Origin of the sequence: Rhizobium indicum (assembly GCF_005862305.2) — a bacterium.
Classification (GTDB): Bacteria; Pseudomonadota; Alphaproteobacteria; order Rhizobiales; family Rhizobiaceae; genus Rhizobium; species Rhizobium indicum.
Genome location: NZ_CP054021.1, coordinates 338431 through 787903 on the forward strand (window position 1 = coordinate 338431; position 449473 = coordinate 787903).

Consider the following 449473-nt stretch of genomic DNA (forward strand, 5'->3'; position numbering starts at 1 on the left):
GCTCGGACGATATTCCGACCTGCTACCCGGAAAAGGACCTGAGGGCCTGGGCAAACCGGCTGGAGACATGGGCCGAGGGCAAGGTTCCTGATGACCTGCCGCTGATCGATGGAGATCGCAAGGTAAAGACCGAGCCGCGCGACGTCTTCGCCTTCATGATCCATGAGGGCAAGGTCAATGCGCCGCACGGGGCGATCGCCCTGCAGCAGGCGCTGGCGAAATAGGCCGGGCTGGATAGTCACAAAAGGATCGTAACATTGTGGGTATCACATCGTCAGTCACGCATTCCATGAGGGCATCATGATCGTGGCAACCTGGGAGCCCGCATGAGCGTTGCCGCATCCTATCTCTATCGCAACGGACGGCGGGTCGAAGCCGTACCTTTCGAGGCGGCCTCCATTCCGGCGACGGACAACGAATTCATCTGGATCGGGCTGCACAAGCCTAGCCGGGACGAGCTCCTGCTGCTGCAAGGCCGTTTTGGCCTTCACGAACTCTCGATCGCCGATGCGCTCAGCTCTCTGCAGATGCCGAAGCTCAGCGTTTATGACGACCAGCTGTTCGTGATCGCAAAGACGGCACAGCTCGAGGGGGACCATATCACCTACGGGGAAACCGCAATTTTCGTCGGCAAGCGCTATATCATCACCGTCCGCAATGGGTCTGAGCGCGGGCACGGAGAGCTGCGCGGCCGGCTAGAGACATCGCCGCAGACGCTCTGCCATGGCACCGACTACATTCTGCATGCCATTCTCGATTTCATTATCGACGGCTATCTTCCCATCGTGCGCACAATCGAGGATTCCGTTCTCGAGATGGAACGAAAAATGCTCGATGCGTTTCTCGACCGCAACCAGATCGCCCGCATTTTCAAGTTGCGCCGGGAAGTCATTCTGTTTCAGCGGGTGCTGGATGCGATGCTGGACCTTTGCGGCAAGCTCTACCATCTCGACCTGCCGTCGCTTGACAAGGAAGCGAAGCCCTATTTCCGCGATGCGCTTCAGCACATGCACCGTGTCGAGACGATGGTTGCAAGCTTGCGCGACGTGATCACATCGGTTTTCGAAGCGAGCAATCTGATTGAACAGCAAAGACAGGGCACAATCACAAGGCAGCTGGCGGCCTGGGCTGCCATTCTCGCCGTTCCGACGGCGATCGCCGGCATTTACGGCATGAATTTCGACAATATGCCCGAGCTGAAAACCAGCTACGGCTATTTTGTCGTTTTGGCAGTCATCGCTGTCATGTGCATCGCACTTTTCATCCGTTTCAAGCGCGCCCGCTGGATATGACGCCTTGCTCGTCGATGGGCCTCATTTCTTCCCGTCCGCCAACGCCTCTTTCCGGCGGCGCGGCAGGAACGATTTGAGGTACCGCCATATCGGCGAGACAGCGTAGCCTGCGACCGGGATTGCGATCAAGCCGGCGACGATACCGACGATGCCCGCTCCTGCGGCCTCGACGATCCAGCGCAGCACGGATGCCAGAACGGGAATAGCATGCGCCGTCGCCTCGCCGGCATCATGGATCAGATGCGCAGGGCCGCCGATACCATAGGCTTCGAGGCCATGAACGATGATGCCGCCGCCGACCCAGATCATGGCGGCCGTTCCGACAATGCCGAGCACTTTCAGAAAATAAGGCATGCCTGTGACAAGCCCCTTTCCGATCGCACGCGAGAAGGCGCCCATCGCAGATGCCGTCCGCACACGTGCCAGCATCAGACCGAGATCATCAGCCTTCACGATAAGCGCCACGCCGCCATAGACCAAGACCGTGATGCCCAATCCAACAACGGCTAGGATGAGGGCCTGCGTGAACATGCTGCCAGACGGCACTGCGGCGAGCGTAATCGCCATGATTTCGGCCGACAGGATGAAATCCGTCTTGATGGCACCGGCGACCTTTTGGTCTTCTACCGATTTGGCATCGAGGCTTGTCGTCTCAAGTGCCGTTTCATGGGCGTGAGCTGCATGCGGCAGCACCAGTGCGTAGACTTTTTCCACACCCTCGTAGCAGAGATAAAGTCCGCCGATCATCAGCAGCGGTGTGATCGCCTGCGGTGCGACAAGGCTCAGGATCAGCGCCGCGGGAAGCAGGATCAGAAGCTTGTTCTTCAGCGAGCCGAGCGCGATCTTGCCGATGATCGGCAATTCGCGCGCTGCCGAAAATCCGGTGACGTAGCGGGGTGTGACTGCCGCATCATCAATGACGACGCCGGCCGCTTTCGCGCCTGCCTTGGCAGCCTGGCCGGCAATATCGTCGAGCGACGCCGCAGCCACCTTGGCCAAAGCCGCGATATCATCAAGAAGGGCGATCAGGCCAACACTCATTCGAGCCTCCGTCGGGAAGACAGACTTACGCAGTGAAAAACGGAAAACCAGTCAACGAAACGTGGCATCCTCCGGCGGGAAGATGCCACGCAAGGATCGCGACGACAATGGCCGTTATTCAGCCGGCATCGGGCTCAAGCCGCCCTCGTCCAGCGGAGGACGTGCCTGCCGTTCCCGTTTCTGCGAAGCCCGCGACAGAACGCTCTGCCGGTTCACGGATTTGCGCTCCTCGTCGATGCGGCGGATCAGGATCTCCGCGCGCTCGACCGAGCCGAGAAGCGCCAGGATAGTGCCGCGTTCGGCTGCGCCGGCATTCGGGCCAAGTGCCAGTGTCTGTTCCCGCAGTTCGGTGACATTGGGAAGGCTGACATGGCCGGCCGGCATGGAGGGACGAACCACGCCATAGTCGGGCATGATATCCTGCAAAGAGGCATCGAGCTTGCTCAGTGCCAGATTGACGATCGCCAAAGCGGGTTCGCTGAATTTTTCACGCTTCACGCGCCGCGCGACCTGGTGCATCGATTCCGTCAACGCAGCAGTGAAATCCGCCTCCTCGATCAGGCTGGCGACCAGATCGAGTTGCTCGTAAGGCAGATCCTCCTTCATCAGCGATGCGGTATAATCGCGAATGTCACGGCTGAGGATATCGGTGGCAAGATAGTGTTCGCCCGGATCTGATGGCGCCGACTTGGCGGATCGGGCAATATCCAGGAACATTGCGCCGGCCTGCAGATGACGCGCGGTCTCCTGCTGGACGGCCGGAACGGCCCGCGCGAAGTCGCTTGTGAGCCTGCGATCGAGGAATTTCGGGGTCGAATAATCTTCCACATCCTCGGCGTCGATACGGCCGATGCGCGACAAGACACGTTCGAAGACGCTGACGAAGGGAAACAGCAGCGCCGTGTTGAAGACGTTGAAGAAGGTCGAATAGAGACCGACAGCGACCGGAACCAGCGGAAATGTCTCCTTGCCCTCGACCACGACCGGAACGCCGGGATCGCCGCCGAACCACTGCATCGCCCATGCCAGAACGTCGATCGAGACGAAGAACAAGGGCACAGTGATGCAGACGCCGATAATATTGAAGGACATATGGGCATAGGCAGCGCGTTTGGCGTTCTTCGACAGATTGAGCGAGGCAATCCAGGAGGTGATCGTGGTTCCGAGATCCGCACCCAGCGAGAAGGCAACCGCCGTCGTCCAGTCAAGGACACCGGCCGCTCCGAGCCCCATGACGATACCGATCGTCGCCGACGAGGAGTGGATCATCGCAGTGACGCCGGCGGCGATCAGCACGCATTTGATCAGGTTATAATAGGAGTCGGCGGTCAGCGTCGACAGAACGTCCATGACCTCCGGAATGTTGCGCAGCGGCCGAAGGCCGCCGGTCATCAAATTGAGACCGTAGAAAATCAGCGCGAAGCCCATGCAGGCAAGTGCGACGTTGCGGATTCGCTCGCTCTTGGCAAAGCAGTAGACCAGCGAAAAAACGCCCGCAAAGATCAGGCCAAGAGGACCGAGCGGCAAGGCGATCAGGCCGTTTCCGAGCGTCGTCCCGATGTTGGCACCCATGATGACGCTGATCGCCGGACGCAATCCGACAACGCCGGCATTGACGAGGCCGACGACCATGACCGTCATTGCCGTCGATGACTGGATGACACCGGTGATGAGCGTTCCCGCGATGACGCCCTTGATCGGCGTGCCTGCGGCTCTCGCGAGAAATGCGCGCATCTTGTTGACGGAGAGTGCCTGGATGCCGTTCGACATGAACTCCAGACCGAGCATGAATATCCCCAGCCCGCCGATAACAGGCACAAGAATATCCTTGAAAATGTCGATGTTCATTACGCCTTACCCCCTTGGCGCCAAAATGGCGCGCTTTCAACGACGCCCCCGCGTCTCACATGTCCGATTTCATACGGTCGGGGATGTCCCGACCGCGTATGCGCGCAAAGGAATTACTGGCTCGCGGATGCATCCTGCTTCAGCCAGTATTTGACGATCTGACTGACGAGCTGCGGCGGCAAAGGCACATAGCCCAGCACCTCGGCATCCTTGCTGCCTGTCTCGAACGCCAGACGGAAAAAATCATGCACGCGGCGATAGCGATTGGGCGCCTGTCCCGTCATTGGAACGACAGCAAATGTCGCCCCGCTGATCGGATAGGCCGCCTCTCCCGGTTGATCCGTGAGCGACACCGAAAAATCTTTCGCTTCATCCCATGAGGCGGTGCTGGCGGCAGCCCGCACGCCATCCGGTCCCGGTTTTACGAACTGGCCCGATTTGTTCTGAACAGCGGCATAGGGCAGGTTTGCACGCTCGACCTGGCCAAAATCGGCATAGGCGATCGCCCCCTTGGTTGCCTGCACCGCGCGAATGAGATCCCCGGTTCCCTCGACACTCGTCCCCACAGGCCACGCGATCAGCGTATCCGCTCCATGTGCCGCCTTCCATTCCGGGCTTGCCGAGGACAGGAATTCGGTGAACATGAAGGTGGTGCCTGATCCGTCCTTGCGGGTAACCGGCCTGATTTTCTGATCGGGAAGGCTGATCTCCGGGTTGATCGCCTTGATGGCAGGGTCAGCCCACGACTGGATCTTGCCGAGATAGATATTCGCAAGCAGCGGGCCAGTCAGGTTGATACGGCCCTTGTCGATACCGTCAAGGTTAACGGCAATCGCCACGCTGCCGAGCACGATCGGAAACTGCTGGCGGCCATGCTTTAAAAGCTCGTCATGGGAAACAGGCACATCGGTCGCAGCGAAACCCAGCTCCGGCTGATCAAGGCGCATCAGACCTGCCAGCGAACCGACGAGCTCGTAGTCTACCGTCCAGTCGGGTGAGCTGAAGTCGCCGTCATCCATCCGCGCCTTCTCGTAGATTTCCGCCCACTTCGCGATGATGGGTGCCGCGAAAGTGGAGCCGGCGCCGCGAATGGGCTCGGCCCTGGCTGCAGGAGCGATGAAGAGTGATGCCACAACTGCCGCAAGTCCGGCAAAGCCGGCGGCGGCGGTCGTCACTCTGTGGACTTGCCGAAAAAAACGTTCCATCGGCGCTTCCCCTCGCAACCGTTGACTGCGCACTTCGATCAGAATTCAAACCAGATCGGCTCAGGACCCGCTGTACGAACCCGTGGTCCAGCCGACAGGAATTCCTGCCACCACTAAGTATTTCCATTCATTAACATTTTAATGACAGTTTAGTTTTGCGGGTTTCTGATTCTCGCCGCAGGACATTCTTTGGTTGATCGATGTCGCTCTAAAAATTCCAAATAAAACCGTCACTCAACTGACACATCGGCAGCATTTACAATGGTAAAACAACGCAGCGCGCGCCACGGCCAGACCGACGGTGCGGATTGCTTCTGCGTTCGAGGTGAAAGATGATGCGGCGGCGCTAAAGCGGCAATACCTCGGCTGCGAGTTCCTCCGCCGTCAGCCCTTTGCCGGCGCGTTGGCCGGCCTCGCCGTGCAGCCAGACGCCGGCAGCCGCGGCCTCGAAGGCCGGTAGGCCCTGGGCGAGCAAGCCGCCGATGATGCCGGCAAGCACGTCGCCTGAACCGGCGGTGGCAAGCCAGACGGGAGCGTTGGTATTGATGAGCGCACGTCCATCAGATGCTGCGATGACGGTATCGGCGCCCTTGTAGATAATCGCGGCATTGGCGCGGCGGGCGGCGGCCACAGCCTTGTCCACCTTGCCGAGCCCATCGTCGCCGCCGATATCGGGAAAGAGCCGCGCGAATTCACCCTCGTGCGGCGTCAGCACCAGACGCGGCTCACCCCGGAAAAGATCAAACAGCTGCTGCGGATCGTCCTTGAACGAGGAGATGCCGTCGGCATCGAGCACCAGATGACGATCGGCAAGGGCCGAGACGAAGCCGCGCGCCCTGGCGCCGATGCCGAAACCGGGGCCGAGGACGAAGGTCTGCAGCCGCTTGTCGGAGAGCCAGTCGCCGAGGTCGGCCTCGTCGTCGATGGCATGCAGCATGACGGCGGTCAGATGCGCGGCATTGGCGGCCATCGCCGCGCGGGGGGCGGCGATCGTCACTAGGCCGGCGCCGGCCTTAAGGCCCGAGATCGCCGACATGCGCGCCGCACCCGTCTTGTCGGCCTCACCTGAGAAGACGACCAGATGACCGCGCTTGTATTTGTGGGTTTCCAGTTGCTCGGCCGGCAGCGCACCCTTCCAGGCATCCGGCGTGTTCTCGGCGATGACGCCGCTTGCCTCAGCCCTGACGATGCGGGCGGGGATACCGATGTCGAAGACCTCCAATTCACCGCAAAGCTCCCTGCCCGGCATCAGCAGATGGCCGGGCTTGCGGGTCATGAAGGTGATGGTGTTGCAGGCCCGGAAGGCGGCACCCAGCACCTTGCCGGTGCGACCATCAAGACCGGAGGGCAGATCGATGGCAAGCACGGGAATAGCGGCCTCGGTGACGCGGCCGATCAGCGCGCGCACATCGGCCGACACTTCGCGGCCAAGCCCCGCCCCGAACAGGCCATCGATGACGACGTCGCCGTTTTCCGGCCGGTAGAGGTCGAGGTTTTGCCCCTGGAGCACGCAACCGGCCCGGGCGCGGGCGGCATCGCCCTTCAGCCTGGAGGGATCGCCGACGTGGAAGAGCGCCACCCTCGCCCTGCTCCCCTGCAGATGACGTGCGGCGACATAGGCGTCGCCGCCATTGTTGCCGGGTCCGCAGAAGACGACGAAGCGCAACGCTCCGGGATGAAGGCGCAGAGCAGCAGCCGCGACCGCGGCACCTGCCCTCTCCATCAGGCCGAAGGAGTCAATGCCGGATGCGGCCGCAGCCGCGTCGACAGCGGCCATTTCGGCAGGCGTGAGAAGAAGATCGGACAGATGTTTGTTCATCATCCTATTCAATCAAAAAACGCCTAAAAAACAACCGCCTGAAACACCAAAGAGAAGGACTCTATTTAGGCATTTGCCTATATTTTAATCTCATCGTGACGTGTATTCGCAGTTGCGAAAATACATGAGTTTTTCGGTTTCGGATGTGATTTTGATCGGAGACAATGTTTTTCCAACTGTTCCGCCACCAAAACCACATAGAATTCCCCGCAAACGCGCCGGTTTTGGCAGAATCGACGCCTTTTTTCGATAAGATGGATTTCAAACTGGCACGATATCTGCATCATATCCGGCGAGCGGGAAAATTCCTGCCATAACAAGAGAAGCGGAGAGACATTTTCTCATGAAAAAGATCGAAGCGATCATTAAGCCTTTCAAGCTGGACGAAGTGAAGGAAGCCCTTCAGGAAGTTGGCCTGCAGGGTATCACGGTCACGGAAGCCAAGGGTTTCGGCCGTCAGAAGGGCCACACGGAACTCTACCGCGGAGCTGAATACGTCGTCGATTTCCTGCCGAAGGTCAAAGTCGAGGTCGTACTGGCCGACGAGAACGCGGAGGCCGTTATCGATGCGATCCGCAAGGCGGCGCAGACCGGCCGCATCGGCGACGGAAAGATCTTCGTCTCCAACGTCGAAGAGGTTATCCGCATCCGCACCGGCGAGACCGGCATCGATGCCATCTGACCACTTTGCCAATCGCGCAAAGTCCGTTACCGTCACCGCCGACCTACACCGTCATCGCAAATCGGAGGAAACTCATTAATGGCGACCGCAAGCGAAATTCTGAAGCAGATCAAGGAGAACGACGTAAAGTTCGTCGATCTGCGTTTCACCGACCCGAAGGGCAAGCTGCAGCATGTGACGATGGACGTTGTCTGCGTCGACGAAGACATGTTTGCTGACGGCGTGATGTTCGACGGCTCCTCGATCGGCGGCTGGAAGGCCATCAACGAGTCCGACATGGTGCTGATGCCCGATACCGAAACGGTGCATATGGACCCGTTTTTCGCCCAGTCGACCATGGTCATCGTCTGCGACATCCTCGATCCAGTCTCCGGCGAGGCCTATAACCGCGATCCGCGCGGCACCGCCAAGAAGGCCGAAGCCTACCTCAAGGCATCCGGCATCGGCGATACAGTCTTCGTCGGCCCTGAAGCCGAATTCTTCGTCTTCGACGACGTCAAGTACAAGGCCGATCCCTACAATACCGGCTTCAAGCTCGATTCGACCGAATTGCCGTCGAATGACGATACCGATTACGAGACCGGCAACCTCGGCCATCGCCCGCGCGTCAAGGGCGGCTATTTCCCGGTTCCCCCCGTCGACAGCGCCCAGGACATGCGTTCGGAAATGCTGACGGTGCTCTCCGAAATGGGCGTCGTCGTGGAAAAGCATCACCATGAAGTCGCTGCCGCCCAGCACGAACTCGGCATCAAGTTCGATACGCTGGTGCGCAACGCCGACAAGATGCAGATCTACAAATATGTCGTGCACCAGGTGGCCAACGCCTACGGCAAGACGGCGACCTTCATGCCGAAGCCGATCTTCGGCGACAACGGCTCGGGCATGCATGTGCACCAGTCGATCTGGAAGGGCGGCAAGCCGACCTTTGCCGGCGACGAATATGCCGGCCTTTCCGAGAGCTGCCTGTTCTACATCGGCGGCATCATCAAGCATGCCAAGGCGATCAACGCCTTCACCAATCCGTCGACGAACTCCTACAAGCGCCTCGTCCCGGGTTACGAAGCCCCTGTGCTGCTTGCCTATTCGGCCCGCAACCGTTCGGCTTCCTGCCGCATTCCGTTCGGCTCCAACCCGAAGGCCAAGCGCGTCGAAGTCCGCTTCCCGGATCCGACCGCCAATCCCTATCTCGCCTTTGCTGCCATGCTGATGGCCGGTCTCGACGGCATCAAGAACAAGATCCATCCCGGCAAGGCCATGGACAAGGACCTCTACGACCTGCCGCCGAAGGAACTGAAGAAGATCCCGACCGTCTGCGGCAGCTTGCGCGAAGCGCTCGAAAGCCTCGACAAGGACCGCAAGTTCCTGACAGCCGGCGGCGTCTTCGACGACGATCAGATCGATGCCTTCATCGAGCTGAAGATGGCTGAGGTGATGCGTTTCGAAATGACGCCACATCCGGTCGAATACGACATGTACTATTCGGCCTGATCGGGCCTGAACACAGAAAGTCCCGGCCCGCCGGGGCTTTCGCCTCCCAGGTCATGAACGGCAAATGGCGAGGATATGACGTTCATGTGACGAACGGCGTGCAAAATCTTGATTTGCGCGGCACCAATCACCAAATTTGGTGATGAAAGGAAGTCGTACCATGAAAGAAAGAGTAGCAAAGTTCAGTATCGGCGAAGTGGTTCGGCACAAGGTATTTCCGTTTCGCGGCGTCATCTTCGACGTTGATCCGGAGTTCGCGAATACGGAGGAGTGGTGGAATTCCATTCCGGCCGAGGTGCGCCCGAGCAGGGACCAACCCTTCTATCACCTGCTCGCCGAGAATGACGAAAGCGAATATGTCGCTTATGTCTCCGAGCAGAACCTGATGAACGACGAAAGCGGCACGCCGCTTCGCAACCCGCAGATCTACCAGATTTTCGATCAGGCCCCGTCAGGGCAGTTCAAACCCAAGATGAGCTTCGCCCACTAGATCGAATGCCCGACCGCAGAAACCAGGCCTCGCACTCCCGGCGAGGCCATTTCTTTGGGCAACAAAAAACCCGGCGCAAAGCCGGGTTTCTGTCTAGAAATGATGGCAGGATTACTGCGCCTTGGCTGCCTTCTGGGCGTCTTCCAGCTTCTTGCGAGCTTCCTCGGCCTTCTTCTGCATGCTGTCCTGCAGGCTGCGCTGGCTTTCAGCGAGCTTGGATTCGGAAACCGGTTCGCCGTCATAAGCGCCGGTGAAGCCTTCAAGCGAAATCTTGATCGGGTTCGGGGCGCGACGGAAATTGATCGAGGTGAAGATCACGTCGCTGCCCTTCTTGAGGCTGGCGATCATCGCGTCGGTCAGCGGAATTTCGGCAGTGCATTTGTCCGGCAGGCAGACGGCGTAGTCGAGCTTCTGGCCCTTGCCGCCATCGATCTGCATGATGACGCCGGGAGGAACGAGGCGTGCCGTGGGAACCGAGACCTGCAGGAGCTTGCGGTTGATCTTGCCGGAAACCGAGATCAGGCCGACGGCCGTGACGAGCTGGCCGCCATTGGCGAGGATCAGGTTCTGGACAACACAGATGTCGTTGTCTTCCTGCTTGCTGCAGGTCTTGTACCAGCCGAGCTTCGGCGCTCCTGCGGCCTGTGCCGGGGCATCGGCCGGAGCCTGTGCCGCCGCATCCTGTGCGAAGGCGGAGACCGGAGCCGAAGCGCCGAACACCACTGCCAGAACGGACAGCGCTGCCCGCATTTTCTTTTCAGACTTGAACATCATAACGAATTCCGTCTCCTGATATCCGTTCGGGGCAGCGTCTTGCCGCCCCAACCATCGGGTCGTTCGGCACTCCACCTCTTAAAAAAATAAGGCAAATGCATGACCCCGAAACTTCGGGTTCACCTGTTACATCGCAGCGTTCAAGATATCCAGCATTTCTTTGGCAATTTGAGGTGCATTTCGTCGCGATGCCAAAGAAATCGCCGTTCCGTGTGGGAATCGGTCGACCCCATGATAATCTTCGCGTGAATCATGCACCGTTTTCACGGATCAAGGATTGCCGAATGCTCCGGATTGTCGTTCCCCTCGTCCTCTCGCTGCTGTGCGGCACTGTCGCTGCCGAGCCGCTGCACGGCATCGCGATGCATGGCGAGCCGGCATTGCCGCCGGACTACAAACACTTCCCTTACGTCAATCCCGACGTGAAAAAGGGCGGCAAGATCACCTACGGCGTCGTTGGCACCTTCGACAACCTCAACCCGTTCATCCTGAAGAGCATGCGCACGACGGCGCGCGGCATGTGGGATCCGGATTATGGCAATCTCGTCTACGAATCGCTGATGCAGCGCTCCAGGGACGAGCCCTTCACACTCTACGGCCTGCTCGCCGAAACGGTGGAATGGGACGATGCCCGGAGCTTCGTCCAGTTCAACCTCAATCCGAAGGCGAAATGGGCCGATGGCCAGCCGGTGACGCCCGAGGATGTGATGTTCACCTTCGAGCTGATGCGCGACAAGGGCCGCGTGCCCTTCGCCAACCGCCTCAACGTCGTCGCCAAGATGGAAAAGGTCAGCGAGCGCAGCGTGCGTTTCACCTTCAACGACAAGGCCGACCGGGAGACGCCGCTGATCTTCGGTCTGTTCCCGGTGCTGCCGAAACATGCGATCGATCCCGAAGCCTTCGACCGTTCGTCGCTGACGCCGCCGGTCGGCTCCGGTCCCTACAAGGTGAAGACGGTGAAGCCCGGCGAGAGCATCACCTATGAGCGCGATCTGAATTACTGGGGCAAGGATATTCCCGCCAAGGTCGGCACCGACAATTACGACCAGATCACTGTCCAGTATTTCCTGCAGGACACGACGCTGTTCGAGGCCTTCAAGAAGGGCGATGTCGATATCTATCCCGACGGCAATCCCGGTCATTGGGCCAACGCCTATAATTTCCCCGCCGTCACCTCGGGGGCTGTGCTCAAGGACGTGTTCACACCGAAACTGCCAAGCGGCATGCTCGGATTCGTGTTCAACACACGCCGGCCGATCTTTGCCGATCCCAAGGTGCGCGAAGGCCTGTCGCTGGTGTTCGATTTCGAATGGGCGAACAAGAACCTCTATTCCGGCGCCTATAAACGCACGCAGAGCTTCTGGCAAAATTCCGAGCTGTCGAGTTTCGGGGTTCCCGCCAACGCGGCCGAGCTTGCCCTGCTCGGGCCGATCAAGGACAAGATCGCGCCGGAGATACTCGACGGCACCTACAAGCTGCCGGTCACCGACGGCTCCGGCCGCGACCGAAATGTACTAAAACAGGCCGTCGAGCAGCTGAAACAGGGCGGCTATACGATCCAGGGCGGCAAGATGCTCAATGCCTCCGGCCGCCAGCTCGCCTTCGAGATCATGACGCAGAATGCCGACCAGGAGAAGCTCGCCGTCGCCTATCAGCGTTCGCTGCAGACGATCGGCATTGCCGTTTCGATTCGCACGGTCGACGATTCGCAATATCAGAGCCGGACGAACAGCTTCGACTACGACATGATCATGAAGTCCTACACGTCCTCGCTATCGCCTGGAAACGAACAGCTCGGCCGCTGGTCTTCGGCCGCGAAGACCCGCGAGGGCAGCGACAGTTTCGCAGGCGCTGCCGACCCCGATCTCGATGCGTTGATCGATCACCTGCTCAGGGCGCGCTCGGCCGAGGATTTCACCGCGGCGGTGCGCTCCTATGACCGGCTGCTGCTGTCCAGCCATTACGTGCTGCCGCTCTACCATATGGGTCAGCAGTGGGTGGCGCGCAGCAAGCGCATCGGCCATCCCGACACGGTGCCGCTCTACGGCTACCAGCTGCCGCTCTGGTGGGATACGAGCGCCCAATAAGAAGCAGCCGAACCACCCGGCTCAAATGTCTCCCTTGGAGACGCACAGAATAAGGAAAATCATCATGGAGCGTATCACCATCGACGTCGTCTCGGATGTCGTCTGCCCCTGGTGCTATCTCGGCAAGGCGCGGCTGGAGCTCGCCATCGCCGAGGTACAGGACGTAATCGGTGTCGACATCAACTGGCGGCCGTACCGGCTCAATCCCGACTATCCCAAGGAAGGCGTCGACCAGAAGAAGGCGCTGGCGGAGAAGCTCGGCGGCGAGGAGCGCGTGGCGCAGGCGCATAAGATGCTCTCCGATTACGGCCGCGAGGTCGGCATCGCCTTCGATTTCGAGGCAATCAAGATCGGCCCGAACACGCTCGATGCGCATCGATTGATCCACTGGGCGATGATCGAAGGCCGCGAGAAGCAGGACAAGGTCGTTGCCGCGTTGTTCAAGGCGAATTTCGAGGAAGGCCGCAATGTCGGCGACCATGCGGTGTTGCTCGATATCGCCGAAAAGTCCGGCCTCGACCGCTCGGTCATCGCCTCGCTGCTTGCCTCCGATGCCGACCGCGATCTGATCGTCGCCGAGATCAAAGCAGCCCAGGAGATGGGCGTCAACGGCGTGCCGTTCTTCATCTTCGACCAGCAATACGCCGTCAGCGGCGCTCAGACACCCGACGTGCTGGCAAACGCGTTGCGCGACATCGCCAAGGCGAAGGCCGAGGCGCGATCGGGGCTGAACTGAGGCTACCTATACGAATCGAGATCGTACAGCCGCGGTAAAGCTGTCCGAGAGAGCCAGCGATACCGTTTATATTTTCAAGCACGACTTGGAAAGAAGCATGAGTGGCGCCAGAGCGAAACCTCACGGAATTTATATACTTGATTCAAATGGAAATTATGGCTGGGAGTTCGCAAACCGGGACAGGCTGCTGCCAGATAGCGGCTACCTCGGCCTGAATTACAGCCGAACTCCATGGCCGGATAGCATGCTCGATTTGCCGCGCGGCCCGTGGCAAATACCCGACTATGCTGAAACGCCAAAACTGATCTTTGATCCAAAGCGGAAGGTCCAAGATATTTATGCTTTGGAGTATTTCCTTTTCATCTCCGACAAAATGAAGAGCTTACTCGATGAGTTCGCTCCAAAGTCATGCGAATACCTGCTTTGCGAGACCGAGTTTTCGAACGGGAAAACCGGTCCGAGAATCTGGCAGTGCAGCGTTGTCGATTCACACCGCAAGGCGGTGGATGTCGAGAACTCCCCTTTAATTCGTGTCACGAGATCGGGCGGCTATATGATATCGGGCGGGGCCGACTGGTGTTTTCTGGCAGCTGTCCTCAACGGCGCGCACGTGTTTCGCTTGGTTGAATATGCTGGCCCATTTTTTTGCGATCAAACATTCAAGAACATATGCAAAGACAGAGGTATTAGAGGTACTGCTTTCCAACAAGTTGGCTTTTACCAAAATAGCGGAGACGCTTCGGTGAAGAGCACAATCTGAGCCGCTGTAAAACGAAGTTGGACGATTTCCTACCTGACAACGGCGCCGCTCAGCCCAGAACCGGAACGCAGCGCACATCGGTCTTCACCGAATTGGCAATGAAGCATTCGTCGTGGGCGCGATGATGCAGGGCTTCGAGTTCGCTGAGTGAGGGCTGTTTTTCGCCGCTGAAGACGACATGCGGACGCAGCGTCACGATGGTCATGGCAAAGCGGCCCTCGGCATTCTTCTCCATGGTGCCTTCGGCGGCATCGGTGTAGCTGTCGACGCAAAGGCGCTGTTTGGCGGCGAGCGACAGGAACCAGAGCATGTGGCAGCTGGACAGCGAGGCGACGAAAGCCTCTTCCGGATCAACGGCATTCTCGGCTGAATAGGGCAGCGGGACGACATGCGCGGAAGAGGACGCCCTCACCTTGATGCCGCCGTCGAAGGTCCAGCGGTGGGCGCGGCTATAGCGGTTGTCGGTGAAGGTCTCGCCGTTGCGCTGCCAGGCGATCGTTGCGCCGTATGTCGCCATCTCCATCTCCCTTTTCCACGCAATTCCGGACGCAAAACCGCGGTACAGTTTTGCTGGAATTGCTCTATTTCGCGAGTTCTGCCAGTTGCGTCATGATGACCGCGGCACCCTGCAGGCGTTTTTCCGGCGTCGGCAGGTCGCGGGTCAGGAACAGGCTGTGGTCGGGGCGGATCTTCGCCATCGTGCCCTGCTTGCCGATATAACCGACGAGGTTTGCCGGATTGGGGAATTCCTTGTTGCGGAACTGCACGACGACACCCTTCGGGCCGGCATCGAGCTTTTCGACATTGGCGGTGCGGCAGAGCGACTTGATGTAGACGATCTTCAGCAGATGCTGGACTTCGATCGGCATCGGGCCGAAGCGGTCGATCATCTCGGCACCGAAGCCGTCGATCTCCTTGAGCTCGGTGATTTCGCCAAGGCGGCGGTAGAGCGCCATGCGCAGGTGCAGATCGGGCACGTAGCCTTCCGGGATCATCACCGTCGTGCCGACCGAGATCTGCGGCGACCAGCCGGTATCGTGGATCTCGTCGACACCCTTGACCTCGGCAACCGCCTCTTCCAGCATCTGCTGGTATAGCTCGAAGCCGACCTCCTTGATATGGCCGGACTGCTCCTCGCCGAGCAGGTTGCCGGCGCCGCGGATATCGAGATCGTGGCTCGCCAGCTGGAAACCGGCGCCAAGCGTATCCAGCGACTGCAGCACCTTGAGGCGACGTTCTGCGGTTGCCGTCAGCACCTTGTTGACCGGCAGGGTGAAGAGCGCGAAGGCGCGCACCTTCGAGCGGCCGACGCGGCCACGCAGCTGATAGAGCTGGGCAAGGCCGAACATGTCGGCGCGGTGGACGATCAGCGTGTTGGCTGTGGGAACGTCGAGGCCGGATTCGACGATGGTTGTGGACAACAGGACGTCGTAACGGCCTTCATAAAAGGCGTTCATAATGTCTTCGAGTTCGCCGGCCGGCATCTGGCCATGGGCGATGGCGACCTTCAGCTCCGGCACATCCGACTGCAGGAAGGCATGCACGTCCTCGAGGTCGGCAAGCCTGGGGCATACATAGAAGCTCTGGCCGCCGCGATAATGCTCGCGCATCAGCGTCTCGCGGATGACCAGGCTGTCGAAGGGCGAAATGAAGGTGCGCACCGCCATGCGGTCGACCGGCGGCGTGGTGATCAGCGACAGTTCGCGCACACCGGTCATGGCAAGCTGCAGCGTGCGCGGGATCGGCGTTGCCGACAGCGTCAGCACGTGCACGTCGCTCTTCAGCTCCTTCAGCCGCTCCTTGTGCTTGACGCCGAAATGCTGTTCCTCGTCGATGACGAGCAGGCCGAGATTGGCGAATTTGATGCCAGCGCCGAGCAGTGCATGGGTGCCGACGACGATATCGGTCTTGCCTTCCGCCACTTCCTTCTTGGTCAGCGCCAGCTCCTTGGCGCCGACAAGGCGAGAGGCCTGCTGGATGCGCACCGGCAGACCGCGGAAACGGTCGGAAAAGGTCTTGAAATGCTGGCGGGAAAGCAGCGTCGTCGGCACGACGACGGCGACCTGCGCACCGTTCATCGCGGCGACGAAGGCGGCGCGCAGCGCCACTTCGGTCTTGCCGAAGCCGACGTCGCCGCAGACGAGGCGATCCATCGGCCGGCCGGCGCCGAGATCGGAACGCACCGCCTCGATGGCGTTTTCCTGGTCCTCGGTCTCGTCATAGGGGAAGCGGGCGGCGAATTCGTCGTAGAGACCTTCCGGCGTCGTCAGCATCGGCGCATGGCGCGTCAGGCGCTCGGCGGCGATGCGGATCAGCGCATCGGCCATGTCGAGCAGGCGCTTCTTGAGCTTGGCCTTGCGCATCTGCCAGGCGCCGCCGCCGAGCTTGTCGAGCTGCGCTTCGGTCCCCTCGCCGCCATAGCGCGAAAGCAGATCGATGTTTTCGACCGGCAGGAACAGCTTGGCCTCGTCGGCATATTGCAGTTCGAGGCAGGCATGCGGGGCGCCTGCCGCCTCGATGGTCCTCAGCCCGATGAAGCGCCCGATGCCGTGTTCAGCGTGGACGACGATCGAGCCCTCGTCGAGGCCCGCGACTTCCGAGATGAAATCGGCTGCGCGCTTGCGACGCTTGGAGCGGCGCACCATGCGGTCCCCGAGGATGTCCTGCTCGCCGATGACGACGAGGTCACCGGCCTCGAAGCCGGCTTCGAGACTGAGCACGGCAGCCGCCGCCTCGCCTCTCGCCAGCGAACCGACATCCTTCAGCGCCTCGATCGACTTGACCTTTTCCAGGCCATGCTCGTTCAGCACCTGCAGCAGGCGTTCCAGCGAACCTTCGGTCCAGGCTGTGACGAGCACTTTCGCGCCGGCGGCGCGGCGGTCGGCAATATGCTTGACGACGACGTCGAAGATGTTGATGCGTTCGGCATCGCCGCCACCTTCGGCGTTCGAACGGGCCCAGCGCTGGCCCTGGCGGGCGTCGACATTGACGACCCGGCGCGCCTCGCCCTCATGCTCGTTGAAGGGGCTGATACGGATCGCGCCGAGTGCGTCGAGGGTTTTGACGAAAAGCTTGCTGTCGAGATAGAGCTGGCCCGGTGTCACCGGCTTGTAGGGCGTGCCCTGCGTCATCCCCTTGGCCGGCTGGCCGGAATTCAGGCGGGCGTCGTAATAGTCGAAAACGAGCTTGGAGCGCTCTTCGGCGGCCTCACGCACCGTATGGTCGATGACAATCCGGAAGCCGCTCAAATAATCGAAGACGGTATCGAGCTTCTCGTAGAAAAGCGGCAGCCAGTGCTCCATGCCGGGGTAACGGCGGCCTTCGGAGACGGCGAGATAGAGCGCGTCGTCGCGTGTGGTCGCGCCGAAAGCGGAGAGGTAATTCTTGCGGAAGCGGCTGATCGTATCCGGGGTCAGCGTCACCTCGCTCATCGGGTTGAGATCGAGGGAGCGCACCTGCCCTGTCGTGCGCTGGCTGGCCGGATCGAAGCTGCGGATGCTCTCCAGCGTGTCGCCGAAGAAATCGAGGCGGACCGGCTCTTCGGAACCCGGCACGAAGACGTCGAGAATGCCGCCGCGCACGGCATATTCGCCGACCTCGCGAACGGTGGCGACCCGCTCGAAGCCATTGCGCTCCAGGCGACCGGCGAGATCGTCCATGCGCAACTGGTTGCCAGGGCGGGCCGAAAAGCTCAGGCTTTCGATGACATCCTGCGGCGCTACCTTCTGCAGCATGGCATTGGCGGTCACGAGCACGATTGCCGCATGCGGCTTCTTGCGATGGGCGATGAGGCCGCCGAGCGCAGCCAGCCGGCGGGCCGAGGTGTCGGCGCTCGGCGAGACGCGGTCATAGGGCAGACAGTCCCAGGCCGGCAAGGTGAGAACCGGAATGTCGGGGGCGACGAAGCCCAGCATCTGCTCCAGATCGGCCATGCGGTGGCCGTCGGACATGACATAGGCGACCGGCTCTCCCGTTCGGGCGAGCTCGGCGAGCAGCAGCGTTTCAAGACCTGCTGGCACATTGCCGATCGTCAGCGGCTCGCCAATGGCCGCAAGCTTCTTCGCATCGAAACCAGGGATCATTCCGGCGTCCTGAGGGGCTTGTCAAAATCGGGCTTGTAGGCGGCGATGCGGGCAAACATCGGTGTCTGGAAACGCTCAGGCACCGGCCATGTTCCCATGACCCAGCGAACGAGATCATTGTCCTCTTCCGCCATGATCGTCTCGAACTCGTCGAGCTCGGCTTCCGACAGCCTGGCGATCTCAGATTCGGCGAACTGGCCGAAGACCAGATCCATTTCGCGGATGCCGCGATGCCAGCAGCGGAAAAGGATCCGGCGGCGGCGCAGGTCGAGACCGGCACTGGTGAGCGTGACACCTGTCATGGCATACCTTCCTGTTGATGCGCCTCTATAGACCCTGGAAAGCGGCTTGTCAGCCTTGCCAAGGCCGCATTGTTCATCGCATTTTGGCCGCATGCGCCCCGCCATTCTCGATCCTCTGTTTTCCCCTATTTCGGGCCTTCCGGGCGTCGGCCCGAAGATCGCCGACCTGCTGGTCAAGCTGCTCGGGCGCGAGACGCTGGAAGATTGCCGGGTCATCGACCTGCTCTTCCACGCGCCCTTCTCGCTGATCGACCGGCGCAACCAGCCAGGCATCGCCCGCGCGCCGCAAGGCGCGATCGTGACGATCACGGCGCGCGTCGACCGCCATCAGGTGCCGCCGGGCGGCAAAAGCAATATCCCCTACCGCGTCTTCCTGCATGACGAGACCGGCGAACTGACGCTGGTCTTCTTCCGCGGACAGGCGGCGTGGCTGGAAAAGCAGCTGCCTGTTGATGCGGAGGTGACGGTCAGCGGCAAGATCGACTGGTTCAACGGCCGTGCCTCGATGGTGCATCCCGACTATATCGTCAGGGCCGACGAGGCGGAGAGCCTGCCGCTCGTCGAGCCAATCTATCCGCTGACGGCGGGGCTTTCGCCGAAGACGCTCCGCAAGATCATCGACGCCGGCCTGCCGCGTTTTCCCGAGCTGCCGGAATGGATCGACCTGGCGCTGACTGAGAAGCAAGGCCTGCCGTCGATCCGCGACAGTTTCCACATGCTGCACGAGCCGCGCGATCCCAGCGATATCGACCCGCAGGCCCCTGCCCGGCGGCGGCTTGCCTATGACGAGTTCCTCGCCGGCCAGCTGTCGCTGAGCCTGGTGCGGCAGCGGCTACGCAAGGTGGCGGGCCAGCCGGTGCATGCCACCGGCGCCATCAGCGGCAAGATCCTGAAGACCTTGCCCTTCTTGCTGACCGGCAGCCAGAACGAGGCGATCGCCGAGGTTTTGCAGGATATGGCCGGCAACGAGCGCATGCTGCGGCTGCTGCAGGGCGATGTCGGTTCTGGCAAGACGCTGGTGGCACTGATGGCGATGGCGGCGGTGATCGAGAGCGGCGGCCAGGCCGTGCTGATGGCGCCGACCGAAATCCTAGCGCGGCAGCACCACGCGACGATCTCGAAATTCGCCGCCGCTGCCGGGCTCAGCATCGAGGTGCTGACCGGGCGCACCAAGGGGCGCGAACGGGAGGAAATCCTGGAGCGCATCGCCTCGGGTGCTGCCCAGATCATCATCGGCACGCATGCGCTGTTCCAGGACAGCGTCGCCTACGCCAATCTGATGCTTGCTGTCGTCGACGAGCAGCACCGTTTCGGCGTGCATCAGCGCCTGCGGCTGACCGCCAAGGGCCTCTCGCCGCATATGCTGGTCATGACGGCGACGCCGATTCCGCGCACCCTGGTGCTTGCCGCCTTCGGCGATATGGACGTCTCCAAGCTCACCGAAAAACCGGCCGGCCGCAAGCCGATCCAGACGATCACCGTGCCGATGGAACGGACCGGCGAGATCGTCGGCCGACTTCAAAGCGCGATCGCCGAGGGCAAGAAGGCCTACTGGATCTGCCCGCTGGTAGAGGAGTCCGAGGAGCTCGACCTGATGTCGGCCGAGGAGCGGCATGCCACGCTGGTCTCAGCACTTGGCCCCGGCATCGGCCTCATTCACGGCCGCATGAGCGGGCCGGAGAAGGACGCGGCGATGATGGCGTTCAAGAACGGCGAGACCCGACTTCTCGTCGCCACGACCGTCGTCGAGGTCGGTGTCGACGTGCCGGATGCGACGATCATGGTGATCGAACATGCCGAACGCTTCGGCCTGGCGCAATTGCATCAGCTGCGCGGCCGCGTCGGACGCGGCGACGAGGCCTCGACCTGCATCCTGCTCTATAAGGGGCCGCTCGGCGAGACCGGCCATGCCAGGCTCTCGATCATGCGAGAGACGGAGGACGGCTTCCGCATCGCCGAGGAGGACCTGAAGCTGCGCGGTGAAGGCGAATTGCTCGGCACACGGCAATCCGGCACGCCGGGCTTCCGCATCGCCAGCCTCGAGGCGCATGCCGACCTGCTGGAGATCGCCCGCAAGGATGCCGCTTACCTCATCGAGCGCGATCCGGAATTGACCACGGAGAGGGGAACGGCGATCCGCACCCTGCTCTATCTTTTCCGCCGCGACGAGGCGATCCGGTTTCTTAGAGCGGGTTAATCAGCCTTGGAAACCGCCACCGGCTTCGGCCGTGGCAAATGCTTCTGCTTGGGATCGGCCGGCTTGTGTTCGGGCGCCACGAGCCCGCCTGAAATCAGGAACTTGGCGGCGTCTTCCGGCGACATATCGAGCATGACGATCTTCTCGCGCGGCACGAAGATGAGGAAGCCGGCTGTCGGCACCGGCGTCGGCGGCAGGAAGACGGCGACCATGTCCTGGCCCATGGCATTGAACTTCGAAGCGATTTCGCCCTTGGCGTCGGTGGCGATGAAGATCAGTGCCCAGAGGCCGGGACCCGGATATTCGATGAGGCCGACCTTCTTGAAGGAGTTCGCCTGTTCCTTCAGCACGGTTTCGAAAATCTGCTTCACGCTTCTGTAGATCGTGCGCACCAGCGGCATGCGCTGGACGATCGATTCGCCGAAACGGACGATGCTCTGGCCGATGAGGTTCTTGCCGAGAAAGCCGACGACGGTGATCAGAACGACGGCGATCAGCAGGCCGAAACCGGGAATGGCGAAATTGAGATAGCTTTCCGGATTCCAGCGCGCCGGAATATAGGGCCGGACCCAGCTGTCCGACCAATGGATGAAGGTCCAGGTCAGCCAGATGGTAATCGCGATCGGCGCGCAGATGATCAGCCCTGCGAGAAAATTATTTCTCAGCCGGGTCGCGACCGGCATTCTGGGGATGTTGTCGGTCATCGTTTCCTGATGATCTCCATCTCAGTCGTGGACAGGCCGGAACGCCGGCCCTTCCCCCTTGTCCGCAGACCAAAATTGCCAGAATTCGGGGTCCCGCACAATATGTTTCGAAGCGAAGGTCGCAGCGTTACAGGCTTACTCCACGGTCACGGATTTCGCCAGGTTGCGCGGCTGGTCGACATCGGTGCCCATGAAGACGGCGGTGTGATAGGCGAGCAGTTGGATCGGCAGCGAGAAGATCATCGGCGCGATGATTTCGTCGACCACAGGCAGGGTGATCGTCGCCATGGTCGGCAGTTTCGAGGCCGCCGCGCCGGCCTCGTCGGTGATGAAGATGATGCGGCCGCCGCGGGCTGCGACCTCCTGCATGTTCGAGATGGTCTTTTCGAAGAACCGGTCGTAAGGGGCGATGACGATGACAGGCATGTTCTCGTCGATCAGCGCGATCGGTCCGTGCTTCAATTCGCCAGCGGCGTAACCTTCGGCGTGGATATAGGAAATTTCCTTGAGCTTCAGCGCGCCTTCCATGGCGAGCGGGAAGCTGGTGCCGCGGCCGAGATAGAGCACGTCCTTGCACTTCGACAGCTCGCGCGACAGGCTTTCCATCTGCGGCTGGATGAGGTTCAACACCCGGCTCATGATGCGCGGCATTTCGGCGAGATGGCGCACCAGCGCCCTCTCCTCGTCTGCACTCACCGTGCCGCGCGCCTTGCCGGCGCCGATCGCCAGCGCTGCCAGCACGGCAAGCTGGCAGGTGAAGGCCTTGGTCGAGGCGACGCCGATTTCGGGGCCGGCCATGATCGGGAAGACGGCGTCGGATTCGCGGGCAATCGTCGATTCGCGGACATTGACGACGGCGCCGATCTTCAGGCCGTTATCGCGGCAATAGCGCAGCGATGCCAGCGTATCGGCAGTCTCGCCTGACTGCGAGATGAAGAGGGCGGCCTGCGACGGCGACAGCGGCATTTCGCGGTAGCGGAATTCGGAGGCGACGTCGATCTCGACCGGCAGGCGGGCATAACGCTCGAACCAGTATTTGCCGACGAGGCCGGCGAGATAGGCGGTGCCGCAGGCCGAGATCGCCAGGCCGGTCGCCGCCTTGAAGTCGATCGCGGCGGCATTGGCGCCGATCGTATTCTCGGCGAAATCGACATAGTGGCTGAGCGCGTGAGAGATCACCTCCGGCTGCTCGTAGATTTCCTTTTCCATGAAGTGGCGGTGGTTGCCCTTGTCGACGACATAGGCGGTCGCCTGCGAGATCTGCCGGGCGCGTTTGACCGGCTTGCCGGCGAAATCGAGCACCGCGACGCTGTCGCGGGTGAGGATGGCGCAATCGCCGTCGACGAGATAGGTGATCTCGTTGGTGAAGGGCGAAAGAGCGATCGCGTCCGAGCCGAGGAACATCTCGCCGCGGCCGTAGCCGACGGCGAGCGGCGGGCCGGAACGGGCGGCCATGATCGTGCCGGGATCGGCCTTGAGCATGATGGCCAGCGCATAAGCGCCGGTTACCCGGTTCAGCATCTTCAGCATCGCAGCGCGCGGCTCCAGGCCTTCGCGCAGGTATTTCGCCATCAGATGGGCGACCACCTCGGTGTCGGTCTGGGTTTGGAAGACCGAACCCTCTTCGGTTAGTTCGTCGCGAAGCTCGGAGAAATTCTCGATGATGCCGTTGTGGACGACGGCGACGCCTTCGACGAAATGCGGATGGGCATTGGTCTCGTTCGGAATGCCGTGGGTCGCCCAGCGCGTGTGGGCGATGCCGACGGTGCCAGGCAGCGGTTCGCTGTCGAGGCGCTTTTCCAGATTGAACAGCTTGCCCTCGGCGCGGCGGCGATCCATCACGCCGTCATGAATAGTGGCGACACCGGCGGAATCGTAACCGCGATATTCGAGACGCTTCAGCGCATCGACCAGGCGCCCGGCAACAGGCGCAGTCCCGACGATCCCCACAATTCCACACATGCAACATTCCCCACTAGGCCTCAACAATGAGGCCAGTCCTAACGATTCCTGCTTATTTCTCAATCACCTCGGCGGTCACTTTCAATTTCCGCCGGTTACGCACGGCCTGTCAGGCTTTCGCCTTCTTCGCCGTCTTGATGGCGAGCGCACGCTCGCGAAGCAGCGTCGCGCGGCCGGGCTTGATCTCCTGCCGGGCACGGCCGAGCGCCAGCGCGTCGGCCGGCACGTTGACGGTGATGACGCTGCCGGAGGCGATATAGGCGCCGTCGCCGATCGTCACCGGCGCGACCAGCGAGGAATTGGAACCGATGAAGGCGTTTTCGCCGATCACCGTCTCGCTCTTGTTGACGCCATCATAGTTGCAGGTGATCGTGCCGGCGCCAATATTGCTGCCGGCGCCGATGACGGCATCGCCGATATAGGTGAGGTGATTGACCTTGGCGCCTTCGCCCAGCCGGCCGTTCTTGACCTCGCAGAAATTGCCGACCTTCGAACCGGTACCGAGATCCGCACCCGGCCGCAGCCGCGCAAAGGGGCCGACCGTCGCGCCCTGACTGACATGGGCGCCTTCGATATGCGAGAAGGCATGAATGACGGCGCCGCTGTCGATCACCGCGCCGGGACCGAAGACGACGTTCGGCTCGATCAGCGCATCCTGGCCGATGGTGGTATCGTAGGACAGAAAGACCGTTTCCGGCGCGATCATGGTGACGCCTGAAAGCATCATCTGGTGACGGCGACGCTCCTGCCAGAAACGCTCGATGACGGCGAGTTCGGCACGGGTGTTGCAGCCGGTCATCTCGATCTCAGGAGCATCGACCGCGGTCACGCGTCCGCCGAGCGAACGGGCGATCTCGACGAGATCGGTCAGATAGAATTCACCCTTGGCATTGGCATTGCCGATGCGCGTGAGAAGATCGAGCGCCTTGCGGCCATTGACCGCCATCAGCCCGCTGTTGCACCAGGTGACTGTGCGCTCGGCATCGGTCGCATCTTTCTCCTCGCGGATGGCGATGAGTTCGCCGTCCTTGACGAGCAGGCGGCCATAGCCGGTCGGGCGGTCGGTGTGGAAGCCGATGACGACGACATCGCTGCCATCGGCAAGGCCCTGGCGGGCGGCTTTGAGCGGCCCGTCGGTCTGGAGCGGCACGTCGCCATAGGTGACGAGGATATCGTCATAACCCTTGGCGATCGCGTCGCGGGCCGCCAACACTGCGTGGCCGGTGCCGAGGCGTTCCTTCTGCAGATAGGATTCGATGCTGACGCCGCCGATGCTCGCCGCCTTTGCCACATCCTCAGCATCGCGGCCGACGACAAGGGCGACGGACGAGATGCCGGCGGAGGCAACCGCCTCGACCACATGGGCGATCATCGGCCGTCCGGCGACAGGATGCAGCACCTTCGATTTCGAGGATTTCATCCGCGTGCTGTCACCGGCGGCAAGGATGACGGCAAGACAAGTGCGTTCCATGATTTGCTCCGCGAATCCGCGCCACGAGGCGGCTTTATCGCCTCATACTGCAAAATTCCCCAAATCGGAATCGATTTGAGGATAAATTATACAGCCATTCAAAGTGCTGCAGCGTCCTTTGCGGCTCCGAAAAGACGCGTGGCGCTGTCGATAAGCAAAGCCTTCACAAAGGTGAAATTGCGGCCGAAATCGACCCTATTACCGCCTCGGAACCGCGGGCCACGAAGGCTTCGTGCACATGATGGCGGCCGTCCAGGATGACGTCCTCCATCGCGCGGCGCGCAGCACTGCTATCGCCGGAAACGATCGCGTCGACGATGCGCATATGGGTGTCGGCGATATTGGCGAAGCCGTTTTCGGATGGCGGCGTGCTGATGCGGAACATGCCGACGAGAGCCGCTTCGATGAGGCTGCCCAGCGTCCGCATGAAGGGATTGTGCGAGGCTTCGGCGATCGCCAGGTGAAAACGAAGGTCGGCGAGTGCGAGGCTGTCGGCCGTATGACCAGCCGCTGCCATTTCGAGCGCCAGCCCACGCAGCATCTCGATATCCTCGGCATTCGCCCGCTCGGTGACGAGACCGGCGGCGAAGGGTTCGAAGGCGAGGCGAATATCGTAGAGCTGCAGCAGAAACTCTTCCGTCACACCGTTGTCGAAGTGCCAGGCGATGATCTCGCTGTCGAACATGTTCCAGAGGTTCTTTTCGGTCACACGCGTGCCGACCCGCGCCTTGGCGACGACCATGCCCTTGGCGGCGAGCGTCTTCATCGTCTCGCGCAAAACGGTTCGGGACACTTTGAAACGCTGCGCCAGTTCCGTATCGCCTGGCAGGATCGAGCCAACGGGATAGGTGCCGGCGACGATCGCCTTGCCGAGTTCGTCGACGACCTGGGCATGGCTCGTACGGGTTCTGCGCCCCGTCTTGCGTGTCTCGTCCAATTTGTAGCGCAAGCGATCCGTCTCCCCCTCAGGCGTACCTCTTGTTCAGACTGGAAACGAACAGGATGGCTTTCTGCATCAGGATGAATGCAAATAGCAGAAGGCCAATCAGGATCTTGGTCCACCAGCTCGACAGCGTGCCGTCGAAGGTGATGTAGGTCTGAATGAGCCCCTGGATCAGGATACCGATCAAGGTTCCCGCCACGAATCCCGCTCCTCCGGTCAGCAGCGTCCCCCCAATGACCACCGCCGCGATGGCATCGAGTTCGACGCCGACTGCTGCAAGAGAATATCCGGCAGAGGTGTACAGCGAAAAAACGATCCCGGATAGGCCCGCCAGAAAGCCCGACAGCGCATAGATCTGGATTGTCGTGCGGCCGACCGGCACGCCCATCAGCCGCGCCGTCTGCGTGCCGCCCCCGAGTGCATAGACGTTGGTGCCGAAGCGGGTGCGCTGGGCGATGAAGATGCCGACGGCAAAGACCAGAAGCATGATGCCGCCGATCAACGTCAGCCGCCCGCCGCCCGGCAGACGATAATAGAGGCTTGTCAGCGTCGAATAATATTCATGGTTGATCGGGATGCTGTCGATCGAGAGCACGAAAGCCATGCCGCGCGCCAGGAACATGCCTGCAAGGGTGACGATGAAGGCCGGCATTTCGAGATAGTGGATGATCGCGCCCATGATACCGCCAAAGGCAGTGGTGATGACGAGCACGATCGCGAAGGCGAGCAGCGGATGGATCGAGGTGTTCTGCAGGATCACCGCAAGGAAGACGCCGGTAAAGGCGATGACCGAGCCGATCGACAGATCGATGCCGCCCGAAATGATGACGAAGGTCATGCCGACGGCAGCGATGCCGAGAAAGGCATTGTCGGTCAAAAGATTGCCGATGACGCGCGTCGACAGAATGTTCGGATATTGCAACGCGCAGCCGGCATAGGCGAGCACGAAGATGACGATGGTCGCAAGCAGCGGCAGGTATTTGGAGTTCATTTCGGCTGCTCCCTACCGCCCTGCCGGCGGCTGGCGAAGATGGCGAGCGATTGTACCGCCGGCGACTGGATGACGAGGATGATGATAATGATGACGGCCTTGATGATCAGGTTGAATTCAGGCGGGAAGCCGGCCGACAGGATGCCGGTATTCACCGCCTGGATGATCATCGCGCCGATCAGCGACCCGAGAATGCTGAACCGGCCGCCAAGCAGCGAATTGCCGCCGACGACGACGGCCAGGATCGCGTCCAATTCCAGCCATAGGCCGGCATTGTTGGCATCGGCGCCCTTGATGTCGGCTGCGACGATGATGCCCGCGATCGAGGCGCAGATCCCGCTCAGCATATAGACCGCCATCAACAGCACCGGCGTTTGAATGCCGGAGAGCGTGCTGGCACGGCGATTGATGCCGACGGCCTCGATCAGCATGCCGAGCGCCGTGCGGCGGACGAGCAGGATGACGAGCAGGCCGACGAGGAACCAGATGACGACAGGCATCGGCAGGAGAGCCAGCGAACCGCTGCCAAAGAAGGTCAGCCCGTCATCGTTGAAGGTCAGGATGGCGCCTTCGGTGATCAACTGGGCGATGCCGCGGCCGGCGACCATCAGCACCAGCGTGGCGATGATCGGCTGGATATTGAGGACCGCCACCAGGAAACCGTTCCAGACGCCGCAGGCAAGCCCGATCGCTAGCGTCAAGATAATAGTATAAGCAACTGAATTTCCTGACACAATCGACGAAGCGGCGACGGCGCCGCAGATGGCGATGACCGCACCGACGGACAAGTCGATGCCCTTGGTGGCGATGACGAGCGTCATGCCGATCGCCAGCAGCGCCACCGGCGCGCCGCGGTTCAGCACGTCGATCAGGCTGCCATAGAGGCGGTCATTCTGAACCACGACATTAAAAAACTGCGGCGACGTGATGAAATTCAACAGAAGAATGACAACGAGCGCAATCAATTGCGGCGCCAGGCGATATGCCAGCGCTTTCAGCGAGGACCTCATGCATCCTCCATCTTGTGTTCGGCGGCGGCGATGGCTTCGACGATGCCGGCAGCGGTGATACGCTCGCCTGTCAGTTCGGCGATATGCTGTCTGTCGCGCAGTACGATGACACGTGAACTATAGGCGACAAGCTCTTCAAGTTCCGAGGAAATCACGATCAGCGACATGCCGCCGGCGCAGAGCTCTTCGATGAGCCGGATGATCTCTGCATGGGCGCCGACATCGATGCCGCGGGTCGGCTCGTCGAGGATCAGAAACTTCGGATTGGTCGCCAGCCAGCGGGCAAGAATCGCCTTCTGCTGGTTGCCGCCTGACAGTAGCCGGATCGGTTTTTCGCGATCGGTGGTGCGGATATCGAGCGCCTTGATGTAGCGGTCGGCAAGCGTATTCTGCTCGGCGCGCGACAGCGGCCGCGTCCAGCCGCGGCGGGCCTGAAGCGCCAGTGCGATGTTCTCCCTGATCGACAGGTCGCCGATGATGCCATCGGTCTTGCGGTCCTCGGGGCAGAAGCCGAAGCCCTTTGCGATCGCCGCGCGCGGGCTCGAAAGCGTCACCGGCTGGCCGTCGATCGTGGCGCTGCCGCTATCGGCATGCTCGATACCGAAGAGCAGTTCGGCGGTTTCGGTGCGGCCGGAACCGAGCAGCCCGGCGACGCCGACCACTTCTCCGGCGCGCACCTCAAGATCGAAAGGCTTGACCTTGCCGCGTTTGCCGTAGCCTGAAAAACGGTATCGGACATCGCCGGCCGCAAGGCTGCGTTCCCGCACCGTCTCCTCGACATGCGCCAGTTCGCGGCCGAGCATCATGGCGATCAGGCCCTGGCGCGGCAGATCGGCGGCGTCGCGGGTGCCGACGAGCTTGCCGTTGCGCAGCACGGTAATACGGTCACTGATCGTATAGACCTGCTCGAGAAAATGGGTGATGAAGACGATGCCAAGGCCTCGCTTCTTCAGGTCGTCGATGATGCGGAAGAGCAGCGCCACCTCCTGATTGTCGAGACTTGCAGTGGGCTCGTCGAGGATCAGCACCTTGCCGGAGAGATCGACGGCACGGGCGATGGCAACCACCTGCTGGACGGCGACGGAGAAACGGCCGAGCTCGGCGGTGACGTCGATATCGACGCCGTAGCCGGTGAGCAGGTTGCGCGCCTTGCGGTTCATCGCACGCACGTCGGTCATGCCGAAGCGCCTTGGCTGGCGGCCGAGAAAGAGATTTTCGGCAACGCTCAGATTGGCCAGCAGGTTGACCTCCTGATAGACCGTGCCGATACCCAGCTTCTGGGCGGCGAGCGTATTGGCCGGATTGATTTCCTGGTCGTCCAGCATCAGGCTGCCCTCGTCACGATGATAGGCGCCAGTGATGCACTTGATCAGCGTCGACTTGCCGGCGCCGTTTTCGCCCAGCAGTGCGTGCACCTCGCCTCTGCGGAGCGTGAAATCGACCTTATCCAGCGCCACTGCGCCGGGAAAGAATTTCGATATTCCGGAGGCCGCGAGAACGTTCTCGAAATCGTGAATCATAAGGGTCTGTTTTCCTGATATTGACGGCAAAAGCCGCGCCGCGGCCGGACATGAGGTCCCAAGGCGGCAAAGGCAGTTCCGCACCGGTCCATGACGGGCCGGTGCGGTTCTACAGCGCCCCGCATCTTTTCGAGACGCATAAGGACGCTGTAGCGCTTTGAATTGCTGCATGATTTTATCCAGAAATCGAATGCCGATTTCAGGAATTGTGCAGCGGCGTCACATCAGATCAGTAGCCCTGACCCTTCTTCTCTTCGTAGACCTTCATCGGTTCGTCGGCCGGCGTGTAGAGTTTCGACTCGGTCTGGATCCACTTGGCCGGAGCCTTCTTGTCCTTCAGATAGGCTTCGAGCGCATCGAAGGCCGGACCTGCCATATTCGGCGTCAGCTCGACCGTGGCATTGGCCTCGCCTTCGGACATCGCCTTGAAGATATCCGGCACGGCGTCGATGGAGACGACGAGGATATCCTTGCCAGGCTTCAGGCCGGCTTCCTTGATCGCCTGGATGGCGCCGACAGCCATGTCGTCGTTATGGGCGTAGAGAGCGCAGATATCCTTGCCGCCATTCTCGGCCTTCAGGAAGCTTTCCATGACTTCCTTGCCCTTGGTGCGGGTGAAGTCACCGGTCTGGCTGCGAACGATCTTGAGGTTGTCGTGGCCGGCAAGAGCTTCTTCGAAGCCCTTCTTGCGGGCGATGGCCGGCGACGAACCGGTGGTGCCCTGAAGCTCGACGACATTGCACTTCTTGTCGCCGACGGTCTTGACCAGGAAGTCGCCTGCGACCTTGCCTTCATGGACCAGGTCCGACGTCACCGCCGTCAGGTAGAGATCGTCGGGAGCCTTGATGGTACGGTCGAGAAGGATGACCGGGATTTCGGCTTCCTTGGCTTCCTTGAGAACGTCGTCCCAGCCGGTTTCGACGACCGGAGCGATGAGGATGGCATCGACGCCCTGAGCAATGAAGGAGCGCAGAGCCTTGATCTGGTTTTCCTGCTTCTGCTGCGCATCGGCAAACTTCAGATCGATGCCGCGCTTCTTGGCCTGTTCCTTGGTCACGGTCGTTTCAGCCGCACGCCAGCCCGATTCCGAGCCGATCTGCGAGAAGCCGACAGTGAGGCCGGCGGCCGAAGCCGAACCGAACATGCAGGCAGCCAGAACCGTGGCACTCAAAAGTGCAGTCTTCAATTTCATGATTTCCTCCCAATGCCGCATCTCGCGGCGCAGGGTCAAAAAATCATATAGTATTACTTTTGTAAATCGGAATCTTGGGATGCATTGCAGCAAAAAAAGAGCGCCCAAAAGGGCGCTCTTCGCATCCGCGAGATGGCTTGCGGGATTATTTACCCGGCAGCTTGTCGTCCACACCTTCGACATAGAAGTTCATGCCAAGCAGCGTGCCGTCATCGGCCTTTTCGCCGGCCTTCAACCAGGGCGTGCCGTCCTGCTTGTTGATCGGGCCGGTGAAGGGGTGCAGTTCGCCTGATTTGATCTTGGCTTCGGTTTCCTCGGCCATCTTCTTCACGTCGTCGGGCATGTTGGTATAGGGCGCCATCGTCAGGATGCCGTCCTTGAGGCCATCCCAGCTCTGCTCTGACTTCCAGGTGCCGTCGAGAAGCGCCTTGACGCGCTTGACGTAATAATTGCCCCAGGTGTCGATGATCGCGGTCAGCTGGACGTTCGGACCAGCCTTGATCATGTCGGAAGCCTGGCCGAAGGCCTTGACGCCGCGCTGCTCGGCGACCTGCATTGGAGCCGTCGTGTCGGTGTGCTGGGTGAGGATATCGACGCCCTGGTCGATCAGCGCCTTGGCGGCATCAGCTTCCTTGCCCGGGTCGAACCAGGTGTTGACCCAGATAACCTTCATCTTGAAGTTCGGATTGACCGACTTGGCGCCAGTTTCGAAGGCATTGATGCCCATCACCACTTCGGGAATCGGGAAGGAGGCGATATAGCCGGCCGTGCCGGTTTTCGAGAGCTTGCCGGCGATAATGCCACTGATGTAGCGGCCTTCATAGAAGCGGGAATTGTAGGTCGCTACATTGTCGGCGGCCTTGAAGCCTGTCGCATGCTCGAACTTCACTTTCGGGAACTTCTTGGCGACGGCAATAGTCGGGTCCATGAAACCGAAGGACGTGGTGAAAATCAGCGAGCAACCGGAGCGGGCCATGCGCTCGATGGCGCGTTCGGCATCCGGGCCTTCCGGGACGCTTTCGAGGTAGGGCGTCTCGATCTTGTCGCCGAATTCCTTCTCGACCTGGAGGCGGCCGTTCTCATGGGCCTGCGTCCAGCCGCCGTCGGTGCGGGTGCCGACATAAACGAAGCAGACCTTGGTCTTGTCAGCCGCCTCGGCGGCCGAACCGATGCTCAGGACGAGAGCAGCTGTCGCTGCGAGAGCAAGTGCAAGTTTTCTCATATTGATCCCTGTTGGTTGGAAGTTTCGAAACCCGTCTGTTTGTTGTTGTTCACCGGTCCGGCACGAAAGCTTTGCCGAGCGAGGCCGGCGTATTGATCAACGTCGTGCGCCGATTATGCGAGATGATGATGAGGACCACAACTGTCGCCGCATAGGGCAGCATCGAGAGGAACTGCGAGGGAACGCCGATGCCGAAGGCCTGCGCGTGCAGTTGCAGGATCGTTACCGCCCCAAAGAGATAACCGCCGGCCAGCAGGCGCCAAGGCCGCCAGGAGGAGAAGACGACGAGCGCCAGCGCGATCCAGCCGCGCCCGCCGGACATGTTCTCTGTCCATTGCGGCGTATAGATCAGCGACAGCTGCGCGCCGGCAAGGCCGGCGCAGGCGCCGCCGAACATTACGGCGAGGTAGCGCATGCGGATGACGTCGATACCGAGCGCATGCGCCGAGGCGTGATTATCGCCAATGGCGCGGATCTTCAGGCCGGTGCGACTCTTGAAGAGGAACCAGTTGACGGCGATAACAAGCAGGATCGACAGGTAGAAGATCAGATCCTGCTTGAAGAGGACCGTTCCAACATAGGGAATGGCCGAAAGCACCGGGATTTCGATTGGCAGCAAACGGACGCCGGGCGCGCCGACGAAAGCCTCGCCGAGCATGCCGGAGGCGCCGAGGCCAAGGATCGTCAGCGCAAGGCCTGTCGCCACCTGATTGGCGACGAGCGTCAACGTCAGGAAGGCGAAGAGCAGCGAAAACAGCGCGCCGCTGACGACGCCGCCGACAATGCCGATATAGGCCGAGCCGGTGAGCTGTGCCGTGGCAAAGGCACCGACCGCGCCCATGATCATCATGCCCTCGACACCGAGATTGAGAACGCCGGAGCGCTCGGTCACGAGTTCGCCAAGTGCGGCGATGACGAGCGGTGTGGAGGCGGTGATGACGGTCAGCAGAATCGCTTCGAAGATGCTCATGCCGCCCCGCCCCTTACCCGCGACCAGACCAGGCGGATTTTGTAATAGATCAGCGTATCGCAGGAGAGCACGAAGAAGAGCAGCAGCCCCTGGAAGACGCGGGTGACCTTGTCGGAAACGCCGAGCGAAAGCTGAGCTGCCTCGCCGCCGAGATAAGTCAGCGCCAGCACCAGGCCCGATGCGATGATGCCGAGCGGATTGAGGCGGCCGAGGAAGGCGACGATGATGGCGGTGAAGCCGTAGCCCGGCGAGATCGCCGGCTGCAGGTGGCCGATCGAGCCGGAAACCTCGCTGATGCCAGCAAGGCCGGCAAGAGCGCCCGAGAAGAGAAAGCTGAACCAGATCATCTTCTTCGACGAGAAGCCGGCAAAGCGCCCTGCCCGCTCCGATTGGCCGAGTACGACGATCTCGAAGCCTTTCAACGTATAGCGCAGCATGAACCAGGCGCCGACCGCCGCAATGATGGCGAAGATGAAGGCCCAATGGGCGCGGCCCGACTCTTCCCAGATCGCCGGCAGCACCGCTTCCGGCGCGAAATCACGCGAGACTGGAAAGTTGAAGCCCTGCGGATCGCGCCAGGCGCCACGAATCAGCCAGTCGAGGAAGAGCTGGGCGATATAGACCAGCATCAGCGATGTCAGGATCTCATTGGTGTTGAAATGCGCTTTCAACAGTGCCGGAATGGCGGCGAAGAGCGCACCGCCGAGCGCGCCCAATATCAGCATCAGCGGCAGCACCAGCGGCGAATGCCAGTCGTAGAAGATGATCGGCAGATAGGAGCCGGTGATGGCGCCGATGGTGAACTGGCCTTCGGCGCCGATATTCCAGTTGTTCGACCGGTAACAGACGGCCAAGCCGACGGCGATCAGGATCAGCGGCGCGGCCTTGATTGCCAGTTCGTGCAGCGACCAGACCTCGAGCAGCGGCTCGATGAAGAAGGCGTCGAGTGCTTCGACCGGATCCTTGCCGAGCATGGCGAACATGATGGCGCCGAATACCAGCGTCAGGACAAGGGCAAGCAGCGGCGAGACGAAGGCGAAAAGCTTCGAGACGTCGGGCCGTTTTTCAAGTTCAATGCGCATGGGGCGCCTCCGGGGCGGAGCTGCTCTCGTGCAGTCCGCCCATCAGCAAGCCGATCCTTTCCCGCGTCAGTTCGCCCGCCGGAAACGGGCGGGAAAGACGGCCTTCGCAGATGACGGCAATATCGGTAGCCACTTCGAAGATCTCGTCGAGATCCTGGCTGATGACGACGACGGCCGAACCGCTTCTTGCGAGATCAACGAGCGCCTGGCGGATGCGGCTCGCCGCCCCGGCATCGACGCCCCAGGTCGGCTGGTTGACGACGAGCACCGCCGGCTGGCGGTCGAGCTCGCGGCCGACGATAAATTTCTGCAAGTTGCCGCCCGACAGCGAGCCAGCGGCCGGGTCATCGCCGCTCTTGCGGACATCCATGGCCTCGGAAATGCGCCTTGCGGCGGATTTCACTGCCGCGTGGCGGATGATGCCGAGCAGGCCCAGAAACGCCTTGCGATCCGATTGATTGCGGGCAAGGACGAGATTGTCCGACAGTTTCATGGCGGAGACGGCGGCATGGCCATGGCGCTCCTCCGGCACGAAGCCGGCGCCGAGAAGACGGCGGGCGGTAATACCCTGGTTGCCGACCGGCTTTTTGCGGATGACGATCGCCTCGGCCGCGGCGACCGGATATTCGCCGGAGAGAGCATCGAAGAGCTCGCTCTGGCCGTTGCCCGCGACACCGGCAATGGCGAGGATCTCGCCGGAGCGCACCGCCATCGACACATCGCGCAGCGGCATGGCAAAAGGGGTGCGCGCGGCGACGGAAAGACTGGCGACGGCAAGCTGCACCTCGCCTCTGTCACTACGCTCCGGATGCGTGACAACAGCCACTTCACTGCCGACCATCATGCGGGCGAGCGAGGCCGGCGTTTCCTGTTTCGGATCGCAGGCGCCGGTCACGCGACCATGGCGCAAGACGGTGGCGCGATCGCAGATACGCTGCACCTCTTCCAGGCGGTGGCTGATATAGAGAACCGAGCGCCCTTCGGCGCGGAGCTTGAACAGCGTCTCGAACAGCCTGTCCGCCTCCTGCGGGGTCAGCACAGAGGTCGGCTCGTCGAGGATGATCAGCTTCGGGTTCTGCAGCAGCGCGCGGACGATCTCGATGCGCTGGCGCTCGCCGACTGAGAGATCGGCAACATGGGCATGCGGATCGAGCGGCAGGCCGTAGGCGACCGACAGCGCCCTCGCCTCCTCGGCGATTTTGTCGATCGGGATGGCGTGATCGAGCGACAGGGCAATGTTTTCGGCAACCGTCAGCGCCTCGAACAGCGAAAAATGCTGGAAGACCATGCCGATGCCGAGCTTGCGGGCTTCGCCCGGCGAGGTGATCGCAACCGGCTGGCCTTGCCAGAGGATATGCCCGCCCGTCGGCTCGAGAACGCCGAACAGCATCTTCACCAGGGTGGATTTGCCTGCGCCATTTTCGCCGAGAAGCGCATGAATTTCGCCCGGCGCGATATCGAGATCGATTTCATTGCAGGCTGCAAAGCCACCGAAGAACTTCGTCAGCTTCTGGACCGATAATAACGCGCCGGAATCCGGCACATTCAATGGCGACACGTTCCCCTCATTTCTTCTGCCAACCGGTCCGTTCGGATCTCATGGAATCAGCAGCGTCGTTCCTGTTGTTTTTCTTGTTTCCAGATCTGCGTGAGCCTGCCCAACCTCACGCAACGGATAGGTTTGATTGATATTGATACGCACTTTGTTGCTTTGCACAATATCAAATAGCGCTTTCGCACTGTCGATCAGTTCCTGGCGCGCGGCGATATAGGTGAAGAGCGTCGGCCGCGTCGCAAAGAGCGAGCCCCTCTGCGCCAGCATTGCAAGGGTGAAATTCTCGATCGGACCGGAGGATTGGCCGAAGGAGGCAAAAAGGCCACGCGGTTTCAGACAATCGAGCGACTGTGGAAAAGTATCCCGGCCGATCGAATCGTAGACAACATCCACGCCCTTGCCGCCGGTGATGTCGCGGACACGGTCGACGAAGCTGTCACTCTTGTAGTTGATCACATGGTCGTAGCCATGGGTGAGCGCCAGCTCGATCTTGTCTTGCGACCCCGCCGTCCCGATAACGGTGGCGCCGAGCGCCTTTGCCCATTGGCCAGCGATCAAGCCGACGCCGCCGGCAGCGGCGTGGAACAGCAGGACCGTCTGCGGGCCGACCTTGAAGGTGCGGTTCAAGAGATATTCGGCAGTCATGCCCTTCAGCATCATCGCCGCTGCCGTTTCGAGCTCGATTCCCTCGGGCACATGCACCAGATGCCGCGTCTCGACATTGCGCTCGGCGCTATAGGCGCCGTCGGCACTGGCGTAGGCGACACGGTCGCCGACCTTGAAACCCTCGACGCCGGGGCCGACCGATGTCACGGTGCCGGCGCCCTCCTTGCCGGTGACGAAGGGCAGATGCGGCGTCTTGTAGGTGCCGTTGCGGAAATAGACATCGATGAAATTAAGCCCGACCGCCGCCTGCCTGATCTGCACTTCGCCCGCCGAGGGTGAGGGAAGATCGATCTCGACATAGTCGAAAACCTCCGGCCCGCCCGTCCTCGAGAATGAAACCGCCTGCGTTTTGGTCATCTGCCTATCCTAAGCTTCGCGTCCAAGGGCGGGGAAGAATTGCAGCACCGCGCCGATGACGTAAAGATAGGCGCCGGTCACGATGAAGAGAATGAGCGCCCATTCGGGCGTGTCGAAATGCATCAGCAGCGAAAAAATGCCGAGCGCCGACCATAGGAAAAAGACGCCGAGGTTGAACGGGCGCAGCCTTTTGACCCGAACCGGGTGGAGGAAATTGATCGGCAGAAAGGTCAGCACCACCGAAACGATAACAACGGTGAGCGCCGTCGTGGCGCTGGCATCGATGACGAACAGCGTGAAGACGATCATGTTCCAGACGACGGGGAAGCCGGAGAAGAAATACTCATCCGTCTTCATGCCCATATCGGCATAGTAGATGGCGCTGGAGACGACGATCATGCCGGCGGCGACGAAGGACCAGGGCTCGCCGATCATGCCGCTCTGATAAAGCGCGAAGGCCGGCAGAAGCACATAGGTGACGTAATCGATGATATTGTCGAGCGTATCGCCCGACCAGTTCGGCAGCACTTCCTTGACGCGCACCTTGCGGGCAATCGGCCCGTCTATGCCGTCGACGAGAAGCGCAAGTCCCAGCCACCAGAACATGTCGATGAAGCGGTGCTCGGCGGCGGCAACGACACCGAGAAAGGCAAGGAAGGAGCCGGATGCCGTCAGGATATGGACGGAAAAGGCGCGCATCTCCGCGTAAGGAACACGCTTGTAGTTGAAAATCTTCATATTCCCCCGACCGCCCTATCGCGCTCGCCCCGGCAAGCATCTTTTTTTTCGCCACCATCGCCGAACCCTGTTGCTGAATCGGGTTCGACGCCGTAGGTCTTTGTTGTCGCACCGTTTTTGCCGAAAATCGGCATCCGTTTCCGGCGTGCTGCTCTAATATGCATCCTTTGCCGGGCTTCGCCAGCGGGAAATACGACATTCCCCGCCAGCCATTGAATCCTGACAATGACATGCATATTTCCCTTTAGAAGCGTCGCGTGGAATGGAATGCCTTTAATTCCGGCCCGATATGTAATATCTCGCTCGCATCCGACAGTTCATCCGACGAAAACGGGATCCGCTACCGAAATGAACGCGCCTGCAAAGACCGAAGACTTCGCCTTGTCCATCCCCGCCGGCGTCTATGCCGAGACGGTGCTCGATGTCACGCACTATACCGACCGGCTCTTCCGCTTCACGATGACCCGGCCGCAGGGCTTCCGTTTCCGTTCCGGCGAATTCGCGATGATCGGCCTGATGGTCGAGGGCAAGCCGGTGTTCCGCGCCTATTCGATCGCCAGCCCCGCCTGGGCCGAAGAGCTTGAATTCTTCTCGATCAAGGTGCCAGACGGCCCACTCACCTCCCATTTGCAGGCGATCAAGCCGGGCGACCAGGTGCTGATGCGCAAGAAGCCGACGGGCACGCTGGTGCTCGATGCGCTGACGCCCGGCCGTCGTCTCTACATGTTCTCGACGGGAACGGGCATTGCGCCTTTCGCCAGCCTGATCCGTGATCCCGAGACCTATGAGAAGTTCGAGGAAGTCATCCTCACCCATACGACACGCGATGTCGCCGAGCTGAAATACGGCTTCGACCTCGTGCACGAAATCCAGAACGACGAGTTGCTGAAGGAAGTCGTCGGCGACAAGCTGCGCCACTATCCGACAGTCACCCGCGAGGACTTCGAATATCGCGGCCGTATCACCGACCTGATCTCTTCCGGCAAGCTGTTTACCGATCTCGGTGTGCCGCCGCTCGACCCCGTGATCGACCGCGGCATGATCTGCGGTTCCTCGGCCATGCTGAAGGATACCAAGGAACTGCTCGAGAAGGCCGGCCTCGATGAAGGCGCCAACAGCAAGCCCGCCGAATTCGTCATCGAGCGCGCTTTCGTCGGCTGAGGTTTTTCTCGACAATCAGATCTGACAGCGGCTCCGGAAACGGGGCCGTTTCTATTCCTGGCTGAGATAGTTGATCAGCGTCGCCATGGTGGCGCGCGCTTCATCCGGCCTGCCCTCATGGATGGCGCGGATGACGGCGACGTGCAGCGAGATAGCGCGATCCATGCGCTCCGGGCTTGCCTTGGAGTACCAGAGGCGACGTGAATGTGTCTGCACCGGGCCGAGTGCTGCCGTGATGAAGCCGTTCGGGCAGGCATCTTCAAGGATTTCATCGAAGGCCTTGTCGGCGGCGAAGAAGCCGGCGAGATCGCCGGTGACGGCACATTCCTCCATCGCGCGGGCGCAATCGATGAGGCGCGCGCGCTGTTCGTCGCTCGCATGTTCGGCAACGAGGCCTGCTGCGATCGGCTCCAACTCGCGGCGCACCTGCATGACATTGCCATGATCCGCAGGCGCGATCTCGGTGACCTGCAGCCCGACGCGCGGCTTCACCAGGATCAGCCCCTGCCAGGCGAGCTTCTGGATCGCCTCCCGCACCGGCGTACGCCCGTGGCCCGCCATATCGATCAGCTGCTTTTCAGTGACAAGCGCGCCTGGCTTCAACGCCAGCGTCACGATCAGATGCTCCAGCGCCAGATAGGCAAGATGGCTCTGAGAAGTCTGCAATAAGGAGCTCCGTCGCCAAGTCTGATATATCACATAGTGACATGGTCAAAAACCGAAGGCAAGTCGGCATTGAAATATCAGAATAGAGACAGATAGATAACATTCGCGAGCCTGCTGACAATCGGCGAATGGCATTGCAGGCGCGGGCATCTACTCCGTGAATGGCTCCTGCCGACCACCCCACTCTCCGTCGTGCTCGGGCTTGAGCCGAGCATCCACTACGCATCCATCAGCAGCGGCGGCATGGATCCTCGGCTCAAGGCCGAGGAGGACGGAGAGCGGTTGGCTTTCTCGCCAACCTCGCCCTCGCCTATAGAGGGCAAACCGCGTCGGCTGTTTCCTCAGGCCGGCACCTTCCCTCGATCACCCCTTGCGAAACGCCCGGCTGGAAACCGAGATCGAATTTTGACATGGGTCTTTTGCATTGGCGAACTGATAGCCATCGGCCTTATGGATGGCACCGAACTCCAGGCCATTCTCCGCGCATCGACTGCAAAAGGCCTCGACATCCTCCACGTCGAAGACCAGCTTGACCGTGGATTGGCCGCTCCGCTGCCCCTTGGCGGCCTGGTGCAGCATGATATTCGCACCGCCGTCCTGAGCGATGAGTTCAATGATCCTGTCGCCCGGCAGGCTGGTCGCCTTGAAACCGAAGTGCCTCTCATAAAAGCGCGCCGTTTCCTCGACATTCCCAGCATAGATCACCAGCCTATTGAGCGGCATGATGTGCTTGGCCTCCGATAGCGGTTGCGTTCGATTGACAACAGTAGAGAGACATCATGCGTTTTGCCACGGCGCATTATTCGTGCCGCAGCGCCTCGATGGGATTGAGTTGCGCTGCCCTTCTCGCTGGGAAATAGCCGAAGATCATGCCGATCGCGGCAGAGAAGAGGAAGGCGACGGCGACCATGAGCGGACTGAAGACGAAGGGCACCTTCAGGAGCGTCACGGCGCCGAAGCCGAGGCTCAGGCCGAGCACGATGCCGGTGATGCCGCCGAACAGCGACAGCGCCACCGCCTCGACCAGGAACTGGGTAAGAACCTGGCTTTCGAGCGCGCCGATCGCCAGCCGGATGCCGATCTCGCGGGTTCGCTCGGTAACGGAGACCAGCATGATGTTCATGATGCCGATGCCGCCGACGAGCAGGCTGATCGCGGCAACGGCGCCGAGCAGGCCGGTCAGCAGCGTCGTCGTGCCGGTCATCGCCTCGGCGATCTGGGTCATATCGTTGACATTGAAATCGTCCTGGCGGCCGGGCACGATCTTGCGGCGCTCGCGCAGGAGATTTTCGACATCGGACTGCACCTTGGCCGTGGAGACGCCGTCGCGCGCCGAGATGATGATCTGCGGCACGTTGCTGCTGCCGCTGATGCGCCGCTGGAACACCTTGACCGGCATGATGACGACATCGTCCTGGTCATTGCCCATGCCGGACTGGCCGCGCTTGGCAAGCACGCCGATGACGGGGCATGAGACCTTGCCGACGCGGATCTGCTGGCCGGTGGGGTCGGCGCTGCCGAAGAGCTCCGAGCGCACCGTTTCGCCGATGATGCAGCGCGCCTGGCCGCGTTCCTCGGCGGGGAGGAAATTGCGGCCCAGCGCCAGGTTCCAGTCCTGTGCGATGAAATAGTCGTTGGTGGTGCCGGAGACGCTGGTCGAATGGTTCTGGCCGCCGAAAATCACGGTCGCCGTCGACTGGTTGAGCGGCGCCACGGCCCTGAGGCCGCCGATCTGGTCGCGGATGGCCGCGACGTCCTTGACGCTGAAGCGCTTGGCCTCGGAGCTCGCCCGGCCGGGGCCGAACTGGCCGGGACGGACGAACAGCATGTTGGTGCCGAGCCGCGACAACTCGGTCGAGACCTGCGCGGTGGTGCCGTTGCCGATCGTCACCAGCGCGATGACGGCGGCAACACCAATGACGACGCCGAGCACGGTCAGGAACGAGCGCAGCATGTTGCGGCTGATGGCCCGCAGCGCCAGCTTCAGCGTCTCAAAGAACATGATCCGCCCTCCTCCGGTGCTCGACCTCGGTCTCCAGCTTGCCGTCGACGAAACGCAGCAGCCGCTGGGCATAGGCGGCGATATCGGGCTCGTGGGTGACCATGACGATGGTGATGCCTTGCTCGCGGTTCAGCCGCGTCATCAGATCCATGATCTCGACGCTGGTCTTCGTGTCGAGATTGCCGGTGGGTTCGTCGGCCAGCAGCAGCGCCGGCTCGGTGACGATGGCGCGGGCGATGGCGACACGCTGCTGCTGACCGCCTGACAGTTCCTGTGTTTTGTGATGTTCGCGCCCGGTGAGACCGACCAGCGCCAGCGCTTCGCGGGCCCGCTCGCGCCGCTCGCGCACCGCCATGCCGCGATAGATCAGCGGCAGTTCGACATTTTCGACGGCCGAGGTGCGCGACAGGAGGTTGAAGCCCTGGAAGACGAAGCCGAGCATGTGGCGGCGCAGCAGCGTCAGTTGGCTGCGGTCGAAGCCGCTGGTCGGAATGCCTTCGAAGATGTAGTCGCCGGCACTCGGCACATCGAGGCAGCCGAGAATGTTCATCGCCGTCGATTTGCCGGAGCCAGACGGCCCCATGATCGCGACGAATTCATGGGCGTTGATCGCAAGGTCGACGTGGTCGAGCGCGCGGATCGCCGCCTCGCCCTCGCCGTAGATTTTCGAGACCTGTCTGAATTCGATGAGCGGCGGGCTTGCCATCCGTCTCTCCGCCTAGTTCGCACGCGTCGTGGCGTCGGTCACCAGTGCGTCGTTTTCCTTGATGTCGCCGGAGACGACCTGGGTAAACTGGCCGTCGGATGAACCGACCTGGATGACAACAGGCGCCGGGCGGCCGTTGCGCAGCACCCAGACGCGGCGCTCAGCGCCCTTCAGCGCCGGACCGGCATTGTTGCGCTGGCGCGGCGGGCCGAAGATGCCGAAAATGCCGCGGCCGCGCCTTTCCGCCTGCGCCGGGGCGTAGCGCAGCGCAGCGTTCGGCACCATCAGCGTATCCTTGACGGCCTCGACGGTGACGTCGGCGGTCGCCGTCATGCCGGGGCGCAGCAGCAGATCGGCATTGTCGACGGATAGAACCGCCTTATAGGTCACGACATTGTTGACCACTTCGGAGGCGAAGCGGATCTGCTCGATCTCGGCGGGAAAGGTCTGGTCGGGATAGGCGTCGACGGTAAACTTCGCCTTCTGGCCGACGGCGATCTGGCCGACATCGGCCTCGTCGACATCGACCTGCAGCTCCATCTTCTTCAGGTCGCCGGCGATGGTGAAAAGGATCGGCGCCGAAAGCGAGGCTGCGACCGTGGCGCCCGGATTGACGGAGCGGGTGAGGATGACGCCGTCGATCGGCGATATGATCTTCGCCTTGGCGAGATTGACTTCGGCAAGCTGCAGGTCGGCCTCCGAGGCCAGGACCTCGGCCTCATTGATCTGTTTGGCGGCGACGGCGGAATCATATTTGTAGCTGGCGTCATCGAGGCTCTGCTGGGTGGAGACGTTGCTCCTGACCAGGCTTTTCAGCCGCTCGAGAGAGGTGCCTGCCGATTGCATATCGGCATTGGCTTTGACGACGTTCGCCTTGGCCGAATTGAGCTTGGCGCGCGAGCTCTTCACATCGGCCTCGAGCTTGTTGGTGTCGAGCAGGGCAAGCACTTCGCCTGATTTGACCGTGCTGTTGTAATCGACATTGACGTCGCGGACCGTGCCGGAAAGCTCGCTCGATATATCCACCTGCTCGGTCGGCTGTACCGAGCCGGTGGTGGTGACGAGCACCGTCAAATCACCGCGTTTTACCGGCTGGGTGGCATAGCTCAATTCGCTTTGCCCACGGCCCATGTAGAAATAAGCGGCGACTGCTGCGGCAACGATGAGAATCAGCAGGATGAGCAGGCGTCCGCGCCAGCGGCCACGCTTGCCCTGCCGTCCCGATGCGGCCAGGATCGCTGCGAGATCGGACGCTGCGCCTGTCTTTGCTCCGGTCTCGCTGCCGCTTACGATTTTGTTCATGTCGTCCTCAATCCGTCAGTGGCCGCCTGCGGCCTCTGTGGTGAAATAATCACAGTGCAGATGAACCGGCGATTAGCGTGCCGCCGAACTGGCACGGAATTGCGGATGGGTGAAATGAAATCTTGGTAAGGAAAGGTTGGTTCAGGCGCCGAAAGCGTCCGTCAATCCGCATCCTCGGCATATTGGTCCGCGCCGGGCAACGAATGCAACCAAGGCTCGCGCCGCTTGATCCAGACTTCATAACCAGGCGCAAGGTCGGTCGGCGGAGTGTCCAGGGACCCCAGGCGGATTTCCGCCTCGTCATCCCTAAGGCAGAAAAGCCTGCTGCCGCAGGCGGGGCAGAAGCTGCGGCCGGCGAAGGTGGCGATCTCGCCGCTGTGGGAAAAAGCCCGGCGCGGCCAGACCGCGAAGAAGGTGAAGGCGGAGCCGCTAGATTTGCGGCAATCGGCGCAGTGGCAGAGGCCGGTGCGCAACGGCTCGCCCTCCAGCCTGTAGGCCACCGCCCCGCAAAGGCAGCTTCCGGTTCGGATCCTCATAGAACGCCTTCAGGCGTCGAGATTGGTCGGCAGGCCCGGCGGACGCCGCTTTGCCGCCATCAACAGGTCGAGTTCGGTGGCCGACGGGCCGAACTTGTCGTAGAGGCGCTTTGCCTCCTTGTCATCCAACCGGTATTTCCTGGCAAATTCGCCGATGCTATAGGGGCGGCCACGCAACACTCTCCGCGCCGGGGTCGCCGTATTCGGTGCGTCGGTCATGGTTTTCTCCTTTTCGTCACGTCCCCTTTAAGCTAGTGCGACCTGTCGATTTGGAAAGAGCCGGCGCGCCGCATCAAGGCTTCCGGCATGCGGGAATGCGGTTGTTTTCCTGGAACCTTTTCGCCGATATGCGCATCTTCGGACCGAGGTTGCGGGCCGCGCCAAGCGGACGCGGCGGTGCTGGAGAACATCGGGATTTTTCCGCTTTCTCCCGGTGGCCAATGGCAGTCGAGCTCCCTACCCGCCCGGTACGCTTCCTCCTCCGCTCTGTTCGAACGGAAAACCGCTGCCCACTTTTGCGCGACATTCGTTAAGACAGGCGCCGACCATCCTCGCCGAAGAGGTGCAGCACATCGGGGTCGAGATGCAGCGGCAGGCTGTCGCCCGATTTCATCCGCTGCTGGCCGGCAAAAACCGCAATCAATTTCTTCCCGGCTGCGTCGGCGTGGACGACGGTCTCCGAGCCCAGTTCCTCGACAAGGGTGACGCGGGTGTCCAGCCTGCCCGCTGAGTCCGCATCGGCAAGCGTGATGTGTTGCGGCCGGATGCCGATGCTGACCCTTTCGCCCGTCGCGCGTGCCTCCTTGGCAATCACGGAAAGACGATGGCCGCCGACGGTTTCGACCTCAGCGAAACCGCCCTCGTAACCGACAATCGCACCTTCGAGAAAATTCATGTGCGGCGCGCCGATGAAGCCGGCGACAAAGCGGTTGGCCGGCTTGTTGTAGAGTTCCAGCGGTGTTCCCACCTGCTCGATCCTGCCGCCTCTCAACACGACGATGCGGTCGGCCAGCGTCATTGCCTCGACCTGATCGTGGGTGACATAGATCATCGTCGCCTTCAGGCGAGCGTGAAGGGCCGCCAGTTCGGCGCGCATGCTGACCCTGAGTTCGGCGTCGAGATTGGATAGCGGCTCGTCTAGCAGGAAGGCATCCGGCCGTCGCACGATGGCGCGGCCGATCGCAACGCGCTGGCGCTGGCCGCCGGAGAGCTGGCCCGGACGGCGCTGCAGGAAAGGCTCGATCTCCAGCATGCGCGCGGCGTCGGTGATGCGCGCTTCGATTTCGGCTTTCGCCACCTTGGTGTTCTCGAGACCGAAGGCGAGGTTTTCCCTGACGCTCATATGCGGATAGAGCGCATAGGACTGGAAGACCATGGCCAGGCCGCGATCGGCGGCGCTGATAGCGGTAACATCCTTGCCGTCGATGGCGATGCTGCCGCCTGTGGGCTTATCGAGGCCGGCGATCAGGCGCAGCAGCGTCGATTTTCCGCAACCGGAAGGGCCGACGAAAGCGACGAACTCGCCGTCGTTGACATGAAGCGAGACATCGCGAATGACCTCGACGGCGCCGAAATTCTTGACGATTTTCCTGAGCTCGAGCCCGCTCATGCACTCTCCTGTTTCTTATACTAAGATTGGCCTATTTGAGCCCCGAGCCGGCAATGCCCGTCGTAATGAAGCGCTGCAGGAAGACGAAGATCAGCACGACCGGGATCATCGAGACGACCGTCATGGCGAGGATATAATGCCATTGCACATTGAGCTCGCCGGCATAGACGTTAAGGCCGACCTGCAGCGTATAGAGTTCCTTGCGCGACAGCACGATCAGCGGCCACAGGAAGTCGTTCCAGCGCCAGACGACCGAGAAGATCGCCAGCACCGCCAGCGCCGGCGCCGACAGCGGCAGGATGATGCGCCAGTAGATCTGCCATTCGCTGGCCTTGTCCATACGCGCGGCGTCGAGCAATTCGTCGGGGATCGTCAGCATGTATTGCCTGAGCAGGAAGACGCCCGTCGGGGTGGCGACCGTCGGCAGGATGACGCCCCAGAGGCTGTCGAAGAGGTTCAGCGTGCCGATGACGGAATAGAGCGGCACGACGATGACCGAAAGCGGCACCATCAGCGTCGCCAGGATCATCAGCATGACGGCGGTGCGGCCGGGAAACTGGTATTTCGACAGCGCGAAGGCGGCCATGGAATTGACGAGCAGCGTAATGGCCGTCGCCACGACGGTGACGAAGACAGAGTTGCGCAGGAACAGGAAGAAATCGAAGCGCTGGAACGGTTCGGTGTAGTTGCCGCCGGCGAATTCGACCTGGCGCACCGGTGTGCGGTCCTTGATATTCGCTTTGACGATTTCGCCGGGCTGTTTCGGATCGACCATCTGGCCGATGATGCCGATGCGGCGCACTTCGGCGAGCACACGTGTGCTGCCATCCGGCATTGCGACATTATAGAGCGGCAACGGCTTGTCGTAGCCCGGCACCACTGCCTGTTCGGTGACATAGGGCAGGAAGGAGGGCGGGAACTCGGCAAGGGCCGCCGGCGTCTTGAAGGAAGAGAAGACCAGCCAGACGGCCGGGCCGAACATCAGGAAGACGCCGGAGATCAGCCAGATCCAGGTGACCACATCCGTCCAGTGCCAGCCTCGTCCTCGGCGGCGGAGCAGAAAGGCAGAGACAGCGCTCATTGGCGTGCTCCCTTCTTCTCATTGCGGCTACTGACGCCGAGCTGGACCAGCGTCAGGATGACGAGGACGATACCCATCAGGATCGAGGCGGCCGACGCCAGTCCCGGATTGCGCAGCGAACTCGCAAAGCCGGTCTCATAGATATATTGGGTGATGTACATGGTGCTGGTGCCCGGGCCGCCGCCGGTCAAAACGAAGACCTCGTCGAAGATCTGCACGGCGCGGATCAGCGCCAAGACCAGCACGACGATGAGGTTCGGCATCAGCAGCGGCAGGGTGATGCGTCGGAAGATGCGGATCGGACGGGCGCTGTCCATCGCCGCCGCCTCGTAGAGATCGCGCGGGATTGCCTGCAGGCCGGCGAGCAGGATCAGCGCATAAAAGCCCATATGCGCCCAGACCGAGACGAAGACGGCAAAGAAGAAGGCCCAGAAACGATCGCTGAGCCAGGAGAAGGGCTCGAAGCCGAAGGGGCTCAGCGCATAGTTCAACAGGCCTTCGCGCTGCAGGATCCATTTCCAGATCAGGCCGACGACGACGGGCGACAGCAGCACCGGGAAGAAGAAGACGGCGCGCCAGAAGCCGCGATTGGAAAGCTCGCGGTTGAGGATCAGCGCCGTTGCGAGCGCTGCGATCAGCATCACTGTGACCTGGAAGACGACGAAGACGGCGGTGTTGCGCACCGCCGCCCAGAAGGTGTCGGCAGCACAGGTCGAGGGATCGAGATAGCTGCGGCAATCGAAGAGGATGCGGTACTGGTCGGCGCCGACATAGGTCCTGTTCTGCAGGAAGATGGCGCTGCCGCTGGTCGTCGAATAGATGAAATTGATGACCAGCGGCAGCAGCACGAAGACGGTGAAGATCAGCATGTTGGGCGCCAGGAAGACGCCCGCCATGCCGTTCAGCCCGGTCAGTTTCTGCCAGCCACGCATGGGAATGTCGACGATCCCCATGGCAAGCCGGACAGGCGCCAAGAGCGCCTGCCGCAGACCGGTTCTCGCCGGTGGTTCAGAAGAAACCGTCTTCGCCGTCATCTGTTCTTCCGTCAGTTGCCGGCGACCTTGGCCTTGATATCCTCGTCGATGCGGGCATAGGCGTCGTCGAGCTTCATTTCGCCGGCGATCACCTGGCTGATGCGGGCAACGATGGCGCTGTAATAGGCATCCGACCACTTCCAGCCGGGCAGCTTCATGGCGGGTGCCGCCGTCTGGCCGGCCGCTTCGACAAAGGCCTTCAGCGCCGCCTGCACATGCGGATTGTCGGTCTTGAAGTCCATCTGGCCGGCGGCAACACCCTTATGCGCGGGAATGAACAGGCTGCGTTCGGCAAATTCCTTCTGCACGTCGGCACCTGCCAGGTAATCCATCACCTTGGCGACGTCCTTCGGGTTCTTGGTGTATTTGACGGCAACCAGACCGGCGCCGCCCTGCATGCCGGAGCATGCGGCCGAACCGCAGGGACTGCCCGCCATCACCCAGTCGAAATTGTCGCCAATCTTCTGGGCGAAGCCCGAAACCTGCCAGCTGCCCGAATAAAGATAGGCAAGGCCGCCATTGATGAAGTCCTCGGCGGCGGAGCGGTAGGTGGTGCCGGCAGCACTGACCCAGACATCCTTGTTGATGGTGCCGTCCTCGTTCCACTTGACGAAGCGGCTGAGGAAGTCCTTGGCGCCCTGATCGATCGGCGCCGGCTTGCCGTCGGCGGCAATGTAGTTGGCGCCGTAGGAGATGTTCGGGCCGGAGACACGGTGGCCGGAGCGGTCGATCGCCATGGCGAAGACCTTCTGGCTGTCGGCAACCTTCTTGGCGGCCGCCGCCCAGTCGTCCCAGGTGGCTTTCGGGCCGGGGATCTCGACGCCGGCCTGCTCGAACAGCGTCTTGTTGACGAAGCCGCCGGTTAGCGTCAGCTGCGTCATGAAGCCGGTGATGGCGTTCGAGCCGTCCGGACGCATCCAGTCGGCCTGGGCGCCGAAATTATCCTCCCAATATTTCGCATCGGTGAGGTAGGGCCGAAGATCGAGCCAGTGCTGCGCCGGCGCCTTCAGATTGGTGAGGCGGGCGATATCCGGCCCCTGCCCGGCTTCAAGCTGCACCGGCAGCTGTTCCTTGACGACGTCGTAGGAGACCTCGTCGAGGATGACGTTGACGTCTGGATTGGCCTTCGAGAAGCGCGAGAGCAGGTCCTTGATCACCTCGCCTTCGCCGCCGTCGGAATACCACATGATGCGCACGTCACCGGCATGGGCGGCAACGGAACTCAAGAGAACTGCAGCAAAAGCCGCGCCGATCGATTTCATTCTGGTCATTTTCTCCTCCACTTGACCGATCAATTCCTGCGTCCGGCCGGTCCTCCACCTGCCGGACACGTCGTCTACGAGGCCGCGCGCCGAGGCTGCCTGGCCGGTATCTTCAGATGTACCGCGTCTCCCCGCACCGACCAGTCCGTCGGGCGAAGAATACGGCCTTCGGCACGCACGGTGCCGTCCTCTTCGAAGACGACCCGGCCATAATCCGGATCGATAACGATCAACGCGCCCTCGTCGTCGCGGCGGGCCGAAAGCGTGGCGAAACGCGCCTGCATTTCGTCAACGCTACCCTCGCGCCCGAGATCGGAGAGACGGACGATCCAGCGGCCGTTGCGGCCGGCCAGACGCAGCTCGATATCCGTCGTCGGGCCTTGCTTTACCGGCTCCAATGCTCCGTTGCCGATCACCATCGCAATACCGTTGCCGGAGCGGGCGAGCGCCAGATTGCCGTCGAACACCGTGTCGTCGAAGGCCTCGAGCGGGAACCAGGCATGAGTGAAATCCGGCTGGCCCTCATGGATCTCGAAATCGAGGATCGCCAGATCGCGATACTGATGCACGCGCGGCAGCGTTCCGCAGCCGCCCCAGAAGCTCGGCCGGCCATAACCGAACTGGATGGTTTCGCCGGGATGGTTGATCCAGATCTGCGCTTCCGGCCGGCTGCCCAGACGCAGGTGCAGCACTGTCTCCTGGTAGCCCCAGGCGCCGGGACGATAATGGGCGATGGTGCCGAGTGCAGTGTCACGGGTCTTATAGTGATAGAGGGCGGCGAAACGGTTCTCGCCCTGGGAAAAGGTCCATTCCTGCGCGTCGTCGGACTGGTGCGCGGCAATTTCGGCAAGCGCTTCTGGAAAACGCAGGCCATGATCGCGAATGCAGACGGCAAGCTGCGGCAAAGCGTGAACGCGCCGGCCGTACCAGCCGCGGCCCCAGAGCAGCCGGGCGATGGCGGAGAGTTCGACCGAGCGGCCTGGGCGCAGCGTATGTTCGTAGGAGCGGCCCTGGCTACCGGTCAGCATGCCGTGATGGGCCGAGCGGGCGACGATCTCCATCAGGCGGACGATGCTGGCGGCCGCCCGGTTGCGGATCGTCTCATCCGGCGCGCAGGCGGCGAGCGCCGTCAGCCCCTTGAGATCGATCGGGAAATAGGGGACGGAATTCCACTCGGCCATTTCCCAGCGCTCGAAATGATCGAGCCAGGCGCGGACACGCTGCTCGCCGACCTGCATCTGCTCAGCGCCGGTGCGGCCGGAACGGACGAAGACGGCATCCGGGAACAGCCTGCCGCCGAGATAGGCGGCGGTATGGAAGAGAAGCGCGTGGTTTTCCGAAAAATACCACTGAACGTCGTTGCCGGGCTCATCCATCCAGAAGCGGTAATTGAGGACAGCGTGCTCGATCCTCTCGCGCAGCGCAGGCGACAGCAGATCGCTCCAGCGCGTATAGGCAAAGAGCAGCGGCACCAGCACGAAATCGGCGCAGTCGTGACAATCCTCGATGACCGGCAGCATGGCCGAGATCATCGCTTCGGTTTCCTCGCCACCCTGCCCCAGCGCAAGACGCGCGAAAGCGCAGACCGTGTCGGGCTCCGAATGGGCAGCGACCTCGGCCAGCGCCTCGGCGACGCGGTCCTCAGGGGTGGCGGGTGCCTCCCCCTGTCGCTCAGGATGACAGATCTCGACGCCGAGCGTGCGACCGAGCGAAAGCGAGCCTGTTTTGAAGGTGATGCGGAAATGGCGGAAATCGGCGGGCATATCCGCCGAGGTGCCGAGTTCCAGCTTGGTTGCTCCGGCTTCCAGATCGAAATCATAATCGAAGCGCTCGATCGACATGAAGTCGCCTTCGATCTCGACATGGCAGCTCAGCGCCACCGGCAGCGGCGCGGGAAAAAGGATCGTCACATCTTCGCCGAGATAGGCGGTGCGGTCGAAGCGCATGCCTTCGAGGATCGTCTCCAGCGCATCCGCATCGCCGGCGGCGATGGGAACGGGAACTGATGTTTCGACCTCAGGCCCTTCGACATAATCCAGCTGGAAATAGAAACGGGCGTCGCGCTCGGCGAGATCGTCGAAATAGACGCGGATCTCGTTGAGGCCGGCCGCCAGCTCGACCTCGAACAGCTGCTCGGCTTCGAGATTGCGCTGGTAAGGCGCCATGAAGCCCTGCTCGCAGCCATTGACGAAGAGGATCGCGCCGCCGCAGGTCGACAGGCGAAGCGTCGCACGCCCCACTGAGCGGGCATCGAGGAAGGTGCGCGCCCAGCAGCCGATGCGCGTCGGGCGAAACCAGAAGCCGGAGAGATCGACACGCGGGGAAGCAAAGGGAAGCCACCAGCGAACGGCCTCGAATTCGGCAGCCGGCTGCGGCCGCCTGTCCGAAAAGGCCTTCTTGAATTCGGTGCGGCAGGGATATTCATGCGGGATGAAATTCTTCGTCTTGGTGACGAAGAAAAACGGATCCATGCTGCCTTCCATCGGACGGTCGGCGACGTCATAGCGCTCCTGCCACAGATTGGCGAGCTGCCAGTAGACGATCGGGCTATCCTTCGCCGTTGCACGGAGGAGATGGGATTGCTGCTCAGCGGTCATGCTTCAGCCCGCCCCAGAACAGCTAGAGCATGATGTCGTCCGAAAACCGCTCACACTTTTCGGCATCATGCTCGATCCTTGAGACCCCGGGTAAAACGCCGACGCATGGACTGGCCGTCTAGCCGCATCTTCAAAGCCTCCCTGCTCTGCCGCTTGTCGCGGACTCCTCAGGCAACAATTGTGCATAGGCATTCCATTTGCGCAATCTGAAAGATTTTTGCATAGTAGCTGGAAGCGAGGAGACGACATGGCGGCGGAAGAGAAAAAAGGCAGGCGCACGCGCCTCGACGACATTGCCGCCCGATGCGGCGTCTCGATCAGCACGGTGTCGCGTGCGCTGGCCGGTGAAAAGGGCGTCAGGCCGGAGATTCGCAAGCTGGTGCTGGAAACGGCAAGTGCGGTCAGCTACGCCCTGCCGGCCAGCGTTGCCGGCAAGAAGGTCATGCTCGTCGCCTCCGGCGCAGCGATGATCGACTATGTCCGCAACCAGTTTACACTCTATGTGCTCGAAGGATTGAATGCGCGTGCCGCCGCCCTCGGCATCGAACTGGCGATGCGCCCGGTCGCCGACAAGGGAGATGAAGCCCGCGTCGTCGCCGAGATGCGTGATGATCCGAGCTTCGGCGGCATGCTGATCCTGACCGTCGACGAAGAGGAGATGCTGGCGGCGGCGGCCGATCTCGGAAAGCCCGTCGTGCTGGTCAACAGCGACGATCCCTATATGCGGCTTTCGAGTGTGACGCCCTGCAACCGCTCGGCCGCCTTCATCGCCGCCGAGCGGCTGATCAAGGCCGGACATGAACGCATCCTGTTCATGCTGAGGCCGGGTCGGCGGACGATCGAGCGGCGCCTTGAGGGTTGGCGCGATGCCCTGCAGCATCATGGGCTGACCGCGGATGCCGATCTGGTGCTCGAGGTCGACGACTGGCTGCCGGAACTCGGCGCCGAGGCGGTTACCCGTCTTGTCCGCGAGAAAGGCCTCTCCTTCACCGCCATCCTGACGGCGGGCGACAGTCTTGCCAATGGCGCGGTGCGCGGCTTGCAGGCGATGGGGTATGCCGTACCGCAGGACATCTCGGTCATGGGCATAGACGACCTGCCACAGTCGGCTTTTCTCAATCCGCCGCTGTCGACGGTGCATATTCCGATGCGCGAACTCGGTGCCACCGCGCTCGATCTGCTGCGCGACATGATGCTCGGCCTTGCGGCGCCGCGGCGACGGGTCGAGCTCGCCTGCCATCTCGTCGAAAGGGGTAGCGTTGCAGCCGTCAGGCATGTGCCTGCAGTTACGGAAGATCGCTGACGAGCCACGCCACTAAGTGCATGGCGTTGGTTCTAGTCGATTCAATGTCATCTTCGACGCCTCAGCCCTGGAGATTGCGGAGATCGCCCCTCATCCGGCTGCCGCCACCTTCTCCCCGTAAACGGGGCGAAGGGGATATGCCGCACCCTCTCCGTTCCGAGGGGCAGCTATCCGCGCAAACCGGACAGCAGTGGCACAAGACCGAGGGATATCAAGCCTCGATAAAACTCGCTTCGAACAGTTCTCGCGCATAGGCATCATGCGTGGTGCCGGCTTGCAGATCCGCTTTGGTGAGTTCGTCGACGAAGCAACCATTCTTCATGATCAACACCCGGTCGCACATATGGCCGATGACCGCGAGGTCGTGGCTGACAAGCAGATAGGTCAGGCCCTTTTCCTCGCGCTGATCGGCCAGCAGGTTGAGGATTTCGGCCTGGACCGAGACGTCGAGCGCCGATGTCGGCTCGTCGAGCAACAGGATGGGCGGTGACAGGATCAGTGCCCGGGCGATTGCCACCCTCTGCCGCTGGCCACCGGAAAGCTCGTGCGGAAAACGGTTTGCGAAGCTCGCCGGCAAACCCACCTGGATTAACGCCCTCTCGACCTTCGACCAGATGTCCGAATGGCCCATGGCGCGTAGCGGCTCGGCCAAGGCGGTGCCGATGCGATGGCGCGGATGCAGGGATCCGTAAGGGTCCTGAAACACCATCTGAGCGAATTTCAGCTCCTCGCGGGAGCGCTTCTTGCCGATCGGTTTGCCGCCAAGCTCGATGTGACCGGTCCAACCAGACTCCATGCCGGCGAGGCAACGCAGCACCGTCGATTTACCGCATCCGGATTCACCGACAATACCCAGCGTCTCCCCCTGGCCAACCTGAAAACTGATGCCTCTGACGACATGGTTGCTTGATTTGCCGGAGGCAAAGACGACATCGAGGTCACGCACATTGATCATTGCGCCGTCTCCAGATCGAGTTTCGTCCTGTCGAGAACAGCAAGCCGGCGAACCGGGTTCCTGGGGTCGGGCAGCGCAGCGATCAGCCCGCGGGTATAGGGATGGCGAGCATCCTCGAGACGGGTCAGGGTCTCGACGATCCGGCCGGCATACATGACGATGATGCGCTCACAAAAGGCTGCCACCATGCGAATGTCGTGGCTGATCAACAGCAGTCCGGAATTATTCTCGCGCACCAACTCATCGAGCAGCAGCAGCACGTCCTTTCGGACGCTGACATCAAGCGCCGAGGTCGGCTCGTCGGCGATGACAAGCTTCGGCCGCGCCAACAGCATCATGGCGATCATCACGCGCTGGCCCATGCCGCCCGATATCTGGTGCGGATAAAGCGCCATGACCCGCTCCGCATCGCTGATGCGCACGCGCTCCAGCATGGCGCGGGCAGCCTCATGCGCCTGTTTCTTGTGAAGACCGAGGTGAAGGCGCGCGGCTTCGGCGATCTGCTTGCCGATCGAGAGCACCGGATTCAGCGAATAGCGCGGATCCTGCATGATCAGCGCGATGTCCTTGCCGCGTAGCGCTCCCATCTGACGCTCGCTCTTTGAAAGCAACGGATCGCCGCCGAGATCCATGCGTTCGGCCGAGACCACCGCGGCCGGCGGCAAAAGGCGCATGATGGCGCGACCCGTCGTCGATTTGCCGGAACCGGATTCTCCGACGATCCCGACGCGTTCGCGCCCGACGTCGAAACTGACGTTGGAAACGGCGGGCACGGCGCCTCGGCCGAAACGGACGGTCAATCCTTCGACGGAAAGAACGGGCTGCAGATCACGATCTTGCATTTCACGATCTGGCATGGCGAGGATCCAATAGGTCGCGCAGAGCATCTCCGGCGATGTTGAAGGCAAGGCTGGTGAGGAGGATGGCGATACCCGGCATGACGGCAACCCACCAATAATCCAGCATGAACTTGCGGCCGCTGGAGATCATCGCGCCCCATTCCGGCGCCGGCGGCTGGGCGCCAAGGCCGAGGAAGCCAAGCGAAGCCGCCGTTAGAATGATGCCCGCCATGTTGAGCGTCAGGCGAACAATGACGGAGGGAACGCACATCGGCGCGATATAGAGAAGAAGGATGCGCATCGGCGAGGCGCCATAAAGACGGGCGGCGACCACATAGTCGGCGTTTCTGACGACAAGGGCCTCGGCGCGCGCGAGCCTCGCAATCGGCGGCCATGCGGTCAGCGAGATCGCGATGATGGCCGTGGTCAAGCCGGCGCCGAGTGCCGCAGCAAAAGCCAGGGCCAGGATCAGCGACGGGAAAGAGAGAACGATATCGGTGGCGCGCATCAGCAGCGCATCGGTGCGCCCTCCGAAGAAGCCGGCAACGACGCCGATCAGCAGGCCGATCGGCCCGACGATCAAGGAGATCGACAGCACGGTCTGGATGGTGATGCGCGTGCCGAAGATGAGGCGGCTCAAGATATCCCGACCGAATTCGTCCGTGCCCGCCAGATGCGCGAGGCTCGGCGGCTGCAAGGCCTCGCCAAGCGACTGTATGGCCGGATCGTAGGGCGCCAGGAGCGGCGCGAAGATCGCGACAATGCAAAGTAGACCGAGGATGACGAAACCGGCAAGACCGAGCGGCTCGTGGGCCAATTTGCGGCCGGCGCGCGCAAACGACGCCGCGATACGGGTCAACACACTTGGCGGGCGGATATGAATCTCGCTGCGGATGACGTCGCTCATCGGGCCGCCTCCCGCATACGCGGATCAAAGACGGCGTAAGCGACGTCGGCCAGGAAGTTCAACAACATGAAAATGAATCCCACAATGATGGTGCCGGCGACGATGGCGTTCATGTCGCCGATCATCAGGGCGTTTGTCATGTACTGGCCAATGCCCGGCCAGGAGAAAACGATCTCGGTCACGACAGCGCCTTCGAGCAGACCGCCATAGGAAATGGCCAGGATGGTGATCAGCTGCACCGCAATGTTCGGCAGGACGTGGTGCCAGATCGTGCCGAGCGGGCTCACACCCTTGGCTCGGGCCGCAATGACATAATCCTGGCTCAACTGCTCCAGGGTGAAGCTGCGTGTCATGCGGGTGATGTAGGCCATCGCCGCATAGGCGAGGATGACGGCCGGCAGAATGATATGGCCGAGCGCATTCCAGAAGATTTCCGTCTCGCCCTGCAGCAGGCTGTCGACCAACAACAGCCCGGTTTGCGGCGTGACGAGGCCTTCGTAAAAGACATCGATCCTGCCCGGCCCGCCGACCCAGTTGAGGCCGGCGTAGAAGATGACAAGGCCGACGATGCCGAACCAGAAAACCGGGATCGAATGACCGACGAGTGCGACCACCCGGGCCGTCTTGTCAATGAAGCTGTCGCGAAACAGCGCCGCGACCAGCCCGAGCGGAACTCCGACGAAGGTCGAAATGATCACCGCCAGCGTCGCGAGTTCGAACGTCGCCGGAAAGGCTTGAGCGAGATCCGAAGAGACGGGATTGCCGGTGAGGACGGCCGTGCCGAAATCACCATGCGCCAACCCGTTCAGATAGAGGAAAAACTGCTGGTAGATCGGCAGATCGAGCCCCAGGCGCGCCCGCATGGCCGCATAGGCTGAGGGATCGGCGAGCTCGCCGACAATCGCGCCGACCGGATCGGTGGGCAAGACGCGGCCGATCACGAAGGTCACACATAAGAGGATGAACAGGCTGACCAGCAAATGCGCCAGGCGTCGGCCAAATTCGGCTACGGAGAGTTCCTTCATGATCGGCTGTCCTGAGAGTATTACTGGGTTTCGACCTTGGTCACGTTCTCGAGACGCGTCAGCTGAGACGGATGTCCCACATATCCCTCGACCTTGCTTGACAGGACGATCGGCTCAAAGCGCTCGAAGAGCGGAAGCACCGCCGGCTTCTGTTCGACGAACATCTTCTGCATCTGAACGTAGATTTCGCCACGCTTCTTGGCGTCCGGCTCCATCGATGCCTTGGCCGTCAGGGCCGTGAGTTCCGGGATGTCCCAGGCCGAGCGCCAGACGAAATTGCCGGCATTGTTGGCTTCCTTCGAGTTGTCGGGATTGGAGGAGAACTGCTCCATCGAGCCGAGGACGTTCGGCATATAGGCGCTGGTCTGCGGGATCAGCAGATCGAAATCCCTGGCGCGATGGGCGGCGATGATTTCCGAGCCGTTGCCCTGCTGGATGTCGACCTTGATGCCGATCTGGGCAAGCGATGCCTGGATGGCGGTGGCCAGATCGATGCGCGGCGTTTGCGCGATGGTCTTCAGCGACAGCGAGAAGCCGTCCTTGAAACCTGCCTCGCTCAGCAGCTGCTTGGACTTTTCGACGTCGAGATGCCAATCGGGGTTCGGGATGGCATATTCGAAATTCTCCGGAACGGGAACGTTTCTGGCCCGGCCATAAGGGCCCATGATCGTCTTTTCGATGCCCTTGTAGTCGATGCCGTAGGCAATGGCTTCGCGAACCTTCGGGTTGGCGAGGTATTTGTTGCCGGCATTCATCGACAGCACGTAGAAACCGCCCGTCGGAATACGCTGGATGGCAAAGCCCTTCTTGTCCTGGAAGGTCGCGAGATCCGATGCGGTCAGCGCGCTGGCAATATCGATATCGCCGCGTTCGAGCATCAGCCGCTCGACCTGGCTTTCAGGCACATGCCGGACGATGACGCGGCGCATTTTCGGCGCGCCGGCCATATAATCCTTGTTGGCATCGAGGATCACCAGTTCGTTCGGAGACCAGCGATTGAGGGTGAACGGACCTGAGCCGGCCGAATGGGTTCGCATCCAGGCGTTTCCGTAGTCGTTATCGACGGCGTGGCTCTCGACCTCGACGCTGTCGACCACGCTGGTCGTCGTCGTCGTCAGCCGGTAGAGCAGAAGCTCTGCCGTCACCTGGTCGGAGAGATCGATCCGCACCGTCTGATCGTCGACGGCCTTGACGAGCTTTTCGACATTGTCCTTGTCGTAACCGACGCGCTTGAGGTTAGCGGCGGCGGCCTGGTCCATCTTCAGGAGCCGCGCCAGCGAGTAGACGACATCCTTTGAGGTGACCGGATTGCCGGAGGCGAAATTGGCCTTGCGCAACGTAAACGTGATGCCCTTGTCGTCAACTTTCCAGCTTTCCGCCAGCTGCGGAAGGATCTTGCCATCCGCTGTGCTGGCGACCAGCCGATCGTAAAGATTCGACATGATCTCGACCGCCTTGCCTTCGGTCGCCTGCTGCGGATCCAGCGACAGAACCTGCGCCAGCGATGTGCCGACCACCAGTTGGTCCTGCGGTGTGGCGGCCTGCGAGAGCGGTGCAGCGATCGTCAGGGCGCCGATCACGGCGCCGACGAACAAGCCCTTAGAAAAATGCTTCATTGTCAGTCCTCCCTAGACTACTATAAAAGACATATTATGTCGCCCGTATGTCGTATTATGATTTATCGAAGTCTGATATGATTTGCAAGACCCGAGCGGGAGACATGATGCAAAGGGATTGGGGGAACGGACAATGACGACACTCGGCGGTGGCCGGCAAAGACTGGCACAGCAGGTCATCGATCAGTTGCGGGCGCAGATCGAGACGGGGAAGCTACGGGTCGGCGACCAGCTGCCGACCGAGCCGCAGCTTGAAGCGACATTCGGCGTCAGCCGCACCGTGGTGCGCGAGGCGATAGCCGATCTGAGGTCTGCAGGCTTCGTCAAGCCGATCCAGGGCAAAGGCGTCTTCGTCGCGGATCCGAAGGCGCATTCGGTCCTTTCTTTAACGCCAGTGGAAATCAAGAGCATTCCGGAAACCCTGGAATTGCTGGAGTTTCGCATGGCCGCCGAGGGTGAAGCGGCGGCGATCGCCGCCTATCGCCGCACCGCCGAGCAGGAAGCGGCGATCCGCGAAGCCAACCGCAGAATGGCAAACCTAATCGAAACCGGACAGCAAACGGTGGAAGCGGATTATGCCTTCCACATGGCGATTGCCGCCGCCACGAACAACCGATTCTATGTCGATGTCCTGCGCCATTTCGGCCCCAGAGCCATCCCCCGCGGCCAGTTTCCGACGCTGCCTGAGGCCAATGACCGCAGCTATCTTCAGAAGGTTTATGCCGAACATGTCGAAATCCTCTCGGCAATTGCCGACCAGGATCCAGAACGCGCCCGCCAGGCAATGCGCGCCCATATGCTGGCCAGCCAGCGCCGCTACCGCATGCTTGCCGAGCAGCAATAGGGCTCGACACCCTTCGAAATTCATATTATGTCATATGACATTGTGTAATTTCGAAAGAGACTCAAATGTATCTGGGAACGCAGGTCGCAGCGCGGGATGACGACGATTATCGTATCTTCGCGCAACTGGGTGTGAAGCATATCAACGCCGACCCTCCGGGAAAGCCGAGCAGCTGGACGCTCTCCGATCTCGAGCGGCATCGCGACAAGGTCGAAAGCTTCGGCCTGATCCTCGATATGATCCAGTTGCCCCTGCCCTCGCAGCCGATCGAGAAGGCTTCCTATCCCGATATCCTGCTTGCCGGCCCCGAGCGCGACAGACAGATCGACGCCGTCTGCAAGCTGATCGAGAATGCCGCAGCCGCAGGCATTCCTGCGGTGAAGTACAATCTCAACCTGATCGGCATTCCCCGCACGCCGGATGAACCGGGACGCGGCGGATCGCTGAATGCCAGCTTCCGCTGGGACAAGACGGACCAGCAGGCCGAGCCCGGTCTTGCCGGCGTGCTTTCCGAGGACGAAAACTGGGAGCGGATCGACTATTTCCTGGAACGCGTCGTTCCCGTTGCTGCAAGCAACCGCGTCCGGCTCGCCTGCCATCCGCACGATCCCTATACGCCGCCAGGTTATCGCGGCGTCACGCGGGTGCTGGGCACGGTGGAAGGCCTGAAGAAATTCGTGCTGATGCACGAAAACCCGTATCACGGCCTCAATTTCTGCCAGGGTTCGATCGGCGAGATGCTGGAAAATCCCGGCAAGGAAATCGACGATGTCATCCGCTGGTTCGGCCAGCGCGGCAAGATCTTCAATGTTCACTTCCGCAACATTCGCGGCGGCAAGCTGTCCTTCATGGAGACCTTCCCTGAAGAAGGCGACATGGACATGGTCCGCTCGGCCAGGATCTATAAGGAGGTGGGCTTCAAATACATGTTGATGCCCGACCATGTGCCGACCGTCAGCGGCAAGGATCCGACCGCCACCGCATTTGCCTTCTGCTACGGCTATATCGCCGCACTTCTGCAAGTGCTCGAAAGCGAGTGAGCCGGTTTTCAACACGTCAAGAATAGGACTTCATGATGAACCCGATTGAATTGAAGAAGGCCGTCGGTAGTGGTCTCCTGTCGTTTCCGGTTACCCATTTCGACGATCAACTCAAATTCGACGAAGCCAAATACCGCCGTCATGTCGAGTGGCTTTCCGGTTATGACGCTGCAGCGCTGTTTGCCGCCGGCGGCACCGGGGAGTTCTTCTCTCTCAACCCGGCCGAAATTCCGCAGGTTGTCCGGGCGGCCAAGGCGTCGGCGGGCAAGACGCCGATCATTTCGGGAACCGGCTACGGCACATCGCTCGCCATCGAAATCGCAGTCGCGGCCGAGAAGGCCGGCGCGGACGGACTGCTGCTGTTGCCGCCTTATCTGATGTTTGCCGAACAGGCGGGTCTCATCGCCCATGTCAAGGCAGTCTGCCAATCGGTCGGCATCGGCGTCATTGTCTATAATCGCGACAACGCCGTCCTGACCGCCGACAGCATCGCGCGCCTGGCGGAGGAATGCCCGAACCTGATCGGCTTCAAGGACGGCGTCGGCGATGTCGACAAGGTGATCGAGATCACCACGCTGCTTGGCGACCGCCTCGTCTATGTCGGCGGCATGCCGACCCACGAGGTTTACGCCCAGGCCTATTTTGCCGCAGGCGTGACGACCTATTCATCGGCCGTTTTCAACTTCGTGCCCGCGCTCGCCCAGCGCTTTTACGGCGCCTTGCGCACCGGCGATCAGGCGACTGTCGATGAGATCCTCAAGGGCTTCTTTTTCCCCTTCGTCGCCTTGCGCAATCGCAAGAAGGGATATGCCGTCTCGATCATCAAGGCCGGCCTTCGTGTCCTCGGGCAGAACCCCGGCCCCGTACGCCCGCCTCTGACGGACCTTACCCAGGACGAACTCGCGCTGCTGGAAAAGATCGTCCAGGCCAACGGCGTCACACGGATCGCGGCGGAATAAAATATCGCGGCAGTAGGCCGCCGGGGTGGCCCGGCGGCTGTCCGGTTCGCACGGACATCGGCACGGCTTGGGTAGACGACCGCTATGGGGCCGGAAGCGGCGCATCTGTTATCGGGGCGAGTTCAGCAGAAGCTGCCATTCGGCATTCGACCCCACGTCGGACATTCGCCGCGTTATAATCTGGTATGCATTGCGCCGGATCTACACACTCATCGATCCTGCTAAGTTGTCGATTTGGCATTCATGGGCGCAAAACCAAACTGTGCCTTGAAGGCTCGGCTGAAGGCTGCTTCGGAATCATAGCCCACTTGCCGGGCGACCGACCCAACCTTGGCATCAGGCTGGCGCATCAAGCCCAAGGCGAGCGTCAGCCGCCAGCGGCTGTGGTAGGCAAGTGGCGCTTCTTTCACCAATGCTGTAAATCGCGCCGCGAAGCCGGACCGGGACAGGCCCGCCACGCGAGCCAGATCGAGCACGGTCCAGCGCCGATAAGGCTTGTCGTGGATGGCCTTGAGCGCGCGGCTGATGCGCGCATCCCCGAGCGCTCCAAGCCAGCCGACATTGCCGCCCCGCTCGATCCGCACCCAGCTCCGCAGGATACTGATCACCAGTACGTCGATCAGCCGTGAAATCATGATGGACGCGCCGGGATACACGTCCTGGGCTTCCTTCATCATGAAGTAGCCAAGCCCCTCGGCCCATCCGGCGGTCTCGCCGCTGGCTTTTGGAATGTGAATGACCGACGGCAGTGCCGATACGAGCCAGGGCACGGAAGCGCTTTCGAACCGAAAGGCTCCAGCGATAAGCTTGGTCTGTTGGCCGCCTCCGCCGTGGGAGACATTGAGTTTTTCGGCGGTAACCTGCGCCGCCATCAGGGCTGCCAAGTCAGCTTCAGTTGCACACTCGCCATCGCTCAAGCCGTGCCCAAGGCCTCTCGGCAGCATGATCAGATCGCCGGTTGCCACCTGCAAGGCATGGCCCTGATCGTTCACAACCGTCAGGCCCCCTTCGAGCACGATGAAGAAATAAGCCGCTCCTGGATGAAAGCGTAGCGCCCATGGTTGCCTGAGCTCGACTGTAAAGACGATTTCGCCATGCAGGCTGACCATGGCCAAAATCTGGGAAAGCAGATCCACCCGAGAGGCGAGCATGATCGCATTTTTGGACGACGGAGCATGCATTGCGGGGCTCTGGTCATGGTGATCCATCTCGGCAAGCCCTAGTTTGGTTTTGTCTTCAATGAGGAATTATCTGGCAGTTCAGGTGTTTGCGCGAAGGCAAGGCCATCCCGGTCTTCCTGCCGTCGTGTAGCCGACAGCATTGCAGATTATCCGAATTAAGCAATCGCGCTGATGCGCTCTATAGGAGCTCCAAATGAAATCTCTTCTCATGTCCGCCCTAATGCTGACGACCGCCATGCTTGGTGCTGCACCCGCAAGGGCCCAGCCGGCTCTCCCGGATCAGACAATTAAGAATATCGTTCTTGTCCACGGCGCCTTCGTCGACGAAACCAGTTGGGACGGCGTCGCTGCAATCCTGACCGCCAAGGGCTACAAGGTGACTGCGGTGAAGAACCCGTTGACCTCGCTTGCTGACGACGTCGCTGCCACCAATGCGGTGCTGTATGCGCAAAATGGCCCGGTTGTCCTGGTGGGCCATTCCTGGGGTGGCGTGGTGATCGGCGAGGCGGGCGACAACGCCAAGGTGGCATCACTCGTCTATGTCTCGGCCTTTGCGCCCGAGAAAGGTGAAACCATCACAGCATTGGCAGCCAGCGGTCCGGCAACCCCCGGAGCGGCGGCCATTCGGCCCGACGCAAAGGGTTACTTGAGCATCGATCCTGCAGTATTCCCCAGTGCAGTGGCGGGCGACCTGCCCAAGAAGATCGGTGAACATCTGGCAGCGCACCAGATGCCGATCAACCATACTGCCTTCGATGCGCCTGCTGAGGTCGCGGCATGGCACGACAAGCCAAGCTGGTACGTCCTGAGCTCCAAGGACCTCGTCCTTGACCCCCACGCACAGGCTTTCTTTGCCGAACGGATGAAGGCCAAGGTGACGACAGTCGAGGGTAGCCACGCCTCGCTGGCCTCGCACGCCAAGGAAGTGGCTGCGGTCATAGAAGCGGCCGCAGGAGCAAAGTAGCCCTCGTCAACCGATGCTATCGCCCGCCTAGCGGTGGTCGGTAGCATCGATGTGCAACGATCCCAGTTCGCAGGGTCGCACTCGCAGCGCTGACCCCTTGTCACTGGCAACACTGTGATAATGGCGACTTTCAAACTGGCCGTCTTAACGCGTCTCCGACCGCGGCGAATAGCTCGAGCAAAGCCCCCCTGCCCACGCGCCATGGCCTCGGACAGCGCCGCACGGGAAACCGCCGGAATAGGACTCAGCCATCACGCCTCCTCACCCGCCCATCATAGCGGTTGCGTGGTAGCGCACGGCACCGCACTGGCAGCCGCCGCTCACCTCTGGAAAGGAACGGCTATCCCTATCGCTGCCTCGACACCGACGTCGACCACGGTGCACGGGCGGCAATGGGGTCATTCCATGCCGATGTCGATAGCCTGCGATCGTTGTTCTCAATGGCGTCAGCGTGCTCACTCAACCGACCAACCATGATCTTGTCGAGGCTCTCGGGATCACGGAGCGGCTGAACTCTTCGCATACATATGACGTGGTTATCGTGGGTGCCGGGCCATCCGGTCTCGCCGCGGCGGTCTACGCCGCATCCGAAGGACTGAACACGCTGGTCATAGAGGCAGTTGGGCCTGGCGGACAGGCGGGCACGAGTTCGCGCATCGAGAACTATCTCGGATTTCCAATGGGTATTTCGGGACAGGATCTTGCCCGGCGAGCGCAAATACAGGCTCAGAAGTGCGGCGCACGTTTCGCCGTCGCCGAGGCGGCGCGGCGTCTCGATTGCACCTTGCTATCCGTTTGGGCGAAGGATCAGTCGTGGTCCACTCGATCCACGGCTGGCTGACGCACAATCCGGTGAACCGCGAAACAGCGGATCAATCGGTGGCCGTCTGAGAAAGAACCGGGCAAGCCGCTAAGAACTCCAGATGCGACCGAAATTCTGCAGCTCCGTCAGGAGGTTGCGGGCTCTTTGCAAGTCAGGCGTATCGAACCCATCCATGAACTGACCATACACTGGCTCAAGAACGCTCCTGGCCGCGTCGATCCGCGTTTGGTCCCGCAGCAGGGCCGCAAGATCTGTGGCACCACGGATCCGCCAAGCCCACGCACCGTTTTCTTCTGCGGCTTGCAAGGATTGCCGCAAGGTGACTTCCGCTTCTTCGTCGCGCCCGACCGATCGCTCCTTGACAGCCCGAAGGCGGAGCAATTCGGGCACCATCGAACGTTGCGGTCCGATGTCGAACAAATAGTCGAGAATACGTACTGCTTCGTTCATATGTCCGATCGCATAAAGGGCGCGGATCAGAAGTGCATAGTAGGCATGACGACCCAACTGCCGAAGGCCGGTGCGGAGTTCGTCGAACGCTGACATGGGGCCATCCGGATCAAGCCGAGCGCCCGAAAGCACGTAAAGTGCTTCTGCGTAGCAGTTGGCCACCGGGATCCACGTCGGCATGCCGTTACGATAAATCGTATCCTTCAGTCGCTCGGCGTAGTGGATCGCCAGCGTCCATTCCTGACATTCGCTTAGAATGAAAAGCGCTCCGTGGGTGTAGCATGAGACGAGGGTCCATCCATGATGAGCTTCCAGAGCTTCTTGTGCGCAAATCTTAACTGTATTCAGACCCGTCCCGGGTCTGACAGAGCCCAGCCACTGCAAAGCGCCCAGTGTCGTTTCGCTCCTGATCTTCGGATCAAGATCAAATCGAGAAGCCGTACCGTCGGAAAAGCCCCGCACCTCCCGACTCAACCTCTCCATCCTGGCTATCGCGGGCGGGTACTGGCAGTGTATGATCTCCAATTCCGTAAGAAGGATCTCGTGCTCCCACTGCGCGGAGCGATTGTTAGAGCGCGTTGCGACACGCTTCAACTCCTTGAGAATCTTCCGAACCTCGGTCTGGTTGCCAGGCAGGAGCCGATATCGCGCCAAGGCACCCAAGGCCTGGCATTCGGCATATGTATCGCGGATCTTGCGTGATAACTGGATTGCGGTTTCAAAGGTCTCAATGGCCTTCTCCGCATCGGCTGATATATAGCTGCTCACTGCCGCAAGCCCGACGAGCAGCTTGAGCTTCAGGGCTCGATCATCGCAGCCGAGGCGATCGAACTCGGCGAGCGCCTGTTCGCAGTTCCTGCGGGCCTCTTCGCTCAACGACAATTCATGCCACAGTGGCAATCCCGATGCCACCAACTGCATGCCAAGCAGCGGATCGGCGCGAAGAAAGAGTGCCCAACCGATGGCCCTGCGCAAATCGTCCGCACGACTGGCGTAGGCGATATGCCACTGCCGCGTCGAAAGTCTTGCCTGGTCGGCATTCACACGAGCGAAGATGTCCAGCACAAGTCGGGCGTGGGCCTGAGATACAGCGGTCAGTTCCCCCGCGGCTTCCAGCAGATTGCCTGCGAATGCTCGAGTACTGTCGAGAAGCCGGTATCGCATCCCACCTGACATTTGTTCGACGCTCAGCATCGACTTGGCGCGCAGGCCGGCAATGGCATCAAAGACGACGGTTGGATCCAAACCCGAGTGGACAACGATGCTGACAACCTCATCCATATCGAACGTGCCCATGAAGATCGAGGTGGCGCGCAACACGGATGCCTCGCTCTTCGTTAGGAGTGCGTAGCTCCACTGCATCGTCGCAAGCAGAGTCTGTTGACGAAGTGGTCCCTCCTGGTCAGGTCCGACTAGCGTGGCGAAACGATCGTCAAGTTCTTTGAGAACATCAGCAGCACTTCGGCTTCCGAGCCGGGATGAGATAAGTTCTATGGCGAGAGGCGATCCATCGAGCAGCCTGCAGATCTTGGCAACCGCAGATGCATCTCCATCCTCCATGTTGTATTTCCCTTTCTCGGACGCTCGCTCGACGAGAAGTTGTGGCGCGGAATAACGGAGGACTTGTTCGGGCGTGTAGATATGGTCAGGCGGCGGCACCTCCAGAGGAGCAAGCCAGAAGACCTCTTCTCGCTTCGCGCGGAGAGCCTGGCGGCTCGTCGCAACGATCCTGACGTCACTAGTGTTCACAAGAATGACATCGCAAAGATGCGCAACGGCATTGAGCACATGCTCGCACGTGTCCAGCAATAGCAAGGTCTTCCTTCGAGCGAGGATGGATGAGATCGCGTCGAGGCGATCCTGGCTACCTGAACTGATGCCGAGCGCAGCCGCAACTGAAGGGATAACGAATTCCTCGCCGGCCACTCGGGAGAAATCTATGAAGGTGATGAGATCTCCCTCTTCGTCTTCGAGCAGTTGCACTGTGGCGACTGCAACCGTTGTCTTGCCGATGCCCCCGGGGCCAACGATCGTCGTCAGCCGGTTGGCGGCAATCCTAGCTCGCAATTCAGCGATTTCGGCATCCCGTCCGATAACCGTGGCCAATTCGGGAAATCGGGTGTTTGCCACAACGGGCAGATCCGCAATTTTTGGGATTTCTCCGGTAATGACCTGATCGGTCAGCCGGTAGCCGCGGCCTACGAACGTCCTGATATAGTCTTCTGTTGGAGTGTATTCCCTCAGTGCCCGCCTAAGCGAAGCGATTGTCACTTTCAGATTGGCTTCATGGACAAAGATGCCGGGCCACGCGGCATTATACAGCTCCTCCTTATATACCAACTCACCCTTCTTCCGGGCCAAGGTCACGAGCATCTCCATTGCCCGACCGCCAAGCTGAACCTCTTCGGCACCGCAAAACAAACGGCGATGCTCCCCGTGAAGGCGAAAGGGACCAAATGCCACCACATCATCCGGTTCCGTCGGTACCATGTGTTCCTCTTAGCGTGCTGATGATCGACCTGGCGCAAGAATGATATCAATGTCACTATCGCGCGGGTGGACGCGGCATCTCAACATCACTCTAAGCTAACGAACACGGGAGGGTCTGCCTCCCACCTGTGGGCCTGTCGGACGAACTTACCCCAGTTGCCTCATTTTTACGGGCCGCGCCACCGCTCGCCGTTAAGTCTTTCCTCAACGGAACACCCGATGCTTGGATCTTCAAATCAATAAACAACGTCGCCGCACAGGTCTGCTCGTCAGTGCCTCCGTCGCGCGCAACTGGTTGCAGCCTGTAAAATCTCGGACCGCCGGCGCGAAGTTTTCTGCCGCGGCAAACCATCCCACGCCAATATTTACCGGATTTTACCTCCCAACGGGAGCGAACTCTTATAATATTGAAGCTGAATATGGATTGACTGCCCTACGAGTGCAAAACCATTGAGGGGAACCAATATGGGCTCTCACGCTAGGAACGGCTATTTCGGGTTCGGACCATATCGCTTGAATCCTGCTGCAAGAGTTCTCCGGCGAGGCGACGATCTGCTTGCGATAGGCAGCCGCGCCTTCGATATCCTTGCCGCTCTCGTTCAAAATCATGGACGGGTCCTCTCTCACGCGGAGCTCATGGCATTCGCATGGCCCGGTCTCCACGTCGAAGCCTCCAACATAAGAGTGCAAATGACGCATCTGAGGCGCGAAATCGGCTGTGGCGAAAACGGCAATCGCTATATCGTCAGCGTGGCGGGCCGCGGCTACAGCTTCGTCGCCCCCGTCATATGGGAAGAGGCGTCCGAGCCGGAGGACAGGTATGCGCCCTTGAGCTGCTCAGGTTTGCTGCAATGGATCTGACGGCGCAACGAATACCTCTTTTCCGCCTCGTTTGAGCCACCCTATCGGCCGAGACGAGAATATTTCCAAACTTTCGCAGATGGTGGCTGAGCGCCGCTTCGTGACCGTTGTGGTTGCAGGAGGGGTCGGCAAGACGACTCTGGCCATCTTGGTGGCGCACGCCCTCCACATGTTTGACCATGCGTGTTTTGTCGATCTCGGCATCATCGATGATGAAACGGCCGTCTTGGAAGCGGTAGCCTCGGCTCTGGAGGCCCTTTTCAGCAAGCGATGCCATCGGCGACATCATCTTGTCAAACGGGATTGCGGCGAAGGCTCCGAGAGGAAAGCCCGAATAGAAGGTTGTCCAACACGCGGCCAAGCACGGCAAAATCGCAGGATTTAACCACAATTAATATGCGTTCGAGGCTGGGTTGGTCGATTATTTCCCGTATCGCCATCGAGATCAATGATCGGAGAACGTCGCATGTCCCGAAACCTTGGACTTATCTTCAGCGCCCTGGTGGCGTTCGCAAGCACATCTCCCGCCGCGGTCGCTGCGGATCTCAAAGCCAAGACCGTTGTCCTTGTTCACGGCGCTTTCGCCGACGGATCGTCCTGGCAGAAAGTCATCCCTCTTCTGGAAAGGGCCGGATTGAAAGTTGTCGCCGTCCAAAATCCGTTGGAGTCCCTGGAGAGCGACGTGGCTTTCACCAAGCGCGCGATCCGCGATGCCGAAGAACCCATCGTACTCGTCGGTCATTCGTGGGGCGGCGTAGTCATCACGGAGGCGGGTGATGACCAGAAGGTGAGATCCCTGGTCTACGTAGCTGCCTACGCGCCTGATGCCGGTCAATCGCTGGTCGATGTCGCCTCCAGGTACCCTGACCAGGAAAGCCGGAAGACATTCGTCAAGGACGAGGATGGGTATCTGAAGATAAGCGATGACGGCATTTCCAGGTATTTCGCGGCCGGCCTCTCCCCGGACGAGCAGAGGCTCGTTGCCGTCGTGCAGGGACGTTTCCATGTGCGTGCCACCACCACGCCCGTCAGCCATGCCGCCTGGCGTGACAAACCGTCTTTCATGGTCGTGGCAACGCAGGACCAGATCATCGCTCCCCAGATGCAAAGGGATCAGGTGAAATCTGCAAAGGCGGAGATGATCGAGGTACCTTCCGGCCACGTGGCGATGCTCTCCCACCCCGAAGAGGTAGCGGATCTCATTGTGAAGGCGGCCCAATAGGTGGCAAGGGCGAGCACGCCTCTTTCCCTTGGGGCGAAACAACTGAAATCCGGATCGAGAACGGCGAATAAGACGATGCCACCCCTCGTTATAGCCTTACGCTTCGAAGCGAAGTGGGTGCTTACGGAAGGCGAGGCCAAGGTGACATCCCTGAAGGGTTCTACCATCGTGACCATCCGCCGTACCGCACCCATTAACCACATCAAATAAGGAGGACTCTATGAGCAAAGGTAAAGTTCTTGTGGTGGGGTCGAATGCCACCCGGATTGAAATTCAGGGCGGTGGAACTGGCCCAACCGGCCAATATCTCAACGAAACCGTGGTGCCAGCCATGGCTCTTGTTGCCGCCGGATACGAGATCGTGTTGGCAACGCCCGACGGAACCAAGCCGCACATCGATCCCGTGTCGGACGCGGCACAGCATTTTGACGGCAACGAAGCTGCTCACAAGCGCGGGCGCGACTTCTTCGACGACCATCGGGCGATGAACGATGCCAGGACATTGAGATCAGTCATCGAAAACGGGATCGATGGTTATGCCGGCGTCTTCGTACCCGGCGGTCAGGCACCGGTCGTCGATCTTATGCAGGATGCCGATCTCGGCGAGATCCTCCGCCGATTTCATGCTCGCCGGAAGCCCACGGCCTTTCTTTGCCACGGGCCGATCGGCTCGCTGGCCGCACTGCCGCACGCAAAGGAATATCGGGCCGCCCTGATTGCTGGTGATGTTTCGAAAGCGTCTGAACTCGCCAGGGGCTGGCAGTATGCCGGTTATAAGATGACGGTGTTCTCCGCCAGTGAGGAGAAACCGATCGAAGAACAGGTCCTTCACGGCAAGCTCTATTTCAACATGCCAGACGCATTGCGCATGGCGGGTGGCGACGTCACGACTAACCCGGTCGACTTCTCCCCCCATGTGATAGAGGACCGCGAGCTGATCACAGGCCAAAATCCGCGATCGGATCATCCTCTTGCGGCGAAACTGGTCGAGGCCCTCAACCGGGTGACGGTTTCGGCGTGATCTGATGGAACGCGGCATGGAAGGTGATGGCGTGCCTTCTATGCCGTTGTCCCGACCCGCAACGTCTCGTCCGCCCAAGCGAGTTACCTAATGCATTCCATCAGGAACCTTCTGTATGACACAGTCGCCGACCAAGATCACAGCCATCCTGACAGCTCATCTCGGCAAGGCCGTCGAGTTACGAGCATTGCTTGTTGGCATGGCACCGCTTTGCCGCGCCGAACCCGGCAATCTGCGCTGGGATGTCTGGTGCGACCGGGCGCATGGCGAGCGATACGTGCTCGACGAACTCTATCTGGACGCCGCCGCCGTCGAGGTGCATCGCATGACACCTCATTATCAAGCCTATCTGGCCGAGATTCCCAAAATGGCAGAGAGAACGGTCTGGGTGCTGGAGGCGGTAGAGGTCAAATAGTTCTCAGCAACACGACAGCACCGCCGCGGCCTATCGGTGCGATTCGAACGCCTACATTTAAGCTGTCATTTGGCGGTCAAACGAACCCCAACGATGTCCGCTTGTAGGGTGGGCCCAACGCGCCGTAGACGACCGATATGAGGGCGCAAAGCAGCCGCAGCCCATGGCTACTGTCGGACCACGGCCGTCATTCGTCCCCATTTAGGATTTCGTCCAAAGTATCTTCATCAGAGACGTCTTCGTTGCCAAAAACGCGATATCTCAACATGATCATCGTCGAAAACAGAAATCTCGACACGCTCTCCAACCACTGTGGCCGTCATGTCTATCGTGTCAGGACGATATCCGATGAAATAGTGGACTTTCGCATCATCGAGCCGTTTTAAACCCCGAATACTTTCGACATCGGCGGCCTCCTTCGGACTTGCCTTGCTAGATCACCATTTCGCGCAAATCGCGGATAATTCCGCCGGGGCCGTCCTCGGCTGCAGCGTCTACGCCAATCTTCGTTAGCCAGCACCACATGCTGACCCGGTGGAAAAGAGTGTAGAGCCGAAGCGCCCTTTCGGTGTCCGGGTGATCGATCGAGCCGTAACCTTCCAAAATTGGCTGGTAGCTGCGCGGGTCTTCATGTGCAGAGCAGAAAAGCGCCTTGGCCAAGTCGAAGAGCTTGTCCGCAGCGCGTGCGTTTCCGAAATCGACAAGCCCACTCAACTCAAGTCCGCCAGCCTTGCCACGCAACGCTAACACATTGCCCTGATGAAGATCGTCGTGGGCGAGGACTGCACCGTCGCTTGCGTCAAAAAGATCGAAGCTGCCTTGGGCAAATCGTTGCAGAGGACGTGCCAGCTCGGGGTCGCCGCCAAGGTTGCGAAACCGCCGAAACACGTCGTCAAACGCCGGTTCGTGGGTGTCGGTTTGTCGATGCCCTGGCCATGCACGTAGCCATAAGCAGGCATCGGCACCGCATGAATGCGTCTCAGAAGCTCCCCATCTGGCGATAGACCCTTTTGATATCAGGCTCGGCCATCCAGTGACGAAGCGAGCGGCCGGGCAGATGAGTCAACAAGGAATAGCGTAATGGGAGAACGGACCGTGATTCATCGACGCGCAGCCAGGTAGGAACCGGCAGCGTCAAATCCTTGAGCCAGCCCGCTACGAGCGCCTCCTTGGAGGGTCCCCACTCGGGCTCGTGCGGATAAATCTTGAGAACCAGCGACCCGTAATCGGAACCCGCGAGATCGATCTTGTAGACCTCGGTGCTGCCGCCCTCCAGTCGAGAGAAGCCGCTGATGGCGAGCCCAGGCTCATGCTGCTGGATGACCTGCAAGACAACTTCAGCGGTCAGTTCGAAAGTCATCCTTCGTCTCGGTGCCATTGCATGCGACCTCTTGTCGCGCCTTCACGTAACGAGATAAGCTCTGTGCATCTCACTATAATCAAGGCAATTGCGCAACGCTGACGAGGAACTCCACGGTGCCGGAAACTGGCTGGACCCGCGGCGTCAGTCCGTAGCCGGTGGGTGCCAATCGTTCGGCACGTTAGGACGGTCCACATTGCGGCTGATTCCGCCCAGGCGGCCATATCGACATCAGCTGTATGCCCGAACCGACCCAGTGACGGGTCTTCGGCGAGGAACGGAGTGGTCGCGGCATTTCCCTTCTCCCCGCAGGCGGAGGCCCGAAGGACCGGGTCGAGACCAGTGGCTCGACCCTCGGCAAAGGTGGCGGCAACCGGATGAGGAGCGGGCTTCGGCGATCTCCGGGGCCGAGGATTCGTATGCCCCACCGGTTCTTGCGCCTAGAGCGCCACGCCGGTGCCTCGGTCAAACACATGCACCTGATCGCTGGTGATGCTTGCCTCGAAGACGGCGCCGTAGCGGGCGGGATATTCGCCGTCGACGATGGCGGTCACCTGCTGGCCGGCAAGATCGAAGACGACATGGGTCTGGGCGCCTGTCGGTTCCACCAGCATCGTCCGGCCGGCGAGCGGCGTGCCGGCGGCAACACCGGGAATGAGATGTTCAGGGCGCAGGCCGATGGTGACGGCCTGGCCGGCCTTGACCTTTCGGTCGGGCGCAATGCGGATTGCCGTTCCGTCGCTGAGACGAGCAGCAGGCCCACCATTTTCGCCGTCGACCGTGCCTTCGAGCATGTTCATCGCCGGCGATCCGATGAAGGCGGCGACGAAGAGATTGGCGGGCTTCCTGTAGAGCTCGAGCGGTGTTCCCTGCTGTTCCACCCTGCCCTGATTGAGCACGACGATACGATCGGCCAGCGTCATCGCTTCGATCTGGTCATGAGTGACATAGATCGAGGTCGTCCTGACCTTCTGGTGAAGCGTCTTGATTTCCGAGCGCATCTGCACGCGCAGCTTGGCATCGAGGTTGGACAGCGGCTCGTCGAACAGGAAGACGGCGGGATTGCGCACCACGGCGCGACCCATGGCGACACGCTGACGCTGGCCACCGGAAAGCTGGGCCGGCTTGCGGTCGAGGAGCTCGGCGAGATCCAGCATGCGGGCGGCCTCGGCCACCCGGGCCTCGATCTGCGGTTTGGCAATGCCGGCGAGCTTCAGATTGAAGCCCATGTTTTCGGCAACCGTCATGTGCGGATAAAGCGCATAGGATTGGAAGACCATGGCGATGTTGCGTTCGCGCGGCGTCATGCTGTTGACGACCTTGCCGCCGATGGCGATCTCGCCATCGGTGATCTCCTCGAGGCCGGCGATCATTCTGAGCAGCGTCGATTTTCCGCAACCGGACGGGCCGACGAGCGCGACGAATTCGCCATCCTCAATATGAAGTGAGATGCCGTGGATGACGTCGACGGCGCCGTAGGTCTTGCTGATATCGGTGAGTTCAACGGATGCCATGATTGCACTCCAACGGTTCGGCTCAGGACTTCACGGCGCCGGCGGTCAGACCGGCGATGATGTGTCTCTGCGCAACGAAAAAGACGATGATGGTGGGAAGGATGGTCAGCGTGATGAAGGCCAGCACCAGCTGCCATTCCGTGCCGTACTCGCCGCGATAAACCATGATGCCGAGCGGCCAGGGATATTTGGATTCCGAGTTCAGCATGATCAGCGGCAGGATGTAGCTGTTCCAGCTGCCGACGAAGGAAATGATGCTGACGGTGGCGACGATCGGCCGCGAAAGCGGCAGCGAGATGTGCCAGAAGAAGCGGAGATAACCGCAGCCGTCGACGAAGGCCGCCTGAAACAATTCTTCCGGAAGATTGCGGAAATAGTTTCGAAACAGCAGGATGCTCATGCCAAGGCCGAAAGCCACCTGCGGCAGCACCACGCCCCAATAGGTATCGAGCAGGCCGAGATCGCGGATGCGGATGAAGAGCGGCAGGATCGCGGTCGCCGCCGGAAACATCAGGCCGAGTAGGAAATAATTGAGCAGGAACGACGATCCGAAAAAGCGGACATGGGCAAAGGCGAAAGCCGCCATGGACGAGACGATCAGCGTCAGGAGGACGGTGAGCGACGCGATCACAAGCGAATTGCCGATCTGCAGCCAGTAGCGTTCACCGAAAAGAATGTCGGTATAGTTCGCCCATTGCCACTCAGTCGGCAGGCCGAAGGGATTGGTGCGCAGGTCGCCCAGCGTCTTGAAGCCGCCGAGCGCCGTCGTCAGCAGCGGCACGAGCACGATTGCGGCAATCAGGCTCAGCGACACGTAGAGATAGACGCGTGTTGATGTGCTCATGCGGATGGAAGAGCTCATATCAGTCATGGCGCATGAATATCCTTTTGTAACCGAAGGCGAGCGTCACGCAGATGATGAAGAGCACGACGCCGACGGCGCTGCCGAGGCCGACCTGCATGCGCATGACGCCATAGGTGTAGAGGAAGGTGACCATCGTCTGGGTGGAGTTGGATGGCCCGCCGCCGGTCAGCGGCATGATCATGTCGAAGAGCTGCAGCGAGCCGACGACGGCAAAGAAGATGGAAAGACGCAAGGTCGAGCCGAGCAGCGGCAGCGTGACGTAACGGAACTTCTGCCAGCCGGTGGCTCCGTCGATTTCGGCGGCCTCCAGCACGCTCTTGTCGACGGATTGCAGGCCGGCGATGAACAGCATCATGTGGAAGCCGAAATATTTCCAGACGATCACCCCAAGCACGGCATAGATCGCCACGTCCTTGTCGGCGAGCACATAAGGGTTGGCAAAGCCGAAGAAGTTGGAAACGGCGGCAAACAGGCCATAGTCGCCATCATAGACGAAGCGCCAGATAAGGCCCGCGGCAACGTCCGCCAGCACATAGGGCAGGAAGAAGATCAGGCGGTAGCCGACGACACCCGGAATGCGGTGCGCCAGCATGGTCGCCAGCCAGATGGCCAGCGGCACCTGGATGCAGATCGAGATCACGATGATCAGGCCGTTATTGACCAGCGCCTGCGTGAAGGCCGCATTTCGAAACAATACCTGGAAATTGCGGAGCGCGATGAACTCGGTCGGCGTGCCGTAGCCGTTCCACTTATAGAGGCTGTACCAGGCCGCCTCGCCCATCGGCATGATGACGAAGAGCGTGAAAAGCAGCAGCGCCGGCGGCAGGAAGATCAACAGCACCGCCAGCCGGTCATGGGCGACCGAGCTCTTGCTGTTTGCAGCTCTTTTTGCCGGCCTTGCGGCCGTGGTTATCGATGGGACTGAAATATTGGCCATTGTTCCTGCTTTCGGCATGTCGGCAGCAATGCTGGCGCTCCAGCTCTTCACTGGAGCGCCAGGAAGGGTCTGCAGGCGCTGGTTATTGTTCCAGTTCGAAAGCGTCCTGGATCATCTGGGCGCCGTCCTTGGAATTCATCTGACCGGAGACGATTTCCACCGACACGTCGTTGACGACACGGCCGACCGCCGCACCGAGATCCTGGTCGAAATAATTCTGATGCCACGTCGAGCCGGCCAGCTGTTTGGCCGATTCGGCAAGCAGCGGGTTGGTGACGCCGTCGCCGGCGCCGACGGCAACGGGCAGAAGCATGCCGGCCTTGGCCATCGCCCGCTCATTGTCCGCATTCGTCAGGAAGGCGAGGAAGTCGAGCGCTTCCTTGGAGGCCTTCTTGGTGACGGCCCAGCCGTTCAGACCGCCAAGCGTATCCGTCGGCTTGCCGGCGCCGCCATCGACCGCCGGGAAGGCGAAACGGCCGATATTGTCTGGAGCAAGGCCCTTGCCGTCACCGGCATTCTTGCGCTGGTTGGCCTCGGTATTTTCAAAGCCGAGGATGATCGCAGCCTTACCGTCACCGAAAACGCCGAGCGCCTGCGGCCAGGTCGAGCCGAGATAGCCGGGCTGGAACGGTTCGAGCTTTCCGAGTTCGGCGAGATCGTCGCCGGCCTTGATGATCGCAGGATCAAGGAAACCTTCGCCCTGGCCGGTCTTTGCCGCTTCGAAGACTTTCTGGCCGCCTTCGCGCATAACGAGATAGCTCCAGTAGAAGTGGATCGGCCATTTTTCACCGCCGCCGCCGGCGATCGGCACGATGCCGGCGGCCTTGATCTTCTTCACCGTGCCGAGAAAATCAGCCCAGTTCTTGATGTCCTCGGCCTTCACGCCGGCCTTGGCAAAGAGTTCCTTGTTGTAGAAAAAGCTGACCAGACCGACCTTATAGGGAACAGCCCAGGTCTTGCCCTCGAATGTCAGGCCGCTGACCGAAGCCGGGCTATAGGCGCCGCGCAGTTTGCCGCCATCGGCATCCAGCGCCGGCGTCACATCCTGGAGGGCGCCGGTCTCGGATTGCTGCTTCAAGACGCCGCCGCCCCAGCTGAAAAAGAAATCCGGCACGTCGTCGGATTGCAGCAATGTCGGAAGCTTGGCCTTGAAGGCCTCGTTTTCGAGAAACTGCATCTGGATATCGACGTCGGGATGCTGGGCTTCGTATTTCTTGACGATGTCTTCCCAGGCCGCGACATATTTCGGGTCGAGCTCGAGATGCAGCCACTTGACGACTGTCGCCGCCGAGGCAGCACCTGCTCCGGCCAGCAACATGCCGGCAGCCGCGGCCATGGATGCGATACGCCTGCCGCCAAAAGCGGCGCTCTTGAACCTAAAAGTCATGATTTTTCCTCCCAGGGGTCCTGTCCTCACAATTTTTCCCCTATGCGGATTAATTCAACGGAGCTTTCGCATATTGTCAACCCAATGCCTCTATTTTTATCAAATGCGCTTGACAGGACCGCTGAATTCCCTGCTATTTATTTCGTAACCCGTTAAAAATATTTGGGTTCCGCCCCAACGAAACGCTCGCCTGGCTAGTTCCAATGAAGACCGCAGATCCCGAATTAATGCGCGCGATCAATCGCTTGAACGTGCTCGATACCATCAGGCGCCATGGTCCGATCTCGCGGATAGAGATCAGCGAGCGTACCGAACTCTCCACTACCACCGTTTCGGCCATCACCGCCTCATTGCTCGACGACGGGCTGATCCTGCCGCGTCACGAAGGCGATATCCGCAATGAGGCGGTGCGCGGTCGGCCGCGGGTGATGCTGGAGCTCAATCCCGATGCCGCCCGCGTGGTCGGCGCCAAGATCGCCGCCAACAGGATGGTCTTCGTCGTCACCAATTTCCGCGGCGATGTGCTGTCGAAGCTCGCCTTGCCGATCCGCATCGACCGGCAGCCGATCGGCGTCATCGCCGATCTGGTCGAGGATGGCGTCAGGCGCTGCGTCGTCGATGCCGGGCTTTCGCTGGAGGATGTCGACAGCGTCTGCCTCGGCTTTCCCGGCGTCATCGAGCACCGCACCGGATATATCCGCAGCAGCCCGATCTTTCGCGACACCAATGTCGATTTCGCCGCCGAAATGTCGACGCGGCTGGCAACGCCGACCATTGTCGAAAGCGACGCCCACGCCATCACGCTTGGCCATCACTGGTTCGGAAAGGCCCGCGATCTCGAGGATATGGTGCTGATTTCGCTGGAACAGACGCTGGGGCTCGGGGTCCTGCACGGCAACAGCCTGTTTCGCGGCGCCGGCGGACTCAGCCACAATCTCGGCGACCTCGTGCTCGGCATGGGACCGAACGGCGTCGTCCGGCTTTTCAGCCAGGCCGGCGAAAGCGCGATCCTCGGCGAACAGCAGGCCGACGGGCGTTTTGCCGAAGCGATCCGTCTCGGCCGCGGCATGAACCATGCCCAGGCGCTGATCAAGGCCGATGACGACCGGCTGATCAGTGCCGCGATCCGCGCCGGCGAAGCGGTAGGTTTGACCATTGCCAACATCGTCACGCTGTTTGCGCCGCCGCGGGTCATCCTGGTCGGATCGAGCCTAGCGCTCGGCGAACCCTTTCTCAATAGCCTGCGCGATGCCTATGCGCTCGCCATTCCGCCATCGCTGCGCGGGGTGAGCGAACTCGTCTTCGACGATTCGACCGACGATTTCTGGGCGCAAGGTGCGGCGGCGGTGGCGCTCTACGAACTCTACGAATCGCCCTGGAGCACGACAGGGCCGGCGCTCTGACGGGCGTCACAATCAAGACTCAATGGAGGAATTCATGGACAAGGTCGGTATCGGCATCATCGGATGCGGCAATATTTCGGGCGCCTATCTCACGGCGATGGCATCCTTTCCCATTCTCGAGATCCGCGGCGTCGCCGATCTCAACCGGGAGTTGGCAGAAGCAAAGGCTGCGGAATTCAATGTTCCCGTCAAGACCGTCGAGGAGCTTTTCGCCGATCCCAAGGTCGAGATCATCGTCAATCTGACGATCCCGAAGGCCCATGTTGCCGTGGCATTGCAGGCGCTTGAGGCCGGCAAACATACCTATTCGGAAAAGCCGCTCGGGATTAATTTCGCGGAAGGGAAAAAATTGGCGGAAGCCGCAAAGGCGAGGAATCTCCGCATCGGCGCTGCCCCCGACACCTTCCTCGGCGGCGGCCACCAGACGGCCCGTGCGTTGATCGACCAAGGCGTCATCGGCCAGCCGGTCGGCGGCTCGGCAACCTTCATGTGCCCGGGCCATGAGCGCTGGCATCCGAACCCGGCCTTCTATTACGAGGTTGGCGGCGGGCCGATGCTCGATATGGGTCCTTACTACATCACCGATCTCGTCAATCTTCTCGGGCCGGTTTCTCAAGTTGCGGGTTTTGCGACGACGCCGCGATCGGAACGGCTGATATCAAGCGAGCCGCGCAACGGCGAGCGCATTCCCGTGCATGTGCCGACCCATGTCACCGGCATGATGGCCTTTGCCAATGGCGCCGTCGTCCAGATCGCCATGAGCTTCGATGTCGCCGGCCACAAGCATGTGCCGCTGGAAGTCTACGGAACCGAGGGCACGCTGATCGTTCCCGATCCGAACAAGTTCGCCGGCCCGGTGGAATATCTGAAGAAGGGCGGTGCGTTCGAGGACCAGCCGGTCACATCACCCTATGCCGACGGCAACTACCGCTCGCTCGGCGTCGCCGACATGGCGCATGCGATCCGCTCCAACCGGCCGCATCGCGCCAATGGCGATCTGGCGCTGCATGTGCTCGAAGTTATGGAAGCGTTCCACACCGCTGCCGCAACCGGCCGGACGGTCACGATCACCACGGCAACGGAGCGCCCTGCCCCCTTGTCCGATTCCATCGTCGACGGACGGCTGGCGAAATAAGTTTCAGGAGGAAAGACTATGCGTGAAGCACTGATCGTTTGGGGCGGCTGGAGCGGGCATGAGCCGCAGGAGTGCGCCGAAATCATCAAGACCATGCTCGAGGAGGACGGCTTCAAGGTCTACCTCGAACACGGCACCGAGGCGCTTGCCGACCCTTCCGTCCATGATCTCAGCCTCGTCGTGCCGATCATGACGATGTCGAAGATCGAGAAGGAAGAGGTCAAGAACCTCGCGACCGCGATCGAAAGCGGCGTCGGTATCGCCGGCTATCATGGCGGCGCGGGCGATGCCTTCCGCGACTCCGTCGATTACCAGTTCATCATCGGCGGCCAGTGGGTGGCTCACCCCGGCAACATCATCGACTATACCGTCAACATCACCCGCCCTGACGATCCGCTCATGGAGGGTATTGCCGATTTCCCCTATACGTCAGAGCAATATTACATGCATGTCGACCCGTCGAACGAGGTTCTGGCGACGACCAAGTTCACCGGCGAACACGCCTACTGGATCGACGGCGTCGTCATGCCCGTCGTCTGGAAGCGGAAATACGGCAAGGGCCGCGTCTTCTATTCCTCGCTCGGCCACCAAGCCAAGGAATTCGACGTTCCCCAGATGAAAACCATCTTCCGCCGCGGCGCCAACTGGGCTGCGCGGTAGGCTAGGCCGTCCGGTTCGTGCGGATGGCTGCCTCTCATCTAACCTTATCGGGGTCGAGCCACTCGTCTCGACCCTCCAGACCCTGTAAACGCGGCGAAGGACGTGCCTTGCGAGATGTGGCGAGGGACGGAGAGGTCGCGGCATAATCTCTTCTCCCCTCGGGGAGAAGGTGCCGGCAGGCGGATGAGGGGGGCCACACGGAACACCTCGCACATAATCCACCTATCCCGCCACACCGACGGCAACGCCAAGATCCAGCGCCCTGACCTCGGTCGAGACGACACGACCGGCTTCGCCGGCCCCCTCATCCGCCCTACGGGCTCTCCCCGCTGGGGAGAAGAGGGAATCGAGACGTTGCGGCATGTCCCTTCGCCCTGGGGCGGACGAAACCGACCCCGGGCTCAGCGGATGATCAATGCCGTCCCGTAGAGCCCCAGCGCAAAAACCGTATGAGCCAGCAGATTGAAGCAGCGGACCTTGTTCGGGGTCGGATGTTTGGAGGCGGCCCAGCCGATGCCGAGGCCGGGCTGCAGCAGGAACCACCCTGCCCCGACGGTGACGATGCCGAAGATCCAGGCGGGAAAAAATGTCGGGGCCGCCAGCCAGGCCGAGCCCATGATGATGGCGAAGATCAGCCCATAGAGGATACCGACGGCGTAATGGCTGATCCAGCCGAGCGCCAGTTCATGGGCATAGGGCTCGGCGTCGGCAATGCTGTCGTGAAAGACCTTGCCGCGGCGAAGGTGCCAGAACCAGCGTCCCACAGGTGCCCAGTTGGGCGCCGACTGGCCGAACTGGGTGAGCAGGATCGCCCAGAGGTCCATGAGGATGGTTGCGCCGGCGCCGATCACCAGGCCGCGCCACAGAATATCGAACATTGGGAATCACCGGAAAACGTTGCGATTGCAGGACGCTACAAGATCATTGCAGAGACGCCGGCGCAATGGCTCCGGTGAATTCAAAAGGCACATTCCGGAGTGATTCAGAGCCTAATCTGCCTGCGGTCCGTCCTCGCCCTGCGTCTTACCCGCGCCATTGCCGATATCGCCGCTGATATCCTCCGCAAACTTCCGCATGAGGCGCACGAGTTCATTGAAATCGTGTTCGTCCCAGCTCTCGAAAATGGCCCGGCCCATCCGCTCGCGGGCGACGTCGATGCGATCGGTCATTGCCTTGCCCTTCGGGCTGATGACCGCCTCGCGCACGCGGCGGTCGGCGGCATTGCCGCGGCGCTCCACCAGATCGAGACTTTCGAGCTTGGCGACCTGGCGGCTGACGGTGGTGTAGTCGCGCCCGGCGCGGTCGGCGAGTTCGACCACGCCGATGGGACCGAGCCGTTCGATCGTGACCAGCAGCGGAAACAGCGCGCGATCGAGCGAAATCCCCGCCTCGCGGACCATCTGCTCGTCGCGCTGCGGGCGGTTCATGACGCTGACGATCTCGATCAAAGCCCCATGCAGTTCGCGCAGTTTTCCGCTTATATGTGTATTTTGCACATTCTTTGTTGACGTCATGCTGCTTCTCCTATTGTGTGCATAATACACACATGGAGAGATCAATGACAGAGAATTCCACAGTCGACGTGCTGATATCGGGCGGCGGGGCTGCCGGCCTGACGCTGGCAATCGAGCTGGCGCGGCGGGGCGTATCCTTCCGCCTGATCGAAAAATTGAACGACCCGTTCCGCGGTTCCCGCGGCAAGGGCATTCAGCCGCGGAGCCAGGAAGTGTTTGAGGATCTCGGCATTCTCGACCGGATCGTCGCCCAAGGCGGCACCTATCCCCGGCAGCGGGAATATCGTGACGACGGCAGCGTCAGCGAATCTGACGCCGTGGTGGGTGGGGAGCCGACACCGGCAGAGCCCTATCATCTTCCGCTGATGGTGCCGCAGTTCCTGACCGAAGGCGTGATGCGCGAGCGCCTGCTCGAACTTGGGCATCGCCCCGAATTTGGATGCGAACTGATCGGCTTCGAACAGGATGAGGCGGGCGTGACTGCTCGGCTTAAGGGCACATCCGGTGAAGAGGCCATCCGCGTGCGCTGGCTCGTCGGCGCCGATGGCGGCCGCAGCTTCGTGCGCCATGCGCTGGATATCGGCTTTCCCGGCAAGACGCTCGGCGTGCGCGCCATGGTCGCCGATGTCATTCTGATAGGGTTGGACCGAGAGGTATGGCATCGCTTCGGCGATGGCGACATGCAGCAGCAGATCGCCATTTGCCCACTCGCGGGGACGGATCTATTCCAGATCCAGGCACCCATCCCGCTCGAAGGCGAGGTCGACCTCTCCGCGGCAGGCTTGACTGTCCTGGTGAAGGAACGCACCGGCCGCGACGACATCGAGGTCCAATCAGTCTCCTGGGCGTCAGCCTTCCATATGAACGCCCGGCTTGCCGATCGCTACCGGCTCGGCCGCGTGTTCCTGGTCGGCGATGCCGCCCATACGCATCCGCCGACCGGCGGACAGGGTCTGAATACCAGCGTTCAGGACGCCTATAATCTCGGATGGAAACTGGCTGCGGCAACTGCCGGTGCTCCTGACGCACTGCTCAACAGCTATGAGGAAGAGCGCCGCCCGGTCGCCGCCGCCGTGCTCGGTCTGGCGACCAATCTTCTCGACGCCATGAAGCGAGGCGATATGCGGCGCGGCCGCGATGTGCATCAACTCGATATCGGCTATCCCTCCTCCTCCTTCGCGCTGGAAAAGCCGGAGCGGAACGCCGGCCTGCTTGCGGGCGACCGTGCGCCCGATGCGCCGCTCAAAGGTGTCACCGGCCAGCCGACGCGTCTGTTCGAACTGTTCAGGGGGCCGCACTGGACGCTGCTGGGCTACGAGGCCGAGCAAGCCGCCGTGCCGCCGCGCCCGGGCCTGCATATCCACAGGATCGGCGAGCGCGGAGATGTCATCGACGAAGGCCGGCATTTCCATGATGCCTACGGTCTGGAATCGGGCGACTGGGTGCTCGTGCGTCCGGACGGTTACGTGGGCGCTATCATTGCGTCTGCTCACGCCTGGGCTCTGGAAGCCTATCTCGCAAATGTCGGCCTTGCTGCGTAAGCGGCAACTCAAAGCGCCACGGTCTCGGCGCGTCTGAAAACAGGTGTGCCGTAGCCAATCGCCACGCCGAGTAGCGCGCTTTCGTTTGCTAGCCGCCGCACAAGGCCCAAGAGAGCCTCATCCTGAGGAGCGTTGGAGGATGCCGCACCATAGACCAAGCGGCATCGAATCTTTCAGAGAGCATCCCGCTCGTATCGCGGCGCCCATCCGCGGGCCATCCCGCGGCTCATCACGCTTTCCGCCAGCGCCAATTGCTGGCGGAGATGTTTGCAGTCATCGAGCAGCGAGCGTATCGCCGCCTTGGCATTGTCGTCATGCCAGGCAAGCACGGCTTCGACTTCCCAGGCTTGATCGGGCCAGGTTTGGTCCGGCCAGGCTTGACCAGGTCCAGTTTGTTCGGGGCGTGCCCGATGGGGTTCCAAGGTTTTTGCCGGCTGCATCAGTTCAGCGCCAATGGCAATTGAACCGGCCGCGGCAAGGGCGGCAGCGGCCGGCTGAGTTCGACCTTTCTCTGCCAGGCGGCACGTCGCTGTTGATCTCGCTCGCGGGCTGCGCGGGACGCTTCGACAAGCGCGAGGGCGTTGGCGATCACCTGTTCCGTATGCGTCATGATCATCTCCAATGTTCCTGTTTTGTTCTAAGTTAGAACTTCGGCAGGAAAAGTCAAGCGTCGGGACGATCTGGCTTTGAGGATAGGTGGGGAAGCGCGGAGCGTATTCAGTCCGCCGCTTCTATGACGGCAATGCCGGCCTCCTGTGCCGCCCTGATGAAGGCGGCCCGCACGTGTTCCGGTGGGAGATCGCCGATAATCGCATCCAGGCACGACTTGACGGCCTCGAAATACTCTTCGCCGTCGTCTACCGGCCAGTCGCGCAGGAGCGTGCGCGCGGCGTCCCACACAGAGTTAATAACGGCATAATGGCCGAGCCCCATTGAGGCCAAGCCAACCGGTCGAAAATGTGCCGTCTGTCTCACTTTGCTACAGCTTTTCCCAATTTCGGTGGAGCTCATGGAATACGATGCAATTTGCGTGCCGTTGGCAAGCCGCCTACCGGCCGAAGCGTGGCTTTTGATCATAGAACAGGATGATTTTAGACTAGGTCGGCCTAAAATCTGAATCCTGTTCTACATTATATAGTTAGAGCATGACGTCGCCCGAAAACCGCTCACACTTTCGGCATCATGCTCTCGTCAATCATGGCCGTCACAGACGTGTTTCTCCATCCCTCCCGGATCCGGCAACAGCCGCGCTTGAGAACATGGAACGCCTGAAGACCCCGACAGCTCCCCCGACCAGTCATTAAGCGACTGATTATGGTAAATATCGGGCTTACATCCCACGTCCGCTGATTAAAACTCAGTCTTTCCTTTTATACTCTATAATGATTACAGCAACTCATATGCATTGCTGGAAGCAAGAACCTCTCTAATCACTCATGGATTGTGCCAGAGGTGGACGGAGTTTCATCCGGGTCGTACAATGCGATTTATCCTGCACGCGCCGGATCTGGGAGGAGCGCGCGATGCCTATTTTCATGGATCGACACTTTCTTGAAGGAACGTCAGCGGCTGACGTTGCTCAGGCACATCGCATGGATCTCGATATCCAGGACAAGTACGGCGTCAAGTTCCTGACCTACTGGTTCGATCAGCGGCGCGGGACCGCCTTTTGCCTCGTGGATGCGCCGGATGCCGAAACTGCGCAATGTGTGCATCGCGAGGCGCACGGCTTCGTCGCCGGCGAGATCGTCGAGGTCGCCTTGTCAGCGGTCGAGGCTTTTCTTGGCCGAATCCATGACCCTGAGCCGGCGCCCGGCCAATCCTCCGCTCAGGTGGATCCCGGCCACCGGGCAATCCTCTTTACCGATATCGTCGGATCGACAGCGATGACATCGCGCCTCGGCGACCGGATTGCGACCGAAATGGTCCGAGCCCATGACTCTATCGTGCGCCGATGCCTCAGCCAGAATTCAGGTCGGGAGGTGAAACACACCGGCGACGGCATCATGGCCGCCTTCGCCGCGACAACGGCAGCCGTCGAATGCGCCATGGCGATCCAGCGGGAATTCGAGCGTTACAACGGCGGAAACACCGAGCCTATCCATATCCGCATCGGACTGGACTGCGGCGAGCCGGTCGAGGACAGCAACGACCTCTTCGGCTCGACCGTGCAACTTGCCGCGCGACTATGCTCGGCAGCCTCCAGCGACCAGATCCTCGTCTCGGAGAATATTTTTCGGGAGTACGGCGCCGCCGATCTCTTCGCTCACGCAACGCGCCGACGGTTCAAGGGGTTCTCGAAGCCCATGCTGGTCTTCCGATGCGACTGGGCCAATGCCGGCGTAAACTAGGATCTGTTGGATCCGACACCCACCAAACTGCCGGCTGCCTCCTGGCAGGGCTTGCCGCGGCGCTTTGTGGCCAAGAAATAGGCGATCATACGATCTGTTGATATGGAAACCAGAACGCGCCGCAACTGATGTGACGGCGCGCCCTCCCTGCCATGCAGACAGCCCCCAACAGGCCTATATCTGACTAAGCATTACCAATTTGATGGTTCATCGGTCCGTCGAATTTGGGGCCACCCTCGACCTTCGCAAGGACGCCAGCCATGTTCAGGAACCGCCGGAAATTCTCGCGCGCAGCGCTCAGCGGGAAACGCCCGTTGGCCGCATCTCTGCACGCCTTCAACAGCGTGTCATATGCCAAACCCCGTTTGTCCTCCGGCCACCCGTCCAGAACATCGAAGATTTCATCGAGGCACGTGACCTCATCGATGATATGTTGACGATGAAGCAGAATCGGATCGAACCGAGTTGACGACATAGTATCCTCCCATTTATATTACTTTTTTATGGTGTAATTTTACTCAAAAACCACAATCTATTCAAGTCGAAATCGCGTCCGCTTGACTATTAACGTCGTGAAACTACTTCCATAACGACAGAATAGCCCGACCAGGCTAGACTTACGTGACTTTAATCATCGACTGAGGCGCGACGCATCACGATTATAGATTGATTGATCAATCGTGCGAATGTTTCGGCTCAGGTGAGCGTGATCTAGCGGGCCAGAAGTTTTCGTATAGGCTCGCGTTGGCATGGTAGATTGCGACCATGACAAGCTTATGAGGAGACGTTCAGATGAACCGATTTTTTCCATTGGTAGCGGGAGTGCTGATCGGTGTGTCCGCGTTCACGTCTTCCTGCACGTCGCCTGCAAGGCAGGATCACCAGGACTTTCAATATCAGCGGAATACATCGGTAAACCCGGCATGTGCGGATGGGTTCAGACCCAGCAATGCTCGCTCGTGCAGCTATTGAAAGGCATAGAGCCGGAAATTGGGCGGCACGCTACAGCAATTGGACCGGTTGGGAACTCCAAGCCCTGCCTCACCGTTAAGTGATCGGGTCACAACGGCCCGACACTCAACAGGAGAACGGTTTCCCATGAACAATTTGATCTGGCTTGTCGGCGCTGTCGTTATCGTGCTCGCGATTTTGAGTTTCTTCGGCTTCCGCTGATTACAGACGTTGCTTAAGTAAAGTGCGGCGGCTCAACCGCGCCTTCTCCTGCCGGCGATCAGAGGGACGATGAAATCCTCTGCGCCGATGGATCCATAGGGATTGAGAGCGCTCGTCCTACTTGGCGGGGCTGGGCTGACATTTGCACGTCGAGCGGCGTTTTGCCGAGTGCTGCCGCAATGTCTTTCGCCAGATTACTCAAAGCGTCGGGCTCGAATCGAGACTACCGCCGCTTCTTCGACTATCCGCAGAATGGCGTGTGATCAGCGCAAAAAGTGGATGATCACCCCCTCGGTCTTCCTTTACAGTCAGCCGTTTCGACCTCTCAAGGCAGATGGTAAAGGACAATCGATGGCTGGTCTTGTGGGTCCGGATGAAGCGGCTCAATCGGAAAAGCAGACTGCAAAAGGCGATCGGCCGGAGGGCTTGGCGCGGGATGTTACAGCCATCAAGATCGTCGACTGTCTGCTCGGTTACAAAGCCGTCCAGCGCCGCATGCGGGCCAGCCGTTGGAACCATTTCCGCGGCCGGATGCGCGAGATCGAAAAATTGATCAGGCATCGCCATGGAGACATCGTGCCCGAGGCCGATGACGCATTGATTTACGTCGAGGTGATCGCCGGCCTCGCCCTTGTCGAATTCAAGGAAGAGTTTGTTGAGGTGGTCCTCGGCTGGGCGGCGCGATGGCTTCCCTGGGCTGGGAAAGCCGACATAGAGGACGTCATCTACGAGCGGACAAAGGTGCGCTTTTCCGACTTGTCCGCCGACGCCCTCGGCCATGCTCTGCACTTAAGCTACGCAGAACGGAGCGCCCTCGATATCCGCACAATCGGTGCATTCGATGTGCCGAAACGGAAGAGAGCAAAACTTCAAAAGGAAAAGCGGCGGCAGCGGGACCGAAGCCGAAAAGAGGAGCAGCGCCGTGCCGACGGCGCGCTTTCCAGAGCCGATTATCTCGCCAATTCTTTCAGCCAAGTGCGCCCCTGGGAGGCTTTCGGCATCAGCCGCCGGACATGGGAACGCCGCGGCAAACCGATGCCGGATGCCGCGACGATATCGGATTGCGCTCTGATCTCGCTCGCCGCTTAGTCAGCGCTTTTTCGGTGTTTAGCCGAGTGGACCGAACCAGCTATTCATCGCCTCTTGCAAACCATCCTGCATCCTGTCACCCACCCAGGCCACATATCCGTCGGGCCGGATCAACACTGCCGTTGGCGCGGAGACCAAGCCCAGCGCCGGCAGTTCCCAGGCGCCGTCATATCCGGCGTCGACCAACTTGATGCGGTCCGACCACGGCCCGATGTCGAAGCTGCCGGGCGGGCCGAGGTTCAAGAACACGGGCCGCGCATCCTGGAGCAGCGTAAAGAGAGGCAGAGGACCATCAGGCGTGGTGAGATCGAGGTCAGGCATGCGGCGGCCGAGCAGCGGATGCCCCTCGCCGAACTCGTAATGGATCGCCAATCCGGACATTTCGGCAGCGATCCGTTTGCGCGGCTCCTCCATGCCAAGCAGCTCCGTTACCACGTCACGCAAGGCTTCGGTGCGATCGTCGGTCCGCTGCAACGCCACCTGCGCCATTGTCATGCGCAACACGCGGGCAGCAACCGGATGCCGCTCGGCATGATAGGTGTCGAGCAAGGCGTCAGGCGACGTGCCTTTCACCACCTGGGCCAATTTCCAACCGACATTGACGGCATCCTGCACACCGGTATTCAGGCCTTGCCCGCCGACCGGAGAATGCACATGGGCGGCATCGCCGGCGAGGAGTACCCGGCCCTTGCGGTAGGCCGTCGCCTGCCTGGACATGTCGGTGAACCTGGAAATCCAGTTGACACGATGGAGTCCGTAATCCGTTCCGAAGGCGGCAATGAGCGCTTCCTTGAGATCTCCGAGCGTCGGCTCGCTCGTCGCGCCGGCATTCTTCTCGGGCACCATCAGGCCGATCGGACCTTCTTTGGCAAAGACGATCTTGCCGTCTTGGATTTCGTACTCCTCTCTGCCGAAGGCATAGATACCAAGGGCGGTGCGATGGATGCCCAACGGCGGCTCCTCTTCCATCTCTACTTCGGCCAGAATGTTGCCGGTCGTCGGATCCCATCCTTCAAACTCGATGCCGGCAGCCTTGCGAACCAGACTGCGGCCTCCATCGCAGCCGACGAGATAGCCTGCCCTGAGCAACGCGGCATCGGAGAGTTCAATGGTGACGCCGGTATCGTCCTGCGTGAAACCCGTTACCTCGAGGCCGCGATAGATCGGCACCGCCAGCTCGCTGACCCAGCCGGCCAGAATGCGCTCGATATGCTTCTGCCGCAGCGCCAGCCCGTAATTGTGCCGGGTCGGAAAATCGCTGATATCCAGACGCGTGACCGCAAACCCCGTGACCTGGGCTACCTGCCCTTCCGCGAGGAACCGGTCGACGATGCCGCGCTGATCGAGAACCTCGAGCGTGCGCGCACTCAGACCGCCGGCACGCGTACCGGCAAGCCCCTGGTCAGGGCGGCGCTCGACAATGACGACGTCGACGCCCGCCAAGGCCAGCTCGCCTGCCAGCATCAGGCCTGTCGGCCCTGCCCCTGATATCACGACTTCATGTTCCCTCATCCGCAAACTCCCCTGTTCCGACGCACTCTTTCAGGATTCCAGACAGAGCTGGCCCCCACTGCTTCTCCCCAATGTCATCGCTTCTGCGCAGATGCCGATTTTCTCTGTCGCAGGTTGTTCCTCCTATAATAAGAGTTCCATACTGGTTGGAAGGACTTGCGACAGGATGTCGGGCTTGCTCTCCAAAGCCCTATTGGCTGCCACTTGCGGGTCTCTTGCTGAGGAGCCCAAGCGTTTCAATACGACCTAACCGGGTGGGCGCTGGATGCGGCAGGCGCCGTCCGTGGTCGTTGCTCTCGAAGCGGATCAATCAATCCTCGGAAAGAGGTATCTTACTGCGGAGCCGGAGCTTTTTGCGGAATCGTCTCGGCCGCCGGTCGCTCGGACGGATCGGCGGGATGGCCATAGATCGTGTAGGCGGCGCCTGCCAGCACCCCCAGGACGAGAAGAGCGAGCACGTACAACATCATTCCGCGGATGGCTGTCTTCGGTGTCTTATCCATGAGGGATCTCCAGGATTGCTCAGCGGTCAAATTCAATGCGAGCGCTTTTGGTTCCGACGCGGCGGTTGTTCACGTGAGTAGCATTCACGGAACGATCAGGTCCGGATTTTGTTTAATCCGCATCGTCATCGCTAGCGGAGGCCATCATGTGGGCAATCCTCACCGGAGCCGCTCTCATCATCGGCGGACTTGTTTTTCTCTTTACCTCGGTGCTTGGTCGAAGACCGAGTGATCCGCATAAAACGCCGCAAGGCGGCACCACGCTGGAACCACGGCGCCAAGGCCTCAGGTTCCTTGGGATATCGCAAAACTGGCCGGCGCTCGCCGTTATCGCACTCGGCGCCCTTCTCCTGGCTTTTGGCGGATATTCATGACATCCGACAGTCATCAGCCGGCTTAACTCCTTCGGCAGCAAAAACCCGGCTTTCACCGGGTTTTTGTTCAGTCATACCAAGTCTGGCATTACCAAGTCTGGCGACCAGACCAGTCATCGATGTCACGTTTAATACGGTCCTTTTCGATGCCATACCGCTCCTGGATCTTGCCTTCCAGTTGGTCGCGCTTGCCGGCGATCTGGTCGAGATCATCGTCGGTGAGTTTGCCCCACTGCTCCTTGACCTTGCCCTTCGCCTGCTTCCAGTTTCCTTCGATACGATTCCAATCCATGGTGGATTTCTCCTGTTGTTGATGAGGAGAAAACGGATCGCAGTGGAAATTGGTTCCTGAGTCTCAGCGGATTTCCGCGAAGCTCAATTCCAGCGGTAAAGACGCAAGGCGCTGCCCATGTCAAACATCCACACCCTAATGAAGAAAACCATAAATAATTCGTGAAGAGCGAATAGATTTATGAAATATTTATCTATGCATAAAGAAAATATTCCTCTCCTCTTGTGTTATACTGCTCCACAGGGAGAACAACAATGGCACTCGATGTATTCGTGAACCTCTACAATTTAGGTGGCTTGGACGCACTTAACGTTTCTCTGCGAAGCCTGTCAGATGACGACAGGCTTGGCGCTTTACTGTCGCTTGAGAAGATGGGGTACGAAGTGATCTGGAATGCCCAGAGAAAGCCGGCGTCTGCCTATGTGTGGAGCGGGCCGAACGAGAACTAGTTGTCAGATTGGGACAAAGACCTATCCCGAAAATAGGCGCGAGACCTCACGACCTTGTGTCTCCCTTCATTCGCTTAAAAAGCAGATGTTCCACCCTCCTATCGATCCGAAGGAAGTGAGAGCGATCATGATCCTGTCCCAGATAGCCGAAGCACAAACAGTGTTGGGCGACGAAGAGGTTGCCCTCTGCCAGAGAGTATTCGACCACATCAGTTCAGTGCGACGAATCACAACAGACACCGAGCGTGAAGATCTGGCTCGGCGGGTTATCCATTCGTACCAGCATGGCGTGAAGGATGAGGGCGCGTTATTGCGACTGTTGATCTAGGATCGCTTCTTTCCGTGAAATTTATACTGGCGCTTGCCAACCCGTTCATGATTACGAAAAGCGATGCTTCGTGAGGCTCTCGCTTGCGGCAGGTGCGAATAGAACCCCGTGCACACGATGTCCAAAGAGATGATGACTTCGTCGTGAACGCCAATCATCACGTTAAATCAGATGGTGTGGCGTTTAATGTGCTAAAAATACTCTGTAGGCGGAGATGACACAAATCAGGGAGAAACAACGATGGCCGACTTAGGAGACCGCAAAAAGGCGATGGAGGATCAATACTTCCAAGACGCCGAGAGGTCCATCAAGCTCAAATCTCGCATGGACAAGCTTTTGGCGCAATGGATTGCAGGCCTCATTGGTCGGGATGATGTTGCGGGCTACGGCGCTGAAATCACTGATGCCCGCTTTAAAGGGGGTGGAGACGCTGGAGTTCTCTCGAAAGCTATGGCGGATCTTCAAGCGGCTGGTCAGAACGTCAGCGAGCAGGACGTGGCAGCAAAGATGAGTGAATTTCTGGTCGAGGCCGCTGGACAGCCTTAAGCACCAAGCGACCTGCACTCCGGGCGCGTTTCGTACGGTATGTAGCCGTCGGCCTCACCAGCCGGCGTTTTTTTACATGCCCATGTGTCATGTGCCGTAAAACTGCGTCATGCGCCGTAAAGTGCGTAAAAGGGCCCCAATCACTGACGCCCTTTACACATACTACAGTATTGATATTGCTTGAAATTTTGGTGAGAGCGTCGGGGTTCGAACCCGAGACCTACTGATTAAAAGTCAGTTGCTCTACCAGCTGAGCTACGCTCTCCCTCTCCGCGGGTGTGACCACCCCGGCTGGAAGTGGGCGGAACATAGGCAGGCGACCCATTGCGGTCAACCGAAAAATTTGCCTTTTTCTGCGCCCGGCACATTTCTTGCGGGCGCAAAGACAAATGGCTTGCGTGCAAAGACCGATGTCCTGCACGAGCGAAGACAGATTTCTTGCGCGCGCAAAAAGGTGATTGGCAATCGCTTGGCTGCAAAGCTAGGAACATCACGCAGATTGCAGCCGGAGAGAGTGCGTGTCGATTGCCGATATTTCCCTGTGGAGCGCGCTCATTGCCGGGGCGCTTTCCTTCCTGTCGCCCTGCGTGCTGCCCCTCGTTCCGCCCTATCTCTGCTATATGGCCGGCATTTCCGTCGAGCAGTTCCGCGGCGGCGGTGCGGTGGCGGTGGCGCCCGACGTCAGGCGCGGCGTGTTTTTCTCGGCTCTGCTGTTCACGCTCGGCTTTGCCACCGTCTTCGTGGCACTCGGCGCCGGTGCTTCGAGCATCGGCATGGCGCTTCGCCAGCATCTCGACCTGCTGTCGAAGATCGGCGGGCTGATCATCATCGTCATGGGGCTGAACTTCCTTGGCCTCTTTCGAATCGGGGTGCTGGCGCGTGAGGCGCGCTTCCAGGGCAGCGGCAAGCCGGCGACGCTGACAGGCGCCTATATCATGGGCCTTGCCTTCGCCTTCGGCTGGACGCCCTGCATCGGCCCGGTGCTCGGGGCCATCCTGGGCGTTGCCGCCTCGCGCGAGACGGTCGGCTCCGGCGCCGGGCTGCTCGCCATCTATTCGCTCGGCCTTGCCATCCCCTTCTGGATCGCCGCCGGCTTTTCCGGCGCCTTCATGCGCTTCCTGTCGCGCTTCCGCCGCCATCTCGGCACGGTGGAAAAGGTGATGGGTCTGTTCCTCGTGCTTACCGGTCTCGCCTTCCTGTTCGGATGGGTCAGCAATGTGGCGATCTGGTTCCAGCAGACGTTTCCGATCCTGATGCAGATCGGCTAGGCCACCGGCTGCCGATTTTCCAGGCCATGGTGCAGGTGCGTGGGCTCCTCCGCTTCCTCCCGCGCTGTCGCGTCGTGTGTTGAAACCGACGGGCAATGCGGCTTTTTGCGGGGCCCATCGAGAAAAGCGTCCCACGTTGCGGGATCGCCCATTGGTCAAAGGGACAGCGCTCGCAGAACATCTGGCATCCGCACGCCGACGCTGCCATAAATGGAGCTTCATCGAGGGAGGCATCGTGATGCAGAAGAATGCGCCGGACTTCAGCCTTGAGGGCAAGGTGACCTTAGTGACGGGAGCGAGCCGTGGCATCGGTCGAGCTTGCGCACTTGCCTGTGCCGCAGCAGGTTCCGATATTGTTTTGGGGGTCCGCGATGTCGCAGCGTCGGCGAGCCTGGTTGCCGAACTGGAGGGCGCGGGACGAAAGGTTCTGCCCGTTGAACTGGCCATTCCCAATAAGGCCCATATCGCGCAAGCCGTCGACGCGGCGCTTGCGACGTTCGGTCGGATCGACATCCTCGTCAATAATGTCGGCGTGGCTCCGGGCAATCTCGCGGAACTCGTTGAGGAGAAGGATCTTGACGAGATACTCGATGTCAACATCAAGGGTACCTTTCTGATGACGCAGGCTGTGGGCCGGCACATGATCAAACGCAATGGCGGCCGGATCATCAACATCAGCTCACAGGCCGGTACCGTGGCACTGCGCGGCGAGGCAATCTATTGCATGAGCAAGGCGGCGATCAATCACCTTACGCGCTGCCTCGCAGCCGAATGGGCACGCTATGATGTCACCGTAAATACCGTATCGCCGACGTTCATTCACACCGATGGCACAGCACCTTTTCTATCCGATGCCGACAATCGCGAAGCGACGCTTGGTCACATTCCGCTCGGCCGGATCGGTGAAACCGACGATGTGGTGGGTGCCGTAGTCTTCCTTGCATCACCGGCCGCGAGCCTGATCACCGGCGCGAACCTGCTGGTGGACGGTGGATGGTCCGTCGCCTGAGATCGAAGCGCCTCTGCAGCGCAACCTGTCCAGACGAGAACAACGATTTGCCGGACAAGGATCGTCCTACGTCATCGGCAAAGGCGCTGGCGATGCTGATCTAAGATTTCGACCAGCATCAATAGCTCTCACGCAAACTGGCCACGAATTCGGCCCGGAGCGAAAGAGTGGTCGAGCAGAAAGACTGTCACCGAGGAGTTCGATCTCTTGGCGACTTGCGGACGCCAATGAGGGATCTACATTCCCTGGATGAAAACCTTCGAATCCGACAACGGCTCTCGGCAGAATTCGCTTCGTCAGGTGCTGCGAAGGCTCGATAGGGCCGACGGCAGGCAGGCGGTCACCTTTCGGCTGGTATTTGCTGCCATTGACGTCGCCATTCTCGCCTTCTTCCTGCTCGGCCCGTACCTGCGATCCGGTCCGTCCTATCTGATCATCGACTATGCGATAGCAGTGTGGATCGCCGCCGAGATGGTCGGCCGGGCGGTCGCCGCATACTCTGTGCGCGAGTGGATTCGGCGGCCGATGACCTGGATCGACTTCGTGGTGCTGGCCACGCTGTTGCTGCCGGACCTGCTCTTCAATTTCGCTTTCCTGCGGATCATGCGGCTCTGGGCGATCGGCACGAGTCCGCTGCTCAAGGACTTGCTGCGCAAGGCCGGCTATTTATACCTTCTCGACGTCGTCCGGGCGGTGATCAATCTGCTTGTGTTCCTCTTCATGGCAACCGGGTTCGTCTATACGTCCTTCTTCTACAACAGGGAGGGAAGCGAAGGATTCGTCGATGCGCTATACTTCACGGTCGCGACGGTGACGACGACGGGATTCGGAGACATCACGCTTCCGGGAACGCTGGGCAAGCTCACTTCCGTTGTGACGATGATCGTCGGCATCTCCCTATTCGTCAGGCTTGCTCAGGCAGTCGTCCGCCCTCACAAGGTGACCTATTCCTGCCACCGATGCGGCCTTCAGCGCCATGACGCCGACGCCGTTCATTGCAAGGCGTGCGGAGAGGTCTTGAACATACCGGACGAGGGATCGTGACCGTCGACCCTGGCTGGACGATACGCCAGGAAATCGCACGCAGTCGTCGTCTGAGAGGGCGCCCAAGATCGTATTGGGACAACCAGTGAACGCGGAATCTTGCAAGCGAGCCACGTCTTCAGGTTGGAGCGCAGCCCCGCGGATGTTGTTGTGCCAGCTCATTGGCTTGCGCCGCCCCGGCGCACCATTTCAAATCGGGTCCGTCGGATTGCAGCCCGCCCATGCCGGGGAGCACGCCGCCGCCGACATCATCCTCTCGCGAGAGGATTATCCGCATCGTGGGCTGTTGCGAGACCGGTCGTCAGTTCATACGTTCTGTCATCCAACCTCACAGGAGCAGAAGATGCAGATCGACCTCACAGGCAAGACCGCTCTAGTTACCGGATCCACCGAAGGCATTGGATACGCAATCGTCCGCCAGCTCGCGAGGGCGGGTGCGGACGTGGTGGTCAACGGCCGCTCCGAAGAAAAGACCGCGAAGGCCGCCGACCGGCTGAAAGGCGAAGGCGCCAAGGGAAGCGTGACCGCGGCGGCAGCGGATCTCGCAACCGCTGGCGGATGTGACGCTCTTGTCGCCCAAGTTCCTCACGTGGACATCCTCATCAACAACGCCGGCATCTTCCAGCCGCTAGACTTCTTCGATGCGGACGACGAGGTATGGGACCGCCACTGGCAGGTGAACGTCATGTCCGCCGTCAGGCTCTCGCGCGCATATCTTCCGGGCATGCAGAAGCTCGATTGGGGCCGCGTCATCTTCATCGCGTCGGAATCCGGCTTTAACATACCGGTCGAGATGATCCACTACGGTGTCAGCAAGACCGCGGACATCGCGGTTGCCCGCGGCCTTGCCAAGCGGATGACCGGCACGGGCGTCACCGTGAACTCCGTCCTTCCCGGCCCCACGCTGTCCGAAGGCGTCGAGGCGATGCTCGCCGAGGAACGTGCGAAGACAGGGAAACCGATCGAGGAGGTGGCGGCGGATTTCGTCAAGAAGCACCGCGCCGGTTCGATCATCCAACGCGCTGCGAGCGTCGAGGAAATTGCCAATCTCGTCACCTATCTGGCCTCCCCTTTGGCGTCCGCAACGACTGGAGCTTCGATGCGCGTGGACGGAGGCCTGATCGACACGCTCTGACGGACTCCACCGATCGGCCACTGCACCGTCTTCGTCGGAAGTTGTCTCCGCGATGCGCTGCGGTGGCGGGCTGTTTGGCCGCCTTTCCAAACCCCTCCAATTCTCACCCTTTCGCAGACCAGTAGCCTATCGAAAAGGCGGTGCCCGAAGTAGCCTCGATCTTTCGCGCGCCCGCCATGTTCCGTTGGCCCGGCAAGGTGCCTCCCTGCAGTCTGCAAAGCGGATCATGACCGGCCTCGAATGGTTCCCCACATTCGTGGCCGCCGCCGGCGATCCCAACATCATTCATGAGCTTAACCTCAATGCGTCGTCTCCGAAACCACGGCACGTCAAGGAACCGCTGGCGACCGCCAAGGTTTAGCCTCGAGACCATCAGCGCAGATGAGTTCAATGGAAAACGCAACGAAAGACTTGGGCGAACAACGTCGACGGCTCGATGGCCGTCGCGTCGCGGCAATCGACGACTACCTTGGGAATTCAGCATGAACATCGAGACGATAATTTTCGGGCCGAGCGACTGGGTCCCGAACAACCCGCATCTTCCTGTATTGCTTTACAGAGGGCTGTTTGCCGACGGCGGACCGACCGATTTCGAACGTCGCTTCGCAGCAAACGGTTGGACAGGCATCTGGACAAACGGTGTCTTCGATTATCAGCACTACCATTCCGGTGCCCATGAAGTGCTGGGAATTGCACTTGGTAGCGCCAAGCTGCTGATTGGTGGTCCCGGCGGTCAAGCAATAGCGGTGGCGGCCGGAGACTGTCTGGTGCTTCCAGCCGGGACAGGGCATCAGAATCTCGGCTGCACGTCGAACTTCCAGGTCATCGGCGCTTATCCTAAGGGACAGCATGCCGACATTCAGACTTCGGCTGCTTCTAGCGAAACGCTGACGAAAATCTCGTCAGTACCCTTACCCCACACCGATCCCGTTCAAGGACCATCGGGATTTCTCATCGAGAAATGGCGGTAGCAGGGCTTGCCGTGTTCGCCAATCTGATCGACGCCGCCGCCATCAGCACCACGCCGGCAGCAAAAAGCGAGGCCTGCACCTATGCCGAGGTATGGCTCGGCCTGTCCCTCGACCCACTCGCCCTTATCCCTCGACCCAATCGATCGCAAACACGCCTCCATGTAGCGTCGTCGATGCCGCGCATAGGCGGCGGTCAGAAGGAGACAGACATGAGCCTCGAGACAAGCATGAGCCAGGAAAACACATTTCACCCCGGTAGACCCCCGCTCGACGAGTTGGTTCCGTCGCGCTATGCGCTGAATATCGGCGAGATTGAGGTGCTGGTGGTCAGCGATGGAGTGCTACCGCTCCCAACCGCGATGCTGGGACACAACATCGATCCCGCCGTCCGAGCGGCCTGGCTGAAAGACATGTTCCTGCCGCCGGACGCTTTGGATTGGGCGCTGAACGTGGTCGTGGTGCGCAGCGGCGACCAGACCATGCTCCTCGACGCCGGGCTGGGGCTCGACCCGGACTTGCACCTGCCGAAGGCCGGGCAGCTGATCAAGCGACTGGAGGCCGCCGGCATCGATCTTGCGTCGGTGACCGACGTGGTGCTGACCCACATGCATATGGACCACATTGGCGGGCTGCTCGTCGACGGGGTGAAGGACCAGCTGCGTCCGGACCTGCGGATCCACGTGGCGGCCGCCGAGGTCAAGTTCTGGGAGGCGCCCGATTTCTCCCGGGTCTCCATGCCGCCGGGCTTCCCGGACGCGCTTCGGGCGACCGCTAAGCGGTTCGCCAAAGAGTATCGCAGCCATTTCAGGTTGTTCGATGACGAGTACGAGGTGGCGCCGGGCGTGGTCGTCCATCGCACCGGCGGCCACACCCCCGGGCACAGCGTGATCCGCCTGGCGTCCGGCGGCGACCGGCTGATGTTTGCCGGCGACGCCGTGTTCGCGGTGGGGTTTGAGCACCCCGACTGGTTCAACGGCTTCGAACATGACCCCGAGGAGGCGGCGCGCGTTCGGATCCGTCTTTTGCGGGAGCTGGCGGAGACCGGCGAGCAGCTGGTGGCCACTCACCTGCCGTTCCCGTCCGTCGGCCGGGTGGCGGTCGACGGCGATGCCTTTCGTTGGGTGGCGGCCTTCTGGGACTATTAATCGCTTGTTGGGGGTCGTAGAGCGTGTGCTCATCGCGTGAATGAGTCCACGCTCTACTGGTTTGTTTTTTGAGCAATTCCGAACGCTAAACCACTACACATTTTCACTCGGAATTGCTCTTGTTTCTGTGCAATTCCGGACGAAAACCGCTACACACTTTTGCTGGAATTGCTTAAGTCAGATCCTGACCCGCCCATCATCCCCGCGCCCTGGAAGACCTCTTGGCCGATATTGTCAGCCTGCTATTGCCGTTCTTCGGCCTGATCCTGATCGGTTACATCGCCGCCAAGGCGACGAAGCAGCCGGCCGAAGCGCTCGGCTGGCTGAATACCTTCATCATCTATGCCGCCCTGCCCGCTCTGTTCTTCAAGCTCGTCTCGCGTACGCCGATCGAGGAGCTGACGCGGGTCGATTTCATCGTCACCGATATCGCGGCGACCTATGCGGTCTTCATCCTGCTTTTCGTCATCGGCCGCGTCGTGCGCGGCAATTCGCTGGCCGATTGCACCATCCAGTCCTTTGCCGGCGCCTATGGCAATATCGGATATATGGGGCCGGGCTTGGCACTCTTGGCGCTCGGCGAAGGCGCGGCCGTGCCGGTGGCGCTGATCATCTGCTTCGAGAACGCGCTGCATTTCATCGTGGCGCCGGCGCTGATGGCCGCGGCCGGCGACGACAAGCGTTCAACAGGCCAACTCGCCGCCGATATCGTGCGGAAGGTCGCGCTGCATCCCTTCATCCTGTCGACGGCGCTGGGCTTTGCTGTGGCCGCCTTGCACATCGACCAGCCGACGGCGTTTCAGCGCTTGGTCGACTATCTCGCCCAGGCGGCAGCTCCCTGCGCGCTCTTTGCCATGGGCGTGACGCTGGCGCTCCGGCCGCTGAAACGGATCCCGGCTGAGATCTCCTATATCGTGCCGGCGAAGCTGATCCTGCATCCGATCGCGGTTTTCATTGCGCTGACAGCGGTTGGTGGTTTCGAGCCGGTCTGGATCCAGGCGGCCGTGCTGCTTGCCTCACTGCCGACGGCGACCAATGTCTTCGTCATCGGCCAGCAATATGGCGTCTGGCAGGAGCGTGCCTCGGCGACGATCCTGATCACCACCGTGTTTTCGGTGGTGACTGTCTCGCTCTGGCTGATCGTGATCCGATCAGGCCTTCTTCCGCTTCAGCTTTTCCCGTAGCGCATCCGGAATATCGCGAAAGCCGCGGCCGGGCTCGATGCCCTCGCGCATGACGATGTTGCGCAGCGGGTGTATGGACGAGAGGATATGCAGGCCGGCGGCCCGCAGCATCTGGACGGGCAGGAAATCCGAAAGCAGCGAGCGGTTGAGGATATCGACGCTTGCCGTGCGCGTCATGATGTCGGCGCGGCGCCTGCGGTCGAAGCTTTCGCCGGCATCGGCCGGCACCGGCAATTCCGCCCTGTCGCACAGGATATCGGCAAGCGCCATGATATCGCGCAGGCTGAGGTTCAGCCCCTGCGCCCCGATCGGCGGGAAGACATGGGCGGCCTCGCCGATCAGCGCGATCCGTCCCTTGCCGAAACGATGCGCCATCATGCCGGAGAGCGGCCAGACCTGGACGCCCTCTTCGACATCAACCTTGCCGAGCATGGATTGCATGCGCGCCTCGACAAGGGCGCTGAGATCGGCAAGCGGCAATTCCATCCGGCTCGCCGCCTCGGCCGGATCCTGCACCCAGACCAGGCTGGAGCGGCTTCCCGGCAGCGGAACCTGGGTGAAGGGGCCATGTTTGGTGTGGAATTCGGTCGAGATATTCTGGTGCGGCAGCGAATGGGCGAAATTCAGCACCATGGCCGATTGCGGATAGGACCAGTTGCGCACGGTGATGCCTGAGGTCTCGCGCAGCTTCGAGCCGCGGCCATCGGCGCCGACGGCAAAATCAGCCGACAGCGTCTCGCCGCCGGCAAGCGTGATCGAGACGGCCTCGACCGATACTTCGATCGATTCGGCCATATCGGTGAAGCGGGTAATATTGCCCTCGCCGGCCGCGGCCTCTTCGAGAATGCCGGTCAACGCCTTGTTGGGGAAATTGTAGCCAAAGGCATCGAGGCCGACCTCGGCCGCACGGAAAGTCGTGGTCGGGGCGCGCAGCAGCCGATCGGTACCGTCGACGATGCGCATGCTGGTGAGAGGGGCTGCTGCGGGGCGGAGCTTTTCCCAGAGCGCCAGGCGGTCGAGGAAGCGGATCGATTGATCCATCAGCGCCGTGGTGCGCCGATCCTCCTTCGGAGCGAGGGGTGCCACCAGCGCGACATTGCGACCGCCGCGCGCCAGCGCGATTGCGGCGATCATGCCGGCGAGACCGCCACCGATCACCGCCACTTCGAATCTCTTCATGCTACCGTTCCGTCAAGGTAAAACGGCTGACCAGCCGCTTATGCGGCCGGCTTCGCCTGACGGCGCCAACTATAGCCCTTGCCGGCGTCGGCGTCACGCACCGCCGGCTGATAATGATGGGGAATGGCGGGAAGACGGTTTTCGGAAAGCCGCTTCAGCGCCGTGGCGTTGGTGACGGAAAAGCTGTCGATGCCGACGCGCAGCATCAGCGGCACCTGATCGATCAGCACGTCGCCGACGGCACGCAGCTCATTGATGTAGCCGAGGCGCTGGCGGAGCAGCGAGGCATGGCTGAAGGCGCGGCCGTCGTTGAAAGCCGGAAAGGCGACAGCGACAATTTCGAGGCGATCGAGATAGGGCTCCAGCCGGCGCACGTCGTCGGCCGGCTTGATCAGCACGCCGAGGCCGCCATCGTTGCTTTCGTCGGCCCTGGCGATCAATTCGTCGAGACCGAGCAGCGGCTTCTGCTCCTCGGTCGCCTTCACCTCGTCGGTTTCGATCACCCAGGGATCGTTTTCGACAAAACCGGTTTCTCTCCAGATCTTCGTCATCATCCCCTCCTTATGCCGCTTCGGCGGCCGAGCCGTAGAGCGCGGTCTTGAAAGGCTGCGGTCCGACGCGGCGATAGGCGGCGAGGAAGTTCTCGGAATGATCGAGGCGCAGGCCGAGATAGGTGTCGACGATCGTCTCGATCGCGTCCGTCACCCGGTCCGGCTCGAAGCCGCGGCCGATGATTTCGCCGATCGAGGTATGTTCGTCGCCGGAGCCGCCGAGGGTGATCTGGTAGAGTTCGGCGCCCTTCTTCTCGACACCAAGCAGGCCGATATGGCCGACATGGTGATGGCCGCAGGCATTGATGCAGCCGGAGATCTTGATCTTCAGCTCACCGATCTCGGCCTGGCGTTCGGCATCGCCGAAGCGGCGGGAGATTTCCTGCGCCAGCGGAATGGAGCGCGCATTGGCGAGCGCACAGTAGTCCAGCCCAGGACAGGCAATGATATCGGTGATCAGGCCGGCATTGGCTTCGGCAAGATTGATGGCGACGAGGCCGCGATAGACGGCTTCGAGATCGGCAAGCGCCACATGCGGCAGGATGAGGTTCTGCTCATGGCTGACGCGGATTTCGTCGAAGGCATATTCCTCGGCAAGATCGGCGATCGCATCCATCTGCGCATCCGAGGCATCGCCCGGAATGCCGCCGATCGGCTTCAGCGAGATCGTCACCATGCCGTAATCGGGGTTCTTGTGCGGCTGCACGTTCTGCTGGACCCAGCGGGCGAAACCGGAATCGGCCTTCTTCCAGCGGGCGAGGTTTTCCCAGCCTTCGGCGCGTTCGGGCAGCTCAGGCGGCGCGAAATAGGCAGCGATCGACTGGACGTCCTTTTCCGGCAGCTTGAGCTCGGTATCCTTCAGCGCGGCGAATTCAGCCTCCACCTGGCGCGTCAGCTCCTCGGTGCCGGTTTCGTGCACGAGGATCTTGATGCGGGCCTTGTATTTGTTGTCGCGGCGGCCGTGCAGATTGTACACGCGCACGATAGCCGTGGTGTAGGAGAGCAGGTCTTCCTCGGGCAGGAAGTCGCGGATCAGCTTGGCGATCATCGGCGTACGGCCCTGGCCGCCCCCGACATAGACGGCAAAGCCGATCTCGCCCTTGTCGTTCGTCTTCACATGCAGGCCGATATCATGGACCTGGATTGCGGCGCGGTCACGCTCGGCGCCGGTGACGGCGATCTTGAACTTGCGCGGCAGGAAGGAGAATTCCGGGTGGACCGACGACCACTGGCGCAGGATTTCGGCGTAAGGACGCGGATCGGCGATCTCATCGGCGGCAGCACCGGCGAAATGATCGGCGGTGACGTTTCTGATGCAGTTGCCCGAGGTCTGCAGGGCATGCATTTCGACGCTCGCGAGGTCTGCCAGCGCATCTGGAATATCCGACAGCTTCGGCCAGTTGAACTGCAGGTTCTGGCGCGTGGTGAAGTGGCCATAGCCGCGGTCATAGGTCCGGGCGATATGGGCGAGCATGCGCAGCTGGCGCGAGCTCAGCGTGCCATAGGGAATGGCGATGCGCAGCATGTAGGCGTGGAGCTGCAGGTAGACGCCGTTCATCAGGCGCAGCGGCTTGAACGCGTCCTCGGCGAGCTCGCCGGAAAGGCGGCGCTCGACCTGATCGCGAAACTGCTCGACGCGCTCGGTAACAAAGGCATGGTCAAATTCGTCGTAACGGTACATCGTCTTCCTCAGACTGCAATGAATTCGGGATCGGCAGGAGCGTAGCCCGGGGCATATTCCATGGTCGGGCCTTGTGCGCGGATGCGCTCACGAAGGCGAAGCGGCCAGAGAATGCCGTTGGTTTCCTGAACGTCGACGACGGCGACGTCAACGACCTCGTTGTCGGCATAGGATTTCTTGCCGATCGCCTCCAGCGCCGCAACGGCCTCGGCATGACGGGCAACGAGCGCCTCCTGCAACGACGTGGACCACTTGCCGTTCGCATCCAGCCAGACGGCAATGCCGTCCGTCAGCCGGTTGGCGGTCAGAACCTTGTCACCCATATTCAGCTCCTTGCAAGTTCCTCGAGCCGGGCGTTTGCGCGCACCAAGGGCTCGGACAGTTCGAAATTGGCGCCGGCGACCGCATCGCCGATGATGACCATGACGGGCCCGGTCAACTCGTCGCGGTGCTGCAGATCGGGCAGATCGGCAAGCGTGCCATGCAGCAGGCGGCGATCGGCGCGGCTGGCATTTTCGATGACGGCGACAGTGGTCTCAGAAGGGATGCCCGCCTGCATCAGCCGCTCGGCGACGGAGGCGGCAACCGTGCGGCCCATATAGACGGCGATCGTCGCGCCGGAAACGGCAAGGCTTGCCCAATCGGGCAGCACGTCGCCTGTGAGATCATGGCCGGTGGTGAAGACCAGCGAGGAGGCGACGCCGCGCAGCGTCAGCGGCAGCTCGAAATCGGCAGCGGCGGCGAAAGCCGAGGTGATGCCAGGCACGACCTCATAGGTGATACCGGCAGCACGCAGTGCGGCCATCTCTTCCCCTGCCCGGCCGTAGACCAGCGGATCGCCGGATTTCAGACGGACGACACGCTTGCCCTGGCGGCCGAGCTCGACCAGCAGGTCGTTGATTTCTTCCTGGGACTTCGAGTGGCAGCCCTTGCGCTTGCCGACAGAAAGCCGCTCGGCATCGCGGCGGCCCATATCGACGATCGCCTGCGGCACCAGCGCGTCATAGACGATGACGTCGGCTTCCATCATCACGCGCTGAGCGCGCAGCGTCAGCAGATCCTCGGCACCCGGACCGGCGCCGACCAGCCAGACGTGGCCGGCGACCTTGTCCATCGCGTGCAGCAGCCGGTCGGCGGCATGGCGGGCCTGCGGCAGGTTGCCGTTGGCGACCGCATCGGCAACGGCACCGGAAAAGAAGCGGCGCCAGAAGACCCGGCGGGAGACGCCTCTGGGAATCAGTTGTTCGACAGCCTTGCGGTAGCTCGTCGCCAGCCCGGCAAGGCGGCCGAGCGAGGGCGAAAGAAGCTGGTCGATCTGCGCGCGGATCATCTGCGCCAGAACCGGCCCTGCCCCTTCGGTGCCGATCGCAACGGCGACGGGCGCGCGGTTGACCAGCGCCGGCGTGAAGAAATCGCAGTAATCGGGCTGATCGACGGCATTGGCCGGAATTCTGGCAGCGCGGGCGGCATCGACGATGCTGCGGTCATCAGCTTCATTGCCGGTTGCGGCGAAAACGAGCGCTGAACCCTCGGCCTGTTCGGCTGAGAAGGCAGCGCGCACGGTCTCGATCCGGTTGGCGATCAGGAAAGCGTGGTAATCAGCTTCCGGCCGGTCGGCATAGGCGACAATCCGCGCCTTTGTGTTCAGCAGCAGCCGCACCTTGGCGAACGCTTCGTCACCATTGCCGAAGACAGCCGTCTTCTGGCCTTCCACGCGGAAGAAGGCGGGAAATACCGAAAGCTGTTCAGTCTTGGAAGGCATCATCAATCCACTTCGAGGTTGCCGGAATATGCCCTTGATCGACAAGGGATTGAAGGAACAGAAATTCGAAAGCCCAAGCAAGCAGGTATTCTTTTGCTCGTGCTGTCAGTGATTTGAGAAAAGTCACCCGTGCGGCCAAAAAGCCGCATATTCCCCAGCCCGCTTGCTGCGGTGCAGTATAAAGCCTGTGACAAAAGACGTCCACCGGTGCTTGACGCATTTCACTCGCGCCGCCAAGGCGATAGACTGAGGAAAACTGGAGTGTCCTCATGCCTGATAAGACCATTGCCTCCCGCCTGCTTCAGGTCATGGAAGACGATATCCTGCCGCTGACGGAGCGTGGCGTTTCGCTTGGCAACAAGGTGTTCGGTGCGGCGATCTTAAGGAAATCCGATCTTTCGCTCGTCGTCGCCGAGACCAATAACGAGCTGGAAAATCCGCTCTGGCACGGCGAAGTGCATACGCTGAAGCGTTTCTACGAGCTTGGCGACAAGCCGCCGACCAAGGATCTGATCTTCCTGTCGACGCACGAACCCTGCACCATGTGCATGTCGGCGATCACCTGGGCCGGCTTCGACAATTTCTACTATTTTTTCAGCCATGAGGATTCGCGCGACGCCTTCGCCATTCCGCACGACCTGAAGATCCTGAAGGAGGTCTTCGGGCTTGAACCCGGCGGCTACCGCAGGCAAAACGCCTTCTGGAACAGCTTTGCCATCGCCGATCTTGTCGAGACCGAAGAGGCTCAGCTGAAGACCGCGCTGAAGACGCAGACCGCCGGCATCAAGGCGCGCTACGACGCGCTGTCGTCCAGCTACCAATCGTCGAAGAGCGCCAACGATATTCCCCTGAATTGAGGGCCGCTGAACTGGCCCACCGAACTGAAGCCCGCTGAACCGAGGCAACATGGAACCTTCCAAAGACATTTCGCGGCTGATCGAGATCATGGCGGCGCTGCGCCATCCCGAAACCGGCTGCCCCTGGGACATCGTGCAGAACTTCGAGACGATCAAGCCCTATACGATCGAGGAGGCCTATGAGGTCTCCGATGCGATCGAGCGCGGCGATATGGACGATCTCTGCGACGAGCTGGGCGACCTGCTGCTGCAGGTGGTCTTTCACGCCCGCATGGCCGAGGAGGCCGGCGAATTTTCCTTCGGCGACGTGGTCAACGCCATCACCGCCAAGATGATCCGCCGCCACCCGCACGTCTTTGCCCGCTCGGCGGCGGATACACCGGACGCGGTGAAGATACAATGGGACGAGATCAAGCAGGCGGAGAAACGCGAGCGCGCCGAGCGGCGGTCACGGCGCGGCATCACCGAGGACTTCAACAGCGGCTTCCTCGGCTCCGTGCAGCGCAGCTTCCCGGCCTTGACGGAAGCCCTGAAGCTGCAGGAACGCGCAGCCAAGGTCGGCTTCGATTGGTCAGCGCCGGAGCCGATCCTCGACAAGATCGAGGAGGAGATCGGCGAATTGCGGGCAGCCCTTCGCGAAGGCGATCAGGCAAAGGTCAGCGACGAACTCGGCGACCTGATCTTCGCGGTCGTTAATATCGGCCGGCATGTCAAGGCGGATCCGGAACAGGCAGTGCGCGGTACGAATATGAAATTCCGTCGTCGGTTCAGCCATATAGAACAGGTTCTTGAAGCAGAAGGCGAGACGCTGAAAGACGCGACGCTGGAGCGGATGGAGGAAATCTGGCAGGCGGCGAAGGCGATCGAGCGGGCTGTGACGTCGGGGGCTGAGTGAGTTATCGCCTGTCCGGTTCGTGCAGATGGCTGCCCCTCACCCTAACCCTCTCCCCGTAAACGGGTAGAGGGGACGTGCCCATACCAGAAATGCGCGGGAGCCGAGACATTGCGGCTTGTCCCTTCGCCCCGTTTACGGGGAGAAGGTGGCGGCAGCCGGATGAGGGGCTGGTCTCGCCGACCTTACCGCTCCCAATCTTCCTTTGAAGACTTCTGGCCATTGCCGATGCGGCGCTCGAGTTCGGTCGCCTCGGTTTCGGACAGGCGCAGATCGAGGGTGATCGTGCCGTCTTCATTGTCCTCACGGCCGTCGACGATCGCGTGATCGTAAAGCCAGGGCAGCAGCGCCAGCTTGTCGACCGGAAGGCGGATCGTCGCCACGGTCATTACGCCGGACAGCCTGCGGCTGATCTCTTCCATCAGCGTATCGACGCCCTCGCCGCTGACGGCGGAAACCGCCACCACGTTGCTGGCGCCGGCCGATTTCTGCACCATGGTGTCGTGCACCTCGGGCTCCAGCCGGTCGATCTTGTTCCAGACCTCGATCAGACGCTTTTCGGCTTCGGCCTCGTCGATGCCGAGATCGTTCAGGATGCGCATCACGTCGGAGCTCTGCGCCTGGTTGTCGGCATCGGACATATCGCGGACATGCAGGATGAGATCGGCTTCCAGCACCTCTTCCAGCGTCGCCCGGAAGGCGGCGACCAGATGGGTCGGCAGGTCGGAGATGAAGCCGACGGTGTCGGACAGGATGACGGTGCGGCCGTGCGGCAGTTTCATGCGCCGAAGCGTCGGGTCGAGCGTGGCAAAGAGCATGTCTTCAGCCAGCACGCCGGCGCCGGTGATACGGTTGAACAGCGTCGACTTGCCGGCATTGGTGTAGCCGACCAGCGCCACGATCGGATGCGGCACCTTGCGGCGCTTGGCGCGGTGGAGCTGGCGGGTGCGCACGACCTGCTCCAGCTCGCGTTCAAGCTTGATGATGCGGTCCTGCAGCATCCGCCGGTCGGCTTCGATCTGGGTTTCGCCGGGGCCGCCCATGAAGCCGCCGCCGCCGCGCTGGCGTTCAAGGTGGGTCCAGCTTCGCACCAGACGGCCCTTCTGATAATTCAGATGGGCGAGATCGACCTGCAGCGTGCCTTCCTTGGTGGAGGCGCGGCGGCCGAAGATTTCGAGGATGAGGCCCGTCCGGTCGATGACCTTGGCGTTCCATACCTTTTCGAGGTTGCGCTGCTGCACCGGCGTCAACGGATGATCGACGATGACGAGCCCGGAATCGCGCTCGTCGAGCAGCGCCTTGATCTCCTCGATCTTGCCGGTGCCGAGCAGTGTGGCCGGTCTCGGATCGTTGACCGGGACGATAGAGCCGTTGACGACATCGAGGTCGATCGCCTGGGCAAGGCCCGTCGCCTCTTCGAGCCGGCTTTCCGGTGTGCGGGTCGAGGCCGATTCGCCCTGGCCGCCGCGACTGCGCGATTTCAGAACCGGCACGACGACAGTCGCGCGCATGTCGTCCCTGTGCTTGGCGGCCTCAGGGATGATCGAATCGTTCTTGGTATCGCGTGTCGAAATGACGGCTGATCCTGTTAGGACGCTGCTTCTTCGCTCTCGAACATCTGCATGGGCTGGCCCGGCATGATCGTCGAGATCGCATGCTTATACACGAGCTGCGAATGGCCGTCACGGCGAAGAAGAACACAGAAATTGTCAAAAGACGTAACAACGCCCGTGAGTTTCACGCCGTTGATCAGAAAGATTGTCAGGGAAATCTTTTGCTTGCGAACAGTATTGAGAAATAAGTCCTGAAGATTCTGAGAACGTTCCGCCATCGCGCCGCTTCTTTCTTTATTGCCGACCTGATCTGGCCGGTAGAATATCAATCAACCTCACCATGCAAAGACCGGTGGCATCCTCATTCCACCTGTCCAGCAAATCTTGGTATCAAATCGCAATCTTTTCCGCAACGTCGAAAAAGGCCTCGCGGACTTTCTGCGAAACGCTGCCCGGATGGCCGTTGGCAATGGCCTGGCCATCGACGGAAACGACCGGAAAACAAATGCTTGTGGCTGCAGTGAGGAAGACCTCGCGGGCTGCGAGCATCTCCGAAACGGAGAAGTTCCGCTCGGCGATCGTCAACCCCAGCTTGGCTCCGACATCGATCAGAGTGGTGCGGGTAATGCCGCGCAGAATGCCGTGTTCGGCCGGGCGTGTGACCAGCGTTCCGTCCGGATCGACGATCCAGACATTGGTCGCCGCCCCTTCCTTCACCATGCCGTCGCCGTCGACATAGATCGCTTCCTGGGCGCCGGCCTCCTTGGCCTGCTGGCGGGCCATGGCATTCGGCAGCAGGCCGATGGACTTGATATCGACGCGGTCCCAGCGATTGTCGACAAGGGTGATAGCCTTGATGCCGTTGGCGTTCTTGGCGGCGATGATCTTGGCATCGGTGCTCTTGGCGGTGATGACAAGCGAGGGCGGCGTTCCCTCGGCCGGGAAGACATGATCGCGGCGGGCCACACCGCGCGTCACCTGCATGTAGAAAAGCCCGTTGCGGACGTGGTTGCGGCGCAGCGTCTCGCGAATGACCTGCGTCAGCGCCGCCCGGCCCATCGGCCAGGCGATGCGCAACTCACCAAGCGATCGGTCGAGACGGTTCAGATGGCGCGTGAGGTCGACGATATAGCCGTGGCGCACTTCGCAGACCTCGTAGACGCCATCGGCGAACTGGTAGCCGCGATCCTCGATATGCACGCTGGCATCGGAATGCTTGACGTAGCGGCCATTCACATAGGCAATTCTCGGCATGGGAAACCTGGTCTTCCGGGAAGCAATAGGGGACGCGGCGCGGCGTCGGGCCGCGCCGGATGCACTTAGACGCCGAGCGACTTCAGCTTGCGGTGCAGCGCCGAACGCTCCATGCCGACGAATTCCGCGGTGCGCGAGATATTGCCGCCGAAGCGGTTGATCTGGGCGATCAGATAGTCCTTCTCGAACATCTCGCGGGCTTCGCGCAGCGGCAACGTCATGATGTGATAGTCGTTCTTGGCGGACACCTTCGGCAGCATGTCGCCGAGATCGGTCGGCAGCATGTCGGCGGTGATCGGCGCATCCGGGCCGTCGGTGCGGGCAAGGATCATCAGCCGCTCGATATTGTTGCGCAGCTGACGGATGTTGCCGGGCCAATCATGCGCCTGCAGCACGGCCATGGCGTCGTCGCCGATGCGGCGCGGACGGATGCCGGCCTGCTCGGAAATCTGGCGCATCAGCTGGTCGACAAGGAAGGGAATGTCCTCGCGCCGTTCGGCAAGTGCGGGCACACGCACCGGCACGACGGCAAGGCGATGGTAGAGATCCTCGCGGAACCAGCCCTCGGCGATGCGGCTCTCGAGATTATAGGCCGTCGAGGAGATGATGCGAACATCGACCTTGACACGCTTGGAACCGCCGACGCGCTCGAACTGCTGGTCGACCAGGACGCGGAGGATCTTGTTCTGCGTCTCGCGCGGCATTTCGCCGACTTCGTCGAGATAGAGGATGCCGCGATGGGCTTCCTCGAGCGCGCCGATCTTGCGCGCCTGGCCGGGCGTGCCCTCGGTGCCGAACAGCGCCACTTCCATGCGTTCGGGCGTGATGTTGGCGGCGTTGATCGCAACGAAGGGGCCGTTGGCGCGAGCCGACTTCTTGTGGATCATCCGCGCCACCAGCTCCTTGCCGGAGCCCGACGCGCCGAGGATCATGATGCGGCTGTTGGTCGGTGCAACCTTCTCGATCGTCTGGCGCAGCTGCGAAACGGCAACCGATGTGCCGATCAGCTCCAGCGCGTCCCCGGTGCGGCGCTTCAGATCTGAGACCTCGCGCTTCAGCTTGGAATTCTCCAGCGCGCGTTCGGCGATCAGGATCAGCCGGTCGGCCTTGAAGGGCTTTTCGATGAAATCGAAGGCGCCGCGCTTGATCGCCGAGACGGCGGTCTCGATGTTGCCATGGCCTGATATCATCACGACGGGCAATTCCGGATGGCGGGTCCTGATCTCGTCGAGCAGTGACAGACCATCGAGCTTGCTGCCCTGCATCCAGATATCGAGGAAGATCAGCCGCGGCACGCGATCGGAAATCGCCGCCAGTGCGCTGTCGCTGTCGTGGGCCGTGCGCGTCTCGTGCCCTTCATCCGAGAGAATGCCGGAAACGATCTCGCGAATATCGTGCTCATCGTCGACGACGAGAATATCAGAGGCCATAAACGCTTTCCTTGTCATTGGCTGCGGGGGCAGAAGACGTCGGATCCAGGCGTGGCAGATGCACGCGGATCATGGCTCCTCTTCCCCGGTCAAAATCGGCGGGCGCATCATGCAGCTCGAGCTGCCCGCCATGTTCCTCGATGATCTTCTTGACGATGGCGAGGCCGAGGCCGGTGCCCTTCTCGCGCATCGTCATATAGGGTTCCAGAATGCTGTGGCGGTTCTCCACCGGCAGGCCGCGGCCATTGTCGATCACGTCGACGGTGAAGCGGTCGCGGCCGGTATCGAGTGCGGCGCGGACGAGAATCTTGCGTTCGTCCCGCTCGTCGCTCGGAACGGCCTCGATCGATTCGACGGCATTCTTGATGAGATTTCCGAAGGCCTGGCCGAGCATGCGGCTGTCGAACAGGCCCTCCAGCGGCTGGTCGCCGAAATCCTGCTCGAAGGTGACGTGATGGTTGCCCATCTCACGCAGGAAGATCGCGTCGCGCAGGATATTGCGCAGGTCGCTCGGCTCCTTGGTCGGCTTCGGCATGCGGGCAAAGGCGGAGAATTCGTCGACCATGCGGCCGATATCGCCGACTTGGCGGATGATGGTATCCGTGCACTGGTCGAAGACGGTCCGGTCACCCGGGTCGATCTGCTTGCCGTAGCGGCGCTGGATGCGCTCGGCGGAAAGCTGGATCGGCGTCAGCGGGTTCTTGATCTCATGGGCGATGCGCCTTGCCACGTCGCCCCAGGCGGTCGAGCGCTGGGCGATGACGAGATCGGTGATGTCGTCGAGCGTGATCACGTAGGATTCGCTCATGTCGCGCACTTCCTCGCGGGTAACCTGCACGCTCAGCGTCCTCACCGTACCGCCGCGCACGAGGGCGATCTGCTTGCGGAAATCGCCGCGATAACGCACCGCCGCCTCGGTCAGCACGTGATCGACCTCTGGCGCGATGTCGACCAGCTGCTTTCCGAGCATCTCGTCGGCCGACAGCGACATCAGCGTTTCGGCCGAACTATTGACGATGGCGATGCGGCGGTCCTGCTCGACGCCGATGACGGCGGCGGTGACGCCCGACAGCACCGCCTCGATGAAGCGACGGCGGTCATCGACCTCGTCCTTGGCCTCGAGGATCTCGTCGCGCTGGGTGCGGATTTCCGAGATCATCTTGTTGAAGGTGCGCGAGAGATTGGCGACGTCGCCATCGACGGCATGCACCGGCACGACGATATCCATATTGCCCGATGCAACGCTGTCGGCGGCGGTGATCAGCAGGCGGATCGGCCGGACGATGCGGTCGGCGACGGCGATTGCGGTCCAGATCGCCGCCAGGAGCACGATCAGCGCGAAGCCGATATAGAGCACGGCAAAGGCGACCTGCAGCGAGAAGCGGTTGGCCTCCATCGAGCGGTATTCGGTGGCGTTCTCCTCCATCATCCGCATGGCGCCCATGACCTTGGGATCAACGGCGCGCACCGTATAGAGGAAGGTGCCCTGGATGGCGTCGAGCTTGATGATGGCGCCGACGAGATTGGTAACGCCGGGCGGGATCAGCGTCGGCTGGCCGGCGGCGGCCTTTTCCAATGCGTCCTGCGGAATGGCCGGCAGCGGCTTTTCGGTGGCGATATCGGCCTGGACGATCACCGAGCCGTCGCGCTCCACGAGGAAGGCGCCGAGCAGGCCGCGCCCCCTCGCCTGGCGGGTCATCAGGTCGGCAAAACCCGTCCTGTCGAGGCTGTAGAGCGCGCGGTTGCGCTCCAGGTCGTTGGCCATGGAGACCGTCTGCCCCTGCAGGTAGCTGGCATTCTCCATCATATAAGCCTGGCCGATATTGCGCGACGAGCTGACGATCGACTGGGTGCGCAGGGCAAACCAGCGGTCAAGACCGGCATTCAGCGTGATGCTGGCAAAGATGGCGACGAGGATCGCCGGCGTGATCGCCACGATCGAAAAGAGCACGACGATGCGGATATGCAGGCGGGCTGCCGCACGGCCGCGGGTGCGCGCCTTGAGCAGCCTTGCCACCTCGCGGCCGATCAAGGCGAGCAGCGTCAGGACAAAGAAGGAATTGACGATCACCGAGGTGATGACGACATGCGAGGTCGGGGCGATCGGCGTCAGACCGAGCAGCACGAACAACGTCGCCGTGGCGCAGAGAAGCGCGCCGCCGGCGAGCACGAGGCCGGGCACGGCAAAAAGGGCGCGGCGGTCGGTCACCGTCGTCACCGTCTCGCCCGCCGCCGCCGGCGATACCCCATCCTGCGTCATTCGGCCTCTCTTCAGGCGGCACCCGCCGCCCTCGCCATCCGATCGAAAACCAAGCAACGCCGGCTTAAAAAAGCCAGCGCCGTAACGACTCGATCGGGAGCGAATGTCCAAAACCCTTGCGTGACCTTTAAGCAACGCATTGTGGCGAAAATGCAACGCGTGTCGTCACATTGTCAAGCCGTGCTTCCCTCGGCGAGCCTTAATCTGACCCGTCGAGGGAAGTTGTTTCACCTGAAGCGCGTCGCAATCTTTCAGATCGCTCCTCGCGCTTAGGTCTTTGTTTTTACGCATGTCGTTATCGCGCGACATGCTTTAGAAGCGACGTGGTCCTTCCGGTTTATTTCCGACGATCGTGTCGATCCGGTCCAGCACGTCAGACGTCATCTTCTCTCGGTGTGAGAGGGCTGCGAGATTGTCCTGCAGTTGGCTGGCGCGCGAGGCTCCAAGAATGACGGTCGAGACGTTGCGGTTGGCGAGGCACCACAAAAGGGCGAGATGCGTGATCGATATCCCGATCTCGTCCGCCAGCTTTGCAAGCTCGCCGACTTGTTTGAGCTGGGCGCGGCCGGCATCGCTGGACCATTTTTCCTTCAGCCATTCATAGCCCGGCAGGTTCATACGGCTGTCGGCCGGCACGCCGTCATTGTATTTGCCGGTCAGGACGCCCGAGGCGAGCGGTGACCAGATCGTGGTGCCAAGGCCGATCAGGTCATACAGCGGCAGATAGTCAGACTCGACCTTCTGGCGTTCGAAGATGTTGTACTGCGGCTGCTCCATGGTCGGCGGCGTGATGCGCAGGTCGCGGGCAACGGCGTAGGCTTCCGTCAACTGCTGCGCCGACCATTCCGACGTGCCCCAATAGAGCACCTTGCCCTGGGCGACGAGATCGTGCATCGCCCGGACCGTTTCCTCGATCGGCGTGTCGATATCCGGGCGGTGGCAGAAGTAAAGGTCGAGGTAGTCGACCTGAAGCCGCTTGAGTGCTGCGTGGCAGGCGTCGGTCACATGCTTGCGCGACAGGCCGCGCTGCGTCGGCTTCTGGCCTCCCCAGAAGACCTTGCTGGAGACGACGAAGCTGTCACGACTCCAGCCGAGCCTGCTGAGCGCCTCGCCCATCACGATCTCGGATTTGCCGCTTTCATATCCTTCGGCATTGTCGAAGAAGTTCACCCCGTTGTCATAGGCAAGCTTCATGAGGTCGACGGCGTCGCCTCCATTGACCTGCTTGCCGAACGTCACCCATGAGCCGAAGGAGAACTCGCTCACTTTCAGGCCCGACTTTCCCAAACGTCGATATTCCATCATGCAACTCCCGCAAATTATGAATATGTACCGGCCTGTCACCGGGGTCGGCGTCGCCCGATTGATCGACGACCGATTCGCGTAATCTATGGCATGCGCAACGATATGCGAGGCTCAGCCCGCCAAGTTCACCGGCATAGAACAAGATGTCGCAGTTCCCGTCAGCCCCCGACCGTAAAGAAAATGGGCGCTCCACGACATCAGTCGGAGCGCCCGTGGCATGCGATCGACGACGTTTGCGGCGGAGGTCGACGGCAGCAACGGCAGAATGATGAGATTCGGAACGGATAGGCAACATGCGATTGGAATCTGCGACATTATCGACCGCTGATTGATCCTGTCGTCCACCGGATATCCACAGCTTATCCACAGGCACGGCGACGACGACCGCAGCAACTTCAATGACATTCGCCTAGCGTCAAATCACTCCTCACAAATGCTTATGTGACTGTTGAATGACACCGCATTTTTGTTTGTCTGCTTGGATATAAACCGCGACTTCGCTCAGATAGGCTCACCTCTCCTCCCGACCGTGGCGGCGGACGCCGGGAGGGGTGGGCGGTGGGCAACATGAGGGCCCGCCGCCTTCTTTTTTATCGCGCCCCCCGAACACGCTCAGGCGGTGCGGGAACTCCTGTAGACCGAGACGCCAAGTTCCCTGATCTTCTTGCGCAAGGTGTTGCGGTAGAGACCGAGAAGATCGGCCGCCTTGATCTGGTTCCTAACGGCCGTACGTCATCCGCTCGCGCCTCGACAAAAGCTGGTTCAATGCGGCCGGAGGCAGAAAAGCCCTCCATCCGCATTGACGTGCCGCGCCACGCGACGTGCAACTTGGCTTACTGTGCGTGTTGCTTGCGCATGGCGTCGGCGATTTGTGCCTTGACTGCGTCTATTCCGAAGCTTGCGCCCTTCTGCATCGGCGGAAATTCAATGGCAGTCTTCGCCAGCTCTTCAACTTTTTGCTGAACGAGGACGAAACGCCAGAATTCGAACTTGTACCATTCAAAGTATTCTTGTGAACCAACGTTACCCTTGAAAAAGGCCGTACGCTCGAACGGATCAAGGCGCAGGTTTACAACGGTCGGCACGTCCAATTTCACCGTGCTGCCTATCCAACCGTCCGGCTGCTCCATGAACGTGTATTTATAGTCATCAATCCGGGCCGCCCCGAGCACGCTTTCGGCGAAATACCAGATTTCATGACGGTTCGACGGGCCAGTTCCGGTGATCATGCTGGTCTGATCATAGCCGTCCAGGTGAACCTTGTAGGTCTGGCCATTGAGTTCCTTCCCCGCTTTCAACTCGACGGCGATATTGGTGCTTCCAGCGGCGGCCGCAAGGGTGGGGAACCAGTCGAGGCCGGACATCAGCCCATTGCAAATCGAACCGGTAGGAACGTGCCCCGGCCAGCGGACCATTGCGGGGGCGCGGAAGCCGCCTTCGTATGTCGTGCCTTTTCCGCCGAAAAATGGTGTCTGACCACCATCCGGCCAGGTGAAGTTTTCGGTGCCATTGTCAGTCGTGAACACGACGATCGTATTCTCATCGTCGCCCATTTCTTTCAGTTTCTGCATGGTATCGCCAACAATGTCGTCAAGCTGCGCCATCCCTGCTTCATGGATGGTCCAACCATTCGCGGAATTACGCATCTTCTCGTACTTTTCCGATAGATGAGTAACAATGTGCATCCGTGTCGGGTTGAGCCAAAGGAAGAACGGCTTGCCATCGGCCTTGGCCCTGTCGATAAACTTGAAGGAAAGATCGCGAATCTCGTCGTCGACCGTCTTCATCCTTTCCGGATAGAGCGTGCCAGCATCTTCAATCTTTTGTTTGCCGACCTTGCCCCATCGCGGCATTTCCGTGGGGTCATCGGTTTCCGTGGCCCAGGAATGGACCATGTTGCGCGGGCCGACTACGTTCAGCAGTTCCTGCGGGTAGCCCGGATGCGCGGGGTCTTCCATCGCATCAAGATGATAAAGATAGCCGAAAAACTCATCGAAGCCATGAACCGTTGGCAGAAACTCGTTGAGATCGCCAAGATGGTTCTTGCCGAACTGTCCCGTGGCGTAGCCCAGAGACCTCAGCACGGTGGCAATGGTTGGCGCCGCAGCAGGAAGGCCGATGGGCGAGCCTGCCTGGCCAACCGTGGTCATGCCAGTTCGAACCGGAAGCTCGCCGGTGATGAAGTTCGCTCGCCCTGCGGTGCAGCTCGCCTCGGCGTAGTAGTCGGTAAAGAGCATCCCCTCTGCCGCAAGCCTGTCGAGATGTGGGGTACGACCGGCCATCATGCCGCGATTGTAAGCGCCGATATTCCAGATGCCGACATCATCGGCCATGATGACTACTATGTTGGGTTTTTTGCCCGTGGCTTGAGCCATTGCATTCCGGCTCATGGTGGTGCTCGCAGCCGTGCCAATCGCCGACATGGCGAGCAAAGATCCGCCGGTTAGCAAGATATCCCGCCTCGTTGGAGTCGCGTTCTCTGTCATGCCCATTTCTCCCTTTTTTGGTCAGGCGAAGCAAAGCTCAACACTGCAACGGATGCTGAATACGGTCCGACCGAGGTTCTCGAATGCTCTTGAGATAGCCGAGCGAAAGTGCATGCCGCGTTGAGAATAACAGGGCCTGTCGGCTTGCCTGGACGCGTACATAAGGCATAACAAATATAAGGAGAGCAAGTATCTTACGGTAACCTACAGGCGAAACCGCCGATAGGCAGGAACCAATGTCCGGGCGACAGTCGTCCAGAAACACCGATAGCGTGAAGGCGACATCGCCCATATCGGAAATCGGTAGCTTGGCTTGTCGGGGTCGCCCCCGACGCGGCGAACTCAGTCATGGCGCAGGCCCTGCGAGGCCCGCGCCTGACGCTGACTAGATTTGCGGCGGCCCAACCTTGACCGTCAGTTTGTCCAGCGTACCCGTAAACCGGAACGGCACCTGGTAGTCGCTGTCGTCGACAGGACTGCGGGTATCCACCCCCACGTCGAAGGACTCGTCGACCGTCACCAGAAACGGGATGGTATGCGGGATCGACTGCTCGGCCACCATCGTGCCATCGACGCTAAGCACACCCTTGCCGCCCTTCCCGTAACCGGGTCCCTCGTAGGTAAAGTCGAAGACGACGCTGTGTTTGCCTGCTGTCAGCGCGGTCTCGCCGGCCCACCGGAAGCGCTCCAGTCCAAGCAGGTTATAGGTGAAGACCGGCTTGCCCTTGAGGAGATAAAGGCCGTAGCCGCCGAAGCGGCCTCCAAGCGTCGCAAGCATTCCGTCTCCGCCGCCCTGCGGGACGTCGACTTCGGCGGTGATCGTGTAGGAGCGGGCCAGCGGATCGGGCGCCGAGGCCGGTGGCAGGCCCGAGAGTTCGCCTGAGTAGACGAACTCGGTTCGGCCAGCGGTGGCGCTTGGCCGCGGCGCGGTGGCACGCGAGATGACGGAGTTATCAAGCGGCAACACCTGGTATTTCGCGGCCTCCACGAGGAAGAGCTGCTGCATATCGCGCAGTTTGTCCGGCTCCTTGGCGGCGAGATCGTTGAACTGCGAGTAGTCCTCGGTCAGGTTGTAGAGTTCCCACTGATAGCCATCGACCACATCGGGCAGTTTGCCGAGTCCCATCAGCCAGGGCGCGGCGGGTGGGGTCGTGGAGGCGATCCAGCCCTCGTGGTAGATCGCGCGATTGCCGAACATCTCGAAATACTGTGTCGTGCGTGCAGAGGGGACGTCCTTGGCGCCCTTGGACCAGGTATAGGCCATGCTGACGCCTTCGATCGGCTTTTGGGCGATGCCGTTCACCGTGAGCGGCGCCTGGATGCCGGTGGCTTCGAGGATCGTCGGCACGATGTCGATCACATGGTGGAACTGGCTGCGGATGCCGCCCTTGTCGGTGATGTGACCCGGCCAAGACATCGCCATGCCCTGTCGGGTGCCGCCGAAGTGGGAGGCGACCTGCTTGGTCCATTTGAACGGCGTGTCGAAAGCCCAGGACCAGGCGACTGACATATGTGGCTCCGTCGTCGGGTCGCCCCAGGCGTCGTAGAATTTCAGCTGGTCGGCGACCGGCATGCTGATGGCCTGGATCGCGGCCAGGTCGAAGGCCGTGCCGATGGCCGTACCTTCGGCGCTGGTGCCGTTATCGCCCTCGATATAGATGATCAGGGTATCGTCGAGCTTGCCCTGCTTGCGAACCTCATCGACCACCCGGCCGATCTCGAAGTCGGCATAGGCGACAAAGGCGGCGTAGACCTCCGCCTGACGGGCGAACATCTTCTTGTCGTCTGCCGATAGCGTATCCCATTTCGGAAGGTCATCCGGCCACGGCGTCAGCTGGGTATTCTCCGGAACCACGCCGAGCCGTTTCTGGTTGGCGAGAATCTCGTCCCGCATGGCGTTCCAGCCGCCATCGAACTTGCCTTTGAACTTCTCGATCCACTCCTTCGTCGGATGGTGCGGGGCATGGGTTGCGCCGGGAACATAGTACATGAAGAACGGCTTGTCCGGCGTCGCGGCATTCACCTTGCGCAGATAGTCGATGGCGTCATCGGCCATGCCGGTGACCAGATTGTAGTCGGGCTTGTCGAGCCACGGGTAGATCTGGTCGTGGTTGCGGAACAGCCAGGGCGTCCACTGGTTGGATTCGCCGCCCTGGAAGCCATAGAAATAGTCGAAGCCCATGCCGGAGGGCCACTGGTCGAACGGTCCCGAGGCGGATAGCGCGTAGGTCGGGGTATTGTGGTTCTTGCCGAGCCATGAGGTGGCATAACCGTGATCCCTGAGTATCGAACCGATCGTGCCGTTGTTCGGGCCAATAATCGCATCATAGCCGGGATAGCCGGTGGATTGCTCGGCGATCACCCCGAAGCCCGCCGAATGGTGGTTTCGCCCGGTGATGAGAGCGGCGCGCGTGGGCGAGCACAGCGCGGTGGAGTGGAACTGCGTGAAGCGCAGTCCATTGGCTGCGATCTGATCGAGCGTCGGTGTCGGGATAACGCCGCCGAAGGTGCTGGAGACGCCATAGCCGGCGTCGTCGGTCATGATCAGCAGTATATTCGGCGCGCCCTTCGGCGGCACCACCTTGGGTGGCCACCACGGAGTCGAGTCCTTGGCGTCCAGGTTGATGGTTCCGCCGAACGCCGGAGGTGCTGCCGGCAGCGACTGGCCGTTGATCGTCGACGTAGCGCTGGGTGAACCGGTTGCTCCGGTGAGATCCTGGGCGGCGGCGGGAAATGCTGAAAAACAACTGGCGGCGAGAACGGCTAGATAAACGCGCGTATTCATTGTTGATTGCTCCCTTTTGGACCCAAGGTAGAAAGGCAGAGCGAGCAATACTTTCCCGCTCTCAATGATGCTCGCATGCGCCGGCGAGAGTCAGATCGGCTGACATAGCCATCAGCTTAGCGATGACATTGCAGAGAGTGGCAGATTGCTACCAACGCGTCGCGTATATTACTGTAACCTACTATAAGAACTGCGGCTCCGAGGGGTAGTTATATAGGTGAATGGGCGGGGCACGCACCCGTACGTGAACGGCAATAACCTGCGGGAATGACAAAATGACATCCGACGTGCGCGCGACCGACGACGCGGGATTTTCAGGCCTGGTCTGGGTGGCCGGACGAACCTTCACCATGGGATCGAACGAGCATTATCCGGAGGAAGCGCCTGCTCATCCGGTAGCCGTCGACGGCTTCTGGATCGACGCCACCCCCGTCACCAACCGCCAGTTCGCTTCGTTCGTCAAAGCCACCGGACATGTGACCGTCGCCGAAAGGGCACCCCGTGCCGCCGACTATCCTGGAGCGCTTCCTAAAATGCTGCGAGCCGGATCTCTGGTGTTCACGCCGCCGAAAGCCATAGTCGGCCCCGACATTACCCAGTGGTGGTCGTTCAAGTTCGGCGCGGACTGGCGACACCCTTACGGCGGCCGCACCGACATCCGCGGCAAGCTCGATCATCCCGTCGTCCATGTCGCCTATAGCGACGCCATGGCCTATGCGCTCTGGGCGGAAAAAGATCTGCCGACCGAGGCAGAGTGGGAACTGGCGGCGTGCGGCGGCCTTGATGATGCGGAATTTGCCTGGGGCGACGAGTTGAACCCGGAAGGAAAGCTCATGGCCAACACTTGGCAGGGCACCTTCCCTACGCTGAGCACAAAGCCAGCCGGTGCGGACAGAACGTCCCCGGTCGGATCCTTTCCATCAAACGGCTACGGAATCTACGACATGATCGGCAATGTCTGGGAATGGACCTCTGACTTCTGGTCGACACGCCATCCCGAGCCTGCCAGCCATTCATGCTGCATCCCCAGCAATCCCCGCGGAGGCGACGCCGACGCCAGCTATGATCCGCGGCTGCCTGACATCAGGATCCCGCGGCGCGTGCTCAAGGGCGGATCCCACCTCTGCGCGCCGAACTACTGCAAGCGCTATCGTCCCGCCGCCAGACATGCAGAGCCTGAGGACACGTCCACAAGTCATGTCGGCTTCAGATGTGTCAAGCGCGTGTGAGGCGGTGTCATGGTCACATGTCGCGTCGGCGGAACAAAAGCCACCGATTGTGACAAGACCTTTCATGACATATCCTTCGTGGTCCGCAGGTTATGGGCGTACTCCCGTCGATTGCGGTTAGCAGCGGCAGCGCGAAACTGGAGTTCAAGCGTGTCGGACATGCTCTGAACGGCGAATTCCGCTTTCGTTCCCGTTCCTTACTGTAAACTACGTTGCTTCCGCCCTATTCCGGATCATCATGCACCACTTATAACGCGATGCGGCCGCCGGACTTGCAGAGGCCGCCTTGGAGGTAGGATGGATGGATTACGACACACGGTTCGCCAAGCGCATCTTTCCAGCCAGCGCCAAAACCATCGATACATTGGCCGCCCGTGACGATAACTTCCGTGAACTCTGTGCCGACTTCTCCGTTGCAGATGAATTGCGGAGAAAATGGGAAACATCCTCCGCCGCAGAGCGAAATGAGCGCCACGCGGAATGCGTCGAACTCGTGGAAACGCTGCGCAGCGAGATCGAAGCCGCTCTGGAAAGCGCCAGTGTGATCGTGATCAAGCTTCTCCCTCGCCGTTGAGGACCAGACTCCGGCATCAAAGACGGTTACTTCTGATCGGTCAGATAGATGGTCTTCCAGTCGTCCTTCATGTTGACAACTGTCCACCCCTGAGCCTGTGCTTCGTCCAGGCCCTTGTCGAGCTGGCCGATGCTGGACTTCCTGTCATAGGCAAATTCGCGCTTGGCGTCGGTGTGATGCACATAGAGGCAGAAGCGTGCACCAGGACCGCTACACGTCCATTGAAGCATCTGCAGGTCGCCGTCGGAATTGCCAAATGCAGCGATGGGTCGGCGACCGATGAAAGTCTGGATGGCGATCGGTTTGGCCTCCTTGTCGTCATAGAAAAACAGTTCGGGCTGCTTCACAAGCGCGGGCTTTCCGTCGCGCAGCTCGAACTGCAGCTTGCCGCTGCTGCCGATCACCTGTTCGGGTGGAATGCCATAGGTCTTGTCGGCGAAGGTGCGCATGAATTCGTTGCCGCCACCGGAAACGATGAAGGTCTTGAAGCCGTTGGCACGCAAATAGTCGAGAAGCTCCACCATCGGCTGATACGCCATCTCGGTGAACAGCTTGTCCGTCTTGGGGTTCTTGGCTGTCGCAAGCCATTCCTTGACGACCGTTGCGTATTCGTCGGTCGTCAGACCCGCCTGCGTCTCTCCGACGATTGCAAGCAGCGCCGGAGCGCCGCCCGCAAGCGCACTCTTCAGATCGCCTTTCAATACGGACGCGAAAGGTTCCTTCGTCTTCCATTCCGGATGCTCGGGTGCGAGAACCTTGACCTGCTCCAGCGCAAAGAAAAGCTGGAAATAGAGCGGCTGCTCGGCCCAGAGCGTCCCATCATTGTCAAAGGTGGCGATGCGCTCTGCGGGCGGGACGAATTCCGGCGAGCTTTCCTTGGTCACCTTGGCGACGAAGTCGAGGATCGATTGTCTGGTCTTGCCATCGTTCCAGGATGGCAGCGGCTCCGCCGCCTGGACGATCGTGGCCGCGAAAAATGTGGTGCTGACCAACACCGCCGTGAGATAGGCCAGCTTTGGATTGGTGTTCATGATGAACCCTCTGTCGGAAACATGGACCGGCAGGCGAAGCGACGTTCGGCCCAGACCAACGCCCGTCCGCAACAATATTCGCTCCAAGAGGGCTTTGCGCGTATCATACTGTAGTATCTGTCAGTCCGAGGCAGCGGCAGCGGGCGACCACTCGTTCGGCCGTTGACCGGAAATCCGGCCCGCAACGCGGTCTCCAATGTGACTGTTGGAACGAACGCGGATCAACAGTGCATACTGTATGTTACTGGCGCGCTCGCGATACGCGCCATACCCTCCCCAAATAAAGCGGTCCACATCACACGGAACCGGTGTCGACGATAACGACCACCAGGCACCGTTCGCCTTCGACGGCAAGCTGAACAGCTTGAAAATAGAAACTTCAGCCGCAACCCTGAGGCAAGAGGGCCAGCGCAGAGCGGTCCGTCACCAGGGCGGCCCGTGCCGAAAGTGACGTTGACCTGGGCACGGGGATTCTGCGCCATGAACACAGCTCACCGACGCACACTTCTGACCCTGTTTGCGATCGCCGAGGGTGCGACGGGACTGGGGCTTATCGTGGCGCCGTCGATGCTCTTTGTTCTGCTGTTTGAGACAAGGCAGGTCGTTTCGGAGGCACCACTGATCGGGCGGATCTGCGGTGCGGCGCTGCTCGCTCTTGCCGCAGCAAGCTGGGGTGCGCGTGACGCCGAAGACAGGCAAGGCACCCTGGGGCTCCTCGTCGGAGTGACGCTCTACAATTGCCTGACCACGGCCGTCTTGACCTATTCCGCCCTCGTTCTGGAGATGATCGGCATCCTGTTGTGGCCCGCGATCCTCTATCACGCGGCGACTTCCCTGTGGTGCTTGCTCGCTATCTGGCGGGCGCGTTGGGCCGAGTCGTCGTGGCTCCTTGGGTGGTCATTTACGGCTTTGGCCGCTTTGGCCGCGGACTGCTACGAGGCGGCGAAGACGCGATCTCCGCTTCTGCGGTTCACTCGCCTGGCGTCCCCTTCCCTCGATCTGCGAAGCAGTCGAACGGGGCCACATACGGTGCCTTGATGGACGAGGATCAGTTTCTGCGCTAGGTTACAAAAGAGATAGTTAATAAAATCTCTGGTAGTCACGTACCTCAAGAGCGGGTGAGGAGCGAACCGTGCAACATTTATTGCCATCGAGGCGCGACACTGCGCCGGATTCGACGCGACCACCTCCGACCCACGATGATGTTCGGGCTCAGCTCAAGCGAATCGTTACCAGCTCGCAATTTCCGCATATCGGTCGGAGTGCTGCATTTCTTATCTATGCCGTGGAGGAGACGCTTGCAGGCCGCGCAGATCGGATCAAGGGCTACTCTATCGCAGTCGAGGTTTTCAAGCGCTCCAACGGCTTCACGCAGGATGATCCGGTTGTGCGGATCGAGGCCGGAAGGCTCAGGCGGGTGCTCGAGCGCTATTATTTTACAGCGGGTCAACGCGATCCGATCCGAATAGACATTCCGAAAGGCGGTTACGTGCCGACCTTTGCCTGGAATAATCCGAGTGCTGACAATTTAGATGCTGAAGACCAAAGTCTGCCGTCGGAGCGCGCCTATTCCCTTTTTCCCGGCTTAAGACGGCATATGTGGGCAGTGGCCCTTGGGTTGATCGTGATCGTGGGCGGCGCTGCAGCCCTGGCTGGCTTGACCTCCATTCGATTTGGCTCGATCTGGCCCTTGCCGACTGCCGACATTACAGGATCTGATGGACCGACATTGGTGATCGCTCCATTTGCTAATCTCGGTGATGGTCCTCAGGCGGAACTCTATACGACAGGCCTCACCGAGGAACTCCTCACCGCCCTTCCCCGCTTCAAGGAGATCAAAGTCTTCGGTCGCGAGACATCCAGATCGTTGCCGCCAGAGGTGGAGGCATCGCGGATTCGCGGAGAACTTGGCGCACGCTTCCTGCTGGCAGGCGGTGTTCGCGTCTCCGGAAGCCGAGTGCGTGTGACGGCACGTCTGCTCGACACGCAGACCGATGAGATCCTCTGGTCGCAGACCTACGACGACAACATCGGCGTCCGCGACCTGTTCACCATCCAGTCCGACGTCGCAAACAAGGTTGCGACCGCCGTGGCGCAGCCCTATGGCATCATGGCCCAGGCCGATGTCTCCAACCCGCCGCCTGATGATCTTGGCATCTACGGCTGCACGCTGAGCTTTTACACTTACCGTGCCGAGTTGAGCATCGAGCGGCACGAAGAGGTTCGAAACTGCCTCGAAAGCGCTGTCGCCCGCTATCCGTCCTTTGCGACCACCTGGGCGATGTTGTCCATCCTCTATCTCGACGAGGATCGTTTCAGGTTCAATCGGAAGCCCATTTCGTCCGCGCCGATAGATCGCAGCTTTCAGGCCGCCCGCCGTGCCATTCAACTGGATCCCGGCAACACCCGCGCCCTTCAGGCGTTGATGACGGCGTTGTTTTTCAGCCAGCGGGTTCCGGAGGCACTTCAGATCGGCGAACGGGCACTGGCGACCAATCCGAACGACACCGAATTGCTAGGAGAGTTTGGTACCCGGGTGGCGATGAGCGGGGAATGGCAGCGCGGGGCAGCGCTGCTGGATCGTGCCATTGCTCTCAACCCTGCCGGCGGCGGCTACTATCGCGGAACGCGCGCACTTGCAGCCTACATGCTGCACGACGACAAGACCGCGGTCATCGAGATCAGGCAGGCGGACCTGCAGAAGTTCCCGCTATTCCATGCGGTGGCTGCCGTCATCTACGTCGACGCCGGAATGATCGAGGACGCCCGCAACGAGGCCTCGCGGTTCAACGAAATGAGACCCGACTTCATTCCGAGCATCGTGGCCGAACTCAAGGCGCGCAATTTCCAGCCACAGGATCGGGCACGGATGATTGCCGATCTGCGAACGGCCGGGCTTCCTGCGATGGACGAGGTGCAGGCGACGATGTCGCTGCCGATCGACGGTTCCAAGGCCCTTCAGCCGCGGTAGCGCTGCTGTCAGGACAACTAGCACAGAACATACCCGATGGTTACACGCGCACGCCGTCGTCTCCGTGTAGGCTGTGGTCGCTGATAATCGTTCTTTCATGGCCGAGACCCAGGGAGCGACCTCAGTCGTCCGACCAAACCATTTAGAAGGGATTCGTCGATGACCAAAGCACCGCAGCGAGCCTTGCACCCTGCCGTGGCGGCGGTGTCGTCCGCGGCACGCGGCTTGATGATCATCTTGGGATGTGGATCGGCCGCAAGCGCTGCCGACGCAGACGCCAAGAAGCTGGTGAAAACCATGTCCGACTACCTGGCCGCAGAAAAGGCGATCTCCTTTTCGTATGACACCAACCTGGAGGTGGTCACCGTCGACCATCAGAAGCTTCTGCTGGCAAGTTCCGGCAAGATCGAAATGGGCCGACCGGATAAACTCCGGGTTACCCGGTTTGGTGGGTTCGCCAACGTTGAGGTCACATTCGACGGCAAGACGCTCTCGCTGCTCGGCCAGAACGCCAACCTCTATGCCCTTGCAGAAGTCCCAGGCACCATAAATCACCTGATCGACGAATTGCGGGACAAGCTCCATAGACCCATACCGGGTGCCGATCTTCTGCTCCCGGATGCCTATGACGAGCTGATGCGCGACGTGGTCGACGTCAAGGACCTCGGCAGCGGTGTCATCGGCGGCGTCGAATGCGACCACCTTGCATTCCGCACCAAGGAAGTCGACTGGCAGATATGGATCGCTCAAGGCGAGCATCCGTATCCCTGTCGATATGTCATTACCGCAAGCCAGGTGGATCAAGGCCCACAATACAGCATCCAGATCAGTGACTGGAAGACAGGCACCGATGTCGTTGCCAACGATTTCGGTTTCAAAAACACCACGAACGCCAAGTCGACCTGACGAAGCTTGCCGATATTGACGAGCTTCCTGATCACTTTGCCATGGGAGGCACCAAATGACCGTCGTCAGAAAACTGAAACTCCTGCTGCTTGCTGCGGCGATCGGCGTGTCCGGCCTCGAACTTGGAAACGGACTTTCGATTCCGGGACTGAATGGCGTCTTCACGCCGGCAGAGGCCAGGATCGGCCGCCCGCTGACGCCGGTGAGTGTCGCTGGAGTTGCGCGCCGCACGGTCCGGCGTTGCGCCGTCGGCGTCTATTATTGCTAGAAAAACAGGCCCGGCGAACGCATTCGACAAGCGCCCAGCATGAGGGAAATCGGTGGGAAGCAAAAACAACACGGGAATAGGGTCGATAGTTGCCGGGTATGTTCGGTGGCTTCTGCTGTGCGCATTGATCGTCATTCTGCCTGGGTGCGGCGGTCATCCGAAGGATGTGATGACGCCTGTTGCAGACACGTCTCCGAAGTCGACCAAGGTCAACTTGCTGATCGCCACGACACGCAGCAGGTCTCCGGTGCCAGGAGAGATGTTCAACGGAGAACGGGCGCGGACCCCGGCATTCGCCGATATCACCGTGTCCATCCCACCGAACACGATCCGCAAGGAGGGAGAGGTCGCCTGGCCAAAGAGGCTTCCCTCCAATCCGGCGACAGATTTCGCGACTTTAAAGGCCGACGATCTCAATATCGATGAGGCCAAACGCTGGCTGAGCGCCAGCGTCCGCAAGAGCCCCGACCACAGTGTCCTGGTGTTCATCCATGGTTTCAACAACCGGTTCGAAGACTCCGTCTACCGCTTCGCCCAGATCGTTCAGGACTCAGGTCTGCACAGCGCTCCCGTGCTGGTGACCTGGCCGTCGCGTGGCAGCCTTCTCGCCTACGGCTATGATCGGGAGAGCACGAACTATACGCGAAATGCTCTGGAGACACTCTTCCAGTATCTCGCAAAGGATCCGGAAGTGAAGGAGGTGTCCATCCTCGCTCATTCCATGGGGAACTGGCTGGCGTTGGAATCGCTGCGCCAGATGGCCATTCGTAACGGCCGACTGCCCGCCAAGTTCAAGAATGTCATGCTCGCGGCTCCGGACGTCGATGTCGACGTGTTCCGCCAGCAGATCGGCGACATGGGCAAACAGCATCCGCAGTTCACCTTGTTCGTATCCCGTGACGACCGTGCACTGGCGTTCTCGCGTCGGGTCTGGGGTGACGTATCCCGACTTGGAGCCATCGATCCCGAACAGGCGCCCTACAAGGCGGAGTTCGAGGCCAACAAGATCGTGGTGATCGATCTCACCAAGATCAAATCTGGCGATCGGATGAACCACGGCAAATTCGCGGAATCGCCGCAGATCGTTCAGCTCATCGGATCACGCATCTCGGAGGGGCAGACGCTCACCGACAGCAGGATTGGACTTGGCGACCAGATTCTGGTGGCGACAACCGGAACGGCGGCGGCAGCCGGGAACGTTGCTGGACTGATCCTTGCCGCTCCCGTCGCTGCTGTCGATCAGGACACGCGGGACAATTACGCCGGCCAGGTCAGTGGCCTGATGGGCACTGCCAAACCGCAGCCAGCAATGTTGAAAAACTGCGACGAGGTACGGCCAACGCCGAGCTGCAAGCCCTAACTCCGACATCGGCAGGACGAGCGCGGCAATGCCGCAGACAGACAGATATTACTGTAACATACTTATCCGCAGGCGGGTGTTGCGCCAGAGTTGAGCGGAGATCGATGATATGTTCGATTCGTCGGCGACCACGATGGAGACCGACAACGCAGGGGGAGTTTCATGACGGCTTTTCTTCTACGCGCGGCAGTCCTTTGCGCGGGTCTCGTAGCCTCCTCGCCCGCCTGGGCAGCCGATCCGACGCCGCTGACACCCGATGCCAAAGTGGTCGAGAGCCCGAGCGGTTGGACGTTCACCGTCGCGCCGTATTTCTGGATGGCGGGGATATCCGGAGACATTGCACAGTTCGGATTGCCGGAGGTTCATATCGACTCCGATTTCGACGACATCCTGCAGAACCTCGATTTCGCCTTCATGGCCGCGGGTGAAGCGCGGTACGACCGGTTCAGCATCTTCGGCGACATCATCTACACCAAGCTTGGCGCAGACGCGAATACGCCGCTTGGCATCCTCGCCGACAGCGTCGACGTCACCTCAAAGACCTTCGCCGGACTTCTCGGGGTCGGCTACTCGGTGCTGGAGGACCAGTCGGGACACCTCGATGTCGTCGGCGGCATCCGGGTGTGGTCGGTCGACACCAACATCTCCTTCAATGGCGGGATCCTCGGTGGCGTCGAGCAAGATGACAGCGCGACCTGGGTCGACGGTCTGGTGGGCGTCCGAGGCAACTACTTCTTCACGCCGGAGATCTATCTGACAGGATGGGGTCTCGTCGGCGCCGGCGGCGCGGATCTCGACTGGGATGTGGCGCTCGCACTCGGCTACAAGTTCACCGACACGATCTCAGCCGTTGCGGGATACCGCGCACTCGGCGTCGACTACGACAACGACGGCTTCGTCTTCGACGTCGTCGAGCAGGGTCCGATCCTCGGCGTCGTCATCCACTTCTGAGAACGACGTCTGGGACAGCAGATCGAGTTTTGTACGGTGGAGACGTCAATGAAGCTCATGATTTTTCGGCTGATGCAGCTTGCCGCGGCGCTGGTTCTGTCATCAGGTGCAGCCAACGCCCAGTCGAGCGAAGAACTCGCGAAGAAGCTGTCGAATCCGATCGCTTCGCTGATCAGCGTCCCGTTCCAGTTCAACTATGACCACGGCTACGGTCCCGAAGATGGTGACAAGGCAACGCTGAACATCCAGCCTGTCATTCCATTCTCTCTGAACGAGGACTGGAACCTCATATCGAGGACCATCCTCCCGGTCACATGGCAGAACGACATCGCCGGGCCATCAGGAACGCAGTTCGGTCTCGGCGACACGTTGCAGAGTTTCTTTCTCTCCCCTGCTAAACCGACGGAGACCGGTATCGTCTGGGGTGCCGGACCGGTGTTCCTCCTTCCCACCGCGACCGACGAGCTCCTCGGTGGCGGCAAATGGGGCGCTGGACCGACAGCAGTCGTTCTCAAACAGGACGGCCCCTGGACTTACGGCATTCTTGGGAACCACATCTGGTCGTTCGCTGGTCAAAGCGACCGCGAAGATGTGAGTTCGACGTTCCTCCAGCCGTTCATCTCCTACACGACCAAGGACGCCTGGACGTTCTCGCTGAATACGGAGTCCACCTATAACTGGGAAACGAACAATTGGTCGGTTCCAATCAACTTCGCAGTCGCCAAGCTGATCACCATCGATAAGCAGCCGATCAGCCTGACGGCAGGTATCCGCTATTGGGCAGACGCTCCGGAGAACGGCCCGGAAGGAGTTGGCTTCCGGCTCGCGCTCACGTTCCTCTTTCCAAAGTGAATTCGCAGATCGACGATGCGCTCGGCCGAACGGTATTGCGTGGAACGCTGATGGATGAGGATCAAAGAGCGATCTTCTCAGACCTCACTGCAGCACCGTGCAAGCCCGAACAGGCTCAGGCGGTGCGGGAACTCCTGTAGACCGAGACGCCAAGTTCCCTGATCTTCTTGCGCAAGGTGTTGCGGTTGAGACCGAGAAGATCGGCCGCCTTGATCTGGTTGCCGCGCGTCGCCGTCAGGGCGGCGAGGATCAGCGGATATTCCATTTCGGTCAGCACACGATCATAGAGGCCGGGCGGCGGCAGATTGTCCCCGAAGCCTGCGAAATAGCTGCGCATGTTCTCCTCGACGGCTTGCGCGATCGTCATCGAGCCGCTGCGCATCGGCCCCTTGTCGATCGGGCTGTCGGGCACGTCGGAACGCAGCTCCGCGTCGATGATCTCACGGGTGATCACATCCTGTGGGTAAAGCGCCATCAGACGGCGGATGAGGTTTTCCAGCTCGCGGACGTTGCCCGGCCAGGCATAGGCCTTCATCAGTTCGAGCGCTTCCTGATCGAAACGCTTGGAGCCGAGACCTTCCTTTTCCGCCTGCTGGATGAAATGGCGCACCAGATCGGGGATGTCCTCGGCGCGGTCGCGCAGCGGCGGCAGGCGCAGCGGCACGACATTGAGGCGGTAATAGAGATCCTCGCGGAAGAGGCCCTGGTTGATCGCCTGCTTCAGGTCCTTATTGGTAGCGGCAACGATGCGCACATCGGTGCGGATCGGCGTGCGGCCACCAACGGTGGTGTATTCGCCCTGCTGCAGGACGCGTAAGAGCCGTGTCTGGGCGTCCATCGGCATGTCGCCGATCTCGTCGAGGAAGAGCGTGCCGCCTTCGGCCTGCTCGAAGCGGCCGGTCGAGCGCGTCTGCGCGCCGGTGAAGGCGCCCTTCTCATGGCCGAAGAGTTCGGATTCGATCAGGTCGCGCGGGATCGCCGCCATGTTGATTGCGACGAACGGGCCGTTGCGGCGCTTGCCGTAATCATGCAGCGCGCGGGCGACGAGTTCCTTGCCGGTGCCGGATTCGCCGGTGATCATCAGCGTCAGGTCCGTCTGCATCAGGCGGGCGAGCACGCGGTAGATTTCCTGCATCGCCGCCGACCGGCCAACGAGCGGCATGCCGTCCTGCATGTCGTCTTCAAGCTTGGCGGGCTTGCGCTTCGGCTCGGCCAGCGCACGGCCGATGATGCCGATCAGCTCGGTGAGATCGAAGGGCTTCGGCAGATAGTCGTAGGCGCCCTTTTCCGAGGCCTTGATGGCAGTCATGAAGGTGTTCTGGGCGCTCATGACGAGGACCGGCAGGTCGGGCCGCGCCTTCTTGATGCGCGGCAGCAGATCGAAGGCGTTCTCGTCGGGCATCACCACATCGGTGACGACCAGATCGCCCTCGCCTGCCGAAATCCAGCGCCAGAGGGTAGCGGCGTTGGAGGTGATGCGAACGTCATAACCGGCGCGGCTCAAAGCCTGGTTGAGCACGGTCCGGATGGCCGCATCATCATCTGCAACGAGGATCGTGGCTGTCATCGAGAAGGTCCTGTCGAGCTTGCTATAGAGGCGTCTTCGAGCGAGGCGTCCTTCGACGCCGGCATGAGAACGCGGAATGTCGTGCGGCTGTTCTGGCTATCGCATTCGATGATGCCGCCGTGATCGCCGATGATCTTGGCGACCAGCGCCAGGCCGAGGCCGCTGCCGTTCGGCTTGGTGGTGATGAAGGGATCGAAGAGGTGCGGCAACAGATCGAGGGGAACGCCGGGGCCGTTGTCGTGGACGCAGAATTCCAGCGGCAGCGAGATCTTTTCGCGCGTGCCGGCGACCGAAAGACGGATGCCGGGGCGATAGGCCGTCGTCAGCATGATCTCGCCGTCCGACCGATCGCCGACCGCTTCGGCGGCGTTCTTCACCAGATTGAGAAAGACCTGAACGAGCTGGTCGCGATTGGCATAGACGGCTGGCAGCGACGGGTCGTAACTCTCGGTGACCCGGATGTTGCGAGCAAAACCCGCCTTGGCGACGGCCTTCACATGATCGAGCACGGAATGGATGTTGACCGGCATGCGGTCGACAGGGCGTTCGTCGGAAAAGACTTCCATCCGGTCGACCAGCGAGACAATGCGATCGGTCTCGTCGCAGATCAGCCGGGTCAGCGCCCGATCGTCGTCGTCCGCAGATTGTTCGAGCAGCTGGGCGGCGCCGCGGATGCCGGAGAGCGGGTTCTTGATCTCGTGCGCCAGCATCGAGGCAAGGCCGGTCACCGAGCGGGCGGCGGCGCGATGCGTCAGCTGCCGGTCGATCTTGTCGGCCATCGACCGTTCCTGAAAGACGATGACGACGGCGCCGGGCTCGCTGAGCACAGGGGCGACGTAGAGATCGACGAGCTTATCCTGGCCCAGGCGAGGCGAACTCAGGTCGACGCGATATTCGTTGACCGGCGCCTTGCGCTCGCGCACCTGGTCGATCAGGGCAAGCAGCGGGCTGCCGAAGGGAATGAAGGTCGAGATGCGGTAACGTGCCAGATGCGAGGCGCTGGCGCCGAAAAAGGCCTCCGCCTCCCAATTGGCGAAAACGACGAAGCCGGATTCGTCGACCATGACGACGGGGTTCTGGATGGCGTTCAACACGGCCATGGCGACGGTCCCGCCGGTGTGATCGGACGGAGATGTCATATCCTTCTTCATGCCGCCTCCCGGCTGTCGACAACACTGGTTGCCAATGCATCGTAAAGACGCGCGGCCACCTCGCGCGGATCGCGCGAGGTCATAATCTCCGCCTTTTCAGCGCCCAACAGAGCCGGCGCGAAACGCTGGAGATACCAGCCAAGATGCTTGCGGGCGTGGCGGATTGCCACCGCTTCGCCGTAGAAATCCAGCATCATCCGGTAATGCTCGACGGCGATATCGGCGATCTCCTGCGGTAGCGGCTCGGGCGCCCCTGATATGACGCCGGCATGCCATGGCCTGCCCTGGCAGCCCCTGCCGATCATCACGGCATCGGCGCCGGAGCGGCGCAATATTTCCTGCGCATCGCCTGCGGTTTCGACATCGCCATTGGCGATCAGCGGAATGGAGATCACCTCGCGGACGGCGCGGATCGCATCCCAATCGGCCCGGCCTTCATAGAATTGCATGCGGGTGCGCCCATGAATGGTGACAAGCTGGATGCCGGCCGCCTCGGCGCGGTGCGCAATGTCAGGCGCGTTGATCGAATTCTCGTCCCAGCCGAGGCGCATCTTCAGCGTCACAGGAATGTCGACGGCCTTGACCGTCGCCTCGATGAGACCGAGCGCGTGATCGGGATCGCGCATCAGCGCCGAGCCGGAATAACCGCCGATCACCTTCTTTGCCGGGCAACCCATGTTGATGTCGATGATATCGGCGCCGTGATCGGCGGCGATCTTGGCTGCCTCCGCCATCCAATGCGCCTCGCGCCCGGCAAGCTGCACCATATGCGGCCGGAAGCCCGCAGCCCTCAGCCGCGACCAGGATTCGGCCGTGTCATTGACCAGCTCGCGGCTCGCCACCATTTCGGTGACGACGAGGCCGGCGCCGAAGCGCCAGGCAAGCTCGCGGAAGGGCATATCCGTGACGCCGGACATCGGCGCCAGTACAACGCGGTTCCGCACGGACACGGGTCCGATTTGGAAAGGCGCTGCGAGGTCCTTGGAAATCAAATGATTATCTTTCGGGCACACAATAGAACTGCATTATTTTTAGCCACTATTCCCTGGCTTGCCAAGGGGGCTGGAACCGGAATTGATATTTTTCGGGCAGATGCTGGAAAAGGCCAAAGCAAGACGTTAGAGCACTCCGGTCAATTCCGCATAATTTAGGGGATTTATGCTGCAAATGCCTTCTAAGCAACCGATATCGGCTGGAATTGTCATTGTTGCCGCCGGCCGCGGCGAGCGCGCGGGATCATCCAAGGAAGGCCCGAAGCAATATCGCATGATCGGCGGCAAGCCGGTTATCGTGCATACGCTTGAAAACTTCATGACATGGGAAGCGGCAACTGAGATCGTCGTCGTCATCCATCCCGATGACGAGGCGCTGTTTGCGAGAGCCTTTCGCCACATCATCTCGGCAACGCCGATCGAAACGGTGCATGGGGGTGCGACCAGGCAGCAATCCGTGCTTGCAGGCCTCAGATACCTCAAGGACAAGCAAATCAGCCATGTGCTGATCCATGATGCCGTGCGGCCGTTCTTCGATCATGCGCTTCTCGATCGCATCGCCGAGAGCCTTGATGCCGGCGCGCAGGCGGTCCTGCCAGCGATCCCGGTCACAGATACGCTGAAACGCGCCGACAGCGCCGGCACCGTGCTGACGACGGTTTCACGCGAGCATCTCTACGCGGCGCAGACGCCGCAATCCTTCGCCTTCGAAACGATCCTCGATGCGCATGAGAAGGCGGCGGCAAGCGGACGAAGCGATTTCACCGACGATGCCTCGATCGCCGAATGGCTGGGCATTCCGGTGACGATCGTCGAGGGCACGGCCGACAACGTCAAGCTGACGGTCAAAGACGATATCGCCATGGCCGACGACAAGCTCTCGTCTTCGCTGCTTCCAGACGTGCGCACGGGCAACGGCTACGACGTGCACCAGCTCGTGGCGGGCGATGGCGTAACGCTCTGCGGCGTGTTCATTCCGCATGACCAGAAGCTGAAAGGTCACTCCGATGCCGACGTTGCGCTGCATGCGCTGACGGACGCGCTGCTCGCCACCTGCGGCGCCGGCGATATCGGCGATCATTTCCCGCCGTCCGACCCGCAATGGAAGGGCGCGCCTTCGCGGATCTTCATCGAGCATGCCGCCCGGATCGTGCGCGAGCGCGGCGGCACGATCATGAATGCCGACGTCTCGTTGATCGCCGAGGCACCGAAGGTCGGCCCGCATCGCGACGCCATGCGGACGAAACTGTCGGATTATCTCGGCATCGATATCGAGCGTTGCTCGGTCAAGGCGACGACCAACGAGACGATCGGCTTCGTCGGCCGGCGCGAAGGCATCGCGGCGATCGCCACGGCGACCGTCGTCTATCGCGGGAGGAAATGATGAGCCTTTTTCCCGACGATATCCTTTCGACGGCGGAGACGATCATCCGTGACTTTACGGCTGCAGGGCTGATGATCTCGACCGCCGAATCCTGCACCGGCGGGCTGATCGCCGGGGCGCTGACGGAGATTTCGGGTTCGTCAGCCGTCGTCGACCGCGGCTTCGTCACCTATACGAATAGCGCAAAGATCGAGATGCTCGGTGTGCAGGCGGAAACGCTGCTGCGCTTCGGGGCGGTCTCCGAGGAAACGGCGCGGCAGATGGTGCATGGCGCCCTCTTCCGCTCACGCGCCGGGATCGCCGTTGCCGTCACGGGCATTGCCGGCCCCGGCGGCGGATCGGCGGAAAAGCCGGTCGGCCTCGTGCATCTCGCCGCCAAATCGCGTTCCGGCGCGCTCATCCATCGGAAAATGCTTTATGGCGATATCGGCCGCAGCGAGGTCCGGGTGGCGACGATCAGGACGGCGCTGGAGATGGTGCGCTCGCTCCTTGCTGCCTGACGCGGGTTCGCGCATCAAACCGGCGTGTAGATCCTGTTTGCCCTGGTCTCGAAGGCTTCGGTGAACATGCGGAAGGCGCGGTCGAACATCGAGCCCATCAGCGCGCCCAAGATACGGCTCTTGAACTCGTAGTCGATGAAGAAATCGACGGTGCAGCCGCCGGACGGGATCTCGGCGAAGTGCCAGCGATTGTCGAGATATTTGAACGGGCCATCGATATATTTGACCTCGATGACGTGTTCGGCCCGGTTGAGCAGCACCTGTGTCGTGAAGGTCTCGCGGATCGCCTTATAGCCGACCGTCATGTCGGCGACGAGCAGGATCTTGCCGTCGCGCTCCTTGCGGCTCCTGATGGCGAGCGCTTCGCAGAGCGGCAGGAATTCCGGATAACGCTCGACATCGGCGACGAGATCGAACATCTGCTCGGGCGTGTGCGGGACGGGACGGTGCGTTTCGAATTGCGGCATAAGCGGCAATTAATCGGGCCGGCCGAGAAGATCAAGAAGCTCGCGCATCTGGCGGCGGGATTTTAGCTGAAGAACCGGCACGTCGGGGCCATGTGCGGCGATGCCGGCAACGAGGCGCGGCGCGAATTTCTCCTCGAAGGTCCAGATGAAGCGGAGGAATTCAAAATCGACCTTCTCGATACAGCTAGGCGCCATTTCCGGTCGGGTGCGGCCGATCCATTTCGCCCATCGGCTGATTGCGCCCCAGATGCAGAGAAGTCGCGGCATGCGGACCCAGACGACGAAATCGGTGCGCGGCAGCCGGATGTCCAAGGAAGACGGGTTCGTGCCGTCCATGATCCAACGTTCTTCGAGGATCCGGCTGGCGATGATATTTCTCTGCTCGACCCTGTCGCGCACCACCCAGCCGGGAAGCCAGAAAACATCGCGGTCGAGCGAAATATAGGAAAGCCCGAAGCGCTTGGCGATCTTCAGCGACAGCGTCGATTTACCGCCGCCCGAGCAACCCATCACGAGGATGCGGCGGGCTGTACGGATATGCTCCGCAGCCTGTTCGAGATCGGCGATCTGCTGACGCGGCGGCAGCTCAGCTCTCTGATCCATCATGCAACCCCCTCGAGCCAGACATGCGTTTCGCCAGCACGAACTTAAGCGCCAAGAGCGGCGAACCGGTTAGCTGCTTTGCGCGATCTTATGACGATGGTGGAATTTGCAAGGCCGAATTCATGTAATGCAGCCTCGATCTTCGGGGCGGCACGCCTTTCGAAATTCCAGATATAGCCGACCATGTCGGAAACGTCAGCCGCTCCGGGCAGCCTTCGGGCATTTCAGGGCGGCTACGACCGAAATACCGAATCGCGCGCGCGATCGCTCCCAACAGGCAGGCCGTTCTTGGAAGCCTGAGCCAGATCACCAGATCCGCCCTCGGAAGACGCAGACGAAACGAGCCGAGGCCAGTTCCATCCATGATCCACCTCTCCTGCGCCACGACCTCCAATATCAGCCGATCGATGTCGCTGCGATCTCGCTTCCTCCAGCCAGGAAGCCAATAGAAATCGCGATCCATCGAGATATAGGGAAGATCGAGCGAGGTCGACAGCGCCCGTGCAAGCACGCTCTTTCCACCACCGGGGCAGCCAATCACCAGAATGCGTTTGGCATGCCGGAGCATTGCTCTGTCGACGGGCATGGCCGCAACTCCCATGAAAAACCGCTGCGAACATCCCCGCGGCTCAGACTGCTGATAAAATCGGCCATTCCTCTTTCGTCATGCTCGGGCTTGTCCCGAGCATCTGCAACCGGCGCAGCAGATCCTCGGCACAAGGCCGAGGATGACGTCGAGTAAAGATCGAGGTTTGTCAACAAACTGAACTGCGACGAAAATCGCCGCGGTTCGATCAAAAAGCAAGTACCGGCTCTTACTCGGCTGCGATCAGCAACTTCTTTTCGCGCGCCGCTCTCAGCCGGGCAAAGTCATCGCCGGCATGGTGAGAGGAGCGGGTCAGCGGGCTGGAGGCGACCATCAGGAAGCCCTTGCTGTAGGCGACGGTCTCATAAGACTTGAACTCGTCTGGTGTGACGAAGCTTTCGACCTTGTGGTGCTTGCGGGTCGGCTGCAGATACTGGCCAATCGTCAGGAAGTCGACATCGGCGGTGCGCAGATCGTCCATCAGTTGCAGGACTTCGTTTCGCTCTTCGCCAAGGCCCACCATGATGCCCGATTTGGTGAACATCGTCGGATCGAGTTCCTTCACCCGCTGCAGCAGGCGAACGGAATGGAAGTAGCGGGCGCCGGGGCGAACCGTCAGATAGTTGCCGGGCACCGTTTCCATATTGTGGTTGAAGACGTCGGGCTTGGCGGCGACGACGCGTTCCAGCGCACCGGGTTTCTTCAGGAAGTCGGGTGTCAGGATCTCGATCGTCGTCAGCGGCGAGGCCGCACGGATTGCCCAGATCACCTTTTCGAAGTGTTCGGCGCCGCCGTCCTCCAGGTCGTCACGGTCGACCGAGGTGATGACGACGTGGGATAGGCCCATCTCCTTGACCGCCTTGGCGACATTCTCCGGCTCGGCCATGTCGAGCGCATTCGGCTTGCCGGTGGCGACGTTGCAGAAGGCGCAGGCGCGGGTACAGATCTCGCCCATGATCATGAAGGTCGCGTGCTTCTTGTCCCAGCACTCGCCGATATTCGGGCAGCCGGCCTCCTCGCAGACGGTGACGAGCTTGTGCTCCTTCACGATCGCGCGGGTCTCGGCATAACCCTTGGAGGTCGGCGCCTTGACGCGAATCCAGTCCGGCTTGCGCATGACTTCCGTATCCGGCCGATGCGCCTTCTCCGGATGCCGCACGCGCTTGGCGTCGGGATTGATCGTATCGAGGATGGTCACCATTGCAGTTTCAGCCTTCTACCGCCCCTATGCGGCAAATCTCATTCGGATCTAGCGCCGCACCAGCCGCGCAAGGAATATCAACAAGCAGGCGCCGAGGAAACCCGTCACGAAATAACCGAGCCGCCCGCCGACCACCTCGAGATGAAACTGCGCGAGGATGGCGCTTGCGACGACCGAGCCGACAATGCCGAGCACGATATTCAGGAAAATCCCGTATCGCGCTTCCATCAGCTTGCCGGCGAGCCAGCCCGCAAGCCCGCCGATAATGATTGCCGAAATCCAGCCGACGCTTTCCATGCCTTCCCCTACCCTCAAGTTGGCCCTCAGTTACGCCTCAAGCGACCGCTCTTGCGATCAGAACCACAATGATGGCGCCGACGGTGGCGTGGATGATCTGCACGACCAGCGCGTTTTCAATGCCCAGCGAAATGCCGAGCGCGCTAAACAGATAGCCGCCGACGAAGGCGCCGATGATGCCGCTCAGCAGGCATCTTATCAGCCCGCCGCCACCGACGACCAGGCTTGCGAGGAAGCCTGCAACCAGGCCGATCAGCAAAAACACCAGCAACGCCTGCGTCTCCATAGACATGATGATTTCCTTTCTTGTTTTCCACCCCAGCGGAGTGGCTTTCCACTCCGGGGGGATGGCTTTGCCACCCCGTGATACAGGGCGGATTTGGAAATTATCAAGCGTTCAGCACGCGGCCGTAAGCATCGAGCACCGCTTCCTTCATCGATTCCGACACGGTCGGATGCGGGAAGATCGTGTGCATCAGCTCTTCCTCGGTCGTTTCGAGGTTCATCGCGACGACGAAGCCCTGAATGAGCTCGGTGACTTCGGCGCCGACCATATGGGCGCCGAGCAGTTCGCCGGTCTTCTTGTCGAAGATCACCTTCACCATGCCCTGGTCTTCGCCGAGCGCGATCGCCTTGCCGTTCGCTGCGAAGGAGAAGCGGCCGACGCGGATGTCGCGGCCGAGTTCCTTGGCCCTCGCTTCGGTGATGCCGACGGAGGCGACCTGCGGATTGCAATAGGTGCAGCCCGGGACCTTGCCCTTGTCGGTCGGATGGACATTGGGAAGGCCGGCGATCTTTTCGACGCAGACGACGCCCTCATGCTCTGCCTTGTGCGCCAGCATCGGCGGGCCGGCGACATCGCCGATCGCATAGATGCCGGCGATATTGGTCTTGCCGTAGCCATCGATGACGACGCAGCCGCGGTCGGTCTTGACGCCGAGCGCTTCGAGGCCGAGGTTTTCGATATTGCCCTGAACGCCGACGGCCGAAATCAACCGGTCGGCAGTGATCTGCTGCACCTTGCCATCGGCCGTCTCGACATGAGCGGTGACGCTGCCGGCACCCTTCTCAACCTTCGAAACCTTGGCGCTGGTGAAGATCTTGAGGCCACGCTTTTCAAGCTGCTTGCGGGCGATCGCCGTGATCTCGGCATCCTCGACCGGCATGATGGTCGGCATGACTTCGACGACCGTGACGTCGACGCCCATCGAGCGATAGAAGCTGGCGAATTCGATGCCGATCGCGCCCGAGCCCATGACGATCAGCGACTTCGGCAGAACATCCGGCTTCAGCGCCTCGAAATAGGTCCAGATCAGCTTGCCATCCGGCTCGATGCCGGGCAGCGCGCGCGGACGGGCGCCTGTGGCGATGATGATATGCTTGGCGGTATAGGTACCCTCGCCGCTCTTGACGTTCTTCGGCAGCGGGTGCTGCGGCTCGACGACGGGCTTCGACGACTTGCCGACGACGACCTCTCCGGGCTTGGTGATCTTTGCCTCGCCCCAGATGATGTCGATCTTGTTCTTCTTCATCAGGAAGCCGACGCCGGCATTCAGACGGGCGGAGACGGCGCGCGAGCGGCCGACGACGGCCTTGGCATCCGGCTTGACCGTGCCTTCGAGAACGAGGCCGAAATCCTTGAAGTGATTTGCGTGGTCGAGCACCTCGGCCGAGCGCAGCAGCGCCTTGGTCGGGATGCAGCCCCAGTTCAGGCAGATGCCGCCCATATGCTCGCGCTCGACGATCGCGGTCTTGAGGCCGAGCTGGCTGGCACGGATGGCAGCGACATAGCCGCCAGGACCCGAACCGATGATGATGACGTCGTAGGATTCAGCCATGTGTTTCCTGCCTTTGTTACGCTGCGCTGCGGGTCATGAGCACCCACGCATGTCTCTTGCTGTTTTCGAAGAGCGGCACGGCATCGGCGCGCGCAGCCTCCAGGAATCCGTTTCTTCCATAAAGCGACAAAGCCGCTTCGTTGTCGCTGGCGGTGATCAGGCTGACGGGCCGCCGATCGGCCCTTTCGATCTGATCGTCCAGCAGCCTGCGTCCGATGCCGATGCCGCGCAGATGGCGATAGACGCCGAGACTGCCGATGAACCAGCTTCCGACCACCGTCTTCTGCAAGACAAGCATCGGTGCGGTTGCCGGAATAGTCGCCTCGATATCGCCTATCCCCTCACCCAGCGCATGGCCGATCGCCACACCCGCGACCTCGCCATAGGCCTCGGCAATGACGGCATCCCGCCAGCCGCCGACAGCCTCCTCCTCGCCCATCTTCAGCCGGCCCTGCTCCAGCGGCGTGTCGCTCACGCCGTTTTCCACACCGGCAAACCAGAGCCAGGAGGCAAAACCGCGCGATGCGATATCCGCCAGAATCGCCAGCTCCGAGGCATCCCGCCGTGAGGCCTGCCGGAGGGCGATGAAGGAGGTCATGCTCAGATCCCCAGCATCATCCGCACGATCGATTCCAGCCCGCGTCCAAGCGCACGCGTATTCTCCGCATCGAGGTGAATGCCGTCGATCGGTGTGGTCTTGGCGACCGAATTGCCGTCGAAGAAGCCACAACCGAGTTCGTCGGCAAGATCACGATAAAGCGTTGCAAGCTTTGCCGATTCCTCGATGCCGCCGGGAAACGATGCGGCGAAGGGCACATTGCCCGTCGCGCGGATCGCCGGCGGCGCCACGATCAAAATCTCCGGCCCATCGAATTCGAAGGGCCAGGCATGATTGCGGATCAGCCGCACGAGCCGGCTGATGCCCTGGCATGCGGCAAAGGCCGAGCCTGCCACGACCGGCTTCATGTCATTGGTGCCGAGCAGAAGGATGACGAGGTCGAGCGGTGCATGCGTTTGCAGGATCGTCGGCAGGATGCGCGCACCGTTGCGGTCGCAATCGGCGAGATGGTCGTCGAAAGCGGTGGTGCGACCGTTCAAGCCTTCGGCGATGATACGCGCGTCACCGCCGAGCGCTGCCTGAAGCACGCTCGGCCAGCGATTCTTGTAATCATGACGGCCGATCGTCTCGGCGTCATAACCCCAGGTCAGCGAGTCACCATAGCAAAGAACGGTCTTGGTCATTTCCGCCTCCGCGACGCTATCAGACAAGCATGCCCATCGGGTTCTCGATGTAGCCCTTGAAGGCCTGGAGCAGCTCGGCGCCGAGCGCGCCATCGACGCAGCGATGGTCGGTCGAGAGCGTGACTGACATCACGGTGGCAATCGCCATTTCGCCCTTCTTGACGACGACCCGCTGTTCGCCGGCGCCGACCGCGAGGATCGTCGCATGCGGCGGATTGACGACGGCTGTGAAGTTCTTCACGCCCATCATGCCCATGTTCGAGACCGAACTGGTGCCGCCCTGATATTCCTCAGGCTTCAGCTTGCGGTCCTTGGCCCGCTTGCCGAGATCGCGCATCTCGTTGGAGATCGTCGACAGGGTCTTTTCCTCGGCCTTGCGGATGATCGGGGTGATCAGGCCGCCGGGGATCGAGACAGCAACGCCGACATCGGCGTGCTTGTGCTTGACCATGTTGCTGTCGGTCCAGGAGACATTGGCATCCGGAACGTCGCGCAGCGACAGCGCCATGGCCTTGATGACCATGTCGTTGACCGAGAGCTTGTAGGCCGGAGCGTTGTCCTTGCGCGGAGCCGCATCGTTCAGCTGGGCGCGCAGCGCCAGCAACGCATCGAGCTCGCAATCGACGCTGACGTAGAAATGCGGGATCGTCTGCTTGGATTCGACCAGGCGCCTGGCGATCGTCTTGCGCATACCGTCATGCGGCACGAGCTCGTAAGAGCCCGGCTCGAAAAGCTTGAGCACGGCTTCCTCGGACGCGCCCTTCGGTGCGGCAGCGGCCGGAGCCTGCGCGGCGGCAGCGGGTGCGGGCGCCGCAGCAGCCTTGGCGCCGCCACCGGCAACGGCGGCCTCGATGTCGCTCTTGACGACGCGGCCGTGCGGGCCGGAGCCTGCGACTGCCGAAAGATCGATACCGGCTTCCTTGGCCAGCCTGCGGGCAAGCGGCGAAGAGAAGGCGCGGCTGCCATCAGATGAAGCTGAGGCGGTTGCGGCTACAGGTGCCGCAGCCGGAGTAGACTGGGCCGGAGCCGGTGCAGCTTCGGCCTTCGGCGCCGCTGCGCCGTCAGCTTTCGGTGCCGGAGCGGCCGAACCCGCACTGCTTGCGGCAGCGGAGACATCCTCGCCATCGGCGGCAAGAACCGCAATCAGCGCATTAACCTTGACGCCTTCGGTGCCGGCGGCAACGACGAGCTTGGCGACCGTGCCTTCATCGACGGCTTCGACTTCCATCGTCGCCTTGTCGGTCTCGATCTCGGCGATCACATCGCCGGACTTGACCTTGTCGCCTTCCTTGACCAGCCATTTGGAAAGATTGCCTTCCTCCATGGTCGGAGAGAGGGCGGGCATCGTGATATTGATCGGCATCGAAACACCCTCCCCTTATTTGTAGCAAACAGCCTTCACCGCATCGACCACTTCGCCGACGTTCGGAAGGGCGAGCTTTTCGAGATTGGCGGCGTAAGGCATCGGAACGTCCTTGCCTGCGATCGTCAAGATCGGCGCATCGAGATAGTCGAAAGCCTGCTGCATGACGCGGGTGGCGATTTCAGTGCCGACGGAGGATTGCGGATACCCTTCCTCGACGGTCACCAGGCGACCGGTCTTCTTCACCGATTCGATGACAGTCGGCAGGTCCATCGGGCGGATGGTGCGAAGGTCGATCAGTTCGACGTCGATGCCGATCTTCTCGAGTTCGGCGACCGCCTTGGTCGCATAGCTCATGCCGATGCCGAAGGAGACCACGGTGACGTCCTTGCCCGGACGATGGATGCGGGCCTTGCCGATCGGGAGAACGAAATTATCGAGCTTCGGCACATCGAAGTGCTGGCCGTAGAGAATTTCGTTTTCGAGGAAGATGACCGGGTTCGGATCGCGGATAGCAGCCTTCAGCAGGCCCTTGGCGTCGGATGCCGTATAGGGCATGACGACCTTCAGGCCGGGAATGGCGCTGTACCAGGCTGCATAATCCTGGCTGTGCTGGGCGCCGACGCGGGCCGCTGCACCATTCGGGCCGCGGAAGACGATCGGAGCCCCCATCTGGCCGCCGGACATATAAAGCGTCTTGGCAGCGGAGTTGATGATCTGGTCGATCGCCTGCATGGCGAAGTTGAAGGTCATGAATTCGACGATCGGGCGAAGGCCGGCCATGGCGGCACCGACGCCGACGCCGGCAAAGCCATGCTCGGTAATCGGCGTATCGACGACGCGGCGGGGGCCGAATTCCTGCAGCAGCCCCTGCGTGACCTTGTAGGCGCCCTGATATTCGGCGACTTCCTCACCCATGACGAAGACGTTTTCGTCGGCGCGCATTTCCTCGGCCATGGCGTCGCGGAGCGCTTCGCGCACGGTCGTCGACACCATTTCGGTGCCGGCCGGGATTTCGGGGTCGTTCGGAACGACGGCCTTCGGCTCGGCCGGAAGCGGTGCGGAGGCAGAACCGGTGTTGGTCGGCTTATCTTCCTGGGCAACTTCCGGAGCTGGTGCGGCGGCCGGCTTGGCGACGGAAAGATCCGAGGCCGATTCGCCGTCCTGCAGCAGCACGGCGATCTTGGTGTTGACCTTGACGCCTTCGGTGCCGGCATCGACGAGCAGCTTGCCGATGACGCCTTCGTCGACGGCTTCGACTTCCATCGTCGCCTTGTCGGTTTCGATTTCGGCGATCACATCGCCTGAGGTGACCTTGTCACCTTCCTGTTTCAGCCATTTGGACAGTGTGCCTTCTTCCATGGTCGGAGAGAGGGCGGGCATGAGGATATCGATAGGCATGGGTTCCCTCCCCGATTAGAGCAGAATGTCGGTATAGAGCTCGGATGCATCCGGCTCCGGATCGGCCTGGGCGAAGTCGGCGCTGTCGGCGACGATGTCGCGAACATCCTTGTCGATCGCCTTCAGATCGTCTTCGGAAGCCCAGCCCTTTTCGACGAGGCGTGCCTTCACCTGTTCGATCGGATCCTGCTCGGAGCGCATCTTCTGCACTTCCTCCTTGGAGCGATACTTCGCCGGATCGGACATCGAGTGACCGCGATAACGATAGGTCAGCATTTCGAGGATGATCGGGCCTTTGCCGGAGCGGCAATGTTCGAGCGCCTCGTCGGCCGCCGCCTTGACGGCGCGAACGTCCATGCCGTCGACCTGAATGCCCGGGATGCCGAAGCCGGATCCGCGAAGCGAGTAGTTCGACTGCGCGGTGGCGCGGGCGGTCGAGGTACCCATGGCGTAACGGTTGTTCTCGACGATATAGACGATCGGCAGCTTCCAGAGAGCAGCCATGTTGAAGCTCTCGTAGACCTGGCCCTGGTTGGCAGCGCCGTCGCCGAAATAGGCGATGGAGACATTGTCATTGCCGCGGTAGCGGTTTGCAAAGGCAAGACCCGTTCCGAGCGAGACCTGGGCGCCGACAATACCGTGACCGCCGTAGAAATGCTTCTCCTTCGAGAACATGTGCATCGAGCCGCCCTTGCCGTGGGAATAGCCGCTGCGACGTCCGGTCAGTTCCGCCATGACGCCACGCGCTTCCATGCCGGTTGCCAGCATATGGCCGTGGTCGCGATAGGCGGTGATGACCTGGTCGCCTTCCTTCTGCGCCATCTGCATGCCGACGACGACAGCTTCCTGACCGATGTAGAGGTGACAAAAGCCGCCGATGAACCCCATGCCGTAAAGCTGACCGGCCTTCTCCTCGAAGCGGCGGATCAGCAGCATCTCGCGATAGGCCTTCAGCTCTTCATTGCGATCGAAGTCGGCTACCGGGCCTCCATTCGATGCTTTGGCTGCCGGTTTTGCTGCAGTTTTGCGGCTGGAAACGGTCGCGGTCTTTCGCGGCGCCATTCAACCCTCCCTATGGGTTTGTCGTTTCTTGGTGGCGCGTACCATAGGGAAGAAAATTGACCACAGCAATGCCATAATTGCATGGCTCGTATTCGGTCCTAAATTATTGGAAAAACTACTAAAATTCCAATTAACCTGTTTCCGGTTAATTGGAATAGTGGTTGAATACGACGATCTCGTCCGCGCGCGACATATTGAGCTGATAACGCGCTTTTTCGTCCAACATGTCCTTGTCGAGCGACCCGTCACTCAAGAGCGCGACCTGATTTTCCAGATGTTCGCGCTTCGCCTTCAAGATCGCAAGCTCTTTTTCACGCGCGACACGCTGATGCTCGAACGTCTCCGTCGCGCGCAGGCCGTAATCGCCATGAATGCAATGATAACCGAAATAGGAGAGGAAGGCGACCGTCATGGCCGGAATGACGAAGCGACCGATCTTTCTCTTCTTATGATGCTTTGTCCACATACACGCATGCTCTTGAACGCATTACCAATTCGTTCAATCTAACGCGCAGAGATTAACCGTTCGTTGACTCTAAAAAACGGGCAACAAAAAACCCGCGCCGGGAGGCGCGGGTCAAGCCATTGGAAATCAGATCCGATCAGCCGCGAATGATCGAGCGGCCGGCATACTGGGCCTGCGGGCCGAGGCCCTCTTCGATGCGGATCAGCTGATTGTACTTGGCAAGACGGTCGGAACGCGACAGCGAGCCGGTCTTGATCTGACCGCAGTTGGTGGCGACCGCGAGATCGGCGATGGTCGAATCTTCGGTCTCGCCGGAGCGATGGGACATGACGGCGGTATAGGCCGCCTTGTGCGCCGTGTTGACGGCATCGAGCGTCTCCGTCAGCGTGCCGATCTGGTTGACCTTGACGAGGATCGAGTTGGCGACACCCATGCGGATGCCGTCGCGAAGACGGGCAGAGTTGGTGACGAAGAGATCGTCGCCGACGAGCTGAGTCTTCTTGCCGGCCAGGTCGGTCAGCGTCTTCCAGCCATCCCAGTCGTCTTCGGCCATGCCGTCCTCGATCGAGATGATCGGATACTTGGCGGCGAGCTCGGCCAGATATTCGGCCATGGCGCCCGATTCCAGCGTGCGGCCTTCACCTTCGAGAACGTATTTGCCGTCCTTGAAGAATTCGGTCGAGGCGCAGTCGAGGCCGAGGCACATGTCGTCGCCCGGCTTGTAGCCGGCTTTCTCGATCGACTTCATGATGAAGTCGAGGGCCTCGGGCGCGCTCTTCAGGCCCGGTGCGAAACCGCCTTCGTCGCCGACATTGGTGTTATGGCCCTGCGCGGCAAGTTCCTTGCGCAGCGTATGGAAGACTTCCGAACCCATGCGCACGGCTTCGGCGATCGAATCGGCGCCGACCGGCAGAATCATGAATTCCTGGAAATCGATCGGGTTGTCGGCATGAGCACCACCATTGATGATGTTCATCATCGGCACCGGCAGAAGGCTGGCGGAAGCGCCACCGACATAACGGTAGAGCGGCAGGCCGGACGCCTGGGCCGCAGCCTTGGCAACGGCGAGCGATACGCCGAGGATGGCGTTGGCACCGAGGCGCGACTTGTTCGGCGTGCCGTCCAGCTCGATCATGATGTTGTCGATCTGGATCTGGTTTTCGGCGTCGATGCCGCCGATCGCGTCGAAGATCTCGGTGTTGGCGGCTTCGACCGCCTTTTCGACACCCTTGCCGAGGTAGCGCTTGCCGCCGTCACGCAGTTCGACCGCTTCATGCGCGCCCGTCGAGGCGCCCGAGGGAACGGCCGCGCGGCCCATGCTGCCATCTTCGAGATAGACATCGACTTCGACGGTGGGGTTGCCACGGCTATCGAGAATCTCGCGGGCGATGATATCGGTGATTGCAGTCATGGGTTCTTCCTGCTCGGTGGGTGATAAATGGTTCGAAACCTGTCTTAGTCGAAGGCGTGCAAATTACAATGCTGCAATAGCCTTCGGACCAGCGTTCGGATGTGGCCTATAGCACGATCATGTCAGACTGTTGAACGTCAAGCTGAACCTTAGGCCTTGGCGACCGCATCGAAGGCAAGCAGCTTTTCGAGAAGCCGCGGCATGTCCTTGAGATAGACCATGTTCGGGCCGTCGGAAGGGGCATTGTCGGGGTCCTGATGGGTTTCGACGAAGACACCAGCAATACCGGCAGCCACAGCGGCGCGCGCCAGGGTTTCCACGAATTCCCGCTGACCGCCGGAGGATTCGCCCTGGCCGCCCGGCTGCGCCACGGAATGGGTCGCATCGAAGATAACGGGCGCGCCCATCGCCGCCATGATCGGCAACGAACGCATGTCGGAAATCAGCGTATTGTAGCCGAATGAGGCGCCGCGCTCGCACAGCAGCACGTTCGGATTGCCGCTGGCATTGAGCTTCTTCAGGACGTTCTTCATATCCCAGGGAGCGAGGAACTGGCCCTTCTTGACATTGACGACGCGGCCGGTCTTGGCGGCGGCGATAAGAAGGTCGGTCTGGCGGCAAAGGAAGGCCGGGATCTGCAGGACATCGACGACCTTTGCCACCTCCCCGCATTGCTCGGCGGTATGAACGTCGGTCAGGACGGGAAAGCCGAATTCCTTCTTGAGGTCGGCAAAGACCTCCATGCCCTTTTCGATCCCGATACCGCGTTCGGCCGAAAGCGAGGTCCGGTTCGCCTTGTCGAAGGAGCTCTTGTAGACGAGGCCGATGCCGAGCTTTCCGCAAAGCTCTTTCAGCGTGCCGGCAACCATGAAGGCGTGGTCGCGGCTCTCCATCTGGCAGGGACCGGCAATCAGCGACAGGCGGCCGGTATTGGAAAAAGTGACCTGGCCTTGGCCTTCGCCGATCCTGACTTCGGAATTCGTATCAGTGCTCATCGTGTTTCCTCGAAGGCGAAGAGCGTGCCCTGCCCGGGCGCGCGCTTCACCAGAATGCGATTGTTCTTGCGCGTGTATGTCACCCCGTTAGCAGCCAAATGCGCTTCTGTCACGGCAAGATCGGCGACAGTGAAGAGGATTGCCCGGCCGCGCAGGCCGCGATCTGCGGATGAGCCGGCGATGTCGAAATAGGCCTCCAGCCCTTCCGGCGTCATCAGGCTGATTTTCGCATTCGATGCTGCGATATTGACGCCGAACCCGGTCTTCTCGACTGCCGATTGCGCCACGGCAAGGCTGACGAAGGCAGCGAAGGCGGCCGGCTCCGGCGTGCAAAGCGCGATCTCGATTAGGCCGGTGACGCCATTGGCATGCGTCTCCAGCGCGGCGCGGTCAGCCGGCAGCGTGACGCGCTCGACGGTGAAGAGCAGGAGATCAGGCGCGCGCAGGTCGCCGGCGAAAGCCAGCTTGAAGCCGGCAATCGTCTCGGAACCGTCCGGCATCGTCATCGGCCGGGTGAACTGCAGCATCTCGCCGGCGCTCGATCCGTTGCCGACGAAATTCTGATGATCGATGCCGGCATCCTTGCTGCCGAAAGCCAGCCCCGAAAGCCCCTCCTCGCCACAGCGGAAGCGAAAGGCCTGGTTGCGGGCGGTGAAGACATTGCCTTGCCGCGCTGATGCCTCGCTCTCCTCGACGCTCGCAATTCCGAGCGGCTCCAGATAGGTCTTGTCGGCAAAGAAGACGCAGGCATTCTCCGTTCCGAAGGGATGGCGCGCATCGGCGGCAACGGTGAAGCCGAGCTTGCCGAGCCTCTCGCGCGCCAGATCGATATTGACGACCGGCAGCACGACATGATCCAGCGGGTGCGGTTTGGCGGAGTGCTCGTTCATGATATCCCCCTCTCCTAACACGGCAGAGATGTGTGAGAGTGCCGCCCAAGGCAAGACTTGTGTGCCAATCCGGCGAATGAAAATAAAAATCTCAACGAGTTGGCGCCAAGTTTTACGGAAATTTAGCTACTTGCGGAACACATATGGAACATATAGTGTCTGTTCTGGATTTGTTTCAATCACGAGGTCACAACGTCGATGCTCACGCGCAAACAACAGGAGCTTCTCCTTTTCATTCATGAGCGCATGAAGGAATCCGGCGTTCCGCCATCTTTCGACGAAATGAAGGATGCCCTGGACCTCGCCTCCAAGTCCGGGATTCATCGCTTGATTACGGCGCTGGAGGAGCGAGGCTTCATTCGCCGCCTACCGAACCGCGCCCGCGCGCTTGAGGTCATCAAGCTTCCGGAGGCCTACAGCCCCAGCATTCAGCCCCGGCGCGGCTTTTCGCCGAGCGTCATCGAGGGCAGCCTCGGCAAACCTCAGCCGGTCACCGCCCCTGCTCCCGCAAAGCCCGTCGCCGACAACGGCAACTCGGTCTCCGTGCCGGTCATGGGCCGAATCGCTGCCGGTGTGCCGATCTCGGCGATCCAGAACAATACCCACGACATCGTCGTTCCGGCCGACATGCTCGGCTCCGGTGAACATTATGCGCTGGAGGTCAAGGGCGATTCGATGATCGACGCAGGCATCTTCGACGGCGACACCGTGATCATTCGCAACGGCAGCACCGCAAGTCCTGGCGACATCGTCGTTGCTCTCGTCGACGACGAAGAAGCGACACTCAAGCGCTTCCGCCGCAAGGGCGCCTCGATCGCGCTGGAGGCCGCCAACCCGGCTTACGAGACCCGGATTTTCGGGCCGGACCGTGTCAAGGTTCAGGGTAAACTCGTCGGTCTCATTCGCCGCTATCACTGACATTGGCTAGGCCCGATTCGGTAAAGCTGTTGCTGCGCCAGTCATAGGCGCGATGGCGCATCCATGGCCGCGACAATGCATCGAATGCGGTTGCGACCTCCAGGCCGGCGTCCGTGAAGCGCAACTCGATGGATCCGGTCCTGCGCAGCGTCTCACCGGTGAAGAGCGTCGCACCCGAGCGGCAGCTGTTGAAGCGAAGGCGGACCGAGGTCACGACGATATCGGCCGCGTCGCATGCCGGACCGAGATAGGCGGCATTGTCGATGACGGTTACCACCTGACCATTGGCGAGCCTTGATGTGCACCAGGCCTTCTTGACGCAGGAAAAGCGGTTTGCGTCTCCGCCCGCTGTGGCCGCCCGCATCGCGGTCCTTGCTTCGTTCTGCTGATCGCGGGAAAGCCTGACGCGGCGGTCTTCTCCCTCAGGCGGGATAGCAGGACCATCCAGCATCTTCGGCGGATCATGCCTCGGCAGGACCAGCGCTCTCTGCCACTGGTCGAAGATGAAATCCGGCGGTCTTTCACGGTTGGACGCCATGGCCGCCGCCTCGACGATTGCGACGAGACTGCCATCCTCCGAAATCACCAAATCCGGCGGACGGGGACCCGGCAGAAGCAGCAGGATGAGCGTTGCGACCGCGATGATCGATGTGCCGACATGGCGCAATCGGGTGCGGAGCAGCGTCAGCAGCAGAAAGCCTGCCACGGCGACGGCGAAATACCAGGCGGGCAAGCGGCCGACGTCTATATTGCCATCCCAGCCGGACACCGTCTTTGCGACCGCGATCACCAGATCGAGGCCGAATCCCACCACCTTCCAAGGCAAAACGTCCAGGCCGAAAGGCATGAGCAGCATCGCCAGCAGGCCGGCCGGCATGATGATGAAGGAGATGATCGGCATTGTCGCGAGGTTTGCCGGCAGGCCGTAGGCGGTCAGGCGATGAAAATGCTCGATCGAAAACAGCGCGGTGGAAAAACCGCCGATCAGCGAGGTCAGGAAGATGCCGCCGAAGAAGCCCGCAACCGTAACGAATGGCCTGATGATCGGCAGCTTCAGGAAGGCGTTTTCGCGGACGCGCCGGTCCTTCCACAGCTGATAGCCCGAGACCAGCGCCAATGTCGCTGCAAAAGACATCTGGAAGCTCGGACCCAAAACCTCGGACGGCGAAATGACGACGATGACGAGCGCGGAGAGAGCGACATTGCGCAGGCTGATCGACGGCCGGTCGAAGAAGACGGCAACCAACATGATGGCCATCATGATGAAAGCGCGTTCGGCAGAGACCGCAAAGCCCGAAATCAGGAAATAGGCGGTGACAGCGATGAGCGCGCCGGCGGCAGCGATCTTCTTCGTCGGGTAGGCCTCAGCAATGCCGGGAAAGAGGCTGAGCAGCATCCGGAAGCCGACGAAAAAGATGCCGGCCGACAGCGCCATGTTGAGACCGGAGATGGCGATGATATGAGCCAGGCCGGACTGGCGCAGCGCCTCCGTCGTTTCATTCGAGATGGCACGCCGCTCGTCCGTCACCAGAGCAGCGGCGAAAGCGCCGGTGTCGCCGGGCAGGATCGACCTTATGCGGTCACCAATGCCGCTGCGCAGCCGGTAGAGCCCTTCGAGCAGCGTTTCAGCCGTCGATCTGGCAGCCTGGGGACCAGCCTGCGCATCGACCTTCGTCGGTGCACCGTAGAAGAAGCCGTTGGCGCCGATGCCATCGAAATAGGCACCGAAGGAGAAGTCGTTGAGTTCGGGAAGTGCCGGACCTGCCGGCGGCGTCAGCCGCGCCCTGCCGGTAATGATATCGCCGATCTCGAAGGCCGCGTCCGCGCCGCGGGCGATGGCGGTGATGCGTTCCGGCCGCCGCTTCAGCTCCGGTGCCTTAGTGCCGGTGACCGCAAGAATGTAGCGCCACCGCCCGCGACCATCGCCTTCGCGCCGCTCGACACGGCCGGTCACCGTGGTCGTCACTGATGAATCGAGGATCACGGTCGAAGCCCGCCGGCTCTCGAACTGCGCCGTGACCATGCCGCAGACCACGAGCGAGAGCGCCAGCAGCGTTGCCCGCACTGCCGCCCGGCTGCGGCTGGCGATGAGAACCGCCACTGTCACCGCCGACAGGCAGAGCAGTGATGCAACGAGGGAAAAATCCGATGCCGCGAGAAACCAGACGGCTGACCCAGCGCCGAGGAAGACCGGCGAAAACAGCAGCAGGCGGCCGTGGTCCGCCTCTTCGCCCAGCATGCGCATGCCGGCACGCAGCAATTGCGAGGCTGCGGCCGGCAGCCGGTGGCGCAATGGTGTCGCCGACTGCGTCCGTGTCGGCCGCGTCACCACGACAGGTGGTGAAAAACTGGAGGAGTCGGCAAGGCCTTCGCCTGCTTCCGGCCGCAATTCGACTGTCGTCAACTCCTGCATGAACCGCCCAAGCCCGGCTGCGAAGGCGGCCAGAATGCAACCTCCAATCAAATCCGGCAAGAATAATCGATTGAAATATGAGGGAAAATCGCGAGCGCCAAAAGACCAGTCGAATCATCAGCTTCCGATATGCGTGCGGCTCATCGCTGCAGTGCCTAAAAGGTGATACCGCAATGCACAAAATGCCATCACGGTAACTTGGCATTAGCTTCGCGATCATATAGCTATCGGTGAGGACGCTTAACCCCTATGGCGCTTTTATGGCGCCACCGCCATTTCGGAGGATCAGCATGACGGATCAAAGCGCTACAATAAAAATCGGTGACAAGTCTGTCGACCTTGCTGTCAAAAGCGGCACGATCGGCCCGAGCGTCATCGATATCGGTGCCCTCTACAAGAACACAGCTTCCTTCACCTACGATCCGGGTTTTACCTCGACCGCATCCTGTGAATCGAAAATCACCTACATCGACGGCGACGAAGGTGTCCTGCTGCATCGCGGCTATCCGATCGAGCAACTCGCCGAGCACGGCGACTTCCTCGAAGTCTGCTACCTCCTGCTTTACGGCGAACTGCCGACCACCGTGCAGAAGAAGGATTTCGATTACCGCGTCACGCACCACACCATGGTGCACGAGCAGATGAGCCGCTTCTTCACCGGCTTCCGCCGCGATGCGCATCCGATGGCCGTCATGTGCGGCTGTGTCGGCGCGCTGTCGGCCTTCTATCACGACTCCACCGACATCACCGATCCGCACCAGCGCATGGTCGCCAGCCTGCGCATGATCGCCAAGATGCCGACGCTTGCCGCCATGGCCTACAAGTACCATATCGGCCAGCCCTTCGTTTATCCGAAGAACGACCTCGACTACGCCTCGAACTTCCTGCGCATGTGCTTTGCCGTGCCTTGCGAGGAATATGTGGTCAATCCGGTGCTTGCCCGCGCCATGGACCGCATTTTCATCCTGCATGCCGATCATGAGCAGAACGCCTCGACCTCGACCGTCCGTCTCGCCGGTTCGTCGGGTGCCAACCCGTTCGCCTGCATCGCCGCCGGCATCGCCTGCCTCTGGGGGCCCGCGCATGGCGGCGCCAACGAAGCAGCGCTCAACATGCTGAACGAAATCGGCACGGTCGATCGCATTCCGGAATATGTCGCCCGCGCCAAGGATAAGAACGATCCGTTCCGCCTGATGGGCTTCGGTCATCGCGTCTACAAGAACTACGATCCGCGCGCCAAGATCATGCAGAAGACGACGCATGAAGTGCTCGGCGAACTCGGCATCAAGGACGATCCGTTGCTCGAAGTGGCGATGGAGCTGGAGCGTATCGCGCTCACCGACGAATATTTCATCGAGAAGAAGCTCTATCCGAACATCGACTTCTATTCCGGCATCACGCTGAAGGCGCTGGGCTTCCCCACGACCATGTTCACCGTGCTCTTCGCGCTTGCCCGCACCGTCGGCTGGATCGCGCAGTGGAACGAGATGATCGAGGATCCGGAACAGCGCATCGGCCGTCCGCGCCAGCTCTATGTCGGCGAACCGAAGCGCGATTACATCCCGGTTTCGAAGCGCTGATCGCTTCCAACGACCCAAAAGAAAACCCGGTCAGAAACGACCGGGTTTTTTCTTTTTCAGCACGTCGAGAAGGATCTCGGCGGCGTGCTCGCCGGGCGGCTTTTCTGTCTGCATGCGTTGCCAGACGAGATCGTAGCCCTCGTTCATCGCCTTCAATTGGAACGTGTCGGCCGACAGCCGCTCCATCCAGCGCGCCAGGCTGGCGCCGCGGACGATCTCGTTCAGATATTCCGGCACGACGGCATAATCGGCGATGATATTGGGCAATGCGCCCGTCCATACCTTGATGCGCCGGGCGAGCAGGCGGATAATCCAATCCGTCTTGTAAACGGACACCGTCGGCACGCCGGCAAGGGCGAGTTCGAGGATCACCGTGCCGGAAGCTGCCATCGCCGCATCCGCCTCGGCAAGGGCCTTCCATTTCTGCGCCGGCCCGACCGCCACCTCCGGCGGCGTGGCCCAGCCGGCGACGAGCCCCTTCACCAGCGCTTCGTTGTGCGGCACGGTCGGCAGCAGGAATCGCATCGGGCCGTTGCGGGCGACAAGTTCCTTGGCCGCATCCTCGAAGAACGGCAGCAGTTTGGCGATTTCGGAGGATCTAGATCCAGGAAGCATCAGGATCGCCTTGCCGGCTCCCTCGACGGGTGCGCGCATGGCGCGCTGCCGCCGCGCTTCGAGCAGCGCCGGATCGGCGGTCAGGCGATGGCCGACATAGGTGGTCTCAGGCCCGCCGAGCGCACGCATTGTTGCCGGCTCGAAGGGCAGGACGGCGAGCACATGATCGACATAGGCGAGCATGCGCGTGGCGCGATATTCCTTCCAGGCCCAGACGCTCGGACAGACATAATTGACAACCGGCAGATCCGGCAGCGCGGTGCGGACACGCTTGGCGACGCGATGGGTGAAATCCGGGCTGTCGATGATCAGAAGAATATCCGGCCTTGCGGCGATGATGGCAGCCGTTGTCTGGCGGATCAGGGTATAGAGCCTTGGCAGCCGGCTCAGCACCTGGGTGATGCCCATAATCGACAGCTCGGAGAAATCGAACAGGGATCTCAAGCCTTCGGCCTGGAGCCCCTCACCGCCGACGCCGACGAGTTCCACCGGTCCGCTGTGAACCCGCTTCAGGGCGGCGATGAGATCGGCACCGAGCAGATCCCCCGACACCTCACCGGCAATGACGGCGATCTTCAACGGCGCCCCGTTCATTCGAGCCCCCATGCCGGCAGGCCGCGATCGATGCCGCAGACGAAAAGCCCGGCCTCATCGGCGGCTTTGATGACGGCGGCGCGATCGAGCACCAGCGAGCGGCCGGCCTCGACGGCGACGCCGGCAAGGCCGGCTTTCCTTGCGTTCAGGACCGTGGAAACGCCGATCGCCGGCAGGTCGGCGCGAATATCCTGCTGCGGTTTGCAGAGCTTGACCAGCGCGCCGCGGCGGCGCGGCGAGATGCGCCCGGCGGCTCTAAGATCCGCGACACGCTCCAGCATCTCGTCCGTGCCCTCAAGACCCTCCAGCGCGACGATACGCCCGCCGATGGCGACGGCGCCCTGCCCGACATCGAGCCGGCCGAGCATTTCGGCGGCTTCCGCCGCGCGGTTGATATCGCGCCGGTCTTCTTCGCCCGGTATCGCCGTGCCGAGCGGGCCGACGGCGGCAAGAAGGTCGGGGGCGATCTCATGGGCACCGACGACACGCCGGCCGTTTCCCTCGATCAGCCGGATCACCATCTGCAGCACCCTATCGTCGCCGCCGGACAGCAAGGTGCGGATCGTGGCCGGCATCTTCATCAGAGTGCGCAGCGTCGGGCGCACCTCGCGCCATTCCGGCCGGCGCCGCACGCTGCCGGACATGACGACACGGCCGATGCCGTAGCGGTTCAAGAGGCCCTCGAGAGCTGCAAAATCGCCGACGCCGATGACGGCATGGTCATACCCTTCCCAGCGCCGGTCGCTTTCGTCCTTCAGCGCGACGATGACGGGATTTTCGCCCGCCGCGCGCGCAGCTTCGGCAACATAGGAAGGCAGAAGGCCGCCGCCGGCGATGATCGCCAGCCGGCCCGCAGCGGTATCGCCGGAAAGAGTCACGGACTAGCCCTTCTGCCCCCGGGTTGGCGAGGACAAGGCGCGGTCGCTGTCGGCGGCGATGAAGTCGAGGATGTGGACCGCCTGCTCGCAATCAGCATATTCTTCGCGGATGGCGGCGGCGTTTTCGCGGACGGAGCCCGGTCCTTCGAAGATCGACTTGTAGGCGCGCCGCACCCTGTGAATGACGGCGCGGTCGACGCCGGCGCGCGTCATGCCGACGACGTTGAGGCCGCTCAGCAGCCCGGGATTGCCGTTCAGCATGCCGTAGGGAATGACGTCGTAACTGACTGCCGAGAGCCCGCCGACGAAGGCCTGACGGCCGACGCGGGTGAACTGGTGAACGGCCGAGCCGCCGCCCAGGATGACGCGATCTTCGATGACGACATGGCCGGCGAGCATGACGTTGTTCGACATGATCACATGGTTGCCCACCCGGCAGTCATGCGCGACATGCGAATTGGCAAGGAAGAGATTGTTGTCGCCGACGATCGTCTGGCCGCCGAAATCGGCCGTGCCGGTGTTCATCGTCACGCCTTCGCGGATCGTGCAGTTGGCGCCGACCGTCAGCGTCGTCTCCTCGCCGCCGTGATGCACGCTCTGCGGATCGCCGCCAACGACCGCCATCGGGAAGATGCGTGTGCCCTTGCCGACCACGGTGCGGCCGGTCACGACCGCATGCGACAAAAGCTCGACATTCGCATGCAGGACGACGTGCGACCCGACATGGCAGAAGGGACCGATCTTGACGCCCTCACCGATGGTCGCGCCGTCTTCGACGACAGCCATCGGATGAATGCGAGCGCTTTCGGCGATAGTGCTCATGCCTGATCCTTACGAACGATCATCGCGCCGATATCGGCTTCGGCGACAAGTGCGCCGTCGACCTTGGCGTCGCAATGGAATTTCCAGATATTGCCGCGCTGCTTGTGCTTCCTGACATGGAATTCAACACGATCGCCGGGTACGACGGGCTTGCGGAAGCGCGCATTCTCGATGGTCATGAAATAGACGAGGTTGCCTGGCTGGCCATCCTTCTTGGCACAGATCGCACCCGCGGTCTGGGCCATGCCCTCGATCAAGAGAACGCCGGGCATGATCGGAGATTCCGGGAAATGACCGGTGAAATGCGGTTCGTTCACCGTGACGTTCTTGATGCCGATCGCCGTGTTGTCGCCGTCAATCTCGATGATCTTGTCGACCATGAGAAACGGGTAGCGATGCGGCAGCAGTTTCATGATCTCGATGATGTCAGCCGAAGAAAGCGTTGTCGTGGCTTCCTCAGTCATTTTGCTTGCCTCCAGGTTTCGTCCCGCGCAGCTTCGTCCTTGACATCTGTTGCGCGACATCTCTCAGATAGTCATTCAGCGGGCGCCCAGGTGTACCACCATATTGTCCGCCGGCGGCAAGATCGGTCATGATACCGCTTTGGGCGGCGATCTGCACGCCGTCACCGATCGTCACATGCCCCTTGATACCGACCTGGCCGCCGATCTGAACGCCATTGCCGATCTTCGCGCTGCCGGCTATGCCGACCTGCGCTACGATGGCGCAATGGCGGCCGATCTGAACGTTGTGGCCGATCTGTACCTGGTTGTCGATCTTGGTGCCTTCGCCGATGACCGTATCGTCCATGGTGCCACGGTCGATCGAGGTGTTGGCGCCGATCTCGACATTATCCTGGATGATCACTCGGCCGATCTGGACGATCTTGATCATGCCGCGCGGGCCCGGCGCATAACCGAAACCATCCTGGCCGATGCGGGCGCCGTTGTGGATGATGACGCCATTGCCGAGCAGCGCGCAGAGAATGCTGGCGCCGGCCGCAATCGAACAATCCCGGCCAATCTTGACATTCGGACCGATGATGCTGTGGGCGCCGATGCGCGTCCCTTCGCCGATCTCGGCATGCGCTCCGATGACGGCCAGCGGCTCGACGATCACGCCCTTTTCAAGCTTGGCGCTCGGATCGATCACCGCACTTGGCGCGATGTCGCTTTCACCGGAAAAGACGACCGGGCGCAATGCCGCGGGATAAAACAGGCCGCCCGCCATCGCGAAAGCCGCATGTGGATTGGACGACAGGATGACCGGGATATGGGGGGGTACGAGATCGACGAGCGCCTTGTCGCAGATCACTGCCGAGGCTTCGCATGTCGCCAGTTCATCGCGGTTACGACGCGACAGGATATAACAGACATCGCCCGCCCGGGCCCGGCTGATGGGGGCAACGGACCTGACGATAACATCGGCATAGTCGGAATTGGCGAGTTCCGCCCCAAGAAACTCTGCCAGCTCAGCGAGCTTCAGACCTTCATGGGGCAGAAAAAAAACGTTTTGCTCCATCGGCAATGCTCCAGAACGGAATTGAGTCTTACAGTTCCGGACTGCCGATATCAGAATTGGTTGTTGATGCCAAACTTGAAGTTCTGCGTCTTGTCGAAGTCTTCCTTGAGGACAGGGATCGCGTAATCCAGACGCAATGCACCGAAGGGAGACTGCCATACGACGCCGACACCGACGGAGGCGCGTAGCGAAGCGCTGGTACCGTCGGCCTGGTCTGACCCAAGAAGCTCGACGTCATTGCCGAACAGCGTACCGGCATCGGCAAAGACTGCGCCGCGCAGGTTGAAGTCACGCGGGAAGCCCGGCATCGGGAAGGTGGCTTCCGCAGACGCCGTGAAATAGGTCGTGCCACCGAGCGGGTCATCGTGATCCCCGCGAATGCGCGGGCCGATACCCTTGTTCTCGAAGCCGCGAATATCGCCGTTGGTCAGCGTGAACTGGTCGAAGACGTTCAGATGGTCGCCCAAGGGAACGACATAACCAGCCGAAGCGGAGACCGAGCCGATGATATCGGCATCGTCAGCGAGCAGGTGATAATAACGGGCTTTGCCGTAGATCTTGTAGAACTGCGAGTCGCCGCCGAGGCCGGCAAGTTCGTGCGTCGCCGTCGCATAGATGCCTTCACGCGGCAGGACGGTGTCGTCAAGAGTGTTGTAGGTCAGCGTCTGCGAGACGGAAGAACGCGTCCACGGGCTCTCGTCGACCAGATTGGCGTAGGTCGCCGAAAGATCAGAGGTATCGCCGTCATACTTCATCTGCTTGTAGTTATAACGGAAGGTCGTCGCCAGATCTTCGGTGATCGGCGCAGTCACACGCAGGACGACGCTGGTTTCTTCGTAATCGTAGTCGTCGTTGCTCGACGTTTCGCTGCGGTTGACGTCGAAGCCTGCCGCCAGACGGTAGCCGAGGAAATAGGGTTCAGTGAAGCTGACGCCGTAGGCGCGCGAGCCTTCCTGGCCGCCACCGGCCGAGATGCGGATGTACTGACCACGACCGAGGAAGTTCTTTTCCTCGATCGAGGCTTCGAGCAGCAGACCGTCGCCGCCGGCGGCATAACCCGCGCCGACACCGAACGAACCGGTCGACTGATCCTGCACGTCGACGACCACCACGACGCGGTCCGGCGAGCTGCCCGGCTGGGTGGAAATGTTGACCGAGGAGAAGTAACCGAGCGCTTCGAGGCGGCGCTTGGCCTTGGTGATCATCTGCTGATTGAAGGCGTCGCCTTCGCTCATGTCGAATTCGCGGCGAATGACGTAGTCGCGCGTGCGGCTGTTGCCGCGGATCTCGATGCGCTCGACATAGGCGCGCTCGCCCTGGTCGACCAGATATTCGACACCGATCGTGTTGTTGTTGAGGTCGCGGTTACCGCGCGGCGTGACGCGCGCAAAGGGATAACCGGCAGACGCCACCTGATCGGAGATCGCCTCGATCGACTTCTGCACTTCTTTGGCGTTGTAGACTTGGCCTTCGCGGGTGCGCACCAGCGGCTGCAGCTGCTCTGAGCCGACGCCTTCGACGGTCGACTGGACGGTCACCGGTCCGAAGTCGTAACGCTGGCCTTCCTCGATGTTGAAGGTGAGCGTGTATTTGTTGGTCGCGTCGTCGAAGGTGGCATCGGAAGAGACGATGCGCATGTCGGCATAGCCGCGATTGTAATAGAACTGGCGCAGCGCTTCTTCGTCGGCGTGGAGCTTGTCTTCGTTGTAGACGTCCTTGCGAGTCAGGAACGACAGGAAGTTCGAACGCTTGGTGGCGATGACGGCAGCCAAGCGGCCGGCGCTGTAGGCATTATTACCGACGAAGTTTATCGAATCGATCTTGGTGCGATCGCCCTCGTTGATGACGAAGGCGAGGTTGACACGGCCTTCGCCGAGCGGCACCACCTGCGTCGTGACCTCGACCTCGCTGCGGCCGGTGGCAGCGTAAGCTTCCTTGATCGACTGGATGTCAGCCTGAATCTGGGTGTCGCTATAGGGACCGGCAGCGTGGGTCTGGACGATCGTCGCGAGCTTGTCGTCCTTGATCTTCCGGTTGCCGTTGAAGACGACCTGATTGACGAGCTGGGCTTCCTGAACGCTGACGACGAGCGTGCTTCCGGAAACCGAGATCTTGACGTCGGAGAAGTAACCCGTGCCGTAGAGCTGCTTGACCGAGGCATCGATATCGCTGTTCGAAAAACTCTTTCCGGGAGCGATGGTGAGGTTCGACCGGACGGCTTCCGCGCCGACACGGCTTGCGCCGCGCACATCGATGCGCTGGATGACCGCGGCCTCAGCGGCCGTAGCGGAAACGAACGTCACAGCACCTGCGCCCGAAGCAACAACACCAGCAGACAGCGCAACCGCCGATACTGCGTTCAAAAACTTTGAACCAGCCTTCATTTCACCCATTACCTTTTGTTTCCCTCGTCCCCGGCTCCAGGAGAACCCGATTCCGGTCACGTGTGTCGTTTTACCCGCTTTTGACATACAAGCAAGGCAGGTCGTTAATTTCTGTTTACTTCATTTGCAAGCGTGACCCATTCGCCACTACAGCCTTGAAACATCGTAAATAAATAGTAATTGACCTCGCCTTGCTCGTTTACCCTATCCACGAGCCAATGTCGTTCCAGGTCGTGAAAACCATCAATGTCAGTATCATCGCCAGGCCGATGCGAAATGCAATTTCCTGGGCCGAAGAGCCGAGCGGTTTCCCCCTCACCGCTTCCACCGCATAGAACATCAGGTGGCCGCCATCAAGTACCGGAACCGGCATCAGGTTAAGCAATCCTATCGAAACAGAAAGCACCGCCGCAAGCTGCAACACTGCGCCTATTCCAAGCGACGCCATCTGGCCCGAAGCTTGCGCCACGCGGATCGGCCCGCCCAATTGATCGGCGCGCATCGTTCCGCTGAAGATGTTGCCGATATATTTGAAGGTGCCGGTGACAATATCGCGGGTCTCGATCACAGCCTCGCGCAGCGACTGCAGCGGCGTATAGGTCTTCAGGCGGAAGTTGCCGGCCTCCCGGCTGGTGACGATGCCGATCTGGCCGAGCTCGACCTTGTTGCCGAACTGGTCGGTCGTGTCTACGCGCTGCGGCACCATCGGCACATCAAGTTTCTGGCCGGCGCGCTCGATCGTCACGACGATCTTCTGGCTCGGGCGGATGCCGACATAGCGGCGCACGTCGTCGAAGGTCTCGACCTTGCCGCCATCGATGGCGACCAGCAGATCGCCTGGAAGGATGCCGGCGGCAGCGGCAGCGCCGTCGGGCTTGACCTCGGCAACGACGGGATCGGCGATCGTGCGGCCATAGACCGAGAAAAGAATGGTGAAGATGGCGATCGCCAGCAGAAAATTGGCGATCGGGCCAGCCGCGACGGTTGCAGCGCGTTTCCACAGCTTGGCGCCGGCAAAGGAGCGCGCCCTGTCCTCCTCGGACATGGCGGCGATCTTGTCGGTGTCGGGCTTGCTCGAGGCATCCTCGTCGCCGAAGAACCGGACGTAGCCGCCAAGCGGGATCACCGAAATCTTCCAGCGTGTTCCGTGGCGGTCGGTGAAGCCGAAGATCTCCGGACCGAAGCCAACGGAAAAGGCAAGGATGCGAATGCCGCTCCAGCGCCCGACAAGGTAATGGCCCATCTCATGCACGAAGACGAGCAGTGACAGCACGAGGATGAAGGTAACGATGTTCCCCATCAGAAATGCGTATATGCCGCTCATCGTTTCCATGAGTCCCTTCCGTCAGACCGCCGCGTTGTCAGAGTCCGAACAATGCCGCGCCAAGCGACGTCATTCCGGCCCCCTTTATCAGGGAAAAAAGCCCAGCAAGCAAGAACGCCGAAAAACAGGCGAAAATCAGTCCGTCGACACGGTCCATGACGCCGCCATGGCCCGGAATGAGACGGCTCGAATCCTTGACGCCGAATTTCCGCTTGATGAACGATTCGAAAAGATCGCCCGACTGGCTGCAAACCGAGAGAACGAACGCCACGCCAGCGGCGATGATTTCAGCGCCCGGAAGGAGAAAATGGACGAGAACGACGCCGGCTACGACCGCCGAAACGGCGCCGCCGATTGCACCCGACCAGGTCTTTCCGGGCGAGATCGAAGGGGCAAGCTTTGGCCCGCCGAGCGCCCTGCCGACGAAATAGGCAAGGATATCGGTTGCCCAGACGACAGCAAAGACGAAGAGCATGGCGTAAAGGCCAAGCCGGTCATCGCCTCTGATCGCGGCAAGCGCCAGGCCGGTGGCGCCGGCATAAAACAGGCCCACTGGCAACCAGCGGCTCGTGCCCTGCAGAATGATCAGGGCGATGCCGACGGCGGTGACGCCGGCCAGCATGCCGGCGGCGAATTCGAAATTGCCGACAAGCACCAGAAAGGCAATCGCCGCCTCGCCGATCCAGCCGACGGCATTGGCGACCCAATCCCGCGCGATGCCGGTCATTTTCGACCATTCATAGTAGATCAGCAGGCCGATCACGACCGCCAGGATACGGAAGGCAAGGCCGCCATACCAGGTGGCGGCAAGAACGATGGCCGCAAGAATCACTCCTGAAACGATGCGGAGCTTCAATTCCCTCTGCATCAGGTGCCGACCGCGGCCGCCTGCGACGACAGGCCGCCGAAGCGCCGGTCACGAGAGGCGAATGTCTCGAGCGCCGAGCGGAAGATCTCGGGGCTGAAATCCGGCCAGTATTCCGGAAGGAAGATGAATTCCGAATAGGCTGCCTGCCAGAGAAGGAAATTGGAAAGCCGCTCTTCGCCGCTGGTGCGGATAATAAGATCCGGATCGGGAATGCCGGCCGTGTCGAGACGGGCGTTGATCAGCGCCGGTGTAATATCCTGTGCTCTCAGGCGACCGGCCTCGACGTCGCGGGCGAGACTGACGACGGCGCGGGCGATCTCGTCGCGCGAACCGTAGTTGAAGGCGATGACCAGCGTCAGTGACGTGTTGTCCTTGGTCGTCTCCTCCGCCTCCAGCAACAGGCCCAGAATGTCGCTGCGCAGGCTGTGGCGATCGCCGATCACCTTGATCCGCACGTTCTGGCGATGGAGTTCGGCGAGGTCGCGCCGGATGAAAGCCTTGAGCAGGCCGAGCAGATCGGAGACCTCGGCTTCGGGCCGGCGCCAGTTCTCCGAGGAGAAGGCAAAGAGGGTCAGATATTTTATGCCGGCCGCACCGGCGGCGCGGACTGTCTCGCGCACCGCCTCGACGCCTTTGCGATGGCCCATCGTGCGCGGCAGGCCACGCTGCTTGGCCCAACGGCCATTACCATCCATGATGATGGCAACATGCTCTGGCACAGTCACAAATACAGATTCCGACATTTCCCGTCCGGTCTTTCCAGGCAAAGGCACAGATCCACTAGACCTGCATGATTTCCTTTTCCTTCTCGCCAAGCAAGCGGTCGATTTCGGAAATCGTCTCGTCCGTCATCTTCTGTACACGTTCCGACTGCGCCCGGCTCTCGTCCTGGCCGATTACGCCATCCTTTTCGGCTTTCTTAAGGCCGTCCATGCCGTCGCGGCGGACATGGCGAATCGCCACTTTGCTCTTTTCGGCATAGTCGTGCGCCACCTTGACGAGCGACTTGCGGCGCTCCTCGTTCAGCTCCGGCAGCGGAATGCGCAGGTTCTGGCCGTCGATGATCGGGTTGAGGCCGAGATTGGATTCGCGAATGCCGCGCTCGACGGCGCTGACCATCGATTTGTCCCAGACGGAAACCGAGAGCATGCGCGGCTCGGGCACGGTGATGTTGGCGACCTGGTTCAGCGGCATGCGCGAACCATAGGCCTCGATCGTCACCGGGTCGAGGATGTTGGCCGAAGCACGGCCGGTGCGCAGCGATGCGATGTCGCTCTTGAATGCGGAAATCGCGCCGTCCATGCGGCGCTTCAGTTCCTTGATGTCGATACCTTCACTCATGTCGATGCTCCCGTCCAGAGCATGATGCCGAAAAGTGTCAGCGGTTTTCGGGCGACATCATGCTCTTACTATTTAATGTAGAACATGATTCAACTTTCAGGCCAAACGGGCCTAAATCATCATGTTCTAGCGAGGGCTGCGCCGAATCCGCGGCGCAGCTTATATCAGTTGTCGGAGACGATGGTCTTGAGACCACCGCCCGTCAAGATTTCAGCAAAACCACCCTTCTCGTGGATCGAGAAGACGATGATCGGAATGGAATTCTCCCTGGCGAGCGCCACAGCGGCAACGTCCATCACCGCAAGCCCCCTGTCCAGCACTTCCTGGTGCGTCAGCCGGTCGAGGCGAGTCGCATCGGGATATTTCTTCGGGTCGGCGGTATAGATGCCGTCCACCTGCGTGCCCTTGAAGATCGCTTCCGCACCCATTTCGGCTGCACGAAGTGCTGCGGCGGAATCGGTGGTGAAGAAGGGGTTGCCGGTGCCGCCGGCAAAGATCACCACGCGGCCCATCGACAGATGATAAAGGGTTGCGCGCTGCGAAAAGCTCTCGCAGATCTCGGGCATGGAGATGGCCGAAAGCACCACCGTATCGATGTTCAGCTTGCGCAGCGAGGTCGCCAGCGCCAGCGCATTGATGATGGTGCCGAGCATGCCCATATGGTCGCCGGTGACCCGGTCGCCGCCCTTGGACGCCACCGCGACACCGCGGAAGATATTGCCGCCACCGACGACGACGCCGACTTCCACGCCCATATGCCGTGCCTCGGCGATGTCGGATGCAATGCGGTCCGCCACCGTCACATCGATCCCGAAACCCTGGCCACCCATGAGCGCTTCGCCGGAAGCCTTGAGTAGAACACGTTTATAGACAGGCTCTAAAGACATCTTGGCTCCTCGTAAATTGCCGTGAATGCCCGATACACGAAGGGCACCGCGTTGTCACGCGATGCCCTTCGTGTTTTCCCAATTATGGCTGGAAGATCAACCCTTGACGGCAGCCGCGACTTCGGCCGCGAAGTCGGTTTCTTCCTTTTCGACGCCTTCGCCGAGCAGCAGACGGGCCATGCCGGCAACCTCGATCGGCGCGCCGACGGCCTTTTCAGCTTCCTTGATGGCGGCGGCGACCGTCAGATCCGGATTGATGACGAAAGCCTGCGAGAGAAGGGCGACTTCCTCGAAGAACTTGCGCATGCGGCCGTCGACCATCTTTTCGATGATATTGTCCGGCTTGCCGGAAGCGCGCGACTGCTCGATGAAGACGTTGCGCTCGCGCTCGGCGACGGCGGCATCGACTTCTTCCGGGCGGATCGCCAACGGCGCGGTGGCGGCGATGTGCATGGCGACCTGGCGGCCGATGGCGTTCAGGGCTTCCTTGTCGCCGGTCGACTTCAGCGCGACGAGAACGCCGAGCTTGCCGAGGCCGTCGGAAACAGCATTGTGGATATAGGTGGCGACGACGCCATCCTCGACCGAGAGAGCGACCGAACGGCGCAGGTTCATGTTCTCGCCGATCGTTGCGATCGCATCCTTGATCGTGTCGGAAACCGACTTGCCGGATGCCGGGTAGGTCGCAGCGGCAACGGCATCGACGGTGCCGTCCGTGGATACGGCGACCTTGGCGATGCCGCGGACGAGTTCCTGGAAGGCATCGTTACGGGCGACGAAGTCGGTTTCCGAATTGACTTCGACGACGACGGCCTTGGTGCCCTGGCTCGAAACGCCGATGAGGCCTTCGGCAGCGGTGCGGCCGGACTTCTTGTCGGCCTTGGCGATGCCCTTGGCGCGCAGCCAGTCGATCGCCGCTTCCATGTCGCCACCGGTTTCAGCAAGAGCCTTCTTGCAGTCCATCATGCCTGCGCCGGTCTTTTCGCGCAGTTCCTTCACCATTGCAGCCGTAATCTCGCTCATTAGCTTCCTCTTGTCGGTTCATACGGTGGGCCGCAAAGCGCGGCTCGGCACCGGATTGAGGCACGAAATGTACCTGTATGTATGACAGCGTGATGAAGACGCGTCATAACGAAACTTATTGGACGGAGAGCCTGACGCCCTCCCTTGAAACAGGCAAGGCCGCCGAACTTCGATGAGTCGCGAGCGGCCTTTCCCAGTCTCTGCAAGCATTGGCGGACCTTTTCGATCCGCCCGCCTTCATCAGCCTTCGGCTGCTTCCTCGAGAGCCGGCTCGACCGGAACTTCGGAGGATGCGCCGAGATCGCGGCCGGAAGAGCCCTGCTGGCGTGCGATGCCGTCGATGGCGGCGCGGGAGATCAGCTCGCAGTAAAGAGCGATCGCGCGCGATGCGTCGTCATTGCCCGGGATCGGATAGTCGATCAGGTCCGGATCGCAGTTCGAATCGATGATGGCGACAACCGGGATGCCGAGGCGCTTGGCTTCGTCGATCGCGATCTTTTCCTTGTTGGTGTCGATGATGAACATCAGGTCGGGCGTGCCGCCCATATCGCGGATACCGCCAAGAGCCTTGTCCAGCTTTTCGCGTTCGCGCTCGAGGTTCAGGCGTTCCTTCTTGGTGAAGCCCTGGGCTTCGCCGTTCAGGATCTCGTCGAGCTTGCGCAGACGCTGGATCGAGTTGGAGATCGTCTTCCAGTTCGTCATCATGCCGCCGAGCCAGCGCGAATTGACGTAGTACTGGGCCGAGCGCTTGGCGCTGTCGGCAATGATCTCAGACGCCTGGCGCTTGGTGCCGACGAAGAGAACGCGGCCGCCGCGGGCAACGGTGTCGCTGACGACCTGAAGGGCGCGCGACAACATCGGAACGGTCTGGGCCAGATCGATGATGTGAATGTTGTTGCGATCGCCGAAGATATACGGCTTCATCTTCGGGTTCCAGCGATGCGTCTGGTGGCCAAAGTGAACGCCTGCCTCAAGCAGCTGGCGCATAGAAAAATCAGGCAATGCCATGCCTTGTTACTCCTTTTCCGGTTGAACCTCCGCAAGGCGAACAGCACCCTCTTCGAGGATGCCACCGGGCGGAACAGCCCGGATTTCTCCCGGACGATCCCATGCCTTACGTGTGGAATGCCGGTGCCCATACATTCGATTGGGCGCAAAAGCAAGGCTTATGCCGAAAAAACCTGACGGCTCAGCTTGCCAGCGTCGGCAGCAGCGACAGCATGACGCCAGCGTCGGGCATCGGCAGGATGGCATCGACCTCGGCCGGCAGCAGGGTGCCGATGGCGCTGTCGGCGTTGCCGGTGGCGGTCCCCAGCGGACCGCGGAAGCCGTGTCTCGTCCAGGCAAGCTCCTGGAGCTTCGGGCTCACCAGCGCTTCGATCAGCCGGTTGGCATTCTCGTCGACGACGATCAGCGGATGCGCCGAATAGACGGTCGGGCGCGGATAGAGCACCACCGGCTTTGCGCCGGCGCTCGCCTTGATGCGCTCCCAGCGTGCGGGATCGGCGAGGATCCATTCGACCAGCTGGTTTTCATAGCCAACGATCATCGGCTCGCCGCCAAGACCGCCTGCCAGATACTGGTCGAAAAGTTTGCCTGAGGACGGCGACTTGAAGCCCATGTTGCGGAAAATCGCCTGCACCTTGCCGCCGAAGGTGGCGAGATCGCCTGAAGTCGCGACATTGCCGCTGAACAAGCTGAGCACCAGGCCTGCGAACATGAAGCCGGAATTGGAGCGGTTGGGATCGGTCGAGACGATGCGGGCGCGGCCGTAGAGCGAATTGACGCCGAGTTTCGACCAGTCGGATCCGGCAAGGATCGCATCAAGCAAAGCCTTGAGGTCGAGCTGATGATGGCCTTCGTTCGTCACCGTCACCAATCCCGCTTTCATCAGTCCATCGACGACGGGCTGCCAGGAATAGACGACGATCGGCGTGTTCAGCACGACGCGGTCGTTGCGGATAGATATGCCGTTCTGCCTGGCGATATCGACCATGATCGAGGAGGACGGCCAGAGGAATTGCGGATGCTGCGACAGCAGCGCCTGTTCGCGGACCATCTCGACGGAACCGGCGACACGGCTGTTCACCGTCAATCCGTATCCGCCGAGCGCCCTGATGACGTCGGGGTCGGCCAGGAAGGCCTCCTTCTCGCCGCCGACGAAGCCGAACAGCGTCGTGCGGCTGCCGAGCAGGCCCTGCAATTCCGGCCGATCCCGGACGGCGAAATAACCGCCGGTGCCGACGACGCCTGCTCCGAGCAGTCCCACTCCAAAGGCGCGACGAGAAAGGGCCATCAGCGTCCAATATCCTCTTTGAGCGATGCCTGGATGAGGCGCAGATCGGTGTCGAGCGTGCCGAGTTCCTCATCGACCAGGCTGTCGGCGTAATGGACGAAGGCCTCTTCGAGCTTGACCAGCACGCCGCGCACCTCCTCCAGCTGCTTGGGGTCGGGAACGCGCTTGGCCTCGATGACGGCAAAACCTTCCGCCACCTCGGCGGCACGCGGCAGATAGTAGGAGAGGAACCGCCGTACTGCATTGGCGCTCTCGGGCTTGGCCTCGACCTTGCGAAAGACATCGGCGGCAATTTCAGCGAGATGCCGGACTGCGGCCGCCATCTGACGATCGTTTATCGTGTCGGCGGCAGTCTCCAGCCTCTGCGCGAAGGGAACGGCGGCCTCCAGCAGGTCGCGGGCAAAGGCGACGCGCCCGCTGCCGATGCTCTTGATATCGAAGCCTTCGAATAGCCGGCGCGGTGCGAGCAGAATGACGAGGCCGGCAAAGACCAGAAGGGCAATGATGATGGCGATCCAGAAGGGCATGCCGGCGGCAAAGCTCAAGAGCGGCACGGTGATTGCCGCCGCCAATCCCGCCACGATCCAGTTGCCGTCATTGCCGAGCCAGTTGCGCATGCCTGTCCTAATTGTAGCCTCGCGCAGTTCGGAAGGCGGTGGCGAGATCCGAACCGCCGTCGAACACGCGCGCCGAGGTCAGCTTGGCGAGGCTGTCGAGCTGGGTCTTGTCGGCATCGCCGAATGTGATGCCGAAGATCGGCACATGCGGCTCCATCGCGTTCCATTCGCTGGTGAAGGCCTGGCTTTGATCATCGGACTTGCCGTCGGTCATGATGACGATGGCAGGCAGATAAGTCGAGAGCTTGTCGGTTCGGGCAATCTGCTGCAGAGCCCGTTCGGCGCAGGCATACATGTTCGTGCCGCCATTGGCCTTCTGCCGGGAAATCTCGTTCAGCAGCCCTTCCTGCTCCAGCGGATTTCCACTCGCCATGAAAGTGTTGCGCACGCTGCCGTCGAAGGGAATGACGATGATCTGATCGGCGGGCGACCATTGCACCAGCACCTTGCTCGCCTCGTCGGGCGTCAACAGGAAACGCATCGCCTTCTGCAGCTGGTCCTCGCCCTCCCCTTGCATCGAACCGGAAAAATCGAGGCAGAGCGCGGTCAGGGACGGTTTGCGCAGCGCGGCCTGATAAAGGTTGAGCGCCTGGCGGATGACGCCCGCCTCCGGCATGCGGATTGCCGTCACCAGCCGGGCGGGATCGAAATTCCAGCTCGACTCCGGTTTTGCGGCTACGCCGGTCAGCGGAATGCGCCGGCCGGTATCGGCGATGCGCTGCTGCACGGGGGCCGAGCTGAGATAGGCGAGCAGATCGTTGAAAAAGGTCTGGACTTCAGGCCCGCGGCCATGATCGACGAAACCGATCGGCGAATCCGCCATAGCCACACCATCGGCCGGATAGATCGCGTAAAGCGGTTCCTGCGACAGGGCGGCGAGCTTGTCGTTGGTTTCCTTCAGCACCGCCTCGTAATTCCACATCGCGTCATAGACCGTGCCCTTGCCGGCGGATTCGACATAGAGATCGGCAAGCCAGCCGGAAGAGCCGGAAGAGCGCACGACACCTGACAGCAGCGATCGGACGCTTTCCTGGACGTGTCTGTCGTCGAGATCGCCGGGTTCGATCACCGGTTTGTTGCCGAGCGCGCTCGACAGCATGGCAAGATAGGCGCTGGCGCCCGAATTGGATTGCGTCGCCGAGGTCATCAGGAACTTCAGTGATCCGCTCTCGACGGCAGCGAGAATGTCCTTCATGAAGACGTCCTTGCCGATCCAGCCGAGCTGCTGCGCCTTCGACCTGCGCACGCCCATGACCACCGGCGTCTGGGCGATCGAGGTCAGGCTCTTGACGCGGCGCTTGGTGTCGAACATGTCGACCCAGACGCTGGAGGCCGGCCAGACCGCATCCTGCGCGACGCCCTGGTCACTCTGCAGCGCCAGGCCGATATCGAGCGTGCCTTCATATTTGAAGGTGCAGGTGGCGTTCTTCTGCTTGCAGAATTCTTCGACGATCGGCTGCAGAACGGTGTTCTCCGATCCCGATACGATCGAGAAGTCCGGCCCCTGGCCGAAGGGATTGCAACCGGCAAGGGGCAGAAGGGCAAGAAGTGCCAGGCCTGAAAGCAGTGCTCGCATCGTCATCTTGCCGATCACGCCTGGGTCATCGCCTTCTTGAGTTCGATCGTCATCTGCTCCATCTGCTGTTCGGCGAGCGCCCGCTTGCGGCGCCCCTCCTCCTGAACCTGCAGCACGCCTGATATCGTATCGATCAGATCCCTGTTGGCCTTGGCGAGCGTGTCGATATCGACGATGCCGCGCTGCGACTGCTGTTCGATTGATATCGCCTGGTCCTTCATCATCTCGGATGCCTGGCGGATCATGTCGTTGGTGGCGTCGGTCACCGCCTTCTGCAGGTCGAGCGCCGATTTCTGCCGCGTCAGGCCGAGCAGGATCACCATCTTCTGCTTCCAGGCCGGCACCGTCAGCGCCGAAGTCGCCTGCAGATTCTCGATCAGCGTCTCGTCGCCCGCCTGAACGATGCGGATCTGCGGCAATTGCTGGATGCCGAGCTGGCGGGCCTGCTGCAGGTAGAACACCCGCTTCTCAAGCCGGTCGAGCGCCTGCAGGCTGTCCTGATAGGTCTGCGCCTCCAGCATGCCGCCGCCGGGGCCGGTCGCTGCCGCCTCGGCTTGCGCCTTCAGCCTCGGCAGCTCGACGCTGCGAAAACGCTCGGCGAAAGTCTTGCCGGCCTGAACATAAGCCTCGAGCCGCATGATCGATTGCCTGGTTTCCTCATGCAGGTCGTCGAGCAACGCAATGTCGCGCCTCAGCGTATCCTTGTGACGGTCGAGCTCCAGACCGATCCGGTCGATCTGGCCGGCCACGTCTTCGAACTCCGCCTTGAAGCGTTCGAGCCGGGCCTTGGCCGAGAGAAACATGCGGCTGAGGAAACCCTTATCCTTCAGCGATGCCGGATCGAGGCTTTTCGATTTGAGGATGATATCGGTCAGCAGGCGGCCGACATCGCCGAGGTCCTTGTTGCGGACTTCGCGCAGGATCCTGTCGGCATAATCGCTGACCGCCTGCTGGACGCGGTCGCCATAGACCGAGATGCCGGCACGGTCGGTGATATTGATGCTATCGGAAATGCGGGCAATTTCCGCCGGATCAGCGACAACAACCGGCAGGGCGGCATTCTGAACAGTCGCGAGATCGGTGTCGGCCATGGTTCGGGCTTTCAAGCTTGCGATGCGTAATGGCTACGCAGTCTAGCAGATAGACGTCATCGCAATGGCTTGGCCGCCAGGATCGCACCGACCCGAAAAGCAGGACGACAGACGGCGACTCAGTCATCGCTGATCGCCGAACCATAGTGAATTTTATGATACAGTTTTATGACAGGCGAAAGCCCTTCGCCTACTTGCAAACCTCGGCCTTGCGGTCGAGCAGCTCCAGCTTGGCGAGCTTGCCGGTCAGGACGAAATCGCCGTAATCCATCGTCAGGTCGCGGGTAATGCCGTTCTCATAGAGCTTGAAGGACATGCGGTAGACCGGCAAAGCATCCGATTTCGCACTTTCGTTGAAATAGGCGATCGTCACCGGCCAGAAGGCAGTCTTGGAGAAGGCGCCGGCATTGCCGGCATCGGCCTCCTCGGCGATCGGCGTCTCCTGCTTGCCGACGATCGTCGTCGTCGCCAGCGACTTGTCGCCGTCGTCCGATCCGTCGAAGACACGCGCCTCGAAGAAGCGCTTGCCGTCCTTGGCGTGCTGGATCACATCGAGCATATGTTCCGTGGGAAAACGGCTTTCTAAAAGCTGCAGCTCGCGGCTCGCCGGCTGCTTGAGATCGACCTTGACGCCATCAGGCTGGTCCTGCGCCGCACCGTTGACCTCTTTATCGAGCTGCTCGTCGGTGAAGGATTTGGTGTCGAAGGTGAACTTGCCGTCCTTCAGGTTCTCGAAGGTCTTGGTCTGCTGGTCGCTGACGCGCACGCTGTCGCCGGTGTCGATCTGCGTCACGAAGCGGAAGTTGGTGGTGAAGCCCTGGCAATAGCTGCCGTCGAACTCATAGACCATGCGGCCGTACATGCCGGCGATGCCGGAGCGGTCCGAAGCGTCCTTCAGTTCCAGATCGTAGACCGCGCGATGGGCGACGAGGCCGGTCGCGATCGCAGCGCTCACCGCGGGCGCAGCCGCCCATGCATTGGCGGAAACGCTGGCGAGAAGCAGAGCGACAAGACTCGATCGGAACATTCATTAACTCCTGTTGGACTCGGTCGCGATGTTATAAGAACGCTTTCGGCCAAATCGAGGCTCGAAACTGTCATATTAAAGATTCTAGTCTTGATGCATAATTTTTGAAGAATTGACAACAAAAGCGGAGACGAAAATGTCCGATGAAATTGCAGCGCGCCTGATTGAGATGGGGATAACCCTGCCCGAAGCCGCAGCACCTGCTGCAAATTACGTTCCCTATGTCATCAGCGGCAATCTTCTCTACATCTCCGGCCAGCTGCCGCTCGAAGGCGGCAAGGTCGCCGTCTCGGGCCATCTCGGTAAGACCATCGACGTTGCAACGGGCCAGCGCGGCGCCGAACTCTGCGCCATCAACATCCTTGCCCAGGCGAAGGCGGCACTTGGCGGCGATCTCGGCCGCATCCGGCGCGTCATCAAGCTGAACGGCTTCGTCGCCTCGGCGCCCGACTTCGTCGAGCAGCATCTCGTCATCAACGGCGCTTCGAACCTGATTGCCGGCGTGCTTGGCGAAGCCGGCAAACATGCGCGTGCCGCCGTCGGCATGGCGGCCCTGCCGCTGAATGCCGCCGTCGAGATAGACGCTATCATGGAAATCGCAGAATGACCAATGTTGCCTGGATCAGGGACCTGCCGGTCGCCCATCGTGGCTATCACGACCTCAACACGCATGTCTGGGAAAACACGCTTTCGGCATTCTCGCGCGCCGTCGAAGCGGGCTTTGCGATCGAATGCGACCTGCACTACGCCTCCGACGGCGTGCCGGTCATTTTTCACGACGAGGATCTGCAGCGCCTATGCAACCTCCACGGCGACATCCGCGAGCGCACCTCTCGGGAACTCGGACTGATCGCCGTCGGCGGCACGAGCGACAAGGTGCCGACGTTGCGCCAACTCCTCGACCTCGTCGAGGGCAAGGTGCCGCTGGTGCTGGAGCTCAAGGGGCGCGAGGCCGATGACGAAGGTTTCGCCGAAGCTGTGCTCGAGGTCCTCGAAGGTTATCAGGGCAAGGCGGCGCTGATGAGCTTCGACCACTGGCTGCTGCGCGACCTGAAGGCGCTTGGCTCACCCTACCCGCTGGGGCTAACCGCTAACGGCAACACGCCGGAGGAATTCAAGGCGCATGCGAAGGCGATGGAGATCGGTCTCGATTTCATCTCCTATCATTATGGCGACCTGCCGAACGCATTTATCACCGGCGAACGCGAAAAGGGCATTCCCGTTATTACCTGGACGGTGCGTGACGAAGAGGCGCGCCGGCTTACATTCGCAAACGCAGACCAGATGACCTTCGAAGGCTTCGATCCGCGTGTGGCTGCTTGACGCTCGCTTTTTGGCCAAGATCATGCGCAGACTACTGCATAATTCCTTAAATCGGATCGATTTCAGGGTAAAATTATGCAGGAACTCAAAGTGTTACAGCGTCCTTTGCGCGTCTGAAAGACGCGCGGCGCGGTAAGGCAGAGCCGAGACGATCCTCCCACAGGCTTCGCATTTGTCCCATGACTGATGAATTATCCATTCGCGTAGAACGCTCCTTCACCGCGATTTCCCCGGAGAGCTGGTCCAAGCTTTCCGGGGCATCGAAGACCTGCGCTACGATTGCCTACAACCCTTTCGTTTCACACGCTTTTCTATCGTCGCTGGAGGAATCCGGCTCGGCCGACGCCGAGACCGGATGGCTCGGCCACCATCTGCTGCTCGAGTCCGATCGTGGCGAGTTGATCGGCGCCCTGCCCGGCTATCTCAAGAACCACAGCCAGGGCGAATATGTCTTCGATCATGGCTGGGCCGACGGCTTCGAGCGGGCCGGCGGGCGTTATTATCCGAAACTTCAGTGCTCGATCCCGTTCACCCCGGCGACAGGCCCGCGTCTTCTTGTCGCCGAGGGGCTGCAGCGGCTGCCGATCCAGAGCGCGATCGCCGAAAGCCTGAAGGAGGTCGTGCGGCGGCTCGGCATCTCCTCGGCCCACATCACCTTCGTGCCGGACGAAGAGATCGGCGTCTTCGAGATGGACGGCTATCTGCACCGCACCGACCAGCAGTTCCATTTCATCAATGACGGCTATGCCAATCACGAGGAATTTCTCGAAACGCTTGCCTCGCGCAAACGCAAGGCATTGCGCAAGGAGCGCCGCGCCGCCCTCGAAAACGGTATCAGCATCGACTGGCTGACCGGCCGCGACCTGACCGAACGCATCTGGGACCAGTTCTTCAAGTTTTACATGGATACTGGCGGGCGCAAGTGGGGCCGGCCCTACCTCACCCGCAAGTTCTACTCGTTGATCGGCGAACGTATGGCCGACGATATCCTGCTCGTCATGGCCAAGCGCGAGGGGCGCTATATCGCCGGCGCGATCAACTTCATCGGCGGTGATACGCTCTACGGCCGTCACTGGGGCTGCATCGAGGATCATCCCTTCCTGCATTTCGAGGTCTGCTATCACCAGGCGATCGACTTCGCCCTTTCGAAAGGGCTGAAACGGGTCGAGGCCGGAGCGCAGGGCGAACACAAGCTCGCCCGCGGTTACCTGCCGGTGACAACGCATTCCGCCCATTATGTCGCGCATGCCGGCCTTCGCCGGGCGATCGGCGACTATCTCGCGCGAGAGCGCGCCGATGTCGAACAGATGAGCGAGTTGCTGACCGAACACAGTCCTTTCCGCAAGGGCGAGCGCCTGCAGGAGGATTGACGCCGCCGCACCGGCCGCGTTACCCGATCAACGCATAACTCTCTAAATCGGAATCGATTTAGGAATAAAATTATGCAGTAATTCAAAGTGCTACGGCAAAGACGCACGCCCTGCGAAAAACGAGGAGATTTAGCGATGACTAGGCAGGCCGATTACGACGACGACAACATCTTCGCCAAGATCCTCCGCGGCGAAATCCCCTCGCACCGGGTTTACGAGGACGAGCATACCATCGCCTTCATGGATGTGATGCCGCAAGCGCCGGGCCATGTGCTCGTCCTTCCCAAGGCGCCGTCCCGCAATCTCCTCGATGCCGATCCAGCCACCCTCACCCACGCAATTACTGTCGTCCAGAAGATCGCCAATGCGGTGAAGGACGTCTTCGACGCCGATGGCGTATTCATCGCCCAGTTCAACGAGCCGGCCGCCGGGCAAACGGTGTTCCATCTGCATTTCCACGTCATCCCGCGGCATGAGGGCGCGGCGCTGAAGCCGCATTCCGGCAAGATGGAGGACGGCGCCGTGCTCGCCGCCAATGCCGAAAAGATCAGGGCCGCACTGGCGTAGGGTCAACACCCGTCGATTTCAGAGAATTCAATCCGGACAATCCATTTGGAACAAGATCATGATCCGCCATACTGTCGCATTCCGCCTGAAACACGAAGCCGGCTCGGCTGAAGAAACGTCGTTCCTCACCGACGCGCTGGTGCTTGCCAAGATCCCGAGCGTGCGGAATTTCGAGCAGCTTCGGCAGACGAGTCCAAAGAATGCTTTTGCCTTCGGCTTTTCGATGGAATTCGACGATCAGGCTGGCTACGACACGTACAACCTCCATCCCCTGCATGTCGCCTTCGTGCGCGACCGCTGGGTGCCCGAGGTCGCCGACTTTCTCGAGATCGACTACACCAGGCTCTGAAAAGGGCGCATGCAGATCCGAAAACGAAAAAGGCCGCAGTGACGCGGCCTTTTCCAATTCGGTGACGGTATCTTACTTCTTGCGTGGAACCTTCGGAACCGCGCTTCCCTTCTTCGGGGCGTCGCGAACCTCGGGCTCGGCCTGCGGCACTGCTTTGGCGCGGGTCTTGCGGGCCGCCTTCGTCTTCAGCTCGCCGTCATCCCCATCATCGCCTTCGGGATGCACGACTTCAGCTTCCGGCTTCGGCTTGATCGGCGCCGTTTCCGAGATGGCTTCCAGCACAATGCCGGGCTTGCCGTCTTCCTTCGGGCCGACAGTGACGTTGACGACGCCGCCCTTCTTCAGCTTGCCGAAGAGGATTTCGTTGGCGAGCGGCTTCTTGATCGTATCCTGAATGACGCGAGCAAGCGGGCGGGCGCCCATCTTCTCGTCGTAACCCTTTTCCGCCAGCCAGGCGATTGCATCCTCGTGCAGGTCGAAGGTGACGTTCCTTTCGGAAAGCTGGGCCTCCAGCTGCATGATGAACTTCTGCACGACCTTGTGGATGACGGCCGTCGGCAACGCCGCGAAAGGAATGATCGCGTCGAGACGGTTGCGGAATTCCGGCGTGAACAGGCGGGTGAGCGCCTCCTCGTCCTCGCCGGTGCGCTTGGACGAGCCGAAGCCGATTGCCGCCTTGGCCATTTCGGATGCACCCGCATTGGTCGTCATGATCAGGATGACGTTGCGGAAGTCGATCTTCTTGCCGTTGTGGTCGGTCAGCGTGCCGTGGTCCATGACCTGCAGCAGGATATTGTAGATGTCGGGATGCGCCTTCTCGATTTCGTCGAGCAGAACCACGCAATGCGGGTGCTGATCGACGCCATCGGTGAGAAGGCCGCCCTGGTCGAAGCCGACATAGCCGGGAGGCGCGCCGAGCAGGCGCGAAACCGTGTGCCGCTCCATATATTCCGACATGTCGAAGCGCAGGAGTTCGACGCCGAGCGACGATGCCAGTTGCTTTGCCACCTCGGTCTTGCCGACGCCGGTCGGACCGGAGAAGACATAGGCGCCGATCGGCTTGTTCGGCTCACGAAGACCGGCGCGCGCCAGCTTGATCGAGGTCGAAAGCGCTTCGATGGCGATATCCTGGCCGTAGACGACCGAGCGCAGTTCCTTCTCGAGATTGGCAAGCACGGCTTCATCGTCCTTGGAGACGGTCTTCGGCGGAATGCGCGCCATCGTCGCGACCGTTGCCTCGATTTCCTTTTCTGTGATCAGCTTGCGGCGCTTGGACGGCGGCAGCAGCATCTGCGCCGCACCGGTTTCGTCGATCACGTCGATCGCCTTGTCGGGCAGTTTGCGGTCGGAGATGTAGCGGGCCGACAATTCGACGGCCGACTTGATGGCGTCGTTCGAATAACGCAGGTGGTGATACTCTTCGAAATAGGGCTTCAAGCCCTTCATGATCTCGATCGCATCTTCGATCGACGGCTCGCTGACGTCGATCTTCTGGAAACGACGGACCAGCGCCCGATCCTTCTCGAAGAACTGGCGGTATTCCTTGTAGGTGGTCGAACCAATGCAGCGAATCGCGCCCGATGACAGGGCCGGCTTCAGGAGGTTCGATGCATCCATTGCGCCGCCCGAAGTGGCGCCGGCGCCGATCACCGTGTGGATCTCGTCGATGAAGAGCACGGCGCCCGGATATTCTTCCAGTTCCTTGACGACCTGCTTCAGGCGCTCTTCGAAGTCGCCACGGTAGCGCGTGCCGGCCAAGAGCGTGCCCATGTCGAGCGAGAAGATCGTCGCATCGGCGAGTGCTTCCGGAACCTTGCCTTCGACGATGCGCTTGGCAAGGCCTTCGGCGATCGCCGTCTTGCCGACGCCGGGATCACCGACATAGAGCGGATTGTTCTTCGAACGGCGGCACAGGATCTGGATTGTGCGGCTGACCTCGGCGTGACGGCCGATCAGCGGATCGATCTTGCCGCCCTTGGCCTTCTCATTGAGATTGACGCAATAGGCCTTGAGCGCATCCTGCTGCTTCTTCGGGCCGCCTTCTTCCTCGCCGCCGCGCGCCGTCGGCTTGCTGCTTTCGGCTTCGTCCTCAGCGCCGCGCGGGGGACGCACATCCGAAGCGCCCGGCCGCTTCCCGATCCCGTGGGAGATATAGTTGACGGCATCGTAGCGGGTCATCTCCTGCTCCTGCAGGAAATAAGCGGCGTGGCTTTCGCGCTCGGCGAAGATCGCGACCAGCACGTTAGCGCCGGTCACCTCTTCACGGCCGGACGATTGCACGTGGATGACGGCACGCTGGATGACGCGCTGGAAGCCGGAGGTCGGCTTCGAATCCTCGTCATATCCGGTGATCAGGTTGGAAAGTTCGTTATCGACATATTCGACGAGCGTCTTGCGCAACGCGTCGAGATCGACATTGCAGGCACCCATGACCGCGGCCGCATCGGCATCGTCGATCAGGGCGAGCAGCAGATGCTCGAGCGTCGCATATTCGTGGTGCCGCTCGTTGGCAAAGGTCAGTGCCTGATGGAGCGCCTTCTCTAAACTAGGCGAAAATGTTGGCACGTTCAGATCCTCACTTCTTTTCCATGACGCATTGCAGCGGATGCTGGTGTTGCCGGGCGAAGTCCATCACCTGGCTGACCTTCGTTTCCGCTACCTCGTATGTGAATATTCCGCATTCGCCGACGCCGTGGTTATGGACATGGAGCATGATGCGGGTGGCACTTTCACGATCCTTCTGAAAAAACCGCTCCAGAATATGGATGACGAATTCCATGGGAGTGTAGTCGTCATTCAAAAGCAGCACACGATAAAGATTGGGCTTCTTGGTCTTCGGCTTGGTGCGTGTGATGACCGAGGTTCGATTTGCGTTGTCCCCGTTCCTTTCGCTGTCGTTCTGCATCCGGATCGGCTTTGCGATCATTGTCATTCATTCCTCAAGCAATCCGGCGGAGCATGGGAGGGTGCTTTTCCCGCCGAATATCTGAAACACTAACTTAGTTCATAATAGGCTGATTTTAAGCCCCCTGTCAGACACTGCAATCAAGAAATGGCCAGCATGCACGGGAAAGACCAAAAAAGTCCCTGGTCGATCCCATGCGGGCGCTGCAGCGAAAGCGGAAACAAAAAGACCGGCTACAGATGCGTAGCCGGTCCTCGTTTTTCAATATGTAGCGCAGGTTGCGCCTTTGAAATCAGTTCATGCAGCAGCAGGCGTCGCCGACTTGGCGGTCTTGACGACGGCAGCGGCGATCGGCGCTTCATAGGGCTTATAGGCTGATTTGGCGAGATCGGCATACATCTCACTGAGCTTCGTCGTCTCGGAGACAAAGCCTTCAAAATACGCCTTGACGTAGTTCGTCTGCAGCTCGAAAGCGGCCTCGAAGCTCTTGACGCCGGCCAGCGTTTCGAAATGCGTCACCGCGTCCTGAAAGGATTTCTTCGAATATTCAGTGGCTTCAGCGGCGATCGCCTGAAAGCCCTTGGTCGTGTCGGAATAAGTTTTCAGGGCCGTGTCGACGGCTTCCTTGCTCTTCTTGTTGGCGTCTTCAATGTTGAACATGAGCCATCCTCCGTTGGGCTGTTGGTGGCGGCAGGGTAGCTGCAATGCACAAATAGTCAAGTAGTCTTGTGCATTGCAAAACATCCAGTAGTTGCATTACAATAATATAACAAAGCCGGCGCGCCGGGGCACGTACGTCTTTAATTGATTTTGCTAAAATATATCAGAATGCCGCAACCGGAAGTTTTGAATAAATTCTCGTTCCGAATCGAAAAAACGAAAAAAGGACCGAACGGATCGCGCCATTCGGTCCTTTTGACACTTTCGAGCGCGATCAGAGATCGACGTCGAGGATCGCCATCGAAAAGTTGTAGGAGCGGTCGCCGTCCTCGTCATCGATATAGACGACACCCAGAAATTCTTCGCCGAGATAGACTTCCGCAGAATCATCCTTGCGCGGACGCGCCTTGACGATCATCTGCGGGTTGAACATGCGCTTGAAATAGGCGTCGAGCTTCTTGATTTCTTCTGGCTTCACTCTGTCATCTCCGTAAGCGGTCTTGATTGGCCGCTTCTTGCACAGGAAATGCAGCGGTGTAAAGGCAAGGTTGCCGTTTGCTCATGGCCCTCCCCGCTCGGATCCCGCCGACTTTTCCTATCCTTGTTTCCAATGGGCGCTCAGATATCGGCGCCGATCACCTGGTCCATGTTGCGCGACGGCTCGGAACAACCGGCCTCGCCGACGACCTTGGCCGGCACGCCCGCCACCGTCTTCTTGGGCGGCACCGCCTTCAGGACGACGGAGCCGGCGGCGACGCGTGAGCAGTAGCCGATCTCGATATTGCCGAGGATCTTCGCGCCGGCGCCGATCATGACGCCGGAGCCGATCTTCGGATGGCGGTCAGCGCCCTCCTTGCCGGTGCCGCCGAGTGTGACGCCGTGCAGGATCGAGACGTTGTCGCCGATGACGGCCGTCTCGCCGACGACGAGGCCGGTGGCGTGATCGAGGAAGATGCCCTTGCCGATACGGGCGGCCGGGTTGATGTCGGTCTGGAAGACGCTGGAGGAGCGGCTCTGCAGATAGAGCGCAAAATCACGCCGGCCGCGGTTCAGCAGCCAATGGGCGAGACGATGTGTCTGCAGCGCATGGAAGCCCTTGAAATAAAGCACCGCCTCCATAAAGCGCAGGCAGGCGGGATCGCGGTCATAGATCGCCTGGATATCGACGCGCAGGATGGAGCTCCAGTCCGGCCAGTCGAGGAGCATTTCCTCGAAGGTCTGGCGAAGCAGGTTCGCCTGCATGTCGGGGTGATCGAGACGTTCGCAGATGCGGTGGATGACGCATTCCTCGAGCGAATGGTAGTTGATCACGGTCGAATAGAGGAAGGCGGCGAGAACCGGGTCCCGTTCGGCGGCGAGCCGTGCTTCCTCGCGCAGGCTGTCCCAGATGGGATCCATCACCTTCACCGGATGGCCTGTGTCAAAAGCACGGATGTCAGTCTTTGCGACCATCGCCGCTCTCCTCGTTGCCGGAAGGAATGCCGTTTTCGGAATGCCAATATATAGAGGAAAACGCCAATAACATAAATGGGTGCCGTCGCCATGGTTTTTTAGCATGGTTTTTCAGCATCACGATGTTGTCAGCGATGGGCGACCCTTGCATAGAAGGCCAGCACCGCCTGCTTGAAAACCCTGTCGCCGACGGCGAGCATATGATCGCGGCCCGGAATATCGAGTGCTTCGGCATTTTGCATCAGCGCCGCCAACTCCTGCGGCGAGCCGGCGATATCATCCTTGGTGCCGACGCCGATCAGCGTCGGCATATCGAGCTTGGCCATATCGGAGCGGGCGACCAGATCGCGCGAGCCGCGGATGCAATCGGCAAGAGCGACCCGGTCGCTCTTCGTCTGCTCGGCGAAGGCGCGGAACATACGGCCGCGGGCATGCGTCACCGCCTCCAGCGAAGGAGCCAGCAGCGCATCGGCGATCGGGTCCCAGTCGCCGACGCCGTCGGTCATGCCGATGCCGAGGCCGCCGAGCACCAGCGAACGGACGCGATGCGGATTGGCAAGCGCGGCAAAAACGGAAATGCGCGCGCCCATCGAATAGCCCATGACATTGGCCTCCGGGATGCCGAGATGATCGAGCAAGGCGATCGCATCGCCGGCCATGACCCAGGGACGATAGGCTTCGGTATCATGCGGCTTGTCGCTTGCGCCGTGGCCGCGATTGTCCATGGCGATCACCCGGTAGCCGGCATCGCCCAGCGTCTTTAGCCAGCCCGGATGCACCCAGTTGACGTTTGCGGTCGAGGCAAAGCCGTGGATCAACAACACGGGCACACCGGCCGGATCGCCTTCATCGAAGAAGGCGAGCTGCAGTCCGTCATGGGTGAAGCTCGAAAATGTGGGCGTATTCAGGTTCATCGGGCCTTCCTTTTTGGGCGCGACCATAGTCGAGCGGCCTTTCATGGTGAAGCCAAAAACTGTGGCTAAAAACTGTGCCCGGCGCGGCGGTTTGGCTCTACACATTTGCGGCGAAGGCTTATAAGGTTCGCGCACATTTCAAAGCATTCGGAGAGCGACATGGCCGGCCACAACATTCCCCACTTCCAGAACGACGGCGGTCACCGCGTTATCGAAGTCGGCGTCAAGGAATTCATGTGCACCGGCGCTTCGGCTCCCTTCGATCATCCGCATATCTTCATCGACATGGGCGACGACAACGAGAAGGTCTGTTCCTACTGCTCGACGCTCTATCGCTTCAATTCCGCGCTCAAGCCCAGCCAAACCAATCCGGCCGGCTGCGTTTTCCACGTGAAGGCGGCGTAGTCAGTCCAGATCCGGGATCGGACGGGCAATGCCGATCGAACATGCCGCCATCATCGGCGCCGGGATATCAGGGCTGACCGCTGCCCTTGTGCTTTCGCGCCGGGGTATCAGCTCGGAGATCTTCGAACAGGCGGGCGAACTCACCGACATCGGCGCCGGATTGCAGGTTTCGCCGAACGCCTCCCGCATCCTTGCCGAACTCGGTATCCTTGACGGGCTGTCAAAGGTCTGGCTCGAGCCGGACGCGATCCGGCTGATATCGGGCAGTTCGCTGCGCCAACTCGCGGCGGTGCCGGCCGGCAAATTCGCGCGGGAACGCTGGGGTGCTCCTTATGGCGTCCTCCACCGCACCACATTGCAGAAAGCGCTTTTGGATGCGGTCACGGCCGATCCGCTCTGCCGGCTTCACCTTGGCGTGCGAATAGATTCGACCCTACCGCCTTTCGAGCGGGCGGCCGATGTCGTGATCGGCGGCGACGGCGTCTGGTCGAAGCTTCGGCAATCTGTTCCAGGCAGCCCCTCGCCGCGCTTTTCCGGCAATATCGCCTACCGTTTTACGATTGCCGAAACGGAAGCGCCCGGATTCCTCGACCGGGCAAGCGTTTCGGCTTTTCTCGGCGGTTCGGCGCATCTCGTCTGCTATCCGCTGAGGGAAACCGGCAGCTTCAATATGGTGGCGATCACCGCCGGCAATATCGCGCCGCAGGCCTGGCAAAGCGAAGCGACGGAAGAACAGCGGGCGCAGCTGCGGGCGCGCCTTTCCGGCTGGAACTCAGCGATCGTCTCGCTGCTCGACAGAAATAGGAAGCTGACCTTCTGGCCGCTGTTCGAAACCACATCAGGCGCCTGGCAGGACGGCCGAAAGACGGTTCTGATCGGCGACGCCGCGCATGCGATGATGCCTTTTGCCGGACAGGGAGCAGCGATGGCGATCGAAGACGCCTACGAACTGGCGGCGTTTCTTTCGAATAGCCCCGTGGCGGAAGCGTTGGCGCGGTTCGAAAGACACCGGGCGCCGCGCATTGCGAGGCTTCGCCAGCGTGGCGCCTTCAACCGGTTCGCCTATCATGCGAAAGGGCCGATCCGGATCGGCCGCGATCTCGTGCTCGGCCTCAAGCCGCCGCTAAGCCTCGCGGCAGATCTCGACTGGATCTACGGCTATCGGGCTGCCGATCTGCCGTGAGGCGCCGCCATCGGCGACAAAGCGTCTCTGGTCAGACCGCGCTTGCCGCGGCAAAACCCCGTTCGATATCGGCCTTGAGGTCGGCCACGTCCTCGATGCCGATCTGCAGGCGGATGACCGGACCGTCCGTCGGCGCCTTGGCGACCTTGCGATCGTTGAGATAGGCATGCAAAGCGAGGCTTTCAAAGCCACCCCAGGAATAGCCGAGACCGAAAATCCTGAGCGCGTCGAGGAAGGCATGCGCCTTTGCTCTTGATTTCTCGGGGCCGTCGGCGGCAAGCACGAAGGAAAAGATGCCGCTGGCGCCTTTGAAATCGCGCTTCCAGAGATGGTGCGAGGGGAAACTCGGCAGGGCCGGATGCAGCACGCGGGCGACATCCTCCCTGCCCTCCAGCCATTTCGCGATATCAAGCGCGCTTTCATAATGGCGCTCGAGGCGCAGGCCCATGGTGCGCAATCCGCGCAGAATCTGGTAGGCATCATCGGGTGCGCCGCAGATGCCGAGCACACCGTTTGCTTCCTTCAGCCGCTCCCAGTGCTCGGCATTGGCCGAAACCGTTCCGAGCAGGATATCGGAATGGCCGGACGGATATTTCGTCGATGCGTGGATGGATATGTCGACGCCGTAATCGAGCGGCCTGAAATAGACCGGCGTCGCCCAGGTATTGTCCATCATGACGACGGCGCCGTGGCGGTGCGCAACCGCCGAGATCGCCGGAATATCCTGCATTTCGAAAGTATTGGAGCCTGGGGCCTCGGTATGAACGAGCTTGGTGTTCGGCCGGAACAGCGCCTCGATGCCGGCGCCGATCTCCGGGTGGTAATATTCCACCTCGACGCCGAGGCGCTTCAGCATCGTGTCGCAGAAATGGCGCGTCGGGCCATAGACCGAATCGACCACCAGCGCATGATCGCCGGCTGCGACGAAACCCAGAAACGGAATGGTGACGGCCGCAAGGCCCGACGGCACAAGGATCGTGCCGGCCGAGCCTTCGAGTGCGTCGATCGCCTCGCAGAGCGCATCCGTCGTCGGGGTGCCGCGCGTTCCGTAGGTATATTTCTGCGTGCGCGTCTCCATCGCCCGCGCATTCGGAAACAACACCGTCGAGGCATGCACGACCGGCGGATTGATGAAACCGTGATAATCGAAGGGGTCGTTGCCGATATGGGTCAGGCGGGTGTTGATGCCAGCATTCTGCAGCAAGCTGTCTTTGTCGTTCATGTCGGAAATAGCCTTTGGCGAAGGGTCGCGAAACCAGACTTTTGGACGTCGCGCCGTTTCCGGTCAACCCTTGAAGATTGATGCAAGCGACGGCCTGGAATGATGGAATTGTCGATTTTCGCGTTATTTTTCCGCAACCAGACGCCTATTTCATGGCCAAGTGCCCATGAATGCAGCGCGATCTACCAAAATTCTGAATTTTGCCGCAATTATTGAGCGCGACACTTGACCATAGTGACATTTACGACTGTGATAGACCCACTCGCGCCGGGAGGGTGTCGAGACAATGGGGAGGCGCACGGATTGTCGGCACGCACTCCCCACAAGAAAAGATAAGACAACGGAAAAGGTTGGGAAAATGAAAAATAAGCTCCTGTCCGCCGCCATCGGCGCAGCAGTTTTGGCAGTTGGCGCCTCGGCCGCCTCCGCCACCACTCTCTCAGACGTCAAGGCAAAGGGTTTCGTTCAGTGCGGCGTCAACACCGGCCTTACAGGCTTTGCCGCACCTGACGCTTCCGGCAATTGGGCCGGCTTCGACGTCGACTTCTGCAAGGCCGTCGCTTCGGCCGTGTTCGGCGACCCCACAAAGGTCAAGTACACGCCGACAAATGCGAAGGAACGCTTCACCGCTCTGCAGTCCGGCGAAATCGACGTCCTCTCGCGCAATACGACCTGGACGATCAATCGCGACACCGCACTCGGCTTCAATTTCCGTCCCGTCACCTATTATGACGGCCAGGGCTTCATGGTGCGCAAGGGCCTGAACGTGAAGTCGGCTCTCGAACTCTCCGGCGCCGCAATCTGCGTGCAGTCGGGCACGACCACGGAACTGAACCTCGCCGATTATTTCAAGACGAACAATCTACAGTACAATCCGGTCGTCTTCGAAAATCTTCCTGAGGTCAACGCAGCCTACGACGCCGGTCGTTGCGACGTTTACACGACCGACCAGTCCGGTCTCTATTCGTTGCGTCTGACGCTGAAGAATCCCGACGAACACGTCATCCTTCCTGAGATCATCTCCAAGGAGCCGCTTGGCCCGGCCGTCCGTCAGGGTGATGATCAGTGGTTCGATATCGTTTCCTGGACGGCTTATGCGCTGATCAATGCCGAAGAGTTCGGTATCACCCAGGCAAATGTCGATGAGATGAAGAACTCGCCGAATCCTGATATCAAGCGCTTCCTCGGCAGCGAGACCGACACCAAGATCGGTACCGATCTCGGCCTGACCAATGATTGGGCCGCCAACGTCATCAAGGGCGTCGGCAATTATGGCGAAATCTTCGAGCGCAACATCGGCCAGGGCAGCCCGCTCAAGATCGCACGCGGCTTGAATGCTCTCTGGAACAAGGGCGGCATCCAGTACGCACCGCCGGTTCGTTAATCGAGCACTGGCAATGAAATACCGGGAAGGCGGCCAAGCCGCCTTCCCGCTTCCAAAAAGTTAAAAAGAAAGCCCGAAAACGGGCACAAGGGGATTGGCGCGGCATGACGCATGGGGCTGTGGATAGGACACCTTTGCATGACACCGGCTGGAGTTTCCGGTCGGCAATGTACGACCCGAAATACCGGAGTATATTTTACCAGGTCCTAACAATCGTTATTCTCGTGGGCTTTGTGTGGTGGGTGGCCCACAACACAGCCGTGAACCTTGCGCGCAGCAATACGGCATCGGGTTTCGGCTTTCTTCGCGGCCGCGCCGGTTTCGAAATCGGCCAGTCGCTGATCAGCTTTTCGAGTGACTCGACTTATGCGCGCGCACTTCTCGTCGGCATTCTGAATACCTTGCTGGTGGCGGTGACCGGTATCTTCACGGCGACCATCATCGGCTTCCTGATCGGGATCGGCCGGCTGTCGCGCAATTGGCTGATTGCCAAGCTCTGCACGGTCTATGTCGAGGTTTTCCGCAACATTCCGCCGCTGCTCGTCATCTTTTTCTGGTATCTCGGCGTTCTCTCCGTCTTGCCGCAGCCGCGCGAGTCGGTCGGCCTGCCCTTCAACATGTTCCTCAACAACAGAGGACTAGCCTTCCCGAAGGCGATCTTCGAGACAGGCATGATAGCGGTCGGCATCGCCCTGCTGATTGCGATTGTCGCCACCATCATCATCGCGCGTTGGGCTCACAAACGCCAAGCCGCAACCGGCCAGCCGTTCCACACCGTGTGGACGGCGATCGCGCTGATCGTCGGCTTGCCATTGCTGGTCTTCGTTGTCTCCGGCTTTCCGCTCACCTTCGACGTTCCGGTCGCCGGAAAGTTCAACCTGACGGGCGGCTCCGTCGTCGGCCCCGAATTCATGTCGCTGTTTCTCGCTCTGTCCTTCTATACCGCCTCGTTCATCGCCGAGATCGTTCGCGGCGGCATTCGCGGCGTTCCTAAGGGACAATCCGAAGCAGCCGGCGCGCTGGGGCTGCATCCGTCGAGCGTGACGAGACTTGTCGTGGTGCCGCAGGCGCTGCGCATCATCATCCCGCCGCTGACGAGCCAGTACCTGAACCTGACCAAGAACTCCTCACTCGCCATCGCGATCGGTTTCTCGGATCTCGTTGCCGTCGGTGGCACGATCCTCAATCAGAGCGGTCAAGCGATCGAGATCGTCTGCATCTGGGGTATCGTCTATCTCAGCTTGAGCATTCTCACGTCGCTGTTCATGAATTGGTTCAATGCCAAGATGGCACTGGTGGAGAGATAAGATGTCGGTCGCCGATAAACCCTTTGTCAGAACGTCCATCCTTGCCGCCGAACCGCCGCCCCCCGGCGAGAGGGGAGCCGTCGCCTGGATACGTCGCAATCTCCTGGCAACCCCGAAGGACGTGATCCTGACGATCCTCGCTCTTGCGCTCATCGCATGGGCCGTGCCGCATCTCGTCAACTGGCTGTTCATCCAGGCCGTATGGTCCGGCCCGGACCGCACATTCTGCGCGACAACGATCCAGGGCGGCATCCAGCCTGACGGCTGGAGTGGCGCATGCTGGGCTTTCATCAGCGCCAAGTACGATCAGTTTATCTTCGGCCGCTATCCGCTCGGTGAGCGTTGGAGGCCGGCGATCGTCGGGATCCTGTTCATTCTGCTGCTGGTTCCGATGTTGATCCCGTCGGCGCCGCGCAAGGGCCTGAACGCCATTCTTCTGTTCGCCGTCCTGCCGGTCATCGCCTTCTGGCTTCTTCACGGCGGCTTCGGCCTCGAAGTGGTGGAGACTCCGCTCTGGGGCGGGTTGATGGTGACGCTCGTTCTGTCCTTTGTCGGTATTGCCGTCTCCCTACCCGTCGGCATTCTGCTTGCGCTGGGACGCCGCTCGAAGATGCCCGTCATCCGGATGCTCTGCGTTACCTTCATCGAGGTCATTCGAGGCGTTCCGCTGATCACCGTTCTGTTCATGGCAAGTGTCATGCTGCCGCTCTTCCTTCCGACAGGCTGGAACGTGGACAAATTGCTTCGGGCGCTGATCGGCGTGTCGATCTTCACGTCGGCCTATATGGCTGAAGTGATCCGCGGCGGCCTTCAGGCGATCCCGAAGGGACAGTTCGAAGGCGCCGATTCACTCGGCCTCGGCTATTGGCAGAAGACCCGGCTGATCATCATGCCGCAGGCCATCAAGCTGGTCATCCCGAGCATCGTGAACACCTTCATCGGAACGTTCAAGGACACGTCGCTGGTCACCATTATCGGCATGTTCGACCTGCTTGGCATCGTTAAGCTGAACTTCTCCGATGCCAATTGGGCAAGCGCCGTCACGCCGATCACGGGCCTGATCTTCGCGGGCTTCATCTTCTGGCTGTTCTGCTTCGGCATGTCGCGCTATTCAGGTTTCATGGAGCGCCATCTCGATACCGGCCACAAACGATAAGAACGCTACAACGATAAGAATGAGGGAAAATAGTCATGGCTGAAGCTCCAGCGAAAAAGCTCACCGTTTCCGCAACGGAAGTGGCGGTCGAGATCGTCAACATGAACAAGTGGTACGGCGATTTCCACGTGCTGCGCGACATCAACCTGAAGGTCATGCGCGGCGAGCGCATCGTCATTGCCGGCCCGTCGGGTTCGGGCAAGTCAACGATGATCCGCTGCATCAACCGCCTTGAAGAGCATCAGAAAGGCAAGATCGTCGTCGACGGCACCGAGCTCACCAACGATCTGAAAAAGATCGACGAGGTGCGGCGCGAAGTCGGCATGGTGTTCCAGCACTTCAACCTCTTCCCGCATCTGACGATCCTCGAAAACTGCACGCTGGCGCCAATTTGGGTCCGCAAGATGCCGAAGAAGCAGGCCGAAGAAGTGGCCATGCACTTCCTGAAGCGGGTCAAGATCCCGGAGCAGGCCAACAAATATCCGGGCCAGCTCTCCGGCGGCCAGCAACAGCGCGTGGCGATCGCCCGGTCGCTGTGCATGAACCCGAAGATCATGCTGTTCGACGAGCCGACCTCGGCGCTCGATCCCGAAATGATCAAGGAAGTGCTCGACACCATGGTGGGTCTTGCCGAGGAAGGCATGACCATGCTCTGCGTCACGCATGAAATGGGCTTTGCCCGTCAGGTGGCCAACCGGGTCATTTTCATGGACCAGGGCCAGATCGTCGAGCAGAATTCACCGGCCGAGTTCTTCGACAATCCGCAGCATGAACGCACCAAGCTGTTCCTCAGCCAGATCCTGCACTAGATCGAAGCGTCCCTTGAAAAGACCCGCCGCACCTTCCGGTTCGGCGGGTCTTTCACGTTCAGCGGGAGGCTGTCGCCTGCAGTAGACTGCAGAGACCGGCAAGACCGGAATCACCGCCGGAGGCGGAGATATCGGCGCAACGGACGAGCATCTTGCGCTGCTCATTGACAGGCCTCGCCTGGAAGGCCTCCAGGGTGCGGATCTGGGACGCGCTGAGGCTGCGCTCGCCCGCGGGTCTGCCGCTGCTGCCTGCCCCATCTACCCTGCCGATGGCGAGGTTGGCATCGACGCCATTACCGCTGCCGACCGAGGCCGTGGCGTTGGCATCGATTCCATCGGAACCGCCGGTGCGTGCATTGAGATCGGCGTTGACGCCGCGACCGCCGCCGACACTGGCATTGACATCGGCATCGATGCCCCGGCCACCGCCGGCATTGGCGGTCGCATCGGCATTGACGCCGTTCGAGCCGCCGACGGAAGCATTGGCATCGGCGCTGATGCCGCTCCCACTGCCAATCGAAGCCCCGACATCGGCGCTGACGGCATTGCCTGCATTCACCGACACACCGACATCGATCGCACGCGCATCGCTTGCCGGCATGGCAAGGAGGGCGCAGGTGGATGCGAGCACTGCAAAGGACAGTCTATTGTGGTTATGGGTCATGTTTTCCTCCGTTTCATTCCGCCGAACGATCTGCCCGGCAGTTCGAAAATCGAGGAACGCGCGTGCCTTCGATCGATCGGACGCCTGCAACTACAGGACGTCCATGACAAGGCAACGTGAAGAGATGACGAATGTTTCACGACAGGGCGCGGCAAGTCGGTTCGGCGGCGTATAATGATGTTTCGCGGTTATTGAATTCCGAATCGCCCGACCGACTGTGCCAAAAGCGGGCATGTCGGCTGACAGCCGGAAGGCTGCTGAAGTATTCCCTCCGATGGCGCCAGCAATCTTCAACCGGCGGCGAATAATCCGATGGCAGCTTTTCCTTGAGATCGACCACAGCTGTCGCGGGCATCGGCTTTTCCATCAGCGATTGAACATACTAAAAATAACTCCCTTTCCGCCTGGATATATCAAGCGGGAAGTCCATGTTTCAGCATGTTCTCATCTGATGGAACTGGAGGTTTAGAATGGGCATTTTCGACAAGATCAAACATGCAATCTTCGGAGAGGCGAAAGCAGCCGAACCCGTTGCGGCCGGCGCACCGAAGACAGAGCCGGCGCAAGCGCCTGCCTCACCGTCGGCAGCCCCCAGTCCGGCGCCTGCGGCCCCTGCCCCGCAGAGCAAGCCGGTCCCCACGGCCACCGCACCAGGCACAGCTACAGTGGATATCGTCCCGATCCTCGACGCGGCGGTAAAGAAGAGCGGTCAGAAACTCGATTGGCGCCGCTCGATCGTAGACCTGATGAAAGCCGTCGGGATGGATGCGAGCCTGACCGAGCGCAAGGAACTTGCCGCTGAACTCGGCTATACCGGCGACACCAACGATTCCGCAAAAATGAACATGTGGCTGCACAAGGCGCTGATGAAGCGGCTTTCGGAAAACGGCGGCAAGGTACCGGCCGACCTCCTGGATTGATCGATGACGCATAGCTGCCGCCATTTCTGTGGCGGCAGCTATGCGGTTAACGTCTCGGGCAAGGGGACGCCGGAACAAGGCGTCCCCTTGCCCGCAGGCGCTGGAACCAATAACGTTTCGCTCGATACTTCGATAATCGATCAGGGGAGAAATAAGTCCAATGAGATTGATGGCAGTCGTTGGTGTTGCACTCAGCCTGGCCTGTATATCGGCCGCAGAATCTCCTTCAAACTATCAATCCTATAGCGGCATTCGGGTCGATACCGACCCGGTCCTCCTGGCTCGATACGACAAGGCACTCCAACACTGCCTGCCGGAGGCAAGCTCATGGCGACGAGGCTCGTCGGACCCGCGAAGCCTGCATTACAACGCGGCTCTCAGAAATTGCCTCTATAGACGCAGCTTCGTCGACAGAGGCGTCTACGCCTACCCCATCCCCCAGGTGTACTTCGATCATTTCCTGGATCGCTGAGAAGAGCCGAGCCCTTCAGAGGCTATCAAACAAAACCCCGCCATTTTGGCGGGGCTGTCTTCACTGCGTTCTTTGCGCGTCTTAAAAGGCGCGCGGCGCTATGGTCAGCGTTTGCCGCCAGCTGGCGGCCGGCCCTTGCCCGCCGGGCGGTTGCCGCTTCCGGACGCAGTCTTGGCGTCATTGCCCTGACCGAAGTTGGTGCCGCCGAGATGGCCACCGCCGCTGGTATTGGCAACCTGGCGCTGCGCTTTGCGCAACAGTGCCTCTGCATTGGTCTTGCTCATGAAATTCTCCTCAATGGCTGGAAAACCCAGCCGGAATGCCGGCACTGACGTCCGCGGTCAAAGACCGGAGGCATATCAGGCAGCGACGATGTGCGTTTGGCGGAGGCTTGCGTCGATCAAAGACTTGCCTGCATTCATGACGATTCCCCCTCAACCGGCATGACAATCACCCTCCGGCGGCTGCCGGACGGCGCAGAAATCGATTTTGAAAGGAAAGATCAGCCGGGACGCCAGAGCGCAAACCAAGCTCGACAAGCAATTTCGATAGATGAATCAATATGACGGCAATGTGTTGAAAACAAGTTCCCGGCTTCCTGCCTGGAGAAGCGTTGCCGACTGCTTTTGCCGATTCATGGAAGATAATCATCCTGCGGCGTCAGTTGGAACGCTTCTTGCAGAGTTACTAATATGTTTATGATGCAAGGACCAAATGTAATGAATCGGTACACATCGCATCAGTTTCCCGCACTGAGGATCCTCATGAGCGGCCAGGAAAAATACAGCGTCGTCAGGACCCTCGGCGATGCAGCCACCATGCTCATTTCCGAATGGCCGGGTGATGACGGCGAGGAGTATGTCGTGGCGGTGAGGACATGCCTCGACGCCATCCGCGGAACCACGCCCCCGGACGCCGCGCGGGAAGCACTGATCAGAGCGGCGGATGAAGCCGGCATCCGCTACCTCTCGGTCGTTCACTGAGATCGCTCGAGCAGATTCCAGAGAAGGATTTGCGGAAACGCTCGAGCAGTGCAAATCCGCCGCGACTTTGGTTTCTGCCCAGCTCATAGCCTGTCCTGGCGTTTCTCCCGTGACATCAGGTGGCTAACCGCTGCAGCAGAGAGCGCGTCGTCGGCATATCCAAACGTACCCGCTGTTTTCACCTCCATAGCGGCGCGCAACAACGCCCCCAGAGCGGCCCGCGCGAAAGAGCCGCCGACACTCACGCGGCGCACGCCGACGCTCGACAGTTCGGCAACAGAGTATTTTCGCCCTTTCAAACCCATGACCACGTTGACTGGCTTGTCCACGGCCGCGCAAACGGTTCTGATTGCCTCGATGTCAGGCAAGCCGGGTGCGTAAAGCACATCTGCCCCAGCGGCCGAAAATGCTTGCAGCCGTTCGATGGTGTCGTCAAGATCGGGTCTCTCCCAAAGATAATTCTCCGCCCGCGCCGTGAGAAGAAAAGGCAGACCACGCGCAGCCTCTGCTGCAGCATGGATGCGTTCGACGGCTTGCGACAGCTCGTAGATCGGGGCAGCAGGATTGCCTGTTGCGTCTTCGATCGATCCGCCGACAAGTCCGGTTTCGCATGCCAAGCGGATGGTTTCCGCACAGGTTTCTGGCGACGCACCGAAGCCATCTTCAAGGTCGGCAGAGACAGGAAGATCAGCAGCGCCAACGATCTCGGCAGCGTTCTCAAGAACCTCATCCCGTCCAAGGCTCGCGAATGAATCCAACTTGCCCTTGGAAAAGGCGTAACCCGCGCTGGTGGTCGCGAGCGCCTCGAAGCCAAGGCTTGCGAGAAGGCGAGCCGAACCGGCGTCCCACGGGTTCGGGATGACAAAGGCACTGTCCCCCTGGTGAAGTGCCTTCAGTCGCTCGAACTTGGCCCTTTGATCCATAAATGCCCCCTCACGTTTCACTGAGGGCGAGACTAGCATCACGGGAACGAAATGTGAACGAGTTGCGCGAACTAGCTTAGGAGAGAATAGCGACGATGCGCTATTGGTGCGCATTTCCGTCAGTCTCACGCTCCTGGACTAGACATGAGTCCGCAGCAGAGGCCGAAACCAGCTGTTACCATGTCTTCGGTATGGACTTTGAAATAGTGGCGACCCCTGCAGGAATCGAACCTGCGACAACCTGCTTAGAAGGCAGGTGCTCTATCCAGCTGAGCTAAGGGGCCGTCCGGCGGCCGCGTCTCACGAGCGCGACCGGATGCGGCATATCTGGACCAGAAATCTCAATGCGTCCAGGGCTGCGTGCGCGTATAGCGGAAATTGTCCGGATAGGCGACGACCTGGCGGACCGGATCCTTCGGCGCGATGACGCGGTATTCGATGCCGTTGCGCTGGGCGTAGGCTTCGGCGAGTTCCTGCGTTTCGAAGGTGAGCTTCACCTGCTGGCGCATATCGCCCGAGGAAGTGTAGCCCATGATCGGGTCGATCTTGCGCGCCGACTCCTGATCGTATTCAAGCACCCAGAGATGGGTCTTGGCCTTGCCGGACTGCATGGCGGTCTTGGCTGGACGATAGATCTTGGCAGACATGACTGCAGCGTCTCCGACTATGCGGGCAGCGCCCGCCTTTCATGGTCTCAATCCCGTTGCTGGCCCGTTCTCGGGGCCTTGGCATCATCGCTGAGGATAATGCCAAGAGATGAATTTTGCTTAGCCGCGAATCCCCGCTTTTTCAAGAAAAAAGGCGGTGTGCGACACGGCTGCCGACTCCGTTCGCATGACGGCCGACACCGCCTCCCTTTCAAATCCGGGGATTGCCGGCCGGATTTCGCAATATTTCCGCTTGTCTCACCTTGTGATCACAACCTGATTGCCGCTGCCTTCCCTCGGCACTAGTTTACGGCTCAATCGATTTCAGTGGATTTGCACTCATGATCAAACGTTCGGCGGAGTTCAATGCCATTGTCATAGGCGCTAGCATCACGGCGTTCTTCTACGTTGTCATCAGCTACGCCCAATATATCGGCCTGATCGCCCACGGCTGAGGTAGCCTTGTCCTGACGTACAATTGCGCCAGGCAGACCGAACTCGTGCGCCCGGCAAGCAGGCTGGCGGCCTATCAAGATTTTTCTGTCTTGCATCCACAGGTCCGGCGAGGAATCTTCGGCCAGAGCTGGATTTATGGGTTGCGACGGCGAAGTGAACCGTGTATCTCCCCTGCCATTCACGGCACGGAGTGTAGCGCAGCCTGGTAGCGCATCTGGTTTGGGACCAGAGGGTCGGGAGTTCGAATCTCTCCACTCCGACCATTCAAATATCCCGATTACTGTTGAATTCCTGACAGGCGCACCGCTGCTCGCGGTCGTGCGCGCCGTTACTTCGCCTTCTTCGTCGTCGTGGCGCTGACGATCTTGTCGCCGGGCTTGATTCCGAGTTTGGCGACGATGCCGGCGTTGAGTTCGACGACGTATTTCACCGCAACCATCGAATCGATGATGTCGCGTGAATAGGGCACTGCCTTTTCCTTGATGTGGCGAATCGTGCCGGTGTCGTCGGCAAAAAGCATGTCGAGCGGCAGGATGGTGTTTTCCATCCACATGGTGACGCGCCGCGGCTGGTCGAAATCGAAGATCATGCCGGCATCATCGGCCATCACCTTGCGAAACATCAGGCCGCGGGCGCGCTGATCCGGGGTCGAGGCGATTTCGACAGTGAAATGCAGCACCTTGCCCGCAGCGGTCTGGATGAGCAGCGGCTCCTTGTCGAACCGCATCTCCTCGTCAGCCAAGGCCGGCAGCGCGACCATGAAAAAAAGCGCCAGGATGGCGCTTCTGATAGCATCAAATAGGATTAGGCCGCGCATATTCAGTGCGACCGGCTTGCCGGGCTCGGAACGTCGGGATGGATCTCTGCGGCCATCAGGCCCTTTTCGCCATCGCCGAAGCGAACGAGAACCACCTGGCCGGGGCGGAGCTCCGTCAGGCCGAAGCGGCGCAGCGTCTCCATGTGAACGAAGATATCTTCGGTGCCCTCGCCGCGTGTCAGGAAGCCGAAGCCCTTGGTGCGGTTGAACCACTTGACCAGTGCACGCTCGAGGCCGCTCGTCGCGGTGACCTGCACATGGGTGCGCACCGGCGGCAGTTGCGAGGGATGAACCGCGGTCGACTGGTCCATCGAGAGGATCTTGAAGGCCTGATAGCCGCGCTCGCGGCGCTGGATAAGGGCGACGATGCGCGTTCCCTCGAGGATCGTCTGGTAACCGTCGCGGCGCAGGCAGGTCACGTGCAGGAGAACATCCTGCATGCCGTTGTCGGGCACGATGAAGCCGAAACCCTTGGCGACATCGAACCACTTGACGACGCCGGTGATTTCAACAAGATCGACCGCCTCTCCTGATAGCTCGTCGAGGTCGGAGTATTCGTTCGATGAAATCCTGTCAGCCATTGTCGCCAGCCCCTCGAATACGCGTCACACTGTTACGGTTAACTGATTCTTGAAATCAAGATTAACATCTTGGTAACGGATAAGCGCAAGTCCTAGTTTTCGGTTATTCCCAGGTGCACATTTTATAAAGTTGACTTGCCCGAAGCTGACCTCGGTTCGCCGAAAAAAGCCAGCCCCAATAAAGGAGTAAATAGAATGCGTTATCTACATACAATGGTTCGTGTCAAAGACCTGGACGCCTCGCTTGCCTTTTACACCACGCTGTTCGGACTGGAGGAAATTCGCCGCCACGAAAACGAGAAGGGCCGCTTCACCCTGGTTTTCCTGGCTGCTCGCGACGATCTCGACCGTGCGCGCAGCGAAAAAGCCCCCTGCCTCGAGCTTACCTACAATTGGGACACGGAAGATTATAGCGGAGGTCGCAATTTCGGCCACCTCGCTTATGAGGTCGACGATATTTACGCCACCTGCCAAAATCTGATGGACAACGGCATCACCATCAACCGGCCACCGCGCGACGGGAACATGGCCTTCGTGCGCTCGCCCGACGGCATCTCGATCGAAATCCTGCAGAAGGGCAACCCACTTCCGGCCGCCGAACCTTGGTCTTCGATGGGCAATACCGGCGCCTGGTAAGGGTTTTTGCCGCAAGGCTTTTGCGAGGCTTGCGGCTTTTTCGATTTCGGGTCCGGCCGGCGCCTCGGCGCTTGCCGCGATCCGACGCCGCAGGCAGTCTCCTGGCGACTCGAAGCGGATAGAGAAGCGTTTTTCGCTTATTTTCTGCATCAACTGGAGACTGTCGCTTGCGTAAGATGCAGATGCGGATGCCTGTGACGGGCGCTTTGCTGATCGCCACCTCGGTGCTGGCGCTGTCCGGCTGCGCGTCGGACAAGAAGGCGCTCGATTCGGCGGTGGTGGTTCCGGCTGTGCCGGCCGCAGCACCGCAGCTGGCCACGGCAGCGCCTGCAAGCCCTGCCCCCCCACGTTCGGTCTATACCGATCCCCGCCTCGTCAACGTCTCCGGCGTCCAGGGCGCGCCTCAGATCGTGGCACAAGATCCGAATGCAGCTGTCCCCCCCGCCGGCTCGGCGACGACGGCGCCCGCCAATATCGGCGGGCTCGTCCTGCAGTCGACCAGGATCAACGCGCAGGCGATGAGCATCTTTTCCGATCACCAGCCGGCGCCGCAGAACAACAGCACGTCCACCGTCATTCAGCCGCAGGCCTATGTGCCGGTGGAAGGTGCAGCACCTGCGCGAAGCAGCGTCTACAGCCAGCCGCCCATGCCCCAACAGCCGGCGGAGCCGGTGTTACCGCAGCAATCCTCGCAGAATAGCAGCACGCAGCTTGCGCCCGTGCAGACGGCGTCGCTGGCGACGGGCAGCATTCCGACCTCGACGATGAACGCGCTCTACAGCGCGCCGAAGCAAAACCTGCTCGGCAGCCTCTCGGGCCTGCTGCACAAGGCGGCCCTGCCCGGCATGACGCGTATCGCGCCGAACGGGCTGCATCTCCAGAACGACAAGGTCGAGGTTGGCTGCTTCAAGCCCGACCTGCTGAAAGTGATCAAGATGGTCGAAAGTCATTTCGGCCGGCCTGTTATCGTCACCTCCGGCTACCGTGACGAAGAGCATAACCGCCTCGTCGGCGGGGCTGACGAATCGATGCACAAGAGCTGCGAGGCCGCCGACATCCAGATCGACGGTGTTACGAAGTGGGATATCGCCGCCTATATCCGCTCGTTGCCGGACCGCGGCGGCGTCGGCACCTACTGCCACACGGATTCGGTTCACCTCGACACCGGCAAAACCCGTGACTGGAACTGGGGCTGCGGCGGCAAGCGCGCACCGATAGCGACGGCAAGAGCGATCTGACGGCCGCGCGATTTTCGCATTACGTTACGGCAGCTGCACCTCGTCTCGTTAAAGAAACAACCGGCAGCCTATTGATTCAGCTTCAATAATCGGCTTCTCGAACGCACTTGGATTTCCTGTCATTTTTTTGAAAGAAAACCGCAATTCCGCTTGCGGGATTCAAAACGCCTGACTATAAGGGCGCCACCACGAAGGAAGCGCCCTTCGTCTATCGGTTAGGACACCAGATTTTCATTCTGGGAAGAGGGGTTCGACTCCCCTAGGGCGTACCACTTTCTCTCCATAAAGAAGCCATCACTTCCGCTTGCAGAAGCCGGCGCGCGCTCCTATTTTAACGAGGCTGCCTGCGCCCTTCGTCTATCGGTTAGGACGACAGATTCTCATTCTGTAAAGAGGGGTTCGACTCCCCTAGGGCGTACCACTGCTGGTCACAGAAGCCATTCTCGGCGTTCTATTCGACCAGAACAGGGCTCGGCTGCTCCGATATGCATCAGGGGAGCGACGGTCCATTCAGAGAAGCGCCGAGCTTGATGCCTCCCAATGTTTCGGGCAGATCGACGACGTAGATCTTCCAAGGCCGTTTCACCATGTCCTGCTTGTTGCCGAACAGCCTCGTTCGGCGGGATTGCGTGACCGGAATATAGAGCTTGCGATCGACACTGATGAACGATCCGTCCGGACTGATGAACTCGTCATCCGACGTCAGCACCGCAGTCTCTCCGGTCGGTGACAAGATCGTCACCCGCTTGTTGTCCAGTTCCGAGAGATAGAGGTTACCGTTCGTATCAAGGGCGCAGCCGCCGCTGCGTGCGATCGTCGCGTATTCCTCGACCTGTTCGGCGAGGTCGTCATCCGAAAGCGACGCGTCGCGCAACGCTGCGGTCTTGATCCTGATGAATGGGCCGGTCGGTGCTGCAGCATAAAGCCACTCCCCGTCGTCGCTGACCTCGATCATGTCGATCTTCGGGGTCTGGTGACTCCCCTGCTGCATATTCGGTTCGACCTTTGCCTGCATCTCAGGAGAACCGGACATCCGGCGAAGCGTAACGCCGGTCTTGAGGTCATGATAGATCAAAGCGCCCAACCCGGAGTCCGTGACGTAGACATGGTCGCCGAACACGCGCAGATCGTTCAATTTCGCGCCCTTCGGCAGAATATCGTCGCCGAAGCGCAGAACCCGCAGCACCTCGCCGGAGTCCGCATCCAATTGAACAAGCTTTTGTGCGCCCTTGTGAGGCTCGGAAAGCGCAGGCGGATAGGAGTCTGCGCGCAGTGCTCCCTGGTCCACCGCCCAGACAGTCCCCTCCTTGAAGACATGGATCGAGTTGACATAGACGAAGCTATCAAATCCGTCGTCACCGGGCTTCCATTCGTTCCAGGCGTTTCCCGGAAAGGCGGCTGGCTTTCCGTCCGCACCCCGCTTTGCGAGACAGGGCGTCTGGTCGTAGTCCGGATAGCGCGGCAGGCCGAAGAACATGTCTCCTTTGGCTGTCAGCGCCACCTGGTTGCAGAACCATGGAATTTCTGCCGCCACGGTGTGAATAAGCTCTGCCCCTGCCGCCGATACACCTCTTGCCGGCAGCAAGCCTGAAGCCGCAGTGCAGGCAGCAGCAGTCATAAATCTCCGACGTCCAATTTTCATGATATCCTCCTCTTGGTAAGGTCACACGACGGCAAGCAAACGACCGCCATCGAATCGGCGTGCAAACGCCCCGCGCTTTGCGTGCGCGTGGGAGGCCGCGACAGCTGAAATGACGCCGTGGAAAGCCTGGGAACGACCCGCCAATTCTTAGGGCTGGAGCCGTTTTATTGGCAGGATCGATGGCCTCTATCAGCTCTGCGAGTTTTGTAGATCGGCCTGCCGCTCGGCCGCGCGATCAGGGTTTTTCAGCGATATCCCTCTCCGTCATGCCGATACCCTCTAGAATCTTTTTCCGCAGGTAGGCGTCACGGCTTGGGTAGAGCGTCGAGGTCCGCATGGCAGCTTCCCCCTCATGAAACCGAATGAACTGGCCGCCTGACTGAGGGGTCACCTGCCCCCAGTGCGGGACGCTGTTACCGTTCGGATCGCCAGTCTTGATGAAGTTTGCGAGATAGGTAATGGCCATGTCGCGCATGGCGAAATCCGGGTCGGTCCACGGAAGCTGGTCACGGTTTCCAGGGCGCAGCGAACCGTTGAAGTACCAGTTGTCTCCCGCGTGCCAAGCGCGACGAAAGCCCTGATCCTTGCCCGGCGGCCAGTGGTCCCAATAGTAGAGATAGACGTTGGCGCTGCTGTGGGCTTTGGCGAATTCCGCCCCGACGCGCACATACTCGAACATATAGTCGTTCAACATCCGCAGCGACAATCGATAGGCTTCCACCGGGTCGTTGGTTTCGTAGAGCGGAAAGACGGCGTCGTCGACATTGCCCGCCTGGTGCGGTCGGATCGCCGCCAGCATCGCCTCATGCTGCTCGCCCTCCGTCATTTTCAGGTCGTTCGGCCGTAGTCCGGTATATTCGTCCGCCGTCTGACCGATGATGATATCCAGACCGTCGAAATCGCCCGGTTGAACCAGGTTTACCGATTCCTTGGTGAACACGTAGTCGTCGATGGTATAGAACTGGTTCGTTGCGACGGCGCCGGTCATTGCACCATAGAGCGTTTCCTTTCCGCCCTGCCAATTCTCCAGCCAGGTCTTGCTGTCGATCGCCCGTTGGTCGGCAAGCGTCACCTCCTTGCCGAAGAGCTTGTTGACCACATCCTGGTTTTGCTCAGACTTCTTGGCGAAATCGACAACCTTCCCCGGCAGGAAGCCGGTGAAGCTCGATTGAATGAACGCGCGCTTGAAGAGACCTTTGGCAAGCGGCGTACGGAGGAGCGCGACCGTGTTTTCGCCACCCGCCGACTGGCCGCCGATCGTCACGGTCTTCGGATCCCCTCCGAACGCCTCCGCGTTCTTTTGGATCCAGTGGAGGGCATCGACGAGATCGAGGACCCCGAAATTGCCTTTCGGGCCCTTGCCACTGTCCTTGCCCATCTCCGGCAGCGACAGCCAGCCCATCGCTCCAAGGCGATATTGAACAGAGACGACGACCACGCCCTGCGCGGCCAGCTGCGCCGCATAGAGGTCTTTCATCTCGCTTGAACCCAGGCGGTTGGCGCCGCCGTGGATAAGCATATAGACGGGGAGCCGATCGCCGGTGCTGTGGGCCGGGGTCCAGACCGCAAGGTTCAAGCCGTTGTCGCTGATCGGCGCCCGGCCGAGACTGTTCGGGTTCTGGAGCATCTGGTCGCCCCACTTGTCAGCCGTGAGAACACCATCCCATGGCTTCACCGGCGGCGCTGGCTTCCAACGGTTTTCCCCACTAACATTTCCGGCGAATGGAATGCCGAGGAATTGGGTAACGCCGGGTGTGTCGCTCGGTACGCCCTCGACCCGGCCTCCCGTAACAGTCGCCAACGTGAGTGGCGCGGTTCCGTCGGTTGCGTTCGCATTGTTTGCCGCGCTCAGCAACAGGCTTGCCATCAGGACGACAGCACCCGTTCTACTCTTGCCGACGACAGCCTTGAACTTTCCACTCATTCTCATGCCTTCCTCCCAGGTTGCTTGCTCGATTGCCGCGTGGAACAGCAGGTGCCAATCAGGGTGGCACGACGACATCGGCGTGTCCGCTCTGCACCAGAGACCGGCGAACGAAACCGCTCGCCTTCTGCTCCTGGACGAAAGCGCGCGTGAACGCGGCTGCGGCAGGGCGATCCGCACTGATGCCAACGGCCTGGGGAATGGCCATGAACGGTTCCTGCATCACTGCAAAGTCGGGCTGGTCGCGAGCAACGATCGACATGGCCTGCCGCACGCCCGCCAGACCATCGAGATCCCCGCCCGTCAAAGCCGCCACCGCTTCCGGAAAACTGTCGAAACGGATCAGTTCGCCGGCTCCGCCCTGTCTTGAAAGAAAGAGTTCGTAGGCACTTCCCCTAACGGCGCCGATTTTCAGTCGCAGCCGGTCCACGTCCTTCAGGCCCAACGGCCCCGCAGCGCGGCGTATCAGAAATGCGCCTTCGATCTGGACATAGGGTTCGCTGTAGGCGATGCGCTCGGCTCGCTGCGGATCGATTGCGAGGAAACACACGTCCCACTCCCCGGCGCCAACACTTGCGGACACATCGCCGGCTTTGTCGTAATGTCGAAAGCGGATCGGGAGTGAGAGTTTCTCTGCAAGCGACCGTGCGAGGTCCACCGACACGCCCGCCGGCGTCTCGTCCGTCGGGCCGCGCCGAACCAGCACGACATTGCCGTGATTGAGGGCGCAGACCAGCGTTCCGGAAGGAGCGATCTCCCTGCGGATCGCCTCGAGGTCAAAATCGGTCACGGTTTTCTCCTCTTGCTGAACTCATACCTTCCGGGACTAGATGGATTTCATCCACTCATCTTCGGTCGGGAACTGCGTGATCATCAGCTCCAGCCCATCCTCGCCGGCCGTTATGGTCGGCGCAGGATCGTCGAACCGCACGAACATCAGCGAGAAGGGCTCATAGGTCCGGCCTTCATGGATGAGACTGCCGTTGAGGACGATCAGGTACTGGCCGCCGCTGCCTGTCGGATCGGGTGCCTGCATCGCCATGGTCGGTCCCAGCCGGAACACCTTGCAGTTCATGCCATCGTCACCCGGCTGCTCCTCGATGATGGTGTCGACGGTCAACTCGGTGCGATTGCGGAGAACCGGCTCGATCGACAGCGCCACCGCACCCGACGTGCGATGACGGCGTTTGGTGGGTTTAAGCTTTTCGCGAACAGTCGGCGTCGTCAGGTAGACGAGCCCTGCATCGGTCTTGCTGCGCAAAGTCAGGTATGACAGTCCCTGTTCACTGGCGATCAGCGGGCCATAGCCGGTGTGATGGTCGGCGTAATGCACGGTAACGAGACGCACTTCGTCACGGCCGATCGTGCCGCTCCCGGCGATGAAGACCTGGAACTGATCGACGATGTGGAAATGCGAGTCGAGCTTTTGATGAGCGTTCAAATCAAGCCGGAAGGCCTGTGGATCGGGCGCGGCAATATCCGAGTTCTTGCCGAACATGTTGATCTTCCAGGATTGGCCGCGGCGAAAGCGGGTCGGTTCTTTTTCGGTGTAGGACGCAGTTTGCATCGATTGATCCTCCTTGGGCCGTCGCGCCGATTTGCTTCAACGGTGATGCGCTTCAATGGTGATGGGGTGGCGAAAATTCGACATCGAGTGCTGCGGCAAGCGCGTCTCGGTCCATCCCGATCATCTCGTGCAACTTGCCGAACTGCTGCGGGGCGTTGATCGTTTGGACGGCAACGAGACGATCGCGCTTGAAGCCCAGAACCGAAAATGCTCCGCTGGCCGGCGCATTCAGCACCGCTTCCATATCCGCGCCGTTCACCTCGCCCGACATCTGGATCTGGATGGCAGCCTGATGCGACCAATAGCGCGGCAGACGCTTGCGCGGCGGTGACGCCCCGGTGATCGCCGCAGCAACGATCTTCGCCTGATCCTGCCCGGGATTGACCGCTTCGTTTCGGACGTGGCGTGCGAGCACCGGATCGTACCAAGTGGAGCAATCGCCAACGGCATAGACGGCCGGGTGCGATGAACGCCCGATCTCCGAAACGAGAATGCCGTTGTTCACCTCAAGGCCCGCGTCGCGCGCCAAGTTTTCATGGGGTGCCGCCCCGATCGCCACGACGACAATATCAGCCTCGATCTGCTCGCCATCGCCTAAGGTGACCAGATCCACATCCCGGCCACCGTCGCGGGCGATCGTCGTTACCGCGGCGCCGAAGCGAACATGAAGCCCCTGGTTCAGATAAAGGTCGAGCACGTAATTGGCGATCGACTTGCTGACCGTCCGCTCCATGAGCCTGGAACCGGCCTCGATGACCGTGACGTCGAGCCCCTTTGCCAAAGTCATTGCGGCGATTTCCATGCCGATCAACCCGCCGCCGATGATCGCGACCGACTTGGCGCCGGCGAGGCGTGCCTTCAATCCGGTCAGATCTTCATGCGTGCGCAGGGTGTGGGCGACGCCGTCAGGATCGACAGACGTGGGCAGACGACGGGGCTCGGCCCCGCAGGCGAGGATCAGGCGGCCGTATGAAAAGCGCCTTCCATCCTCGGAGAGCGCATAACTTTCCGCTACATTCAGCGCGACGATCTTCACAGCCTGAACGAGGTCGATCCGGTTCGAGGCGTAGAAGGTCTCCGGGCGGAGCGGCATCAGAGCATAGTCGTCCTTCGACAGCGCTTCTTTCGAGAGCGGCGGACGATGGTAAGGAAGGACGTTCTCCTGCGTCACCAGCATGATGGAGCCGTCATATTTGGCGCTGCGCAATGCGGCCGCAACAGCGACCCCGGAATGGGACGCACCAATGATCAAGATATCAGACATCAAGGGTTCACCGATCCGATCGCTGTCATCCGACGACCACCATGTCGAACTCGCTTTTTCGAGCGCCGCACTCCGGGCAAACCCAATCGTCGGGCACATCTTCCCAGCGGGTGCCCGGCGGGACGCCGCCATCGGCATCTCCAAGCGCCTCGTCGTAGACATACGCGCACAGGACGCACTGCCACACCTTGAAGCCGCTCCGGGCGGCGACCTCCGCGGACGGAACCATTGTTTTTCCTCCCACAAACTCGAATTTGAGCGAGGCTACCTCAAGGATCTTGGTATCTCCAGATGTTCTGCCATACTATCAGTCATAGCATTTCGGCATATCTCAGGGAGAAGACGACATGGACATCCGCCAACTCGCTTATTTCGTCCGCGTGGCGGAACTCGGAAGCTTCAGCCGCGCATCGGCTTTCCTGCACATCGCCCAGCCCGCACTGAGCCGACAGGTCCGAAACCTGGAGGCGGAGTTGAAGGAACGGCTCCTGCTTCGCAATGGACGAGGCGTCGAGCTCACCGAGGCCGGCGAACGTCTGCTCGACAATGCGCGTGGCATTCTTCGGCAAATCGAGCGCACCTACGAGGACATCGAGAATTCTCGAACAGGGAAATCCGGGAAGGTCGGAATAGGTTTACCTGCTACGATCTCGACTGCAATCGCGACCGCGCTCATACGCAAGCTGAGAGAGGAATTGTCGGATGCTCAGGTGATGCTCGTCCACGGACGATCAAACCAGCTTCAGGAATGGATCCTGTCCGGCCGCCTCGACATGGCGATCATGTACGACGCTCCATCGTCCCCGATGTTGGAAATCCACGACCTTGTCGAGGAGAACCTCTATCTCATTGGCCGCGAAGGCGCGTTCAAAGATGACAAGCCGGTACATCTGGAATCAATTGCCGACGTGCCAATGGTCATCGCCTGCAGGCCCAACAGCACGAGGGTCCTGCTCGATTCCGAACTCGCACGGCTCGGCCAGAAGCTCAATATCGTCTTTGAATTGGACCCTCTCGATACGATGTTCGATCTTGTGAGGGACGGCTACGGCTTCACGGTGGCGTCGATCCGCACGCTGGCATCCAAGGGTCCGGACGCGCGGCATGGATTGGAACTGCGCAAAATCGTCGGACCCGAATTGATCCTCTCCGTCCAACTGGTGCAGCCCGCTCGCCGATTGTCGAACAGGCTGCACGAAGCGGCTTTTCGTATATTGCGCGACCTCAGCATGGATCTCCTGGGAGGCAAGCCGACCTGAAGGCGCTCCCTGGAATGCTCTTCCGGGTGAAACCGCGGAGGCGCTATTCTCGGCAAGAGCGGCAGAACGTCAGCATCCGGTATCCAGGCCCATATTGACGACACGCTCAGGGCGCCCATCCAAAAATGCTTCGATGAGGCGGACGGCGTCTCCGTAGTAGGTACCCAACATGTCCCTGGTGAAATATCCAAGGTGCGGGGTGATCACGACGTTCGACAGGCTGCGGAATGGATGGTCGACCGGCAGCGGCTCTTTTTCGTAGACGTCCAGCCCCGCTCCCGCAATCGATCTTGAGCGCAACGCGGCAATAAGCGCGGGCTCGTCAACGATGGCGCCGCGGGCGGTATTGATGATGTAGGCGGTCTTTTTCATCGCCTGCAGATCGGTCGCGCCGACGATGCCTCGCGTTCGGTCGCTCAACGCCAGATGGATCGTGACGACGTCGCTGGTGGCAAAGAGCTCTTGCTTCGATACCAGACGCGCACCGGCTGCCTCCGCCTGCTCCGCCGTCATGTTCTGGCTCCAGGCCTGGAGCTCCATGCCGAATACCTTGCCGATCTCCGCGACCCTTCTGCCGAGGCTGCCGAGGCCAAGAATGCCGAGCACCTTGCCTCCTACCGTCGTTCCCGCCTGGGTCTGCCAGCCTCCGCGGCGCATGCTGCGATCTTCCGAAGCGATATGTCTCGTTGCCGACAAGATCAGACCCCAGACGAGTTCGGCAACGCCGCCGGCGCCAGCCCCGCTGACGGGAGTGTTCGAGACGAGGACGCCGCGGCTCGCGGCTGTCGCGATGTCCACCGTATCGTAGCGCTTGCCGGTCACGACGATGTACTTCAGGCGCGGCAGCCGATTGATCAACTCCCCTGGAATCGGCATCCTCTCACGGAGAGTGCAGATTATGTCGAATCCAGCGAGTTCGCGCGCGGCCTCATCCGGCAGCGCCAGCGGACGGTCGAAGACGACGACATTGGCGCGGGATTTCAAACCTCCCCAATCGGCGACCTCCTGAGAAATACCCAGATAATCGTCAAGAATGGCGATGTTCGGTTTCATAGATATCCCACGCAAATGATCTTCGGATAGTCTGGCTTAAACGGCCCTGCTCATTGCCGCTGCCATTCCTCCGACCAGATCTGCAACGGGTCGAGCGTTCCCTGCCGGAAGTTCGTAAGGCCGGTGACGGTGACGTAGGCGCGCGGGTAGAAATAGAGCGGCAACATCGGCAGATCGTCGGCAAAGATTTTCTGGACCGCCGCCCATTTCTGCTTTGCCGTCTCAGGATCGAGCGCCGCCTCGAGCTCGGATATGGCCTTGTCCATCTCCGGATTTGCATAGGCTGAGAAATTGTTGCCGACGCCATTGTTTTTTGGACCCGGAATGGCGTCGGATCCGAGCGCGATCCGCGGCGAAACGGATGGAGAAAAGTCGATCGAGGACATCATCAGAGCTTTGAACTTCCGCTTGCGCGCCATCTCGCCATTGAATTCCTGCAGGGGCACGAAGTTGTTGGTGATCTCGATGCAGACATCCTTCAACTGGCTCTGGATGACCTGAGCAATCTGCTCTCTGGTCTGATTGCCCGCAGTGGAGACAAGCTCGAGCGAAAGACGCTCGCCTTTGTCATTGACACAGATGCCGTCACTGCCCGGTTTCCAACCAGCGCTTTCGAGCAGCTCTTTAGACTTCTCAGCGTCATATGAGTAGAGCGTCATATCCTTGTTGTAATAGGCATTCTCGCTGCTCAGGATGCCGTTGGCGACGGGCTGCAGCCCTCCGAACAGTTCGTCGCTTATCGCCTGGCGGTCGATTGCGTAGAGGATGGCCTGGCGCACCGCCTTATCCTTGAGGATCGGATTGTCGAAATTGACAGCGATGCGCTCGACGTTCGTTCCGTAGGCAAGATGGTAGGTGAACTTGTCAGGCTGCTGGTTCTTGAGATCGAGCATCTGCGAGAAGCTGATTCCGCCGGGGCTGACAGGGACCGCATCGACCGATCCAGCGAGCAGATTCTGAAGCAACGAAGACGAATTGTCGCGATAGCTCAGGATTATCCGCTGCAGATGGGGCTTATCTCCCGGCCACTTCGGATTGGGCGTGAACACGATGCGTGTTCCGATCTGATAGTCGCTGAGCAGGAACGAGCCGTTCCACAGGCCGGGATTGGTCGGCTGCAGATTGTAGAGCGATTGCTTGACATAGGTGTCGAGCGTTGGATTGGCCGCATAGACCGGACCTTCCAGGTGCTCCGGAATGACCTGGTCCCAGGAATTATAGCTCGAAATGATCTGCGGGATCGTCAGCACGACGGTTCGCTCGTCGACGATCTCCAGCGCAGATGCCCGCGTCCAGGAATTGTAGTTGGAGAAGCCGATCTTGGGATCGCGCGCCATTTTCCAGGTGAACTCGATATCCTTCGAGGTAACCGGCACGCCGTCTCCCCAGGCAAGCCCCTCCCTGAGCTTGAACGTGACCTTCATTCCCTTCTTGCCATCGGGAAGATCGACGATCTTGGCAAGACCGTTGTCGATGGTCGGCAGCGTTTCGCAAAGGATACAGTGATTGACGACGTTCTCGTCGAATGCCGTTATCGGTCGGAGGGAATAGTTGATGACGAGGCGCTTGGTATTGTTGACTTGAACCAGCGGATGAAAATTCGTCAGGAACTGCAACTGTCCGACGACCAGTTGATCCTTTGCCTGAGCCATAGCGCTGGCACTCGACAGCGAGGTCAGCGCAGCCGTGGCGAGTGCCACGGTGACGAACGATTTTAGTCTCTTCCCGGCAGATGTCATTTTATCCTCCATCAGACTTTGTTTTTGTTTTCTTCAGTGCGATCCCTTGCTCGTCTCCGAGCGAGGATCGAAGGCCGAGCGAACGCCATCGCCGACGAAATTGACCGCCATTACGGTGGTGAAGATCAGCAGGCCGGGATAGACGGCAAGCATCGGGGCCGAGATGATGAGCTGCTGCGCATTGGTCAGCATGTTCCCCCATGTCGGCGTTGGCGGAACGATGCCAAAGCCAAGGAAGCTCAGCGTCGATTCGAACAGGATGATGCGGCCGACCGACAAGGTCATCGCGACGATCAGAGGTGTGGCGATGTTCGGCAAAATGTGGACGAAAATGTTATATCGACCCTTGGCTCCGCTGACACTTGCTGCCCTGATGTAATCGACATCGCGTAACGTGATGGTGCCGGCCCTGGCTATTCTGGCGATCGTCGTCCAGTCGACGAGAGCGATGATGATGACGATCCTCAAGAAGACGGCGGCAGGCGACGTCGCCGCAGCCTGGCTGAGGCCGAGTTTCGTCAGATCGACGGCGCCCAGGACGATCAGCACCGGGATGAGCGGCAGAGCGATGATGCAATCCGTCATCCGCATGAGCACGTTGTCGAACCTGCCGCCGATGTAGCCCGCAGTGACGCCGATCCCGATGCCGATGATCCCGGTAATGAAGGTGGCGAGCAGACCGACGGCAATGGATACCTGGCCGCCATAGAGGAGCCGCAGCAGTACGTCGCGGCCAAGGTCGTCGGTGCCGAGCCAGTGCTGCGCTGACGGCGGCTTGAACCGGCGCAGGAGATTGGTGGCGTTGGCGTCTATTCCCGTCAAATAGGCGATGGGCCCGGCCATGGCGCAGGAAAGCATGAGAAGGACCACGAAAACCAGCGAGATCATCGCGAGCTTGTTGTCCCGGAAGCGCTGCCAGCGCTTGCTCCAGACCGAATTCGAGCTGGCGCCCGCTGGCGCCGTATCTGCGGTGACGATGCTCATTTCAGGGTAATCCTCGGGTCAAGCCACGCATAGGCGAGGTCGGCAAGAAGGCTTGAAAACAGGGTGACGATGGTCGCCAGCAGAAGGCCGACGAGCGCCAGATTGAAGTCGATGTTGCTGATCGCGTCGTAGATGACTTTGCCCATACCCAGCATGCCGAAGATCGTCTCCACGACGAGCGCCCCTGAGAATAGCGAGCCGAAGCCGAGGGCAAGCACCGTCACCATCGGGATCAGAGCGTTGCGGAGCGCGTGACGCATGACGACAGCCGTTTCCGAAAGACCCTTGGCCCGCGCTGTCCGGACAAAGTCCGAATTGAGCGTCTCGATCATCGATGCTCTCACATATCGCACCAGCGGGCCGACATGGAAGAATGTCAGGACGACCACCGGCAGGATCATATGGACGATCTGTTCGCCGACCGGAGCGTCGCTCATCAAGGGCGTGCCGCTCGCCGGAAGCCAGCCGAGCTTGACTGAGAATACGATGATCAGAATGAGCGAGGTCCAGAACCCGGGCAACGAAATGCTGGCGAAGGCGATAAGACTGATGACGTTGTCCGTCCATCCGCCCGGCTTGCGGGCAGCCAGCGCACCGAGAAGCATCGCAAGCGGGATACTGATGATTTCGGTCGCGACGAGAAGCTTCGCGGTCTGAATCACGGCTGGCCAGAGGACGTCCAGGACCGGCTTGAAATAGACGCTGGAATAGCCGAGATCGCCATGAAGCGCCTGGTAAAGCCAGTGACCATAGCGGGCAAAAAGCGGCTGATCCATTCCGTAGAGCGCCCGCATCTGCGCCATCGTCTCCGGCGTCAGCGATGGATTACCCTCCAGCATGGTCTCGACAGGGTCGCCAGGCATGAGCCCGATCAGGACGAACAGCAGAAGCGACATCACAAGAGTGACGAGGACTGCCTGGAGGAGACGTGAAATCGTATATCTCAACATCGGCTCAATCCTTGAAATGACAGGCGGAAAGTTGCGTGGGCCGGCCAGGTGCGGGCAGAAGCGCAGGTCTTTGGCTCTTGCAGATGTCCTGCGCCTTTGGACAACGGGTATGAAACACGCAGCCGGAGGGTGGGGCCAAGGGCGAAGGGATCTCGCCCCGAAGGATCTGTTCTTTCTTTCGTCGTCCCCGGCCGATGCGTGGAACGGCCGCCAGCAGGGCTTGGGTATAGGGGTGGCTGGGTGTCTGGAAGAGATCCTCCGAGGCCGCCACCTCCATCAACCGCCCGAGATAGAGAACGGCGACACGGTCCGCGAGGTGCCGCACGACGCCGAGATCGTGGCTGATGAACAGATAGCTGATGCCATGCTGCTTCTTGATGTCATCGAGCAGGTTGAGCACCTGGCTCTGGATCGAGACATCAAGGGCGGAAAGCGGCTCGTCGGCGACGATCATTTCCGGTTCGGCGATCAGGGCACGCGCAATCGCAATCCTTTGGCGCTGGCCGCCGGAGAACTGATGAGGATAGCGACGCGCCGCTTCCGGCGGCAGGCCGACCTGTCCTAAGACGTCGACTGCCCTGGCTTGCCGCTTGTCGGCCGGGACGCCCTTCAGCCTCAGCGGCTCTGCAACGATCTCTCCGACCACCATCCGCGGATCGAGCGCGGAAAACGGGTCCTGGAAGATGACTTGCACCGGTGTGTGTCCTTCGCCGCCCGGCCTGGCGCTGTTGAACGTCACGGTCCCGGCGGTCTGCTTGCGCAATCCGGCCACGACATATCCAAGCGTCGACTTGCCGCTGCCGCTTTCGCCGACAAGCGCGAGTGTTTCACCCTTCAAGACGCTCAGCGATACGTCATTGACCGCTTGCAGCCAGACCGCTGGTTTTAGAAAACCGCCACCGATTGGAATATCGACGTTGATATGCTCGAGATTCAGGAGTTCGGTCATGGCTTAACCTTGCGGCAGGCGACCTTATGGCCGGGAGCGACTTCGAGAAGATCAGGCTCGATCTGTCGGCAGCCGTCGTCTGCAAAGGGACAGCGCCTGGCAAAACGGCAACCCGTCGTTATATCGGACGTGACGCGCCCAGGAATGACGTAGAGACGCTCTACCCGCTTGTCGGGATCCGGAAGCGTCTGAATCAGTCCCTGGGTGTAGGGATGAAGCGGATTGGCGAAGAGCTCGTCGGCGGGCGCATATTCAACGGCCGTGCCGGCATACATCACCATGATGGAGTCGGCGATCTCCGATATGACAGCGAGATTGTGGCTGATGAACTGGATCGACATCTGGGCGTCGTCCTGCAGCGTCAACATAAGATCGAGTATCTGCGCCTGGATCGTGACGTCGAGCGCGGTCGTCGGCTCGTCGGCGATCAGCAACTGCGGACGACAGGCCAGCGCCATCGCGATCATCGCACGCTGGCGCATGCCGCCAGAGAGCTGATGCGGATAGTCCTCCGCGCGCCGAGCCGGCGACGGGATTCCGACCTGCGCAAGCAGATCGACCGCGCGGCCATGCGCTGCGACCTTGCGGAGCTTCTCATGCTTGACGAGAACCTCGGCGATCTGCCGTCCGACCGGCATCACCGGGTTCATGGCAGTCATCGGCTCCTGAAAGATCATCGCGATCTCGCGGCCGCGGACCTGCTGCCATTGGCGCTGCGTAAACTTTGCCAGATCCCGGCCATTGAAATCGATGGTGCCGTCGACCCTGCCGCCGCCGGCAACAAGCCCGAGAAGAGCAAGCGACGTCATCGTCTTACCGCAGCCACTTTCGCCGACGATTCCCAAGGTTTTGCCGCGCGCGATGCTGTAGCTCAGACCTCGCACCATCTGGACAGCGCCTTGCGGACCTGGAAAGGAGACGTTCAGATCCTGGACGTCCAGCAAGGGCGTGGAGCTTTCGGCGGTCGACGCAGCTCCGTCACCAACGACAGCGCCGTTGACATGCAGCATTCGTCACCTCCCTTTCGAATGTCTGGCCGCTAACAGGCACAGTTCTTCTATTCGCATGTGTTGCCTACCGCGGCCTCCACCGCAGCAGGCGTATTCTCGTTACAGCTCGATAACGCCGACGCCACTTCTGATTTCGATCTTCGTTCCGAACGGTTCAGACAAGCGACGATAGCGATCGATGATGCGCACGGCATCCTCTCCCTTGGCAACCATCGGCCGCCCTTCGGTATTGTGATGGTCGCCCTTGCCGGTGCGCCGGGTCTGTTTGACATCAGGCGAGGTGTCGCGCCCCATTTCGACCGGATGGAGCAGAATGCGTTTCAGCCTCTCCCCCTCCATATCGAGCTTGATGACGGCGGAACTCCACCAGGTGTCGGTGGGCGTATCAAGGCCGGGATGAAGTGGATGGGCGGCGGGCGTCAGCATTGCGAGACGGTCGACGTCATGTCCCCAGGCATCGTAGCTGTCATAAGGGACGCGCTGGATGAACTCCGATTGAGCAAAGAAGTTACCGATGCCGTAGAATATCGGTCTGCCATTGTAGATCTCGATGCCCAATGTCCGATGCCAGCCGTGGCCGATGTAGATATCGGCGCCGCCGTCGATGACGGCGTGAGCGAACTCCTTGACGAAGCCAGGCGGCGTATCGCCCCGCGGACCATCCGAGACGCTGAAATGATGCGCCACGATCACCAGGTCTGCCATGGAGCGCGCCTCGTGGACGGAACGAAGGTTGCGTTCGAGGTCGCGTTTGTGGCATCGGCTGATGACTTCGCAGCGGTCGCCCACGAAGAAGGATTCGGGATCGCCCCATTGCTGGGCGCCGGGAATTTGAACGCCGAAAGACCCCTCGCGGCCATGCTTCGGCTTCTTCATGAAATTGAACTTCTCGCCAAAGTCCTTGAGATTCCTGGCGGTCTCTTCGTCCACCATGAATTCAAAGGTGAGGCGTTGGGGATTGACGCCAGGGCGGCCGCGTAGCGCGCCCTTCGGCATGCCCGCCCACATGAAATGTTGATTGCCGGAACTTGTCGAGACGAGTGCGACACGTCCGTTTTTCTTGTCGACGTAGCCCGGCTCGCTGGCGAGCTCGAGATCCGCGCCGGTGCCGGCTGTGACGATGCCCGCGGCCTTCATGTGCTTCTTGGTCGCGATCAGGCCTTCGGCTCCGAAATCGAAACTGTGATTGTGCGCGGTGGACATGATATCAAAGCCGGCCCACTTGAGATCCTTGGCAATCTCGGGATCCGCCATCATGAAACTTCCGATGCCTTGGCCGCGGGCCGGCCACTTGAGCTCGTCGTAGTCGGCGAAATTCATTTCCAAATGACCGTAAGTGACATCGGCGTCCTTAAGGACGTCCCAAACCTCGGTAAATTGAGGCTCGTCGTGCATGGCAAATGGGCGACACACCATGCACTCGCCCGCCAACGCCACTTTCCAGTTCCGTGTCGACACCATAAAACCTCCTGAGCCGACGAGACGCCGGCACAGAGAGCCTGCGTTCGTCCGACTGCCGTTCTCATATTCGTGAGCTTGAAAATCTCCCAAAGCGACATTTCTCACTCCCGTCGCATATCGAACATAGCACTCCGGGCAGCTATCACTAGTTTCGTCGATTGCCTTTCAGAAATGCCGTTTCGGCATATCTCTCGGTGCATCGATACACGTCGTTGACCAGCCTGTGCTGCGCGTCGGCAGTAAGCGGTACCGTGATTTTCCACAGCCGAAATAAATCGGCGAAAACGATGATTTTTTCGCGCCTTGGCGCTTGCGGCCTTCGAAGGCGCTGACTATAAGGGCGCCACCACGAAGGAAGCGCCCTTCGTCTATCGGTTAGGACACCAGATTTTCATTCTGGGAAGAGGGGTTCGACTCCCCTAGGGCGTACCACTTTCTCTCCCTTGGCACGTCCCATCGTCAGCGCTTTTGCGCGACTACTCTATTTCGCCGGCGCAGCATCGCAGACGCGCAACTGGATGCGGCGTGCGCCCTGGTAGTGGTCGGCACCGAGCGAACCGGCGACATGCAGGCTGGCACCGCGTGAATTGATGAGAAGATTGCCAAGCGGCGTATCGGCGGCGCGAAAGGCGATGCCGTCGAGCCGCGATCCGTCCATGGCCTCCAGCGTCACCTTCACATGTTTCTCACCGACCAGGCGGGCGTCTCGCACCCTATGCGCCGGTACGGCAAAGAGCGGCTGTGCGTGGCCAGAGCCATAGGGGCCGGCGGCCTCCAGGCGGTCGATGAGTTCGAGGGTGGCGCCGCTTGCGCCGATCGCGCCGTCGATCTTCAGCGTCTCGTTGGCGACGAGGCTGGCCACTGTCCTCTCGGCCTTCTCGGTGAAGAAGGTCCTCAGCCTGCCGAGATCGGTGCGCTCGACCGTCAGGCCCGCGGCCATGGCGTGGCCGCCGCCCTTGACGAGCAGACCCTCGTCGACCGCAGCCCGGACCATCCTGCCCATATCGAAGCCGTTGATCGAGCGGCCCGAGCCGGTGCCGCGGCCGGAGGGATCGAAGGCGATCGCAAAGGCAGGCCGTTTGAACTTCTCCTTCAGCCGCGCCGCGATCAGCCCGACGATACCGGGATGCCATTTCTCATGGGCGGTGACGATGACGGAGGCGCCCTCGCCGTCGCCATATTCGGCAAGTGCCTCGGCTTCGGCCTCCTGCAGCATGATCGCCTCCATCGCCTGGCGTTCGCGATTGAGCTCGTCGAGGCGCTGCGCGATCACATCCGCCTCGCCGGCGTCGTCGAGCGTCAGCAGCCGGCTTCCGAGTGCCGCGTCGCCGATCCGCCCGCCGGCATTGATGCGCGGGCCGATCAGGAAGCCGAAATGATAGGGTGTCACCGGGCCGGCGAGCCCCGCCTTGCGGAACAGTGCTGCCAGTCCGGCATTGCTCTGGTGGCGGGCAGCGACCAGGCCCTTCACGACATAGGCGCGGTTGAGGCCCTTCAGCGGCACGACATCGCAGACCGTCGCAAGAGCCACGATATCCAGCCATTGCAGCAGGTCGATCGCCAGGATGCGCTTATTGCCGGCCGCGCGCAGCAGCCGGAGCGTCGCGACCAGCACCATGAAGACGACGCCAGCCGCGCAAAGATGCCCCTGCCCCGAGAGATCGTCCTCGCGGTTCGGGTTGACCAGCGCATGGCAGGGCGGCAGCTCATGTGTAACCTGGTGGTGATCGATGACGACGACATCGATATTGCGCGCGGCAGCGGCGGCCAGCGCCTCGTGGCTGGTGGAGCCGCAATCGACGGTGACGATCAGCTGAGCGCCGTTATCGATCAACTGATTGATCGCCGCCGGATTGGGGCCGTAACCTTCGAAGACTCGGTCGGGGATATAGATGGTCGCCCTGACGCCGAAATGGCTGAGAAAGCGGAACATCAGTGCCGATGAGGCTGCGCCGTCGACGTCGTAGTCGCCGAAGATAGCGACGCTCTCGCCGCGCTCGATCGCGCGCAGGAGGCGGGTCGCGGCCTTTTCGCAATCGGTCAGCCTATGGGGATCGGGCATCAGGCTGCGGATCGTCGGGTCGAGGAATTCGATCGCCTCGTCTACCGTCACGCCGCGCCCGGCGAGCACCCGGGCGATCAGATCCGGCAGTCCGTGGATCTGCGACATGGCCAGCGCGCGGTTCTGCCCTGCCTGATCGAGCCGCGCGACCCAGCGATTGTCGAGCGCGGATTTCTCCACGCCGAGAAACGCGCGCTGTACGGGGTCGACGAGATCTGCCATGCCACACTCCGCTGACTTCATCTGCTCTTTCTACAGGAGCAGCGGAGATAACATAGCGATGGATTTGCAGACACGGATTTTTACCAGAATACCGCCCAGACGATCAGGGCGATGCCGGTTATCTGCACGAGAATGACGGAAAACAGGGTAAGAAGAATGGCCCAGTTGCGACCTTCAGGGCTTTCGTCGTCATCAGGGGCCTCGCTGGAGGCCCCGGGGATTTGGTAACGAACCACATCATGGTCCGTTTCGGGAACTTCCTCAAACACATCAGGATGATCGGGAGGTTCTTCTTCCGAACGACCATACCCCTTCCCGGCATGGCTGTCCTTGTTCACGAAATTCTCCAAAGCCGGCGACTCCCTCTCCCGGCTTATTTATATCAATGTTTCGGTATCTGTTAATATAAGTTTTCGTGAGATCGGTGAAACAGGCATAAAAAACCCGCCGTGCGTGCACAGAGCGGGTCAGCCATCCCGGATTGTGGCAAAAAAAGAGGTCAGCCTTCCTCTTTCGGCCGCTCGATGCGAATCACCTGCGGCTCGCCGAAGAGGTAACCTTCCGACTTGATCGAGGCGACCGCCTTGCGCACCGAGTCTTCCGTCGTCGCATGGGTGACGAGAATGATCGTCTGGTGGTGCGATGGCGCCAGGTGCTGCTTGGAGCGCTGGACGATCGATTCCAGCGAGATGTTGTTTTCGGCCATGAGGGTTGCGACGCTGGCAAAGACGCCGGTGCGGTCGAGCACGGTCAGGCGGATGAAATAGCCACCCTCGTGGCTCTGCATCTGCGCCTTGCGGTAGGGCTCCAGCGTCGCTGCGGGATGGCCGAGCACCGGCACGCGCTGGGCGCCTGGCTGGCTCTTGGCGATATCGGCGATATCGCCAAGCACCGACGAGGCCGTGGCGCTGCCGCCGGCGCCAGGGCCGACCATCAGCAGTTCGCCGAGCACGTCGGATTCGATCGCCACTGCATTGGTAACGCCGTCGACCTGGGCGATGACCGAATCGACCGGCACCATTGTGGGATGGACGCGCTGCTCGATGCCGGTATCGGTGCGCTGGGCAACGCCCAAGAGCTTGATGCGGTAACCGAGCTCGGCAGCGGCGTGGATATCCTCGATCGAAATGTTGGTGATGCCTTCGAGATAGATGTCGTCGGCCGCAATCTGATTGCCGAAGGCGAGCGTCGTCAGGATGGAAAGCTTGTGGGCCGTGTCGTTGCCCTCGATATCGAAGGCCGGATCGGCCTCGGCATAACCCAGCCGCTGCGCTTCCTTCAGGCATTCGGCGAAGGAAAGCCCCTCCTTCTCCATCTTGGTCAGGATATAATTGCAGGTGCCGTTCATGATGCCATAGATGCGCGAGACGGAATTGCCCGTCAGCGATTCACGCAGCGCCTTGATGACCGGGATGCCGCCGGCGACTGCCGCCTCGAAGTTCAGCAGCGACCCCTTCTCCTCGGCGATCGTCGCAAGCTCGACGCCGTGATAGGCAAGCAGCGCCTTGTTGGCTGTCACCACATGGAGACCACGCTGGAGTGCAGCGCGCACGGAGACGTTGGCAGCCCCTTCGGCGCCGCCCATCAGTTCGACGAAGACGTCGATATCGCCTTTTTCGGCAAGCTCTTCCGGCCGGTCGAACCAGGTAACAGTGGAAAGATCGATGCCGCGGTCCCTCGCCCTGTCACGTGCCGAGACGGCCGTGATGGTGATCGGACGCCCGCAGGTAACGGCAAGCTCGTTGCTTTTCTGCTGAATGATGCGGACAAGCGAGGCGCCAACGGTGCCCAAGCCCGCAATGCCGATTTTGAGGGCATCTGCCATGGATCGATCCTGAAATGTCTGTGTGGCGGCAGCCGCATGACGCGGCTGCCCAACGGTTGGATTAGCGGTGTGCGTTCAGCGAGATGACGTTGTGCATCGTCTCGTCTGCCGTCGACATGAACTTCTTGATGTTGCGCGCAGCCTGGCGAATGCGGTGTTCGTTCTCGACAAGTGCTAGACGGACGTAGTCGTCGCCCATTTCGCCGAAGCCGATGCCCGGGGCAACGGCGACGTCGGCCTTCTCGACCAGCAGCTTGGAGAATTCCAGCGAACCGAGATGACGGAACTTTTCCGGGATCTTCGCCCAGGCGAACATCGTCGCAGCCGGCGGCGGCACGTCGAACCCGGCCTTGCCGAAGCTTTCGACCATGACGTCGCGACGGCGCTTATAGACGTTGCGGACTTCCGCAATGTCGGAGCCATCGCCGTTCAGCGCATGCGTCGCCGCCACCTGGATCGGCGTGAAGGCGCCGTAGTCGAGATAGGACTTGACGCGGGTGAGCGCCGCGATCAGCCGCTCGTTGCCGACGGCAAAGCCCATGCGCCAGCCGGGCATGGAGAAGGTTTTCGACATCGAGGTGAACTCGACGGTCACGTCCATCGCGCCCGGCACTTCGAGAACCGACGGCGGCGGGGCGCCGTCGAAGTAGATTTCCGAATAGGCAAGGTCGGAAAGCACGATGATGTCGTGCTTTTTCGCAAAGGCGATGACGTCCTTGTAGAAATCGAGCGTCGCGACATAGGCCGTCGGGTTCGAGGGATAATTGAGAACCAGCGCCAGCGGCTTCGGGATCGAATGCCGGACGGCACGCTCGAGCGGCTCGAAGAAGCTCGCATCCGGCTCCACCGACATGGAACGGATCACGCCGCCCGCCATCAGGAAGCCGAAGGCATGGATCGGATAGGTAGGGTTCGGGCAGAGGATCACGTCGCCAGGCGCGGTGATTGCCTGCGCCATGTTGGCGAAGCCTTCCTTGGAGCCCAAGGTGGCAACCACCTGGGTATCCGGGTTGAGCTTGACGCCGAAACGGCGGGCATAATAGGCGGCCTGGGCGCGGCGCAGGCCCGGAATGCCCTTGGAGGAGGAATAACGGTGCGTGCGCGGATCCTGCACGACCTCGCACAGCTTGTCGACGATCGACTGGGGAGTGGGAAGGTCGGGGTTTCCCATGCCGAGATCGATGATATCGGCGCCGCCCGCTCGCGCGCTTGCCTTCAAACGGTTGACCTGTTCGAAAACATAAGGCGGCAAACGCCGGACTTTGTGAAACTCTTCCATCTCATTCCCCATGGAAAGGCGGCATTTCGGGCCGCAGTCGAAGTTCGTTCCGTCTCCCGGCGGCTGCGACACGAACTTCAGAATCGCAACGCCGTATTCATCAGACCCAAGCGACGCGGCGAATCTTTGACGGAAAGGCCGCGTAACGCGCATTATCAGGAAAATTGCATCTTCCGATCCATTCGGAATGGCTTTGCGTCCAAATTGCCTGAAAGGCAAGGTCTATTTGGAGATTTCCGAGAGCGTATCAGTGCCGTGCTCGGCGGCCAGACGCCGCATTTCGGCGACCTTGGCCTGATATTCGGCTTCCGAGATCGTGCCGGCCTTGCGCCGGGCGCCAAGTGCCGTCAGCTGATGCTGCAGTTCGGCCGCCTGCTCGTCGCTCATCTGGACATTGGCGGCGGTCAGCGGCGCGCCGAAATTCGGATAGCCGTCCGGGTATTTTGCAAGGCCGCCCTCGGCCGCCTCGCCCTTGGTGGCCGGCATGACGACGGCGGTCGGCGCCGCTCGTTTGGCGGCGGCTGCGGCTTTTTGTTCCGCCGTCAGATTGCATCCGGCAAGGGCCATCGCCGCCGCGGCGCAGATCAGTGCGGTGCGGTTGAAGGTTGCGATGCGCCGAATGCCGTTCTTCGTCATGCCTCAAAAATCCAGTTTTGACTGCTTCGACTGTTAAATTTGTCGCAGCCACAAAGCAATAGCATGAGCCGACGCGGGTGGAACTTGTTTTCTCGTTCGATCACGATGTACAACGAATGGATAAAAAGAGTGGTGCTGCCGCCGGAGGAAATGGTGACCGACAGCAAGCAGGAGAATGGCGGCAAGGCCGGCTTCGACGCGACCGATCTCGATCCCTATCTGTTGAAGGATCCTGAGGCCATGGCGATGAATTTTGCCCGGGCGCTCGAAAATCTCGGACAAGCAGCGTCTGCCTGGCTTGCGCCGCGCGAACGCGGCGAGATCAGCGAAAGCGCCGCCGATCCGATGACCGACATGGTCAAGACGCTTTCCAAGGTCACCGAATACTGGATTTCCGATCCGCGCCGCACCTTCGAGGCACAGACGCAGCTGATGTCCTCGTTCTTCGGCATCTGGATGCGCTCGATGCAGCGCATGCAAGGCGATCCCACGCCACCCGAGCCGGACACCCGCAAGGACAAACGCTTTTCGGACGAGGACTGGCAGAAGAATCCGTTCTTCGATTTTCTCCGCCAGGTCTATTTCGTCACGACCGACTGGGTGGAAAAGCTGGTGTCGGAGACCGAAGGCCTCGACGAGCACACCAAACACAAGGCCGGCTTCTACGTGAAGCAGATCACGGCAGCGCTTTCGCCGACCAACTTCATCGCCACCAATCCGCAGCTCTACCGCGAGACGATCGCGACCAGCGGCGCCAATCTGGTGCGGGGGATGAAGATGCTGGCCGAGGATATCGCTGCTGGACATGGCGACCTTCGCCTTCGCCAGACCGACATGACGAAATTCGCCGTCGGCCGCGACATGGCACTGACGCCAGGCAAGGTGATCGCCCAGAACGACATCTGCCAGATCATCCAGTACGAGGCTTCGACCGAAACCGTGCTGAAGCGGCCGCTTCTGATCTGCCCGCCCTGGATCAACAAGTTCTATATTCTCGACCTCAACCCGCAAAAATCCTTCATCAAATGGTGCGTCGACCAGGGGCAGACGGTCTTCGTCATTTCCTGGGTCAATCCGGATGCGCGCCACGCCGACAAGGACTGGGCGGCCTATGCCCGCGAGGGCATCGATTTCGCGCTGGCAACGGTCGAGAAGGCGACCGGCGAGAAGGACGTCAACGCCGTCGGCTACTGCGTCGGCGGCACGCTGCTTGCCGCGACACTGGCGCTGCATGCCAAGGAGAAGAACAAGCGCATCAAAACCGCGACACTCTTCACCACCCAGGTCGACTTCACCCATGCCGGCGACCTCAAGGTCTTCGTCGACGAGGAGCAGCTTGAATCGCTCGAAGAGCATATGCAGGCGGCCGGCTATCTGGACGGCACGAAGATGTCGATGGCCTTCAACATGTTGCGCGCCTCCGAGCTCATATGGCCTTATTTCGTCAACAACTACCTCAAGGGCCAGGATCCCCTGCCCTTCGACCTGTTGTTCTGGAACGCCGATTCGACCCGCATGGCAGCGGCAAACCATGCCTTCTACCTGCGCAATTGCTATCTCAAGAATGCGCTGACGCAGAACGAGATGGTCCTCGACGGCAAGTCCGTGTCGCTGAAGGACGTGAAGATCCCGATCTATAATCTCGCCACCCGCGAGGATCACATCGCACCTGCCAAGTCCGTCTTCCTCGGCAGCCGGTTCTTCGGCGGCAAGGTGGAATTCGTCGTGACCGGCTCCGGACACATCGCCGGCGTCGTCAATCCGCCCGACAGGAAGAAGTATCAATTCTGGACGGGCGGCCCCGCCAAGGGAGACTACGAGACCTGGCTCGAGCAGGCGACGGAGACGCCGGGATCATGGTGGCCGCATTGGCAGGCCTGGATCGAGACACATGAGGGCAGACGCGTGCCAGCCCGCAAACCTGGCGGCGATGCGTTGAACGCGATCGAGGAAGCGCCGGGAAGTTATGTGATGGAGCGCGCCTGAGAAGGCCCAACACATCTCTTTTTGAGACGTCGTGAGAAACTGCAACGCCGCGTAAACAAATTAGAAACCATAATTCGTCATCCTTGCGAGACAGTCGGACGTCGTGGGTGGTCTAAATTCGGCCCATTTGCGCCTGTACCGGCCCCGGCGAAGTGTAGTCAGTCAGTGCCGCCGGCCTGCGTAGCGAGTTTGAAAGACGAGTGTAGTATGGCGTGTGCGGTCGGGACGTTCGATGACGTCACCCCTCTTGGCGGATCTGCTTTCCGTTGGCGCAGATCTCGTGGTTTCCTTTACGGTGTTGTCGGCGCCGGATTTCTGACCTCCACATGGCTGATCGCGACCTTCGCGACGATGCACTCGATAGCCGCTCCCTATTCTCCGCCGGATCGCTTGGCACAGGTGGCAGCTGCGCCGAAGGTGGCGGCTGCGCCGCGCCATGAGAGGCTGATCCATGTCGGCAAGGCCGATCGACTGGCCGCCTTCGATGCGAAGCCGAAGGTCCCGCTGACGGCGAGCCTCATTCAATCCCATGCCGAAAAGACCGCCGCCGCTGCGACGGCGCTTGCGGTTCTCGCCAAAAACAATCGGCTCGTCATGGCTGCCGAACAGCCGGTCGTGGCGGCGATCTCCGACAGCGCCAAATTCCGCAAGGACGATGTGATTGCGGCGGCGCCGGTCGAGGTCGCCTCGGCAGAGACGGAAGAAGACGACGGTGACCGGATCATCGTTCCCTCGAAAGAGGCGGTCGCTGCAGCCGAACTCCCGACCCTGCTTGCTCTTGCCGATGCCGGATCCCGGCAAATCGCGCCGGCTCCGGTCGAGCCAACCGCATCTCCCCTCAAAACGGCTTCCATTCCCGCATCTGAACCAGCTCCTGTGGTTGTCGCCGCCGCGGAAGACGCGCCACCCTTCGATCTCGTGCTGGCGCCGGACGAAGGTTCGGTGCCGCTGCCGATGGCGCGTCCTGACGGACTCATCGGCAAACCGACACCGGCCTCCAAGGGTTCTGAGCGCTCAGCCGAGCCTGTGCTTGCCTACGCCCAGCCGAACTCGCCGATCGAGGATGACGAGGACGATGCAGTGCCGCGCTACGACAGGCCGGCCTTCTCGCCGAAGCTGCGCGCAGGCGTGGCGATCTACGATATCGAAAACAGCATCGTCTATCTGCCGAACGGCGAGCGGCTCGAGGCCCATTCCGGGCTCGGTAAGATGCGCGACAAACCGCGTTTCGCCAATAAGAAGATGCGCGGACCGACGCCGCCGCACACCTATGTTCTTACCATGCGCGAGAGCCTTTTCCACGGTGTCGAGGCGCTGCGGCTGACGCCGGTCGAGGGTTCAGACGCCATCTATGACCGTGTCGGCCTGCTCGCCCACACCTACATGCTCGGCAAGAACGGTGATTCCAACGGCTGCGTCTCCTTCAAGGATTACCGCCGCTTCCTCGCCGCCTACAAGCGCGGCGACATAAAGCAGCTCGTGGTGGTGCCGCGCCTGAACAACAAACCGACTTCGACGCTCGCCTCGCTGTTTTCGCGGCGCAGCTGAGCAATAAGCAACCGCGAGCGCTATTTCAGCCAAGCCGCGATTCGCTCCACCGCCTCGGCGATCTCCGCTTCTGAGCCCGCATAGGACAGACGCAGCGTTCGATGTCCCTCCAGCGGATCGAAGTCGAGACCGGGCGTTGCGGCGACGTCGATTTCCGCGAGCATGCGTTTGGCAAAGCCCATGCTGTCATTGGTGAAGCGTGTGACGTCGAGATAGGCGTAGAAAGCCCCGTCCATCGGCGAGGCGATCGAAAGCCCGATCTGCGGCAGGCGCTGCATCAGCAAATCGCGGTTGGCGGCGTAACTGGCCTTGTAACGATCGAGCTCGGCGCCGGCGCTCAAAGCGGCCGTGGCGGCGATCTGGGAAAGCTCGGGCGGGGAAATATAGAGGCTCTGCGCTACCCGCTCGATCGGCCGAACCAGGCGCTCGGGAAGCACCATCCAGCCGATTCGCCAGCCGGTCATGCAATAATATTTAGAGAAGGAGTTGATGACGATCGCCTCGTCGGTCAGCTCCAGCGCACTCGCCTCCTCGCCGGCGAAGGTCAGCCCGTGGTAGATTTCATCGGAGATGAAAGCGATGGATTGGGCCGCGCAGTAATCCGAAAGCGCCTCCAGCCCCTCGCGGCCGGTCACCGTGCCAGTCGGATTGGCGGGGCTTGCAAGCAGCACGCCTTTCAGCCTCATGCCGCTTTCCTTCTGCGCCGCTTCGAGGCTTTGCGGCGTCAGGGTGAAGTGGGTCTCGGCCGTTACCGGCACTTCGAGGACCTTCAGGCCCAGCGCGCCGAGGATATTGCGATAGGCGGGATAACCGGGTCTTGCGATCGCCACCGCATCGCCGGCATCGAAGAGCGACAGGAAGGCGAGATTGAAGCCGGCCGAGGAACCTGTGGTGATGGCGATGCGCTTGGGATCAATCTCCAGGCCGTGGCGATCCTTGTAGTGCCAGGCGAGCGCCGATTTAAGCCGTGCCGTCCCCAGCGCATCGGTATAACCGATCCGACCTTCGGCAAGGGCTGCGCGCGCCGCTTCGAGGGCCGCTAGAGGCGCCGGATGCGAAGGCTGGCCAACCGCCATCGAGATCACGGGATGGCCGGCCGCACGCCGCTTCGTCGCCTCCGCCAGGACGTCCATGGCGTGAAAAGGCTCGACTTCGCTGCGTTTCGATATGGAAAACAAGATCGTTTCTCGCTTAGCTTCTGCAATCACGGCCCGACAATTGCCGCATTAATCGGCTCATCACAATCCCGCGAGGGCCGCTCGGGGACGAAAAATTCTGGTTTGAGCAGAACCGAACGCACCGTACCTTGACGCGACGCATTCAAGTCCATTAACCCGGCGACGGTCTTTTCGATGAAGAGACGACCATATCGCCGATGACGAGGATATCATGGCATTCTTCCCGAAGACCTTCACCGCACTGGCGCTTGCCGCATCGATCGCCCTTCCGCTTCCGGCGGCAGCGCTCGACGACCAGCAGAAGAAGGAGTTCGGCGAATTCATCAAGCAATACCTGATCGAGAACCCCGAGATCATGCTGGAAGTTCAGGATGCGCTGCAGAAGAAGCAGGAGGCCCAGCGGTCGGTTAAGGCCAATATGGCGATCGAAGAGAACGCCACCGACATCTTCGAATCGAAGAACGACGTCACGCTCGGCAATCCCAAGGGCGACGTCACTGTGGTCGAATTCTTCGATTATAATTGCAGCTACTGCCGCCATGCGCTTCCCGACATGCAGGCGATGCTGAAGAAGGACAAAAACGTCCGTTTCGTCCTCAAGGAATTCCCGATCCTCGGGCCGGATTCAGTCGCCGCCCACAAGGTGGCAGACGCCTTCCGCAAGCTCGCACCGGAGAAATATGCCGATTTCCACGTCGCCCTTCTCGGCACCGAAGGCCGCGCCTCCGACGAAACAGCGGTCGCGGTCGCCGCTTCGCTCGGCGTCAGTGAGGACAAGATCCGCGCCGAGATGGCAAAGAGCCCGAATGACGGTATAGTCCAGGCGACCTACCAGCTCGCCTCCAGTCTCGGCATCAGCGGCACGCCCTCCTATGTGATCGGCAGCGAACTGGTGCCCGGCGCCGTCGGGCTCGACGATCTCGAAGCCAAGGTCAAGAACATGCGCAGCTGCGGCAAGACCGCCTGCTGAGCAAACCAGTCGCCAGCCAGCAGCCCATCAAATCGCCAAAATCGAAGTGTTTCAACCATGTGGACAAATGTGGCACGATTGCCGCTGGCCAATCCGTAAGGGCTTTCATTCAGCCTTCGCGGAGTCTATAGGTTGCCGTCGTACATTTTACGGAACATTCGATGACGCAAACGATTTTTGTCCTGAACGGCCCCAACCTGAACATGCTGGGCAAACGAGAGCCCGGCATTTATGGCGGCAAGACGCTCAGGGACATCGAGGTAGATTGCAAGGCTGCAGGCCGCGAACTCGGCCTCGATATCGACTTCCGTCAGAGCAACCACGAAGGCACGCTCGTCGACTGGTTCCATGAGGCCGACGAAAAGGCCGTCGGCGTTGCCATCAATGCAGGCGCCTATACGCATACATCGGTCGCGCTGCATGATGCGATCCGCGCTATCTCCATTCCCGTCGTCGAGCTCCACATATCCAACGTGCATGCACGGGAAGAATTCCGCCACAAGTCGATGATCGCGCCGGCATGCAAAGGCGTGATCTGCGGCTTCGGGCCTCACAGCTACATCCTGGCGCTCCACGCGCTGAAGAACATCACGGCATAAGAATAAGACAGGGCAACACCATGGCTGAAAAGAAATCGGGTATCGACCAGGCACTGATCCGCGATCTCGCCAATATTCTCAACGAAACGGATCTGACGGAGATCGAGGTCGAGCAGGACGACCTGCGTATCCGCGTATCGCGTGCAGGCACGCCGCAATATGTTCAGGCGCCGATTGCGGCACCGGCCTTTGCCGCGCCCGCTGCGGCAGCCGCTGCCGCGCCAGCCGCAGCTCCCAGCCGCAACCCGGCCAATGTCGTCAATGCACCGATGGTGGGCACCGTCTATATGGCGCCGGCGCCGGGCGCGCGTCCCTTCATCGAAGTCGGCGCGACCGTCAAGGAAGGCCAGACGCTGATCATCATCGAAGCGATGAAGACAATGAACCAGATTCCCTCACCGAAGTCAGGCAAGGTGACCGAAATCCTCGTCGATGACGGACATCCCGTCGAATACGGCCAAGCCCTCGTCGTCATCGAATAGGCCGATGCCCATGATTTCGAAAATCCTCATCGCCAATCGCGGGGAAATCGCCCTTCGCGTGCTCCGGGCTTGCAAAGAGCTCGGCATCGCCTGCGTCGCGGTTCATTCCACCGCCGACGCCGATGCCATGCATGTGCGCCTTGCCGACGAAAGTGTCTGCATCGGACCGCCCTCCTCGCGCGAGAGCTATCTCAACATCCACCAGATCGTTGCCGCCTGCGAGATCACCGGCGCCGATGCCGTGCATCCGGGCTACGGCTTTCTGTCGGAGAATGCCAAGTTTGCCGATATCCTCGAAGCCCACGGCATCACCTTCATCGGGCCGACGGCCGACCATATCCGCATCATGGGCGACAAGATCACCGCCAAGACGACGGCGCTGGAACTCGGCATTCCCGTCGTTCCGGGCTCGGACGGCGAAGTGAAGACCGAAGAGGATGCGCTGAAGACGGCCGCCGAAATCGGCTATCCGGTGCTGATCAAGGCAACGGCCGGCGGCGGCGGCCGCGGCATGAAGGTCGCCAAGAGCGAGGCCGACGTGATCGAAGCATGGTCGACGGCACGCACGGAAGCGGCAGCCGCCTTCGGCAACGATGCCGTCTACATGGAAAAATATCTCGGCAAGCCGCGCCATATCGAAATCCAGGTATTCGGCGACGGCGAGGGCAATGCCATCCATCTCGGCGAGCGCGACTGCTCGCTGCAGCGCCGCCATCAGAAGGTCTGGGAAGAGGCGAATTCGCCGGCACTCAACGTTGAGCAGCGCATGAAGATCGGCCAGGTCTGCGCCGACGCCATGAAGAAGCTGAAATATCGCGGCGCCGGCACGATCGAATTCCTTTACGAAAACGGCGAGTTCTATTTCATCGAAATGAACACCCGCCTGCAGGTGGAGCATCCGATCACCGAAGCGATCACCGGCATCGACCTCGTGCATGAGCAGATTCGCGTCGCTTCCGGCGGCGGTCTCTCGGTGACGCAGGACGAAGTGCATTTTTCCGGTCACGCCATCGAGTGCCGTATCAATGCCGAGCACCCGCGCACCTTCGTGCCCTCACCCGGTACGATCACGCATTTCCACGCGCCGGGCGGCCTCGGCGTGCGCATCGATTCCGGTGCCTATCAGGGCTACAAGATCCCGCCCTATTACGACAGCCTCATCGGCAAGCTGATCGTGCACGGCCGTACCCGCGTCGAATGCATGATGCGCCTGCGCCGGGCGCTCGACGAATTCGTCGTCGACGGCATCAATACGACGCTGCCGCTGTTCCAGGATCTCGTCTCCAACCAGGATATCGCCAACGGCGATTACGACATCCATTGGCTGGAAGACTACCTCGCCAACACACCGGCGGCATAGGACAGGAATGGCAGGATCGCGCAGGAAGTCACCAGGCATAACCCCTGACATTCTCCTGCGCGCCTATTCCATCGGCCTCTTCCCGATGGCCGAATCCGCCGACGACCCAGAGATCTTCTGGGTCGAACCGGAACTGCGCGGCGTGCTGCCGTTCGACCATTTCCATGTGTCGAAAAGCCTCGCCAAGACGGTGCGCAAGAAACCCTTCGAGATCCGTTTCGATCACGCTTTCGATCAGGTCATCGCTGCCTGTGCGGAGGAGACATCCGGGCGCCCGAGCACCTGGATTAACAGGACGATCAGATCGCTCTACTCGACGCTCTTCGACATGGGCCATGCCCATACCGTCGAAGCCTGGGAAGGCGATGAGCTGGTCGGCGGCCTCTACGGCGTCTCTCTCGGCTCGGCCTTCTTCGGCGAAAGCATGTTTTCGCGCCGGACGGATGCCTCGAAGATCTGCCTCGTGCATCTGGTCGACCGGCTGCGGGAAAGAGGCTTCACCCTGCTCGACACCCAGTTCACCACCGAGCACCTGAAAACATTCGGAGCGATCGACGTTCCGAAGGCAGATTACGCCGCGATGCTTGCTGCGGCGATGGAATCGCCGCACCTGGCTTTCTGACGATCATTATCCAACGGAGGTTTGATCGAGCGGGACAATCCTCCGAGATGATCCTGCGGATAGCACATGAGGATCAGGCGCAATAGGAGATGCCAGCCTAACGAAGATGCAGCTATCTCACCTTGGCACCGTCAGGAGCCGGGACATCCGAGTTTGCCTTGCAATCCTTCAGCCAGACGTCATAGATCGGGTGCTCGACGGCGTTGAGGCCGGGGCTGGCGGCGAACATCCAGCCGGTGAAGATGCGGCGGATCTTGCGGTCGAGGGTGATCTCGTCGACCTCAACGAAACCGTCGATCTTCTGTGCTTCCGACTGGTCGCGCGAATAACAGGCCTTCGGTGTCACCTGCAGCGCACCGAACTGTACCGTCTCATTGACATAGACGTCGAAGGTCGTGATGCGGCCAGTGATCTTGTCGAGGCCGGAAAAGACGGCAACCGGATTTTCGATGCGTGCGGCATGTGCCGCAACTGGCGGAAGCAGGGCCGAGAGCGCCAGCAGCGATCCGGCGGCACGCAGGACCATGTTCCGCGTGAAGAGCTTCATATGTACCCGTCTCCAGACATTTTCAGTTCACGGCCGCGGTCAAGCGCGGCCAACCTGCGGGTAAAGGTCAATTGTGGCCAAAAGCCGGGTCTTGGGATCGCCCGGTCGAGCCGTCTCAGTTGCCCGGCGTCCAAGCATCGTAATCGCCTGTGACGCGCGGACGTTCGCCCGGAACGGCGATAGAGCCGGGCGGACGATAGGCCTGCGGCGAACCGGTATGGTTGGGCCGGTGTGGCTTCTGCCAATCCTTGGCGACGTAGCTCTCCTTGGACGGGGGAACATCGGTGCGATGATGCATCCAGCCATGCCAACCCGGCGGAATGGCGGAAGCTTCGGCATAACCCTTGTAGATCACCCAGCGCTTCGGCAGACCGTAGGAAGACATGCCGCCTTCGTAGTAGACGTTGCCGAATTCATCCTCGCCGACGCGCTTGCCAAAACGCCAGGTCGCAAAACGCGTGCCCATCGTCTGACCGTTCCACCAGGTAAAGGTCTGAACCAGAAGATTCCACATGTCTTTTCCTTGTGCCCGCCAGATGCGAGCCAAACCAGAATTCGTTTCCTCGCTTATGCCGTCGCCAAGCCGAATTGTCCAGCGATTCCGCGACAGTCACGGGTCATTTCAAAGCCATCTTGAAGCCCAGATGCGAGGGCTTGAAGCCCAGCCTTTCATAGAAACGATGGGCATCCTTGCGTACTGCATTCGAGGTCAACGCTACCCGCCCGATACCGCGGCCTTTTGCCTCGGCAATGGCGAATTCGATCATCAGTCCGCCGACCCCCTGCCCGCGCATATCGGCGCGTGTCTGCACCGCCTCGATAATCATCGCCGAGGAGCCGCGGCCGGTGAGCGACGTCGTCACCATCGTCTGAAACGTACCGACGACCTCGGCGCCACGCTCTGCGACGTAAAGCGTCTGGTCGGGCGAGGCCTCGATGACGGCGAAGGCCCTGAGATAATCGGGAAAGGCTTCAGCTTCCGTGGTATCGCCGTGACCGCCGAGTGCATCGGCGGCAAACATCGCCACGAGTGCCGGCAGGTCGTCCTTGCGAGCTTCACGGATATTCAAATCTTGTGGCATCACACTTTTCTACCTATGTAAAAATCGGACGATGATTGTTGCGGAAGGAAAAAGACGGATGTTCTTGAGCGATATCCGTGAGATCGGATACTCCGCCAGGGATATTCGGCTTAGAATTGCACTATCAACACTGGTGATAATTGTCTTCGGCTTCTGGATTTTCGATAGGACATTGAATTCGTTTTTCCTGTCTCTCCTCTTTGGGCCGCCAATTGCGTACTACCTATTTTGCAATCTTTATGTCCTGATCTTTTCATCCAATAAGATGATCATTGCGATAGGCCCAAATGGCTTCAAAGATCTTCGGCTAATGCAAGAATTAATTCCGTGGCCGGCAGTCGCACGCATCGAGGCCGCGGCACCCACGCTGGCGCAAAGGATTTTGCGAACAATTTTTCTGGTTCTGGGCAACCTGTTGTCCGCATCGCCGGGAACGGACGCAGAAGGCACCGGAGATACAATCGCTGTCTGGTGCCGACCAGACGGCATTCAGGGTCGCAAACCGATGTTCTCATTATTCCGTACCGCACGTGCCACGAATGATCTTCGGCAACTGCGCATCGAAACGAGTGGTCTTACCGTCAGCAAGGAGCGCCTGATGCAACTGCTCCAGACCTACCACACCCACCACAAGGCACTCAACGATACAGGCGTTTAACCCGCCAAGCGCTTCTCCAACACCAACGCCGGAATGCCGGATTGTCCGGCCCCGTCATTCTCGTTGCGACCGATCTCGGTGAAGCCATGCGTGCGATAGAAGGCGATCGCCGCGGCATTCTGCGGTTCGACTTCGAGGCGCATGATCTCCGCATCGGGAAAGCAGGTTTCGAGCTCGGCGAAGATATCGCGGCCGATACCCTGGCGCTGCAGCGCCGGCCGGACATAGAGGAGATGCAGCATGACCGTCTTCGTCAATTGCTGCGACATTGCCGCATAACCCATGCCGCCGATATTGCTGCCGTCATCGGCAACGAGGAATTCGGCATCCTTTCGCACCAGCCGCGTCTTCAGCGCCGCCGGCGAAAAGAGATGGACGATCAGATCCTCCACCTTGGCTCTGCCATGCAGGCCGTCATAGGTGGCATGAAAGCTCTCCACCAAGAGGGCGCGCACCTTCTCCAGGTCGCGCTCGCCGGCGGTGCGGACGAAATACACCGCTTACTCCTCGATGCCGAGTTTCGCCTTGACGAGGGCCTGGACAGCCTGCGGATTGGCCTTGCCGCCGGTCGCCTTCATCACCTGGCCAACGAACCATGCGGCCATGGTCGGCTTCGCCTTGACCTTTTCCACCTGATCGGGATTGGCGGCGATGATCTCGTCCACGGCCTTTTCGATCGCGCCGGTATCCGTCACCTGCTTCATGCCGCGCGCCTCGACGATCTCGGCGGGATCGCCGCCCTCGTTGAGCACGATCTCGAAGAGATCCTTGGCGATCTTGCCGGATATGGTTCCCGCCTTGATGAGATCGATGATGGCGCCGAGCTGGGCCGGCGAAACCGGCGTCTGCTCGATGTCCTTGCCTGTGCGGTTCAGTGCGCCAAGCAGATCGTTGATCACCCAGTTGGCGGCCGTCTTGCCGTCACGGCCTGCGGCGACGGCTTCGAAATAATCGGCGATTGCTTTTTCGGAAACGAGCACCGAGGCGTCGTAGATCGACAGGCCGAGCTCGCGCACGAAGCGCTCCTTCTTGTCGTCGGGCAATTCCGGCAGATCGGCTTCGAGCGCCTTGATGAAGGCATCGTCGAATTCGAGCGGCAGCAGGTCCGGATCGGGGAAATAACGATAGTCGTGCGCATCCTCCTTGGAGCGCATCGAGCGCGTCTCGCCCTTGTTCGGGTCGAAGAGGCGGGTCTCCTGATCGATCTTGCCACCGTCCTCCAGAATGCCGATCTGGCGACGGGCTTCATATTCGATCGCCTGGCCGATGAAACGGATGGAGTTGACGTTCTTGATTTCGCAGCGCGTGCCGAAATCCTCGCCCGGACGGCGGACGGAGACGTTGACGTCGGCGCGCATCGAGCCCTCGTCCATGTTGCCGTCGCAGGTGCCGAGATAACGCACGATCGAGCGCAGCTTGGTCATATAGGCCTTGGCCTCGTCGGACGAGCGCATGTCGGGCTTGGAGACGATCTCCATCAGGGCAACGCCGGAACGGTTGAGATCGACATAGGACATGGTCGCGTGCTGGTCATGCATCGACTTGCCGGCATCCTGTTCCAGATGCAGGCGCTCGATGCCGATCTCGATATCCTCGAACTGGCCCTGGCGGTCCGGCCCGAGTGAAATGACGATCTTGCCCTCGCCGACGATCGGATCCTTGAACTGCGAGATCTGATAGCCCTGCGGCAGGTCGGGATAGAAATAGTTCTTGCGATCAAACAGGGAGCGCTTGTTGATTTGGGCTTTCAGGCCGAGGCCGGTGCGAACGGCCTGCCTGACACATTCCTCGTTGATGACGGGCAGCATGCCGGGCATGGCGGCGTCGACCATCGAGACATTCGAATTCTGCGGCTTGCCGAATTCCGTCGAGGCGCCGGAGAAGAGCTTCGAATTGGACAGGACCTGGGCATGGACTTCCATGCCGACGATGACTTCCCAGTCGCCGGTGGCGCCGGGGATGAAGCGTTTCGGATCAGGCGTGCGGACGTCGACAAGGGTCATCTGATGCTCTTTGCAGGCTGTTCTTTTCCACTGGTGAGGTAAAGGAAATGGCGTGCCGGTGCAAGGCTTTCGCCATGGCGCGCATCGCGGTTTTGCCGTCCATTAACGGAGCCGCGGTAGGGTTCCCCTATGACGATGATCGATATTATCAAATGGGCCTTGCTGTTTCTGGCGCTGAACCTCTTGGTGTTCTCGATCTATTTCTTCGACAAGCAGGCGGCGCGCCACGGCAGGCGGCGCATCAGTGAGCGCACGCTTCTCATGCTGGCGCTGATCGGCGGCAGCCTTGGCGCGGTGGCGGCACAGCAGCTGTTGCGGCACAAGACGAGAAAGGAGCCGTTCCGGTCAATCCTGGCGGCGATCCTGATCCTGCATGGCGCACTGATTGCTATCCTGGCCTTCGTGCCGCAATGGAGCCTTCTGCTTCCTCAGGACTTTTGAAGCGTCAGAATTCCTGCCCATATCCACCTTGGCCGTCCGAAACGAGCTGTTTCGTCAGTCCGACGGAGGGTACGTCGCGATCAAGCTTCGGATTGTAGGCGACGGAGAGCCAGTGGATGCTATAGCCGTGCTTCTGAAAAAAGCCGATCGCCTCGCTGTTGCCGGAATGGGTCTGCATCCCCGCCTTCTCGAAGCCCTGATCGGCGATCTCCTTTTCGATGCGGACGAGAAGGGCCGAACCGAGGCCCTGGCGGTTGAAGGCGGGATCGATCCAGAAATCCGAGATGGTTTCGTCCAATCCCTCGCGCGCTGCCCAGCCTGCGACCTGGCCGTTCTGCTCGACGACGGTGATGGTCAGCCAGTCGTTTTCCACGAAGTTCCGGAAGGCGTTGCGCGCTGCATCGATCATCGCGTCCGATTCGCCGATCGACGCCATCGCCTTTTGCCAGGCTCTCAGCCCGATCTCGCTCAATAGCTCCGCTTCACCGTCGCGGGCATTGCGAATGTGGATCAACGACACCTCCGCGTTACCCCTCAACTAGACCATTGAGTCGCGGATTTTACCAGTAGCTCCAACGGGATGATCGACCGAAACCGCGGTTTTCGACTGGTTTTGCTCGGCAAACACGCTCTTGACCGAATTTCCCGGGCTGAATAATAGGTCTTATCGAGGTGTTTTATGTTGAGCCTGCCTGAGACCCGGTAAAGGCCCTGCCCGCAAGTTCGCTTGCGCGCATGGGCCCGAAAAAAACGAAGCCCTGACGTTCGAATGAGCGCCAGATCGTTTTTGTGCGCCCTACCGGGCGCGATACCGGATCTCAACACATGGACATTTCTCGCACGGAGCAGCGCATCCTGCATCTCATGGCCCAAGGCGCCCGCATTGAAATTACCCGCGACGACGACAGGAAAATCGAGGCGGTCAGTTGCGTCACTCGCGACGGCTGGCTCTATCCCGGCGTCGACCTCGATCTCTTCCGCAGGCTGAAGCGTCTGAAGGCAATCAAGTCCTCAGGCGGCCACCCCTACCGGATCACCGAAAGAGGGCTGAGGTTGGTCAGGTCGCAGCTGAACAACAGGTAATAGCGGCATCCCCGATCGCGTCTCGAACGGGCGCGATCGGGGGTATCGCCTCAAGCCTTTGCAGAGAGTTCCGCCCGCATCGCCGACCACTCGTCAGCTATCGTGCCCGTGCCGCGCGCCTTGCCGGCGCGGCGATACCAGTAATCGGCGTTCCAGTCATCGCCCTCGATGCGATGGCAAAGCGCGTGGCCCCAGTCGAACGGTTGTTCGCCTTCGTGGCGCTGGCAGATGTCGTGGACCGCCTGCCAATCCGCGCCCATGGTGAAACCGCCGGCAGCGAGGCGATCAACTGCCTCGATCAATTGCGCAAGATCATTGCTGGCCATAAAACCTTCTCCTGGTTCCGGCTATCAATCAGTCAAGCATGCGGCAAAGCCGACGGCGCCGACCGCTTCGTGGTCGGCAGCCGCTATCTTTCGGATCGTTAGGTCCATTACCACCACTTGGCCGGCGTAAACCGGCCGGCTGCCCGCTCGATGACGTGGGCGGTCTTGAAGAGGGTTTCTTCATCGAAGGGCTTGCCGATCAGCTGCAGGCCGAGCGGCAGGCCCTTATGGTCGAGGCCGGCCGGCACGGCGATGCCGGGCAGGCCCGCCATGTTGACCGTCACCGTGAAGATGTCGTTCAGATACATTTTCACCGGATCGGCGGCGAGGTTCTCATCGGCAACGCCAAAAGCAGACGACGGCGTTGCCGGCGTCAGGATGGCATCGACGCCGGCGTCGAATGCGAGTTCGAAATCGCGCTTGATCAGCGTGCGCACCTTCTGGGCGCGGATGTAATAGGCATCATAATAACCGGCCGACAGCACATAGGTGCCGATCATGATGCGGCGCTTGACTTCCTTGCCGAAGCCCGCGGCACGCGTCTTCTCATACATGTCGACGATATCCTTGCCGTCGACGCGCAGGCCGTAGCGCACGCCGTCGTAACGCGCGAGGTTCGAGGATGCCTCGGCGGGAGCGACGATGTAATAGGCCGGAAGGGCGTATTTGGTGTGCGGCAGCGAGATGTCGACGATCTCGGCGCCGGCATCCTTCAGCCAGGCGATGCCCTGGCGCCAGAGCGTCTCGATCTCATCCGGCATGCCATCGACACGGTATTCGTTCGGAATGCCGATCTTCATGCCCTTCAGCGATTGGCCGAGAGCTGCTTCGTAATCCGGCACCGGCAGATCTACCGATGTCGTGTCCTTTGCGTCGACGCTTGCCATCGACTTCAAAAGAATCGCGGCATCGCGTACGTCGCGGGCGATCGGGCCTGCCTGGTCGAGCGAAGAGGCGAAGGCGACGGTGCCCCAGCGCGAGCAGCGGCCATAGGTCGGCTTGATGCCGACGGTGCCGGTGAAGGCGGCCGGCTGGCGGATCGAGCCGCCGGTATCGGTCGCGGTTGCGCCGGCGCAAAGATGCGCGGCGACGGCTGAAGCCGAGCCACCCGACGAGCCGCCGGGCACGAGCTGCTGGTTGGAGCCCGCGGCACGCCAGGGATTGATCACCGCGCCGTAATGCGAGGTCTCGTTGGAGGAGCCCATGGCGAACTCGTCCATGTTCAGCTTGCCGAGCATGACGGCGCCGTCATCCCAGAGGTTCTGCGTCACGGTCGATTCATAACGCGGCTCGAAACCATCGAGAATGTGGCTGCAGGCCTGGGTGTGAACGCCGACGGTGGCAAAGAGATCCTTGATGCCGAGCGGAATGCCTTCGAGTTCGCCTGCCTTGCCGGCGGCGATGCGCTCGTCGGAGTTCTTCGCCATGACGCGGGCGAGATCCGGCGTGACCTTGATATAGGCGTTAAGCCGGCCATTGGCCGCATCGATCGCCGAGATATAGGCTTCGGTCAGTTCGATCGCGGTGATTTCCTTGGCGCGCAGCTTCTGGCGGGCTTCGGCAATGGTCAGGCTGGTAAGTTCGCTCATCGTGTTTTCGCTTCAGATCTGGAATGGCAACAGGGTCGGAAAGAGGCTTCGAAGCCTTATTCAACGACTTTCGGCACCAGGAAAAAATTGTGGTCGGTGACGGGCGCATTGGCGACGATATCGGCTGCCTTGCTGCCGTCGGTCACCTCATCGGTCCGCTTCTTCATCGCCGTCGGGGTCACCGACGTCATCGCCTCGACGCCGTCGACATTCACTTCGGAGAGTTGCTCGACGAAGCCAAGGATGCCGTTCAGCTCGCCGACCATGCGATTTGCCTCGTCCTCGGAGACGGCAATACGGGCAAGGCGGGCGACGCGCTTCACGGTGGCAAGATCGACGGACATGGCATTCTCCGGATAGGATTTTTCCTACCCGCTATAAAGGCCATGTCCGCCGTGTGCAACGGGATTTCGTCAGATCGACAGGCTCTCGGAAGGCCTGATCGCCTTCACATCCGTCTTCGATCCGTCCATGCCGGCAACGAATTTTTCAGCCGTCTGGTCGATGATCGGAAAGGTGCCGTAGTGGCAGGGGATCGCGGTCTTGAAGTTGAAATAGCGCCGGCAGGCAAGTGCTGCCACAGCGCCGCCCATGGTGAAGCGGTCGCCAACCGGCACGAAGCCGATATCAGGCTGGTGCAATTCGTTGATCAGCGCCATGTCGGAGAAGATGTCGGTATCGCCCATGGCAAGGATCGAGGCTTCGTCGTCGAAATGCAGCATCAGGCCGTTGGCGTTGCCGAGCGCATGCGAGACGCCGTCCTCGGTGATCTGGGCGGAGGAGTGCAGCGCATTGGTGAAAGTTGCCGAGAAGCTGCCGAGCGCGATCGTGCCGCCGGTATTGCCCATCTCGATCTTGTCGACGCCCTTGGAGCCGAGCCAGGCGGCGAGATCGGCATTGGCGAGAACCACGGCACCGGTTTCCTTGGCGAGTGCCACGGTATCGCCGACATGATCGCCATGGCCATGCGTCAACAGGATGTGGGTGATGCCGGCGGACACATCCTTGATATCCTGGCCGGAAAAGGAGGCGTTATAGCTGAGGAATGGATCGAGCAGGATCTTCGCCTTTGATGTCTCGATGCGGAAGGCGGAATGGCCGAGCCAGGTGATCTTCATGAAATGTCTCCTTTATTACGTGATGCAAAGCCAGTTTCGATGCCACATCAAAGAATGAGAGCATGATGTCGTCCGAAAACCGCTCACACTTTTCGGCGTCATGCCCTAAGGACATATCTTATGCGGCCGCAAAGAAAAGCGGCGGCGACTTCAATTTGTTTTGACGGGATGAAACGGCGATGACGGTGCTGACAATCGAGGAAATGGCCGAGACGCTTGCCCCGCGACAGGCGATTGCCGGCCTCGATCTCGGCACCAAAACAATCGGGCTTTCGATGTCCGATCTCGGGCGGCGTTTCGCCACGCCGCGCACGGTGATCCGCCGCGTCAAGTTCACCATCGATGCCCAGGCGCTGCTGGATTTCGCGACGGCGGAAAAGGTCGCAGGCTTCATCATCGGCCTGCCGATGAACATGGATGGATCGGCGGGTCCGCGCGTGCAGGCAACGCGCGCCTTCGTGCGCAACATGGAGCAGAAGACGGCGCTGCCCTTTGTCTATTGGGATGAGCGGCTTTCGACGGTTGCGGCCGAACGGACGTTGCTCGAAATGGACGTCTCGCGCGCCAAGCGGGCCGAACGGATCGATTCGGCCGCGGCAAGCTTCATCCTTCAGGGCGCGCTCGACAGGCTTTCCTTGCTGGCAAGGTCTGATGGAGACGAATTCAGCGCCTGACGCGCCCTCCACCAGCCGATGATCGACTTGCGCTTCCGGAAGGCCAGGATGGCGAAGACGACGAGGCTGTCGACTGCGATCGCGCGCGCAACGAGCGGCGGGATGGTCTCCGGTGGAATGCCGAGCGCCTTGCCGTAAAGCTCGAAGGTCAGGTCATGGACCTGCCGGCTCAGCATGAAGATGCCGAAACTCATGTCGTAATAGGAGAGCCAGTACCATCCGCCCAGAAAGACGATGGGGCCGGCCCAGAAGATCAGAAACCACTTCATGCGGCCTCTCCTCCATGCTTGCGCGCGACGGGCAGATCGAGGGAGACCAACCAGGTCGACGATGCCATGATGCAAAGCACCAGCGTCGGAATTGCGATATCCACCGCCAGGACTGCGAAAAACATCATCGCCGTCACCAGAAACGCGGCTTTAGCGATCTTGGTTCCCATGGGCGTCAACTCGGGCTCTACTCATACATCTCTGCTCACCGCCACACTGTCGGGTTAACCACCCCCATGCAACGTAAACCATTTGTTAAGGTTAACGCAGGCCCCGCCCCCCGTGGATGAGCCAGGTATCAGCCGTAGACGCCACGCACGATGCGCTTCAGCGCCGTTGCCGCCTTCTCCCAGTCCTTGGGTGTTTTCAGCGACAGGCCGGCGCACTGCCCGCCGGCTGCGGCGGCGAGCACAAGGTGCTGGATCGCGGCGATGACGACGGCGTTGACGGCTGCCGCATCCACCCCCTTCGGCGGCGCCAGCGAGCCGCGCATGCGCTCGAGCCACAAGGCGAGCGCCTTCGAACGCGCCTCGGACAAGCGCCTCACCTGCTCGGTGTTTTCCGATATCTCCCAGGCGAGGATGCGGCGCATCAGCGGATCGTTTCTCAAGGCGTCGAGGAGTAGAAGCGACAGCCGCTCCATCAGGTCGCCATAGGTGAGCAGGAACATGCCGCCGGCGTCTTCCGGAATGCGATCCTTCACCCATGTGCCGAGATCGGCGCCGATCGCCTCGACCAAACCGTCGAGGCCGCCATAGTAACGATAGATCAGCTGCTTGTCGCAACCGGCGCGGCGGGCGACCGCATTGATGCCGAAGTTCTGGAAGCCTTCCTCGGCGAGCAGCCCCTTGGCGGCGGCAAGGATGGCGCGCTCGGTGGCGCCGCGATCCCGCACCCGCCGTTCCGGCCCCTCGCCGGTCCCGGGTGAATTTTCAAGATTTACGGCTTCATTCAGCATGATCGACCCTTCCCCACTGTCACCAATCGGTGAGTAGCGGCGAGACTTCACGCAATCAATCCTATCCCTTTGGGAAGATTGTGGATATTCCAGCCGGACCGTTGATTGTTCGTCGAACGGATGCGGAAGGCTGCACGTTGGGCGGATCGGATCCGCTCAGAAATCTCGTCCTGGCGGTTGATCGTGATGGACGAACCCGGCATAGCTACATTATGAACAAATCTAACAATCTCCGCTAAGGCCCTGCAATGGTGAACTATATCGAAGCCTCTACTGCGCCCCCGAAGAATACGGGCGCCATCCGGCTTTATGACGCGCAAGCATTCGAGGGCATGCGCAAGGCATGCCAGCTGACCGCGCGCTGCCTCGATGCGCTTGCCGACATCGTCAAGCCCGGCCTGCTGACCGATGAGATCGACAGGTTCGTCTTCGATTTCGGCATGGATCACGGCGCCTATCCGGCCACGCTGAACTATCGCGGTTATACCAAATCGACCTGCACCTCGATCAACCACGTCGTCTGCCACGGCATTCCGAACGACAAGCCGCTACGTGATGGCGATATCGTCAATATCGACGTCACCTTCGTGCTCGACGGATGGCACGGCGATTCCAGCCGGATGTATCCCGTCGGCGTCGTCAAGCGTGCTGCCGAGCGGCTGCTCGAAGTGACCTATGAATCGCTGATGCGCGGCATTGCCGCCGTCAGGCCCGGCGCCCGCACCGGCGCGATCGGCGAGGCGATCCAGACCTATGCAGAGGCCGAGCGCTGTTCGGTGGTGCGCGATTTCTGCGGCCACGGTGTCGGCCGGCTGTTCCACGATTCGCCGAATATCCTGCATTACGGCCGCGCCAATGAGGGGCCGGAGCTGCGCGAAGGCATGATCTTCACCATCGAGCCGATGATCAACCTCGGCCGGCCACATGTGAAGGTGCTGGCCGACGGCTGGACAGCGGTCACTCGCGACCGCTCGCTGTCGGCGCAGTATGAACATACCGTCGGCGTCACCTCCGATGGCTGCGAGATCTTCACGCTGTCGCCGGGTGGGCTCGACCGCCCCGGCCTGCCGTCACACAACGGGTGACGGTCCGATGGCGAAGGGCCCCGTTTCGACATCTTCCGACGACGAGCTGCCTTTCCCAACGCAAGAGTCCCTTGCCGCCGACGAACGCTCGTTCTTTGGCGGACGGCCGCAAAAGCCGTCCGCGCCGAATGCCAGGACCGCCCTGCCCGCCTCGCTCGCCGGCCCTGAGCATTATCACGGCCATCGCGAGCGGTTGCGTGACCGCTTCCGGGAGCTCGGCGACACCGCGCTGGCCGACTACGAAATCCTCGAACTGCTGCTTTTCCGCCTGATCCCGCGGCGCGACACCAAGCCGATCGCCAAGGCACTGATCGAGCGGTTCGGCTCGCTCTCCGGCGTCTTCGGTGCGCCTCAGGCGCTGCTGATGGAGGTTAAGGGCGTCGGCGAGGCCGTGGCGCTCGACCTGAAGCTGATCTCGACTGTCGCCCACCGGACGCTGAAGAGCGAACTCAGGAGCAAACAGGTCCTGTCCTCGTGGTCTTCGGTCATCCAATATTGCCATGCCGCCATGGCGCACGAGACCCGCGAACAGTTCCGCATCCTTTTCCTCGACAAGCGCAATGTGCTGATCGCCGACGAGGTGCAGGGCCGCGGTACGGTCGACCATACGCCGGTCTATCCGCGCGAGGTGGTCAAACGCGCGCTCGAGCTTTCGGCAACGGCGATGATCCTGGTGCACAACCACCCCTCCGGCGACCCGACGCCATCGCGCGCCGACATCGACATGACGAAGGTGATCATCGATGCCGCCAAGGCGCTCGATATCACCGTCCACGACCACGTCATCATCGGTAGGGACGGCCATGTCAGCCTGAAGGGGCTGAAGCTGATCTGAACAAACTCACGAGTATGATCGCCGACGAGATGCAGCCCCGGCGCGTCGACCATGCCCCGGTCCATCCCGCGAGAAGACTGAGGAATGCTGGAGTTGACAGCAGTCGGTGGTGCGGGATTGTATGCAGTCGTGCACCACCACAGCCTGGACAATGCCCGCCCGAATACCGAGAAGATGAGGCTCCATGACGATCCGCAGCGGCAACACCGATCGATCGACCCGGCTCTGCCGCGACATACTCTGCCTCGATGACTTTGAAATAAAGGCGCGGCGACATCTGCCAAAGCCCCTGTTCGGCTATATCGCAGGCGCAACCGAGACCAATGCATCGCTGCGGCATAACGCAGAAGCTTTCCAGGCCTATGCCTTCCGGCCTCGTGTCCTTCGGGACGTCTCGAAACGCAGTACCGAGACGAGCCTCTTCGGCAAGACCCATGCCGCGCCATTCGGCATCGCGCCGATGGGTATCAGCGCGCTGATGGCCTATCGAGGTGACATCGTGCTCGCGCAAGGAGCGGATCAATCGGGAATCCCGATGATCATAAGCGGTTCATCGCTTATCCCTTTGGAAGAGATCGCTGCGGTTTCGCCGCAAGCATGGTTTCAGGCCTATCTCCCCGGCGAACCCGACCGTATCGACGCTCTCATCGATCGCGTCGGCGCGGCCGGCTTGCAGACACTTCTGCTGACCGTGGACACAGCCACGCTGCCAAATCGTGAAAACAATGTAAGGGCCGGGTTTTCGACGCCTCTGCGTCCCGGCCTCCGCCTGGCATGGCAGGGCATCTCGCACCCGCGCTGGACCACCGACACATTCCTGCGCACGATCGTCCGGCACGGCATTCCGCATTTTGAAAATTCCTATGCCACAAGGGGCGCGCCGATCATCTCCTCGAATGTGACGCGCGATTTCGGCAGGCGCGACCATCTCAACTGGAACCATCTGGAGCGGATACGCAACAGGTGGTCCGGCAAACTCGTGGTCAAGGGGATCATGCATCCTGACGACGCGGCGCGGGCTGTCGACACCGGAGCGGATGGCGTGATCGTCTCCAACCATGGCGGCCGCCAGCTCGACGGCACCGCATCTCCCCTTCAGGTCCTTCCGGAGATTGCGTCCCGTGTTGGAGACAGCGTTGCCGTCATGGTCGATGGCGGTTTCAGGCGTGGAACGGACATCATGAAGGCCCTCGCACTCGGGGCCCGTTTCGTGTTCGTGGGCAGGCCGTTCCTTTATGCCGCAGCCGTCGCGGGCCTACCGGGTGTGCTCAAGGCGGCCGATATCCTGAAGACGGAACTGCATAGCAATATGGCGTTGCTCGGCGTCACCAAGGTGGGCGATATTTCCGCGGACTACATCACCCGTGCATGAAAAGTCGTCGAGCCACAGAGCATGGCAAGCGCCCCTGCCGGTGTTCGTCAGCTACGACCCATGGTGTAAAGCTGTTTCTCGCAGGGCTCACTTGCCCGAAAAAGCACCCGTCAGGACCAATCAGGCGGCCGTAAAACAATCTGTAACATTGACCGGCTAACGATGGACGGGCGACATTTTGCGTTGCAATATGATTCCTTTCCAATCCGGGGCTTGATGATGCTTCAGTACGATCTCGTTGTGGTGGGCAGCGGTCCCGCAGGGCGCCGCGGCGCGATCCAGGCGTCAAAACTCGGCAAGAAGGTGCTTGTCATCGAGCAGGGCAAACGCGTCGGCGGCGTGTCCGTGCATACCGGCACCATCCCTTCCAAAACGCTGCGAGAGACTGCGCTTAATCTTTCCGGCTGGCGCGAACGCGGCTTCTACGGCCGGTCTTACCGCGTCAAGGAAGAGATCAGTGCAGATGACCTGCGGCGTCGCCTGCTGATTACGCTGAACCACGAGGTCGAGGTGCTGGAACACCAGTTCGCCCGCAACCGCGTGCAGCATATTCGCGGCAAGGCGAGCTTCATCGATGCGTCGACGCTGCAGGTGATCAAGGATGACGGCGAGACCACGCAGGTCACCGGCGCCAGCGTGCTGCTCGCCGTCGGCACAAAACCGTTCCGCCCCGATTACATGCCCTTCGACGGCAAGACCGTTCTCGACAGCGACGAACTGCTCGACATCCAGGATCTGCCGCGATCGATGGTCGTCATCGGCGCCGGCGTCATCGGCATCGAATATGCGACGATCTTCAGCGCGCTCGACACGGCCGTCACCGTCATCGACCCGAAGACGACAATGCTCGACTTCATCGACAAGGAAATCATCGAGGATTTTACCTATCAGCTGCGCGACCGCAACATGAAGCTGCTGCTCGGCCAGAAGGCCGACAAGGTGGAGAGGCTCGAAAACGGCAAGGTCGAACTGACGCTCGACAGTGGCCGGCGCCTGACGACCGACATGGTGCTTTTCGCCGCCGGCCGCATGGGGGCGACTGATGCGCTGAACCTTCAGGCGATCGGCCTCGAAGCCGACAGCCGCGGCCGTCTCAAGGTCAATCCGGAAACCTTCCAGACATCGGTTGCCAACATCTATGCCGCCGGCGATGTCGTCGGCTTTCCGAGCCTTGCCTCGACCTCGATGGAACAGGGCCGCATCGCCGCCCGCGTCGCGGTCGGCGCGGTCGCCAAGGAGCCGCCGAAATATTTCCCCTATGGCATCTATGCCGTGCCGGAGATTTCGACCTGCGGCCTGACTGAAGAAGAGATGAAGGAGCGCGGTATTCCCTATGAATGCGGCATTGCCCGCTTCCGCGAGACGTCGCGCGGTCATATCATGGGCCTCGACACCGGGCTTCTGAAGCTGATCTTCTCGCTGAAGACCCGCCGCCTGCTCGGCGTGCATATCGTCGGCGAAGGCGCCACCGAGCTGGTGCATATCGGCCAGGCGGTGCTCAACCTCAAGGGCACGGTCGAATACTTCGTCGAGAACACCTTCAACTATCCGACGCTCGCCGAAGCCTACAAGATCGCCGGGCTCGATGCCTGGAACCGGATGGGCGACATCAAGTCGGAGCTCTAAAGTCCGTCGCGTCGTCGAGGGAACGGCCGTCTCAGTCCGGCCGCCAAAACGGAGCCGAATGATATTGCGCATCATTTCCTTGAACGCATGGGGCGGCAGGCTTCATCAAGCGCTGATTGAATATGTGACGGCGGCCGATCCCGACGTGCTGTGCCTGCAGGAGGTTTTGCGCGCACCCGGTACCCACTCGGGCTGGTCGGTCTATCGGGACGGCGATGTCGAATTGCCGCAGCGCTTCAATCTCTTTACCGAGATAAGCACCGCCATGCCCGGCCACGACGGTTTCTTCTGCCCGACCTCGAGAGGCGAGCTTTTCGATGGCGATACCGCCATTGTTGCCGAATTCGGGCTGGCGACCTTCGTGCGCAAAACGCATTCCGTCATCGCCCAAGGGCTGGACTTCGTGCACGGCCGTTTTTCGGCTGATGGCTGGGGCGAACATCCGCGACCGCGAAACGCCCATTGCATCCGTCTCTTCAGCCATGAGTGCGCTTCTACCGTGACCATCGCCCACATGCATGGCCTGCGCGATCCCGCAGGCAAGGGCGACACGGCGGCGCGTGAAAAGCAGGCCGCGGCGCTAGTCGGGCTCATCGAGCGGGTCTGGCCCGGTGACGAAGGGCTCATCGTCTGCGGCGATTTCAACGTGCTGCCTGATAGCGCAACCTTTGCGATTCTCGCCAGACTCGGGCTTTCCGACCTCGTCACCGGAAGCGGCCTTGTAGACACGCGAACCTCCTACTATCTGAAGCAGGGCCGCTTTGCCGACTACATGCTGGTGACGCCAGGGGTGAAGGTTGCCAAATTCGAGGTGGTCGCGGCGCCCGAAGTCTCCGACCATCGCGCATTGCTGCTCGATATCGGGTAGTATATTGAGGAATAATACACTTCGCGAAGCGTTTGCGCGCCGTGCCGTTTTTTTACGCCTTAGTTCGACCTCCTAAATCGCATTGATATGTGGTGCCTGATAGCTGCCTTCAACGCCATTTTGCCTTCGGGCAAAAGCTTCTAAAGAAAGATAGATACTCTTGTCCCATGTCTTGGAAGTTGCGCGCAGACGTTTTCAGCTGATCTTGATCAAGCCGTCGCATTATGACGATGACGGCTACGTCATCCGCTGGTGGCGGGCGATGATCCCCTCCAATTCGCTTGCGGCGCTCTACGGCATTGCCGCCGAATGTGCCGAGCGCAAGGTGCTCGGCGACGATACGGCCATCGACATCACTGTGATCGACGAGACCAATACGCGGATCGATGTCGCCGGACTGCTGGCGCAGTTCAAGCGTCACGACAATTTCGGCATGATTTCGCTCGTCGGCGTCCAGACCAACCAGTATCCGCGCGCCCTCGATATCGCCCGTCCCTTCCGCGATGCCGGCCTGCCGGTTTCGATCGGCGGCTTCCATGTTTCCGGCTGCCTGTCGATGCTGGATGGCAAGGCCGTCGGGCTTGACGCCTGCCGCGACATGGGCATCTCGATGTTTGCCGGCGAAGCCGAGGGCCGGCTCGACATGGTGCTGCGCGACGCCGCCGCCGGCGAGCTGAAGCCGCTCTATAATTTCATGAACGACCTTCCCGGTATCGGCGGCACGCCGGTTCCCTTCCTGCCGAAGGACAATATCCAGCGCACGCTCGGACTCAGCACCAGCTTCGATGCCGGACGTGGCTGTCCCTATCAGTGCTCGTTCTGCACCATCATCAACGTACAGGGACGCAAGTCGCGCTTCCGCTCGGCCGACGACGTCGAAAAGCTGGTGCGGATGAACTGGGCGCAGGGCATCCACAAATTCTTCATCACCGACGACAATTTCGCCCGCAACAAGGATTGGGAAGCGATCTTCGACCGGCTGATCGAGCTCAAGGAGCGGGACGGCATTCCGCTCGGCCTGATGATCCAGGTCGACACGCTCTGCCACAAGATCCCTAATTTCATCGAGAAATCCCGGCGCGCCGGCGTTACTCGCGTCTTCATCGGCCTCGAAAACGTCAATCCGGACAATCTGACCGCCGCCAAGAAAAACCAGAACAAGATCACCGAATACCGCAAGATGCTGCTCGCCTGGAAGGCACAGGGCATCATGACGCTCGCCGGCTATATCCTGGGCTTCCCCGCCGATACGCCGGAATCGATCCGCCGCGACATCACGATCATCCAGGAAGAGTTGCCACTCGACGTCATCGAATTCTTCATCCTGACGCCACTGCCCGGCTCCGAGGATCATCAGGTCCTGTGGAAGAAGGGCGTCGAGATGGATGCCGATCTCAACATCTACGATGTCGAGCATGTCTGCACGGCGCATCCGAAGATGAGCAAGCAGGAATGGGAAGACATCTACCACGAGGCCTGGGCGCTCTATTATTCGCCTGATCATATGAAGACGCTGCTGCGCCGCGCCGTGGCGACCGGCGTACCGCTCGCAAGGCTCGTCAAGGTTCTCGTCTCCTTCGCGACCACTGTGCCGCTGGAAAACGTGCACCCGCTGCAAAGCGGCCTGCTGCGCCTGAAGACGCCGTCGGAGCGGCGCCCGGACCTGCCGCGCGAGAATCCGCTGGTCTTCTGGCCGCGCTTTGCCTGGGAAACCTTCAGCAAACATGCTTCACTCGCCGGCACGATCATTGGCCTGACGATTTCGGCATTCCTGATTTCAAGAGATGCGAAGTCGAAGACCTATATGGATCAGGCCCTGACGCCTGTCGCCGACGACGAAGAGGAAACGCTCCACCTCTTCACACAGACCGCCGGCGGCGCCGCAGCCGTCAGCCATGTCAGGAAAGTCGCGCAACTGACCGCGCATTGAGCGGTAATTCTTGAACGGCGGCTGGCAGCATCAAACTCTAAGCCAATGCATGTCGCTAAAGCGCGTCGCATGAATCAAGTTTGAGAACGCGCTTTGAAGGCTCCGACTTTGGTGGCCGTTTAAGCGACTTGGATCATCTTGGTCGTCTCGGCCACTTGCAGTGTGTCGACGAATTCGACGATCTTGACCGGTTTCCCATCTCGGAAATGGATCTTGTCGACGAATTCCGTATGGAAGCTCACGCCCGATGGGATGTGCCTGACCTCGCCTTCGCGGTGGGCAAAGACCATATGCTCATCCTCGTCCACATAGATGCCGGCTGTCCTGATATTCGATAGATCCCACACTGTGATAAGCTGGGTTATCGCCTGGCGAAAAGAATCCCCGCTTGATTCAGTCGAAAAAGGCGCCAGCCGGGTATTGCCGACCATGCGAAAGGTGCAATGCTCACCGATCAGCGCCAGCGTAGCTTCGACATCGCCACGGTCACGCACAGCATAGATTTCCTCCACGAGCTTCTTCATGTCGTGCTTTGCGGTCATTTTCAGGTCCCTCCACCATCAGCGAAATCTGCATCTAATTATACTTTAATGCAACTCTTTGTTGTTCCGGATAAATAAACACAATGGAGTAGGCGTTCGAGAATAAACTGACCTGACAAATAGAAAAAGGCCCCGCACGATGGCGAGGCCCTTCCAAACTTCAGAACCGAAAAGCGATTATTCGGCGCTTTCGTCAGCCGCCTTCTTCTTCGGAGCAGCCTTCTTCTTCGGTGCGGCTTCTTCGCCTTCACCGGCGTCAGTTGCTTCGGCCTTGGCGGCAGCCTTCTTCTTCGGTGCTGCCTTCTTGGTTTCGGCCTTCGCTTCGCCTTCTTCCTCGGCGAGCAGCTCTTCCTTGGTCACCTTCTTGTCGGTGACGTCGATTTCGGTCAGCAGGTGATCGATGACCTTCTCTTCGAAGATCGGCGCGCGGATCGAAGCGGCGGCACCCGGCTGGCTGCGGAAGAATTCGAGGATCTGCTTTTCCTGGCCCGGATACTGGCGCAGCTGATCGTAGATGGCGCGCTGCATCTCGTCTTCGCTGACTTCGACGCCGGCCTTTTCGCCGATTTCGGAGAGAACGAGACCGAGGCGAACGCGGCGCTCAGCGAGCGTCTTGTATTCCTCGCGAGCCTTCTCCTCGGTCGTGTCTTCATCCTCGAAGGTCTTGCCGGACTGGGCGAGGTCGTTGTTCACCTGGCTCCAGATGCCGTTATATTCGGCGTCGACGAGCGAGTTCGGGGTCTCGAACTTGTACATCTCGTCAAGCTGGTCGAGGATCTGACGCTTCAGCTTCTGGCGGGTCAGCGAGCCGTACTGCGATTCGATCTGGCCACGGACGATTTCCTTCAGACGGTCGGCCGATTCGATGCCGAGCTTGGAGGCGAGTTCGTCGTTGATCTCGACATCGGCAGGTGCGGCGACTTCCTTGACTGACACGTCGAAGGTCGCTTCCTTGCCGGCGAGGTTCTTGGCCGGGTAGTCGGCCGGGAACGTCACGGTGATGGTCTTCTCGGCGCCGGCCTTGACGCCGACGAGCTGGTCTTCGAAGCCCGGAATGAAGCGGCCGGAGCCGAGCACAAGTTCGGCGCCCTGGTCGGTGCCGCCCTCGAAGGCTTCACCGTCGACCTTGCCGACGTAATCCATGGTGATGCGGTCGCCATTGGCGGCCTTGCCGGTCTTGGTTTCGTAAGCGCGGGCGCTTTCGGCGACCTTCAGGACCTGCTCGTTGACTTCGTCGTCCGAGATGTCGATGACTTCGCGCGTGACCTTGATGCCCTTGACTGACTTCAGTTCGATCGGCGGCAGCACTTCATAGGAGAGCGTGAATTCGAAATCCTGCTCGGCTGCGAGGATCTTGTCGGCTTCGTCCTTGTCTTCCGTCATGGCGATTTCCGGCTGCGTGGCCGACTTCTCGCCGCGGCTGGACAGGATGGCTGCCGGCTGCTCGCGGACGATCTCGTTGACGAGGTCGGCCATGATCGACTTGCCGTAGACCTTCTTCAGGTGAGCAGCGGGTACCTTGCCCGGACGGAAGCCGTTGATGCGAACTTTGTCCTTCACATCGGCAAGACGCTCATTCATCTTGTCTTGCATGTCCTTGGCCGGGATAACGACCTTGATTTCGCGCTTCAGCCCTTCAGCGAGCGTTTCGATAACCTGCATGTCTTCCTACCTTCATTTCGTGGCGGCCGTGCCCAGACGCCGTTCGTTTCGATGAGCACGACGCCGGCGATCCTGCCGCGCGTGGCTTTTCCCAATTCCATATCATTCCGCCCAAAGCGGAATGGCACTCGCGGGTTATTCGGGACAACTCTCAATTGTTCTGGAACAACCGATTCTTAGTCTCCCGCCTGCAAACAGCTTGGTGCGGGTAGAGAGACTTGAACTCCCACGCCTTGCGGCACCAGAACCTAAATCTGGCGTGTCTACCAATTTCACCATACCCGCGTTCACAAAACCGCATGCCTATGCCTGCGCATGAGGCCTTCCGGAGCGCGGCGTCTCTATATCACCCGATTTGGTCGAGGCAAAGGAAAAATGAACGGCAAATGACAGGGGATTTGCAGCCCCGGAACCGCCCTGCCCCGAAGTGTGACCGGATCAGTAGAGCGGCTCGTCGTAAACCGGCTTGCCGTCAACGAGAAGGCTGCGAATCTGTGCGCTTCCATCAGGGGAAACACGCACTGCGATGGCGACGTTGCCGTCATTGCGGGCCTCCTCGATCGGCTTGCCCTCGCCTTCAGGAACGTAGTAGCGCTCGATGCCGTATTCGACACGCATGCTGTCGCCGGCGGCAAGTCCGCCACTATAAAACGGCTGGCTGCGCAGGATGACGGACTCCGGCTGCGGAGGCAGTTCGTGAAAGGACGATTCGGTCACCGTCCAGAAACCGTCCTCCTGCTTCTTCAACCGGACCCACAACACCCGTTCGCCGGCCTCGGCCGGAATGCCGCCGGAAACCGTCTGCACCGGCACCGAGGAAATGTCGTAGTTCAAGACGACATAGTCGCCGCGCAGGAAATCGCGCGGATCGACGGGCGCCGTCTTCAGCAGCACCTCGGCGCCATCGCTGAGGATCGACGCCCGGCTCTGGATGATCGTGCCGAGGATGAGGGTCTGCAAACCGGCGACGATGATCGCCGAAAAGAGATAACCCTTGCCGGATTGCAGCTTTGCCATGAACGAGTTCATGCCCGCTCCCCCTGTGCATTCGCCGAAAAACGCCGTTCAAGACGGATGACCATCCAGGCGACAAGTGCCACCACGAGACCGGAGAACAGGAAGAGGCTCGACGTGCCGAGGATCGAGCCGACGGTGACGGAGGCGAGATAGAGCATCTCCGCGGCAAAGGTCGCATAGGCGAGATATCGCACCGCGCCATTATCCCTGCCACGCAGGACGATTGCCAGCACGGAAGCGGCAAGCGTCGCCACTCCGAGCACCACCAGCCCCCAGCCGTCCTCGATCTCGATATGCAGCAGCAGAAAGCCGATTACGGCGACGAGGAAGCTGTAGAAGGCAGGAGCCGCACCGGCGCTTCTGACCAAGGAGGCAATAGGCCGGAGCGGCAACGCCGTCAGGACGAAGGCCGCCATGCCACCGATCGCAAAGGCAAGCGCCACGGCGATCTCCTCATAAAGAGTATAGAGCCAGGCAAGCCAGCCGATCAGCAGCAGATAGGCCAGATGGCGGCCCCGCTCGGCGCCGGTATAGCGCACCAGCCCGATGACGATCACCGCCATGACGGGCGCCATCCAGGGGTCGAACCCTATCCAATGCGTATCGTAATTCTCAAGATAGACGGCAAACGACGCCCAGGAGAGGAAGCCGGCGACGACGGCCACGGCGCCCGAACGGAACAGGATCGCCGAGATCGTCGCAATCGCGAACCAGAGATACATCACCGTCTGCTCGTCGCCGGAGAGATGATACATCTGCCCGACCAGCGAGATGGCGCCGCCGAAACTCATCGCGCCGATGACCAGCAAGCCGCCTGCGGCGGCTGTCGCACCGCGGGCAAGCATCCGGGCGGCGGCGATATGCACCACCCAGATCAGGGCAAAGATGCCCCCCACGCGCACCAGGCGCGGGATGGCCTCCCAGTTGGAGGCGACGACCAGCAGGATGGCGGCTGCAAGCAGCACCGCCGCCAGCGCCATCAGCACCCTGCCGAGGCTGAAGCTTGCCGGGCGGCTGTCATATTCGGCGAGAAGCGCACCTGCCGTTTCCTGTCCGAGCAGGCCCTTGCCCACCCAGAGCGAGAGATCCCGCTCCAATCTGCCGCGATACATGCTCAACCCCTCGATTTCCGTAACGCCGACTGCGGCGCTGCGGCTCACGCCGTTATAGACGCAGCACGGGTGTCCGCAAACGCTCTTGCGACAAATATACAAGTTCCTCATTGGTCTAAATAGTATCGAGTGTTAACCGGCCGCTAACGTCAGAAGCGCTAATATAAGCCTATGGACGGAGAGGTATGCGATCCTTGCATATCCCCCATGAATTTATTGCACTGCACAATAGTCATTAGTCATACTATTGATCACACATCGAAGCACGGGGATGGCGCCCCGGCCCGGCATCAGCCGGACGCCCGCGGATGCTTTGTCCGTGACGAGATTCGCAGTTGCGCACTCCTCCTCCCAGCGCGCTGCGATAGACTGGCAACACTCCTCCTCCCAGTTGTCAGTCACCATAACACGCCCGCCGGATCCTCCCCCGGCGGGCGTTTTTGTTTAGCCAAAGCTTCATTAAAGCCTTGGCAATGAGAGGATTTTCGTCGCGTGGCGCCATCAATGCCGCATTGTCGTCACACCGCCCCACCAACCCTGCGAAGAGATGGGCGGCTTCCGATCCGAAACAGAACGCCTCTTTACAGCGGATGGACGGGCGGAACCATCGGAGCAAGCAGCGTTTTCCGGAGTGGCACCCCCTTCGTCCCTCCAAACCAAACTGCTTTTTCAAAAGTCATTCTGCCTATTCGTTGACCAAAAAGCGGTAAGTCTGCGTCAAATACCTCTTGAGCATTGCATAACTCGCATAGGTGATCTGAAAACTTGGCTGTTTTAGTCTTTCGCGTCGCAACATATATTCCAGTCATCAAATAGAGGTCAGCGCCGATCGGTGGCTGCTGGCGGATGAAACCCTCGGAAAGGGGCTTAACATGAACTTCTCTCGCTCTTTCAATAACTGGCGCAAGTATCGTCAGACCGTCACGGAACTCGGCCGCATGACCAACCGCGAATTGCACGATCTCGGCATCGACCGTTCGGACATCCATCGTGTTGCCCGTGAGGCTTCTGCCCGCTAATTCAGGCGGTTGACTGCTCCTTACGAGCAGATCGTCTTTGATTGAAACGCCCGCTGTCTCCCACAGCGGGCGTTTTCATTTGTCTGCATGCGGCTGCCGCGGCGGTAGCAGGTTTTTCCGTCTCATTAGCCCGCTCAAAAAATATCCGCTGCTTAATTGAAGAGCATCATCGTGCACAATTGCATGGCAGACGCCTTTTATTTGCACTGCACAATTGGACGGTTCTCGCCTATATAAACATCAACCGCAGAGAGACAGGCGATCCCGCCGTCCCGCGGACATAGGAAGAAGACAATGAACCCGATCCGCATTGCAAGAAGCTGGCTCAGCTACCGTCGTACGCTCAATGAACTCGGCGGCCTTTCCAACCAGACCCTGTCCGATATCGGCGTCAGCCGCTACGACATCCGGAATATCGCATCCCGCTCGTTCCGCTAATAGCGAGTACGATGCTTCCAAGACGGCGCCCCAGGGCGCCGTTTTTGATTCCAGGGTGTTGGATCGCACCTGCCGACATGATATCAGCCCGGAATGAACACGATCTCCTCCTATTCCCCTATCCACGTCGTCGGCGGCGGGCTTGCCGGTTCGGAAGCCGCCTGGCAGATCGCCAGTTCCGGCGTTCCGGTCATCCTGCATGAAATGCGCGGGGTGCGCGGCACGGATGCGCACAAGACCGACGGCCTTGCCGAACTCGTCTGCTCCAATTCCTTCCGGTCCGATGATGCGACCAGCAATGCCGTCGGCGTCATCCATGCCGAGATGCGTATGGCGGGCTCGCTGATCATGGCCGCTGCCGACCGGTGCCAGGTACCGGCCGGTGGTGCGCTCGCCGTCGATCGCGATGGCTTCTCCGAGGCGGTGACCAAAGCGGTCCATGACCACCCGCTCATCACCGTCGTGCGTGAAGAGGTCACCGGCCTGCCACCAAGTGACTGGGATCTTGCCATCGTCGCCACCGGACCGCTGACGGCGCCGTCGCTCGCGAGCGCCATCCAGACGGAAACCGGCGAGGATTCGCTCGCCTTCTTCGACGCTATCGCGCCGATCGTCTATCGCGAGAGCATCGACATGGATATCTGCTGGTATCAGTCGCGCTACGACAAGGTCGGGCCCGGCGGCACCGGCAAGGATTACATCAACTGCCCGATGGACGAGACGCAGTACAATGCCTTCGTCGACGCGCTGATCGCGGGCGACACGGTCGGCTTCAAGGAATGGGAGGGCACGCCTTATTTCGACGGCTGCCTGCCGATCGAGGTGATGGCCGAACGCGGCCGCGAGACGCTGCGCCATGGACCGATGAAGCCGATGGGGCTGACGAACGCGCATAATCCGACGGTCAAGGCCTATGCCGTCGTGCAGCTGCGGCAGGACAATGCGCTCGGCACGCTCTATAATATGGTCGGCTTCCAGACGAAGCTGAAATACGGTGCGCAGGCCGACATCTTTCGGATGATCCCGGGCCTCGAGAATGCCGAATTCGCCCGTCTCGGCGGTCTGCACCGCAATACCTATATCAACTCCCCCACCCTGCTCGACCCGTCGCTGACGCTGAAATCGCGGCCCGGCCTGCGTTTTGCCGGACAGATCACCGGCTGCGAGGGTTATGTGGAAAGCGCCAGCGTCGGGCTGATGGCCGGGCGTTTCGCCGCCGCCGAACGCAAGGGCGAGGCGATTTCGCTACCCCCGGCGACGACGGCGCTCGGCTCGCTGCTTGGTCATATTACCGGTGGGCACCTCGTCACCGACGAGGAGCCGGGCAAACGATCGTTCCAGCCGATGAACATCAATTTCGGGCTGTTTCCGGAGCTCCAGCCGGGTTCGATCGTCAAACCCGAAGGCGTCAAGCGCTTTCGTGGCAAGGACAAGACGATCATGAAGCGGCAGCTGATCGCGCGGCGCGCGCTTGCCGACTGCGCGGCCTGGCTCGGTCAAGAATCCACGCTTGCCGAAAGCGCCTGACCGGCGTTTTCAAGCGCGTCGCATCGCGCATGCGACCGCTTGACGTCTTTGCTTTTGTGCATGTCGACCTCCCAAACCGATGCACAATTTTGGGCGACATGCATTACTGCTTGTTCGCCGCCGAAATATTGCCGGGCAGCAGGTCCTTATCCGGCTCGGCGATATAATTGCCGAGCAGCCAGAGCGAAACCTCCGAGGCTTCCTTGGCGGAAGCGAATTCGAAATCGCCGTTGTGATGGGGTGCATCGAGGAAGTCGATCACCAGTCCTCTGCCCGTTTCCGAGCCGACGACGCGCACCCGACCAGGCTCGATCACGTGGCAGGAGAAATGGCGCGACATGTTGCGCATGAAGCCGGCCTTGTTGTCGTGCAGGCGCACAAAGACGGCCTGGCCGTTTTCCGTCGCCTGCAGCTGACGGATCGCCTCGTTCGGAAAGGCACGGCCGAACTCGATGATGGCGAGGCCCGTGTCATGCAGGCCATCTTCCTTGTTCTGCGCGGCCATACGCGTTGCCACGAAAGCAAAGAAAATGACGATGGCGAAAAGGACGCACCAGACGATAATGCCCACGCCGAGTCTCCGTTCAAAGTGTAGCGGTGGAAGCCTTGTAACGCGCGAGACTTGCGCGAATTTGACCGATATCAGATTTTTCGGCGTGCGGCAGCCAGCCCCATCCGCAGCTGGCGGCGCCATTGCGGCGGCTGCAGCGGCCGGTCGAGCAGCAAGGCGCCGCGTTTCTGCGCCTTGACGAGCACCGGTTCGGCAAGCGTCGCCGGCAGGAAGGCTGGAAAGACGGTCGGCGCAATCGGCCCCGCCGCCCTCGCCTTTGCCAGATGTTCGCGACCGAGGCCGGCAAAAGCCTCGATGGCGGCAGAGATGCGCGGCCTGTCTTCGCCGACGAGGAAGGCATCGCGGTCGAGACCGGTGGCGGTAAGGATCTGCAGCGGAATATAGATCTGGCCGCGGCGGCGATGAAGCGGCATCAGGAGCAACAGCCCGGCGACCGCCTGGGCGACGCCGGCATGGCCGGCAGCGTCGGCCGAGCGTGCGGCCTCCTTCGGCGAAAGCACCAGGCTTGCGAGCTGAATCAGCGCCGATGCCGTTTCGCCGGCATAGCCTTCAAGCGAAAGACGTGTCTCCATCGGATCGTCATAGAGATCAAAGGTACGGGCCTCAATCATGTCGATCAGCGTCTTGCGTGGCAGGCGGTGCGTTTCGATGGCGATCAGAAGGGCTGCGGCGACGGGATTGGCCGCCGTCGAGCCGTGCGCGCTGCCTTCCAGAAGATCGTGCCAATATTGCAGCCGCACCTCACCGGGCAAGGGCTCGTGGACGAGATCGCGGATGCGGGCAAGCTCGGCATTGAAGGCGTAAAGAGCTGCAAGCGCGCCGCGCTTTTCCTCCGGTGACAGCAGACAGGCGAGATAGCGGTCGCGATCGCTGTCACGCAGCATCGCCAGGCAGATATCCTGGTTGGTCGCAATATGCGCTTCAGTCATCGTCAGACCGCAATCAACGCCGCGGCGACGGCACGCTGCTCTGCGAGCATAATATTGAAGGTGCGCACTGCAGCCCCGGTGCTCATCGGATCGGAGGAGATGCCGCGCGACTTCAGCGCCAGCCTCAATTCCTCGGGCAGACGGCGAAGCTCGGTTCCGGTACCGACGAGCAGAACCTCGATATCAGCGGCCTCATCCAGCACCCGGCGAAAATTTTCAGGCGACAGCGGTTTCGACATGTCCATGTCCCAGCCATGAATGCCGGAGGGCAGGCAAAGGATCGAGCCGCGATGCGACATGTCGGCAAAACGAAAGCCGCCATTGCCGTATGCATCGATCGGAGCGCGCCCGGGGAAATGTGCGGCGCGGATTTCTATGCCTTTTGCCATGTTTTCAAACCACCGTGCCGGATTTTACACCCGCATCCGTCTTGTTGCTCTCTTCCCCGTCGGGAGCCTCCGGCCGCAGCCGGAAGACGATCAAGACAGGAGCGGCGATATAGATCGAAGAGAAGGTGCCGAGAGCGACGCCGAAGAGCATCGCAAAGGTGAAGGAACGGATGACTTCACCGCCGAAGAGAAAGAGCGCCAGCAAGGCGATCAGCGTCGTCGCCGCGGTCAGAACGGTGCGCGACAGCGTCTGGTTGATCGAAGCATCGATCAGGATCGGCAGCGGCATCTTCTTGTATCGCTTCAGATTCTCGCGCATTCGGTCGTAGACCACGACCGTATCGTTCAGGGAATAACCGACGATGGTCAGCACGGCGGCGATGCTCGTCAGGTTGAACTCGATGCCGGTGAGGACGAAGAGACCGAGCATGATGATGACATCGTGCAGCGTGGCAATGATGGCGCCGACCGCGAATTGCCATTCGAAGCGGATCCAGATGTAGATGAGGATCGCCGCAAGTGCTGCAAGCACGCCGAGCGTCGCCATCATCGTCAATTCGCCCGAGATGGCGGGGCCGACGACCTCGACGCGGCGAAAATCATAATCTTCCTGGAGCTCGCCGCGCACCAGCGTCGCCGCCGACTGCTCGGCATTCTCGCCGCCGCCCTGGGATGCGATGCGGATCCGCGCGTTCGACGGGCCACCGGTGCGCTCGACACTGACATCGCCGAGATTGAGATCATTCAGACGCGAGCTGAGATCGGCGATGTCGGCATTGCCCTGCTTTGCCGTCACCTCGATGAGCGAGCCGCCGGTGAAATCAATGCCGAGATGCAGGCCGACGGTGGCAAAGGCGGCCATGGCGATCAGCGAGATGACCGCCGACGCCGTAAAGACATAACGGCGGATCCCCATGAAGCGGATATTGGCGTGTTCGAAAAGATGCGTCAGCACGCTCTTCGGCAGATGCCGGGGATGGCGCCTTCTCAACCAGACGGCAACGATCGAGCGCGTCAGCGTGAATGCCGTGAAAACGGTCGTCAGGATGCCGACCGCAAGCGTTACCGCGAAACCGCGGATGGATTCGCTGCCGAGGAAGAAGAGGATGATGGCGGCGATGAAGATCGTCACATTGGCGTCGACGATCGTTGCGAATGCGCGCGAGAAACCGCGACCGACGGCCTCCGCAAAGGAATGGGTGGTTTTTTCCTCTTCGCGGATTCGCTCATAGATCAGAACGTTCGAATCGACCGCCATGCCGACGATCAGCACGATACCGGCAATCCCTGGCAAGGTGAGCGTCGCGCCGATAAGGCTGAGCACCGCGACGATGAGGATCAGGTTGAGGAAGAGCGATGCGACGGCGATGATGCCGAGGATGCGATAGAGCGCGATCATCAGTGCCGCGACCAATACGACGGCGACGAGGCCGGCGACGAGGCCGTTGAAGATAGAATCGGCGCCGAATCTCGGGCTGACGCTGCGTTCCTCAACGCTGGTGAGCGTCGCCGGCAAGGCGCCGGCCCGTAGCATGATCGCAAGGTCGCGGACGCCATCCTCGGAGAAGTTTGCCGAAATCCGGCCCTCGCCGCCGGTGATCGCCGCATCGATGACCGGTGATGACATCACCTGGTCGTCAAAGACGATGGCAAGGTGCTTGCCGATATTCTGCCCTGTCGCCTGCGCCAGCCGCTGCGTGCCTTCGGCATCGAGACGGTAGGCGATCGAGGTATCCTGCGTCTGTTGATCGACGACAGGCTCGATATCGACCATGTTGCTGCCGGTGATGAAAGCCGTGCGGTCGACGAGATACGGTACCGGCGGATCGTCAAGCGAATAGAGCACCTGCGATGTCGTCGGCCAGCGGCCGTTCAGCGCCTCCTGCCCCGACATGCTTTCGTCGATCAGATGAAAGGAAAGCTTGGCCGGCTGGTTCAGGATATTCTTCAGCCGCTCCGCATCGATTGATCCCAGCACCTGCACGACGATGCGGTCGGCGCCATCGGGGCGAACGAGGAAATTATCATTGCCCAATCCGGCGATGCGGCGGCCAACGATATCGAGCGAGCGGGTCCGGGCGGAAGCGACGTCAGCGGTAATGCCGGCGTCGGAAATCTGCAGCGAGAGCTGCCCCTGGTCACCCTGCTGCAGGGCGACATCAGGTCGCGAATGTCCGCCAGCCGTCGTCAAAGGCTTCAGGAGATCGACCGCCGCCTGTGTCTGGGCCGCATCGGTGATGCGGACGGTGACGGTCTGGTCATTGCCGGTCAGTCCGGTATAGCGGATGCCGGCGCCGCGCAGCGCGTTGCGTACATTGGCGACCACCTCTTCCAGGCGGTCTCTGACGATATCGGAGCGCTCGACCTTCAGAACGATATGCGAGCCGCCCTGCAGGTCGAGACCAAGCACTACGCGGTCGTGCCGCAACCAGTCCGGCAGGGAGGATCGCTGCGCCTCGGTCAGCAGATTGGGCGCAGCGATGACGATGGCCGCAAACGCGGCCAGCCAAATCAGAAGTGTTTTCCAGCGGGAAAAATGCAACATTCTCTCGACGATCTTCCGATCCGGCGGTCCTGCCGTTATCGCTTGTTACGCCGCGTCGGCCTTGACCGGTTCACCCTTGACGCGAATTTCGGAGATGCCGCTGCGGACGATGCGCACGCGCACGCCGTCAGCGATCTCGACTTCGACTTCCTTTTCGTCGATCACCTTGGTGACCTTACCGACGAGGCCGCCACCGGTGACGACCTGGTCGCCGCGACGGATCGCCTTCAGGGTTTCCTCACGCTTTTTTGCCTGTGCGCGCTGCGGACGGATCAGCAGGAAGTACCAGACGACCATCAGCGGCACGAACAGGATGATCATTTCGAAACCGGAGCCGCCGAATCCCGTTGCGGTATCGGTCGCGCTCTGGGCGAATGCCGGGGTGATGAACATGCTAAACTCCTCAGGCTTGGGCGGCGGAACTCCGCCTCTCTTTTCAGGTTGCCGGACTATAGTTACGGCTTCGATGAATGCAACAGAAACAGCCGGAAACAGTACCGATTCCGCTGCCTCATAACCTTTCCGCATTCAAAACGCCATGCTAAAGCGCGTCGCATCGAACTTGATCGATGCGACGCGCTTTAGCTCTTTTGTTTTCAAGCATGTCGTTATCCCGGAACCGCTCCACACTTCCGGGCGACATGCATTAGCGGCATCGAAAGATCAAAGCGGATTGCCGCAGTGAGAAATCAGGAGGCCACCGATGACCGAGGAAATCAACACAGCCCTGCTTACCGAGCTGAAACGGCTCGCAGACGCCGTCGAGCGTCTTGCCGGACCGGCACCCGCCCTCAACGACTGGGATGCTGCCGACTGTTTCGTCTGGGCGCCACTGCGCCAGCATCTGCAGCCGGTCAGGAGGCCGAACCGGGTGGCGTTGACGCTCATCCGCGGCGTCGATCACGTGCGCGACATCCTGCATGAGAATACGGTGCGTTTCGCCGAGGGGTATGCGGCCAACAATGTGCTGCTCTGGGGCGCGCGCGGCATGGGCAAATCCTCACTGGTCAAGGCCGTGCACGAGGATGTCAGGCGCGAAAACAGCGCCTTACTGAAACTGGTCGAAGTCCATCGTGAGGATATCGCCAGCCTTCCCAATCTGCTCGACCTCTTGAAGGACACGCCGTACCGCGTGATCGTCTTCTGCGACGATCTCTCCTTCGATCACGACGATACCGCCTACAAGTCGCTGAAGGCGGCACTCGACGGCGGCGTCGAAGGGCGGCCGGATAATGTGCTCTTCTACGCCACCTCCAACCGGCGCCATCTCCTGCCGCGCCACATGATGGAAAACGAGCAATCGACGGCGATCAATCCGTCGGAGGCGGTCGAGGAGAAGGTTTCGCTTTCCGACCGCTTCGGCCTCTGGCTCGGCTTCCACAAATGCAGCCAGGAGGACTATCTCGGCATGATCGACGGCTATGCCGATCACTTCAAGCTCGGGCTCGAACGCGACAAGATGCATGCAGAAGCGCTGGAATGGGCAACGACGCGCGGCGCACGCTCCGGCCGCGTCGCCTGGCAGTATATTCAGGATCTGGCCGGGCGCATGCGGGTTCACATCGACCGGGACTAAACATCTAAAGCGCGTCGCGCCAATCGGAATTCATGCGACGCGCTTATGCACGTCGTCCTCCCAAAACCGCCACCCACTTTTGGGCGTCATCCATCAAATGACAAAAGCCCGGCTGGCGGCCGGGCTTTTGCGTTTCCTGGTACGCTGTACCTATTCCAGGAAAGTCATCGGGTTGACCGGGGACGCATCCTTGCGCACCTCGAAATGGACCTGCGGCTGCTTGACGTCGCCGCTCATGCCGGAGACGGCGACGGTCTGGCCGCGCTGGATCTTCTGGCCGCGGGCGACGCTCAGCGTATCGGCGTTGCCGTAGACGGTGACGGTGCCGTCGTCGTGACGGACGAGAACCGTGTTGCCGAGTTCCTTCAGGCCGTTGCCGGCATAGATGACGACGCCGTTTTCGGCAGCCTTGATCGGCGTGCCCTGCGGTACCGAAATGTCGATGCCGTCATTGCGGTTGCCGTTGACGTTGGCGCCGTATGAAGCAATGACCTGGCCGCGCACCGGCCAGCGATATTTGCCGATGCCGGTCGATTCCGGCGCGGCGGAGCTGACGTCCGACTTCTTCTCGACATCGTCGACGGTCTGAGTGGCGGCGGGTGCCTTATAGGGCGCGGGCTGCACGGAAGCCGTCTGCTGGGCAGCCGCCGGCTGGGTCGGCTTCGGATCGACCTTCTCGGCCGGGATCGAGGCGGTCTTGATATTGTCGGCGGTGCCGTTCGGGATCTTCAGAGCCTGACCGATGCGGAGCGAGCTGGCCGAAAGATTGTTGGCAGCCTTGAGGTCATCGACATTGCTACCGGTCGCCTTGGCAATCTTTGCCAGGGAATCGCCTTGCTTGACGACATAGGTGCCGGCAGGCGCCTTCGGATCCTTGCCAGCGCCGGCGGGAAGTTTGCCGGTGACATCGCCACTCGCCAGCGTCTTGTCGCGGGCGGAATTGGCGCCCGGAACGACGGCGACGTTCTGCTCAGGCGCCTTCGGCGCCGGCATCTTGCCGGGCTTGGAAAGGTCAGCCGCCTGCGATGCCGCCTTGGCGGCATTGCCGCCGTTGAAGGTCGGGATCAGGATCGCCTGGCCGGGCTGAGCGGCAGATGCCGTCTTCAGAGCATTGACGCGCAGGATTTCCTTTTCCGGTACGCCGAAACGCCTGGAGAGCGTGGCGATGCTTTCACCCGGACGCAGCGTCACCGACGGAGCGTTGGTCGCGGACCAGCCTGAAACCTTCGGCGTCGTGCCTGTCGTCAGCGTATCAGGCGTCACCTTCGGCGCAGCCGGCGCCACCAATCGGGGCCTTTCGGCCTGCGGCGCAGCTGGGAAAGGCTGGGCGAGCGCAACTTCCTTTTCCCGCTGCCGGGACGGAGCAACGGCCGTCGGCGCGGCCAGCTCTGAACGCTGCACCGAGACCGGCGCGGAAGCGAGACGTGCGCTCGAACTCGACGTGCGGGTCGGATCGTAACCCTGGCGTGAGGGATAAGGCTGGTTCAGCGCGTCATTGCCGCCGCCGTAGCCCGACTGGCTGGCAACGGCCGAGCTGCTAAGATCGGCGCGCGGCACCGGATCGCCCTGAGAACCGTTCATATTCCTGCGCGGAATGGAACTTGTGGTGATCTGGTCCTGCCCGGAGGAGGAAAACAAGCCGCCAAACCGTGTCACATCGGAACTGCAGCCCGTTGCGGCACTTGCCAGCAGGCTAACAACCAGAAGATTACCGGCCGACTTCCCGAACTTTGGCGAAAGACTGAAACGCATGACTCGACCCACTGAGAACGCAACCATTTGTGAGTCTATTAAAACGCGTTAGTATTACCACGCAGTTAAGATGCTGGAATCAGTGCGATTTTTTTGAGAAGTTGATAACCATAGCTTACGGGCGAAAAATCGCAGTGTGCTGAGCATGATGCCGAAAAGTCTTAGCGGTTCTCGGACGAGATCATGCGCGCTCTTTTCCGATGGCAAATCTCAGGGCTGTCCGGCCTGAAATCATCCACGTCTACAGCAGCGAGGCAAGACGCGGAACGATCGGCAGATAGGGCGCTTCAAACAGTTCCTCGCGTTCGAAACGGCTGCCGGTTTTCGTCAGCCGCACCATCCGACACTCGTTCTCGGAAATCATCAGCGGCGCGATCATCGAGCCGCCGGAAACGAGCTGGTCGGTATAAAAGCGCGGCATCGCGTTGAACGCCGCCGTCACCAGGATGCGGTCGAAGGTGCCCTCACCCTGCATGCCGGCGCTGCCGTCGGCCTGGCGGATGACGACGTTGCGCAGACCAAGCGATTCCATGCGCCGCTGCGCGGCTGATGTCAGCGTCTTGTAGCGATCGATGGACAGAACACGCTCGGCCAGGCGGCCCATCACGGCGGCGGTAAAGCCACTTCCCGTGCCGATCTCCAGGACGCGCTGGCCGGGCTTGAGCTTGAGGTGATGCAGGATGCGGACGGCAAAATCGATACCCTCGAGGAAGGAACCGCATTCGATCGGGATCGTCCGGCTCGAATAGGCGTCGTCGGCGAATTGCGGCGGCACGAACAGCGAGCGCTGCGTCTGCTCGACCGCCGTCAGCAGATCGAGGTCGGAGATGCCTTCGGCACGCAATCTGAGGACGAGCGCAGCAAAGCCCTCCTTCTCCGCCAGTCTTGCCGTCAAACTTGTGCTCCGTATCCCAAGGCCCGCGCCACGCGGTCCGTTACGGAATAATCGGTCAGATCCAGTTTCAAAGGCGTTACCGAAATCTTGTTATGCTTCAGGGCGTGAATATCGGTGCCTTCGACGAAGGCGCCGGCGCGTTCGCCAAACTTCAGCCAATAGTAGGGAAAGCCCCGGCCGTCGGAGCGGGCATCGACCTGCAGATTGAAGGCGAGCTTGCCCTGCATGGTCACCTCGGCGCCGTCGACCTCGTCGGGACGGCAGTTCGGAAAATTGAGATTGAGGAACGTGCCCTCCGGCAGGTCCAGGACCATCAGCTTTTCCAGAAGAGCCGGCGCATGCGTCTCGCAGACCTCCCAGGGCACGATGCGTGCACCGTCCTCATAGAGGTAGGCCTGGCTCAACGCGAAGGAGCGCACGCCCTGCATCGTGCCTTCGATGGCGCCGGCGATCGTGCCGGAATAGGTCACGTCGTCGGCAACGTTCGAGCCCGAATTGACGCCTGACAGGACGAGATCCGGCTTGATGTCCATCACCTGCCTGATGCCCATGATGACGCAATCGGTCGGCGTGCCGCGCAGGGCGAAATGCTTGTCGGAAATCTTGCGCAGCCGCAAAGGTTCGGAAAGGCTCAGCGAATGGGCCAAGCCGCTCTGGTCGGTCTCGGGCGCCACGATCCAGACATCGTCGGACAGCGTGCGCGCGATCCGCTCCAGCGCGGCAAGACCTTCGGCGTGAATGCCGTCGTCATTCGTAAGCAGGATGCGCATCGCCTCAAGCCGCCCGTTCGATCTTGGTCAATCCGCCCATATAAGGCAGCAAAACGTCCGGAATCGTGACCGAACCATCCTCGTTCAGATAATTTTCAAGGATAGCGATCAGGCAGCGGCCGACCGCCGTGCCGGAACCGTTCAGCGTATGGACGAACCTGTTGCTCTTGTCGTCCTTGCCGCGGTAGCGCGCATTCATTCGCCGACCCTGAAAATCGCCGCAGACCGAGCAGGAAGAGATCTCACGGAAGGCATTCTGTCCCGGCAGCCAGACTTCGAGATCGTAAGTCTTGCGCGAGCCGAAGCCCATGTCGCCGGTGCAAAGCGTCATGGTGCGGAAATGCAGGCCGAGGCGCTTCAGCACTTCCTCGGCGCAGGCGGTCATGCGTTCATGTTCGGCAACGGCGCTCTCGGCATCGGTGATCGAGACGAGCTCGCATTTCCAGAACTGATGCTGGCGCAGCATGCCGCGCGTATCGCGGCCGGCGGAGCCTGCTTCCGAACGGAAGGACGGCGTCAGCGCGGTAAAGCGCAACGGCAGCTTATCCTGGTCGAGGATTTCCTCGCGCACCAGATTGGTCAGCGTCACTTCGGCCGTCGGGATCAACCAGCGTCCATCCGTCGTCCTGAAGAGATCCTCGGCGAATTTCGGCAGCTGGGCAGTACCATAGACGGCCTCGTCGCGCACCATCAGCGGCGAACTGACTTCGGTATAGCCGTGCTCGCTGGTGTGGAGATCGATCATGAACTGGCCGAGCGCGCGCTCGAGCCTTGCGAGCGGCCCGGTCAGAACCGTGAAGCGCGAGCCGGAGAGCTTGGCGGCGCGCTCGAAATCCATATAGCCGAGCGCTTCGCCGATTTCGAAGTGCTCCTTCGGTGGTTGGTTCCAGCGCGGCTTTTCGCCGACGGTGCGGGTGACGACATTGTCATGCTCGTCCTTGCCGACCGGGACGTCGTCGAAAGGTATGTTCGGGATGCGCGAGAGCGCGTCGTTGAGTTCGGCTGTCAACTGCCGGTCCTCTTCCTCGATCGCCGGCAGCAGGGTCTTGAGTTCAGAGACCTCCGCCTTCAGCTTCTCGGCCAGCTCGCTATTCTTCTGGGCCATCGCCGCGCCAATCTCCTTGGAGGCGAGGTTGCGGCGGGACAGCAGGTCCTGCGCCTTCTGCACGGCGGAGCGGCGCTTTTCATCGAGGGCAACGAGACTTTGGGCAAGAGGCTCGGCACCGCGCTTGGCGAGGGCGGCATCGAGCGCTTCGGGATTCTCACGGATCCATTTGATATCGAGCATCGTCGTTCCAGGTCGTTGCAACAGAGGTGGCCCGGCCAAAGCCTGATCGGGCCTCGACCGGATGTTACAGCGCCGCCCTGTCTTTTCAGACGCGCAAAGGACACCGCAACACTTTGAATTGCTGCCTAATTCCTTAAACCGTTTCGGATTTAGGGACTATGCAGTCGACGGCGTTCATGAAGGGATTTCCTGATCGCAGCTCAGACGCTGTCCGTCTTGGCAACGTCTGCGGATCCGGTTTCCTTTTCGACCGCCTGCCGGGCACGCTGGCGCTCCACGAGTCGCGCCGCATAGATGGAAATTTCGTAGAGAATGATCGTCGGTATCGCAAGGCCGATCTGGGACATCGGGTCCGGCGGCGTCAGCACGGCGGCGACGACGAAGGCGAGGACGATGGCAAATTTGCGCTTTTCGGCGAGCCATTGCGACGTCAGAAGACCGACACGGGCGAGCAACGTGGTGATGACAGGCAGCTGGAAGACGAGGCCGAAGGAGAAGACCAGCGTCATGATCAGGCTCAGATATTCCGAGACCTTCGGCATCAGCGAGATTGCTATCTCGTCATGACCGGGCGCCTGCTGCATCGACAGGAAGAACCACATGACCATCGGCGTGAAGAAGAAATAGACGAGCGCGCCGCCCATCAGGAACAGGACCGGCGAAGCGATCAGGAACGGCAGGAAAGCCTGACGCTCGTTCTTGTAGAGGCCGGGCGCCACGAACTTGTAGACCTGGGCGGCGATGATCGGGAAAGCGACCACAAGGCCGCCGAACATCGCCACCTTGACCTGCGTGAAGAAGAATTCCTGCGGCGCGGTGTAGATGAGCTGGGCCTTCTCGACGTCGAGATTAGCCCACTGGACCGCCGTCTTGTATGGGATGACCAGATAATTGAAGAGATTCTTGGCAAAAAAGAAGCATGCGATGAAGGCGACGAAAAACGCGCCGATCGACCACATCAGCCGCGTGCGCAGCTCCATCAGGTGCTCGATCAACGGCTGCGGCTTGTCTTCGATATCACCGCTCATGCCTCGTCCTTCTTTGTCTGCGCAGGCTTCTTCGGCGTTGCAGGCTTCCTGACCGCCGTCGTGCGTTTCGGCTTTTCCACAGGCACGGCAACGGCGGCCGCAGCATCGACCTGGTCGGCAGGCTTGACGCGCGGCTTGCGCACAGCCTTCGGCCTGGCCGCAACCGTATCAGCTTGCACAATCGCTGCGGCGACCGGTTCCGACGGCGCAGGTGTCGCTACCAATGGCGGCGTTTCCGGCAAGCTCATCGACGGCGTCGGGGCTGCGACAGCATCGGGAGGCACCTCGGTCTTGTTTTCCGTGACCGTGGTCGCCTTCTGCAGGTCGGCCTTGATCTCGTTGCCCATCTGGCGGAGCGGGTTCATCGCCTCGCGCAGACTGTTGACCGGGTTGAGCTTCTGGGCGTCGCTGATCGTCTGGCGGACATCGTCAAGCTCGGCTTCGCGCAACGCTTCATCAAACTGCGCACGGAAATCACCCGCAACCTTGCGGGCGCGCTGCGTCATCTTGCCGAAAGCGCGCAGCATCGGCGGCAAATCCTTGGGACCGACGACCACGATCAGTACGACCGCGATGACCAAAAGCTCGGTCCAGCCAATATCGAACATGCAAGGCTCCTGGACGGGAAGCGCGGGGGCTGCGCTTTTTCCCGGACTTGGTTACTTCGTTTCGTCGGCCTTGTGATCGACGGTCTTTGCCGTATCCGGCGCGTCTTCGTCCGTCATGCCCTTCTTGAAGCTCTTGATGCCCTTGGCAACGTCGCCCATCAGTTCCGGAATCTTGCCACGACCGAACAACAACAGCACGATGACCAGAACGATCAACCAGTGCCACATGCTAAAACCACCCATTACGCTAACTCCCTGTTTCTATGTTCCCACGATGTAAGGATTTCCGACACCGTTTCCAACATCACGCCCTTTGAACTGCGCTTAATGTCACGGTATCGCCCTTTATGACAAGCCATTGACCCGCCGAAAAGTGCTGGCTCCATTGTTTTCGCCATGCATGGCAAAAGCAAGACGCAAGCCCCTCAATCTTCAGAGGTGCCGCGTGGCGCCAGCAACCCCAGTTCCTCGAGGTCCATCTGGGTGATCGGGTCTTCGTCCTCGGTCAGTTCGTCGTTCATCAACGGCGAGGGAATATTGAAGTTTGCCGGAATGCGGCCCGACAGCAAGCCCGCTCCCTTCAACTCTTCGAGACCGGGCAGGTCACGCAGCTCTTCGAGACCGAAATGATCGAGGAAATCGCGTGTCGTGCCCAATGTCACCGGCCGGCCCGGCGTGCGCCGGCGACCACGGAACCGAACCCAGCCAGCTTCCATCAGCACGTCGAGCGTGCCGCGCGAGGTCTGGACGCCGCGGATATCCTCGATTTCGGCACGCGTCACCGGCTGGTGATAGGCGATGATCGCCAGCACTTCCAGTGCGGCGCGCGAAAGCTTCTTCACCTCATTGTCATCACGGCGGATGACGAAGGACAGGTCGGCGGCAGTGCGGAAGGCCCATGCTCCTTCGACCTGCACGAGATTGACGCCGCGCGGCGCATATTGCTCCTTCAGGCGCAGCATGATCGCATGCACGTCGGTATTCTCAGGCAGGCGCTCGGCGAGGAAGCCTTCGGAGACCGGCTGCGAGGAGGCGAAGACCAGCGCCTCGGCGATGCGCTCGGCCTCGATCTCGGCCTGCAGGTCGCGGCTCCTGTCTTCGAAATTGCCTTCGAAATCCTCTTCGCCCTTCAGATCGATCAAGCCGGCCGCTCCTGTTCGACCACCTGCAGCGTGGCATGTTTCGGACCGCGGCGCATGTATATCGGCTGAAAGGCGCCGTCCTGGCGGATTTCGAGTTTGCCCTCGCGCACCAGCTCCAGCGAGGCGGCAAAGGCGCTGGCGATTGCCGTGACGCGTTCTTCGGGCGCTGCGAGATACCGCAGCAGATAATGCTCCATCGCCGTCCAGTCAGCGACCTCGCCGATCATCTGGGTCAGCAGCTCGCGGGCATCGGTCAGCGACCAGACGGTGCGCCGCTCAATCGTCACCTGGGTGACGGCGTGGCGCTGGCGTAGCGCCGCATAGGCGGTCAGGAGATCGTAAAGGCTCGCCGCATAAGCGGATTGCTGGCGATCGGGAATATGCTCGGGCGCGCCGCGCACGAAGATATCGCGGCCGAGGCGATTGCGGTTGACGAGGCCGTCTGCAGCCTGGCGCATAGCTTCGAGGCGTTTCAGGCGGAAGGCGAGCGTTGCCGCCAGCTCCTCGCCGGAAGGGCCGTCATCCTTGGCCTGCTGAGGAATGAGCAGCTTCGACTTGAGATAGGCAAGCCAGGCTGCCATGACGAGGTAATCGGCGGCAAGCTCGATGCGGATACGCCGGGCGCTTTCGATGAACAGCAGATATTGCTCGGCGAGCGCCAGCACCGAAATGCGCGACAGATCGACCTTCTGGTTGCGGGCGAGATAGAGCAACAGGTCGAGCGGACCTTCGAAGCCGGCGACGTCGATCACCAGCGCCGGCTCGTGGCTGGCGCGCTCAGCTCCGTTATCCTGCCACAGCTTGTCCATCGGCGTTGCCGCCTGTGGACGTTCCGTGCCCTTGACCGTGTTCACCTAGCTGCTCCCTTACGATCAGACCGTCGCAAACATCGCTTCGAATTCCGCCCTCAATTCCGCTTCATCGGCGGTATCCGGCGCCGCGAAGCCTGCTTCCACCGCTTTTGCGCGGGCAAGCGATATGCCGGCAAGCGACGGAACATTTGCCACGACATCTAACATCTCGTCCATATTACCGTTGCAATGCAGCACGATATCGCATCCGCCTGCAATGATATTCGCCGCACGTTCACCGATCGTGCCAGCAAGAGCGTTCATCGAGCTGTCGTCGGAGAGCAGCAGACCGTTAAAGCCGATGTGCTCGCGGATGATGCCGTCGATCACCATGCGCGAGGTCGTCGCCGGATTGTCCGGGTCGATGACGGCGAAAACGACGTGGCAGGTCATGGCCATCAACTCGTCCTTCATTGCGACAAAGGGCGGGAAGTCATGGAGCTCCAGCTCATCGCGCGAGACGGTGACGACAGGCAGCTCCAGATGTGAATCGGCAAAGCCGCGACCGTGGCCGGGCATATGCTTCATCACAGGCAACAGGCCGCCGGCCTTCAGCCCCTCGGCAGCCGCCCGGCCCATCGCGATGACGGTCTGCGGATCGCCACCATAGGCGCGGTCGCCGATGACGTTGCTGCTGCCCTCGACCGGCACATCAAGCACTGGCAGGCAATCGACATCGATGCCGAGGCTCGAAAGATCGAAGGCGTGCAACCGCGACATCAGCCAGGCGGCGCGCAGGCCGAGTGCGCGATCGCGGCGATAGAGATCGCCGAGCGCATGGCCGGAAGGATAACGCGCCAGGACGGGTGGGCGGATGCGCTGGACGCGGCCGCCCTCCTGGTCGATCAGCACCGGCGCATGCCAGCCGACGCTATCGCGCAGTTCGGCGACGAGATCGGCGATCTGCCGTGCTTCGGAGATGTTGCGCCCGAAGAGGATGAAGCCCCAAGGTCGCTCGCCCCGGTAAAAGGCTTTCTCTTCGGATGTGAGGGCAAGGCCGCTGCAGCCAAGGATCATCGCTTTTGATTCGGTCATATCCGAATCATAGACCGCGCCCGGCCAAATGCGAGCAAGGTCGGGCGCGATGCACAAAAAAGAGCGGCGGACCGATCCGGCCCGCCGCTCTTATATTCAAAGACGCGATCCTACCTGGAGATCAGGCAGCTTCCACCCACTGCGCGATACTGTTCGCAGAGTGCTGCGGCCTCATCCTTGGAACCGGCCGGTATGCGGACACGGTAGAAAGTGCCCTTGCCGGCGATATCGGCCCTGCGGATCTCGTGGCTGCGGCCGCCGAGCACGCTGGCGAATTTCTTCGACAGGTTGGCATAGGATTTGGTCGCCTCGTCTTCCGACGGCAGCGAGGCGATCTGGATGCCGTAGCCGCCGGCGGATGCGGCCTGCTGCGGCTTTGCGGCGACGGGTGCTGCGACGGCGACCTCCGTCGTCTTCGGCTGCTGTGCGGTCGGGCGGACATTGCCCTTCTCGGTCACTGTGCCGACAACGTTGACGGGCTGATCGACCGGACGGGCGGTCGGAATCGGAGCGGTATCGGCAATCCCCGAGGTTTTGACCGGGCGCACCGGCGGAGCGACCGGGGCGGGATTTGCGGACTGCGCGTCGGCACTGCCGGCGAGCGGCGGCTGTACCGGCGCGGTTTCGACGGGGGCTGCAGAACGCGCATCGGCGGAAGCAACCTCGGCGCTTGCCGGGAAGCTTGCGGCCGTTCCACCGACGGGAGGTGCAGCCGGGGTCGATTGCGCGGACGGGGTCGACGGAGCCGTCAACGCCGGCTGAGCTGGCGGCATCGGCTGGGCCGACGGCGTTGCCTGGGCAGACTGTGTCGCCTGGTCAGACGGCGTCGGCTCTTCGACGGGCGCCGATTCCTCGCGGGCGACCAACGTACCGTCAGGCTTGACGATCATCGTGCGGACCTTGCGCGGCGAAACGGACGGCGTCTTGTCGGTGTCGGTTGCCGAAGCGTTGTCGGCGCTGTCCTGGGTTGGCAGCAGACGCGGATCCTCCGTCTCACCGACCGCAGTCGGCGTGACCTGATCGTCGACGCTGGCGTTCTCGTCGTCCTCGGGCAGCGCTTCCGGTGTCAGCGTGCGCTGGACCACATCGACGGGCGCCTCATCGGAAGAAACGAGCGCCTTCTGCTTCGGCTCTTCGGCAGAACCCGCAACGCGGTCGTAGACCGCCTTATCCTGGTTCGGCACGGTCTTGCCGCCAGGATTTTCCGGAACGACCTTGACCGGTTCCTTGTCGGCGGTGATCACGCGCGGCTCGCCGGACGCGACAATGCCGAGCCCCTCGCCGTTCCAGACGGAGGAATAGACGCCATAGCCGACGCCGGCAAAGACCACGAGCACGACGGCCCCGGCAAGCAACTGGCGCATCGATCGGGCGCGGCTGAAATCAGCGGCCTGGCTTGCCGATTCGATGCGGACCTCGGAGGTCTCGCGGCGCTCGACCGGCTCGCGCACGCTGCGGCGGAAATCTTCCTCCAGCGCCCGTTCGAAATCATCGAGGCCATCGGCAATGGTGGGCTTGACCGGCTGTGCAGCGGCGGCGGCCGTATCCCGGACCGGCGTCGGCGTTTGCCGCGGTTTGGCCGGTTCAAAGAAGCTGGCAATCTCGGCGTCGAGATCGAAATCGAAATCCGCGGATTTCGCGACCGGCGCGGGCTGCTCGACCGGCGGCAGCGCCGGCACGTGCATGTCGTCGACGGCCTCGGGACGATCCTCCGGATCGGAGATCATCGCCGGATCGAATGGCAGGTCTTCGGTCGATTCGGAGACAGGCGTCCAGTTGAAAGCCGGAGCCGGAGCTTGAGCCTGTGGCTCGGGAACGAAGGCCGGAGCGGACCGTGCAGGAGCGGCTGCAGCCTGCTCAAAAGCAGGAGCCGGCGGCTCAGGAGCAAAAACCGGAGCGGGGCGAGGAGCGACGGCAGCCGCCTGCTGGGGAGCAGGGGCCGGCGGCTCAGGCTGCGGTGCGGGCTCGGACGGCTCGGAGAAATCGAGATCGGTCAGTTCCAGCTCGATGCCGGCAAGATCCAGCTCGAAATCATGGCCGGCGAAGGGGTCGTCGGCTTCCGATACCGGCTGCGGCGCAGGCGAATATGTCGCTGCGGCAGGCTGAGGCGCAACGACCTCGGCAAGCTGCGGCGCGATCGGCCTTGCGGCTTCGACAGCATAGACAGGGGCCAGCTCGACCGGAGCAGACCGGACGGGTGCTGCGGCGAGCGGTGCGGGCGCGATCACCTTGGGCTCGACGGGTGCGGCGGTCACGGGGGTGGCGGGAACGGGCGCTGCCTCGATCGATGCGGGTTGCGGCGAGACGGGCGCCGGGGTGGCACGTTGCGGCACCGGATAACGCGAGACGTCGGCGAGCAGATCGTCGAGATCGAATGTGCCGGCGGTGTGCGGAACATCAGGCACGACCTCGGTCAGGGCGGCATCGGCCTGGATCTCGCCTTCGACGGCGGCGGCGATGAGATCGAAACCGGCGTCGGACCCGAAGTCCTCCAGCTCTTCCTCGACTTCGACGAATTCTTCGGCCTCGGCGGTCTCTTCCGGCGCGATCACCTCATCATGGCGATCGAGTTCGGCGGGAAAGCCAAGTGAAGAAGAAGCGGATTCGAATTCTTCGGAAGGCTCGACAGCGGCGACAAGCGCCGGCGGCTCGATGACAGGTTGAGGCTCGACCACAGGAAGATCGGCGGATGGTGCTTCAGCAACCGGTGCGGAGACAGCTTCGACCACAGGCTCCGGCAAAACAACCGGCTCCTCGCGCCTCGGGGCATGGAAATTGGCAAGCGGCAGCCTGATGCTGGCAGCCGACCATTGCGGCGCCTTGGTGGGCTGCGCCAGCGAAGAGACCGGTGCTGCGCCGATCGACAGCTCAAGCTCCTCGATCAGGTCGCGCGCACCGCCGAAGACCGTTTGCACCGACGCGTCGGGCTCGGGAGAAAGCTGCTCCGCCCAGTCGGCAGCAGATGCGTCCCCATTCCCTGCGGCGGGCAAAGCTACTTCTTCTTCAGCCTCGACGGGGGCGACAGAAACCGGCTCAGGAGCCTCCGCATGTTCGGCAGCGGGAGAAGCGTCGAGAACGGGCTCGACGTAATCTTCAGGAGTGACATCATCAGAGATCGACTCGGCGGGCCGGTCGAGCTCTGCGAGCGGACGTGGCGAGTCGTAGCGGTCGAACTCGCGCCCAAGCTCGTCCTCGAGATCGAGGGCTGGCTCGCGCCGTGCGGTCTCCGTCACCGTATTCGCTGCAACACGCGGCTCGAAGCCGACGATACGGGCCAGTTCAGCCAACGGATCGTCGTCTGCAAACAGATCGTTTTTTCCGCGCGTATCATACGCAAGTTGTTTATCAGCCATGCCTATTCCCACTCGCAAACGCCAACGCTCAAATGCCAGCGCATTGTGGGGAAATGGTGACGTTATCGCATTTCGTCCGGTGCGGCAGTGCCTGTAATGGCAAGTCCCGACTTCAAAACCGACGCGACGGCGTACACCAGCCCAAGTCTGGCAATACTTGATTCTCGGTTTTTATCATTAACAAATCGTAATTCCGGCTGATCTTTACCTTTGTTCCAATGCGCGTGGAAGGAACTGGCGAGGTCGTAGAGGTAAAAAGCGATACGATGCGGCTCCTGCGACTGGGCCGCCGCCTCGACGATACGCGGGAATTCAGCGAGCTTGGCAACAAGCTGCAATTCGGCCGGATCGCCAATGCCTGCAACGGTTTTCGCCAGTTTCTCGTGGGAGACATCGAGGTCGGGAAAAGCCTCCCTCGCCTGCCGGAAGACCGACATGCAGCGAGCATGCGCATACTGCACATAAAAAACAGGATTATCTTTCGACTGTTCGGTCACTTTGGCGAAATCGAAGTCGAGCGGCTCGGAATTCTTGCGATAAAGCATCATAAACCGGACCGAATCACGGCCGACTTCTTCGACGACGTCCCGAAGCGTGACGAAATCGCCCGAGCGTTTCGACATCTTCACCGGCTCGCCGTTGCGATAGAGCTTGACGAGCTGGCAGAGCAGCACTGTCAGCTTCGCCTTACCATCCGAAACGCCGCGTGCAACCGCTTCCAGGCGCTTGACGTAGCCGCCGTGGTCGGCGCCGAGCACATAGATCATCTCGTCGAAACCGCGGTCGAACTTGTTCTTGAAGTAGGCGACGTCGGCGGCGAAATAGGTGTAGGAGCCGTCCGACTTGATCAGCGGCCGGTCGATATCGTCGCCCACCTCGGTCGAACGGAACAATGTCTGTTCGCGATCTTCCCAGTCCTCGGGAAGCTGGCCCTTCGGCGGCGGCAGCGTGCCCTTGTAGACATAGCCCTTGAAGGTCAGGTCGTTGATCGCCGTGCGGATCGCGGCTGCACCATTGGCATGCAGGGTGCGTTCGGAGAAGAAGACGTCGTGATGGACGTTCAGAGCCGCCAGATCCTCACGGATCATCACCATCATCGCATCAATGGTGCGATCCTTGACGATCGGCATCCATTGGTCTTCCGGCATGTTGTGCAGCCGCACGCCGTAATCGGCGGCAAGCGACTGGCCGACGGGTACGAGATAGTCGCCGGGATAGAGACCCGAGGGGATTTCGCCGATCTTTTCGCCGAGCGCTTCGCGATAGCGCAGGAAGACGGAACGGGCGAGCACGTCAATCTGCGAGCCGGCATCGTTGATGTAATATTCCTTCTCGACGCCGTAACCGGCAAAAGCGAGCAGGTTGGCGAGCGCGTCGCCGACGACGGCGCCACGGCAATGGCCGACATGCATAGGGCCGGTCGGATTGGCCGAGACATATTCGACGTTGACCTTCTTGCCCTCGCCGAGCGCCGAGCGGCCGTAATCGGTGCCGGAGCCGATCATCGAGGCGAGCAGCCGCTGCCAGTAGCCGACGGCGAGACGGATGTTGATGAAGCCCGGCCCCGCGACCGAGACATCGGCGACGTCGGCATCCTCCTTGAGCTTGGCGATGATGACGTCGGCCAGCGCGCGCGGATTGGTTCCGAGCGGTTTTGCCAGCACCATTGCGGCATTGGTCGCGACATCGCCATGGCTCGCGTCACGCGGCGGCTCGACGGTGATGCGGCCGAAATCGAGCTCGGATCGCTTTTCCCTGACCAGATCGATCTGTTCAAGGGCGGTTTTGATCCTGGCTTCGAAGTCGGTAAAAAGGTTCATCGCACTCTTCCATGCATAGGCTGTGCCAAAGGCTCAAATCGGCCCTCGGCGTGGGCGACCGCTGCCTATCGCAAATCCGGAGTGTGGTCAAACAACCGCCTGTGGGCGCTGATGGCATATGTGTCGGTCATGCCGGCGAGATAATCGCCGACATGGCGGGCCTTCGGCGCATCGGACAGGCCGGCGATATGATCGACCCAGTAATGGCTCTGCATCTCCTTGGGATTGACCATGTAGGCGGCAAAGAGATCGGTGACGATCTGGGCGGCACCGGCACGGATGCGCATGATATCGGGATTGCGGTAGATGCGTTTGAAGAGCATGGCCTTGATCTGCCTGTCGGTCTCGGCCATCCCCTCGGAAAAGGTGGCGATAACCCGGTCGGCAGCGCGGATGTCGGCCGCATTCTCAGGGCGGAGGAGCGACAGCCGCTGCTGCGCCACGCCAATCACGTCCTCGACCATGCGGGTAATCTGGCGGCGCATGATCTCATGGGTGAAGCGGCTCGGCTCCAGATGTGGATATCTCGCCCTCACCTCGGCCATCAGCCCGGCAAGAAACGGGATTTCCTCCAGCATGTCGAAAGTCAGGTAGCCGGAGCGCAGGCCATCGTCGATATCGTGGGTATTATAGGCGATGTCGTCGGCGATCGCCGCGACCTGGGCCTCAAGGCTGGCATAGGTTGCAAGCTCTAGATCGTGCAACTCGCAATAATCAAGGATCGGCTGCGGCACGGGACCGCGGGTGCCCACTCCATCAGCCGTCAGAAGGGGGCCATTGTGTTTGACGAGACCTTCGAGGCTTTCCCAGGTCAGGTTGATGCCGTCGAATTCGGCATAACGCCTCTCCAGTTTGGTCACGATGCGCAGCGATTGGGCGTTGTGATCGAAGCCGCCATAGGGTAGCAGCACCTCGTGCAGCGCGTCTTCGCCGGTATGACCGAACGGCGTATGGCCGAAATCGTGCACGAGCGCCACGCCTTCGGCCAGATCCTCGTCGAGCTTCAGGGCGCGGGCAAGCGCGCGGGCGATCTGGGCCACCTCGATCGTGTGCGTCAGCCGGGTGCGGTAATGATCGCCATCCTGGGCGATGAAGACCTGGGTCTTGTGCTTCAGCCGGCGGAAGGCGGTGGTGTGGACGATGCGGTCGCGGTCGCGCTGGAAATCGGAGCGCGTCGGGCTTCCGTCCTCCTGATAGAGCCGCCCGCGCGTCGTCCAGGGGTCGGCCGCATAGACCGCCCTCTCACTGCTGCCAAAACCCAAAGCACGCGTATCGATCGTCATTCTTCACCGTCATCCTGCATGTTGCCGCATCTGCCCATTGACGCCGCCTAACGCTCTTCATACCTATAGCCCGATGAAACGGCAAAGAGGCGCTTTCTTAACCGCTTCGGCGCATCATCGCCTTTTCGCAGATATCATGGTAAGTTTCTTTGATATCAGGCATTTGAACATTCAAGTGCCAAAACCCATTCTCTCCGGATCTTGACCCCGGCAGGAGGAAACATGACGGATACGAGTGTAACCCTTTCAGATGCCGCGGCAAAGCGTATCGCTGCGATCGTCGGCGCCGAAACCGGCAAGAGCGCCTTGCGCGTTTCCGTCGAAGGCGGCGGCTGTTCGGGCTTTTCCTACAAGTTCGATCTTGCCGACGGTGCCGGCGACGACGACATCATCGTTGAAAAGAACGATGCCAAGGTGCTGATCGACAGCCTTTCCCTCGTTTATATGGCAGGCTCGGAGATCGACTTCGTCGACAATCTGCTTGGCCAATCCTTCCAGATCAAGAACCCGAATGCGGTGGCAAGCTGCGGCTGCGGCACCAGTTTCTCGATCTGAACGTCTAAACGCACATACTCCCCATCAAACCGGCCGAAGAATTCCTTCCGGCCGGTTTATCGTCTTGTCCGGCGGCGAAAGACCGCGATAAAAGAAGCGCACTGAAGCGCGCCGGATCGACACTGATTCATGCGGTGCGCTTTAGCTCTTTGTTTTTATGCCTGTCGTCTCCCAGGCCCGCTGCACACTTCTGGGCGACATGCATTATACGGAACGGGACAGAGCCATGAAGATCGCGACCTGGAACATTAACGGCGTCAAGGCGCGCATCGACAATCTCACGCAATGGCTGAAGGATTCCGATCCGGATATCGTCTGCCTGCAGGAGATCAAGACGGTCGACGAAGGTTTCCCACGGCTGGAGATCGAGGCGCTCGGCTATCATGTCGAGACGCACGGCCAGAAGGGCTTCAATGGCGTCGCGATCCTCTCCAAGAGTTCACCTTTCGAAGTGAACCGCGGCCTGCCCGGCGATCCGCTGGACGAACAGGCGCGTTTCCTCGAAGCGGCGTTCACCCTGTCCGACTCGAGAATCCTGCGCGTCTGCTGCATCTACCTGCCCAACGGCAATCCTGTCGAAACGGAGAAATATCCCTACAAGCTCGCCTGGATGGAGCGCCTGCAGACGTTCGCCACCGAACGGCTGGCCTATGAGGAGATGCTGATCCTTGCCGGCGATTACAACGTCATCCCGGAACCGCACGACTGCTTCGATCCCAAGGTCTGGGAAAACGATGCACTGTTTCTGCCGCAGACACGGGCGGCGTTCCGCAGGCTCGAAAATCTCGGGCTGACGGATGCGGTGCGCGCAACGACGGATGCGACGCAGTTTTATTCCTTCTGGGATTATCAGGCCGGCGCCTGGCCGAAGAACAACGGCATCCGCATCGACCATCTGCTGCTGTCGCCGGAAGCTGCCGACCGGATGACGTCGGCTGCGATCGAAAAACATGTGCGAGCCTGGGAAAAGCCGTCCGACCACGTGCCTGTCATCGCCTATTTCAATTTCGCGGGCTGAGGCTTTCCGCCTACAGCTTCACGCCTCCGAATAGACTTGGGCCGCTTAGTCGTCGGTACCGCTCGCGATGGTGTGCGACAGCGATACCGCTGTGCGGCGGTCGGCCTCGTTGGCAACCGAGAAGGCCTGCTCCTGCAGCGCTTCCATCCAGCCGCAGTCCTTGGGCTTGCAGCGATCGAGTGCTGCCGTCATCAGCGCCAGACCGCGGGCCGTCTGGCCTTCGTCGAACAGAATATTGCCGAAGACCGCCATGGCGCCGGGATGGCCGCTCTTGCGGGCCTGGTTCAGCCATTTCTTCGCCTGCTGCGGGCTGGCATTGCCGCCCTCGCCGGCCAGCATCATCTGCGCCAGTTGGAACTGCGCCTCGGGGACGCCAAAGGTGGAGGCCACCTGAAAATAAAGCTGGCGCGCCTGGCTGAGGTCGATCCTGACCGGACTGCCTGATATGCCGTGCCTGTAGTAACTGGCGAGCGAGAGCAGCGCGTTGACGAAGAAGCCGGTATCTTCTGAGCCGGGTTCGACGCCCTGCTGGGCGATCTCGCTGTAGATCTTGAAGGCTTCGAAATCGTCCTGCGTGACACCGTCGCCATCGGCATACATATTGGCAAGCGCCCAGCGCGAGCCGGTGTGCCCCTTTTCGGCAGCGTATTTATAGGCTTCTACCGCCTCTTCCTTCTGGCCGTTCTTATAGGCCTTGAAGCCGAACTTGAAGAGATCGAACGGTCCGGATTCCTTGCTGACGCCACCTTTGATGTCGAATGCACGGCACGGACCGGACAGCGCCAGCGCTACGGCTATAGACATGCCCACCAGCATGAATTTGAACAGTTTGAACTCGGACGTCACCATTTCAACCGATTTCTTTCGCTCATCCCAGGCAGGCGGCAACGGCGCTCATGCCTTGCATCCCGCGGATGTATTTCTTCGAGGCGAGCGATCCCGCGGCGAGCTCCATGGCTCCTTTACCCGCGTCGCATCCAGCCCATTGGCCTTTTCTCAAAGGCGATATTCTCAGCCCATCCTTCAGAACCACCCGGCTCCCGGCATGGCTCGACTGCAATCTCCGTGGCACTCTTTCGGCAGGTGCGGCATCCGCCTTCCCGCCTCTATCGCATTCGTAAACAGTAAATGTGACGAAACCGGTATCGACCTTTCCGGCAAAGCCGGGCTGCTCATCCGAGCGGGTCGAAAACAGCGACAATGAACGGATCGACGACTTCATCGCGAGGCCGGATCGGCGGCCGGAACAGCCTTGTTCGGAAAGCGAAACGACCGCAATCAAACGAATGTCGCCAATCGCGCCGTACAATTTGATGTCACCGGAAAAAAATCGACCCATGCTACTATTTACACGCACCGTACGCCTGCCATCACCTCGCCCGCAAATAGCGCTGCGCCCTCTTTGTGGCGGGAAATGGACAAATCCACCCCACCACCACCATACGCCAAACGTCGTAAAAATGTGTTGCTGAATCGTCACAAAACGGGATCGGAAATGGCATGATTAACGGGCACGAATAAAGAAGAGCCCGGCAGTGCCGGGCTCCTCAATTCTTCAAATCGGGAAATTAGAACTTGATCTTTAGGCTCGTCGACAGCGCAGCGACCAGATCGTTGTCAAAGGAGTAGGAGACATCATCTCCAAACGTGACCCCATTCTGGGTCACGACGCCGGACGAACCGCTCGTCAACACGCCCACGGCACCGGCAACGCGCCATTCGATATGTTCGGTCGGCGTGAAGGCTGCACCGAGCCCCAGCGTCCAGCTATCGGTCTGCGCGCCATAGCCCTGGCTGGTGCCGCGATCCCAGGTGAGGCTGACTGCACCTGCCCACTGCTCGTTGAATTTGTGGCCAACACCACCGGTGATCGTCCAACCGTCCTGGTAAAGAAGGTCGAGCGACGTCAGCTCCGTGGCACCGCCAGAGGTGCAGGCGACTAAGCCCTTGGTCGATTTTGGGCAGAAAGGCACGGACTGCAGGACACTCCAGTTCGTCCACTTTACCGATCCGAAGGCGAGCCAATCCGGAGCGATACCGCTTTGCAACTTAAGCTCAAGCGAATCCGGCGCTTCGGCAGAGCCGAAGACATCCGTGACCCTTCCATAAGGAGCGCCATTCAGCGGTGCAAATGGTGCAGTCACCTGCGTCAGATCCACCGTACCGGTCAAATTGTCGTATTTTACGCGGCTGTTATAGACGAGGCTCGCTCGCATTGCATATTCCGGAATCTCGTAGGCGAGACCGGCGCGCCAACCCCAGCCACTATCTTCGAGATCGAGGCGGCCGACGCCGTTGCCCGTACCGACGAGAAGCGGAACGGTTGAAACCAGACGTTCCTTGAAGCCTTCGACTTCCTGATAGAAAGCGCCGCCGATGAAGCGAAGCTGCCCAGGGCCGACATCAAAACGATAGGAGCAGGTGCCGCCATAGTTGCGGGTTTTGATCTCTGTCTCAATGTTATTGTTGGCACCGGCCCAGTTCAGACCGGGGTCGGTATGCCCGCCGAAGGGCTCTGAATAGTCGACCAGGCAGTCGATTGCATCGCCAAAACCAGCCTTAAAGCCAATATAAGGGATGGTGTAATTTGACGTATCGTCAGCGGTGTTTGGACGGCTGTTCAGATTGCCACCGCCTGGAGATGTCGACGTATCCGTGTCACGGACGTCCTTCAGCTTGCGCTGCGGCGTGACGTAGGTAACGCCCGACTGAAACGAAAAAGGCGACGTATCGAACAGCTGATCGATGTTATAGCCGCCACGCTCCAGACCGCCAGCGAAGGACGGCGATGCAAGCGACGAAAAAAGAACGAGCGAGGTCACGCCCTTGGAAAACCTACGCGATGCCATTGTGTCTCCCCCACTCCAGCAATTGATTTGGCGACACAGTGTAAGTGTTCGCCGGAAATGGCAACGCGCCCCACGGCAGCGCCTCTAACCATTGCGACTGTCAATTTACGTAAAGAAATTGACGGACACGTCAAAAAACCTGGTTAATAAAATTTTATTCCAGGCTTATCGAATTTCGGTTGGGCTTTTGGGTTTTCATTCCAAACATTGCAGAAGCTGTATCAATCCGACAACAGTGGCAGTTTTCGCCCACTGGATGCCCATTCAGCCACAATCCACAGGCTCCGCGCCTGAAACCAGCCGTTTTCATGACCGAATCGCATACACCCAGAACGACAAAAAGACGCGCCGACAGAGGGCGCGTCTTTGAAATAACTTACCAAAATGGGTCGGTGAAACTTACCCGGCTTCGCTCACCCTGGAAAGAGCGATCCTCAGGCTCGCGATCTGACCCTTCAGTTCCTCGAGGCGATCACGCTCGGCCTCGACCACTTCGGGATTGGCGTTGGCGACGAACTTCTCGTTGGAGAGCTTGCCGTCGATGCGGGAGATCTCGCCCTCCATCTTGGCAATCGCTTTTTCCAGACGAGCCTTTTCGGCGGAAAGGTCGATCAGCTTGCCGAGCGGCAGGCAGATGGTGGCCTCGGCGATGACGATCTGAGCGGCACCCTTCGGCGCATCGTCAGCCAGCGATATCGCCTCGATGCGCGCAAGGCGCTTGATGGCGGCGTCGTGGCGGAACAGCCTTTCACGCGTCAGGTTGTTGGCCTTGACGACGACGAGCGGGGCCGTCGCCGATGGCGGCACGTTCGTCTCAGCACGCACCGAGCGGATGCCGGAAACCAGGTCGATCAGCCAGTTGATCTCGTCGGCGGCCCCGTCATCGGCATAGGACGGCGCTGGCCATTCGGCGTGGCAGACCAATCTGTCGCGCTCTTTGCCTTCACCTGCCGTATGGGCCCAAAGCTCTTCGGTCATGAACGGCATGAAGGGATGCAGCAGCTTGTAGATCTCTTCGAGAATATAGGCGCTGCAGGCCTGGGCTTCCGCCTTGGCACCCTCGTCCTCGCCGTTGAAGACCGGCTTCAACAGTTCGAGATACCAGTCGCAGACCTCGTTCCAGACGAAGCGGTAGAGCGCGCCGGCAGCATCGTTGAAGCGGAAGGCTTCGAGTGCTTCCGTAACGTCGCGTTCCGTACGGGCAAGTTCCGTCAGGATCCAGCGATTGATGGTGAGCTCGGCGGCCTCCGGCACGAAGTGCGGGTCGCTCTTCGCGCCGTTCATCTCGGCGAAGCGCGTGGCGTTCCAGAGCTTGGTGCCGAAATTACGGTAGCCGGCGATGCGGGCCGGATCAAGCTTCACGTCGCGGCCCTGCGCCGCCATGATCGCCAGGGTGAACCGCAGCGCGTCGGCGCCGTATTCGTCGATCAGTTCCAAGGGATCGATGACGTTGCCCTTCGACTTCGACATCTTCTGCCCATTCTTGTCGCGCACCAGTGCGTGGACATAGACGGTCTGGAAGGGCTCGACGGGTTCGCCGTCCTCATCCTTCATAAGGTGCAGGCCCATCATCATCATGCGGGCAACCCAGAAGAAGATGATATCGAAGCCGGTGACGAGAACGTTGGTCGGGTAATAACGCGCCAGTTCGGGCGTCTCGTCCGGCCAGCCGAGCGTCGAGAAAGGCCAGAGTGCTGAGGAGAACCAGGTGTCGAGCACGTCCTCGTCACGCGTCAGGATCTCGCCCGGCTTGAAGTTTTCAAGCAGGTCCTCGACATAGGCCTTCATCGGCCCCTCGTGCGAAAGGTAATGCTGGATCGCCGCCTGCAGCGCCTCTTCCTCGGTCTTTTCGACGAAGACCTGGCCGTCCGGGCCGTACCAGGCGGGGATCTGGTGACCCCACCAGAGCTGACGGGAGATACACCAGGGCTGGATGTTTTCCATCCATTCGTAATAGGTCTTGTCCCAGCTCTTCGGCACCATCCTGGTGCGACCTTCGCGGACCGAGGCGATCGCCGGTTCGGCGAGCGTCTTGGCATCCACATACCACTGTTCGGTCAGCCGCGGCTCGATCGGCACGCCGCCGCGGTCGCCGTGCGGAACCATGTGCTTGTGCGGCTCGATCTTGTCGACGAGGCCCGCCTCTTCGAAAATCTCGACGATGACCTTGCGCGCATAGAAGCGGTCCTGGCCTTCCAGGCGGTCCCAGGCGCCGTGCAGCGCCGCCGGATTGTCGAGACCTTCAAGAAAGTCCTCATTGTCCTTGATGGTGATCGTGCCGTCGCCGTTCATAATATTGATGACGCGAAGACCTGCGCGCTTGCCGACGTCGAAGTCGTTGAAATCGTGCGCGGGCGTTATCTTCACCGCGCCGGTGCCGGCAGCCGGATCGGCATAATCGTCAGCAACGATCGGAATTCTGCGGCCGACGATCGGCAGAATGACATGCTTGCCGACAATGCCCTGATAGCGTTCGTCCTTCGGATTGACGGCAACACCGGTATCGCCCAGCATGGTCTCCGGTCGTGTCGTTGCGACGACCACATAATCGCGCGTCTCGAATTCGGTCGGCTTGCCTTCCTCATCGAATGCAATCGGGTATTGGTAGGTTACGCCCTTTTCCAGCGGATAGCGCAGGTGCCAGAGATTGCCCTTGACCTCGTGCTGCTCGACTTCGATATCGGAAATCGCCGTCAGCAGCTTCGGATCCCAATTGACCAGACGCTTGTCCTTGTAGATCAGCCCTTCCTTGTAGAGTCTGACGAAAACCTCGAGCACGGCCTTCGAGAGGCCTTCGTCCATGGTGAAACGTTCGCGCGACCAGTCGCATGACGCACCAAGACGCTTCAGCTGGTTGAAGATCAGGCCGCCCGATTCGGCCTTCCACTCCCAAATCTTGTCGATGAAGGCTTCGCGGCCCATGTCGCGGCGGCCCGGCAGCTGCTGTTCCATCAGCTTGCGCTCGACGACCATCTGCGTGGCGATGCCGGCGTGGTCCATGCCCGGCTGCCAGAGCACGTCCTTGCCGCGCATGCGCTCGAAGCGCACCAGGATGTCCTGCAGCGTGTTGTTCAGCGCGTGGCCCATGTGCAGCGAACCGGTGACATTCGGCGGCGGGATCACGATGGTGAAGGTCTCGGCCCCGGCTTTGGCATTTGCGCCGGCGCGGAAAGCGTCCGCCTCATCCCATATCGCGGCGATTTTCGGTTCGACGGCAGCGGAATCATAGGTCTTGTCGAGCATTTTCTGACCAATTTCGAGGTTCGAGGATGGCCGTTTGTAAATAGGATGGTCACGGCCAAGTCAATAAAAAAGCCGCCCCGGAGACCGGAGCGGCTTTTCAGGAAAAAGCAATCCGATCAGCGGCGCGGGCCGCGCGCCACGCGCTCGATTTCCTCGCGCACCAACCGCTCGACCAGTGTCGGCAGATTATCATCAAGCCACTCACGCAGCATCGGGCGCAGCATGTCCTCTGCGATCTCGTCCAGCGAGCGGCGCTCGGCACCGTCGATCGCGGCGGCGAGCTCCTCGAAGGAGCGGCTGATCTGCAGGCCGGCGCCCTCCGAAAGCAGCGTCGGCTGGACCTCATCCATAACGCTCGGCAGGAAACGCTCGGTCGACGACTGAGTGGGTTCCATAGCCGGCAGCGCTGTTTCGACGGCAGGCGCAGGCTCGGCGACGGCAACCCTTTGCGTTTCCGTGAACACCGGCTCAGCCGGCTGCTGGATCGCAACATGCCGGATGGACGCTGCGGCATCCGGGAAAACAGGCTGTGCCGGCTGCGGCTGGGGTTGCGGTGCCGCGGCGCGCGGCGGTTCCGGCATTACGGCCGGCTGCGGTTCGGGCTGACGGAAGCCGCTCGGAATTTCGCGCAGGGCCTGACCGGCCTGCACGGCGCTGCGCTCGGAGGCGGCGCGCACGCGGGCGGCGACATCGGCAAGCGACAGAGCGCGGGCCGGAACTTCTGCTTCGGGGGCGGTGCCGGCCGAATTGGCGGCGACGAAACGCGGATCGGAGGAGCGCATGACCGGTTCGGGGAATTCCACGCCGGCATATGTATCGTCGACCGTCAGATGAATTTCGGAGCCATTGTCATCCTCGTCGGCGCCGTAGACCGGCGGCAGGGATGCGGAAATCGCCTTGCCGGCGCCGGGCTCATTGCTTTCGATGATCTGGCGGATGGAGGCCAGAATTTCTTCCATGGACGGTTCACGCGCTACACTTGGCTGAGCCATTTCTATCCCCGTTATCCCAAAACAACGACCGGATGGTGTGGAGCATTCATCCGAATCACCACGACCTTAGAATACCCCAGGCGTGAAAAAAATCATCGCGAATCAAATGAATGCGGCCATGCACAGTTTTGTTACCTGATGTTAGCCACGCGCAAAGCCTGTTGCGATTTTGCAGCGGAAACATCCCATGAAACCGAAGTTGAAGCGCATAACATCCGTCCGAGCCGCCGTGGCGGCATCAGCGTAGATGATGTTTGTGAAGGCTTTCCAGCGGCGTTGAAAAAAAACGGGCGCCGATGGCGCCCGTTGCTGAATGTCATCGACACGAACGATGTCAGAAAACGAATTCACGCGCCTTGGCGAAACCTGGCAGCGGCTTGACCGAGGCATTGAAGAAGACATTTTCCGAAATGGCGCCGCGCTCGGCGACGAAGACCTTGGCGCGGGCGGCATTGCCGTAACCTTCGACGGTGATCAGACGGCCACCATCGCGCAATTGACCGAGAAGGGCCGCCGAAACCTCTTCGACTGCGCCGTTGATGAAGATCAGATCATAGGGAGCACCGGCAGCGTAGCCCTGTTCGAGCGGGCCGGTCACGACCTCGACCTTGGCGTAGCTGGCAAGCTGCGCCTTCGCTTCAGTGGCCAGCGTCTCGTCGCATTCGAGCGCGATGACGGAGCCGGCAATGATCGACAACAGCGCCGAAGTGTAACCCGTGCCGCATCCAACCTCGAGCACGAAGTCGTCCTTGGTGATCGCTGCCAGCTGCAGCAGCTTGGCAAGCGGCGACGCTTCCATCAGGAAGCGGGCCGGCTTTCCCGGTGCGGCTGCGAAGATCTCGACGTCGTTGTCGATATAAGCCAGCAGCTTCGCCTTCTCCGGCACGAAAGCCTCACGCGGCACCGTGAGAAACGCCGTCAGCACGGAATGCGAGGTAACGTCCGTCGTGCGAACCTGGGTATCGACCATCTTTACGCGCGCTGCTTCGAAATCCATCATGTCCTCTCGCTCTTGAAAAAGCGGTTCCTGTCCCTCGTCTCTTAATCCCCGCCACGGATGCTTTCAAGGCTTGGCGAGCGCCGGCGAAAAGAATCCGGCAGGCGCCTCTTCCGCGCCACAGGGGCAGGATGGACGCTGCAACTCCAGCGTGGAATCGTTTAGCCCTTCATGTTATGATCTGCAGCGGAGGAAATAGGAGGAGCAGGCGATGTCTGCGATTTTCGAGTATTTCACGCTATTCGATTTCTTCATCGTCGCAGCACTCGTCGGCATATTCTGCTGCGGGCTGCTGGACGGCGAAACGACTTGGAAGCGATAAAGCGTCGAAACGCGCTTAGAGATACTCTGCATGGCGCTTGCGGCAATGATGCCCGGCGCAGGTCCGACATGCGTCGATTCCTTTCAAATCCAGTCCTTGACAGGACGCACGCGCATTAACGTTACGTCAACCATTTTGTTGCGGCGCCCTCGCCTTTCCCTATGGGTGTGCGCATGCAAACCTTTATGATCCAATCGCGCGGAATAGAAGCGCTTCACTACAATGCCGATGCCCGACTGCTGCTGATCAAATACAGCAGCGGCGAGATTCGCAGCTTCACCCGCATTTCGTCGCAAGGCATGCGGCGGCGGCTCGGCGCCGGTCCCGACATCGATGAGGGGCCTGAATTGAGCGATCTGCAATATCAGGCGCAAATCCGGAAAGGTGGCATGAAGGCGCTCTACCGCCTCACGGGAATCAATCCGTTACAGTTCGATTTTTCGCCCGGCCAGCGGGTCTGGTAGGGTTCACGCCTCAAGACGCCAACACCGATTTAGCTGCATTTCGGACGAACTATGCCATGCAGAGACAAATCGAGGGAATCGCCCAGAAGAGCAAAAGCATGCTGATCCAGTGTTAGCTTAATTTTCGCTACCCTTTACTGAAATATCGCTTTTAAAATCAATGATTGCTGCCACCTCCGAGCTTGCTTTTTCGCAGCTAGGAGAAGCCAAGTAGTTGCATTGGGAAGAAGAATTCCAAGCGGCGATCATTCGGCGCCCCCAAGAGATCCGGACGAGCGGCCAATTACGATATTTCGCAACGCATTCCCGATCGGAAGATCGGTACAATGACTAGCATACCACTTACATGGGTGCACCCTGAGCTATATTCATGGCCGCTCCGTATAGGCTGACGGCCTTAAAGTCGTCATTCGTGAGTTTTTCGGTGGGAATCATATCGCTCCCTGCAATCAACCGCTCCACCCAGTCATTGCGTCGGGCAACTTCCGTACCGAGATACGTGTAGAGAAATATCGAAATCTTATTCCATTCACCGATATCCCGCGCGCGGAGAGCCTGCTGAACCGCGATCTCAAGCTGTGCCCCGCGTTCCCCTCTCAGGTATTCCGTGATCCTCGCGACCTCGCTTGCATTGTAATGAGCTGGAATAACCGCCAACGTCATTTCATCCTTTGACGTTGTTACCATCAATGAATCAAGAGAGACCTTAGTTGAGACGTTCAACTCTACCGGAATTATGCCTTCTAGCCTCGCCTTAGCTTGAAGATTACCTCCCGCGTCCACATGCCCGGTGATCTCAAAGCGGACTTTTCCATGCAGAACTTCCCCCACCAGAAGATATTTACTCTGGCGGCCATGGTACAAATCTTCGATTATGGCGCAATTGGACTTCGCACGATTCCACTTCAAAAGCGCGCTTTCTCCACCTTCGATAGGATCGTGCGAGAGAGGCGTTGCACTAATCTTTATTTCATCAGAAATTTGTACATGCCCGCTGGCTTTGAGAGCAGCCAATCGCGCACTAAGTGCGGAGCCGGCGAGATCGACGTCAACGCCAGTTCCCACAGTAACGGTGTCGCCGGCATTCCTGATCTCTATGTAGTTACCGCCTTTCTGACCTGCAAAGCAGTCAGTCACAATAATACTTTCGTTGTCCATTTGGATCACATCTCCCGGCCACACGGGGTTTGCTCGATAGACAGGCATAGCCCTGTAACCACCAAGAAATAGCCTGCTCATCGCCGCTTTATACTGATAAATCCCCTGGGACTGCTGTGCATCAGCTACAGAAATCGGAAATGCCACAAATGCTGTCACCACGGCTAGAGATACTAACTTCACATTTTGCCCCCTCAATAATTTTCTGATGCTATACTTCTTATTTTTCAAAGCAACATTTACATGCGAACGACCGGCTGCCGAACAGCCAAGCTAAGCGCATGCCGCGCCGCGATTTGTTGCACACAACTCCGGCTGGACTTGTACAGTATGCAACATTTTCCCTTACAGTAGTTGTATGTTGAGCAACGAAACCGGCGCCAGACTTTCACAGGTGTCTTTCGCCGTGCATCCAAAATGATCGCTCGTATGGAAAACTGCCAATGAGCACTCGGAGCCAGGTCGGCGAGATGATCCAGCGGCGCGAACGCTGGCCGATCGGCAATGAGCCGCGCACAGCGCGCGGCTCTGCTCAAGGCAGCCTGAGGAGATCCGGTTGGAAGACGGCAAGCCAATCGACGGTGGAATGTTGAACCAAGTTAGGTTTGCCGTCTTGGATTGAAGTCCGGCCGCCCACTTGGCAAAATTCCAAAACTGCGCTCTCCTACAATCAAAAGGGGAGCGCACCATGGATCGAGATGATTCTGTGCTGAGAATAGAATTCAACAATACCAAACCGATCGAACTCTTCGACCTAACTCTAAGTTTCATGGCGCTTGCTGAATCCTTCAAGGATTTCGCAAATCGTGCTGGCGATCCGCGGCCTGACAATCTGCGCCTTTACGTGAAGGAGATACGCTCCTCCAGTGTCATCGCGGATCTCATCGCAATCGCGGAGCAATCGCAATGGCTCCTGGAGCATGCGGAGGTGTTCGGGGGTTTCGTTGCCAACACCAACGATCTCGCGAATTACTTCCTGGGCAACAACTCCAAGCCGAAGGAGGAGCCGAGCCAGCGCCAGGCGAAGCAGATCGCACAGATCGTCGAGCCTGTGGCAAAAGACTTTGGGTCGCAGATGAACATGAACGTGACGGAGGGCGGGATCGTCCACATCCATCATCACCAGCACTTCATGATCAACGGCATGGAAGCGAACGCGGTCCAGAACGGCGTGACGCGCTTCCTCGGTCCACAGTTGCCGGCCTCGAAGATGATGCCTGATCAGCTACTCGTCCTGGAGCAGGTGAAGAATGATGCGACGTCGAAGACCGGCGACCGCGGCATCATCGAGACGATATCGAGCAAGCCCGTAAAGCTCCAGTTCTCAAGCGAGCAAGCGAAGCGGGCGATCCTGGGCGTACACCACAATCCTTTCGAGTGCGTATTCCAGGTCAACGTTGAAGTCCGTTCGACGGGCGGGCGGCCTGCGATCTATCGCATTCTCGATGTCACCGAGATCATCGAGCCGGAGGCCTGAGTTTTTCCTCGTAGCCGATGATGCCCGGCCGATCGACGGCGGGTTCCCCTACGTCAACTTCCGCGTTCCCACTTCAATGACGGGAGCTTCGTCGTCTACAGTCGGAGCATTCTCTGCGATCTGCGCCCGGCCTGTCGCGATTGCAGCTTTCTTTTCAGCAGCAATGGCTTTAACCGCCGCCAATCTTTGCTCGCGCTTGTGTCGCGCCACATACCACTCGTCAAAAAGCATCTCGATCAGTTCAATTAAGGCCTGCGCTTCACCGGGGTCGACATCAATGACGAGGTTGATGTCTTTTTCCATGTGAGCGCCGATGTTACCGATGCCGCGCACGGCGTCGATCGCTTCGACAGTCTCCGGTTCCACGCCGCGCGGAGCCGTCCCGCCGTCTAGGCGCTGATTTAGTTCCTTAATCTCATCTATTAGGCGGCCCTTGGCGATACCACAAAAATCCCGGATCATTCCCTGCAGGCAGCGCCGCGCTAGCGTCGCCGAGGCTTTTGGACTGGTATTGCGGATCGCGCAGGCTTCAAAATAGTCCTCTCGAAGGGCTAAGGGGATGTAATCTGGCTGGAGCTTGGAAGAGTTACTCGGTCGCAGCTCCCACTCCTCGATACCTCTTTGAATACCCCAGCCGTTATTTCCAGATATGGCTTTGACGAACCTGACAGACAGTGCGACTTCATTGCAATCAGGGTTGACGCAACGGGTCGCGGTATGCGCCAAGCCAGTGTCGCCATGTTTCGATTTGCCGATATGAAACTTCGAAAACGAAGACTGAAAATTCTCAGTTACGACTTGGTGATGGTTGCAGAAAGGACAGGTCCACTGGTCGGCCATCTGACTACTCCTAAGATTCGCGCAGGAGCACGCTCGCACAGTTTGTAAATCGCTGTTAGTCGGATTGAGAATTGATTCCCAGTTTCCCAGGGTCTCACCGACTAATGGTCACGCCCAAGAAACATTCATTGGGTTCTCATGTTGCTTTTCATATCGCGCGGATTCGCCGGAAACCCAGAGATCCCCGGAATTGCAGGGTAACTGCCGGCAACATGAATGCGACACCACGGACGGCGCGATACCGCGTATAAATGCGGTAACTATATGTTTTCAATGGCGAAAGAGTTTGGAGGCCTCGCCCGGAATTGAACCGGGGTACAAGGATTTGCAGTCCTCTGCGTCACCACTCCGCCACGAGGCCTCACGCGCTCGTTATCTGAGCCGTGGCGAGCGTTTAGAATGATCGTAAGGAAATCGCAAGAGGGCATTTCGGAAAAACGCTATTCCGCAGTTGCCGAAACGACCATTTTTCCATCCCGAAACGGAGCGGGCGCGGGCTGGAATTTCCACGGCCGTTACGATGCCCCATTTCCTGCCAATGATGGCATTTGAAACAAATTCTTGACTTGACTTCGATCACCGTCCGGGACTCAATTGCCCTCGGGAGGGTATAGGAGCTTGCGATGGATTGGGCTGCCCTCAAATCGAAGCGCGTGCGTGCAGCATACGACGCCGAAACCCGGGATCTGCATGTAAAATTCCCTGGTTCTCCGCCGGTGAAACATGCGGATATTCCGCCGCACGTCCACCAGAACCTGCTGGAAACGGATGATCCATACTTCTATTACCAGTACTATATAGCGCCGTCTCGCGTATCACCGGGTCCTCGACAACCGGCCTCCGTGGCGTCCTACGCAGTGAAGCTCGTCCTTCTCCTTGCCGCCTGCAGCCTGCTGATGACGACCGGCCTCGATCCGGACCACGGCGGGGTTTTCGAGGAAAGCGAACTCAGATCCAACTAGACGCGAATTTGCAGCCCAATCTCAGGGCCTGCGACAAGGCGGCTGGTTCCGGCGTCGAAATTGTCGCTCCTGTTCTGAGAACGGTAGCGCCGATTGTCCCGCTCGCGGTCGTTCCTCCCATCGCGCTCATTCCGGCCGTTGAAATTGCGATAGTTGCGAGGTCCGCTATAGCCGCGTTGGCCGTGATCGACCACGCAGCCTTCGGGCCGGCGGCAGATGCCACGGGCGTCGAAACCGCCGCTGTCGACACCCTGGGCCTCGGCGGGCACGCCGGAGAGGATGCTCGCCGCTGAGAGGACAACCACAAAAAATAGCTTCATTTCCTCACCTGGACCATTGTGGGACACCTACGCTTCATAAACCACGAATGCGAAAAGCGCTCCACTGTTCCACGGACCCGTTCACTGGGGCGACCGTCAGCCAGCCGGTTTTCGCCGCCTGTGCCACCAGACCGCCAGCCGACGCCGAAGCCGGCGCGCGAACGGCAGATCGTGCGAGAGCACGAGGAAACCGAGCGGCAGCATCCAGAAGCCGAGGATGGGCAGGAAACCCAACACGCCGCAGAAAATGAGGGCCATGCCGAGTGCCATCCGCGCGATGCGCGAGCGTGGCATGCCGATGCTGAAAGAGCCGAGCATAAGCCTGCCGCTTGCATGATCGATGCCGAAGCGCACTGCCCTTGCCTTGCGCTTCTCGCCGCCTCTCGTCTCCTGACGATCATTCACGTTTGTCATTCCCCAGAGATGGGCGCAGGCATCCCAAATACAAGTTCATTTCATTTTTTTGAAAAAACCGCTTGGCAAATCGGGAAAGCGTTTGTATTAGCCCACTCACACCGCGCCAAGCAGTGATCCCTGGTAGCTCAGCGGTAGAGCATTCGACTGTTAATCGACAGGTCGCCGGTTCGAATCCGGCCCGGGGAGCCATTTTTCAAGTTAAGCGCCTGTTTCGTTGATAATTCCGAATGCAGGCGCTTTCTTCCCCATACATCCCCTCCCCGCATTTGGAACGTGTTTTCTGCGGTTCGACTCCTGTGGATAACTCCGACCGTGCGGGATCTTCTAGCACCCTGCGCTTCATCACCGTACACTCCCTGGGCATTCATGGTGATAGGAAAACGATGAAGCCAGACAAACTTCGCAACCTGCTGCAGGAACTGGATACTCGCGTCGCGCGGATGCAACGCGCAAGGAAGGACCACTTCACAGCAAACCTGTCAGGGCTCCGGACCGAGGTGCAGCGACTTCTCAGCAAAGTCGATACCTTGCGAAGTTCGGACATTGCCGCGCTGGAGCTAATGCTTTCTGTCATTCCGATCCATGATATGGACCGATCGAGTTTGCGTAATCTGCTGCTCGGCATGAAGATCGGCCTGAATCGCCTCGGCCCCGAAGAGATGCTTGAGGCCGTGCCTGGTCAGAAGCCGGCAGCTTTTCAGTTTGGCTTTGAAGGCGAACGCGTCGTCGTGGTTGATCAGCCTCTTAGAACTCGAGAGCGCGATAGGGATATTGCTGCGGCAGCATTAGAAGCGGCCACCGAGAAGGGCGTTTATGTTGGTGAGCAGTTGGCTCAGTCGAACTGTTCGCCGCGTCTGAGGGAAGCGTTCAAGTCACTCCAGGACAAGCTCGGGGCCCGTGCTAACATCATTCAGGTAGGAATGTATAACCAGACCTGTGGTCGGGTTTTGCGGGGGGATGTCGAGGAACTGTCGCCCACGCTTTTCGAACTACTACGATCCCACGTCGAGCTCGTCTTTGCCGCCGCTTCGCAGTTTGATGATTGGCGGATGTTCCGTGAGAATGCGTCAGATATTGATCGAGAGTCCGTCGTCGAGCTATCCCAAAGCACGCTCGCTTTGGTACGAGGCCTTAAAGCGCAACAGGACACAGATCCTGCCGTAGCGGCCGCTCTCGATACCGTGGTGGGCTGGACGCAAGACAAAGCGGCTGACAAACGCGACGTGCTTGCTCTGACAGGCACTCTGCAAAACCTATGGTCCCTCGCTGCCAAATCTGCGCTCGCCAAGGAAGTTGCGAGTGAGGGTCGGAAGCTCGTAGCTAAAGCTATTATCGCAACTCTTCTGGCCGCCACCACGGCCGGCGCTCTCGCAGCCTTCGGCAAGGTGCCTGGAGCGGAGTGGATCGAGACCACCGTCGCGTATTTCAAATCAGCGACTGAAGGGACGCCCCCTGCTTCGCCTAGCAAAAATCGGTAGTCCCCTTGTCCTTGCAATGATTCGAAACCAGAACTCTTGCATGCAGTCAATAGAACCAGCCGGCGCGCCGCTGGTGTAGTCGCGGGTGGTGATCGCACCGGCCTATGGTGTTAGTGAGCGGTCAGCCGCATCATGCGGCGACTACGGCTGACCGCTTATCGGCCAGGGCGGGCCGAATTAGAAATCTTTGCCTCCGCCAATGAGCTCCCATAGCTCTCCACGGCGGTAAGTCTTGAACATCAGCCAGTCCATTCCGGATCCGCGCATTCCATTGCACTCGCGGCAAGCAGCCGCCATGTTGTCGCGTCGCGTCCAGCCCCTGTGGCGATTTGTCATTAGATGCTCGAGCGTTGCGGCGTCTGGTCGGTTCTGATCCTTGCCGCGAGGCAGGATGACCATGAGGCGGTCGCAGTAACAACAGCGCCCGCCCTGCTTGTTGAATAGCTCAAGAACGAAAGCTCGCTTCACTCCGGTCTTCATATGGATTCCCGCAGGCGGTGAGACAGCTTCCTTCGACCGTGCGGGACGGGCGGCCAGCCATGTCACCAGTTATAAGTTGGATGCAGCATATCTCTCTGCCGAACATCGACCGGGGGGCAATTCACAGGAAGAGCGAAACAACAGACCCCCAATTGGAGTATGAATGGCCGCGCCGATGCAATCAAACGGGTAGTGATAGCGCTACGTAGCCGAAAAGCGGTCTAAGCCGGGTCAATTGGCCGTTGAGGGAAACCTACTAAGGGTCTATAAAGCTTTTCGATAGGTCGTTGCAGAACGCCGGTTTCGTACAGTCATCGGAAGGCTCTGAAATTAGAGGCTCCCGAAACGCCGCGCGCAGCAGATGACGGTCAATCTTTTTCCGAAATGGATGTAAGACCGCACCCCCCTCCTCTTGGCTTACTTTGTCGTGATGAACCGCTGAGTTATCCGTCAACGCTTTGAAGGTATGCGGGTGAGGACCAGAGATGATCGTATCATGAAAACAGATCAGCTTTGCCAACGAGGAGTACATCGATGAGAAGGGCAAGACACGATTCCCCCGCCAAGGGGAGTCGTAGGGAGTTCAGTAAGGCTTCGCCGAGGCGGACGCTGTTGCGGGTAGATGTGCGCGTTATGAAAGCAGTAGATAGAGTTGCGCGTGGGGCGCGTTGGCGCCTCAACGCGCTTTTGGAACGCGCCCGTCGGACCGCCTACCCAAGGACCGTTCGACAGGCTTGGTCAAGGGTGCGCGCCGAATACCTTTCTTACACGACTGATCCTCAACTTCATCAATTGCTTGAGGTAGTGCGTCGTACCGCCCCGAGCGGAGCGTTGATCATTGAGGCAGGTTGCGCGCGCGGCGGTTCAGCAATTCTCATGTGTTCCGCCAAGTCGCCTCAGCGCGCTATGCGCGTGTACGACCTGTTCGAGATGCTCCCTCCGCCTTCGGAGCACGATGGCGACGACATGAAAGCTCGGTACGCTGAAATCAAAGGCGGCGAAGCCGTCGGCCTTGGAGGCGAGCAATACTATCTCTATGATGATGACCTGATGGCGACAGTGACGAACAACTTCGCTAGGTTTGGCTATCCCGTCGAGTCCAACAACGTCCAACTGATAAAGGGTAAGGTGCAAGACACGCTTACAGTCGCCGAGCCGGTCGCTTTGGCCAATATCGATGTTGATTGGTACGAGCCTGTCAGCGCCTGTCTAGAGCGGGTTATGCCTCATCTCATCGTCGGCGGCGCTGTCGCACTTCGCGCCTATTCGGACTGGTCAGGGTGCCGAAAGGCGGCAGACGATTACTTCTCTCGCGCAGGACGGGAGGGACTGGACTTTGACCTCTCGGCTGGACACATGCTTGTGACCCGAACGCACTGAACCTTCTCCGTCCAAGAAGACATTTTTGGTGTCCAAGAGGGCGTGCGCCGGTTTGTCACCTGGTAGTGCCGCAAGACGGGCAACCGGGTCGCCCATACCTAGCCCTAAATCAGCATCCCCTAATCCTTGCGAAAATTCACGAGGCGCATAAATTCAATCTATCAGATGGCTTTTGCTGGTGACCACGGATGTACTGGCACCCTGCTGATGCAATCAAAGAAGGGTCGGCGCGAGTATTCGCCCGACCCTTTCTTTTTATCCAAGACCGTTCTGTGGCTACTGCCGATAATCCCCATCCCTGCCCGACACCCCCTTAATCTCCTGGCAGCGCAGCTGGTCAGACCCGGACAGGTAGCGGCGTAGATTGCCAAGCCGCATGTCCTTGTGCCGTGGGCAGTTGCCCTCGGTCTTATGCGGCTTGCACAGCCCGCACGACGCCTTGCGAGGACGCTTTCTCTTGTGATGCATGTCCATCTCCGAACGAAATCGGTGCGCCCTGATGGCGCACGCGTATGTGTCGGAGATGAGAAAGCGCTCGCGTTGTCATGGTGCCGTTATATCACGCGGGGAGCGAGAAAAGACCGCCGACGCTGCCCTTGGCCCACCGCGTTTTGAACGCAGACTGTGAATAGAAAACGGGATCAGCCCGGCGCTATGATTTCAATCTTCATCAACGGTCTCCCAAGCTATGGAATATACCGCCATCCGCGCGCACATCACCGTCAAGCCGGCAGCCTCATCATGCGCTGTACGATGGGTAGGCAAACGCTGGCCAAAAAACTGCCGGCGGTGTACAGCAAACGCCATGGCGCTAGATCCTGAAAAAGCATTTTTAGATTACAGTGCGGCGGACTGCAGCGTGCAGTTTTGGACCGCCAACGCACCGGCGGTTCAATTCACCTCTTTGGAAGCCGCCGTCAGGTTCGCAAAAGACCATGGCGGCAGGTGGGAAGAGATTGAGATAACAGTCCACCTGCCGCGCGAGGACATCGCGTTCGCCACCGGAAAAGTGCATCAACTCATTGACGCTCTGCCAAGTGACCTCCGGAAAAAACGGTAGCGAGGTGGATTGGCAGTCAATAGAATCGGCCGGCGCGCCTAGGAACGATGCTCTTCCCGGCGCGGTCGGCTGGAGATATGGGCAAGGTGAAGCCAGAGCTACCGTCGATTGCGATCGTCACATACTATCGCCACAGCACCTGGATAGGGTCACGGCCATGGCTCTCGGTATGGCGATAGGAATCGGAATAGGCGCCGCAGTCGGCCCGATGCTGTTCGATGACACCGCGATCGGCATCACGTTCGGTGTCGCGATCGGCGCTGCCGTCGGGGCTGTCATCAAACGGAAATGACATCGGGAACCGGTCGCTTACTGCCTGCCCGCGGATATGTGAAGCCACCCATTCACCCCAGAATCGGCCGGTGCAATCTCATCTAGTTGGAATCATCGAACGATCACTATCAACACAGCGGCGGACGTCTGACAGGGCATTATCCTATGGCCGCGTTTGACCGATAATCGACTGCAGCTATGGGGCCTCGTGCGGACCTGCGGCGGCGTCTCCACCTTCACGACCGCTTTCTCGTGCTTCCCATTCCACAAGAACCGATTCGAAGTCCCCGTTGTTAAGGTGAATGTTCGATTTGATCGAGTGGATGATGTTCCTGGCCGCTTGTTTTTCCGGATCGGTTTCGAGAAGGGCATAAACTCGACGGATAATCGACACAGGAGATTTGAAAAAGCTCGCTAACCCATCCAGCGAGAGTGTGGAGCGGGGGCCATATAGCTTCTGAATGAATGTCAGAAGCCACGCTTCATCCGACGCACGTGCGACGACCAGTTCGATCAAGTCATCGCGTCCCCCCGCCTGGGACCAAGCGTAAAGCATGCTGGTAGCACGTTGCTCTTCCATCACTTGATCGAGGCCAACAGCGCTATAGCGTTTTAGCATGGTGGCACGAACCGCGTCGAACCCATCCCGCGAGGTCAGCCGTTCATTCGGATCGGGTCGGTTGCCAAAGAACCCATGCCCGAACGTTTCGTCACGCAGAAGGTAGGTTAGGAAGCCAAGTGACGTGCTGGCTTGGAAGAGTGCCTGTAGCGCTGCGTCGAACCTCTCTTCTGGAAGCGCCACTTTCAACCGTCGCAGCAAATCCTTCGCTAGATACCATATCCGCGGATACCCCCAGTCATCGCCACTGGCATCCTTCGCCAGCTCATCTGCCGCGTTCGAGAGCCCCATAATCAGTATCTCAACAGGCCAGCCAAGGAGAACATCTTGCTCCATGTAGCGTAGCTGGTCGAGCAGGCGTTCGACTTTCGTTGCCCCGGTATCACCTTTCTGCTCACCCATGTTAATGAGGAGAAGCGCGACTGCATTCACGCCATCGCGCGCCGCCGCTAGTAGGTCGGTGATGTCGAGATCCGTCACTCCGTCCGGCGGGTCGATCAGCGTGAAGTACAGGCGGGCGTGGCTCGGGCTCGCTAATAGTTTGTCTTTGGCATCCTGGGAAGGCGAGGCTCGCTTTGCACGAGAGAACAGCCGTTCATCCTTATTTTTGTCGAAGCTCTGAAATTGAATGCCGGGCAGATGCCGCTCGAGTTCGAACTGGTGCTTCTCCCAGTCGAGGCCGTCGAGCTTCATGGCCTCGTCCATTTGCTTCGCCATGGCCTCTCGCTCTTCGCTAGAGACATGCACACGCCCTCCCGCCAGCGCAACGAAAGTCACGAGATACTCCTCAACCCAGCGATAGAAGTTCGGCGAGCCGACAGCGATCATGCGAAGCCAGACAAGGTCGGCCAGATCGACACGCCCCATGAGGCTCGGCCAATAAACACGCAAGCTGTCGAGAATGCGGACCACCGCACGCGGATTCTCCAAAACCCGCCCGCCCGTCTCGTCGATGACCTGCTGAAGATATGGAATCCGCTCCTCGCTACATTCTGCGAACAACTGCAGCTCGCTGGAGAACCAGCGCCGCAGGGCGAAGGATTCCGGCCTCGGCACAGCGACCTCGGTCTGGACAATCTTCTCCAGATACGCGGTTCCGCTCGCAACACCGGTTCCGGTCTCGATGGCGCGCGACAGCGCTGTCGCATCGTAGCAGAGGAGATAGGAGACGTTCGGGAAGTCGGCGACGGATCGAACAAGCCGCAGAAGCTCCGCAACTTCCTTCGGTTCTAGCCGATCGACGTCATCGATAGCGACGACAATGCGACGATTGAGGTCGAGCAAGGCCTCCGCCAGCTTTTCCTTCTGGGCGACCAAGGTTGGGCCATCCGCTTGCTCCGCTGCCGCGGCGGCAATTTTTTCAAGTAGTTCGCCGGCAATCGATGCTCCTGGAACGAACATACCCAGCGCGCCGGCGAGCTTGCCGACAGGCCCGAGATGACGGGCGAAGCTTTTTACCTGCTCAGCTACATCGTTTGCTGCCAGCTTCGTTGCGCCGGTGGCGTCCCCAGCGGCATGCTGAAGCTCAGCGATCGCTTTGGCCAGATCCTCGAACAACGCTGATAGCAATTGATCGCGGTCGCCGATCAGCCACGGCCGGAACTCCACCGCTGCCACCTTTGCTGAATTCATGCCGCGAAGTCGCAGTAGAGTCAGGGCAAGCAGGCTGGACTTGCCTGAGCCCCATTTCCCCTCAAGACCGAAGACAAAGCCCTTGTTGGCCGCTTGCGTCGTCAGCGATTCGGCAACGCGGTTGGCCAGGGCCGCAAATCCGAAGCGATCTTCGTTTTCAGATTGGATCGGACGGTCGCCATGAAATATTGGTTCGCTCATGATACTATCATGAGCTTACCGACGGGGTTATGGCGAGCAAAACCTGACCTTCGAGTGTGTATTTGATGCTATGCAAGGTTCCAAGACGCCGCGCAATTTGGAACGCCACGGGGACAAGCCCCTCTAATAGCTGCACGAACGGCCCTCGCGGGGGCGGAAGCCATCGGCGCAGGCCGGGTTCATCGAATCTCCCGGCTGATATCCCGATGCCGAGCCATATGAATTCGGCGGCGTCGAGCAGGCCGAGGTCATGGCGGCAAGACTGATTGCTCCGGCTGCTACAAATGCCCGAAATGTCTTCATCGATGCTTCTCCCATTTACGCTGCGACCGAGTGATGAGAGCCTCTCCTCTCTCCTCGCAGATCACATTCGCTTCAAGATATAGGCGCGCTCTTTGGCTGGCGTTAGCTCCGAGCGCGCAAGATTTTTATCGATCTCGATCAGCTCCGCATGAAGATCGTCGATGACCAAGCCGGCCGGGAACAAAGACCTTGGTTCAAAGTTGAGTGGCATCAACCACGTAACGTCAGTTTCTGACAGGAGGTCTTTCATGGGTCGCGGTATTCTTCTTTGGCTGCTTGGTGTTCCACTGCCGATCATCATCCTTCTCGCCCTGTTTATGCGATAGGAACAGATCATGTCGGTTTCAATGACAGGTTCCGGAGAGATTGCTACTCCGGTCGAATCTTCCAAATCCGCCATGTCATGGGGGCCTATCTTCGGAGGGGCTGCTGCTGCCATCGGAGTGACCCTCATTCTTTTGCTGCTGGGATCCGGGGTTGGCTTGACGATGGTGTCGCCCTGGTCGGGGCAAAGTAGTTCGCTCGGCACGGTCGGGGTGACGGCGGCGATCTGGCTCGTCGTCGTCCAATGGCTCTCCTCCGGACTCGGAGGCTATATCACCGGCCGGCTGCGCACGAAGTGGGCGGCCGTCCACACCGACGAGGTGTTCTTCCGCGACACCGCGCATGGCTTTATCAGCTGGGCGCTGGCGACGATTTTCGTCGCCGGATTTCTCGCCTCGTCGCTGACCTCGCTTGCCGGTGCGGGCGCACAAGCCGTCGGTTCGGCCGCCACCGCCGCAGGTACGGCGGCGTCATCGACGGCATCGGCCGCGGATCTGCCTACCGCCTATTTTACCGACGCTTTGCTGCGTCCTGAACAGGCCCGTGCAGGCGCAACAACCGACGATGCAGCTGCAACGGCTGAGGTCTCCCGCATCCTCCTCAACGGTGCGGCCGCCGGCCAGATTCCGGATGACGACAAGGCCTATCTTGGCACCATCGTCTCTGCTCGCACCGGTCTTTCCGAGGCCGATGCACGCACCCGCGTCGACACTGTGCTGAAGCGCATCGACGACGCGAAGGTCGCCACCCAGAAAGCCGCCGATGAAGCACGCAAGGCTGCCTCGACGACAGCATTGCTCGGCGCGTTGTCACTTCTGATCGGGGCTTTCATCGCTGCCGCCGCCGCGGCGTTTGGTGGGTCGCAACGCGACGAAGAGGAAGATCTCATCGTTACCTCTAGAACCTGAGAACGGATGAACGGGGACGCGGTGTCGAAAGGCCCCGCGTCCCATTTTTATATGGGGTCCGGCCGCGTGTCGTTGGTTATCGGCCGCCGTGAAGCGGCTTCTCTCCTCAGCGGTGGTTTATTTCGCATCGAGCGGAACATGTGGCCGTTGTGGAGCTTCGGTTAGGTAAAACCCTTTCCGGAGAATATAGATGGCCAAGAACACATCCAAAACCTCGCCCTCCGACAATGCAACGGTCCACGATCAGAAGCTGCACCGCGGTGCAGGTGGTGAGCTTCATCAATTTGCCGAAGACGGGATGCCGGTGCTGACTACAGCGCAAGGCGGCCCCGTTTCCGACGATCAGAATACGCTTCGCATCGGCGCGCGCGGCCCTGCCCTCATCGATGACTTCCATTTCCGCGAGAAAATCTTTCATTTCGATCACGAGCGCATCCCGGAGCGGGTCGTGCATGCGCGCGGTTACGGCGCCCACGGTTACTTCGAAACATATGAATCGCTGGCCGCCTATACCCGAGCCGATCTTTTCCAACGGCCCGGCGAAAAGACGCCAGCCTTCGTCCGGTTTTCGACCGTTGCCGGCAGCAAGGGTTCCTTCGATCTGGCGCGCGACGTGCGCGGTTTTGCAGTGAAGATCTATACGCAGCAGGGGAATTGGGATCTCGTCGGCAATAATATCCCAGTCTTCTTCATTCAGGATGCGATCAAGTTTCCCGACGTCATCCATTCGGTAAAGCCGGAGCCCGACAGGCAATTTCCGCAGGCGCAGTCGGCGCATGACAATTTCTGGGATTTCATCACCCTTACGCCTGAAAGCATGCACATGGTCATGTGGGTGATGTCGGACCGCGCCATTCCGCGATCGTTCCGTTTCATGGAGGGTTTTGGCGTTCATACCTTCCGCTTCGTCAATGCAGCGGATGAATCGACCTTCGTCAAATTCCACTGGAAACCGAAGCTCGGCCTGCAGTCTGTCGCCTGGAACGAGGCAGTCAAGATCAATGGTGCGGATCCGGATTTCCATCGCCGCGACCTCTGGCAGTCGATCCAGTCGGGAAACTTTCCGGAATGGGAGCTTTGTGTACAGCTTTTCGATCAGAACTTCGCCGACACGTTCGACTTCGACATCCTCGATCCGACGAAGATCATTCCCGAGGAGATTCTTCCGGTCAAACCGATCGGCCGTCTTGTCCTCGACCGAATGCCCGACAACTTTTTTGCTGAGACCGAGCAGGTCGCCTTCATGACGCAGAACGTTCCCCCTGGCATCGACTTCAGCAACGATCCGCTGTTGCAGGGACGCAACTTCTCTTATCTCGACACGCAGCTGAAACGTCTGGGCGGCCCGAATTTCACCCATCTGCCGATCAACGCGCCGAAGTGTCCCTTCCACAATTTCCAGCAGGATGGCCATATGGCGATGCGCAATCCTGTCGGGCGGGTTAATTATCAGCCGAATTCCTGGAATCAGGGGCCCCGGGAATCGCCGGTTCAGGGCTATCGCCACTTCCCCGCCGAAGAAAAGGGTACCAAGGTTCGGCTGCGGCCGGAAAGTTTTGCCGATCATTACAGCCAGGCCCGACAATTCTACATCAGCCAGACTCCGCCGGAGCAACGCCATATCGCCGCGGCGCTGATCTTCGAACTGAGCAAGGTCGAAACGCCGGTCATTCGTGAGCGTATGGTCTCGCATCTCTTGAACATTGATGAGACGCTGGCCAGCAAAGTCGGCCACGCCCTCGGCTTCAAATCGATGCCGAAGCCTGCCGATGCCGCTATGCCGACGCGGCAGGATCTCGAGCCGTCGCCGGCGCTCAGCATCATAGAGCGCGGTCCGAAGCGGTTCGAAGGACGCAAGCTCGGCATTCTTGTCAGCGATGGCACCGATGCCGCTATCTTCAAGACGCTGCTTGCCGAGATCACCGAGCAGAAGGCAACATTCGAAGTGATCGCGCCAAAGATCGGCGGCGTGACGCTCTCGGACGGCAATTGGATCGAGGCGCATCAGATGATCGACGGCGGACCTTCGGTGCTTTACGACGCCGTCGCCCTCCTCCCCTCGACCGAGGGAACCGGCGATCTGCTGAAGGAGGCCACGGCCCGCGATTTCGTGGCGGATGCCTTCGTGCACTGCAAGTTCATCGGCTATGTGGAAACAGCGCTACCGCTCATGCAGAAGGCCGGAATTGCCGATTCACTGGATGAGGGCGTTATGGCGCTCGGAGCGGCGAAGGACGTCAGCGCCTTTATCAAGGCGCTTGGCAAACTGCGGGTCTGGGGTCGGGAGCCATCGGTCAAATTGAATTGACCGTCTCGTCGTCATAACGGCACGAGAATGGCTAGTCGTCGGAATAAAACCCGCGGAAACGCGGGTTTTATGTCGTTTGCGGCGCGCAATTTGTTGAGCTGAGGTGGTGGAAGCTTCTCCATCTCCAGTTTTACGCGCGGTGGAGAGCCGTATGCGCTGGCGCTTTCGACAGATCTCGGACTTCGCCATCCTATCGCGTCGGCATCTTTCTTCTCAGCCGCAATCCAGTGGTTTCCTGCCTTGCTCGATCGGATCAATTCGGCGACGCCGCTCCGTTTGCACCATCGAAAAACATTGTGCACTGCAGCAACCTTTTCGTAGACTGACGCGTTTAGTTCAGCATCACCGCCATCCCGGCTGCTGATTGGCGGAGACTTTCATGAGATCTATGTCAGACACGCTCGCACGCCTTGCTGCGCTGCGAGGAACCCTTCGCGCCCAACCTACGCAGAACAACCCCGACCTCGTCGCCTTGGATGCGTTTGGCTCAAACCCGGGCGCCTTAGGGGGCTACACCTATTTGCCGTCGAAGCGCGGGAAAAACATGGCCCTGGTCGTCGTCCTGCACGGCTGCACCCAGACTGCCGCCGGGTACGATATCGGGTCCGGTTGGTCGCGATTGGCCGAGGACTACGGCTTCGCGCTGCTGTTTCCCGAGCAACGAAGGGCAAACAACCCAAACCTATGCTTCAATTGGTTTAACCCGGAGGACATCCGCCGGGATCACGGCGAGGTCTTTTCCATTCGCCAGATGATCGCAAAGATCGTTGCGGAACACGGTATCGACGGCAGGCGCGTGTTCGTGACCGGGCTTTCGGCGGGCGGCGCCATGGCCGCCGCCATGCTCGCCACCTATCCCGACGTTTTTGCGGGCGGCGCGATCATCGCGGGCCTACCATATGCAAGTGCCGCAAGCATTCCCGAGGCGTTTGACCGAATGCGCGGTCACGGCAGCCCGACTGCCAAAGAGCTTGAACTGCGATTGAGAAACGCTTCAGGGCACAAAGGCCCGTGGCCGACACTATTACTGTGGCAGGGGAGCGCAGACAGAACCGTCGTGCCATCCAATGCGAATGCGATCGTGGAGCAATGGAGAAATATCCACGGCGTTGACGCATCGCCGGGGCGCGTCGAAGATATCGGACGACACCAGCGAAAGGTCTGGACCGATGCTCACGGTGTCGAAGTAATCGAGCTCTATACGATTGCCGGGATGGATCACGGCACGCCGCTCGATGTCGGCACCGGATACGGGGCAAGCGGCCCCTTCATGCTTGAGGTCGGAATTTCATCGACCGTCGAAACTGCCAGGTCCTGGGGTCTGGTCCCCTCATTTGAAAAACGGCTCGACGCAAAACCCTCTGCTGCGCAACCGGAAAACGCTGCAGATCGATTCGGCACAGGTAACGATCGTGGCGGTATCCAGAAGGTCATTGAAGATGCCCTCCGGTCCGCTGGGCTGATGAAGTAGTCATGTCGCTAATTAAAGTGGAGATTTGTAGACAAGAATAAATACGCGGAATAGGAATGGCGCTCATCGTCATACGGGGAGACACCATGGTTCCGCTTTCGCTTTTTATCACAACTGCTTTGCGCCGCCGCATGGCGGCCGCACTTGCCGCCGTGCTGTTTGCACCGGCAGCTTTTGCCGAAGAGATCGTCTTCAAGGATCAGGGGAACCGCGAGGTGCGGCTGGCAAAGGCTGCCGAACGTGTCGTCTCGATCGTCATCCCAATGGCTTCCACCGTCATCGCGCTGGATGGCAGCACCCGGAAGCTCATTGGCATGAACCCGACGGCAAAGAGCGCCGTGGTCGAAGGGATTCTCGGAAAGATCTTCCCCGAGGCGAAGGATATTCCGTCGGACGTGACCGCGCCGAATTTCGTGCCGAATGTCGAGGCGCTCACCGCCGCCAATCCCGATCTCGTCATTCAGTGGGGTGATCGCGGCGCCGACATCGTCGCGCCCATCACCAATGCCGGGCTCACCACGATGCTGATCCTTTACGGCACGGAAGAGCTGACCCGCGATTATATGACCATGGCCGCGAAGGCGATCGGCAAGCCGGAGCGGATCGGCGAACTGGTGGAATGGCGCGATCGCGTCCAGAAGGATATCCAGGCCAAGGCGACAGCGATCCCCGACGACAAGAAGCCGAGCGTTCTCTACCTCGGCCGCGCGCTCTCCGATATCAGCGCCTCCGGCACGAAGAGCAATTACAATGCCTGGTCCATCCAGCTTGCAGGCGGCAGGAACGCCTCGGAAGAACTCAACGGCACAGTCTCGGTGAACAAGGAACAGATCGCAGCGTGGAACCCCGACGTCATCTTCCTCAATGCTTTCGAGGCGAAGCTGAACGTCGACTGGGTCTATAACGATCCGATCCTGTCTCTCACCAATGCCGCCAAATCCAAGCGGGTCTACAAGATGCCGCTCGGCGGCTATCGCTGGGATCCGCCGAGCCAGGAATCGCCGTTGTCCTGGATGTGGACGGCCAACCTGCTCCATCCCGAGGTCTTCAAATACGACCTGCGGACGGAAATGAAGACGGCCTACAAGACCCTTTACAACTACGACCTGGCCGATAGCGATATCGACAATATCCTTTGGCTGAAGGAACAGGGCGCCGCCGCCGACTACGCTCAGTTCGAGGCAAAGTGACATCATGGCGCCGATGACGCATGAGGAGATGGCGCCGGCGGCCCGCCGGATTCACCTCGCGAGGCAGACACTGGTCTTCACTTTGCTGCTGGCACTGCTGGTGGTCGCCTTCACCGTCAGCCTCTGCGTCGGACGGTTCTCGGTGCCGGCTGGACGCGCATTGGAACTGATCTGGCAGGGGATCAGCGATCCGTCGCGGGAGCTTGCCGGGATCGACGAACGTATCGTGCTGCTGGTGCGTGCGCCGCGCGTCGTGCTTGCTGCACTTGCCGGCGCTGGCCTCGCCATCTCCGGCGCCGGCCTTCAGGGCGTGTTTCGAAATCCGCTGGTTTCGCCAGACATATTGGGCATTTCCCAGGGTGCGGCCTTCGGCGGCGCGCTGGCGATCATGCTCGGCATCTGGGGATTTCCGCTGATCGCCATGGTGTTCCTCTGCGGCATGGCGGCCGTCATCCTGGTGGGGCTGCTGTCGCGCATCAACGGCCGCTCCGAAACGGTAACCGTGATCCTGTCGGGGCTGGTCATCAGCTCGATGTTCTCGGCGGTCGTCTCGCTGCTGCAATTCATCGCCGATCCCAACACGTCGCTTCCCGCCATCGTCTACTGGTTGATGGGATCCTTTGCGACAGCCACCTGGGAACGCACGCTGGTGGCGGCACCGGGTCTCATTCTCGGAAGCTGCTTCCTATGGATGCTCCGCTTCCGGCTCAACATCCTGTCGCTCGACGAAGCCGAAGCCCGCAGCCTCGGCGCCAATACGATACGCGAGAGATGGCTGGTCTTCTGCCTCATCGCCGTCATTGTCGGCAGCCAGGTCGCAGTCTCCGGCATCATCGGGTGGATCGGCATCGTCATTCCCCACGCCGCCCGCCTGCTGGTCGGTCATGATCACCGCGCGCTGCTGCCCGCAGCCGCCATACTCGGCGCAGGATTCATGGTCTGCATCGACACCCTCGCCCGCACGGCAACGGCCGCAGAAATCCCGCTCGGCGTGATCACCGCCCTTGTCGGCGCGCCGATCTTTGCGGCTCTCCTGCGCCATCACTATCGCGAAAGGACGGGATCATGATCGGATTGACGGATGCAGTCGTCAGGTTCGGGGTGCGCACCATCCTCGACCGCCTGACTTTCTCAGTTCCCGTCGGGCGGTCGCTCGCCATTCTCGGCCCCAACGGACGTGGTAAGACGACCACGCTGAAAGCCATGCTCGGCTTTCAGCGGCTGGACGAAGGCAGCCGGGTGGCGCCCGCCATTGTCGGCTACGTCCCGCAGACCGGAAGCAGCAACCAGCGTTACCGCGCCATCGACGTCGCCGTCATGGGGCGGGCAGCACATCTCGGCCTCTTCGGCCAACCGGGACCTTCCGATTTCGAGATTGCCCATGCCGCGCTTGAACGTGCGGGGGCCACCCGCTTTGCCGATCATTTCTTCGACCGGCTTTCCGGCGGCGAACGGCAGCTCGTGCTTCTGGCGCGAGCGCTCGCCACCGGGTCGGAGGCGATCGTCCTCGACGAGCCAGCCGCCGCCCTCGACCTTCGCAACCAGGAGCGGCTGCTCGACCTGCTCAAAAGCCTGCGCGAACCGCGCGACAAGGCAATCGCCTTCACGACACATGATCCGAACCATGCACTTGCCGCCGCCGACGATGCGCTGCTGATGATGCCGGATGGTCAATCGCTGTTCGGTCCGGTCGCGGAGACGATCACGCCGGAACATCTCGAACGGCTTTACGGGGTACCGATGCGGGTGGTCGAGCTCGTCGGTCCGACAGGCGACGGGCATCGCGCAGTTCTGCCCGCCTTTGCAGGAATTTGCGCCGCATGAGCATCCTTCTGATCCAGTCGCATTATCAAGACCCTTTCAGCATGAACCCGCCGGCTTTCGCCGAGGCGGCCGCGCAGGGCAAGCTGATCACCGTACGCGAGATGGAGCTGACCGAGGCGCATTTCGCCGCCGCAAGCGGCCTCATCACCACGACCCATCTCGATCAGATCGGCTTCCTCAGATACGCGCCGGCGGTGGCATCCTTCCTCGGCCGAGGCGGCCGGTGGATCTTCAACGGCCACATGCTTCGGCCGATTCTGCCCGAACTCGGCGCCTATATCCCGATGCCGCAGCCGAAAAGAGCCGACTTCGTGCAGGTCAGGCAATTCGACCATCCTGTTTTTACCGGCATCGACCAGAGGATGCTGGAAACGAACCGCGGCGTCGCCGGTTTCTACGGCCGCGGACACAATCCAATGCCGCCTGGCGCCGTTGCGATCAATACATTCGGATCGGCTGCCGTTCCCGTCGACTGGATCTGGGCGCGGCCGGCGGGCGGAGAAATATTGTCGCATGCTGGAAACGAGTTCTGGGGTTGCGGAGACGATCCCGACATCAAAAAGCAACTGGCCGGCCGTGTTATCGCCTGGCTGGCGGGGGAGCTGAACCGATGAGCGTGCTCGCGATCCATCCCGGCGCCTACTACCATATCGAGACGCTGGAAGCGCCGCGCTACCGGCATTATTTCGACAGGCTGGTGCGCCCGGAGCAGCTGCCCTCGTTTGAGCTTAGCGAACACCAGGTGCTGTTCATTCCCTGCCGGACGCCGGCAGACCGGATGGCGCCGCATGCCGCGCAACTGCGCACCTATCTCGATGAGGGCGGCACGATCGTTGCCACCGGCGAGACGGCGTGGGAAGCGTTTCTGCCAGCGATCCATTTCACGCCGCAACCGACAAACTGGTGGTGGTGGCTGACCGAGGGCGCCGATCTCGGCGTCAGGGTCTCAGCACCCGGCCATTCGCTGTTCGAACATCTTAGGCAGGACGATCTGACCTGGCACCTTCACGGCTGGTTCGACCCACCTGAGGGCGTCGAGGTTCTGGCCGTGAACGAGGAAGGCAAGCCGATCCTCTATGTAGACGAGGTCACGACGGCGGGCCGCATGGTGATCACCAGCCTCGACCCCTGCTTCCACCACGGATCGCATTTCATGCCGGCGACGACTCGCTTCCTGGATGGTTTCCTTCCGTGGATACGCAAGGAACTGGACAAGGGAAAATCGGAATGAACGAAACGAAGATCGAAGTGCTCGAAGACGGCAAACCGCTTGCCTACGGCTTCGCCGACATCATGCATTATCACGGCTGTGGTTTTCCCGGTGGTGTCGCCCATGCCTTCAAGGTGATGGAGCGCGCCTTTCCGCTGCTCAGCACCGACGGACCGCCGGAGCGCCGCGAAATCTCGATCCGCACGGCCTTTCGCGGTCCGGGCGGACGTGACGCCTTCGAAATGGTGACACGCGCATTGACGGAAGGACGCTACAGCGTCGACCCCTTGCTCGATCGGCCGGAGCGCGGCGATATCCTCGCCCGCTACGTCTTCGAACTCAGCTATCGCGGCCGCACCGTCACCCTGCAACTGTGCGACGGCCATGTCCGCGAGGAATTTATCATGCTCGGCCGCAAGCCCGACCGGACACCCCAGGAAGAGGAGCGTCTCGCCTGGCTAAAGCAGGAGATGGCGGATCGCCTGCTGGCGCTGCCGCCGGAGGCGGTTTACGAAGAGGGATAGGACGACCACTCTTACAAGCGAAGCTGCAAATCTCGCAGATCGACCACGATCGGAAAAGCGAGTTCGATAGCGCGGTTTTCGGCCCAGATCCGTCAGATCTGCCCGAAGATCGCCACTATCGGTTTTGAGACTTGGGCAGTGGTCCGTTTTGGTGGCTGAAGACCAGTTCGCTCTGGACATCTTGCTGAAACTGCAGCACCCGCTGACCGACATCGCTCTCCGGCATCCCTGCCGCCAGAAGCTGATCGGCAAGCCTGCGGCATTCGGCCTTCCAGAATTCTATCGCATCAGCGCCATGTCGCCGGCCGAGTTCGCGAGCGCAGCGCTCGACATTGGCAGTTCCGGTTCCAGCGGGAAAGGCAATAATCTTGCCTTCATTGGCGCCGGCAGGCCGGCGGGTCATTTCAGTAGCCATCGAACACAGGTTCCTTTGATCCTGTTCGTTGTCTACGGGACTATGGTTAACGCTTTCTATTTGCTGCAGTAAGAAGATCAATCAGGTGGGATTTTGTCGGGCCGCAATGTCACCAGACGATCGGATGGGTTTTGCCTGTGAGCACGTTCACGAACCCCTCCGGCGCTAGCTCCGACGGCGCGACCAGGACCCAGCGCCAAGGCGAGCAGGTCAGCGTCGCAAACGACAGGCGTTCGGGAAAGCCCGGCCACCATCGGGGCGAGAAGGTCGGCTCGTACATCCAGTCGATCCCGGCGCCGGCGGCATAAAGAGCCTGCATCTCCGCATCCAGCGCTTCGGCCGAACGCGCCGTCATCAGGCCGCCGACCTCATAGCGGACGCGGGCGAGAATCTTGCCGCCGGATACCAGCACCCAGCCACCCTGCTGCTCGTTCAGGGCATTGACTGATATCGCCATCGCCTCATCCGATGAGCCGACCGTCCAGATATTGTGCTTGTCGTGCCCGAGCGTGGAGGCGAGCGCCGTCTCGGGCGTGCGCGGCCCGGTGCCCAGCCAGAACATCCTGGAGACCTTGGCCTCCCCGGAAAACCGGTCGACAATCGAGAATTTGGTGACATTGCGCGCGGGATCCCGCTGCACGGCGCCCTCTTCCACCGGCAATTCCATGGTGATGAAATCGTCGTGCCAGTGAAACGGCCGCAAAAGTGCGGCGTTGACCGTGGTCCGGTTCGGCGGCGCCTCGATGCGGAAATCTTCGGCCGTGACCGTCCGATCGATGTTCACCGTGCGCGTCGCCCATTCCGGCCAGGCGATTTCAGGACGCGCGCCGATGAATGTCGCGCCCTCTGATACCGGGCGCCCGTCCGCCCATACCTTTGCGATCGACAGGCTGCCGACGTCGTCCAAAAGAACGAAATCGGCGAAGCGGCCCGGCGCGATCGACCCGACCCAGGGCGTCAGCCGCATATGGCGCGCGGGATTGAGGGTGACGCATTGGATGGCGATCTCAGGCGCGATACCATTTTCAATGGCGAGCCGGACATTGTGATCGGTCGCGCCGATTTTCAGCGTGTCCGAAGCGCTGCGGTCGTCCGTCACCAGAGCGATCTGCGACCAGTCCGTCAGCCCCTTGTCGATCAGCCCGCGGATGACCTCCGGCAGGGAATGCGGCCTGAGCTCGATGAAAAGACCGTGGAGAAGTTTCTGCCAGATCTCATCGAGAAACCAGCCTTCGTGATCGGAGGCGAGACCCGCCGCGGCAAAGGCGTTGATCGAGGCCATGTCGCGCAGTCCGGCACCATGGCCTTCGACCACGCCGCGCTGCTCGAAGGTCGCGCCGATCATGCCCCACAGCCGATCGTAGGAAGGATTGCCGGGATCGGATATGGACGGCCAGTCCATGACCTCGTCGAGCCCGGCGACCATCAGGCTTTCGGAAAGGAAGGCCTTCTGTTCGTCGTAGCCGAACCAACCGCCACCCCATTCATAGGCGGTCGGAGGGACGGCGGAGCCAGGCAGGGGAAAGATTTTCATCGGCGATCCGCGCCGGCGCGCTTCCAGCCAGAATTCCAGATTGCGGGCGCCGTTGACGTTGGAAAATTCGTGGCTCGCCTCGCATGTCCAGGTCACGCCATGCGGCATCACCAAAGCCGCCTCCCATTCCGGCGTCAGATGGGAGCTTTCGATATGTTTGTGTGCCTCGCCGAAGCCCGGCACGGCCGCAAGATCCGGCTCCGAGAACCGCTCGCTCACTTCGCCTGCGTAACTGCCGGCGGGGCCGACATAGGCGATACGGCGGCCCTTGATGACGATCTCCTGATCGTCGAGCCACGTCCTCGTATGGACATCGAGCAACCGGCCGACTCGCAGCAACCTGTCGGCCGGCCGGCGTCCGAGCGCCGTCAGCACGAGATCCTGTCGTGTCAGAACCTCGTCGGACGCGTTGATCAGCAGATCATCAGGAAGAACAGTGCGCGAAGTGGCCATGAATGGAATGCCCGTGAGAAGCTGGAACCGCCGGACCGTAGAGACCATGCCCGGATGTGTAAAGCGCTGATGAACCACACGTTTTGTGAGCGATGACCAGACGTCATCAACCGAGAGTTAGCTGATCGGCCGACCCCGGAAAATTCCCGATACAAGAGCGCATTTGCCCAGTTATTGAGCTTGCGGCCTGACAGATCAAAAAATAGTATCCCTCAAATCCTGGGGGTATGATCCCGATTGCCAACGCCGCTTTTTACAGAAGGACATTGCTCATGAAGGCCAGACGTTTTGCCCAAATCCTGTCTCTTGCGTTCCTTGCCGCCGTCGGCAGCACCGCCGCGGCACATGCGCAATCGAAGACGCTGACCATCTCCTGGTGGGGCTATAACGGCGAGAAGATGAATGCGAACATCATCACGCCCTTCAAGAAGATCTGCGGCTGCGAGATCGTGTTCGAGACCGGCAACAATGCCGACCGGCTCAACAAGCTGAAACTGCGCGATGGCAAGGGCGTCGATGTCATCTATCTCACCGACAGCTTCTCGCAGCTCGGCATTGAACAGGGATTGTTCCAGGAGATCGATCCGTCGAAGATCCCCAACCTCGCGGATATCTACGAGTTGGGCAAGGCGCCTCAGGGCAAATACGGCCCCGCCTACACGATCGGTCGCGTCGGCATCGTCTATGACGCTGCCAAGGTCAATCCGCCGATCACTGCCTGGGGCGACCTGTGGCGCGAGGATCTGAAAAGCTCCGTCTCCCTGCCCGGCATCACCACCACGGCCGGCCCGCTGGTCGTTCTGGAAGCCGGCAAGCATGGCGGCGCGGACGCTTATGAGGACACCGGCAAGGCTTTCTCCGAAGTCGAGGCGCTGAAGCCCAATGTCGTCAAGAACTACAACACCGGCTCGGAGCTGGTGAACCTGATATCAACAGGCGAAGTGCGTGTTGCGCTGGCCCAGGACTTTACCCTGGCATCGATGCAGGCGGCTGTTCCGACGATGACATGGGCCAAGCTTACGGACGGCGATATCGCCACGCTGAACACCGTGAACATCCCGAAGGGTTCGGAAAATGTCGAACTCGCCCATCAGTTCATCAACTTCATCCTGTCCAAAGAAGTCCAGCAGGCTGAAGCAGAACAGGGCGTCGATGCACCGATCTCGACCAAGGTCAGCCTGACGCCGGACCAGGCGAAGATCTGGACCTATGGCCCGGATATGGTGGCAGGCCTCACCCGCATCGACTATGCCAAGATGAATGCTGCCAAGGCCGACTGGATCGACCGCTGGAACGAAGTCTTCGGTCAGTAAGCTGCGCGATATCCCGGCCTGAGCCCGGTTCATTGCCAGTCCTGGGCCAGACCTGGAAGCGCCGCACATCCGAATCCGAGATGCGGCGCTCCTGATATCAGGACATGCCACGAGTTTTGAGATGAAGCATTTTGCCAGATGGGGATTGACGATGCCGGCGACGATTGCCGTCGTTGTGCTTCTCGTCGTTCCCGTCGCCATCACCATCGCCGCGACGTTTGCGGAGCCGAAAGGCGTGTTTGCGCCCTATGTGACATTCTTCAGCAGCGGCTTTCGCCGCGCAGTTCTTTATCGGACGCTGGAGGTCGCCCTGGTCACGACCGCGATCTCCCTCACCGTGGGTTTCATCACCGCCTATGTGATCGCGCAGATGCCGGGTCGCGCAAAGAGCATCATGATCATCGCGGCGGTTTTTCCGCTGCTGACAGGTGTCGTCGTCCGATCCTTCGCATGGCTGATCATTCTCGGGAAGAACGGCATCCTGAACGCCATGCTGATCTCGACCGGCATTATCGGGGAGCCGCTTTCGATGCTCTACACCGAAGGCTCGGTGATCGTCGCCATGGTCTATCTCTTCGTTCCCCTGATGATCCTGACGCTGGTCGGGGTGCTTGAAGGCATCCCGCGCGATCTGATCGACGCCTCCGCCTCGCTCGGCGCGAAACCGCTGATGACATTCTTTCAGGTGATCCTGCCGCTCGCGACACCCGGCCTCATCGTCGGCGCGGTCCTGGTCTTCACCGGCAGCTTCACCTCCTATGCGACACCGCAACTGCTCGGCGGAGAAAAGCAGATGATGATGGGGACCTTCCTCTATCAGCGCGCCATGGTGACCTTCGATTGGGTCGGCGCATCGACGATCGCCGCCATCATGGTGGTGCTGACGCTCGGCGTCGTCCTCATCATGAGCCGCATCGCACGCCGGCTCAATCCGATGGCGGTGTGATGACCAGGCGCGTTCACCCGATCCTCGCCGCCTTCGCGGCCTGCGTTTTCTTCTTCCTGCTGGCGCCGCTCGTCATCATCATCGGTGCGGCTGTCAGCGACACGACCTATCTGACCTTCCCGCCGCAGGGCCTGACATTGCGGTGGTTCGTCAATATCTTCGAAATCGAGGCCTTCCGCACGACCGCGATCACCAGCCTGCAGGTCGCTTTTCTCGGCACGGCGCTGTCGCTGCTGATCGGCGTCCCGGCCGCCTATGCGATCAACCGCTACCGGGTGGAATTGCCGCGCTGGCTTTCCACCATCTTCGTGCTGCCGATCCTGGTGCCGGAGATCGTTTTCGGATTTTCGCTGATGAAATCCGTGACGATAGGCCTCGGGCTGCCGATCTTCATCAGCCTGCTGGTCGGCCATGCGCTGCTGATCCTGCCCTATTCAGTGCGTGTCGTCGGCGCCAGCCTGGCGGCCTTCGATTTTTCCGTTGAGGAGGCGGCGATCAGCCTGGGTTGCCCACCGCTGAAAACCTTCCTGACCGTGGTCCTGCCGAATATCCGCGCCGGGGTCATTGCCGCCTTCATCCTCGCCTTCATCACCTCGATCAACGATGTGTCGGTTTCGGTCTTCCTGACCGGGCCTGGCATCTCGACGCTGCCGATCCAGATCCTTGCGCATATGGAACAGTTCTTCGATCCGACGATCGCGTCGGTATCGGTGCTGCTGATGTTCGTGACAGTCGGCGTCATGGCCGTCGTCGAGGCCACGCTCGGCCTCACCTTCCTGACAAAGTAGAACGCTCTTGACCGTATCCCTCACCATCGATTCCATCTCCGCCCATTACGGCAGCACGCAGGTGCTCAAGGACCTGTCGATCTCGGTCATGGCCGGGGAGCTGGTCTCCCTGCTCGGCTCCAGCGGCTGCGGAAAGACGACGACATTGCGCCTCGTAGCCGGCTTTCTGCAGCCAAGCAGCGGCAGCATCAAGCTCGGCGAGCGCAACCTGACTGGCCTTCCCGCGCATGCGCGCGACATCGGCCTGGTCTTTCAGAACTACGCGCTTTTTCCTCATCTGAGCGTCCAGGATAATGTTGCCTTCGGCCTGAGGCAGCGTCGCATTCCCCAGCCGGAACGGGCGAAAAGAACGATGGCCATGCTGGACCGCGTCGGCCTTTCGGCCTTCGCCGACCGCCTGCCGTCGGCCCTGTCAGGCGGCCAGAAACAGCGCGTGGCTCTCGCCCGGGCGCTGGTCATCGAGCCGCCGCTTCTGATGTTCGACGAGCCGCTTTCCAACTTGGATGCAAAGCTCAGGATCGACATGCGCGTCGAAATCAGACAGCTCCAGCGCGCCAACGGCACCACGTCACTTTACGTCACCCATGACCAGGAGGAGGCATTCTCGATCTCCGACAGGGTGGCGATCATGAATGCCGGGCGCATCATGCAGCTCGACGCGCCGGAGGTGCTGTATCGCCAGCCGGCCAACGCTTTCGTCGCCCGCTTCGTCGGATTCGAGAACCTGATCCGCATGAAGGTGACCGCGCGCAACGGCGCGCTTGTGACCGCCGAAACAACGGGCGGAGCGCGGCTGCAGCTGTCCCAGGAAACATTCGGACCGATCAAGAACGACTTCGTCCTGGCCTGCCGTGCAGACGGTCTTGCCGTCAGCCGTGACGGTGATGGCATCGCGGCCGTGCTCGGCACGCGCACTTATCTCGGCCGGGCCTATCAGTATAAATGCACGACCGCCGCGGGAGAGATCACCGCCAATGGGGCGCTATCCGATCCACTGGAAACAGGGGCGTCCGCCGTGCTGACGCCTGTAGCAGAGCAATGCTGCATTCTCGATCCGGAAGATTGAAACGCTGAGGAGAGACGATGACTAGTGCCATGGACCAAGATATCGATGCCGTTCTTGCCCATGTGGACCAAAGCCTCGATGGTAGCCTGGCGCGGCTTTTCGAGCTGATCCGCATTCCGAGCGTCTCGACCGACCCGGCCTATCGCGATCACTGCCGGGCTGCTGCCGAATGGCTGAGCCGGGATCTGGCTGCCATCGGCTTCGAAGCATCGGTGCGCAAAACGACCGGCCATCCGATGGTCGTCGCCCATGAAAAGGCGGCGTCTGCACCGCATCTGTTGTTTTACGGCCATTACGATGTCCAGCCGGTCGATCCGCTGGCGCTGTGGACGAGCGATCCGTTCGAGCCGCGCATGGAAGCCTTGCCGAATGGTGATACCGCGATCGTGGCGCGCGGCGCGTCCGACGACAAGGGACAGTTGATGACCTTCGTCGAAGCCTGCCGCGCCTGGAAGAGCGCCACCGGGAAACTGCCGGTGCAGGTGAGTATGCTCTTCGAAGGCGAGGAAGAGGCCGGCAGCCCGAGCCTCGCGCCCTTTCTGGATGCCACGGCGGACGAGTTGAAGGCCGATGCGGTCTTCGTCTGCGACACGGATATGTGGGATCGCGAAACGCCTGCCGTCACGACGATGCTGCGCGGTATCTTCAGTACGGAAATCGAGGTCACCTGCGCCGATCAAGACCTGCATTCCGGCATGTTCGGCAATGCCGCGCGCAATCCGCTGCAAGTGCTGTCAGACGTTGTTTCGAGCCTGCGGCGAGCCGATGGCGGTGTCGCGGTCGAGGGTTTTTATGATGGCGTGAAAGAGCTCCCCGACGCCATCAAGGCGCTGTGGAAAAGACTGCCCTTCGACGAGGAGGCGTTTCTCGGTGATATCGGCCTGAGAGATCCGGCCGGCGAGGCAGGCCGTTCCGTCCTCGAACAGATCTGGGCGCGGCCGAGCTGCGAGATCAATGGCATGAGCGGCGGTTATACCGGCGAAGGCTTCAAGACGGTCATTCCGGCAAAGGCAAGCGCCAAGATTTCGTTTCGCCTGGTGGAAGGACAGGATCCCCAGGCAATCCGCGATGCCTTCCAACGGCACGTGCGCGCACGTATCCCCAAGGATTGTTCGGTGAGCTTCAGGGATTACGGGCTTTCGACGGCAACCGTCATGCCGATCGACAGTCCGTTTCTCACCAGGACGCTTCAGGCGCTTTCGACAGAATGGCAATGCGAAGCGGCCCTTGCCGGCACGGGAGGCTCGATCCCGATCATCGGCGAATTCAAACGCCGGCTCGGATGCGATGCTCTCCTGGTCGGCTTCGCCCGCTTCGACAACCGCGTCCATAGCCCGAACGAAAAATATGATCTCTCCAGCTTTCATAAAGGCATACGATCCTGGGTCCGGATCCTGGCGACCCTCGCCAACTGACGCTGTAGCACTTTGAATTGCTGCATAATTTATCCTTCCATCGATTCCGATTTAAGGAATTATGCCGTAGGCTATGGTGCGGCCAGCCCACCCTGGTGATCCTGCAGGCCTAGAATAACGGACAATCCCATCCCCATCGACACCGAGGCAGCAGAGACCACCGATGACGATAACCGCTCCCCGCGATTTCCTGAAAAGCCTGTTCGACGCATCAGTTCGCGCCGCCGATCCGCTGACCGGCATCAAGGCGCATCTGCCTGAAAGGCCCAAGGGAAGGACCGTGGTCATCGGCGCCGGCAAGGGCGCGGCGCAGATGGCGCGGGCGCTCGAAAGCGTCTGGGACGGACCGCTCGAAGGTGTGGTGGTCACCCGCTACGGCTATGGCTGCGAGACACGCGGCATCGAGATTATCGAGGCCGCCCATCCCGTGCCGGATGCGGCGGGGCTTGCCGCCGCAAAGCGGCTGATGGAGACGGTGAACGGGCTGACGGAAGACGATCTGGTGATCGCGCTGATCTGCGGCGGCGGCTCGGCGCTGCTGCCCGCCCCACCGGAGGGGCTGACCCTGGAAGACGAGATCGCGCTCAACGAAATGCTGCTTGCCTCGGGCGCGCCGATCTCGGCGATGAATGTGGTGCGAAAGCATCTCTCCACCATCAAGGGCGGAAGACTTGCGGCAGCGACCAAAGCGAGGGTCGTCAGTCTGATCGTCTCCGACATTCCCGGCGACAACCCGGCCCATGTCGCCTCCGGGCCGACGGTCCCTGATGGTTCGACGCGACACGATGCGCTCGACATCGTCAGGCAATACGGATTGCAGCTGCCGCAGGCAGCACTCGACCATCTGAACTCGCCGAGGGCCGACGCGCCGCGGCCGGACGATCCGGTCTTCTTAATGCACGCGCATCACATCATCGCCTCCGCCGGCGTCTCGCTGGAGGCCGCAGCGGCACTGGCAAAATCGCAGGGGATCGAGCCGGCCATTCTTTCGGATGCGATCGAGGGGGAATCGCGCGACGTGGCGCTGGTGCATGCGGCGATCGCCCGCGAGGTGTCGGGCCGGAACAGGCCGTTTCCGAAGCCGGTCGTCATCCTTTCCGGCGGCGAGACGACGGTGACGCTGAGAACCAGGGGTGGCAAGGGCGGACGCAACGGCGAATTCGCGCTCGCCATGGCGCTTGCGATCGACGGACAGGAGGGCATTCATGTCCTGGCAGCCGACACGGACGGGATCGACGGCTCGGAGGATAATGCCGGCGCCTTTGCTGATGGCGGCACGGTGAGACGCCTGCGTGCTGCCGGACTCGATCCGCGCCGGCTGCTCGACGGCAATAACAGCTATTCAGGCTTTGCGGCCACCGGCGATCTGTTCGAAACCGGCCCGACCGGAACCAATGTCAATGATTTCAGGGCGATCCTGATCAGTTAGGAAGTGGCGGAGATGGCGGATCAGGTCTTGATCCGCCCCTGCCCGACCAGCCAGCCGACCGATTCCTGCACCGCCTGCAGGGAGGTGTATCTCGGGGTGTATCCCAGCAGGCGTTTGGCTTTGGCGATCGAGCAATTCGGGCTGCGGGCGATATGTTCCCAGGTCGCCTTCGCATCTTCGGCCGTCTGACTTTCGGCCCAGGCGTCGAATGGGGCGAAGCTGAGCTTCGGCTCGTGCCCGAACCAGCGAGACATGGATTCGGCATAACCGCGAAGGGTCAATGCCTGCTCAGAGACCGCGTGGAAACTTTCGCCGATCGAGGCATTCCGGTTGGCAATCGCGCCCATGAACATCGCTGCCACATCATCGGCATGGACGTGATGAACGGTCTCCAAGCCGAAATGGGGCAGCGCCAGGGTCTCTCCGCGGGCAAGGGTCGAAAAGACCTGCAGGTTGAAATTGCCGGCCGGATTGAGCGGCGTCCAGCCGGGACCGACAATGTGCCCGGGATGGATGATGGTTGCCGGAAATCCGCGAAGCCTTGCCTGCTGCAGCAGATAGGTTTCGATCGCAGCCTTCTGCGTGCCATAGTCGCCGAAAGGAGACTTCGGCGCCTCTTCCAGCGTCGGCACGGCAGTGGGGTAGCCATGCGTCCAGATCGTGCCGGTATGCAGGAAGTGACCGACATGCCCCTGCAGCGCCGTCACCAGGTGCTCGGCACTTTCCAGCGTGAAGCTGATCATGTCGATGACGATATCGGCTTTCACTTCACGTACGGCCGGGCCGAACTCACCCGTCCGCTCCATGGCTGCCCGGTCCATCTGACGCTGATCGACGGAAGCCCAGGCGTGGTTTGCCGTATAGGGCTTCGCCGTGCCTCGGCTGATCGTGACGACGTCGTGACCTGCCTCCACCAGACGGGGAACGAGATAGGTTCCGACATGGCCCGTTGCTCCGACTACCAAAACCCGCATCATCGTTCCTCCCTTGGAATTTCCGTGTTGAATATGCTGCGCTCAGGTGATCCTGCAAGCAGACTTTTCGTGATCAAGTCGGCTCAACCAGGCCCGCTATCGATTCTTGAAAACAAGACAGGTGCCGCCGTGTTTGCGGATCTGGTTGCAGAGGTCGTTGGCTTCCAAGCGTGTCTGCCGGCCGATGCGGGCAGCATAACGCGGGCGAAAACCAAAGCTGCGGTCGCGCTGGCGCAGGATCAGCGGCTGCTCGGCATTCAAGGGTGTCGGCAGATCCTGCACGGCGTCGAGAAACATGCGCCGGGCCACCGCGACATTCGCATTCGCCGCAAGCTGGACGCCCCAGGGCGCCCATTCACCCTCCTGACGCCAGGGTGTGTCCTTCAATGTCCGCCGTTCGGCAAGCGCCACGCAGCCATCGAGAAACGGCTTGTCCTTGTCGAGCGGGGCGGCCGCATCTTCCGGGGGATTATCCTTCCATTCCTCGATCGTATGCGCGGTGATCGCCAGGACGTAACCGCGCGTCTCGTAAGGTAATCTCCCTGACGCTAGGTAAGATGAAAGTCCGTTTTCGCCGGCATTGTAGGCGGCGGCGGCAAGGCCGAGATTGCCGAAACGATTGCGCAATTCGTCGAGATACTGCGCCGATTTCCGCAGGGCTTCCAACACCTGGTAGCTGTCTTCAAGACCGCGCAGTTTCGCCGTTCCGGGCATGAATTGCGCAATCCCCTGCGCTCCCTTGAAGCTGACCGCATCGGGGCGAAAGGTGCTTTCCCGCCAGATGAGACGGGCGAAATAATCCGGCGGCAATTGATTGGCGCTGGCGAAATGCTCGATCGCGACGCAAAGGTCGCGGTTGAAACTATCTTTCCGGATGCAGAGCGTCTCACCCGATCCCGACGCCGAAGGACCTGAGTAGAGACATGCCGGCGCCCCAGTGCTTCCTTCCGGCTGGGCCATCATAGTGTCCGCTTGGGAAAACAGAAGACAGAGCGAAAGCATGGCCTTGGCCGATCTCATCGCAATGTCGGACTGACGTTTTCGGCGTGTCATCGGATCTCATGAGGTTTGAACTTCCATCACGACGCTGGATTCTAGATATCATCGATCGAGGCACGAAGCTTCCCCATTTCCATATCTGCACCTGAGTTGCTGGCACGGACTGGTCACAGGTTTCTAATTTCGCCATCGATTTTGGAACAAACATATTCGACCTGCCATGGTCGTCGCGTCATCCTGTTTACCAGGAAATCGAGCAAACGAGGATACGCAGATGATTGATCTCCACTACTGGCCGACGCCGAACGGCAAGAAGGTTTCGATCTTCCTGGAGGAAACCGGCACTCCCTATCGGCTGGTGCCGGTCAATATCGGGCGGGGCGACCAGTTCAGACCCGATTATCTAAAGCTCAACCCCAATCACCGCATGCCTGCCATTGTCGATCACGAGCCTGCCGATGGCGGCGGTCCCTTGAGCGTGTTCGAATCCGGCGCGATCCTCTTCTATCTCGCCGAGAAGACCGGCAAATTCTGGCCGCAGGATCTGCGTGGCAAATACGAGGTCACGCAATGGGTGATCTGGCAGATGGCGAACCAGGGGCCAAAACTCGGCGAAGCCGGTCATTTCCGCCGCCTCGGCGATCGCGAAGGCGATCAGTCCTATGCGGTGCGGCGCTTCACCGACGAAGCCAACCGCCTTTACGGCGTTCTCAACATGCGGCTTCGCGACCAGCGTTATCTCGCCGGTGACGAATTCACCATCGCCGACATCGTCAGCTATCCCTGGACCGTCAACTGGCAGGCCCAGGGTCAGGACATCAACGAATTCAAGCATTTCAAGCGATGGTTCGAGGAGCTCAGTGCACGGCCCGGCGTCCAGCGCGGCCTTGCGGTCGGCGCCGATCTCGGCACCGATAACAGCAAGCTCTCCGAAGAAGAGCAGGCACGCATCCGCAAGATCCTCTACAACCAGCGCGCCCTTCCCGTTCCGGATTGAGCCCAAGCAATTGCAGCAAAAGGGCGTAGCGGTTTTGCGTCCGGAATTGCCCAACAACAAGGCGCAACGGAGCGACATTCTTCCAGAATGCCTGCACAAAAAAGCCGCCGGGCCATATGGCCGCGGCGGTCTGGAGAATGGCTTGAAAGCAGTAATCAGGCCGTCGGCTGCTTGGTCTTCCTGAGATAGGGCAGAACCGTATCGAAGGAGCCGAAACGCGTGATCGCGTCTTCGTTGGAAACCGCGGCGGTGATGATGACATCCTCGCCCTGATTCCAGTTAGCCGGTGTGGCCACCTGGTGCTTGGCCGTCAGCTGGATGGAATCGATGGCGCGCAGGATCTCATTGAAATTGCGGCCTGTCGTCATCGGATAGGTCAGGATCAGCTTGATCTTCTTATCCGGACCGATGATGAAGACCGAACGCACCGTCGCATTGTCGGCAGGCGTGCGGCCTTCCGAGCTCTCGCCAGCGCCGGCCGGCAGCATGTCGTAGAGCTTGGCGACCTTGAGGTCCTTGTCACCGATCAGCGGATATTCGACGTCGAAGCCTGTGGCGGTCTTGATGTCGTTCTTCCACTTGGCATGGCTTTCGACCGGATCGACGGAGATGCCGATGATCTTGGCGCCACGCTTGGTAAACTCCCCTGCGAGGCCGGCCATGGCGCCAAGCTCAGTGGTGCAAACCGGCGTGAAATTCTTCGGATGCGAGAACAGGACGGCCCAGCCGCTGCCGATCCACTCATGGAAGCTGATCGGTCCCTGGGTGGTGTCGGCGGTAAAATCGGGGGCAATATCGTTGATACGTAAGCTCATGGTCGGCCCTCCAAAGCCTTGTGTTCAATGTTGTTTATCTCAAATCGAGGCCATGGGATCCGTCCGCCGGAAGCGGTCGCGAGATTGCGGTCAAAAGGATCGCACCGGCCGAAGGTAAAAACTTCCCATTCCAGGATTTTAAGTAATTCATATACCACGATCACCGAAGGCATGCTCTTTCGATTTCCGGCCTGCTCCGACATTATTTTTCCGGCAAGTGCGCGCGATGAAGAGACCGATGGCTTTCCATCGGTCCCGTCAAAAGCAGCAGGAGAACCGCCCGCCCCTCGCTCAGGCGGCCTGGACGGATTTGATCCTGTCGATGCCGCCGACAACAGGCGCGAAATCGTCCCACACCCCCTGGGCGCCCTTCTGCCATTCGTCGAAGGCTTCCGGCTTCAAGAGCTTTCCGCCGTGGCCGAGCGCCGTCTCGACGGATTTGGATTCGTCGTCGACGATCAGCTGGTTGAAATAGGCAGCGCCTTCGCTGGAAGCCTGCTGGAACACCGCCTTCTGCTCGTCGTTGAGGCCGGCCCAGAAGGTCGAGGTATAATAGATGACGCCGGATGCCCAGATGTGGCCGGTCTCGGTCATGTCGGGCACCACCTCATAGAGCTTGAAGCCGGCATAGGCCGATTTGGTCAGGTCCATCGCGTCGGCGACACCGGTTGCGAGCGCATTATAGGTCTCGGTGATCGGAATGCCGATCGGCGTCGTGCCGAATGCGCTCCAGAGCTTGGTGTGCAACGGGCTCTGGATGACGCGGATGCGCTTGCCCTTGAGCTGCTCCGGCCGCGTCACCGGTTCCTTGGTCAGGAGATGGCGGGCGCCGTAATTGATGAAATCGCCGACGACGAAATTCTGCGCCTGCAGTTTCTGCTTGAGATCGGCGCCGACATCGCCGGCGACGGTCCTGCGAACATGGTCGGCATCGCGGAAGAGGAAGGGCAGATCGAGGATCTGCAGTTCCGGCGCCCAGCCGGAGAGCGACGAGACCGTCGAGAGGCTCGCCTGGATGGAGCCGAGCCGCACGCCTTCGGCCACTTCCTTCTCGCCGCCGAGCGCACCATTCCTGACGATATTGAACTTGAACTGGCCGGGAAGCTTCGCTTCGACCAGTTCGCCGATCTTCACCCAGATCTTCGTTTCCGGCTTGTCGTCGCCGAGCAGCGAGGCGATCGTGATCGTCGTCGTGCGGGCGGCGGCCGTGCGGACGAAGGCGGGCGCTGCAAGCGCGGTTCCGGCGAGAGCGGCGGTCTTCAGAAAATTGCGTCGGTTGAAATTGTCCATGGGGTTGTCCTGTTTACGAGAAGATGATGGCCCAGGCGCAAAGGATTGCCAGCGAGACCAGGAGAGCGAGCAGATAGGGAACCACCGCCCGAAAGAGCTCTGAGGCGGGAATGCGCGTGACGCCACTGACGACGAAGATCAGCATGCCGAGCGGCGGCGTCAGTCCGTGGATCATCAGGTTGACGACGATGATCACGCCGAACTGAATGGGATCGATGCCGGCGGCGACCGCTGCCGGCAGCAGGATCGGGCCGAAAAGCAGGATAGCAGCGCCGATATCGAGAACGAGGCCGACGACCAGCAGGATGACGTTCGACAGCAGGATGACCGCAAGCGCGCTGCCGCCGAGCACTGTCGTCAGATGCGAGATCAACCCGGACACGTCGTCGACCGCCAGCAGGAAGGCAAAGGGGCCCGCTGTGCCGATGAGAAGGCCGATCGCCGCCGCTTCGACTGCTGCTTGGCGAAAGGCGGCATAGAACGAGAGAATGCCGAGGCGCGCACCGATGCCGAGTAGCAGTGTGTAAAAAGCAGCAAGAGCAGCGGCTTCCGTGGTGGTGACGATACCGATGCGGATGCCGACGACGACGATGACGCCGAGCCCGAGAGCCGGGATTGCCTGGACCGCTGACTGCCAGCGCTGTCTCGCATTTGCGCGCGGCAAAGGCACCTGCTCACGCACGGTCAGATGGATGGCGACCGCCAGGCATATGGCCATCAGGCCGCCGGCGAAGAAACCGCCGACGAGCAGCGAGCCGACGGAAAGATTGGTCGCCGTCGCAAGGATGAGAAATGCGATCGACGGCGGGATGACATTGTCGAGAACCGATGTCGAGGCGATGATCGCCGCCGCCTGCGCCGGCCGATAGCCGTGTTTGACCAGCTCGGGCTGGAAGGTCGAGGCGCCGAAGGCGGCGTTTGCGACCGACGAGCCGGAAGCGCCGGAAAACAGGACGCTGGTCAAAAGCGTCGTCTGCGCCAGCCCGGCCCGGCGATGGCCGACCATGGCGGCGGCGAAGCGCACGAGCTGGTTGGCGACTCCGGAGGCCGTCAGGAGGCCGCCGGCGAGCAGGAAGAAGGGAATGGCGAGCAGCAGGAATTTCGAGATGCCGGTGACGGTGGCGGAAACGATCGCCGGCTCCGGCAGGCTGCTGCCGAAGGCGATGACGACATAGGCCGCGGCAAGAAAGGCGTGCGGCAGTGGCGCAGCAAGCACGAGGCCGACCGCGGCGATCAGTCCGAGGAAGATGCTCGGCGGCCAGTCGAGATCGAGCGCGACATGCGGGATGCCGGCATAGAGCGCGACACCGACGGCAAGCGAGATCACAACCGGCACGATCTTGCCTTCGGCGATGCGCTGCAGAAGCAGCACGACGAGGATCAGCGCGCCGCCAGCGCCGAGGAAACCGAAGCGGATCCATTCCGGCACGCCGAGCGTCGGCGAGACGCCGCCGAGCATCGTCATGATCTCGCTGCCGCCGAAGCTCAGGATCAGCGCCGAAAGCACGGTGAAGACGTCGGCGCCGATCGGCGTGACCTTCTGCAGGCTTTCCGGCAGCATCTTGACGAAGACGTCGAGGCGCATGGCAAGCGCGCTGTTGAGGCTGAGGGGCGCGCCGAGCGCGATCAGACCAACATGCAGCCAGATGCCGAGATCCTCGGCGCCGATGAAGCCGGCGCTGAAGAAATAGCGCAGGCAGACTGTGACGAGCACCATCAAGAGCAGTACGGCCAGAACGACTGCCGCGGCAATGCCGAGAATCGCTTCGATCACCCGCAGCAGGCGCGCTGCCACCCCGCTATCTGGAGCGGCCTGTTCGATCGGATGAAATTCACTGGTGGCCACAAAACTTACCTTCTGGCGAGAGGATCAGGCGCTCTTGACGGTCGAAAGATCGCGATCGAAGAGCGTCGACCAGGTGTAGTTCCGCGCCTTCGAGACTTCCCTGCTGACATCGAGCCGCGGCAGCACCTTTTCGCCGAAACGATAGGCTTCCTCAAGCAGCGGCATGCCAGAAAGAATAAAAGTGTCGACGCCAGCCTTCTGATAGGCTTCGAGCGTGCGCAGAACCGTATCCGGCGAACCGACGATCGCCGTACCGGGACCGGGCCTCACCAGGCCGATGCCGGCCCAGAGGTTCGGCGCGACTTCGAGATCGCGAAGGTTCTCCGGCTTGAGGCCGCCGTGCAGCGCCGTCATGCGCTGCTGGCCGACGGAATCGCTTCTTGCAACGAAGCGCTGGTTGGCGCTGATCGCCGCATCATCCATGCGGTCATAGAGGTCGGCCGCCGCCTCCCAGGCTTTTTCGTCGGTGTCGCGAACGATGACATAGAGGCGGATGCCATATTCCAGTTCACGACCGTAATGGGCGGCACGCGCCTTCACCGCTTCGACCTTTTCGCCGATCTGGGCGGGCGTCTCGCCCCAGGAGAGATAGGTGTCCACATGTTTCGCCGCGACCTCAAGCGCCTTATCCGAGGAGCCACCGAACCAGAGCGGCGGTGGTGCGATGCTCTCGCCGACCGGCAAGGCGAGCTTGGCGCCGTCCGTCGAGAAATACTTGCCCTGATGGGTAACGCTCTCACCGGCAAAGAGCCGGTGCCAAAGCTGAAGATATTCCTCCGCCATGTCATAGCGCTCGTCATGCGGCAGCATCATGCCATAGGCGCCGAGCATCTTGGCGTCGCCGGAGACGACATTGATGAGCAGCCGGCCACGGGCGAATTCCTGAAAGGTGGCGGCCATCTTGGCAAGCAGTGTCGGCGCGACGAGGCCGGGATGGACGGCGACGAGGAAACGCAGTCGCTCGGTGTGAGCAAGCAGCGCACTCGCCAGCACCCAGACGTCGTGGGCGCCGGTCGCAAACAGCGCGCCGGTGTAGCCCAGATGGTCATAGGCCTGGGCAAGCTGCTTGTAGTAACCGTAATCGACCTGACGTGAGCCTTCCGGCTGCCAGGGATAGGCGCCGTCGGGCGCGCACATGTACCAGAAAACGTTCATCGCCTGATTCCTTCGTTATCTCGTCGTTTCCGGGCGTTTCAGCACGATGGGGTTGGTGAAATGGCCGTGGCGCAGCAACGTGTCGGCCTCTTCCTGTTGTTCGGCAATGATCTCTTCGTCGATCGGGAACACCGTGAAGTCGCGCGAGCGCACCACCTTTTCCCAGGCATCGATATCCGTTCCGTCGCGGTCGCCAGATCCGCCGCGGTCGTCAGGTCCGCCGCGGTCGTCAGGTCCGCCGCGGTCGTCAGGTCCGCCGCGGTCGCCCGATGCAAGAAGTCTGGCGGCGGTGCGTGGATCAGCGGCGATCCCGTTACCGATCCGGCTGAGTTCGGAGACGATCGCCCGGATCTCCGTTGCCGAAAGGCCGTTCCGCTCCAATGTCCAGAACAAAGAACGGTTGGGAATGGCCGCGCCGCAGCGGACGATCGGCTTGACGTCGTCGCGCTCCAGTGCCTTTTCGAGACGCGGCGACATGGCGACCCAGGCATCGACGCGCCCTTCGAGCAGATCGGCGAGCGAATCGCGCGCTCCGCTTTCGACCCGCTCGACATCCGGCAGGCTCATCCCCTCACCTTCGAGGCTGCGGGCCAGGAGATAGGTGTGAAACGAACCGTCGATCAGCGAGATCCGGCGGTCTTTCAGCTCAGCGACGGAGCCGATCGGACTGTCGCTCCTGACGAAAATGGCGCCATTGGCCGGGCGCGGCGCGGAGGCGGCGACATATTCGACGCCGAGGCCGCGTATGTCCGCCTCAAGCGGCGGCGTCGAGCCGGTGCCGCCGAGATCGATGTCGCCATTTTCCAGCAGCGCCGCCGTATCGCGGCCTTCTGCATAGGAGACGAATATTGGCTGCAGATCCGCGAAGGCGCCGGGCCAGAGGCGCGCGAGACGCAGATGCAGATTGTTGGGATGAACACCAATTTTCATTCTGTGCGACCGATGACGTGGCTCATGGCAATCAATTTACTTTTTTATAAATTGATTGCGAGGAAGCGATTGTCGTCAGCGGGAGAAAATCGCCTTTGAAATCCCATAAAATCGATAGGCAATGAAATCTTTTACCAGATCGAGCGAAGTGAGCGCGCCGGAGTTGAAAATTCGGCGCCGTCACTTTACTTTTTTATAGAACCTTCAAGGACGATACCGTTGACGAAGCCCGTTTCCTCAAGAGTCTGCCGCGATGTCGGCGCAGCAAGCGAATTGCTGAAGCTGATCGCCAACGCCAACCGCCTGGCGATCGTCTGCTACCTCATGGAGACGGAAGCCTCGGTCTCTGGGATGGAGGACGAGCTCGGTATCCGCCAGCCGACGCTTTCCCAGCAATTGAGCGAGCTTCGCGAGGCGGGCGTGATCGAAGGACGCCGCGACGGCAAAGCGATCGTCTATCGCGTCATTGACCCGCGTGTCGAGACGATCGTGCAAACTCTGCGGGACATGTTCTCTGGCCTCGACGATGTCACCGGGCGCTTCGGAATGACGAAGCTGCCGGTCGACGAAATGATGTTCGATTGAACCCCCGATGATCGACCTCTATACTTGGATCACGCCGAACGGGCTTAAAGTGTCCATCGCGCTCGAGGAGTTCGGCCTCTCCTACCGCCCCCACACGATCGATATTACCAAGGGAGATCAATTCCGGCAGGATTATCTCGCCATCAATCCGGGCGGCAAGATTCCGGCTATCGTCGATCACGAGACCGGGATCACGCTTGCCGAATCCGGCGCCATCCTGCTCTACCTCGCCGAAAAGACCGGCCGCTTCCTGCCCCGGCAGGGTGCCGCCCGGCATCACACGATCGAATGGCTGATGTGGCAGATGGGCGGCTTCGGGCCGACACTCGGCAACGCCCATTATTTCCTGACTTACAATGCAGGCGAAGCGCCGTTCGCAGAGGATCTCTTTCGCAGGGACACTCGCCGCCTCTATGAGACGTTGAACGCGCGGCTCGCAGACCGCGACTATCTCGTCGACGACTATTCCATCGCCGACATGGCGGTCTGGCCCTGGGTTTCCCGTTTTAAACGCCACGAGATCGACCTGAATGCATTTGCGAACGTCAAACGATGGTATCTCAGGCTTGCGGCACGGCCACAGCTCAAGCGCGGCTATGACGTTCCCCTTTTCACATCCGAAATACCGCAGCCCTGAAGACCTTGCCGCGACGCTGTATATTGATCCCGCTCGAAATTTCGGCAATTTGATTAGTTTTTACGCATACTTATTCTTGCACATTTTTCAGGCGGAGCCTTGCTAAATTTGCTGCACTGCGTCATGAATAGAGCAATGACGCATCTCGATCTGACAATTCTGGTGATCGACGAAAATGCCATTCGCGCCTCCATCATCGAAGAAGGCCTGCGCGAGGCAGGGCATACGCGCGTCACCGTCGTGCATGAGGTCAATGGCATCGCGCGAATCATCGAAACGCTGATGCCCGATGTGATCATCATCGATATCGAAAATCCCAACCGCGACATGATGGAGCACCTGTTCCAGTTGACGCGTACGGTCAGCCGCCCGATCGCCATGTTCGTCGATCGGTCCGACACGGCCTCGATCGAGGCAGCTGTCGATGCCGGCGTCTCGGCCTATATCGTCGACGGCTTGAAGAAGGAACGCGTCAAACCAATCCTCGACATGGCCGTCAGCCGCTTCAATGCCTTCAGCCGGCTGCGGCGGGAGCTTGCCGATGCCCGCTCCGCGCTGGAGGAACGCAAGCTCATCGAGCGCGCCAAAGGCATATTGATGAAGATGCGCGGCCTGTCGGAGGAAGAGGCTTTCGCCCTGCTGCGCCAGACAGCGATGAACGAAAAGAAGAAGATGTCGGAAATCGCCCAGAGCGTCGTCACTGCCGCGGGGCTGTTGATGTAATGGCCGACCTGATGAATTTCCGGAGGAAACCGGAGTGGATATGATGACGAAGATCGCCAATTCTGGCGGCGAGCTGCCCTCGCCCGTGCGCGTGAACACCGAAGGACCGAAAGTGCTGCGGGCCGGCTTCATTCCGCTCGTCGATGCATCGGTGCTGATTGCGGCGGCGGAATTCGGCTTCGCGCGGAAGGAAGGGTTGACGCTCGAGCTGGTCAAGGACGTCTCCTGGGCGAATGTGCGCGACCGCCTGGCATTCCGTCAGTTCGATATCGCCCACATGCTGTCGCCGATGCCCGTTGCCTCCATGCTTGGTCTCGGCTCCAATCCCTCGCCGACGATCACGCCGTTTTCGCTGGGGCGCGGCGGCAACGCGATCACTCTGTCGACGCGGCTCTTCGACAGGATGCGGGATGACGCAGGATTGCCGGAAACGGCAAGCGCGCTCGACAATGCCTATGCACTGGCAAAAACATTGGCGGCGATGAAGGCCCGCGGCGAGCCGCTGCCAACCTTCGGCGTCACCTACCCCTTCTCCTCGCACAATTACGAATTCCGCTACTGGCTAGCGGCCGGAGGCATCGATCCCGACAAGGATGTCAAGCTCGTCGTCGTGCCGCCGTCCATGACTTCGGATGCGCTGGCAGCCGGTGCGATCGACGGCTTCTGCGTCGGCGCGCCGTGGAACATGGTCGCTTCGGAGCGCGGCGTCGGCCGCATCGTCGCCGCCAAACAGGATATCTGGCCGTCGGCACCGGAAAAGGTGATCGGCATGCGGCCGGACTGGGCGGAAAGCCATCCGGAAACCGTATCCCGGCTGATCGTGGCCCTCGACGCGGCAGCCCAGTGGTGCGATCGGCCGGAAAATCACGACGCGCTGGCGGCAGCTCTTGCCGACCCGCGCTATATCGCCGCCCCCGTCGAGATCATTCGCCGCGTGCTCGCCGGCGAATTCAGCCTCGACGCAAAGGGCAACCGCCGCATCATCGCCGATTATTTCATGTTCCATTCCGGCTTCGCCAATTATCCCCGGCCAAGCCATGCTCTTTGGATCTACAGCCAGATGATCCGCTGGGGACAGGCCGAGATCAGTCTTAACATGGCAAGGGCCGCAGCATCCGCTTACCGCCCGGATCTCTATCGCACGGCTCTCGGTGACCCCAACGCGCCTGAAGATGCCGATATCCGCATCGAAGGCAGTGACGAGGGCGACCGTTTCATGGACGGCCACGTCTTCGACCCGGCGAGGCTGCCGGACTATGTCGCAGGTTTTGCAGTCAAAAGCGCCCTCGCCTTCGTTTGCGACGACGAGGTTTAACCGATGCCGGCCTGCACAAAACGCCAGCAAGTATCTGCCCGCCTCACGACAAGCGCACAAAATATTTGCATGAGCGGGTGGCCGCCCGAAAAACAAGCAGGCGACGCGTTTCGAAAAATATTATTTGTATTCAGTGGCTTGAACAAAGATTACAAAACTGGCACGCAGTTTGCATCATCTTTATTGCACCGGTCAATGGCGATCAGCGCAGAGTGAGTGATAGACGCTCGCGGAAGATACAGAGACTGCTCTTCAGATTGAAGAGGTAGGTTTTAGCTTGAGCAATCCGGCCAACGGATTGCTTCCAGGCAAGTGGGCCAGAAGGCTCAAGAATTCGGCGTCCAACGGCGGGCGCCACCAGCAAAGCCGCTGATCAGGATATTTTGCGCGCCTCGGGTATGCGCGTCCTGGCCAGCGGCTTTTTGTTTTAACCCTCAGCGATGGATCGGCACGACCTTGTCGGGCCTCGGAGAAGTTATGTCTGTCATCGAGAAATCACAGTCCATGTCCGCCGGCGAACCAGCCAAGGCATTGTGGATCTCCACTGTAGCCTTCACCCTCTGTTTTGCCGTGTGGACGATCTTCGCGATCATCGGCATTCGCATCAAGCAGGATCTCGGCCTGAACGAGGCCGAGTTCGGATTGCTGGTCGGCACCCCCGTGCTCACCGGTTCGCTGGTGCGCATCGTTCTTGGCATCTGGACGGGGCGTTACGGCGGCCGTCTCGTTTACACGCTCACCATGCTGGCCGCCGCATTGGCGACCTTTCTGCTCTCCTACGCCCAGACCTATACGCAGATGCTGATCGCCGGCCTCGGCGTCGGCCTCGCTGGCGGCTCCTTTGCAGTCGGTGTCGCCTATGTCTCGCCTTTCTTCCCGGCGGAGAAGCAGGGAACCGCGCTCGGCATCTTCGGTGCCGGCAATGTCGGCGCGGCCGTGACCAAGTTCGCCGCTCCCTTCGTGCTGCTTGCATGGGGCTGGCAGGCGGTTGCGGAGATCTGGGCCGTCTGTCTGGCGCTGATGGCAATCGTCTTCTGGTTCACCACGACCGATGATCCGGCCTTTCGTCTGCGCCGCGAACGCCGCGCTGCCTCCAAGAGTTTCGCGCAGGAATTCGCGCCGCTGCAGAACGTTCAGGTCTGGCGCTTCTCGCTCTACTATTTCTTCGCCTTCGGAGGCTTCGTCGCCCTGTCGCTGTGGCTGCCGCGTTATCTGGTCGGCGTCTACGGCTTCAACCTGGAAACCGCCGGCATGGTCGCGGCCGCCTATTCCATCCCGGGCAGCATCTTCCGTGCCTTCGGCGGCGTGCTTTCGGATAAAAAGGGCGCGCGTAGCGTGATGTATACGATGCTTGCCGTGTCGGCCGTCGCCACTCTCATCCTTTCGCTGCCGGCTGTTTCTGCGTCCGGGACGGGTCCGGCGTTCGGCATCACCCCTGTCATCTTCATCGTCGTCATCTTCGTGCTCGGCTTCTTCATGAGCCTCGGCAAAGCCGCCGTCTACAAGCACATTCCGGCCTACTACCCCGAAAACGTCGGCGCAGTCGGCGGCGTCGTCGGGATGATGGGCGGCCTTGGCGGCTTCATCCTTCCGATTGCCTTTGGCCTCCTCAAAGACATGACCGGCCTTTGGTCCAGCTGTTTCCTGCTGCTCTTCGCGATCGTCGTAATCTCTCTCATCTGGATGCACCTGTCCGTAAAGCAACTGTCGCGCCAAGGGCATTCGGCGCCCATGGCTGCAACCTGATCTAAGGACCTGGAAATATGACCGAAAAACTCGTCATCATCGGCAATGGCATGGCGCCCGGGCGCATGCTGGAGCACCTCTTCGAGCAGGCGCCGGGACGCTATGAAGTTACGATCTTCAATGCCGAGCCGCGCGTCAATTACGACCGCATCATGCTGTCGCCGGTTCTCTCCGGAGAAAAGGACTACGAGCAGATCATCATTCACGGTGACGGCTGGTATATCAAGCACGGCATCATGCTCTACAAGGGCCACAAGATCGTCAACATCGATCGTGCCGCCAAGACCGTCACCTCCGACCACGGCGTCACCGAAAGCTACGACAAGCTGGTGATCGCAACCGGTTCCGTGCCTTTCATCATCCCTGTTCCCGGCAAGGATCTGCCCGGCGTCATCACCTATCGCGATCTCGACGACGTGCAGGCGATGCTGCTTGCCGCTCAGTCGCGCGAAAAGGCTGTCGTCATCGGCGGCGGCCTGCTTGGCCTGGAAGCGGCGGCCGGCCTTGCCCAGCGCGGCATGGACGTCACCGTCCTGCACGTCATGCCGACGCTGATGGAGCGCCAACTCGACCCCGCCGCCGGTTATCTGCTGCAGAAGGCGGTCGAAGAACGCGGCATCAAGGTCATCTGCAAGGCCAATACCAAGGCGATCGTCGGCAACGGCAAGGTCGAGGGCATAGAGCTTGACGACGGCCGCATCATCCCGGCAACGCTGGTCGTCATGGCCGTCGGCATTCGTCCCAGTGTCGGCCTGGCGAAGGACGCCGGCCTTGCGGTCAATCGCGGCATCGTCGTCGATGCCGGCATGCAGACCTCGGACGGCAATATTCTCGCGCTCGGCGAATGCGCCGAGGTGGGCGGCATGGTCTATGGCCTCGTTGCGCCGCTCTATGAAATGGCCCGTATCGCCGCCGCGCATCTCTCCGGCGATCGTTCGCCCGCCTTCGTTCACGCGGATACGCCGACCAAGCTCAAGGTCACCGGCATCGAGCTTTATTCACTCGGCGACTTCGCCGATGGCGACGACCGCGAGGAGATCGTGCTGCGCGATGCCAGCGCCGGCGTCTACAAGCGCCTGGTGCTCAAGGACAATAAGATCATCGGCACCGTGCTTTACGGCGAAACCGCCGATGGCGCCTGGTTCAATGACCTGAAGAAGAAGGCAACCGATATTTCGGAGATGCGCGAGACGCTGATCTTCGGACAAGCCTATCAGGGAGGGTCGCCGCTGGACCCTATGGCGGCCGTTGCAGCCTTGCCGGATGACGCGGAGATTTGTGGCTGCAACGGCGTATGCAAGGGCAAGATCACTTCGACGATTTCAGGCAAAGGGCTGACGTCGCTCGACGACGTACGCGCCCACACGAAGGCATCCGCCTCGTGCGGTTCCTGCACCGGCCTCGTCGAACAACTCATGGCGCTGACGCTCGGCGACAGCTACAATCCGACTGCGGTCCAGCCGATGTGCACCTGCACCGAATTCGGCCATGACGACGTTCGCCGGCTGATCAAGGCCAAGGGGCTGAAAAGCATCCCTGCCGTCATGCAGGAGCTCGAGTGGAAGACTTCGTGCGGCTGCGCCAAATGTCGGCCGGCGCTCAACTATTACCTGGTCAGCGACTGGCCGGACGAATATGCCGACGACTACCAGTCGCGTTTCATCAATGAGCGCGTGCATGCCAACATCCAGAAGGACGGCACCTATTCCGTCGTTCCGCGTATGTGGGGCGGTGTCACCAATTCGAACGAGCTGCGCGCCATCGCCGATGTCGTCGACAAGTTCGAGATCCCGATGGTGAAGGTCACCGGCGGCCAGCGCATCGACCTGCTCGGCATCGAGAAGGAAGACCTGCCCGCCGTCTGGGCCGATCTTGGCAAGGCCGGTTTCGTCTCCGGCCAGGCTTATGCCAAGGGCTTGCGCACGGTGAAGACCTGCGTCGGCTCTGACTGGTGTCGCTTCGGCACCCAGGATTCCACCGGTCTCGGCATCCGCATCGAAAAGTTCATGTGGGGCTCCTGGACGCCGGCCAAGCTGAAATTGGCCGTGTCCGGCTGCCCGCGCAACTGCGCGGAAGCAACCTGCAAGGACATCGGCGTGATCTGCGTGGATTCCGGTTTCGAAATCCATTTCGCCGGTGCGGCCGGTCTCGACATCAAGGGCACGGAGGTCCTCGGGCTTGTCCGGACCGAGGACGAGGCGCTGGAGTATATCGTGGCCCTGACGCAGATGTACCGTGAGCAGGCCCGTTACCTCGAGCGCATCTACAAATGGGCAAAGCGCGTCGGCCTGGAGGAAATCCGCCGCCAGATCATGGGTGATGCCGAAAAGCGCAAAGCCTATTACGAGCGCTTCGTCTTCAGCCAAAAATTTGCTCAGGTCGACCCCTGGTCGGAGCGTGTTTCCGGCAAGGACAAGCATGAGTTCAAGCCGATGGCGACGATCGGCTATCCACAGGCTGCTGAGTAAGGAGATGGACATGAACTGGATCGCAATCGGTGACATCTCCGACATCCCGCTGCGCGGGGCGCGCTGCGTGAAGACGCCGCAAGGCAAGATCGCCGTCTTCCGCACGGCCGAAAACGAGGTCTTCGCCATCGAGGATCACTGCCCGCACAAGGGCGGCCCGCTCTCCCAGGGCATCGTCCACGCCAAGTCAGTCACCTGCCCGCTGCACAACTGGGTTATCTCGCTGGAAACAGGCAAGGCGCTCGGCGCCGATGAAGGCGAGGTCCGGACGATCCAGGTGCTGAACGAAGACGGCAGGCTGTTCATTGCTCTGGAAAGCCTGATGATGGCGGCGGAATAGATGGCGGCGGAGGTCAAGACCACCTGTCCCTATTGCGGTGTCGGCTGCGGCGTAATCGCCACGGTCGACCAGGCAGGCGCAGTCAGCGTCAAAGGAGATCCCGAGCATCCGTCGAATTTCGGCCGGCTCTGCTCGAAGGGTTCAGCCCTTGCCGAAACCATCGATCTCGATGGCCGGCTTCTCTATCCCGAGATCGAAGGCAAACAGAGCGGTTGGGACGAGGCGCTTGACCTGGTCGCCCGCCGTTTTTCTGAAACGATCGCCGAACACGGACCTGACGCCGTTGCCTTCTACGTCTCGGGCCAGTTGCTGACCGAGGATTACTATGTCGCCAACAAGCTGATGAAGGGCTTCATCGGCTCCGGCAATATCGACACCAATTCAAGGCTCTGCATGTCCTCTTCCGTGGCGGGGCATCGCCGCGCCTTCGGCGCCGATACGGTGCCCGGGACCTATGAGGATATCGAACTTGCGGATCTGGTGATCCTGACCGGCTCCAACCTTGCCTGGTGTCATCCCGTCATCTACCAGCGGCTTGCCGCCGCAAAGACGGCACGGCCAAACATGCGGATCGTCGTCATCGATCCGCGCCGGACGATGACCTGCGACATCGCCGACCTGCATCTCGCCATCCGTCCTGATGGCGACGTTGCGCTGTTCATGGGACTGCTTGCCCATCTCGCGACTAGTCCGGCAATCGACCAGAATTATATCGGCGCCCATACCGAAGGTTTCGGCGACGCTTTTGCGGCCGCCGCCGCGCTTGATATCAATGATCTCCTGGAACGGACCGGCCTGCCCACCATGCAGATCAGGGAGTTCTTCCGCCTGTTCGAGACGACGCCGAAAGTCGTGACGTGCTACAGCCAGGGCGTCAACCAATCCTCCTCCGGCACCGACAAGGTCAATGCCATCCTCAACTGCCACCTGGCGACCGGCCGCATCGGCCGCCCCGGCATGGGACCGTTTTCGCTGACCGGCCAGCCGAACGCCATGGGCGGGCGCGAAGTCGGCGGTCTCGCCAATATGCTTGCCGCCCATATGGCGATCGAGAATGCCGAAGACCGGGACCGTGTACAGCGCTTCTGGAACTCGCCAGTCATCGCCGCGAAACCCGGCCTGAAGGCGGTCGACATGTTCCAAGCCGTGGCCGACGGACGCATCAAGGCGCTCTGGATCATGGCCACCAATCCCGTCGTCTCGATGCCGGATGCCGACAGCGTCGAAAGCGCGATCGCCGCCTGTCCCTTCGTCGTCGTGTCGGACATCCTCAAAGAGACGGATACGACCCGGCACGCAGATGTGCTTCTGCCCTCGCTCGGCTGGGGCGAGAAGGACGGCACCGTCACCAATTCCGAACGGCGCATTTCAAGGCAACGGCCGTTTCTCGACATTCCCGGCGATGCAAGGGCCGACTGGTGGCAGCTTGCGGAGGTCGGACGCCGCATGGGATTTGCCGCCGCCTTCGAATTTGATGCGCCGGACGCAATCTTTGCGGAGCACGCCGCGCTTTCCGCCTTCGAAAATAACGGCAGCCGCGACTTCGACATCGGCGCGCGCGCCGGCATAAACGGCGGCGCCTACGACGAACTATCGCCCTTCCAGTGGCCGCAGGCGGCAGGGACAGAACCCAGCATCACCCGTTTCTTCGCCGAGGGTGGTTTCTTCCATCCTGATGGCAAGGCGCGCTTCGTCGCGGTCAAACCGCCCGCAACTGATCGCACCAATGCCGAATACCCCTTCACCCTGAATACCGGGCGCATCCGCGACCAGTGGCACACGATGACGCGAACCGGAAAGAGCGCGCGGCTTTCCGCCCATATCGCCGAACCCTTTGCCGAGATCCATCCGCGCGACGCGATCGAGGCCGGTATATCAAGCGCGGGCCTCGTCGAGATCGACAGCCCGCACGGCAAGGCAATCGTCAGGGCGCTGGTGACCGATCGCCAGGCACGCGGCGGCATCTTTGCGCCGATGCACTGGAACGACCAGTTTGCTGCAAAAGCACGAATCGACGCCGTGGTCTCGCCGATAACCGATCCCATTTCCGGTCAGCCGGCATCGAAGAACGTTGCCGTCGCCGTCCGGCCCTTCCGCGCCACCCATTACGGTTTCGCCGTCTCCGCCACAAAACCCGCCACGCCCGACGCCGCCTATTGGGCGCTGGCAAAAGCCGCCGGCGGCTGGCGGCTGGAGCTTGCCTTCGCCGAAACCGTCGAAGACTGGACGGCCTGGTGCCGCGCGGTTTTCGCCATTCCGGCCGAGATCGAACCGCTTGGTTATGCCGACCGGCAATCCGGCGACCTCAGGCTCGCCTTCTTCGATGGCGAGGTCCTGCTTGCCGCGCTATTTCTCGCCCGCGAACCCGTCGCTGTCGCGCGCAACTGGGCGATCTCGCAGCTCTCCGCCTCGCACGGCGACCTCAGGAAACGCTTTGCGCTCGTTGCGGGTCGTCCCGGCGCAGGCAGGCCGGATCCGGGCGCCACCGTCTGCTCCTGCTACAGTGTCGGGGTCAACCAGATCGCGGCTGCCGTGCGCGGCGGATGTCACAGCGTCGAGGCGGTCGGCAAGGAAACCAGCGCTGGAACCAATTGCGGCTCCTGCCGTAGCGAAATCGGCAGCATCATCGATCGCTGTCTTGCCGCAGCCGCGGAGTGAACCGCGTCTTGCCGCAGCCGCGGAGTGAACCGCGCAAAGGCAAGCAGGACGCAGCCGGAGCACTGTCAGGCCGCGTTCGGGACGATCAGCATCCTGTGATCGGGGGAGATGCGGACCGAGATCTCGTCATAGGATGAAAGCGTCGGGTGCGGCGTCTCCATCGTTTGGTGATGTGTTGCCGTGATGACCATGACATCGGCACCCGCCGCCTCGCCGGCGGTAATGCCGGCTGCGACATCCTCGAACACCAGGCAATCCTGCGTACTGACGCCGAGGCGCTCAGCTCCCAGAATATAACATTGCGGGTCGGGTTTCCCGACCTTCACGTCCTCCGCCGTCACCATGAATTTCGGCACCGGCAAGCCTGCCGCCTCCAGCCGCCGGTGAGCAAGGCGCAACGGCGAGGAGGTGACGATCGCCCAGCGATCCGGGGGCAATGAACTCAGAAAGGTCGCGGCGCCAGGAATGGCAACGACGTCGCCGACATCGGCGATTTCGGCTTCGGTCACCAGCTTCGATTCATGTTCGGGATCGACTCCCGGCAGGTTCAGCCGGGTGATCGTGTCAATGCCGCGCGATCCATGCATCTTCGGCAAAAAGGTGGCGACATCGAGCCCATGGCGCCTTGCCCAGTCACTCCAAACACGCTCGGCCGCATGGATCGAATTGAGGATGGTGCCGTCCATATCGAACAGGAAGGCGGCATAAGGCTTCTCGAAGCCGCGGGGCATCGGCAGGGACAAAGGCGGATCCTTTTAAGGAGGGATGTCGGATGGTCGCTATCGATTGATGAAACGGCAAATCGTTGTGTTTTGCAAGCTTTCGACTCAACGGGTGACCGCCCCAAACTGCTTTCGCCTAGAAAGCGGCAGCGCTCGATGTTGCAATCAAGTCGCAGGAAAGCCGGAGACCGATCGGGTCGTTGCACAGATCATCGGCGCCGCCGGCGAGTTCGGGTCCGGCTGGAGCGTTGGCACGCAGGTAGGTCTGCGTCGTGAAGTCGACACGCACGGGAGCGGCGGTCCAAAGTGAGGGACGGCTGACGTCGATTGCAGAAATTTTAGCCTTGTCATTCCTGACGGCGTAGGAGGCGATCGCCATGCCACTCATCGTCAAGGTGAGTGCAAGTACGATCTGGAGACCGAGATCTGCGGCTTCGCGAAAGGAGATGAACATAGCGGCCTCATGCCACGTTTTTTTAGTATCTCCGCATGCAAGTAGGACATGTGCTGGCGCCGATCCAGCGGCATCGCCCGTTAAGGTTTACGCATAACCATGCCGGGTATGCCGCGAGGCTTGAATGCAGGTTGTCGGCAAATTTCGGAACAATGATTCCATCAGGCAGTTACCCCTGGGTCATCCAAGATGAAAATCAAAGGAGGATATCCCATGTCTAAGTCCCTTATCGCCGCTTCGCTGCTTGCGATCGGCATGGCGTCGTCAGCCTTTGCCCAGTCGAACCCCGATCCAATCGGGCCGACGAATGGCGGTTCGACTGATCCGAGTTCGGGTACCTATTCATCCGACTACACCAACGATGACAACGGCATTCGTCCGGTACCCGTCTCGCCGGTCGATCCGATGACGACACAGAGCATCGGCCGACCGACGATGGAGTGCCCCGGCATGCCGCAACAGATGTCCGGCGTCGATACGCGTGGCGGCCAGAGCGGCGCATCGATCAGCGAAGCCTGCCGCGAATACGACAACTAAAGCGCGTCGCGATCTTTCACATTCGCTTGTCGCGCTTTAGCTCTTTGTTTTTACGCATGTCGTTGTCGCAAAACCGCGGCACACTTTTGCGCGACATGCTTTAAGCGACAGACTCCCGCTCTCAGAAAAAGGCCGGTTCACACCGGCCTTTTTCATGCCGCCGACCGCCGTGAAAGCTTTTTATCCGCCGGATGAAACTTTTGATCCGGGCGTTCCGTACATCCGTAGCAGATTGCAAACAACACAGGCGGGGAACGGTTTTATTGGCAACGGACGCGGCAAAACCTGTTATCCTCTGGTTTCGCAAGGACTTGCGCCTTGACGACAATCAGGCACTTACCGCCGCCCATCGCTCCGGGCGGCCGATTATCCCGCTCTATATCAGCGAGCCTGAGGCAGCAGGCACCGGTCCGCTGGGGGCTGCACAGGCCTGGTGGCTGCATCATTCGCTGGAAGCGCTGGACAGGTCGCTGCGCAAGCGGCATGGACGGCTGGTGCTTGCATGCGGCGAGGCGCTCGAAGTGCTCTGCGCCTTTATCAGGGAGAGCGGTGCCGAAGCCGTCTTCTGGAACCGCCGCTACGATCCATCAGGAACGTCGATCGACATCCGTATCAAGCACGAACTGGAAAAGCAGGCGATCGAGGCGAGAAGCTTCGGCGGCCAATTGCTGCACGAACCTTCCCGGCTGATGACCGGCAACGGCACGCCCTATCGCGTCTACACGCCATTCTGGCGCGCACTGGAGGGCGACGGCGAACCGGAGCCACCGCTGGAGGCGCCGGCGAAACTGCGGCTGACATCGCAACTTCCGAAATCGGAAATGCTGGAGAGCTGGAAGCTGCTTCCGACGAAGCCGGACTGGGCAGGCGATTTCACCGATCTCTGGACACCCGGCGAAGATGGCGCGCACGAAAAGTTACGTGCCTTCGTCGAAGACGCGCTCGACGGCTACAAGGAAAACCGAGACTATCCAGCGAGGCCGGCGACGTCGATGCTGTCGCCGCATCTGGCGCTGGGCGAGATATCCCCTGCCCGCATGTGGGATGCCACACGCGGCCTGTCGCAACGCGTGCCGGCAGCCGACATCGTGCATTTTCGCAAGGAGATCGCCTGGCGCGAATTTTCCTATCACCTGCTTTTCCATTTCCCGCGCCTTGCTTCTGCCAACTGGAACGATCGTTTCGACGGCTTCGAATGGCGCAACGACAGCGGAGATTTCGAGGCGTGGTGCCGCGGCATGACCGGCTATCCGATCGTCGATGCCGGCATGCGCCAGCTCTGGCGCCATGGCTGGATGCACAATCGCGTGCGCATGATCGTCGCCTCCTTCCTCATCAAGGATTTGATGATCGATTGGCGCCGGGGCGAAGCCTGGTTCCGGGATACGCTCGTTGATGCCGATCCCGCCAACAATGCCGCAAGCTGGCAATGGGTGGCGGGCTCGGGAGCCGATGCCTCGCCATTTTTCCGCATCTTCAATCCGGTGCTGCAGGGCGAAAAATTCGATCCCGACGGCGACTATGTCAGGACTTACGTGCCGGAGCTTCGAGAGCTCGGGGCAAAATACATCCACCGGCCGTTCGAGGCGCCGAAGGGCATGCTCGACGAGGCCGGCATCACGCTTGGCCAAACCTATCCAAAACCGATCGTCGATCACGCGAACGCCCGAAACCGGGCGCTCGCCGCCTACAACGCAACAAGGGATGCCGCATGAACGCACACTTCCGTCCCGCTCCACGCCGGCTGAGGATCGCCGTCATCGGCTCCGGCATCTCGGGCGCCTCCGCAGCCTGGGCGCTGTGTCAGGTGCATGACGTTACGCTATATGAAAACAAGGCGCGGGCCGGAGGCCATACGGCGACAGTCGACGTGGATTATGACGGGGTTCAAATTGCCGTCGATACCGGCTTCATCGTCTATAACGAACAGAATTATCCCAATCTGACGGCGCTGTTTGCCGAGCTCGGCATCGCGACGCATGCAAGCGATATGAGCTTTTCGCTCTCGCTCGACCGCGGCAGACTGGAATGGAGCGGCGGCGGACTGTCCTCGATCTTCGCGCAAAAGCGCAACCTGCTGCGGCCCTCGTTCTTGTGGATGATCCGCGAGATTCTCCGCTTCAACCGCACCTGCCTCGAAGACCGCACCGCCGGTCATCTCGCCTCGCGCTCGATCGGCGATTATCTCGACTGGCGCGGCTTCTCGCCCGGTTTCACCAACAACTATCTCGTGCCGATGGCGGCGGCGATCTGGTCGACACCATCAGCACGCATGCTGCAGTTTCCCGCCGAGCAGTTCGTCAATTTCTTCGACAATCACCGGCTGATCTATCGCCGCCAGCACCAGTGGCGCACTGTGACCGGCGGCAGCCGCACCTATCTCGACCGGCTGCTTCGGCCGCTCGGCGAACGCGTGAAACTCTCCTGCGGCGTTCGCGGGGTCATCCGCTCCGAGCGCGGCGTCACGATCATCGACGAAACGGGCGACGAACACCCGTTCGACAAGGTAATCTTCGCCTGCCACAGCGATCAGACAGCCCGCCTGCTCGTCGATGCCACCGATCTGGAAAGCAGGCTATTTGCTGCCATTCCCTACCAGCCGAACCGCATCGTCCTGCACCGCGACCAATCGCTGATGCCGCAGCGGCGCAAGGTTTGGGCCTCATGGAACTATCTGCGCTCCAGCCGTGAAGACGGAAACGCGGACGTCGCCGCGACTTACTGGATGAACCGGCTGCAGGGTATCGACGAGAAATTCCCGCTATTTGTGACCCTTAATCCTGACCGTGAGCCGGACCCTCGTAAGGTGTTTGCCGAATTCACCTATGAGCATCCGCAATTTTCGGCGGAAGCCATGGGCGCGCAACAAGCGCTCGCGACCATTCAAGGACAGAATAATTGCTATTTCGCGGGTGCCTGGACGGGCTACGGATTCCACGAGGATGGTCTCGTTTCCGGTCTGGCGGCGGCTGAGGCCCTTGGCGGGATCATACCCTGGCGGACTGTCCGAACCTCCCGACACCCCCAACCGGATGCGGCGACATGACAGGGGGCGGCGAAAAACGTGGCATGGACGCGGCAGCCAACGGCGCCCCACCGGATGCCGCCGCAGCGCTCTATGTCGGCGAGATCATGCATCAACGCATGAAACCGTTCGGCCATCGCTTCCGCTACCGTGTCTTCTCGTTGCTTGTCGATCTCGACAGGCTGGACGAGGCTGGCCGGCTATCGACGTTATTTTCCGTCAACGGGCGCAATCTCGTCTCGTTCCAGGAAAAGGACCACGCCGATACCAGAAATACGTCGCTGCGCACCTATGTCGACGGGCTGCTCGCCGAGGCGAGGCTCGACCGCGCGGACAGGATCCTGCTCGTCTGTTATCCCCGCATTCTCGGCTATGTCTTCAATCCGCTCTGCGTCTATTACGCCTATGATGCCGGCGGCGTGCTCGTCGCGATGATCTACGAGGTGCGCAATACTTTCGGCGAGCGGCACAGCTATGTCTGCCCCGTCGGCCGTGGCGAGATGTCGGAAGGCGGGCTTCGCCAAAGCTGCGACAAGCTCTTCCACGTCTCGCCCTTTATCGGCATGACGGCGCGCTATCATTTCCGCATGCTGCCGCCCGGTAAAGAGATCCGCTGGCGCATCCTTGAAACAGATAGTGAAGGACCGCTGCTCTCGGCGACATTTTCCGGACGGCAGGTGCCTTTGACAAACGCTTCGCTGCTGGGCTTGACGGCGCGCATACCCATCCTCACTTTCAAGATCATGACCGGGATCCATTGGGAAGCACTCAAATTGTGGCTGAAGGGCGCGCGGTATGTCAGGCGTCCTGCGCCCCCACCTGAAGTCAGCGTCCGCCAAACCCGCCCGCTTGCGGAAGCGGCGGAATGACATTAGCGTTCGATGCAATGGTCGGGGGGCCGCGCGTATCATCAAGGGTGCTTCGTCCCTAACCGGCAAGAAAATGCTGGAGGAGGAGAAATGAGCAAGGCGCAGGACTGGAATCTGCTGGCTCGTGATGCGGTGACGCTGACGGCCGAAAACATGTCCCGCATGGTGAAGGGTCTGCCCTTCAAGGCGAAGCTGGCTCTGCGCGGACTTCTGCATATGCAGCACGGTTCGCTTGCCGTTACCCTTCCCGACGGCCGCAGGCTGCTGGTCGAGGGCAAGAAGGCCGGACCAAAGGCGGCGCTCAGCCTCCACAACTGGAACCTTGCCTATCGGGCGCTGACGAGCGGCACGATCGGGGTCGCCGAAACCTATATGGACGGCGATTGGGACAGCCCGGACATCGCCGCCTTCCTCGAACTCTTCCTCGTCAACGGCGAGGCCGTATACAGCTATGCGCATGGCAAGGGCGGTCTTGGCCGCCTGTTCGAGCGCGTCCGCCATTGGATGAACACCAACACCAAGACGGGCTCGAAGCGCAACATTTCCGCTCATTACGATCTCGGCAACGATTTCTACAGGGAATGGCTCGATCCGAGCATGACCTATTCTTCTGCACTCTATTCGACCGGCGCCAACGATCTGCAATCGGCCCAGAATGCCAAATACCGGGCGCTTGCCGAGGCAACCGGCATCGGGCCTGGCGATCACGTGCTGGAGATCGGCTGCGGCTGGGGCGGGTTTGCCGAATTTGCGGCGAGTGAGCTGAACTGCAAGGTGACGGGGCTGACGATCAGCCGCGAGCAGCTCGCCTTTGCCGAGGAGCGCATTCGCAAAGCCGGCCTCGATGACCGCGTGGAATTCCGCTTTCAGGATTACCGCGATGAGGCAGGGCTCTACGACCGGATCGTCTCGATCGAGATGTTCGAAGCGGTCGGCGAGAAATACTGGCCGTCCTATTTCTCCAAGCTCAGGCAATGTCTGAAGCCGGGCGGCAAGGCTGGGCTGCAGATCATCACGATTAAGGACGAGTCCTTCGACCAGTATCGCAGCAACCCCGACTTCATCCAGAAATATGTCTTTCCCGGCGGTATGCTGCCGACGCGCAATCATCTGGCCGAACTTGCCGGCAAGGTCGATCTGTCGCTGGTCAAGGACTTCGGCTTCGGGCTCGATTACGCCCGCACGCTGGCCGAATGGCGCGAGCGCTTCTGGTCGGTCTGGGAACGCATCCGCCCGATGGGCTTCGACGAGCGTTTCAAGCGGCTCTGGGAATTCTATCTGTTCTATTGCGAGGCCGGCTTCCGTGCCCGCAATATCGATGTGCGCCAGGTCGTGTTCTCTCGCCGTTGATCATTCCGCCGCATGCGGTGTCACCGGATGGCGACCAGCCGATGGCGGCCGCTCCCGCCAGCCGGTCACGCGGTTCACCAGCGTGAAATAAACGCTATAGGGGAGCAGGCGTGCAAGCTTCAGCATGGTGGTGAAGCGCTTCGGAAACGTGATCTCGAAGGCCTGCGATTTCAACCCGGCGGCAATCTCCCGGGCGGCCTCCTCGACCGATACCAGAGCCGGCATTGGAAAGGCATTCTTCCTCGTTGCCGGCGTATCGACGAAGCCCGGGCAGACGAGCTGGATGCGGATGCCCATCTTGTCGAGATCGAATTTCAGGCTTTCGGCCATATTGATCAGCGCCGCCTTGGTGGCGCCATAGGCAGCCCCCGTCGGCAGGCCGCCATAGCCGGTGACGGAGGAAACGATGGCGATCTGTCCCTGCCCTTTCGCCTTCATATGGCGGATCGCCGGCAGCAGACAGTTGACGACGCCGGAAAGATTGACGGCAAAGCTCTTCTCGAAATCGGTGCGGTTCAGATCCTCGGCATGAACAGGCAGGTAGACGCTGGCATTGAGGATCGCCATGGCGAGCGTGCCGTGCTCATATTCGATGGAGGCCATGACATGTTCCATGTCCTCGGCATCGGTGACGTCGCCGTCGAGCACAATGATACTGCCCGAGAGGCCGTTGGCTTCGGCTTGCAGTTCGACCAGCTTTTCGTGGCTTCTGGCCGTGACGGCGACCTTGTATCCTTCGCCGGCGAGCCTCAGTGCAAGCGCCCGGCCGATGCCTGAACTCGCACCCGAAATCCAGACGATTCCATGTTCGGGATGGGCAATGAAATCACGCATGACATGTTCCTCCGGGCTGCCTGATCAATGCGAAAACAGGTCCGGAAGTTCCTCAACCCCTCCGGATTTACGGCTCTATCACACTATTGTGGCTGCTTTCAGCCGATCAGGTCGCCGATCATCTGGCGGAAGGATCCGGTGAGCTTGACCGGTCCGTCCGAGACGGCAAAGGCGATGCAAGGCCTGTCCTTTTCGGCGACCGGCCGGTGGTCGACCGTCTCGTCGGCAATGGAGATGTCGCCGGGGCCGAAACGGCCGCGTTCATCGTTGAAGGCGCCGTCGAGAATGAGGATCAGTTCCATGCCTTTGTGGGTGTGCGCCGGCAAGGCGCGGCCCGGCCGAATCCACATCAGGCTGACCTCGCAGCCGTCCATGTCGAGCGAATATTCCCTGAAACCGGGCAATCGCCGGCGCCAGGGCACATCCTCGGCCTCGAAGCCCAAGAGAGCGCGCAACGCTTGCGGAAACAGCGCATTTTCTGGCCGCGCGGCCGTCTGCGGCGCCGAGACGGGAGACGCGGAGGAAAAGATCGCCGCAAGCCGCCCGTCGCGATCGGCAATGGCGGCTTCAGGCGCGTTTTCCAGAGCTTCGCCGGCCAGCAGCTCGAGGCTGTTCACCAGGCTGCGATTGTCCGGTTTCATTTCGAGATGAGACTGCACCAGCACACGCGCCGGCTCGGGCAAGGAGCCGGCAACATAATGCGCCATCAATGCATCGATCGTGTCGATCTGCTCGTGAACCATGTCGGTTTCGGTCACGCCCTGTTGCCGCGCTCCGTTTTCGCTTTGTCGTCATCCGTACGGGGAAAGTCAATCTTCGGATCACCCCTCACACGGCGGGATTGCGGGCCATGCGTCATTTCGGAGGAGGAAAGCCAAATTTTATCGCGGCCGACAGAGGTGTGGAATAGCTTTTCTTGCCAACTCAGCCTTGTGAAGGGAAAAGACCGTTCCTAAAGTAAGAGTTCGAATAGAGGCAGATTCCATGACCTTCCACCCCTCCGTCCTTGAAGCCATCGGCAACACGCCCCTGATCAAACTCAAGGGTGCCTCAGAGGCGACCGGCTGCACCATTCTCGGCAAGGCGGAGTTCCTGAACCCCGGCCAGTCGGTCAAGGATCGCGCCGCGCTCTACATCATCCGCGACGCAGAGCGGAAGGGATTGCTTCGTCCGGGCGGCGTCATCGTCGAGGGAACGGCCGGCAATACCGGCATCGGGCTGACGCTGGTCGCCAAGGCGCTCGGTTATCGCACCGTCATCGTCATCCCGGAAACGCAGAGCCAGGAAAAGAAGGACGCGCTGAAGCTGCTCGGCGCCGAACTCGTCGAAGTGCCCGCAGTTCCCTACAAGAACCCGAACAATTACGTGAAGGTATCCGGGCGGCTGGCAGAGCAGTTGGCGAAGACCGAGCCGAACGGGGCGATCTGGGCAAACCAGTTCGATAACGTCGCCAACCGGCAGGCGCATGTCGAAACGACGGCAAAAGAAATCTGGAAAGACACCGACGGCAAGGTCGACGGCTTTATCTGCTCGGTCGGCTCCGGCGGCACGCTGGCAGGCGTGGCTGCCGGCCTCAAGGCTTTCAAGGCAGACGTCAAGATCGGCATCGCCGATCCCGATGGCGCCGCACTCTATGAATTCTACCAGAACGGCGCGCTGAAATCCGAGGGATCCTCGATCACCGAGGGCATCGGCCAGGGCCGCATCACCGCCAATCTCGAAGGTTTCACGCCCGACTATGCCTATCGGATCCCCGATGCCGAAGCGCTTCCTTATCTCTTCGACCTCGTCGAGAACGAGGGCCTCTGCCTCGGCGGATCGACGGCGATCAACATTGCCGGCGCGGTCAACCTCGCCCGGGATCTTGGACCTGGTCACACGGTGGTGACGATCCTGTGCGATTACGGCAACCGCTATCAGTCGAAGCTCTTCAACCCGGATTTCCTGACGTCGAAGGGACTGCCCGTTCCGGGCTGGATGGCCAAGTCGCCCGATATCCACGTTCCCTACGAGCCCGTGTGAGACCCCATGCCCGTCAATGCCCTTTATCGTGACGACTTCTATCTCTCGACGTGCGAGGCGGTCGTCACCGCCGTTCACGAAGACGGGGGCATCGAACTGGACCAGACCTGCTTCTACGCGACATCAGGCGGCCAGCCCGGCGACACCGGAGAATTCGAGCGCGCTGACGGCAGCAAGATCGCGCTCGGCCAGACTAAACATGGTCCGAGCAAGGATGTGATCATCCACGTGCCGCTCGAAGGTGCGCCGCGGCCCGTGGTCGGCGAGACGCTGGTGCTGCATGTCGACTGGCCACGCCGCTACAGGCTGATGCGCATGCACACGGCCTGCCACCTGCTTTCCGTCGTCTGCTCCTATCCGATCACCGGGGCTGCCGTCGGCGAGGAGGAAAGCCGCGTCGACTTCGACATGATCGAGACGATCGACAAGGACGCGGTGACGGCCAAGCTGATGGAACTGGTCGGCCAGAACCATCCGGTCACTCTGCAATGGATCACCGACGAGGAGCTTGTGGCCAATCCCGATATCGTCAAATCGAAGAACGTCCGCCCGCCGATGGGGCTCGGGCGCGTCAGCCTCGTCTGCATCGGCGAGAACTCCTCGATTGACAGCCAACCCTGCGGTGGCACACATGTTTCCGAGACTCAGGAAGTCGGCCGGATCCATATCGCCAAGATCGAGAAGAAGGGCAAAGAGAACCGGCGCTTCCGCATCCGCTTCGGCACGCCCGGCGACGAAGCCTGACCATCAAGGGAGACCATCATGAGTGAGACCAAGAGCCGTTTCGTCGTTTCGGCCGACTGGCTGCAGTCCGAGCTCGGCAAAGCTGACCTGCGCGTGCTGGACGCCTCCTTCTATCTGCCGGCGCAGAAGCGCGATGCCGATGCCGAATATGCAACCGGCCATATTCCCGGCGCCATCCGCTTCGATCAGGACAAGATCGCCGACCATTCGACGTCGCTGCCGCACACGATCCCCTCGCCCGATTATTTCGCCACTGAGGCCGGCCGGCTAGGCATCAGCGAGAATGATCGGATCGTCGTCTATGACGGTATCGGTCTGTTCGCCTCGCCGCGCGTCTGGTGGCTGTTTCGGGTGATGGGCGCGAAAAATGTCTTCGTGCTCGATGGCGGTCTCGACGGCTGGAAGGCCGAGGGCCGTCCGCTTGAAACCGAAGCGCCCAATCCTGCGCCGGCGACCTTCACGCCGCATTTCGACGAGAGCCGCGTGGTGACGCTTGATACGATGCGCGACATCGTCTCCAGCGGCGCGATGCAGATCGCCGATGCCCGCAGCGCCGGCCGCTTCGCCGCCGCCGAGCCCGAACCGCGTGCGGGCATGCGCTCCGGCCATATGCCTGGCGCCCGCAGCCTGCCCTCCGGCGTCTTCGCCAGCCAGGGCCGATTCAAGTCGCTGCCCGAACTCAGGCAGACGATCGAGGATGCCGGCATCGATCTTTCGAAGCCTGTCGTCACCTCCTGCGGCTCGGGAATCACCGCCGCGATCATTACGCTGGCGCTGGAATCGCTCGGCCATCACGACAACAAGCTTTATGACGGCTCGTGGAGCGAATGGGGCAGCCGTGACGATACGCCCATCGTCACCGGTCCGCCGACGCCGGTCAAAGTTTGATCGCCATGGGAAAGGCACCCGCTTCGCTGAAAGCTCACATCACCCGGCTCGAAATGACTTCGCCGCCGAAGGCGAGCATGCCGGTGCCCGTCAATATCCAGACGGCGATCATGCGCGCTCCCGAGATCCCATTGCCCTTCTACCGCTATCTCTACCGGCAGGTGGGCGCGCGCTGGCAATGGGTGGACCGGTTGCGCATGAGCGACGAGCAGCTTGCCGAGACGCTGAACGACAAGCGCAACAATATCAGCGTTCTCTACGTGAACGGCGCGCCCGCCGGGTTCTACGAATATTTCTGCGAAGACGAGGATATGATCGAGCTCAGCCATTTCGGCCTGATCGAACATGCGCTCGGTCTCGGCATCGGCAAATGGTTCCTGCTGCAGGCTCTCTATGCCATCTGGTCGCTCAATCCGAAGCGAGTCACCACCACCACCAACAACCTCGACCATCCGCGTGCGCTGCAGCTCTACCAGATGTACGGCTTCTCCCCCGTCTCGACCGGCACCGGCATCGTCCGGCCGCTCAGCGACAAGGAGCTTCTGGAGATTGCGCGGAAAAGCTGACGGATGCCTTCCTGACGTAGGCAGAGTTAACGCTGCGTCAGGCTATTCGGGCGGCGCGGGTCGTTGCGACGCTCGAAATCGAGGGTGCGGCCCGACTGTTCCTTCAGTTCCGCCACTTCCCGGCGCAGAGCCCTGAGCTCTTCCAGTATTTCCGCATTCTGTTGCGCCAGCAGCGCGAGATCGACATCGGGCATGGGCTTTTTCCTTTTCGTCATGCAGTTTTGCGGAATCCGATAGCAAATGCCAGCCATGTCGGCTTGGCCCAAAGCCGACATTCACGCTGAGCGGAAATCACCAATAAAGCACGGGGGACTGTCGCCGTACCGGCGACCGGTGATCAGCCATGCGCGCGAATCGAATTGAATTCCGTGAGGTGTCTGGTGCGCCTCCAGCATGTCGAGCAGCCGCGCCCGTATTTCCGCTGTCGCGGCGGGACGATCGAGGGCGTTCTTCACATTTTCAAATGTCTGAATCGTCGCCAATGCAGTCTCGGGATCCGGACCGTAGAACACGGGTTCGTTGATTTCATGAAACTCGATGGCAGTGAACCCTGCCGTCTCGAGCAGTCCAGACGTTACCGAGGGTTCGCTTAGCGAAAAAGCTTTGCTGGCCGCAACCGGACCGGTTGACTCCGGGTCAAGCGCCTCATGTATGGCGGTCGCCCACTCATTGTGGTCTCTGCCCTGCCAGACCATGAAAATGAAACGCCCACCCGGGCGTACGGCGTTGGCGATGTTGGCGAAAGCCACCGCCGGATCGGCGAAGAACATGACGCCAAATCGACTGATGCAAAGGTCGAATTCCGCATCTCCGAAGACATGGTTCTGTGCATCCGCCAGTTCGAACGTCGCATTGGGTAATCCCTCCTCGGCGCTGCGTCGGCGGGCAATCTCCAGCATCGTGGCGGACAGGTCTATCCCGTGCGCCCGTCCTGCTTCCGCAGCGCGAGCGGCGTCACGTGTGGTTTGTCCGGCGCCGCAACCGATATCGAGCACACGATCAGACCGCCCGACCGCGGCAGCGACCCGAAAATGGGCGTTATGGAGAGCAAGCTCGGCATCATAGAAGTCCGCGAAGTTCAATGCTGCTTCTTCAGCCATCATCTGTCCTCCAAACCGAAATTCGTGAGGCCGCCACCCAACGTACCCTCTCAAAACCGAGCAGCGGCCCGACCCTGTGCCACCCGATCGTGTACCACGGTATGAAGACGCCAAACATACCCGGCGCGGCGACGAGAGACGCGATCGAGCCGACGAGCAACGAGAAGAAAGCTGGTCCATGACAGGCGTCGACCCGCTTGGGGGCGACCCGTGGTGACCCGCTTTTGGCGCACTCCCGCAGTGTCTGAGGTTACGCGGAGGGTGGAAGCGTGCGGTTGCGAAGGAGGCATATTCCGCGTTTCGCTCGATCGCCCAATGCCTGCGGCGCGCAAGAATCGGGTGGCTTGCGCGTTGGTCGAGGTGCATGTCATGGCAATCACAAAGGAGATCTGCCATGACCGCCATTCGTTTTGTCGCGATGCCGACGGCCGACGCCGAACACCTCTGGAACGGCGGCCGCGACGCCTATGACAGGCGGCCCGAGACTATCGTTTCCGATGGTCCCGGTCATCCCTGCCGCCATTGTCTTGAAAATATCGATGTCGGCGAGGCGTTGCTGGTCTTCGCCTACCGGCCCTTCCCCGAGTTGCAGCCCTATGCCGAAACCGGCCCGGTCTTCCTGCACAAGCAGGCTTGTGCACGCTATGCCGCAGAAGAGATCATGCCGCCGGTACTGACGACGAGCCGTGACTTCATCGTCCGCGGCTACAGCGAGAACGACCGCATCGTCTACGGCACCGGCGCGGTGACTGCTATCGGCGATATTCCAGCCTATGGAGAGGATCTGCTGGCCCGGCCTGATATGGCCTATGTGCATGTGCGATCCGCGCGCAACAACTGCTTCCAATGCCGGATCGACAAGGTAAAGGCGCCGGCCCTGGTGGAGGCCGGTGCCTGACCTATAGTCAGCTAGCTTACGCTACGTTCAGCACGCTTTCCGGCGCGAAGGCCTCGTAGCCCAGCGCGTCGGCGACCGGCTTGCTGGTGATGCGGCCCTTGTGCACGTTGAGGCCGTTCCTCAGATGTTTGTCTTCGGCGATGGCGCGCAGGCCGCGATCGGCAAGCGCCAGGCCATGAACCAATGTGGCATTGTTCAGCGCGTGCGCCGAGGTGACCGGCACGGCACCCGGCATGTTGGCGACGCAATAATGCACGACGCCGTCGACTTCGTAAGTCGGATCGGAATGGGTCGTCGCATGCGAGGTCTCGAAGCAGCCGCCCTGGTCGATGGCGACGTCGACGATGACGGAGCCCTTCTTCATGCCGGACAGCATCTCGCGGGTAACGAGCTTCGGAGCGGCAGCACCCGGGATCAGCACGGCGCCGATAATGAGATCGGCCGAGAAGACTTCCTCCTCCAGCGCCTGGATGCTGGAATAACGCGTGTGGATACGGCCTGCGAAGATATCGTCGAGTTGGCGCAGGCGCGGCAGCGACTTGTCGAGGATGCTGACATCGGCGCCAAGGCCGGCAGCCATCCTGGCCGCATGCAGGCCGACGACGCCGCCACCGATGACCGCGACTTTGGCCGGCAACACGCCGGGTACGCCGCCAAGCAGGACACCAAGACCACCATTGGCCTTCTGCAGCGCGGTCGCTCCTGCCTGGATCGACAGGCGTCCGGCGACCTCCGACATCGGCGCCAGCAACGGCAGGCCGCCGCGCTCGTCGGTCACCGTCTCATAGGCGATCGCGGTGACGCCGGAGGCGATAAGGCCTTTGGTTTGTTCGGGATCCGGCGCCAGATGCAGATAGGTGTAGAGAAGCTGACCGTCGCGGAGCTGCGCCCATTCGGCGGGCTGCGGCTCCTTCACCTTGACGATCATGTCGCACTTTTCGAAGATATCCTTGGCGGAGGCGGCGATCTTGGCGCCGGCCGCGGCATAGGCGGCATCATCAGCGCCGATACCGACGCCCGCCTTGGTCTCCACCCAGACCTCGTGGCCGTGGGCAACATATTCGCGCACCGAAGCCGGCGTCAGGCCGACGCGATATTCATGATTTTTGATTTCCTTCGGGCAACCGACACGCATGCGCGTTCCTCTCATTTTATCTCCGCGGCCGCGGATTTTTTCAGATGAGGAATCCAACCATCAAGACAGTGAAATGTCCTTGCAAAGACGATTTGCGAAGACGCGATTTTTCGGTGATTATTGCGCTTCTTCTACCTTTCTTCGAAGGTTCTTCGAATGGCCAATCTCGATACCATCGATCTTGCGATTCTCCGGGCATTGCAGGCCAATGCCCGCATCACCAATGCCGAGCTTGCCGAAAGGATCGGATTGTCGCCTTCGGCCTGTTCGCGCCGGCTCGACATCTTGGAAAGAAGCGGCGTCATCGGCGGCTACCATGCGCGGCTTTCACACAAGGCGCTCGACTACAAGATGATCGCCATCGTGCATATCTCGCTCTCCGGCCAGTTCGCCAAGACCCTGGCGGAATTCGAGGCAGCGGTGAAGCTCTGCCCGAACGTGCTCGTCTGTTACCTGATGTCGGGCGAATACGACTATATCCTCAGGGTCGCAGCCCGCGACCTCGAGGACTATGAGCGCATTCACCGCGACTGGCTGTCGGCTCTGCCCCACGTGGTCAAGATCAATTCGAGCTTCGCGCTCAGAGAAATCATCGACAAGCCGAATGTCGGCCTTTGAGGCCTTGCATCTTTGCCGAAAGCCTGCCCAGACTTTCGATGCGCGCAAGCGTTTCCCCACTACAGCGCTGCGCGTCTTTTCAGACGCGCAGAGGACGCTGTAACACTTTGGACTTCTGCATAATTTCATCCTTAAATCGGAATCGATTAAGGGTGAAATTATGCAGTAATGGCAAATCATGACATCGAAGACCCAAGGCTATATTTTCGCGCTGCTGGCGATCACCATCTTCTCCCTGCAGGATGCCATCTCGAAACATCTGGCGACGGCCTATCCGCCAATCTTCGTGACGATGATCCGCTACTGGGCCTTTGCGCTTTTCACAATCATCCTCGCTGCGAAGATGCGCGGCGGCATCAAGGCGACGGCCCGCACCAAACGACCTCTCCTGCAGGTGACCCGCGGCGTGCTGCTTGCCGTCCAGGTGGTTCTGGCCATCACCTGCTTTGCGATGATCGGCCTTGCCCGTTCACAGGCGATCTTTTCCGCGACGCCGATCCTGATCGCGCTGCTGGCTATGCCGATCCTCGGCGAGCGGGTCGGGTGGCGGCGATGGGCAGCGATCGGCGCCGGACTTTTCGGGGTGCTGCTGATCCTCAAGCCGGAAGGCGAATTTTTCGACGTGAAGCTGCTTCTCGCCGTCATTTCCTGCTTCAACTTCGCCTTCTACGTTATCGCCACCCGTCTGGTCAGCCGCGACGATTCGTCGATGACCAGCTTCTTCTATACCGGCGTTGTCGGCGGCGTCACGATGACGCTCATCGGACCGTTCTACTGGAGCTGGATGTCGTCGGGTGACTGGGGCTGGATGGCGCTCGTCTGCGTCACTAGCATTTCCAGCCATTATTTCCTGATCCGCGCCTATGATGTTCTCGATGCCGCCGCCGTCCAGCCGCTGACCTATCTGTCACTTGTCTACGCCTCGGTCATCGGCATGGCGGTCTATGACGAAACGCTCAGTCTCAACACGATCATCGGTTCGATCATCGTGGTTGCTGCCGGCATTTTCACCGTCTGGCGCGAGCATATGGTCGGAAGCAGGGTCACTGCTGCCAATTGATGTTTCACTGCAATTTTAGCCAAGCCCCTAAAACCATTTCAATTTTCCGGCGCTATGCTCCCTCGCTATACCAAGGGAGACAGTATGACCCGCAACTTGAAAATCACGGCCCGGAAGACCGATCGGAAACACTGCCGCGTTTTCGGCCATGTCAAATATCTGAACAGCCAGGTGGATGCCCGCATCCTCGACTTATCGCCGACCGGTGCCGCCCTGGAGATGAAGGGGCCGCTCCATGCCGCCTCAGGCAGCAAGGTGCGCATCGAGGCCGAAAACCTCGGGCTGCTCGAAGGCATCATCCGCTGGAAGCATAATGGCCGCGTCGGCATCCAGTTCGACGTGAATTCGAATGCACGGGCGCAGATCTCCTCCTATTTCCGCTTTTTCCATAAGGAAGTACGGCCCGTGCTGGCGACCCGCCCGTTGACTATATCAGGTGCCAAAGGCGACCGGACGCCTCACTTGGCGACATCGACACTGAAATCGTAGGGCTGCACCGCCTTTGCCCCGAAGGAGCGGCTGAGATCGTTCCAGTAGCTGCGGTTGACGTTGACGTCGAGGGTGACCGCCCCTTGCGTCTGCGGCAGCCTGGCACCGAGGTCCCTGACGTCGACAGTGGCGGTATTGGCGTTGGCGCCAGACAGCAGGATCGTTTCCGTGCCGAGCGGCACGTTGACTGCGCCAGGCGCCTGGCTGCTGGGGAGCGGCTCGCTTGATATGATCTGGCCGTCTCCACCGAGGAACTTGATATCGCAGGTCTGGCATTCGCCCTGCGTCCAGCCGGGATTGACCTTCAACTCGACCCGCGGCGGCAGCGAGCGAGTGCCATCCTGAGCATGGGCGACGCCGACGATGCCGAACAGGCTGGCGGCCGAGCTGACCTCGATCGGCCTCGGGTTGGCTGCACTCCCCTGTGCAGCGGCCATGATCAGAGCCGGTGCGCCGATGCCAAGAAGAAGCGCCTTCTGCAACTGCTGTTCGCGATAGATCAGGGCGATAGCGCCGCCGATAATGAAGAAGACGACGATGGCGGCAAGCGCGCAGGCAACCGAAATCCAAGGGTTTGCCGTCGTCGTCAGCCATTTCTCCACATCGCCGCTGTAAAGCGCCTGCGCCTTATCGACCAGACTGGGTGCGATGCCTCCGAAACCTCCGACCAAAGCGATAACGACCTTGTTCATAATGCCATCTCCCCAATGGTTCTAGCTGTTACCACTGTACCATAAATTGCATTTCACGACCATGCCGCTTTCCCGCTGGATTGTTTTGCCGTTCTGTCATTTTCACGGTGTACTCCTCGGCAAATCGTCCTAATTCTGACGGGCCGGACGATGCATGATCCCTACTAGGAGAATTTCCATGTCTTCCATTTTCGATGTTGGCGCGATGAGCCGCCGTTCCCTGCTCGGCGGCCTCGCCGCCACTTCCGCCTTGGTGCTGTTGCACCCTTTCAGCGCGCGCGCCAGCGCCAACCAGGCCCATCTCAGGCTGATGGAAACGACCGACATTCACGTCAACGTCTTCCCCTATGACTATTATGCCGACAAGCCGAACGACACGATGGGCCTGTCGCGCACCGGGACGATTATCGACAACATCCGCGTGGAAGCTGTCAACTCGCTGCTGATCGACAATGGCGACGTGCTGCAGGGCAATCCGATGGGCGATTACATGGCCTATCAGCACGGCATGAAGGACGGCGACGTCCATCCGGTGATCAAGGCGATGAACACGCTCGGCTATACGGTCGGCACGCTCGGCAATCACGAGTTCAACTACGGCCTCGACTTCATGTTCAAGGTACTGGCAGGCGCAAACTTCCCCTTCGTCTGCGCCAACCTGACCAAGGGCCAGCTCGCCTCGGACCCGAAGCAGGACGATCTCTTCTTCAAGCCCTACATCATCGTCGAAAAGCAGATCAAGGACGGCGCCGGCAACGAAAGCCCCGTCAAGATCGGCTTCGTCGGCTTCGTGCCGCCGCAGATCATGCTCTGGGACATCAAGAACCTCGAAGGCAAGGCGCAGACGCGCGACATCGTCGAGGCCGCCAAGGCCTGGGTTCCCGCCATGAAGGAAGCCGGCGCCGATATCGTCATTGCGCTCTCGCATTCCGGCATCGACGGCAGCGCACCGTCCGAAAAGATGGAAAACGCCTCGCTGCATCTCGCCGCCGTCGATGGGATCGACGCGATCTTCACCGGCCACCAGCACCTCGTCTTCCCCGGCCCGAAGAGCTGGGACGGTGTGGCCAATGCCGACCCAGTCAAGGGCACGCTGCACGGCAAGCCCGCCGTGATGGCCGGCTTCTGGGGCTCACATCTCGGCCTTATCGACCTGCTGCTCGAAAAGGACGGCAACAGCTGGAAGATCGTCGATTTCACCGCGGAAGCACGGCCGATCTTCCATCGCGACGACAAGAAGAAAGTGGTTGCCGACTACGCCGACAAGAAGGAAGTGGTCGAGGCCGCCAAGGCCGAGCACGAGGCGACGCTTGCCTATGTCCGCACCCCGGTCGGCAAGACCTCCGCACCGCTCTACTCCTACTTCGCGCTGGTTGCCGACGATCCCTCGGTGCAGGTCGTCAGCCAAGCCCAGACCTGGTACATCAAGCAGATGCTCGCCGACACCGAGTTCAAGGACCTGCCGGTGCTTTCGGCGGCGGCCCCCTTCAAGGCCGGCGGTCGCGGCGGCGCCGACTACTATACCGACGTGCCGGCCGGCGATATCGCCATCAAGAACGTAGCCGACCTCTATCTCTACCCGAACACGGTGCAGGCCGTTGCCATCACCGGCGCAGAGGTGAAAAACTGGCTCGAAATGTCGGCCGGCATGTTCAATCACATCGAGGCCGGCTCGAAGGATGCAGCGCTGCTCAACAATGACTTTCCGTCCTACAATTTCGACGTGATCGACGGCGTCACCTACCAGATCGACCTGTCGCAGCCGCCGAAATATGATTCATCCGGCAAGCCGATCCATCCGGACGCCAACCGCATCCAGAACCTCGCCTTCAACGGCAAGCCGATCGATCCGGCTCAGAAGTTCGTCGTCGTCTCGAACAACTACCGCGCCGGCGGCGGCGGCAATTTCCCTGAGATCACCGCGGACAAGGTGATCTTCCAGGCGCCGGATACCAACCGCGACGTCATCGTCCGCTATATCCATGATCAGGGCACGATCAATCCGTCTGCCGACGCCAACTGGACCTTCAAGCCGCTCCCCGGCACGACCGCGACCTTTGAAAGCGGCCCGAAGGCGAAACAGTTCCTCGCCGAGCTCAAGAGCGTCAAGATCGAGGATGCCGGCGAAGGGGCAGACGGTTTCTCGAAATTTAGGCTGGTTCTTTAGAGCAATTCCAGGAAAAGTGCGAAGCGGTTTTCCGTCCGGAAATTCGTAAAAACAAAAGGATAGAGCGGTTCTGCGCTTCCGTTAAAAGCTGAACCGCTCTAGGCCGAGCACAATATCAGCGAAGGCGCGGCACTCGCGCCTTCGTCATTCGGCCGCAAGCGGCGTACCAGCTTCCTGCAGTTCCGCTATCTGAGCATGGAAATCGACTTGGCTCGGGCAGGCGGAAAGCCGCGTGCGGAACGCGTCGATCATCCAGGTGGCGGCAGGTCCGGGCGGGTTAGCGAGCTGACGGACCGAATATATGGGATACTCCCCCTGTTCGTAGGCATCCAGATCGAGATGGACGAGCCTGCCGCTCGTCAGATCGTCATGAATCACGGAAGCCGGAAGGCCGCCCCAGCCAAGGCCGGCCCTGATGAGCTGGTGCTTCGTTGCAATATCGCTGACGCGCCATGTCTTGTAGGAGAGAACGTTGAAATCGCGCCCCTTCGTCCGTCCCGATGCATCGGTGACGACGAGTTGCACTTCCTCGCGGACGTCGCCGAGCGTCAGTGGCCGGCCGATCCCGGCAAGCGGGTGGTTGCGCGCGGCAACGGGCAACATGAAGGAATGACCGATCCGCTCCGTGACGATCGAATCGTCCTGCTTGACGACCGCGCCACCAATCCCGATCGTCGCCTTGCCGCTGAGGACGAGATCCATGACCATTCCGAGCTCGCCGACATTGAGGCTTAACGAAACGGATGGAAACATCTCCCGGAATTCGCGGAGGACGTCCACCAGGGCTCGCGAAGGCACCATAACGCTGATGGCGACGGAAACCTCCGCTTCGAGCCCTTCTCTCAGGCTCTTGACGCGCGCCCGCATGACTTGCAGATCGCCCAGAATGCGCCGCGCATCCTCCAGCATCGCCTTGCCCGCCTCCGTCAGCTTCGGCTGACGCGCGCCGGAGCGCTCGAAAAGCGGGACTTCGAGCTGCGCCTCCAGATTGGCGATCGTATAGCTGACGACCGACTGCGCCCGGTTCAGCGCCCGCGAAGCGGCCGAGAAGCTACCGGTCTCGGCAACGGTCAGAAACACCTGCAATTGGTCCAGAGTGGGGTTTGGCAGCATCTTCTATCCATTCCATCGATAGTTTCGATCTACATTATCACCGTTTTTTCGATAGCAGGCCAGACCTATTTTCCTCATCGAGACTACGGCTCACCTCCCAGCAACGGGCCGTCAAATCCCATTCGAAAGGAAATGCACCATGTCGTCCATCCTGCTTCTGACGTCCAGCCCGCGTGCCGATTCTCTCTCGACGCCGATCGCTGTCGATCTCGCCGAAAAGCTGAAGAGCCAGAATCCGGGCAGCGTCGTCATTCGCCGCGACCTTGCCGCCAACCCGCTGCCGCATATCGATGACCTCTTCACCGGCGCGATCCGCAAGCCGCCCGAGGCCCGCACCGCTGAGGAAACCGTGGCCGTCAAGACCTCCGACGAGCTTGTCAACGAACTGCTCGCCGCCGATACGATCGTCATCAGCACCGGCCTCATCAACTTCAACATCTATTCGTCGCTGAAGACCTGGATCGACAACGTTGCCCGTGCCGGCCTGACCTTCAAGTACACGGAAAGCGGTCCGGTTGGCCTCGCAACCGGCAAGAAGGTTTACGTGGTGCTCGCTTCGGGCGGTGTCTATTCACAGGGCCCGGCCGTCGGCTTGAACCATGCCGTGCCGTACCTGAAGTCGGTTCTCGGCTTCCTCGGCATCAGCGATATCGAGACCATCTATGTCGAAGGCTTGGCCTTCGGTCCGGAAGCTGCCGAAAAGGCGATCGACGCCGCCAAGTCGCGCGTCCAGGAAATCGCACTGGCGGCCTGATTGGCTCCCAAATGCTTCACGGAACGGCCGGCCTTTGCCGGCCGTTTTTCATTTGTCGATATCGGCGACAAAATCCCGGACCGTCGCCAGGATTTCGGCCGAGAGTTCTTCATCGGACGAAATCCTGGCAAGGCCGACGCCGCCGGCCATCATCGCGAAGGCCATGATCGCCTTGCGGCGCCGTTCGCTATCGTCCGTTCCCGCAGCCTTGCTCGCCAGTGACGCGAAATTGCGCCTGAGCCCGTCCGTGGCGATCCCCCGCGCCGTCTCGCCGCTACGGGATATATCGGAGGTCAGCGCGGCAAAAGGGCAGCCCTCACCTGGATTGTCGCGATGATACGCGCTCACATAGCGATCGGCGACATCGGCAGCCGTCATCTCCGCCGGGTTCACCCCCTCGGCCTCCAGCTTGCGTCCCCATGAATCGAAAGCGGACTGGATCGCCTCGGCAACCAGATCGTCACGGGAGGCGAAATGCTTGTAGAAGCCGCCGACGGTCAGTCCGGCCTCCTTCATCAGATCGGCGACGCCAATACCGTCGAGCCCCTCCTCGCGCAGCCGCTTCGACGCGATGTCGACAATCTTCTCGTGCGTCTTCTGTTTCTCCAACTGCGAACGCCCCATCGGACATCTCCCCGGCACCAATCGAATGAGCATGATGTCGGCCGAAAACCGCCTACACTTTTCGGCATCATGCTCCTCTTGACTCATGTGGATTATCATCATAATCCTTATAGATAACGATCATAATCCAGATCGTTGCCAATTCCAAGAGGAGCATGAATCATGCGTCTAAAAAACAAGGTCGCCCTGATTACCGGCGGAAACAGCGGCATCGGTCTTGCGACCGCAAGGGTCTTCATCGATGAGGGTGCCAAGGTGGTGATCACCGGCCGCAACCCGGAAACGCTCGCGGCTGCCGAAAAGGCGCTTGGGTCAGGCGTGCTGGCGCTGAAGGTCGACGTCACCGATGCCGCCGCCACCGAGAAGGCGTTTGCGGAAGCCGCCGCAAAGGTCGGCAAGTTCGACATCGTCTTCGCCAATGCCGGCATCGGCGGCGCGACGCCGCTCGGCGAGACATCGCCAGAGCAGTTCAACCAGATCATCAGTACCAATCTCACGGCGGTTTTCTTCACCGTGCAATCAGCCCTGCCGCATCTCAATGACGGCGCTTCGGTGATCCTCAACGGTTCGGTGCATGCCGTACTCGGCGCTCCCGGCTGGTCGGCCTATGCGGCGACCAAAGCGGCAGTCCGGGCAATGACGCGCAATATGGCATCCGAGCTCGCGCCGCGCGGCATCCGCGTCAATCAGGTAACGCCCGGCGGCACCAAGACGCCGATCTGGTCACCGATGGCCCAGACGGAAGATGCCATGTCGGCGCTCGAGGCCCGCATCGGCGGCATGAGCCCGCTCGGCCGCATGAGCGAAGCCGACGAAATCGCCAAGGCGGCGCTCTATCTGGCCTCGGATGATTCGGCCAATGTCACCGGCATCGAGATCACCGTCGACGGCGGCATGACGAGCGCGCCATCCGGCGCCAAGATCTTCCGCGCTGCCTGAATGAGTTTCAGCTGAGTTTCACCACGCCGGAGCGGCCGACGACGCAGTTGCGGCCGCTCTTCTTGGCTGCGTAGAGCCTGCCGTCGGCAGCCGTCAGCACGGCGGTGAAATCTACGCCGTCCTCATCGGCAGTCGCAACGCCGATACTGACCGTGACCGGCCTGTCATCCGGCGTCTTGACGCTGGTCGCGATCGTCCAACGCAGGCGCTCGGCAAGCAGCAGACCTTCCTCGTGGTCGGTGCCCGGACAGACGGCAACGAATTCCTCGCCGCCGAAGCGGAAGACGCGATCACTCGAGCGCAACGTCGTGCCCAATCGGGCGGCGATCGCCTTCAGCACCTCGTCGCCCTGGAGATGACCGTAGCCGTCATTGACATCCTTGAAGTGATCGGCGTCGATAATGAGGACGGTGGCGAATGACCCCTGCTTCAGTGCCTCGAGCAGCATCAGCGGCGCTTCCATTTCCATGCGCGTCCGATCGTAGACACCGGTCAGCATGTCGCGGCCGGTGCGCTCCAGCAGATCGTTGTAGCGCTCGCGGAACGTCAGGTCACCGAATACGTCGCTGATCGAACGTGCGGCCCCGGCTGCGCCGATACGGCGAATACGATATTCATAGAATGCGAACATCGCCGCGTAGAGGCAGACGGCAAGCATTTTCGCCTTCCATCCGCCCCAGAATGCGGCGATCGGCACATCCAGGAAGTAATGCAGTGCGGCGAAGAAACCGATCTGGTCGAAGGTCAGCAGCACGAAGCCCGAAATCAGGAAACGCAGGACGACGCGGCGGCGGAAGAAATCGCCGAGTTTTTCGTAAAGCAGGATGATGCCGAGCGAATCGACATAGAGCAGCGCCGTGCCCCAGACCATCAGCCAGCCCATCTCCTTGAGGAAGTCGACGTCGGGCGTGTGGTTGGTTGATATCTGCAGCGGCTGGTGCAGTTGCAGCACCCAGGCAATACCGACGGTGAGCAGGTTGCCGAGGAAGAGGCCGTAGATCGGCTGGCGCACCGTCGCAGCATCCTCCTGCAGGTAAAGCATCAGGATCATCATCAGCTTGCCGGAGAAGAAGACGGATGAGCCCGGCGACACATCCCCGAACGGCAGCGAGACATAGAAGACCGCCGCCAGATAGGTCTCCATGAAATGCATGACGCCGAGCGCCGTCAGGAAAACCCCGAGACCGAGCCGATGACGGAAATGCAGAAGGGTTACCATCAGCACGAAATAGGCGATGGCTTCGACGACGAAGAGAAGGAGGTTGAGTGTCTCCATCATGAGACCTCGGCTCCGGACGTTCGGCCTCCTGCTGGCGCGGTGATCGCGACAGCGAATCCTTTGGTCAATCGTCCGAAACAGTCAAACACGGGGGTGTCCTGCAAATCCTGCAGGCGATACCTTTCACCGCAATCCTTTAAGATTGCGTGAGTGAGAACGCGCTCGCTGGAGCGCAGCCGGGTCACATACAGGAATAGTTGCAGCCGGTATCTAGGACCTATGCCCGGATCCCGATTCAGACCTGACGAAGCTTCTCGCCGTCGCCAAAGAGCGATGAACCATGCTGATCGATAATCTGCTGCGCCTTGCGCACTGTGCATTCGAGCGCGTCATCGGAGGAGGAAAACAGATCGGCGCGGATGAAATTGCGCACCAGTACCTCGTCGCCAACCTTCTTTTCGATGCGGCCGGCAAGGCGATACTGGCCGCCTTCCTTGCGCGGCTCGGCATAGATCGTGCAATCGCCGTAAAGCTGCGGCTCGCCGGAAGGGCCTGCCGCCTCCGAAGCCGGTTTGCCGCCGCCGGAGAACATCGAAAAGATATTTGAAATGAACGAAGCCATGCTCCGCCTTTAGCACGACCGTATCGCTGTCGCCAAGTCAAATGATCAGGTTGGCGAGGATCTCGTTTTCGGTGATATCCTCGTAACCCATGCCGGCTGCTTCGAAATTTCCGATCAGCCGGGCGAAATTCTCCGGCGCCTTGGTTTCGATGCCAATCAGGATCGAGCCGAAGTTGCGCGCCGATTTCTTCAAATATTCGAAGCGGGCGATATCGTCGTCAGGGCCGAGCAGATTGAGGAAATCCCGGAGCGCACCGGGGCGCTGGGCGAGCCGCAGGATGAAGTATTTCTTCAGCCCTGCGTAACGCAAGGCTCTTTCCTTTACGTCAGGCAGACGCTCGAAATCGAAATTGCCGCCGGAGACGACAGCCACGATGGTCTTGCCGCGGATCGCTTGGCCGTCCATCGCGGCGATCGCCGTCAGCGACAGGGCGCCGGCCGGCTCCAGCACGACGCCCTCGACATTCAGCATTTCCTGAATGGTGACGCAGATGGCGTTCTCCGGCATGAGTTGCACCTGCTCGGTCGGAAAATCGCGAAGAGCGGCGAAATTCAGGTCGCCGATGCGGGCGACAGCAGCGCCATCGACGAAATTGTCGACCTTGGCAAGCGTCGTCACCTTGCCTGCCTCGATGCTGCGCTTAAGACTCGGCGCGCCTGCTGGTTCGGTGAAGACAAAAGCAGATTTCGGCACGGTGCCGTCGAGATAGCCGGTGATGCCGGCGGCCAGTCCACCGCCGCCAACCGGCAGGACGACCATGTCGGGCACGGTTCCTTCCGGCAACTGCTGCATGATTTCGGCGGCGACGGTTGCCTGGCCTTCGATGATGTCGGCATGGTCGAAGGGCGGCACCATGACACCGCCGACCGCTTCAACATGTTCTCGGGCGGCCTGGTAGCATTGGTCGAAGAAGTCGCCGAACAGGCGGATGGTGATGAATTCGGCGCCGAACATGCGGGTCTTGTCGATCTTCTGCTGCGGTGTCGTCACCGGCATGAAGACGACGCCCGGCACGCCGAAATGGCGGCAGACAAAGGCAAAGCCCTGGGCGTGGTTGCCGGCCGAGGCGCAGACGAAGGTCTTGCCGGCAGCACCCTGCCCGATCGCCTTGCGGAAGAAATTGAAGGCGCCGCGGATCTTGTAGGAGCGCACCGGCGACAGATCCTCGCGCTTCAGCCAGATATCGGCTCCGTAGCGGGCCGACAGATGGTCGTTGAGCTGTAGCGGCGTTGCCGGAAACAGGCTGCGCATTGCCTCTTCGGCGCTTTCGACATCAAGTCTCGTCACGGGCGTGGTCCATTCTCATGAGTAGCCGCTGCCGCTATGGCACAGGCCAACCGGCAAAAGAAAGCCCGTTTCGGCCATTTCCGGTTCTCTCTCGGGAAAGCCTTTCTTAAGCCAATCGCGAAATCGGCGGCAGATGAACTGATTTTAACTGTCAATGAAAAGCCAAGCCACTAATATGAAGCCATGATGATCTTCAAATTTGCAAGGCCGCTCGCCTGGCTGCTACTCGCCCTCATCCTCTTCGTCACGGTTTCGCCGATCGGGCTGAGGCCGGAAACGGTCACGACGGTCGATACCGACCGCGGGGGCGCCTTTGTTCTCGTCGGCCTCGCCTTCGCGCTCGCCTATCCGAAACAGTGGAAGATGGTGGCGGTGCTGCTGATTGCCGGTGCAGTCGCCATCGAATATCTGCAGTATCTCACACCAACACGCCATCCGCGCCTGCACGATGCCGGCATCAAGGCGGCGGGCGCAGCCCTCGGGCTGCTGGCTGGCTGGCTGATCAACAGGTGGCGCGAGACCAAAGCGCCAAACGCGCTTCCGCTCACAGAGCGATGAACACTATCAGAACAGACCGCATAGTCCCGAAAATCGAATTCGGCATCTGTCCAGATCGAAAGTAATAGAGCGTCCTTAGCGCGTCTTCTTGGACGCGCTAAGGACGCTCTAGAAACCGCGCAAATGCATTGCCCAGAAGAACAGCGGTATCGCGGCTATCGCAGTCCCCAGAACAAGTGCAACACTGGTCTTGAAGATGCGGATGCGCCGAACCTTAGTCCCATTCCAATCGTAAACCATCGTCTTACTCCCACAAGACAACCCTTACTTAACTGTCGCGGCGCAATCGTTACGCCGGAAATTCCTTTGTCAAGCGATAACTTGCTTTTATGCACAATATACAAGCAGATTCAATACAGGCATATTCAAACAGGATTATGAAGGTGGTGCGGGCGACGGGGGTCGAACCCGTACAGCCAAGGCCGAGGGATTTTAAGTCCCTTGCGTCTACCAGTTTCGCCACGCCCGCTTGCGGCATTTTCAATATCTTGCGTCATGGGCGATGGGAAGAGCCGCGAGGCGTAAAAATCATGCCTGTTTTGCCGGCAGCACCGACGAATGATCGGCGAGGCATTCCCTCCCGAAAGCCCTCGCCGATGAAGGCTGCCCAGACTGTCGTGGGAAAAAACAGAAAAGGCGCGGCGAGCCCCATGCCCGCCGCGCCTTTATCATTCCAGCGTCAAAGATCAGGCGAGCTTGGCAGCAAGCTTGGCAACGTGGGCGCCCTGGTATTTCGCGCCTTCCAGCTCGATCTCGGAAGGCTGGCGCGAGCCGTCGCCGTTAGTGATGGTGGAGGCGCCGTAGGGCGAGCCGCCCTTGACTTCCTCGGTGCCCATCTGGCCCTGGAAGGCATAAGGCAGGCCGGCAACGACCATGCCCTGGTGCAGGAAGGTCGGGATGAAGCCGAGGATGGTCGATTCCTGGCCGCCGTGCTGGGTGGCCGAAGAGGTGAAGACCGAACCGAGCTTGCCGACGAGTTTGCCCGCGAACCAGAGGCCGCCCGTCTGATCCCAGAAATTGCGCATCTGCGAGGCGACCGTGCCGAAGCGGGTGCCGGCGCCGACGATGATCGCGTCATAGTCCGCCAGTTCGTCGACGGTGGCAATCGGAGCGGCTTGGTCGACCTTGTAATAGGAAGCCTTGGCGACGTCTTCCGGAACCAGTTCCGGAACGCGCTTGACAGTGACCTCGGCACCGGCCGACTTCGCGCCTTCGGCGACCGCATAGGCCATGGTTTCGATATGGCCATAAGCCGAATAATAAAGGACGAGAACCTTCGCCATCTTCTATCTTCCTTGAAACATCGGGTTGAATTTCGTGCCCGACGCGATTTCTATCAGCGCGTCTGGGCGAACACAGCCCTGCCCTCAAGAACTCAGTGTTCACCACCCGGAGACGAAAATTCGCTTGCGATTTTCATTTCGGCAAAAATGACGCATCGCCCGAATTAAGGAGTTAGCGCATGATGTCGTCCGAAAATCGCCTGCACTTTTCGGCATCATGCTCTGGTGTTTGCAAAGCGAGCGAACGGCGCTACCTATTCACCAGCCTCAGATCACGGAACATCTCATGAGCCAAGACATCGTCGTCACCGCCGCCATGCTCGCCATCGGCGACGAACTTCTCTCCGGCCGCACCAAGGATAAAAATATCGGCCACCTCGCCGATTTGCTGACGCTTTCCGGCATCGACCTCAAGGAAGTGCGCATCGTCGCCGACGACGAGGACGCGATCGTCGAGGCGTTGAACGCGCTTCGCGGCAAATATGATTACGTCTTCACCTCGGGCGGCATCGGGCCGACGCATGACGACATCACCGCCGATGCTATCTCCAAGGCTTTCGGCGTGCCCTGCGAATACGACGAAACAGCAATGACGCTGCTTGCCGAGATGTACCGCCGCCGCGAGATGGAATTCACCGAGGCGCGCCAGCGCATGGCGCGCATGCCACGCGGGGCCGTCCATATTGCCAATCCGGTCTCGACGGCTCCTGGCTTCATCATCGGCAATGTCCATGTCATGGCCGGCGTGCCGCAGGTGTTCCAGGCGATGGTCGACAATGTGCTGCCGATGCTTCGAACAGGCACGCCGGTGCTTTCGCTCGCTATCGCCTGCCCTTACGGCGAAGGCGAGATCGGCACGCCCTTGACCGCGATCCAGAAGGCACATCCGGACACCAGCATCGGTTCCTACCCGCGCTATATTGGCCAGAAATTTTCGACCGAGATCGTCGTGCGCGGCCGCTCGCAGGCGGCAATCGATGCGGCCGGCGCCGAGGTGCAGGCGATGATCGACTCCATCCGCCAAAGGAAGGACATCGCCGAAAACCATTCCGCCGAGGCTTGAGGGCAACGCCGGAACTCAAGGCCATCCTTGATCCCGATCAAGGAACAGGCGAACGGTCCGGCGCATTCCTTCCCTCGCGCAAGCCATTTCAGCGCAAGGAGAATTGATATGTCTTACAAAACCATTCTCGCCATTCTCGATACATCCGACAATAGTTCTGCGGTTGCCGATTTCGCCTTTGCCATCGCCGCCGAAAGCGGCGCCCATGTGATCGGCCTGCATGCCGAAATCATCTCCGCCGTGCCGCTGGTCGCGCCGATGGAAATTCCCGATCCCGTTGCCGTGCAGGCGCTGCAGGACATGGCGCACAGTGAAACGATTGCGGTTGAGCGCATCTTCAGGGCCAAAGCGGAGGCATCCGGCGCCTCCTTCGAATGGCGCAGCTTTGCCACATCAACCGGATACGGCTCCGCCCCGCTGATCGAAAGTGCGCGCAGCGCCGACCTCCTGATCGCCTCGCAGGCCGACCCGGCCAAACCTTCCGACAGCCACGTCGACGTCGACAGTTTCCTTTTCGAAACCGGCCGGCCGGTGCTGATAATCCCCTATATCATCCGCCAGCCGAAGCCGATCAAGCGCGTGCTGATCGCCTGGAACGGCTCGAAGGAGGCGGCGCGCGCGACCTTCGACGCACTGCCGATCCTCAAAGCCGCCGACGAGGTGGAGATCTTTTCGGTCGATCCGGCCGACACGGCGCTGCAATCGCCGCTGACCGCTGGCGCCGACATCGCCGCGACGCTGGCACGTCATGGCGTGAAGGCGACGCTTTCGACGGCCCAGAGTGTGGATAAGAGCGCATCGCATGTCATCGAGAACCGGCTTTCGGACAGCAGCATCGATCTTCTCGTCATGGGCGCCTATACGCATTCCTGGCTCTGGCAGATGATCTTCGGCGGCACGACGAAGACCCTGCTGCAATCGATGACGGCGCTGACCCTGTTATCGCGTTGATTGGCTGCTCTTGCCTTTTGCCGGCAAATCCCGCTAATTGCGGCGACCGATGACAGCTTCGAGCCTCGGCCCCATCTCGCGCAGTTCCGGCTGCGCGATTTGCGTTTTGCCAATCGCCGCTTCAAGCCCATCCGGTCGCCGGCAAACGGCGTGTCGTTTTTTCATGCCGCGGAGCAGCCCAATGTCCCTTCCCGATAAAGCCTTTCCCGTTTCCTGGGATCAGTTCCACCGCGATGCGCGCGCCCTTGCCTGGCGGCTTGCCGGCTTGAATCAGACGTTCAAGGCGATCGTCTGCATCACCCGCGGCGGCCTCGTTCCGGCTGCGATCATCTCGCGCGAGCTGAACATCCGGCTGATCGAGACCGTCTGCGTCGCTTCCTATCATGACTATGTGAACCAGGGCGACATGGTGCTGCTCAAGGGAATCGCGCCCGAACTTATGGAGAATGGCGGCGAAACCGTGCTGGTCGTCGACGATCTGACCGATACCGGCAAGACCGCCGCACAGGTGCGCACCATGCTGCCGAAGGCACATTTCGCCTGCGTCTACGCCAAGCCGAAGGGCGTGCCGACCGTCGACACTTTCATCACCGAGGTCAGCCAGGATACCTGGATCTACTTCCCCTGGGACATGGGCTTCACCTATCAGGAGCCGATCGCCAAGGGCGCAGGCTGATCGCCACCGATCACGGCGCGCACCCCTCGTATTTACCACTTGAAATTGTTCCAGATTTTGTCAGCGAGGTTTCCTGAATCCGCTATCGGGATCTGCACATCTATTTTATCTTTTACTCATAGACTGCTGTCTAATTCCTTCAATCGGAATCGATTCAAGGATGAAATTATGCAGCAATTCAAAGTGATACAGCGTCCTTTGCGGCTCTCGAAAAGACGCGCGGCGCTGCAGGGCGTGCGAATCGTGTCAAATTGCGCTTAAAGCGTGCAACGATCGATACGGTACAAGGAAACAAGATGGCGCGGTGGGGGCATGTAAGAGCGGTTGTGACTGCCGGGCTGGCGGCCTTTCTGTTGCCGCTGGCGCCTGTCCGCGCTGAACCTGCCTATATTCCCCTCGTGCGGGACTATGTCGAGAAGCGGATCCGGCCAATAGTGGAAACGCCATTGGTGCTGAAAGCCATTGCCGAGCAGAACGCGAAATTCGGCGATGTCAGCGAAATGGATATGCGGGTGCTCGACGAGACCTACCGGTCGGAGGTCGATCAGCACCACCTGCATATGGTCAAGCTGCTGCTCGACAAATCCGTGTCGCATTACCTGAAAGCCAAGCAGGACGCCTCGCAGGGCGCGATCATCGAATTTTTCGTCACCGACAGCCACGGGCTGAATGTCGGGCAGAGCACCATCACCGCCGACTATTGGCAGGGCGACGAGGAGAAATATCTCAGAACCTTCGCCAACAGCTCCCGGGAGATCTTCATCGACCGGGCCGAACGCAACGACTCCACCCAGAATCTGGAAACGCAGGCGAGCTTCGTCGTGATGGACGAAGAGAACAGGCCGATTGGCGTCGCCATCGTCACCATCGCCATCGATGCGCTTTAAAGCTCTTATTGCACCGGCGAATCGCCATGCGCATTTGGGCCGGAAATGCCATCACAAGATTTGCCGCAGGACGCTTTTTTGCCGTTCAGACCTTTTCCTTAGCCGGCAACTCCTGCAAGCCATTGTAATATCAGCGCTCCCCGGCTTTCCCCAATCTCCACAGGCGCATCCACAACATGTTGTGGTTAGCAATCAATTAAAAGCCAGCCCTTGACGGAATCAGCTGTTTCAAACTTTACTGATCCTGATGTTGCGGCGGCGACAGGACCGGAGGTAACGAGCCCGGTTCCCTTTTGAAAATTAGGACGCGGAATCAGGGCGATGGACCGGGAACGGTTCATGCCCGACAGGATTTCTGCGAGGTTTTCAGCCTCCAAAAAAAGTGACATTGGGACTGGCGATAATAAGCTGTTAATACTATATTTAGTGTTTGCAGCCACCATCACCACAAGATACAGGAAGATCATCTCCGGATGACACCCCTGTCACGATACGGAAACGAGACTGGCTGCGCGACGACAAAGTGCCGCCGGATAGGAATTTTGCGCCGAGGTCGCGGGGACCGGGCGCCAACACGAGGTCAAGACCATGCGCATCGAACGTCGTTTCACAAAGGCCGGCCAAGGCGCCTATGCGGATATCGAATTCCGCAAGGCGACGAGCGAGATCAAGAACCCCGACGGTTCGATCGTGTTCCGCCTCGAGAACATCGACGTTCCCGCGCAGTTCTCCCAGGTCGCGACCGACGTTCTGGCGCAGAAGTATTTCCGCAAGGCCGGCGTTCCCACCCGGCTGAAGAAGGTCGAGGAAAACGATGTTCCTTCTTTCCTGTGGCGCTCCGTTCCCGACGATGCTGCGCTGAAGACCCTGTCTAAGGACGAGCAGACCGGCTCCGAAATCGATGCGCGCCAGGTCTTCGACCGTCTTGCCGGCACCTGGACCTATTGGGGCTGGAAGGGCGGATATTTCTCCTCCGAGGAAGATGCCTCGGCCTTCAAAGACGAGCTTGCCTATATGCTCGCCACCCAGCGCGTCGCCCCGAACTCGCCGCAGTGGTTCAACACCGGCCTGCACTGGGCCTATGGCATTGACGGCCCCGGCCAAGGCCATTTCTACGTCGATCCCTTCACCGGCAAGCTGACCAAGTCGAAGTCGGCCTACGAACACCCGCAGCCGCATGCTTGCTTCATCCAGTCTGTCGAGGACGATCTCGTCAACGAAGGCGGCATCATGGACCTCTGGGTGCGTGAAGCGCGCCTGTTCAAATACGGCTCCGGCACCGGCTCCAATTTCTCGATGCTGCGTGGCGAAGGCGAAAAGCTTTCCGGCGGCGGCCGCTCCTCCGGCCTAATGAGCTTCCTGAAGATCGGCGACCGCGCCGCCGGCGCCATCAAATCGGGCGGCACGACGCGCCGCGCCGCCAAGATGGTGGTCGTCGACATCGACCATCCCGATATCGAGGAATACATCAACTGGAAGGTCAAGGAAGAGCAGAAGGTTGCGGCTCTCGTGACCGGCTCGAAGGTTGTCGCCAAGCATCTGAAGGCGATCATGAAGGCCTGCTTCAATTGCGAAGGCGGCGACAACGGCGATTGCTACGACCCCACCAAGAACCCTGCCCTGAAGCGCGAAATTCGCGCCGCCAAAAAGGACCAGGTTCCCGAGAACTATGTCCAGCGCGTCATCCAGTTCGCCCGCCAGGGCTACAAGGATCTCCAATTCAAGACCTACGACACGGATTGGGATTCCGAAGCCTACCTCACGGTATCCGGCCAGAACTCCAACAACTCCGTCTCGATCAAGGACGACTTCCTGCGCGCCGTCGAGAATGATGGCGAATGGAACCTGACCGCCCGCAAGGACGGCCGAGTGATGAAGACGCTGAAGGCCCGCGATCTCTGGGAAACCATTTCCTACGCTGCCTGGGCTTCGGCCGATCCGGGCATCCACTTCAACACGACGATGAACGACTGGCACACTTCGCCGGCCGGCGGCCCGATCCGCGGCTCGAACCCGTGCTCGGAATACATGTTCCTCGACGACACCGCCTGCAACCTTGCCTCGCTGAACCTACTGCAGTTCAAGGACAAGGCCACCAAGCGCATCAACATCGCCGATTACGAACATGCGGTTCGCTTGTGGACCGTCGTGCTCGAAGTCTCGGTCATGATGGCGCAGTTCCCGTCGAAGCGCATTGCCGAACTCTCCTACGAATACCGCACACTCGGCCTCGGCTACGCCAATATCGGCGGCCTGCTGATGTCATCAGGCATTCCCTACGACTCCACTGAGGCCCGCGCCATTGCCGGCTCGCTGACCGCGATCATGACCGGCATCTGCTATGCGACCTCGGCCGAAATGGCCGCCGAGCTCGGGCCGTTCCCGAACTTCGCGCCGAACCGCGAGAGCATGCTCAAGGTCATTCGCAACCATCGCCGTGCGGCGTATGGCGAGAGCTCCGGCTATGAGGCGCTGTCGATCAACCCGGTCGCGCTGATCCATTCGGAAAACCCAGACCAGGATCTCGTCGCCCACGCCAAATCGGCCTGGGACAAGGCGCTCGAACTTGGTGAACAGCATGGCTACCGCAATGCCCAGGTCTCGGTCATCGCGCCCACCGGCACGATCGGTCTCGTCATGGATTGCGACACGACGGGCATCGAACCCGACTTTGCTCTCGTCAAGTTCAAGAAGCTCGCCGGCGGCGGCTACTTCAAGATCATCAACCGCGCCGTGCCGGACGCGCTGCGCACGCTGGGCTATTCGGAAAGCCAGATCGCCGAAATCGAGGCCTATGCCGTCGGCCACGGCAACCTGAACCAGGCACCGGCCGTCAATCCGTCGACGCTGAAGACCAAGGGCTTCACCGACGAGAAGGTCGAAGCCGTCAACGCCGCGCTGAAGAGCGCCTTCGACATCAAGTTCGTCTTCAACCAGTGGACGCTCGGCGCCGACTTCCTGAAGGAGACGCTGAAGGTTTCCGACGAACAACTCGCCGACATCAGCTTCAGCCTGCTCGATCATATCGGCTTCTCGAAGAAGGATATCGAAGCTGCCAACATCCATGTCTGCGGTGCGATGACGCTCGAAGGCGCGCCCTTCCTAAAGGCGGAGCACCTGCCGGTCTTCGATTGCGCCAATCCCTGCGGCAAGATCGGCAAGCGCTACCTCTCGGTCGAAAGCCATATCCGCATGATGGCGGCGGCCCAGCCCTTCATCTCGGGTGCGATTTCCAAGACGATCAACATGCCGAACGAGGCGACCGTCGAGGATTGCAAGAACGCCTACATGCTGTCGTGGAAGCTCGGCCTCAAAGCCAACGCGCTCTATCGCGACGGCTCAAAGCTGTCGCAGCCGCTCAATTCCTCGCTGATTGAAGACGAAGACGACGAGGATGCGCTGGAGGAACTGCTGCAGGCGCCTCTCGCCGCCCAGGCCGTCACCGTCACCGAGAAGATCATCGAGCGGGTGATCGAACGAGTTTCGCGCGAACGCGAGAAGCTGCCTAACCGCCGCCAGGGCTATACCCAGAAGGCCGCCGTCGGCGGACACAAGGTCTATCTCCGCACCGGCGAATTCGGCGACGGCCGCATCGGCGAGATCTTCATAGACATGCACAAGGAAGGCGCTGCCTTCCGTGCGATGATGAACAATTTCGCCATCGCCATCTCGCTCGGCCTGCAATATGGCGTGCCGCTCGAGGAATATGTCGAGGCCTTCACCTTCACCAAGTTCGAGCCGGCCGGCATGGTCATCGGCAATGACGCGATCAAGAACGCCACCTCGATCCTCGACTATGTCTTCCGCGAGCTTGCCGTCTCCTATCTCGGCCGCCACGACCTGGCGCATGTCGATACGTCTGATTTCTCGAACACGGCACTTGGCAAGGGCATCCAGGAAGGCAAGACCAACCTGCTCTCCACCGGCTGGACCCGCGGCTACAAGCCGACGCTGGTGTCCGGCACCGGCGGCGAACGCCAGGCAGGCGAACCCAAGGGTGCGGCGACCGCCGCCCCTGCCCGCGCCGCTTCCACCGGCACCGTGACCGCCTTTGCCGGCAGTGCTGCCCGCAAGCTGGAGCCGACGGTTGCCATCTCCACCTCCGAAATCGTCGCCTTCAAGCGCGATTACGAGGAGCGCGCCAAGGAGTTGGCGGAAGAGATCGCCGAAGAAGTGACCGAGGAAATCACCAGCGACGCAACGGCCCTTTTCTCCGACAAGGCGGCGGCAGACGCGGCAACGGCGAAATCCGAAGCCAAGAAGCGGGAAGCCGAACGCCGCCAGCGCTCGATCATGCAGGGCTATACCGGCAACATGTGCTCGGAGTGCCAGAACTTCACGATGGTGCGGAATGGGACTTGTGAGAAGTGCGATACTTGCGGTGCTACGAGTGGGTGCAGCTGAGTAGGCTGCCTACTCTTCGCTTCTGAAAAAGATCGTGGGAGGTCCGGGCATCCGGGCCTCTCATACTTTCATAAACAAATATTGAAGTTGGAACTTTGAGGCCCCTTCAGCTTCGCGGCCGAAGGGAGCCAGCAACAGCCGATCATCGTACCGGTCGATACGTTCGTTCTTCCTCAGGCTTAATGTAGGATTTTCGACTGCTGGGGCAATCTCGCCGGATCCCGCTGGCCTCGCTTTAGCCGGCCCCCGGCCTTCGTTTAAAAGGGAAGAAAGTCGAACAGGCGCTTGCTCAACCTCGCCGCCCAAGACGGCTTCACGGTTCCGGCAATAAACGGCGGGCCGGACGATGGCGCCAGCGGCGATTGATAGAACCGGTTGAGCATCGCGTCGCAGACGTAGTGCCCCCAGTTCGTTAAATGCTCCGTCTCTTTCGCGCCCAGAAAATGGAGATAGGTGCCGACCTCCGAGGGAACGACCGATGACGGCGGCAGCGTGTAGGACGCGTAGGGCTTGAGCTCGACGCCCTTGCTGTCGATCGACCAATAGACGCCGCGTGTTCTTGCGCGCAGAGCCGATTTCGCGAGATCGTCGAGGCCAAGCTGATCGGCCTGTTTTGCAGCCTTGAAGCCGCCGATCAGGTCTCGGCGCCGCAACGACCGCACCTGATTGTCGGTGGTATCGAGAACGCGCTTGAGCTGGGAGAGATAGTTCCAGTATCCGTGGGTCGAGGAGCGCCAGGGCGCTCCGGCATCGCTGACGAGCAGGCAATCGCAGCGTTTCAGCGCCGGCTCGATGCCGTGATTGTCATAGACGCCGCCGTCGCTCAATATCGCCCTGCCCGGAGCAACCGGTTCGCCAACGCTGTCGTCGAGCTTTTCCCTCTTCCAGGAAAACTGCGACAGGTCCAATCGCAGCGGCGACAGCACCGGCGGGAATGCCGCCGAAGCGGCAACCGCGGTCGCAAGCGAAAGCGCGGGATGAAACGACACCCCGATCCTGTAGTCCGCGAGATAGCGGTTCGACATCCGGAAGAGCGAACCGGTGCTGAGATTGCTGGAGCAAAATACGAACCAGGGCGATCTCGGAAGATCGCTCAGGCTTGGTGATTTTCCGTCGAAGAGATGCCGCTCGTAGAGTTTCGCGGCTTCCTCCGCCGCGCTCGAGAAGGGGTTGAACACGCCCTTCAGGAAGCTCGGCCCATCCGCGAATAGCTGACTGAAGGCCAGAATGCGATCGAGGTATTCGGTCTTGAAGTTGACGGCGACCTCGTTCTCGAAGACCAGCCGTGGCCACAGATAGGCCAGCAGGCCGGATGCGATCGATCCGCCCGAGACCGACGAGATCATATCGAGTTTCGCCAGAAGACCGGCCTCGTTGAGCCTGGCAAGCGATCCCGCATGGAAAAGCATGGCCCGATAGCCGCCGCCCGAAAGGCAAAGGCCGAGTTGGTAGCGCTCGGCCGGCTTGTCGGGTTCGTCAGAACCCGGCAGGACAGTGTTCGATCGGGAATGTTCGTTTTCCGACATGCTCGGCCTCACTCAGGAATCTGAGTTTCCCAACATTTCTTCCGCCGGGCAAACCAACGGTCGCTCGCCTTTGGGCCTGTGTGCTACTTACTCGTATATCGGCGGGAGTTGGCATCGCATTTGTGCCACTCCCAGTTTATTCCGGCTTCGTCCTTATGGCCATAACACCAGTCGGCGCGATTGAGCAGCGGGCCGAGTTCGTCGCGCCGTTTGCATGCTCGTAGCGTCTCGGGCCCCTCGCGATCGACACTCGTGCGGCAGATGTCGTCCAGTCCTGTCCACTGATGGATCAACCGATCCGGTGCCTTGGCCCCCTTGTCCGTGGCGAGCACCTTTCCGGTCTCGGACTCGATCTGCAGAGAGGCCGTGTTCCACACGAAAGAGAATTCCGCCATCCCGGCGGACGTCTTACCCGTGTCCCTGTTTCCGGCAAACCACTCGACAATTCCCGACATTTCGCATTTTCCGGCACAGCTGGCAGTCACGGAGCCCGGCTTGACGCTGTAGATGCGCTCCGGCCAGCGTTGGGCGAAGGTTGCCTTTTCCTTCAGGACGGCGTCTTTGTCGACCGAGTTTCCGAAGAAGGAGACCTCGTCGGCATAGACGCCCGTCATAAAGGCCAACGCCGAGGCACTGTCTTTCGACCATTCGTCATTGTATCGGTTGACGAAATCAACCGCCTCCGTGGTCAGGTCGCCGGGTTCGGAGGCGGCCACCTCCTCGGAAGCGCTGGGGTCTGACGGCATGTCGGCGGGTGTTGCGCTCTCCTGCGGTGCGGCGCCTGGCGGGGGCGGCGCGCTTTCCTGTGCCGAGGGCATATCCTCGGGCGTGTTGATGTTCCAGTCTCGCATTTCCGCAGCGGTGAGATACCGTATATCGGTGCTGTCGACCGACAGGCTGAGCTGCAGCAGATTGGGGCTTACCCCCATGTCGGTGAGGTAGCCGATGATCTCGCCGGTCATTAGTTGAACGGTCGAGACTGCCAATTTGTTGTCCATGGGGATATCGCCGGATAGGGAAATCCGATGCACGCCGATTGAGCCCGGCTCGGCGAACCTTTCGACGCCACCGACGAAGGCGAAGGCGCAAGCCGATGCACATTCATGGCTCTGATCTGGAGCGTTCTTGCATTCAGTGCGCGGATGGCGCGGCCGAACATGATCGCGGTGACCACGTTTCCGCCGGGCGAGTCAAAGCTGATGTAGTCCGCTTGGTACTGCGTGTATTCGTCGACAAGCTGCGTCGGATCGTCGGAGAATTCAAACACGCCCTTTATCACCAGACCACGCTCTCCCGGGACGCCGTCCAAACGTTGGTAGGAAATTGCTGCATGCCCCTCTCCGGCCATGGCGACGAACGCCAGCAGCATCGATATGAACGAGAGGGATTTCCGCATTCTTCTCCAGCCTTCGAGCACGTATTTCTCCTGTCGTCACTCGCAGCATATCTTGCGCACGTATGTATTGCCGGGGGCAATCATCGAATGCTTTGCGATGAGCTCGTCAGCCTTCAAATGCGCCTAAGCCCGTGGCAATCACGGGTGCGAAGATCAACAGCTTTAACGAGAACATTTTAGACTTACCCCAACAGCATATAATCAATGCACAAGGGCCAATCTTCTGGCAAGCGGCACAATCAGAAGTGATGATACAAGGTAAACGGCGGCTCCTCGCCGCGATCGTGAGGTCCCCCGTCCACGCGATCCGATACGGTGCCGGCAGCTGGTGCGAGAGCCGCAGAAAAGGTAGTGCGTCTTCGGATTTCGTCCCGGCTGGTCTGCCGCTACGGTCTCACGCGGTCGGGATGTGCCGCCTGGAAGGCCGGAAGTTCGGCGCATTTGCTATCGATGTCGCTGATGCGCTTGAAAGCGGTCAGATCCACTTCCCAGCGGCGGGCATTGTAGACTTGGGGAACAAGACAGAGGTCCGCCATCGTCGGCGCATCTCCAAAGCTGAACGCGCCGGCTTCGCCGATCATGGCTTCCAGTTTGCGCAGTCCGTCGGTGATGAAATGCTTCATCCATTCCTCGCGGGCATCGGCCTTCTCAGTCATGCTCATGAGATGTGACACGACATGCAAGTTGCATATCGGATGGATATCCATGGCGACCGCATATGCGAGGGCGCGGACCTTCTGGCGATCGGCAATGTCAGATGGCAGCAATCCGTATTCCGGCCGAAGCTCGGCGAGGTATTCGACGATCGCCAGCGACTGCGTCAGTGTTTTCCCGTCGATCACCAATGTCGGCACCAGCCCCTGCGGGTTGACCGCCAGATATTCCGGGGTCTTGTGCGCGCCTTCCAACAGGTTGATGGAAACGGTCTGATAATCGACGCCCAAGAGATTGAGCGCGATGCGGACGCGATAGCTCGCCGATGATCTCCAGTAGTCGTAGAGAACGACCTCGTTCATTGCGGCCCGGCTCCGCTGTGTTTTTCGACCGTCTGCTCGATCGCCCCGAAGATCGAATGGCCGGCCTTATCCTTCATCTCGATGCGGACCTGATCGCCGAATTTCATGAATGGGGTCGTCGGCGATCCGGTCTCGATGGCCTCGATCATCCTGAGTTCGGCGATGCAGGAGTAGCCGTCTCCTCCCTCTTCCATCGGTTTGCCCGGGCCGCCGTCCAGCTTGTTGGACACCGTTCCCGAGCCGATGATCGTACCGGCCGCGAGATTGCGGGTTTTGGCGGCATGGGCGATCAACTGGCCAAAATCGAACGTCATGTCGATGCCGGCGTTCGCCTTACCGAATGGCTTGCCGTTCAAGCTCACCAGCAGCGGAAGATGTAGCTTGCCGCCGTCCCAGGCGTCTCCGAGCTCGTCCGGCGTCACCGCGACCGGAGAAAATGCCGATGCCGGCTTCGACTGGAAGAAACCAAATCCCTTCGCCAATTCGCCCGGGATCAGACCGCGCAGCGACACGTCGTTGACGAGCATTAGCAGGCGGATGGCGCCGCGCGCCGCTTCCGAGCTGCAACCCATGTCAACGTCGCCGGTGATGACGGCGACCTCGCCCTCCATATCGATCCCGTAAGCCTCGTCGGCCGCCACGATCGGGTCGCGTGGTGCCAGGAAAGCGTCCGAACCGCCCTGATAGATCAGCGGATCGGTCCAGAAGCTTGCCGGCATCTCGGCGCCGCGTGCCTTGCGCACCAGTTCGACATGGTTGACGTAGGCGGAGCCGTCGGCCCATTGATAGGCTCGCGGCAGAGGTGACGTAGCGTCATGTTCGTGAAACCGGATTGTCGGCTGGGCGCCGGTCTCGACGCCTTCGGCAATGAGCGCGAGCCTCGGAGCCACATGCTCCCAATCGTCGAGTGCCGCCTGCAGGGTGCGGGCGATATGACCGACCTCGGAACAGCGGGTCAGATCGCGGGAAACGACGACGAGCCGACCGTCCCGCGTAGAGTCCTTTAACGTCGCAAGCTTCATGTCCGAAATCCCGTGCCGGAGGATGACTTCACTTGATGCATCATTTGATGCCGGGGGTTCCGTCGAACTTGCGTTCCAGGCCGTCCCAGCATTCCAGGTAATTATCCTGCAGCGTTTCGAGCTCGGCTGCATATTTCGTCAGTTGCTGCGGGTACCTGGTCTCGAACATGAAGGCCATGGTGTGATCGAGCTTCACCGGTTTGAGCTCGGTATTTGATGCCTTTTCGAAGGCAAGCGCGTCCGGCCCGTGGGGAAGCATCATGTTGTGCAGGCTCATGCCGCCCGGCACGAAGCCCTCTTCCTTGGCGTCATACTGGCCGTGGATCAGCCCCATGAACTCGCTCATGATGTTGCGGTGGTACCAAGGCGGACGGAACGTATGCTCAGCGACCAGCCAGCGCGGCGGAAAGATCACGAAATCGACATTCGCCGTACCCGCATCTTCGGTCGGCGCGGTCAGTACCGAAAAAATCGACGGATCGGGATGATCGAAGCGGATCGCTCCAACCGGAGAAAATGTCCGCAGGTCGTATTTGAACGGGGCGTAGTTGCCGTGCCATGCCACCACATCGAGTGGCGAGTGGCCGATGTCGGTGACATAGAACTTGCCGCACCATTTCACATGCACGCGGCAGGGCGTTTCCTTATCCTCGAAAGCGGCGACGGGTGTCTTGAAGTCGCGCGGATTTGCTAGGCAGTTGGCGCCGATCGGTCCGCGGTCCGGCAGTGTGAATTTCGCGCCGTAGTTCTCGCAGATGTATCCACGCCAGACAGTCTGCTCACCGCCCTTCAGAATCTTGAACATCATGCCGCGCGGGATGAGGCATATTTCCAGGGGCTCGACATCCATGATGCCCATTTCGGTGAACACTCTGATGGCGCCGAGCTGCGGCACGATCAGCAGTTCACCGTCGGCGTTGAAGAAGTAGTCGTCGACCATGTCCTCATTGAAGACATAGGCATGGGCTGACATCCCCACCTGGGTGGTGGCATCGCCTGCCGTCGTGATGGTCCGCACCCCCTCAAGAAAGGTCAGTCTCTCCGAGGGTGCGGGGATGGGATCCCAGCGAAGCTGGCCGAGCGGAAGCGAATGTTCGTCGAGACATGGCGCCGTTTTCCAGAGCGGATAGGACGCGTTGGAGAAGCGGCGGGTGTGGCGCACGCTCGGGCGGATGCGGTAAAGCCAGGACCTTTCGTTGGTCCCGCGCGGCGCGGTGAACGGCGAGCCGGAAAGCTGCTCCGCATAAAGACCGTAATTGCATTTCTGCGGACTGTTCTGGCCTTGCGGCAAGGCGCCGGGGAGCGACTCGGTTTCGAAGTCATTGCCGAACCCCGGCATATATTTCAGCGTGTTTGCCGTCGCGGCTTCACCATCCGACGTCTGGATCGATGTCTGGTCCATGCTCACTCCTCCCCGAACACTCCAGCGCCGCGCGTCTGAAAGATGCGCGGCGCTAGTGAGTTTACTCCGCTGCAGTCCCGATGACACCACGCTTGATCTGATCGGCCTCGATCGACTCGAAAAGCGCCCGGAAATTGCCTTCGCCGAAGCCTTCGTCGCCCTTGCGTTGGATGAATTCGAAGAAGATCGGGCCGATGACGGTCTTGGAGAAGATCTGCAGCAGGATTTTCGTCATGCCGCCATTCACCACACCTTCGCCATCGATGAGGATGCCGTGTTTCTTCATGCGTTCGACAGGTTCACTATGGCCGTTCACGCGTTCATAGGACATGTCGTAATAGGTCTCCGGCGGACCCGGCATGAAGCGCAGGCCGTTGTCGGCCAGCCTGTCGGTGGCGTTGTAAATATCCTCCGTTCCAACGGCAATGTGCTGGATGCCCTCACCCTTGTACTTCTTCAGATATTCCTCGATCTGGCTGGTGTCGTCCTTCGATTCATTCAGCGGAATGCGGATTTTCCCGCAGGGCGAGGTGATGGCGCGGCTCACCAGACCGGTGATGCGCCCATCGATATCGAAGAAGTGGATCTGCTTGAAATTGAACAGGTTTCGGTAAAAATCCCACCACTTGTCCATATTGCCGCGGAAGACGTTGTGGGTGAGATGGTCGAGATAGTAGAAACCGATCCCGTCGGGCCGCGGGTTGCGCTCGCCTAGCCAATCGAACTCGGCATCGTAAACCGATCCCTTTGCCCCATAGGTCTCGACGAAATAGAGCAGCGAGCCGCCAATGCCGACAATCGCCGGGACGTCGAGCGTCTTGTCGTCCCCTTCATAGGGAACAGCGCCTTTTGACACCGCTTGGTCGAAGGCGTGCTTGGCGTCGACGACGCGCCAGGCCATCGATGGGGCGCAGGGACCATGATTTGCGACGAAACGCGCGGCATGACTGCCGGGTTCGGCGTTCAGGACATAGTTGATATCACCCTGGCGCCAGACGGTGATGTCTTTCGTCTTGTGCTTGGCGACCGCAACATAGCCCATGCGTGTGAAGAGCTCGCGCAGCGTCTCGGGCTCAGGATGGGCGAACTCGACGAATTCGAAGCCGTCGGTGCCGGCCGGATTGTCGGCGGTGATTTCCGAGGGCGGCGCATCATGCGGGAAAGGACCCATTTTCTTTCCTCCAGAGGAGATTGCATTTGATATGCAAAGTGTGGCCCAAAACGCGTGCAAAGTTCTTGCATTCTTTATGCTTCAGGAGGAGATTATGCACGATCCGTGAGTGTTTTGGAGATTTGGTGCAATGGATGAGCCGCTCGATAAATTGGATTTGCGTCTGCTCCAGGAACTTCAAAAAGACGGCAGGCTGACGAACAACGAATTGGGCGAGCGGATTGCGCTTTCACCGTCGCAATGCTCGCGCCGGCGAACGAGACTGGAGGCTGAAGGATATATCCGCAGCTACCGCGCCTACCTCGATCGGCAGAAGCTTGGTCTCGATATGCTGGTGGTCATCTCCGTGACGCTTGCGACCCATAATAGAGACAATGCCCGCCGATTTTCGCAGCTGATCAACGGGTTGCCGGAAGTTCTCGAAGCCTATGCGCTAACCGGTGAAATGGATTATCACCTGACGGTCGCGACCCGCGGCCTCGCCGACCTCTCCAAATTCGTCAACGACGTGCTGTTGCCCCACGAGTCGGTGCAGCACGTGAAGACATCAATTGTCCTCGACACGCTGAAGACATTCGAGGGCTTTCCGGTGACGATGCCGGGCCATTGACATGGCGACAGCGCGACAATGATGCCGACGGCATCGCCCTGCGCAGATATCTTAATCAGATCGGCAGTTCGGTCGAGAATTTCAGCTCGCGCAGCACAAAGCTCGAGACCACCGTGCGCACATGCGGGTTGCGCATGAGATAGCGGGTCATGAAGGCTTCGTAGCTTTCCACGTCGCTTGCCCTTATCTTCAGCATGTAATCGAAGGCGCCTGACAGGGCGTAGCATTCCATGATCTCCGGCCGCTCCAGTACCACCGAAGCGAAAGATGCGACCGCCTCTTCGTGGTGATCCTCCAGCGTCACATGCGCGATGACGCAGAGCTTGAGATCGAGTTTTCCAGGATCGAGCAGCGTCACGCGCTTGCGGATGACGCCGTCGGCTTCCAGCTCTTGGATCTTCCGCCATGCCGAACTTTGCGACATGCCGGCCTTTTCCGCCAGATCGGCCAGCGAAAGGCTGCCGTCGGCCTGGACAAGCTGCAGAAGCTTGCGGCGGAAATTCCCAGGTTCTTTCATTTTCTGCGTCGCTTCCGAGAATATTTGCCATCACTATGGCAATTTCCGGCACGAAAGAAAAGAAAATCCAGCTGAGACGGGGGATAATTGGAGGAATATCGCCGCATCTGGGAGGATGAGCTTATGACCAAAGAAAGCAGCTACACCGCCAAATTACCCGGCCCGGACGGTCTCTATGACTACACCCCGGATGAAGATGCGATCTGGGGCGAACTTTATCGGCGTCAGATGAAGCTGCTCGCGGATACCGCCTGCCGCGAATATCTGGACGGCGTCAAAATGCTGGGGCTGAAGCCGGGTAAGGTGCCTCAGCTTCTCGACGTGAACAGACGCCTGAATGAGACAACCGGCTTCGGCGTCGAAGGCGTGCCGGCGCTCATTGCGCCCTCGCGCTTTTATGAGCTTCTGTCGCAAGGCAAATTCCCGCTCGCAACCTTCCTGCGCCGTCGCGAGCATATCGACTATATCGAGGAACCGGATCTGTTCCACGAGGTCTTCGGCCACTGCCCCATGCTGACCAACCAGAGCTATGCCAATTTCGTCCGGCATTTCGGCGAAACGGCCGTCCGCCTCGGCAGGGGCTATTCATGGCACCTGTTCCGGATCTTCTGGTTCACCGTCGAATTCGGCCTGATCAATACGCCGCAAGGTCGCCGCTGCTTCGGTGCGGGCATCGTCTCATCGCCCAGCGAAGCGAAGGCAGCAATGGAAGGCAAGGCGTGCGAATTCCGGCCGTTCGATCTGCTGAGCGTGCTGAGGACGCCCTACCGGATCGATATCCTCCAGCCAATCTACTATGTCATCGACAGCTTCGCCGATCTGGAAGCGATCGTGGAGCAGGATATCGAGGCCACCATCCTCAAGGCAAAATCACTGGGTGATTTCGCCCCCGCTTTCGAAGCCAAGGCTTCGTGAACCCCGATGATAGGGCGTTTTGCCTCGCCGCGGTGCGGCGAGGCAACAGTCTTGCGAGCACTATTGCATGACCGCCGCGAACCGCATCCACTTGGCGATCGAGTCGATCGGTGAGTTGTCCGGCATCTTGAGAGGGCTCTGACTGGGCGTGAACCCACGCGAAAGAGCCGAGTCCGGATCCGCAAGCAGCACGCCCACGAAGGTCGACGCCACGAGACAGCTCCCGACTTCGCCCAATCGATTTCCGCCTGCAGCCTCGGCTTCGGCCAGAATGTAGAACCAGAGCGGTGTACGTTCGTGGAAACGCGATGCAGTGCCGGCGAGGAAGTTCTTCAGATCGGGCTTCGCGGCGAACAATGCTGAAACATCTTGGATCGGCGAGGACTGCACCGCGCCAGTCTGGTTGAGATGCTTGTGTAAAGCCTGACCCGTCGGGAGCCTGAGATTGTAGCCCCGACGAAGGTTCCGCCTTGCCAGGTTCTTGAACAACTCCTTGAGCTGTTGGTCGGCCTGGTCTTCGCCTTCCTTGAACAGCGTATGCAATGGCGGAGCAAGTTCCGTATCGATCCTCCTGGCAAGACGGGCCGGCTCCCCATCGCTCGCATCATGGGGATCGGCTCCCGTAAAGCGCGTCCAGTCGATTATCCAATTCTTGGGCAGCTTCTTCTCGTCATCCAGCCTGCCGCCGCCGCCGGTGAACTCGAAAAGCAACCTCAAGGTGGCGCGCGGTAGAATACCTGTGCCCGGCCGCCCAAAGTTCTTGTTGTAGTCATAGAAGGTTCTGACCATGGAATGACCGAACCGATAGGCTGCGGTGGAGAACTCCAACGGCAGAGCATTGCCGAGCCGGGTATTCTGCCTCCGGGCATCGAACTCGGCTCTGAATTTGAAGAAATGAGATGCCCGATCCTTGACGACGCGGTCCACCACAACCGGATCGCAAACGCCCTTGAGATATCCTTCTACAATCAACCATTGGTAATGGAGTCTTGTCAGAGCCTGCGCTGAGCTGAAATCGGCGATCCAGCCCGTATCATGCGATGCAAGATAGTCGACGGCCTTGTTATGGAACCGGAGAAAGCTCAGATGGAACTGCGCGACGACGAGATTTTCATCGTTGCGATTATCCCCGATTATCGCCCGCTGGGGCAAGCTATCGGAGAATTTCTGAAACGCCTCGGGAGTCATCGCCGCCTGAGCCAGACGTAAAGCCGCCTCCCGGACAGACGACTGGACCTGGCCATAACGAGGAAGGTCGCGATGTTCGTCGAGGTTGTCTGGAAGCGGCCCCGGATCGACGGCTGTCCCGACACGCATTTTGTTTGTCAGCGTCGGGTGGCGAAGGCCGGAGATCACTTTGACAACATCTGCATCGATCCCCTCGCCGACGGCAGATCCGCCGTAGACACTATCCAGATCGAAGCGGGGCGAGCGAGCATTCCTGAACTGACTCTCCACTGTCGACGAGGCGACAGGCGGGTGTGCGTTGACCATGCTCGAGATCGCCCCTTCGCGATCAGTTCGGGCCGTCAGCTCGTGATCCAGGAATTGTCCCCAATATGTGAAGACAGGCGGGAGCGCGGAATCTTCCGTCGGATCCTCGCTCGTCGGCGTCGCGACAACATCGATCATCATTTCGCCGAGCTCATCGAGCTCCCCAAGCGTTTCCGCCGTGTTGGGAAGGTAATTCTCTGGCGCATCTAATGGCGGTACGAAATAACCGAAGTCAGCTTCTTCATCGACCGCGACGTCACCCGTCGCTGGCCGCCCGGCCCGAATGCTCGGCCCTGGAACTGCGCGCTCTTTCTCCGCACCCCCGTGCGATTGAAAAACGATTGCCATTGGCAACACCCTCCGTTTTCCAGCCCGCGGGATAATTCATACACCTAGAACGCGAAGTCAACTAATCATATTGGGCTATTATTCATCTTAAAGTTGGTAAATTACCGGTAAAGCTCAGTCGATGTCTGTGCGGATTCAGCGCACTCGTTTTTTGCGCATCGTATTCCCTGCCCCGCGGTTGGCGCCTCGCTATAAGCGGTGCCATTGCCAGTATCGCCGGCGCTTTTCGCGGCAAGTCCGTTATTGCACGGCAGTATCGATAATCGGACAGAGCCGCCTCAGGCACAAAAATAGCGAGGAAATACAATGGGGAGGAGATGTAGAAGTATAGGTTACCTGAAAAGCAATGAAACGCCGGCGAACGACCGCTAGAATTTTCATTTGCCAACTCAACAATAAGATGTATATTTGCCGCCGAGATTTCGGCCAGGGGAAGTACATCCCGAAATCGACCTACAAGGTACAATTTATTATGCTTGCCTGCCGAACGCTCCAATTTTCGGTTGGCGAAGCTTTGTGTTCTCGCGGCAAGTCAGCGGAAAAAACATCTAGTCAATCCGCATCGATCTACCTGCGGGGCCGCCGCTGTCCCGACCGCGAGTTTCGGTTCGATTAACGGGTATGCCGCACCGAGCTTGCGGCTTTTGTATTGCTTTCAAACCGTGAAAGATGGGGAGAGTTGGTATCATGGCGAAATCAACGCGAGGCAGGGTCAACGCACCGGGCGACGGCACATCGGGTCTTGGCATGGTGGTGCGATTTACACCCAAAGCAAGGAGCGAGGGTGTACAGCAACTCGAAAAAGGTGGCTTCCGTGTCGCGTCGTCCAAAGATTTTCGCAGCGCCGTGGCGGTGCCAAATGATTTCGATGGCGCTGATGTTCAGTACTTCGAACGTTTCGGAATCGCAATTGTGCGCCGGGACGGCGAGAGACTGAAGCCCATGTTGCAAAATGCCATGCAGCGGAAGGTCGTCAGCGCGGCTCGGCCGGAGCGATCCTATCGTGCCCTCGGCGGCCCGCTGACGAAGCGGCTAGACCTCGCACAGGCAACGGTGGGCGGCGTTGCATCCCCTTTGGACCGTGATTACCTGCTCGGCTATCGTGACGCCGTGAACGAACTGGTCGATCGCTTATTGGGCAAAAAGGGGGCAGAGGGGCTTGTCGCCCGGGCCGCCTTTGACGAGACCGGCAACACCTGGGGACTGCAGGCTGTCAGGGCTATCGAAGGTGAGCTGAGCGGGGCCGGCATCAAGGTAGCAGTACTGGACACCGGATTTGACGAAACTCATCAGGATTTTGTCGGCCGTTCAGTCACCAAGAAGCTCTTTGCAACACGTAGTTCCGAAGGCGACGTTCACGGTCACGGAACGCATTGCATCGGTACGGCATGCGGTCCATTACGACCGACCAGCGGCCCACGTTACGGCGTCGCCTATGAGGCGGAAATCTATGCTGGAAAGGTGCTGGGCGACGATGGCTTCGGTACCGACCGGTCGATCATTGCCGGCATGGAATGGGCGCTGGATGAAGGTTGCCATGTTATTTCGATGTCGTTAGGCGCTGCAACGCAAATTGGAGATGCGCCAAGTGACGACTACGAGCAAATTGGGCAGGTATGTTTAGATGCGGGAACTTTAGTTGTTGCCGCCGCTGGGAACGAAAGTACTCGTCCTCAACAGATTAATCCAGTTGGTTCTCCGGCCAACGCGTCCACGATCCTGGGAGTCAGCGCCGTGGATCGCTCCTTCGCGCCGGCATCGTTCTCATGCGGCGGTTTGAATCCTGGTCAGGAAGTGGACATTGCCGCTCCTGGCGTCGATATATTTTCGAGCTTGCCCGATGACAAGTATGACCGGTGGGATGGCACCAGCATGGCGACCCCACATGTTGCCGGCGTTGCGGCTCTTATTGCTCAGTCTGATCCGAAGTTTCGCGGATGGGCGCTATGGGCGCGCTTGATTCAGCTTACAAAGCCTCTATCTTCCTCTGCTAGGGATGTTGGCAAGGGCCTGCTCCAGGCAAGAGGAAGCGGCGAGGTATGACGACCGATAAGATTGAAGTTACCATTCGGATCGACAAAAACGAGGCCCGCAGTTTGGGAGAGGTCGTCGGCGACTTGAAGTCGCAAGGCCTCGAACAGGTGCAAAGCCACGAGCGCTTCATGATTGTCAACGGTACTGTCAATCCTGATGCGCTCGATGCGCTTCGCGCGGTAAAGGGAGTCGCTTCAGTTCGGCAAGATGCTGCATACAAGACTCAAGCAAACTGATCATGCAGGCGGCACGGCCTATGCGCAGGCGCTGAGCAGGAAGTCGTCAGTGAGAAGCAGAGAAGAGTGGGATTTTCAATATCTTCCCCCTCATTTCGGCGTGGCTGAACTTCGATTGACGAAGTCCACCACGACCCCTGGCTTGACCATAGCCGCCAACTCTTCGGCATCCCAGTTCGTCAGCCGCACGCAGCCATGCGATCCCACCTTGTCGATGAGCTTCGGCTCCGGTGTCCCATGTATCCCATAGGTGGGCTCGGTCAGGTCGATCCAGACCGTGCCAACAGGACCGTTCGGCCCTTTCGGGATCGTCAGGACCTTGTTGTTCTTTCCCTGCTTGAAGTTGCGCTTCGGGTCATATCTGTAGACCGGCATCCGCGCGACGCCCTTGACCTTGTGCTTGCCTGACGGCGACGGGTTGTCTTCGCTTCCGATCGTTGCGGGATAGACTGCAAGCAGCGATCCATCCGCGGCATAGGCGAGCACCTGCCCCGTCTTCCTGTCAGCCTCGATCCTCTTGGCCTTTCCTTCCCTTGGAGGACCGGGGTTCACAACCCACACCGTGTCGCCAGGAGCAAACTGTGAAGCCGGGTTGAGCGCATGCACGAGATCGATCCCCATGTGGAACCGCTCGGATAGCTTCTCCGCAACGCTCGTATATCCCAAGCTCCGCATCTTTGCCTTCTCGCCATAGTCTTCAGGGATCTCGTCAACGAGACCCGCGGCATCCTCTGCCGAGACGACATAACTCTCAACGATAGGAGCATTGCCTTCCAGGCGGGAGGCGACCTCAGGATCCAGCCTCCCGTCGACAGGCAGATTGTTCATCGCCTCGAAGCCGGCCACGGCCTTGTCGACGTTTTCGCCGGCGAGGCCATCGATCACGCCGGGAGACGATCCTGCGAGGTCGAGCAGAACCTGAAGACGGACGATCGCCGGGTCAGGATCTCCCGGCCCAGATTTCTCAGTCCCGATGGACGCAATCGACACGGTATTGATGTCTTCGGGTCGGAGTTCCCGCGCGGCGGCACCGCCAACGGAGAAGGCCAGAGCGAGCAGCGACATCGGCAGGGCTGTTTTCATGGACGACAAATGGCCGGCGGCGCAACTTGTTCCAGTGCAAACAGAGCCAGGCGGGTGTTCACGATGATTTCAATGTCCAGCCTCAGCAAATTCAGTACAACGGCCATTCGATCCGAAGGAGCTCGTGAATGCCGCGCGAGAGCGTCAATGACCTGATGGCTTTTCTGGCGGTTGCCCGAGAGAAGAGCTTTACGCGAGCAGCTGCGAAACTGGGCGTGTCTCAATCGGCGCTCAGCCACGTTGTCCGCCAGCTCGAGACGCGGCTCGGAATCCGGCTGCTGACCCGTACCACGCGGGCCGTTTCGCTCACCGACGCCGGAGAGCGGTTGTTCCAAGGCGTGGGGCCTCATTTCGACGAGATCGAGGCGCAACTTGAAACCCTCACCGAATTCAGGGAAAAGCCGGCCGGGAACCTCCGCATCACGGCATCAGACCACGCAATAAGGTGGATCATCTGGCCGAAACTCCAGCGCTTCCTACCGAACAACCCTGACATCAAGGTGGAGCTGATACGCGAAAACGGGCTGTCTGACATCGTGACCGAGCGCTTCGACGGCGGCGTCCGGATGGGGGAGCAGGTGGCGAAAGACATGATCTCGACACGCATCGGGCCTGATTTCCCCTTTGCCGTCGTCGGCGCGCCCTCATATTTCGAGGGCAAGGGGGTTCCGGAGCATCCGCAGGACCTCGTCCGCCACAACTGTATCAACGAGCGCCTGCCCACATATGGCGGCTTCTGGGCATGGGAGTTCGAAGACAACGGGAAAGAGATCAGGATCAGGGTCGAGGGACAGCTTGCCTTTAATAACTCCTATCAGAGTGTGGAAGCGGCGCTGGACGGACTTGGTTTGGCATACGTACCGGAAGACGTCGCCCTACCTCATATCGCGGAAGGCCGTCTGAGACGCGTGCTGGAAGCCTTTTCCCCACACTGGGATGGCTACCATCTCTACTATCCCAGCAGAAGGCAATCCTCTCCGGCTTTCGTGGCGCTCGTCGACGCCTTGCGCCATCGAGCCTGACGATGTTCATCCTCTTTTTTACGGCGCCCTTAAGGAAAACGCTGACGCGCAGGGATCGCTTCCGGTGAGGCGCTCATTTGGCCGCCCGCCGGTGACCCTCTCAGTGAACTGTCTTCGACCGCTTCTCGGCATGCGAAATGTCATCGAGCGTGGCCATAAGCTTTTCGAATTCGTTCAAGACACGATTGAACTCGGCGTCCTGCATGTTGGCGATTTCGGATATGGCGGAGGACACGGACGCGATCAGCCTGTCGATCCAAACGCAGCGCTCGGCCGGCACATGTCCGAGAACTTCCCGCCGATGCGTCTTCAGCTCGCGGAGGATGCGAACGATAAGGGCTCCCCGGTCCGCCCGGCTCAAGAGCGGAAGCCTTGTCTGTGCCTGCTGGATTGCCGTTATCAGCGCCGTCGCCATCCCCGCTCTCCAAGCTCTGAATGCAACCACGTATCACAACCGTAGCGTTTGCAACACGGACTTTAGTCCGACTGACCAGGTGGTGCAATCGGGTCCGCACCGTGCGACCACATCAGTTACTCGTCGCAACGAGATCCGACATGTCGCAGCTGCGCCGCGGTCCTTCCCATGGTTGATATGTATTGTCTTGCGGCCGATACGATCTGTAGCGAGCGGCGCACCGGGCTGCCGCCTGTGCATTCACTTTCGTGCCAACGCCTTCATCGGCCCCGGCGACAATCCGCTGGAACGGCGAAATGCACTCGCGGGTCCCGCCGCTATAGGATCGATAGCTGTTGGTCGCGGGATCGAAAGAGCGGTAGCGGTCCGCGCACCAGGCAAGATGCTCGACCGAAAATTCTGGCTGGGGTGGCTGAAGTTTAGTCGGCGGGCGAGCGGAATCCGGCCTCGCCCTTGCAGTGATGACGGCCGATGCCTCGGTGACATAGCTGGAATAGAGAGGTGGAATTCGTTCATAGCGCTGCTGCCGAGGATCGACTTTTACTGGCGTCGTCGTCCAGAGATCGCGCGCAGCAAGGTCCCCGAAGGCATGAGGTTCAGAATCTGCCACGACATGGGAGGCGACAGATGCGGCAGCCATGCAGGCCCCGACCGAGCTTAAGATTCCAAAAGCGACGGATGCGATGGCTTTCATTGTCCCGACCCCTGCTGCTGAGCCTGTTGCTGGTGAGCCTGTGGAACCCAGACGCGGCCGGCACTACTGCTATGTCGGTCGCCGGTAACGACAAGCACGGCGAGAATACCGGCCATTGCCAGCAGGATGACGATCAGCGGCAAGACCAGACCGCCGGATTTCTCTTCACAATAGATCATGTTCCTCTCCTCGCTGGCGCCCCGGCGGCGGAGGTCGCCGCCGGGGGCATCGGCAGTTTTTGGCCGCACGACGACGCTGCCGTCGGTCGTGCGGCGGTTCCCGGACTTGAGCGATGATTTCCGGATGGAGGACGCGGCGGAGGCCGCGTGTAGGATCAGATCACTTGATAACCTGGATCACCTTGCGGGACGACGGTTCGACGATGACACGTTCATCATTGACCACCGCATAAGCATAGGTCGGGTCATCCGGTATAGGCGTCAGCACAACCGTCTCCGGCAGTGGCTGGCCGACGACAATCTTCTCCTTCACGACCACGCGGGCCGACGGCGCCGGAGCCTCGCGAACATAGGTGATGACCTTTTGCGGCGGTGGATCGATCGCCGTACCAACGATCGCGCCGGCAACGCCGCCGACAGCAGCGCCAACGGGGCCACCGACGATCGCTCCGGTGACCGCGCCACCGGCCGCACCATTGACGGTCGAGGACTGGGCGAATGCGACGCCAGACATCAGGGTTGCGGCAGTTGCCGCACCGACGATAAGCTTGGAGATCATTTTCTCCTCCTTCTGTTTCGAGGCGGCCTTCGTGACCGCTGCGACACCAACTAGCCGGGGGCGCGGTCGTTCCACGGCCCGGACCTCAGTCTGATAGACCCCGGCCTTTGGTCCCAAACCCATGTCAATGCCCGTCGCCGGCACTACTTCAGGATCGAAAGACCCCACACACGGGCTTACAGCGCCACGCGTCTTTTCAGACGCGTAAAGGACGCTGTAACACTTTGAATTGCTGCATAATTTATCCTTAAATCGATACCGATTTGAGGAATTATGCAGGAGGCAGGAGACTGAAGGAGATGGCACGATCCAATCGCCGCGAAGCTGGACGCCGGCGCCTGGCGATGCGTTTGCCGCATATGCGGACGCTGATCATGGCAGCGTGCGACCCGTTGCAGCTCGAGCTCTTCGAGGCCTACCAGACGGCAGTCGAAGCGCGCGACACACTTCGAGGACGGCCATCCAATTCGAACCTGGTACGGGAATACTACGAGACCTGCTTCAAGATCGAGCAGCACGTCATCCGCGCGATGCAAGAACCTTCCTACGCGCAGCGCACGAGCTGAGTCCGCGAGCCGTCACACCTTGGCGGACAGAGCTTTTGACACTCCATCTGAAGGTCGCGCGATTGGTCCGCTGGCCTACACTAGGCAGAGTTACGAAGCGCGACCGACGACGACGAACGCGCTCATGCCGCCGCCCGGACGAACCCCGTGGCGGGGTCAGACCTTGGTCCGAACCCTGTCGGACCGAAGTCCCTGGGTTGGAACGCGCATCGGACTCGCGCCGTTTCGAACGATATTGAAGGAGATCCAAACATGAACCAGAGTCATAGATCCCGAGTGAATGACGCCTGCAACGCGTCCGTCTTCGCACTTGTTATCGTTCTGGCCGCTCTTCTCTACATCTTCGGCGCAGCTATGTCCGGCGATACTGCCGGGTTGACCCAGAGCGTAACAGGCGCCGAGGTGTTCGACACCAGGAATGTGCCCTGATGCTGTTTGGAAAACTCTAAAGACGCGTTAGGTTAATCGGGCAGTCTCTTACCGGTATCAAAATGAATTGGCTTCGCCGCTGGAATGCCCGCTCACTCGCCTCCCAGTTCTTCATCGCGGGTGGGCTCATCTCGATTGCCGCCATGTTCGTGGTGGGCTTTTTTGTAAGCCACCTCATAGAGGAAACCGTCATCCACAATTCGGGGGCGGCGACGGCGCTTTACGTGGACAGCGTGATCGCGCCGCTACTTCCCAATATGCAAACCGAGTCACTGCTTGATGAAGCGAGTGCCCAGGCTCTGGACGAGACGCTCGGTCAGGGTGCACTCGGCAAACGCCTTGTTTCGTTCAAGCTGTGGCGAAGCGACGGCACCATCCTCTATTCGAACGAGAAGGAGCTAGTGGGCAAGACGTTTGCGGTCAGCGACAAGCTGCAGAGGGCATTCGCAGGATCTCTCGTCGCGCGCTACGAAATCGCCAGCGATCCGGAAAGCGACAAGGAGCGCGCGCTCGGCAAGCCGCTGATGGAGATCTATAACCCGGTGCTCCAGCCATGGTCCGGACAGGCGGTCGCCGTCCTTGAGTTCTACGAGACAGCAGAAGGATTGGGCGATAGTCTGGCGCATGCCAGGCTCCGGAGCTGGGGCGCCGTCGCCGCTCTGACGGCGACCTTTTTCCTTGTTCTCTCCGTTCTGGTGTTCCGAGGTAGCCGCACGATAGAGGCGCAGCGCAAGGATCTCAAAGAACGGGTCACCGAACTGTCTGCGCTGCTGGCGGAAAACCGCGGACTCCAGCGGCGCCTGCAGCGCGCCTCCCAGCGTGCGGCAGCGCTGAACGAAACATATTTGCGCAGCATCGGTGCCGATCTGCACGACGGTCCGGCCCAGCACATCGCCTATGCCTCATTGCGCCTGGACAGCGACGTGTTGATCAATGCGTCCACCCAGCCCGAAGCGCGCGAAAAGGAGCTTGCCTGGATACGCTCGAGCCTTGCCGAAGCGATGACCGAGATCCGCAATATCTGCAGCGGACTGGTGCTTCCGCAGATCGAAAAATCCTCGATCACCGAGATCGTCACGCGGGTCGTCGAAGCGCATCAACACAAGACAGAAAGCCATGTCGAAACGATTGTCGACGAAGATGGACCGGAACTTCCCCCCGCCGTGAAGATCTGTATCTATCGCTTCATCCAGGAGGCGTTGAATAACGCTTACCGCCACGGCGGCGGCGTTCAGCAGGCCATAAAGGCTGTCTCGCGCGACGGCCATGTTTGTGTCGAGGTCAGCGATCACGGCGACGGCTTCGATCCGACCGAGGTGAGGCCAACGAGCCTCGGCCTCGTGGGGTTGCGCGAGCGCGTCGACAGCCTGGGAGGGTCCTTCGACATTAAGACGGGCGAAGGAGGAACGACCGTGACCATGATCTTCGAGCCAATGGAAGTGGGAGAGTAGGGATGACAGCAATCACCATCGGAGTCGTGGACGATCATCCGCTCTTTCGCGAGGGTGTAACGCGCAGCCTCTCCGAAATCAGCGGCTTTATCGTCGTTGGCGAGGGGGCCAGCAGCGATGACGCGGCGATGATCGCCTCGGACAACCATCCCGACATCATGCTCCTCGATGTCTCGATGCCCGGCGGCGGGCTGTCTGCGATCAGTGACGTCCTGGCGCGGAGCCCCACAACGAAAGTGCTGATGTTGACGGTATCCGAGGAGGTGGACACTTTGCTGGGAGCTCTGCAACGGGGCGCGATGGGTTATGTTCTGAAAGGTGTTGGTTCGCGTGGCCTCGCCGAAGCAATTCAAACCGTCCTGCGTGGCTCGCGATATATCTCGCCGACGATGTCGGCGAAAGTCATGGAAAATTCCCTGAATGGCGGAACCTCCGACAAAAGCAGCCTAACGCCACGCGAACGCGAGGTGATGGATCTTGTCGCTCAGGGCCTGTCAAACAAGCATATCGGCTTGCGTCTCAACCTGCAGGAAAAGACTGTGAAGCACCATATGACCCAGATTCTGAGCAAGCTTGGTGCCTCGAACAGGACTGAAGCCGCTCTACAATGGCGCGAACGGCGCTGAAAGAGGTTAGCGAAGGAAGCGGCTCAGCCGCCGGGCATCACTGGCCGTCGCCTGCCGACTTATAATCGTCCGGCCCTTCGAGTCCTTCATAACGTAGCGACCGCGTTGCAGAGTTTCAGTGATGCCGTTTGAATGGCGGACGTCGATGGAGCCATCGGACGCCGCTGTCGCTCTCGCGCCCGATCTTGCTGACGATCCTGTGCTAGAGGAAGATGATCCTCCACCACCGGCGGAATTTCCACCATTGCCGTTTCCGGAACCGCTATTGCCGTTGCCGTTGCCGCCACCGTTGCCATTCCCTCCCCCATTGCCATTACCGCCGCCGTTGCCATTACCGTTGCCATTCCCGTTGTTGCCGTCCTTTGCCTGCGCAAAGTCAGCTGCCAGAACAGGAAGGGAACCGCCGAGTTTTAGTGTGACTGGTGATGCGGCAGCGACGAGAGCGACGGCCGCGCTACCGCCCAATCTCAGAAAATCGCGTTTCCGGATACTCATGCAATGGCCTCATTCGTCCGTTCTTCGCCGTTTCCCATCATATATGACGCATAAGATTTCTCGCTGTTCCCAAGACAAAATGCAACCGACCTAGGTAGTAGGCGCCAGCAAGACTTTGGTCCGGGCCGACCGATTGCCGCGGTCGACATCGGAAAGAGTCCAACGGCGTGATCATAAGCGCCGCTTACTCCCGTTGCTCCCTGTGCTTTGAAAAGGGCGCAAGCATTCTATGGAACTTCTGCCCTCGTCGTCGCTTTGTCTGTCAACGTGCAACAGAGGAAAACCCCAATGGCAAACCCGAACGAATCCCCCGCAGTCCAATCCATGCGAAAAGAGCAGGCAGAGCAGCGGAAGCAAACCCGAGACGGCCAACTCGACAAGGGTATCGAGAATACCTTTCCGGCGTCCGATCCGGTGTCAGCCACTCACACTTCAATTTCCGCCGGCCGCAGCGACGTCGAGGCGGCTGAGCGCGTGAAGCGAGAACCCGATCCCACCAAGCTCGACGAGGAGTTTCCCCTGGTGGATCAAGCCCTGCGCTCGACGGGCGAAACCGACCGTTCCTCCGAAGGGCTGGATGCCAATCGCGAGAAAATGCGCGCGCTTCAGAAAGAAGCCGGTCGGATGACCGAAACCGCTTCGGAACTGGCGTCCGGAACAGCCCGCCTCGCAAAAGCGGAAGCGCGCAGCTTCGTACGCGATCTCGAGGATCGGATACGCCGGCAGCCGCTGACAGCCGCAGCGATCGTCGCCGGCATCGCCTTCGTCTTCGGCGCGACGCGTTGAGGAGCCAAGTGACAGTCGCCTCGCTCGATCACCCGAGGCGATTCGACCGGCGGACCATTACGGTGTGGAGAGCCGCCTCCATTAGGACGAATGCGGGCGGGGATTTCCTGAGGACGAAACTCAGGAGCGCTTCTAGAGCCCGTCCGTGCTTCGACTTCCGAGGGCATCGTGAAAATCGCAACCTACAATGTCAACGGGATCAATGGGCGGCTGGACATCCTGCTGCGCTGGCTCAAGGAGGATGTCCCTGATGTAGTCTGCCTCCAGGAACTGAAGGCAGACGATGCCGGGTTTCCGCGAAAGGAAATCGAACGAGCCGGCTACGGCGCCATCTGGCACGGACAGAGATCCTGGAACGGCGTGGCCATCCTGGCGAAGGGCAAGACCCCGATCCTGACGCGGCGCGGTCTTCCCGGCGATCCTGACGATACCCACAGCCGGTATATCGAAGCTGCCGTCGACGGCATCCTGATCGGATGCCTGTATCTTCCCAACGGCAATCCGTTTCCAGGAGCAAAGTTCGATTACAAGCTGCGCTGGTTCCGCCGTCTGCAGGCGTACGCCGCCGAGCTCCTCGAGCTCGAGGTGCCTTCGATCCTGGCCGGTGACTTCAACGTCATGCCGACGGAGATCGACGTCTACAAGCCGGAACGCTGGCTGGACGACGCCCTCTTCAGGCCGGAAGTGCGCAAGGCCTATGCTGATCTCGTCGCTCAGGGCTGGACCGATGCCGTCAGACATCTTCATCCTGGAGAGCGCATCTACACCTTCTGGAAATACTGGCGGAACAGCTTCGAACGTGATGCAGGGCTTCGGATCGACCACTTCCTGCTCAGTCCGGCAGTCGCCCCGTTGCTTCGATCGGCAACCGTCAGGAGAAAGCCGCGCAACTGGGAGCATACGAGCGACCACGCGCCCGTCATGATCGAGCTCGACATTTCCGAAGCGGGAGCCGACCTAGGAGCATCAGCCCGCTCAGTGACGAACAAAGGGAACCCGTGATGTCGCCGGGAGTTAGGTTATAGAGCATCAATGTCGAGATCGCATTCCTGCCTCGCAATGCTCCAATTTGAGTGACCGCTATGGACGAAAGCAAAAACTACCTGAACACCGACGAGATCCAGGCCGACGATCAGTTGTCGCCGAAGCCGATCGAAGGAAAGGATCCGCCAAGGCGAGTGCGCAGAAGCGAGGAAGCCATCGCCGAAGGCTCTGACGATACCGAGCGCGTCCGGGTCCCGCCCCCCGTTGCGAATCCCGATTGATCACCCTATGGACCCGTCTCTAAATGATTCAGGTCCCTGGCATCACCTCATTTGTCCGCGTCCAGATCGTAGATTCCGCCCGTCAGCCACGCTGGCCAGTCTCGCTCGAAGAAGGACCTGGCGCTTTCATCCAGCGTGCGGTTTGGACGGGTTGAAAGCCTGATCTCATCGCCATCAAGCCGAACGACGATCTGCTCCTTGCGGTGCGCTTCCCGTTCCTTCCAGAAACGATAATCCTGCAAAGGCCCTGAGCGCGCCAGCGGAAGGGATTCGCCCTCCGCATCGCATATTGCGCGCGCGCCACGGCTGCCCCCTCCATTGCGAATGAAGAAATCAAGCGCGCTGAGCACGGCTTCCGAGGCGAGCGCCATATGCCGCCATTGCACGCCGCGAACCGCCTCCGCTGCGCGACCGTAGGAGACGCCGCTAGTACCAATGTCAGCATTCAGTTTGCGAGCTTCGATCAAGGCTCGGCCAACGCTTTCTTGATCACAGATGATGCCAGCCTTTTCGCTCATTCGCGCCTGTACTTGCGAACGGATCGATTTGACGGTGAGCGGGCTCTCGGTCCGAAGTCCGGCAACTAGGCCGACGATGCCCGCCTCTGCGATATCGGCTATGTCCTCTGCTGCCGACCGCTTCGCCCTGCCGCTCGCGCTGATGTGCTCTGCCGCGCGCGTACCGAAGACTTGCCCGGCATTGAGCGCCGCTCCACCCGGCCTCGTCACGCCGTGTGTGCCCGCCGCTTCTCCAACCGCGTAACAGCCGCCGAGACTGCTGCGGCCCCAGGTGTCGACCATGATGCCGCCGTTCATGTGCTGGTTGTTGACCGCAAATTCCAGCGGCTCTTCGGCAATATCGATCTTGTAGCGGCGGTAGAGCTCGATCGCGAGCGGGTTCATATGCTTCAAACGATCGATCGGCATGTCCTGGTCGGCACCTGCCTTGCCGAGATATTCGCGGACGTCTTCGTCCAGTCTTTCCAGGCTGAACGGCAGGTCGCCCGGCACGGATAGGGGATTGCGATTGAAGTCCATAAAGACACGCCGCCCTGCGGCGGTTTCCCGGGAGATGGCAAGGTCGACCAGGCTCGAGCCGAAATCGAGCATGCGCGTCGCGTGAAATGGCCATTGATAGCCCTTGCGGAAGACGTTCGACGCCAGCTCCTGCGTGCTGCGGTAGTATTCTGCCAGGAAGTGGTGCTCGGCACCTTCGGTATCGAGCGAGTAGATATGCGGGATGGCCTGGACGTAGGTGCCCGACAGATTCCACGGGAACCCTTCCCTGCGTGTGCCGATCCCAAACTGGCTTTCGGTCAGATTGACGAGTTCGACGCCTGCCTCGAGCGCCAGTCCGAGAGAACCGAAGCAGCCGTTGGGATAAACGCTGTCGCGATAGAGTTCGCCCGGCCCGCCGGCGGCGAGCGCGATCACGCCACTGACGAACAGCGCGATGCCCAGCGGGTTCTCCTCCGTGCGGTCGCTGGCGCGCATGACGAGCATGCCAACGACATGACGGTCAGCGCCACCGCCCTCGGTAAGGATCTTTACCGCCGTGGTCTGGTTATAGAACGGCACTCCAAGCCGGATCGCCTCCTCGGCCAACACCTTGACCATCAGGCGCGAGGTGCGCGGGCCGCAGCTGGTAGCGCGGCCGACCTCGTCATGGTCGGTCTGATATCTCAGCGTTCCACCGAGCGGATCCTGAGGCAGCGGCAGGCCTAAAAACTGGAGCGATGCCATCATCCGGGACGAGCCCACGGCCTCGACGTAGGCCGTATCCTCGTCCATCGCGCCGCCGCTGCGGATGGCGCGGGCCATCGCCTTGTAATTGTCGCCCTGATCCGCGGTGTTTGCAGTGTGCAGGGTCTGCTTGTCGGATCCCGAACAGGCCGAGGTTCCGCCCCACGCGCTTTGGCTGACGATGACGACGTCATCGCCGCGCCGATTCAATTCCACCGCCGCCCGCAGACCTGCAGCACCCGATCCGACGACGACGCAACCAGCCCGGTAGACCGGCACCTCGATGCCGGCGAGCCGGACCGTTTCCGAAGGGGCGGCCTCGGACGGCAGCCGCGGCATCTCCACATCGGTCAGTGCGTCAAGAATTTCCTGCGGAACGTCTATGGTCATTGGCGTTCAGCCAGCGGGATGTCGACCCAACGCCTCTGCCGGGAGGACTCCATGCATGCGTCGACGATCTGGCAGATGTGGTGGCCGGTCTCGAATGTCGGCCACATCGGTCTGTTGGCAACGATCGAGCGGATCACTTCGGCCACCTCGATAATCTTGCTTTCATTGTAGCCCAAGCCGAAATTCGGCAGAGGGAGGAAAGCCCGGAAGGTTGGGTTCTCAGGCCCCACGTCGATCTCGCGGAAGCCGCGCCGACCCGTCCGATCGTCGTTGGAGTAGAAGCGCAGCCGGTTTATTTCGTCATAGGTGTAGGCGATGCTGCCTTTCGTTCCGTAGATTTCGTAGGTCTGCATGAACTTGCGGCCGGTCGCGACACGGCTGAAATCGACGATCCCGCCGGCGCCGTTCTCGAACCGGCACAGCAGGTTCGTCGCATCGGGATTGGTGATATCAGCCCAGGTCTCATTGCCTGTCAGTTTCACCTCTTCGCCATAGGCAAGGCCTTCGACGACAGGCCGGCGCGGCGTTGCGATAAGATTGTCGGCGATCAGGGAGCTGACGCGGCCAACCAGGAAATCCATGAAGCTGAAGATATGCGAACCGGTATCACCGACGATCCCGGTCGGCGCGAGCTTTCCATCGGCGCGCCACATGAAGGGCGCGTAGGGATCGCCATACATGTCGACGTGCTGGCAGCCGCGGAACAGCTTGATCTCGCCGATTTCGCCGGATTGAATGATATCTTTCGCCAGATCATGGACGGGATTGCGAGGAAAGGCGTGTCCAACGCGGGTAATGACACCCTTCGCCCGGGCGATGTCGGCCAATTCCCGCGCTTCGGCGGCGGTGTTTGCCAACGGCTTCTCGCAATAGACATGTTTGCCGGCCAGCAGGGCCGCCTTGGCCACCTCATAATGAAGATGGTCAGGCAGGCAGATATCGATCAGATCGACATCAGGATCAGCGACCGCCAGATTCCAATCCTGAAGAATTCTTGCACCCGGCGCCCTGTGGGAAATATTCCCGGCTGCTTTCGAGGGACCTTCGACGAGAGCGACGATCCGTGCCGTTCCGTCCGACACTCCGAAGAAATGCGGAAAGGTCTGATAGGCCATCGTGTGGACCTTTCCCATCCAGCCCGAGGCGCCAAGCACTGCAACTCTGACTTCAGACATTGTCGTCTCTCCTCTCGACATGGCTTACCGGATTTCGGCGCGGGCCCTCGGCCTCGCATCGTTGCGTTCGTAGGCGAAGATGGTGGGGGCAAGTGCCGGCAAGCCCCGGATGAGGTCCGATCCCTTTTCGCCGACCATGATCGTCGGCGCGTTGGTATTGCATGACGGCACGCGCGGCATAACGGATGAATCGCAGACCCTGAGGCCTTCCAAGCCGTGCACCTTGAGATCAAGCCCGACAACCGCGTCAGGCCCTCTCCCCATCTTGCAGGTGCCGACCGGATGATGGTCGGTCTTTGCGTTGGCGCAGCCGTAATCGAAAAGCTGCTCGTCGGTCGTGACCTTCGGTCCAGGAAGCCTTTCGGCCATGACATAGGGCTTCAGCGCCGCCTGCTGCATGATCTCGCGTGCGAGCTTCAGCCCTTCCAGGGACATCGTCCTGTCGTGAGGATCGGACCAGTAGTTGGGGTCGATCAATGGAGCGGCAGCCGGGTCTGAGGATGACAGACGCACCGTCCCGCGCGAGCGCGGATGCAGATAGGCGGAGTTAAGGGTCACGCCGGCATTCTTGAGCCGTTCGACACCCGCTTCGATGCCCGAACCCAGGCCGAGGTGGAACTGGATATCAGGAGAACGGGCCTGCGGATCGGCATACCAGAAGCCGCCGGTCTCGAAGAGCGACGAGGCGACCGGTCCGGTGCGGAACAGTACATATTGTATCCCGGCCCAAACGGTCCGGTGGAGTTTTGCGACGCCATCATAGGTGTGATCGCCGGTGCATTCGGCAATGACGAAAAGATCCAGGTGATCCTGGAGGTTGCCGCCGACACCCGGTAGATCGTGAAGCACCTTGACGCCCACCGACCGCAGATGGTCGGCCGGTCCTATGCCGGACTGCAAAAGCAGCTTCGGCGATCCGATCGCGCCGGAGGAAACCAATACTTCGCGGTCGGCACGCACGATCTCCGAGCCGTGCGAGGTCACGATCTCGACGCCTGTCGCACGGGCTCCCTCCACAATAATACGCGCGACGCGCGTGCCCGTCCTGACCGTCAGGTTCTTCCGGTCCTTGATCGGCGAGAGATAGGCGAGCGAAGCCGACGACCGGCGGCGGTTGCGCTGCGTGAGTTGATAAAATCCCACTCCCGCCTGCTGGCGTCCATTGAAGTCGTGATTATAGGGAATGCCGAGCTCCTGCCCTGCACGGATATAGGCGTCGCAGATCGGCAGCGGCGCAGCAGGCATCGAGACGCCGAGCGGACCGCCATAGGAGTGATAGTCGTCGGCGAAGCGCTGATTGTCTTCCGCGCGTTTGAAATAGGGAAGGATCGAACGATAGTCCCAGCCTTCGCAGCCGTCTTCACGGGCCCAGAGGTCATAATCCACAGCGTTTCCGCGCGTGTAGAGCTGGGCGTTGATCGACGAGCCGCCACCGATGACTTTCGCCTGCGTATAACGAAGCACGCGGCCTTTCATGTGCTTTTGGGGAACGGTTTCCCATCCCCAACTGGCGACACCTTTGGTCATCTTGGCGAAGCCCGCTGGCATGTGAAAGAGCGGATTCCAGTCGCCTCCGCCCGCTTCTAGCAGGAGGACGCTGACATCAGGATCTTCGCTCAGCCGATTTGCCAGCACGCATCCTGCTGGACCGGCGCCAGTGATGATGTAATCGAATCCCATTTTACTGTCCTGTTGCATTCGGCCTGGCGACCGCCAGTGCCTGTGTCATGCCTGCAAGTCCTGCGACGCAATGTGATCTGCCACTCTCAGCGCTTGGGCGGCGACGGTGAGCGCAGGGTTCACCGCGGCCGAGGTGGGGAGGAAACTGGCGTCGACGACGAAGAGATTTTCGTGATCATAAGCCCGGCAATACGCGTCGAGCGGCGCAGTCGCGGGATCGTTTCCGATGCGGATCGTTCCGCACTGATGGGAAGGCGTGCGCTTGTCGAAGGGTCTCGACAGCACGATCGGAAATCCGATCGATTTCAGGATGACCTTCAGCTTGGCGACAAGTGCGAGATGGGCGTCCCAGTTGGTTCGCTGCCATTGGAGAATAATCCGATCTCCATCCACCATGACGCGGCTTTCGGGATTGGGAACGTCCTCGCTCATCGCATAGAAGTCGATGGCATGGCCGGTGATGAAGCGCAGAAGCCATTCCGGAGCCTGCGGCAGAGAACCCTTGAGAACCTTTTCGGAGATGCGGCCGAGGAGCTGCACGTTGCCGAGGGGCGGTCCGCCCTCCCCGTCGGAGAGATAAAAGTCGTTGAAGGCAAACGTCTTCTGGTAGATGGAGGTGTTCTTGAACCGCGGCGAGACCCCGATGACGGCGGACGCATTGTGATTCATGAAGTTGCGGCCCACCTGGTCGGAAGAGTTCGCCAGACCCTTTGGGAAGCGGTCGTTTTTCGAACGCAGCAAAAGCACTGATGATTGGACCGCCCCGGCGGAGAGGATCACGATCTCAGGCGAAACAGTCACCGTCTGCCCGTTCTTGATGTAGGCCACCCGGTCGATCCGGCTCCGCGCTCCCGTGTCGAGCCTCGTCACACGCGCATTGGTTTCGAGCCGGACGTTCTCGTGTCTCAGTGCTACTGAGAGTGCTGCGGTCTCGGCATCCATCTTGCCGTCGCGTGCGTTTGGATGCGCATCCCAGGGCGTGGGTGCTTTGGAGAGCCAGGCGTCAAGATCCAGGCCGAGCGGCAGGGAAAACGGATGCAGGCCCTTCTGCTTGAGGCGCGCCCTGATATCGGCAATCGGCGCCTCGTCCGGGACGGGCGGATACTCGTAGGCCGCCGAGTGGTGCGGCTCCGTCGGATCTTCGCCCAGACTGCCGCGGACCTGGTACATGCGTTCCGCTTGGCAGTACCACGGCTCCAGGACCTCGTACGGAAACGGCCAGGCCGGCGACACACCCTCGCGGTGTTCGATGACTGCGAAATCCTCTTTGCGATAACGCGACAACACGGCGCCATAGAATTTCGAATTCCCGCCGACATTGTAGTAATTGCCGGGATTGAACCCCTTGCCGTTCGCCTCGTACCAGGTTTCCTTCGGTCGAAAATGTCCCCGCTGGAAGATCGCGCGTTGGTCGCGGTTGACCGGAAGGTCGGCGATATGGTCGCCGGCTTCGAGGATCAATATCTGCGCGCCGGTCATGGCCAGGCCGGCCGCGACCGTGGCGCCGCCGACGCCTGAACCGATGATGACGATGTCAGGTGAACTGCTCATGTTAGCACCTGGCCATCACGCAATCCGCGCCTGTGTTTCCGGATCGAAGAACACGGCCTTGTCGAGATTGAAGGCGAGGCGGGTATTTTGTCCTGGTGCGATGCCGGTATCGGCGCGCAGGCGGGCGACGACGGATTTGCCGCCGAGCTTGGTGACGGCGAAGGTATCGGAGCCGGCCGGTTCGACCACCTCGATCAGGCAATCGCCCTCGGTCAGCGAGCGCGCCTTGCGGTCGGCGCCATCGGGGTCGGTCAGCGCTTCGGGCCGAATGCCGAAGATCACCTGTCTGCCGGTATAGGCAGTCAGGCCGTCATTGCCTGCCATGACGGGGAGCCTCAGCGGGGCGGCATTCGGCCGCTCCAGCGAGACTTCGAGCCCGCCGGCGCCGTTTTCGACGGTGGCGTTGAGCAGGTTCATCGCCGGCGATCCCATGAAGTCGGCGACGAAGATATTGGAGGGGCTGTTATAGATCTCGGCCGGTGTGCCGAACTGCTGCAGCACGCCGTCCTTCAGCACGGCGATCTTGGTCGCCAGCGTCATCGCCTCGATCTGGTCGTGGGTGACATAGACGAAGGTGGTGCCCATGCGCTGATGCAGCCGCTTGATCTCGGTGCGCATGTCGACCCGCAGCTTGGCGTCGAGATTGGAGAGCGGCTCGTCGAACAGGAAGACCTGCGGATTGCGCACCAGCGCCCTTCCCATGGCGACACGCTGGCGCTGGCCGCCCGACAGCTGGCTCGGCTTGCGGTCGAGCAGGTGGCCGATCTGCAGCATGTCGGAGACTTGGGCGATCGCCCTGGCACGCTCCTCCTTGGGCACGCCGCGGATCTCCATGCCGAAGGCGATGTTGCCCGCCACCGTCATGTTCGGATAGAGCGCATAGGACTGGAACACCATGGCGATGTCGCGCTTGGAGGGATGCAGCCCGCTGATGTCGCGCCCGTCGATCTTGATATCGCCTGAGGTGATCGTCTCCAGCCCGGCAATGGTGTTGAGCAGCGTGGACTTGCCGCAGCCGGACGGGCCGACCAGCACGAGAAAGCCGCCCTTTTCGAGTTCGAGGTCGATCCCCTTGAGAATGTCGACGGCGCCGAAGCGCTTTTTGAGACCGGAGATTTCGAGGAAGGCCATGGATTACCCTTTGACAGCGCCCGCCATCAGACCGCGCACGAAGTAGCGGCCGGCGAGGATATAGACGATGAGCGTCGGCACGGCGGCGATCATCGCCGCCGCCATGTTGACATTGTATTCGACCACCCCGGTCGAGGTGTTGACGACATTGTTCAGCGCCACCGTCATCGGCATGGTGTCACCGGTGCCGGCGTAAGCCGAGGCAAACAGGAAGTCGTTCCAGATATTGGTGAACTGGTAGATCACCGTGACGACGATGATCGGCAGCGAGTTCGGCAGCATGATGCGGCGGAAGATCTGGAAGAAGCTGGCGCCATCGACCTGGGCGGCCCTGACCAGCTCGGTCGGAAAGGCCTCGTAGAAATTGCGGAAGAACAGCGTCGTGAAGCCCAAGCCATAGACGACATGCACGAAGACCAGATTGACCGTCGGATTGCCGAAGCCGAAGTTGAAGCCCGTGGTATTCTGCAGCGTCATGCCGAAGCGGCCGAGGGAGCCCAGGATCGTTGCCATCGGCAACAGCACTGACTGGAACGGGATGAAGCAGGCAAACAGCATCAGCCCGAACACCAGCGTGTGGCCGGGGAAGCGCCATTTGGTCAGCACATAACCGTTCAGCGCCCCCATGATGGTGGAGATCGCGACAGCCGGCACGACCATCTTGATCGAGTTCCAGAAGTAACCCTTGATGCCGGCGCAGGTGAGCCCGACGCAGGTCTCGCCCCAGGCCTTGATCCAGGGATCGAAGGTCGGCGATTGCGGCAGCGCCAGCATGTTGCCGTTCTGGATCTCGTCCATGGTCTTGAACGAGGTGGTGAGCATGACGAAGAGCGGCATCAGATAGAGGACGGCGAAGACCAGCAGCAGGCCGTAGATGACGGTGCGGCCGATCCAGCGGGTGTTGCTGTTCTTGTTGTCGTTTCTGCTGTCGCTGGTCTGCGGCAGCGTTGCCGAGGTTGCTATCGGAGAGGTCACGCTGCTCATCGCGCCTTCTCCTTCAGTTCGGAATAGAGATAGGGAACGATGATCGCCGAGATCGTCATCAGCATGATGATGGCGCTGGCCGAGCCGACGGCCATCTCGTTGCGCTTGAAAGTGTATTCATACATGAAGTTCGACGGCAGCCAGGCCGAGCCGCCGGGGCCGCCCGAGGTCAGCGCCACCACGAGGTCGTAGGACTTGATCGCCATATGGGCGAGCACGATGAAGGCCGACAGAAAGATCGGCCGCAGCAGCGGAATGACGATGCGCCGATAGAGCTGGAATGGCGAAGCGCCGTCGATCTGGGCGGCCTTCATGATCTCGCCGTCGATGCCGCGCAGACCCGCCAGGAACATCGCCATGACGAAGCCGGACGCCTGCCAGACGCCGGCGATGACGACGGTGTAGATGACGAAGTCCTTGTTCTTGATCCAGTCGAAGTGGAAGCTCGTCCAGCCAAAATGGTGCAGCGTCTGTTCTAGCCCGAGGCCGGGATCGAGGAACCATTTCCAGGCAACGCCTGTCACGATGAAGGAGAGCGCCATCGGATAGAGGAAGATCGGCCGCAACACGCTCTCGCCGCGGATCTTCTGGTCGAGCAGGATGGCGAGGAAGAGACCGAGCACCAGGCAGATACCGATATAGAGGAAGCCGAAGATCGCCATGTTGGTGATCGAGGTGTACCAGGAGGACGGCGGATCGCTCTCGAAGGTCCAGCGCCACAGCCGCTGATAGGCGCGTGCTCCGGTCAGCGCATAGGAGGGAAAGGTCTTGGAATTGGTGAACGACAGATAGGCCGTCCAGACGATGAAGCCGTAGACGAAGATGATGGTGATGACGAAGCTCGGCGCCAAGACGATCTTCGGCAGCGCATCCTGCAGCCGGCCACGAATGGATGCTCTTGTCCCGCGCGTTGTGATCGCGGGTTCTGTTGTCGCAACGGTGCTCATGGAATGTCATCTCCTCCCCACAATCGGCCCTGCATGATCGTCCGGGCATGATTGTCCGCGCATGATCGGCGCGGAGCCTGAAGCTTCCCCGCGGAGCACGCGGGGAAGCATTGTCATCACACGTGATCTCAGCGGGCGTCGTCGATCGCCTGGACGAGCTGCTTGACGGCTTCGTCAGAGGTCTTGATCTGGCCGTGGACGAACTTCGAGACGACATCCTTGTAGGCATTGGCGATGGCCGGCGGTGCGCCATAGCCTTGCGCCAGCGAACCGAACAGCGTGCCGCCTTCGTTGGCTGCCTTCAGGTCGGCGATGCCCTTCTTGCCGCAAGCGTCGAAGTCGGTGTCGGGAACGTCGGTACGAGCCGGCACCGAACCCTTGACGACGTTGAAGGCCGACTGGAAGCTCTTCGACAGCGTCGCGGTTGCCAGCGCCACCTGGGCGGCCTTGCGGTCATCAGGAACGTTGAACATGCCGAACATGTCGGAGTTGTAGACCACGCTGCCGTCGGTGCCGGGGAAGCGGTAGCAGAGGAAGTCGGTGTCCGGCGTCTTCTTGGCGGCGACGAATTCGCCCTTGGCCCAGTCGCCCATCACCTGCACCAGCGCGTCACCCTTGATGACCATGGCCGTTGCCAGGTTCCAGTCACGGCCCGAGAAGTTCGGGTCGACATATTTGATGATTGTCGCCAGATTGTCGAAGGACTTCTTCATCGTGTCGGACTTCAGCGATTCATCGTCGAGGTCGTTGAAGGCCTTCTTGTAGAACTCCGGACCGCCGGTCGACAGCACGATGGAATCGAACATCGTCGCTTCCTGCCAGTTCTGGCCGCCAAGGGCGAGCGGGATCACGCCGGCTGCCTTGGCCTTGTCGAGCAGGGCGATCAGCTCGTCGAAGGTCTTCGGCTGGGTGCCGCCGATCTTGTCCATCACAGCCTTGTTGATCCACAGCCAGTTGACCGAGTGGACGTTGACGGGAGCAGCAACCCACTTGCCGTCATAGACGGAGAACTTCTGCAGGGCTGCCGGAACCGACTTGTCCCAGCCTTCCTTCTTCGCCGTCTCGGTCAGATCGCCCATGACGCCGGCCTGGGCATAATCGAGCACGGTATAGCCCAGCATCTGCGAGGCTGTCGGATAGGTGCCGGCCGCAACCATCGCCTTCAGCGCCGTCATCGCCGCATCGCCGCCACCGCCGGCCACCGGCACGTCCTTCCAGGCAAAACCTTCCTTCGAAAGATCCTGCTTCAAGACGTTCAGCGCCGCTGCCTCGCCACCTGACGTCCACCAGTGCAGCATCTGCACTTCCTTGACGTCAGCGGCGTGGGCGGACACATGAGCGCCGGCCAGAGCCAATGCGACCATTGCGGTCGTGGTCAAAAACTTGTTCATCGAAGAACCTCCCAGTTCCAGTTTGGAAGATGCGGGACCCATTCCCGCACCAATCACCCGCCCTCCTCGAGCGTAGTTCGGCCGCCGGCTAGGCCGGCTTTTCCGTCTGCGGCATCCACCAGCTGGTGCGCTTGCCGATATGCATGTTCAGCGTCTTGGTCTCGGTGTAATCTTCGACCGCATGGCGACCGAGTTCGCGACCAAGGCCGCTTTGCTTGTAACCGCCGAAGGGAAGTTCCGAGGCGCCGTCCATGAAGGTGTTCATCCAGACCGTCCCCGCCCGCACCGACCGGCCGATCGTCAGGCACGTGTCGAAATCGCGGCTCCAGACACCGGCCGACAGGCCATAGTCGATGGAATTCGCAATCCTGATGGCTTCGGCCGATGTCTCGAATGTCAGGACCGAAAGCACCGGACCAAAGACTTCCTCGCGCGCCACGGCCATATCGGGGGTGACCTCTTCGAGGATCGTCGGCGACATGAACTGCCCCATGCCGAGGTCGAGCGTCTCGCCGCCATGCGCGACCCGGGCACCGCTGCTCCTCGCGGCGGCGACGTATCCTGATATCTTCTCCAGGTGTTGCGGCGTGATGATGGCGCCGACCTGCGTCGAAGGATCGAGCGGGTCGCCGACCTTCACCGCCTTCGACAGCTCAGCAATCCGCTTGACGACATCGGAAGCGATTGATTTGTGAAGGATCAGCCGCGAGCCGGCATTGCAGCACTCGCCGGCATTGAAGTATGCGCCGAAGACCGCGGCATCGATAAAGGCATCGAGATCGGCATCCGGGAACACGATCTGCGGGTTCTTCCCGCCCAGTTCCAGCGAGACCTTCTTCAGCGTCTGTGCGGCTTTCGACATGGTCAGCTTTCCGACACCGGTCGAGCCGGTGAAGGACACCATGTCGACGTCGGGATGCGACGTCATGACCGCACCGACCTCTGGTCCCGTACCGGTGACAATGTTGACGACGCCATCCGGCACGCCTGCTTCCTGCAGGATCTCTCCCAGCACCAGCGTCGATCCTGAGGTCAGTTCCGAGGGCTTGACGACGGTGGTGCAGCCAGCGGCCAAGGCGAATGGCAGCTTCTGGCCAACGATCAGGAACGGAAAGTTCCAAGGCGTGATGATCGACACCACGCCGATCGCTTCGCGCAAGACGACGCCGAGCGTGCCATCGCCGAGCGTGTTATAGCTCTCTCCGTGGAGGTCGCGGGCAAGAGCTGCCGCATAGCGCCATATGTCAACGGAGCCGGCAATTTCTCCCCGCACCTGGGTGATCGGTTTTCCCGCCTCGATCGCATCGAGAAATGCTAGCTCCTCTGCACGCGCCGCGATCAAATCAGCAGCCTTGAGCAGGATGGCGGAACGTTCGGAAGCGGTCATTCGGGGCCACGGCCCGAGGTCGAACGCCTTGCGTGCCGAAGCGATAGCATGCTCGGCGTCCCTCTTGCTGCCGGTCGGAAACCGGCTGACCACGACACCATGGCTTGGAGCGACACGCTCGATCGGATCGGAGCTGCCTGCCTCCCATTTGCCATCGATGAGCATCTTGAAATCACGCGCTTTGTGGTCTCTGAGCGCGGTGGGGTTGACGAGAACCGTCATTACCATTCTCCCTTGAACGTTGCCGGGCGCTTCTCGCTGAATGATGCGACGCCCTCCTTCAGATCGCCGGTCTTCGCAGCGAGGATCGAGCCCAGGGCTTCAACCGCGGTTCCGTTGTCTTCGCCGTTTGCCGATGCGATCATCAACTTCGCGATCTCGGTCGCAGCCGGCGCCCTTGCGGCAATCCGCCCAGCATATTCCCTGGCGGCGACGAGCGCGTTTCCTGTGGGAACGACCGCGTCTACGATCCCGAGCAGGCGTGCCTCCTCGGCGGTGAATATCTCGCCGCCCAAGGCCATGCGCCGGACGGCTTGCGCCCCGAACCGGCGCACAAGACGCTGGGTCCCAGACCAGCCCGGCACCATTCCAAGGCCGGTCTCGGGCAGGCCGATCTTGATCTGCTCCTCTGCGAAGCGAATGTCCGCAACCCCTGCAAGTTCAAGCCCTCCCCCGAGGGCATGGCCATTCAGAGCCGCGATCAGCGGCACCCTGAGCGTCGCCAGTCTTTCGAAGATACGGTGGCCATGCCGAACCCAGAGATGACCGAACTCCTGAGGTAACATTCCGCCCCAGGCCTTGATATCGCCTCCAGCGGAAAAGCCCTTTCCTTCACCCGTGAGAATGGCAGCGCGCACATTGGCGTTCGCCTCCACCTCGTCGGCTGCGTCCGCCAACGCCTTGAGCATATCCAGGTCGAGTGCGTTCAGCTTCTCCGGACGAGAAATCGTCAGCGTCGCAACATGTCCATCGACGTCAATTCTGACTGTTCCGCTAGCCATGGAAGCTGCCCTCCAGTGTCCGTGCCGTTTTTTCCGAAAGCGACAGGCCGATGTTTGCCTCCCCGAAGAGCGCGGCGTCCATGACCTTCAGGTCCGGCGCCACGATCAGCGGAAACTCCGACTGATCGAGGATGTGGGACTGGAGATCGACGCCTGGGGCAATCTCGGTGAGGACGACGCCGTCGGGCGTCAGCTTCATCACGCACCGCTCAGTGACATAGGTGATGTCCTGGCCCTGCTCGATCGCGCGCCTGCCGCTGAAGGTGACATGTTCGACCTCGTTCACGAGCTTCTTCAGCTTGCCTTCCTTCTCGATGAAAAGAGCTCCATCGGCGATCGAAAGCTTCGCTCCGGCGTTGAACATGCCTGAGAATACGATCTTCTTAGCCCGGGCCGTGATGTCGACGAAGCCTCCGGCGCCCGCCGTCACATGCGGCCGGAAGGAGAGCTTGGAGACGTTGACCGAACCGTCTTTGCCGATCTCGAGGAAGGACAGCAGCGAGGCATCGAAGCCTGCACCCTGGAAATAGGTGAACTGATAGGGAGACGGCATGTAGGCGTCGGCGTTCGACGCGCAGCCAAAGGCGAAGTCGAGCAGCGGCACGCCGCCGACAGCACCTTGCTCAATGACCCAGGTGACTGCGCCGTGGAGCCCCTCCTCCAGCAGAATTCGCGGCACGTTGGCCGAGATGCCGAAGCCGAGATTGACGCAGCTTCCCGCTTGCAGTTCCTGCGCGACACGACGCGCAATGACTTTCTGAACATTGAATTCCGGAACGCTGAAGCTATCGAGCGGACGGAAGATCTCCCCGGAGATTGCCGGATCGTATTGCGTCTGCGTCGTCTGCTTCTGTTCCGGATCGACGATCACATAATCGACCAGCATTCCGGGCACCCGGACGTCGTGGGGCTTCAGCGAGCCTTCCTTGGTGATCCGCTTGACCTGGGCGATGACGATGCCGCCGTTGTTGCGTGCGGCCAGCGCCTGATCGAGGCCGCCGAGATAGGCGCCTTCATGCTCGTATGTCAGGTTGCCGCGCTCATCGGCGGTGGTGGCGCGGATGATGGCGACCTCAGGGACGATCGAGGGAAAGAACAGCCAGACATCGCCCTCGAAGCGCACGCGCTTGACCACCGGATGCTCCGAAGCCAGGCCGTTCATCGCGCAACCCTGCCGCTCTGGATCGACGAATGTGTCGATACCGATCTTGGTCAGAACGCCCGGCCGCTTCGCGGCGGCTTCTCGATGAATGTCGAACAGGATGCCGGACGGAATGTTGTAAGCCGGGATTTCGTTGTTGGTGATCATTTGCCAGATCAGCGGCGGCTCTGACGATGACGGGCCGGACGGATAGGAACCACCGATGATGCGCTTGAGCAGCCCCTTCTTGGCGATATGGTCGACACCCTTGATACCGCTCATGTCGCCGGCTGCGATGGGATGAAGGGTCGTGATATCACGAGGATGGCCGGTCGCATCGAAACGCTCGCCAATCGCCTTCAGCATGAGGTCCGGGCAACCGAGACCGCTCGAGGAAGACACCGTTACAACAGCGCCATCCGGGATCAGCGCGGCCGCTTCGGCCGGGGTGAGATGCTTCTTCATGGGCCTTACTCAGAGTCCTGTTTCGATTTTTACGCTCTTGCGGGCTCCGCAGCTCTCGCGAACGACCAGCCGAACCGCTGTTGTCACCGTCTCCGCCTCGGCCTTGCCCGCATTGATCTGCTTCAGAAGCAGCTGGGCGCCGCGGCGGCCAATGCCCTGCGGATCGACCGAGACCGTCGTGAGCGCGGGAACCGCCGCCTGAGCCTCGATGACGTCGTCGAAACCCACGACCGCGAAGTCGGAGCCGGGCTCCAGACGGCGCGCACGCAATCCGTCGCAAACACCGAAGGCGACGGCATCGTTGAAGCAGACGGCTGCTGAGGGTTTGTCGGCAAGAGCGATTGCTTTTCCGATCGCCTCTACCCCGCCGGCTCGCGAAGGCGCCGACGAGATGACAAGTTCTTGGTGATAGTCGAGCCCGGCTGCCTCTATGCCGCTTCGGTAACCGGTAAGGCGGTCGTCGAAGACAGCGGTGTCGGGAAAGCCGCCGAGAAAAGCGATGCGCTTGTGACCAAGCTCCGCCAGGTGCTTGACCGCAGACATCATGCCAGCCTGGTTGTCGGAGACGACGGACGAGACTTTGGCGCCAGGCAGGTTTCTGACGACGACCACCACCGGAATCCCTGCGGCGACGAGTGGCTTGAAGTCTGCGGCATCGGTGGCGCGCGCCGGCGACACTATGAGCCCCGAAATGCCATGTTCCCGCATCGATGCGACAACCTCGCGCTGCCTGTCGATGCTCTCGCTGGTGTTCGACAGGAACTGCACGAATCCGGCCGACTGAACGACCATATCGACACCGACCGCCAGTTCCGCGAAGAAGCTGTTCGTCAGGTCGTTCACGACGACGCCGATGATCCTCGATTTGGCACTGGCCTGCCGAAGATTGGCTGCGCCGCGATTGTAGACGTAGCCCAGCTCGCGCATCACCGCATTGACCTTGGAACGCGTCCCCTCATTGACCAGGGAGGAGCCCTGAAGCACCAGCGAAACCGTCGATTTCGAGACGCCTGCGGCCTTCGCAATGTCAATGACGGTTACCCGCGCCTTTGTCATTTCCCCTCCCCGACGCCAACGTCGACTGATCGATAGATATTTGGAACGTTCCAATTCTGTCAAGTGAAAATTCGCGCCGATTCAGTTCACGCTGACGTTTTACGCAAATTCCTGGCGCCTCAAAGGGGCGGTCAGCACTCGGAAAATTGGAACGTTCTAAATTTGGGCCGCAAGCAGGAAAACGTCCGCCAATATTCTCGGGCACGAGAAAGCTACGTTTTTCTGCGATAGCACGCGGCCAATCGGGGGGTGGCATTTTTCAAGACTTCGACTACAAGTCGAAATGAGGCGCTGCCAAAGAGCGATTGTGACCTGAGTATATTCGTCAAACCTACTGAGATTTTTTATGCAAATTTTTAAAGCTTTTCGCGCTCGCCGCCCCATTTGTGCAGCCACGCTGGGATTTCTATTCGGTCCAGATGTCGTAATGGCCTATCTCGGGCGCGGCTGGAAAGCGACTGCTTACTTTACGGGTGGCATCGTCATCTCGATCGCGCAACTCTGGTTGTTTGGCGTTCCTTCAGCCGCTGTTTTTGGATATTTCCTGATCTTGGCCTGGCGTCTGATCGGCCTATTGCATGGCTATCGTGCAGCAAAGAAGGTGCCAGCAGACACCGTGTTTCCGTGGTACTCGCGGTGGTATAGTCTTGCCCTGATCTTTTTGATTGCACCGTTCGCCTTGGCGATGCTGGTTCGAAGTTTCGCCTTTCAACCATTCACGATACCGTCGAGCTCGATGCTGCCCAATTTGCAGAACGGCGACTACATGTTCGCGCAAAAATACGCCTACGGGTACAGCCGCTATTCGCTCCCGTACGGGCTTGGACCGGAGCGTCGTATATTTGGACATGGACCGGAGCGAGGAGACGTCGTCATGTTCCGGACGCCAATGGACCCGAGGGTCGATTACGTGAAACGCGTCGTCGGCCTGCCGGGTGACCGCATTCAGATGAAATCCGGTATTCTTTACCTGAATGGTACCGCCGTTGAGCGCGAACCGGCGGGTGAATTGACCTATCAATCAGTAACAGTGCAGGCGTTTAAGGAGACGCTGCCATCCGGCCGCAGCTATACGATCGTTGAGCAAGTGGACAACGCCCGTGGCGACAATACCAGAGAATTCGTTGTCCCCAACGGGCATTACTTCGTGCTGGGCGACAATCGTGACAACAGCCTGGATAGCCGCTTCGACATGGGATTTATCCCAGATGGCAACATATATGCGAAGGCAGCCATAGTGCTTTTCAATTCCCAGAATGGATCGCGGCAGATGTCGTGGATCCAATAACCTCGAGAGGCAGAAAATTTTGCGACCAGCCCGATAAAGAACATGAACAGATGAAACTGCGCGCTGAACTGATTGCTCTGCCGCCACGCCAGCAAGCACGGCGCTTGGCAGCCGTCGCCGCTTCTCTGGTCCTCCAAATCAAGCGTACCGAACCCCACGCGCCGGAGGCCGAGGCCGCCTTGGCGGCAATCCGCACCTGGGGTGATGGCGCAGGACTGCAGGACTGACCGGCCGATACGTCTCCGATCTCGTCTATAGCGACGAGGAGCGGGGACGCTTCGCCGACTCTCCGAGGCGGCCGGGAAGTCCAGCGAAGGCGCCTGGAATGCGCTCACGACGGCACTCATGTACGTTGCTTGGCTTGTTTATCAGGAGACCAGCGAACCCATGCCGGGTGACGTCAACGAGGTGGGCGAGGACATCCTTGATTTTCTGGACGAGCAACTGGCCCAACTCGGCTAAGTGACGCAGAATCGCGGCGCAGTTTTGCTGGAATTGCTCTCAAGGAACGCCCGCCCAGAGGCATTAGCGAAACTTTATCGTTTGTGACGAATGCTACGGATACGTGCAACGCGCCAGATCTGAAGCAGGGCCGGATGATGCCACACTCGTTTGAATCTATCTTGGAGAGCCTGCCTCAGGGCATTGTTCTGCTCGATCCTGCCGGTACGGTGACGGCTTTCAATTCACGCACGCTTGATATTCTCGGCCTTCCGCAAGGCGCCATCCGCAAAGGCATGAATATCGACGGATTGCCGGGCACCGCAAACTGCCGTGCAGTGGCATCCCGGCGGTCGACGGCCGGTGGAGCGCCCACGTCTCAGTTTGCCCTTTCAGACGGAGGGATGGTCTCATTGACCTGCGCCCCATCACGGGATGGAGGCTGGATCCTCAGTTACGAAGACATCTCGACTCTCATTCGCGTCGAAGACAGCCTGACCGAACAACATCGCCGGTTCGACGCAGCGCTCAGCAACATGCCGCATGGGCTGTGCATGTTCGATTCGACAAAGAACCTGATATTGTGCAACGCCTCCTACGCGCGGATGTACAATCTGCCGGACCTGCTAACGCAACCGGGGACACCACTTGTGGATATCCTGGCCTATCGCAGCCGGGAGGGAAATGGCCCGGCCGATACCACGACCTATTTTGATGTGGTCTTCGAAGCAACAACCCGCGGTGCGCCGGCCAGCCAAAACATCGTCCTGGCCGATGGGCGCGTTATCAAGATCACCCACAATCCGATGCAAAACGGTGGATACGTGGCCACCCATGAGGATGTCACCAAGACCGTCCGGCTGGCGGAAGAGCTGCGCCGGCATCACGATCAGCTCGAAGCGACGGTTAAGAGCCGCACGGCAGAAGTCGAGCGGCAGGCGCGGGAACTCGAGCGAATGCTGGCGCAGGAGAGGAACATCAACGAATTGCAACGGCAATTCGTGGCGATGGCATCCCATGAATTCAGGACCCCGCTGGCAATCATCGACGCTGCTGCCCAGCGGCTGCTGCGAAAAAAGGGGGCGGTCGAGCCCGAATTTCTCAGCGACAAGGTCGATCAAATCCGCGCATCGGTGACCCGGATTGTCGATCTCATGGAGAGCATCCTGTCAGCCGGACGCCTCGACACCGGCAAGATCGATATCAACTACGACGCCTGCGCATTGAGATCATTGATAAAAACCTGTTGCGAGCGGCAGTCGACGATCTCAAAATCGCACAGCTTCGTGTTGGATATCGATGGGCTGCCGGAGTTCATCGATGCCGATCCCCGCACTTTGGCACAGGTCTTTACCAACCTGCTTTCCAATGCCGTCAAGTACGCGCCCGGAACCTCAGAAATTCGCGTCACCGCATGGGCGGAGACGGGAAACGTCAAAGTTTCGATCAGCGATGATGGCGTGGGGATCGATGCCGAAGACGTGCCCCGGCTGTTCCAGCGCTATTTTCGGGCCCGGACGTCGACCGGGATTGCCGGAACGGGTATCGGCCTCAATCTGGTGAAGCAGATCATCGAACTGCACGACGGCTCGATAGAGGTTCGAAGTGCAAGAGGGTGCGGATCGACATTCACCGTAACGCTTCCAATCAAGAGAAGTGGTAACGCTTCTGCGAGCAGTGATGCTGCCTGACGTTTCAGGATTGCTGTCCTGCTTATCTACCCTATCCTTCTCCCAATAGAGGAGGATCATGCCATGGCTTTCATTCACACCCCCAACGCATCCGCCAGCGAGAAGACGACGTCGATGTATGCGTCGGCCGAGGCGAATTATGGTTATCTGCCGAACATGTATCGGGCCTTCGGCCATCGGCCGGAGGTGATGGAGAGCTGGGCGGCGCTGCTTTCGAGCATTCGCGGCCATATGAGCTTGCGGCGCTACGAACTGGTGACGCTGGCGGCGGCCAAGGAGCTCAAATCCTCCTATTGCATGCTGGCGCACGGCTCGGTGCTGCTGCGCGAGGGTTTCACCAGCGACGGGCTGACGGCTGTTGTCAACGAGACGGAGAAGGCGCCGATCGATGCCGGCGAACGCGCGATCATGGCTTTTGCCGCCAAGGTGGCGCGCGATGCGACGTCGGTGACGCAGCAGGATATCGACGGACTGAAGAAACACGGGCTGAGCGACGCCGATGTCTTCGACGTCACGGCTGCGGCAGCGGCCCGGTGTTTCTTCTCGAAAATGCTGGATGCGCTGGGCGCTGCACCCGACCACGCCTATATCGAGCGGCTGGAGCCGAATGTGCGAAAGACGCTCAGCGTCGGCCGAGAGGTCGAGCGGCCTCTGGCGCCCTCACCGTCCCGCGGCACATCGCAATGATGCAATGACGGAGGGCGTCCGGCATCTGCTCTTGCGACCCCTACTCTTGCGGTTTGTCCGCAAAATGCCGAATCGCAAACTCAGCGATATTCTGGCTCGACCGATCGGCATCGTCGAGCAGAGAGGGAAACAGCTGCCACTGATGCGGCATGCCCGGCCAGACCTCGGTAGTGACGTCCACTCCCGCCACGCGCGCCTCGTCGGCGAGCCGCAGCGTATCGTCCAGCAGGACTTCGCCGGAGCCGACCTGCAGCAACAGCGGCGGAAAGCCGGTCATGTCAGCATAAAGCGGCGATGCCTGGGGATCGGTCGGAGACCGGCTGCGGAGATAGGTCTTGCGCAAGGTCTCGATCCAGTCCTTGCCGACCAGCGGATCGCTTCCGGCGTTTGATGTCATAGATCCGCCTGTCGCGGCAAGATCGGTGATGGGGCTGAGCGCAATCACAGCCGCCGGCAACGGCTTTGCCGCCTGCATCTGCCTCAGCACCGTCTCGATCGCGATATTGCCGCCGGCGCCGTCTCCGGCCACGATCACATTCTCGCTCCGATAGCCGTTGTCGAGAAGCCAGCGATAGGCGGTCAGCGCGTCGTTGATCTGCGCGGGATAGCCATATTCGGGCATCAGCCGATAATCAATGAGAAGAATGTCGCTGGATGCCGCCTTGGCGAGCGAGCCGGCAAGCAGGCTATGTGTGCGAATGGAGCCGCTGGAAAAGCCACCGCCATGGATATAGAGGATCACCCTTTGGCCGATCGGGTGATGAAGACGGGCAGGCCACATCAGCTCGGCGTCGACGCCGTCGGCATCGACCTGCCGCACTTGGATGCGCGTCGGCCCCGGCATCGTCTCCATCAACGTCCTGAAGGCCGTTCGCCGCTGCTGCAGGCTATCGGCGCCGGCAAAGTGATCCTTCCAGAGGCCGATGAGTTTTTCGACCTGTTCGCGCGAGGCCGGGCTTTGCGGTCCAATGTCCCGCCCGACCGCCGCCGAGGCGAGCAGCATCAGCGCAGCCAAAGCGGGGAACAGACATTTGAGCCGCTTTGGGGCTCTTCGAATACCAGTTGGCAAAATCCGACCGTTCATCAACCTCTCCCGACGATGTTGGCCAAGGCGGCATCTTTGGCCGGTTCGTCCACCGGAGTCAAAAGGGTGACAGGCGCGAACCTCAAGCTTTTTATTCCGCCTGCATCGCCTCGCCGCCTGAAACCCGCCGATCTCAGGCGGCGACTCGATGATGGAGATAGCGCAGCTCCTCCGGACGTCCCTCCGCTGTGTCGGGAATGAAGTCGACCGTTGCCCGTCCACTGCCGCCGCATCAGGCTGCTAGTAAAAAAATTGGACAATGCCTGCCGGTACGGCTTGCCATTTGCCGCGCTTCCGTCGGAAAAAGACGGCGTGCCTGGCTGTCCCACCCCGGCGCCTCGTCTTGCGTGTGAGTGAAGGATACCGATGACCACCATTTACCTTGCCGGCCCGGAAGTCTTTCTTCCGGATGCCATGCCCATCATGGCCGAAAAACGCCGATTGGCGCGCCAGTTCGGCTTCGAGCCGACCGGTCCCGGCAGCGACGAAAACCAGACGCCGGTGAAGCGGACCGCCGCAGAGATCTATGCACGCAACGACGACGCCATGCGTCGAGCCGAAATCTGCCTTGCCAACATCACTCCCTTTCGAGGCGTCAGCGCCGATCCGGGTACGGTCTACGAGATCGGCTTCATGATTGCGCTCGGAAAAGCGGTCTTCGCCTATACCAATCACCCCGACGACTATGGCCTGCGCGTTCGCTCGATCTGGTATGCGGGGCTCGAGATCGATGAGACGAGCGGGCGCCCCCGCGGACCGGATGGCATCGCGATCGAAAATCACGGCATGGCCGACAACCTGATGATCGACGGAGGGATCGAGGCGACGGGAGGCAAGGTGTTCCGTGCGGCGGCGCTCCCGGCGGACCCTGCCCGCGACCTAGCGGTTTATTTTGCGGCGCTTCAGACGATTGCCGGCACGCGGGCTTGATGGCCGCCGACTTGACATGGATCGCGCCAGCGACGCCAATTTCTTACCCGTCGGCGCTTTTCTCGCTGATATCGGAGCTTGGTCCGCCACCGGCTGATCCCAGCTGTGCTGGGTGACCGCCGGCGGCGGGCAGGCATCCTGGCCTCTTTTACTCCGCCTTCATCGCGTCGATGACCGCCCTGAAGCCCGCCGACATATGGCGGCGGCTCGGATAGTAGAGATAGAGCGGTTCCTCCGGCTGGCACCAGTCGTCCAGCACCTGGATCAGCTCGCCGCAGGCGACCGCCTTTTCCACGCGGGGCTCCCAGATATAGGCAAGGCCGACGCCGCCGAGCGCTGCCTGCATCATCAGCTCGTGATCGTCGAGCGACAGCGGTCCGGTCGGCTGAAAGCTCACCGCCTGGCCGTCCTTCTCGAACTCCCAGGCATAACGCGCGCCTGACGGAAACATGTTCTGAATGCAGAGATGGCGCTTGAGCTCGTGCGGTGTCGCCGGCTTCGGCCGGGTCTCGAAATAGGCAGGCGAACCGACGACGACCAGGCGAATGCGCGGCTTGATGCGCAGCGCGATCATGCCCTCGGTGACGCGCTCGCCGAAGCGGATGCCGGCATCGAAACCCTCCTCGACGATATCGACCAGCCTGTCGGTCGCGTTGATCTCCAGCTGCAAGTTGGGGTTCTTTTTCAGCAACGGACCGATGATGCGACCGATGACGAAGGGGCCGATCGAATTCGGCACGTTGATCCTCACCTTGCCGAACGGCGTGTCGCGATAGCGGTTCAGCGCATCGAGTGCTGCCGCCATCTCGCCGAAGGCCGGGTCGAGATGCGAGATCAGCAGTTCGCCGGCCTCCGTCAGCGAGACGCTGCGCGTCGTGCGGTTAAGCAGGCGGATGCCGATCCGGTCTTCGAGATTGAGCACGGCATGGCTCACCGCAGAGGCGGTGACACCTCGCTCCTCGCCCGCCTTGCGAAAGCTCTTATGCCGCGCGACGGCGGCAAAGGCCGCGAGTTCAGACAGTTCGGTAGCGCGCATTACTGAATCAAACTCATCATAGTTTCAAAAATAACAAATCTTATACAGCAATGGATTTTCGGTCAAATTCACCTCGTCGGCACAGAGATGCCGCAACCGAACAGTTCGAAAGGAATTCGTTATGAAAGTCTGGTTCATTACTGGTGCATCCCGCGGCTTCGGCGCGCTGATGACCAAAGAAGCCCTTGCGTCAGGCGATGCCGTCATCGCCACCGCCCGCAACCCGAAGACCGTGATCGAGCAGTTCGGCGACCATCCGAACCTGCTTGCCGTCGCCCTCGACGTCACCAACGAGGCGCAGGCCAAGGAGGCAGCGGCTGCCGGCATCGCCCGCTTCGGCCGCATCGACGTCCTCGCCAACAATGCCGGCTACGGCCTGCTCGGCGCTGTCGAGGAAGCCACGGCCGAAGAGATCGAAAAGCTCTATGCCACGAACGTCTTCGGCCTGCTGAAGGTGACACGAGCCGTGCTGCCCTATATGCGCCGCCAGCGCTCCGGCCACATCCTGAACTTCTCATCGATCGGCGGTTATTTCGGCTATCCCGGCTGGGGCGTCTACGGCTCGACGAAGTTCGCCGTCGAAGGCCTGTCCGAATCGATGGCCGCCGAACTCGAACCCTTCGGCATCAAGGTGACGATCGTCGAGCCGGGCTTCTTCCGCACCGACTTCCTCGCCGACACCTCGCTGGCGATCAGCCCGGCCTCCATCGCGGACTACGAGGGTACGCCGGCCGGCAACATGCGTAGTTTCGCTGCCGACGCAAACCATGCCCAGCCCGGCAATCCCGCCAAACTTGCCGCCGGCATCATGACGCTCGCCAATTCGCCCAATCCGCCGCTGCGCATGCCGTTCGGCAGCGATACGGTAGCCGTGATCGAGGAGCAGCATGCCAGCGTCGAAAAGGAACTTGCCGTCTGGCGCCAGCTCGCTTTGTCCACGGATTTTCCAAGCGAAGCAACGGCTGCCTGAAGACCAGGGTGGGTGCAGGAAAGTGCAGCATGCGGCAAATTGACGTTCGCCTTGAGCCTCTCATGGCCTAGATCTAGTTTCGATCACCACCATGAAGAGGCGAGCATGTCCATCAAGTCCATCTGCATCTATGGCGCCGGGGCGCTCGGCGGCGCTATCGCCGCCAAGCTTGCAAGCCAAGCCGGAAACGACGCCGCCATCTCCGTTATCGCGCGTGGCGCGCATCTCCACGCCATCCGCGACAACGGTCTCAGCCTGCGCGAAGCCGATGCGGAAAGGCCACTCAATGTCCGCCTTACCGCGACCGACGATCCCAGGACATTGCCGCCGCAGGATCTCGTCATCACCGGCCTCAAGGGGCATCAGCTGGCGCCCGCCGCCGAAGGCATTGCAGGCCTCCTCAAGGAGGGCACCCGCGTCGTCATGATCCTCAACGGCATTCCGTGGTGGTATTTTCACCGCGATACCCAGAGCCGGCATGCCGAGCTGCAGTTCGACGAGCTCGATCCCGGCGGCAGGCTGTGGCGGCTGATCGGGCCGGAACGCGTCATCGGCTGCGTCGCTTATCAGGGTGCCGAGGTGATCAACCCCGGCGAGATCCAGCTTTCCCACAACGGCCGCTTCGTGCTCGGCGAGCCCTCCGGCGACATCTCGCCCGATCTCGAGACGATCGCGGCGGCGCTGACCGGCGCCGGCCTCAGCATTACGACGACGCCTGATATCCGCGGCGAGATCTGGAGCAAGCTGATGGGCAACGCCGCCTTCAACCCGATCAGCGCGCTGACCAGGGCGCTGATGACCGACATCATGGCGGATCCCGCCCTTTCGGCTACGGTCGGTAGGGTGATGAGTGAGGTCCGCGCCGTCGGCGAGGCCTTGGGTGCGCGGTTCAGCATGACCGTCGAGCAGCGGTTGGAACAATCGCGCCATATCGGCGGCGTGCGCACATCGATGCTGCAGGATCTGATCGGCGGCAAGGCGCTCGAAATAACGCCGCTGGTCGGCATGGTGGTGGCGCTCGGACGCCTGAGCGCCGTGCCGACGCCGGTTTCGGAAACGATCCTGGCGCTGGTGACGAAGTTGGATCGGGAAAACCAGCGCGGCGGCTGATTGCGGAGGAAGGGCGGCCGGGAAAACCCGGCCGTCTTCGCTTACTTTCCAACCTGCTCGGCCCAGTTCGGCGCCTTGCCGCCGCCATCGAGGAAGGTCATCGCCATATTCGCCATCAGGGGCGAAGCGAAGGTCTCGTAGTGGGTGAGATCGGGCAGGATCGCCAGCCGGTTCTTCGACATGTTTTCCCGCATCCATCCGGCATCGCGCAGACCGCCGCCGAGCTTGTGGTAGAAGTCGATCATATGCTCGGGCCGGATCATGTCGGCATCGCCATAGATCAGCATGACCGGCATGGTGAGCTTGGCGACGGCATCGCTATAGTCGATGGGTTCGCGCATCAGCGCGCCCATGGCGTCGAGCAGCTTCGGAAATTCCGAAACGTCAGGCGCCACCGCCTTGTAGGAGAGGAACATCGGCGTGTCCTTCATCATGTCGGCCATACCGGCGCCGACGGCCGCCTGCTGCGGCAGCATCTCCGGGAAGAAGCCGTTCTGCGCATAGGGTGCCGAGAGGATCACCAGCCGGCGCACCTGGTCTGGCGCGTTCGCCGCCATGTTCAACGCCACCCCGCCGCCGAAGGAATAGCCGAAGACATCGAGCTTGTCGTAACCGAGCTGCTTCATCAGGATTGCGAGATCGACGCCGATGGCCGGAAGCTCGATCGGCCGCTTGCCGAGGGGCGTGCGGCCATGGCCCTGCAGATCGACGGCGATCACCTGCCGGTGGTCGGTGAAAACAGGCATGACCGGCGCGAACATCTCGATCTGCCCGAGGCCGCCGTGAAGGAGCAGCAGCGGCTCGCCCTCGCCGCGAATCTCGTAATAATAATCGATGCCGTTGACCGGCAGACTTCCCTTCCTGACAATCGGCGCTGCAGCCTTCTTCTCCTCGATAACAGGCGTGCTGCTGTCGGCGCCTGATATATCGGGCGCCGCCAGGAATGCGGCAGCCGTTGCGATCATCGAAATCAGCGTCATCTTCGACATGTCCTTGCTCCCATGTTTGCGTCGATACCGCAAGGACGGTGGCGCTCATGTCTTTCCGACACTACGCTTCGAAATTTCTCGCATTGGTCTTTATGTCATCCCTATATTTTCGCGCCTCGCTCCGAATGGATTTCCTATCGCAAGCGGCAGTAGCCTTTCGTCATCACTGCAAAGGTCAAATGCCATGCGAGATGTCATGTCTTCCGGTTTCCAGCCCCTTCGCCCGCACAGGATCACGCGCGGCAGCCGGCAGATGCGCGAGAAACGCGCCGCCCAGGCGCTGATCGTCTTCGGCGCGGTGCTCGCCTGCGTCGAGCTCTACGTCATTTTCGGCTGGCTCTGAGGCTGGCCCGTGGAAACGGCGAGAATGCCGCGCCTTGGCGGCGCGATCACCGCCCTCGTTACGCCGTTTCGTCATGACGGTCTCGACAGGCCGGCGCTTCGCGCACTTGCGGAATGGCAGATTCTCAGCGGCGTCGACGGGCTGACCGTCTGCTCGACGACGGGTGAAGGCTCGACGCTTTCGCCGCAGGAGCGCGCCGAAGTGATCGATCTCGTCATTCGGTCTGCGGCCGGCCGCGTGCCGGTCATCGCCGCCACCGGCACCAACTCCACCGACAGCACGATCGCGCTCACCCGTGAGGCGGAAGCGCTGGGCGCCGCTGCAGCACTCGTCACCGTGCCCTATTATTCCAAGCCCGGGCAGAAAGGCATCGTCCACCACTTCGAGCAGGTGGCGGCAGCCGGCGGACTGCCTGTCATCGTCGACCATGCGCCGGCGCAGACGGCGAGCGATCTTTCGACGGAAACGCTTGGCAGACTGGCCGCCATCCCGGGAATCTTTGGCATCCGCGACACCACGGGCGACATCGCTCGCTTCGTCGGCCTTTCGGCTATCCTGCGGCAGCGCTTCCGCTTCTTTTCCGGGCATGATCCTTCCGCGCTCGCCTTCACCATCGCCGGCGGCGACGGCATGATCTCGTCGGGCGCCAATGTGGTGCCGCGGCTCTTCACCTCGATGCAGCAGGCGGCCCGGGCCGGGAACCTTTTGGCCGCGCATTCGCTGCAGGATCGGTTGCTGCCGCTGATATCAGCGCTCGGGCCGGAGGGCGATCCGGCGAGGATCAAGCACGCACTGCGGCTGATGCGCGGGCTGGAGGTCGAGCTTCGCCTGCCGCTTGTCGCCGTCGAGCCGGAACTGTGTTCGGCCATCGGCGAAGCGCTTGCGCCTTTCCTTGACGAAAGCAGCGCGAGGAAGGCGCTATCCCTATGAGATTTTTATATTTTCCTCTTTGGCGCCAAATGGAAACCCTATCCGCAGGCGCCTATCTTCCAAGGCGTGACACCGCCGCATCGTCAAGCGGCGGTTGAGTGAGATTTCGAAAGGACAAACGATGTCACGCCTGCCTGAACCGAGTGCCGAGAGCGACCCGCTGCAACGCAGTCCCATCAGAGCACTCGCCGCCAATCCCTCCCATCCGATGCTCTCCGGCTTTGCCGCCATTGCGCCCCGCCTTGCGGCAGCGATGGCTTTTGCCGGGCTGGTGCAGATGACCTTCAACCTCATCTCCCGCTGAAGCATCAGGACCCCAAGGATCATCACAATGGCAAACGCACAGCAACGCCGCAGCCTGCCTTCTGCAGCGCCCTCGCCTTCTGCCCGCTTCACCGTCGGCCGCGACAGAAGCGGCCGCTGGATCGTCCACGACCGCGAAGGCCTCGTCGGCGGGCTCTTCATCAATGAGGCGGCCGCCCTCCACTTCGCCGCAGGGGAATGCAACTGCCCCTCCGCCGATATCCACAGGGCGGCCGCAGGCATGGTGCTTGAATTCGCGCCCTTTGCGCGCGGCACTGCGAAAATCCACTAAAACTTGCCGTACTCCCGCTGTTTTCATGCAGCGGGAGTACGAAGACATGAGCTGAACGGCCGATTTCCAACTTTTCCTTAACCCACATTCTGGTAAAATCCTGGCGCAGAGACTTCAGACGCCACGAGACCGATGCCGAAACCGAATTTCCGCTTCACCCATTACGATCTCAAGGAACAACGCGCCGGAACGATCATCGAGGTGTCGTTGAATGCGGTGAACAATGTCCGCCTGATGACGGCCCCGAATTTCCAGCGGTTCACCGAGGTTCTCGATTTCAAATATATCGGTGGCGTGGCACGCAAATCGCCGATCAAGATCGCCGTCCCGGAAAGCGGTCACTGGCATGTCATCGTCGATATGGAAGGTCATCACGGGCTTGCGGAATCGTCCGTCAAGGTGATCGCCTCGCCGGCAAATCAGAAGACGCCGCGCGCCTCCTGAGGTTCGCCAGGTTTCAGCGCGGATTACGCTCCTTGCGAAGCTTCGCCCACCATTCCAGCCGCTTGCGGATATCGCGCTCGAAGCCGCGCTCCGGCGGATCGTAGAAGATCTGGCGTCCCATCTTCTCCGGGAAATAATCCTGGCCGGAAAAGGCGTCCGGCTCATCGTGGTCGTAGCGATAGCCGTCGCCGTACCCCTCGCCCTTCATCAGCTTGGTCGGCGCGTTGAGGATATGCTTCGGCGGCAGCAACGAGCCGTTCTGCTTTGCCGCCTGGCTTGCCGCCTTGAAGGCGGTGTAGACGGCATTCGATTTCGGGGCGGTGGCGAGATAGACGCAGGCCTGCGCCAGCGCCAGTTCACCTTCCGGCGAGCCGAGATACTCATAGGCATCCTTGGCGGCATTGCAGATCACCAGCGCCTGCGGATCGGCAAGACCGATATCCTCCACCGCCATGCGCACCAGCCGCCGGCCGAGGTAGAGCGGGTCCTCGCCGGCATCGAACATGCGGGCGAGATAATAGAGCGCGGCATCGGGATCCGAGCCGCGCACGGATTTATGCAGCGCCGAGATCAGATTGTAGTGGCCATCCTGCGCCTTGTCGTAGACTGGGGCACGGCGCTGGACGATGCGCGTCAGGCCTTCGGTATCGAAGCTCTCGCCTTCGCGCGCCGCGCGCCAGACTTCTTCGGCGAGCGTCAGCACCGCGCGGCCATCGCCGTCGGCCATGCGCACCAAGCTGGCACGGGCATCCTCCGTCAGCGGCAGCGGCTTCTGCTCGATCGCCTCGGCACGCTTCAACAGTTCTTCGAGGCTCTCCTCGTCATGCGACTTGAAGGTGAGCACACGGGCCCGAGACAGCAGAGCGGCGTTGAGTTCGAAGGAAGGGTTCTCGGTGGTGGCGCCGACGAGGATGACGGTGCCATCCTCCATGACCGGCAGGAAACTGTCCTGCTGGGCGCGGTTGAAACGATGGATCTCATCGACGAAGAGCAGCGTCTGACGGCCGTCCATACGCCGCAGGCGGGCTGTCTCGAACACCTTCTTCAGATCGGCGACGCCGGAAAAGATCGCCGATATCTGCTCGAAGGCCAGTCCCGCCTCGCCCGAGAGCAGCCGTGCCACCGTCGTCTTGCCGGTGCCGGGCGGCCCCCAGAAGATCATCGAGCCAAGCGAGCCGCTTTCGATCATCCTTTTCAGCACGCCATCCTCACCGGTCAGGTGTTCCTGACCGGTGACATCGGCAAGCGTCTTCGGCCGCAGCCGGTCGGCAAGTGGCCGCCTAGCGGCGACCTCCTCCGGAACGCGCGGCGCGAAGAGATCGTTGCTCATCGGAAGAATTGCCGGATGCGCTGGCCGTCGCGCTCGATCTCGACCCGCCAGAAGCCGGGGTCGCTATCGGCGATCTCGGACAGTTCGCTGGTCGACTTCACATCGGTGCCGTTGATCGAGACGATGATATCCTTCGGTTCGAAACCGAGACGGGCGGCAGGCGAATCCTCCTTCACCTCGGAGACGACGACGCCCGCCGATTCCGGCGGCATGCGCAGCTCGTCAGCGACCCGCGGCGACAGGTTCTCGACGACGGCACCGCTAAACGGCGTGCGTCCGCCAATGATGCGCTGGTCGCGCGGCGAGGTTTCCGGGGCGCGGACGAGCGTCAGCGGCAGTTGCTCCTCGCGGCCGTTCTCGATGACAGTGAGCTTGACCGAATTGCCGAGACCAGCCGTCGTCAAGCGGTAGAGCAGCGCATCCGGATGCTCGACGGAAACTCCGTCGACGGCGGTGACGATTTCGCCGGCCTTCAGCCCGGCCTTGGCGGCCGGCCCACCTTCCGAAACCTTGACGACGAGCGCGCCGCGGGCCTTGTTCAGCCCCAGCGCCTCGGCCACTTCCGAGGTCACGGCATCGAAGCTTGCGCCGACATAGGGCCGTTCGAAGGATTTGACACCGGCATCGGCCGACGCGAGGAAGACCTTGACCAGATTGGCGGGGATAGCGAAGCCAATGCCGTTCGAGCCGCCGCCGCGCGAGAAGATCGCCGTGTTGATGCCGATCAGCTCGCCCTTCATGTTCATCAAGGCGCCGCCGGAATTACCGGGATTGATCGAGGCATCGGTCTGAATGAAAAAGCCGAACTCGTTCTTGATCACCTGGTTGCGAGCAAGCGCCGAGACGATACCGCTGGTCACTGTCTGGCCGACACCGAAGGGATTGCCGATCGCCAGCACGAGATCACCGACCTCGACCGTATCGGAATTGCCGATCGGCAATGTCGGAAAGCTTTCCTTGGTGTCGATCTTCAGCACGGCAAGATCGACACGGTCGTCGCGCAGCACCACCTTGCAGGGGAATTCGCGGCCGTCCGAGAGCGCCACCTTTATATCGTCGGCGCCCTCGATGACGTGATTGTTGGTCACGACAGTGCCGTTCGCCTCAACGATGACGCCGGAGCCGAGCGAAGACTGCTTCTCCGAACGGTTTGGCATCTGCTGGCCGAAAAATTGCTCGAAGAAAGGGTCGCCGGCAAAGGGCGACTGCCGCTGGACGGTCTTTTCCGCATAAACGTTGACGACGGCGCCTGAAGTCTGTTTGACGAGCGGCGCGAAGGAGAGCTGCATCTGCATCTGGCTCTCGGGTACGGTCTTTGCCGTCTGCGCATGGGCAGCAAGCGGCAGAACGAGCATGAGAGCGAATAGCGAGACGGAGGCGCGCTTGAACAGGCCTTGCATGGGTATCCCTTTTGAATCCTCTTGAGGAACGTTTTAGAGCATGATGCCGAAAAGTGTGAGCGGTTTTCGGACGACATCATGCTCTAACTATTTAATTACGAACAGGATTCAGATTTTAGGCCGAACCGGCCTAAAATCATCCTGTTCTGCGGCCCGACGCTAGAAAGGAAAGAGGGCGGAAGCATGGAAGAACAAGGCGAGAGGGCGTCTTGGAAACCGGTTGAAGTCATTGTGAATTTGATTCAGGAAGATTGGCCATGCAACTGATATCAAAAGCCAAAAACTGGACGAAGTCACTGAAGCGTGACATCGTGGCCCTCTGGCTTGCCGCCCGCGATCCCCGCGTACCGTGGCATGCCAAAGCGGTGGCCGGCGCCGTTGCCGCCTACGCGCTGTCGCCCATCGATCTCATCCCCGATTTCATCCCCATCCTCGGCTATCTCGACGATCTTCTCATCGTGCCGCTCGGTATCATGCTGGCGATCCGGCTCGTTCCGGCAGAGGTGATGAACGAGCTTCGTACGGAGGCGACAGGGCGCATCGAGCGTCCCTCCAGCCGGGTCGGACTGATCTTCATCCTTGCCGTCTGGCTCATCTGCATCATCTTCCTGGCTCTGGCACTGCGGAAGCTAGTCTGACCGGCATCAATAGGAACATATGAATGATCACGACAAGAACGACGACAGCGGCCCTCGGCTTTGCGATCCTGCTCAGTGGATCGAACCTGGCACAGGCAGCAAGCTTCGATTGCGATGCGAAAGAATTGAAGGCGGATGAAAAAGCGATCTGCGACAACCGCGCACTCAACGACGCCGATGTGAAGATGGTGACGACTTTCGAGCGGCTCTCCGGCCTGCTGGCGATGGGTTCGCGCGGAACATTGCAGGACGAACAGACGGCCTGGCTGAAAAAGCGGCAGGATTGCGGAGCGGATGCGGCGTGTATCAAGGCTGCCTATGACGAGCGGCTGAAGCAGTTCGGAGAGACCTATAAAAACATCAACCGGCCGCTTTGAAAGCGACCGGTTGGAAGAGCTGCTGACTTTTCATCAACGGTTCGTAGGCTGAGGCAGCTCAGCGGGCGTTCAGATCGCGCACCGCACCGCGGTCCGCACTCGTTGCGAAGGCCGCGTAGGCCTTCAGCGCGGTCGTGACATTGCGCTTGCGGACTTCGACCGGGTACCAGCCCTTGGCGTCCTGCTCGGCGCGGCGGGCGGCGAGTTCGGTCTCGCTGACACGCAGGCTGATCGTGCGGTTGGGGATGTCGATATCGATCATGTCACCTTCGCGCACCAGGCCGATCGTGCCGCCATTTGCCGCCTCCGGCGAAGCGTGGCCGATCGAGAGGCCCGAAGTGCCGCCGGAGAAGCGGCCGTCGGTGATGAGCGCGCAGGCCTTGCCGAGGCCCTTCGACTTCAGATAGCTGGTCGGATAGAGCATTTCCTGCATGCCCGGGCCGCCCTTCGGGCCTTCGTAGCGGATGACGACGACGTCGCCGGCCTTCACCTCGTTGGCAAGGATCGCCTTGACCGACGAATCCTGGCTTTCGAAAACGCGGGCGGGGCCGGAGAACTTCAGGATCGATTCATCGACGCCGGCGGTCTTGACGATGCAGCCGTCGATCGCAAGGTTGCCCTTGAGCACGGCAAGACCACCATCCTTGGAGAAGGGATGTTCGACCGAGCGGATGACGCCGTTCTCACGGTCGGTGTCGAGTTCGTCCCAGCGCGCTTCCTGGCTGAAGGCGACCTGGGTCGGGATGCCACCGGGAGCGGCACGATAGAAGTTGCGAACGGTCTCGCTGTTGGTGCGGGTGATATCCCAGCGATCGATCGCCTCGCCCAGCGTCTCGGCATGAACGGTCGGGCAATCGCGATTCAGCAGGCCACCCTTGTCGAGTTCGCCGAGGATCGACATGATGCCGCCGGCGCGGTGGACGTCTTCCATATGAACATCGCTCTTGGCGGGGGCGACCTTCGACAGGCACGGCACGCGGCGCGACAGCGCATCGATATCGGCCATAGTGAAATCGATCTCGCCTTCATGGGCGGCGGCAAGAATGTGCAGGACCGTATTGGTCGAGCCGCCCATGGCGATGTCGAGCGTCATGGCATTCTCGAAGGCCTGCTTGGAGGCAATGGTGCGCGGCAGCGCCTTGACGTCATCCTGCTCGTAATAGCGGCGGGCGAGATCGACAATTAGATGACCGGCCTCGACGAAAAGCCGCTTGCGGTCGAGATGGGTGGCAAGCGTCGAGCCGTTGCCGGGCAGCGACAGGCCGAGGGCTTCCGTCAGGCAGTTCATCGAATTGGCAGTGAACATGCCGGAGCAGGAGCCGCAGGTCGGACAGGCGGAGCGTTCGATGGTCTGGACGTCCTCGTCGCTGATCTTGTCATCGGCTGCGGCGACCATGGCATCGACGAGGTCGAGCGCATGCGTCTTGCCGTGCAGCACGACCTTGCCGGCTTCCATCGGACCGCCCGAGACGAAGACGGTCGGGATATTGAGGCGCAGCGACGCCATCAGCATGCCGGGAGTGATCTTGTCGCAGTTGGAGATGCAAACCATGGCGTCGGCGCAATGGGCATTGACCATGTATTCGACGCTGTCAGCGATAAGCTCACGCGAGGGCAGCGAATAAAGCATGCCGTCATGGCCCATGGCGATACCGTCATCGACGGCGATCGTGTTGAATTCCTTGGCAACACCGCCGGCCGCTTCGATCTCGCGGGCAACGAGCTGGCCAAGGTCCTTCAGGTGCACATGGCCGGGCACGAACTGGGTGAAGGAATTCACCACCGCGATGATCGGCTTGCCGAAATCCGAATCCTTCATGCCCGTGGCGCGCCAAAGGCCGCGGGCGCCCGCCATGTTGCGGCCATGGGTCGTGGTTCTGGAACGGTAAACTGGCATCGGTGTCTTCCTCAACGTGTCGGAATTATCAGGCGAAGCCGGGCGGCATAGAGCCTGCGGGCCGGGCAAACGCTGCTTTTTGGAATTGTCCTAATCCAATCGACGGGGGCTGTCACTACCGGGAAGCCCAAATCCGGTACGCCGGGGAGAAGCGCCATGAGGCCCATCGATCATATACGTTTCGACGCGACGTTTTGTTACAGCCTATTCCATCACGGCCGAACACAAAAAATTGGCTTCCCGTCAGCAATATTCAAGGCTTAGACACTAATCTCAACATGCCGGCGGTTCGTTTAAGGGCTATATTTCAGAATATCCGCCGAGGAGGTTTCGACATGCCAAGCTATCGCCCACCGAAGATCGCGTCATCGGAGATTACGCCGCGCCAGATCTATGTGCGCCGCCGTGAATTCCTCGGCGCGGCAGCGCTTGGCGCCATGGCGCTCTACAGCGCCGGCAAGGCGAGTGCTGCGGCCCTCTCCGCCGTTGAGAGCAAGTACAAGGTCGACGAGAAGGCGACGCCGATCAAGGACGTCACGACCTACAATAATTTCTATGAGTTCGGCCTCGACAAGGGCGATCCCGCAGCTCTTTCCGGCGATTTCAAGCCGCTGCCCTGGACGATCAAGGTCGACGGCATGGTCAACAAGCCAGGCACCTTCGACCTCGAGGCGCTGATGAAGGAATTCCCGATCGAGGAGCGCACCTACCGGATGCGCTGCGTCGAGGCCTGGTCGATGGTCATCCCGTGGGACGGCTTTCCGCTGGCATCGCTGCTCGACAAAGTCGAGCCACTCGGCAGCGCCAAGTACGTCGCCTTCGAAACCGTCGTGCGGCCGGAGGAGATGCCGGGTCAGAAGGGCTTCTTCCAGTCGCTTGACTGGCCCTATGTCGAGGGTCTGCGCCTCGACGAGGCGCGCCATCCGCTGACGCTGCTGGCCGTCGGGCTCTATGGCGAAACGCTACCGAACCAGAACGGCGCGCCGATCCGCCTCGTCGTGCCGTGGAAATACGGTTTCAAGGGTATCAAGTCGATCGTCAGGATCACACTCACCGACCAGCAACCGAAGAATACCTGGCAGGTCACCAATCCGCAGGAATACGGCTTCTATGCCAACGTCAATCCAGCGGTCGACCATCCGCGCTGGAGCCAGGCGACCGAACGGCGCATTGGCGAAAGCGGCTTCTTCGGCGCGAGCCGCCATCCCACCCTGCCCTTCAACGGATATGCCGACGAGGTGGCAAGCCTTTATGCCGGCATGGATCTGAAGGCGAATTTCTGATGGCGGAACTGTCGCTCGCCATCCCGAAGCGCTGGCTGCCCGCCTCCGTCTGGCTGCTTTATGTCGTCGGGCTCGTGCCCGCAGCCTGGACTTTCTATCTCGGCGCGACCGATCAGCTCGGCGCCGATCCGGTCAAGACCTTCGAACTTTTCCTCGGCATCTGGACGATCCGTTTCCTGATCGCAACACTTGCCGTTTCCCCTGCCCGTGAGCTCTTCGGCTGGAACTATCTGCGCTATCGCCGCGCGCTTGGCCTGCTGACCTTCTACTACGCACTGATGCATTTCACAGTCTACATGGTGCTCGACCAGGCGATGGATATTCCCGCCGTCATCAACGACGTGCTGAAGCGCCCCTTCATCATGTTCGGCATGGCAGCCCTTGCGATGCTCATTCCGCTGGCGCTGACATCCAACAATTTCTCGATCCGCCGCCTCGGCAAGAACTGGATCTGGCTGCATCGCCTCGTCTACATCATCGCCGCCTGCGGGGCGCTGCACTTCGCGCTCTCGACCAAGATTCTCGACCTCGAGCAATATATCTATGTCGGGCTGATCATCGCACTGATCCTCTACCGCTCCTATCGGCCGATCGCACGCAACAGGCAGAAGGGCAAAGGGCGGACGCGCAATCGCGCAGTGGCGTCTGTTTCGTGAGACGGCAGGTTAGCGCATAACCCCGAAAATCGGAATCGATTTTCGGAAAGGATTATGCGCAGATTCAAAGTGATAGAGCGTCCTTAGCGCGTCTGAAAAGACGCGCGGCGCTCTAGCGAGGACGCAACGCAGTCCGGCGTGCCGGATCGAAGGCGCAGGCCGCGGCTATGCCGATTGCATAGGCCAGCATGTTCCAAAGCGAAAATACCCGGCCAAGCAGCAGGGCGCCTGCCGTGGTCAGCCGAAACGCGTCGAGCCAGGGCGTGTGATAAAGCCGGAACAATTCCACCGAGATCGCTATGAACAGCGCTGTAAGAGCAATTGCTGCCGGCCGTGACCTTGCGACAAACGGCGCCACGAGCAGATAGACCATCGCTCCCCAGAGTGCCGATCCACCATATTTGACGACAATGAAGGGCAGATCGGCCGCATAGCCAAACCGTCTGAGCGCCAGCCCGAGCGCAATAACCGCAAGCAGGGCTATGAGACGGAGGAACTGCACTCGACGACGATTTTCAAAGACTTCGCGCAAATGACCCTGTCCTATCTGCACCTCAGCCGGTTCAACGGCTGATCTGAAAAGAAGCGCGGCGCTGTCGTGCACAAACAAAAACAGCCGGGCTTCGCAGCCCGGCTGTTTTGTTTCCGCCGGAGCGAAAGATTAAGCGGCGACGGCCTGCTCTTCGGCAGCGACGCGGGCCTTGTCGGCTGCGCCCTTGGCATAGGCATCGCGATCCACGAATTCGATCACAGCCATGGCGGCATTGTCGCCCTGGCGGAAGCCGGCCTTCATGATGCGCAGGTAGCCGCCGTTGCGGGTGGCGTAACGCGTTGCGATCGTGTCGAACAGCTTCGCGACGACAGCGGCATCGCGGATCTGCGAGATCGCCTGACGGCGAGCGTGCAGGTCGCCGCGCTTACCGAGCGTGACGAGCTTCTCGACGATCGGACGGATTTCCTTGGCCTTCGGCAGGGTCGTGACGATCTGCTCGTGGGTAATCAGCGAAGCCGCCATGTTGGCGAACATCGCCTTGCGGTGGCTTGCAGTTCTATTCAGCTTGCGGCCGGCTTTACCATGGCGCATTGCTATTCTCCTTTAATGCAGGTGCCCTTACGCTAAGTGGGCCTGCCGTTTCCTGGCACATGCAGGCGATCGGCCTGCTGTTTGACGGGGAAAGGCAGCCGAAAGAGCCTGCCTTTTGTTTTCTCAGTATTGATCTTCGTAACGCTTGGCGAGATCTTCGATGTTCTCGGGCGGCCATGCCGGCACTTCCATGCCGAGGTGCAGGCCCATGGAAGCGAGAACTTCCTTGATTTCGTTCAGCGACTTGCGACCAAAATTCGGTGTGCGGAGCATTTCTGCTTCGGTCTTCTGAATGAGGTCGCCGATGTAGACGATGTTGTCGTTCTTCAGGCAGTTTGCCGAACGGACCGACAGTTCGAGTTCGTCCACCTTCTTGAGGAGAGCCGGGTTGAAAGCGAGTTCGGTGACTGCTTCCTCTTCGGTTTCCTTCTGCGGCTCGTCGAAGTTGACGAAGACGCCAAGCTGATCCTGGAGAATGCGCGCCGCAAAAGCGACGGCGTCTTCGCCCGTGATCGAGCCATCGGTTTCGATGGTCATGTTCAGCTTGTCGTAGTCGAGAACCTGTCCTTCGCGGGTATTTTCAACCTTGTAGGACACCTTCTTGACCGGCGAATAGAGGCTGTCGACCGGGATGAGACCGATCGGAGCATCTTCCGCACGATTGCGTTCGGCCGGAACATAGCCCTTGCCGTTGTTGACGGTGAATTCCATGCGGATCTCGGCACCCTCGTCGAGCGTGCAGATGACATGCTCGGGATTGAGGATTTCGATATCGCCGACCGTCTGAATGTCGCCAGCCGTGACAACGCCAGGGCCCTGCTTCCGCACGACCATGCGTTTCGCATCGTCGCCATCCATCTTGATGGCGATTTCCTTGATGTTGAGCACGATGTCCGTCACGTCTTCGCGGACGCCCGGAATCGAGGAGAATTCATGCAGCACGCCATCGATCTGCACCGCCGTGACGGCAGCACCGCGCAGCGAGGAGAGCAGAACGCGGCGAAGCGCGTTGCCGAGGGTGAGGCCGAAGCCGCGCTCCAGCGGTTCGGCAACAAGCGTCGCCCTGGTGCGCGAGCTCGAAGAGAACTCCACCTTGTTCGGCTTGATCAGTTCCTGCCAGTTCTTCTGAATCATGAGTTTGCCTTCCGTTCGTTGCCACCATCCAATCGTGGCAACCGAGCTTGAAAACCACCGGGAGCGCGAAGGCGCTCACCGGTGACGAGAGCGATGATCAGACGCGGCGCTTCTTGCGCGGACGGCAGCCATTGTGCGGGATCGGGGTCACGTCGCGGATGGACGTGATCATGAACCCTGCAGCCTGGAGCGCGCGCAGAGCCGATTCACGACCCGAACCCGGACCGCAGACTTCGACTTCCAGCGACTTCATGCCGTGCTCCTGGGCCTTCTTGGCGCAGTCTTCGGCAGCGATCTGGGCAGCGAACGGGGTCGACTTGCGCGAGCCCTTGAAGCCCTTGGCGCCAGCCGACGACCAGGCGATCGCATTGCCCTGCGCATCGGTGATGGTGATCATCGTGTTGTTGAAGGTCGAGTTGACGTGAGCGACACCCGACGAGATGTTCTTGCGCTCGCGACGGCGAACGCGGACGGCTTCCTTAGCCATGGTATTCCTTTCGTTGATCTCTTCACCGCCGTAATGCCAGCGGCTACACCGGAACGGCGCCTATATGGTCCCGCTCCAAACTCAAAAGAGGCCGGCGCAGACCGCCAGCCTCCCCACCCCGGTTTCCCGGAAATTACTTCTTCTTGCCAGCGATTGCCTTTGCCGGGCCCTTGCGGGTGCGGGCATTGGTATGCGTGCGCTGACCGCGGACCGGAAGGCCGCGGCGATGACGCAGGCCGCGGTAGCAGCCGAGGTCCATCAGGCGCTTGATATTCATCGCGGTATCGCGACGAAGATCGCCTTCGACCTGATAGTCGCGGTCGATGGCTTCTCGGATCTGAAGGACTTCTGCGTCCGTCAGCTGATGCACACGACGTTCGGCCGGGATACCGACCTTTTCGACGATTTCCTGTGCGAATTTCGGACCGATCCCGTGAATGTAGGTCAGCGCAATAACAACGCGCTTCGCAGTCGGGATGTTGACGCCAGCGATACGTGCCACGCCTGTTCTCCTTGCATTCCAGTTGCCATCCGGCAAGTGGGCTTCGTTATGCGGCTCTTGAGAACCGCCCGTTCAGATTTACGTCCGTAACATGTCAAAACGACCGCACCCGGACTTCCCTGGGAAATCCGCGCCGATCGCATGGAATGTCGCGAGTTGGCGCGGTGTTTAGCGGAATCACTGCTGAAAAGCAACCGTTCCGCCAAGTTTATTTTCAAAGCCTTAAAGCTTGGAAAGAATGCTTTCGACCTCGGCGGTCACCTGATCAATCTCTGCCATGCCGTCCACGGACTTGAGTTTGCCCTTGGCATGGTAATAGCCGATCAGCGGTGAGGTCTCCTTGTAGTAAACCTGCAGCCGAGCCGTCATGGTCTCCGGAGTGTCATCAGGACGGCGCTTGAAGTGGGTGGAACCGCACTTGTCGCACACACCCTCGGCAGCCGGAACCTTATCGGTATCGTGATAGACGCTGCCGCACTGTGCACAGGAGTAGCGACCGGCAACGCGACGAACCAGCTCGTCGTCATTGACACGGAATTCGATGACGACCGAAAGGTCGAGACCCTTCGCCTTCAGCATCACCTCGGTGGCGTCCGCCTGGACGAGCGTCCTGGGGAAGCCGTCGAGGATGAAGCCGTTGGCGCAATCGGGTTGATCGATACGCTCGGAAACGATGGCGATAACGATCTCATCCGAGACGAGCTTGCCGGCGTCCATGACCGCCTTCGCGCGCTTGCCGACATCGGTGCCGGCGTTAACCGCTGCACGCAGCATGTCCCCCGTGGAAAGCTGCGGAATGCCGTGCTTTTCCACGATCCGCTGGGCCTGGGTTCCCTTACCCGCGCCCGGCGGCCCCAAAAGGATAAGTCTCATCGCCCCCTCTTTCCTCCACGCAACTTCGATTTCTTGATCAGGCCTTCGTATTGCTGCGCGATCAGGTGACCCTGGATCTGTGCAACCGTATCAAGAGTTACGCTAACCACGATCAAAAGCGAAGTCCCACCAAGGGCTAATGGAATGCCGGTTTGCGACACCAATATCTCCGGAAGGATGCAGACGAAGACGAGATAGAGCGCGCCGATCACCGTGATCCGGGTCAGCACGTAGTCGATATATTCGGCGGTGCGGTCGCCCGGACGGATGCCGGGAATGAAGCCACCATGCTTCTTCAGATTGTCAGCCGTGTCCTTCGGATTGAAGACGATGGCCGTATAGAAAAAGGCGAAGAACGCGATCAGCGCCGCATAGAGCACCATATAGAGTGGCTGGCCATGACCGAGGGCCGCGACGATCGATGTCGCCCAGGAGGGCATTGCCGTGGTGCTGGCAAAGCCCGCAATCGTTGCCGGCAGAAGCAGCAGCGACGATGCGAAGATTGCCGGAATGACACCTGATGTATTGAGTTTCAACGGCAGGTGGGACGTGTCGCCCTGGAACATCCGGTTGCCAACCTGGCGCTTCGGATACTGGATCAGCAGCCGGCGCTGGGCGCGCTCGACGAAGACGATGATGGCGATAACGGCAATCGCGACGATGATCACGAGCAGGATCAGCGGGGTCGACAGCGCGCCGGTGCGGCCGAGTTCGAGCGTGCCGGCAAGAGCCGTGGGAAGGCCGGCGGCGATGCCGGCGAAGATGATCAGCGAGATGCCGTTGCCGATGCCGCGCGAGGTGATCTGCTCGCCGAGCCACATCAGGAACATCGTGCCGCCGAGCAGCGTCAGAACGGTGGAGACGCGGAAGAACCAGCCGGGGTCGACGACGAGGCCCTGGCCGCTCTCAAGGCCGGCGGCAATGCCATAAGCCTGGAGCGCACCGAGGATGACGGTACCATAGCGGGTATACTGGTTGATGATCTTACGGCCCTGCTCGCCTTCCTTCTTGAGGTTTTCGAGCGCCGGCACGACCGACGTCATCAGCTGCACGATGATCGAGGCGGAGATATAGGGCATGATGCCGAGCGCGAAGATCGCCATGCGCTCAACGGCGCCGCCCGAAAACATGTTGAAAAGGCCGAGAATGCCGCCTGCCTGGCCGCGGAAAGCCTGGGCATAGGCTTCGGGATTGAGACCCGGAAGCGGAATATGCGTGCCAAGTCGGTAGACGAGGAGAGCTGCCAGTGTGAACCACAAGCGCTTCTTCAAATCCTCGGCTTTGGCGAAGGTCGAAAAATTGAGGTTGGATGCCAATTGTTCCGCTGCAGAAGCCATGCGTTTCTCCGCGCTACCAATTCCGGCGTCTCTGGGGGACAGGCCGGACCCGGAATCAGTATGAAATTATTCAAAACCGGGCTTAGGACGGATTGCAACGCAACCCCATGCCTCACCCTTGTTTTCGAGTCTTACCGGCATGACGCGGGCGCGCCAGCCAAGTTTTTGTGAGGCCCACATATGGGAGCAAAATCGCCCGGTGTGAAGCACCCCGGGCGATATATCATCAGATTATTATTCGGCTGCAGCCGGAGCCGAAAGCAGCGTCACGGTGCCGCCGGCCTTTTCGATCTTCTCGACGGCAGGCTTGGAGGCGCCTGCAACGACGATGGTGATCTTGGCCTTGATCTCGCCGTCGGCGAGAACGCGAACGCCGTCCTTGACGCGGCGGATGACACCAGCAGCCTTGAGGGCGGCTGCGTCAACGGTCGTCTTGGCATCGAGCTTGCCGGCGTCAATCGCCGTCTGGATGCGGGCCAGCGACACGACAACAAAATCGGAAGCGAAAATGTTGTTGAAGCCGCGCTTCGGCAGGCGACGATAGATCGGCATCTGGCCGCCTTCGAAGCCGTTGATGGCGACGCCCGAACGGGACTTCTGACCCTTCACGCCGCGACCACCAGTCTTGCCCGAGCCCGAGCCGATACCGCGGCCGAGGCGCTTGCGGCTGTGGGTCGAGCCTTCGTTGTCCTTGATTTCATTGAGTTTCATGAGCGTTTCCTCCGTCTCACTTCTCGTCGACGACGCGAACGAGATGCTGGACAGCACGGATCATGCCACGAACGGAAGGGGTATCCTCCAGTGTGCGGCGACGGTGCATCTTGTTCAGTCCGAGACCGATCAGCGTGCGCTGCTGGACATCCGGACGGCGAATCGGGCTGCCGATCTGTTCGATCGTGACAGTCTTCGCTTCAGCCTTCTTAGTAGCCTTGGCCATCTGTCAAACTCCTCTTATTCTTCAGAGGCGTTGCCGGAGGCGCTACGACGAGCCTGCAGCGTTGCATACTTGATGCCGCGCTGAGCTGCGATGTCCTTCGGGTGAACCTGGTGCTTCAGAGCGTCGAAGGTGGCGCGAACCATGTTGTAGGGGTTCGACGAACCGGTCGACTTGGCGACGACGTCGTGCATGCCGAGTGTTTCGAATACGGCGCGCATCGGACCGCCGGCGATGATGCCGGTACCGACCTTGGCCGAGCGCAGCAGAACCTTGCCGGCGCCGTGGCGACCGTGAACGTCGTGATGCAGCGTACGGCCGTCACGCAGCGGTACGAAGATCAGTTCGCGCTTGGCGGCTTCGGTTGCCTTGCGGATGGCTTCCGGCACTTCACGTGCCTTGCCATGGCCGAAGCCAACGCGGCCCTTCTGGTCGCCAACGACGACGAGTGCTGCGAAACCGAAACGACGGCCGCCCTTGACGACCTTGGCGACGCGGTTGATCGCGACAAGCTTGTCGACGAATTCGCTATCGCGCTCTTCACGGCTCTGGCGGTCGTCCCGCTGCGGCCTTCTTTCCTGTGCCATTGTCCTCTTCCTTTTTCTTTTCCGGGTGCAATCGGCAAACAAATGTGGACCGCATTAGCCTCCCCTTTCGGAGAGTGCCTGCGGTCCGGCGAAAATCCGGCCGGCGCTTGAGGCGTCCGGCCGGAAACTGATCAGAAGGTGAGACCGCCTTCGCGGGCCGCTTCGGCGAGAGCCTTGATGCGGCCGTGATAGATGAAGGCGCCACGGTCGAACACGACTTCCGTAACACCGGCCTTGGAGGCGCGCTCTGCGAGGAGCTTGCCCACAACGGTAGCGGCGGCGGTATCGGCACCGGTCTTCAGAGAACCGCGCAGATCCTTCTCGAGGGTGGAGGCAGACGCAAGCGTCTTGCCGGCCACGTCATCGATGACCTGGGCGTAGATGTTCTTCGAGGAGCGATGAACCGACAGGCGCGGACGGCCGTTGGCCACCGACTTGAGATGACGGCGCACGCGGTTGGCACGACGTGCAAGTGCTTCTTTCCTGCTAGCCATTTCGCGTGATCCTTACTTCTTCTTGCCTTCTTTGCGGACGATCCGCTCGTCAGCGTACTTGACGCCCTTGCCCTTGTAGGGCTCGGGACCGCGATATTCGCGGATTTCGGCGGCAACCTGACCGACCTGCTGCTTGTTGATGCCGCTGACGACGATTTCCGTCGGCTTCGGAACAACGATCGAGATACCGACCGGCGGCTCGTAGATCACGTCATGGCTGAAACCGAGGGCCAGCTGCAGGTTCTTGCCCTGCATGGCGGCGCGGTAACCGACGCCGTTGATTTCAAGCTTGCGCTCGAAACCGTCCTTGACGCCCTTGAAGATGCCTTCGATCATCGTGCGGGACATGCCCCACTTTGAGCGCGCATCCTTGGTCTGATTCACCGGCGTCACGACGACGGCGTTATTTTCAAGCTTGAGGCTGATTTCGTCGTTAGCAACGAAAAACAGCTCGCCCTTCGGGCCCTTTGCAGTCACCTTCTGGCCATCGACCGTAGCCGTGATCCCAGCAGGCACCTGAACGGGCTTTTTACCGATACGAGACATGTTTCAATCCTGTCTGTTCGCTATGGAGATCCCTGCTCGATCTTAGAAGACCGAGCAAAGAACCTCGCCACCAACGTTCTGTTCGCGAGCCTGGTGATCGGCCATCACACCCTTCGGAGTCGAAAGGATGGTGATGCCGAGACCGTTCGCGACCTGCGGAATGGACTTGACCGAGACATAAACCCGGCGGCCCGGCTTGGACACACGGCCGATCTCACGGATCACCGATGCGCCTTCATAATATTTCAGCTCGATGCTGAGTTCCGACTTGCCATTGCCGAAATCGACAACGGAGTAGCCACGGATGTAGCCTTCGGACTGCAGAACATCGAGAACACGTGCACGGAGCTTCGAAGCAGGCGTCGAGACCGACGACTTGCGGCGGGAAGCGCCGTTACGGATGCGAGTGAGCATATCGCCCAACGGATCAGTCATTGTCATGTAACCTGCTCCTTACCAGCTCGACTTGACGATACCCGGCACCTTGCCGAGATTGCCGAGTTCACGCAGCGCAATACGCGACATGCGCAGTTTGCGGTAATATGCGCGCGGACGCCCCGAAACTTCGCAACGGTTGCGAATACGGGTCTTCGATCCATCACGCGGCAGGGATGCCAGCTTGATCGAGGCCTTGAACCGCTCTTCGATCGGAAGAGCCTGGTTCATGATGATCGCCTTCAACCCAGCCCGCTTAGCGGCCTGGTTAGCGACCGTAGTACGGCGGCGCTTGTTCTTTTCAACTGCGCTTGTCTTCGCCATGTCAGGTTCCTTTTCTACGCTCGTCGTTACGGTTATTGACGGAACGGGAAGCTGAACTCTTTCAGAAGAGCCCGTGCTTCGTCGTCGGTCGTCGCCGTCGTGCAAACGATGATGTCCATGCCCCACATCTGATCAACCTTGTCGTAGTTGATCTCAGGGAACACAATGTGCTCCTTGATGCCCATGGCGAAGTTGCCACGGCCGTCAAAGCTTTTCGGGTTCAGGCCGCGGAAGTCGCGAACGCGCGGGAGCGCGATGTTCACGAGACGGTCCATGAACTCGTACATGCGGGCGCCGCGCAGGGTGACCTTCGCGCCGATCGGCATCTGTTCGCGGACCTTGAAGCCTGCGATAGAGTTACGTGCGCGGGTGATGACCGGCTTCTGGCCGGCGATCGCTGCGAGGTCGGCGGCAGCTACCGTCGGCTTCTTCGAGTCAGCGGTCGCTTCGCCGACACCCATGTTGATCACGATCTTGTCGAGCTTCGGGATCATCATCTCGTTGGCGTAGGAGAACTGCTCCTGCATCGCCTTGCGGATGCGCTCGACATATTCCTTCTTGAGCCGCGGCTCATATTTTGCCTCAGCCATCGATCACTTCTCCAGAACGCTTGGCCACACGGACCTTCTTGCCGTCAACAACCTTGAAACCGACGCGGGTCGGCTTGCCGTCCTTGTCGATGATTGCAACGTTGGACAGGTGAACCGGGGCTTCCTTGTTGATGATGCCGGCTTCCTGGGTCTGCGTCTGGCGCTGGTGGCGCTTGACGACGTTGACGCCACGAACAACGGCACGATCTTCCTTCGGCATGACCTGGACAACTTCGCCGGTACGGCCCTTGTCCTTGCCAGCGAGCATGACGACCTTGTCGCCCTTACGAATCTTCTGCATCGCTTCGCTCCTTACAGTACTTCGGGAGCCAGCGAGATGATCTTCATGTGGTTCTTGGCGCGAAGTTCGCGCGGAACCGGTCCGAAGATACGGGTGCCGATCGGCTCTTTCTTGTTGTCGATGAGGACTGCTGCGTTGGTGTCGAAGCGGATGACGGAGCCATCCGGACGACGGATGTCCTTAGCGGTGCGAACGACAACCGCCTTCATCACGTCACCCTTCTTCACACGGCCGCGCGGGATCGCTTCCTTGATCGAAACGACGATGACGTCGCCGATCGAGGCATACTTGCGCTTCGAGCCGCCCAGCACCTTGATGCACATGACACGACGTGCGCCGGAATTATCCGCGACGTCGAGGTTTGTTTGCATCTGAATCATATCAGGTCGCCTTCTTGGTTTACCGGAATGGTTGGGCTAGCCCCCTACTCCGGCTTATGAAAATTTTCGCCGGCCGAGCTGCCATGACGGCAGCACAGACGCGGCAATAGCTGAATAGCGCGGGATCGATCGTGCCAGGGTGGTTTCCCGAACGGGACCTTCCGTGCGCTCAAAGCAAAAGAACGCCCGGCATTCGAGCGTTCTGACGCTGCTTCATACAGATATTTCGGCGAGACGCAAGGCCTCGCGCAAAATTCTGTTACTTGCCCTGGGCGGAAATTACCGTCCAGCGCTTGTCCTTGGAGATCGGCGCGCATTCCTCGATGGATACGGTATCGCCAATCTTGTACTGATTGTTCTCGTCGTGGGCCTTGTACTTCTTGGAACGACGAACGGTCTTCTGGAGCAGCGGGTGAGCGAAACGACGCTCGACACGAACCACTACCGTCTTCTCGTTCTTGTCGCCAACGACGACGCCCTGCAGGATGCGCTTCGGCATATTTTTCTTCCTTTAGGCCTTAACTTCTGCCGCCTTCTGGCGGGCAATGGTTTTCACGCGGGCGATGTCCTTGCGGACTTCGTTGATGCGCGAGGACTTTTCGAGCTGGCCGGTCGCCTTCTGGAAGCGCAGGTTGAACTGCTCCTTCTTCAGCTTGGCAAGCTCGTCCTTGAGTTGGTCGGCGGTGAAACCGCGAACGTCTGAGGCTTTCATGAGCTCAATCCCTTACTCTGCAATGCGCTGAACGAAGCGCGTCTTGACCGAGAGCTTGGCAGAGCCGAGGCGAAGCGCCTCACGGGCGATTTCTTCGCTGACACCGTCGATCTCGAACATCATACGGCCAGGTTTGACCTTGCATGCCCAGTATTCAACGGAGCCCTTACCCTTACCCATACGGACTTCGGTCGGCTTTTTGGTTACCGGAACGTCCGGGAACACGCGGATCCATACACGGCCGGCGCGCTTCATATAACGCGTGATCGCGCGGCGGGCCGCTTCGATCTCGCGCGCGTTGACGCGGTTGGGTTCCTGTGCCTTCAGGCCGAATTCGCCGAATGCCAGGTCAGAACCGCCCTTGGCGACGCCCTTGATGCGGCCCTTGAACTGCTTGCGGTACTTGGTACGCTTTGGCTGCAACATTTTCTTATTCTCCGAACTTCTCTGCCACGCGCGCTATCAAGCGTTGTCGCGGCGACGGTCTCTGTCGCGGTCACGATCACGGCTTGCCGGACCCTGGGCGTCACCTTCCATCGCGCGGCGCTCGGAAGCCATCGGATCATGCTCAAGGATTTCGCCCTTGAAGATCCAGACCTTGATGCCGCAGATGCCGAACGCGGTTTCTGCTTCAGCCGTGCCGTAGTCGATGTCGGCGCGCAGCGTGTGCAACGGCACACGACCTTCGCGGTACCATTCCGTACGGGCGATTTCAGCGCCACCGAGACGGCCGGCGCAGGTGATCTTGATGCCTTCGGCGCCAAGACGCATCGCGGACTGAACGGCGCGCTTCATGGCGCGACGGAAAGCCACGCGACGCTCGAGCTGCTGGGCGATCGACTGAGCGACCAGCGTCGCATCGACTTCGGGCTTGCGCACTTCGACGATGTTGAGGTGCGTTTCCGAATTGGTCATCTCCGACAGCTTCTTGCGAAGCTTGTCGATGTCAGCGCCCTTGCGGCCGATGATCAGGCCCGGACGTGCCGAGTGGATCGTGACGCGGCACTTCTTGTGCGGACGCTCGATGACCACCTTGGAGATCCCGGCCTGCTTCAGTTCGCTCATGACGAACTTACGCATCTTCAGGTCTTCGTGCAGCAGCTGACCGTACTCGGCATTATCCGCAAACCAGCGGCTATCCCAGGTACGGTTAATGCCGAGACGGAAACCGATTGGATTGATTTTCTGACCCATTATGCGGCCTCCTCTGCTGCCTGCACTTCACGAACGACGATCGTCAGGTGCGCGAAGGGCTTTTCGATGCGCGACGCGCGACCGCGGCCACGAGCGTGGAAACGCTTCATGACGATCGACTTGCCGACATAGGCCTCGGCGACAACCAGCGAGTCGACGTCGAGATCGTGGTTGTTCTCGGCATTGGCGATCGCAGATTCGAGCGTCTTCTTGACGGCGCCTGCGATGCGCTTGCGGGAGAACTCCAGCTCAGCGAGTGCGCGCTCTACCTTCTTGCCACGGATAGCCGCAGCAACCAGGTTGAGCTTCTGGGGGCTGACGCGGAGCGTGCGGGCGACTGCTTGCGCCTCGTTGTCCTTCAGCCGGCGTTCGGCTTTTGCCTTGCCCATTGTTACTTCCTCTTCGCCTTCTTGTCCGCGCCGTGACCGTAGTAGGTGCGGGTCGGAGAGAATTCACCGAATTTGTGACCGACCATGTCTTCATTGACGCTGACCGGGATATGCTTGCTGCCGTTGTAGACGCCGAAGGTGAGACCGACGAACTGCGGCAGGATCGTGGAGCGTCGGCTCCAGATCTTGATCACTTCACTACGACCGCCTTCACGAACCTTCTCAGCCTTCTTGAGAAGATAGCCGTCAACGAACGGACCTTTCCATACTGAACGAGCCATTGGAGACTTCCTCTCTTACTTCTTACGCTGATGACGCGAGCGCATGATCATCTTGTCGGTCGACTTGTTCGACCGGGTGCGCTTGCCCTTGGTCGGCTTGCCCCACGGCGTCACCGGATGGCGACCACCGGAGGTGCGGCCTTCACCACCGCCGTGCGGATGGTCGACCGGGTTCATGACGACACCGCGGTTATGCGGACGCTTGCCGCGCCAAACGGTACGACCGGCCTTGCCGTCGTTGATGTTGGCGTGATCAGGGTTGGAGACCGCGCCGATCGAAGCAAGGCAGGAGCCATGAACGAGACGCTGTTCACCGGAGTTCAGGCGAAGGATCGCCATGCCCTGGTCGCGGCCGACGAGCTGTGCGTAGCCACCGGCGGAGCGAGCGATCTGACCACCCTTGCCCGGCTTCATTTCCACATTGTGGATGATGGAGCCGACCGGGATGAACTGCAGCGGCATGGTGTTGCCGGGCTTGACGTCGACAGCCTTCTCGGAAGCGATGACCTTGTCACCGGCAGCGAGACGCTGAGGAGCGAGAATATAAGCCTTCTCGCCGTCAGCATAGTTCACCAGCGCGATGAAAGCCGTGCGGTTCGGATCGTATTCGATACGCTCGACCGTGCCTTCGACGTCGAACTTGCGACGCTTGAAGTCGATCAGACGATAGGTGCGCTTGTGACCGCCGCCGATGAAGCGGGCGGTGATGCGGCCGAGGTTGTTACGACCGCCGCTCTTGGTCAGACCTTCCGTCAGCGCCTTGACCGGCTTGCCCTTGTAGAGGGCCGAACGGTCGACGATGACCAGCTGGCGCTGGCTCGGGGTGATCGGATTGAAAGTTTTCAATGCCATTTTCTTATACCTCAGAGACCGGTGGAGACGTCGATCGTCTGGCCTTCAGCCAGCGTCACAACAGCCTTCTTCACGTCCTTCTGCTTGCCGACGAAACCGCGGAACCGCTTGGTCTTGCCTTTGCGCAGCAGAGTGTTGACAGCCGTGACCTTGACGCCGAACAGCGCCTCGACCGCAGCCTTGATTTCCGGCTTCGTCGCCTGCTTGGCGACATTGAAAACAACCTGGTTGTTTTCGGATACCAGCGTGGACTTTTCGGTGATCGCCGGAGAGACGATCACATCGTAGTGGCGAAGATCGGTCACTTGAATCGCTCCTCTAGCGCTTCAACCGCAGCCTTGGAAAGCACGAGCTTGCCGCGGCGCACGATGTCGTAAACGTTGATGCCCTGGATCGGCAGAACATCGATGTTCGGGATGTTCTGAGCTGCGAGCTTGAAGTTGCCGTCAAGCTCTGCGCCGCCGATGAAGAGGGCGTTGGTCAGGCCGAGCGTCTCGAAAACAGACGCGAGCGACTTGGTCTTGGCTTCAGCGGCAACCAGGTTGTCGATGACGATGACGTCATCGGCCTTGATCTTGGCCGAAAGGGCGTGGCGAAGGCCGAGTGCACGAACCTTCTTCGGAAGATCGTGCTCGTGGCTGCGGACGACCGGGCCGTGAGCCTTACCGCCGCCGCGGAACTGCGGAGCGCGAGCCGAATGGTGGCGGGCGCGGCCCGTACCCTTCTGCTTGTACATCTTGGCGCCGGTGCGCGAAACTTCCGCGCGGCCCTTAGCCTTGTGCGTGCCCTGCTGCTTCTTGGCAAGCTGCCAGCGAATGACGCGGGCGAGAATGTCTTCACGGGGCTCGAGGCCGAAAATCGCGTCCGAAAGGGAAACCTTCCCGGCGTCTTTTCCCTCGAGGGTCTTGACGTTGAATTCCATTGATCTGGCTCCCTTACTTCGCGGCCGACTTGACGGCGTCGCGCACGATGATCCAAGCACCCTTGGAACCAGGAACAGCACCCTTGATCAGGATCAGACCACGATCTTCGTCGGTCGAAACCACTTCCAGGTTCTGCGTCGTGACGCGCGTCTGGCCCATGTGACCAGCCATCTTCTTGTTCTTGAAAACCTTGCCCGGATCCTGGCGCGAGCCGGTCGAACCGTGCGAACGGTGAGACACCGACACACCGTGCGTGGCACGCAGACCGCCGAAACCGTGGCGCTTCATGGCGCCGGCAAAACCCTTACCGATCGTGGTGCCCGTCACGTCGACGAGCTGACCGGCTGCAAAGTGACCCGCCTTGATCTCAGTGCCGACCTCAAGCAGCTGATCTTCCGAAACGCGGAATTCAGTGAGCTTGGCCTTCGGCTCGACGTTGGCGATGGCAAAGTTGCCACGCATCGCCTTGGACGTGTTCTTCACCTTCGCCTGGCCGGCACCGAGCTGAACTGCGGTATAGCCATTCTTTTCGACAGTGCGCGTGGCTACGACCTGGCAGCCTTCCATACGCAGTACCGTTACCGGGACATGCTCGCCGGCGTCGTTATAGACGCGGGTCATTCCCACCTTCTGTGCAATCACACCTGAACGCATCGGTTCAATCCTTCTCACTCAGCCCGAAGACCCGAGGTCTCAGAGCTTGATCTCAACATCGACACCGGCGGCGAGATCGAGCTTCATCAGCGCGTCTACCGTCTGCGGGGTCGGGTCAACGATATCGAGAAGGCGCTTATGCGTGCGCATCTCGAACTGTTCGCGGCTCTTCTTGTCGATGTGCGGGGACCGGTTGACCGTAAACTTCTCGATGCGGGTCGGAAGCGGAACGGGGCCCCGGACGCTTGCACCGGTGCGCTTAGCCGTCGATACGATCTCACGCGTGGAGGCGTCGAGAATCCGGTGATCGAACGCCTTCAGGCGGATGCGGATATTCTGGCCGTTCATTCGACTTTATCCTTGTGTCTGTTATCCGCGTGTCACCACTTAGGGACACGGCTTACCTTCAGTTACGTTAGCGGGCCACCGGTTTCAAAGATCGAGAGGGACACCGAGATCGGCGTCCCTATCCTTTCCTTGGGCCAGGTGGCCCAGCCGCTAATTACTCGACGATCGACGCGACGATACCGGCGCCGACGGTGCGGCCGCCTTCGCGGATAGCGAAGCGCAGCTTTTCTTCCATCGCGATCGGAACGATCAGCTCGACCGATACCGTGACGTTGTCGCCCGGCATGACCATCTCGGTGCCTTCCGGCAGCGTTACGATGCCCGTCACGTCGGTCGTGCGGAAGTAGAACTGCGGACGGTAGTTGGTGAAGAACGGCGTATGACGGCCACCCTCTTCCTTCGTCAGGATGTAGGCTTCAGCCATGAACTTCTTGTGCGGCTTGACCGAACCCGGCTTGCACAGAATCTGGCCACGCTCAACGCCGTCACGGGTAACGCCGCGGATCAGCGCGCCGATGTTGTCGCCAGCCTGGCCCTGATCGAGCAGCTTGCGGAACATTTCAACGCCGGTCACCGTCGTCTTCGTCGTCGGGCGGATGCCGACGATCTCGACTTCTTCGCCAACCTTGACAATGCCACGCTCGACGCGGCCGGTCACAACCGTACCGCGGCCAGAGATCGAGAACACGTCTTCGATCGGCAGCAAGAACGGCAGGTTGATCGGACGCTCAGGCGTCGGGATGTAGGCGTCGACAGCAGCCATCAGTTCGCGGATCGCGTCTTCGCCGATCTTCTTGTCCGAATCTTCGAGAGCAGCAAGCGCTGAACCCTTGACGATCGGGATATCGTCGCCCGGGAAGTCGTAGGACGACAGCAGTTCACGAACTTCGAGCTCGACCAGTTC

The 449473-nt window shown here is 60.6% G+C and carries 450 protein-coding genes, 10 tRNA genes and 5 pseudogenes (2 of these 465 running past the window's edge); 181 read left to right on the forward strand and 284 right to left on the reverse strand.

Translation table 11 applies throughout. The features are described from left to right. Both FFM53_RS01620 and FFM53_RS01625 read left to right on the forward strand, forming a co-directional pair. Positions 1 to 224: the 3' end of a DUF72 domain-containing protein gene (locus FFM53_RS01620; RefSeq protein ID WP_138389203.1), read on the forward strand. It extends 583 nt beyond the left edge of the window; only the last 224 of its 807 coding nucleotides appear in the window; its start codon lies beyond the left edge, outside the window; it ends in the stop codon at positions 222 to 224. Between the two features lie 102 nt (positions 225 to 326). Beyond that, positions 327 to 1292, forward strand: coding sequence for a magnesium and cobalt transport protein CorA (locus FFM53_RS01625; protein ID WP_138389204.1), 966 nt, complete (start codon positions 327 to 329; stop codon positions 1290 to 1292). A 21-nt stretch (positions 1293 to 1313) separates the two neighbouring features. On the opposite strand, the gene FFM53_RS01630 is transcribed toward FFM53_RS01625, so the two are convergent. The 4 genes from FFM53_RS01630 to FFM53_RS01645 form a co-directional block, all read right to left on the reverse strand. Further along, the gene (locus FFM53_RS01630) at positions 1314 to 2333 is read right to left on the reverse strand and encodes a DUF808 domain-containing protein (RefSeq protein WP_138389205.1); all 1020 of its coding nucleotides are present in this window, start codon (positions 2331 to 2333) and stop codon (positions 1314 to 1316) included. 114 nt (positions 2334 to 2447) lie between these two features. Continuing rightward, the gene (locus FFM53_RS01635) at positions 2448 to 4181 is read right to left on the reverse strand and encodes a Na/Pi cotransporter family protein (protein WP_138389206.1); all 1734 of its coding nucleotides are present in this window, start codon (positions 4179 to 4181) and stop codon (positions 2448 to 2450) included. Between the two features lie 113 nt (positions 4182 to 4294). Then, on the reverse strand, positions 4295 to 5386 hold the full coding sequence (pstS, locus tag FFM53_RS01640; RefSeq protein WP_138389207.1) for a phosphate ABC transporter substrate-binding protein PstS: 1092 nt from the start codon (positions 5384 to 5386) through the stop codon (positions 4295 to 4297). A gap of 346 nt (positions 5387 to 5732) precedes the next feature. After that, positions 5733 to 7205, reverse strand: coding sequence for an NAD(P)H-hydrate dehydratase (locus FFM53_RS01645; protein ID WP_138389208.1), 1473 nt, complete (start codon positions 7203 to 7205; stop codon positions 5733 to 5735). 343 nt (positions 7206 to 7548) lie between these two features. Between FFM53_RS01645 and FFM53_RS01650 the strand changes: the two genes are divergently transcribed. The 3 genes from FFM53_RS01650 (at position 7549) to hspQ (ending at position 9865) form a co-directional block, all read left to right on the forward strand. After that, positions 7549 to 7887: a P-II family nitrogen regulator gene (locus tag FFM53_RS01650; RefSeq protein WP_003539626.1), complete on the forward strand. Its 339-nt coding sequence runs from the start codon at positions 7549 to 7551 to the stop codon at positions 7885 to 7887. Between the two features lie 78 nt (positions 7888 to 7965). Continuing rightward, positions 7966 to 9375, forward strand: coding sequence for a type I glutamate--ammonia ligase (glnA, locus tag FFM53_RS01655; protein ID WP_011651961.1), 1410 nt, complete (start codon positions 7966 to 7968; stop codon positions 9373 to 9375). 160 nt (positions 9376 to 9535) lie between these two features. Continuing rightward, positions 9536 to 9865: a heat shock protein HspQ gene (gene hspQ, locus FFM53_RS01660; protein WP_003539613.1), complete on the forward strand. Its 330-nt coding sequence runs from the start codon at positions 9536 to 9538 to the stop codon at positions 9863 to 9865. A 111-nt stretch (positions 9866 to 9976) separates the two neighbouring features. On the opposite strand, the gene FFM53_RS01665 is transcribed toward hspQ, so the two are convergent. After that, on the reverse strand, positions 9977 to 10639 hold the full coding sequence (locus FFM53_RS01665; protein WP_029875196.1) for an invasion associated locus B family protein: 663 nt from the start codon (positions 10637 to 10639) through the stop codon (positions 9977 to 9979). 284 nt (positions 10640 to 10923) lie between these two features. On the opposite strand from FFM53_RS01665, the gene FFM53_RS01670 reads away from it, so the two are divergent. The 3 genes from FFM53_RS01670 to FFM53_RS01680 all read left to right on the forward strand — a co-directional run bounded on the left by FFM53_RS01670 (position 10924) and on the right by FFM53_RS01680 (position 14222). Beyond that, complete coding sequence (locus FFM53_RS01670; protein WP_173883526.1) at positions 10924 to 12726, forward strand: extracellular solute-binding protein; 1803 nt, start codon at positions 10924 to 10926, stop codon at positions 12724 to 12726. 64 nt (positions 12727 to 12790) lie between these two features. Beyond that, positions 12791 to 13462: a DsbA family oxidoreductase gene (locus tag FFM53_RS01675; RefSeq protein WP_138389210.1), complete on the forward strand. Its 672-nt coding sequence runs from the start codon at positions 12791 to 12793 to the stop codon at positions 13460 to 13462. A gap of 97 nt (positions 13463 to 13559) precedes the next feature. Further along, entirely contained in the window at positions 13560 to 14222 is a 663-nt protein-coding gene (locus tag FFM53_RS01680; protein WP_138389211.1) for an imm11 family protein, read from the forward strand. A gap of 49 nt (positions 14223 to 14271) precedes the next feature. On the opposite strand, the gene FFM53_RS01685 is transcribed toward FFM53_RS01680, so the two are convergent. The 3 genes from FFM53_RS01685 to FFM53_RS01695 all read right to left on the reverse strand — a co-directional run bounded on the left by FFM53_RS01685 (position 14272) and on the right by FFM53_RS01695 (position 18606). Further along, entirely contained in the window at positions 14272 to 14739 is a 468-nt protein-coding gene (locus FFM53_RS01685; RefSeq protein WP_138389212.1) for an OsmC family protein, read from the reverse strand. A 64-nt stretch (positions 14740 to 14803) separates the two neighbouring features. Further along, entirely contained in the window at positions 14804 to 18304 is a 3501-nt protein-coding gene (gene mfd, locus FFM53_RS01690) for a transcription-repair coupling factor (RefSeq protein ID WP_138389213.1), read from the reverse strand. Beyond that, on the reverse strand, positions 18301 to 18606 hold the full coding sequence (locus FFM53_RS01695) for an FAD assembly factor SdhE (RefSeq protein WP_138389214.1): 306 nt from the start codon (positions 18604 to 18606) through the stop codon (positions 18301 to 18303). Before FFM53_RS01695 ends, mfd begins: the two co-directional genes overlap by 4 nt. 91 nt (positions 18607 to 18697) lie before the next feature. Between FFM53_RS01695 and recG the strand changes: the two genes are divergently transcribed. Continuing rightward, the gene (gene recG / locus FFM53_RS01700) at positions 18698 to 20803 is read left to right on the forward strand and encodes an ATP-dependent DNA helicase RecG (RefSeq protein ID WP_138389300.1); all 2106 of its coding nucleotides are present in this window, start codon (positions 18698 to 18700) and stop codon (positions 20801 to 20803) included. Here recG and FFM53_RS01705 read toward each other — a convergent pair. The 14 genes from FFM53_RS01705 to pcsA form a co-directional block, all read right to left on the reverse strand. Then, on the reverse strand, positions 20800 to 21507 hold the full coding sequence (locus FFM53_RS01705; protein ID WP_138389215.1) for a DUF502 domain-containing protein: 708 nt from the start codon (positions 21505 to 21507) through the stop codon (positions 20800 to 20802). The two genes, recG and FFM53_RS01705, sit on opposite strands and share 4 nt — an antisense overlap. Positions 21508 to 21642: 135 nt before the next feature. Beyond that, the gene (gene glmS / locus FFM53_RS01710) at positions 21643 to 23469 is read right to left on the reverse strand and encodes a glutamine--fructose-6-phosphate transaminase (isomerizing) (protein WP_138389216.1); all 1827 of its coding nucleotides are present in this window, start codon (positions 23467 to 23469) and stop codon (positions 21643 to 21645) included. A 109-nt stretch (positions 23470 to 23578) separates the two neighbouring features. Continuing rightward, positions 23579 to 24940, reverse strand: coding sequence for a bifunctional UDP-N-acetylglucosamine diphosphorylase/glucosamine-1-phosphate N-acetyltransferase GlmU (gene glmU, locus FFM53_RS01715; protein WP_138389217.1), 1362 nt, complete (start codon positions 24938 to 24940; stop codon positions 23579 to 23581). Between the two features lie 163 nt (positions 24941 to 25103). Continuing rightward, on the reverse strand, positions 25104 to 25889 hold the full coding sequence (locus FFM53_RS01720; RefSeq protein ID WP_138329499.1) for a FadR/GntR family transcriptional regulator: 786 nt from the start codon (positions 25887 to 25889) through the stop codon (positions 25104 to 25106). Positions 25890 to 25905: 16 nt separating this feature from the next. After that, the gene (gene yjfF, locus FFM53_RS01725) at positions 25906 to 26874 is read right to left on the reverse strand and encodes a galactofuranose ABC transporter, permease protein YjfF (protein WP_064648021.1); all 969 of its coding nucleotides are present in this window, start codon (positions 26872 to 26874) and stop codon (positions 25906 to 25908) included. Beyond that, a complete protein-coding gene (locus tag FFM53_RS01730) occupies positions 26871 to 27884 on the reverse strand; it encodes an ABC transporter permease (protein WP_138389218.1) in 1014 nt (337 codons plus the stop codon). The genes yjfF and FFM53_RS01730 overlap by 4 nt, the downstream gene beginning before the upstream one ends. After that, positions 27881 to 29404, reverse strand: coding sequence for a galactofuranose ABC transporter, ATP-binding protein YtfR (ytfR, locus tag FFM53_RS01735; RefSeq protein ID WP_138389219.1), 1524 nt, complete (start codon positions 29402 to 29404; stop codon positions 27881 to 27883). Before ytfR ends, FFM53_RS01730 begins: the two co-directional genes overlap by 4 nt. Before the next feature lie 229 nt (positions 29405 to 29633). After that, complete coding sequence (gene ytfQ / locus FFM53_RS01740) at positions 29634 to 30596, reverse strand: galactofuranose ABC transporter, galactofuranose-binding protein YtfQ (protein WP_138389220.1); 963 nt, start codon at positions 30594 to 30596, stop codon at positions 29634 to 29636. Positions 30597 to 30741: 145 nt separating this feature from the next. Next, positions 30742 to 31818, reverse strand: a complete 1077-nt coding sequence (locus FFM53_RS01745; protein WP_138389221.1) for a BMP family ABC transporter substrate-binding protein — start codon at positions 31816 to 31818, stop codon at positions 30742 to 30744. A 49-nt stretch (positions 31819 to 31867) separates the two neighbouring features. Next, entirely contained in the window at positions 31868 to 32788 is a 921-nt protein-coding gene (locus tag FFM53_RS01750) for an ABC transporter permease (protein ID WP_138389222.1), read from the reverse strand. Next, a complete protein-coding gene (locus FFM53_RS01755) occupies positions 32785 to 33870 on the reverse strand; it encodes an ABC transporter permease (RefSeq protein ID WP_138389223.1) in 1086 nt (361 codons plus the stop codon). The genes FFM53_RS01750 and FFM53_RS01755 overlap by 4 nt, the downstream gene beginning before the upstream one ends. After that, positions 33860 to 35428 carry an ABC transporter ATP-binding protein gene (locus FFM53_RS01760; RefSeq protein WP_138389224.1) on the reverse strand — a complete coding sequence of 523 codons (1569 nt, stop codon included), beginning with the start codon at positions 35426 to 35428 and terminating at the stop codon, positions 33860 to 33862. Before FFM53_RS01760 ends, FFM53_RS01755 begins: the two co-directional genes overlap by 11 nt. 39 nt (positions 35429 to 35467) lie before the next feature. Next, positions 35468 to 36448, reverse strand: a complete 981-nt coding sequence (locus FFM53_RS01765; RefSeq protein ID WP_138329506.1) for a quinone oxidoreductase family protein — start codon at positions 36446 to 36448, stop codon at positions 35468 to 35470. A gap of 9 nt (positions 36449 to 36457) precedes the next feature. Beyond that, on the reverse strand, positions 36458 to 37186 hold the full coding sequence (pcsA, locus tag FFM53_RS01770) for a phosphatidylcholine synthase (RefSeq protein ID WP_138389225.1): 729 nt from the start codon (positions 37184 to 37186) through the stop codon (positions 36458 to 36460). Positions 37187 to 37534: 348 nt separating this feature from the next. Between pcsA and FFM53_RS01775 the strand changes: the two genes are divergently transcribed. Further along, the gene (locus FFM53_RS01775) at positions 37535 to 38347 is read left to right on the forward strand and encodes a ferredoxin--NADP reductase (RefSeq protein ID WP_003539571.1); all 813 of its coding nucleotides are present in this window, start codon (positions 37535 to 37537) and stop codon (positions 38345 to 38347) included. 51 nt (positions 38348 to 38398) lie between these two features. Here FFM53_RS01775 and FFM53_RS01780 read toward each other — a convergent pair whose 3' ends face one another. From FFM53_RS01780 to FFM53_RS01835, 12 genes are all read right to left on the reverse strand, one after another. Further along, positions 38399 to 39013 (reverse strand): GntR family transcriptional regulator, encoded by a 615-nt coding sequence (locus tag FFM53_RS01780; RefSeq protein ID WP_138389226.1) that lies wholly within the window; start codon positions 39011 to 39013, stop codon positions 38399 to 38401. Between the two features lie 363 nt (positions 39014 to 39376). Continuing rightward, positions 39377 to 39736, reverse strand: a complete 360-nt coding sequence (locus FFM53_RS01785; RefSeq protein ID WP_138330053.1) for a VOC family protein — start codon at positions 39734 to 39736, stop codon at positions 39377 to 39379. A gap of 76 nt (positions 39737 to 39812) precedes the next feature. Continuing rightward, positions 39813 to 41015, reverse strand: coding sequence for an ABC transporter permease (locus FFM53_RS01790; RefSeq protein ID WP_138389227.1), 1203 nt, complete (start codon positions 41013 to 41015; stop codon positions 39813 to 39815). Further along, positions 41005 to 41721 carry an ABC transporter ATP-binding protein gene (locus FFM53_RS01795; RefSeq protein ID WP_003539566.1) on the reverse strand — a complete coding sequence of 239 codons (717 nt, stop codon included), beginning with the start codon at positions 41719 to 41721 and terminating at the stop codon, positions 41005 to 41007. Before FFM53_RS01795 ends, FFM53_RS01790 begins: the two co-directional genes overlap by 11 nt. A 12-nt stretch (positions 41722 to 41733) precedes the next feature. Next, entirely contained in the window at positions 41734 to 43023 is a 1290-nt protein-coding gene (locus tag FFM53_RS01800) for an efflux RND transporter periplasmic adaptor subunit (RefSeq protein WP_138389228.1), read from the reverse strand. 161 nt (positions 43024 to 43184) lie between these two features. Further along, positions 43185 to 43559 carry a GFA family protein gene (locus FFM53_RS01805; protein WP_138389229.1) on the reverse strand — a complete coding sequence of 125 codons (375 nt, stop codon included), beginning with the start codon at positions 43557 to 43559 and terminating at the stop codon, positions 43185 to 43187. Between the two features lie 9 nt (positions 43560 to 43568). Then, the gene (locus FFM53_RS01810; RefSeq protein ID WP_003539563.1) at positions 43569 to 43778 is read right to left on the reverse strand and encodes a hypothetical protein; all 210 of its coding nucleotides are present in this window, start codon (positions 43776 to 43778) and stop codon (positions 43569 to 43571) included. 310 nt (positions 43779 to 44088) lie between these two features. Continuing rightward, the gene (locus tag FFM53_RS01815; RefSeq protein WP_138389230.1) at positions 44089 to 45168 is read right to left on the reverse strand and encodes an ABC transporter ATP-binding protein; all 1080 of its coding nucleotides are present in this window, start codon (positions 45166 to 45168) and stop codon (positions 44089 to 44091) included. A gap of 31 nt (positions 45169 to 45199) precedes the next feature. Further along, on the reverse strand, positions 45200 to 46249 hold the full coding sequence (locus tag FFM53_RS01820) for a carbohydrate ABC transporter permease (protein WP_003539547.1): 1050 nt from the start codon (positions 46247 to 46249) through the stop codon (positions 45200 to 45202). Continuing rightward, positions 46246 to 47283 carry a carbohydrate ABC transporter permease gene (locus tag FFM53_RS01825; RefSeq protein WP_138329511.1) on the reverse strand — a complete coding sequence of 346 codons (1038 nt, stop codon included), beginning with the start codon at positions 47281 to 47283 and terminating at the stop codon, positions 46246 to 46248. The genes FFM53_RS01820 and FFM53_RS01825 overlap by 4 nt, the downstream gene beginning before the upstream one ends. An 11-nt stretch (positions 47284 to 47294) precedes the next feature. Beyond that, positions 47295 to 48554: an ABC transporter substrate-binding protein gene (locus FFM53_RS01830; RefSeq protein ID WP_138389231.1), complete on the reverse strand. Its 1260-nt coding sequence runs from the start codon at positions 48552 to 48554 to the stop codon at positions 47295 to 47297. Positions 48555 to 48619: 65 nt separating this feature from the next. After that, positions 48620 to 51142, reverse strand: a complete 2523-nt coding sequence (locus FFM53_RS01835) for a hypothetical protein (RefSeq protein WP_138389232.1) — start codon at positions 51140 to 51142, stop codon at positions 48620 to 48622. A gap of 247 nt (positions 51143 to 51389) precedes the next feature. On the opposite strand from FFM53_RS01835, the gene FFM53_RS01840 reads away from it, so the two are divergent. Further along, positions 51390 to 52445, forward strand: coding sequence for a LacI family DNA-binding transcriptional regulator (locus FFM53_RS01840; RefSeq protein WP_138389233.1), 1056 nt, complete (start codon positions 51390 to 51392; stop codon positions 52443 to 52445). Between the two features lie 211 nt (positions 52446 to 52656). Here FFM53_RS01840 and FFM53_RS01845 read toward each other — a convergent pair whose 3' ends face one another. Genes FFM53_RS01845 through FFM53_RS01865 form a run of 5 tightly spaced genes read right to left on the reverse strand, consistent with a single transcriptional unit; the run spans position 52657 to position 57787 of the window. After that, complete coding sequence (locus FFM53_RS01845; RefSeq protein ID WP_138329515.1) at positions 52657 to 53400, reverse strand: ABC transporter ATP-binding protein; 744 nt, start codon at positions 53398 to 53400, stop codon at positions 52657 to 52659. Further along, positions 53397 to 54242, reverse strand: coding sequence for an ABC transporter ATP-binding protein (locus tag FFM53_RS01850; RefSeq protein ID WP_138330055.1), 846 nt, complete (start codon positions 54240 to 54242; stop codon positions 53397 to 53399). Before FFM53_RS01850 ends, FFM53_RS01845 begins: the two co-directional genes overlap by 4 nt. 1 nt (position 54243) lies before the next feature. Further along, complete coding sequence (locus FFM53_RS01855; RefSeq protein WP_138389234.1) at positions 54244 to 55146, reverse strand: ABC transporter permease; 903 nt, start codon at positions 55144 to 55146, stop codon at positions 54244 to 54246. Beyond that, positions 55143 to 56171, reverse strand: a complete 1029-nt coding sequence (locus FFM53_RS01860) for an ABC transporter permease (protein ID WP_065279877.1) — start codon at positions 56169 to 56171, stop codon at positions 55143 to 55145. Before FFM53_RS01860 ends, FFM53_RS01855 begins: the two co-directional genes overlap by 4 nt. Before the next feature lie 20 nt (positions 56172 to 56191). Further along, complete coding sequence (locus FFM53_RS01865) at positions 56192 to 57787, reverse strand: ABC transporter substrate-binding protein (RefSeq protein WP_138389235.1); 1596 nt, start codon at positions 57785 to 57787, stop codon at positions 56192 to 56194. A gap of 133 nt (positions 57788 to 57920) precedes the next feature. Here FFM53_RS01865 and FFM53_RS01870 point away from each other — a divergent pair, with 133 nt between their 5' ends. The 3 genes from FFM53_RS01870 (at position 57921) to kdgD (ending at position 60630) form a co-directional block, all read left to right on the forward strand. Next, a complete protein-coding gene (locus FFM53_RS01870) occupies positions 57921 to 58631 on the forward strand; it encodes a FadR/GntR family transcriptional regulator (protein ID WP_064249988.1) in 711 nt (236 codons plus the stop codon). Positions 58632 to 58696: 65 nt separating this feature from the next. Continuing rightward, positions 58697 to 59671, forward strand: a complete 975-nt coding sequence (locus FFM53_RS01875; protein WP_138329517.1) for a mannonate dehydratase — start codon at positions 58697 to 58699, stop codon at positions 59669 to 59671. Between the two features lie 32 nt (positions 59672 to 59703). Beyond that, on the forward strand, positions 59704 to 60630 hold the full coding sequence (gene kdgD, locus FFM53_RS01880) for a 5-dehydro-4-deoxyglucarate dehydratase (RefSeq protein WP_138329518.1): 927 nt from the start codon (positions 59704 to 59706) through the stop codon (positions 60628 to 60630). A gap of 221 nt (positions 60631 to 60851) precedes the next feature. On the opposite strand, the gene FFM53_RS01885 is transcribed toward kdgD, so the two are convergent. Continuing rightward, the gene (locus tag FFM53_RS01885; RefSeq protein WP_246413062.1) at positions 60852 to 61838 is read right to left on the reverse strand and encodes an AraC family transcriptional regulator; all 987 of its coding nucleotides are present in this window, start codon (positions 61836 to 61838) and stop codon (positions 60852 to 60854) included. Positions 61839 to 62004: 166 nt separating this feature from the next. Between FFM53_RS01885 and FFM53_RS01890 the strand changes: the two genes are divergently transcribed. Both FFM53_RS01890 and FFM53_RS01895 read left to right on the forward strand, forming a co-directional pair. Continuing rightward, positions 62005 to 62775: an alpha/beta hydrolase gene (locus FFM53_RS01890; RefSeq protein WP_138329519.1), complete on the forward strand. Its 771-nt coding sequence runs from the start codon at positions 62005 to 62007 to the stop codon at positions 62773 to 62775. A gap of 451 nt (positions 62776 to 63226) precedes the next feature. Beyond that, complete coding sequence (locus FFM53_RS01895) at positions 63227 to 63616, forward strand: NAD(P)/FAD-dependent oxidoreductase (protein WP_246413064.1); 390 nt, start codon at positions 63227 to 63229, stop codon at positions 63614 to 63616. Positions 63617 to 63685: 69 nt separating this feature from the next. Here the strand turns inward: FFM53_RS01895 and FFM53_RS01900 are convergent, their stop codons facing one another. Continuing rightward, positions 63686 to 66538, reverse strand: a complete 2853-nt coding sequence (locus FFM53_RS01900) for an ATP-binding protein (protein WP_138389236.1) — start codon at positions 66536 to 66538, stop codon at positions 63686 to 63688. A gap of 465 nt (positions 66539 to 67003) precedes the next feature. Between FFM53_RS01900 and FFM53_RS36205 the strand changes: the two genes are divergently transcribed. From FFM53_RS36205 to FFM53_RS01920, 4 genes are all read left to right on the forward strand, one after another. After that, entirely contained in the window at positions 67004 to 67399 is a 396-nt protein-coding gene (locus tag FFM53_RS36205) for a winged helix-turn-helix domain-containing protein (RefSeq protein WP_246271004.1), read from the forward strand. Positions 67400 to 67865: 466 nt separating this feature from the next. Further along, positions 67866 to 68621 (forward strand): alpha/beta fold hydrolase, encoded by a 756-nt coding sequence (locus tag FFM53_RS01910; RefSeq protein ID WP_138329521.1) that lies wholly within the window; start codon positions 67866 to 67868, stop codon positions 68619 to 68621. 220 nt (positions 68622 to 68841) lie between these two features. After that, entirely contained in the window at positions 68842 to 69642 is an 801-nt protein-coding gene (locus tag FFM53_RS01915; RefSeq protein WP_138389237.1) for a type 1 glutamine amidotransferase domain-containing protein, read from the forward strand. Positions 69643 to 69757: 115 nt separating this feature from the next. Next, a complete protein-coding gene (locus tag FFM53_RS01920) occupies positions 69758 to 70057 on the forward strand; it encodes a putative quinol monooxygenase (protein ID WP_138329523.1) in 300 nt (99 codons plus the stop codon). 432 nt (positions 70058 to 70489) lie between these two features. Here the strand turns inward: FFM53_RS01920 and FFM53_RS36800 are convergent, their stop codons facing one another. The 6 genes from FFM53_RS36800 to FFM53_RS01945 all read right to left on the reverse strand — a co-directional run bounded on the left by FFM53_RS36800 (position 70490) and on the right by FFM53_RS01945 (position 76120). Further along, positions 70490 to 70945 carry a phosphotransferase gene (locus FFM53_RS36800; RefSeq protein WP_281385575.1) on the reverse strand — a complete coding sequence of 152 codons (456 nt, stop codon included), beginning with the start codon at positions 70943 to 70945 and terminating at the stop codon, positions 70490 to 70492. A gap of 91 nt (positions 70946 to 71036) precedes the next feature. Next, entirely contained in the window at positions 71037 to 71417 is a 381-nt protein-coding gene (locus FFM53_RS36805; RefSeq protein WP_281385577.1) for a phosphotransferase family protein, read from the reverse strand. Between the two features lie 440 nt (positions 71418 to 71857). After that, the gene (locus FFM53_RS01930) at positions 71858 to 72931 is read right to left on the reverse strand and encodes an ABC transporter ATP-binding protein (protein WP_138329525.1); all 1074 of its coding nucleotides are present in this window, start codon (positions 72929 to 72931) and stop codon (positions 71858 to 71860) included. A 22-nt stretch (positions 72932 to 72953) separates the two neighbouring features. Next, the gene (locus tag FFM53_RS01935) at positions 72954 to 73802 is read right to left on the reverse strand and encodes a carbohydrate ABC transporter permease (RefSeq protein ID WP_003539503.1); all 849 of its coding nucleotides are present in this window, start codon (positions 73800 to 73802) and stop codon (positions 72954 to 72956) included. Continuing rightward, a complete protein-coding gene (locus tag FFM53_RS01940) occupies positions 73795 to 74733 on the reverse strand; it encodes a carbohydrate ABC transporter permease (RefSeq protein WP_003559249.1) in 939 nt (312 codons plus the stop codon). Before FFM53_RS01940 ends, FFM53_RS01935 begins: the two co-directional genes overlap by 8 nt. A gap of 82 nt (positions 74734 to 74815) precedes the next feature. Further along, positions 74816 to 76120 carry an ABC transporter substrate-binding protein gene (locus FFM53_RS01945; protein ID WP_138389238.1) on the reverse strand — a complete coding sequence of 435 codons (1305 nt, stop codon included), beginning with the start codon at positions 76118 to 76120 and terminating at the stop codon, positions 74816 to 74818. A 203-nt stretch (positions 76121 to 76323) separates the two neighbouring features. Between FFM53_RS01945 and FFM53_RS01950 the strand changes: the two genes are divergently transcribed. From FFM53_RS01950 to FFM53_RS01960, 3 genes are read left to right on the forward strand one after another with little or no spacing between them, the layout of a single operon-like run. Continuing rightward, positions 76324 to 77523 (forward strand): ROK family transcriptional regulator, encoded by a 1200-nt coding sequence (locus tag FFM53_RS01950; RefSeq protein WP_003539497.1) that lies wholly within the window; start codon positions 76324 to 76326, stop codon positions 77521 to 77523. Positions 77524 to 77557: 34 nt separating this feature from the next. Beyond that, entirely contained in the window at positions 77558 to 78658 is a 1101-nt protein-coding gene (locus FFM53_RS01955) for a Gfo/Idh/MocA family protein (RefSeq protein WP_138329527.1), read from the forward strand. An 18-nt stretch (positions 78659 to 78676) separates the two neighbouring features. Continuing rightward, on the forward strand, positions 78677 to 79318 hold the full coding sequence (locus FFM53_RS01960) for a ThuA domain-containing protein (RefSeq protein WP_003539493.1): 642 nt from the start codon (positions 78677 to 78679) through the stop codon (positions 79316 to 79318). A gap of 222 nt (positions 79319 to 79540) precedes the next feature. Here FFM53_RS01960 and FFM53_RS01965 read toward each other — a convergent pair whose 3' ends face one another. The 3 genes from FFM53_RS01965 to FFM53_RS01975 form a co-directional block, all read right to left on the reverse strand. After that, positions 79541 to 79681 (reverse strand): hypothetical protein, encoded by a 141-nt coding sequence (locus FFM53_RS01965; protein ID WP_173883527.1) that lies wholly within the window; start codon positions 79679 to 79681, stop codon positions 79541 to 79543. Positions 79682 to 79719: 38 nt separating this feature from the next. After that, positions 79720 to 80196, reverse strand: a complete 477-nt coding sequence (locus FFM53_RS01970; protein ID WP_138329529.1) for a DUF2938 domain-containing protein — start codon at positions 80194 to 80196, stop codon at positions 79720 to 79722. A gap of 111 nt (positions 80197 to 80307) precedes the next feature. Further along, positions 80308 to 80832 (reverse strand): MarR family winged helix-turn-helix transcriptional regulator, encoded by a 525-nt coding sequence (locus FFM53_RS01975; protein ID WP_138389240.1) that lies wholly within the window; start codon positions 80830 to 80832, stop codon positions 80308 to 80310. Between the two features lie 44 nt (positions 80833 to 80876). Here FFM53_RS01975 and FFM53_RS01980 point away from each other — a divergent pair, with 44 nt between their 5' ends. Further along, complete coding sequence (locus FFM53_RS01980; protein WP_138389241.1) at positions 80877 to 82373, forward strand: FAD-dependent oxidoreductase; 1497 nt, start codon at positions 80877 to 80879, stop codon at positions 82371 to 82373. 173 nt (positions 82374 to 82546) lie between these two features. Here FFM53_RS01980 and FFM53_RS01985 read toward each other — a convergent pair whose 3' ends face one another. From FFM53_RS01985 to FFM53_RS01995, 3 genes are all read right to left on the reverse strand, one after another. Next, a complete protein-coding gene (locus FFM53_RS01985; RefSeq protein ID WP_138389242.1) occupies positions 82547 to 82813 on the reverse strand; it encodes a hypothetical protein in 267 nt (88 codons plus the stop codon). After that, positions 82813 to 82983: a hypothetical protein gene (locus tag FFM53_RS01990; RefSeq protein ID WP_162039352.1), complete on the reverse strand. Its 171-nt coding sequence runs from the start codon at positions 82981 to 82983 to the stop codon at positions 82813 to 82815. Before FFM53_RS01990 ends, FFM53_RS01985 begins: the two co-directional genes overlap by 1 nt. A 107-nt stretch (positions 82984 to 83090) precedes the next feature. Beyond that, positions 83091 to 83348 carry a DUF982 domain-containing protein gene (locus tag FFM53_RS01995; RefSeq protein WP_011651896.1) on the reverse strand — a complete coding sequence of 86 codons (258 nt, stop codon included), beginning with the start codon at positions 83346 to 83348 and terminating at the stop codon, positions 83091 to 83093. A gap of 548 nt (positions 83349 to 83896) precedes the next feature. Here FFM53_RS01995 and FFM53_RS02000 point away from each other — a divergent pair. Further along, a complete protein-coding gene (locus tag FFM53_RS02000; RefSeq protein WP_138329534.1) occupies positions 83897 to 84724 on the forward strand; it encodes a nickel-binding protein in 828 nt (275 codons plus the stop codon). Between the two features lie 184 nt (positions 84725 to 84908). Here the strand turns inward: FFM53_RS02000 and FFM53_RS02005 are convergent, their stop codons facing one another. Further along, a complete protein-coding gene (locus tag FFM53_RS02005) occupies positions 84909 to 85199 on the reverse strand; it encodes a DUF982 domain-containing protein (RefSeq protein ID WP_012757379.1) in 291 nt (96 codons plus the stop codon). Between the two features lie 1049 nt (positions 85200 to 86248). On the opposite strand from FFM53_RS02005, the gene FFM53_RS02010 reads away from it, so the two are divergent. Beyond that, complete coding sequence (locus tag FFM53_RS02010; RefSeq protein WP_138389302.1) at positions 86249 to 86986, forward strand: hypothetical protein; 738 nt, start codon at positions 86249 to 86251, stop codon at positions 86984 to 86986. An 18-nt stretch (positions 86987 to 87004) separates the two neighbouring features. Here the strand turns inward: FFM53_RS02010 and FFM53_RS02015 are convergent, their stop codons facing one another. Next, a complete protein-coding gene (locus FFM53_RS02015; RefSeq protein ID WP_138389243.1) occupies positions 87005 to 88498 on the reverse strand; it encodes an FAD-dependent monooxygenase in 1494 nt (497 codons plus the stop codon). 332 nt (positions 88499 to 88830) lie between these two features. Next, positions 88831 to 89001: a hypothetical protein gene (locus FFM53_RS02020; RefSeq protein WP_012757375.1), complete on the reverse strand. Its 171-nt coding sequence runs from the start codon at positions 88999 to 89001 to the stop codon at positions 88831 to 88833. A gap of 146 nt (positions 89002 to 89147) precedes the next feature. Between FFM53_RS02020 and FFM53_RS02025 the strand changes: the two genes are divergently transcribed. Then, the gene (locus FFM53_RS02025; RefSeq protein ID WP_138389244.1) at positions 89148 to 89375 is read left to right on the forward strand and encodes a hypothetical protein; all 228 of its coding nucleotides are present in this window, start codon (positions 89148 to 89150) and stop codon (positions 89373 to 89375) included. An 88-nt stretch (positions 89376 to 89463) separates the two neighbouring features. Here the strand turns inward: FFM53_RS02025 and FFM53_RS02030 are convergent, their stop codons facing one another. After that, on the reverse strand, positions 89464 to 89667 hold the full coding sequence (locus FFM53_RS02030) for a CsbD family protein (RefSeq protein ID WP_012757373.1): 204 nt from the start codon (positions 89665 to 89667) through the stop codon (positions 89464 to 89466). A 254-nt stretch (positions 89668 to 89921) separates the two neighbouring features. Here FFM53_RS02030 and FFM53_RS02035 point away from each other — a divergent pair, with 254 nt between their 5' ends. From FFM53_RS02035 to FFM53_RS02045, 3 genes are all read left to right on the forward strand, one after another. Further along, positions 89922 to 90116: a hypothetical protein gene (locus FFM53_RS02035; RefSeq protein WP_138329540.1), complete on the forward strand. Its 195-nt coding sequence runs from the start codon at positions 89922 to 89924 to the stop codon at positions 90114 to 90116. 127 nt (positions 90117 to 90243) lie between these two features. Then, positions 90244 to 90444 carry a hypothetical protein gene (locus FFM53_RS02040; RefSeq protein ID WP_138329542.1) on the forward strand — a complete coding sequence of 67 codons (201 nt, stop codon included), beginning with the start codon at positions 90244 to 90246 and terminating at the stop codon, positions 90442 to 90444. Between the two features lie 240 nt (positions 90445 to 90684). After that, positions 90685 to 90990, forward strand: coding sequence for an ATPase inhibitor subunit zeta (locus tag FFM53_RS02045; RefSeq protein WP_138329544.1), 306 nt, complete (start codon positions 90685 to 90687; stop codon positions 90988 to 90990). A 189-nt stretch (positions 90991 to 91179) separates the two neighbouring features. Here the strand turns inward: FFM53_RS02045 and FFM53_RS02050 are convergent. Further along, positions 91180 to 91255: transfer RNA gene (locus FFM53_RS02050), tRNA-Lys, on the reverse strand. A 253-nt stretch (positions 91256 to 91508) separates the two neighbouring features. On the opposite strand from FFM53_RS02050, the gene FFM53_RS02055 reads away from it, so the two are divergent. The 8 genes from FFM53_RS02055 to FFM53_RS02085 all read left to right on the forward strand — a co-directional run bounded on the left by FFM53_RS02055 (position 91509) and on the right by FFM53_RS02085 (position 98746). Then, positions 91509 to 92258, forward strand: coding sequence for a cytochrome c biogenesis CcdA family protein (locus tag FFM53_RS02055; protein WP_025394453.1), 750 nt, complete (start codon positions 91509 to 91511; stop codon positions 92256 to 92258). 238 nt (positions 92259 to 92496) lie between these two features. Further along, the gene (locus tag FFM53_RS02060; protein ID WP_138329546.1) at positions 92497 to 93267 is read left to right on the forward strand and encodes an SDR family NAD(P)-dependent oxidoreductase; all 771 of its coding nucleotides are present in this window, start codon (positions 92497 to 92499) and stop codon (positions 93265 to 93267) included. 249 nt (positions 93268 to 93516) lie between these two features. Further along, complete coding sequence (locus FFM53_RS02065; RefSeq protein ID WP_138329548.1) at positions 93517 to 94311, forward strand: potassium channel family protein; 795 nt, start codon at positions 93517 to 93519, stop codon at positions 94309 to 94311. Between the two features lie 343 nt (positions 94312 to 94654). Next, positions 94655 to 95446: an SDR family NAD(P)-dependent oxidoreductase gene (locus tag FFM53_RS02070; protein ID WP_138389245.1), complete on the forward strand. Its 792-nt coding sequence runs from the start codon at positions 94655 to 94657 to the stop codon at positions 95444 to 95446. A 226-nt stretch (positions 95447 to 95672) separates the two neighbouring features. Then, on the forward strand, positions 95673 to 95807 hold the full coding sequence (locus tag FFM53_RS36810) for a hypothetical protein (RefSeq protein WP_281385729.1): 135 nt from the start codon (positions 95673 to 95675) through the stop codon (positions 95805 to 95807). 121 nt (positions 95808 to 95928) lie between these two features. Next, positions 95929 to 96417, forward strand: a complete 489-nt coding sequence (locus FFM53_RS02075; RefSeq protein WP_138329551.1) for a cupin — start codon at positions 95929 to 95931, stop codon at positions 96415 to 96417. A gap of 209 nt (positions 96418 to 96626) precedes the next feature. Then, positions 96627 to 97562 (forward strand): MBL fold metallo-hydrolase, encoded by a 936-nt coding sequence (locus tag FFM53_RS02080; protein WP_138389303.1) that lies wholly within the window; start codon positions 96627 to 96629, stop codon positions 97560 to 97562. A gap of 221 nt (positions 97563 to 97783) precedes the next feature. Next, positions 97784 to 98746 (forward strand): AEC family transporter, encoded by a 963-nt coding sequence (locus FFM53_RS02085; protein WP_138389246.1) that lies wholly within the window; start codon positions 97784 to 97786, stop codon positions 98744 to 98746. Here the strand turns inward: FFM53_RS02085 and FFM53_RS02090 are convergent. From FFM53_RS02090 to FFM53_RS02115, 6 genes are read right to left on the reverse strand one after another with little or no spacing between them, the layout of a single operon-like run. Next, positions 98714 to 99925: a UbiH/UbiF family hydroxylase gene (locus FFM53_RS02090; RefSeq protein ID WP_138389247.1), complete on the reverse strand. Its 1212-nt coding sequence runs from the start codon at positions 99923 to 99925 to the stop codon at positions 98714 to 98716. The two genes, FFM53_RS02085 and FFM53_RS02090, sit on opposite strands and share 33 nt — an antisense overlap. A gap of 38 nt (positions 99926 to 99963) precedes the next feature. Then, on the reverse strand, positions 99964 to 100476 hold the full coding sequence (locus tag FFM53_RS02095) for a DUF934 domain-containing protein (RefSeq protein ID WP_138389248.1): 513 nt from the start codon (positions 100474 to 100476) through the stop codon (positions 99964 to 99966). A gap of 10 nt (positions 100477 to 100486) precedes the next feature. Next, the gene (locus FFM53_RS02100) at positions 100487 to 102157 is read right to left on the reverse strand and encodes a nitrite/sulfite reductase (protein ID WP_138389249.1); all 1671 of its coding nucleotides are present in this window, start codon (positions 102155 to 102157) and stop codon (positions 100487 to 100489) included. Between the two features lie 8 nt (positions 102158 to 102165). After that, positions 102166 to 102480 (reverse strand): DUF2849 domain-containing protein, encoded by a 315-nt coding sequence (locus FFM53_RS02105; RefSeq protein WP_011651871.1) that lies wholly within the window; start codon positions 102478 to 102480, stop codon positions 102166 to 102168. 2 nt (positions 102481 to 102482) lie between these two features. Beyond that, a complete protein-coding gene (gene cysG / locus FFM53_RS02110; RefSeq protein ID WP_138389250.1) occupies positions 102483 to 103919 on the reverse strand; it encodes a siroheme synthase CysG in 1437 nt (478 codons plus the stop codon). After that, the gene (locus FFM53_RS02115; protein ID WP_138329562.1) at positions 103903 to 104190 is read right to left on the reverse strand and encodes a hypothetical protein; all 288 of its coding nucleotides are present in this window, start codon (positions 104188 to 104190) and stop codon (positions 103903 to 103905) included. The genes cysG and FFM53_RS02115 overlap by 17 nt, the downstream gene beginning before the upstream one ends. Here FFM53_RS02115 and FFM53_RS02120 point away from each other — a divergent pair. Then, positions 104189 to 104776, forward strand: coding sequence for a deaminase (locus tag FFM53_RS02120; protein WP_138329564.1), 588 nt, complete (start codon positions 104189 to 104191; stop codon positions 104774 to 104776). The two genes, FFM53_RS02115 and FFM53_RS02120, sit on opposite strands and share 2 nt — an antisense overlap. A 49-nt stretch (positions 104777 to 104825) precedes the next feature. Beyond that, positions 104826 to 105671 (forward strand): nucleoside triphosphate pyrophosphohydrolase, encoded by an 846-nt coding sequence (mazG, locus tag FFM53_RS02125; protein ID WP_138389251.1) that lies wholly within the window; start codon positions 104826 to 104828, stop codon positions 105669 to 105671. Positions 105672 to 105853: 182 nt separating this feature from the next. On the opposite strand, the gene hflX is transcribed toward mazG, so the two are convergent. The 9 genes and pseudogenes from hflX to FFM53_RS02170 form a co-directional block, all read right to left on the reverse strand. Next, positions 105854 to 107179 (reverse strand): GTPase HflX, encoded by a 1326-nt coding sequence (gene hflX / locus FFM53_RS02130; protein ID WP_012757348.1) that lies wholly within the window; start codon positions 107177 to 107179, stop codon positions 105854 to 105856. Positions 107180 to 107256: 77 nt separating this feature from the next. After that, positions 107257 to 107499, reverse strand: a complete 243-nt coding sequence (gene hfq, locus FFM53_RS02135) for an RNA chaperone Hfq (RefSeq protein WP_003539403.1) — start codon at positions 107497 to 107499, stop codon at positions 107257 to 107259. A 112-nt stretch (positions 107500 to 107611) separates the two neighbouring features. After that, the gene (locus FFM53_RS02140) at positions 107612 to 108475 is read right to left on the reverse strand and encodes a D-amino-acid transaminase (RefSeq protein ID WP_138389252.1); all 864 of its coding nucleotides are present in this window, start codon (positions 108473 to 108475) and stop codon (positions 107612 to 107614) included. Positions 108476 to 108540: 65 nt separating this feature from the next. Beyond that, positions 108541 to 109905, reverse strand: a complete 1365-nt coding sequence (gene ntrX, locus FFM53_RS02145; RefSeq protein WP_003559163.1) for a nitrogen assimilation response regulator NtrX — start codon at positions 109903 to 109905, stop codon at positions 108541 to 108543. Next, entirely contained in the window at positions 109895 to 112165 is a 2271-nt protein-coding gene (locus FFM53_RS02150; RefSeq protein WP_138329570.1) for a sensor histidine kinase NtrY-like, read from the reverse strand. The genes ntrX and FFM53_RS02150 overlap by 11 nt, the downstream gene beginning before the upstream one ends. A 312-nt stretch (positions 112166 to 112477) precedes the next feature. Then, positions 112478 to 113467, reverse strand: coding sequence for a potassium channel beta subunit family protein (locus FFM53_RS02155; RefSeq protein WP_138389253.1), 990 nt, complete (start codon positions 113465 to 113467; stop codon positions 112478 to 112480). A gap of 615 nt (positions 113468 to 114082) precedes the next feature. Continuing rightward, positions 114083 to 114199, reverse strand: a pseudogene (locus FFM53_RS36990) (helix-turn-helix domain-containing protein); the annotation flags it as partial. A gap of 104 nt (positions 114200 to 114303) precedes the next feature. Beyond that, positions 114304 to 115962 (reverse strand): arylsulfatase, encoded by a 1659-nt coding sequence (locus FFM53_RS02165; protein WP_138389254.1) that lies wholly within the window; start codon positions 115960 to 115962, stop codon positions 114304 to 114306. 379 nt (positions 115963 to 116341) lie between these two features. Further along, positions 116342 to 118741 carry an arylsulfatase gene (locus tag FFM53_RS02170; protein WP_138329575.1) on the reverse strand — a complete coding sequence of 800 codons (2400 nt, stop codon included), beginning with the start codon at positions 118739 to 118741 and terminating at the stop codon, positions 116342 to 116344. Between the two features lie 275 nt (positions 118742 to 119016). On the opposite strand from FFM53_RS02170, the gene FFM53_RS02175 reads away from it, so the two are divergent. Then, on the forward strand, positions 119017 to 119970 hold the full coding sequence (locus FFM53_RS02175; RefSeq protein WP_138329577.1) for a formylglycine-generating enzyme family protein: 954 nt from the start codon (positions 119017 to 119019) through the stop codon (positions 119968 to 119970). Positions 119971 to 120271: 301 nt separating this feature from the next. Then, the gene (locus tag FFM53_RS02180; protein WP_138329579.1) at positions 120272 to 120544 is read left to right on the forward strand and encodes a hypothetical protein; all 273 of its coding nucleotides are present in this window, start codon (positions 120272 to 120274) and stop codon (positions 120542 to 120544) included. A gap of 26 nt (positions 120545 to 120570) precedes the next feature. Here the strand turns inward: FFM53_RS02180 and FFM53_RS02185 are convergent, their stop codons facing one another. After that, complete coding sequence (locus tag FFM53_RS02185; protein WP_138389255.1) at positions 120571 to 121575, reverse strand: HAD family hydrolase; 1005 nt, start codon at positions 121573 to 121575, stop codon at positions 120571 to 120573. A gap of 480 nt (positions 121576 to 122055) precedes the next feature. Between FFM53_RS02185 and FFM53_RS02190 the strand changes: the two genes are divergently transcribed. From FFM53_RS02190 to FFM53_RS02220, 7 genes and pseudogenes are all read left to right on the forward strand, one after another. Further along, a complete protein-coding gene (locus FFM53_RS02190; protein WP_246413066.1) occupies positions 122056 to 122613 on the forward strand; it encodes a hypothetical protein in 558 nt (185 codons plus the stop codon). A gap of 94 nt (positions 122614 to 122707) precedes the next feature. After that, positions 122708 to 124546: an adenylate cyclase gene (locus FFM53_RS02195; protein ID WP_138389256.1), complete on the forward strand. Its 1839-nt coding sequence runs from the start codon at positions 122708 to 122710 to the stop codon at positions 124544 to 124546. A 159-nt stretch (positions 124547 to 124705) separates the two neighbouring features. Further along, positions 124706 to 125511, forward strand: a pseudogene (locus tag FFM53_RS02200) (DUF2092 domain-containing protein). Then, positions 125508 to 125720: a hypothetical protein gene (locus FFM53_RS02205; RefSeq protein WP_138329586.1), complete on the forward strand. Its 213-nt coding sequence runs from the start codon at positions 125508 to 125510 to the stop codon at positions 125718 to 125720. Before FFM53_RS02200 ends, FFM53_RS02205 begins: the two are co-directional and overlap by 4 nt. A 169-nt stretch (positions 125721 to 125889) precedes the next feature. Next, the gene (locus FFM53_RS02210; protein WP_138389257.1) at positions 125890 to 127080 is read left to right on the forward strand and encodes an alpha/beta hydrolase; all 1191 of its coding nucleotides are present in this window, start codon (positions 125890 to 125892) and stop codon (positions 127078 to 127080) included. A 162-nt stretch (positions 127081 to 127242) separates the two neighbouring features. Beyond that, complete coding sequence (locus tag FFM53_RS02215; protein WP_138329590.1) at positions 127243 to 128031, forward strand: hypothetical protein; 789 nt, start codon at positions 127243 to 127245, stop codon at positions 128029 to 128031. A gap of 57 nt (positions 128032 to 128088) precedes the next feature. After that, positions 128089 to 128883, forward strand: a complete 795-nt coding sequence (locus FFM53_RS02220) for a transporter (RefSeq protein ID WP_246413142.1) — start codon at positions 128089 to 128091, stop codon at positions 128881 to 128883. Between the two features lie 115 nt (positions 128884 to 128998). On the opposite strand, the gene ntrC is transcribed toward FFM53_RS02220, so the two are convergent. Genes ntrC through dusB form a run of 3 tightly spaced genes read right to left on the reverse strand, consistent with a single transcriptional unit; the run spans position 128999 to position 132614 of the window. Then, positions 128999 to 130450: a nitrogen regulation protein NR(I) gene (ntrC, locus tag FFM53_RS02225; RefSeq protein WP_003539347.1), complete on the reverse strand. Its 1452-nt coding sequence runs from the start codon at positions 130448 to 130450 to the stop codon at positions 128999 to 129001. Continuing rightward, a complete protein-coding gene (locus FFM53_RS02230) occupies positions 130447 to 131601 on the reverse strand; it encodes a two-component system sensor histidine kinase NtrB (protein ID WP_138389259.1) in 1155 nt (384 codons plus the stop codon). Before FFM53_RS02230 ends, ntrC begins: the two co-directional genes overlap by 4 nt. Beyond that, a complete protein-coding gene (gene dusB, locus FFM53_RS02235; RefSeq protein ID WP_173883528.1) occupies positions 131598 to 132614 on the reverse strand; it encodes a tRNA dihydrouridine synthase DusB in 1017 nt (338 codons plus the stop codon). Before dusB ends, FFM53_RS02230 begins: the two co-directional genes overlap by 4 nt. Before the next feature lie 145 nt (positions 132615 to 132759). Here dusB and FFM53_RS02240 point away from each other — a divergent pair, with 145 nt between their 5' ends. Together FFM53_RS02240 and FFM53_RS02245 are read left to right on the forward strand one after the other, a co-directional pair. Beyond that, positions 132760 to 133977 carry a bifunctional 2-C-methyl-D-erythritol 4-phosphate cytidylyltransferase/2-C-methyl-D-erythritol 2,4-cyclodiphosphate synthase gene (locus FFM53_RS02240; RefSeq protein WP_138389261.1) on the forward strand — a complete coding sequence of 406 codons (1218 nt, stop codon included), beginning with the start codon at positions 132760 to 132762 and terminating at the stop codon, positions 133975 to 133977. Then, a complete protein-coding gene (locus FFM53_RS02245; RefSeq protein ID WP_171598834.1) occupies positions 133974 to 134477 on the forward strand; it encodes a CinA family protein in 504 nt (167 codons plus the stop codon). The genes FFM53_RS02240 and FFM53_RS02245 overlap by 4 nt, the downstream gene beginning before the upstream one ends. A 14-nt stretch (positions 134478 to 134491) precedes the next feature. On the opposite strand, the gene FFM53_RS02250 is transcribed toward FFM53_RS02245, so the two are convergent. From FFM53_RS02250 to FFM53_RS02325, 16 genes and pseudogenes are all read right to left on the reverse strand, one after another. Further along, complete coding sequence (locus FFM53_RS02250; RefSeq protein ID WP_129420805.1) at positions 134492 to 134944, reverse strand: type II toxin-antitoxin system RatA family toxin; 453 nt, start codon at positions 134942 to 134944, stop codon at positions 134492 to 134494. A gap of 9 nt (positions 134945 to 134953) precedes the next feature. Then, entirely contained in the window at positions 134954 to 135550 is a 597-nt protein-coding gene (locus tag FFM53_RS02255; protein WP_138389263.1) for a P-loop NTPase family protein, read from the reverse strand. Positions 135551 to 135591: 41 nt separating this feature from the next. Then, positions 135592 to 136133, reverse strand: a pseudogene (locus FFM53_RS02260) (P-loop NTPase family protein). Between the two features lie 229 nt (positions 136134 to 136362). Continuing rightward, on the reverse strand, positions 136363 to 137334 hold the full coding sequence (gene lipA, locus FFM53_RS02265) for a lipoyl synthase (RefSeq protein WP_138329602.1): 972 nt from the start codon (positions 137332 to 137334) through the stop codon (positions 136363 to 136365). A 48-nt stretch (positions 137335 to 137382) separates the two neighbouring features. Next, positions 137383 to 137631, reverse strand: a complete 249-nt coding sequence (locus FFM53_RS02270; RefSeq protein WP_003539331.1) for a GlsB/YeaQ/YmgE family stress response membrane protein — start codon at positions 137629 to 137631, stop codon at positions 137383 to 137385. 37 nt (positions 137632 to 137668) lie between these two features. Beyond that, positions 137669 to 137923, reverse strand: coding sequence for a GlsB/YeaQ/YmgE family stress response membrane protein (locus FFM53_RS02275; RefSeq protein ID WP_003539329.1), 255 nt, complete (start codon positions 137921 to 137923; stop codon positions 137669 to 137671). Between the two features lie 97 nt (positions 137924 to 138020). After that, positions 138021 to 139469 carry a dihydrolipoyl dehydrogenase gene (gene lpdA, locus FFM53_RS02280; protein ID WP_138329604.1) on the reverse strand — a complete coding sequence of 483 codons (1449 nt, stop codon included), beginning with the start codon at positions 139467 to 139469 and terminating at the stop codon, positions 138021 to 138023. A 16-nt stretch (positions 139470 to 139485) separates the two neighbouring features. After that, positions 139486 to 140067 carry a GNAT family N-acetyltransferase gene (locus FFM53_RS02285; RefSeq protein WP_138329606.1) on the reverse strand — a complete coding sequence of 194 codons (582 nt, stop codon included), beginning with the start codon at positions 140065 to 140067 and terminating at the stop codon, positions 139486 to 139488. Positions 140068 to 140069: 2 nt separating this feature from the next. Next, on the reverse strand, positions 140070 to 140711 hold the full coding sequence (locus tag FFM53_RS02290; protein WP_003539320.1) for an SGNH/GDSL hydrolase family protein: 642 nt from the start codon (positions 140709 to 140711) through the stop codon (positions 140070 to 140072). A gap of 19 nt (positions 140712 to 140730) precedes the next feature. Next, positions 140731 to 142074, reverse strand: a complete 1344-nt coding sequence (locus FFM53_RS02295; protein ID WP_138389264.1) for a pyruvate dehydrogenase complex dihydrolipoamide acetyltransferase — start codon at positions 142072 to 142074, stop codon at positions 140731 to 140733. Positions 142075 to 142089: 15 nt separating this feature from the next. Further along, the gene (locus FFM53_RS02300) at positions 142090 to 143475 is read right to left on the reverse strand and encodes a pyruvate dehydrogenase complex E1 component subunit beta (protein WP_138389265.1); all 1386 of its coding nucleotides are present in this window, start codon (positions 143473 to 143475) and stop codon (positions 142090 to 142092) included. Between the two features lie 15 nt (positions 143476 to 143490). After that, a complete protein-coding gene (pdhA, locus tag FFM53_RS02305; protein ID WP_138329612.1) occupies positions 143491 to 144537 on the reverse strand; it encodes a pyruvate dehydrogenase (acetyl-transferring) E1 component subunit alpha in 1047 nt (348 codons plus the stop codon). A 145-nt stretch (positions 144538 to 144682) separates the two neighbouring features. After that, a complete protein-coding gene (locus FFM53_RS02310; protein WP_012757326.1) occupies positions 144683 to 145003 on the reverse strand; it encodes an FtsB family cell division protein in 321 nt (106 codons plus the stop codon). 136 nt (positions 145004 to 145139) lie between these two features. Continuing rightward, positions 145140 to 146414 (reverse strand): phosphopyruvate hydratase, encoded by a 1275-nt coding sequence (eno, locus tag FFM53_RS02315; RefSeq protein WP_033182549.1) that lies wholly within the window; start codon positions 146412 to 146414, stop codon positions 145140 to 145142. Between the two features lie 149 nt (positions 146415 to 146563). After that, on the reverse strand, positions 146564 to 147409 hold the full coding sequence (gene kdsA / locus FFM53_RS02320) for a 3-deoxy-8-phosphooctulonate synthase (RefSeq protein WP_138389266.1): 846 nt from the start codon (positions 147407 to 147409) through the stop codon (positions 146564 to 146566). Next, positions 147406 to 148299: a VOC family protein gene (locus FFM53_RS02325; protein WP_138389267.1), complete on the reverse strand. Its 894-nt coding sequence runs from the start codon at positions 148297 to 148299 to the stop codon at positions 147406 to 147408. The genes kdsA and FFM53_RS02325 overlap by 4 nt, the downstream gene beginning before the upstream one ends. 198 nt (positions 148300 to 148497) lie before the next feature. On the opposite strand from FFM53_RS02325, the gene lexA reads away from it, so the two are divergent. Next, complete coding sequence (lexA, locus tag FFM53_RS02330; RefSeq protein WP_062943637.1) at positions 148498 to 149217, forward strand: transcriptional repressor LexA; 720 nt, start codon at positions 148498 to 148500, stop codon at positions 149215 to 149217. On the opposite strand, the gene FFM53_RS02335 is transcribed toward lexA, so the two are convergent. Then, complete coding sequence (locus FFM53_RS02335) at positions 149198 to 151630, reverse strand: ComEC/Rec2 family competence protein (protein ID WP_138389304.1); 2433 nt, start codon at positions 151628 to 151630, stop codon at positions 149198 to 149200. The genes lexA and FFM53_RS02335 overlap by 20 nt on opposite strands. Positions 151631 to 151920: 290 nt before the next feature. Here FFM53_RS02335 and gltA point away from each other — a divergent pair, with 290 nt between their 5' ends. Then, entirely contained in the window at positions 151921 to 153210 is a 1290-nt protein-coding gene (gene gltA, locus FFM53_RS02340; protein ID WP_003539304.1) for a citrate synthase, read from the forward strand. 30 nt (positions 153211 to 153240) lie between these two features. Here the strand turns inward: gltA and lpxB are convergent, their stop codons facing one another. The 18 genes from lpxB to FFM53_RS02430 form a co-directional block, all read right to left on the reverse strand. Continuing rightward, the gene (gene lpxB, locus FFM53_RS02345) at positions 153241 to 154419 is read right to left on the reverse strand and encodes a lipid-A-disaccharide synthase (RefSeq protein WP_138389268.1); all 1179 of its coding nucleotides are present in this window, start codon (positions 154417 to 154419) and stop codon (positions 153241 to 153243) included. Next, complete coding sequence (locus FFM53_RS02350; RefSeq protein ID WP_062943640.1) at positions 154416 to 155297, reverse strand: LpxI family protein; 882 nt, start codon at positions 155295 to 155297, stop codon at positions 154416 to 154418. The genes lpxB and FFM53_RS02350 overlap by 4 nt, the downstream gene beginning before the upstream one ends. A 3-nt stretch (positions 155298 to 155300) precedes the next feature. After that, positions 155301 to 156119 carry an acyl-ACP--UDP-N-acetylglucosamine O-acyltransferase gene (lpxA, locus tag FFM53_RS02355; RefSeq protein WP_003559078.1) on the reverse strand — a complete coding sequence of 273 codons (819 nt, stop codon included), beginning with the start codon at positions 156117 to 156119 and terminating at the stop codon, positions 155301 to 155303. Beyond that, positions 156116 to 156583, reverse strand: coding sequence for a 3-hydroxyacyl-ACP dehydratase FabZ (gene fabZ / locus FFM53_RS02360; protein WP_003539296.1), 468 nt, complete (start codon positions 156581 to 156583; stop codon positions 156116 to 156118). Before fabZ ends, lpxA begins: the two co-directional genes overlap by 4 nt. Next, positions 156576 to 157640: a UDP-3-O-(3-hydroxymyristoyl)glucosamine N-acyltransferase gene (gene lpxD, locus FFM53_RS02365; RefSeq protein ID WP_138329622.1), complete on the reverse strand. Its 1065-nt coding sequence runs from the start codon at positions 157638 to 157640 to the stop codon at positions 156576 to 156578. Before lpxD ends, fabZ begins: the two co-directional genes overlap by 8 nt. Positions 157641 to 157690: 50 nt before the next feature. Further along, positions 157691 to 160024, reverse strand: coding sequence for an outer membrane protein assembly factor BamA (gene bamA / locus FFM53_RS02370; protein ID WP_138389269.1), 2334 nt, complete (start codon positions 160022 to 160024; stop codon positions 157691 to 157693). A gap of 199 nt (positions 160025 to 160223) precedes the next feature. Then, positions 160224 to 161357 (reverse strand): RIP metalloprotease RseP, encoded by a 1134-nt coding sequence (gene rseP / locus FFM53_RS02375; protein WP_064654224.1) that lies wholly within the window; start codon positions 161355 to 161357, stop codon positions 160224 to 160226. A gap of 28 nt (positions 161358 to 161385) precedes the next feature. Continuing rightward, complete coding sequence (locus FFM53_RS02380; RefSeq protein WP_138389270.1) at positions 161386 to 162216, reverse strand: phosphatidate cytidylyltransferase; 831 nt, start codon at positions 162214 to 162216, stop codon at positions 161386 to 161388. After that, the gene (locus FFM53_RS02385; protein WP_003539291.1) at positions 162216 to 162959 is read right to left on the reverse strand and encodes an isoprenyl transferase; all 744 of its coding nucleotides are present in this window, start codon (positions 162957 to 162959) and stop codon (positions 162216 to 162218) included. The genes FFM53_RS02380 and FFM53_RS02385 overlap by 1 nt, the downstream gene beginning before the upstream one ends. Before the next feature lie 37 nt (positions 162960 to 162996). Beyond that, positions 162997 to 163557: a ribosome recycling factor gene (gene frr, locus FFM53_RS02390; protein WP_003559065.1), complete on the reverse strand. Its 561-nt coding sequence runs from the start codon at positions 163555 to 163557 to the stop codon at positions 162997 to 162999. A gap of 164 nt (positions 163558 to 163721) precedes the next feature. Then, positions 163722 to 164444 carry a UMP kinase gene (gene pyrH / locus FFM53_RS02395; RefSeq protein ID WP_003539289.1) on the reverse strand — a complete coding sequence of 241 codons (723 nt, stop codon included), beginning with the start codon at positions 164442 to 164444 and terminating at the stop codon, positions 163722 to 163724. Between the two features lie 96 nt (positions 164445 to 164540). After that, positions 164541 to 165467 carry a translation elongation factor Ts gene (tsf, locus tag FFM53_RS02400; RefSeq protein ID WP_029873155.1) on the reverse strand — a complete coding sequence of 309 codons (927 nt, stop codon included), beginning with the start codon at positions 165465 to 165467 and terminating at the stop codon, positions 164541 to 164543. A 240-nt stretch (positions 165468 to 165707) separates the two neighbouring features. Further along, entirely contained in the window at positions 165708 to 166475 is a 768-nt protein-coding gene (rpsB, locus tag FFM53_RS02405; RefSeq protein ID WP_003539287.1) for a 30S ribosomal protein S2, read from the reverse strand. 181 nt (positions 166476 to 166656) lie between these two features. Further along, positions 166657 to 167763 (reverse strand): type 2 periplasmic-binding domain-containing protein, encoded by a 1107-nt coding sequence (locus FFM53_RS02410; protein WP_138329630.1) that lies wholly within the window; start codon positions 167761 to 167763, stop codon positions 166657 to 166659. Next, positions 167763 to 168380 carry a 5-bromo-4-chloroindolyl phosphate hydrolysis family protein gene (locus FFM53_RS02415; protein WP_138389271.1) on the reverse strand — a complete coding sequence of 206 codons (618 nt, stop codon included), beginning with the start codon at positions 168378 to 168380 and terminating at the stop codon, positions 167763 to 167765. Before FFM53_RS02415 ends, FFM53_RS02410 begins: the two co-directional genes overlap by 1 nt. Before the next feature lie 7 nt (positions 168381 to 168387). Further along, positions 168388 to 169956 (reverse strand): substrate-binding domain-containing protein, encoded by a 1569-nt coding sequence (locus FFM53_RS02420; RefSeq protein ID WP_138389305.1) that lies wholly within the window; start codon positions 169954 to 169956, stop codon positions 168388 to 168390. A gap of 14 nt (positions 169957 to 169970) precedes the next feature. Then, entirely contained in the window at positions 169971 to 171047 is a 1077-nt protein-coding gene (locus FFM53_RS02425; protein WP_138389272.1) for a toxic anion resistance protein, read from the reverse strand. A 190-nt stretch (positions 171048 to 171237) separates the two neighbouring features. Next, the gene (locus tag FFM53_RS02430; protein ID WP_020049770.1) at positions 171238 to 172074 is read right to left on the reverse strand and encodes a cell envelope integrity EipB family protein; all 837 of its coding nucleotides are present in this window, start codon (positions 172072 to 172074) and stop codon (positions 171238 to 171240) included. A gap of 136 nt (positions 172075 to 172210) precedes the next feature. Here FFM53_RS02430 and FFM53_RS02435 point away from each other — a divergent pair, with 136 nt between their 5' ends. The 5 genes from FFM53_RS02435 to FFM53_RS02455 all read left to right on the forward strand — a co-directional run bounded on the left by FFM53_RS02435 (position 172211) and on the right by FFM53_RS02455 (position 175683). Then, a complete protein-coding gene (locus tag FFM53_RS02435; RefSeq protein WP_138389273.1) occupies positions 172211 to 172681 on the forward strand; it encodes a RidA family protein in 471 nt (156 codons plus the stop codon). After that, on the forward strand, positions 172678 to 173397 hold the full coding sequence (locus tag FFM53_RS02440; RefSeq protein ID WP_138389274.1) for a glycerophosphodiester phosphodiesterase: 720 nt from the start codon (positions 172678 to 172680) through the stop codon (positions 173395 to 173397). Before FFM53_RS02435 ends, FFM53_RS02440 begins: the two co-directional genes overlap by 4 nt. Positions 173398 to 173576: 179 nt before the next feature. Beyond that, positions 173577 to 174767 carry a GNAT family N-acetyltransferase gene (locus FFM53_RS02445; protein WP_138389275.1) on the forward strand — a complete coding sequence of 397 codons (1191 nt, stop codon included), beginning with the start codon at positions 173577 to 173579 and terminating at the stop codon, positions 174765 to 174767. Positions 174768 to 174902: 135 nt separating this feature from the next. Continuing rightward, on the forward strand, positions 174903 to 175334 hold the full coding sequence (locus tag FFM53_RS02450) for an HIT family protein (protein WP_138329641.1): 432 nt from the start codon (positions 174903 to 174905) through the stop codon (positions 175332 to 175334). A 58-nt stretch (positions 175335 to 175392) separates the two neighbouring features. Next, the gene (locus tag FFM53_RS02455) at positions 175393 to 175683 is read left to right on the forward strand and encodes a Dabb family protein (RefSeq protein WP_138329643.1); all 291 of its coding nucleotides are present in this window, start codon (positions 175393 to 175395) and stop codon (positions 175681 to 175683) included. A 72-nt stretch (positions 175684 to 175755) separates the two neighbouring features. Here FFM53_RS02455 and clpA read toward each other — a convergent pair whose 3' ends face one another. The 6 genes from clpA to FFM53_RS02485 form a co-directional block, all read right to left on the reverse strand. Next, on the reverse strand, positions 175756 to 178248 hold the full coding sequence (gene clpA / locus FFM53_RS02460) for an ATP-dependent Clp protease ATP-binding subunit ClpA (protein WP_017993976.1): 2493 nt from the start codon (positions 178246 to 178248) through the stop codon (positions 175756 to 175758). A 10-nt stretch (positions 178249 to 178258) separates the two neighbouring features. Then, on the reverse strand, positions 178259 to 178609 hold the full coding sequence (clpS, locus tag FFM53_RS02465) for an ATP-dependent Clp protease adapter ClpS (RefSeq protein ID WP_017988219.1): 351 nt from the start codon (positions 178607 to 178609) through the stop codon (positions 178259 to 178261). Positions 178610 to 178885: 276 nt separating this feature from the next. After that, positions 178886 to 179248 (reverse strand): phasin family protein, encoded by a 363-nt coding sequence (locus FFM53_RS02470; RefSeq protein ID WP_138329646.1) that lies wholly within the window; start codon positions 179246 to 179248, stop codon positions 178886 to 178888. A 274-nt stretch (positions 179249 to 179522) separates the two neighbouring features. Further along, on the reverse strand, positions 179523 to 179726 hold the full coding sequence (locus FFM53_RS02475) for a DUF3126 family protein (protein WP_003539277.1): 204 nt from the start codon (positions 179724 to 179726) through the stop codon (positions 179523 to 179525). Positions 179727 to 179866: 140 nt separating this feature from the next. After that, complete coding sequence (gene cysE / locus FFM53_RS02480; RefSeq protein WP_017960263.1) at positions 179867 to 180700, reverse strand: serine O-acetyltransferase; 834 nt, start codon at positions 180698 to 180700, stop codon at positions 179867 to 179869. 128 nt (positions 180701 to 180828) lie between these two features. After that, complete coding sequence (locus FFM53_RS02485; RefSeq protein WP_138389276.1) at positions 180829 to 181614, reverse strand: alpha/beta fold hydrolase; 786 nt, start codon at positions 181612 to 181614, stop codon at positions 180829 to 180831. 159 nt (positions 181615 to 181773) lie between these two features. Here FFM53_RS02485 and FFM53_RS02490 point away from each other — a divergent pair, with 159 nt between their 5' ends. Beyond that, positions 181774 to 182019 carry a zinc-finger domain-containing protein gene (locus FFM53_RS02490; protein WP_003539274.1) on the forward strand — a complete coding sequence of 82 codons (246 nt, stop codon included), beginning with the start codon at positions 181774 to 181776 and terminating at the stop codon, positions 182017 to 182019. 28 nt (positions 182020 to 182047) lie between these two features. After that, positions 182048 to 183202, forward strand: a complete 1155-nt coding sequence (locus FFM53_RS02495) for an FAD-dependent monooxygenase (RefSeq protein WP_138389277.1) — start codon at positions 182048 to 182050, stop codon at positions 183200 to 183202. A gap of 31 nt (positions 183203 to 183233) precedes the next feature. Here the strand turns inward: FFM53_RS02495 and FFM53_RS02500 are convergent, their stop codons facing one another. Continuing rightward, on the reverse strand, positions 183234 to 184424 hold the full coding sequence (locus FFM53_RS02500; RefSeq protein ID WP_138389278.1) for a cystathionine beta-lyase: 1191 nt from the start codon (positions 184422 to 184424) through the stop codon (positions 183234 to 183236). Between the two features lie 358 nt (positions 184425 to 184782). Here FFM53_RS02500 and FFM53_RS02505 point away from each other — a divergent pair, with 358 nt between their 5' ends. The 4 genes from FFM53_RS02505 to FFM53_RS02520 all read left to right on the forward strand — a co-directional run bounded on the left by FFM53_RS02505 (position 184783) and on the right by FFM53_RS02520 (position 189080). Further along, positions 184783 to 185808 carry an amino acid ABC transporter substrate-binding protein gene (locus FFM53_RS02505; RefSeq protein WP_003559026.1) on the forward strand — a complete coding sequence of 342 codons (1026 nt, stop codon included), beginning with the start codon at positions 184783 to 184785 and terminating at the stop codon, positions 185806 to 185808. Between the two features lie 104 nt (positions 185809 to 185912). Beyond that, positions 185913 to 187115, forward strand: a complete 1203-nt coding sequence (locus FFM53_RS02510) for an amino acid ABC transporter permease (protein ID WP_138389279.1) — start codon at positions 185913 to 185915, stop codon at positions 187113 to 187115. A gap of 1 nt (position 187116) precedes the next feature. Next, positions 187117 to 188271, forward strand: coding sequence for an amino acid ABC transporter permease (locus tag FFM53_RS02515; RefSeq protein ID WP_138329657.1), 1155 nt, complete (start codon positions 187117 to 187119; stop codon positions 188269 to 188271). A gap of 35 nt (positions 188272 to 188306) precedes the next feature. Then, on the forward strand, positions 188307 to 189080 hold the full coding sequence (locus tag FFM53_RS02520; RefSeq protein ID WP_012757299.1) for an amino acid ABC transporter ATP-binding protein: 774 nt from the start codon (positions 188307 to 188309) through the stop codon (positions 189078 to 189080). A 58-nt stretch (positions 189081 to 189138) separates the two neighbouring features. On the opposite strand, the gene FFM53_RS02525 is transcribed toward FFM53_RS02520, so the two are convergent. Beyond that, positions 189139 to 189744 (reverse strand): hypothetical protein, encoded by a 606-nt coding sequence (locus FFM53_RS02525; protein WP_138389280.1) that lies wholly within the window; start codon positions 189742 to 189744, stop codon positions 189139 to 189141. Positions 189745 to 190214: 470 nt separating this feature from the next. On the opposite strand from FFM53_RS02525, the gene FFM53_RS02530 reads away from it, so the two are divergent. Both FFM53_RS02530 and FFM53_RS02535 read left to right on the forward strand, forming a co-directional pair. Further along, on the forward strand, positions 190215 to 190664 hold the full coding sequence (locus FFM53_RS02530) for a DUF3597 domain-containing protein (RefSeq protein WP_138329661.1): 450 nt from the start codon (positions 190215 to 190217) through the stop codon (positions 190662 to 190664). Positions 190665 to 190824: 160 nt separating this feature from the next. After that, a complete protein-coding gene (locus FFM53_RS02535) occupies positions 190825 to 191136 on the forward strand; it encodes a hypothetical protein (protein ID WP_138329663.1) in 312 nt (103 codons plus the stop codon). 104 nt (positions 191137 to 191240) lie between these two features. On the opposite strand, the gene FFM53_RS02540 is transcribed toward FFM53_RS02535, so the two are convergent. Then, positions 191241 to 191420, reverse strand: a complete 180-nt coding sequence (locus tag FFM53_RS02540; protein WP_003539245.1) for a hypothetical protein — start codon at positions 191418 to 191420, stop codon at positions 191241 to 191243. Positions 191421 to 191828: 408 nt separating this feature from the next. Between FFM53_RS02540 and FFM53_RS02545 the strand changes: the two genes are divergently transcribed. Continuing rightward, entirely contained in the window at positions 191829 to 192119 is a 291-nt protein-coding gene (locus tag FFM53_RS02545) for a DUF982 domain-containing protein (protein WP_138329665.1), read from the forward strand. 83 nt (positions 192120 to 192202) lie between these two features. Here FFM53_RS02545 and FFM53_RS02550 read toward each other — a convergent pair whose 3' ends face one another. From FFM53_RS02550 to FFM53_RS02560, 3 genes are all read right to left on the reverse strand, one after another. Next, positions 192203 to 193042, reverse strand: a complete 840-nt coding sequence (locus FFM53_RS02550) for an isocitrate lyase/PEP mutase family protein (RefSeq protein ID WP_138329667.1) — start codon at positions 193040 to 193042, stop codon at positions 192203 to 192205. A gap of 207 nt (positions 193043 to 193249) precedes the next feature. After that, positions 193250 to 193326: transfer RNA gene (locus FFM53_RS02555), tRNA-Arg, on the reverse strand. Between the two features lie 57 nt (positions 193327 to 193383). After that, positions 193384 to 193689, reverse strand: coding sequence for an ETC complex I subunit (locus FFM53_RS02560; RefSeq protein ID WP_003539138.1), 306 nt, complete (start codon positions 193687 to 193689; stop codon positions 193384 to 193386). Between the two features lie 642 nt (positions 193690 to 194331). Between FFM53_RS02560 and FFM53_RS02565 the strand changes: the two genes are divergently transcribed. Continuing rightward, positions 194332 to 194408 (forward strand) — tRNA-Pro (locus FFM53_RS02565). Between the two features lie 65 nt (positions 194409 to 194473). On the opposite strand, the gene FFM53_RS02570 is transcribed toward FFM53_RS02565, so the two are convergent. Further along, positions 194474 to 194962, reverse strand: coding sequence for a DUF192 domain-containing protein (locus tag FFM53_RS02570; RefSeq protein WP_138389281.1), 489 nt, complete (start codon positions 194960 to 194962; stop codon positions 194474 to 194476). 2 nt (positions 194963 to 194964) lie between these two features. Beyond that, the gene (locus FFM53_RS02575) at positions 194965 to 195543 is read right to left on the reverse strand and encodes a cold-shock protein (protein ID WP_012757289.1); all 579 of its coding nucleotides are present in this window, start codon (positions 195541 to 195543) and stop codon (positions 194965 to 194967) included. 195 nt (positions 195544 to 195738) lie between these two features. On the opposite strand from FFM53_RS02575, the gene gloA reads away from it, so the two are divergent. The 4 genes from gloA to FFM53_RS02595 all read left to right on the forward strand — a co-directional run bounded on the left by gloA (position 195739) and on the right by FFM53_RS02595 (position 197838). Beyond that, complete coding sequence (gene gloA, locus FFM53_RS02580; RefSeq protein ID WP_138329726.1) at positions 195739 to 196179, forward strand: lactoylglutathione lyase; 441 nt, start codon at positions 195739 to 195741, stop codon at positions 196177 to 196179. A gap of 176 nt (positions 196180 to 196355) precedes the next feature. Continuing rightward, on the forward strand, positions 196356 to 197417 hold the full coding sequence (locus tag FFM53_RS02585; RefSeq protein WP_425504954.1) for a YcbK family protein: 1062 nt from the start codon (positions 196356 to 196358) through the stop codon (positions 197415 to 197417). Between the two features lie 197 nt (positions 197418 to 197614). Beyond that, positions 197615 to 197689: transfer RNA gene (locus tag FFM53_RS02590), tRNA-Glu, on the forward strand. Between the two features lie 74 nt (positions 197690 to 197763). Next, positions 197764 to 197838 (forward strand) — tRNA-Glu (locus FFM53_RS02595). A gap of 69 nt (positions 197839 to 197907) precedes the next feature. Here the strand turns inward: FFM53_RS02595 and FFM53_RS02600 are convergent. From FFM53_RS02600 to FFM53_RS02625, 6 genes are all read right to left on the reverse strand, one after another. Next, positions 197908 to 199059 (reverse strand): L-dopachrome tautomerase-related protein, encoded by a 1152-nt coding sequence (locus tag FFM53_RS02600; protein ID WP_138389283.1) that lies wholly within the window; start codon positions 199057 to 199059, stop codon positions 197908 to 197910. A gap of 235 nt (positions 199060 to 199294) precedes the next feature. Beyond that, positions 199295 to 200983, reverse strand: a complete 1689-nt coding sequence (locus FFM53_RS02605) for a carboxylesterase family protein (RefSeq protein WP_246413069.1) — start codon at positions 200981 to 200983, stop codon at positions 199295 to 199297. Between the two features lie 58 nt (positions 200984 to 201041). Then, positions 201042 to 201773 (reverse strand): transporter substrate-binding domain-containing protein, encoded by a 732-nt coding sequence (locus FFM53_RS02610; RefSeq protein ID WP_138389285.1) that lies wholly within the window; start codon positions 201771 to 201773, stop codon positions 201042 to 201044. A gap of 36 nt (positions 201774 to 201809) precedes the next feature. Then, complete coding sequence (locus FFM53_RS02615; RefSeq protein ID WP_138389286.1) at positions 201810 to 202550, reverse strand: hypothetical protein; 741 nt, start codon at positions 202548 to 202550, stop codon at positions 201810 to 201812. 52 nt (positions 202551 to 202602) lie between these two features. Continuing rightward, positions 202603 to 203814, reverse strand: coding sequence for an NAD(P)/FAD-dependent oxidoreductase (locus FFM53_RS02620; protein ID WP_138389287.1), 1212 nt, complete (start codon positions 203812 to 203814; stop codon positions 202603 to 202605). A 25-nt stretch (positions 203815 to 203839) separates the two neighbouring features. Beyond that, on the reverse strand, positions 203840 to 204043 hold the full coding sequence (locus FFM53_RS02625) for a rubredoxin (protein WP_138389288.1): 204 nt from the start codon (positions 204041 to 204043) through the stop codon (positions 203840 to 203842). Between the two features lie 118 nt (positions 204044 to 204161). Between FFM53_RS02625 and FFM53_RS02630 the strand changes: the two genes are divergently transcribed. Further along, entirely contained in the window at positions 204162 to 205073 is a 912-nt protein-coding gene (locus FFM53_RS02630) for a LysR family transcriptional regulator (protein ID WP_138389289.1), read from the forward strand. Positions 205074 to 205142: 69 nt separating this feature from the next. On the opposite strand, the gene FFM53_RS02635 is transcribed toward FFM53_RS02630, so the two are convergent. The 7 genes from FFM53_RS02635 to FFM53_RS02665 all read right to left on the reverse strand — a co-directional run bounded on the left by FFM53_RS02635 (position 205143) and on the right by FFM53_RS02665 (position 213219). Next, positions 205143 to 206126 carry a D-2-hydroxyacid dehydrogenase family protein gene (locus FFM53_RS02635; RefSeq protein ID WP_138329743.1) on the reverse strand — a complete coding sequence of 328 codons (984 nt, stop codon included), beginning with the start codon at positions 206124 to 206126 and terminating at the stop codon, positions 205143 to 205145. A 50-nt stretch (positions 206127 to 206176) separates the two neighbouring features. Further along, complete coding sequence (locus FFM53_RS02640; RefSeq protein WP_138329744.1) at positions 206177 to 207865, reverse strand: peptide ABC transporter substrate-binding protein; 1689 nt, start codon at positions 207863 to 207865, stop codon at positions 206177 to 206179. A gap of 33 nt (positions 207866 to 207898) precedes the next feature. Continuing rightward, entirely contained in the window at positions 207899 to 208849 is a 951-nt protein-coding gene (locus FFM53_RS02645) for an ABC transporter permease (protein WP_138329746.1), read from the reverse strand. After that, entirely contained in the window at positions 208846 to 209799 is a 954-nt protein-coding gene (locus FFM53_RS02650; RefSeq protein WP_138329748.1) for an ABC transporter permease, read from the reverse strand. Before FFM53_RS02650 ends, FFM53_RS02645 begins: the two co-directional genes overlap by 4 nt. A gap of 4 nt (positions 209800 to 209803) precedes the next feature. After that, positions 209804 to 210748, reverse strand: coding sequence for an ABC transporter ATP-binding protein (locus FFM53_RS02655; RefSeq protein WP_138329750.1), 945 nt, complete (start codon positions 210746 to 210748; stop codon positions 209804 to 209806). Then, a complete protein-coding gene (locus tag FFM53_RS02660) occupies positions 210745 to 211758 on the reverse strand; it encodes an ABC transporter ATP-binding protein (RefSeq protein WP_138389290.1) in 1014 nt (337 codons plus the stop codon). The genes FFM53_RS02655 and FFM53_RS02660 overlap by 4 nt, the downstream gene beginning before the upstream one ends. A 99-nt stretch (positions 211759 to 211857) precedes the next feature. After that, positions 211858 to 213219, reverse strand: coding sequence for a CapA family protein (locus tag FFM53_RS02665; protein ID WP_138389291.1), 1362 nt, complete (start codon positions 213217 to 213219; stop codon positions 211858 to 211860). 357 nt (positions 213220 to 213576) lie between these two features. Between FFM53_RS02665 and FFM53_RS02670 the strand changes: the two genes are divergently transcribed. After that, positions 213577 to 213651, forward strand: a tRNA-Glu gene (locus FFM53_RS02670). Between the two features lie 49 nt (positions 213652 to 213700). Here the strand turns inward: FFM53_RS02670 and recJ are convergent. From recJ to FFM53_RS02695, 5 genes are all read right to left on the reverse strand, one after another. Continuing rightward, complete coding sequence (gene recJ, locus FFM53_RS02675) at positions 213701 to 215503, reverse strand: single-stranded-DNA-specific exonuclease RecJ (RefSeq protein WP_138391088.1); 1803 nt, start codon at positions 215501 to 215503, stop codon at positions 213701 to 213703. An 80-nt stretch (positions 215504 to 215583) separates the two neighbouring features. Then, on the reverse strand, positions 215584 to 215841 hold the full coding sequence (locus FFM53_RS02680; RefSeq protein WP_138391089.1) for a hypothetical protein: 258 nt from the start codon (positions 215839 to 215841) through the stop codon (positions 215584 to 215586). 161 nt (positions 215842 to 216002) lie between these two features. Then, on the reverse strand, positions 216003 to 217328 hold the full coding sequence (locus FFM53_RS02685; RefSeq protein WP_138391090.1) for a homoserine dehydrogenase: 1326 nt from the start codon (positions 217326 to 217328) through the stop codon (positions 216003 to 216005). Between the two features lie 61 nt (positions 217329 to 217389). After that, positions 217390 to 218607: an LL-diaminopimelate aminotransferase gene (locus FFM53_RS02690; protein WP_026160221.1), complete on the reverse strand. Its 1218-nt coding sequence runs from the start codon at positions 218605 to 218607 to the stop codon at positions 217390 to 217392. A gap of 222 nt (positions 218608 to 218829) precedes the next feature. Beyond that, positions 218830 to 219243, reverse strand: coding sequence for a hypothetical protein (locus FFM53_RS02695; RefSeq protein ID WP_138329761.1), 414 nt, complete (start codon positions 219241 to 219243; stop codon positions 218830 to 218832). Positions 219244 to 219393: 150 nt separating this feature from the next. Between FFM53_RS02695 and FFM53_RS02700 the strand changes: the two genes are divergently transcribed. Next, positions 219394 to 221229, forward strand: coding sequence for a PHA/PHB synthase family protein (locus tag FFM53_RS02700; RefSeq protein ID WP_246413144.1), 1836 nt, complete (start codon positions 219394 to 219396; stop codon positions 221227 to 221229). 207 nt (positions 221230 to 221436) lie between these two features. Then, positions 221437 to 222777 (forward strand): DUF2778 domain-containing protein, encoded by a 1341-nt coding sequence (locus FFM53_RS02705; protein WP_138391091.1) that lies wholly within the window; start codon positions 221437 to 221439, stop codon positions 222775 to 222777. Positions 222778 to 222797: 20 nt separating this feature from the next. Here the strand turns inward: FFM53_RS02705 and FFM53_RS02710 are convergent, their stop codons facing one another. Further along, positions 222798 to 223955 carry a pyridoxal phosphate-dependent aminotransferase gene (locus FFM53_RS02710; protein WP_138391092.1) on the reverse strand — a complete coding sequence of 386 codons (1158 nt, stop codon included), beginning with the start codon at positions 223953 to 223955 and terminating at the stop codon, positions 222798 to 222800. 211 nt (positions 223956 to 224166) lie between these two features. Here FFM53_RS02710 and FFM53_RS02715 point away from each other — a divergent pair, with 211 nt between their 5' ends. From FFM53_RS02715 to aat, 5 genes are all read left to right on the forward strand, one after another. Continuing rightward, positions 224167 to 224925 (forward strand): DsbA family protein, encoded by a 759-nt coding sequence (locus FFM53_RS02715; RefSeq protein WP_025394372.1) that lies wholly within the window; start codon positions 224167 to 224169, stop codon positions 224923 to 224925. A 161-nt stretch (positions 224926 to 225086) separates the two neighbouring features. Beyond that, a complete protein-coding gene (gene aroQ, locus FFM53_RS02720) occupies positions 225087 to 225524 on the forward strand; it encodes a type II 3-dehydroquinate dehydratase (protein ID WP_138391093.1) in 438 nt (145 codons plus the stop codon). A 20-nt stretch (positions 225525 to 225544) separates the two neighbouring features. Then, a complete protein-coding gene (gene accB / locus FFM53_RS02725) occupies positions 225545 to 226006 on the forward strand; it encodes an acetyl-CoA carboxylase biotin carboxyl carrier protein (protein ID WP_003558968.1) in 462 nt (153 codons plus the stop codon). A 4-nt stretch (positions 226007 to 226010) separates the two neighbouring features. Then, complete coding sequence (accC, locus tag FFM53_RS02730; protein WP_173883529.1) at positions 226011 to 227366, forward strand: acetyl-CoA carboxylase biotin carboxylase subunit; 1356 nt, start codon at positions 226011 to 226013, stop codon at positions 227364 to 227366. Between the two features lie 7 nt (positions 227367 to 227373). Next, complete coding sequence (gene aat / locus FFM53_RS02735; protein ID WP_138391094.1) at positions 227374 to 227988, forward strand: leucyl/phenylalanyl-tRNA--protein transferase; 615 nt, start codon at positions 227374 to 227376, stop codon at positions 227986 to 227988. Positions 227989 to 228100: 112 nt separating this feature from the next. On the opposite strand, the gene FFM53_RS02740 is transcribed toward aat, so the two are convergent. The 3 genes from FFM53_RS02740 to FFM53_RS02750 all read right to left on the reverse strand — a co-directional run bounded on the left by FFM53_RS02740 (position 228101) and on the right by FFM53_RS02750 (position 229617). Next, positions 228101 to 228535: a DUF2155 domain-containing protein gene (locus FFM53_RS02740; RefSeq protein WP_138391095.1), complete on the reverse strand. Its 435-nt coding sequence runs from the start codon at positions 228533 to 228535 to the stop codon at positions 228101 to 228103. A 115-nt stretch (positions 228536 to 228650) separates the two neighbouring features. Further along, the gene (locus FFM53_RS02745; RefSeq protein WP_003558960.1) at positions 228651 to 229049 is read right to left on the reverse strand and encodes an NADH:ubiquinone oxidoreductase subunit NDUFA12; all 399 of its coding nucleotides are present in this window, start codon (positions 229047 to 229049) and stop codon (positions 228651 to 228653) included. Between the two features lie 103 nt (positions 229050 to 229152). After that, positions 229153 to 229617 carry a GNAT family N-acetyltransferase gene (locus FFM53_RS02750; protein ID WP_138391096.1) on the reverse strand — a complete coding sequence of 155 codons (465 nt, stop codon included), beginning with the start codon at positions 229615 to 229617 and terminating at the stop codon, positions 229153 to 229155. Between the two features lie 58 nt (positions 229618 to 229675). Here FFM53_RS02750 and FFM53_RS02755 point away from each other — a divergent pair, with 58 nt between their 5' ends. Then, positions 229676 to 230275 (forward strand): hypothetical protein, encoded by a 600-nt coding sequence (locus FFM53_RS02755; protein WP_138391097.1) that lies wholly within the window; start codon positions 229676 to 229678, stop codon positions 230273 to 230275. On the opposite strand, the gene FFM53_RS02760 is transcribed toward FFM53_RS02755, so the two are convergent. Together FFM53_RS02760 and gatB are read right to left on the reverse strand one after the other, a co-directional pair. Then, entirely contained in the window at positions 230272 to 230772 is a 501-nt protein-coding gene (locus tag FFM53_RS02760) for a GNAT family N-acetyltransferase (RefSeq protein WP_138391098.1), read from the reverse strand. The genes FFM53_RS02755 and FFM53_RS02760 overlap by 4 nt on opposite strands. A 3-nt stretch (positions 230773 to 230775) precedes the next feature. Then, the gene (gatB, locus tag FFM53_RS02765; RefSeq protein WP_138329773.1) at positions 230776 to 232278 is read right to left on the reverse strand and encodes an Asp-tRNA(Asn)/Glu-tRNA(Gln) amidotransferase subunit GatB; all 1503 of its coding nucleotides are present in this window, start codon (positions 232276 to 232278) and stop codon (positions 230776 to 230778) included. 129 nt (positions 232279 to 232407) lie between these two features. Here gatB and FFM53_RS02770 point away from each other — a divergent pair, with 129 nt between their 5' ends. Next, positions 232408 to 232719, forward strand: a complete 312-nt coding sequence (locus FFM53_RS02770; protein WP_138391099.1) for a DUF1294 domain-containing protein — start codon at positions 232408 to 232410, stop codon at positions 232717 to 232719. Positions 232720 to 232723: 4 nt separating this feature from the next. Here FFM53_RS02770 and FFM53_RS02775 read toward each other — a convergent pair whose 3' ends face one another. Beyond that, complete coding sequence (locus tag FFM53_RS02775) at positions 232724 to 233233, reverse strand: GNAT family N-acetyltransferase (protein WP_138391100.1); 510 nt, start codon at positions 233231 to 233233, stop codon at positions 232724 to 232726. Positions 233234 to 233544: 311 nt separating this feature from the next. Here FFM53_RS02775 and FFM53_RS02780 point away from each other — a divergent pair, with 311 nt between their 5' ends. Then, positions 233545 to 233802, forward strand: coding sequence for a YjhX family toxin (locus FFM53_RS02780; RefSeq protein WP_138329779.1), 258 nt, complete (start codon positions 233545 to 233547; stop codon positions 233800 to 233802). Positions 233803 to 233852: 50 nt separating this feature from the next. Here FFM53_RS02780 and FFM53_RS02785 read toward each other — a convergent pair whose 3' ends face one another. From FFM53_RS02785 to FFM53_RS02800, 4 genes are all read right to left on the reverse strand, one after another. Continuing rightward, the gene (locus FFM53_RS02785; protein ID WP_138391101.1) at positions 233853 to 234128 is read right to left on the reverse strand and encodes a hypothetical protein; all 276 of its coding nucleotides are present in this window, start codon (positions 234126 to 234128) and stop codon (positions 233853 to 233855) included. 107 nt (positions 234129 to 234235) lie between these two features. Beyond that, positions 234236 to 235717: an Asp-tRNA(Asn)/Glu-tRNA(Gln) amidotransferase subunit GatA gene (gatA, locus tag FFM53_RS02790; protein WP_138329783.1), complete on the reverse strand. Its 1482-nt coding sequence runs from the start codon at positions 235715 to 235717 to the stop codon at positions 234236 to 234238. Between the two features lie 56 nt (positions 235718 to 235773). Next, the gene (gatC, locus tag FFM53_RS02795) at positions 235774 to 236061 is read right to left on the reverse strand and encodes an Asp-tRNA(Asn)/Glu-tRNA(Gln) amidotransferase subunit GatC (RefSeq protein WP_003539052.1); all 288 of its coding nucleotides are present in this window, start codon (positions 236059 to 236061) and stop codon (positions 235774 to 235776) included. 69 nt (positions 236062 to 236130) lie between these two features. Beyond that, a complete protein-coding gene (locus FFM53_RS02800) occupies positions 236131 to 236835 on the reverse strand; it encodes a metal-dependent hydrolase (protein WP_011651680.1) in 705 nt (234 codons plus the stop codon). A 179-nt stretch (positions 236836 to 237014) separates the two neighbouring features. On the opposite strand from FFM53_RS02800, the gene ruvX reads away from it, so the two are divergent. Next, positions 237015 to 237509, forward strand: coding sequence for a Holliday junction resolvase RuvX (ruvX, locus tag FFM53_RS02805; RefSeq protein WP_064654283.1), 495 nt, complete (start codon positions 237015 to 237017; stop codon positions 237507 to 237509). Here ruvX and FFM53_RS02810 read toward each other — a convergent pair. From FFM53_RS02810 to FFM53_RS02820, 3 genes are all read right to left on the reverse strand, one after another. Beyond that, positions 237446 to 237778 carry a DUF6105 family protein gene (locus tag FFM53_RS02810; protein WP_138391103.1) on the reverse strand — a complete coding sequence of 111 codons (333 nt, stop codon included), beginning with the start codon at positions 237776 to 237778 and terminating at the stop codon, positions 237446 to 237448. The two genes, ruvX and FFM53_RS02810, sit on opposite strands and share 64 nt — an antisense overlap. Then, positions 237775 to 237948, reverse strand: coding sequence for a hypothetical protein (locus FFM53_RS02815; protein WP_171598891.1), 174 nt, complete (start codon positions 237946 to 237948; stop codon positions 237775 to 237777). The genes FFM53_RS02810 and FFM53_RS02815 overlap by 4 nt, the downstream gene beginning before the upstream one ends. Before the next feature lie 128 nt (positions 237949 to 238076). Continuing rightward, positions 238077 to 238736: a TetR/AcrR family transcriptional regulator gene (locus FFM53_RS02820; protein WP_065279742.1), complete on the reverse strand. Its 660-nt coding sequence runs from the start codon at positions 238734 to 238736 to the stop codon at positions 238077 to 238079. 248 nt (positions 238737 to 238984) lie between these two features. On the opposite strand from FFM53_RS02820, the gene map reads away from it, so the two are divergent. From map to FFM53_RS02850, 6 genes are all read left to right on the forward strand, one after another. Further along, complete coding sequence (gene map, locus FFM53_RS02825) at positions 238985 to 239821, forward strand: type I methionyl aminopeptidase (RefSeq protein ID WP_062944698.1); 837 nt, start codon at positions 238985 to 238987, stop codon at positions 239819 to 239821. Between the two features lie 7 nt (positions 239822 to 239828). Further along, the gene (gene radC / locus FFM53_RS02830) at positions 239829 to 240656 is read left to right on the forward strand and encodes a RadC family protein (protein WP_138391104.1); all 828 of its coding nucleotides are present in this window, start codon (positions 239829 to 239831) and stop codon (positions 240654 to 240656) included. A 184-nt stretch (positions 240657 to 240840) separates the two neighbouring features. After that, the gene (locus FFM53_RS02835; protein ID WP_138391105.1) at positions 240841 to 242028 is read left to right on the forward strand and encodes an alpha-hydroxy acid oxidase; all 1188 of its coding nucleotides are present in this window, start codon (positions 240841 to 240843) and stop codon (positions 242026 to 242028) included. A gap of 219 nt (positions 242029 to 242247) precedes the next feature. Then, a complete protein-coding gene (gene sthA, locus FFM53_RS02840) occupies positions 242248 to 243654 on the forward strand; it encodes a Si-specific NAD(P)(+) transhydrogenase (protein WP_138391106.1) in 1407 nt (468 codons plus the stop codon). Between the two features lie 58 nt (positions 243655 to 243712). After that, on the forward strand, positions 243713 to 244522 hold the full coding sequence (locus FFM53_RS02845; RefSeq protein ID WP_173862933.1) for an endonuclease/exonuclease/phosphatase family protein: 810 nt from the start codon (positions 243713 to 243715) through the stop codon (positions 244520 to 244522). A gap of 160 nt (positions 244523 to 244682) precedes the next feature. Next, positions 244683 to 246452: a B12-binding domain-containing radical SAM protein gene (locus FFM53_RS02850; RefSeq protein ID WP_138329796.1), complete on the forward strand. Its 1770-nt coding sequence runs from the start codon at positions 244683 to 244685 to the stop codon at positions 246450 to 246452. Positions 246453 to 246571: 119 nt separating this feature from the next. On the opposite strand, the gene FFM53_RS02855 is transcribed toward FFM53_RS02850, so the two are convergent. The 6 genes from FFM53_RS02855 to FFM53_RS36890 form a co-directional block, all read right to left on the reverse strand. After that, on the reverse strand, positions 246572 to 246994 hold the full coding sequence (locus FFM53_RS02855; protein ID WP_138329798.1) for a nuclear transport factor 2 family protein: 423 nt from the start codon (positions 246992 to 246994) through the stop codon (positions 246572 to 246574). Positions 246995 to 247171: 177 nt separating this feature from the next. Next, on the reverse strand, positions 247172 to 248656 hold the full coding sequence (gene tig, locus FFM53_RS02860) for a trigger factor (protein ID WP_138391107.1): 1485 nt from the start codon (positions 248654 to 248656) through the stop codon (positions 247172 to 247174). A 200-nt stretch (positions 248657 to 248856) separates the two neighbouring features. Beyond that, positions 248857 to 248941 (reverse strand) — tRNA-Leu (locus FFM53_RS02865). 153 nt (positions 248942 to 249094) lie between these two features. Continuing rightward, positions 249095 to 249685, reverse strand: coding sequence for a GDYXXLXY domain-containing protein (locus FFM53_RS02870; RefSeq protein ID WP_138391108.1), 591 nt, complete (start codon positions 249683 to 249685; stop codon positions 249095 to 249097). Then, positions 249682 to 250785, reverse strand: a complete 1104-nt coding sequence (locus FFM53_RS02875) for a DUF2157 domain-containing protein (RefSeq protein ID WP_138391109.1) — start codon at positions 250783 to 250785, stop codon at positions 249682 to 249684. The genes FFM53_RS02870 and FFM53_RS02875 overlap by 4 nt, the downstream gene beginning before the upstream one ends. 213 nt (positions 250786 to 250998) lie before the next feature. After that, positions 250999 to 251190 (reverse strand): hypothetical protein, encoded by a 192-nt coding sequence (locus tag FFM53_RS36890; protein WP_138391110.1) that lies wholly within the window; start codon positions 251188 to 251190, stop codon positions 250999 to 251001. Positions 251191 to 251657: 467 nt separating this feature from the next. Between FFM53_RS36890 and FFM53_RS02880 the strand changes: the two genes are divergently transcribed. The 3 genes from FFM53_RS02880 (at position 251658) to trmFO (ending at position 253769) form a co-directional block, all read left to right on the forward strand. Continuing rightward, on the forward strand, positions 251658 to 251804 hold the full coding sequence (locus tag FFM53_RS02880; protein WP_003558908.1) for a DUF1127 domain-containing protein: 147 nt from the start codon (positions 251658 to 251660) through the stop codon (positions 251802 to 251804). A 294-nt stretch (positions 251805 to 252098) separates the two neighbouring features. Beyond that, a complete protein-coding gene (locus tag FFM53_RS02885; protein WP_003539017.1) occupies positions 252099 to 252242 on the forward strand; it encodes a DUF1127 domain-containing protein in 144 nt (47 codons plus the stop codon). Between the two features lie 93 nt (positions 252243 to 252335). After that, a complete protein-coding gene (gene trmFO / locus FFM53_RS02890; RefSeq protein WP_138391111.1) occupies positions 252336 to 253769 on the forward strand; it encodes a methylenetetrahydrofolate--tRNA-(uracil(54)-C(5))-methyltransferase (FADH(2)-oxidizing) TrmFO in 1434 nt (477 codons plus the stop codon). A 103-nt stretch (positions 253770 to 253872) separates the two neighbouring features. Here trmFO and FFM53_RS02895 read toward each other — a convergent pair whose 3' ends face one another. The 5 genes from FFM53_RS02895 to yajC form a co-directional block, all read right to left on the reverse strand. After that, the gene (locus tag FFM53_RS02895) at positions 253873 to 254340 is read right to left on the reverse strand and encodes a hypothetical protein (protein ID WP_138391112.1); all 468 of its coding nucleotides are present in this window, start codon (positions 254338 to 254340) and stop codon (positions 253873 to 253875) included. Between the two features lie 71 nt (positions 254341 to 254411). Then, a complete protein-coding gene (locus FFM53_RS02900; RefSeq protein WP_138391113.1) occupies positions 254412 to 255269 on the reverse strand; it encodes a phytoene/squalene synthase family protein in 858 nt (285 codons plus the stop codon). Between the two features lie 2 nt (positions 255270 to 255271). Next, a complete protein-coding gene (locus tag FFM53_RS02905) occupies positions 255272 to 255658 on the reverse strand; it encodes an Mth938-like domain-containing protein (protein ID WP_003539009.1) in 387 nt (128 codons plus the stop codon). A gap of 4 nt (positions 255659 to 255662) precedes the next feature. Then, the gene (gene secDF, locus FFM53_RS02910) at positions 255663 to 258203 is read right to left on the reverse strand and encodes a protein translocase subunit SecDF (protein WP_138391114.1); all 2541 of its coding nucleotides are present in this window, start codon (positions 258201 to 258203) and stop codon (positions 255663 to 255665) included. Between the two features lie 45 nt (positions 258204 to 258248). After that, positions 258249 to 258596 carry a preprotein translocase subunit YajC gene (yajC, locus tag FFM53_RS02915; protein ID WP_003539006.1) on the reverse strand — a complete coding sequence of 116 codons (348 nt, stop codon included), beginning with the start codon at positions 258594 to 258596 and terminating at the stop codon, positions 258249 to 258251. Positions 258597 to 258906: 310 nt separating this feature from the next. On the opposite strand from yajC, the gene FFM53_RS02920 reads away from it, so the two are divergent. Next, positions 258907 to 259779: an ATP-binding protein gene (locus FFM53_RS02920; RefSeq protein WP_138391115.1), complete on the forward strand. Its 873-nt coding sequence runs from the start codon at positions 258907 to 258909 to the stop codon at positions 259777 to 259779. 150 nt (positions 259780 to 259929) lie between these two features. Here FFM53_RS02920 and FFM53_RS02925 read toward each other — a convergent pair whose 3' ends face one another. From FFM53_RS02925 to FFM53_RS02985, 13 genes are all read right to left on the reverse strand, one after another. Continuing rightward, positions 259930 to 261531, reverse strand: a complete 1602-nt coding sequence (locus FFM53_RS02925; protein WP_138391116.1) for a M23 family metallopeptidase — start codon at positions 261529 to 261531, stop codon at positions 259930 to 259932. Positions 261532 to 261772: 241 nt separating this feature from the next. Then, positions 261773 to 262426: a protein-L-isoaspartate(D-aspartate) O-methyltransferase gene (locus FFM53_RS02930; RefSeq protein WP_138391117.1), complete on the reverse strand. Its 654-nt coding sequence runs from the start codon at positions 262424 to 262426 to the stop codon at positions 261773 to 261775. Next, on the reverse strand, positions 262423 to 263196 hold the full coding sequence (surE, locus tag FFM53_RS02935; RefSeq protein ID WP_017991200.1) for a 5'/3'-nucleotidase SurE: 774 nt from the start codon (positions 263194 to 263196) through the stop codon (positions 262423 to 262425). The genes FFM53_RS02930 and surE overlap by 4 nt, the downstream gene beginning before the upstream one ends. A gap of 4 nt (positions 263197 to 263200) precedes the next feature. Beyond that, positions 263201 to 264484, reverse strand: a complete 1284-nt coding sequence (serS, locus tag FFM53_RS02940; RefSeq protein WP_138391118.1) for a serine--tRNA ligase — start codon at positions 264482 to 264484, stop codon at positions 263201 to 263203. 200 nt (positions 264485 to 264684) lie between these two features. Continuing rightward, positions 264685 to 265512, reverse strand: a complete 828-nt coding sequence (tatC, locus tag FFM53_RS02945) for a twin-arginine translocase subunit TatC (protein ID WP_129420703.1) — start codon at positions 265510 to 265512, stop codon at positions 264685 to 264687. After that, positions 265509 to 266120, reverse strand: coding sequence for a Sec-independent protein translocase protein TatB (tatB, locus tag FFM53_RS02950; protein WP_138391119.1), 612 nt, complete (start codon positions 266118 to 266120; stop codon positions 265509 to 265511). Before tatB ends, tatC begins: the two co-directional genes overlap by 4 nt. 51 nt (positions 266121 to 266171) lie before the next feature. After that, the gene (locus FFM53_RS02955) at positions 266172 to 266363 is read right to left on the reverse strand and encodes a twin-arginine translocase TatA/TatE family subunit (protein WP_017960199.1); all 192 of its coding nucleotides are present in this window, start codon (positions 266361 to 266363) and stop codon (positions 266172 to 266174) included. A gap of 182 nt (positions 266364 to 266545) precedes the next feature. Continuing rightward, on the reverse strand, positions 266546 to 267262 hold the full coding sequence (scpB, locus tag FFM53_RS02960) for an SMC-Scp complex subunit ScpB (protein ID WP_138391120.1): 717 nt from the start codon (positions 267260 to 267262) through the stop codon (positions 266546 to 266548). Then, positions 267259 to 268116, reverse strand: coding sequence for a segregation and condensation protein A (locus tag FFM53_RS02965; RefSeq protein ID WP_138391121.1), 858 nt, complete (start codon positions 268114 to 268116; stop codon positions 267259 to 267261). Before FFM53_RS02965 ends, scpB begins: the two co-directional genes overlap by 4 nt. 18 nt (positions 268117 to 268134) lie before the next feature. Further along, a complete protein-coding gene (nagZ, locus tag FFM53_RS02970) occupies positions 268135 to 269148 on the reverse strand; it encodes a beta-N-acetylhexosaminidase (RefSeq protein WP_138391122.1) in 1014 nt (337 codons plus the stop codon). Between the two features lie 110 nt (positions 269149 to 269258). Then, on the reverse strand, positions 269259 to 272501 hold the full coding sequence (locus FFM53_RS02975; RefSeq protein ID WP_246413071.1) for an SPOR domain-containing protein: 3243 nt from the start codon (positions 272499 to 272501) through the stop codon (positions 269259 to 269261). A 62-nt stretch (positions 272502 to 272563) separates the two neighbouring features. After that, the gene (argS, locus tag FFM53_RS02980) at positions 272564 to 274321 is read right to left on the reverse strand and encodes an arginine--tRNA ligase (protein ID WP_138329825.1); all 1758 of its coding nucleotides are present in this window, start codon (positions 274319 to 274321) and stop codon (positions 272564 to 272566) included. Between the two features lie 65 nt (positions 274322 to 274386). Next, positions 274387 to 275604 (reverse strand): deoxyguanosinetriphosphate triphosphohydrolase, encoded by a 1218-nt coding sequence (locus tag FFM53_RS02985; protein WP_138329827.1) that lies wholly within the window; start codon positions 275602 to 275604, stop codon positions 274387 to 274389. 222 nt (positions 275605 to 275826) lie between these two features. Between FFM53_RS02985 and erpA the strand changes: the two genes are divergently transcribed. Further along, positions 275827 to 276159, forward strand: coding sequence for an iron-sulfur cluster insertion protein ErpA (erpA, locus tag FFM53_RS02990; protein WP_012757232.1), 333 nt, complete (start codon positions 275827 to 275829; stop codon positions 276157 to 276159). 226 nt (positions 276160 to 276385) lie between these two features. Next, positions 276386 to 277177 (forward strand): exodeoxyribonuclease III, encoded by a 792-nt coding sequence (gene xth, locus FFM53_RS02995; protein ID WP_138329829.1) that lies wholly within the window; start codon positions 276386 to 276388, stop codon positions 277175 to 277177. 45 nt (positions 277178 to 277222) lie between these two features. Here the strand turns inward: xth (FFM53_RS02995) and exoR are convergent, their stop codons facing one another. The 6 genes from exoR to FFM53_RS03025 form a co-directional block, all read right to left on the reverse strand. After that, entirely contained in the window at positions 277223 to 278026 is an 804-nt protein-coding gene (gene exoR, locus FFM53_RS03000) for an exopolysaccharide production regulator ExoR (protein WP_138391124.1), read from the reverse strand. A gap of 19 nt (positions 278027 to 278045) precedes the next feature. Further along, positions 278046 to 278657, reverse strand: a complete 612-nt coding sequence (locus FFM53_RS03005; RefSeq protein ID WP_246413073.1) for a hypothetical protein — start codon at positions 278655 to 278657, stop codon at positions 278046 to 278048. 88 nt (positions 278658 to 278745) lie between these two features. Continuing rightward, positions 278746 to 280026, reverse strand: coding sequence for an OmpP1/FadL family transporter (locus FFM53_RS03010; RefSeq protein ID WP_003538954.1), 1281 nt, complete (start codon positions 280024 to 280026; stop codon positions 278746 to 278748). Between the two features lie 399 nt (positions 280027 to 280425). Beyond that, entirely contained in the window at positions 280426 to 283269 is a 2844-nt protein-coding gene (locus FFM53_RS03015) for a valine--tRNA ligase (RefSeq protein WP_138391125.1), read from the reverse strand. 116 nt (positions 283270 to 283385) lie between these two features. Then, positions 283386 to 284261: a PopZ family protein gene (locus FFM53_RS03020; RefSeq protein ID WP_138391126.1), complete on the reverse strand. Its 876-nt coding sequence runs from the start codon at positions 284259 to 284261 to the stop codon at positions 283386 to 283388. A gap of 334 nt (positions 284262 to 284595) precedes the next feature. After that, the gene (locus FFM53_RS03025; protein ID WP_173883530.1) at positions 284596 to 285261 is read right to left on the reverse strand and encodes a protein-L-isoaspartate O-methyltransferase family protein; all 666 of its coding nucleotides are present in this window, start codon (positions 285259 to 285261) and stop codon (positions 284596 to 284598) included. A 480-nt stretch (positions 285262 to 285741) separates the two neighbouring features. On the opposite strand from FFM53_RS03025, the gene FFM53_RS03030 reads away from it, so the two are divergent. Continuing rightward, complete coding sequence (locus FFM53_RS03030; protein WP_138391128.1) at positions 285742 to 286044, forward strand: hypothetical protein; 303 nt, start codon at positions 285742 to 285744, stop codon at positions 286042 to 286044. Between the two features lie 342 nt (positions 286045 to 286386). Here the strand turns inward: FFM53_RS03030 and FFM53_RS03035 are convergent, their stop codons facing one another. Next, positions 286387 to 287385 (reverse strand): hypothetical protein, encoded by a 999-nt coding sequence (locus FFM53_RS03035; RefSeq protein ID WP_173883531.1) that lies wholly within the window; start codon positions 287383 to 287385, stop codon positions 286387 to 286389. A 260-nt stretch (positions 287386 to 287645) separates the two neighbouring features. Here FFM53_RS03035 and FFM53_RS03040 point away from each other — a divergent pair, with 260 nt between their 5' ends. Next, complete coding sequence (locus tag FFM53_RS03040) at positions 287646 to 287795, forward strand: hypothetical protein (protein WP_173883532.1); 150 nt, start codon at positions 287646 to 287648, stop codon at positions 287793 to 287795. Positions 287796 to 287890: 95 nt separating this feature from the next. After that, a complete protein-coding gene (locus FFM53_RS03045) occupies positions 287891 to 288679 on the forward strand; it encodes a hypothetical protein (protein ID WP_138391130.1) in 789 nt (262 codons plus the stop codon). Between the two features lie 48 nt (positions 288680 to 288727). On the opposite strand, the gene FFM53_RS03050 is transcribed toward FFM53_RS03045, so the two are convergent. Together FFM53_RS03050 and FFM53_RS03055 are read right to left on the reverse strand one after the other, a co-directional pair. Beyond that, a complete protein-coding gene (locus FFM53_RS03050) occupies positions 288728 to 289519 on the reverse strand; it encodes a DUF4145 domain-containing protein (RefSeq protein WP_210273016.1) in 792 nt (263 codons plus the stop codon). A gap of 287 nt (positions 289520 to 289806) precedes the next feature. After that, positions 289807 to 289880, reverse strand: a tRNA-Cys gene (locus FFM53_RS03055). 262 nt (positions 289881 to 290142) lie between these two features. On the opposite strand from FFM53_RS03055, the gene FFM53_RS03060 reads away from it, so the two are divergent. Then, positions 290143 to 290481: a KTSC domain-containing protein gene (locus tag FFM53_RS03060; RefSeq protein WP_138391131.1), complete on the forward strand. Its 339-nt coding sequence runs from the start codon at positions 290143 to 290145 to the stop codon at positions 290479 to 290481. Here the strand turns inward: FFM53_RS03060 and FFM53_RS03065 are convergent. Both FFM53_RS03065 and FFM53_RS03070 read right to left on the reverse strand, forming a co-directional pair. After that, a complete protein-coding gene (locus FFM53_RS03065) occupies positions 290478 to 290801 on the reverse strand; it encodes a hypothetical protein (protein ID WP_138391132.1) in 324 nt (107 codons plus the stop codon). The two genes, FFM53_RS03060 and FFM53_RS03065, sit on opposite strands and share 4 nt — an antisense overlap. 96 nt (positions 290802 to 290897) lie before the next feature. Continuing rightward, positions 290898 to 291215, reverse strand: a complete 318-nt coding sequence (locus tag FFM53_RS03070; protein WP_138391133.1) for a hypothetical protein — start codon at positions 291213 to 291215, stop codon at positions 290898 to 290900. Positions 291216 to 291332: 117 nt separating this feature from the next. Here FFM53_RS03070 and FFM53_RS03075 point away from each other — a divergent pair. The 5 genes from FFM53_RS03075 to FFM53_RS37155 all read left to right on the forward strand — a co-directional run bounded on the left by FFM53_RS03075 (position 291333) and on the right by FFM53_RS37155 (position 295908). Next, a tRNA-Asn gene (locus tag FFM53_RS03075) sits at positions 291333 to 291407 on the forward strand. A gap of 38 nt (positions 291408 to 291445) precedes the next feature. Beyond that, complete coding sequence (locus FFM53_RS03080) at positions 291446 to 292696, forward strand: hypothetical protein (protein WP_138391134.1); 1251 nt, start codon at positions 291446 to 291448, stop codon at positions 292694 to 292696. Between the two features lie 1224 nt (positions 292697 to 293920). Continuing rightward, positions 293921 to 294556: a TylF/MycF/NovP-related O-methyltransferase gene (locus tag FFM53_RS03090; protein ID WP_173883533.1), complete on the forward strand. Its 636-nt coding sequence runs from the start codon at positions 293921 to 293923 to the stop codon at positions 294554 to 294556. Positions 294557 to 295361: 805 nt separating this feature from the next. Beyond that, positions 295362 to 295616: a hypothetical protein gene (locus FFM53_RS03095; RefSeq protein WP_138390828.1), complete on the forward strand. Its 255-nt coding sequence runs from the start codon at positions 295362 to 295364 to the stop codon at positions 295614 to 295616. 208 nt (positions 295617 to 295824) lie between these two features. After that, on the forward strand, positions 295825 to 295908 hold the full coding sequence (locus FFM53_RS37155; protein WP_484573298.1) for a hypothetical protein: 84 nt from the start codon (positions 295825 to 295827) through the stop codon (positions 295906 to 295908). A gap of 177 nt (positions 295909 to 296085) precedes the next feature. Here FFM53_RS37155 and FFM53_RS03105 read toward each other — a convergent pair whose 3' ends face one another. From FFM53_RS03105 to FFM53_RS36210, 3 genes are all read right to left on the reverse strand, one after another. Next, a complete protein-coding gene (locus FFM53_RS03105; RefSeq protein WP_138390829.1) occupies positions 296086 to 298341 on the reverse strand; it encodes a KAP family P-loop NTPase fold protein in 2256 nt (751 codons plus the stop codon). A gap of 123 nt (positions 298342 to 298464) precedes the next feature. Further along, positions 298465 to 298644, reverse strand: coding sequence for a hypothetical protein (locus FFM53_RS03110; protein ID WP_138390830.1), 180 nt, complete (start codon positions 298642 to 298644; stop codon positions 298465 to 298467). A 61-nt stretch (positions 298645 to 298705) separates the two neighbouring features. Continuing rightward, positions 298706 to 299083 (reverse strand): hypothetical protein, encoded by a 378-nt coding sequence (locus FFM53_RS36210; protein WP_246413174.1) that lies wholly within the window; start codon positions 299081 to 299083, stop codon positions 298706 to 298708. Here FFM53_RS36210 and FFM53_RS03120 point away from each other — a divergent pair. Both FFM53_RS03120 and katE read left to right on the forward strand, forming a co-directional pair. Continuing rightward, positions 298980 to 299876: a hypothetical protein gene (locus FFM53_RS03120; protein ID WP_138390831.1), complete on the forward strand. Its 897-nt coding sequence runs from the start codon at positions 298980 to 298982 to the stop codon at positions 299874 to 299876. The two genes, FFM53_RS36210 and FFM53_RS03120, sit on opposite strands and share 104 nt — an antisense overlap. A 190-nt stretch (positions 299877 to 300066) precedes the next feature. Continuing rightward, a complete protein-coding gene (gene katE / locus FFM53_RS03125) occupies positions 300067 to 302184 on the forward strand; it encodes a catalase (protein WP_138390832.1) in 2118 nt (705 codons plus the stop codon). 191 nt (positions 302185 to 302375) lie between these two features. Here katE and FFM53_RS36995 read toward each other — a convergent pair. After that, a pseudogene (locus FFM53_RS36995) lies at positions 302376 to 302444 on the reverse strand (low affinity iron permease family protein); the annotation flags it as partial. A 119-nt stretch (positions 302445 to 302563) separates the two neighbouring features. Here FFM53_RS36995 and FFM53_RS03130 point away from each other — a divergent pair. From FFM53_RS03130 to FFM53_RS03160, 7 genes are read left to right on the forward strand one after another with little or no spacing between them, the layout of a single operon-like run. After that, positions 302564 to 303655, forward strand: coding sequence for an extracellular catalytic domain type 1 short-chain-length polyhydroxyalkanoate depolymerase (locus FFM53_RS03130; RefSeq protein WP_138390834.1), 1092 nt, complete (start codon positions 302564 to 302566; stop codon positions 303653 to 303655). 56 nt (positions 303656 to 303711) lie between these two features. Next, a complete protein-coding gene (locus FFM53_RS03135) occupies positions 303712 to 304845 on the forward strand; it encodes an ABC transporter substrate-binding protein (RefSeq protein WP_138390835.1) in 1134 nt (377 codons plus the stop codon). A gap of 4 nt (positions 304846 to 304849) precedes the next feature. Continuing rightward, positions 304850 to 305914 carry a FecCD family ABC transporter permease gene (locus FFM53_RS03140; RefSeq protein WP_138390836.1) on the forward strand — a complete coding sequence of 355 codons (1065 nt, stop codon included), beginning with the start codon at positions 304850 to 304852 and terminating at the stop codon, positions 305912 to 305914. Further along, positions 305911 to 306669 carry an ABC transporter ATP-binding protein gene (locus tag FFM53_RS03145; protein ID WP_138329854.1) on the forward strand — a complete coding sequence of 253 codons (759 nt, stop codon included), beginning with the start codon at positions 305911 to 305913 and terminating at the stop codon, positions 306667 to 306669. Before FFM53_RS03140 ends, FFM53_RS03145 begins: the two co-directional genes overlap by 4 nt. Beyond that, positions 306666 to 307283 carry a hypothetical protein gene (locus tag FFM53_RS03150; RefSeq protein WP_138390837.1) on the forward strand — a complete coding sequence of 206 codons (618 nt, stop codon included), beginning with the start codon at positions 306666 to 306668 and terminating at the stop codon, positions 307281 to 307283. The genes FFM53_RS03145 and FFM53_RS03150 overlap by 4 nt, the downstream gene beginning before the upstream one ends. Beyond that, complete coding sequence (locus tag FFM53_RS03155) at positions 307280 to 307900, forward strand: hypothetical protein (RefSeq protein ID WP_138390838.1); 621 nt, start codon at positions 307280 to 307282, stop codon at positions 307898 to 307900. Before FFM53_RS03150 ends, FFM53_RS03155 begins: the two co-directional genes overlap by 4 nt. Continuing rightward, positions 307897 to 308403, forward strand: a complete 507-nt coding sequence (locus FFM53_RS03160; RefSeq protein ID WP_138390839.1) for a hypothetical protein — start codon at positions 307897 to 307899, stop codon at positions 308401 to 308403. The genes FFM53_RS03155 and FFM53_RS03160 overlap by 4 nt, the downstream gene beginning before the upstream one ends. A gap of 115 nt (positions 308404 to 308518) precedes the next feature. Here FFM53_RS03160 and FFM53_RS03165 read toward each other — a convergent pair whose 3' ends face one another. Together FFM53_RS03165 and FFM53_RS03170 are read right to left on the reverse strand one after the other, a co-directional pair. After that, entirely contained in the window at positions 308519 to 308818 is a 300-nt protein-coding gene (locus tag FFM53_RS03165) for a DUF6074 family protein (protein WP_003538909.1), read from the reverse strand. A gap of 109 nt (positions 308819 to 308927) precedes the next feature. Next, a complete protein-coding gene (locus tag FFM53_RS03170) occupies positions 308928 to 310853 on the reverse strand; it encodes an adenine deaminase (protein WP_138390840.1) in 1926 nt (641 codons plus the stop codon). A gap of 224 nt (positions 310854 to 311077) precedes the next feature. Between FFM53_RS03170 and FFM53_RS03175 the strand changes: the two genes are divergently transcribed. From FFM53_RS03175 to FFM53_RS03200, 6 genes are all read left to right on the forward strand, one after another. Continuing rightward, entirely contained in the window at positions 311078 to 312118 is a 1041-nt protein-coding gene (locus FFM53_RS03175; protein ID WP_138390841.1) for an ABC transporter substrate-binding protein, read from the forward strand. Positions 312119 to 312239: 121 nt separating this feature from the next. Continuing rightward, positions 312240 to 313064, forward strand: coding sequence for an ABC transporter permease (locus tag FFM53_RS03180; protein WP_138390842.1), 825 nt, complete (start codon positions 312240 to 312242; stop codon positions 313062 to 313064). Further along, entirely contained in the window at positions 313061 to 313852 is a 792-nt protein-coding gene (locus FFM53_RS03185) for an ABC transporter permease (RefSeq protein ID WP_138390843.1), read from the forward strand. Before FFM53_RS03180 ends, FFM53_RS03185 begins: the two co-directional genes overlap by 4 nt. Positions 313853 to 313859: 7 nt before the next feature. Beyond that, positions 313860 to 314918, forward strand: a complete 1059-nt coding sequence (locus tag FFM53_RS03190) for an ABC transporter ATP-binding protein (protein ID WP_138390844.1) — start codon at positions 313860 to 313862, stop codon at positions 314916 to 314918. A gap of 17 nt (positions 314919 to 314935) precedes the next feature. After that, positions 314936 to 316333, forward strand: a complete 1398-nt coding sequence (locus FFM53_RS03195) for a dipeptidase (RefSeq protein WP_138390845.1) — start codon at positions 314936 to 314938, stop codon at positions 316331 to 316333. 163 nt (positions 316334 to 316496) lie between these two features. After that, positions 316497 to 317762: a glycerate kinase type-2 family protein gene (locus tag FFM53_RS03200; RefSeq protein WP_138390846.1), complete on the forward strand. Its 1266-nt coding sequence runs from the start codon at positions 316497 to 316499 to the stop codon at positions 317760 to 317762. A 20-nt stretch (positions 317763 to 317782) separates the two neighbouring features. On the opposite strand, the gene FFM53_RS03205 is transcribed toward FFM53_RS03200, so the two are convergent. Both FFM53_RS03205 and FFM53_RS03210 read right to left on the reverse strand, forming a co-directional pair. Further along, complete coding sequence (locus FFM53_RS03205) at positions 317783 to 318739, reverse strand: NAD-dependent epimerase/dehydratase family protein (protein ID WP_173883535.1); 957 nt, start codon at positions 318737 to 318739, stop codon at positions 317783 to 317785. Between the two features lie 93 nt (positions 318740 to 318832). Then, positions 318833 to 319789, reverse strand: coding sequence for a lytic transglycosylase domain-containing protein (locus tag FFM53_RS03210; RefSeq protein ID WP_138390848.1), 957 nt, complete (start codon positions 319787 to 319789; stop codon positions 318833 to 318835). Between the two features lie 220 nt (positions 319790 to 320009). On the opposite strand from FFM53_RS03210, the gene FFM53_RS03215 reads away from it, so the two are divergent. Continuing rightward, positions 320010 to 320732, forward strand: coding sequence for a glutathione binding-like protein (locus FFM53_RS03215; protein WP_138390849.1), 723 nt, complete (start codon positions 320010 to 320012; stop codon positions 320730 to 320732). 155 nt (positions 320733 to 320887) lie between these two features. Here FFM53_RS03215 and FFM53_RS03220 read toward each other — a convergent pair whose 3' ends face one another. From FFM53_RS03220 to FFM53_RS03245, 6 genes are all read right to left on the reverse strand, one after another. Further along, the gene (locus tag FFM53_RS03220; RefSeq protein ID WP_138329881.1) at positions 320888 to 321547 is read right to left on the reverse strand and encodes a peroxiredoxin; all 660 of its coding nucleotides are present in this window, start codon (positions 321545 to 321547) and stop codon (positions 320888 to 320890) included. Continuing rightward, positions 321544 to 321750 carry a hypothetical protein gene (locus FFM53_RS03225; protein ID WP_138329883.1) on the reverse strand — a complete coding sequence of 69 codons (207 nt, stop codon included), beginning with the start codon at positions 321748 to 321750 and terminating at the stop codon, positions 321544 to 321546. The genes FFM53_RS03220 and FFM53_RS03225 overlap by 4 nt, the downstream gene beginning before the upstream one ends. Before the next feature lie 88 nt (positions 321751 to 321838). Continuing rightward, the gene (locus FFM53_RS03230; protein WP_138390850.1) at positions 321839 to 322837 is read right to left on the reverse strand and encodes a TRAP transporter substrate-binding protein; all 999 of its coding nucleotides are present in this window, start codon (positions 322835 to 322837) and stop codon (positions 321839 to 321841) included. A 13-nt stretch (positions 322838 to 322850) separates the two neighbouring features. Then, positions 322851 to 324683, reverse strand: a complete 1833-nt coding sequence (locus FFM53_RS03235) for a TRAP transporter large permease (protein WP_138390851.1) — start codon at positions 324681 to 324683, stop codon at positions 322851 to 322853. A gap of 24 nt (positions 324684 to 324707) precedes the next feature. Beyond that, positions 324708 to 325838: an LLM class flavin-dependent oxidoreductase gene (locus tag FFM53_RS03240; RefSeq protein ID WP_138390852.1), complete on the reverse strand. Its 1131-nt coding sequence runs from the start codon at positions 325836 to 325838 to the stop codon at positions 324708 to 324710. A gap of 15 nt (positions 325839 to 325853) precedes the next feature. Next, a complete protein-coding gene (locus tag FFM53_RS03245) occupies positions 325854 to 326768 on the reverse strand; it encodes an ABC transporter substrate-binding protein (protein WP_138390853.1) in 915 nt (304 codons plus the stop codon). A gap of 219 nt (positions 326769 to 326987) precedes the next feature. Between FFM53_RS03245 and FFM53_RS03250 the strand changes: the two genes are divergently transcribed. From FFM53_RS03250 to FFM53_RS03285, 8 genes are all read left to right on the forward strand, one after another. After that, positions 326988 to 327353, forward strand: coding sequence for an ArsR/SmtB family transcription factor (locus FFM53_RS03250; protein WP_027684949.1), 366 nt, complete (start codon positions 326988 to 326990; stop codon positions 327351 to 327353). Between the two features lie 7 nt (positions 327354 to 327360). Further along, positions 327361 to 327990, forward strand: a complete 630-nt coding sequence (locus tag FFM53_RS03255) for a glutathione S-transferase family protein (protein ID WP_138390854.1) — start codon at positions 327361 to 327363, stop codon at positions 327988 to 327990. 135 nt (positions 327991 to 328125) lie between these two features. After that, complete coding sequence (locus tag FFM53_RS03260; protein WP_138329895.1) at positions 328126 to 328713, forward strand: ANTAR domain-containing response regulator; 588 nt, start codon at positions 328126 to 328128, stop codon at positions 328711 to 328713. Positions 328714 to 328747: 34 nt separating this feature from the next. Beyond that, the gene (locus FFM53_RS03265) at positions 328748 to 330028 is read left to right on the forward strand and encodes a CmpA/NrtA family ABC transporter substrate-binding protein (protein WP_171598926.1); all 1281 of its coding nucleotides are present in this window, start codon (positions 328748 to 328750) and stop codon (positions 330026 to 330028) included. A 477-nt stretch (positions 330029 to 330505) separates the two neighbouring features. Then, positions 330506 to 331774 (forward strand): MFS transporter, encoded by a 1269-nt coding sequence (locus FFM53_RS03270; protein ID WP_138329896.1) that lies wholly within the window; start codon positions 330506 to 330508, stop codon positions 331772 to 331774. A gap of 17 nt (positions 331775 to 331791) precedes the next feature. Further along, the gene (gene nirB / locus FFM53_RS03275; protein WP_138329898.1) at positions 331792 to 334242 is read left to right on the forward strand and encodes a nitrite reductase large subunit NirB; all 2451 of its coding nucleotides are present in this window, start codon (positions 331792 to 331794) and stop codon (positions 334240 to 334242) included. A gap of 4 nt (positions 334243 to 334246) precedes the next feature. Then, positions 334247 to 334582 (forward strand): nitrite reductase small subunit NirD, encoded by a 336-nt coding sequence (nirD, locus tag FFM53_RS03280; RefSeq protein ID WP_017960132.1) that lies wholly within the window; start codon positions 334247 to 334249, stop codon positions 334580 to 334582. Continuing rightward, positions 334583 to 337240, forward strand: a complete 2658-nt coding sequence (locus FFM53_RS03285; RefSeq protein WP_138390856.1) for a nitrate reductase — start codon at positions 334583 to 334585, stop codon at positions 337238 to 337240. A gap of 65 nt (positions 337241 to 337305) precedes the next feature. On the opposite strand, the gene FFM53_RS03290 is transcribed toward FFM53_RS03285, so the two are convergent. Both FFM53_RS03290 and FFM53_RS03295 read right to left on the reverse strand, forming a co-directional pair. Continuing rightward, positions 337306 to 337983 carry an HAD family hydrolase gene (locus FFM53_RS03290; RefSeq protein ID WP_138390857.1) on the reverse strand — a complete coding sequence of 226 codons (678 nt, stop codon included), beginning with the start codon at positions 337981 to 337983 and terminating at the stop codon, positions 337306 to 337308. 115 nt (positions 337984 to 338098) lie between these two features. Continuing rightward, complete coding sequence (locus tag FFM53_RS03295) at positions 338099 to 338416, reverse strand: hypothetical protein (protein ID WP_138390858.1); 318 nt, start codon at positions 338414 to 338416, stop codon at positions 338099 to 338101. 213 nt (positions 338417 to 338629) lie between these two features. Between FFM53_RS03295 and FFM53_RS03300 the strand changes: the two genes are divergently transcribed. From FFM53_RS03300 to FFM53_RS03320, 5 genes are all read left to right on the forward strand, one after another. Further along, complete coding sequence (locus FFM53_RS03300; protein ID WP_138390859.1) at positions 338630 to 338953, forward strand: hypothetical protein; 324 nt, start codon at positions 338630 to 338632, stop codon at positions 338951 to 338953. A 263-nt stretch (positions 338954 to 339216) separates the two neighbouring features. Continuing rightward, positions 339217 to 340668 (forward strand): cryptochrome/photolyase family protein, encoded by a 1452-nt coding sequence (locus tag FFM53_RS03305; RefSeq protein ID WP_138390860.1) that lies wholly within the window; start codon positions 339217 to 339219, stop codon positions 340666 to 340668. After that, on the forward strand, positions 340665 to 341999 hold the full coding sequence (locus FFM53_RS03310; protein WP_138390861.1) for an NAD(P)/FAD-dependent oxidoreductase: 1335 nt from the start codon (positions 340665 to 340667) through the stop codon (positions 341997 to 341999). Before FFM53_RS03305 ends, FFM53_RS03310 begins: the two co-directional genes overlap by 4 nt. Further along, positions 341996 to 342847 (forward strand): DUF1365 domain-containing protein, encoded by an 852-nt coding sequence (locus tag FFM53_RS03315; protein WP_138390862.1) that lies wholly within the window; start codon positions 341996 to 341998, stop codon positions 342845 to 342847. Before FFM53_RS03310 ends, FFM53_RS03315 begins: the two co-directional genes overlap by 4 nt. 90 nt (positions 342848 to 342937) lie before the next feature. Next, on the forward strand, positions 342938 to 344197 hold the full coding sequence (locus FFM53_RS03320) for an SAM-dependent methyltransferase (RefSeq protein ID WP_017993721.1): 1260 nt from the start codon (positions 342938 to 342940) through the stop codon (positions 344195 to 344197). On the opposite strand, the gene FFM53_RS03325 is transcribed toward FFM53_RS03320, so the two are convergent. Further along, complete coding sequence (locus FFM53_RS03325) at positions 344198 to 345031, reverse strand: SDR family NAD(P)-dependent oxidoreductase (protein WP_138390863.1); 834 nt, start codon at positions 345029 to 345031, stop codon at positions 344198 to 344200. A 98-nt stretch (positions 345032 to 345129) separates the two neighbouring features. Continuing rightward, entirely contained in the window at positions 345130 to 345789 is a 660-nt protein-coding gene (locus FFM53_RS03330) for a ChrR family anti-sigma-E factor (protein ID WP_171598934.1), read from the reverse strand. Positions 345790 to 346015: 226 nt separating this feature from the next. On the opposite strand from FFM53_RS03330, the gene FFM53_RS03335 reads away from it, so the two are divergent. Genes FFM53_RS03335 through FFM53_RS03350 form a run of 4 tightly spaced genes read left to right on the forward strand, consistent with a single transcriptional unit; the run spans position 346016 to position 349251 of the window. Further along, on the forward strand, positions 346016 to 347053 hold the full coding sequence (locus FFM53_RS03335; protein ID WP_138329915.1) for a cysteine synthase A: 1038 nt from the start codon (positions 346016 to 346018) through the stop codon (positions 347051 to 347053). A gap of 6 nt (positions 347054 to 347059) precedes the next feature. Beyond that, the gene (locus tag FFM53_RS03340; protein ID WP_138390864.1) at positions 347060 to 347797 is read left to right on the forward strand and encodes an alanyl-tRNA editing protein; all 738 of its coding nucleotides are present in this window, start codon (positions 347060 to 347062) and stop codon (positions 347795 to 347797) included. A gap of 18 nt (positions 347798 to 347815) precedes the next feature. Beyond that, a complete protein-coding gene (gene sseA, locus FFM53_RS03345; protein ID WP_138390865.1) occupies positions 347816 to 348685 on the forward strand; it encodes a 3-mercaptopyruvate sulfurtransferase in 870 nt (289 codons plus the stop codon). A gap of 5 nt (positions 348686 to 348690) precedes the next feature. Continuing rightward, positions 348691 to 349251: a GNAT family N-acetyltransferase gene (locus FFM53_RS03350; protein ID WP_138390866.1), complete on the forward strand. Its 561-nt coding sequence runs from the start codon at positions 348691 to 348693 to the stop codon at positions 349249 to 349251. A gap of 26 nt (positions 349252 to 349277) precedes the next feature. On the opposite strand, the gene FFM53_RS03355 is transcribed toward FFM53_RS03350, so the two are convergent. Together FFM53_RS03355 and FFM53_RS03360 are read right to left on the reverse strand one after the other, a co-directional pair. Beyond that, complete coding sequence (locus FFM53_RS03355) at positions 349278 to 349445, reverse strand: hypothetical protein (protein WP_165402793.1); 168 nt, start codon at positions 349443 to 349445, stop codon at positions 349278 to 349280. A gap of 81 nt (positions 349446 to 349526) precedes the next feature. Continuing rightward, positions 349527 to 350354, reverse strand: coding sequence for a class I SAM-dependent methyltransferase (locus FFM53_RS03360; protein WP_138390867.1), 828 nt, complete (start codon positions 350352 to 350354; stop codon positions 349527 to 349529). Between the two features lie 391 nt (positions 350355 to 350745). Between FFM53_RS03360 and FFM53_RS03365 the strand changes: the two genes are divergently transcribed. Further along, entirely contained in the window at positions 350746 to 351249 is a 504-nt protein-coding gene (locus FFM53_RS03365) for a DUF1203 domain-containing protein (protein WP_138329921.1), read from the forward strand. Positions 351250 to 351265: 16 nt separating this feature from the next. On the opposite strand, the gene ald is transcribed toward FFM53_RS03365, so the two are convergent. Then, entirely contained in the window at positions 351266 to 352384 is a 1119-nt protein-coding gene (gene ald, locus FFM53_RS03370; RefSeq protein WP_020049625.1) for an alanine dehydrogenase, read from the reverse strand. A 156-nt stretch (positions 352385 to 352540) separates the two neighbouring features. On the opposite strand from ald, the gene FFM53_RS03375 reads away from it, so the two are divergent. The 3 genes from FFM53_RS03375 (at position 352541) to FFM53_RS03385 (ending at position 354551) form a co-directional block, all read left to right on the forward strand. Next, complete coding sequence (locus FFM53_RS03375) at positions 352541 to 353002, forward strand: Lrp/AsnC family transcriptional regulator (RefSeq protein ID WP_138329923.1); 462 nt, start codon at positions 352541 to 352543, stop codon at positions 353000 to 353002. A gap of 178 nt (positions 353003 to 353180) precedes the next feature. Next, positions 353181 to 354062, forward strand: a complete 882-nt coding sequence (locus FFM53_RS03380; protein ID WP_138329925.1) for a DMT family transporter — start codon at positions 353181 to 353183, stop codon at positions 354060 to 354062. Between the two features lie 84 nt (positions 354063 to 354146). Then, positions 354147 to 354551 (forward strand): PilZ domain-containing protein, encoded by a 405-nt coding sequence (locus FFM53_RS03385; RefSeq protein WP_138329927.1) that lies wholly within the window; start codon positions 354147 to 354149, stop codon positions 354549 to 354551. Here FFM53_RS03385 and FFM53_RS03390 read toward each other — a convergent pair. Then, positions 354521 to 355243: a hypothetical protein gene (locus FFM53_RS03390; RefSeq protein WP_138329929.1), complete on the reverse strand. Its 723-nt coding sequence runs from the start codon at positions 355241 to 355243 to the stop codon at positions 354521 to 354523. The two genes, FFM53_RS03385 and FFM53_RS03390, sit on opposite strands and share 31 nt — an antisense overlap. 178 nt (positions 355244 to 355421) lie before the next feature. Here FFM53_RS03390 and FFM53_RS03395 point away from each other — a divergent pair, with 178 nt between their 5' ends. Beyond that, the gene (locus FFM53_RS03395; protein WP_138329931.1) at positions 355422 to 357410 is read left to right on the forward strand and encodes a bifunctional 2',3'-cyclic-nucleotide 2'-phosphodiesterase/3'-nucleotidase; all 1989 of its coding nucleotides are present in this window, start codon (positions 355422 to 355424) and stop codon (positions 357408 to 357410) included. Positions 357411 to 357554: 144 nt separating this feature from the next. On the opposite strand, the gene FFM53_RS03400 is transcribed toward FFM53_RS03395, so the two are convergent. Further along, a complete protein-coding gene (locus tag FFM53_RS03400) occupies positions 357555 to 358523 on the reverse strand; it encodes a LysR family transcriptional regulator (RefSeq protein WP_130679882.1) in 969 nt (322 codons plus the stop codon). Between the two features lie 139 nt (positions 358524 to 358662). Between FFM53_RS03400 and FFM53_RS03405 the strand changes: the two genes are divergently transcribed. Further along, complete coding sequence (locus tag FFM53_RS03405) at positions 358663 to 359277, forward strand: FMN-dependent NADH-azoreductase (RefSeq protein WP_138329933.1); 615 nt, start codon at positions 358663 to 358665, stop codon at positions 359275 to 359277. Positions 359278 to 359325: 48 nt separating this feature from the next. Here FFM53_RS03405 and FFM53_RS03410 read toward each other — a convergent pair whose 3' ends face one another. After that, positions 359326 to 359901, reverse strand: a complete 576-nt coding sequence (locus FFM53_RS03410; protein ID WP_138330085.1) for a TetR/AcrR family transcriptional regulator — start codon at positions 359899 to 359901, stop codon at positions 359326 to 359328. A gap of 162 nt (positions 359902 to 360063) precedes the next feature. Between FFM53_RS03410 and FFM53_RS03415 the strand changes: the two genes are divergently transcribed. After that, positions 360064 to 360840: an SDR family oxidoreductase gene (locus FFM53_RS03415; protein ID WP_138329935.1), complete on the forward strand. Its 777-nt coding sequence runs from the start codon at positions 360064 to 360066 to the stop codon at positions 360838 to 360840. A gap of 7 nt (positions 360841 to 360847) precedes the next feature. On the opposite strand, the gene FFM53_RS03420 is transcribed toward FFM53_RS03415, so the two are convergent. The 3 genes from FFM53_RS03420 to ilvA all read right to left on the reverse strand — a co-directional run bounded on the left by FFM53_RS03420 (position 360848) and on the right by ilvA (position 363969). Next, positions 360848 to 362119: a GGDEF domain-containing protein gene (locus FFM53_RS03420; protein WP_138329937.1), complete on the reverse strand. Its 1272-nt coding sequence runs from the start codon at positions 362117 to 362119 to the stop codon at positions 360848 to 360850. Positions 362120 to 362354: 235 nt separating this feature from the next. Beyond that, positions 362355 to 362681 (reverse strand): HlyU family transcriptional regulator, encoded by a 327-nt coding sequence (locus tag FFM53_RS03425; RefSeq protein ID WP_003538786.1) that lies wholly within the window; start codon positions 362679 to 362681, stop codon positions 362355 to 362357. A gap of 37 nt (positions 362682 to 362718) precedes the next feature. Then, positions 362719 to 363969: a threonine ammonia-lyase gene (gene ilvA, locus FFM53_RS03430; RefSeq protein WP_138390868.1), complete on the reverse strand. Its 1251-nt coding sequence runs from the start codon at positions 363967 to 363969 to the stop codon at positions 362719 to 362721. A gap of 183 nt (positions 363970 to 364152) precedes the next feature. Here ilvA and FFM53_RS03435 point away from each other — a divergent pair, with 183 nt between their 5' ends. Next, the gene (locus tag FFM53_RS03435) at positions 364153 to 364527 is read left to right on the forward strand and encodes a VanZ family protein (protein ID WP_138329941.1); all 375 of its coding nucleotides are present in this window, start codon (positions 364153 to 364155) and stop codon (positions 364525 to 364527) included. A gap of 384 nt (positions 364528 to 364911) precedes the next feature. Here the strand turns inward: FFM53_RS03435 and FFM53_RS03440 are convergent. After that, positions 364912 to 364996 (reverse strand) — tRNA-Leu (locus FFM53_RS03440). A gap of 217 nt (positions 364997 to 365213) precedes the next feature. Next, the gene (wrbA, locus tag FFM53_RS03445; protein WP_003538774.1) at positions 365214 to 365810 is read right to left on the reverse strand and encodes an NAD(P)H:quinone oxidoreductase type IV; all 597 of its coding nucleotides are present in this window, start codon (positions 365808 to 365810) and stop codon (positions 365214 to 365216) included. Positions 365811 to 366096: 286 nt separating this feature from the next. Between wrbA and FFM53_RS03450 the strand changes: the two genes are divergently transcribed. The 4 genes from FFM53_RS03450 (at position 366097) to FFM53_RS03465 (ending at position 369387) form a co-directional block, all read left to right on the forward strand. Next, positions 366097 to 366873: a competence/damage-inducible protein A gene (locus tag FFM53_RS03450; protein WP_138390869.1), complete on the forward strand. Its 777-nt coding sequence runs from the start codon at positions 366097 to 366099 to the stop codon at positions 366871 to 366873. A gap of 108 nt (positions 366874 to 366981) precedes the next feature. Continuing rightward, positions 366982 to 367824 carry a universal stress protein gene (locus tag FFM53_RS03455; RefSeq protein ID WP_138329945.1) on the forward strand — a complete coding sequence of 281 codons (843 nt, stop codon included), beginning with the start codon at positions 366982 to 366984 and terminating at the stop codon, positions 367822 to 367824. A gap of 181 nt (positions 367825 to 368005) precedes the next feature. Next, on the forward strand, positions 368006 to 368500 hold the full coding sequence (gpt, locus tag FFM53_RS03460) for a xanthine phosphoribosyltransferase (RefSeq protein ID WP_138329947.1): 495 nt from the start codon (positions 368006 to 368008) through the stop codon (positions 368498 to 368500). A 296-nt stretch (positions 368501 to 368796) separates the two neighbouring features. After that, positions 368797 to 369387, forward strand: a complete 591-nt coding sequence (locus FFM53_RS03465; RefSeq protein ID WP_138390870.1) for a hypothetical protein — start codon at positions 368797 to 368799, stop codon at positions 369385 to 369387. A 185-nt stretch (positions 369388 to 369572) separates the two neighbouring features. Here FFM53_RS03465 and FFM53_RS03470 read toward each other — a convergent pair whose 3' ends face one another. Next, the gene (locus FFM53_RS03470; RefSeq protein WP_173862929.1) at positions 369573 to 369854 is read right to left on the reverse strand and encodes a hypothetical protein; all 282 of its coding nucleotides are present in this window, start codon (positions 369852 to 369854) and stop codon (positions 369573 to 369575) included. Between the two features lie 121 nt (positions 369855 to 369975). On the opposite strand from FFM53_RS03470, the gene FFM53_RS03475 reads away from it, so the two are divergent. Continuing rightward, a complete protein-coding gene (locus FFM53_RS03475; protein ID WP_138329951.1) occupies positions 369976 to 373791 on the forward strand; it encodes a vitamin B12-dependent ribonucleotide reductase in 3816 nt (1271 codons plus the stop codon). Between the two features lie 257 nt (positions 373792 to 374048). Here FFM53_RS03475 and FFM53_RS03480 read toward each other — a convergent pair whose 3' ends face one another. The 6 genes and pseudogenes from FFM53_RS03480 to hppD form a co-directional block, all read right to left on the reverse strand. Continuing rightward, entirely contained in the window at positions 374049 to 375317 is a 1269-nt protein-coding gene (locus FFM53_RS03480) for a patatin-like phospholipase family protein (RefSeq protein WP_138390871.1), read from the reverse strand. 83 nt (positions 375318 to 375400) lie between these two features. Continuing rightward, positions 375401 to 376734 (reverse strand): annotated as a pseudogene (locus FFM53_RS03485) (COG3904 family protein). 365 nt (positions 376735 to 377099) lie between these two features. Beyond that, on the reverse strand, positions 377100 to 377729 hold the full coding sequence (gene maiA / locus FFM53_RS03490; RefSeq protein WP_138390872.1) for a maleylacetoacetate isomerase: 630 nt from the start codon (positions 377727 to 377729) through the stop codon (positions 377100 to 377102). After that, a complete protein-coding gene (locus FFM53_RS03495; protein WP_138329960.1) occupies positions 377726 to 378751 on the reverse strand; it encodes a fumarylacetoacetate hydrolase family protein in 1026 nt (341 codons plus the stop codon). The genes maiA and FFM53_RS03495 overlap by 4 nt, the downstream gene beginning before the upstream one ends. A 40-nt stretch (positions 378752 to 378791) precedes the next feature. Beyond that, positions 378792 to 380153, reverse strand: coding sequence for a homogentisate 1,2-dioxygenase (gene hmgA, locus FFM53_RS03500; RefSeq protein WP_094086193.1), 1362 nt, complete (start codon positions 380151 to 380153; stop codon positions 378792 to 378794). A gap of 61 nt (positions 380154 to 380214) precedes the next feature. Continuing rightward, positions 380215 to 381324, reverse strand: coding sequence for a 4-hydroxyphenylpyruvate dioxygenase (hppD, locus tag FFM53_RS03505; RefSeq protein ID WP_138329964.1), 1110 nt, complete (start codon positions 381322 to 381324; stop codon positions 380215 to 380217). Positions 381325 to 381454: 130 nt separating this feature from the next. On the opposite strand from hppD, the gene FFM53_RS03510 reads away from it, so the two are divergent. Further along, positions 381455 to 381934, forward strand: a complete 480-nt coding sequence (locus FFM53_RS03510; protein ID WP_138329966.1) for an Lrp/AsnC family transcriptional regulator — start codon at positions 381455 to 381457, stop codon at positions 381932 to 381934. A 55-nt stretch (positions 381935 to 381989) separates the two neighbouring features. On the opposite strand, the gene FFM53_RS03515 is transcribed toward FFM53_RS03510, so the two are convergent. Then, complete coding sequence (locus tag FFM53_RS03515; RefSeq protein WP_131663815.1) at positions 381990 to 382451, reverse strand: Lrp/AsnC family transcriptional regulator; 462 nt, start codon at positions 382449 to 382451, stop codon at positions 381990 to 381992. A 123-nt stretch (positions 382452 to 382574) separates the two neighbouring features. On the opposite strand from FFM53_RS03515, the gene FFM53_RS03520 reads away from it, so the two are divergent. Further along, on the forward strand, positions 382575 to 383366 hold the full coding sequence (locus FFM53_RS03520) for a phenylalanine 4-monooxygenase (RefSeq protein ID WP_138329968.1): 792 nt from the start codon (positions 382575 to 382577) through the stop codon (positions 383364 to 383366). A gap of 60 nt (positions 383367 to 383426) precedes the next feature. On the opposite strand, the gene FFM53_RS03525 is transcribed toward FFM53_RS03520, so the two are convergent. Next, entirely contained in the window at positions 383427 to 385208 is a 1782-nt protein-coding gene (locus FFM53_RS03525) for a peroxidase family protein (RefSeq protein WP_138390873.1), read from the reverse strand. A 687-nt stretch (positions 385209 to 385895) separates the two neighbouring features. Here FFM53_RS03525 and FFM53_RS03530 point away from each other — a divergent pair. Together FFM53_RS03530 and FFM53_RS03535 are read left to right on the forward strand one after the other, a co-directional pair. Next, the gene (locus tag FFM53_RS03530) at positions 385896 to 387251 is read left to right on the forward strand and encodes a S8 family peptidase (RefSeq protein ID WP_138329972.1); all 1356 of its coding nucleotides are present in this window, start codon (positions 385896 to 385898) and stop codon (positions 387249 to 387251) included. Further along, positions 387248 to 387478 carry a hypothetical protein gene (locus tag FFM53_RS03535; protein ID WP_017960086.1) on the forward strand — a complete coding sequence of 77 codons (231 nt, stop codon included), beginning with the start codon at positions 387248 to 387250 and terminating at the stop codon, positions 387476 to 387478. Before FFM53_RS03530 ends, FFM53_RS03535 begins: the two co-directional genes overlap by 4 nt. A 90-nt stretch (positions 387479 to 387568) precedes the next feature. Here FFM53_RS03535 and FFM53_RS03540 read toward each other — a convergent pair whose 3' ends face one another. Then, positions 387569 to 388570: a L,D-transpeptidase family protein gene (locus FFM53_RS03540; RefSeq protein WP_138390874.1), complete on the reverse strand. Its 1002-nt coding sequence runs from the start codon at positions 388568 to 388570 to the stop codon at positions 387569 to 387571. 119 nt (positions 388571 to 388689) lie between these two features. On the opposite strand from FFM53_RS03540, the gene FFM53_RS03545 reads away from it, so the two are divergent. After that, positions 388690 to 389583, forward strand: coding sequence for a LysR family transcriptional regulator (locus FFM53_RS03545; protein ID WP_138390875.1), 894 nt, complete (start codon positions 388690 to 388692; stop codon positions 389581 to 389583). A 100-nt stretch (positions 389584 to 389683) separates the two neighbouring features. Here FFM53_RS03545 and FFM53_RS03550 read toward each other — a convergent pair whose 3' ends face one another. From FFM53_RS03550 to FFM53_RS03565, 4 genes are all read right to left on the reverse strand, one after another. Beyond that, positions 389684 to 389998 (reverse strand): hypothetical protein, encoded by a 315-nt coding sequence (locus tag FFM53_RS03550; protein ID WP_138329977.1) that lies wholly within the window; start codon positions 389996 to 389998, stop codon positions 389684 to 389686. Positions 389999 to 390110: 112 nt separating this feature from the next. Next, positions 390111 to 390692, reverse strand: a complete 582-nt coding sequence (locus FFM53_RS03555; protein ID WP_138390876.1) for a BA14K family protein — start codon at positions 390690 to 390692, stop codon at positions 390111 to 390113. Further along, positions 390689 to 390871 carry a hypothetical protein gene (locus tag FFM53_RS03560; RefSeq protein WP_138329981.1) on the reverse strand — a complete coding sequence of 61 codons (183 nt, stop codon included), beginning with the start codon at positions 390869 to 390871 and terminating at the stop codon, positions 390689 to 390691. Before FFM53_RS03560 ends, FFM53_RS03555 begins: the two co-directional genes overlap by 4 nt. A 160-nt stretch (positions 390872 to 391031) precedes the next feature. Continuing rightward, a complete protein-coding gene (locus tag FFM53_RS03565) occupies positions 391032 to 391430 on the reverse strand; it encodes a DUF1236 domain-containing protein (protein ID WP_138390877.1) in 399 nt (132 codons plus the stop codon). A gap of 299 nt (positions 391431 to 391729) precedes the next feature. Here FFM53_RS03565 and FFM53_RS03570 point away from each other — a divergent pair, with 299 nt between their 5' ends. From FFM53_RS03570 to FFM53_RS03585, 4 genes are all read left to right on the forward strand, one after another. Then, positions 391730 to 391996, forward strand: coding sequence for a hypothetical protein (locus FFM53_RS03570; RefSeq protein ID WP_138390878.1), 267 nt, complete (start codon positions 391730 to 391732; stop codon positions 391994 to 391996). A gap of 252 nt (positions 391997 to 392248) precedes the next feature. Next, on the forward strand, positions 392249 to 392425 hold the full coding sequence (locus FFM53_RS03575) for a hypothetical protein (RefSeq protein WP_171602200.1): 177 nt from the start codon (positions 392249 to 392251) through the stop codon (positions 392423 to 392425). Positions 392426 to 392487: 62 nt separating this feature from the next. Further along, positions 392488 to 393876, forward strand: a complete 1389-nt coding sequence (locus FFM53_RS03580; protein ID WP_138390879.1) for a sensor histidine kinase — start codon at positions 392488 to 392490, stop codon at positions 393874 to 393876. 2 nt (positions 393877 to 393878) lie between these two features. Then, entirely contained in the window at positions 393879 to 394502 is a 624-nt protein-coding gene (locus FFM53_RS03585; RefSeq protein ID WP_138329986.1) for a response regulator, read from the forward strand. 6 nt (positions 394503 to 394508) lie between these two features. Here the strand turns inward: FFM53_RS03585 and FFM53_RS03590 are convergent, their stop codons facing one another. Beyond that, the gene (locus FFM53_RS03590; protein ID WP_138329988.1) at positions 394509 to 394997 is read right to left on the reverse strand and encodes a hypothetical protein; all 489 of its coding nucleotides are present in this window, start codon (positions 394995 to 394997) and stop codon (positions 394509 to 394511) included. Between the two features lie 288 nt (positions 394998 to 395285). Here FFM53_RS03590 and FFM53_RS03595 point away from each other — a divergent pair, with 288 nt between their 5' ends. From FFM53_RS03595 to FFM53_RS03605, 3 genes are all read left to right on the forward strand, one after another. Then, the gene (locus FFM53_RS03595; protein WP_138329990.1) at positions 395286 to 395783 is read left to right on the forward strand and encodes a hypothetical protein; all 498 of its coding nucleotides are present in this window, start codon (positions 395286 to 395288) and stop codon (positions 395781 to 395783) included. A 168-nt stretch (positions 395784 to 395951) separates the two neighbouring features. After that, on the forward strand, positions 395952 to 396785 hold the full coding sequence (xth, locus tag FFM53_RS03600; RefSeq protein WP_138329992.1) for an exodeoxyribonuclease III: 834 nt from the start codon (positions 395952 to 395954) through the stop codon (positions 396783 to 396785). A gap of 80 nt (positions 396786 to 396865) precedes the next feature. Continuing rightward, positions 396866 to 397048, forward strand: coding sequence for a hypothetical protein (locus FFM53_RS03605; protein WP_138329994.1), 183 nt, complete (start codon positions 396866 to 396868; stop codon positions 397046 to 397048). A gap of 47 nt (positions 397049 to 397095) precedes the next feature. Here FFM53_RS03605 and FFM53_RS03610 read toward each other — a convergent pair whose 3' ends face one another. The 12 genes from FFM53_RS03610 to FFM53_RS03665 form a co-directional block, all read right to left on the reverse strand. Then, entirely contained in the window at positions 397096 to 399180 is a 2085-nt protein-coding gene (locus FFM53_RS03610) for an FAD-dependent oxidoreductase (RefSeq protein ID WP_138390880.1), read from the reverse strand. Beyond that, the gene (locus FFM53_RS03615; RefSeq protein WP_138329997.1) at positions 399177 to 400355 is read right to left on the reverse strand and encodes a Gfo/Idh/MocA family protein; all 1179 of its coding nucleotides are present in this window, start codon (positions 400353 to 400355) and stop codon (positions 399177 to 399179) included. The genes FFM53_RS03610 and FFM53_RS03615 overlap by 4 nt, the downstream gene beginning before the upstream one ends. A 24-nt stretch (positions 400356 to 400379) precedes the next feature. Continuing rightward, positions 400380 to 402035: a GMC family oxidoreductase gene (locus FFM53_RS03620; protein WP_138329999.1), complete on the reverse strand. Its 1656-nt coding sequence runs from the start codon at positions 402033 to 402035 to the stop codon at positions 400380 to 400382. Between the two features lie 45 nt (positions 402036 to 402080). Next, the gene (locus FFM53_RS03625) at positions 402081 to 403586 is read right to left on the reverse strand and encodes a GMC oxidoreductase (protein WP_138390881.1); all 1506 of its coding nucleotides are present in this window, start codon (positions 403584 to 403586) and stop codon (positions 402081 to 402083) included. Between the two features lie 15 nt (positions 403587 to 403601). Continuing rightward, positions 403602 to 404717 carry an ABC transporter ATP-binding protein gene (locus tag FFM53_RS03630; RefSeq protein WP_173883536.1) on the reverse strand — a complete coding sequence of 372 codons (1116 nt, stop codon included), beginning with the start codon at positions 404715 to 404717 and terminating at the stop codon, positions 403602 to 403604. Positions 404718 to 404720: 3 nt separating this feature from the next. Beyond that, complete coding sequence (locus tag FFM53_RS03635; protein WP_138391247.1) at positions 404721 to 405701, reverse strand: carbohydrate ABC transporter permease; 981 nt, start codon at positions 405699 to 405701, stop codon at positions 404721 to 404723. Then, on the reverse strand, positions 405698 to 406648 hold the full coding sequence (locus tag FFM53_RS03640) for a carbohydrate ABC transporter permease (protein WP_138391246.1): 951 nt from the start codon (positions 406646 to 406648) through the stop codon (positions 405698 to 405700). Before FFM53_RS03640 ends, FFM53_RS03635 begins: the two co-directional genes overlap by 4 nt. Positions 406649 to 406776: 128 nt before the next feature. Further along, positions 406777 to 408039, reverse strand: coding sequence for an ABC transporter substrate-binding protein (locus FFM53_RS03645; protein ID WP_173862925.1), 1263 nt, complete (start codon positions 408037 to 408039; stop codon positions 406777 to 406779). An 88-nt stretch (positions 408040 to 408127) separates the two neighbouring features. Then, positions 408128 to 409648, reverse strand: a complete 1521-nt coding sequence (locus FFM53_RS03650; RefSeq protein ID WP_138328172.1) for an aldehyde dehydrogenase family protein — start codon at positions 409646 to 409648, stop codon at positions 408128 to 408130. Further along, complete coding sequence (locus FFM53_RS03655; protein WP_138328173.1) at positions 409648 to 410427, reverse strand: enoyl-CoA hydratase/isomerase family protein; 780 nt, start codon at positions 410425 to 410427, stop codon at positions 409648 to 409650. The genes FFM53_RS03650 and FFM53_RS03655 overlap by 1 nt, the downstream gene beginning before the upstream one ends. Further along, on the reverse strand, positions 410420 to 412033 hold the full coding sequence (locus FFM53_RS03660) for an acyl CoA:acetate/3-ketoacid CoA transferase (RefSeq protein ID WP_138391167.1): 1614 nt from the start codon (positions 412031 to 412033) through the stop codon (positions 410420 to 410422). Before FFM53_RS03660 ends, FFM53_RS03655 begins: the two co-directional genes overlap by 8 nt. A 9-nt stretch (positions 412034 to 412042) precedes the next feature. After that, a complete protein-coding gene (locus FFM53_RS03665) occupies positions 412043 to 413089 on the reverse strand; it encodes a LacI family DNA-binding transcriptional regulator (protein ID WP_138391168.1) in 1047 nt (348 codons plus the stop codon). 346 nt (positions 413090 to 413435) lie between these two features. Here FFM53_RS03665 and lepB point away from each other — a divergent pair, with 346 nt between their 5' ends. The 5 genes from lepB to FFM53_RS03685 all read left to right on the forward strand — a co-directional run bounded on the left by lepB (position 413436) and on the right by FFM53_RS03685 (position 417196). Then, entirely contained in the window at positions 413436 to 414377 is a 942-nt protein-coding gene (gene lepB / locus FFM53_RS03670) for a signal peptidase I (RefSeq protein WP_246413078.1), read from the forward strand. Between the two features lie 50 nt (positions 414378 to 414427). Next, complete coding sequence (locus tag FFM53_RS36215) at positions 414428 to 414604, forward strand: hypothetical protein (protein WP_246413080.1); 177 nt, start codon at positions 414428 to 414430, stop codon at positions 414602 to 414604. Between the two features lie 118 nt (positions 414605 to 414722). Further along, positions 414723 to 414839, forward strand: a complete 117-nt coding sequence (locus tag FFM53_RS37000) for a hypothetical protein (RefSeq protein WP_425504947.1) — start codon at positions 414723 to 414725, stop codon at positions 414837 to 414839. Positions 414840 to 414973: 134 nt separating this feature from the next. After that, positions 414974 to 416509 (forward strand): sensor histidine kinase, encoded by a 1536-nt coding sequence (locus tag FFM53_RS03680; protein WP_138391169.1) that lies wholly within the window; start codon positions 414974 to 414976, stop codon positions 416507 to 416509. Positions 416510 to 416572: 63 nt separating this feature from the next. After that, positions 416573 to 417196, forward strand: a complete 624-nt coding sequence (locus FFM53_RS03685; protein ID WP_018241667.1) for a carboxymuconolactone decarboxylase family protein — start codon at positions 416573 to 416575, stop codon at positions 417194 to 417196. A gap of 40 nt (positions 417197 to 417236) precedes the next feature. Here FFM53_RS03685 and FFM53_RS03690 read toward each other — a convergent pair whose 3' ends face one another. Then, a complete protein-coding gene (locus FFM53_RS03690) occupies positions 417237 to 418211 on the reverse strand; it encodes an alpha/beta hydrolase (protein ID WP_173883640.1) in 975 nt (324 codons plus the stop codon). Between the two features lie 435 nt (positions 418212 to 418646). On the opposite strand from FFM53_RS03690, the gene FFM53_RS03695 reads away from it, so the two are divergent. Beyond that, the gene (locus FFM53_RS03695) at positions 418647 to 419210 is read left to right on the forward strand and encodes a nucleoside 2-deoxyribosyltransferase (RefSeq protein ID WP_138391171.1); all 564 of its coding nucleotides are present in this window, start codon (positions 418647 to 418649) and stop codon (positions 419208 to 419210) included. 148 nt (positions 419211 to 419358) lie between these two features. Here the strand turns inward: FFM53_RS03695 and FFM53_RS03700 are convergent, their stop codons facing one another. Continuing rightward, the gene (locus FFM53_RS03700) at positions 419359 to 420246 is read right to left on the reverse strand and encodes a LysR family transcriptional regulator (protein ID WP_138391172.1); all 888 of its coding nucleotides are present in this window, start codon (positions 420244 to 420246) and stop codon (positions 419359 to 419361) included. Between the two features lie 121 nt (positions 420247 to 420367). On the opposite strand from FFM53_RS03700, the gene FFM53_RS03705 reads away from it, so the two are divergent. Beyond that, complete coding sequence (locus FFM53_RS03705; protein ID WP_138391173.1) at positions 420368 to 421216, forward strand: oxidoreductase; 849 nt, start codon at positions 420368 to 420370, stop codon at positions 421214 to 421216. A gap of 105 nt (positions 421217 to 421321) precedes the next feature. Beyond that, a complete protein-coding gene (locus FFM53_RS03710) occupies positions 421322 to 422326 on the forward strand; it encodes a ketopantoate reductase family protein (RefSeq protein ID WP_138391174.1) in 1005 nt (334 codons plus the stop codon). Between the two features lie 41 nt (positions 422327 to 422367). Here FFM53_RS03710 and FFM53_RS03715 read toward each other — a convergent pair whose 3' ends face one another. Beyond that, positions 422368 to 423315 carry an alpha/beta fold hydrolase gene (locus FFM53_RS03715; RefSeq protein ID WP_138391175.1) on the reverse strand — a complete coding sequence of 316 codons (948 nt, stop codon included), beginning with the start codon at positions 423313 to 423315 and terminating at the stop codon, positions 422368 to 422370. Positions 423316 to 423511: 196 nt separating this feature from the next. On the opposite strand from FFM53_RS03715, the gene FFM53_RS03720 reads away from it, so the two are divergent. The 5 genes from FFM53_RS03720 (at position 423512) to FFM53_RS03740 (ending at position 425627) form a co-directional block, all read left to right on the forward strand. Beyond that, on the forward strand, positions 423512 to 423658 hold the full coding sequence (locus FFM53_RS03720) for a hypothetical protein (protein WP_173883537.1): 147 nt from the start codon (positions 423512 to 423514) through the stop codon (positions 423656 to 423658). A 9-nt stretch (positions 423659 to 423667) separates the two neighbouring features. Further along, positions 423668 to 424588, forward strand: coding sequence for a 4-hydroxy-tetrahydrodipicolinate synthase (gene dapA, locus FFM53_RS03725; RefSeq protein ID WP_138391176.1), 921 nt, complete (start codon positions 423668 to 423670; stop codon positions 424586 to 424588). Positions 424589 to 424709: 121 nt separating this feature from the next. Next, entirely contained in the window at positions 424710 to 424892 is a 183-nt protein-coding gene (locus FFM53_RS03730) for a hypothetical protein (protein ID WP_138391177.1), read from the forward strand. Between the two features lie 27 nt (positions 424893 to 424919). Continuing rightward, positions 424920 to 425183 carry a hypothetical protein gene (locus tag FFM53_RS03735; RefSeq protein WP_138328185.1) on the forward strand — a complete coding sequence of 88 codons (264 nt, stop codon included), beginning with the start codon at positions 424920 to 424922 and terminating at the stop codon, positions 425181 to 425183. A gap of 132 nt (positions 425184 to 425315) precedes the next feature. Further along, on the forward strand, positions 425316 to 425627 hold the full coding sequence (locus tag FFM53_RS03740; RefSeq protein WP_138391178.1) for a DUF1883 domain-containing protein: 312 nt from the start codon (positions 425316 to 425318) through the stop codon (positions 425625 to 425627). A gap of 13 nt (positions 425628 to 425640) precedes the next feature. On the opposite strand, the gene FFM53_RS03745 is transcribed toward FFM53_RS03740, so the two are convergent. Next, positions 425641 to 426957 carry a replication-associated recombination protein A gene (locus tag FFM53_RS03745; protein WP_029872801.1) on the reverse strand — a complete coding sequence of 439 codons (1317 nt, stop codon included), beginning with the start codon at positions 426955 to 426957 and terminating at the stop codon, positions 425641 to 425643. After that, on the reverse strand, positions 426954 to 428357 hold the full coding sequence (locus FFM53_RS03750; protein ID WP_138391179.1) for a DegQ family serine endoprotease: 1404 nt from the start codon (positions 428355 to 428357) through the stop codon (positions 426954 to 426956). Before FFM53_RS03750 ends, FFM53_RS03745 begins: the two co-directional genes overlap by 4 nt. 257 nt (positions 428358 to 428614) lie before the next feature. On the opposite strand from FFM53_RS03750, the gene FFM53_RS03755 reads away from it, so the two are divergent. Continuing rightward, on the forward strand, positions 428615 to 428995 hold the full coding sequence (locus tag FFM53_RS03755) for a YkvA family protein (protein WP_138391180.1): 381 nt from the start codon (positions 428615 to 428617) through the stop codon (positions 428993 to 428995). A 23-nt stretch (positions 428996 to 429018) separates the two neighbouring features. Beyond that, complete coding sequence (locus FFM53_RS03760; protein WP_138391181.1) at positions 429019 to 429372, forward strand: lysozyme inhibitor LprI family protein; 354 nt, start codon at positions 429019 to 429021, stop codon at positions 429370 to 429372. A gap of 58 nt (positions 429373 to 429430) precedes the next feature. Here FFM53_RS03760 and ilvD read toward each other — a convergent pair whose 3' ends face one another. Then, complete coding sequence (ilvD, locus tag FFM53_RS03765; RefSeq protein WP_138391182.1) at positions 429431 to 431269, reverse strand: dihydroxy-acid dehydratase; 1839 nt, start codon at positions 431267 to 431269, stop codon at positions 429431 to 429433. A gap of 335 nt (positions 431270 to 431604) precedes the next feature. On the opposite strand from ilvD, the gene msrP reads away from it, so the two are divergent. Together msrP and msrQ are read left to right on the forward strand one after the other, a co-directional pair. Continuing rightward, entirely contained in the window at positions 431605 to 432552 is a 948-nt protein-coding gene (msrP, locus tag FFM53_RS03770; protein ID WP_138391183.1) for a protein-methionine-sulfoxide reductase catalytic subunit MsrP, read from the forward strand. Then, positions 432552 to 433208 (forward strand): protein-methionine-sulfoxide reductase heme-binding subunit MsrQ, encoded by a 657-nt coding sequence (gene msrQ / locus FFM53_RS03775; protein ID WP_138391184.1) that lies wholly within the window; start codon positions 432552 to 432554, stop codon positions 433206 to 433208. Before msrP ends, msrQ begins: the two co-directional genes overlap by 1 nt. 112 nt (positions 433209 to 433320) lie before the next feature. On the opposite strand, the gene FFM53_RS03780 is transcribed toward msrQ, so the two are convergent. The 29 genes from FFM53_RS03780 to tuf all read right to left on the reverse strand — a co-directional run. After that, a complete protein-coding gene (locus tag FFM53_RS03780) occupies positions 433321 to 433710 on the reverse strand; it encodes a ribosomal maturation YjgA family protein (RefSeq protein ID WP_425504948.1) in 390 nt (129 codons plus the stop codon). A 159-nt stretch (positions 433711 to 433869) separates the two neighbouring features. Then, positions 433870 to 434292, reverse strand: a complete 423-nt coding sequence (gene rplQ / locus FFM53_RS03785; RefSeq protein WP_003547581.1) for a 50S ribosomal protein L17 — start codon at positions 434290 to 434292, stop codon at positions 433870 to 433872. Between the two features lie 123 nt (positions 434293 to 434415). Then, positions 434416 to 435426 (reverse strand): DNA-directed RNA polymerase subunit alpha, encoded by a 1011-nt coding sequence (locus FFM53_RS03790; protein ID WP_003547579.1) that lies wholly within the window; start codon positions 435424 to 435426, stop codon positions 434416 to 434418. A gap of 97 nt (positions 435427 to 435523) precedes the next feature. Further along, entirely contained in the window at positions 435524 to 435913 is a 390-nt protein-coding gene (gene rpsK, locus FFM53_RS03795) for a 30S ribosomal protein S11 (RefSeq protein ID WP_003547577.1), read from the reverse strand. Between the two features lie 133 nt (positions 435914 to 436046). Beyond that, positions 436047 to 436415 (reverse strand): 30S ribosomal protein S13, encoded by a 369-nt coding sequence (rpsM, locus tag FFM53_RS03800; RefSeq protein WP_003573772.1) that lies wholly within the window; start codon positions 436413 to 436415, stop codon positions 436047 to 436049. Positions 436416 to 436637: 222 nt separating this feature from the next. After that, positions 436638 to 437288, reverse strand: a complete 651-nt coding sequence (locus tag FFM53_RS03805; RefSeq protein WP_138391186.1) for an adenylate kinase — start codon at positions 437286 to 437288, stop codon at positions 436638 to 436640. Further along, positions 437285 to 438625: a preprotein translocase subunit SecY gene (gene secY, locus FFM53_RS03810; protein ID WP_003547569.1), complete on the reverse strand. Its 1341-nt coding sequence runs from the start codon at positions 438623 to 438625 to the stop codon at positions 437285 to 437287. Before secY ends, FFM53_RS03805 begins: the two co-directional genes overlap by 4 nt. Positions 438626 to 438859: 234 nt before the next feature. After that, complete coding sequence (rplO, locus tag FFM53_RS03815) at positions 438860 to 439336, reverse strand: 50S ribosomal protein L15 (RefSeq protein WP_003547567.1); 477 nt, start codon at positions 439334 to 439336, stop codon at positions 438860 to 438862. 16 nt (positions 439337 to 439352) lie between these two features. Beyond that, on the reverse strand, positions 439353 to 439562 hold the full coding sequence (gene rpmD / locus FFM53_RS03820) for a 50S ribosomal protein L30 (RefSeq protein ID WP_003547566.1): 210 nt from the start codon (positions 439560 to 439562) through the stop codon (positions 439353 to 439355). A gap of 14 nt (positions 439563 to 439576) precedes the next feature. Further along, positions 439577 to 440146: a 30S ribosomal protein S5 gene (gene rpsE / locus FFM53_RS03825; RefSeq protein ID WP_003547565.1), complete on the reverse strand. Its 570-nt coding sequence runs from the start codon at positions 440144 to 440146 to the stop codon at positions 439577 to 439579. Positions 440147 to 440277: 131 nt separating this feature from the next. Next, positions 440278 to 440640, reverse strand: coding sequence for a 50S ribosomal protein L18 (rplR, locus tag FFM53_RS03830; RefSeq protein WP_003547564.1), 363 nt, complete (start codon positions 440638 to 440640; stop codon positions 440278 to 440280). Between the two features lie 12 nt (positions 440641 to 440652). Next, positions 440653 to 441186 carry a 50S ribosomal protein L6 gene (rplF, locus tag FFM53_RS03835; protein WP_003547563.1) on the reverse strand — a complete coding sequence of 178 codons (534 nt, stop codon included), beginning with the start codon at positions 441184 to 441186 and terminating at the stop codon, positions 440653 to 440655. Between the two features lie 42 nt (positions 441187 to 441228). Beyond that, on the reverse strand, positions 441229 to 441627 hold the full coding sequence (gene rpsH / locus FFM53_RS03840; protein WP_003547562.1) for a 30S ribosomal protein S8: 399 nt from the start codon (positions 441625 to 441627) through the stop codon (positions 441229 to 441231). Between the two features lie 12 nt (positions 441628 to 441639). Continuing rightward, on the reverse strand, positions 441640 to 441945 hold the full coding sequence (gene rpsN / locus FFM53_RS03845) for a 30S ribosomal protein S14 (protein ID WP_003547561.1): 306 nt from the start codon (positions 441943 to 441945) through the stop codon (positions 441640 to 441642). A gap of 32 nt (positions 441946 to 441977) precedes the next feature. Next, the gene (gene rplE, locus FFM53_RS03850) at positions 441978 to 442535 is read right to left on the reverse strand and encodes a 50S ribosomal protein L5 (protein ID WP_018067987.1); all 558 of its coding nucleotides are present in this window, start codon (positions 442533 to 442535) and stop codon (positions 441978 to 441980) included. Next, positions 442528 to 442836 (reverse strand): 50S ribosomal protein L24, encoded by a 309-nt coding sequence (gene rplX / locus FFM53_RS03855; protein ID WP_003547559.1) that lies wholly within the window; start codon positions 442834 to 442836, stop codon positions 442528 to 442530. Before rplX ends, rplE begins: the two co-directional genes overlap by 8 nt. A gap of 11 nt (positions 442837 to 442847) precedes the next feature. Further along, complete coding sequence (rplN, locus tag FFM53_RS03860; RefSeq protein ID WP_003573790.1) at positions 442848 to 443216, reverse strand: 50S ribosomal protein L14; 369 nt, start codon at positions 443214 to 443216, stop codon at positions 442848 to 442850. A 259-nt stretch (positions 443217 to 443475) separates the two neighbouring features. Then, positions 443476 to 443715, reverse strand: coding sequence for a 30S ribosomal protein S17 (gene rpsQ, locus FFM53_RS03865; RefSeq protein ID WP_003547557.1), 240 nt, complete (start codon positions 443713 to 443715; stop codon positions 443476 to 443478). 12 nt (positions 443716 to 443727) lie between these two features. Further along, positions 443728 to 443928: a 50S ribosomal protein L29 gene (gene rpmC / locus FFM53_RS03870; RefSeq protein WP_003547556.1), complete on the reverse strand. Its 201-nt coding sequence runs from the start codon at positions 443926 to 443928 to the stop codon at positions 443728 to 443730. A 12-nt stretch (positions 443929 to 443940) separates the two neighbouring features. Continuing rightward, entirely contained in the window at positions 443941 to 444354 is a 414-nt protein-coding gene (rplP, locus tag FFM53_RS03875) for a 50S ribosomal protein L16 (RefSeq protein WP_003547555.1), read from the reverse strand. A gap of 36 nt (positions 444355 to 444390) precedes the next feature. Beyond that, positions 444391 to 445122, reverse strand: coding sequence for a 30S ribosomal protein S3 (gene rpsC, locus FFM53_RS03880; protein ID WP_003547554.1), 732 nt, complete (start codon positions 445120 to 445122; stop codon positions 444391 to 444393). Then, on the reverse strand, positions 445122 to 445511 hold the full coding sequence (gene rplV, locus FFM53_RS03885) for a 50S ribosomal protein L22 (protein ID WP_003547553.1): 390 nt from the start codon (positions 445509 to 445511) through the stop codon (positions 445122 to 445124). The genes rpsC and rplV overlap by 1 nt, the downstream gene beginning before the upstream one ends. Positions 445512 to 445513: 2 nt before the next feature. Next, complete coding sequence (rpsS, locus tag FFM53_RS03890) at positions 445514 to 445792, reverse strand: 30S ribosomal protein S19 (RefSeq protein ID WP_003547552.1); 279 nt, start codon at positions 445790 to 445792, stop codon at positions 445514 to 445516. A gap of 15 nt (positions 445793 to 445807) precedes the next feature. After that, complete coding sequence (gene rplB / locus FFM53_RS03895) at positions 445808 to 446644, reverse strand: 50S ribosomal protein L2 (RefSeq protein WP_003547551.1); 837 nt, start codon at positions 446642 to 446644, stop codon at positions 445808 to 445810. An 11-nt stretch (positions 446645 to 446655) separates the two neighbouring features. Continuing rightward, positions 446656 to 446949, reverse strand: a complete 294-nt coding sequence (locus FFM53_RS03900; RefSeq protein WP_003547550.1) for a 50S ribosomal protein L23 — start codon at positions 446947 to 446949, stop codon at positions 446656 to 446658. After that, the gene (gene rplD, locus FFM53_RS03905) at positions 446946 to 447566 is read right to left on the reverse strand and encodes a 50S ribosomal protein L4 (RefSeq protein ID WP_003547549.1); all 621 of its coding nucleotides are present in this window, start codon (positions 447564 to 447566) and stop codon (positions 446946 to 446948) included. The genes FFM53_RS03900 and rplD overlap by 4 nt, the downstream gene beginning before the upstream one ends. A gap of 13 nt (positions 447567 to 447579) precedes the next feature. After that, positions 447580 to 448221 (reverse strand): 50S ribosomal protein L3, encoded by a 642-nt coding sequence (gene rplC / locus FFM53_RS03910; RefSeq protein WP_003547548.1) that lies wholly within the window; start codon positions 448219 to 448221, stop codon positions 447580 to 447582. A gap of 39 nt (positions 448222 to 448260) precedes the next feature. Further along, positions 448261 to 448569, reverse strand: coding sequence for a 30S ribosomal protein S10 (gene rpsJ / locus FFM53_RS03915; protein WP_003547547.1), 309 nt, complete (start codon positions 448567 to 448569; stop codon positions 448261 to 448263). A 154-nt stretch (positions 448570 to 448723) separates the two neighbouring features. Then, positions 448724 to 449473, reverse strand: the 3' portion of a protein-coding gene (gene tuf / locus FFM53_RS03920; protein WP_020049533.1) for an elongation factor Tu. It continues 426 nt past the right edge of the window; 750 of the gene's 1176 nt are visible here — the last part of the coding sequence; its start codon lies beyond the right edge, outside the window; it ends in the stop codon at positions 448724 to 448726.

Excerpts from the sequence above, each read along its gene's own strand:
- FFM53_RS01625 (WP_138389204.1), top strand. The coding sequence starts at position 327 with ATGAGCGTTGCCGCATCCTATCTCTATCGCAACGGACGGCGGGTCGAA.
- FFM53_RS01630 (WP_138389205.1), bottom strand. The coding sequence starts at position 2,333 with ATGAGTGTTGGCCTGATCGCCCTTCTTGATGATATCGCGGCTTTGGCC.
- FFM53_RS01635 (WP_138389206.1), bottom strand. The coding sequence starts at position 4,181 with ATGAACATCGACATTTTCAAGGATATTCTTGTGCCTGTTATCGGCGGG.
- pstS (WP_138389207.1), bottom strand. The coding sequence starts at position 5,386 with ATGGAACGTTTTTTTCGGCAAGTCCACAGAGTGACGACCGCCGCCGCC.
- FFM53_RS01645 (WP_138389208.1), bottom strand. The coding sequence starts at position 7,205 with ATGAACAAACATCTGTCCGATCTTCTTCTCACGCCTGCCGAAATGGCC.
- FFM53_RS01650 (WP_003539626.1), top strand. The coding sequence starts at position 7,549 with ATGAAAAAGATCGAAGCGATCATTAAGCCTTTCAAGCTGGACGAAGTG.
- glnA (WP_011651961.1), top strand. The coding sequence starts at position 7,966 with ATGGCGACCGCAAGCGAAATTCTGAAGCAGATCAAGGAGAACGACGTA.
- hspQ (WP_003539613.1), top strand. The coding sequence starts at position 9,536 with ATGAAAGAAAGAGTAGCAAAGTTCAGTATCGGCGAAGTGGTTCGGCAC.
- FFM53_RS01665 (WP_029875196.1), bottom strand. The coding sequence starts at position 10,639 with ATGATGTTCAAGTCTGAAAAGAAAATGCGGGCAGCGCTGTCCGTTCTG.
- FFM53_RS01670 (WP_173883526.1), top strand. The coding sequence starts at position 10,924 with ATGCTCCGGATTGTCGTTCCCCTCGTCCTCTCGCTGCTGTGCGGCACT.
- FFM53_RS01675 (WP_138389210.1), top strand. The coding sequence starts at position 12,791 with ATGGAGCGTATCACCATCGACGTCGTCTCGGATGTCGTCTGCCCCTGG.
- FFM53_RS01680 (WP_138389211.1), top strand. The coding sequence starts at position 13,560 with ATGAGTGGCGCCAGAGCGAAACCTCACGGAATTTATATACTTGATTCA.
- FFM53_RS01685 (WP_138389212.1), bottom strand. The coding sequence starts at position 14,739 with ATGGCGACATACGGCGCAACGATCGCCTGGCAGCGCAACGGCGAGACC.
- mfd (WP_138389213.1), bottom strand. The coding sequence starts at position 18,304 with ATGATCCCTGGTTTCGATGCGAAGAAGCTTGCGGCCATTGGCGAGCCG.
- FFM53_RS01695 (WP_138389214.1), bottom strand. The coding sequence starts at position 18,606 with ATGACAGGTGTCACGCTCACCAGTGCCGGTCTCGACCTGCGCCGCCGC.
- recG (WP_138389300.1), top strand. The coding sequence starts at position 18,698 with ATGCGCCCCGCCATTCTCGATCCTCTGTTTTCCCCTATTTCGGGCCTT.
- FFM53_RS01705 (WP_138389215.1), bottom strand. The coding sequence starts at position 21,507 with ATGACCGACAACATCCCCAGAATGCCGGTCGCGACCCGGCTGAGAAAT.
- glmS (WP_138389216.1), bottom strand. The coding sequence starts at position 23,469 with ATGTGTGGAATTGTGGGGATCGTCGGGACTGCGCCTGTTGCCGGGCGC.
- glmU (WP_138389217.1), bottom strand. The coding sequence starts at position 24,940 with ATGGAACGCACTTGTCTTGCCGTCATCCTTGCCGCCGGTGACAGCACG.
- yjfF (WP_064648021.1), bottom strand. The coding sequence starts at position 26,874 with ATGAACTCCAAATACCTGCCGCTGCTTGCGACCATCGTCATCTTCGTG.
- FFM53_RS01730 (WP_138389218.1), bottom strand. The coding sequence starts at position 27,884 with ATGAGGTCCTCGCTGAAAGCGCTGGCATATCGCCTGGCGCCGCAATTG.
- ytfR (WP_138389219.1), bottom strand. The coding sequence starts at position 29,404 with ATGATTCACGATTTCGAGAACGTTCTCGCGGCCTCCGGAATATCGAAA.
- ytfQ (WP_138389220.1), bottom strand. The coding sequence starts at position 30,596 with ATGAAATTGAAGACTGCACTTTTGAGTGCCACGGTTCTGGCTGCCTGC.
- FFM53_RS01745 (WP_138389221.1), bottom strand. The coding sequence starts at position 31,818 with ATGAGAAAACTTGCACTTGCTCTCGCAGCGACAGCTGCTCTCGTCCTG.
- FFM53_RS01750 (WP_138389222.1), bottom strand. The coding sequence starts at position 32,788 with ATGAGCATCTTCGAAGCGATTCTGCTGACCGTCATCACCGCCTCCACA.
- FFM53_RS01755 (WP_138389223.1), bottom strand. The coding sequence starts at position 33,870 with ATGCGCATTGAACTTGAAAAACGGCCCGACGTCTCGAAGCTTTTCGCC.
- FFM53_RS01765 (WP_138329506.1), bottom strand. The coding sequence starts at position 36,448 with ATGACCAAAACGCAGGCGGTTTCATTCTCGAGGACGGGCGGGCCGGAG.
- pcsA (WP_138389225.1), bottom strand. The coding sequence starts at position 37,186 with ATGAAGATTTTCAACTACAAGCGTGTTCCTTACGCGGAGATGCGCGCC.
- FFM53_RS01775 (WP_003539571.1), top strand. The coding sequence starts at position 37,535 with ATGAACGCGCCTGCAAAGACCGAAGACTTCGCCTTGTCCATCCCCGCC.
- FFM53_RS01785 (WP_138330053.1), bottom strand. The coding sequence starts at position 39,736 with ATGCCGCTCAATAGGCTGGTGATCTATGCTGGGAATGTCGAGGAAACG.
- FFM53_RS01790 (WP_138389227.1), bottom strand. The coding sequence starts at position 41,015 with ATGTTCTTTGAGACGCTGAAGCTGGCGCTGCGGGCCATCAGCCGCAAC.
- FFM53_RS01795 (WP_003539566.1), bottom strand. The coding sequence starts at position 41,721 with ATGGCAAGCCCGCCGCTCATCGAATTCAGACAGGTCTCGAAAATCTAC.
- FFM53_RS01800 (WP_138389228.1), bottom strand. The coding sequence starts at position 43,023 with ATGAACAAAATCGTAAGCGGCAGCGAGACCGGAGCAAAGACAGGCGCA.
- FFM53_RS01805 (WP_138389229.1), bottom strand. The coding sequence starts at position 43,559 with ATGAGGATCCGAACCGGAAGCTGCCTTTGCGGGGCGGTGGCCTACAGG.
- FFM53_RS01810 (WP_003539563.1), bottom strand. The coding sequence starts at position 43,778 with ATGACCGACGCACCGAATACGGCGACCCCGGCGCGGAGAGTGTTGCGT.
- FFM53_RS01815 (WP_138389230.1), bottom strand. The coding sequence starts at position 45,168 with ATGAGCGGGCTCGAGCTCAGGAAAATCGTCAAGAATTTCGGCGCCGTC.
- FFM53_RS01820 (WP_003539547.1), bottom strand. The coding sequence starts at position 46,249 with ATGAGCGCTGTCTCTGCCTTTCTGCTCCGCCGCCGAGGACGAGGCTGG.
- FFM53_RS01825 (WP_138329511.1), bottom strand. The coding sequence starts at position 47,283 with ATGACGGCGAAGACGGTTTCTTCTGAACCACCGGCGAGAACCGGTCTG.
- FFM53_RS01830 (WP_138389231.1), bottom strand. The coding sequence starts at position 48,554 with ATGACCAGAATGAAATCGATCGGCGCGGCTTTTGCTGCAGTTCTCTTG.
- FFM53_RS01835 (WP_138389232.1), bottom strand. The coding sequence starts at position 51,142 with ATGACCGCTGAGCAGCAATCCCATCTCCTCCGTGCAACGGCGAAGGAT.
- FFM53_RS01840 (WP_138389233.1), top strand. The coding sequence starts at position 51,390 with ATGGCGGCGGAAGAGAAAAAAGGCAGGCGCACGCGCCTCGACGACATT.
- FFM53_RS01845 (WP_138329515.1), bottom strand. The coding sequence starts at position 53,400 with ATGATCAATGTGCGTGACCTCGATGTCGTCTTTGCCTCCGGCAAATCA.
- FFM53_RS01850 (WP_138330055.1), bottom strand. The coding sequence starts at position 54,242 with ATGCAAGATCGTGATCTGCAGCCCGTTCTTTCCGTCGAAGGATTGACC.
- FFM53_RS01855 (WP_138389234.1), bottom strand. The coding sequence starts at position 55,146 with ATGAGCGACGTCATCCGCAGCGAGATTCATATCCGCCCGCCAAGTGTG.
- FFM53_RS01860 (WP_065279877.1), bottom strand. The coding sequence starts at position 56,171 with ATGAAGGAACTCTCCGTAGCCGAATTTGGCCGACGCCTGGCGCATTTG.
- FFM53_RS01865 (WP_138389235.1), bottom strand. The coding sequence starts at position 57,787 with ATGAAGCATTTTTCTAAGGGCTTGTTCGTCGGCGCCGTGATCGGCGCC.
- FFM53_RS01870 (WP_064249988.1), top strand. The coding sequence starts at position 57,921 with ATGACGACACTCGGCGGTGGCCGGCAAAGACTGGCACAGCAGGTCATC.
- FFM53_RS01875 (WP_138329517.1), top strand. The coding sequence starts at position 58,697 with ATGTATCTGGGAACGCAGGTCGCAGCGCGGGATGACGACGATTATCGT.
- kdgD (WP_138329518.1), top strand. The coding sequence starts at position 59,704 with ATGATGAACCCGATTGAATTGAAGAAGGCCGTCGGTAGTGGTCTCCTG.
- FFM53_RS01885 (WP_246413062.1), bottom strand. The coding sequence starts at position 61,838 with ATGGATCACCATGACCAGAGCCCCGCAATGCATGCTCCGTCGTCCAAA.
- FFM53_RS01890 (WP_138329519.1), top strand. The coding sequence starts at position 62,005 with ATGAAATCTCTTCTCATGTCCGCCCTAATGCTGACGACCGCCATGCTT.
- FFM53_RS01900 (WP_138389236.1), bottom strand. The coding sequence starts at position 66,538 with ATGGTACCGACGGAACCGGATGATGTGGTGGCATTTGGTCCCTTTCGC.
- FFM53_RS36205 (WP_246271004.1), top strand. The coding sequence starts at position 67,004 with ATGGGCTCTCACGCTAGGAACGGCTATTTCGGGTTCGGACCATATCGC.
- FFM53_RS01910 (WP_138329521.1), top strand. The coding sequence starts at position 67,866 with ATGTCCCGAAACCTTGGACTTATCTTCAGCGCCCTGGTGGCGTTCGCA.
- FFM53_RS01915 (WP_138389237.1), top strand. The coding sequence starts at position 68,842 with ATGAGCAAAGGTAAAGTTCTTGTGGTGGGGTCGAATGCCACCCGGATT.
- FFM53_RS01920 (WP_138329523.1), top strand. The coding sequence starts at position 69,758 with ATGACACAGTCGCCGACCAAGATCACAGCCATCCTGACAGCTCATCTC.
- FFM53_RS36805 (WP_281385577.1), bottom strand. The coding sequence starts at position 71,417 with ATGACTTTCGAACTGACCGCTGAAGTTGTCTTGCAGGTCATCCAGCAG.
- FFM53_RS01930 (WP_138329525.1), bottom strand. The coding sequence starts at position 72,931 with ATGGCATCCGTTGAACTCACCGATATCAGCAAGACCTACGGCGCCGTC.
- FFM53_RS01935 (WP_003539503.1), bottom strand. The coding sequence starts at position 73,802 with ATGACTGATATGAGCTCTTCCATCCGCATGAGCACATCAACACGCGTC.
- FFM53_RS01940 (WP_003559249.1), bottom strand. The coding sequence starts at position 74,733 with ATGGCCAATATTTCAGTCCCATCGATAACCACGGCCGCAAGGCCGGCA.
- FFM53_RS01945 (WP_138389238.1), bottom strand. The coding sequence starts at position 76,120 with ATGACTTTTAGGTTCAAGAGCGCCGCTTTTGGCGGCAGGCGTATCGCA.
- FFM53_RS01950 (WP_003539497.1), top strand. The coding sequence starts at position 76,324 with ATGAAGACCGCAGATCCCGAATTAATGCGCGCGATCAATCGCTTGAAC.
- FFM53_RS01955 (WP_138329527.1), top strand. The coding sequence starts at position 77,558 with ATGGACAAGGTCGGTATCGGCATCATCGGATGCGGCAATATTTCGGGC.
- FFM53_RS01960 (WP_003539493.1), top strand. The coding sequence starts at position 78,677 with ATGCGTGAAGCACTGATCGTTTGGGGCGGCTGGAGCGGGCATGAGCCG.
- FFM53_RS01965 (WP_173883527.1), bottom strand. The coding sequence starts at position 79,681 with ATGCCGCAACGTCTCGATTCCCTCTTCTCCCCAGCGGGGAGAGCCCGT.
- FFM53_RS01970 (WP_138329529.1), bottom strand. The coding sequence starts at position 80,196 with ATGTTCGATATTCTGTGGCGCGGCCTGGTGATCGGCGCCGGCGCAACC.
- FFM53_RS01975 (WP_138389240.1), bottom strand. The coding sequence starts at position 80,832 with ATGACGTCAACAAAGAATGTGCAAAATACACATATAAGCGGAAAACTG.
- FFM53_RS01980 (WP_138389241.1), top strand. The coding sequence starts at position 80,877 with ATGACAGAGAATTCCACAGTCGACGTGCTGATATCGGGCGGCGGGGCT.
- FFM53_RS01985 (WP_138389242.1), bottom strand. The coding sequence starts at position 82,813 with ATGCAGCCGGCAAAAACCTTGGAACCCCATCGGGCACGCCCCGAACAA.
- FFM53_RS01990 (WP_162039352.1), bottom strand. The coding sequence starts at position 82,983 with ATGACGCATACGGAACAGGTGATCGCCAACGCCCTCGCGCTTGTCGAA.
- FFM53_RS02000 (WP_138329534.1), top strand. The coding sequence starts at position 83,897 with ATGCCTATTTTCATGGATCGACACTTTCTTGAAGGAACGTCAGCGGCT.
- FFM53_RS02005 (WP_012757379.1), bottom strand. The coding sequence starts at position 85,199 with ATGTCGTCAACTCGGTTCGATCCGATTCTGCTTCATCGTCAACATATC.
- FFM53_RS02010 (WP_138389302.1), top strand. The coding sequence starts at position 86,249 with ATGGCTGGTCTTGTGGGTCCGGATGAAGCGGCTCAATCGGAAAAGCAG.
- FFM53_RS02015 (WP_138389243.1), bottom strand. The coding sequence starts at position 88,498 with ATGAGGGAACATGAAGTCGTGATATCAGGGGCAGGGCCGACAGGCCTG.
- FFM53_RS02020 (WP_012757375.1), bottom strand. The coding sequence starts at position 89,001 with ATGGATAAGACACCGAAGACAGCCATCCGCGGAATGATGTTGTACGTG.
- FFM53_RS02025 (WP_138389244.1), top strand. The coding sequence starts at position 89,148 with ATGTGGGCAATCCTCACCGGAGCCGCTCTCATCATCGGCGGACTTGTT.
- FFM53_RS02030 (WP_012757373.1), bottom strand. The coding sequence starts at position 89,667 with ATGGATTGGAATCGTATCGAAGGAAACTGGAAGCAGGCGAAGGGCAAG.
- FFM53_RS02035 (WP_138329540.1), top strand. The coding sequence starts at position 89,922 with ATGGCACTCGATGTATTCGTGAACCTCTACAATTTAGGTGGCTTGGAC.
- FFM53_RS02040 (WP_138329542.1), top strand. The coding sequence starts at position 90,244 with ATGATCCTGTCCCAGATAGCCGAAGCACAAACAGTGTTGGGCGACGAA.
- FFM53_RS02045 (WP_138329544.1), top strand. The coding sequence starts at position 90,685 with ATGGCCGACTTAGGAGACCGCAAAAAGGCGATGGAGGATCAATACTTC.
- FFM53_RS02060 (WP_138329546.1), top strand. The coding sequence starts at position 92,497 with ATGCAGAAGAATGCGCCGGACTTCAGCCTTGAGGGCAAGGTGACCTTA.
- FFM53_RS02065 (WP_138329548.1), top strand. The coding sequence starts at position 93,517 with ATGAAAACCTTCGAATCCGACAACGGCTCTCGGCAGAATTCGCTTCGT.
- FFM53_RS02070 (WP_138389245.1), top strand. The coding sequence starts at position 94,655 with ATGCAGATCGACCTCACAGGCAAGACCGCTCTAGTTACCGGATCCACC.
- FFM53_RS36810 (WP_281385729.1), top strand. The coding sequence starts at position 95,673 with ATGACCGGCCTCGAATGGTTCCCCACATTCGTGGCCGCCGCCGGCGAT.
- FFM53_RS02075 (WP_138329551.1), top strand. The coding sequence starts at position 95,929 with ATGAACATCGAGACGATAATTTTCGGGCCGAGCGACTGGGTCCCGAAC.
- FFM53_RS02080 (WP_138389303.1), top strand. The coding sequence starts at position 96,627 with ATGAGCCTCGAGACAAGCATGAGCCAGGAAAACACATTTCACCCCGGT.
- FFM53_RS02090 (WP_138389247.1), bottom strand. The coding sequence starts at position 99,925 with ATGAAGAGATTCGAAGTGGCGGTGATCGGTGGCGGTCTCGCCGGCATG.
- FFM53_RS02095 (WP_138389248.1), bottom strand. The coding sequence starts at position 100,476 with ATGACGAAGATCTGGAGAGAAACCGGTTTTGTCGAAAACGATCCCTGG.
- FFM53_RS02100 (WP_138389249.1), bottom strand. The coding sequence starts at position 102,157 with ATGTACCGTTACGACGAATTTGACCATGCCTTTGTTACCGAGCGCGTC.
- FFM53_RS02105 (WP_011651871.1), bottom strand. The coding sequence starts at position 102,480 with ATGGGTGACAAGGTTCTGACCGCCAACCGGCTGACGGACGGCATTGCC.
- cysG (WP_138389250.1), bottom strand. The coding sequence starts at position 103,919 with ATGCCTTCCAAGACTGAACAGCTTTCGGTATTTCCCGCCTTCTTCCGC.
- FFM53_RS02120 (WP_138329564.1), top strand. The coding sequence starts at position 104,189 with ATGCCTGATAAGACCATTGCCTCCCGCCTGCTTCAGGTCATGGAAGAC.
- FFM53_RS02115 (WP_138329562.1), bottom strand. The coding sequence starts at position 104,190 with ATGAGGACACTCCAGTTTTCCTCAGTCTATCGCCTTGGCGGCGCGAGT.
- mazG (WP_138389251.1), top strand. The coding sequence starts at position 104,826 with ATGGAACCTTCCAAAGACATTTCGCGGCTGATCGAGATCATGGCGGCG.
- hflX (WP_012757348.1), bottom strand. The coding sequence starts at position 107,179 with ATGCGCGCGACTGTCGTCGTGCCGGTTCTGAAATCGCGCAGTCGCGGC.
- hfq (WP_003539403.1), bottom strand. The coding sequence starts at position 107,499 with ATGGCGGAACGTTCTCAGAATCTTCAGGACTTATTTCTCAATACTGTT.
- FFM53_RS02140 (WP_138389252.1), bottom strand. The coding sequence starts at position 108,475 with ATGCCGAGAATTGCCTATGTGAATGGCCGCTACGTCAAGCATTCCGAT.
- ntrX (WP_003559163.1), bottom strand. The coding sequence starts at position 109,905 with ATGGCCTCTGATATTCTCGTCGTCGACGATGAGCACGATATTCGCGAG.
- FFM53_RS02150 (WP_138329570.1), bottom strand. The coding sequence starts at position 112,165 with ATGACGCAGGATGGGGTATCGCCGGCGGCGGCGGGCGAGACGGTGACG.
- FFM53_RS02155 (WP_138389253.1), bottom strand. The coding sequence starts at position 113,467 with ATGGAATATCGACGTTTGGGAAAGTCGGGCCTGAAAGTGAGCGAGTTC.
- FFM53_RS02165 (WP_138389254.1), bottom strand. The coding sequence starts at position 115,962 with ATGGGCATGACAGAGAACGCGACTCCAACGAGGCGGGATATCTTGCTA.
- FFM53_RS02170 (WP_138329575.1), bottom strand. The coding sequence starts at position 118,741 with ATGAATACGCGCGTTTATCTAGCCGTTCTCGCCGCCAGTTGTTTTTCA.
- FFM53_RS02175 (WP_138329577.1), top strand. The coding sequence starts at position 119,017 with ATGACATCCGACGTGCGCGCGACCGACGACGCGGGATTTTCAGGCCTG.
- FFM53_RS02180 (WP_138329579.1), top strand. The coding sequence starts at position 120,272 with ATGGATTACGACACACGGTTCGCCAAGCGCATCTTTCCAGCCAGCGCC.
- FFM53_RS02185 (WP_138389255.1), bottom strand. The coding sequence starts at position 121,575 with ATGAACACCAATCCAAAGCTGGCCTATCTCACGGCGGTGTTGGTCAGC.
- FFM53_RS02190 (WP_246413066.1), top strand. The coding sequence starts at position 122,056 with ATGAACACAGCTCACCGACGCACACTTCTGACCCTGTTTGCGATCGCC.
- FFM53_RS02205 (WP_138329586.1), top strand. The coding sequence starts at position 125,508 with ATGACCGTCGTCAGAAAACTGAAACTCCTGCTGCTTGCTGCGGCGATC.
- FFM53_RS02210 (WP_138389257.1), top strand. The coding sequence starts at position 125,890 with ATGACGCCTGTTGCAGACACGTCTCCGAAGTCGACCAAGGTCAACTTG.
- FFM53_RS02215 (WP_138329590.1), top strand. The coding sequence starts at position 127,243 with ATGACGGCTTTTCTTCTACGCGCGGCAGTCCTTTGCGCGGGTCTCGTA.
- FFM53_RS02220 (WP_246413142.1), top strand. The coding sequence starts at position 128,089 with ATGATTTTTCGGCTGATGCAGCTTGCCGCGGCGCTGGTTCTGTCATCA.
- ntrC (WP_003539347.1), bottom strand. The coding sequence starts at position 130,450 with ATGACAGCCACGATCCTCGTTGCAGATGATGATGCGGCCATCCGGACC.
- FFM53_RS02230 (WP_138389259.1), bottom strand. The coding sequence starts at position 131,601 with ATGAAGAAGGATATGACATCTCCGTCCGATCACACCGGCGGGACCGTC.
- FFM53_RS02240 (WP_138389261.1), top strand. The coding sequence starts at position 132,760 with ATGCTGCAAATGCCTTCTAAGCAACCGATATCGGCTGGAATTGTCATT.
- FFM53_RS02245 (WP_171598834.1), top strand. The coding sequence starts at position 133,974 with ATGATGAGCCTTTTTCCCGACGATATCCTTTCGACGGCGGAGACGATC.
- FFM53_RS02250 (WP_129420805.1), bottom strand. The coding sequence starts at position 134,944 with ATGCCGCAATTCGAAACGCACCGTCCCGTCCCGCACACGCCCGAGCAG.
- FFM53_RS02255 (WP_138389263.1), bottom strand. The coding sequence starts at position 135,550 with ATGATGGATCAGAGAGCTGAGCTGCCGCCGCGTCAGCAGATCGCCGAT.
- lipA (WP_138329602.1), bottom strand. The coding sequence starts at position 137,334 with ATGGTGACCATCCTCGATACGATCAATCCCGACGCCAAGCGCGTGCGG.
- FFM53_RS02270 (WP_003539331.1), bottom strand. The coding sequence starts at position 137,631 with ATGGAAAGCGTCGGCTGGATTTCGGCAATCATTATCGGCGGGCTTGCG.
- FFM53_RS02275 (WP_003539329.1), bottom strand. The coding sequence starts at position 137,923 with ATGTCTATGGAGACGCAGGCGTTGCTGGTGTTTTTGCTGATCGGCCTG.
- lpdA (WP_138329604.1), bottom strand. The coding sequence starts at position 139,469 with ATGGCTGAATCCTACGACGTCATCATCATCGGTTCGGGTCCTGGCGGC.
- FFM53_RS02285 (WP_138329606.1), bottom strand. The coding sequence starts at position 140,067 with ATGACCTCCTTCATCGCCCTCCGGCAGGCCTCACGGCGGGATGCCTCG.
- FFM53_RS02290 (WP_003539320.1), bottom strand. The coding sequence starts at position 140,711 with ATGACCAAGACCGTTCTTTGCTATGGTGACTCGCTGACCTGGGGTTAT.
- FFM53_RS02295 (WP_138389264.1), bottom strand. The coding sequence starts at position 142,074 with ATGCCGATCAATATCACGATGCCCGCCCTCTCTCCGACCATGGAGGAA.
- FFM53_RS02300 (WP_138389265.1), bottom strand. The coding sequence starts at position 143,475 with ATGCCTATCGATATCCTCATGCCCGCCCTCTCTCCGACCATGGAAGAA.
- pdhA (WP_138329612.1), bottom strand. The coding sequence starts at position 144,537 with ATGGCGCCGCGAAAGACCGCGACCGTTTCCAGCCGCAAAACTGCAGCA.
- FFM53_RS02310 (WP_012757326.1), bottom strand. The coding sequence starts at position 145,003 with ATGTGGACAAAGCATCATAAGAAGAGAAAGATCGGTCGCTTCGTCATT.
- eno (WP_033182549.1), bottom strand. The coding sequence starts at position 146,414 with ATGACTGCAATCACCGATATCATCGCCCGCGAGATTCTCGATAGCCGT.
- kdsA (WP_138389266.1), bottom strand. The coding sequence starts at position 147,409 with ATGAGCACTGATACGAATTCCGAAGTCAGGATCGGCGAAGGCCAAGGC.
- FFM53_RS02325 (WP_138389267.1), bottom strand. The coding sequence starts at position 148,299 with ATGAACGAGCACTCCGCCAAACCGCACCCGCTGGATCATGTCGTGCTG.
- lexA (WP_062943637.1), top strand. The coding sequence starts at position 148,498 with ATGCTCACGCGCAAACAACAGGAGCTTCTCCTTTTCATTCATGAGCGC.
- FFM53_RS02335 (WP_138389304.1), bottom strand. The coding sequence starts at position 151,630 with ATGCAGGAGTTGACGACAGTCGAATTGCGGCCGGAAGCAGGCGAAGGC.
- gltA (WP_003539304.1), top strand. The coding sequence starts at position 151,921 with ATGACGGATCAAAGCGCTACAATAAAAATCGGTGACAAGTCTGTCGAC.
- lpxB (WP_138389268.1), bottom strand. The coding sequence starts at position 154,419 with ATGAACGGGGCGCCGTTGAAGATCGCCGTCATTGCCGGTGAGGTGTCG.
- lpxA (WP_003559078.1), bottom strand. The coding sequence starts at position 156,119 with ATGAGCACTATCGCCGAAAGCGCTCGCATTCATCCGATGGCTGTCGTC.
- fabZ (WP_003539296.1), bottom strand. The coding sequence starts at position 156,583 with ATGACTGAGGAAGCCACGACAACGCTTTCTTCGGCTGACATCATCGAG.
- lpxD (WP_138329622.1), bottom strand. The coding sequence starts at position 157,640 with ATGGAGCAAAACGTTTTTTTTCTGCCCCATGAAGGTCTGAAGCTCGCT.
- bamA (WP_138389269.1), bottom strand. The coding sequence starts at position 160,024 with ATGAAGGCTGGTTCAAAGTTTTTGAACGCAGTATCGGCGGTTGCGCTG.
- rseP (WP_064654224.1), bottom strand. The coding sequence starts at position 161,357 with ATGGAAACGATGAGCGGCATATACGCATTTCTGATGGGGAACATCGTT.
- FFM53_RS02380 (WP_138389270.1), bottom strand. The coding sequence starts at position 162,216 with ATGCAGAGGGAATTGAAGCTCCGCATCGTTTCAGGAGTGATTCTTGCG.
- FFM53_RS02385 (WP_003539291.1), bottom strand. The coding sequence starts at position 162,959 with ATGTCGGAATCTGTATTTGTGACTGTGCCAGAGCATGTTGCCATCATC.
- frr (WP_003559065.1), bottom strand. The coding sequence starts at position 163,557 with ATGAGTGAAGGTATCGACATCAAGGAACTGAAGCGCCGCATGGACGGC.
- pyrH (WP_003539289.1), bottom strand. The coding sequence starts at position 164,444 with ATGTCTTTAGAGCCTGTCTATAAACGTGTTCTACTCAAGGCTTCCGGC.
- tsf (WP_029873155.1), bottom strand. The coding sequence starts at position 165,467 with ATGAGCGAGATTACGGCTGCAATGGTGAAGGAACTGCGCGAAAAGACC.
- rpsB (WP_003539287.1), bottom strand. The coding sequence starts at position 166,475 with ATGGCATTGCCTGATTTTTCTATGCGCCAGCTGCTTGAGGCAGGCGTT.
- FFM53_RS02410 (WP_138329630.1), bottom strand. The coding sequence starts at position 167,763 with ATGGCCCTTTCTCGTCGCGCCTTTGGAGTGGGACTGCTCGGAGCAGGC.
- FFM53_RS02415 (WP_138389271.1), bottom strand. The coding sequence starts at position 168,380 with ATGCGCAACTGGCTCGGCAATGACGGCAACTGGATCGTGGCGGGATTG.
- FFM53_RS02420 (WP_138389305.1), bottom strand. The coding sequence starts at position 169,956 with ATGCGAGCACTGCTTTCAGGCCTGGCACTTCTTGCCCTTCTGCCCCTT.
- FFM53_RS02425 (WP_138389272.1), bottom strand. The coding sequence starts at position 171,047 with ATGGCCGACACCGATCTCGCGACTGTTCAGAATGCCGCCCTGCCGGTT.
- FFM53_RS02430 (WP_020049770.1), bottom strand. The coding sequence starts at position 172,074 with ATGTTCCGATCGAGTCTTGTCGCTCTGCTTCTCGCCAGCGTTTCCGCC.
- FFM53_RS02435 (WP_138389273.1), top strand. The coding sequence starts at position 172,211 with ATGTCCGATGAAATTGCAGCGCGCCTGATTGAGATGGGGATAACCCTG.
- FFM53_RS02440 (WP_138389274.1), top strand. The coding sequence starts at position 172,678 with ATGACCAATGTTGCCTGGATCAGGGACCTGCCGGTCGCCCATCGTGGC.
- FFM53_RS02445 (WP_138389275.1), top strand. The coding sequence starts at position 173,577 with ATGACTGATGAATTATCCATTCGCGTAGAACGCTCCTTCACCGCGATT.
- FFM53_RS02450 (WP_138329641.1), top strand. The coding sequence starts at position 174,903 with ATGACTAGGCAGGCCGATTACGACGACGACAACATCTTCGCCAAGATC.
- FFM53_RS02455 (WP_138329643.1), top strand. The coding sequence starts at position 175,393 with ATGATCCGCCATACTGTCGCATTCCGCCTGAAACACGAAGCCGGCTCG.
- clpS (WP_017988219.1), bottom strand. The coding sequence starts at position 178,609 with ATGATCGCAAAGCCGATCCGGATGCAGAACGACAGCGAAAGGAACGGG.
- FFM53_RS02470 (WP_138329646.1), bottom strand. The coding sequence starts at position 179,248 with ATGTTCAACATTGAAGACGCCAACAAGAAGAGCAAGGAAGCCGTCGAC.
- cysE (WP_017960263.1), bottom strand. The coding sequence starts at position 180,700 with ATGGTCGCAAAGACTGACATCCGTGCTTTTGACACAGGCCATCCGGTG.
- FFM53_RS02485 (WP_138389276.1), bottom strand. The coding sequence starts at position 181,614 with ATGAACCTGAATACGCCCACATTTTCGAGCTTCACCCATGACGGACTG.
- FFM53_RS02490 (WP_003539274.1), top strand. The coding sequence starts at position 181,774 with ATGGCCGGCCACAACATTCCCCACTTCCAGAACGACGGCGGTCACCGC.
- FFM53_RS02495 (WP_138389277.1), top strand. The coding sequence starts at position 182,048 with ATGCCGATCGAACATGCCGCCATCATCGGCGCCGGGATATCAGGGCTG.
- FFM53_RS02500 (WP_138389278.1), bottom strand. The coding sequence starts at position 184,424 with ATGAACGACAAAGACAGCTTGCTGCAGAATGCTGGCATCAACACCCGC.
- FFM53_RS02505 (WP_003559026.1), top strand. The coding sequence starts at position 184,783 with ATGAAAAATAAGCTCCTGTCCGCCGCCATCGGCGCAGCAGTTTTGGCA.
- FFM53_RS02510 (WP_138389279.1), top strand. The coding sequence starts at position 185,913 with ATGACGCATGGGGCTGTGGATAGGACACCTTTGCATGACACCGGCTGG.
- FFM53_RS02515 (WP_138329657.1), top strand. The coding sequence starts at position 187,117 with ATGTCGGTCGCCGATAAACCCTTTGTCAGAACGTCCATCCTTGCCGCC.
- FFM53_RS02520 (WP_012757299.1), top strand. The coding sequence starts at position 188,307 with ATGGCTGAAGCTCCAGCGAAAAAGCTCACCGTTTCCGCAACGGAAGTG.
- FFM53_RS02525 (WP_138389280.1), bottom strand. The coding sequence starts at position 189,744 with ATGACCCATAACCACAATAGACTGTCCTTTGCAGTGCTCGCATCCACC.
- FFM53_RS02530 (WP_138329661.1), top strand. The coding sequence starts at position 190,215 with ATGGGCATTTTCGACAAGATCAAACATGCAATCTTCGGAGAGGCGAAA.
- FFM53_RS02535 (WP_138329663.1), top strand. The coding sequence starts at position 190,825 with ATGAGATTGATGGCAGTCGTTGGTGTTGCACTCAGCCTGGCCTGTATA.
- FFM53_RS02540 (WP_003539245.1), bottom strand. The coding sequence starts at position 191,420 with ATGAGCAAGACCAATGCAGAGGCACTGTTGCGCAAAGCGCAGCGCCAG.
- FFM53_RS02545 (WP_138329665.1), top strand. The coding sequence starts at position 191,829 with ATGTTTATGATGCAAGGACCAAATGTAATGAATCGGTACACATCGCAT.
- FFM53_RS02550 (WP_138329667.1), bottom strand. The coding sequence starts at position 193,042 with ATGGATCAAAGGGCCAAGTTCGAGCGACTGAAGGCACTTCACCAGGGG.
- FFM53_RS02560 (WP_003539138.1), bottom strand. The coding sequence starts at position 193,689 with ATGTCTGCCAAGATCTATCGTCCAGCCAAGACCGCCATGCAGTCCGGC.
- FFM53_RS02570 (WP_138389281.1), bottom strand. The coding sequence starts at position 194,962 with ATGCGCGGCCTAATCCTATTTGATGCTATCAGAAGCGCCATCCTGGCG.
- FFM53_RS02575 (WP_012757289.1), bottom strand. The coding sequence starts at position 195,543 with ATGGCTGACAGGATTTCATCGAACGAATACTCCGACCTCGACGAGCTA.
- gloA (WP_138329726.1), top strand. The coding sequence starts at position 195,739 with ATGCGTTATCTACATACAATGGTTCGTGTCAAAGACCTGGACGCCTCG.
- FFM53_RS02585 (WP_425504954.1), top strand. The coding sequence starts at position 196,356 with ATGCAGATGCGGATGCCTGTGACGGGCGCTTTGCTGATCGCCACCTCG.
- FFM53_RS02600 (WP_138389283.1), bottom strand. The coding sequence starts at position 199,059 with ATGAAAATTGGACGTCGGAGATTTATGACTGCTGCTGCCTGCACTGCG.
- FFM53_RS02605 (WP_246413069.1), bottom strand. The coding sequence starts at position 200,983 with ATGAGTGGAAAGTTCAAGGCTGTCGTCGGCAAGAGTAGAACGGGTGCT.
- FFM53_RS02615 (WP_138389286.1), bottom strand. The coding sequence starts at position 202,550 with ATGCAAACTGCGTCCTACACCGAAAAAGAACCGACCCGCTTTCGCCGC.
- FFM53_RS02620 (WP_138389287.1), bottom strand. The coding sequence starts at position 203,814 with ATGTCTGATATCTTGATCATTGGTGCGTCCCATTCCGGGGTCGCTGTT.
- FFM53_RS02625 (WP_138389288.1), bottom strand. The coding sequence starts at position 204,043 with ATGGTTCCGTCCGCGGAGGTCGCCGCCCGGAGCGGCTTCAAGGTGTGG.
- FFM53_RS02630 (WP_138389289.1), top strand. The coding sequence starts at position 204,162 with ATGGACATCCGCCAACTCGCTTATTTCGTCCGCGTGGCGGAACTCGGA.
- FFM53_RS02635 (WP_138329743.1), bottom strand. The coding sequence starts at position 206,126 with ATGAAACCGAACATCGCCATTCTTGACGATTATCTGGGTATTTCTCAG.
- FFM53_RS02640 (WP_138329744.1), bottom strand. The coding sequence starts at position 207,865 with ATGACATCTGCCGGGAAGAGACTAAAATCGTTCGTCACCGTGGCACTC.
- FFM53_RS02645 (WP_138329746.1), bottom strand. The coding sequence starts at position 208,849 with ATGAGCATCGTCACCGCAGATACGGCGCCAGCGGGCGCCAGCTCGAAT.
- FFM53_RS02650 (WP_138329748.1), bottom strand. The coding sequence starts at position 209,799 with ATGTTGAGATATACGATTTCACGTCTCCTCCAGGCAGTCCTCGTCACT.
- FFM53_RS02655 (WP_138329750.1), bottom strand. The coding sequence starts at position 210,748 with ATGACCGAACTCCTGAATCTCGAGCATATCAACGTCGATATTCCAATC.
- FFM53_RS02660 (WP_138389290.1), bottom strand. The coding sequence starts at position 211,758 with ATGCTGCATGTCAACGGCGCTGTCGTTGGTGACGGAGCTGCGTCGACC.
- FFM53_RS02665 (WP_138389291.1), bottom strand. The coding sequence starts at position 213,219 with ATGGTGTCGACACGGAACTGGAAAGTGGCGTTGGCGGGCGAGTGCATG.
- recJ (WP_138391088.1), bottom strand. The coding sequence starts at position 215,503 with ATGGCAGATCTCGTCGACCCCGTACAGCGCGCGTTTCTCGGCGTGGAG.
- FFM53_RS02685 (WP_138391090.1), bottom strand. The coding sequence starts at position 217,328 with ATGGCAGATGCCCTCAAAATCGGCATTGCGGGCTTGGGCACCGTTGGC.
- FFM53_RS02690 (WP_026160221.1), bottom strand. The coding sequence starts at position 218,607 with ATGGAAGAGTTTCACAAAGTCCGGCGTTTGCCGCCTTATGTTTTCGAA.
- FFM53_RS02695 (WP_138329761.1), bottom strand. The coding sequence starts at position 219,243 with ATGACGAAGAACGGCATTCGGCGCATCGCAACCTTCAACCGCACCGCA.
- FFM53_RS02700 (WP_246413144.1), top strand. The coding sequence starts at position 219,394 with ATGGTGACCGACAGCAAGCAGGAGAATGGCGGCAAGGCCGGCTTCGAC.
- FFM53_RS02705 (WP_138391091.1), top strand. The coding sequence starts at position 221,437 with ATGGCGTGTGCGGTCGGGACGTTCGATGACGTCACCCCTCTTGGCGGA.
- FFM53_RS02715 (WP_025394372.1), top strand. The coding sequence starts at position 224,167 with ATGGCATTCTTCCCGAAGACCTTCACCGCACTGGCGCTTGCCGCATCG.
- aroQ (WP_138391093.1), top strand. The coding sequence starts at position 225,087 with ATGACGCAAACGATTTTTGTCCTGAACGGCCCCAACCTGAACATGCTG.
- accB (WP_003558968.1), top strand. The coding sequence starts at position 225,545 with ATGGCTGAAAAGAAATCGGGTATCGACCAGGCACTGATCCGCGATCTC.
- accC (WP_173883529.1), top strand. The coding sequence starts at position 226,011 with ATGCCCATGATTTCGAAAATCCTCATCGCCAATCGCGGGGAAATCGCC.
- aat (WP_138391094.1), top strand. The coding sequence starts at position 227,374 with ATGGCAGGATCGCGCAGGAAGTCACCAGGCATAACCCCTGACATTCTC.
- FFM53_RS02740 (WP_138391095.1), bottom strand. The coding sequence starts at position 228,535 with ATGAAGCTCTTCACGCGGAACATGGTCCTGCGTGCCGCCGGATCGCTG.
- FFM53_RS02745 (WP_003558960.1), bottom strand. The coding sequence starts at position 229,049 with ATGTGGAATCTTCTGGTTCAGACCTTTACCTGGTGGAACGGTCAGACG.
- FFM53_RS02750 (WP_138391096.1), bottom strand. The coding sequence starts at position 229,617 with ATGCCACAAGATTTGAATATCCGTGAAGCTCGCAAGGACGACCTGCCG.
- FFM53_RS02755 (WP_138391097.1), top strand. The coding sequence starts at position 229,676 with ATGTTCTTGAGCGATATCCGTGAGATCGGATACTCCGCCAGGGATATT.
- gatB (WP_138329773.1), bottom strand. The coding sequence starts at position 232,278 with ATGACCCTTGTCGACGTCCGCACGCCTGATCCGAAACGCTTCATCCCC.
- FFM53_RS02770 (WP_138391099.1), top strand. The coding sequence starts at position 232,408 with ATGACGATGATCGATATTATCAAATGGGCCTTGCTGTTTCTGGCGCTG.
- FFM53_RS02780 (WP_138329779.1), top strand. The coding sequence starts at position 233,545 with ATGGACATTTCTCGCACGGAGCAGCGCATCCTGCATCTCATGGCCCAA.
- FFM53_RS02785 (WP_138391101.1), bottom strand. The coding sequence starts at position 234,128 with ATGGCCAGCAATGATCTTGCGCAATTGATCGAGGCAGTTGATCGCCTC.
- gatA (WP_138329783.1), bottom strand. The coding sequence starts at position 235,717 with ATGAGCGAACTTACCAGCCTGACCATTGCCGAAGCCCGCCAGAAGCTG.
- gatC (WP_003539052.1), bottom strand. The coding sequence starts at position 236,061 with ATGTCCGTCGATCTTGCCACCGTGAAGCGCGTCGCCCGCCTTGCCCGT.
- FFM53_RS02800 (WP_011651680.1), bottom strand. The coding sequence starts at position 236,835 with ATGAAGATCACCTGGCTCGGCCATTCCGCCTTCCGCATCGAGACATCA.
- ruvX (WP_064654283.1), top strand. The coding sequence starts at position 237,015 with ATGACGGTGCTGACAATCGAGGAAATGGCCGAGACGCTTGCCCCGCGA.
- FFM53_RS02810 (WP_138391103.1), bottom strand. The coding sequence starts at position 237,778 with ATGAAGTGGTTTCTGATCTTCTGGGCCGGCCCCATCGTCTTTCTGGGC.
- FFM53_RS02815 (WP_171598891.1), bottom strand. The coding sequence starts at position 237,948 with ATGGGAACCAAGATCGCTAAAGCCGCGTTTCTGGTGACGGCGATGATG.
- FFM53_RS02820 (WP_065279742.1), bottom strand. The coding sequence starts at position 238,736 with ATGCTGAATGAAGCCGTAAATCTTGAAAATTCACCCGGGACCGGCGAG.
- map (WP_062944698.1), top strand. The coding sequence starts at position 238,985 with ATGGTGAACTATATCGAAGCCTCTACTGCGCCCCCGAAGAATACGGGC.
- radC (WP_138391104.1), top strand. The coding sequence starts at position 239,829 with ATGGCGAAGGGCCCCGTTTCGACATCTTCCGACGACGAGCTGCCTTTC.
- FFM53_RS02835 (WP_138391105.1), top strand. The coding sequence starts at position 240,841 with ATGACGATCCGCAGCGGCAACACCGATCGATCGACCCGGCTCTGCCGC.
- sthA (WP_138391106.1), top strand. The coding sequence starts at position 242,248 with ATGCTTCAGTACGATCTCGTTGTGGTGGGCAGCGGTCCCGCAGGGCGC.
- FFM53_RS02845 (WP_173862933.1), top strand. The coding sequence starts at position 243,713 with ATGATATTGCGCATCATTTCCTTGAACGCATGGGGCGGCAGGCTTCAT.
- FFM53_RS02855 (WP_138329798.1), bottom strand. The coding sequence starts at position 246,994 with ATGACCGCAAAGCACGACATGAAGAAGCTCGTGGAGGAAATCTATGCT.
- tig (WP_138391107.1), bottom strand. The coding sequence starts at position 248,656 with ATGCAGGTTATCGAAACGCTCGCTGAAGGGCTGAAGCGCGAAATCAAG.
- FFM53_RS02870 (WP_138391108.1), bottom strand. The coding sequence starts at position 249,685 with ATGAACTCGTTCATGGCAAAGCTGCAATCCGGCAAGGGTTATCTCTTT.
- FFM53_RS02875 (WP_138391109.1), bottom strand. The coding sequence starts at position 250,785 with ATGTATCGCGGCAGATTGGAGCGGGATCTCTCGCTCTGGGTGGGCAAG.
- FFM53_RS36890 (WP_138391110.1), bottom strand. The coding sequence starts at position 251,190 with ATGGTGACTGACAACTGGGAGGAGGAGTGTTGCCAGTCTATCGCAGCG.
- FFM53_RS02880 (WP_003558908.1), top strand. The coding sequence starts at position 251,658 with ATGAACTTCTCTCGCTCTTTCAATAACTGGCGCAAGTATCGTCAGACC.
- FFM53_RS02885 (WP_003539017.1), top strand. The coding sequence starts at position 252,099 with ATGAACCCGATCCGCATTGCAAGAAGCTGGCTCAGCTACCGTCGTACG.
- trmFO (WP_138391111.1), top strand. The coding sequence starts at position 252,336 with ATGAACACGATCTCCTCCTATTCCCCTATCCACGTCGTCGGCGGCGGG.
- FFM53_RS02900 (WP_138391113.1), bottom strand. The coding sequence starts at position 255,269 with ATGACTGAAGCGCATATTGCGACCAACCAGGATATCTGCCTGGCGATG.
- FFM53_RS02905 (WP_003539009.1), bottom strand. The coding sequence starts at position 255,658 with ATGGCAAAAGGCATAGAAATCCGCGCCGCACATTTCCCCGGGCGCGCT.
- secDF (WP_138391114.1), bottom strand. The coding sequence starts at position 258,203 with ATGTTGCATTTTTCCCGCTGGAAAACACTTCTGATTTGGCTGGCCGCG.
- yajC (WP_003539006.1), bottom strand. The coding sequence starts at position 258,596 with ATGTTCATCACCCCGGCATTCGCCCAGAGCGCGACCGATACCGCAACG.
- FFM53_RS02920 (WP_138391115.1), top strand. The coding sequence starts at position 258,907 with ATGACCGAGGAAATCAACACAGCCCTGCTTACCGAGCTGAAACGGCTC.
- FFM53_RS02925 (WP_138391116.1), bottom strand. The coding sequence starts at position 261,531 with ATGCGTTTCAGTCTTTCGCCAAAGTTCGGGAAGTCGGCCGGTAATCTT.
- surE (WP_017991200.1), bottom strand. The coding sequence starts at position 263,196 with ATGCGCATCCTGCTTACGAATGACGACGGCATTCACGCCGAAGGTCTT.
- serS (WP_138391118.1), bottom strand. The coding sequence starts at position 264,484 with ATGCTCGATATCAAATGGATCCGTGAGAATCCCGAAGCGCTCGATGCC.
- tatC (WP_129420703.1), bottom strand. The coding sequence starts at position 265,512 with ATGAGCGGTGATATCGAAGACAAGCCGCAGCCGTTGATCGAGCACCTG.
- tatB (WP_138391119.1), bottom strand. The coding sequence starts at position 266,120 with ATGTTCGATATTGGCTGGACCGAGCTTTTGGTCATCGCGGTCGTACTG.
- FFM53_RS02955 (WP_017960199.1), bottom strand. The coding sequence starts at position 266,363 with ATGGGTGGTTTTAGCATGTGGCACTGGTTGATCGTTCTGGTCATCGTG.
- nagZ (WP_138391122.1), bottom strand. The coding sequence starts at position 269,148 with ATGACCGAATCAAAAGCGATGATCCTTGGCTGCAGCGGCCTTGCCCTC.
- FFM53_RS02975 (WP_246413071.1), bottom strand. The coding sequence starts at position 272,501 with ATGGCTGATAAACAACTTGCGTATGATACGCGCGGAAAAAACGATCTG.
- argS (WP_138329825.1), bottom strand. The coding sequence starts at position 274,321 with ATGAACCTTTTTACCGACTTCGAAGCCAGGATCAAAACCGCCCTTGAA.
- FFM53_RS02985 (WP_138329827.1), bottom strand. The coding sequence starts at position 275,604 with ATGACGATCGATACGCGTGCTTTGGGTTTTGGCAGCAGTGAGAGGGCG.
- erpA (WP_012757232.1), top strand. The coding sequence starts at position 275,827 with ATGACGGATACGAGTGTAACCCTTTCAGATGCCGCGGCAAAGCGTATC.
- xth (WP_138329829.1), top strand. The coding sequence starts at position 276,386 with ATGAAGATCGCGACCTGGAACATTAACGGCGTCAAGGCGCGCATCGAC.
- exoR (WP_138391124.1), bottom strand. The coding sequence starts at position 278,026 with ATGGTGACGTCCGAGTTCAAACTGTTCAAATTCATGCTGGTGGGCATG.
- FFM53_RS03010 (WP_003538954.1), bottom strand. The coding sequence starts at position 280,026 with ATGGCATCGCGTAGGTTTTCCAAGGGCGTGACCTCGCTCGTTCTTTTT.
- FFM53_RS03015 (WP_138391125.1), bottom strand. The coding sequence starts at position 283,269 with ATGCTCGACAAGACCTATGATTCCGCTGCCGTCGAACCGAAAATCGCC.
- FFM53_RS03020 (WP_138391126.1), bottom strand. The coding sequence starts at position 284,261 with ATGGCTCAGCCAAGTGTAGCGCGTGAACCGTCCATGGAAGAAATTCTG.
- FFM53_RS03025 (WP_173883530.1), bottom strand. The coding sequence starts at position 285,261 with ATGATGGATTTCGAAGCAGCGCGCGTAAAGATGGTCGATACCCAGGTT.
- FFM53_RS03030 (WP_138391128.1), top strand. The coding sequence starts at position 285,742 with ATGGGTGTGCGCATGCAAACCTTTATGATCCAATCGCGCGGAATAGAA.
- FFM53_RS03040 (WP_173883532.1), top strand. The coding sequence starts at position 287,646 with ATGAGCACTCGGAGCCAGGTCGGCGAGATGATCCAGCGGCGCGAACGC.
- FFM53_RS03045 (WP_138391130.1), top strand. The coding sequence starts at position 287,891 with ATGGATCGAGATGATTCTGTGCTGAGAATAGAATTCAACAATACCAAA.
- FFM53_RS03050 (WP_210273016.1), bottom strand. The coding sequence starts at position 289,519 with ATGGCCGACCAGTGGACCTGTCCTTTCTGCAACCATCACCAAGTCGTA.
- FFM53_RS03060 (WP_138391131.1), top strand. The coding sequence starts at position 290,143 with ATGGATTGGGCTGCCCTCAAATCGAAGCGCGTGCGTGCAGCATACGAC.
- FFM53_RS03065 (WP_138391132.1), bottom strand. The coding sequence starts at position 290,801 with ATGAAGCTATTTTTTGTGGTTGTCCTCTCAGCGGCGAGCATCCTCTCC.
- FFM53_RS03070 (WP_138391133.1), bottom strand. The coding sequence starts at position 291,215 with ATGACAAACGTGAATGATCGTCAGGAGACGAGAGGCGGCGAGAAGCGC.
- FFM53_RS03080 (WP_138391134.1), top strand. The coding sequence starts at position 291,446 with ATGCAGGCGCTTTCTTCCCCATACATCCCCTCCCCGCATTTGGAACGT.
- FFM53_RS03095 (WP_138390828.1), top strand. The coding sequence starts at position 295,362 with ATGGCGCTAGATCCTGAAAAAGCATTTTTAGATTACAGTGCGGCGGAC.
- FFM53_RS37155 (WP_484573298.1), top strand. The coding sequence starts at position 295,825 with ATGCTGTTCGATGACACCGCGATCGGCATCACGTTCGGTGTCGCGATC.
- FFM53_RS03105 (WP_138390829.1), bottom strand. The coding sequence starts at position 298,341 with ATGAGCGAACCAATATTTCATGGCGACCGTCCGATCCAATCTGAAAAC.
- FFM53_RS03110 (WP_138390830.1), bottom strand. The coding sequence starts at position 298,644 with ATGAAGACATTTCGGGCATTTGTAGCAGCCGGAGCAATCAGTCTTGCC.
- FFM53_RS03120 (WP_138390831.1), top strand. The coding sequence starts at position 298,980 with ATGTCGGTTTCAATGACAGGTTCCGGAGAGATTGCTACTCCGGTCGAA.
- FFM53_RS36210 (WP_246413174.1), bottom strand. The coding sequence starts at position 299,083 with ATGGCAGCAGCAGCCCCTCCGAAGATAGGCCCCCATGACATGGCGGAT.
- katE (WP_138390832.1), top strand. The coding sequence starts at position 300,067 with ATGGCCAAGAACACATCCAAAACCTCGCCCTCCGACAATGCAACGGTC.
- FFM53_RS03130 (WP_138390834.1), top strand. The coding sequence starts at position 302,564 with ATGAGATCTATGTCAGACACGCTCGCACGCCTTGCTGCGCTGCGAGGA.
- FFM53_RS03135 (WP_138390835.1), top strand. The coding sequence starts at position 303,712 with ATGGCGCTCATCGTCATACGGGGAGACACCATGGTTCCGCTTTCGCTT.
- FFM53_RS03140 (WP_138390836.1), top strand. The coding sequence starts at position 304,850 with ATGGCGCCGATGACGCATGAGGAGATGGCGCCGGCGGCCCGCCGGATT.
- FFM53_RS03145 (WP_138329854.1), top strand. The coding sequence starts at position 305,911 with ATGATCGGATTGACGGATGCAGTCGTCAGGTTCGGGGTGCGCACCATC.
- FFM53_RS03150 (WP_138390837.1), top strand. The coding sequence starts at position 306,666 with ATGAGCATCCTTCTGATCCAGTCGCATTATCAAGACCCTTTCAGCATG.
- FFM53_RS03155 (WP_138390838.1), top strand. The coding sequence starts at position 307,280 with ATGAGCGTGCTCGCGATCCATCCCGGCGCCTACTACCATATCGAGACG.
- FFM53_RS03160 (WP_138390839.1), top strand. The coding sequence starts at position 307,897 with ATGAACGAAACGAAGATCGAAGTGCTCGAAGACGGCAAACCGCTTGCC.
- FFM53_RS03165 (WP_003538909.1), bottom strand. The coding sequence starts at position 308,818 with ATGGCTACTGAAATGACCCGCCGGCCTGCCGGCGCCAATGAAGGCAAG.
- FFM53_RS03170 (WP_138390840.1), bottom strand. The coding sequence starts at position 310,853 with ATGGTCTCTACGGTCCGGCGGTTCCAGCTTCTCACGGGCATTCCATTC.
- FFM53_RS03175 (WP_138390841.1), top strand. The coding sequence starts at position 311,078 with ATGAAGGCCAGACGTTTTGCCCAAATCCTGTCTCTTGCGTTCCTTGCC.
- FFM53_RS03180 (WP_138390842.1), top strand. The coding sequence starts at position 312,240 with ATGAAGCATTTTGCCAGATGGGGATTGACGATGCCGGCGACGATTGCC.
- FFM53_RS03195 (WP_138390845.1), top strand. The coding sequence starts at position 314,936 with ATGACTAGTGCCATGGACCAAGATATCGATGCCGTTCTTGCCCATGTG.
- FFM53_RS03200 (WP_138390846.1), top strand. The coding sequence starts at position 316,497 with ATGACGATAACCGCTCCCCGCGATTTCCTGAAAAGCCTGTTCGACGCA.
- FFM53_RS03205 (WP_173883535.1), bottom strand. The coding sequence starts at position 318,739 with ATGATGCGGGTTTTGGTAGTCGGAGCAACGGGCCATGTCGGAACCTAT.
- FFM53_RS03210 (WP_138390848.1), bottom strand. The coding sequence starts at position 319,789 with ATGACACGCCGAAAACGTCAGTCCGACATTGCGATGAGATCGGCCAAG.
- FFM53_RS03215 (WP_138390849.1), top strand. The coding sequence starts at position 320,010 with ATGATTGATCTCCACTACTGGCCGACGCCGAACGGCAAGAAGGTTTCG.
- FFM53_RS03220 (WP_138329881.1), bottom strand. The coding sequence starts at position 321,547 with ATGAGCTTACGTATCAACGATATTGCCCCCGATTTTACCGCCGACACC.
- FFM53_RS03225 (WP_138329883.1), bottom strand. The coding sequence starts at position 321,750 with ATGTCGGAGCAGGCCGGAAATCGAAAGAGCATGCCTTCGGTGATCGTG.
- FFM53_RS03230 (WP_138390850.1), bottom strand. The coding sequence starts at position 322,837 with ATGGACAATTTCAACCGACGCAATTTTCTGAAGACCGCCGCTCTCGCC.
- FFM53_RS03240 (WP_138390852.1), bottom strand. The coding sequence starts at position 325,838 with ATGAACGTTTTCTGGTACATGTGCGCGCCCGACGGCGCCTATCCCTGG.
- FFM53_RS03245 (WP_138390853.1), bottom strand. The coding sequence starts at position 326,768 with ATGAAAATTGGTGTTCATCCCAACAATCTGCATCTGCGTCTCGCGCGC.
- FFM53_RS03255 (WP_138390854.1), top strand. The coding sequence starts at position 327,361 with ATGATCGACCTCTATACTTGGATCACGCCGAACGGGCTTAAAGTGTCC.
- FFM53_RS03260 (WP_138329895.1), top strand. The coding sequence starts at position 328,126 with ATGACGCATCTCGATCTGACAATTCTGGTGATCGACGAAAATGCCATT.
- FFM53_RS03270 (WP_138329896.1), top strand. The coding sequence starts at position 330,506 with ATGTCTGTCATCGAGAAATCACAGTCCATGTCCGCCGGCGAACCAGCC.
- nirB (WP_138329898.1), top strand. The coding sequence starts at position 331,792 with ATGACCGAAAAACTCGTCATCATCGGCAATGGCATGGCGCCCGGGCGC.
- nirD (WP_017960132.1), top strand. The coding sequence starts at position 334,247 with ATGGACATGAACTGGATCGCAATCGGTGACATCTCCGACATCCCGCTG.
- FFM53_RS03285 (WP_138390856.1), top strand. The coding sequence starts at position 334,583 with ATGGCGGCGGAGGTCAAGACCACCTGTCCCTATTGCGGTGTCGGCTGC.
- FFM53_RS03295 (WP_138390858.1), bottom strand. The coding sequence starts at position 338,416 with ATGTTCATCTCCTTTCGCGAAGCCGCAGATCTCGGTCTCCAGATCGTA.
- FFM53_RS03300 (WP_138390859.1), top strand. The coding sequence starts at position 338,630 with ATGTCTAAGTCCCTTATCGCCGCTTCGCTGCTTGCGATCGGCATGGCG.
- FFM53_RS03310 (WP_138390861.1), top strand. The coding sequence starts at position 340,665 with ATGAACGCACACTTCCGTCCCGCTCCACGCCGGCTGAGGATCGCCGTC.
- FFM53_RS03315 (WP_138390862.1), top strand. The coding sequence starts at position 341,996 with ATGACAGGGGGCGGCGAAAAACGTGGCATGGACGCGGCAGCCAACGGC.
- FFM53_RS03320 (WP_017993721.1), top strand. The coding sequence starts at position 342,938 with ATGAGCAAGGCGCAGGACTGGAATCTGCTGGCTCGTGATGCGGTGACG.
- FFM53_RS03325 (WP_138390863.1), bottom strand. The coding sequence starts at position 345,031 with ATGCGTGATTTCATTGCCCATCCCGAACATGGAATCGTCTGGATTTCG.
- FFM53_RS03335 (WP_138329915.1), top strand. The coding sequence starts at position 346,016 with ATGACCTTCCACCCCTCCGTCCTTGAAGCCATCGGCAACACGCCCCTG.
- FFM53_RS03340 (WP_138390864.1), top strand. The coding sequence starts at position 347,060 with ATGCCCGTCAATGCCCTTTATCGTGACGACTTCTATCTCTCGACGTGC.
- sseA (WP_138390865.1), top strand. The coding sequence starts at position 347,816 with ATGAGTGAGACCAAGAGCCGTTTCGTCGTTTCGGCCGACTGGCTGCAG.
- FFM53_RS03350 (WP_138390866.1), top strand. The coding sequence starts at position 348,691 with ATGGGAAAGGCACCCGCTTCGCTGAAAGCTCACATCACCCGGCTCGAA.
- FFM53_RS03355 (WP_165402793.1), bottom strand. The coding sequence starts at position 349,445 with ATGCCCGATGTCGATCTCGCGCTGCTGGCGCAACAGAATGCGGAAATA.
- FFM53_RS03360 (WP_138390867.1), bottom strand. The coding sequence starts at position 350,354 with ATGATGGCTGAAGAAGCAGCATTGAACTTCGCGGACTTCTATGATGCC.
- FFM53_RS03365 (WP_138329921.1), top strand. The coding sequence starts at position 350,746 with ATGACCGCCATTCGTTTTGTCGCGATGCCGACGGCCGACGCCGAACAC.
- ald (WP_020049625.1), bottom strand. The coding sequence starts at position 352,384 with ATGCGTGTCGGTTGCCCGAAGGAAATCAAAAATCATGAATATCGCGTC.
- FFM53_RS03375 (WP_138329923.1), top strand. The coding sequence starts at position 352,541 with ATGGCCAATCTCGATACCATCGATCTTGCGATTCTCCGGGCATTGCAG.
- FFM53_RS03380 (WP_138329925.1), top strand. The coding sequence starts at position 353,181 with ATGACATCGAAGACCCAAGGCTATATTTTCGCGCTGCTGGCGATCACC.
- FFM53_RS03385 (WP_138329927.1), top strand. The coding sequence starts at position 354,147 with ATGACCCGCAACTTGAAAATCACGGCCCGGAAGACCGATCGGAAACAC.
- FFM53_RS03390 (WP_138329929.1), bottom strand. The coding sequence starts at position 355,243 with ATGAACAAGGTCGTTATCGCTTTGGTCGGAGGTTTCGGAGGCATCGCA.
- FFM53_RS03395 (WP_138329931.1), top strand. The coding sequence starts at position 355,422 with ATGTCTTCCATTTTCGATGTTGGCGCGATGAGCCGCCGTTCCCTGCTC.
- FFM53_RS03400 (WP_130679882.1), bottom strand. The coding sequence starts at position 358,523 with ATGCTGCCAAACCCCACTCTGGACCAATTGCAGGTGTTTCTGACCGTT.
- FFM53_RS03405 (WP_138329933.1), top strand. The coding sequence starts at position 358,663 with ATGTCGTCCATCCTGCTTCTGACGTCCAGCCCGCGTGCCGATTCTCTC.
- FFM53_RS03410 (WP_138330085.1), bottom strand. The coding sequence starts at position 359,901 with ATGGGGCGTTCGCAGTTGGAGAAACAGAAGACGCACGAGAAGATTGTC.
- FFM53_RS03415 (WP_138329935.1), top strand. The coding sequence starts at position 360,064 with ATGCGTCTAAAAAACAAGGTCGCCCTGATTACCGGCGGAAACAGCGGC.
- FFM53_RS03420 (WP_138329937.1), bottom strand. The coding sequence starts at position 362,119 with ATGATGGAGACACTCAACCTCCTTCTCTTCGTCGTCGAAGCCATCGCC.
- FFM53_RS03425 (WP_003538786.1), bottom strand. The coding sequence starts at position 362,681 with ATGGCTTCGTTCATTTCAAATATCTTTTCGATGTTCTCCGGCGGCGGC.
- FFM53_RS03435 (WP_138329941.1), top strand. The coding sequence starts at position 364,153 with ATGATGATCTTCAAATTTGCAAGGCCGCTCGCCTGGCTGCTACTCGCC.
- wrbA (WP_003538774.1), bottom strand. The coding sequence starts at position 365,810 with ATGGCGAAGGTTCTCGTCCTTTATTATTCGGCTTATGGCCATATCGAA.
- FFM53_RS03450 (WP_138390869.1), top strand. The coding sequence starts at position 366,097 with ATGAGCCAAGACATCGTCGTCACCGCCGCCATGCTCGCCATCGGCGAC.
- FFM53_RS03455 (WP_138329945.1), top strand. The coding sequence starts at position 366,982 with ATGTCTTACAAAACCATTCTCGCCATTCTCGATACATCCGACAATAGT.
- gpt (WP_138329947.1), top strand. The coding sequence starts at position 368,006 with ATGTCCCTTCCCGATAAAGCCTTTCCCGTTTCCTGGGATCAGTTCCAC.
- FFM53_RS03465 (WP_138390870.1), top strand. The coding sequence starts at position 368,797 with ATGGCGCGGTGGGGGCATGTAAGAGCGGTTGTGACTGCCGGGCTGGCG.
- FFM53_RS03470 (WP_173862929.1), bottom strand. The coding sequence starts at position 369,854 with ATGATCTTCCTGTATCTTGTGGTGATGGTGGCTGCAAACACTAAATAT.
- FFM53_RS03475 (WP_138329951.1), top strand. The coding sequence starts at position 369,976 with ATGCGCATCGAACGTCGTTTCACAAAGGCCGGCCAAGGCGCCTATGCG.
- FFM53_RS03480 (WP_138390871.1), bottom strand. The coding sequence starts at position 375,317 with ATGTCGGAAAACGAACATTCCCGATCGAACACTGTCCTGCCGGGTTCT.
- maiA (WP_138390872.1), bottom strand. The coding sequence starts at position 377,729 with ATGAACGAGGTCGTTCTCTACGACTACTGGAGATCATCGGCGAGCTAT.
- FFM53_RS03495 (WP_138329960.1), bottom strand. The coding sequence starts at position 378,751 with ATGAAGCTTGCGACGTTAAAGGACTCTACGCGGGACGGTCGGCTCGTC.
- hmgA (WP_094086193.1), bottom strand. The coding sequence starts at position 380,153 with ATGGACCAGACATCGATCCAGACGTCGGATGGTGAAGCCGCGACGGCA.
- hppD (WP_138329964.1), bottom strand. The coding sequence starts at position 381,324 with ATGGGTCCTTTCCCGCATGATGCGCCGCCCTCGGAAATCACCGCCGAC.
- FFM53_RS03510 (WP_138329966.1), top strand. The coding sequence starts at position 381,455 with ATGGATGAGCCGCTCGATAAATTGGATTTGCGTCTGCTCCAGGAACTT.
- FFM53_RS03515 (WP_131663815.1), bottom strand. The coding sequence starts at position 382,451 with ATGAAAGAACCTGGGAATTTCCGCCGCAAGCTTCTGCAGCTTGTCCAG.
- FFM53_RS03520 (WP_138329968.1), top strand. The coding sequence starts at position 382,575 with ATGACCAAAGAAAGCAGCTACACCGCCAAATTACCCGGCCCGGACGGT.
- FFM53_RS03525 (WP_138390873.1), bottom strand. The coding sequence starts at position 385,208 with ATGGCAATCGTTTTTCAATCGCACGGGGGTGCGGAGAAAGAGCGCGCA.
- FFM53_RS03530 (WP_138329972.1), top strand. The coding sequence starts at position 385,896 with ATGGCGAAATCAACGCGAGGCAGGGTCAACGCACCGGGCGACGGCACA.
- FFM53_RS03535 (WP_017960086.1), top strand. The coding sequence starts at position 387,248 with ATGACGACCGATAAGATTGAAGTTACCATTCGGATCGACAAAAACGAG.
- FFM53_RS03545 (WP_138390875.1), top strand. The coding sequence starts at position 388,690 with ATGCCGCGCGAGAGCGTCAATGACCTGATGGCTTTTCTGGCGGTTGCC.
- FFM53_RS03550 (WP_138329977.1), bottom strand. The coding sequence starts at position 389,998 with ATGGCGACGGCGCTGATAACGGCAATCCAGCAGGCACAGACAAGGCTT.
- FFM53_RS03555 (WP_138390876.1), bottom strand. The coding sequence starts at position 390,692 with ATGAAAGCCATCGCATCCGTCGCTTTTGGAATCTTAAGCTCGGTCGGG.
- FFM53_RS03560 (WP_138329981.1), bottom strand. The coding sequence starts at position 390,871 with ATGATCTATTGTGAAGAGAAATCCGGCGGTCTGGTCTTGCCGCTGATC.
- FFM53_RS03565 (WP_138390877.1), bottom strand. The coding sequence starts at position 391,430 with ATGATCTCCAAGCTTATCGTCGGTGCGGCAACTGCCGCAACCCTGATG.
- FFM53_RS03570 (WP_138390878.1), top strand. The coding sequence starts at position 391,730 with ATGGCACGATCCAATCGCCGCGAAGCTGGACGCCGGCGCCTGGCGATG.
- FFM53_RS03575 (WP_171602200.1), top strand. The coding sequence starts at position 392,249 with ATGAACCAGAGTCATAGATCCCGAGTGAATGACGCCTGCAACGCGTCC.
- FFM53_RS03580 (WP_138390879.1), top strand. The coding sequence starts at position 392,488 with ATGAATTGGCTTCGCCGCTGGAATGCCCGCTCACTCGCCTCCCAGTTC.
- FFM53_RS03585 (WP_138329986.1), top strand. The coding sequence starts at position 393,879 with ATGACAGCAATCACCATCGGAGTCGTGGACGATCATCCGCTCTTTCGC.
- FFM53_RS03590 (WP_138329988.1), bottom strand. The coding sequence starts at position 394,997 with ATGAGTATCCGGAAACGCGATTTTCTGAGATTGGGCGGTAGCGCGGCC.
- FFM53_RS03595 (WP_138329990.1), top strand. The coding sequence starts at position 395,286 with ATGGCAAACCCGAACGAATCCCCCGCAGTCCAATCCATGCGAAAAGAG.
- FFM53_RS03605 (WP_138329994.1), top strand. The coding sequence starts at position 396,866 with ATGGACGAAAGCAAAAACTACCTGAACACCGACGAGATCCAGGCCGAC.
- FFM53_RS03610 (WP_138390880.1), bottom strand. The coding sequence starts at position 399,180 with ATGACCATAGACGTTCCGCAGGAAATTCTTGACGCACTGACCGATGTG.
- FFM53_RS03615 (WP_138329997.1), bottom strand. The coding sequence starts at position 400,355 with ATGTCTGAAGTCAGAGTTGCAGTGCTTGGCGCCTCGGGCTGGATGGGA.
- FFM53_RS03620 (WP_138329999.1), bottom strand. The coding sequence starts at position 402,035 with ATGGGATTCGATTACATCATCACTGGCGCCGGTCCAGCAGGATGCGTG.
- FFM53_RS03625 (WP_138390881.1), bottom strand. The coding sequence starts at position 403,586 with ATGAGCAGTTCACCTGACATCGTCATCATCGGTTCAGGCGTCGGCGGC.
- FFM53_RS03630 (WP_173883536.1), bottom strand. The coding sequence starts at position 404,717 with ATGGCCTTCCTCGAAATCTCCGGTCTCAAAAAGCGCTTCGGCGCCGTC.
- FFM53_RS03635 (WP_138391247.1), bottom strand. The coding sequence starts at position 405,701 with ATGAGCAGCGTGACCTCTCCGATAGCAACCTCGGCAACGCTGCCGCAG.
- FFM53_RS03640 (WP_138391246.1), bottom strand. The coding sequence starts at position 406,648 with ATGAGCACCGTTGCGACAACAGAACCCGCGATCACAACGCGCGGGACA.
- FFM53_RS03645 (WP_173862925.1), bottom strand. The coding sequence starts at position 408,039 with ATGAACAAGTTTTTGACCACGACCGCAATGGTCGCATTGGCTCTGGCC.
- FFM53_RS03650 (WP_138328172.1), bottom strand. The coding sequence starts at position 409,648 with ATGACGGTTCTCGTCAACCCCACCGCGCTCAGAGACCACAAAGCGCGT.
- FFM53_RS03655 (WP_138328173.1), bottom strand. The coding sequence starts at position 410,427 with ATGGCTAGCGGAACAGTCAGAATTGACGTCGATGGACATGTTGCGACG.
- FFM53_RS03660 (WP_138391167.1), bottom strand. The coding sequence starts at position 412,033 with ATGAAGAAGCATCTCACCCCGGCCGAAGCGGCCGCGCTGATCCCGGAT.
- FFM53_RS03665 (WP_138391168.1), bottom strand. The coding sequence starts at position 413,089 with ATGACAAAGGCGCGGGTAACCGTCATTGACATTGCGAAGGCCGCAGGC.
- lepB (WP_246413078.1), top strand. The coding sequence starts at position 413,436 with ATGCAAATTTTTAAAGCTTTTCGCGCTCGCCGCCCCATTTGTGCAGCC.
- FFM53_RS36215 (WP_246413080.1), top strand. The coding sequence starts at position 414,428 with ATGAAACTGCGCGCTGAACTGATTGCTCTGCCGCCACGCCAGCAAGCA.
- FFM53_RS37000 (WP_425504947.1), top strand. The coding sequence starts at position 414,723 with ATGTACGTTGCTTGGCTTGTTTATCAGGAGACCAGCGAACCCATGCCG.
- FFM53_RS03680 (WP_138391169.1), top strand. The coding sequence starts at position 414,974 with ATGATGCCACACTCGTTTGAATCTATCTTGGAGAGCCTGCCTCAGGGC.
- FFM53_RS03685 (WP_018241667.1), top strand. The coding sequence starts at position 416,573 with ATGGCTTTCATTCACACCCCCAACGCATCCGCCAGCGAGAAGACGACG.
- FFM53_RS03695 (WP_138391171.1), top strand. The coding sequence starts at position 418,647 with ATGACCACCATTTACCTTGCCGGCCCGGAAGTCTTTCTTCCGGATGCC.
- FFM53_RS03700 (WP_138391172.1), bottom strand. The coding sequence starts at position 420,246 with ATGCGCGCTACCGAACTGTCTGAACTCGCGGCCTTTGCCGCCGTCGCG.
- FFM53_RS03705 (WP_138391173.1), top strand. The coding sequence starts at position 420,368 with ATGAAAGTCTGGTTCATTACTGGTGCATCCCGCGGCTTCGGCGCGCTG.
- FFM53_RS03710 (WP_138391174.1), top strand. The coding sequence starts at position 421,322 with ATGTCCATCAAGTCCATCTGCATCTATGGCGCCGGGGCGCTCGGCGGC.
- FFM53_RS03715 (WP_138391175.1), bottom strand. The coding sequence starts at position 423,315 with ATGTCGAAGATGACGCTGATTTCGATGATCGCAACGGCTGCCGCATTC.
- FFM53_RS03720 (WP_173883537.1), top strand. The coding sequence starts at position 423,512 with ATGTCTTCCGGTTTCCAGCCCCTTCGCCCGCACAGGATCACGCGCGGC.
- FFM53_RS03730 (WP_138391177.1), top strand. The coding sequence starts at position 424,710 with ATGTCACGCCTGCCTGAACCGAGTGCCGAGAGCGACCCGCTGCAACGC.
- FFM53_RS03735 (WP_138328185.1), top strand. The coding sequence starts at position 424,920 with ATGGCAAACGCACAGCAACGCCGCAGCCTGCCTTCTGCAGCGCCCTCG.
- FFM53_RS03740 (WP_138391178.1), top strand. The coding sequence starts at position 425,316 with ATGCCGAAACCGAATTTCCGCTTCACCCATTACGATCTCAAGGAACAA.
- FFM53_RS03745 (WP_029872801.1), bottom strand. The coding sequence starts at position 426,957 with ATGAGCAACGATCTCTTCGCGCCGCGCGTTCCGGAGGAGGTCGCCGCT.
- FFM53_RS03750 (WP_138391179.1), bottom strand. The coding sequence starts at position 428,357 with ATGCAAGGCCTGTTCAAGCGCGCCTCCGTCTCGCTATTCGCTCTCATG.
- FFM53_RS03755 (WP_138391180.1), top strand. The coding sequence starts at position 428,615 with ATGCAACTGATATCAAAAGCCAAAAACTGGACGAAGTCACTGAAGCGT.
- FFM53_RS03760 (WP_138391181.1), top strand. The coding sequence starts at position 429,019 with ATGATCACGACAAGAACGACGACAGCGGCCCTCGGCTTTGCGATCCTG.
- ilvD (WP_138391182.1), bottom strand. The coding sequence starts at position 431,269 with ATGCCAGTTTACCGTTCCAGAACCACGACCCATGGCCGCAACATGGCG.
- msrP (WP_138391183.1), top strand. The coding sequence starts at position 431,605 with ATGCCAAGCTATCGCCCACCGAAGATCGCGTCATCGGAGATTACGCCG.
- msrQ (WP_138391184.1), top strand. The coding sequence starts at position 432,552 with ATGGCGGAACTGTCGCTCGCCATCCCGAAGCGCTGGCTGCCCGCCTCC.
- rplQ (WP_003547581.1), bottom strand. The coding sequence starts at position 434,292 with ATGCGCCATGGTAAAGCCGGCCGCAAGCTGAATAGAACTGCAAGCCAC.
- FFM53_RS03790 (WP_003547579.1), bottom strand. The coding sequence starts at position 435,426 with ATGATTCAGAAGAACTGGCAGGAACTGATCAAGCCGAACAAGGTGGAG.
- rpsK (WP_003547577.1), bottom strand. The coding sequence starts at position 435,913 with ATGGCTAAGGAAGCCGTCCGCGTTCGCCGTCGCGAGCGCAAGAACATC.
- FFM53_RS03805 (WP_138391186.1), bottom strand. The coding sequence starts at position 437,288 with ATGAGACTTATCCTTTTGGGGCCGCCGGGCGCGGGTAAGGGAACCCAG.
- secY (WP_003547569.1), bottom strand. The coding sequence starts at position 438,625 with ATGGCTTCTGCAGCGGAACAATTGGCATCCAACCTCAATTTTTCGACC.
- rplO (WP_003547567.1), bottom strand. The coding sequence starts at position 439,336 with ATGAAACTCAATGAAATCAAGGACAACGAAGGCTCGACCCACAGCCGC.
- rpmD (WP_003547566.1), bottom strand. The coding sequence starts at position 439,562 with ATGGCCAAGGCTACTAAGAAGGCTGAAGCGAAGACTGTCACGATCGAA.
- rpsE (WP_003547565.1), bottom strand. The coding sequence starts at position 440,146 with ATGGCACAGGAAAGAAGGCCGCAGCGGGACGACCGCCAGAGCCGTGAA.
- rplR (WP_003547564.1), bottom strand. The coding sequence starts at position 440,640 with ATGGCTAGCAGGAAAGAAGCACTTGCACGTCGTGCCAACCGCGTGCGC.
- rplF (WP_003547563.1), bottom strand. The coding sequence starts at position 441,186 with ATGTCTCGTATCGGTAAAAAGCCCGTTCAGGTGCCTGCTGGGATCACG.
- rpsH (WP_003547562.1), bottom strand. The coding sequence starts at position 441,627 with ATGACAATGACTGATCCGTTGGGCGATATGCTCACTCGCATCCGTAAC.
- rpsN (WP_003547561.1), bottom strand. The coding sequence starts at position 441,945 with ATGGCGAAGACAAGCGCAGTTGAAAAGAACAAGCGCCGCCGTACTACG.
- rplE (WP_018067987.1), bottom strand. The coding sequence starts at position 442,535 with ATGGCTGAGGCAAAATATGAGCCGCGGCTCAAGAAGGAATATGTCGAG.
- rplX (WP_003547559.1), bottom strand. The coding sequence starts at position 442,836 with ATGCAGAAGATTCGTAAGGGCGACAAGGTCGTCATGCTCGCTGGCAAG.
- rplN (WP_003573790.1), bottom strand. The coding sequence starts at position 443,216 with ATGATTCAGATGCAAACAAACCTCGACGTCGCGGATAATTCCGGCGCA.
- rpsQ (WP_003547557.1), bottom strand. The coding sequence starts at position 443,715 with ATGCCGAAGCGCATCCTGCAGGGCGTCGTCGTTGGCGACAAGAACGAG.
- rpmC (WP_003547556.1), bottom strand. The coding sequence starts at position 443,928 with ATGAAAGCCTCAGACGTTCGCGGTTTCACCGCCGACCAACTCAAGGAC.
- rplP (WP_003547555.1), bottom strand. The coding sequence starts at position 444,354 with ATGTTGCAGCCAAAGCGTACCAAGTACCGCAAGCAGTTCAAGGGCCGC.
- rpsC (WP_003547554.1), bottom strand. The coding sequence starts at position 445,122 with ATGGGTCAGAAAATCAATCCAATCGGTTTCCGTCTCGGCATTAACCGT.
- rplV (WP_003547553.1), bottom strand. The coding sequence starts at position 445,511 with ATGGGCAAGGCAAAAGCCGAACGCCGGCTGAAGGACAACGAGGCGCAA.
- rpsS (WP_003547552.1), bottom strand. The coding sequence starts at position 445,792 with ATGGCTCGTTCAGTATGGAAAGGTCCGTTCGTTGACGGCTATCTTCTC.
- rplB (WP_003547551.1), bottom strand. The coding sequence starts at position 446,644 with ATGGCATTGAAAACTTTCAATCCGATCACCCCGAGCCAGCGCCAGCTG.
- rplD (WP_003547549.1), bottom strand. The coding sequence starts at position 447,566 with ATGGAATTCAACGTCAAGACCCTCGAGGGAAAAGACGCCGGGAAGGTT.
- rplC (WP_003547548.1), bottom strand. The coding sequence starts at position 448,221 with ATGCGTTCAGGTGTGATTGCACAGAAGGTGGGAATGACCCGCGTCTAT.
- rpsJ (WP_003547547.1), bottom strand. The coding sequence starts at position 448,569 with ATGAACGGCCAGAATATCCGCATCCGCCTGAAGGCGTTCGATCACCGG.